Source organism: Rhizobium sp. NFR03, assembly GCF_900111275.1.
GTDB lineage: Bacteria > Pseudomonadota > Alphaproteobacteria > Rhizobiales > Rhizobiaceae > Ferranicluibacter.
The window spans coordinates 449420-908720 of sequence record NZ_FOGR01000002.1; the positions used below are offsets into that span (position 1 = coordinate 449420).

At 62.5% G+C, this 459301-nt stretch carries 416 protein-coding genes, 6 tRNA genes, 3 pseudogenes and 2 riboswitches (2 of these 427 cut by a window edge); of the genes and pseudogenes, 235 read left to right on the top strand and 190 right to left on the bottom strand.

The genetic code is table 11. The features are described from left to right. Both BSG19_RS07415 and BSG19_RS07420 read left to right on the top strand, forming a co-directional pair. Positions 1 to 681, top strand: the 3' portion of a protein-coding gene (locus BSG19_RS07415; RefSeq protein WP_092986380.1) for an orotate phosphoribosyltransferase. 15 nt of this gene lie to the left of the window's left edge; 681 of the gene's 696 nt are visible here — the last part of the coding sequence; its start codon lies off the left edge, out of view; the stop codon is at positions 679 to 681. A 68-nt stretch (positions 682 to 749) separates the two neighbouring features. Then, positions 750 to 1676, top strand: coding sequence for a carbohydrate kinase family protein (locus tag BSG19_RS07420; RefSeq protein WP_092986382.1), 927 nt, complete (start codon positions 750 to 752; stop codon positions 1674 to 1676). A gap of 50 nt (positions 1677 to 1726) precedes the next feature. On the opposite strand, the gene BSG19_RS07425 is transcribed toward BSG19_RS07420, so the two are convergent. The 3 genes from BSG19_RS07425 to BSG19_RS07435 all read right to left on the bottom strand — a co-directional run bounded on the left by BSG19_RS07425 (position 1727) and on the right by BSG19_RS07435 (position 6182). Continuing rightward, positions 1727 to 2437 carry a L,D-transpeptidase gene (locus BSG19_RS07425; RefSeq protein WP_092986384.1) on the bottom strand — a complete coding sequence of 237 codons (711 nt, stop codon included), beginning with the start codon at positions 2435 to 2437 and terminating at the stop codon, positions 1727 to 1729. Between the two features lie 243 nt (positions 2438 to 2680). Then, on the bottom strand, positions 2681 to 4306 hold the full coding sequence (gene pgi, locus BSG19_RS07430) for a glucose-6-phosphate isomerase (RefSeq protein ID WP_092986386.1): 1626 nt from the start codon (positions 4304 to 4306) through the stop codon (positions 2681 to 2683). 175 nt (positions 4307 to 4481) lie between these two features. Further along, positions 4482 to 6182 (bottom strand): long-chain-fatty-acid--CoA ligase, encoded by a 1701-nt coding sequence (locus tag BSG19_RS07435; protein ID WP_092986388.1) that lies wholly within the window; start codon positions 6180 to 6182, stop codon positions 4482 to 4484. Positions 6183 to 6506: 324 nt separating this feature from the next. On the opposite strand from BSG19_RS07435, the gene BSG19_RS07440 reads away from it, so the two are divergent. The 4 genes from BSG19_RS07440 to BSG19_RS07455 all read left to right on the top strand — a co-directional run bounded on the left by BSG19_RS07440 (position 6507) and on the right by BSG19_RS07455 (position 11531). Next, positions 6507 to 7706: an MFS transporter gene (locus BSG19_RS07440; protein WP_092986390.1), complete on the top strand. Its 1200-nt coding sequence runs from the start codon at positions 6507 to 6509 to the stop codon at positions 7704 to 7706. 137 nt (positions 7707 to 7843) lie between these two features. Next, positions 7844 to 9001: an AI-2E family transporter gene (locus tag BSG19_RS07445; RefSeq protein ID WP_092986392.1), complete on the top strand. Its 1158-nt coding sequence runs from the start codon at positions 7844 to 7846 to the stop codon at positions 8999 to 9001. A 91-nt stretch (positions 9002 to 9092) separates the two neighbouring features. Further along, a complete protein-coding gene (locus tag BSG19_RS07450) occupies positions 9093 to 11147 on the top strand; it encodes an NAD(+) synthase (RefSeq protein ID WP_092987296.1) in 2055 nt (684 codons plus the stop codon). A 123-nt stretch (positions 11148 to 11270) separates the two neighbouring features. Then, positions 11271 to 11531: a hypothetical protein gene (locus BSG19_RS07455; RefSeq protein WP_092986394.1), complete on the top strand. Its 261-nt coding sequence runs from the start codon at positions 11271 to 11273 to the stop codon at positions 11529 to 11531. A gap of 15 nt (positions 11532 to 11546) precedes the next feature. On the opposite strand, the gene BSG19_RS07460 is transcribed toward BSG19_RS07455, so the two are convergent. Next, positions 11547 to 12266 (bottom strand): Crp/Fnr family transcriptional regulator, encoded by a 720-nt coding sequence (locus BSG19_RS07460; protein ID WP_092986396.1) that lies wholly within the window; start codon positions 12264 to 12266, stop codon positions 11547 to 11549. Positions 12267 to 12522: 256 nt separating this feature from the next. On the opposite strand from BSG19_RS07460, the gene BSG19_RS07465 reads away from it, so the two are divergent. Further along, positions 12523 to 12759, top strand: a complete 237-nt coding sequence (locus BSG19_RS07465; RefSeq protein WP_092986398.1) for a DUF6894 family protein — start codon at positions 12523 to 12525, stop codon at positions 12757 to 12759. A gap of 259 nt (positions 12760 to 13018) precedes the next feature. After that, positions 13019 to 13423: a host attachment family protein gene (locus tag BSG19_RS07470; RefSeq protein WP_092986400.1), complete on the top strand. Its 405-nt coding sequence runs from the start codon at positions 13019 to 13021 to the stop codon at positions 13421 to 13423. A 169-nt stretch (positions 13424 to 13592) separates the two neighbouring features. Here BSG19_RS07470 and BSG19_RS07475 read toward each other — a convergent pair. Together BSG19_RS07475 and BSG19_RS07480 are read right to left on the bottom strand one after the other, a co-directional pair. Beyond that, a tRNA-Thr gene (locus BSG19_RS07475) sits at positions 13593 to 13668 on the bottom strand. 153 nt (positions 13669 to 13821) lie between these two features. Next, a complete protein-coding gene (locus BSG19_RS07480) occupies positions 13822 to 14781 on the bottom strand; it encodes an NAD(P)H-dependent flavin oxidoreductase (protein ID WP_092986402.1) in 960 nt (319 codons plus the stop codon). Positions 14782 to 15156: 375 nt separating this feature from the next. On the opposite strand from BSG19_RS07480, the gene BSG19_RS07485 reads away from it, so the two are divergent. After that, complete coding sequence (locus tag BSG19_RS07485) at positions 15157 to 16449, top strand: hypothetical protein (RefSeq protein ID WP_092986404.1); 1293 nt, start codon at positions 15157 to 15159, stop codon at positions 16447 to 16449. A gap of 55 nt (positions 16450 to 16504) precedes the next feature. Here the strand turns inward: BSG19_RS07485 and ppk2 are convergent, their stop codons facing one another. Then, on the bottom strand, positions 16505 to 17380 hold the full coding sequence (ppk2, locus tag BSG19_RS07490) for a polyphosphate kinase 2 (protein ID WP_092986406.1): 876 nt from the start codon (positions 17378 to 17380) through the stop codon (positions 16505 to 16507). 249 nt (positions 17381 to 17629) lie between these two features. Here ppk2 and phoR point away from each other — a divergent pair, with 249 nt between their 5' ends. From phoR to phoB, 7 genes are all read left to right on the top strand, one after another. Continuing rightward, on the top strand, positions 17630 to 18868 hold the full coding sequence (gene phoR, locus BSG19_RS07495) for a phosphate regulon sensor histidine kinase PhoR (RefSeq protein ID WP_092986408.1): 1239 nt from the start codon (positions 17630 to 17632) through the stop codon (positions 18866 to 18868). A 195-nt stretch (positions 18869 to 19063) separates the two neighbouring features. Beyond that, positions 19064 to 20098 carry a substrate-binding domain-containing protein gene (locus BSG19_RS07500; RefSeq protein WP_092986410.1) on the top strand — a complete coding sequence of 345 codons (1035 nt, stop codon included), beginning with the start codon at positions 19064 to 19066 and terminating at the stop codon, positions 20096 to 20098. A 140-nt stretch (positions 20099 to 20238) separates the two neighbouring features. Continuing rightward, positions 20239 to 21723, top strand: a complete 1485-nt coding sequence (pstC, locus tag BSG19_RS07505) for a phosphate ABC transporter permease subunit PstC (RefSeq protein ID WP_092986412.1) — start codon at positions 20239 to 20241, stop codon at positions 21721 to 21723. Continuing rightward, positions 21720 to 23042 (top strand): phosphate ABC transporter permease PstA, encoded by a 1323-nt coding sequence (pstA, locus tag BSG19_RS07510; RefSeq protein WP_092986414.1) that lies wholly within the window; start codon positions 21720 to 21722, stop codon positions 23040 to 23042. Before pstC ends, pstA begins: the two co-directional genes overlap by 4 nt. Positions 23043 to 23056: 14 nt before the next feature. Then, positions 23057 to 23872: a phosphate ABC transporter ATP-binding protein PstB gene (gene pstB / locus BSG19_RS07515; RefSeq protein ID WP_062470642.1), complete on the top strand. Its 816-nt coding sequence runs from the start codon at positions 23057 to 23059 to the stop codon at positions 23870 to 23872. A 55-nt stretch (positions 23873 to 23927) separates the two neighbouring features. Continuing rightward, positions 23928 to 24638, top strand: coding sequence for a phosphate signaling complex protein PhoU (gene phoU, locus BSG19_RS07520; protein ID WP_092986416.1), 711 nt, complete (start codon positions 23928 to 23930; stop codon positions 24636 to 24638). 193 nt (positions 24639 to 24831) lie between these two features. After that, positions 24832 to 25515: a phosphate regulon transcriptional regulator PhoB gene (gene phoB / locus BSG19_RS07525; RefSeq protein ID WP_092986418.1), complete on the top strand. Its 684-nt coding sequence runs from the start codon at positions 24832 to 24834 to the stop codon at positions 25513 to 25515. Between the two features lie 280 nt (positions 25516 to 25795). Here the strand turns inward: phoB and BSG19_RS07530 are convergent, their stop codons facing one another. After that, a complete protein-coding gene (locus BSG19_RS07530) occupies positions 25796 to 26368 on the bottom strand; it encodes a GcrA family cell cycle regulator (protein WP_092986420.1) in 573 nt (190 codons plus the stop codon). 438 nt (positions 26369 to 26806) lie between these two features. On the opposite strand from BSG19_RS07530, the gene BSG19_RS07535 reads away from it, so the two are divergent. The 3 genes from BSG19_RS07535 (at position 26807) to BSG19_RS07545 (ending at position 30229) form a co-directional block, all read left to right on the top strand. Continuing rightward, complete coding sequence (locus BSG19_RS07535; RefSeq protein WP_092986422.1) at positions 26807 to 28006, top strand: aspartate aminotransferase family protein; 1200 nt, start codon at positions 26807 to 26809, stop codon at positions 28004 to 28006. Positions 28007 to 28117: 111 nt separating this feature from the next. After that, a complete protein-coding gene (argF, locus tag BSG19_RS07540) occupies positions 28118 to 29035 on the top strand; it encodes an ornithine carbamoyltransferase (protein ID WP_092986424.1) in 918 nt (305 codons plus the stop codon). A 207-nt stretch (positions 29036 to 29242) separates the two neighbouring features. After that, positions 29243 to 30229 carry an Hsp33 family molecular chaperone gene (locus BSG19_RS07545; protein WP_092986426.1) on the top strand — a complete coding sequence of 329 codons (987 nt, stop codon included), beginning with the start codon at positions 29243 to 29245 and terminating at the stop codon, positions 30227 to 30229. A 49-nt stretch (positions 30230 to 30278) separates the two neighbouring features. On the opposite strand, the gene apaG is transcribed toward BSG19_RS07545, so the two are convergent. Next, complete coding sequence (gene apaG / locus BSG19_RS07550; protein WP_092986428.1) at positions 30279 to 30671, bottom strand: Co2+/Mg2+ efflux protein ApaG; 393 nt, start codon at positions 30669 to 30671, stop codon at positions 30279 to 30281. A 155-nt stretch (positions 30672 to 30826) separates the two neighbouring features. Beyond that, positions 30827 to 32020 carry an O-succinylhomoserine sulfhydrylase gene (locus BSG19_RS07555; protein WP_092986430.1) on the bottom strand — a complete coding sequence of 398 codons (1194 nt, stop codon included), beginning with the start codon at positions 32018 to 32020 and terminating at the stop codon, positions 30827 to 30829. Positions 32021 to 32065: 45 nt separating this feature from the next. Next, positions 32066 to 32144: riboswitch (SAM riboswitch) on the bottom strand. A gap of 73 nt (positions 32145 to 32217) precedes the next feature. Here BSG19_RS07555 and BSG19_RS07560 point away from each other — a divergent pair. Together BSG19_RS07560 and BSG19_RS07565 are read left to right on the top strand one after the other, a co-directional pair. Next, on the top strand, positions 32218 to 33312 hold the full coding sequence (locus tag BSG19_RS07560) for a 2'-deoxycytidine 5'-triphosphate deaminase (protein ID WP_092986432.1): 1095 nt from the start codon (positions 32218 to 32220) through the stop codon (positions 33310 to 33312). A gap of 76 nt (positions 33313 to 33388) precedes the next feature. Next, positions 33389 to 33462, top strand: a tRNA-Gly gene (locus BSG19_RS07565). Positions 33463 to 33792: 330 nt separating this feature from the next. Here the strand turns inward: BSG19_RS07565 and BSG19_RS07570 are convergent. Genes BSG19_RS07570 through BSG19_RS07580 form a run of 3 tightly spaced genes read right to left on the bottom strand, consistent with a single transcriptional unit; the run spans position 33793 to position 37837 of the window. Continuing rightward, on the bottom strand, positions 33793 to 35478 hold the full coding sequence (locus tag BSG19_RS07570; protein ID WP_092987297.1) for a glycerol-3-phosphate dehydrogenase/oxidase: 1686 nt from the start codon (positions 35476 to 35478) through the stop codon (positions 33793 to 33795). Between the two features lie 47 nt (positions 35479 to 35525). Next, a complete protein-coding gene (locus BSG19_RS07575) occupies positions 35526 to 36302 on the bottom strand; it encodes a DeoR/GlpR family DNA-binding transcription regulator (RefSeq protein ID WP_092986434.1) in 777 nt (258 codons plus the stop codon). Next, positions 36299 to 37837 carry an FGGY-family carbohydrate kinase gene (locus BSG19_RS07580; RefSeq protein ID WP_092987298.1) on the bottom strand — a complete coding sequence of 513 codons (1539 nt, stop codon included), beginning with the start codon at positions 37835 to 37837 and terminating at the stop codon, positions 36299 to 36301. Before BSG19_RS07580 ends, BSG19_RS07575 begins: the two co-directional genes overlap by 4 nt. Before the next feature lie 267 nt (positions 37838 to 38104). On the opposite strand from BSG19_RS07580, the gene BSG19_RS07585 reads away from it, so the two are divergent. Further along, entirely contained in the window at positions 38105 to 39547 is a 1443-nt protein-coding gene (locus BSG19_RS07585) for a sensor domain-containing diguanylate cyclase (protein ID WP_092986436.1), read from the top strand. Positions 39548 to 39584: 37 nt separating this feature from the next. Here BSG19_RS07585 and BSG19_RS07590 read toward each other — a convergent pair whose 3' ends face one another. Further along, positions 39585 to 41507, bottom strand: coding sequence for a glycosyltransferase family 2 protein (locus BSG19_RS07590; RefSeq protein ID WP_092986438.1), 1923 nt, complete (start codon positions 41505 to 41507; stop codon positions 39585 to 39587). Between the two features lie 114 nt (positions 41508 to 41621). Here BSG19_RS07590 and BSG19_RS07595 point away from each other — a divergent pair, with 114 nt between their 5' ends. After that, positions 41622 to 42440 carry a transporter substrate-binding domain-containing protein gene (locus BSG19_RS07595; protein ID WP_244529133.1) on the top strand — a complete coding sequence of 273 codons (819 nt, stop codon included), beginning with the start codon at positions 41622 to 41624 and terminating at the stop codon, positions 42438 to 42440. Positions 42441 to 42460: 20 nt separating this feature from the next. Here BSG19_RS07595 and BSG19_RS07600 read toward each other — a convergent pair whose 3' ends face one another. The 3 genes from BSG19_RS07600 to BSG19_RS07610 all read right to left on the bottom strand — a co-directional run bounded on the left by BSG19_RS07600 (position 42461) and on the right by BSG19_RS07610 (position 44429). Next, the gene (locus BSG19_RS07600) at positions 42461 to 42871 is read right to left on the bottom strand and encodes a tellurite resistance TerB family protein (RefSeq protein ID WP_092986442.1); all 411 of its coding nucleotides are present in this window, start codon (positions 42869 to 42871) and stop codon (positions 42461 to 42463) included. A 132-nt stretch (positions 42872 to 43003) separates the two neighbouring features. Next, positions 43004 to 43756, bottom strand: a complete 753-nt coding sequence (locus tag BSG19_RS07605) for a hypothetical protein (RefSeq protein WP_092986444.1) — start codon at positions 43754 to 43756, stop codon at positions 43004 to 43006. Positions 43757 to 43769: 13 nt separating this feature from the next. Continuing rightward, on the bottom strand, positions 43770 to 44429 hold the full coding sequence (locus tag BSG19_RS07610; protein ID WP_092986446.1) for a S24 family peptidase: 660 nt from the start codon (positions 44427 to 44429) through the stop codon (positions 43770 to 43772). A gap of 251 nt (positions 44430 to 44680) precedes the next feature. Between BSG19_RS07610 and BSG19_RS07615 the strand changes: the two genes are divergently transcribed. Beyond that, entirely contained in the window at positions 44681 to 45778 is a 1098-nt protein-coding gene (locus BSG19_RS07615) for a calcium:cation antiporter (RefSeq protein WP_244529180.1), read from the top strand. Positions 45779 to 45808: 30 nt separating this feature from the next. Here the strand turns inward: BSG19_RS07615 and mntR are convergent, their stop codons facing one another. Next, positions 45809 to 46276 (bottom strand): manganese-binding transcriptional regulator MntR, encoded by a 468-nt coding sequence (mntR, locus tag BSG19_RS07620; RefSeq protein WP_244529135.1) that lies wholly within the window; start codon positions 46274 to 46276, stop codon positions 45809 to 45811. A 233-nt stretch (positions 46277 to 46509) separates the two neighbouring features. Between mntR and BSG19_RS07625 the strand changes: the two genes are divergently transcribed. The 4 genes from BSG19_RS07625 to BSG19_RS07640 all read left to right on the top strand — a co-directional run bounded on the left by BSG19_RS07625 (position 46510) and on the right by BSG19_RS07640 (position 50797). Then, entirely contained in the window at positions 46510 to 47877 is a 1368-nt protein-coding gene (locus BSG19_RS07625) for an Nramp family divalent metal transporter (RefSeq protein WP_092986450.1), read from the top strand. An 89-nt stretch (positions 47878 to 47966) separates the two neighbouring features. Continuing rightward, the gene (locus tag BSG19_RS07630) at positions 47967 to 48398 is read left to right on the top strand and encodes a DUF4174 domain-containing protein (protein ID WP_170865891.1); all 432 of its coding nucleotides are present in this window, start codon (positions 47967 to 47969) and stop codon (positions 48396 to 48398) included. 127 nt (positions 48399 to 48525) lie between these two features. After that, complete coding sequence (locus BSG19_RS07635) at positions 48526 to 49557, top strand: glycerophosphodiester phosphodiesterase family protein (protein ID WP_092986454.1); 1032 nt, start codon at positions 48526 to 48528, stop codon at positions 49555 to 49557. A gap of 175 nt (positions 49558 to 49732) precedes the next feature. Continuing rightward, a complete protein-coding gene (locus tag BSG19_RS07640) occupies positions 49733 to 50797 on the top strand; it encodes a Tim44 domain-containing protein (RefSeq protein ID WP_092986456.1) in 1065 nt (354 codons plus the stop codon). A gap of 163 nt (positions 50798 to 50960) precedes the next feature. Here the strand turns inward: BSG19_RS07640 and BSG19_RS07645 are convergent, their stop codons facing one another. From BSG19_RS07645 to BSG19_RS07655, 3 genes are all read right to left on the bottom strand, one after another. Beyond that, positions 50961 to 53174 (bottom strand): 3-hydroxyacyl-CoA dehydrogenase NAD-binding domain-containing protein, encoded by a 2214-nt coding sequence (locus BSG19_RS07645; protein ID WP_092986458.1) that lies wholly within the window; start codon positions 53172 to 53174, stop codon positions 50961 to 50963. Between the two features lie 12 nt (positions 53175 to 53186). Further along, positions 53187 to 54395, bottom strand: a complete 1209-nt coding sequence (locus BSG19_RS07650; protein WP_092986460.1) for an acetyl-CoA C-acetyltransferase — start codon at positions 54393 to 54395, stop codon at positions 53187 to 53189. A 74-nt stretch (positions 54396 to 54469) separates the two neighbouring features. Next, positions 54470 to 56266, bottom strand: coding sequence for an acyl-CoA dehydrogenase C-terminal domain-containing protein (locus BSG19_RS07655; RefSeq protein ID WP_092986462.1), 1797 nt, complete (start codon positions 56264 to 56266; stop codon positions 54470 to 54472). Between the two features lie 345 nt (positions 56267 to 56611). On the opposite strand from BSG19_RS07655, the gene BSG19_RS07660 reads away from it, so the two are divergent. From BSG19_RS07660 to BSG19_RS07675, 4 genes are all read left to right on the top strand, one after another. Further along, positions 56612 to 60481, top strand: coding sequence for a peptidoglycan-binding protein (locus BSG19_RS07660; RefSeq protein WP_092987317.1), 3870 nt, complete (start codon positions 56612 to 56614; stop codon positions 60479 to 60481). Between the two features lie 194 nt (positions 60482 to 60675). Next, entirely contained in the window at positions 60676 to 61602 is a 927-nt protein-coding gene (locus BSG19_RS07665; RefSeq protein ID WP_092986464.1) for a sulfite exporter TauE/SafE family protein, read from the top strand. After that, a complete protein-coding gene (locus BSG19_RS07670) occupies positions 61599 to 62402 on the top strand; it encodes a TIGR02186 family protein (RefSeq protein WP_170865910.1) in 804 nt (267 codons plus the stop codon). Before BSG19_RS07665 ends, BSG19_RS07670 begins: the two co-directional genes overlap by 4 nt. Before the next feature lie 142 nt (positions 62403 to 62544). After that, positions 62545 to 62781 carry an Lrp/AsnC ligand binding domain-containing protein gene (locus BSG19_RS07675; protein WP_092931997.1) on the top strand — a complete coding sequence of 79 codons (237 nt, stop codon included), beginning with the start codon at positions 62545 to 62547 and terminating at the stop codon, positions 62779 to 62781. 198 nt (positions 62782 to 62979) lie between these two features. On the opposite strand, the gene pdeM is transcribed toward BSG19_RS07675, so the two are convergent. From pdeM to BSG19_RS07690, 3 genes and pseudogenes are all read right to left on the bottom strand, one after another. Further along, positions 62980 to 63708, bottom strand: coding sequence for a ligase-associated DNA damage response endonuclease PdeM (gene pdeM / locus BSG19_RS07680; protein WP_092986468.1), 729 nt, complete (start codon positions 63706 to 63708; stop codon positions 62980 to 62982). A 95-nt stretch (positions 63709 to 63803) separates the two neighbouring features. Beyond that, positions 63804 to 66332: pseudogene (locus BSG19_RS07685) on the bottom strand (ligase-associated DNA damage response DEXH box helicase); the annotation flags it as partial. Between the two features lie 84 nt (positions 66333 to 66416). Beyond that, positions 66417 to 67055, bottom strand: coding sequence for a YitT family protein (locus BSG19_RS07690; RefSeq protein ID WP_092986472.1), 639 nt, complete (start codon positions 67053 to 67055; stop codon positions 66417 to 66419). 146 nt (positions 67056 to 67201) lie between these two features. Here BSG19_RS07690 and BSG19_RS07695 point away from each other — a divergent pair, with 146 nt between their 5' ends. Together BSG19_RS07695 and BSG19_RS07700 are read left to right on the top strand one after the other, a co-directional pair. After that, positions 67202 to 67429: a hypothetical protein gene (locus BSG19_RS07695; RefSeq protein WP_092986474.1), complete on the top strand. Its 228-nt coding sequence runs from the start codon at positions 67202 to 67204 to the stop codon at positions 67427 to 67429. Continuing rightward, positions 67426 to 67791, top strand: coding sequence for an Rmf/CrpP family protein (locus tag BSG19_RS07700; RefSeq protein ID WP_139274740.1), 366 nt, complete (start codon positions 67426 to 67428; stop codon positions 67789 to 67791). Before BSG19_RS07695 ends, BSG19_RS07700 begins: the two co-directional genes overlap by 4 nt. Positions 67792 to 67812: 21 nt before the next feature. Here the strand turns inward: BSG19_RS07700 and BSG19_RS07705 are convergent, their stop codons facing one another. Next, a complete protein-coding gene (locus BSG19_RS07705) occupies positions 67813 to 68445 on the bottom strand; it encodes a YitT family protein (RefSeq protein WP_092986478.1) in 633 nt (210 codons plus the stop codon). A gap of 194 nt (positions 68446 to 68639) precedes the next feature. Further along, entirely contained in the window at positions 68640 to 69599 is a 960-nt protein-coding gene (locus BSG19_RS07710) for a class I SAM-dependent DNA methyltransferase (protein WP_092986480.1), read from the bottom strand. A 222-nt stretch (positions 69600 to 69821) separates the two neighbouring features. Between BSG19_RS07710 and BSG19_RS07715 the strand changes: the two genes are divergently transcribed. The 3 genes from BSG19_RS07715 to BSG19_RS07725 are packed head-to-tail and all read left to right on the top strand — an operon-like array spanning position 69822 to position 72025. After that, complete coding sequence (locus tag BSG19_RS07715) at positions 69822 to 70088, top strand: DUF6460 domain-containing protein (protein WP_092986482.1); 267 nt, start codon at positions 69822 to 69824, stop codon at positions 70086 to 70088. Between the two features lies 1 nt (position 70089). Continuing rightward, the gene (locus tag BSG19_RS07720) at positions 70090 to 70596 is read left to right on the top strand and encodes a CAP domain-containing protein (protein WP_092986484.1); all 507 of its coding nucleotides are present in this window, start codon (positions 70090 to 70092) and stop codon (positions 70594 to 70596) included. Positions 70597 to 70654: 58 nt separating this feature from the next. Continuing rightward, complete coding sequence (locus BSG19_RS07725) at positions 70655 to 72025, top strand: MATE family efflux transporter (protein ID WP_092987318.1); 1371 nt, start codon at positions 70655 to 70657, stop codon at positions 72023 to 72025. On the opposite strand, the gene BSG19_RS07730 is transcribed toward BSG19_RS07725, so the two are convergent. Both BSG19_RS07730 and BSG19_RS07735 read right to left on the bottom strand, forming a co-directional pair. Continuing rightward, a complete protein-coding gene (locus BSG19_RS07730) occupies positions 72004 to 73089 on the bottom strand; it encodes a quinone-dependent dihydroorotate dehydrogenase (protein WP_092986487.1) in 1086 nt (361 codons plus the stop codon). The genes BSG19_RS07725 and BSG19_RS07730 overlap by 22 nt on opposite strands. Further along, entirely contained in the window at positions 73086 to 73436 is a 351-nt protein-coding gene (locus BSG19_RS07735; protein WP_092986489.1) for a DUF952 domain-containing protein, read from the bottom strand. The genes BSG19_RS07730 and BSG19_RS07735 overlap by 4 nt, the downstream gene beginning before the upstream one ends. Positions 73437 to 73714: 278 nt before the next feature. Between BSG19_RS07735 and BSG19_RS07740 the strand changes: the two genes are divergently transcribed. Both BSG19_RS07740 and BSG19_RS07745 read left to right on the top strand, forming a co-directional pair. After that, positions 73715 to 74182, top strand: a complete 468-nt coding sequence (locus BSG19_RS07740) for a hypothetical protein (RefSeq protein WP_244529136.1) — start codon at positions 73715 to 73717, stop codon at positions 74180 to 74182. 82 nt (positions 74183 to 74264) lie between these two features. Continuing rightward, positions 74265 to 74912, top strand: coding sequence for a response regulator transcription factor (locus tag BSG19_RS07745; protein WP_092986491.1), 648 nt, complete (start codon positions 74265 to 74267; stop codon positions 74910 to 74912). Here BSG19_RS07745 and BSG19_RS07750 read toward each other — a convergent pair whose 3' ends face one another. Then, positions 74913 to 78419, bottom strand: coding sequence for a PAS domain-containing hybrid sensor histidine kinase/response regulator (locus BSG19_RS07750; RefSeq protein ID WP_092986493.1), 3507 nt, complete (start codon positions 78417 to 78419; stop codon positions 74913 to 74915). A gap of 233 nt (positions 78420 to 78652) precedes the next feature. Here BSG19_RS07750 and mscL point away from each other — a divergent pair, with 233 nt between their 5' ends. The 3 genes from mscL to BSG19_RS07765 all read left to right on the top strand — a co-directional run bounded on the left by mscL (position 78653) and on the right by BSG19_RS07765 (position 81290). Then, positions 78653 to 79090, top strand: coding sequence for a large conductance mechanosensitive channel protein MscL (gene mscL / locus BSG19_RS07755; protein ID WP_092986495.1), 438 nt, complete (start codon positions 78653 to 78655; stop codon positions 79088 to 79090). Positions 79091 to 79196: 106 nt separating this feature from the next. Further along, positions 79197 to 80402, top strand: a complete 1206-nt coding sequence (locus BSG19_RS07760; protein ID WP_092986497.1) for a pyridoxal phosphate-dependent aminotransferase — start codon at positions 79197 to 79199, stop codon at positions 80400 to 80402. Between the two features lie 126 nt (positions 80403 to 80528). Next, positions 80529 to 81290 (top strand): glycosyltransferase family protein, encoded by a 762-nt coding sequence (locus tag BSG19_RS07765; protein ID WP_092986499.1) that lies wholly within the window; start codon positions 80529 to 80531, stop codon positions 81288 to 81290. A gap of 13 nt (positions 81291 to 81303) precedes the next feature. Here the strand turns inward: BSG19_RS07765 and BSG19_RS07770 are convergent, their stop codons facing one another. Further along, on the bottom strand, positions 81304 to 81627 hold the full coding sequence (locus BSG19_RS07770) for a chorismate mutase (protein WP_244529137.1): 324 nt from the start codon (positions 81625 to 81627) through the stop codon (positions 81304 to 81306). A 547-nt stretch (positions 81628 to 82174) separates the two neighbouring features. On the opposite strand from BSG19_RS07770, the gene BSG19_RS07775 reads away from it, so the two are divergent. The 6 genes from BSG19_RS07775 to BSG19_RS07800 all read left to right on the top strand — a co-directional run bounded on the left by BSG19_RS07775 (position 82175) and on the right by BSG19_RS07800 (position 88839). Next, on the top strand, positions 82175 to 83113 hold the full coding sequence (locus BSG19_RS07775; protein WP_092986503.1) for a dimethylarginine dimethylaminohydrolase family protein: 939 nt from the start codon (positions 82175 to 82177) through the stop codon (positions 83111 to 83113). Positions 83114 to 83214: 101 nt separating this feature from the next. Further along, positions 83215 to 83679, top strand: coding sequence for a hypothetical protein (locus BSG19_RS07780; RefSeq protein ID WP_092986505.1), 465 nt, complete (start codon positions 83215 to 83217; stop codon positions 83677 to 83679). 91 nt (positions 83680 to 83770) lie between these two features. Continuing rightward, complete coding sequence (secD, locus tag BSG19_RS07785) at positions 83771 to 86305, top strand: protein translocase subunit SecD (protein ID WP_092986507.1); 2535 nt, start codon at positions 83771 to 83773, stop codon at positions 86303 to 86305. A gap of 512 nt (positions 86306 to 86817) precedes the next feature. Next, the gene (locus tag BSG19_RS07790; protein ID WP_092986509.1) at positions 86818 to 87051 is read left to right on the top strand and encodes a hypothetical protein; all 234 of its coding nucleotides are present in this window, start codon (positions 86818 to 86820) and stop codon (positions 87049 to 87051) included. Between the two features lie 160 nt (positions 87052 to 87211). After that, on the top strand, positions 87212 to 87679 hold the full coding sequence (locus tag BSG19_RS07795; protein ID WP_092986511.1) for an RrF2 family transcriptional regulator: 468 nt from the start codon (positions 87212 to 87214) through the stop codon (positions 87677 to 87679). A 134-nt stretch (positions 87680 to 87813) separates the two neighbouring features. After that, positions 87814 to 88839 carry a KpsF/GutQ family sugar-phosphate isomerase gene (locus tag BSG19_RS07800; protein ID WP_092986513.1) on the top strand — a complete coding sequence of 342 codons (1026 nt, stop codon included), beginning with the start codon at positions 87814 to 87816 and terminating at the stop codon, positions 88837 to 88839. Here the strand turns inward: BSG19_RS07800 and BSG19_RS07805 are convergent. The 6 genes from BSG19_RS07805 to BSG19_RS07830 all read right to left on the bottom strand — a co-directional run bounded on the left by BSG19_RS07805 (position 88836) and on the right by BSG19_RS07830 (position 104200). Next, positions 88836 to 90137, bottom strand: coding sequence for a capsule biosynthesis protein (locus BSG19_RS07805; RefSeq protein ID WP_092987320.1), 1302 nt, complete (start codon positions 90135 to 90137; stop codon positions 88836 to 88838). The genes BSG19_RS07800 and BSG19_RS07805 overlap by 4 nt on opposite strands. 12 nt (positions 90138 to 90149) lie before the next feature. Then, positions 90150 to 91694, bottom strand: coding sequence for an LTA synthase family protein (locus tag BSG19_RS07810; protein WP_092987321.1), 1545 nt, complete (start codon positions 91692 to 91694; stop codon positions 90150 to 90152). A gap of 253 nt (positions 91695 to 91947) precedes the next feature. Beyond that, positions 91948 to 92751: an SDR family oxidoreductase gene (locus BSG19_RS07815; protein ID WP_092986515.1), complete on the bottom strand. Its 804-nt coding sequence runs from the start codon at positions 92749 to 92751 to the stop codon at positions 91948 to 91950. 52 nt (positions 92752 to 92803) lie between these two features. Further along, on the bottom strand, positions 92804 to 94216 hold the full coding sequence (locus tag BSG19_RS07820; protein WP_170865892.1) for an aminotransferase class I/II-fold pyridoxal phosphate-dependent enzyme: 1413 nt from the start codon (positions 94214 to 94216) through the stop codon (positions 92804 to 92806). Further along, positions 94213 to 101745, bottom strand: a complete 7533-nt coding sequence (locus BSG19_RS07825) for a type I polyketide synthase (RefSeq protein WP_092986517.1) — start codon at positions 101743 to 101745, stop codon at positions 94213 to 94215. Before BSG19_RS07825 ends, BSG19_RS07820 begins: the two co-directional genes overlap by 4 nt. 553 nt (positions 101746 to 102298) lie before the next feature. Then, entirely contained in the window at positions 102299 to 104200 is a 1902-nt protein-coding gene (locus BSG19_RS07830) for a potassium transporter Kup (RefSeq protein ID WP_092986519.1), read from the bottom strand. A 270-nt stretch (positions 104201 to 104470) separates the two neighbouring features. Here BSG19_RS07830 and BSG19_RS07835 point away from each other — a divergent pair, with 270 nt between their 5' ends. The 9 genes from BSG19_RS07835 to cysG all read left to right on the top strand — a co-directional run bounded on the left by BSG19_RS07835 (position 104471) and on the right by cysG (position 117027). Further along, positions 104471 to 105058 carry an ANTAR domain-containing response regulator gene (locus tag BSG19_RS07835; RefSeq protein WP_092986521.1) on the top strand — a complete coding sequence of 196 codons (588 nt, stop codon included), beginning with the start codon at positions 104471 to 104473 and terminating at the stop codon, positions 105056 to 105058. Positions 105059 to 105101: 43 nt separating this feature from the next. After that, entirely contained in the window at positions 105102 to 106373 is a 1272-nt protein-coding gene (locus BSG19_RS07840) for a CmpA/NrtA family ABC transporter substrate-binding protein (protein ID WP_092986523.1), read from the top strand. 343 nt (positions 106374 to 106716) lie between these two features. Then, a complete protein-coding gene (locus BSG19_RS07845; RefSeq protein ID WP_092986525.1) occupies positions 106717 to 108009 on the top strand; it encodes a CmpA/NrtA family ABC transporter substrate-binding protein in 1293 nt (430 codons plus the stop codon). A 61-nt stretch (positions 108010 to 108070) separates the two neighbouring features. Beyond that, positions 108071 to 108961, top strand: coding sequence for a nitrate ABC transporter permease (gene ntrB, locus BSG19_RS07850; protein ID WP_092986526.1), 891 nt, complete (start codon positions 108071 to 108073; stop codon positions 108959 to 108961). Between the two features lie 14 nt (positions 108962 to 108975). Beyond that, on the top strand, positions 108976 to 109773 hold the full coding sequence (locus BSG19_RS07855) for an ABC transporter ATP-binding protein (protein ID WP_092986528.1): 798 nt from the start codon (positions 108976 to 108978) through the stop codon (positions 109771 to 109773). A gap of 13 nt (positions 109774 to 109786) precedes the next feature. Then, positions 109787 to 112234, top strand: a complete 2448-nt coding sequence (gene nirB, locus BSG19_RS07860; protein ID WP_092986530.1) for a nitrite reductase large subunit NirB — start codon at positions 109787 to 109789, stop codon at positions 112232 to 112234. Positions 112235 to 112239: 5 nt separating this feature from the next. Next, on the top strand, positions 112240 to 112596 hold the full coding sequence (gene nirD, locus BSG19_RS07865) for a nitrite reductase small subunit NirD (RefSeq protein WP_092987339.1): 357 nt from the start codon (positions 112240 to 112242) through the stop codon (positions 112594 to 112596). Positions 112597 to 112805: 209 nt separating this feature from the next. Beyond that, on the top strand, positions 112806 to 115511 hold the full coding sequence (locus BSG19_RS07870) for a nitrate reductase (protein ID WP_092986532.1): 2706 nt from the start codon (positions 112806 to 112808) through the stop codon (positions 115509 to 115511). Continuing rightward, entirely contained in the window at positions 115483 to 117027 is a 1545-nt protein-coding gene (gene cysG / locus BSG19_RS07875; protein ID WP_092986534.1) for a siroheme synthase CysG, read from the top strand. The genes BSG19_RS07870 and cysG overlap by 29 nt, the downstream gene beginning before the upstream one ends. Here the strand turns inward: cysG and BSG19_RS07880 are convergent. Continuing rightward, positions 117020 to 118600, bottom strand: coding sequence for a gamma-glutamyltransferase family protein (locus BSG19_RS07880; protein ID WP_092987341.1), 1581 nt, complete (start codon positions 118598 to 118600; stop codon positions 117020 to 117022). The genes cysG and BSG19_RS07880 overlap by 8 nt on opposite strands. A gap of 181 nt (positions 118601 to 118781) precedes the next feature. On the opposite strand from BSG19_RS07880, the gene BSG19_RS07885 reads away from it, so the two are divergent. Then, the gene (locus BSG19_RS07885; RefSeq protein ID WP_092986536.1) at positions 118782 to 120032 is read left to right on the top strand and encodes an amidohydrolase family protein; all 1251 of its coding nucleotides are present in this window, start codon (positions 118782 to 118784) and stop codon (positions 120030 to 120032) included. A gap of 42 nt (positions 120033 to 120074) precedes the next feature. Further along, on the top strand, positions 120075 to 120578 hold the full coding sequence (locus BSG19_RS07890) for a nucleoside deaminase (protein ID WP_092986538.1): 504 nt from the start codon (positions 120075 to 120077) through the stop codon (positions 120576 to 120578). A gap of 81 nt (positions 120579 to 120659) precedes the next feature. Here the strand turns inward: BSG19_RS07890 and BSG19_RS07895 are convergent. From BSG19_RS07895 to BSG19_RS07940, 10 genes and pseudogenes are all read right to left on the bottom strand, one after another. Further along, positions 120660 to 120735: transfer RNA gene (locus BSG19_RS07895), tRNA-Phe, on the bottom strand. Positions 120736 to 121001: 266 nt separating this feature from the next. Further along, positions 121002 to 121217, bottom strand: a pseudogene (gene yacG, locus BSG19_RS07900) (DNA gyrase inhibitor YacG); the annotation flags it as partial. A 76-nt stretch (positions 121218 to 121293) separates the two neighbouring features. Beyond that, a complete protein-coding gene (locus BSG19_RS07905) occupies positions 121294 to 121914 on the bottom strand; it encodes a Maf-like protein (RefSeq protein ID WP_092986542.1) in 621 nt (206 codons plus the stop codon). Between the two features lie 259 nt (positions 121915 to 122173). Continuing rightward, positions 122174 to 122392 carry a translation initiation factor IF-1 gene (infA, locus tag BSG19_RS07910; protein WP_004435948.1) on the bottom strand — a complete coding sequence of 73 codons (219 nt, stop codon included), beginning with the start codon at positions 122390 to 122392 and terminating at the stop codon, positions 122174 to 122176. A gap of 250 nt (positions 122393 to 122642) precedes the next feature. Further along, positions 122643 to 123059, bottom strand: coding sequence for an arsenate-mycothiol transferase ArsC (locus tag BSG19_RS07915; protein WP_244529138.1), 417 nt, complete (start codon positions 123057 to 123059; stop codon positions 122643 to 122645). 63 nt (positions 123060 to 123122) lie between these two features. Further along, entirely contained in the window at positions 123123 to 123599 is a 477-nt protein-coding gene (locus BSG19_RS07920) for a UPF0262 family protein (protein WP_092986546.1), read from the bottom strand. Further along, the gene (gene hisD / locus BSG19_RS07925; protein ID WP_092986548.1) at positions 123596 to 124900 is read right to left on the bottom strand and encodes a histidinol dehydrogenase; all 1305 of its coding nucleotides are present in this window, start codon (positions 124898 to 124900) and stop codon (positions 123596 to 123598) included. Before hisD ends, BSG19_RS07920 begins: the two co-directional genes overlap by 4 nt. Positions 124901 to 125033: 133 nt before the next feature. Further along, positions 125034 to 125489: a DUF2948 family protein gene (locus tag BSG19_RS07930; protein WP_092986550.1), complete on the bottom strand. Its 456-nt coding sequence runs from the start codon at positions 125487 to 125489 to the stop codon at positions 125034 to 125036. A gap of 132 nt (positions 125490 to 125621) precedes the next feature. Further along, positions 125622 to 126914, bottom strand: a complete 1293-nt coding sequence (gene murA / locus BSG19_RS07935) for a UDP-N-acetylglucosamine 1-carboxyvinyltransferase (protein ID WP_092986552.1) — start codon at positions 126912 to 126914, stop codon at positions 125622 to 125624. A 306-nt stretch (positions 126915 to 127220) separates the two neighbouring features. Further along, positions 127221 to 127421: a hypothetical protein gene (locus BSG19_RS07940; RefSeq protein WP_092986554.1), complete on the bottom strand. Its 201-nt coding sequence runs from the start codon at positions 127419 to 127421 to the stop codon at positions 127221 to 127223. A gap of 198 nt (positions 127422 to 127619) precedes the next feature. Here BSG19_RS07940 and BSG19_RS07945 point away from each other — a divergent pair. Then, positions 127620 to 127694: transfer RNA gene (locus BSG19_RS07945), tRNA-Thr, on the top strand. Positions 127695 to 127884: 190 nt separating this feature from the next. On the opposite strand, the gene BSG19_RS07950 is transcribed toward BSG19_RS07945, so the two are convergent. The 8 genes from BSG19_RS07950 to BSG19_RS07985 all read right to left on the bottom strand — a co-directional run bounded on the left by BSG19_RS07950 (position 127885) and on the right by BSG19_RS07985 (position 132751). Then, complete coding sequence (locus BSG19_RS07950) at positions 127885 to 128511, bottom strand: DUF2076 domain-containing protein (RefSeq protein WP_092986556.1); 627 nt, start codon at positions 128509 to 128511, stop codon at positions 127885 to 127887. A gap of 149 nt (positions 128512 to 128660) precedes the next feature. Next, positions 128661 to 129377 (bottom strand): Bax inhibitor-1/YccA family protein, encoded by a 717-nt coding sequence (locus BSG19_RS07955; protein WP_092932088.1) that lies wholly within the window; start codon positions 129375 to 129377, stop codon positions 128661 to 128663. Positions 129378 to 129458: 81 nt separating this feature from the next. Beyond that, positions 129459 to 130244 (bottom strand): anti-sigma factor family protein, encoded by a 786-nt coding sequence (locus tag BSG19_RS07960; protein ID WP_092986558.1) that lies wholly within the window; start codon positions 130242 to 130244, stop codon positions 129459 to 129461. Beyond that, positions 130231 to 130767, bottom strand: coding sequence for a sigma-70 family RNA polymerase sigma factor (locus tag BSG19_RS07965; protein ID WP_092986559.1), 537 nt, complete (start codon positions 130765 to 130767; stop codon positions 130231 to 130233). The genes BSG19_RS07960 and BSG19_RS07965 overlap by 14 nt, the downstream gene beginning before the upstream one ends. 418 nt (positions 130768 to 131185) lie before the next feature. Continuing rightward, positions 131186 to 131575: a DUF930 domain-containing protein gene (locus tag BSG19_RS07970; RefSeq protein WP_092986561.1), complete on the bottom strand. Its 390-nt coding sequence runs from the start codon at positions 131573 to 131575 to the stop codon at positions 131186 to 131188. A 138-nt stretch (positions 131576 to 131713) separates the two neighbouring features. Beyond that, positions 131714 to 132178, bottom strand: a complete 465-nt coding sequence (locus BSG19_RS07975; RefSeq protein WP_092986563.1) for a YbaK/EbsC family protein — start codon at positions 132176 to 132178, stop codon at positions 131714 to 131716. 117 nt (positions 132179 to 132295) lie between these two features. Further along, positions 132296 to 132484 (bottom strand): hypothetical protein, encoded by a 189-nt coding sequence (locus BSG19_RS07980; RefSeq protein ID WP_092986565.1) that lies wholly within the window; start codon positions 132482 to 132484, stop codon positions 132296 to 132298. Between the two features lie 12 nt (positions 132485 to 132496). Beyond that, the gene (locus tag BSG19_RS07985) at positions 132497 to 132751 is read right to left on the bottom strand and encodes a GlsB/YeaQ/YmgE family stress response membrane protein (protein WP_092932100.1); all 255 of its coding nucleotides are present in this window, start codon (positions 132749 to 132751) and stop codon (positions 132497 to 132499) included. 748 nt (positions 132752 to 133499) lie between these two features. On the opposite strand from BSG19_RS07985, the gene BSG19_RS07990 reads away from it, so the two are divergent. From BSG19_RS07990 to BSG19_RS08050, 13 genes are all read left to right on the top strand, one after another. After that, positions 133500 to 135122: a methyl-accepting chemotaxis protein gene (locus BSG19_RS07990; protein WP_244529139.1), complete on the top strand. Its 1623-nt coding sequence runs from the start codon at positions 133500 to 133502 to the stop codon at positions 135120 to 135122. 127 nt (positions 135123 to 135249) lie between these two features. After that, on the top strand, positions 135250 to 135543 hold the full coding sequence (locus BSG19_RS07995; protein ID WP_092932104.1) for an STAS domain-containing protein: 294 nt from the start codon (positions 135250 to 135252) through the stop codon (positions 135541 to 135543). 2 nt (positions 135544 to 135545) lie between these two features. Beyond that, on the top strand, positions 135546 to 135911 hold the full coding sequence (gene cheY1 / locus BSG19_RS08000; protein WP_062470377.1) for a chemotaxis response regulator CheY1: 366 nt from the start codon (positions 135546 to 135548) through the stop codon (positions 135909 to 135911). A gap of 24 nt (positions 135912 to 135935) precedes the next feature. After that, entirely contained in the window at positions 135936 to 138221 is a 2286-nt protein-coding gene (locus BSG19_RS08005) for a chemotaxis protein CheA (RefSeq protein ID WP_092986569.1), read from the top strand. A gap of 3 nt (positions 138222 to 138224) precedes the next feature. Then, positions 138225 to 138692, top strand: a complete 468-nt coding sequence (locus tag BSG19_RS08010; RefSeq protein WP_092986571.1) for a chemotaxis protein CheW — start codon at positions 138225 to 138227, stop codon at positions 138690 to 138692. Further along, entirely contained in the window at positions 138689 to 139597 is a 909-nt protein-coding gene (gene cheR / locus BSG19_RS08015; RefSeq protein WP_092986573.1) for a protein-glutamate O-methyltransferase CheR, read from the top strand. Before BSG19_RS08010 ends, cheR begins: the two co-directional genes overlap by 4 nt. Beyond that, positions 139594 to 140655 carry a protein-glutamate methylesterase/protein-glutamine glutaminase gene (locus tag BSG19_RS08020; RefSeq protein WP_092986575.1) on the top strand — a complete coding sequence of 354 codons (1062 nt, stop codon included), beginning with the start codon at positions 139594 to 139596 and terminating at the stop codon, positions 140653 to 140655. Before cheR ends, BSG19_RS08020 begins: the two co-directional genes overlap by 4 nt. Then, entirely contained in the window at positions 140656 to 141045 is a 390-nt protein-coding gene (locus BSG19_RS08025; RefSeq protein ID WP_062470356.1) for a response regulator, read from the top strand. Next, positions 141042 to 141596: a chemoreceptor glutamine deamidase CheD gene (cheD, locus tag BSG19_RS08030; protein WP_092986577.1), complete on the top strand. Its 555-nt coding sequence runs from the start codon at positions 141042 to 141044 to the stop codon at positions 141594 to 141596. Before BSG19_RS08025 ends, cheD begins: the two co-directional genes overlap by 4 nt. A gap of 41 nt (positions 141597 to 141637) precedes the next feature. After that, on the top strand, positions 141638 to 142027 hold the full coding sequence (locus BSG19_RS08035) for a chemotaxis protein CheT (RefSeq protein WP_092986579.1): 390 nt from the start codon (positions 141638 to 141640) through the stop codon (positions 142025 to 142027). A gap of 291 nt (positions 142028 to 142318) precedes the next feature. Continuing rightward, positions 142319 to 144001, top strand: coding sequence for a flagellar basal-body MS-ring/collar protein FliF (gene fliF, locus BSG19_RS08040; protein ID WP_092986581.1), 1683 nt, complete (start codon positions 142319 to 142321; stop codon positions 143999 to 144001). A gap of 821 nt (positions 144002 to 144822) precedes the next feature. Next, positions 144823 to 145608: a transcriptional regulator VisN gene (locus tag BSG19_RS08045; protein ID WP_244529140.1), complete on the top strand. Its 786-nt coding sequence runs from the start codon at positions 144823 to 144825 to the stop codon at positions 145606 to 145608. A gap of 8 nt (positions 145609 to 145616) precedes the next feature. Further along, the gene (locus BSG19_RS08050) at positions 145617 to 146360 is read left to right on the top strand and encodes a transcriptional regulator VisR (protein ID WP_092986583.1); all 744 of its coding nucleotides are present in this window, start codon (positions 145617 to 145619) and stop codon (positions 146358 to 146360) included. Between the two features lie 21 nt (positions 146361 to 146381). Here BSG19_RS08050 and BSG19_RS08055 read toward each other — a convergent pair whose 3' ends face one another. From BSG19_RS08055 to motA, 6 genes are all read right to left on the bottom strand, one after another. After that, entirely contained in the window at positions 146382 to 146822 is a 441-nt protein-coding gene (locus BSG19_RS08055; protein ID WP_092986585.1) for a hypothetical protein, read from the bottom strand. Positions 146823 to 146827: 5 nt separating this feature from the next. Then, on the bottom strand, positions 146828 to 147910 hold the full coding sequence (flhB, locus tag BSG19_RS08060; RefSeq protein ID WP_092986587.1) for a flagellar biosynthesis protein FlhB: 1083 nt from the start codon (positions 147908 to 147910) through the stop codon (positions 146828 to 146830). A gap of 235 nt (positions 147911 to 148145) precedes the next feature. Further along, positions 148146 to 149177, bottom strand: coding sequence for a flagellar motor switch protein FliG (gene fliG, locus BSG19_RS08065; protein ID WP_092986589.1), 1032 nt, complete (start codon positions 149175 to 149177; stop codon positions 148146 to 148148). Between the two features lie 158 nt (positions 149178 to 149335). After that, a complete protein-coding gene (fliN, locus tag BSG19_RS08070; protein ID WP_092986591.1) occupies positions 149336 to 149923 on the bottom strand; it encodes a flagellar motor switch protein FliN in 588 nt (195 codons plus the stop codon). 59 nt (positions 149924 to 149982) lie between these two features. Next, the gene (locus BSG19_RS08075; RefSeq protein ID WP_092986593.1) at positions 149983 to 150921 is read right to left on the bottom strand and encodes a FliM/FliN family flagellar motor switch protein; all 939 of its coding nucleotides are present in this window, start codon (positions 150919 to 150921) and stop codon (positions 149983 to 149985) included. A gap of 3 nt (positions 150922 to 150924) precedes the next feature. Next, on the bottom strand, positions 150925 to 151803 hold the full coding sequence (gene motA / locus BSG19_RS08080; RefSeq protein WP_092932128.1) for a flagellar motor stator protein MotA: 879 nt from the start codon (positions 151801 to 151803) through the stop codon (positions 150925 to 150927). 197 nt (positions 151804 to 152000) lie between these two features. Between motA and BSG19_RS08085 the strand changes: the two genes are divergently transcribed. The 38 genes and pseudogenes from BSG19_RS08085 to folD all read left to right on the top strand — a co-directional run bounded on the left by BSG19_RS08085 (position 152001) and on the right by folD (position 185997). Beyond that, on the top strand, positions 152001 to 152780 hold the full coding sequence (locus tag BSG19_RS08085; protein ID WP_092986595.1) for a DUF1217 domain-containing protein: 780 nt from the start codon (positions 152001 to 152003) through the stop codon (positions 152778 to 152780). 2 nt (positions 152781 to 152782) lie between these two features. Further along, complete coding sequence (gene flgF / locus BSG19_RS08090) at positions 152783 to 153508, top strand: flagellar basal-body rod protein FlgF (protein ID WP_092986597.1); 726 nt, start codon at positions 152783 to 152785, stop codon at positions 153506 to 153508. Positions 153509 to 153513: 5 nt separating this feature from the next. Next, positions 153514 to 154896 (top strand): flagellar protein export ATPase FliI, encoded by a 1383-nt coding sequence (fliI, locus tag BSG19_RS08095; protein WP_092987345.1) that lies wholly within the window; start codon positions 153514 to 153516, stop codon positions 154894 to 154896. A 19-nt stretch (positions 154897 to 154915) separates the two neighbouring features. Continuing rightward, positions 154916 to 155467: a flagellar protein gene (locus BSG19_RS08100; RefSeq protein ID WP_092986599.1), complete on the top strand. Its 552-nt coding sequence runs from the start codon at positions 154916 to 154918 to the stop codon at positions 155465 to 155467. Positions 155468 to 155721: 254 nt separating this feature from the next. Next, positions 155722 to 156102, top strand: a complete 381-nt coding sequence (gene flgB, locus BSG19_RS08105; RefSeq protein WP_092987347.1) for a flagellar basal body rod protein FlgB — start codon at positions 155722 to 155724, stop codon at positions 156100 to 156102. A gap of 5 nt (positions 156103 to 156107) precedes the next feature. Continuing rightward, on the top strand, positions 156108 to 156527 hold the full coding sequence (gene flgC, locus BSG19_RS08110; protein WP_092987349.1) for a flagellar basal body rod protein FlgC: 420 nt from the start codon (positions 156108 to 156110) through the stop codon (positions 156525 to 156527). Continuing rightward, positions 156527 to 156865 (top strand): flagellar hook-basal body complex protein FliE, encoded by a 339-nt coding sequence (locus tag BSG19_RS08115; protein ID WP_092986600.1) that lies wholly within the window; start codon positions 156527 to 156529, stop codon positions 156863 to 156865. The genes flgC and BSG19_RS08115 overlap by 1 nt, the downstream gene beginning before the upstream one ends. A 25-nt stretch (positions 156866 to 156890) precedes the next feature. Next, positions 156891 to 157679: a flagellar basal-body rod protein FlgG gene (flgG, locus tag BSG19_RS08120; protein WP_092986602.1), complete on the top strand. Its 789-nt coding sequence runs from the start codon at positions 156891 to 156893 to the stop codon at positions 157677 to 157679. A 29-nt stretch (positions 157680 to 157708) separates the two neighbouring features. Next, the gene (gene flgA / locus BSG19_RS08125; protein WP_244529142.1) at positions 157709 to 158278 is read left to right on the top strand and encodes a flagellar basal body P-ring formation chaperone FlgA; all 570 of its coding nucleotides are present in this window, start codon (positions 157709 to 157711) and stop codon (positions 158276 to 158278) included. Positions 158279 to 158376: 98 nt separating this feature from the next. Continuing rightward, positions 158377 to 159414 (top strand): annotated as a pseudogene (locus tag BSG19_RS08130) (flagellar basal body P-ring protein FlgI); the annotation flags it as partial. Positions 159415 to 159425: 11 nt separating this feature from the next. Beyond that, entirely contained in the window at positions 159426 to 159947 is a 522-nt protein-coding gene (locus BSG19_RS08135) for a MotE family protein (protein WP_244529143.1), read from the top strand. Further along, on the top strand, positions 159944 to 160651 hold the full coding sequence (gene flgH, locus BSG19_RS08140) for a flagellar basal body L-ring protein FlgH (RefSeq protein ID WP_092986606.1): 708 nt from the start codon (positions 159944 to 159946) through the stop codon (positions 160649 to 160651). Before BSG19_RS08135 ends, flgH begins: the two co-directional genes overlap by 4 nt. A gap of 76 nt (positions 160652 to 160727) precedes the next feature. Continuing rightward, positions 160728 to 161303, top strand: a complete 576-nt coding sequence (locus BSG19_RS08145; protein WP_092986608.1) for a flagellar basal body-associated FliL family protein — start codon at positions 160728 to 160730, stop codon at positions 161301 to 161303. Continuing rightward, complete coding sequence (gene fliP, locus BSG19_RS08150) at positions 161300 to 162037, top strand: flagellar type III secretion system pore protein FliP (protein ID WP_092986610.1); 738 nt, start codon at positions 161300 to 161302, stop codon at positions 162035 to 162037. The genes BSG19_RS08145 and fliP overlap by 4 nt, the downstream gene beginning before the upstream one ends. A gap of 311 nt (positions 162038 to 162348) precedes the next feature. Further along, positions 162349 to 163266 carry a flagellin N-terminal helical domain-containing protein gene (locus BSG19_RS08155; protein WP_092986612.1) on the top strand — a complete coding sequence of 306 codons (918 nt, stop codon included), beginning with the start codon at positions 162349 to 162351 and terminating at the stop codon, positions 163264 to 163266. A gap of 266 nt (positions 163267 to 163532) precedes the next feature. Continuing rightward, positions 163533 to 164459, top strand: a complete 927-nt coding sequence (locus BSG19_RS08160) for a flagellin N-terminal helical domain-containing protein (RefSeq protein WP_092986614.1) — start codon at positions 163533 to 163535, stop codon at positions 164457 to 164459. A gap of 298 nt (positions 164460 to 164757) precedes the next feature. Beyond that, complete coding sequence (locus BSG19_RS08165; protein WP_092986616.1) at positions 164758 to 165726, top strand: flagellin N-terminal helical domain-containing protein; 969 nt, start codon at positions 164758 to 164760, stop codon at positions 165724 to 165726. A 449-nt stretch (positions 165727 to 166175) separates the two neighbouring features. Next, on the top strand, positions 166176 to 166829 hold the full coding sequence (locus tag BSG19_RS08170; RefSeq protein WP_092986618.1) for a hypothetical protein: 654 nt from the start codon (positions 166176 to 166178) through the stop codon (positions 166827 to 166829). Next, on the top strand, positions 166826 to 168004 hold the full coding sequence (locus tag BSG19_RS08175; protein WP_092986620.1) for a flagellar motor protein MotB: 1179 nt from the start codon (positions 166826 to 166828) through the stop codon (positions 168002 to 168004). Before BSG19_RS08170 ends, BSG19_RS08175 begins: the two co-directional genes overlap by 4 nt. Before the next feature lie 3 nt (positions 168005 to 168007). After that, positions 168008 to 169333, top strand: a complete 1326-nt coding sequence (gene motC, locus BSG19_RS08180; protein WP_092986622.1) for a chemotaxis protein MotC — start codon at positions 168008 to 168010, stop codon at positions 169331 to 169333. 290 nt (positions 169334 to 169623) lie between these two features. Next, entirely contained in the window at positions 169624 to 171417 is a 1794-nt protein-coding gene (locus tag BSG19_RS08185) for a flagellar hook-length control protein FliK (RefSeq protein ID WP_244529144.1), read from the top strand. Positions 171418 to 171424: 7 nt separating this feature from the next. Next, positions 171425 to 171943, top strand: a complete 519-nt coding sequence (locus BSG19_RS08190; RefSeq protein WP_092986624.1) for a transglycosylase SLT domain-containing protein — start codon at positions 171425 to 171427, stop codon at positions 171941 to 171943. A gap of 293 nt (positions 171944 to 172236) precedes the next feature. After that, a complete protein-coding gene (locus BSG19_RS08195) occupies positions 172237 to 172908 on the top strand; it encodes a transcriptional activator Rem (protein WP_092986626.1) in 672 nt (223 codons plus the stop codon). A 229-nt stretch (positions 172909 to 173137) separates the two neighbouring features. Next, complete coding sequence (locus BSG19_RS08200; RefSeq protein WP_092986628.1) at positions 173138 to 174340, top strand: flagellar hook protein FlgE; 1203 nt, start codon at positions 173138 to 173140, stop codon at positions 174338 to 174340. 23 nt (positions 174341 to 174363) lie between these two features. Next, a complete protein-coding gene (flgK, locus tag BSG19_RS08205) occupies positions 174364 to 175830 on the top strand; it encodes a flagellar hook-associated protein FlgK (protein ID WP_092986630.1) in 1467 nt (488 codons plus the stop codon). Between the two features lies 1 nt (position 175831). Continuing rightward, positions 175832 to 176929, top strand: coding sequence for a flagellar hook-associated family protein (locus BSG19_RS08210; protein ID WP_092986632.1), 1098 nt, complete (start codon positions 175832 to 175834; stop codon positions 176927 to 176929). A gap of 37 nt (positions 176930 to 176966) precedes the next feature. Further along, positions 176967 to 177314 carry a flagellar biosynthesis regulator FlaF gene (gene flaF / locus BSG19_RS08215; protein WP_092986634.1) on the top strand — a complete coding sequence of 116 codons (348 nt, stop codon included), beginning with the start codon at positions 176967 to 176969 and terminating at the stop codon, positions 177312 to 177314. Next, positions 177311 to 177760 (top strand): flagellar biosynthesis repressor FlbT, encoded by a 450-nt coding sequence (flbT, locus tag BSG19_RS08220; RefSeq protein WP_092932171.1) that lies wholly within the window; start codon positions 177311 to 177313, stop codon positions 177758 to 177760. The genes flaF and flbT overlap by 4 nt, the downstream gene beginning before the upstream one ends. Further along, positions 177751 to 178173, top strand: coding sequence for a flagellar hook assembly protein FlgD (gene flgD, locus BSG19_RS08225; RefSeq protein ID WP_092986636.1), 423 nt, complete (start codon positions 177751 to 177753; stop codon positions 178171 to 178173). The genes flbT and flgD overlap by 10 nt, the downstream gene beginning before the upstream one ends. A gap of 51 nt (positions 178174 to 178224) precedes the next feature. Beyond that, on the top strand, positions 178225 to 178491 hold the full coding sequence (gene fliQ / locus BSG19_RS08230; protein ID WP_092986638.1) for a flagellar biosynthesis protein FliQ: 267 nt from the start codon (positions 178225 to 178227) through the stop codon (positions 178489 to 178491). Positions 178492 to 178642: 151 nt separating this feature from the next. After that, positions 178643 to 180730: a flagellar biosynthesis protein FlhA gene (gene flhA, locus BSG19_RS08235; protein WP_092986640.1), complete on the top strand. Its 2088-nt coding sequence runs from the start codon at positions 178643 to 178645 to the stop codon at positions 180728 to 180730. Continuing rightward, entirely contained in the window at positions 180727 to 181479 is a 753-nt protein-coding gene (gene fliR, locus BSG19_RS08240) for a flagellar biosynthetic protein FliR (RefSeq protein ID WP_092986642.1), read from the top strand. The genes flhA and fliR overlap by 4 nt, the downstream gene beginning before the upstream one ends. 2 nt (positions 181480 to 181481) lie before the next feature. Beyond that, the gene (locus BSG19_RS08245) at positions 181482 to 181898 is read left to right on the top strand and encodes a hypothetical protein (RefSeq protein ID WP_092932179.1); all 417 of its coding nucleotides are present in this window, start codon (positions 181482 to 181484) and stop codon (positions 181896 to 181898) included. Between the two features lie 119 nt (positions 181899 to 182017). Beyond that, the gene (locus tag BSG19_RS08250) at positions 182018 to 182593 is read left to right on the top strand and encodes a rod-binding protein (protein ID WP_092986644.1); all 576 of its coding nucleotides are present in this window, start codon (positions 182018 to 182020) and stop codon (positions 182591 to 182593) included. Between the two features lie 205 nt (positions 182594 to 182798). Then, a complete protein-coding gene (locus tag BSG19_RS08255; protein WP_092986646.1) occupies positions 182799 to 183170 on the top strand; it encodes a hypothetical protein in 372 nt (123 codons plus the stop codon). After that, complete coding sequence (locus BSG19_RS08260) at positions 183167 to 183733, top strand: hypothetical protein (protein ID WP_092986648.1); 567 nt, start codon at positions 183167 to 183169, stop codon at positions 183731 to 183733. The genes BSG19_RS08255 and BSG19_RS08260 overlap by 4 nt, the downstream gene beginning before the upstream one ends. A 374-nt stretch (positions 183734 to 184107) precedes the next feature. Further along, on the top strand, positions 184108 to 184920 hold the full coding sequence (locus BSG19_RS08265; protein WP_092986650.1) for a WecB/TagA/CpsF family glycosyltransferase: 813 nt from the start codon (positions 184108 to 184110) through the stop codon (positions 184918 to 184920). A gap of 177 nt (positions 184921 to 185097) precedes the next feature. Continuing rightward, complete coding sequence (gene folD, locus BSG19_RS08270) at positions 185098 to 185997, top strand: bifunctional methylenetetrahydrofolate dehydrogenase/methenyltetrahydrofolate cyclohydrolase FolD (protein ID WP_092987357.1); 900 nt, start codon at positions 185098 to 185100, stop codon at positions 185995 to 185997. Between the two features lie 26 nt (positions 185998 to 186023). On the opposite strand, the gene BSG19_RS08275 is transcribed toward folD, so the two are convergent. Then, positions 186024 to 187070 (bottom strand): LacI family DNA-binding transcriptional regulator, encoded by a 1047-nt coding sequence (locus tag BSG19_RS08275; RefSeq protein ID WP_092986652.1) that lies wholly within the window; start codon positions 187068 to 187070, stop codon positions 186024 to 186026. A 271-nt stretch (positions 187071 to 187341) separates the two neighbouring features. Between BSG19_RS08275 and BSG19_RS08280 the strand changes: the two genes are divergently transcribed. The 6 genes from BSG19_RS08280 (at position 187342) to pyrE (ending at position 194532) form a co-directional block, all read left to right on the top strand. Continuing rightward, the gene (locus BSG19_RS08280; RefSeq protein WP_092986654.1) at positions 187342 to 188700 is read left to right on the top strand and encodes an ABC transporter substrate-binding protein; all 1359 of its coding nucleotides are present in this window, start codon (positions 187342 to 187344) and stop codon (positions 188698 to 188700) included. Positions 188701 to 188901: 201 nt separating this feature from the next. Next, positions 188902 to 189912, top strand: coding sequence for a carbohydrate ABC transporter permease (locus BSG19_RS08285; RefSeq protein ID WP_092986656.1), 1011 nt, complete (start codon positions 188902 to 188904; stop codon positions 189910 to 189912). Between the two features lies 1 nt (position 189913). Beyond that, a complete protein-coding gene (locus tag BSG19_RS08290; RefSeq protein ID WP_092986658.1) occupies positions 189914 to 191059 on the top strand; it encodes a carbohydrate ABC transporter permease in 1146 nt (381 codons plus the stop codon). Between the two features lie 87 nt (positions 191060 to 191146). Further along, positions 191147 to 192799, top strand: a complete 1653-nt coding sequence (locus BSG19_RS08295; RefSeq protein ID WP_170865913.1) for a beta-galactosidase BglA — start codon at positions 191147 to 191149, stop codon at positions 192797 to 192799. 32 nt (positions 192800 to 192831) lie between these two features. Continuing rightward, positions 192832 to 193920, top strand: a complete 1089-nt coding sequence (gene ugpC / locus BSG19_RS08300; protein WP_092986662.1) for an ABC transporter ATP-binding protein — start codon at positions 192832 to 192834, stop codon at positions 193918 to 193920. Positions 193921 to 194010: 90 nt separating this feature from the next. After that, positions 194011 to 194532, top strand: a complete 522-nt coding sequence (gene pyrE, locus BSG19_RS08305; protein ID WP_092986664.1) for an orotate phosphoribosyltransferase — start codon at positions 194011 to 194013, stop codon at positions 194530 to 194532. Between the two features lie 13 nt (positions 194533 to 194545). On the opposite strand, the gene BSG19_RS08310 is transcribed toward pyrE, so the two are convergent. The 7 genes from BSG19_RS08310 to BSG19_RS08340 form a co-directional block, all read right to left on the bottom strand. Continuing rightward, positions 194546 to 194827 (bottom strand): helix-turn-helix domain-containing protein, encoded by a 282-nt coding sequence (locus BSG19_RS08310; protein ID WP_092986666.1) that lies wholly within the window; start codon positions 194825 to 194827, stop codon positions 194546 to 194548. Further along, positions 194824 to 195153, bottom strand: a complete 330-nt coding sequence (locus BSG19_RS08315) for a type II toxin-antitoxin system RelE/ParE family toxin (protein WP_210185383.1) — start codon at positions 195151 to 195153, stop codon at positions 194824 to 194826. Before BSG19_RS08315 ends, BSG19_RS08310 begins: the two co-directional genes overlap by 4 nt. Positions 195154 to 195203: 50 nt before the next feature. Continuing rightward, positions 195204 to 197024 carry a phosphogluconate dehydratase gene (gene edd / locus BSG19_RS08320; protein WP_092986668.1) on the bottom strand — a complete coding sequence of 607 codons (1821 nt, stop codon included), beginning with the start codon at positions 197022 to 197024 and terminating at the stop codon, positions 195204 to 195206. Positions 197025 to 197173: 149 nt separating this feature from the next. Then, on the bottom strand, positions 197174 to 197872 hold the full coding sequence (gene pgl / locus BSG19_RS08325; RefSeq protein WP_092986670.1) for a 6-phosphogluconolactonase: 699 nt from the start codon (positions 197870 to 197872) through the stop codon (positions 197174 to 197176). A gap of 3 nt (positions 197873 to 197875) precedes the next feature. Beyond that, positions 197876 to 199351, bottom strand: a complete 1476-nt coding sequence (gene zwf / locus BSG19_RS08330; protein ID WP_092986672.1) for a glucose-6-phosphate dehydrogenase — start codon at positions 199349 to 199351, stop codon at positions 197876 to 197878. Positions 199352 to 199444: 93 nt separating this feature from the next. Next, positions 199445 to 200743, bottom strand: coding sequence for an NAD(P)/FAD-dependent oxidoreductase (locus tag BSG19_RS08335; protein ID WP_092986674.1), 1299 nt, complete (start codon positions 200741 to 200743; stop codon positions 199445 to 199447). A gap of 8 nt (positions 200744 to 200751) precedes the next feature. Next, positions 200752 to 202188 (bottom strand): glutamine synthetase family protein, encoded by a 1437-nt coding sequence (locus BSG19_RS08340; RefSeq protein ID WP_092986676.1) that lies wholly within the window; start codon positions 202186 to 202188, stop codon positions 200752 to 200754. Positions 202189 to 202325: 137 nt separating this feature from the next. Between BSG19_RS08340 and BSG19_RS08345 the strand changes: the two genes are divergently transcribed. From BSG19_RS08345 to BSG19_RS08355, 3 genes are all read left to right on the top strand, one after another. Beyond that, positions 202326 to 203510 carry a BaiN/RdsA family NAD(P)/FAD-dependent oxidoreductase gene (locus BSG19_RS08345; RefSeq protein ID WP_092986678.1) on the top strand — a complete coding sequence of 395 codons (1185 nt, stop codon included), beginning with the start codon at positions 202326 to 202328 and terminating at the stop codon, positions 203508 to 203510. Between the two features lie 197 nt (positions 203511 to 203707). Continuing rightward, positions 203708 to 203860 (top strand): hypothetical protein, encoded by a 153-nt coding sequence (locus BSG19_RS26000; protein ID WP_170865893.1) that lies wholly within the window; start codon positions 203708 to 203710, stop codon positions 203858 to 203860. Positions 203861 to 204326: 466 nt separating this feature from the next. Further along, positions 204327 to 206852, top strand: coding sequence for a methyl-accepting chemotaxis protein (locus BSG19_RS08355; RefSeq protein ID WP_092986682.1), 2526 nt, complete (start codon positions 204327 to 204329; stop codon positions 206850 to 206852). A 56-nt stretch (positions 206853 to 206908) separates the two neighbouring features. On the opposite strand, the gene BSG19_RS08360 is transcribed toward BSG19_RS08355, so the two are convergent. The 6 genes from BSG19_RS08360 to BSG19_RS08385 form a co-directional block, all read right to left on the bottom strand. Then, positions 206909 to 207532 (bottom strand): LysE family translocator, encoded by a 624-nt coding sequence (locus BSG19_RS08360; RefSeq protein WP_092986684.1) that lies wholly within the window; start codon positions 207530 to 207532, stop codon positions 206909 to 206911. Between the two features lie 104 nt (positions 207533 to 207636). Continuing rightward, the gene (locus tag BSG19_RS08365; protein ID WP_092986686.1) at positions 207637 to 208455 is read right to left on the bottom strand and encodes an ABC transporter permease; all 819 of its coding nucleotides are present in this window, start codon (positions 208453 to 208455) and stop codon (positions 207637 to 207639) included. Positions 208456 to 208457: 2 nt separating this feature from the next. Beyond that, positions 208458 to 209369 (bottom strand): ABC transporter permease subunit, encoded by a 912-nt coding sequence (locus BSG19_RS08370; RefSeq protein ID WP_092986688.1) that lies wholly within the window; start codon positions 209367 to 209369, stop codon positions 208458 to 208460. Between the two features lie 4 nt (positions 209370 to 209373). Then, positions 209374 to 210516 (bottom strand): ABC transporter ATP-binding protein, encoded by a 1143-nt coding sequence (locus tag BSG19_RS08375; protein ID WP_092986690.1) that lies wholly within the window; start codon positions 210514 to 210516, stop codon positions 209374 to 209376. A gap of 103 nt (positions 210517 to 210619) precedes the next feature. Beyond that, positions 210620 to 211726, bottom strand: coding sequence for a polyamine ABC transporter substrate-binding protein (locus tag BSG19_RS08380; protein ID WP_092986691.1), 1107 nt, complete (start codon positions 211724 to 211726; stop codon positions 210620 to 210622). Between the two features lie 146 nt (positions 211727 to 211872). Beyond that, the gene (locus BSG19_RS08385; RefSeq protein ID WP_092986693.1) at positions 211873 to 213282 is read right to left on the bottom strand and encodes a helix-turn-helix domain-containing protein; all 1410 of its coding nucleotides are present in this window, start codon (positions 213280 to 213282) and stop codon (positions 211873 to 211875) included. A gap of 445 nt (positions 213283 to 213727) precedes the next feature. On the opposite strand from BSG19_RS08385, the gene BSG19_RS08390 reads away from it, so the two are divergent. Together BSG19_RS08390 and BSG19_RS08395 are read left to right on the top strand one after the other, a co-directional pair. Beyond that, a complete protein-coding gene (locus BSG19_RS08390; protein ID WP_092986695.1) occupies positions 213728 to 213967 on the top strand; it encodes an SMc00767 family acetate metabolism repressor in 240 nt (79 codons plus the stop codon). Between the two features lie 231 nt (positions 213968 to 214198). Then, the gene (locus BSG19_RS08395; RefSeq protein WP_092986697.1) at positions 214199 to 216151 is read left to right on the top strand and encodes an acetoacetate--CoA ligase; all 1953 of its coding nucleotides are present in this window, start codon (positions 214199 to 214201) and stop codon (positions 216149 to 216151) included. Positions 216152 to 216477: 326 nt separating this feature from the next. Here BSG19_RS08395 and BSG19_RS08400 read toward each other — a convergent pair whose 3' ends face one another. Then, positions 216478 to 220527 (bottom strand): sensor histidine kinase, encoded by a 4050-nt coding sequence (locus tag BSG19_RS08400; protein ID WP_092986699.1) that lies wholly within the window; start codon positions 220525 to 220527, stop codon positions 216478 to 216480. A 257-nt stretch (positions 220528 to 220784) separates the two neighbouring features. Here BSG19_RS08400 and BSG19_RS08405 point away from each other — a divergent pair, with 257 nt between their 5' ends. Both BSG19_RS08405 and BSG19_RS08410 read left to right on the top strand, forming a co-directional pair. Continuing rightward, the gene (locus BSG19_RS08405; RefSeq protein WP_092986701.1) at positions 220785 to 221222 is read left to right on the top strand and encodes a phasin; all 438 of its coding nucleotides are present in this window, start codon (positions 220785 to 220787) and stop codon (positions 221220 to 221222) included. Between the two features lie 136 nt (positions 221223 to 221358). After that, positions 221359 to 221435, top strand: a tRNA-His gene (locus BSG19_RS08410). A 258-nt stretch (positions 221436 to 221693) separates the two neighbouring features. Here the strand turns inward: BSG19_RS08410 and BSG19_RS08420 are convergent. The 4 genes from BSG19_RS08420 to BSG19_RS08435 all read right to left on the bottom strand — a co-directional run bounded on the left by BSG19_RS08420 (position 221694) and on the right by BSG19_RS08435 (position 226650). After that, entirely contained in the window at positions 221694 to 222089 is a 396-nt protein-coding gene (locus BSG19_RS08420; protein ID WP_092986705.1) for an FAD synthase family protein, read from the bottom strand. A gap of 49 nt (positions 222090 to 222138) precedes the next feature. Next, positions 222139 to 223668 carry a CDP-glycerol glycerophosphotransferase family protein gene (locus BSG19_RS08425; RefSeq protein WP_092986707.1) on the bottom strand — a complete coding sequence of 510 codons (1530 nt, stop codon included), beginning with the start codon at positions 223666 to 223668 and terminating at the stop codon, positions 222139 to 222141. Positions 223669 to 223892: 224 nt separating this feature from the next. Beyond that, positions 223893 to 225866: a methyl-accepting chemotaxis protein gene (locus tag BSG19_RS08430; protein WP_244529145.1), complete on the bottom strand. Its 1974-nt coding sequence runs from the start codon at positions 225864 to 225866 to the stop codon at positions 223893 to 223895. Between the two features lie 406 nt (positions 225867 to 226272). Beyond that, the gene (locus tag BSG19_RS08435; RefSeq protein WP_092986709.1) at positions 226273 to 226650 is read right to left on the bottom strand and encodes a hypothetical protein; all 378 of its coding nucleotides are present in this window, start codon (positions 226648 to 226650) and stop codon (positions 226273 to 226275) included. Between the two features lie 456 nt (positions 226651 to 227106). On the opposite strand from BSG19_RS08435, the gene BSG19_RS08440 reads away from it, so the two are divergent. Both BSG19_RS08440 and solA read left to right on the top strand, forming a co-directional pair. Continuing rightward, a complete protein-coding gene (locus BSG19_RS08440) occupies positions 227107 to 228339 on the top strand; it encodes a hypothetical protein (RefSeq protein WP_092986711.1) in 1233 nt (410 codons plus the stop codon). A gap of 99 nt (positions 228340 to 228438) precedes the next feature. Next, entirely contained in the window at positions 228439 to 229623 is a 1185-nt protein-coding gene (gene solA / locus BSG19_RS08445; RefSeq protein ID WP_092986713.1) for an N-methyl-L-tryptophan oxidase, read from the top strand. A gap of 45 nt (positions 229624 to 229668) precedes the next feature. Here the strand turns inward: solA and BSG19_RS08450 are convergent, their stop codons facing one another. The 5 genes from BSG19_RS08450 to hutI form a co-directional block, all read right to left on the bottom strand. Then, positions 229669 to 230223 carry a HutD/Ves family protein gene (locus tag BSG19_RS08450; RefSeq protein ID WP_092986715.1) on the bottom strand — a complete coding sequence of 185 codons (555 nt, stop codon included), beginning with the start codon at positions 230221 to 230223 and terminating at the stop codon, positions 229669 to 229671. 63 nt (positions 230224 to 230286) lie between these two features. Further along, positions 230287 to 231960: a urocanate hydratase gene (gene hutU / locus BSG19_RS08455; RefSeq protein ID WP_092986717.1), complete on the bottom strand. Its 1674-nt coding sequence runs from the start codon at positions 231958 to 231960 to the stop codon at positions 230287 to 230289. A 12-nt stretch (positions 231961 to 231972) separates the two neighbouring features. Continuing rightward, the gene (gene hutG, locus BSG19_RS08460) at positions 231973 to 232776 is read right to left on the bottom strand and encodes an N-formylglutamate deformylase (RefSeq protein WP_092986719.1); all 804 of its coding nucleotides are present in this window, start codon (positions 232774 to 232776) and stop codon (positions 231973 to 231975) included. 1 nt (position 232777) lies between these two features. After that, positions 232778 to 234313: a histidine ammonia-lyase gene (hutH, locus tag BSG19_RS08465; protein WP_092986722.1), complete on the bottom strand. Its 1536-nt coding sequence runs from the start codon at positions 234311 to 234313 to the stop codon at positions 232778 to 232780. 41 nt (positions 234314 to 234354) lie between these two features. Next, positions 234355 to 235596, bottom strand: coding sequence for an imidazolonepropionase (hutI, locus tag BSG19_RS08470; RefSeq protein ID WP_092987363.1), 1242 nt, complete (start codon positions 235594 to 235596; stop codon positions 234355 to 234357). A gap of 132 nt (positions 235597 to 235728) precedes the next feature. Here hutI and BSG19_RS08475 point away from each other — a divergent pair, with 132 nt between their 5' ends. After that, the gene (locus BSG19_RS08475; RefSeq protein WP_092987365.1) at positions 235729 to 237102 is read left to right on the top strand and encodes a formimidoylglutamate deiminase; all 1374 of its coding nucleotides are present in this window, start codon (positions 235729 to 235731) and stop codon (positions 237100 to 237102) included. 291 nt (positions 237103 to 237393) lie between these two features. Here BSG19_RS08475 and BSG19_RS08485 read toward each other — a convergent pair whose 3' ends face one another. Next, the gene (locus BSG19_RS08485) at positions 237394 to 238275 is read right to left on the bottom strand and encodes a LysR family transcriptional regulator (protein WP_092986726.1); all 882 of its coding nucleotides are present in this window, start codon (positions 238273 to 238275) and stop codon (positions 237394 to 237396) included. Between the two features lie 120 nt (positions 238276 to 238395). Here BSG19_RS08485 and BSG19_RS08490 point away from each other — a divergent pair, with 120 nt between their 5' ends. Beyond that, positions 238396 to 239892 carry a CoA-acylating methylmalonate-semialdehyde dehydrogenase gene (locus BSG19_RS08490; protein ID WP_092986728.1) on the top strand — a complete coding sequence of 499 codons (1497 nt, stop codon included), beginning with the start codon at positions 238396 to 238398 and terminating at the stop codon, positions 239890 to 239892. A 176-nt stretch (positions 239893 to 240068) separates the two neighbouring features. Further along, a complete protein-coding gene (gene rirA / locus BSG19_RS08495) occupies positions 240069 to 240548 on the top strand; it encodes an iron-responsive transcriptional regulator RirA (protein WP_092986730.1) in 480 nt (159 codons plus the stop codon). A 56-nt stretch (positions 240549 to 240604) separates the two neighbouring features. Here the strand turns inward: rirA and BSG19_RS08500 are convergent, their stop codons facing one another. Next, the gene (locus BSG19_RS08500; protein ID WP_092986732.1) at positions 240605 to 240994 is read right to left on the bottom strand and encodes a response regulator; all 390 of its coding nucleotides are present in this window, start codon (positions 240992 to 240994) and stop codon (positions 240605 to 240607) included. An 81-nt stretch (positions 240995 to 241075) separates the two neighbouring features. Further along, positions 241076 to 241795: a helix-turn-helix domain-containing protein gene (locus tag BSG19_RS08505; RefSeq protein ID WP_092986734.1), complete on the bottom strand. Its 720-nt coding sequence runs from the start codon at positions 241793 to 241795 to the stop codon at positions 241076 to 241078. Positions 241796 to 242222: 427 nt separating this feature from the next. On the opposite strand from BSG19_RS08505, the gene BSG19_RS08510 reads away from it, so the two are divergent. The 9 genes from BSG19_RS08510 to BSG19_RS08550 all read left to right on the top strand — a co-directional run bounded on the left by BSG19_RS08510 (position 242223) and on the right by BSG19_RS08550 (position 250840). Continuing rightward, positions 242223 to 243818, top strand: a complete 1596-nt coding sequence (locus BSG19_RS08510) for an ABC transporter substrate-binding protein (RefSeq protein WP_092986736.1) — start codon at positions 242223 to 242225, stop codon at positions 243816 to 243818. An 82-nt stretch (positions 243819 to 243900) separates the two neighbouring features. Then, complete coding sequence (locus BSG19_RS08515; RefSeq protein ID WP_092986738.1) at positions 243901 to 244905, top strand: ABC transporter permease subunit; 1005 nt, start codon at positions 243901 to 243903, stop codon at positions 244903 to 244905. A gap of 12 nt (positions 244906 to 244917) precedes the next feature. Further along, positions 244918 to 245844 carry an ABC transporter permease subunit gene (locus BSG19_RS08520; RefSeq protein ID WP_092986740.1) on the top strand — a complete coding sequence of 309 codons (927 nt, stop codon included), beginning with the start codon at positions 244918 to 244920 and terminating at the stop codon, positions 245842 to 245844. Beyond that, complete coding sequence (locus tag BSG19_RS08525; RefSeq protein ID WP_092986742.1) at positions 245844 to 246860, top strand: ABC transporter ATP-binding protein; 1017 nt, start codon at positions 245844 to 245846, stop codon at positions 246858 to 246860. Before BSG19_RS08520 ends, BSG19_RS08525 begins: the two co-directional genes overlap by 1 nt. Beyond that, positions 246857 to 247870, top strand: a complete 1014-nt coding sequence (locus tag BSG19_RS08530) for a peptide ABC transporter ATP-binding protein (RefSeq protein WP_092986744.1) — start codon at positions 246857 to 246859, stop codon at positions 247868 to 247870. Before BSG19_RS08525 ends, BSG19_RS08530 begins: the two co-directional genes overlap by 4 nt. Before the next feature lie 86 nt (positions 247871 to 247956). After that, positions 247957 to 248253, top strand: a complete 297-nt coding sequence (locus BSG19_RS08535) for a PepSY domain-containing protein (protein WP_092986746.1) — start codon at positions 247957 to 247959, stop codon at positions 248251 to 248253. A gap of 86 nt (positions 248254 to 248339) precedes the next feature. Next, on the top strand, positions 248340 to 249014 hold the full coding sequence (locus BSG19_RS08540) for a response regulator transcription factor (RefSeq protein ID WP_092986748.1): 675 nt from the start codon (positions 248340 to 248342) through the stop codon (positions 249012 to 249014). After that, positions 249011 to 250393: a sensor histidine kinase gene (locus BSG19_RS08545; RefSeq protein ID WP_092986750.1), complete on the top strand. Its 1383-nt coding sequence runs from the start codon at positions 249011 to 249013 to the stop codon at positions 250391 to 250393. Before BSG19_RS08540 ends, BSG19_RS08545 begins: the two co-directional genes overlap by 4 nt. Positions 250394 to 250495: 102 nt before the next feature. Next, positions 250496 to 250840 (top strand): RidA family protein, encoded by a 345-nt coding sequence (locus BSG19_RS08550; RefSeq protein ID WP_092932278.1) that lies wholly within the window; start codon positions 250496 to 250498, stop codon positions 250838 to 250840. Positions 250841 to 250912: 72 nt separating this feature from the next. Here BSG19_RS08550 and BSG19_RS08555 read toward each other — a convergent pair whose 3' ends face one another. Beyond that, positions 250913 to 251296: a hypothetical protein gene (locus BSG19_RS08555; protein ID WP_092986752.1), complete on the bottom strand. Its 384-nt coding sequence runs from the start codon at positions 251294 to 251296 to the stop codon at positions 250913 to 250915. Between the two features lie 147 nt (positions 251297 to 251443). Between BSG19_RS08555 and BSG19_RS26005 the strand changes: the two genes are divergently transcribed. Together BSG19_RS26005 and BSG19_RS08565 are read left to right on the top strand one after the other, a co-directional pair. After that, the gene (locus tag BSG19_RS26005) at positions 251444 to 251614 is read left to right on the top strand and encodes a hypothetical protein (protein ID WP_092932282.1); all 171 of its coding nucleotides are present in this window, start codon (positions 251444 to 251446) and stop codon (positions 251612 to 251614) included. 218 nt (positions 251615 to 251832) lie between these two features. Continuing rightward, positions 251833 to 252960, top strand: coding sequence for an AI-2E family transporter (locus tag BSG19_RS08565; protein WP_092986754.1), 1128 nt, complete (start codon positions 251833 to 251835; stop codon positions 252958 to 252960). 22 nt (positions 252961 to 252982) lie between these two features. On the opposite strand, the gene BSG19_RS08570 is transcribed toward BSG19_RS08565, so the two are convergent. Further along, complete coding sequence (locus BSG19_RS08570) at positions 252983 to 253786, bottom strand: response regulator (protein ID WP_092986756.1); 804 nt, start codon at positions 253784 to 253786, stop codon at positions 252983 to 252985. A 213-nt stretch (positions 253787 to 253999) separates the two neighbouring features. On the opposite strand from BSG19_RS08570, the gene BSG19_RS08575 reads away from it, so the two are divergent. Continuing rightward, positions 254000 to 254185, top strand: a complete 186-nt coding sequence (locus BSG19_RS08575; protein ID WP_092986758.1) for a NepR family anti-sigma factor — start codon at positions 254000 to 254002, stop codon at positions 254183 to 254185. Between the two features lie 79 nt (positions 254186 to 254264). Here BSG19_RS08575 and BSG19_RS08580 read toward each other — a convergent pair whose 3' ends face one another. Both BSG19_RS08580 and BSG19_RS08585 read right to left on the bottom strand, forming a co-directional pair. Continuing rightward, entirely contained in the window at positions 254265 to 254513 is a 249-nt protein-coding gene (locus BSG19_RS08580; RefSeq protein ID WP_092986760.1) for a glycine zipper domain-containing protein, read from the bottom strand. A gap of 55 nt (positions 254514 to 254568) precedes the next feature. Continuing rightward, positions 254569 to 254724, bottom strand: a complete 156-nt coding sequence (locus tag BSG19_RS08585; RefSeq protein ID WP_082477169.1) for a DUF3309 family protein — start codon at positions 254722 to 254724, stop codon at positions 254569 to 254571. Between the two features lie 427 nt (positions 254725 to 255151). On the opposite strand from BSG19_RS08585, the gene BSG19_RS08590 reads away from it, so the two are divergent. Then, complete coding sequence (locus BSG19_RS08590; RefSeq protein ID WP_092986762.1) at positions 255152 to 256117, top strand: PRC-barrel domain-containing protein; 966 nt, start codon at positions 255152 to 255154, stop codon at positions 256115 to 256117. A gap of 130 nt (positions 256118 to 256247) precedes the next feature. Here the strand turns inward: BSG19_RS08590 and BSG19_RS25680 are convergent, their stop codons facing one another. After that, on the bottom strand, positions 256248 to 256649 hold the full coding sequence (locus BSG19_RS25680; RefSeq protein WP_139274741.1) for a hypothetical protein: 402 nt from the start codon (positions 256647 to 256649) through the stop codon (positions 256248 to 256250). A gap of 94 nt (positions 256650 to 256743) precedes the next feature. Here BSG19_RS25680 and BSG19_RS08600 point away from each other — a divergent pair, with 94 nt between their 5' ends. The 3 genes from BSG19_RS08600 to BSG19_RS08610 all read left to right on the top strand — a co-directional run bounded on the left by BSG19_RS08600 (position 256744) and on the right by BSG19_RS08610 (position 258723). After that, positions 256744 to 256911, top strand: coding sequence for a DUF1328 domain-containing protein (locus BSG19_RS08600; RefSeq protein ID WP_092986766.1), 168 nt, complete (start codon positions 256744 to 256746; stop codon positions 256909 to 256911). A 179-nt stretch (positions 256912 to 257090) separates the two neighbouring features. Beyond that, entirely contained in the window at positions 257091 to 258347 is a 1257-nt protein-coding gene (locus tag BSG19_RS08605; protein WP_092987367.1) for an NAD(P)/FAD-dependent oxidoreductase, read from the top strand. A 175-nt stretch (positions 258348 to 258522) separates the two neighbouring features. Then, positions 258523 to 258723 carry a hypothetical protein gene (locus BSG19_RS08610; protein ID WP_092986768.1) on the top strand — a complete coding sequence of 67 codons (201 nt, stop codon included), beginning with the start codon at positions 258523 to 258525 and terminating at the stop codon, positions 258721 to 258723. Positions 258724 to 258745: 22 nt separating this feature from the next. Here BSG19_RS08610 and BSG19_RS08615 read toward each other — a convergent pair whose 3' ends face one another. The 6 genes from BSG19_RS08615 to BSG19_RS08640 form a co-directional block, all read right to left on the bottom strand. Continuing rightward, a complete protein-coding gene (locus BSG19_RS08615; RefSeq protein WP_092986770.1) occupies positions 258746 to 259153 on the bottom strand; it encodes a hypothetical protein in 408 nt (135 codons plus the stop codon). 7 nt (positions 259154 to 259160) lie between these two features. Further along, positions 259161 to 260000, bottom strand: a complete 840-nt coding sequence (locus BSG19_RS08620; protein WP_092986772.1) for a TIGR02587 family membrane protein — start codon at positions 259998 to 260000, stop codon at positions 259161 to 259163. Positions 260001 to 260151: 151 nt separating this feature from the next. After that, positions 260152 to 260637, bottom strand: a complete 486-nt coding sequence (locus BSG19_RS08625) for a BON domain-containing protein (protein WP_092986773.1) — start codon at positions 260635 to 260637, stop codon at positions 260152 to 260154. 213 nt (positions 260638 to 260850) lie between these two features. Then, positions 260851 to 261324 carry a hypothetical protein gene (locus BSG19_RS08630; protein WP_139274742.1) on the bottom strand — a complete coding sequence of 158 codons (474 nt, stop codon included), beginning with the start codon at positions 261322 to 261324 and terminating at the stop codon, positions 260851 to 260853. 175 nt (positions 261325 to 261499) lie between these two features. Beyond that, positions 261500 to 261757, bottom strand: coding sequence for a hypothetical protein (locus BSG19_RS08635; protein WP_244529146.1), 258 nt, complete (start codon positions 261755 to 261757; stop codon positions 261500 to 261502). Positions 261758 to 262562: 805 nt separating this feature from the next. Next, a complete protein-coding gene (locus BSG19_RS08640) occupies positions 262563 to 263288 on the bottom strand; it encodes an SDR family oxidoreductase (RefSeq protein ID WP_207903324.1) in 726 nt (241 codons plus the stop codon). A gap of 47 nt (positions 263289 to 263335) precedes the next feature. Between BSG19_RS08640 and BSG19_RS08645 the strand changes: the two genes are divergently transcribed. Beyond that, positions 263336 to 264301: a LysR family transcriptional regulator gene (locus BSG19_RS08645; RefSeq protein WP_343289613.1), complete on the top strand. Its 966-nt coding sequence runs from the start codon at positions 263336 to 263338 to the stop codon at positions 264299 to 264301. A 338-nt stretch (positions 264302 to 264639) separates the two neighbouring features. On the opposite strand, the gene BSG19_RS08650 is transcribed toward BSG19_RS08645, so the two are convergent. Beyond that, positions 264640 to 266022: a YncE family protein gene (locus tag BSG19_RS08650; protein ID WP_092986779.1), complete on the bottom strand. Its 1383-nt coding sequence runs from the start codon at positions 266020 to 266022 to the stop codon at positions 264640 to 264642. Next, positions 266019 to 266423: a DUF305 domain-containing protein gene (locus BSG19_RS08655; RefSeq protein WP_165916872.1), complete on the bottom strand. Its 405-nt coding sequence runs from the start codon at positions 266421 to 266423 to the stop codon at positions 266019 to 266021. The genes BSG19_RS08650 and BSG19_RS08655 overlap by 4 nt, the downstream gene beginning before the upstream one ends. A 197-nt stretch (positions 266424 to 266620) precedes the next feature. On the opposite strand from BSG19_RS08655, the gene BSG19_RS08660 reads away from it, so the two are divergent. Then, entirely contained in the window at positions 266621 to 267772 is a 1152-nt protein-coding gene (locus BSG19_RS08660) for a TDT family transporter (RefSeq protein WP_062595833.1), read from the top strand. Here the strand turns inward: BSG19_RS08660 and BSG19_RS08665 are convergent. The 5 genes from BSG19_RS08665 to BSG19_RS08685 are packed head-to-tail and all read right to left on the bottom strand — an operon-like array spanning position 267759 to position 271091. Continuing rightward, entirely contained in the window at positions 267759 to 268463 is a 705-nt protein-coding gene (locus BSG19_RS08665; protein ID WP_062595834.1) for a uracil-DNA glycosylase family protein, read from the bottom strand. The genes BSG19_RS08660 and BSG19_RS08665 overlap by 14 nt on opposite strands. Then, positions 268460 to 269353: a LysR family transcriptional regulator gene (locus BSG19_RS08670; protein WP_062595835.1), complete on the bottom strand. Its 894-nt coding sequence runs from the start codon at positions 269351 to 269353 to the stop codon at positions 268460 to 268462. The genes BSG19_RS08665 and BSG19_RS08670 overlap by 4 nt, the downstream gene beginning before the upstream one ends. Next, the gene (locus tag BSG19_RS08675) at positions 269350 to 270159 is read right to left on the bottom strand and encodes an anti-sigma factor family protein (protein WP_092986781.1); all 810 of its coding nucleotides are present in this window, start codon (positions 270157 to 270159) and stop codon (positions 269350 to 269352) included. Before BSG19_RS08675 ends, BSG19_RS08670 begins: the two co-directional genes overlap by 4 nt. Further along, entirely contained in the window at positions 270156 to 270671 is a 516-nt protein-coding gene (locus BSG19_RS08680) for a sigma-70 family RNA polymerase sigma factor (RefSeq protein ID WP_062595837.1), read from the bottom strand. Before BSG19_RS08680 ends, BSG19_RS08675 begins: the two co-directional genes overlap by 4 nt. 3 nt (positions 270672 to 270674) lie before the next feature. Next, positions 270675 to 271091 (bottom strand): nuclear transport factor 2 family protein, encoded by a 417-nt coding sequence (locus BSG19_RS08685; RefSeq protein ID WP_062595838.1) that lies wholly within the window; start codon positions 271089 to 271091, stop codon positions 270675 to 270677. A gap of 509 nt (positions 271092 to 271600) precedes the next feature. On the opposite strand from BSG19_RS08685, the gene BSG19_RS08690 reads away from it, so the two are divergent. The 4 genes from BSG19_RS08690 to BSG19_RS08705 all read left to right on the top strand — a co-directional run bounded on the left by BSG19_RS08690 (position 271601) and on the right by BSG19_RS08705 (position 278437). Then, positions 271601 to 274738 (top strand): hypothetical protein, encoded by a 3138-nt coding sequence (locus tag BSG19_RS08690; protein WP_092986783.1) that lies wholly within the window; start codon positions 271601 to 271603, stop codon positions 274736 to 274738. Beyond that, the gene (locus BSG19_RS08695; protein WP_092986785.1) at positions 274738 to 275205 is read left to right on the top strand and encodes a hypothetical protein; all 468 of its coding nucleotides are present in this window, start codon (positions 274738 to 274740) and stop codon (positions 275203 to 275205) included. The genes BSG19_RS08690 and BSG19_RS08695 overlap by 1 nt, the downstream gene beginning before the upstream one ends. After that, positions 275206 to 276510, top strand: a complete 1305-nt coding sequence (locus tag BSG19_RS08700) for a phosphorylase family protein (RefSeq protein WP_092986787.1) — start codon at positions 275206 to 275208, stop codon at positions 276508 to 276510. 460 nt (positions 276511 to 276970) lie between these two features. Next, on the top strand, positions 276971 to 278437 hold the full coding sequence (locus BSG19_RS08705; RefSeq protein ID WP_092986789.1) for a hypothetical protein: 1467 nt from the start codon (positions 276971 to 276973) through the stop codon (positions 278435 to 278437). 256 nt (positions 278438 to 278693) lie between these two features. Here the strand turns inward: BSG19_RS08705 and BSG19_RS08710 are convergent, their stop codons facing one another. Together BSG19_RS08710 and BSG19_RS08715 are read right to left on the bottom strand one after the other, a co-directional pair. Next, positions 278694 to 280979 carry a KAP family P-loop NTPase fold protein gene (locus tag BSG19_RS08710; protein ID WP_092986791.1) on the bottom strand — a complete coding sequence of 762 codons (2286 nt, stop codon included), beginning with the start codon at positions 280977 to 280979 and terminating at the stop codon, positions 278694 to 278696. Between the two features lie 552 nt (positions 280980 to 281531). Continuing rightward, positions 281532 to 282860: a DEAD/DEAH box helicase gene (locus tag BSG19_RS08715; RefSeq protein ID WP_092986793.1), complete on the bottom strand. Its 1329-nt coding sequence runs from the start codon at positions 282858 to 282860 to the stop codon at positions 281532 to 281534. On the opposite strand from BSG19_RS08715, the gene BSG19_RS08720 reads away from it, so the two are divergent. Then, the gene (locus BSG19_RS08720) at positions 282842 to 283801 is read left to right on the top strand and encodes a DUF3387 domain-containing protein (protein WP_244529147.1); all 960 of its coding nucleotides are present in this window, start codon (positions 282842 to 282844) and stop codon (positions 283799 to 283801) included. The genes BSG19_RS08715 and BSG19_RS08720 overlap by 19 nt on opposite strands. 36 nt (positions 283802 to 283837) lie before the next feature. Here the strand turns inward: BSG19_RS08720 and BSG19_RS08725 are convergent, their stop codons facing one another. Then, positions 283838 to 284773, bottom strand: coding sequence for an HNH endonuclease (locus BSG19_RS08725; protein WP_092986795.1), 936 nt, complete (start codon positions 284771 to 284773; stop codon positions 283838 to 283840). Between the two features lie 397 nt (positions 284774 to 285170). Here BSG19_RS08725 and BSG19_RS08730 point away from each other — a divergent pair, with 397 nt between their 5' ends. The 6 genes from BSG19_RS08730 to BSG19_RS08755 all read left to right on the top strand — a co-directional run bounded on the left by BSG19_RS08730 (position 285171) and on the right by BSG19_RS08755 (position 292505). After that, positions 285171 to 286370, top strand: coding sequence for a hypothetical protein (locus BSG19_RS08730; RefSeq protein ID WP_092986797.1), 1200 nt, complete (start codon positions 285171 to 285173; stop codon positions 286368 to 286370). 247 nt (positions 286371 to 286617) lie between these two features. Beyond that, on the top strand, positions 286618 to 287658 hold the full coding sequence (locus BSG19_RS08735) for a hypothetical protein (RefSeq protein WP_244529148.1): 1041 nt from the start codon (positions 286618 to 286620) through the stop codon (positions 287656 to 287658). 467 nt (positions 287659 to 288125) lie between these two features. Then, positions 288126 to 290051 carry an ATP-binding protein gene (locus BSG19_RS08740; protein ID WP_092986799.1) on the top strand — a complete coding sequence of 642 codons (1926 nt, stop codon included), beginning with the start codon at positions 288126 to 288128 and terminating at the stop codon, positions 290049 to 290051. Continuing rightward, a complete protein-coding gene (locus tag BSG19_RS08745; RefSeq protein ID WP_244529150.1) occupies positions 290048 to 290833 on the top strand; it encodes an ATP-dependent metallopeptidase FtsH/Yme1/Tma family protein in 786 nt (261 codons plus the stop codon). Before BSG19_RS08740 ends, BSG19_RS08745 begins: the two co-directional genes overlap by 4 nt. 75 nt (positions 290834 to 290908) lie before the next feature. Beyond that, positions 290909 to 291859, top strand: a complete 951-nt coding sequence (locus BSG19_RS08750; RefSeq protein WP_092986801.1) for a DUF429 domain-containing protein — start codon at positions 290909 to 290911, stop codon at positions 291857 to 291859. A gap of 310 nt (positions 291860 to 292169) precedes the next feature. Next, positions 292170 to 292505 carry a hypothetical protein gene (locus tag BSG19_RS08755; protein ID WP_092986803.1) on the top strand — a complete coding sequence of 112 codons (336 nt, stop codon included), beginning with the start codon at positions 292170 to 292172 and terminating at the stop codon, positions 292503 to 292505. A 336-nt stretch (positions 292506 to 292841) separates the two neighbouring features. Here BSG19_RS08755 and BSG19_RS08760 read toward each other — a convergent pair whose 3' ends face one another. The 3 genes from BSG19_RS08760 to BSG19_RS08770 form a co-directional block, all read right to left on the bottom strand. After that, complete coding sequence (locus BSG19_RS08760; RefSeq protein ID WP_244529152.1) at positions 292842 to 294710, bottom strand: tyrosine-type recombinase/integrase; 1869 nt, start codon at positions 294708 to 294710, stop codon at positions 292842 to 292844. A 356-nt stretch (positions 294711 to 295066) separates the two neighbouring features. Then, positions 295067 to 295140: transfer RNA gene (locus tag BSG19_RS08765), tRNA-Gln, on the bottom strand. Between the two features lie 544 nt (positions 295141 to 295684). Next, positions 295685 to 296077 carry a hypothetical protein gene (locus BSG19_RS08770; RefSeq protein ID WP_139274743.1) on the bottom strand — a complete coding sequence of 131 codons (393 nt, stop codon included), beginning with the start codon at positions 296075 to 296077 and terminating at the stop codon, positions 295685 to 295687. Positions 296078 to 296101: 24 nt separating this feature from the next. Here BSG19_RS08770 and BSG19_RS08775 point away from each other — a divergent pair, with 24 nt between their 5' ends. Genes BSG19_RS08775 through BSG19_RS08785 form a run of 3 tightly spaced genes read left to right on the top strand, consistent with a single transcriptional unit; the run spans position 296102 to position 298870 of the window. After that, complete coding sequence (locus tag BSG19_RS08775; RefSeq protein WP_244529154.1) at positions 296102 to 297703, top strand: Ppx/GppA phosphatase family protein; 1602 nt, start codon at positions 296102 to 296104, stop codon at positions 297701 to 297703. Then, positions 297700 to 298482, top strand: coding sequence for an RlmE family RNA methyltransferase (locus tag BSG19_RS08780; RefSeq protein ID WP_092986811.1), 783 nt, complete (start codon positions 297700 to 297702; stop codon positions 298480 to 298482). Before BSG19_RS08775 ends, BSG19_RS08780 begins: the two co-directional genes overlap by 4 nt. A 4-nt stretch (positions 298483 to 298486) precedes the next feature. Continuing rightward, the gene (locus BSG19_RS08785) at positions 298487 to 298870 is read left to right on the top strand and encodes a VOC family protein (RefSeq protein WP_092986813.1); all 384 of its coding nucleotides are present in this window, start codon (positions 298487 to 298489) and stop codon (positions 298868 to 298870) included. On the opposite strand, the gene BSG19_RS08790 is transcribed toward BSG19_RS08785, so the two are convergent. Next, positions 298871 to 300295, bottom strand: a complete 1425-nt coding sequence (locus tag BSG19_RS08790) for an MFS transporter (RefSeq protein ID WP_092986815.1) — start codon at positions 300293 to 300295, stop codon at positions 298871 to 298873. 345 nt (positions 300296 to 300640) lie between these two features. On the opposite strand from BSG19_RS08790, the gene BSG19_RS08795 reads away from it, so the two are divergent. Next, positions 300641 to 301642, top strand: coding sequence for an MBL fold metallo-hydrolase (locus tag BSG19_RS08795; RefSeq protein ID WP_092986817.1), 1002 nt, complete (start codon positions 300641 to 300643; stop codon positions 301640 to 301642). Positions 301643 to 301678: 36 nt separating this feature from the next. Here the strand turns inward: BSG19_RS08795 and BSG19_RS08800 are convergent, their stop codons facing one another. Next, complete coding sequence (locus tag BSG19_RS08800) at positions 301679 to 301987, bottom strand: ATPase inhibitor subunit zeta (RefSeq protein WP_092986819.1); 309 nt, start codon at positions 301985 to 301987, stop codon at positions 301679 to 301681. 321 nt (positions 301988 to 302308) lie between these two features. On the opposite strand from BSG19_RS08800, the gene guaB reads away from it, so the two are divergent. The 3 genes from guaB to BSG19_RS08815 all read left to right on the top strand — a co-directional run bounded on the left by guaB (position 302309) and on the right by BSG19_RS08815 (position 305379). Continuing rightward, positions 302309 to 303805 (top strand): IMP dehydrogenase, encoded by a 1497-nt coding sequence (gene guaB, locus BSG19_RS08805; protein ID WP_092986821.1) that lies wholly within the window; start codon positions 302309 to 302311, stop codon positions 303803 to 303805. Positions 303806 to 304086: 281 nt separating this feature from the next. Continuing rightward, positions 304087 to 304497, top strand: a complete 411-nt coding sequence (locus BSG19_RS08810) for an MAPEG family protein (protein ID WP_092986823.1) — start codon at positions 304087 to 304089, stop codon at positions 304495 to 304497. A 99-nt stretch (positions 304498 to 304596) separates the two neighbouring features. Next, entirely contained in the window at positions 304597 to 305379 is a 783-nt protein-coding gene (locus BSG19_RS08815) for a 3-hydroxybutyrate dehydrogenase (RefSeq protein WP_092986825.1), read from the top strand. Between the two features lie 13 nt (positions 305380 to 305392). On the opposite strand, the gene BSG19_RS08820 is transcribed toward BSG19_RS08815, so the two are convergent. After that, positions 305393 to 306292 (bottom strand): hydrogen peroxide-inducible genes activator, encoded by a 900-nt coding sequence (locus BSG19_RS08820; RefSeq protein ID WP_092986827.1) that lies wholly within the window; start codon positions 306290 to 306292, stop codon positions 305393 to 305395. 310 nt (positions 306293 to 306602) lie between these two features. Between BSG19_RS08820 and katA the strand changes: the two genes are divergently transcribed. Continuing rightward, a complete protein-coding gene (gene katA, locus BSG19_RS08825) occupies positions 306603 to 308099 on the top strand; it encodes a catalase KatA (RefSeq protein WP_092986829.1) in 1497 nt (498 codons plus the stop codon). An 82-nt stretch (positions 308100 to 308181) separates the two neighbouring features. Here katA and BSG19_RS08830 read toward each other — a convergent pair whose 3' ends face one another. Together BSG19_RS08830 and BSG19_RS08835 are read right to left on the bottom strand one after the other, a co-directional pair. Next, entirely contained in the window at positions 308182 to 309579 is a 1398-nt protein-coding gene (locus BSG19_RS08830) for a nucleobase:cation symporter-2 family protein (protein WP_092986831.1), read from the bottom strand. Between the two features lie 396 nt (positions 309580 to 309975). Next, complete coding sequence (locus BSG19_RS08835; protein WP_092986833.1) at positions 309976 to 310926, bottom strand: LysR substrate-binding domain-containing protein; 951 nt, start codon at positions 310924 to 310926, stop codon at positions 309976 to 309978. Between the two features lie 194 nt (positions 310927 to 311120). Here BSG19_RS08835 and BSG19_RS08840 point away from each other — a divergent pair, with 194 nt between their 5' ends. Next, a complete protein-coding gene (locus BSG19_RS08840; protein WP_092986835.1) occupies positions 311121 to 311411 on the top strand; it encodes a DUF1127 domain-containing protein in 291 nt (96 codons plus the stop codon). A 219-nt stretch (positions 311412 to 311630) separates the two neighbouring features. On the opposite strand, the gene BSG19_RS08845 is transcribed toward BSG19_RS08840, so the two are convergent. The 8 genes from BSG19_RS08845 to BSG19_RS08880 all read right to left on the bottom strand — a co-directional run bounded on the left by BSG19_RS08845 (position 311631) and on the right by BSG19_RS08880 (position 319970). Then, the gene (locus BSG19_RS08845; protein ID WP_092986837.1) at positions 311631 to 312473 is read right to left on the bottom strand and encodes a DUF937 domain-containing protein; all 843 of its coding nucleotides are present in this window, start codon (positions 312471 to 312473) and stop codon (positions 311631 to 311633) included. 97 nt (positions 312474 to 312570) lie between these two features. Then, a complete protein-coding gene (locus BSG19_RS08850; protein WP_092986839.1) occupies positions 312571 to 313944 on the bottom strand; it encodes a glutamate--cysteine ligase in 1374 nt (457 codons plus the stop codon). Positions 313945 to 314088: 144 nt separating this feature from the next. Next, positions 314089 to 314826, bottom strand: coding sequence for a 16S rRNA (uracil(1498)-N(3))-methyltransferase (locus tag BSG19_RS08855; RefSeq protein ID WP_092986841.1), 738 nt, complete (start codon positions 314824 to 314826; stop codon positions 314089 to 314091). 9 nt (positions 314827 to 314835) lie between these two features. Beyond that, complete coding sequence (locus tag BSG19_RS08860) at positions 314836 to 316341, bottom strand: inorganic phosphate transporter (RefSeq protein WP_092986843.1); 1506 nt, start codon at positions 316339 to 316341, stop codon at positions 314836 to 314838. 260 nt (positions 316342 to 316601) lie between these two features. After that, positions 316602 to 317075 carry an NUDIX hydrolase gene (locus tag BSG19_RS08865; RefSeq protein ID WP_092987377.1) on the bottom strand — a complete coding sequence of 158 codons (474 nt, stop codon included), beginning with the start codon at positions 317073 to 317075 and terminating at the stop codon, positions 316602 to 316604. Positions 317076 to 317406: 331 nt separating this feature from the next. Then, entirely contained in the window at positions 317407 to 318192 is a 786-nt protein-coding gene (locus BSG19_RS08870; protein WP_244529156.1) for a FadR/GntR family transcriptional regulator, read from the bottom strand. Between the two features lie 68 nt (positions 318193 to 318260). Continuing rightward, positions 318261 to 318959 (bottom strand): L,D-transpeptidase, encoded by a 699-nt coding sequence (locus BSG19_RS08875; RefSeq protein ID WP_092986845.1) that lies wholly within the window; start codon positions 318957 to 318959, stop codon positions 318261 to 318263. A gap of 204 nt (positions 318960 to 319163) precedes the next feature. Beyond that, complete coding sequence (locus BSG19_RS08880; RefSeq protein ID WP_092986847.1) at positions 319164 to 319970, bottom strand: L,D-transpeptidase; 807 nt, start codon at positions 319968 to 319970, stop codon at positions 319164 to 319166. A gap of 218 nt (positions 319971 to 320188) precedes the next feature. Here BSG19_RS08880 and BSG19_RS08885 point away from each other — a divergent pair, with 218 nt between their 5' ends. Next, entirely contained in the window at positions 320189 to 320830 is a 642-nt protein-coding gene (locus BSG19_RS08885; RefSeq protein ID WP_092986849.1) for a DNA-3-methyladenine glycosylase I, read from the top strand. A gap of 9 nt (positions 320831 to 320839) precedes the next feature. Here the strand turns inward: BSG19_RS08885 and BSG19_RS08890 are convergent, their stop codons facing one another. The 3 genes from BSG19_RS08890 to BSG19_RS08900 form a co-directional block, all read right to left on the bottom strand. Beyond that, positions 320840 to 321028, bottom strand: coding sequence for a hypothetical protein (locus BSG19_RS08890; protein ID WP_092986851.1), 189 nt, complete (start codon positions 321026 to 321028; stop codon positions 320840 to 320842). Between the two features lie 90 nt (positions 321029 to 321118). After that, a complete protein-coding gene (locus tag BSG19_RS08895) occupies positions 321119 to 321544 on the bottom strand; it encodes a CopM family metallochaperone (RefSeq protein ID WP_092986853.1) in 426 nt (141 codons plus the stop codon). A gap of 32 nt (positions 321545 to 321576) precedes the next feature. Beyond that, a complete protein-coding gene (locus BSG19_RS08900; RefSeq protein WP_139274744.1) occupies positions 321577 to 321966 on the bottom strand; it encodes a hypothetical protein in 390 nt (129 codons plus the stop codon). A 125-nt stretch (positions 321967 to 322091) separates the two neighbouring features. Between BSG19_RS08900 and hisS the strand changes: the two genes are divergently transcribed. From hisS to BSG19_RS08925, 5 genes are all read left to right on the top strand, one after another. Continuing rightward, positions 322092 to 323576, top strand: a complete 1485-nt coding sequence (hisS, locus tag BSG19_RS08905) for a histidine--tRNA ligase (protein ID WP_092986857.1) — start codon at positions 322092 to 322094, stop codon at positions 323574 to 323576. A 205-nt stretch (positions 323577 to 323781) separates the two neighbouring features. Then, positions 323782 to 324933, top strand: a complete 1152-nt coding sequence (locus tag BSG19_RS08910; RefSeq protein ID WP_092986859.1) for an ATP phosphoribosyltransferase regulatory subunit — start codon at positions 323782 to 323784, stop codon at positions 324931 to 324933. After that, positions 324930 to 325631, top strand: a complete 702-nt coding sequence (gene hisG / locus BSG19_RS08915) for an ATP phosphoribosyltransferase (RefSeq protein ID WP_092986861.1) — start codon at positions 324930 to 324932, stop codon at positions 325629 to 325631. The genes BSG19_RS08910 and hisG overlap by 4 nt, the downstream gene beginning before the upstream one ends. 94 nt (positions 325632 to 325725) lie before the next feature. After that, positions 325726 to 326433: a glutathione binding-like protein gene (locus BSG19_RS08920; protein ID WP_092986863.1), complete on the top strand. Its 708-nt coding sequence runs from the start codon at positions 325726 to 325728 to the stop codon at positions 326431 to 326433. An 80-nt stretch (positions 326434 to 326513) separates the two neighbouring features. Next, entirely contained in the window at positions 326514 to 327758 is a 1245-nt protein-coding gene (locus BSG19_RS08925) for an NAD(P)/FAD-dependent oxidoreductase (RefSeq protein ID WP_092986865.1), read from the top strand. 4 nt (positions 327759 to 327762) lie between these two features. Here the strand turns inward: BSG19_RS08925 and BSG19_RS08930 are convergent, their stop codons facing one another. The 4 genes from BSG19_RS08930 to groES all read right to left on the bottom strand — a co-directional run bounded on the left by BSG19_RS08930 (position 327763) and on the right by groES (position 330818). Continuing rightward, positions 327763 to 327984: a DUF3072 domain-containing protein gene (locus tag BSG19_RS08930; protein ID WP_092986867.1), complete on the bottom strand. Its 222-nt coding sequence runs from the start codon at positions 327982 to 327984 to the stop codon at positions 327763 to 327765. Between the two features lie 67 nt (positions 327985 to 328051). Further along, positions 328052 to 328636, bottom strand: coding sequence for a P-loop NTPase family protein (locus BSG19_RS08935; protein WP_139274745.1), 585 nt, complete (start codon positions 328634 to 328636; stop codon positions 328052 to 328054). Positions 328637 to 328792: 156 nt separating this feature from the next. Beyond that, positions 328793 to 330430, bottom strand: a complete 1638-nt coding sequence (groL, locus tag BSG19_RS08940; RefSeq protein WP_092986871.1) for a chaperonin GroEL — start codon at positions 330428 to 330430, stop codon at positions 328793 to 328795. 91 nt (positions 330431 to 330521) lie between these two features. Then, entirely contained in the window at positions 330522 to 330818 is a 297-nt protein-coding gene (groES, locus tag BSG19_RS08945) for a co-chaperone GroES (protein ID WP_062469756.1), read from the bottom strand. Between the two features lie 257 nt (positions 330819 to 331075). Between groES and chrA the strand changes: the two genes are divergently transcribed. From chrA to BSG19_RS08960, 3 genes are all read left to right on the top strand, one after another. Next, positions 331076 to 332440: a chromate efflux transporter gene (gene chrA / locus BSG19_RS08950; RefSeq protein WP_092986873.1), complete on the top strand. Its 1365-nt coding sequence runs from the start codon at positions 331076 to 331078 to the stop codon at positions 332438 to 332440. A 125-nt stretch (positions 332441 to 332565) separates the two neighbouring features. Continuing rightward, positions 332566 to 333414 carry a TIGR01459 family HAD-type hydrolase gene (locus BSG19_RS08955; protein WP_092986875.1) on the top strand — a complete coding sequence of 283 codons (849 nt, stop codon included), beginning with the start codon at positions 332566 to 332568 and terminating at the stop codon, positions 333412 to 333414. Between the two features lies 1 nt (position 333415). Next, positions 333416 to 334396 carry a bifunctional riboflavin kinase/FAD synthetase gene (locus BSG19_RS08960; RefSeq protein ID WP_092986877.1) on the top strand — a complete coding sequence of 327 codons (981 nt, stop codon included), beginning with the start codon at positions 333416 to 333418 and terminating at the stop codon, positions 334394 to 334396. Positions 334397 to 334402: 6 nt separating this feature from the next. Here BSG19_RS08960 and BSG19_RS08965 read toward each other — a convergent pair whose 3' ends face one another. Both BSG19_RS08965 and BSG19_RS08970 read right to left on the bottom strand, forming a co-directional pair. After that, entirely contained in the window at positions 334403 to 334861 is a 459-nt protein-coding gene (locus BSG19_RS08965) for a type II toxin-antitoxin system VapC family toxin (protein WP_092986879.1), read from the bottom strand. Continuing rightward, complete coding sequence (locus BSG19_RS08970; RefSeq protein ID WP_092986881.1) at positions 334858 to 335127, bottom strand: type II toxin-antitoxin system Phd/YefM family antitoxin; 270 nt, start codon at positions 335125 to 335127, stop codon at positions 334858 to 334860. Before BSG19_RS08970 ends, BSG19_RS08965 begins: the two co-directional genes overlap by 4 nt. Positions 335128 to 335422: 295 nt before the next feature. Here BSG19_RS08970 and ileS point away from each other — a divergent pair, with 295 nt between their 5' ends. The 3 genes from ileS (at position 335423) to BSG19_RS08985 (ending at position 339773) form a co-directional block, all read left to right on the top strand. Beyond that, entirely contained in the window at positions 335423 to 338407 is a 2985-nt protein-coding gene (ileS, locus tag BSG19_RS08975; protein WP_092987381.1) for an isoleucine--tRNA ligase, read from the top strand. A gap of 261 nt (positions 338408 to 338668) precedes the next feature. Next, positions 338669 to 339286: a hypothetical protein gene (locus BSG19_RS08980; protein ID WP_092986883.1), complete on the top strand. Its 618-nt coding sequence runs from the start codon at positions 338669 to 338671 to the stop codon at positions 339284 to 339286. 7 nt (positions 339287 to 339293) lie between these two features. After that, complete coding sequence (locus BSG19_RS08985) at positions 339294 to 339773, top strand: GNAT family N-acetyltransferase (RefSeq protein ID WP_092986885.1); 480 nt, start codon at positions 339294 to 339296, stop codon at positions 339771 to 339773. A gap of 4 nt (positions 339774 to 339777) precedes the next feature. On the opposite strand, the gene BSG19_RS08990 is transcribed toward BSG19_RS08985, so the two are convergent. Further along, positions 339778 to 340227 carry a nucleoside deaminase gene (locus BSG19_RS08990; protein WP_092987383.1) on the bottom strand — a complete coding sequence of 150 codons (450 nt, stop codon included), beginning with the start codon at positions 340225 to 340227 and terminating at the stop codon, positions 339778 to 339780. Between the two features lie 70 nt (positions 340228 to 340297). On the opposite strand from BSG19_RS08990, the gene BSG19_RS08995 reads away from it, so the two are divergent. The 3 genes from BSG19_RS08995 to BSG19_RS09005 are packed head-to-tail and all read left to right on the top strand — an operon-like array spanning position 340298 to position 343907. Next, entirely contained in the window at positions 340298 to 342463 is a 2166-nt protein-coding gene (locus tag BSG19_RS08995; RefSeq protein WP_244529158.1) for a pseudouridine synthase, read from the top strand. A 6-nt stretch (positions 342464 to 342469) separates the two neighbouring features. Then, complete coding sequence (gene rsmD / locus BSG19_RS09000) at positions 342470 to 343033, top strand: 16S rRNA (guanine(966)-N(2))-methyltransferase RsmD (protein WP_092986887.1); 564 nt, start codon at positions 342470 to 342472, stop codon at positions 343031 to 343033. Positions 343034 to 343040: 7 nt separating this feature from the next. Further along, a complete protein-coding gene (locus BSG19_RS09005) occupies positions 343041 to 343907 on the top strand; it encodes a patatin-like phospholipase family protein (protein ID WP_092986889.1) in 867 nt (288 codons plus the stop codon). Between the two features lie 24 nt (positions 343908 to 343931). Here BSG19_RS09005 and BSG19_RS09010 read toward each other — a convergent pair whose 3' ends face one another. Further along, positions 343932 to 345764 (bottom strand): monovalent cation:proton antiporter-2 (CPA2) family protein, encoded by a 1833-nt coding sequence (locus tag BSG19_RS09010; protein WP_092986891.1) that lies wholly within the window; start codon positions 345762 to 345764, stop codon positions 343932 to 343934. 171 nt (positions 345765 to 345935) lie between these two features. On the opposite strand from BSG19_RS09010, the gene BSG19_RS09015 reads away from it, so the two are divergent. From BSG19_RS09015 to lpxK, 6 genes are all read left to right on the top strand, one after another. After that, entirely contained in the window at positions 345936 to 347282 is a 1347-nt protein-coding gene (locus BSG19_RS09015) for a TldD/PmbA family protein (protein WP_092986893.1), read from the top strand. A gap of 111 nt (positions 347283 to 347393) precedes the next feature. Next, positions 347394 to 348209 carry a 3'(2'),5'-bisphosphate nucleotidase CysQ gene (locus BSG19_RS09020; RefSeq protein WP_092987387.1) on the top strand — a complete coding sequence of 272 codons (816 nt, stop codon included), beginning with the start codon at positions 347394 to 347396 and terminating at the stop codon, positions 348207 to 348209. Positions 348210 to 348285: 76 nt separating this feature from the next. Next, positions 348286 to 348513, top strand: coding sequence for a DUF4170 domain-containing protein (locus BSG19_RS09025; RefSeq protein WP_170865894.1), 228 nt, complete (start codon positions 348286 to 348288; stop codon positions 348511 to 348513). A gap of 124 nt (positions 348514 to 348637) precedes the next feature. Next, entirely contained in the window at positions 348638 to 349951 is a 1314-nt protein-coding gene (gene waaA, locus BSG19_RS09030; RefSeq protein WP_092986897.1) for a lipid IV(A) 3-deoxy-D-manno-octulosonic acid transferase, read from the top strand. A 56-nt stretch (positions 349952 to 350007) separates the two neighbouring features. Continuing rightward, on the top strand, positions 350008 to 350778 hold the full coding sequence (locus BSG19_RS09035) for an HAD family hydrolase (RefSeq protein WP_092986899.1): 771 nt from the start codon (positions 350008 to 350010) through the stop codon (positions 350776 to 350778). After that, positions 350778 to 351833, top strand: a complete 1056-nt coding sequence (gene lpxK, locus BSG19_RS09040; protein ID WP_092986900.1) for a tetraacyldisaccharide 4'-kinase — start codon at positions 350778 to 350780, stop codon at positions 351831 to 351833. The genes BSG19_RS09035 and lpxK overlap by 1 nt, the downstream gene beginning before the upstream one ends. A 151-nt stretch (positions 351834 to 351984) precedes the next feature. Here the strand turns inward: lpxK and BSG19_RS09045 are convergent, their stop codons facing one another. After that, a complete protein-coding gene (locus BSG19_RS09045; protein ID WP_092986902.1) occupies positions 351985 to 352233 on the bottom strand; it encodes a DUF2093 domain-containing protein in 249 nt (82 codons plus the stop codon). A 123-nt stretch (positions 352234 to 352356) separates the two neighbouring features. Continuing rightward, a complete protein-coding gene (gene mutL / locus BSG19_RS09050; protein WP_092986904.1) occupies positions 352357 to 354231 on the bottom strand; it encodes a DNA mismatch repair endonuclease MutL in 1875 nt (624 codons plus the stop codon). A gap of 430 nt (positions 354232 to 354661) precedes the next feature. On the opposite strand from mutL, the gene BSG19_RS09055 reads away from it, so the two are divergent. After that, a complete protein-coding gene (locus BSG19_RS09055; protein ID WP_092986906.1) occupies positions 354662 to 356422 on the top strand; it encodes a response regulator in 1761 nt (586 codons plus the stop codon). Between the two features lie 178 nt (positions 356423 to 356600). Beyond that, positions 356601 to 358082: a putative bifunctional diguanylate cyclase/phosphodiesterase gene (locus BSG19_RS09060; protein WP_170865895.1), complete on the top strand. Its 1482-nt coding sequence runs from the start codon at positions 356601 to 356603 to the stop codon at positions 358080 to 358082. An 87-nt stretch (positions 358083 to 358169) separates the two neighbouring features. On the opposite strand, the gene BSG19_RS09065 is transcribed toward BSG19_RS09060, so the two are convergent. The 6 genes from BSG19_RS09065 to BSG19_RS09090 form a co-directional block, all read right to left on the bottom strand. Beyond that, positions 358170 to 358805, bottom strand: a complete 636-nt coding sequence (locus tag BSG19_RS09065; RefSeq protein WP_092986908.1) for a PRC-barrel domain-containing protein — start codon at positions 358803 to 358805, stop codon at positions 358170 to 358172. A 184-nt stretch (positions 358806 to 358989) separates the two neighbouring features. After that, positions 358990 to 360717, bottom strand: coding sequence for an IlvD/Edd family dehydratase (locus BSG19_RS09070; RefSeq protein WP_092986910.1), 1728 nt, complete (start codon positions 360715 to 360717; stop codon positions 358990 to 358992). Positions 360718 to 360837: 120 nt separating this feature from the next. Further along, positions 360838 to 361710: an SMP-30/gluconolactonase/LRE family protein gene (locus tag BSG19_RS09075; RefSeq protein ID WP_092986912.1), complete on the bottom strand. Its 873-nt coding sequence runs from the start codon at positions 361708 to 361710 to the stop codon at positions 360838 to 360840. After that, a complete protein-coding gene (locus BSG19_RS09080) occupies positions 361707 to 362360 on the bottom strand; it encodes a 2-dehydro-3-deoxy-6-phosphogalactonate aldolase (RefSeq protein WP_092986914.1) in 654 nt (217 codons plus the stop codon). Before BSG19_RS09080 ends, BSG19_RS09075 begins: the two co-directional genes overlap by 4 nt. Positions 362361 to 362420: 60 nt before the next feature. Then, positions 362421 to 363341 (bottom strand): 2-dehydro-3-deoxygalactonokinase, encoded by a 921-nt coding sequence (locus tag BSG19_RS09085; RefSeq protein WP_092986916.1) that lies wholly within the window; start codon positions 363339 to 363341, stop codon positions 362421 to 362423. Continuing rightward, positions 363338 to 364108, bottom strand: coding sequence for an SDR family NAD(P)-dependent oxidoreductase (locus tag BSG19_RS09090; RefSeq protein WP_092986918.1), 771 nt, complete (start codon positions 364106 to 364108; stop codon positions 363338 to 363340). The genes BSG19_RS09085 and BSG19_RS09090 overlap by 4 nt, the downstream gene beginning before the upstream one ends. Before the next feature lie 296 nt (positions 364109 to 364404). Between BSG19_RS09090 and BSG19_RS09095 the strand changes: the two genes are divergently transcribed. From BSG19_RS09095 to BSG19_RS09120, 6 genes are all read left to right on the top strand, one after another. Beyond that, positions 364405 to 365169: an IclR family transcriptional regulator gene (locus BSG19_RS09095; RefSeq protein ID WP_092987391.1), complete on the top strand. Its 765-nt coding sequence runs from the start codon at positions 364405 to 364407 to the stop codon at positions 365167 to 365169. A 201-nt stretch (positions 365170 to 365370) separates the two neighbouring features. Continuing rightward, positions 365371 to 366102, top strand: a complete 732-nt coding sequence (locus BSG19_RS09100; protein ID WP_092986920.1) for a helix-turn-helix transcriptional regulator — start codon at positions 365371 to 365373, stop codon at positions 366100 to 366102. 97 nt (positions 366103 to 366199) lie between these two features. Beyond that, a complete protein-coding gene (locus BSG19_RS09105; RefSeq protein ID WP_092986922.1) occupies positions 366200 to 366973 on the top strand; it encodes a helix-turn-helix transcriptional regulator in 774 nt (257 codons plus the stop codon). A gap of 414 nt (positions 366974 to 367387) precedes the next feature. Continuing rightward, on the top strand, positions 367388 to 368590 hold the full coding sequence (locus BSG19_RS09110; RefSeq protein ID WP_092986924.1) for an Mrp/NBP35 family ATP-binding protein: 1203 nt from the start codon (positions 367388 to 367390) through the stop codon (positions 368588 to 368590). 359 nt (positions 368591 to 368949) lie between these two features. Then, a complete protein-coding gene (locus BSG19_RS09115; protein WP_092986926.1) occupies positions 368950 to 369927 on the top strand; it encodes a magnesium transporter CorA family protein in 978 nt (325 codons plus the stop codon). A gap of 18 nt (positions 369928 to 369945) precedes the next feature. Then, on the top strand, positions 369946 to 371910 hold the full coding sequence (locus BSG19_RS09120; protein WP_092986928.1) for a potassium transporter Kup: 1965 nt from the start codon (positions 369946 to 369948) through the stop codon (positions 371908 to 371910). 64 nt (positions 371911 to 371974) lie between these two features. Here the strand turns inward: BSG19_RS09120 and BSG19_RS09125 are convergent, their stop codons facing one another. After that, positions 371975 to 372895 (bottom strand): SDR family oxidoreductase, encoded by a 921-nt coding sequence (locus BSG19_RS09125; RefSeq protein ID WP_170865896.1) that lies wholly within the window; start codon positions 372893 to 372895, stop codon positions 371975 to 371977. A 527-nt stretch (positions 372896 to 373422) separates the two neighbouring features. Between BSG19_RS09125 and BSG19_RS09130 the strand changes: the two genes are divergently transcribed. The 6 genes from BSG19_RS09130 (at position 373423) to BSG19_RS09155 (ending at position 377771) form a co-directional block, all read left to right on the top strand. Further along, a complete protein-coding gene (locus tag BSG19_RS09130; protein ID WP_092986930.1) occupies positions 373423 to 374616 on the top strand; it encodes a cell wall hydrolase in 1194 nt (397 codons plus the stop codon). A 336-nt stretch (positions 374617 to 374952) separates the two neighbouring features. Next, entirely contained in the window at positions 374953 to 375333 is a 381-nt protein-coding gene (locus tag BSG19_RS09135) for an AtpZ/AtpI family protein (RefSeq protein WP_092986932.1), read from the top strand. Between the two features lie 58 nt (positions 375334 to 375391). Next, a complete protein-coding gene (locus BSG19_RS09140) occupies positions 375392 to 376153 on the top strand; it encodes a F0F1 ATP synthase subunit A (protein ID WP_280142397.1) in 762 nt (253 codons plus the stop codon). Between the two features lie 79 nt (positions 376154 to 376232). Then, positions 376233 to 376460, top strand: a complete 228-nt coding sequence (locus tag BSG19_RS09145) for a F0F1 ATP synthase subunit C (protein WP_056332699.1) — start codon at positions 376233 to 376235, stop codon at positions 376458 to 376460. A gap of 198 nt (positions 376461 to 376658) precedes the next feature. Further along, positions 376659 to 377267, top strand: a complete 609-nt coding sequence (locus tag BSG19_RS09150; RefSeq protein ID WP_092986935.1) for a F0F1 ATP synthase subunit B — start codon at positions 376659 to 376661, stop codon at positions 377265 to 377267. A gap of 18 nt (positions 377268 to 377285) precedes the next feature. Continuing rightward, complete coding sequence (locus BSG19_RS09155; protein WP_170865915.1) at positions 377286 to 377771, top strand: F0F1 ATP synthase subunit B; 486 nt, start codon at positions 377286 to 377288, stop codon at positions 377769 to 377771. A gap of 363 nt (positions 377772 to 378134) precedes the next feature. Here the strand turns inward: BSG19_RS09155 and BSG19_RS09160 are convergent, their stop codons facing one another. The 4 genes from BSG19_RS09160 to BSG19_RS09175 form a co-directional block, all read right to left on the bottom strand. Beyond that, a complete protein-coding gene (locus tag BSG19_RS09160) occupies positions 378135 to 378749 on the bottom strand; it encodes a LysE family translocator (RefSeq protein ID WP_092986939.1) in 615 nt (204 codons plus the stop codon). Between the two features lie 355 nt (positions 378750 to 379104). Next, complete coding sequence (locus tag BSG19_RS09165; RefSeq protein ID WP_139274747.1) at positions 379105 to 379284, bottom strand: hypothetical protein; 180 nt, start codon at positions 379282 to 379284, stop codon at positions 379105 to 379107. Between the two features lie 61 nt (positions 379285 to 379345). Further along, positions 379346 to 380041: a ribonuclease HII gene (locus BSG19_RS09170; RefSeq protein WP_092986943.1), complete on the bottom strand. Its 696-nt coding sequence runs from the start codon at positions 380039 to 380041 to the stop codon at positions 379346 to 379348. Between the two features lie 181 nt (positions 380042 to 380222). Next, positions 380223 to 381380: a PA0069 family radical SAM protein gene (locus BSG19_RS09175; RefSeq protein ID WP_092986945.1), complete on the bottom strand. Its 1158-nt coding sequence runs from the start codon at positions 381378 to 381380 to the stop codon at positions 380223 to 380225. Between the two features lie 232 nt (positions 381381 to 381612). On the opposite strand from BSG19_RS09175, the gene BSG19_RS09180 reads away from it, so the two are divergent. Further along, positions 381613 to 382125, top strand: a complete 513-nt coding sequence (locus BSG19_RS09180) for a glycosyltransferase family protein (protein WP_092987395.1) — start codon at positions 381613 to 381615, stop codon at positions 382123 to 382125. A 29-nt stretch (positions 382126 to 382154) separates the two neighbouring features. Here BSG19_RS09180 and moaB read toward each other — a convergent pair whose 3' ends face one another. The 4 genes from moaB to BSG19_RS09200 form a co-directional block, all read right to left on the bottom strand. After that, positions 382155 to 382691 (bottom strand): molybdenum cofactor biosynthesis protein B, encoded by a 537-nt coding sequence (gene moaB, locus BSG19_RS09185; RefSeq protein WP_092986947.1) that lies wholly within the window; start codon positions 382689 to 382691, stop codon positions 382155 to 382157. Further along, a complete protein-coding gene (locus BSG19_RS09190) occupies positions 382688 to 383641 on the bottom strand; it encodes a 4-(cytidine 5'-diphospho)-2-C-methyl-D-erythritol kinase (protein WP_092987397.1) in 954 nt (317 codons plus the stop codon). Before BSG19_RS09190 ends, moaB begins: the two co-directional genes overlap by 4 nt. A gap of 60 nt (positions 383642 to 383701) precedes the next feature. Then, the gene (locus BSG19_RS09195; RefSeq protein WP_092986949.1) at positions 383702 to 385540 is read right to left on the bottom strand and encodes a tetratricopeptide repeat protein; all 1839 of its coding nucleotides are present in this window, start codon (positions 385538 to 385540) and stop codon (positions 383702 to 383704) included. A gap of 225 nt (positions 385541 to 385765) precedes the next feature. Next, positions 385766 to 386782 (bottom strand): polyprenyl synthetase family protein, encoded by a 1017-nt coding sequence (locus BSG19_RS09200; RefSeq protein ID WP_092986951.1) that lies wholly within the window; start codon positions 386780 to 386782, stop codon positions 385766 to 385768. Between the two features lie 109 nt (positions 386783 to 386891). On the opposite strand from BSG19_RS09200, the gene BSG19_RS09205 reads away from it, so the two are divergent. The 4 genes from BSG19_RS09205 (at position 386892) to BSG19_RS09220 (ending at position 389173) form a co-directional block, all read left to right on the top strand. Continuing rightward, complete coding sequence (locus tag BSG19_RS09205) at positions 386892 to 387116, top strand: putative signal transducing protein (protein ID WP_092932451.1); 225 nt, start codon at positions 386892 to 386894, stop codon at positions 387114 to 387116. Positions 387117 to 387131: 15 nt separating this feature from the next. After that, the gene (locus BSG19_RS09210) at positions 387132 to 387935 is read left to right on the top strand and encodes a tRNA1(Val) (adenine(37)-N6)-methyltransferase (RefSeq protein ID WP_092986953.1); all 804 of its coding nucleotides are present in this window, start codon (positions 387132 to 387134) and stop codon (positions 387933 to 387935) included. An 88-nt stretch (positions 387936 to 388023) separates the two neighbouring features. Continuing rightward, positions 388024 to 388890, top strand: coding sequence for a S49 family peptidase (locus BSG19_RS09215; protein WP_170865897.1), 867 nt, complete (start codon positions 388024 to 388026; stop codon positions 388888 to 388890). A gap of 97 nt (positions 388891 to 388987) precedes the next feature. Further along, on the top strand, positions 388988 to 389173 hold the full coding sequence (locus BSG19_RS09220) for a hypothetical protein (RefSeq protein ID WP_092932453.1): 186 nt from the start codon (positions 388988 to 388990) through the stop codon (positions 389171 to 389173). A gap of 167 nt (positions 389174 to 389340) precedes the next feature. On the opposite strand, the gene BSG19_RS09225 is transcribed toward BSG19_RS09220, so the two are convergent. Both BSG19_RS09225 and BSG19_RS09230 read right to left on the bottom strand, forming a co-directional pair. Further along, complete coding sequence (locus BSG19_RS09225; RefSeq protein WP_092986957.1) at positions 389341 to 389658, bottom strand: type II toxin-antitoxin system RelE/ParE family toxin; 318 nt, start codon at positions 389656 to 389658, stop codon at positions 389341 to 389343. 1 nt (position 389659) lies between these two features. Beyond that, a complete protein-coding gene (locus tag BSG19_RS09230; protein ID WP_092986959.1) occupies positions 389660 to 389938 on the bottom strand; it encodes a ribbon-helix-helix domain-containing protein in 279 nt (92 codons plus the stop codon). Positions 389939 to 390057: 119 nt separating this feature from the next. Here BSG19_RS09230 and BSG19_RS09235 point away from each other — a divergent pair, with 119 nt between their 5' ends. Further along, positions 390058 to 391029, top strand: coding sequence for a glycine--tRNA ligase subunit alpha (locus BSG19_RS09235; RefSeq protein ID WP_092987399.1), 972 nt, complete (start codon positions 390058 to 390060; stop codon positions 391027 to 391029). 4 nt (positions 391030 to 391033) lie between these two features. Here BSG19_RS09235 and BSG19_RS26010 read toward each other — a convergent pair whose 3' ends face one another. Beyond that, positions 391034 to 391189, bottom strand: a complete 156-nt coding sequence (locus BSG19_RS26010) for a hypothetical protein (protein WP_170865898.1) — start codon at positions 391187 to 391189, stop codon at positions 391034 to 391036. Between the two features lie 513 nt (positions 391190 to 391702). On the opposite strand from BSG19_RS26010, the gene BSG19_RS09245 reads away from it, so the two are divergent. The 5 genes from BSG19_RS09245 to BSG19_RS09265 all read left to right on the top strand — a co-directional run bounded on the left by BSG19_RS09245 (position 391703) and on the right by BSG19_RS09265 (position 398462). Next, the gene (locus BSG19_RS09245; RefSeq protein ID WP_092986963.1) at positions 391703 to 392260 is read left to right on the top strand and encodes a LemA family protein; all 558 of its coding nucleotides are present in this window, start codon (positions 391703 to 391705) and stop codon (positions 392258 to 392260) included. A gap of 75 nt (positions 392261 to 392335) precedes the next feature. Further along, on the top strand, positions 392336 to 393640 hold the full coding sequence (gene aroA / locus BSG19_RS09250) for a 3-phosphoshikimate 1-carboxyvinyltransferase (RefSeq protein WP_092986965.1): 1305 nt from the start codon (positions 392336 to 392338) through the stop codon (positions 393638 to 393640). Between the two features lie 76 nt (positions 393641 to 393716). Continuing rightward, positions 393717 to 395666 carry a DUF2207 domain-containing protein gene (locus tag BSG19_RS09255; RefSeq protein ID WP_092987401.1) on the top strand — a complete coding sequence of 650 codons (1950 nt, stop codon included), beginning with the start codon at positions 393717 to 393719 and terminating at the stop codon, positions 395664 to 395666. Between the two features lie 103 nt (positions 395667 to 395769). Continuing rightward, complete coding sequence (gene glyS, locus BSG19_RS09260) at positions 395770 to 397950, top strand: glycine--tRNA ligase subunit beta (RefSeq protein ID WP_092986967.1); 2181 nt, start codon at positions 395770 to 395772, stop codon at positions 397948 to 397950. A gap of 8 nt (positions 397951 to 397958) precedes the next feature. Continuing rightward, positions 397959 to 398462 carry a 2-thiouracil desulfurase family protein gene (locus BSG19_RS09265; RefSeq protein ID WP_092986968.1) on the top strand — a complete coding sequence of 168 codons (504 nt, stop codon included), beginning with the start codon at positions 397959 to 397961 and terminating at the stop codon, positions 398460 to 398462. Positions 398463 to 398586: 124 nt separating this feature from the next. On the opposite strand, the gene BSG19_RS09270 is transcribed toward BSG19_RS09265, so the two are convergent. From BSG19_RS09270 to BSG19_RS09285, 4 genes are all read right to left on the bottom strand, one after another. Continuing rightward, positions 398587 to 399168: a plant virulence effector HPE1-like domain-containing protein gene (locus BSG19_RS09270; protein WP_092986970.1), complete on the bottom strand. Its 582-nt coding sequence runs from the start codon at positions 399166 to 399168 to the stop codon at positions 398587 to 398589. A 150-nt stretch (positions 399169 to 399318) separates the two neighbouring features. Then, positions 399319 to 400587 (bottom strand): phosphoribosylamine--glycine ligase, encoded by a 1269-nt coding sequence (gene purD / locus BSG19_RS09275; protein WP_092986972.1) that lies wholly within the window; start codon positions 400585 to 400587, stop codon positions 399319 to 399321. Between the two features lie 144 nt (positions 400588 to 400731). Then, entirely contained in the window at positions 400732 to 403128 is a 2397-nt protein-coding gene (locus BSG19_RS09280) for a putative bifunctional diguanylate cyclase/phosphodiesterase (protein ID WP_092986974.1), read from the bottom strand. After that, positions 403125 to 404168, bottom strand: a complete 1044-nt coding sequence (locus tag BSG19_RS09285) for a polyamine ABC transporter substrate-binding protein (RefSeq protein ID WP_092986976.1) — start codon at positions 404166 to 404168, stop codon at positions 403125 to 403127. The genes BSG19_RS09280 and BSG19_RS09285 overlap by 4 nt, the downstream gene beginning before the upstream one ends. Positions 404169 to 404434: 266 nt before the next feature. Between BSG19_RS09285 and BSG19_RS09290 the strand changes: the two genes are divergently transcribed. Together BSG19_RS09290 and ubiA are read left to right on the top strand one after the other, a co-directional pair. Then, positions 404435 to 404863, top strand: a complete 429-nt coding sequence (locus BSG19_RS09290; RefSeq protein ID WP_170865899.1) for a CopD family protein — start codon at positions 404435 to 404437, stop codon at positions 404861 to 404863. Positions 404864 to 404949: 86 nt separating this feature from the next. Next, positions 404950 to 405909 carry a 4-hydroxybenzoate octaprenyltransferase gene (ubiA, locus tag BSG19_RS09295; RefSeq protein WP_092986980.1) on the top strand — a complete coding sequence of 320 codons (960 nt, stop codon included), beginning with the start codon at positions 404950 to 404952 and terminating at the stop codon, positions 405907 to 405909. A 27-nt stretch (positions 405910 to 405936) separates the two neighbouring features. Here ubiA and BSG19_RS26015 read toward each other — a convergent pair whose 3' ends face one another. Both BSG19_RS26015 and BSG19_RS09300 read right to left on the bottom strand, forming a co-directional pair. Further along, the gene (locus BSG19_RS26015) at positions 405937 to 406101 is read right to left on the bottom strand and encodes a hypothetical protein (protein WP_170865900.1); all 165 of its coding nucleotides are present in this window, start codon (positions 406099 to 406101) and stop codon (positions 405937 to 405939) included. Between the two features lie 150 nt (positions 406102 to 406251). Next, on the bottom strand, positions 406252 to 406818 hold the full coding sequence (locus BSG19_RS09300) for a DUF6101 family protein (RefSeq protein WP_092986982.1): 567 nt from the start codon (positions 406816 to 406818) through the stop codon (positions 406252 to 406254). Between the two features lie 236 nt (positions 406819 to 407054). Between BSG19_RS09300 and BSG19_RS09305 the strand changes: the two genes are divergently transcribed. Beyond that, positions 407055 to 409610, top strand: coding sequence for a DUF1217 domain-containing protein (locus BSG19_RS09305; protein ID WP_092986984.1), 2556 nt, complete (start codon positions 407055 to 407057; stop codon positions 409608 to 409610). Between the two features lie 19 nt (positions 409611 to 409629). Here the strand turns inward: BSG19_RS09305 and BSG19_RS09310 are convergent, their stop codons facing one another. The 3 genes from BSG19_RS09310 to BSG19_RS09320 all read right to left on the bottom strand — a co-directional run bounded on the left by BSG19_RS09310 (position 409630) and on the right by BSG19_RS09320 (position 412726). Beyond that, on the bottom strand, positions 409630 to 411063 hold the full coding sequence (locus BSG19_RS09310; RefSeq protein ID WP_092986986.1) for an FAD-binding oxidoreductase: 1434 nt from the start codon (positions 411061 to 411063) through the stop codon (positions 409630 to 409632). Positions 411064 to 411093: 30 nt separating this feature from the next. Beyond that, complete coding sequence (locus BSG19_RS09315) at positions 411094 to 412065, bottom strand: L-threonylcarbamoyladenylate synthase (RefSeq protein ID WP_092986988.1); 972 nt, start codon at positions 412063 to 412065, stop codon at positions 411094 to 411096. A 67-nt stretch (positions 412066 to 412132) separates the two neighbouring features. Continuing rightward, entirely contained in the window at positions 412133 to 412726 is a 594-nt protein-coding gene (locus tag BSG19_RS09320; protein ID WP_092987403.1) for a DUF6656 family protein, read from the bottom strand. Between the two features lie 309 nt (positions 412727 to 413035). Further along, positions 413036 to 413212, top strand: a riboswitch (cobalamin riboswitch). Between the two features lie 174 nt (positions 413213 to 413386). Here BSG19_RS09320 and BSG19_RS09325 point away from each other — a divergent pair. After that, a complete protein-coding gene (locus BSG19_RS09325; RefSeq protein ID WP_092986990.1) occupies positions 413387 to 414631 on the top strand; it encodes an aromatic ring-hydroxylating oxygenase subunit alpha in 1245 nt (414 codons plus the stop codon). A 1-nt stretch (position 414632) separates the two neighbouring features. Beyond that, positions 414633 to 415775 (top strand): FAD-binding oxidoreductase, encoded by a 1143-nt coding sequence (locus BSG19_RS09330; RefSeq protein ID WP_244529160.1) that lies wholly within the window; start codon positions 414633 to 414635, stop codon positions 415773 to 415775. A 33-nt stretch (positions 415776 to 415808) separates the two neighbouring features. Here BSG19_RS09330 and BSG19_RS09335 read toward each other — a convergent pair whose 3' ends face one another. Beyond that, entirely contained in the window at positions 415809 to 416786 is a 978-nt protein-coding gene (locus tag BSG19_RS09335; RefSeq protein WP_092987405.1) for a glycoside hydrolase family 25 protein, read from the bottom strand. A 261-nt stretch (positions 416787 to 417047) separates the two neighbouring features. On the opposite strand from BSG19_RS09335, the gene BSG19_RS09340 reads away from it, so the two are divergent. Then, on the top strand, positions 417048 to 417503 hold the full coding sequence (locus BSG19_RS09340; protein WP_092986994.1) for a BA14K family protein: 456 nt from the start codon (positions 417048 to 417050) through the stop codon (positions 417501 to 417503). Positions 417504 to 417579: 76 nt separating this feature from the next. Here BSG19_RS09340 and BSG19_RS09345 read toward each other — a convergent pair whose 3' ends face one another. After that, on the bottom strand, positions 417580 to 418572 hold the full coding sequence (locus BSG19_RS09345) for a transporter (RefSeq protein WP_092986996.1): 993 nt from the start codon (positions 418570 to 418572) through the stop codon (positions 417580 to 417582). Positions 418573 to 418781: 209 nt separating this feature from the next. Here BSG19_RS09345 and BSG19_RS09350 point away from each other — a divergent pair, with 209 nt between their 5' ends. Then, positions 418782 to 420557 (top strand): acyl-CoA dehydrogenase family protein, encoded by a 1776-nt coding sequence (locus BSG19_RS09350; RefSeq protein WP_092986998.1) that lies wholly within the window; start codon positions 418782 to 418784, stop codon positions 420555 to 420557. Between the two features lie 8 nt (positions 420558 to 420565). Beyond that, positions 420566 to 421318, top strand: coding sequence for a crotonase/enoyl-CoA hydratase family protein (locus BSG19_RS09355; protein ID WP_092987000.1), 753 nt, complete (start codon positions 420566 to 420568; stop codon positions 421316 to 421318). A 688-nt stretch (positions 421319 to 422006) separates the two neighbouring features. Here the strand turns inward: BSG19_RS09355 and BSG19_RS09360 are convergent. The 9 genes from BSG19_RS09360 to BSG19_RS09405 all read right to left on the bottom strand — a co-directional run bounded on the left by BSG19_RS09360 (position 422007) and on the right by BSG19_RS09405 (position 431240). Next, the gene (locus BSG19_RS09360; RefSeq protein WP_092987002.1) at positions 422007 to 423257 is read right to left on the bottom strand and encodes a class I SAM-dependent RNA methyltransferase; all 1251 of its coding nucleotides are present in this window, start codon (positions 423255 to 423257) and stop codon (positions 422007 to 422009) included. Next, a complete protein-coding gene (locus BSG19_RS09365; RefSeq protein ID WP_092987004.1) occupies positions 423254 to 424051 on the bottom strand; it encodes a TlyA family RNA methyltransferase in 798 nt (265 codons plus the stop codon). Before BSG19_RS09365 ends, BSG19_RS09360 begins: the two co-directional genes overlap by 4 nt. A gap of 97 nt (positions 424052 to 424148) precedes the next feature. Beyond that, positions 424149 to 426077 carry a 1-deoxy-D-xylulose-5-phosphate synthase gene (dxs, locus tag BSG19_RS09370; protein WP_092987006.1) on the bottom strand — a complete coding sequence of 643 codons (1929 nt, stop codon included), beginning with the start codon at positions 426075 to 426077 and terminating at the stop codon, positions 424149 to 424151. Between the two features lie 263 nt (positions 426078 to 426340). Beyond that, complete coding sequence (locus BSG19_RS09375) at positions 426341 to 427699, bottom strand: APC family permease (RefSeq protein ID WP_244529161.1); 1359 nt, start codon at positions 427697 to 427699, stop codon at positions 426341 to 426343. 351 nt (positions 427700 to 428050) lie between these two features. Further along, a complete protein-coding gene (locus BSG19_RS09385) occupies positions 428051 to 428344 on the bottom strand; it encodes an exodeoxyribonuclease VII small subunit (protein ID WP_170865901.1) in 294 nt (97 codons plus the stop codon). Between the two features lie 5 nt (positions 428345 to 428349). Then, positions 428350 to 429279, bottom strand: a complete 930-nt coding sequence (locus tag BSG19_RS09390) for a histone deacetylase family protein (protein ID WP_092987010.1) — start codon at positions 429277 to 429279, stop codon at positions 428350 to 428352. An 81-nt stretch (positions 429280 to 429360) separates the two neighbouring features. Beyond that, entirely contained in the window at positions 429361 to 429924 is a 564-nt protein-coding gene (locus BSG19_RS09395) for a biotin transporter BioY (protein ID WP_092987012.1), read from the bottom strand. A 36-nt stretch (positions 429925 to 429960) separates the two neighbouring features. Further along, positions 429961 to 430563, bottom strand: coding sequence for an energy-coupling factor transporter transmembrane component T family protein (locus BSG19_RS09400; protein ID WP_170865917.1), 603 nt, complete (start codon positions 430561 to 430563; stop codon positions 429961 to 429963). Then, positions 430560 to 431240 (bottom strand): energy-coupling factor ABC transporter ATP-binding protein, encoded by a 681-nt coding sequence (locus BSG19_RS09405; RefSeq protein ID WP_092987016.1) that lies wholly within the window; start codon positions 431238 to 431240, stop codon positions 430560 to 430562. The genes BSG19_RS09400 and BSG19_RS09405 overlap by 4 nt, the downstream gene beginning before the upstream one ends. A 105-nt stretch (positions 431241 to 431345) precedes the next feature. On the opposite strand from BSG19_RS09405, the gene BSG19_RS09410 reads away from it, so the two are divergent. From BSG19_RS09410 to BSG19_RS09420, 3 genes are all read left to right on the top strand, one after another. Further along, entirely contained in the window at positions 431346 to 432536 is a 1191-nt protein-coding gene (locus BSG19_RS09410) for a winged helix-turn-helix domain-containing protein (protein WP_092987411.1), read from the top strand. 78 nt (positions 432537 to 432614) lie between these two features. Further along, on the top strand, positions 432615 to 432905 hold the full coding sequence (locus tag BSG19_RS09415) for a nucleotidyltransferase family protein (protein ID WP_092987018.1): 291 nt from the start codon (positions 432615 to 432617) through the stop codon (positions 432903 to 432905). After that, entirely contained in the window at positions 432902 to 433273 is a 372-nt protein-coding gene (locus BSG19_RS09420; RefSeq protein WP_092987020.1) for a HepT-like ribonuclease domain-containing protein, read from the top strand. The genes BSG19_RS09415 and BSG19_RS09420 overlap by 4 nt, the downstream gene beginning before the upstream one ends. Positions 433274 to 433290: 17 nt before the next feature. Here the strand turns inward: BSG19_RS09420 and ribB are convergent, their stop codons facing one another. The 3 genes from ribB to BSG19_RS09435 form a co-directional block, all read right to left on the bottom strand. Continuing rightward, the gene (ribB, locus tag BSG19_RS09425; protein ID WP_092987022.1) at positions 433291 to 434391 is read right to left on the bottom strand and encodes a 3,4-dihydroxy-2-butanone-4-phosphate synthase; all 1101 of its coding nucleotides are present in this window, start codon (positions 434389 to 434391) and stop codon (positions 433291 to 433293) included. A 68-nt stretch (positions 434392 to 434459) separates the two neighbouring features. After that, complete coding sequence (gene aroC / locus BSG19_RS09430; RefSeq protein ID WP_092987024.1) at positions 434460 to 435557, bottom strand: chorismate synthase; 1098 nt, start codon at positions 435555 to 435557, stop codon at positions 434460 to 434462. Positions 435558 to 435688: 131 nt separating this feature from the next. Beyond that, a complete protein-coding gene (locus tag BSG19_RS09435) occupies positions 435689 to 438391 on the bottom strand; it encodes a bifunctional diguanylate cyclase/phosphodiesterase (protein WP_170865902.1) in 2703 nt (900 codons plus the stop codon). Positions 438392 to 438658: 267 nt separating this feature from the next. Between BSG19_RS09435 and BSG19_RS09440 the strand changes: the two genes are divergently transcribed. Next, a complete protein-coding gene (locus BSG19_RS09440; protein ID WP_092932530.1) occupies positions 438659 to 438919 on the top strand; it encodes a DUF1344 domain-containing protein in 261 nt (86 codons plus the stop codon). 252 nt (positions 438920 to 439171) lie between these two features. Here the strand turns inward: BSG19_RS09440 and BSG19_RS09445 are convergent, their stop codons facing one another. The 4 genes from BSG19_RS09445 to BSG19_RS09460 form a co-directional block, all read right to left on the bottom strand. Further along, a complete protein-coding gene (locus BSG19_RS09445) occupies positions 439172 to 439756 on the bottom strand; it encodes a histidine phosphatase family protein (protein WP_092987028.1) in 585 nt (194 codons plus the stop codon). Between the two features lie 96 nt (positions 439757 to 439852). Beyond that, positions 439853 to 440671, bottom strand: a complete 819-nt coding sequence (fabI, locus tag BSG19_RS09450) for an enoyl-ACP reductase FabI (protein ID WP_092932534.1) — start codon at positions 440669 to 440671, stop codon at positions 439853 to 439855. A gap of 486 nt (positions 440672 to 441157) precedes the next feature. Continuing rightward, a complete protein-coding gene (locus tag BSG19_RS09455; RefSeq protein ID WP_170865903.1) occupies positions 441158 to 442324 on the bottom strand; it encodes a DnaJ C-terminal domain-containing protein in 1167 nt (388 codons plus the stop codon). Positions 442325 to 442474: 150 nt separating this feature from the next. Continuing rightward, complete coding sequence (locus tag BSG19_RS09460; protein WP_244529163.1) at positions 442475 to 442921, bottom strand: RT0821/Lpp0805 family surface protein; 447 nt, start codon at positions 442919 to 442921, stop codon at positions 442475 to 442477. Between the two features lie 102 nt (positions 442922 to 443023). Here BSG19_RS09460 and pdxH point away from each other — a divergent pair, with 102 nt between their 5' ends. Beyond that, a complete protein-coding gene (pdxH, locus tag BSG19_RS09465; RefSeq protein ID WP_092987032.1) occupies positions 443024 to 443644 on the top strand; it encodes a pyridoxamine 5'-phosphate oxidase in 621 nt (206 codons plus the stop codon). Between the two features lie 4 nt (positions 443645 to 443648). Here pdxH and BSG19_RS09470 read toward each other — a convergent pair whose 3' ends face one another. Next, positions 443649 to 444617, bottom strand: a complete 969-nt coding sequence (locus tag BSG19_RS09470) for a polysaccharide deacetylase family protein (protein ID WP_092987415.1) — start codon at positions 444615 to 444617, stop codon at positions 443649 to 443651. Positions 444618 to 444883: 266 nt separating this feature from the next. Here BSG19_RS09470 and BSG19_RS09475 point away from each other — a divergent pair, with 266 nt between their 5' ends. The 6 genes from BSG19_RS09475 to rnhA all read left to right on the top strand — a co-directional run bounded on the left by BSG19_RS09475 (position 444884) and on the right by rnhA (position 448995). Beyond that, positions 444884 to 445267 carry a DUF983 domain-containing protein gene (locus BSG19_RS09475; RefSeq protein ID WP_092987417.1) on the top strand — a complete coding sequence of 128 codons (384 nt, stop codon included), beginning with the start codon at positions 444884 to 444886 and terminating at the stop codon, positions 445265 to 445267. 19 nt (positions 445268 to 445286) lie between these two features. After that, positions 445287 to 446063 carry an SURF1 family protein gene (locus BSG19_RS09480; protein ID WP_244529184.1) on the top strand — a complete coding sequence of 259 codons (777 nt, stop codon included), beginning with the start codon at positions 445287 to 445289 and terminating at the stop codon, positions 446061 to 446063. Further along, positions 446060 to 446425 (top strand): DUF1304 domain-containing protein, encoded by a 366-nt coding sequence (locus BSG19_RS09485; protein WP_092987036.1) that lies wholly within the window; start codon positions 446060 to 446062, stop codon positions 446423 to 446425. Before BSG19_RS09480 ends, BSG19_RS09485 begins: the two co-directional genes overlap by 4 nt. A gap of 4 nt (positions 446426 to 446429) precedes the next feature. Beyond that, on the top strand, positions 446430 to 447455 hold the full coding sequence (gene ispH, locus BSG19_RS09490; RefSeq protein WP_092987038.1) for a 4-hydroxy-3-methylbut-2-enyl diphosphate reductase: 1026 nt from the start codon (positions 446430 to 446432) through the stop codon (positions 447453 to 447455). Between the two features lie 104 nt (positions 447456 to 447559). Continuing rightward, positions 447560 to 448540 (top strand): homoserine kinase, encoded by a 981-nt coding sequence (locus tag BSG19_RS09495; RefSeq protein ID WP_092987040.1) that lies wholly within the window; start codon positions 447560 to 447562, stop codon positions 448538 to 448540. After that, on the top strand, positions 448537 to 448995 hold the full coding sequence (rnhA, locus tag BSG19_RS09500; RefSeq protein WP_062594637.1) for a ribonuclease HI: 459 nt from the start codon (positions 448537 to 448539) through the stop codon (positions 448993 to 448995). Before BSG19_RS09495 ends, rnhA begins: the two co-directional genes overlap by 4 nt. 231 nt (positions 448996 to 449226) lie before the next feature. On the opposite strand, the gene BSG19_RS09505 is transcribed toward rnhA, so the two are convergent. After that, positions 449227 to 449712, bottom strand: a complete 486-nt coding sequence (locus BSG19_RS09505) for a peroxiredoxin (RefSeq protein WP_092987042.1) — start codon at positions 449710 to 449712, stop codon at positions 449227 to 449229. Positions 449713 to 449832: 120 nt separating this feature from the next. Further along, positions 449833 to 450762: a protein-disulfide reductase DsbD domain-containing protein gene (locus tag BSG19_RS09510; RefSeq protein ID WP_244529165.1), complete on the bottom strand. Its 930-nt coding sequence runs from the start codon at positions 450760 to 450762 to the stop codon at positions 449833 to 449835. Positions 450763 to 450987: 225 nt separating this feature from the next. Here BSG19_RS09510 and BSG19_RS09515 point away from each other — a divergent pair, with 225 nt between their 5' ends. The 3 genes from BSG19_RS09515 (at position 450988) to BSG19_RS09525 (ending at position 453322) form a co-directional block, all read left to right on the top strand. After that, positions 450988 to 451587 (top strand): YqgE/AlgH family protein, encoded by a 600-nt coding sequence (locus BSG19_RS09515; protein WP_092987421.1) that lies wholly within the window; start codon positions 450988 to 450990, stop codon positions 451585 to 451587. Between the two features lie 146 nt (positions 451588 to 451733). Beyond that, positions 451734 to 451925 carry a CsbD family protein gene (locus tag BSG19_RS09520; RefSeq protein ID WP_092932552.1) on the top strand — a complete coding sequence of 64 codons (192 nt, stop codon included), beginning with the start codon at positions 451734 to 451736 and terminating at the stop codon, positions 451923 to 451925. A gap of 281 nt (positions 451926 to 452206) precedes the next feature. Further along, positions 452207 to 453322, top strand: coding sequence for a zinc-binding metallopeptidase family protein (locus tag BSG19_RS09525; RefSeq protein ID WP_092987044.1), 1116 nt, complete (start codon positions 452207 to 452209; stop codon positions 453320 to 453322). Between the two features lie 238 nt (positions 453323 to 453560). Here the strand turns inward: BSG19_RS09525 and BSG19_RS09530 are convergent, their stop codons facing one another. From BSG19_RS09530 to thrC, 4 genes are all read right to left on the bottom strand, one after another. Next, positions 453561 to 456422: an EAL domain-containing protein gene (locus tag BSG19_RS09530; protein ID WP_092987423.1), complete on the bottom strand. Its 2862-nt coding sequence runs from the start codon at positions 456420 to 456422 to the stop codon at positions 453561 to 453563. A gap of 53 nt (positions 456423 to 456475) precedes the next feature. Continuing rightward, positions 456476 to 457087, bottom strand: a complete 612-nt coding sequence (locus BSG19_RS09535; RefSeq protein ID WP_092987046.1) for a GNAT family N-acetyltransferase — start codon at positions 457085 to 457087, stop codon at positions 456476 to 456478. A gap of 78 nt (positions 457088 to 457165) precedes the next feature. Then, entirely contained in the window at positions 457166 to 458467 is a 1302-nt protein-coding gene (locus BSG19_RS09540) for a M16 family metallopeptidase (protein WP_092987048.1), read from the bottom strand. 15 nt (positions 458468 to 458482) lie between these two features. Then, positions 458483 to 459301, bottom strand: partial view of a threonine synthase gene (thrC, locus tag BSG19_RS09545; RefSeq protein ID WP_092987050.1) — the 3' portion only. It continues 588 nt past the right edge of the window; 819 of the gene's 1407 nt are visible here — the last part of the coding sequence; its start codon lies beyond the right edge, outside the window — the gene reads right to left on this strand; the stop codon is at positions 458483 to 458485.

Below are 459301 nucleotides of genomic sequence, written 5' to 3' on the forward strand. Positions count from 1 at the left end.
TTCCCCGATAAAGCCGTCATGGCCGAACTGCTGGCGAAAATGCTGTGGGAGATCAAGGCGGTGCACTTCCGGGCCGACCAGCCCTACAAGCTCGCCTCCGGCATGGCGAGCCCGGTCTACATCGACTGCCGCAAGCTGATTTCCTATCCGCGCATCCGCTCTGCCGTTATGGATTTCGCGGCCGTCACCGTCATGCGCGAGGCGGGCTTTGAAAAATTCGACGTGATCGCCGGCGGCGAGACGGCGGGCATCCCCTTTGCCGCGATGCTGGCCGAGCGCCTGGCGCTGCCGATGATCTACGTGCGCAAGGCGCCGAAGGGGCATGGCCGGACGAACCAGATCGAGGGCCACATGCCGGAAGGCGCTCGCGTCCTCGTCATCGAGGACCTGACGACGGCCGGCGTCTCCATGTTCACCTTCATCGATGCCATCCGGGCTGCCGGCGGGGTCGTCGATCACGGCATGGCTCTGTTCTACTACGATATCTTTCCCGAGGGCCGCGCCAACATGGCCAAGAAGGGCATTACGCTCCATAACATCGCGACATGGCGCAATGTGCTGGCCGTGGCCCGGGAAGACAAGCTTTTCGATGCGGACACGCTGGCAAGCGTCGAGGCCTTCCTCGATGCGCCGCTCGAGTGGTCGGGCCGACACGGTGGTGTCTCCACCCTGGCGGGCTGAGCCTCCCGGGAGGCTGATCCACCGACAGAACTATTTTCGCAACACCTGACGTCCCAAGAGGAAGAAACATGATCATCTGCTGCGGCGAAGCCCTGATCGATATGCTGCCGCGCGAATCCACGCTCGGCGAACCTGCCTTTGCGCCCTATGCAGGCGGTGCGATCTTCAACACGGCGATCGCGCTCGGCCGCCTCGGCATTCCCACCGGCTTCTTCACCGGTCTGTCCAGCGATATGTTCGGCGATATTCTCCGCGACACGCTGAAGAGCAGCAATGTCGATTTCACACCTTCGGCCACATCGGATCTTCACACGACGCTCGCCGTGGTGAAGCTGGTCAACGGTTCGGCAACCTACGCCTTCTTCGATGAGAACAGCGCCGGCCGCATGATCACCGAAGCCGATCTGCCGGCGCTTGGCGATGTCTGTGAAGCGCTCCACTTCGGCGCCATCAGCCTGATCCCCGAACCCTGCGGCTCGACCTACGAGGCGTTGATGACGCGGGAGCACGAAAAGCGCGTGATCTCGTTCGATCCGAACATTCGCCCGGGCTTCATCAAGGATGCGGAAGCCCATAAGGCGCGCATGCTGCGCATGGCCGCCATGTCGGATATCGTGAAGTTTTCCGACGAGGATCTCGACTGGTTCGGTGAGGAGGGGGATCACGAAACGCTTGTCGGGCAGTGGCTTGCCCGCGGCCCGAAGCTTGTCGTCATCACCAAGGGCGCTGATGGTGCCGATGCCTATACGGCACGCGGCAAGGTTTCCGTTCCCGGCGAGAAGGTAACGGTCGTCGATACGGTCGGCGCCGGCGATACGTTCGACGCTGGCATCCTGGCCTCGCTGAAAATGAACAATCTGCTGACGAAGGACGCCGTGGCGAACCTGAGCGATGAGGCCATCCAGGCTGCCTTGGCTCTCGGCGCGAAGGCCGCTTCCGTCACGGTCTCCCGCGCCGGCGCCAATCCGCCCTGGGCCTACGAGATCGGCTTGTAACCGAGATGTTCTGACGGCGCGCCATGTTCGAAGGCGCGCCGACGATGGTCCTACTGATGCACGACGATGCGCGCGTGATACGGCACGCGCGTGTAGAGGTCGATGATGTCCTGATTTATCAGGCGCACGCAGCCGGAGGAGACGGCCTTGCCGATCGAGCGCCATTCCGGGCTGCCGTGCAGCCGGTACAGCGTGTCCTGTCCGTTCTGGAAGATATACAGCGCACGCGCGCCGAGCGGGTTCTTCAGGCCCGGCTCCATGCCGCCGTTCTCGATGGAATAGCGGGCAAGCTCCGGCTGGCGCGCAACCATCTCGTTCGGTGGCTTCCAGCGCGGCCAGTGCTGACGCCAGTGAATGGTACCTTCGCCCTGCCAGGCAAAACCCTCGCGACCGATGCCGACGCCGTAGCGCATGGCCGTGCCGCCGGGCTCGGTGATGTAGAGGAACCGGCCGGGCGTATCCACGACGACGGTGTTTTCCGGCTCGCCCGTCGTGTTGGCCACGCGCTGCCGATAGAAGCGGGGATCGATCTCACGGTAGGGGATGGCGGGGATCAGAATGCCGTCATCTTCCACCGCGCCGTACATGACTGCAAGGTCTTCCTCCGTTGGCGGCAGGATCGGGCGGCTGATGACCGGCGGCACCGGCGGCGTGCGCACGCCGGTCGAGGTCGTACAGCCGGCTATCATAGCGGCAGAGGAAAGTGCGCCGAGCAGGAAGGTGCGGCGCGAAAACGGATCGGCGATGTCGGTCGGTGTCATATGCAGTGCCCCGGTGAGCCCTGATCTCTACCCCCCGGAAGCACAGGCACAAGGTGAGATTCGATCACGTTTCCCGGAAACAAAGGCAAGTCGGCGGAAAGCCGGCCGGTGTCGCCGCGGGGCAACAGTTTTGGATGAGGTCAGGGAGCCTGCAAGAGCTTGCGGACAATGGTGAGTGGAGAGATCTCCTCCCGTGGGGGAAGATCTCTATCGCAGGAGCCGAGTGTCGATGATGACGGTGCGTTACTTCTTGGCTGCGAGCAGCGCCTTTACGAGGCCGACCGTCGAGCTGTCGTGGCCATCGGCACTTTCCTTGCCTTCCACCACAGGCAAGAGGCCCGTCGCCAGTTCCTTGCCGAGCTCCACGCCCCACTGGTCGAAGGAGTTGATGTTGAACAGTGCCCCTTCCACGAAGACCCGGTGTTCGTAGAGCGCGATGAGGCGGCCAAGCGCGAAGGGCGTCAGCTTGTCGTAGACGATGGTCAGCGACGGGCGGTTGCCGGTAAACACGCGATGCGGCGCGATGTGATCGGCCTTGGCATCGTCCATACCCTTGTCTGTCAGCTGCGCCTTCGCCTCTTCCAGCGTCCGACCCTTCATCAGGGCTTCCGACTGGGCAAGGCAATTGGCGATTAGGAGGTCGTGCTGATGGCGCAGCGTCGGCTCATGCGCGTTGGCGGCGATCATGAACTCGGCCGGAATGACCGTCGTACCCTGGTGGATCAGCTGGTAGAACGCATGCTGCCCATTGGTGCCCGGCTCGCCCCAGACCACAGGTCCGGAGTTGCCCTCGACCGGCGTTCCATCCAGCGTCACGCCCTTGCCGTTCGATTCCATATCGAGCTGCTGGAGATAGGCCGGGAAGCGCGACAGGCGCTGGTCGTAGGGAAGAATGGCGCGGGAGGGATAGCCAAGCACGTTGCGATGGTAGTAGCCGATCAGGCCGAGCAGCATCGGCAGGTTCTGACGCAGCGGTGCGGTCTTGAAATGCTCGTCGATCGCATGCGCCCCGGCCAGGAACTCGCCGAATTTTTCCTTGCCGATGGCGATCATCAGCGGCAGGCCGATGGCCGACCAGATGGAGTAGCGTCCGCCGACCCAATCCCAGAAACCGAAGATGCGGTCGCTGGCGATGCCGAAGGCCGCGACCTTGTCGAGCGCCGTGGAGACGGCGCAGAAATGGTGGCCGACGGCCTCTTCGCCGAGCGCCGCGGCAATGAAGGCGCGTGCCGTCTGCGCATTGGTCATCGTTTCGATCGTCGTGAATGTCTTCGACGCGACGATGAACAGGGACGTTTCCGGATCGAGCAGCTTCAGCGTATCGGCAATGTGGGCGCCGTCGATGTTGGAGACGAAATGGGTGCGGGGGCCGTCATGTTCCGGCGCCAGCGCCAGCGTGGCCATGACAGGGCCGAGATCCGATCCGCCGATGCCGATATTGACGATGTCGGTGATCTTCTTGCCCGTTGCACCGGTCAATTCGCCGTTGCGGACCTTGTCGGAAAAGGTACCCATGGCATCCAGCACGGCATTGACGTCCGGCATGACGTCGCGGCCATCGACCATGACCGGCGTGTTCGACCGGTTGCGCAGCGCCGTGTGGAGAACGGCGCGGCCCTCGGTGAAGTTGATCGGCTTGCCGGCAAACATCTCGTCGCGCTTTTCAGCGACGCGGGCCGCCTTGGCGATCGCCTCCAGGCCGTCCAGGACGCGCTCGTTCACGGCGCATTTCGAGTAGTCGAACAGGATGTCGTCGAGTGTCACGGAGAAGCGCTGGAAGCGCTGCGGATCGGCAGCGAAGGCTGCACGAATATCGGTGGCGTCTGTCTCGGTGGCGGTGCTCTTCAGCTCTTCGACCAGCGCTTTCATCATCGGCTCCTTCGGCAGTTCCGGTCAGGGCCTCGGGCCGTTCATCCGGACATGCCTTCAATGGTTCTTATCAGCCGCGATAGCTAGTGCGTTTGGTCACCGCAAATCAAGCCTCGGCGCCCGAATTTCACGGGCGTGCGGATATTCATGGAAGGCATCCGACCGCCCGTACGTCTTATGTGCGCAGTTCCTTGCGGAGAATTTTGCCGACATTGGACTTCGGCAGGTCATCGCGGAATTCGATAATGCGCGGGCGCTTGTAGTTGGTCAGGCCGTCGTTGCAATGCGCCCGGATCTCGGCTTCGGTGACGTCGGGGTCGCGGCGAACGACGAACAGCTTCACGGCTTCCCCGGAATGCGCATCGGGAATGCCGATGGCGGCACATTCCAGAACACCGGGATAGGACATCACCACTTCCTCGATCTCGTTCGGGAAAACGTTGAAGCCCGAGACGAGGATCATGTCCTTCTTGCGGTCCACGATCTTGATCAACCCCTCCGGGCTCATGCGGCCGATATCGCCGGTGCGAAAGAAGCCGTCCTTGGAGATCGCCTGCGCGGTTTCCTCCGGCTTGTTCCAGTAGCCGGGCATGACCTGCGGTCCGCGAATGCAGATCTCGCCGATATCGCCGATCGGCACGTTCTGGTCAGCCTCGTTGCGGATCTCGATTTCGGTCGAGGGGAGGGGCAGACCGATCGTTCCGGTAAAGTCCGGCAGGTCGAGGCGGTTGGCGGTTGCGACCGGCGACGTCTCGGAAAGTCCATAGCCTTCCTTGATCGGGCAGCCCGTTACCTTTTCCCACCGCTCGGCCACCGGCCGCTGCACGGCCATGCCGCCGCCGAAGGTGAGGACGAGCGACGAAAAATCGAGAGCGCGGAACGGACCATTGTTCAGAAGAGCATTGAAAAGCGTATTCAGGCCCGGGAAGATCGTCACCTTGTGACTGCCGAATTCCTTGACCAGCGACGGGATGTCACGCGGGTTTGGAATAAGAATATTGTGGCCACCCAGGACCAGTCCCATCAGCCCGTTCACGGTGAGCGCGAAGATATGATAGAGCGGCAGCGCACAGAGGAAGACGAGCGTGTCGGGCTTCGGTTTGTTGACGAAGGCCGTGTCGATCCAGAGGCTCATCTGCGCCGCATTTGCCAGAAGGTTGGCATGCGTCAGAACGGCGCCCTTGGAAACACCCGTCGTTCCACCGGTATACTGAAGGAACGCGATATCAGCGGCCTTGATGTCGGGTTTGGCAAGCGTCAGGCGTTTGCCTTTGGCGATGGCCGTGTTGAATTTGACATGATTGCGCAGCGTCCAGGCCGGAACCAGCTTTTTCACGCGGCGGACGATGACATTGACAAGAAAGCCCTTGGCACCGAGCAGGTCGCCCATCGATGCGACGACGATGTGCTGGAGCGATGTCTTGGACGCCACCTGTTCGACGGTGTGGGCGAAGTTTTCGAGGACGACGATGGCCTTGGCGCCGCTGTCCTTCAACTGATACTCGAGTTCCCTCGGCGTATAGAGCGGGTTGACGTTGACGACGACGAGGCCTGCCCGCAGGATCGCAAAGATCGTCACCGGATTCTGCAATACGTTCGGCATCATGACGGCCACGCGGTCGCCCTGTTTCAGCCCCGTCGATTGCAGATAGGCGGCGAAGGCATCGACGGTCCGGGCCAGCGCGCCGAAAGTGATCGTCGTGCCCATACAGGTATAGGCCGGACGATCCGCGTATTTCGTGCATGACGTCTCGAACATGTTGCCGAGAGACGTATGGGAGCTGGAAGCGATTTCTGCCGGCATTCCGGCGGGATAGGAGGCAAGCCAAGGCCTGTCAGGCAACATTGATTGTGTCCGGCCGGCCGTATCGGGCATGTTCGTCCTTCCTGCGCCGGCGCTTGTGTTCGCCGGCATCCTCCAAATGCCCACTTCTCCCGAGTGGGCAGGTGTCGAAGTCTATGCTCTTCAGCAGCGTCTTCAAGTGCCCTCAGAATTATATGACCTACACGTAAGCGTCAATAAGTCATGTCGGAGAGGCATGGGTCCTGTTCCGTGAGCGCATGGCTAAACCATCAGGCCTTTGCGACGAAGGTTGATAAGGTTTAGGCCGGTGGTTGACGGCGTGGATCGATAACGTTCCGCGCCGGCTGTCGCGCTCTCCCTGAGACCCCCTGCGGTCTCGCCGCAAGGTCAAACGTCATGTCCGATACCGTGCTTCCCTCTCATTCCGTTGCCCGCTTCGGTGGCGTGTCCATGGCGGAGGTCGCGCTGGCGGTCGGCGGCTTCGGCATCGGTACGGGTGAATTCGCCATTATGGGTCTGCTGCCCCAGGTTGCCGGGGATCTCGGTGTATCCGTTCCCCGGGCTGGCATCGTCATCAGCGCCTATGCGCTCGGCGTCGTCGTCGGGGCTCCGCTCATCGCCGTCATCGCGGCACGATACGCTCGACATACCGTACTCCTGACGCTCATGGCCCTGTTCGCGCTTGGCAATATCGCCAGCGCGCTGGTGCCGTCCTTCGGTCTGCTGGTCACGGCGCGATTCCTGGCCGGCTTGCCGCACGGGGCGTATTTCGGCGTTGCCGCACTCGTGGCCGCCGGCATGGTCGCGCCGCACCAGCGGGGGCGCGCCATCGGTCGCGTCATGATGGGGCTCACCATCGCCACGCTGCTCGGTACCCCGCTTGCGGCGTGGTTCGGACAGGCGCTCGGCTGGCGCTCGGCCTTCGCCATCGTCGGCGGCATCAGCCTGCTGACCATCGTGCTCACCGTCTTCTTCGTGCCGAAGGATCGGGGCAATGCCGCGTCTTCGCCGTTGCGCGAACTCGGTGCGTTGAAGAAGCTTCAGGTCTGGCTGACCCTCGGCATCTGCGCCATCGGCTGTGGCGGAATGTTTGCGACGTTCAGCTACATCACGCCGGCCCTGACGGACGTGGCGGGCCTGTCGCTCTCCAGCGTGCCGCTGATGCTGTCCGTCTTCGGTGCGGGCATGATCCTGGGCAACATTATCGGCGCGAGGCTCGCCGACTGGTCGCTGCTCAAAGCGATCGGCATCGGGCTCGTCTTCAATCTCGCGGCGCTGCTGCTGTTCTACGTCACGATGAATTCGCCTGCGATGGCGATGTTCAACATTCTCTCCATCGGATTTGGCTTCCTGATGGTGCCGGCCATGCAGACCCGCCTGATGGATGTGGCGGGCGATGCACAGACGCTCGCTGCGGCCCTCATGCACTCCGCCTTCAACCTTGCCAACGCGCTCGGTGCCTGGCTCGGCGGCGTGGCCATCGCGGCGGGTTATGGCTGGACCTCCACCGGCCTCGTCGGCGCTGTCATGGCCGTTTTCGGCATCGGGATTTTCGCGGTTTCCGTCTCCGTCGAGCGCACATCCCGCCGCGCCTGATAAAGCTTGCCGGGAGTGCTTTGGGAAGATCGCCATATTTTGGCTCGGTTTATAGAATTGTCATCCCGCCCTTGCCATTCGACTGTTATAGAGAGTGGATGAGGAAATTGCAGGCGGAAGCCTGACGGAGGTACCGGGTGCGCCATCGCGAATTGGAAAACCAGCCTGCAGAGCCGCGGCTATTCGGTCGTCCGGCCTATGATCGCTCGGCCCTGGTTGGCCCCGCATCGGCTGCGCGCTGGCTGCTCGTGTTCATTCTCCTTGCCGGTGCCTATTTCTTTCACGGCTTCCTTGTGCCGGTTCTGGCTGCGGTCGTCATCGGTTTTGCCAGCTGGCCGCTCTACCGTCGCCTTCTGGTGGCCGTGAACGGCAACCGCACGATCGGCGCCACGATCGCCATTATTCTCGTCGTCGCCTTCATCGTGACCCCCGTCACCTTCGCCGCGATCTATGCGGTCGATGAGTTCCGTGGCTGGGTCGGCTGGGCGGTCGAGGCCAATTCCGTCGGAGCGGACGTGCCTGCCTGGGTGCTGCAACTGCCGCTCGGCGGCGCCTGGCTCGGCGTGCAATGGGCAAAATATGTCGGTCACCCCGGTGCGCTCGGCGAACTCGTGCAGCTGGTCAGCGGCTCGAACATCGGCAGCATCTATCGCGGCGCTCTCGTCGTCGGGGCAGGGGCTGCGCGCTCGCTGCTGACGCTGCTCTTCATGCTCATCACGCTGTTCTTCGTTTATCGCGATGGCGAGAAATTCGTGGCGCAACTCGACAAGCTCGGCGAGCGTATTCTCCCCATGCGGTGGGAGCGGGTGTCGCGCATCGTGCCGCTCACCATCTCCTCCACCGTCACCGGCATGGGTCTCATCGCCATCGGCGAGGGCATCGTGCTTGGCGTGGCCTACTGGATCGCCGGCGTGCCGTCACCGGTCACCCTCGGCATCATTACGGGCTTCATGGCGCTCATTCCGGGCGGCGCACCGCTGTGCTTCACGCTCGTTTCCGTCTATCTGCTGGCCAGCGGCGCACCGGTTGCGGGTTTCGCACTCTTTGCCTGGGGCACGATCGAGCTCTTCATCGTCGACAAGACACTTCGCCCGCGCCTTGTCGGCGGCCCCATCAAGCTGCCGTTCCTGCCGACGTTCTTCGGCCTCGTGGGTGGCGTGAAGACGATGGGTTTCCTCGGCCTCTTCGTCGGTCCGGTGCTCATGGCGCTGATCGTCGCCATCTGGCGCGAATGGCTGCACGAGGTGACGACGCCGGCGCCGGAGCAGACCGCCAAGCTGATCAAGCAGGCCTGATAGGCCTGTAAAGCAGAACGCAAAGCCTTTTCCGGAACCTCCGCCTGCCTTAAGTATGGTTGCGACAGCGATCAACACGGGATGCGTGCCGGTGAATTTCTTCTCAGCCTATGATCAGGGTTTTGTTCGCGTTGCAGCCTGCACGCCGCGTTGCGAGGTTGCCGACCCCGCATTCAACGCCGAACAGGTGATCGCGCTGGCGCGTGACGGACATGCCCGTTCCGTCGGTCTGATGGTCTTTCCCGAACTCTGCATTTCCAGCTACACGCTCGATGATCTGCTGGGTCAGGCGGCGCTGCACGAGGCGGTGGACATGGCGCTCGCCCGTGTGGTGGAAGAAAGCCGCGTGCTTTCGCCCGTCCTCCTCGTCGGCGCGCCGATCCCGAAGAACGGCCGCCTCTACAATTGCGCCCTTGCCATCCACCGTGGCCGCATCCTCGGTGTCGTGCCGAAGAGCTATCTGCCGAACTATCGTGAGTTCTACGAGAAACGCTGGTGCGCTGCCGGCCGCGACATTCGTGGCGAGACCATCGCGGTTGCGGGCCAGGTGGTGCCGTTCGGCGTGGACCTGCTGTTCTCCGCAACCGACGTTCGCGGCTTCGTCTTTCATATCGAGATCTGTGAGGATGTCTGGATTGCTGCCTCGCCAAGCGATTTCGGCGCGCTCGCGGGCGCGCTGATCCTCACCAATCTGTCGGCGAGCAACATCACGGTCGGCAAGGCCGAAACGCGCCGGGAGCTCGCCGGCTCCCAGTCCAACCGCTGCTTTGCCGCCTATGTCTATGCAGCGGCCGGTCCCGGGGAATCGACGACCGACCTCGCCTGGGACGGTCACGCCTGCATTTACGAACTCGGCAATTTCCTGGCCGAAACGGAACGCTTTCCAAGCGGCCCCCAGATGTGCGTGGCCGACATCGACGTCGACCGGCTGCTGCTCGAACGCCTGCGCACGGGCACCTTCAACGACGCTGCCAACCACCAGCATCGCGAAGACCGGACCTTCCGCACGGTCGAATTCCTGTTCGAGCCGGATCGAAGCGATATCGGGCTCGAGCGCGGCATCTCGCGCTATCCCTTCGTGCCCGCCGATCCCGCCCGGCTCGATCAGGATTGCTACGAGACCTACAACATTCAGGTTCAGGGGCTGATGAAGCGGCTTCAGGCGACCGGTATCAAGAAAATCTGCATCGGTGTCTCCGGTGGCCTCGACAGCACCCATGCGCTCGTCGTGGCCGCTCGTGCCTTCGACCAGCTGGGCCTGCCGCGCTCCGGCATTCTCGGCTTCACCATGCCGGGCTTTGCCACCGGCGACGTGACCAAGACGAACGCCTGGAAGCTGATGCGGTCGCTCGGCATTACCGCCGACGAGATCGACATAAAACCGCTGGCGGAACAGCTGCTGAAGGACCTGAAGCACCCTTACGCCGAGGGGAAGCCGGTCTACGACATCACATTCGAAAACGTGCAGGCAGGCCTGCGCACGGATTTCCTCTTCCGTGCCGCCAATCGCTATGACGCGCTGGTGCTGGGTACCGGCGACCTTTCCGAAATCGCGCTCGGCTGGTCCACCTATGGCGTCGGCGACCACATGAGCCACTACAACGTCAACGCCTCCGTGCCGAAGACCCTCATCCAGCACCTCATTCGCTGGATCATCGCCAAGGATCTGTTCGATCCCGAGACGAATGCCACGCTCGGCGAGGTTCTCGATACCGTCATCTCGCCGGAACTGGTGCCAGCCGATGAAAGCGGTGCAATCCAGAGCACGGAGGACAAGATCGGCCCCTATGCGCTGCACGATTTCGCTCTCTACTACATCACCCGCTTCGGCTTGAAGCCCTCCAAAGTCGCCTTTCTCGCCTGGCATGCCTGGCATGACGAGAAGGCCGGCGCATGGCCCACGGGCTTCCCGGTGGAAAGCCGTGGCGCCTACGATCTCGCCACGATCCGCAAATGGCTGGAAGCCTTCCTGTTCCGCTTTTTCACGACCAGCCAGTTCAAGCGTTCCGCGTCGCCGAACGGCCCGAAAGTCACGTCCGGCGGCTCGCTCTCGCCGCGCGGCGACTGGCGAGCCCCGTCGGATGGCAACGCGCGCCTCTGGCTGGACGAACTGAGGCGCAACGTTCCAGACACCGAGGAGAGCTGAGAGGCCGCGCGGTTTCCTCTCGGACGCGGCACTGCCATCCAAGGTTTTGCTCCTCATTTCTGCGAATTGAGAAATGCGCCGTTTCCGTCATCATGGTCACGGGTTCATTGTCCGGGGCGCAAAATGGGATTGAGACTGGTCAGCAATCGCGATGCCGAATACGGCAAGGCACCGGTCGGCATCCGCGATGTGGAAGCAGAGGCGCGACGGAGATTGTCGGGGCTCGACTACGAGCACCATCGTACGCGTGCGCTCGCGACCGGCATCGACATGCCGCGCGAGATCCACATCAAGCATCTGCAGATCATGGCGATCGCGCTGGCGCTCTCCCGCCTGGAAAGCATCCCCGAAGACTACTGTTCGGACATCTACTGGCCGATGTGAGGGATCGCTACCCTCTCAACGAGGCTCGACGGTCAGGCTGAGATAGGTCGGATCGAAATCGGCGATCTCACGCAGTTCGTTCCAGTCGAGGATCGTCACCGTATGATTGATCCAGCTGATCAGGCCTTCCTTCCGCAAGTTCTGGATCGTGCGGTTCATGTGAACGAGCGACAATCCGAGCACGTCGGCCATCTCTCCTTGCGACAAAGGGAAGTGGAAGCTCAGATCCTGTGTCAGCCCCATGGCCTGCAGCCGCATGTGCAGTTCGCAGAGCAGATGGGCGAGATGCGCACGTTTCGACCGGCGGCCCATGGCGACGATCCATTCGCGATGAATGGCACCGTCGATAATCGTCTTCAGCCAGAGCAGGCGCGTCAGGTGCGGCGCCTTTTCCGTTACGGTTTCCAGCTCGTCATGGTCGATTTGCATGACACGGCAGGGGGATAGCGCGATAATTCCGTGATCCATCGTTTTCAGAAGGAAGGCATGCAGATCGACAAAGTCGCCGGGAACGTGCAGCGCCGTGATCTGCCGTGTACCATCCGGCGTCAGCTTGTAGCGTGCCGCAAAGCCGTCGGTCAGGAGCGTGCTGTAGGAGGGCCGCGTGTTCTCCGATACGAGATCCTCATCCACCTCGTAGGCGCGCTCGCGTGCGGCAAGAGATCTCAGAAGGCTCCGTTCATCCTCCGACACGATGTCGTGGTTGGCGAGGTTCTGAATGAGAATGTCGATCACAATGGAGGCCTTCAAGAATGAACCCGTACAGACAAGCCGCGCGACCCGGAAAAAGCAACATATGAAACAGGATAAAGTTTCAGACAGGGCGCCGCGCCGCATTCTAAACAGCGGTCCTTGAAATACGGCAAGCGCAAAAAGCAGGCCGGGATCACCCTCTTCATGTTTTACGGCCGCATGCTCGACAGGACCGGAACAAAAGTTTCATCTCCGGCTTAGCGTGACGAACTGCGTGATAAGAACATCGAGACATGTGATGAGCCGCTACTTCTTCGATCTTCACAATGGAGATGGGCCGGTGCTGGACGAAGAGGGCCAGGAGATGGCCTCGCGCGAGTCCGTCGCCATGGAAGTCGCCCGCATCCTCGGCGACATCGCCCGGGATGAAATGCCGGAATCCCGCAACGGCACCATCGCGCTGACCGTGCGCGACGAGACGGGCAGAACGATAACCATCGCACGCCTGACCTTCAGCAACGAGTGGATCGACTGAGAGGGCCGGTTCTACACGAGGGCATCTTGAAGCCTGTGTTTCCTGACGATACGGCAACCTCAGAAACACCAAGACATTTTGACAGTCTTAGCGAATATCCGGATCGTCGTTCGGTGCGACCGCGTGCTGCGCGATCTATTCTATCGTCTCATGCGAAACACCGGCGGCGGAACGAAAAGCCGTTTGGCGTGCTTCTATCGCATATGCGCAAAGAACGGCAAAACCGCCGAGCCGATGCGTCATGCCAACGGAGTAAATTATGGACCTTCCCCAGAATACCGTCGTCGCTGTCGCCGATGGCAAAAAGCTCGCTCTTTTCAGGAACGACGGCCAGGCATCCGATATTCAGCTGAAAGCCTTGCCCGACGCTGAGATCGACGATTCGAAAATCTCCTCGGGAGGCCGCCATTCCAGCAGCTCCGCCAATCCGAGCGATGGTCAGCAGGATGAAGACGGCTTCACCGCGGGCGTGGTGGATCTTCTGAACAAGCGCGTGCTCGACGGGAAAATCAAGAAGCTCGTGATCATCGCGGCGCCACGCACGCTGGGTGAGCTCCGAAAGGGTTATCACAAGGCCCTTTCCGACGTGCTTGTCGGTGAACTGGATAAGGATCTCACAGGTCACTCGATCCAGGATATCGAAAAAGCCATCACCGCGGCCTGACGCTTACACCTCAGCGCTGAAAACGATCTCGAAGGCGGAGCGGCACTCACAGCGGCTCTGCCTTCGACATTTTCGCTCGGTAGATCTCACAACGCGACGAGATGACCATAGAAGCCAGGAGGCGTCTACGGAAATTGCCAAGCTGATCCTGAGAAATAGTGAAGGAAAATGGTGCCGCTTGCAGGACTCGAACCTGCGACCCCATCATTACGAATGATGTGCTCTACCACCTGAGCTAAAGCGGCTCACCGGGCGAACCGGAGGGTTCAGCCTGTGTTGTGAGGGGCTGATACCTGCAAAGTTCGGGGAATTCAAGCGGTCTCTTCGTCTGTCATCCGAAAAACTGATGCGGGCGGTCTTGAGAGATTGGTGCCGCCCGCCTGGTAGGGATAGAGCCGCTACAGCGAGAGCCGGGCACGGGCTGCGTTGTATTCCGTTTCCAGGCGCTCGACGAGCGTAGCAACCGGGGTGACGGCGGTGATGGCGCCGATACCCTGACCGGAGCCCCAGATGTCGCGCCAGGCTTTCGCGCCGGTGCCGACGGCGGCCTCCAGATCCATCGTCGCGGCATCGGCGACGGGCAGGTTGTCGGCGTCCAGACCGGCGGCGGCAATCGAAGGGCGGAGGTAATTGCCGTTGACGCCGGTGAAGTGCGGCGTTTCCACGATGTCTTTCGCCTTGCTGTCGACGATCATCTGCTTGTACCCGTCGCTCGCTCTGGCTTCCTCGGTGGCGATGAAGGCCGACCCGATATAGGCGAGATCCGCACCCATCGCCTGAGCCGCAAGCACTGCGCCGCCATTGGCGATGGCGCCGGACAAGAGGAGCGGGCCGGAGAACCAGCTGCGGATTTCCTGGATGAGCGCAAAGGGTGACAGTGCGCCGGTGTGGCCGCCGGCGCCGGCGGCAACGGCGATCAGTCCGTCCGCGCCCTTGTTGATGGCGGAGCGCGCGTGCCGGTCGTGGATCACATCGTGCAGCACGATTCCGCCGTAGCCATGCACGGCTGCGTTCACCTCCGGCACCGCGCCGAGCGAAGAGATGACGATCGGCACCTTGTACTTCGCACAGAGCATCAAGTCGTGCTCCAGCCGGGTGTTGGAGCGGTGCACGATCTGGTTGACGGCAAAGGGCGCGGAGGGATTATCCGGGTTCGCCTTGTCGTAAGCAGCGAGTTCCTCCGTAATCATCGCCAGCCACTCGTCGAGTTGCGCTTCCGGTCGTGCATTGAGCGCCGGGAAGGAGCCGACGACGCCTGCCTTGCACTGGGCGATCGTCAGCGCCGGGTGCGAGATGATGAACAGAGGCGCAGATACGACGGGAATGCGAAGACGCGAAAGGATCGGCGGCAGGGCCATGGCGGTCTCTCTTGATTGACGTTTGCGTAAACGGAAGATAGCCGCGGGATGATGGGTCTGACAAGAGGGGATCGAGAGATGTAGCTCAGGGCAGCCGTCACGCATGTTGCAGGTGTCCTGCCTCGTACGAAGTCGGCCTTTCCGAAGACTGCACCGACTTATAGATCCGTTGCTTTTCAGCTGCTTGAGCCGGGGATGCCGGTCAAAACCGCGCCGGAAAAGTTGGAAAGATGCTCATACCAGCCTATGTGCGTTCCGCAGACTTGCGTAACGAGACGTCAATCGTTACCGAAAAGTAAACGTGCTTTCCTGTGTTTTGGCGCCCGCATTGTCCGGAGTGACCGAAGCCCAGGCCCAAGGTGGCAAGGGATTACCGTGAGCGGACTGGAAACGGCCATCAAACAGGCGCTGGAGCGCTCCGACCGGGCAAGTGCGGAAACCCGTGCGCGGATCTACCAGTCGGCAAGAAATGCGCTCGAAGCCGGCCTGCGCAAGCAGAACGTTCAGGACGAAGCCGTCGTGTCCCAGCAGCGGCACCGGCTGGAAGTCACCATTCACGCGATCGAACAGCAGGAGCGGGCAGCTCTTCGCGATCTGTCGGTCGTTCATTCGCCCGTCTCTTCATCTCAGAGCTCTCCTCCCCCGGTTTCTCCGCAAGAGCCCGTGTCGGCAGCCGAGCCGAGGGTGGCCGTGACCGACACGCCGCGCGCGGAGCAGCGGGCGGGCGGGCGTAACGGAGAGCGGCAGGAGCCTGGTTTCGCCGAGGTGAAACCCGAGCATCCGTCCTCCCGGAACAACGCTCCCTCGTTCGATGCCCCCGATCTGGATGAACCCCGCGGAGATGCGAGGGAGGAGCATCATGCGCTTCACCCTGATCGCGACGATGCGGCCTTTGCGGGAGCGCCCACGCCGATGGTGGCGCCGGTTCGCGATGCCCAGCGGCCGGGCGCGCAGGCGCGGGATGCCGTCAACGACCTCGGCCTTCCCGGTGCGGAGCCGCTGGTGCCCCGCAGGCGTCGTGGGCGCGGCGGGCGTATCGCGTCCATTCTCATGGTGACGGCCGTGCTTGTCGCGGCCGTCGGCAGCGCGACGTGGTGGGTGATGAGTACGGGGCTCCTGGAGCGCCCGCAGGGGCAGCCGGCGCCGCCGCCTACGGTGGCCGCGGAGGATTTCGATGGCGGGGCGGGCCTGCGAACGCTCGGTGCCCAGGCCGGTTTCACGGCGGATTGGATCGATCTCTATCTGCCGACCGCCACGAGTGGCGTCACGCCGGGTGCACGCGCGCGCACCGAGGTCGTGCGCGACGAAAGTGGCGTGCGCCTGCGCATTGCGTCCGGCGCGGGTGATAACAGCGGAAACGTCGCCATCGATGTGCCGGCGTCCGCATTGCAGCGCATGTCGGGCCAGACCTCGACCATTGCTCTCAGCGTGCAATCGGCAAACGGCAAGCCGACCCAGTTTTCGGTGGAATGCGATTTCGCGTCCCTGGGAGATTGCGGCAGGCATCGGTTCACTGTTAACGACGAGAAGAGCGACATGCTGTTCAAGGTCACGTTCGACCGGACGCTCTCGCCGAACGGCCCCGGCCGTATCCTCGTGAACAGCGACGTCACCGCAAATGGTGGCGGCCTCGATCTCTACGCCATCCGGCTCCTGCCCGGACAGTAACGGGAACGGAGGCACCGGATCCCGGTACCTCCGTTCCGTTCGCCGACTTAAGGCATCAAGACTTCAGAAAGTCATGGCCTGATTTCAGGATTTTGCTGTCGATCTCGCCGATCGCCTTCTCGTCCTTGCCGGTATAATCGAGTCCCGTGAGGATGTGGCGGATCAGGTTGAGCCGGGCGCGACGGCGGTCATTGCCGAGGATCACGGTCCAGGGTGCCTTGCCCTTGTGCGTTTCCTTCAACATCCGGTCGCGCTTCTCGGTATAGTCGTCCCATCGCGACAGGGCCTCGATATCCATCGGCGAGAGCTTCCACACCTTCAGCGGGTCGTGACGGCGCTGATGAAACTGCATCAGCTGCATTTCCTGTCCGATCTCGAGCCAGATCTTGAAGAGCACGATGCCTTCATCGACGATCAGCTTCTCGAAGGGAGGGACTTGCCTGAGAAAATGCTCGTACTCCGCCGGCGTGCAGAAACCCATGACCGGCTCGACGCCGGCACGATTGTACCAGGACCGGTCGAACAGCACGAACTCGCCTTTCGTAGGGAAGTGCGAGATGTAACGCTGGAAGTACCACTGTCCGCTCTCCGTCTCGGTCGGCTTGGTCAGGGCGACGATCCGGGCCGTGCGGGGGTTCATATAGGCGCGTGTTTCGTGAATCGCGCCGCCCTTGCCGGCCGCGTCGCGGCCCTCGAACAGTACGATGACGCGCTTGCCGCTCGCCTGCTGCCAGTTTTGCACCTTCACGAGCTCGATCTGCAGCTTCTCGAGATCGGCTTTGTACGTATCCTTGTTGAGTTTCTTTTCATAGGGATAGCCGCCGGAGGCCATGGCCGGTTTGGTGATCCAGTCCGGCAGGTCCGGCGTGTCGACGTCGAACAGGTGCTTTTTCCCGTTGATGACGATCTCGACCGGCTTGATGTCGTCCATGCTGCTCGTCTCCGTGTGTGACAGATGGGGCGCGCCGGAAGAGCCGGATGCCACCGTGGCTGGGGAGCAGGCCATAACTCCATTGCGATTTCAAGCGCACCGTGAAAATCATGTCATGAAGCCGGGTTACATGCTGGATGTCGCCGCATTGCTTGGCGGGTGTGTCGGAGGGACCTGCCGCGCCCGGCTTGTTCGGGCAGGCAGCGATCGTCGGGAGGACATGTGCAGGAAACGACAATCTGGAGGACAATGGCCACCCGCATCTGGGCGGAAAAGTGGCTGCTCGGCCTCACTTTTGCCGGTTGCGTCGGAATGGTCGCAACCAGCGGTCACGCCGTGCTTGCCGGCGTATTTTGGATCGTTCTTGTTCTGGCGCTTCTGAGGCAGCCGGCGATGCCGACGCCGTCCGTTGCCATCGCCTCGCCACTCTCGACCGGTGAGGCCGAACTGGCGACGCTGGAGGCTGGCTTCGACGCTCTGGACACGCCGGTGCTCGTCATCGCGCCCGATGAACGCGTGCTGTTTCAGAACCAGGCAGCCGAGAAGGCTTTCGGTGTGATTCCGGCCAACTCCGACCTCTCCGGCCGCGTCCGCTCGCCGGGCATTCTCGATATGGTGCGCGAGACCATCGCCACCGGCCGCATCAACCAGATCGAGCATTCCGAGCGCCTGCCATCCGAGGCTGTCTACATCGTCCGCGTCGCGCCGGCTGCGCTGATGGCGGGTGGGCCCAAAGACGTCTCCGCACCGGAAAGCATCGATACCGTCTATGTCGTTTCCTATCGCGATATCTCGCAGGCACGCCGCATCGATCGCATGCGCTCGGATTTCGTTGCCAATGCCAGCCATGAGTTGCGCACTCCGCTTGCCTCGCTCCGCGGCTTCATCGAGACCCTGCAGGGGCCGGCACGCAACGATGTGAAGGCGCACGAGCGGTTCCTCGGCATCATGCTGGAGCAGGCGACGCGGATGAGCCGCCTCGTCGACGATTTGCTGTCGCTCTCCCGCCTCGAGCTCAAGTCCCACATCGCGCCGGAGGAGCAGGTGGCACTGGCGCCCTTGCTCGGCCACGTCTGCGACACGCTTGGCCCGCTTGCCCAGGATCTGGGCGTCACCATCTCGCTCAACCTTCCCTCGTCGCCTGTCCTTGTTCAGGGCGATCGCGACGAGCTGATCGAGGTGTTCGAAAATCTCGTGGAGAACGCCTGCAAATATGGCCAGGAGGGCAAGACCGTCGAGGTGACGCTGTCGGGCGGCAACGGCGATCCGGTCGAGGTTTCGGTGCGCGATCACGGACCGGGCATTCCCGCCGAGCATGTCCCGCGCATTACCGAACGTTTTTACCGGGTGAATGTCGAGGCGAGCCGCTCCAAGAAAGGCACCGGGCTGGGGCTTGCGATCGTCAAGCACATCCTCACCCGGCACCGCGCCCGGCTGATCGTCCGCTCCGTACTGGGCGAGGGAACCGTTTTCACGGTCCGTTTCTAGCGGATTCCGACGGTATTTGACTTACCAAAGAAAACGCGATGAAAATCAAAGGGATGGACTGTCATAAATCTTTCGTCAACTTGACATAAAAGCTTGTGGCATCGGCCGTTAATGAATGACAGCCGATGAGAATAAACGGCGAAAGCGAGCGCTGACACTCTAGCGCACCCACACAAGCCCATCCGGGAGAATTCCATGAACGCCCTGAAACTGACTGCTGCAGCCCTGGTGGCTTCCGTCGCCTTTGCTGGCGCTGCCGCTGCCCGCGACCAGATCCAGATCGCTGGCTCGTCCACCGTTCTTCCCTATGCCAAGATCGTTGCTGAAACCTTCGGCGAGACCTTCCCCGACTTCAAGACGCCAGTTGTCGAATCCGGCGGCACCGGCGCTGGCCTTAAGGAATTCTGCAAGGGCGTCGGCCCTGACACCATCGACATCGCCAATGCCTCGCGCAAGATCAAGGACAGCGAACTGGCGGAATGCAAGTCGGCCGGCGTGACCGAAGTGCAGGAAGTCAAGATCGGCTATGACGGCATCGTCTTCGCCACCGACAGCGGCAATGCCGACCTGAAGCTCGAGCCGAAGGATCTCTACCTCGGCCTCGCAGCCCAGGTCGTTGTTGATGGCAAGCTCGTCGCGAACCCCTACACGAAGTGGTCTGACGTCAACAAGAGCCTGCCGGACGCCGAAATCGCCGCCTATATCCCGGGCGAAAAGCACGGCACGCGCGAAGTCTTCGAAGAGAAGATCCTTCATGCAGGCTGCAAGGCTTCCGGCGCTGAAGAGGTCATCAAGGCTGCCGTTTCCGACGCCAAGGAACAGGCTCGCACCTGCGTTGCCGTTCGCAAGGATGGCAAGGCTGTCGATATCGACGGCGACTACACGGAAACGCTCGCCCGCATCGCTGCCAACAAGAACGGCATCGGCGTCTTCGGTCTGGCTTTCTATGAAAACAACGCCGACAAGCTGAAGGTCGCCACCGTCAACGGCGTTATCCCGACCACGGAAACGATCGCTTCCGGCGAATACCCGGTCTCGCGCCCGCTGTTCTTCTACGTCAAGAAGGCGCATCTCGGCGTTATCCCCGGCCTGAAGGAATTCGTTGAATTCTTCCTCGACGACCAGATGGTCGGCCCGGAAAGCCCGCTGTCGGCCTATGGCCTCGTATCCGCACCGGATGCAGAGCGCGAAGCTGACCGCAAGGCTTTCACCGACGGCACACTGCTGTAATAGGAGCCGATCCGGAGACCCTGTCTCTTGAGGATCAACCCGCACGGCGCCTGCGCGCCGTGCGGGAGCCCGAACGTTCGAATGGCCGGCGTCCGATCTTGCAGTATGCGATGTCGTGAAACGACCGGGGGACCCAGACCATGAGCGCATCTCTCCTCTTTCTTCTCGTCCTGCTCGTTGGCGCATCCGCCTTCGTCATGGGCCGATCGCGAGCCATGGCGACTGCCGGCGGCAAGCTTTCCTCTCTGCATTCCCTTCCCGGGTATCACGGCAGCTACGCCGCCATCTGGGCCCTGCTTCCGTCGCTCCTCGTGCTCGCTGTCTGGCTCGTTGCCGCGCCGCCGATGATCGATCGCAGCGTTCTCTTCCATCTGCCGACCGATGTCCTGAATCAGGGCAGCGCGCCGGCACAGCTCGCGCTTGGCCAGGTCAAGTCGGTCGCGCGGGGTCTCGCCCTTCTCTCCGACGCCGAGCGCAGCGCGCTTGACAGCGGTGCCATCAATCTTCGCGACGCGATGGGCGCCAAGGGCATTCCGCTGGCCGGCGCCGGCGAGCCCTGGATGATCGAGTCCGCCACGACCTTCAACAGAATGACGGCGAACAGTCATCTTGCCATGGCCGGTGTCGTGCTGCTGCTGGCTATCGGCGGAACGCTCCTGGCGCTCCGCGGCATCTCGCAGCGCTTCCGGGCCCGCAACCGGGTCGAGCAGGTCATTCTCGGCGGCTTGATCCTTGCTTCCTCCATCGCCATTCTCACCACCATCGGCATCATCGGCTCCATGCTGTCGGAAGCGCTGCGCTTCTTCGCATCGGTATCGCCGACGGAGTTCTTCTTCGGCACGGTCTGGGATCCGCGCTTCGCCGCAGCCGGTCAAGCAGGTCAGGCTGGCCAGTTCGGCCTCCTGCCGCTCCTTGCCGGCACGCTCTACATCGCCTTCGTTGCCATGCTCTTTGCCGTGCCGGTCGGTCTGTTCGCCGCCATCTACATGGCGGAATATGCCAGCAACACGGTGCGCTCGATCGCCAAACCTCTGCTTGAAATCCTCGCCGGCATCCCGACCATCGTCTACGGCTTCTTCGCCCTCGTCACGGTCGGCCCGTTCCTGCGCGATATCTCGGGCCAGCTGAACGGCCTCGTCACCGGCAACTACGCCAGCTTCATTCAGGCACAGAGCGTTCTCACGGCCGGCATCGTCATGGGCATCATGCTGATCCCCTTCGTGTCCTCCCTGTCGGATGACATCATCACCCAGGTTCCCGGCTCGCTGCGCGACGGCTCGCTCGGTCTCGGTGCCACGCGGTCGGAAACGATCAAGCGCGTCGTCCTGCCCGCCGCTCTTCCCGGCATCGTCGGCGCTCTTCTGCTCACGGCATCCCGTGCCGTCGGCGAGACCATGATCGTGGTGCTCGCGGCCGGTGTCGCCGCCCGCATGCAGATCAATCCCTTCGAGCCGATGACGACCGTCACGGTGAAGATCGTCAACCAGCTGACGGGCGACCTGGAGTTCACCTCTCCGCAGACCCTCGTCGCCTTTGCGCTTGGCATCACGCTCTTCGCCATCACGCTCTGCCTCAACATTTACGCGCTCTACATCGTGCGCAAATACCGGGAACAGTACGAATGACCGACATGACCTCATCGCTCGCCGGTGCGTCGCAGCGTCCCGCATCCACCCGTCGCGATATCGGCATCAAGCGCCGCTACGCCGCAGAGCGCCGCTTCCGGGCCTATGGCATCGGCGCCATCTCCATCGGCATCTTCTTCCTGGGCCTTCTGCTCTGGACCGTGGTTTCCAAGGGCTACACGGCCTTCCTGCAGACCGAGATCGTCCTGCCGATCACGTTCAGCGAACAGGTCATCGATCCGAAGAACGAACGGGCTGATAACCCGGCCAAGCTGATGACCGCGAACTATCCGCTGCTGGTGCGCGATGCGCTGGTTCAGAAGCTCGGTATCGACCCTGCCAACCGAGCGGACGTGAAGCTCGCGACCGACATGGTCTCGGCCAGCGCCCGCACGCAGCTCCGCGACGTCGTCGTCGCCAATCCTGCGATCATCGGGCAGACGGTGACTGTGGCTCTGCTTGCGGAAGGCAACATCGACTCGGCCAACAAGGGCCAGATCGACGTGACGGTCGATGAAGCCAACCGCAAGGTGAAGGACAAGCAGCTCGGCTGGATGCAGACGCTTGCGCAGGACGGCGCGATGACGAAGTCCTTCAATACGGGCCTCTTCACATCGGGTGCATCCTCGCGTCCCGAAGCCGCCGGCATCGGCGTCGCGGCACTCGGCTCGCTCTACATGATGCTGATCGTCCTGGCTCTTGCGCTGCCGATCGGGGTCTCCGCCTCGATCTACCTCGAAGAGTTCGCACCGAAGAACAAGTTGACCGACCTCATCGAGGTGAACATCAACAACCTCGCGGCCGTTCCCTCCATCGTCTACGGTCTGCTCGGCCTGTCGATCTTCATCAACTTTGCCGGCATGCCCCGCTCGGCAGCACTCGTCGGCGGTCTCGTCCTCACGCTGATGACGCTGCCCACGATCATCATCGCCACGCGTGCGGCGCTGAAAGCCGTGCCGCCGTCGATCCGGGCTGCGGCCCTCGGCCTCGGCGCTTCGAAGATGCAGACGATCTTCCACCACGTGCTGCCGCTTGCCATGCCCGGTATCCTCACGGGGACCATTATTGGCCTTGCGCATGCGCTCGGCGAAACCGCGCCATTGCTTCTCATCGGCATGGTGGCCTTCGTGGTCGATTTCCCGGGCTCGCCGCTCGAACCTTCAACGGCACTGCCGGTCCAGATCTACATGTGGGCCAACGAAGCCGAACGTGCATTTGTCGAACGGACCTCCGGCGCGATCATCGTGCTCCTGATCTTCCTGGTGGTCATGAACCTTGGCGCAATCCTGTTGCGGCGCCGCTTTGAACGACGCTGGTAGTGAGGTAGAAAACAATGAACATGATGTCAGAAGCGACTCTCGAAAAGGCGGTCGATCAGAAGATGAATGCTGTCCCTCACAAGATGATCGGCAAGGATGTGTCGGTCTACTACGGCGAAAAGCGTGCGCTGTTCGACGTGAACCTCAACATCCGCGAAAACACGGTCACCGCGCTGATCGGCCCCTCCGGCTGTGGCAAGTCGACCTTCCTGCGGACCCTGAACCGCATGAACGATACGATCGATCACTGCCGGGTCACCGGCAAGATCACGCTCGACGATGGTGATATCTACGATCCCTCGATCGACGTGGTCGAACTGCGGGCCCGCGTCGGCATGGTCTTCCAGAAGCCGAATCCGTTTCCGAAGTCGATCTACGAAAACGTAACCTACGGCCCGAAGATCCATGGCCTCGCCCGCAGCAAGGCCGAACTCGACGCCATCGTCGAGCAGAGCCTGCAGAAGGCCGGCCTCTGGAACGAAGTGAAGGACCGCCTGCACGAGTCCGGCACCGGCCTCTCCGGCGGCCAGCAGCAGCGTCTCTGCATTGCGCGGGCCGTTGCCGTCAGTCCCGAGGTCATCCTCATGGATGAGCCCTGCTCGGCGCTCGACCCGATCGCGACCGCCAAAGTCGAGGAGCTGATCCACGAACTGCGCGCCAATTACACGATCGTCATCGTCACGCACTCCATGCAGCAGGCCGCCCGCGTCTCGCAGCGCACCGCCATGTTCCACCTCGGCAATCTCGTCGAGGAGAACGACACCGACAAGATGTTCACCAATCCGGATGACCAGCGCACCCAGGATTACATCATGGGCCGCTTCGGCTGACCGGTCGCCAGACCGACAGCACTGCGCCCGTGACCGAACTCCAAGGACAGGATCCATGGCAACCCATATCGTATCCGTCTATGACGAAGACCTGAAATATCTGAGCCGCCGTATCTCCGAAATGGGTGGCCTTGCCGAGCAGATGGTGGCCGAATCCGTTCGCGCTCTCGTCAACGCCGATCTGGGCCTTGCCCAGAAGGTCATCTCCGACGACGTCGTGCTCGACGATGCCGAGCGTCAGATCGGCGAGAAAGCGATCGTGACGATCGCCAAGCGCCAGCCGATGGCGGCCGACCTGCGGGAGATCATGGGATCGATCCGCATCGCGGCCGATCTGGAGCGTGTGGGCGATCTCGGCAAGAACACGGCCAAGCGCGTCATCGCCGTCTCCAGCGCCAGCCTGCCGCGGCAGCTGGCTCGCGGCATCGAGCATCTGGCCGAACTGACGCTGATGCAGCTGAAGGAAGTTCTGGATGTCTACGCATCCCGTTCGGCCGAAAAGGCGAAGGCGATCCGCGAGCGCGACGGCGAAATCGACGCGATCTACACGTCGCTGTTCCGCGAGCTCCTGACCTACATGATGGAAGATCCGCGCAACATCACGCCGTGCACGCATCTGCTGTTCTGCGCCAAGAACATCGAGCGCATCGGCGACCACGCGACCAACATCGCCGAGACGATCTACTACATGACGACCGGTGCGCAGCCGCTGGGCGAACGTCCGAAGGACGACTCGTCGAACACCGTCGGCGCACTCGCCACATGAGCGCGTGGCGCGGGAGCACCACGCTTCCGCGCCATTACCTCGGGTCGCAAGACCGCATGAAGGTTCGGCTGAAGGATGTGCAGCCGCAATGGCGGTCTTTCACCGCCACGCATGAAAACTGTCCAAAATGATCGCCGCCTTCGGGATCTGGCGAGAGCCTTGTCGCGTGACGAGGATACTACGGAGTCCAGAAATGCAGCCGAAAATTGCCGTTGTCGAAGATGAAGAAGCGCTGAGCGTCCTCCTGCGTTACAATCTTGAGGCCGAAGGCTTCGATGTCGACACCATCAACCGGGGCGACGAGGCGGAGATGCGGCTGCAAGAGCGGCTCCCCGATCTCCTGATTCTCGACTGGATGCTGCCCGGCGTGTCCGGCATCGAGCTTTGCCGCCGCCTGCGCCAGCGCAGCGAGACGGAGCGCCTTCCGATCATCATGCTGACGGCACGTGGCGAAGAGAGCGAACGGGTTCGCGGCCTTGCCACCGGCGCGGACGATTATGTCGTAAAGCCGTTCTCGACGCCCGAGCTGATCGCACGGGTGAAGGCCATGCTGAGACGCGCGCGTCCCGAAGTCCTGTCCTCGCTTCTGAAATGCGGCGATATCGAACTCGACCGCGAAACACACCGCGTTCACCGCAAGACCCGTGAAGTCCGCCTTGGACCGACGGAGTTCCGTCTCCTCGAATTCTTCATGGCCTCGCCCGGCCGCGTCTTCTCGCGCTCGCAGCTTCTCGACGGCGTCTGGGGTCATGACATCTACGTTGACGAACGCACTGTCGACGTCCATGTCGGGCGCCTCCGCAAGGCCCTCAACTTCTCCAACATGCAGGACGTCATCCGCACGGTGCGTGGCGCGGGCTACTCGCTGGAGAGCTGACAGTCCTCCGCATCGCACCGGAGGCGCGTGGCAGATCTCCCGGCGTCGGGATCGTCTTCCGCATGACATCGTGCCGGAACATTAAAGCCCTACAGCGAACGGGGATGCGCCTCATGATGCACGGTGCCCGTGAGCCTTCGAAGGGTCAGACGGGCAAGTGCAGACGTGGCCTTGCCTCCGAAGCAACGAGCATCATCCATTATCAGCACGAATGCAGAACGCCTTCTTCGCGAGCACGAAGAAGGCGTTTCGTTTGGGTCTGCCAGAGAGCGTCGGGCGCTTAACGCGCGCGGCGGCGCTCGGCCGAGGGCTGGTAAGCCAGCTTGGCGTGGAAAGTGCAGTAGGGCGAGCTATCCGGGGAATCGTTGCCGCAGAAGTGGAACTCGTCCTTCATCGGGTCGCCGATCGGCCATTTGCAGGTGCGGTCGGTGAGCTGGGTCAGAACGAGCTTGCGCGACATCGGTACGACGACGTTGCTGCCCGTTGCGCCGTTCGTGCCGCTGCCGGTTACCGCCAGTGCGGTTTCGGGTGCGAAGGCGCTTTCGGAATCTTCGATGACGTTCATCGTGTTTGCCGGGCGTGCCATCGGGCGCAACGGTGCAGCGCGCGGTACGGCATTGGCTACGACGGCTTCCGGTGCTGCCGGGCGTGCGACGACCACGGGGCGCTTGGGGCGGGTTGCGCTCGGTGCGGCGCCGCCGGCCTTGGCGCGACCGGGAAGCGACAGACGGTGAACCTTGCCGATGACGGCGTTGCGGCTGACGCCACCGAGCTGCGCCGCGATCTGGCTTGCGCTCAAGCCCTCGGCCCAGAGCTTCTTCAGTCTCTCCACCCGCTCGTCAGTCCAGTTCATGGTCGTCTCCGTTCCAGGCCGTTCATAAAGGACGAATCCTTCACCGCGCCCCGGATGGATCCGAAGCTGCAACGCCTTGACTCTTTTGGTGACTAGGTCCGCCGCATGCGTCTAGCAATTATTTGCTAACCTAGAGACGGGGTGACTCCGTGACAAGAGTCCGGTGAATCGACCCGAATCGATTTTTGGGTTTTCCCCAACTTGCTGCCACGGCGTGATATATTTGCAAGGCATTTTCTCCTCGAAGCATCGCATCCGAAAAACGCATAACAAGGCCGTCATTCCGGGACTTTTGTTGACAGCGGCACCTGAAATACCGATAGTGCGCTCGCCGCCGTCAAGGCGGTATTTTTCATTCCGGACCGGCGATACCGGTCTCTGCAAAAAACAGATCGAACCTCCCGCAACCCGCGCGGACAGGACGAGGAGATTGGCACGATGGCCGAGGCTACCCCGCTTTATGAGACCTATATGCGCGCGCCGCTGCGCTTCGAGCGCGGCGAGGGTGTCTGGCTGGTGGCGGAAGATGGATCGCGCTATCTCGATTTCGCAGCCGGTGTCGCAGTGAATTCGCTCGGCCACGCTCATCCGCATCTGGTGGCAGCGCTGAAGGATCAGGCCGACAAGGTCTGGCATCTTTCCAACCTCTACGAGATTCCCGGCCAGGAGAAGCTTGCCAAGCGCCTGACGGATAGCACCTTTGCCGACAAGGTTTTCTTCACCAATTCGGGTGCGGAAGCGCTGGAGTGCGCTATCAAGACGGCGCGCCGCTACCAGTTCGCCAAGGGCCGGACGGAGCGTTTCCATGTCATCACCTTCGAAGGCGCGTTCCACGGGCGCACGCTGGCGACCATCGCAGCCGGCGGACAGGCCAAATATCTCGAAGGCTTCGGCCCCAAGGCGCCCGGCTTCGTGCAGGTCCCCTTCGGCGATCTCGATGCCGTCAAGGATGCGATCACCGAGGAGACGGCTGCGATCCTGATCGAGCCGATCCAGGGCGAGGGCGGCATTCGGCCCGCGCCCAAGGCTTTCCTTCAGGCGCTGCGCGATCTTTGCGACGAGTACGGCCTGATGCTGATCTTCGACGAGGTCCAGTGCGGCGTCGGCCGGACCGGCAAGCTCTTCGCCTATGAGTGGTCCGGCATCGAACCGGATATTCTGGCTGCTGCCAAGGGGATCGGCGGCGGTTTCCCGCTCGGCGCCTGCCTTGCGACGGAGGAGGCTGCATCCGGCATGGTTGCCGGCACGCATGGCTCGACCTACGGCGGCAATCCGCTGGCCATGGCCGTCGGCAATGCCGTGCTCGACGTCGTTCTCGGGGAAGGCTTCCTTGAGCACGTCCGTGACGTCGCGCTCGTCTTCCGCCAGGGCCTGGCGTCGCTTGCCGACCGCTTCCCCGATGTGATCGAGGAGATCCGCGGCGAAGGCCTCATGCTCGGCATCAAGGCAGCTGTTCCCTCCGCCGAGTTGCTGAAGGCGATCCGGGCGGAGAAGATGCTGGCGGTGCCTGCCGGCGAAAACGTCATTCGCCTGCTTCCGCCGCTGATCACCACAGCAGAGGAAGCCCGCGAGGGTCTTGCTCGCATCGAGCGCGCCAGCGAGACGCTGACGGCCGTGAAGCAGCGCGCGACCGCTTAAGGTCGCGCCCCTCACGGCACCAGAATACGGACAACCAGAATTACCGAAACCCCAGGCCCTGACAGGGGGCTGAAAGCCCGTAACGGGACAAGGACAGGACACCGCATTTCCATGGCTGATACCCGGCACTTCCTCGATCTCTCCGCCATGTCGGCAGAGAATCTGCGCTCCATCATCGATGATGCGCGGGTGCGAAAGGCAGCGACCAAGGCCGGAACAGCCGAGAAGCCGCTGGCCGGCAAGATGCTGGCCATGATCTTCGAAAAGCCATCGACCCGGACCCGCGTATCCTTCGATGTCGGCATGCGCCAGCTTGGCGGCGAGACGCTGTTCCTGTCGGGCACGGAAATGCAGCTCGGTCGCGCCGAGACCATCGGCGACACCGCCAAGGTTCTCTCGCGTTATGTCGATGCGATCATGATCCGCACCACGGATCACAGCCGTCTTCTGGAGCTTGCGGAACACGCGACAGTGCCCGTCATCAACGCGCTGACGGATACGACGCATCCTTGCCAGATCATGGCCGACATCATGACCTTCGAGGAGCATAATGGCCCCGTAAAAGGCAAGACCATCGCCTGGACCGGCGACGGCAACAATGTGCTGCATTCCTTCATCGAAGGTTCGGCTCGGTTCGGCTACACGATGAAGATGGCCGTGCCGCTCGGCTCCGAGCCCGACGACAAGATCCTGAACTGGGCGCGCAACAATGGCGGCGATGTCGTCCTGTCGCATGATCCGGAAAAGACGGTCGCCGGCGCCGATTGCGTGGTGACCGACACCTGGGTATCGATGAACCAGGAACATCGCGCCCGCGGCCATAATGTCTTCCAGCCCTATCAGGTCAACGCCGCCCTGATGTCGAAGGCGGACGAGAACGCGCTGTTCATGCACTGCCTGCCGGCGCATCGCGGTGAAGAGGTCACCGACGAGGTGATCGACGGCCGCCAGTCCGTCGTGTTCGATGAAGCGGAAAACCGCCTTCATGCCCAGAAGTCGATCCTTGCCTGGTGCCTTGGCGCTCTCTGAGCGTATCGACGTGACGCAAAGCGCTGAACCTTGAAAACCGGCATCCGGCCACCGATCTAGGTGCAAAGCGGAATGCCACGGTTTTCGCTGGCATTTCTTATGAATCCAATAGAATGGAGTTGCGGCTTTGCGATTCCCGGGCGTGTCCGGGGCGCCGTTATCTGCGTTCGGGCTCGCTGCGGCGGGTCTTGCATCAGGAGTATGGACATGGTGGACAAGGGACCAGATCTCGGCGAATTCGGCTATGCGGGCGACGACCGCGTCGTGCCCTTTCAGGTGGAAGGGCTCGACGTGCGCGGCCGTGCCGTTCAGCTCGGCCCGATGCTCGACGCCATCCTCGAGCGTCACAATTACCCGCTTCCGGTCGCGCGCCTGGTTGCCGAAACGGTGGTGCTCACCGTGCTGCTCGGTACGTCGCTGAAGTTCGACGGGAAGCTGATCATCCAGACGAAGAGCGACGGTCCGGTGGATCTCGTCGTTGCCGATTTCTCGACACCCGACCGCGTGCGGGCCTATGCCCGCTATGACGAGGAGGCGCTGGCCAGCGCCATCGAGAAGGGGGAGACCGATCCGCAGGACCTTCTGGGACAGGGCATTCTCGCTTTCACCATCGATCAGGGCGAGTTTACCCAGCGCTATCAGGGCATCGTGCCGCTCGACGGTGCGTCGCTCGAGGAGATCGCCGGCGTCTACTTCCGCCAGTCTGAGCAGATCCCGACCAAGGTACGCCTTGGCGTGGCCGAGCTTCTGGATCGCGACGAAAACGGCAAGCCGCGTCATCGCTGGCGCGCCGGCGGTATGGTCGCGCAATTCCTGCCGGAAGCGCCCGACCGCATGCGCCAGCCGGACCTGCATGGTGGCGATGGCGACGAGAGCTTCGATGGCAGCGTCGACGATCTTTGGGACGAAGCCCGCGTGATGGTGGAAACGATCGATGCCGACGAGCTGACCGACCCGACGGTCGGTACCGAACGGCTCCTGTTTCGCCTGTTCCATGAGCGCGGTGTGCGGGTCTATCCGCCGCAGGCGGTCTATGACCAGTGCGCCTGCTCGCGAGAGAAGCTGCGCGATGTCCTCGCCAGCTTCAGCCAGGAAGAGATCGAGAGCACGGTCGAAGATGGCGTTATCTCGGTGACCTGCGAGTTCTGCTCGACCACGTACACCTTCGAGGCGACGGAAGTCCGTCCGCAGTAAAGGTGCTCGGTGGCGGCGCGCTGAAAGACCCCCGACTATTGGTCGGGGGTTAGTTCAGCGTGCGGCTGAGGCCCGGTAGATCCAGCGAAAAAGCGGGAATGTCGACCGTGAAGGTTTCCCCCTCCGTCGTCTCCATCGAATAGTGGCCGAACATCACACCGGATGGCGTATCGAGCGGGCAGCCGGAGGAGTATTCGAAGGTGTCGCCGGGGTTCAGTACGGGCTGTTCGCCGATCACGCCGGGGCCATTGACCTCGTCGACCTGCCCGTTCTCATCCGTGATGTGCCAGTAGCGCGTCATCAGCCGCACCGTCTTGACGGAGCGGTTGGAAATCAGGATCCGGTAGCCCCAGACGTAGCGCCCATCCTCGGGATCGGACTGATCCTCCAGATAATAGGGCTCTACGGTGACTTCGATGTCCCGTGTCAGCGCGCGATACATGATGCAAAACCTTTCCAGTCGCTGACCCAGTCTAGCGCCAGATGGTTTCCCGAAGGATAACGCCCGCGGAAAGTGTGTTGCAGCACGGCACAAAGAAAAAATCGCGCCGGTGAGGCGCGATTTTCAGGCGTTCCAGCGATCGCAGAAGAGGTGACTCAGGCCGAAACGGCCTTGAGTGCCCGGGCGAAATCCTCGATCAGGTCCGCGCTGTCCTCGATCCCGGCCGACAGACGCACGGTGCCGTCGGAGATGCCGAGTTCGGCGCGGGCTTCCTCGTTGAGGTTCTTGTGCGTCGTCGTCGCCGGATGCGTGATCAGGCTCTTGCTGTCGCCGAGATTGTTCGAAATCTTGACGATATCGAGCGCGTTCTGCAGCGCGAACGCTGCTTTCTTGCCGCCCTTCATCTCGAAGCAGACCAACGTGGAGCCGCCCTTCATCTGTTTTGCGATGATGTCGGCCTGCGGGTGGTCTGACCTGCCGGGATAGATCACGCGGGCGACCTGACTCTGCTCGGCGAGGAAATCGGCCACCTTCGCCGCGTTCTCGCTCTGCTGGCGCACACGCAACGGCAGGGTCTCAATACCCTTCAGCAATGTCCAGGCGTTGAACGGCGACAGGGCAGGGCCCGTATGGCGGAAGTAGTCGTGCAGATGCTCGTCGATCCAGTCCTTTGACGACAGGATGACGCCACCAAGGCAGCGGCCCTGACCATCGATGTGCTTGGTTGCGGAATAGACGACGACATGTGCGCCAAGTTCGAGCGGCTTTTGCAGGAGGGGCGTTGCAAAGACGTTGTCCACCACCAGCTTGGCGCCGGCTGCATCGGCAAGCTTCGCCACGGCGGCGATATCGACCACCTCCAGCGTCGGGTTGGTCGGGCTTTCCAGAAAGAAGACCTTGGTATTCGGACGGATCGCCTTTTCCCAGTTCTCGATGAAGCGCCCATCGACCAGCGTGCATTCGATGCCGTAGGACGGCGCGAGCGTTTCCACGACCCAGCGGCATGAGCCGAAGAGCGCCCGCGCGGCAACGATATGATCGCCTGCCTTCAGCTGGCAGAGGATAGCCGCTGAGACGGCTGCCATGCCCGAGGCCGTGGCGCGCGCGTCTTCGGCGCCTTCCAGCAGGCACATGCGCCTTTCGAACATGTCGTTGGTCGGGCTGCCGTAGCGGGCATAGATGAAGCCGTCCGTCTCGCCCTTGAAGCGTGCTTCGGCGGCCTCCGACGTTTCGTAGACGAAGCCCTGCGTGAGGAAGATCGCCTCGGATGTCTCGCCGTGATGGGAGCGGGTGGTGCCGCCGTGAACGAGCTGCGTCGCCGGGCGCCAGGTGTTGTTTGCCGTGCTCATCAATTGTCTCCTTCCAGAAACAAAAAAACCGGTCGCGTAAAGCAGACCGGTTCGAGCCCGGTCTTTTTAGCCATTTGTTTAACGTGGCTGCAAGCCGACCGGCCAAATCACCACGGGATAAGTTCCCATACGTCTTCGCCCCGCTTGCGTCAATCGGCCGTTTTTGGTTTTGTCGGCCTCGAAAAAAGGATGATGGCATGGCGCGCGAAACGGGCATTCTGGCGGATAGCGCAATCGCTTCGCTGTTCGAGGACGGCCGCCTTCTGAGCGAAGGTCCGCTGGACGAGGACCAGATCCAGCCGGCGAGCCTCGACCTGCGGCTCGGCGCCCGCGCTTTCCGGGTGCGCGCGAGTTTCATGCCGGGTCCGGGACATCTCGTCGCTGACAAGCTCGACCGCCTGAAACTGCATGTGATCGATCTGAGCGACGGCGCCGTGCTCGAAACGGGCTGCGTCTACATCGTTCCCCTGATGGAAAGTCTCGATTTGCCGGCCGCTATGTCGGCTTCGGCCAACCCCAAAAGTTCGACGGGCCGGCTCGATATCTTCACCCGCGTCATCACCGACCGCGCCCAGGAATTCGACAAGATACCGGCGGGCTATCGCGGTCCCCTCTATCTCGAAATCAGCCCGCGGACCTTTCCCGTCATCGTGCGTCGTGGCTCGCGCCTGTCTCAGATCCGCTTCCGGATCGGCCATGCGCTTCTCACCGAGAGCGAGGTTCTCGACCTGCACCGTACGGACACGCTGGTGGCAAGCGATACGCCCAATGTCTCCGGCGCCGGCATCGCCCTGTCGATCGACCTGAAGGGGACCGGCGTGGACGGGCTCATCGGCTATCGCGGCAAGCACCACACGGCGGTCGTCGATGTGGACCGAAAGGGCGCGCACGGCATCTACGATTTCTGGGAGCCGCTCTACAGTCGCGGCGCTGACGAACTTATCCTCGATCCCGACGAGTTCTACATCCTTGTCTCTCGCGAGGCCGTGCATGTGCCGCCTCTGTTTGCAGCGGAGATGACACCGTTCGATCCGCTGGTCGGCGAATTCCGGGTTCATTATGCAGGCTTCTTCGACCCGGGCTTCGGCCATGCTCAGGCGGGCGGCACCGGCAGCCGCGCCGTTCTCGAAGTTCGCAGCCACGAGGTGCCCTTCATCCTCGAGCATGGCCAGATCGTCGGCCGTCTCGTCTACGAACACATGATGGAGCGCCCCAAAGGGCTCTACGGCCTTGGCGTCGGATCGAATTACCAGGCGCAGGGACTGAAGCTCTCCAAGCATTTTCGGGGCTGATAAGCGCCTTTCGAAGGCGCGTATCCTTGCTTGAGGATTGACACGCGCCCGCATCTGTTGGATGTCTGGCGCATTGGCGGGTGTAGCTCAATGGTAGAGCAGCAGCTTCCCAAGCTGAATACGAGGGTTCGATTCCCTTCACCCGCTCCAGCCATACCAAAGGCTTGATCACGTCGATGTATCGCTCCGGTATCACGGAGCAGACCGCCAAAATCTTGCGCAGCATGTTTTCCGAAGAAATTCTGCGTTTGACTTGAAGCCGTCACATTCGTCTCCTATATCTCTCTCATCGGCAACCGGTCGAGCGTTTCATCAAAGAGATGTTCTCGGGTCCGATACAGCTTTCGTCGACTTGACCACGGATGTACTGGCAAATTGATAAAAGCGAATGAGGAAGGTCGGTGCGGTTTCGCCCCGGCCTTTTTTATTGTCTTCGGTAGCCCGAGATATTGGAGCAGCAGACGCTGCGTGCCCTGACGATTATGCCAGGGTCACGCCGTGCAGCCGAGAAAGCTCGTCGCGCACGCTCTCGATCTCCTGCTCAATCTTCGCTTCATTCCAATCAAGGACCCGCCCTGCGATTTCGGCGATACGGCGCAGGAGATGCAATGTCAGCGTTCCCGTAACGGCGAGCGCCGTGCGCCGAAGCACGATATCGGAAAGCCGTCCCACCTGCTCATGGCGCACGAGGTAATCGATCTCCCCTTCGAAATGGTCCACGGCGTCCGGCAGGGAGACCGCGCTCGACGCCGCGATGTGGAGAGCCACGGCGCGAGCCGTCGTCCCGTAGCGGGCGAAGAGTGCCTCGGCCTGCGCCTGTGAAAGGCCTGATGTCGCAGCGATCTCGGCGACCAGCCTGTGGCGTGCGGCGTCGTCCGTCGGATAGTCCAGCCCGCCGCCGATGGGCATGGCCTCCGTTGTCACCTTGCGCGCTTGGCCGAGACGCTTCAGCACGGTGTCGGCCACCTCTTCCGCATAGCCGCGAAAGGTTGTCCACTTGCCGCCGACCAGCGACAGCACCGGGAACGGGCGGTCTCCCATGGGCTCCAGCACCGGCGTCACATGATCGCGGCTGATCAGACCCGGGTCCTTTGCGTCATTAGCCGGCAAAGGACGGATGCCGCTATAGGTGTAGACGATCTGGCTGCGGTCGAACTGCATCTTCGGTAGCAGCTTGCCAAGGCTGTCCAGCAGATAGTCGATCTCGTCGTCCTCGCACCGAACGCTGTCCGGCTGGTCGGCCTTGATGTCGGTCGAACCGACCATTGCCCGGCCGAGATAGTCGAAGACGAGGCAGATGCGGCCATCGTCGGCCTCGAAATAGATCATTCGGCCAGCGAGTTCCTTCAGCAAAGCATCGTGGCGCAGCAGGATGTGCGAGCCCTTTGTTCCACCGATCATGCGGGAGGTCTCGCCGAGCGTCGCGTTGACGGCGTCGATCCACGGTCCGCCGGCATTGACGACAAGCCGTGGCTTCACGCGCAACGGGGCGCCATTGAGGAGGCTGGAGATGACGAGCGTATCGAAAGCCCGGTTTTCGAGACGCGCATGATTGACGGCCGCGGAGGTGGGGCTTGCCGCAAGGCCGTCGCGAACCAGTTCCGCCACCAGCCGTTCGGGATGCGTCACCGTCGCGTCGTAATAGGTGCCGGTGGCCACGATGCGCGGCGTCAGCGCCGGCAGGCTCCGTAACGACGCGGCCTTGCCGGCCATCGTGTGGCGCGGCATCACCCGCTGTCGCGCACCGTAGGCATCGTACATCGAAAGGCCGGTCTTGATCAGAAGGGCACCGCGGCTGCGTGGCGTTCCCTTGGCGCCAAAGAGCGTGCGAACCGCCGACCAGACGCCTTTCGTCCAGGAGAAAATCGGAATGACCGTCGCGAGCGGCTTGACGTAGTGCGGGGCGTTGCGCAGCAGCAGATTCCGCTCGTAGGTGGATTGCGCCACCAACCGCAGTTCGCCCGTTTCCAGATATTTCAGCCCCCCATGGATCAGCCGCGAGGGTGCGGCACTCGTGCCGGAGCCGTAATCCGACTTGTCGAGGATGAGGCAGGTCAGGCCCTGCGCGCAGAGATCTCGAAACAGACCGGCGCCGTTGACCCCCGCACCGACGATGACGACATCCACGGTGCCTGTCTTTGCAATCGCCGCCATGCGCTCCGCCATGCCGCCCGGCCAGCGCGTCTCCGAGCCCGTCTCACTGACTGTTTCGCTCATGATGTCCTGCCTGTTCTGGTGATGCTGAGGGGAACGCCGCGTGCAAGGAGATCGGCGCGGACAGTGTCCGCCAGCCGGTCCGTCGCGAGCACGACATCGAAAGCCGTGAGTTCGGCAAAGACGTTCAGGGCCACCTTGCCGAATTTCGAGGAGTCGAGCAGCAGGATACGGCGTGAGGCGGCGGCCATCATCGCCTGCTTGACCTTGGTCACCTGCGCATCCTGAATGAACGCGGTGCCGCCTTCCACCGCAGAAGCGGAACAGAAGAACACGTTGGCCCGCAATGCCGCGACAGCGCGCTCGGTCGTCAGGCCGATGAAGGCATTGAACGTGCGGTGATAGGTGCCGCCAAGGCAGAGCACCTCGATCTCGTCGATATCGATGAGCCTGTTGGTGGAGACCAGTCCGTTGGTGATCACCGTCAGGGGCCGCACGCCGGCCAGAAGGTCGGCAAGGGCGGCGCCGGTCGTGCTGTCGTCTAGCATCACAGCCTGTCCCGGCTCTACTTGAGCAAGGGCAGCACGCGCCAGCGCAGCCTTCTCTGCCTTTCCCACGGTTTCGCGGTAGCGGAAGGCGCTCTCGTAAAGGCCCGAAGGCTGGACGGTGACGGTGCCGTGCAGCTTTCGCAGCACGCCCTGATGCGCAAGGCGATCGACATGGCGATGGATCGTCATGCGGGACACGCCGAAATGCGCGACCAGATCCTCGATGCGCGCCTGTCCGGCCTGCATGATATAGTCGGCGATCTCGTCGCGGCGCGCATCTGCCTTCATCTCGCGATCTCTTTCCGCGATCCCTCCGCCAGCCGCTCGATGGCCTGCCAGTGCGGCTGCATCGCTTCCGCGACATCACGATAAAGCGCGTAACGCGCCGCAAGGGCTGTCCGTCGTTCTGGATCCGGCATGTGGCTGCGCAGGGTCGTCGTCGTCTCGCGCGCGCCGGCCTGCGGACTTTCATAAAGGCCGATGGCCGCGCCTGCCGTGAGTGCCGCACCCCAGGCTGCAGCCTCATCCGCCGAGGTCACATGCACAGGCAGATCGAGCGCGTCGGCAAACATCTGCGACAATGCGGGGTTTCGCGCGCCTCCGCCCGAGATCCGCGCCTCCGTGATCGGCATGACGCTGCGCAGGTCGTCCACATGAGCCTTATGGTTGAAGACGATGCCTTCGAGCACGGCCTTCAGCATGTCGCCGCGGTCGTGCCAGCCATGAACGCCGAAAAAGCCGGCGCTTGCCGTGCTGCCATAGGGCGAGCCGAAGAGGTAGGGATGGAAGAGGATATCGGACGGACGGCCGAAGGCGGCATCGAGTTCCGGCTTCAAAAGTTCATGAACACCCGTGCCGCTGCTTGCCGCTTCGCTCTGCTCGGCCCGGCAGAACTGGTCGAGGAACCAGTCGTAATTCGCGGTGGATGCCGGTGACACGGCCATATTGTTCCACTGTCCCGGCTCGATGGCGCTGCGGCAGTGCCAGCGTGGATCGGTTACCGGCCGATCCGTCACCACCTCGTTGATCGAATAGGTGCCCGCGACGATCGACAGCAGACCCGTTTCGTGCCCGCCGATCCCAAGAGCCGAGGCCGTCACGTCGTGCAGCCCTGCGGCGACCGGCGTTCCCTCCAAAAGCCCGGTCAGTGCTGAAGCCGCCGCCGTCACGCCGCCGACGATCGCAGCCGATGGCGCCATGTCGGGAAGCGCACTCCACAGGGTTTCCAAGCCGAAAAGCGACAGCGCCTCCCGGTCAAAAACCTGCGTTGCGACATTCGTAAACGCGATGCTCGCCTCCGTTCGATCCGTGCCGATCGTGCCCGTCAGGCAGAAGCGGAGCCAGTCCTTGCAGGCGAGCACATGGCCGATGCCGGCGAACCGTTCCGGCTGGTTGTCGCGTATCCACGCGAGAATGGCCGATGGTGCGGAGGCATGGGGAGACTGCCCTGTCAGCGCGAGCGCCCGTGCTGCAATCTTGGTCGCGTTCCAGGCATCGGACAGTGCGCCCGCGCGACTGTCGAGCGACAGGATGCCGGGCCCGAGCGGCCGGCTGTCGCGGCCAAGCACATAGACGCCATCGCCATGCGCAGTTGCCGCGACCGCCTTGATATCGGACGGGCGGCAGCCGGCCGTCGTGATCGCTTCGCGGATCGCCTCGGCGGTCGCGGCCCACAGCCCGTCCATATCGCGCTCTACCCAGCGCGGATGCGGAAGGGACTGCGCGACCCGGCGGCGCGCCACCGAAACCGGTGTTCCATCCGGCCGGAAGACCACGGCCTTCGTGACCGTCAGCCCGTTATCGATGCCGAGCAGGCAATCCATCGTATCGTCCTCCATCCCCACGTCCGATAGCTGGCGCTGTCGGTGACAGGTAACATACGGATGTGTGATATTCCCGTCAATTGGCGTGACATCGCCGTGCCTTCGACAGCAATGTCACGCATTCTTCCAACTTAGTGGCGGCGAACAGAAGGTTTTGCGTGCGGTGCAGCATCGGTTGCGTTGCAAGAACGCTATTTCTTGGGTACGAATTTCAAGGTTAGTCGAAGGTAACCGTTTGGTTGAAAAAAGGTCCATGATCTCGTGACGATGGAAGACGATGTAACCCAGACCTTCGAGCTGGCACCGGTTGCCATGTGGATCGAGGATTTCAGCGGCGTTCAGGCCTTGTTCGAGACGTGGCGTGGGCAGGGGGTCGAGAACATCTCCGACTTCCTTGCCGAGGACACTGCGCGTGTTGCTGCCTGCTCCAGTCGCATCAAGGTGCTGAAGGTCAACAAGCGCACACTGGAACTGTTCGAGGCCCGCGATCTCGATCATCTCATCGACAATCTCGGGCTCATCTTCCGAGACGACATGCTGACCAGCCACATCAGCGAACTTTCGCAGCTTTTCGACGGCAAGTCCGCCTTTTTCAGCAATGCCATCAACTACACCCTCAGCGGGCGCAGGCTCGACATTCAGCTGCGAGGCAATGTGCTGCCCGGTCACGAGACAACGCTGGCGCGGGTTCTGCTGACGACCGAAGACGTGACCGAGCGCGAGACGGTGGCTCGCGCCGAGCGGGAGAGCCGTCAGTATGCCGAAGGCATCTTCGAACACTCCCCGGTCTCGCTCTGGGTGGAGGATTTCAGCCGGATCAAGGAGCTGCTGGACGATGTGCGCCGACGCGGCATCCTGGACTTTCGGGTGTTCACCGATGTCCATCCGGAGTTCGTGACGCAGTGCATGAGCGAGATTCGCGTGATCGACGTCAATCAAGCGACGCTCGACCTTTTCGGTGCGCCCGATCGCCGAACGCTGCTTCACCGTATATCCGATATTTTCCGCGGCAACATGCAGCAGCATTTCCGCGAGCAGTTGATAGAGCTGTGGAACGGCAACCTGTTCCACCATCGCGAGGTCGTGAACTATGCGCTCGACGGATCCGAACGGTTTGTGCTGCTTCAGTTTTCCGTGCTGCCAGGCCACGAGGATGACTGGTCTCTGGTCCAGGTCGCGCTGACGGATATCACGGCCCGCAAGAAAGCCGAGGCCTATCTCGAATATCTCGGCAAGCACGACGTTCTGACCAAGCTCCACAACCGTACCTTCTACATGGAGGAGCTCAACCGCATCGAACGGAAGTCGATACGCCCGGTTTCCGTCGTCATTCTCGATCTCAACGGGCTGAAGGAGGCGAACGATCAGCGCGGTCACGATGCCGGCGATGCGCTCTTGCGGCGTCTGGGAGAAGTGTTGAACGAGGCGGTGAGCGGTCCAAACCGGGCCGCCCGCATCGGCGGCGACGAATTTGCCCTGCTGATGCCCGGTGCCGACGAGATAGCGGTAGCCGCGATGATCGAAAGCATCGACGATCTGCTGAAGATCAACAACCAGTTCTATCCCACGGGAACGCTCAGTGTTTCCATGGGCCGCGCGACCAGCCTGCCGGCAGAAAGCATGGAAGCCCTGGTCAAGCGCGCCGACATCGATATGTACAAGCAGAAACAGGCCTATTACAGCCACGTGACGGTCAACCGCAGGCGCTAGCAGGGATCAGAAAAGCGGCGGCTCTGTAGCCCGAGAGTTAAAGCTCCGTCGGCCGGTGTGGTGTCTTGTTCCAGGCGAATGGCTTGCGATAGAGCTCGATGATGGCGGCCCATGCGGCAGCCGAGATCATCAGCCAGTAGGCCGGCACGGCTCGCCATCTTCCGCCGACGGCGCGCCACTCCTCGGGGCTCATAGGCTTTCTTCCGAGCTGGATGACGATCGCGTAGCTCCCGATGATATTGAGGATGTCGAGGATCATCAGGCAGGAGGCGAGGAGCGTGTCTCCGCTCGAAAGATTGCCCGCCATCAGCGTCCAGCCCAGATAGAACAGGAAAGCAAGCGTTAGCGGGTGGCTGAGCGCCGAAAGGATCATGCCGGCAACGAGGATCTGCGAGGTCGCGAACGCTTTCCATCCCATCTGTCGATAGAGAAAACCAGGGTCGCGCATCATCACGAGCCATGTCTGCAGCCAGCCCTTGTACCACCGCGTCCGCTGCGCGAACCAGACGGCGGTCTCGGTCGGTGCGTCTTCGAGCGTCGGGCGCACAAGCATCTGAGATCGGTAGCCGAGGCGAAAGAGCCGCATGCCGAGATCGGCGTCTTCCGTCGTATTGAAAGGATCCCAGCCGCCGACCGCCTTGAGAACATCCACGCGAAAATGGTTCGATGTGCCGCCGAGAGGCAAGGGAAGCCCGGCGGATGACAGGAATGGCAGGAGGCCGCGAAACAAAGCGGCATATTCGAGCGCGAACATCGTGCTGAGCCATCCCGATTTGGCGTTCGTGACGACCAGAGGAGACTGGAGGCATGCGACGCGCGGATCCGCCGCGCGGAAGACGGCATAGGCTTCGCGCAGCTGACCGGGGTCCGGCCGGTCTTCCGCATCGTAGATGGTGAGAAACGTACCGCGCGCGCCGGGAAGGGCATAGCTCAACGCCTTCGGCTTCGTACGTGGTGCGGCCGGGGGAACGCGCACGATGTCGTATTCCGAGGGTAGCGACAGGGCTTCCAGCGCGGCGAGCGTTTCGTCATCGTCTGCCTCGCAGATGAGCTTGATGTCGAGGCGCGAGCGCGGCCAGTCGAGGCGGTCGAGGGCTCCGACCAGTTGCGCCACGACCTCCGTCTCCCGGTAGAGCGCGACGAAGATGGAGTAGACCGGAAGGGGCCCCATCTGTCGGGCGGTCAGCTTCCTGATCGACGGAAGCCGCGTCCTGGCCTTCTTCACATGGAGGAGGGCCCGCGCGCGCAGGAAAAGCTGGCAGAAATAGATGCTGGTAAAGAGAAGGTGGGTCGCGAGCAGCCAGACGAGTGGCGCGAGAAAGGCGGAGAAAACGAAAATTGAAAGTCCGAGCCCGGCATAGAACCCCTGTTTGCCCCAGAAGACGATGCGGGCGCTATGAGACGGCGCGGCATCGAAGAGACGGGTTACCGTGTCACGGACGCGTCGCTCCCGGCCCGCAGTCCAGACCGCCATCCGCACCGCGCGCGGCGTCGAGACGGCCAGGATCCCGGCAAGTGCGGGCCGTCGCTCGAGCGTCAGCGCAATGTCGTGGATCTGGGTGAGCTTCGGCACGATGACCGTGATCGCCGGACGGCTGGAATGGTAGAGACGCAGCATTTCCGGAAAGACGAGCTGCGTGTCGAGCGTTTCGGCATCGTGAACCTGCTCCGCATCGATCTCCGCCATGAATGGAAGCCCCAGCAGATTTGCCAGTGCCTCGAAGTAAAGGGTATCGACGATCTCACCGGACGCCAGAAGCTCTTCCTGGACGGTCGTGCCGTTTTCCTTTGCCAACAGCATCATCCGGGCGATCGTTGGCTTGCCGATGCCGAGTTTCAGGAGAAGGCGTCCTTCGCGCAACAGATCGACCGAAAAGGCGGGCAGGGACGCGTTTTGGGGCTTGGAGCGCGCTCTTCGAGTAGCCATTCCGGGCAGTGACGGATAGTCTAGGACACGCATGAACACCTCGTCGCAGACAGTGTCGGCCCTCTGAAGGCCTGAAGCCGGAATTTGATGAGAATGATACGGAGTTCTTCAATCCAACCGATCATTAGGATAATCTTAATCATCTTTATGCCGGCTTGGATAGGAAATATTGCGGTGCACGCGGCAGAGCCGGTCCGCGAGCTGCCATTGTCCTTCGATGCGCGGGAGCGGATCGCAAAGCCGGATCTCAGCGGCCTTGCACGTTTGCGGTTCCTGACCACCGTCGACTTCCCGCCGTTCAACTTCATCGACCAGTCGCAGAAGCTGTCCGGCTTCCATGTCGATCTTGCTCGTGAAATCTGCCGTGTTCTGGAGATAGAGGCGAAGTGTCAGATCCAGGCCGTCACTTTCGAGGAATTGCAGCCGGCGTTGGAAGAGGGACAGGGCGAGGCGGTGCTTGCGGGCGTTGACGTGACAGACGCGCTTCGGCAGCGTTTCGCCTTCACGCGATCGTTCCTGCGGCTTCCCGCCCGTTTTGCCGCGCGTACGGTGCCGGGCGGCGATGCCGGGATCGACCTGTCCGCAATTCTTGCAAAGCCGGTCGGCGTCGTCGCGGGCACGACGCATGAGGCCATGTTCAAGGCGTTCTTTCCGTCAGCCAGAGCGCAGGCCTTTCCCGACCGTACGGCCATGCTGCAGGCGCTGAAGACGGGCACGGTGGAGGCCGTCTTCTCGGACGGCATGCAGCTGTCCTTCTGGGCAGCGTCCGCGGACGCGGCAGGCTGCTGCTCGCTCGTGGAAGGCGCCTATGTCTCCGAGCATTTTCTCGGCGAAGGCCTGGCGATCATGAATCGGAAGGGCGATCCGGCCCTGACGCAGGCTTTGGACCACGCGCTTCTCGAGCTATCGCGCAACGGCCGCCTGAACGAAATCTACCTGCGCTACTTCCCGACCGGTATGTACTGATCGCGTTCAAGGGCGTTATTTCAATGGCGCATACGGGCCTGCGCACCCCGCTCGATGGCGGCGCAGACGAGCTTGTCGAGGCCCAGACGGTCGCGTAGCAAGGCGAGGAGCCGCAGTTCCTCGCTGCGGACATCGAGATCGACCGCTGCGATATCGACAGCCAGTGCATAGGCTGTCTCGAAAAGACGCGGCGGCAGCGCTTCCCGTACCAGCTCCAGCAGAATATCCAGCCCCTCTGGCGCCGACAGCAACGTTGCGCAACGCTGTGCCACGGGCACGAGGTCTTCCGCATCGAAATTATCGAAGACAGGCAGGATGCGGGAGAGCTTGCCGATCCGCTCCAGCTCCTCGTCGCTCATGGCGCTGTCCACGGCGGACATCATGACCATGACATGGATCAGGGCTTCCTGGTGGGTCAAAGTTCGGGACATGCGATCTCCGGGGTTCATTCGCCCCTCACCTACGGCCGCTGGACCCATCTTGCAAGACATCTGCTGCAACGGCATCTGCGGGATTTGCCAAGTCTTGGAAAACCGATAGCAGACAGCGCCGCGTTCAAGGCATCAAGGTCCAGGATTGGCAGGCGGGGAGGAGGGCTCCGCAGCGGTGCGGTAGAAGCCCTTTGTCGTCATTTTCGCAGATGCGACCGCTGCCGCAAGAGCGGTATCGTTTCCCTCCACCTCCGCCCAGCCGTTGCGGGCAAGCCAGAGGGCCGGATCATCGTCGCCGATCGTACAGCGTGCCGTCACCGTTCCGCTCCATTCGCCCTTCGGTGTCCGGCAGGCAAAGGCCCGGGCACGGATGAAGTTGCGGAAGGCTGTGCGGGCAACCGTGCCGCAGGGCCAATCGCCGGTCGTCGCCCGGCAGATCCTGTCGGCCGACTGAGGCTTGACGCCAGCGATCTGGATCGTCCGTCCTTCAAACTGGACAAGACCTGCCGACAGAGCAACGGGATGCCGGAGAATGGTCTCCTCGAGTGTTGCCGGATCGACCGGCGCCTCATGAGGCGCGGAAAGCGGTGCCGTATCCACGGCCGGCGGCTCGGGAACCGGGACCGGCGTCACGTCCTCCACCGGTTTCTGCGCATCGGGAGGAAACGGCATCGGCTCCATGTCGGGCTCGACCGGAACGGTATCACTGACGGCAGGATCTTCTCCGATCGTCGGCACATCGCCAAGATCAGGCGTCTCCAGCGTCATGTCCGGCACAGCCATGCTTTCCGATCCTGTCAGCGCCGACTTGCCCGCCATCAGCAGGCCGAGGGTCAGAATGACGCAGAGCATAGGGCCGCCGATACGGAGCAGAGAAGATTGCATGAGGAAAACGGTCCTACTGGCTCGCCCAGATGATCCGGGCGATCCACTCCACCTCGGACAGGTCGAAGCTGCGGTTCGGATGTTCGGGGTTGAGGGAGTGCAGATCGATGCTGCGCGCGCTCTGCCGCATCAGTACCTTGGCCATGACCTCGCCCTCGGTGGTCTTGACGACGACGCGGTCTCCGCGACGAACCTGCGCGCCCGGTTCCACGATCAGCACATCGCCATCCCGGTACAGCGGCTGCATGCTGTCACCCTGGATCTCCAGCGCGTAAACGCCCGTCTTCGTGCCGGCCGTGGGAAAATCGACCACATCCCAGCCTTGGCCTGCGGGAAAACCGCCATCGTCGAAAAAGCCGCCAGCGCCTGCCTGGGCAAAGCCCAGAAGCGGGATGGCACTTGACGGAGCCAGCCTCTCCACGGTGTCGGAGCCCTTGGCGCCGTCCGGCCGCAGGAATTCCATGAACTGCCCGATGGTCGAGCCGGTCGCATCGAGAACCTTGGCGATGGATTCGGTGGATGGCCAGCGCTCGCGTCCATCAGCGGACTGGCGCTTGGATTTGTTGAACGACGTCGGATCGAGGCCGGCACGCCGGGCAAGCCCCGACGGCGACATCTGATGCCGCTCCGCCAAGGCGTCTATCGCATGCCAGATACGCTCATGTGACAGCATCGTCCCGATGTCCTGGTAAGTCTGGTGTCCTGTTGACGTGTCCGGCGGACATATCCGGGGAAGCGGAACCTCTCCTCTATCCGGCAGGACACTAGCCAAAAACCGGCATCAAGTAAAGAATGCGAGGAAAATAATCCTCGCTCCATCGCGCCCGGCACGTTTATTGAAATGCGTGTCCTGGCACCTATACTTGCATTTTCCAAACACTTCTGGCCGATCAGGCCGCATTCCTGCATCCAGACGAGCGAGGCATCGTGCTCTCCACCCTCATCCGCTCAGAGCGGCTTATCCTCGTTGCCATTGCTGCCGGCATTGCCGGTTTTTCCGCCGAGCATACGCTGATCGGAATGGGGCAGGCGGCGTCTCTTGCCGGCGCGGTGTTCCTCATCGCCGCCATCATCCTCGCCTCCATGCGGGTGGCGCACCATGCGGAAATTCTCGCAACCAAGGTCGGCGATCCCTATGGTACGATGATCCTCACGCTCTCGGCCGTGCTGGTCGAAGTGGTTATTCTCGCGATCATGATGAGTTCGCCGGAGAGTTCCCCGACGTTGGTGCGCGACACGATCTACTCTGCCGTCATGCTCGATATCAACGGCATCCTCGGCATTGCCGCGCTTCTGGGAGGCCTGAAGCACGGCGAGCAACCCTATAATGACGACTCCAGCCGCACCTATTGCGTCATGATCCTGACGGCCATGAGCATTTCCATGATCGTGCCCGAGTTCATTCCGCAGGCGAAGTGGCACTTCTATTCCGCCTTCACCATCGTCGCCATGATCATGCTCTACGGTCTGTTCCTGCGCATGCAGGTTGGCGCACACAGCTATTTCTTCAGCTACAGCTACCCGAAGACGCGCCGTGAAAGCGCAGGCGGACATATCGAGGAGCCCCAGAGCACGACGCTCTCGATCGGCGTTCTCGTGTTCGGCATCGTCGTCATCGGCATTCTCGCCGAGATCATGTCGACGCTGCTCAATACGGGTCTGGAAGGTACCGGCGCGCCGCCGGTTCTCGCCGCCATTGTCGTCGCCGCTATTTCGGCCGCGCCGGAGATCATGACGGCGATGCGTTCGGCGCTCGCCAATCACATGCAGTCGGTGGTCAACATCGCGCTCGGCGCCTCGCTCTCCACCGTCATCCTCACCGTCCCGGTGATGGAGGCCATTGCGCTTTACACGGGGCAGCCGTTCATCATGGCGATGACCCCGGTACAGACCGTCATGATCACCATCACGCTGATCGTCGCCGCCATCAACCTCAACGACGGCGAGACCAACGCCATCGAGGGGATGACGCATTTCGTGCTGTTCGCGACCTTCATCATGCTCTCCTGCCTCGGCCTTTGATCCGCGACCGGCCTGCGCAAACCACTGGCGTCAGGAGCGATCCGCGATCAGACGTCGGAAGGCGGCGAGTGTTTCGTCGCTGACATGATGCTCGATGCCTTCCGCGTCCACGCGGGCCGTTTCCGGGCTCACGCCGAGGCAGCGCAGGAATTGCTCCACGGTCTGGTGGCGCTCGCGGCTTTCGGCCGCCATCTTCTGCCCCGCCTCTGTCAGGAAGACGCCGCGATAGGGCTTGCGCGACACGAGGCCATCGGCGGCAAGCCGTGCCAGCATCTTGGCAACGGTCGGCTGCGCCACGCCGAGGCGGGCGGCGATATCAACCTGACGCGCCTCGTTACCATCATCGATCAGGTCGGCAATGAGTTCGACATAGTCCTCGACCAGAGCGCCGCGTCGCGCCTCCCGTGTCTGGCGAAAGCCCTCGGAGTGGATGTCGGCGTCCGGAAGGGGATCCGCGCGGGGAATGGTTCGACGCGCCACGTCTTCGTGATCCTTCAAGTTCGCATGCTCCAACGGGCATGTCATCGAGTTTCGCGTGTCTAGCATGCAAGCCGGATCGACGAATAGCTATCTCGGTTCTTCCCCCCTCACAATTCGCCCATTCCCATTCCCATTTCCGGCGCTGCAGTGCGGAAAAAAGCACGATCGATGAAATATAGCATATTGCATAATGTTTGTGCCTGCCCTAGCTTCCGGTCATGAACGCCTGTCCGCATCCGGAGACTGCCCCGATGGCCACCCCCGACATTCTCGTGAACCAGCGCGAATCCCGCTCGAGCTGGCGGTTCAACCATTCTGAAGAGGAGGGGCGCCAGAGCCTTGCCGACGTGCATTCCACCGTCGCGGTGCCCACTGGCGGCACGTGGTTCCGCCGGTTTCTCGCCTTCGTCGGGCCGGGCTACATGGTGTCGGTCGGCTACATGGATCCCGGCAACTGGGCAACGGATATCGCCGGTGGCGCCCAGTTCGGCTACACGCTGCTCACCGTCATTCTGCTCTCCAACCTCATGGCGATCCTGTTGCAGGCGCTCGCCGCGCGGCTTGGCATCGCTACCGGCCGGGATCTCGCGCAGGCCTGTCGCGATGCCTACCCGAAGCCCATCGGCTTCGTTCTCTGGATCGCCTGCGAACTCGCCATCATCGCCTGCGACCTTGCAGAGGTTATCGGCACGGCGATCGCTCTGAAGCTGCTGTTCGGCATTCCCCTGATCGCCGGCGCGCTGATCACCGCGCTCGACGCAATCCTGCTTCTCTATCTGATGCAGAAGGGCTTCCGTTTCCTCGAAGCCTTCGTCATGGCGCTCCTCGGCATCATCGCCCTCTGCTTCATCGTGCAGATTGCGGCAGCGGCCCCGCCGGTTGCCGCGGTGCTTCAGGGCTTTCTGCCCTCGACGGAGGTCGTCACCAACCCGGCCATGCTTTACATCGCCATCGGCATCATCGGCGCGACCGTCATGCCGCACAACCTCTACCTCCACTCGTCCATCGTCCAGACGCGGCAGTTCGAGCGCACCGAGCCGGGCAAGCGCGAGGCCATCAAGTGGGCAACGCTCGACAGCACGATCGCCCTCATGCTGGCGCTGTTTATCAATGCCGCCATTCTCATCGTCGCAGCCTCCGTCTTTCACGCCAATGGCCGCACCGAAGTTGCGGAAATCGAGCAGGCCTACGAGCTGCTGTCACCTCTGCTCGGCCTCGGTATTGCCTCGACGCTCTTTGCCGTGGCGCTTCTTGCGTCCGGCCTCAACTCCACCGTTACCGCGACGCTGGCCGGACAGATCGTCATGGAAGGCTTTCTGCGGCTGACGATTCCCAACTGGGCACGCCGCCTCATCACCCGCGGCATCGCGATCGTGCCCGTCGTCGTCATCACCTACATCTATGGCGAACGCGGCACGGCCGAACTTCTGGTGCTGAGCCAGGTCGTGCTCTCCATGCAGCTGCCCTTCGCCGTCATCCCGCTCGTCAGCTTCGTTACCAACCGGGAAAAGATGGGCACATTCGTCGTCTCGCGCTGGGTCGGCGCGCTGGCCTGGATCGTCGCCACGATCATCGTCGTCCTCAACGTCAAGCTGCTCTACGAAACGTTCATCGCGTGACCGCCGCGGTCTGACGGGGTAGCGGTCTGACGTGGATGTGAAGGAACGCCGTGCCGATGCGCGGCGTTCCTGTGCAAAGGAGATCTCCGATGATCCGCAGTCTCACGTCAGCAGCGCTTGCCGTTCTCGTTGCCAGCGCCGGTTCAGGTGCCCTGGCTGCCGGTTTTGATGCCTTCGGCTGGAAAAATCGCGTGCTGATCGTCTTTGCAAACCCTGGAGACCCGCAGGCCGTCGAGCAGCGACGTGTTCTTGGCGACGAGACGAAGGCCTTTGCAGAACGCGATATGCTGGTGCTGGAGGTTCTCGGCGACACGGTGAAGCCGATCTACGGCAAGACGGATACGCTTACGGCTCGGGAACTCCGCAAGGATGCCGGAGTCGAAGAGGGCGCGCGCTTCACCGCGGTCCTCATCGGCAAGGATGGGGGCATCAAGTTGCGGGCGAACAAGCCTGTGACACCCGACCAGCTTTTCGGCCTGATCGACAGCATGCCGATGCGTGCAAACGAGGCGTCTCGCTAGCCTTTCGTCAGAATGGAGCGGCGTCCACGTCCGTTACACTTCATGCTCCCGTCATCGCAGCATCACGGCACTGTCATGACCGCATTCTATGCCCAGCGGACCTCAAACCGTCCAAAGGGCTTGCACGATGCGCTGGACCGGTCTCCTCATCGCCGCAGTCGCCGGCTGTCTCGCCATCGCTCTCACCTTGCCCGCAATGGCGGTCGACAACACGCGAACCTCTCGCATCCTCGAGCGGTTGAAGAACGCCAATGCGTGGCGCAGCCATATCATGGTCGTTGCGCACAGAACGGGCTGGAAGGAAAACGGCCGCATGATCCGCGCGGAGAACTCGCTCGATGCGATCCGCAACGCCATCGCGCTCGGGGCAGAGATGATCGAACTGGATGTGCGAAAGTCGTCCGACGGCACGCTGATCCTCATGCACGACGATTTTCTCGACCGCACCACGACCTGCCGCGGTGAAACACGCGCGACCTCGCTTGCCACACTCAAGACCTGCCGTCTTGTGGTCGAAGCTGACGGACACGCAACCGATGAGACGGTGCCGACGCTCGAACAAGCTCTACTGGAGACGCGCGGCCGCATTCTCGTCAACATCGACAACAAGTTGACGCCAGACATTCTGCCGGAGGTTGCCACGCTTGCCCGTCGCCTCGGGATGGCGGAGCAGATTCTCGTCAAGGAAAACCTGTGGAATGACAGGCGCATCGCCGATGCCCAAGCGCTGATGGCCGCTATCGGTCCCGACATCACGTTCCTGCCCATCCTGGCGGACGATGCCGTTCACGATCCGGATTTCATGGCGAAGGCGACGTCGAGCTTCCGTGCGCCAGCCGCAGAACTCGTCCACTGGCACGCCGACGATGCACCGCAGACGACCGATGGCGGCGCGCTGTTTTCGGCAAAGGCCCGCGCCGCTGCAATCCAGGGCAACTGGCACCAGTGGGTCAACACCTACACCATCGTCAACCGCGCGCCGGGCATGCAGTCGGGCGGTCGCGGCGACGAGCGCGCCGTGATCGACGGCAAGCCGCTTGAGAGCTGGGGTTTCTGGATCGACCGCGGCGCGACGATCATCCAGACCGACGAGCCCAAAGCCCTGATTGCGTGGCTGGAAAAGAGCGGCTACCGGGTTCCCTACGACCTGACCAACTGAAGACGCTCCGGGAGCGCTCGGCGCGATGCGGAGAGCGAAATGACGCCGCATGTTCCGTCACGGCCGATGCCGTTTTCGTGAACGACGCGCAAAACCCTTTTAACGCACGTCATCCATGCCCATATAGTTTGCACAAGGGTCTAACGATCCGGTTGAACGACAATGGGGACGAGGCATGTCAGGATTGAAGAAATTTGCAGTATTGTCGGCGGTCGCGATGACGCTTGTCATCACGGCGACGGATTTCGCGGAGGCTCGCCGTGCAGGCGGTGGCTTCGGTAGCCGCGGCACGCGCACCTTCTCCGCACCGCCCGTCACGCGTACGGCTCCGAACACGACGGCGCCGATCGATCGCACCATGACACCGCAGTCGACACGTCCGAACGCTGCACAGAACCAGCCGGGTGCTGCCCAGACCGCGCCGGCGCGTCGTCCCGGCGGCTTTTTCGGCGGGTTCGGCGGCTCGTTGCTGGGCGGCCTCGCGCTCGGCGGTCTGCTCGGCATGATGATGGGCAACGGTTTTGGCGGCGCTGCCGGCTTCCTCGGCATGCTGCTTCAACTCGCCTTGATCGCCGGTGCTGCGATGCTGCTGATGCGCTTCCTGCGCAATCGCCAGCAACCCGCGACCGGTCGCGCCGGCGCTGGCGGGGCTACGGCTGGCAACCCGTATAATGGCTACGCCCGCGAGGCGGCAAACGAACCAGCCCGTGGCCCGGCGGGCAATGCGCAGCCGGGAAATGCGCAAGGTTCGCGTGGTCCGGGCTTTACGATCCCGCGCATCGGTGGCGGTGCTGTACAGCAGGCCCAGCCTGTACGCTCGGCAGCCGTTTCCGACGAACTCGGCATCGGTCAGGCCGATCTGGAGCGCTTCGAGACCATGTTGAAGGACGTGCAGACAGCTTATGGTGCCGAAGACTACGGTGCCTTGCGCCGCCTGACGACACCGGAAGCCATGTCCTGGCTCGCAGAAGAGTTGAGCGAGAACGCGACCAAGGGCGTCCGCAACGAAGTCCGCGACGTCAAGCTCCTTCAGGGCGATCTGGCTGAATCCTGGCGCGAGGAAGCCGGCGAATTCGCAACCGTTGCCATGCGCTACGAGAGCATCGACGTGACCCGCGACCGCGACACGGGCAAGGTCGTCGAAGGCGATCCTGATCGTCCGACGGAAACGACCGAAGTCTGGACGTTCTTCCGCCGCCCGAGCACGCAGTGGCAGGTCTCCGCTATCCAGGCAGCCTGATTGCGCTGACGCGGCTGGACTCTTGAAAAAGACGTTGTGAAAGAAAAGGCCGGTGCAATCGCACCGGCCTTTTTCGTGTCGACATCCTCCGGGCTGCGTTCATCACAACAAGCCCGCTGGAGACCACCTGCGTCATTCATGACGCAGGTTTTTTCTCATCATGTCAGGCTGCGGCGGCGACCTTTGCATAGGGGTCGAAGCGGCCGTAGAAGGTTTCGCCCTTGGCAGCCATGTCCTTCAGCAGCGGTGTCGGCGCGAAGTGATCGCCATAGGTCGCGGCCAGCTTCTCGCAGAGCGCGACGAACGCCTTGGCGCCCATGCCGTCGATGTAGGACAGCGTACCCCCGGTATAGGGCGCAAAGCCGAAGCCGAGGATGGAGCCGACATCGGCTTCGCGCGGATCGGTGACGATGCCTTCCTCCACGGTGCGCGCGGCTTCCAGCGCAATGGTGACGAGGAAGCGATCCTTGATCGTCTGGACGTCGAGTTCGTCCGCCGGCTTCTGCGGGTAGAGCTCCTTCAAACCTGCCCAGATGTGCTTCTTCGCCGGCTTTTCCGGATAGTCGTAGAAACCCTTGCCATTCTTCCGTCCGCGCCGGCCAAGATCGTCGACGAGCTTGTTGACGAGCTCTAGATGGGCTGGATCCACGGCCTGCTCGCCGAGATCGGCAACGGTCGCCTTCAGGATCTTCTGCGACAGGTCGATAGCGACCTCGTCGTTGAGCGAGAGGGGACCGACCGGCATGCCGGCCATCTTTGCCACGTTCTCGATCATCACCGCCGGCACGCCTTCGATCAGCATGTCGTAGGCTTCGTGGATGTAGCGGAAGACGCAACGATTGACGTAAAAGCCGCGTGTATCGTTGACGACGATCGGGGTCTTCTTGATCGCCGCGACATAGTCGAGCGCCCGGGCAAGGGCTGCGTCGCCGGTTTCCTTGCCGAGAATAACCTCGGTCAGCATCATCTTCTCGACCGGCGAGAAGAAGTGGACGCCGATGAACTGGGCGGGACGCTTGGAGTTTTCGGCAAGCCCGGTGATCGGCAGCGTCGATGTGTTCGAAGCAAAGATCGCGTCGGCCGACAGCACCGCTTCGACGGCTTCGATCACATCCTTCTTGACCGTGCGGTCCTCGAATACGGCCTCGACCACGAAGTCGGCGGTCTTGAGGTCGGCATAATCGGCAGAGGGGGTGATCAGTGCGAGAAGCTGTTCGCCCTTCTCCTGCGTCATCCGGCCCTTGGCCACGCTGTCCTTCACGAGACCTTCGGAATGCGTCTTGCCCTTGGTGGCCGCCTCGATGTCGCGGTCGATGAGGGTGACGGGAATGCCGGCGGCGGCCGTGACATAGGCGATGGAAGCGCCCATGAAGCCTGCGCCGACGACGCCGACATGTTTGAAGTCCGACTTGGGAACACCCGCCGGGCGGCGTGCGCCCTTGCCGAGTTCCTGCATGGAGACAAACAGCGAGCGGATCATCGAGAAGGCCTCGGTGGTCTGCAGGATCTGCGTGAAATAACGCTGCTCGATCTTCAGCGCCGTGTCGAAAGGAACCTGAAGGCCTTCATAGACGCACTTCACGATGGCCAGCGCGCCGGGATAGTTGCCATAGGTCTCGCGGCGCAGGATGCCGGAGGCAGCAGGCCAGAGCTGGGCACCGGCCGCGCTCCACATGGAGCCGCCGGGCGCTTTGAAGCCCTTTTCGTCCCAAGGCTGAACAGGCTTCAGGCCGTTCCTGATCATGGCCTTGGCGGCGTCGATCAGCGCCTCGGGGGCGGCAAGCTCGTGCACCAGGCCCAGTGCCTTGGCGCGCTGCGGGGTGAGCGTCTGTCCGGTCGTCATCATCTGCAGCGCATCCTGCGCGTTGGTAAGACGCGGTACGCGCTGCGTTCCACCGGCGCCGGGGAAGATCCCGACCTTGACTTCCGGCAGGGCGATCTTGACGGCCTTGGAGTTGGAAGCCACACGGCCGTGGCAGGCGAGCGACAGCTCGAAGGCCCCGCCCATGCAGGTGCCGTTGATGGCGGAAACCCACGGCTTGCCGGAGGTTTCGATCTTGCGGAACAGCCCCGTCATCTCGCCGCAAAGCTCGAACAGCTTCTGCGCCGCTGTCTCGGGGTTCTTCTTTTTCTCTTCCGCCTGGAAGGTGAACATGCCCTTGATCATCGAGAGGTCGGCGCCGCCCGAGAAGGTTGCCTTGCCAGACGTGAAGACGACGCCTTTCACGGCCTCGTCATTGACGACCGCGTCGTTGACCGCGGCGAGTTCCCGCAGCACCTCGGCCGTGAACACGTTCATCGACTTGTCCGGCATGTCCCAGGTGACGAGAGCAATGCCGTCGGCATCCGTTTCGATGGTGAAATGGGTGTAAGTCATGGTTCTCTCCCCTCAGACGCGTTCGATGATCGTAGCGGTGCCCATGCCCGCGCCGATGCAAAGCGTGACGAGGGCGGTGTTGAGGTCGCGGCGCTCCAACTCGTCGAGCACCGTGCCGAGGATCATCGCGCCGGTGGCGCCGAGCGGATGGCCGAGCGCGATGGCGCCGCCATTGACGTTCATAATGTCGTGCGAGATGTCGAAAGCCTGAAGGTAGCGCAAGACCACGGCGGCAAAAGCCTCGTTCAGCTCGAACAGGTCGATATCACCGATCGTCATGCCGGCGCGCTTCAGAAGCTTTTCCGTCACGTCCACAGGACCGGTCAGCATCAGTGCCGGGTCGGAGCCGATGTTCGCGAAGGCCTTGATGCGGGCGCGGGGCTTGGCGCCGAGGCTCTCGCCGCCGGCCTTGGAGCCGAGCAGCACGAGGCCGGCACCATCCACGATGCCGGACGAGTTGCCGGCATGGTGGACGTAGTTGATCTTCTCGATTTCCGGATGCGCCTGGATGCCGACAGCCTCGAAGCCGCCCATTTCGCCCGGCATCTGGAAGGAGGGGTTGAGCCCGGCCAGGTTCTGCATCGTCGTCGTTGGACGCATATGCTCGTCCTTGGCGAGGATGACGATGCCGTTCTGGTCCTTCACTGGAACGACCGACCGGTCGAAATAACCCTTTTCCCAGGAGGTGCCGGCGCGGCGCTGGCTTTCGACGGCATAGCTGTCGACGTCTTCACGCGAGAAGCCATATTTCGTGGCGATCAGATCCGCCGATACGCCCTGCGGCATGAAGTAGCCGGGGAAGCTGACGGAGGGGTCCATGTACCAGGCACCGCCCGACATGCCCATGCCGACGCGCGACATGCTCTCGACGCCGCCGGCGATGACGATGTCGTCGGCGCCCTGCGCGATCTTGCCGGCCGCCAGATTGATGGCATCGAGCCCGGATGCGCAGAAACGGGAGATCTGGATCCCCGGTGCGCGGGTGGAATAGCCCGCTTCGAAAGCCGCGGCCTTCGGGATGACGGCGCCGGCTTCGAACACCGGATCGACGCAACCCATGATGATGTCGTCGACGGTATTTGTGTCGATCCCGTTGCGCTCGCGCAGCGCTTCCAGCATGCGTGCGGCCAGGCGAGGTGTGGGCACCTCATGGAGGGCGCCGTCCTTCTTGCCGCGACCGCGCGGGCTGCGCACATGGTCGTAAATGAATACGTCAGTCATTATCCCGTTCTCCCAATCGGCACAAAGCCGTCTGTCTATCCGTGGAGGCGATCGATTTCAGGGGTGGCCGCGTATCAGAACGCGGCGGCGTCGAGTGCCATCAGCGTATCCGATCCCGCCTCGATGCGCGAGCGGCGCAGGGTCGTCTCAGGCAGGATGCGGTTCATGTAGAAGGTCGCCGTCACCAGCTTGTTCTTCAGGAAGTCTTCGCGGTCGCCAGCGCCCGAGGCGAGCAGCCCCTGTGCGGTCTTGGCCATCTTGGCCCACATGTAGCCCAGCACGACAAGGCCGCTGAGGTGCATGTAATCCGTCGAGCCGGCACCGGCATTGTCGGGCTTCGCCATGGCGTTCGACATGAACCACATGGAGGCCGACTGCAGGTCGTTCAGGCTCTTCTTGAGCGCCTTGGTATAGGCCGTCATCTGCTCGTCGCCACGGTTCTCGTCGCAGAAGTCGCCGATTTCCTTGAACAGAGCCATAACGGCGCGACCACCATTGAGCCCCAGCTTGCGGCCGACGAGGTCGAGCGCCTGAATACCGTTCGCGCCTTCGTAGATCATGGCAATACGCGCATCGCGCACATACTGGCTCATGCCATGCTCCTCGATGTAACCGTGCCCACCGAAGACCTGCTGTGCCATGACGGCATGGTCGAAGCCGCGGTCGGTCAGCACACCCTTGAGGATCGGCGTCACCAGTCCGAGCAGGTCGTCCGCCGTCTGGCGTTCGGCCTCGTCCTGCGAGCGATGTGCGACATCCGACTTCAGCGCTGTCCACAGCGTGAAGGCGCGGCTGGCCTCGTTGAAGGCGCGGATGGTCATCAGCACGCGGCGGATGTCGGGGTGGACGATCAGCGGATCGGCCTTCTTGTCCGGTGCCTTGATGCCTGACAGCGAACGGCCCTGAAGGCGCTCGCGGGCATAGTCGACAGCGTTCTGATAGGCGATTTCCGAGACGGAGAGACCCTGAAGGCCGACGCCGAGACGGGCCTCGTTCATCATGACGAACATTGCGTTCAGGCCGCGATTGGCCGTGCCGATCAGATAGCCCGTCGCGTCGTCATAGTTCATGACGCAGGTCGAGTTGCCATGAATACCCATCTTGTGCTCGATGGCGCCGCAGGTCGCGCCGTTGCGCGTGCCGGGCGTACCGTCTGCTCCCACGATGAACTTCGGAACGATGAAGAGCGAGATGCCCTTCGTCCCCTCCGGCGCGCCTTCGATGCGGGCGAGAACGAGATGGATGATATTGTCGGCCATGTCGTGTTCGCCGGCGGAAATGAAGATCTTCTGCCCGGAGATCTTGTAGCTGCCGTCCGGCTGCGGCACGGCCTTGGAACGCAGAAGCCCGAGATCGGTGCCACAGTGCGGCTCCGTCAGGTTCATCGTTCCCGTCCATTCGCCGGCGATCATCTTCGGCAGGTAGGTCGCGCGCTGCTCGTCCGTGCCATGCTCGATGATGGCGGCGATCGCGCCCTGCGTCAGGCCTGGATACATGGTCAGCGACATATTGGCGGACGACATGTACTCGCCGATCGCCGTATGCAGGGTGTAGGGCAGGCCCTGGCCGCCAAACTCTTCCGGTGCGGCAAGACCGAGCCAGCCGCTCTCGCGGTACAGATCATACGCTTCCTTGAACCCCTTGGGCGTCGTGACCGAGCCGTCCGGGTGGCGCACGCAGCCTTCCTGATCGCCGGAGAGGTTCAGCGGGAAAAGCACTTCTTCGGCAAGCTTCGCGGCTTCCCCGACGATGGCGTCCAGCATGTCGGGTGTGATGTCCGAGAAACCGGGAATATTGTTGTATCGCTCGATGCCGAGCACGTCGTTCAGAATGAAAAGCGTATCCTCGACCGGAGCCTTATAGATGGGCATCGTTTGTCTTCCTCCCTTGGCCTAGCTTCGTAAGGCCGTTCATGAGGGCACTCTATTAAAAACTGACGTGCGCGTAAACGTCAAAAGTCGCGACTGCGGCATTTTGCCTGAACATTCCGACGCAGAAAATACCCCCCGCTGGCGGGACGAGGCGGGCATTTCCGAAGGTGGAATCCAAAATCCTCGAGCAGGTTAACGGCTTGTTTACCACGTTCCGGGAAAGTGGCGCGAGAGGTCAATGCTGCTTGTTCCGTTCCGAGTCGTCCGCAGCCTTGTCCACCGGCACAAGGGGCCTGATCCTTGAGCCGTGTTCGGGGAATGCCAGGCGAAGAGGCGAAAGCAAACATGAACGGATCGCGATCAAATCCTCCCCGGATGGGCATGCCGGCCGACGAGCGTCCTGACGTTCGCCACGGCGAGCGCTCCTCGCTGGAAGCTCTCAACCGTACCATCGAGGGACTGGAGGCCCGTATCGAAGGCCTGATCGCCCCCGCCAAGCGCGAAGCCCGTCCGCCGGAAGCAACCGCTGTACAGCCTCGGGCCGATGCCCGTCCTGTCGCTGCCGAACGTCCCGTTTCCCGTGCCGACGCCATTTCCGAAATCCTGCAGCGCCAGCGCGCGCTGAGCGCCACCCGTCTGGAAAAGGCGACCGAGCGCCATCAGATCCAGACGCGTGCGCCCTCGACGCCAGCAACGGTCCCGGCCCCTGCCAACCGCTCGCCCGAGCGCTACGTCATGCCCGCCTATGACGAGCGCCAGCCGCGGCGCTCTCTGGATTACGACCGTGCTTCACGGGTCGCCGCCGAGCCGGTACGCTCCATTCCGCGTCCCGTTCCGCAGGCAGCACCTGCTGCCATGTCGGATGCAGCTGTCCGCGACATCGCCAATGCGCTGGTCGGCCTCCGCCAAGACCTGAAGCGCGATATCGAGCAGGGCCTCTCCCGCGAAATGTCGTCGCTGCGCAGCGAGATGCATGGTATCGCCGCTGCCGCCACGCAGGGTGATGCGCTTGCGCAGGACATCCGTCAGGACCTGCAACGCCTGTCGCTGTCGCTGGCCGATCTAGGCCGCCAGCCGACGACCTCCGAAAGCGATGCCCTGCGGGCCGATCTCGAAGAGATGCGCGCCATGATCGACGGTCTCGCCCGCGAGGACAGCGTGCGCCGCATCGAGAGCCGCTGGACCGGCGTCGAGGATCGGCTGAACGTGTTCGATGCCGCGCGTGATGACGAGCTCGTTGCGCTGGCCTACCGGCTCGACGAGATCAAGTCGCAGCTCGGCACCATGAACAATGGCCCGGCGCTCTACGCGCTGGAGGACAAGCTCGTGGCCGTCGCCCAGGCCATCGACCTCATCGGTCGGCACATGCAGCCCGACGACCGGCGCTTCCAGGAGCAGTTCGCCGATCTCGACGCGCGTCTGGACGAAATCAGCCGTGCCATCGTCGCGAGCGGGCGCACCGCATCGACCTCCGACAGCCCGGGCGTCACCCGTGTCGAAAGCCGGCTCGTAGACCTCTCGCGCCAGATCGACGATCTCGCCTATCCCGCCGACAATGGCCTTGCTGCCCGTATCGAAGCGCTCTCCGCTCGTGTCGAGGATCTGGTCAATGCGGAAGCGGCTGCCCGCCTCGAAGAGCGGCTGGACCATCTCTCCGCCATGATGGAGCGCGCTGAACGCGCCTCCGCACAGCCGGACCTGAGCGGTCACCTCGCCGAAATTTCCGCCAAGATCGACGCGCTCGATACCGGCGATGTCAGCGATACGCTCGCCCGCCGCTTCGACGATCTCGCCCGTCGCATCGATGGCCTCGATAGCCCGGTACCGATGGTCGACGATCGCTTCCTGCGGCTGGAAGACCAGCTGTCGGGCATCGCCCAGCGTCTCGACGAGACGCATGCCGCTCCCTATGACGATGGCCAGGTGCTGCGCAGCCTGCAGGATCAGATCGCCAATCTTTCCTTTCTCATCAGCGAGCCGCGCGAGGCCGCACCCAGCGTGCCCGCCGACGTGGAGGGCCGTATGAATGCGCTGGAGGATTACCTTGCCTCCAGCGACGAATACATCATCGAGGCTGCCCGTCAGGCTGCCGAAGCCGTGATGGAAGCCTATACGCGCAACGGCATGACGCAGTCGGCATCCCCGGCCGTTGCGGATATCGCCGCCATCTCGGCGCTTGCCGACGATCTGAAGACGCTGGAGGACCTGAGCCGGTCGAGCGACGAGCGAACCGCCCGTACCTTCGAGGCGCTGCACGAGACGCTCGTGCACATTGCCGACAAGCTGGAGCGCATCGAGGAGCGTGCCACCGCGCCCATGCTGCGCGATGAACCGGCTCCCGCCTTCGGACGTCGTGACACGGCGGCACCGATGCCGCGTGCCGAAACGCCCGCCTTTCTGGAGCGTGAAGACGTCGGCAACAGCTATGACGACCTGACGCGCAACATGCGCGCCACCGTCGCGATGCCGGCCGATCTGACGGCCCGTTCGCTCATGGAGCGGGATGAGCGGGTGTCCGAGGATGCCGACCTGGACGCGCACCGTTTCGACGATGCGGACATCCGTGAGCCCGCAGCAGCAGCCCATGTCGATACACCCGCCGCCCGCACCGGCCTTTTCTCCGGCCTCGCCAGCCGCTTTTCGCCAAAGCGCGGCAAGCCGGCGGCTCCCGTCGAGCGCCAGTTCGTCGAGCCGACGCCTTCCATCGATGCGCTCGAAACCATCAATCCCGATGCTGCCAATCAGCTGCTGGAGCCGGGCTCCGGTACGCCGGATGTCAAGAAGATCCTGGAGCGCGTGCGCGCCGGGCAGGCGGCGCGGCCCACTGTTTCCGGAGACGGCGACAAGTCGGATTTCATCGCCGCGGCGCGCCGTGCGGCCCAGCAGGCAGCCCAGGAAGTGGACACCGGCAACCGTTCGGCCTCGCGTCCCGGTGCAGCCCCGGGCGCGCTTGCCCGTCATCGCCGTCCGATCCTCATGGCCGTCGGCGCGGTGCTGCTTGCCATCCTCTCCTATCCGCTCGTCAGCACGCTGATGAAGCACGAGCAGGCAACTGCGCCGGTCACGTCCATCGAGACGCCAGCCACGATGGAAACGGCGCCGGCCGATGTCGCACCGGAAACGTCCTCCGGGTCGGCGCCGACGCTCGCAGCGCCCTCGGGGGAACCTGCGCCGCAGGCGGCGGACGATGGTGTCGCGCCGCTGAGTTCGCTCCAGCCGCAAAGCGACGCAGCCGCCGGCGAAAGCGCTGCGGCATCGCAAGCCGAGACACAGGTGACGACACCGGCCGCCGAAAATGCTCCGGCTGAAGCCCCCGTTGCCCAGGCTTCTGCTCCAGAAGCACCTGCGGCTGCAGCTCCCGTGAACGTGCCCGCCGAAATCGTGCCAGCGGCCCTTGCCGATGCAGCCCGTGCCGGCGATCCCAAGGCCTACTTCGAAATCGGCGCCGTTTACACCGAGGGTCGCGGCGTGAAGGCCGACTTCGCCAAAGCCGCCGAATGGTACCAGCGCGCGGCGGATGCCGGCGTGGTTCCCGCGCAATACCGCCTCGGCAGCCTCTACGAAAAGGGCACCGGCGTTCCCCGTGATCCCGCCAGAGCCCGCGCGCTCTATCAGCAGGCTGCCGAAAGCGGCAATGCCAATGCCATGCACAACCTTGCGGTCATGCTGGCAAGCGGCAACGGCGCCAATCCCGACTTTACGCTCGCCAGCATGTGGTTTGCGAAGGCCGCCGATCTCGGTCTGCGCGACAGCCAGTTCAACCTCGCCATCCTCTATGCCCGCGGCAACGGCGTCGCGAAGGATCTCCTGGAATCCTACAAGTGGTTCTCGGTTGCGGCAGCCGATGGCGATACGGATGCGGCGCAGAAGCGCGATCAGGTCGAAAAGGAACTGTCTGCCGAGCAGCTGACGGCGGCAAAGACCAAGGTTGCCGCCTGGAAGCCGGCGACGCTCGACCCGAAGGGCAACGACACGACCATCCCGGACACCTGGGTCGGCAAGGGCACCAAGACGTCCTCCGTCGATATGAAGAAGGCCGTGCGCAACATCCAGGCCATTCTCAACAATAATGGCTTCGATGCCGGCACGCCGGACGGCGAACTCGGCGCCAAGACGGTGAACGCCATCAAGGCCTTCCAGACCTCGATCGGCCAGGAGCCGAACGGTCGCATCACCGACGCGCTCGTCAAGGAACTGCTGAAGCGCAACGGTTGATGACATCGTGACGCAATCGGACGCGCATGTCGCCGCGTCCGGGACGAGGGTCCAGAAAACCGGATGTCGTTTAGACATTATGCAGCAGCCGGGTGCATACTGAGGCAAAGGGCGCGCTATCCGAAAGGATCACGCTGCCTCATTTCGGCGCGTCCGTCAGGTGCGCTGTTCTGTTCGACGCTTGAGGTCCGGCCGTGACGATCTACCTGCCCATTGCGGAACTGTCGGTGAACGTGCTGATCATCCTCGGCATGGGGGCCGCCGTCGGCTTTCTCTCCGGCATGTTCGGTGTCGGTGGCGGGTTCCTCATCACGCCGCTTCTGATCTTCTACAATATTCCGCCGGTCGTCGCCGTTGCCACCGGCGCAAACCAGGTCGTCGCCTCCTCCATCTCCGGCGCCATCACCCACTTCCGCCGGGGCACCATCGATATCAAGCTCGGCACGGTGCTGCTGCTCGGGGGTCTTGCAGGGGCGACGCTCGGTATCTGGATCTTTGCCGCCCTGCGCCGTATCGGTCAGCTCGATCTGGTGATCTCCCTTGCCTATGTGCTGCTGCTTGGCTCCGTCGGCTCGCTGATGCTGGCCGAGAGCATCAATGCGCTGCGGCGCGCCAAGCGCAACGAGGCCATGCCGCTGCGCCGTCCCGGCCATCACGGCTGGATCCACCGGCTGCCGCTGAAGGTGCGGTTCAAGAAGTCGAAAATCTATCTCAGCGTCATTCCGGTCGCAGGGCTTGGCTTCTGCATCGGCATTCTCACCTCCGTCATGGGGGTCGGCGGCGGGTTCATCATGGTGCCCGCCATGATCTATCTCCTGCGCATCCCGACCAATGTCGTCGTAGGCACGTCGCTGTTCCAGATCATCTTCGTCTCTGCCTACACCGTCATCGTCCAGGCGACGGCCAACTACACGGTCGATATCGTGCTCGCCTTCGTGCTGATGATCGCCGGCGTCATCGGGGCGCAATATGGCGTGCGCGTCGGGCAGAAGCTGCGCGGCGAGCAATTGCGGGCGCTGCTGGCCCTTCTGGTGCTCGCGGTCGGCATCCGGCTTGCAGTCGAACTCGTGCTGCCGCCCGCGGACATTTATTCGGTTATCTCGTCGGGGTCCGGCTTCTGATGCCCCGTCTTGTACCCAGCCTTTTCGCAATCGTCCTCACGGCTCTGGCTCTCTCGTCCCCGGCGATCGCACAGACAGGCAGCGAGGAGTTCACCGAAAAGCTGGATATCGGCATTTCAACCGACGAGATCGCTATCACCTCGGACTTCCGCGGCGCCGACCTCACGATCTTCGGCGCGATCGACGGTTTTGCGCCGGATCTTCTGGCGCAGGGCAAATACAACATCGTGGTCTCGCTGGAAGGCCCGAAGGAAAGTGCGACCGTACGCAAGAAGCGCCGCGTCTTCGGCATCTGGGTCAACACGCAGTCGATGACCTTCGAACTCGTGCCGGAATCCTACTCGCTCTCGAGCACCCGGGACATCGACGACATCGCGCCGCCCAACGAGATGAACAATATGGGCATCGGCGTCGCACATATGACGCTAAGCCCGATCGGCTATATCGGAGACGGCAGCAGCGTCACCGAGTTTCGCAGCGCCTTCCGGCGTCTTCGTGAATCAAGCGGCGTCTATCAGCGCGATCCCGGCGGGGTGCAGTTCATCTCCGCCAGCCTGTTCAAGGCCTCCGTGCGCCTGCCGGCTGATGTGCCCAACGGCGTCCATGTGGTGCGCGCCTACCTCTTCCGCGACGGCGTGTTCGTCGCTGCCAAGGCCTTGCCGCTCCGGGTGATCAAGACGGGCCTCGAAGCCGCCATCACGGAAGCCGCCCACAAGCACCCCTTCTTCTACGGCCTCTTCGCCGTCCTCCTTGCCGTCGTCACCGGCTGGGCCGCCAGCGTCGCCTTCCGACGCGATTAAGAAATAACCGTCGCCTTCCGACGCGATTGAGGAAATAGCCGTCGCGTCCCGACGTGACGCGTCACGACCTTCGGCACGGACCGGTTCCACAGACAGCGATTCTGCCCTATGTCGTCGGGAAACATCTCAAGGACCAACTGTCATGAAGCCGATCTTCGTCCAGCTCCAATGCGCCCCCGGCAAGACCTACGAGGTCGCCGACGCGATCTATCGCAAGGAAATCGTCTCGGAAATGTACTCCACCTCAGGCGATTACGACCTGATCATCAAGGTCTATATCGAAGAAGGCCAGGACATCGGCAAGTTCATCAACGACCACATCGCCACTGTCCCGGGCATCACCCGCTCGCTGACGACGCTGACGTTCAACGCGTTTTAAACAGGACCCGGAGCAGCCCCTCATCTGCCTGCCGGCATCTTCTCCCCGTTTTGACGGGGAGAAGAGACGCGTGGCACCGTTCAATCTGATGTTTGTTGGTGGCGCAAAAGGTGCAACGTGTCCCTTCTCCCCGCACGCGGGGAGAAGGTGGCGGCAGCCGGATGAGGGGCTGCTACACCCGCTGCGCACAAACCCAACTCACCCCCGCAAATTCGCAAACCGTACCGAATAGATCCGGTCCCGGCCGAGCATGTGGGCGGTGAGTCTCGTCTGGTCGAACAGACGGCAGATGTTGGGATGGGCGAGGTCCATGCCGCCGGTGGTGACGCCGAAGGCGGGCATGACGAGGCGGGCGCCGTCGGTCGCAAAGCAGGCGCGACGGACCGATTTTTCGCGGCGACGGACGATGGCGGCGGGGTGAAGATGGCCGGCGATTTCGCCGGGAACGGCTTCGAGGCTCGGTTCATGCCGGAAGATGAGGCCATTCAGCCGCAATTCGTCGAGAGACGTGCCGGGCAGGGTTGCTGCGCCATCCGGGTCGTGATTCCCGTTGATCCAGATCCATTCACGGCCCCGCGCCATATCGACGATCATCTGGCGGAACATCTCGGGCATGAGGGCGGATCCCACGCGATCGTGGAAATTGTCGCCGAGGCTGATGACGGTCTTCGGGTTGTGACGGGCGATGATGGCCTGAAGGATCTTCAGCGTCGACAGCGTGTCGTAGGGCGGCAGCATCATGCCGCGCCGGGCGAAGGCGGAGCCCTTTTCAAGATGCAGGTCGGAGACGACGAGCACGTCGTGGTCCGGCAGATGCAGACCGCCCAGCGGATCGCAGACGGCTGCCACGCCGTTGATCGCGATGCGCTCGGAGAGGGCTGGATAGGCATCGGCCGCGGTGCGGCTGGCATGGTAGAGGCGGTGCATCAGGGCGTCATTCCTGCCGGTCAGTGCACCGGCGTGTCAGTGTCTTCCGAAAGCTCCGGCATGTCAGACCTTTGCGAAAAGCCCGGCACGTCGGCATGTGTCCCCATCGCCTCGAAGATCAGCTCGTCTGCGGCCTCCGCCAGAAGCGCATCCGGTGCCTGACCCGGCACGGATTCCCGACCGATTTCCAGCATGATCGGAACGGCGAGCGGCGAAACCTTCTCGAGCGGCCGGTGAACGATGTGGCTCTTGATTCGCACCAGCATATCGCCAAGCCGCCCGATATCCAAAAGCCCTGTTGCCGCATCGTTGCGGGTCGCCTCCAGCAGGATATGATCCGGCTCGTGGCTGCGCAGCACGTCGTAGATCAGGTCGCTCGACACCGTGACCTGCCGCCCGGTCTTCTCCTTGCCGGGATGGCGCGGCTCGATGAGCCCGGCAATGATGGCGCAATTGCGGAAGGTGCGCTTGAGGAGATAGCTCTCGTCCAGCCACGCTTCGAGGTCGTCGCCCAGCATATCCTCGTCGAAAAGGTCCGCGAGCGACGGATGACCGGCCGCGAAGGCCTGCGTCATATCCTCCATGCCCCAGATCGCCAGCGAATAGTCGGTCGCGACGAAGCCCATCGGGTTCAGTCCGGCCCGGTCGAGCCGGCGGGTCAGCAGCATGCCGAGCGTCTGGTGCGCAAGCCGCCCCTCGAAGGCATAGGCCACCATGAAGTAGCGGTTTCCATAAGGAAACGTCTCGATCAGCAGCTCGTCCTCGCGCGGCAGCATGGACAGGTCGCGCTGGATGGCCAGCCAGTCGCGCACCTGCTCCGGCAGGTCGGCATGGGCCTCGGGATCGGCCAGCATGCGGCGAACCTGTGCCGCGAGGTAGGTCGAGAGCGGAAACTTGCCGCCGGCATAGGAGGGGATCTTCGGGTCGAGCTTGTAGCCCTGCGTCACCAGACATTCGTTCTCGTGGATGCCCTCGAAGCGGATGACCTTGCCGCCGAAGAGAAACGTATCGCCGGGCGACAGCATCTCCAGAAAGAATTCCTCCACCTTGCCGAGTGAAAGGCCGCCGCGCCCCATGCGCGCCTTGCTGGCCATCTTGCCGACGAGCCGCACGTTCAGCGTGGGCGACTCGATGATGGTGCCGATATTCAGCCGATACTGCTGCGCGACCTTGCCGTTCGACACCCGCCACAGCCCGTCCTCCGTCTTGCGGATGCGGGCATAGCGCTCATAGGTGCGCAGCGCGTAGCCGCCGGTGGCGACGAAATCGACGATGCGCTCGAAGGTCTCCCATGTGAGATCGGCATAGGGTGAGGCGCTGGTGATCTCGTCGTAAAGCTGCAGCGGATCGAACGGCGCGGCGCAGGCCATGCCGAGCACGTGCTGGGCAAGCACATCGAGCGCGCCGCGTCCGACCGGCGGCGTGTCCTGCGCGCCCAGATAATTGGCATCGAGCGCCGCCTGGCATTCCATCACCTCGAAGCGGTTCGCCGGCACGAGGATCGCCTGGCTCGGCTCGTCCATGCGGTGATTGGAGCGGCCGATGCGCTGGGCCAGCCGGCTCGCACCTTTCGGCGCGCCGACGTGAATGACCAGATCGACGTCGCCCCAGTCGATGCCGAGATCGAGCGTCGATGTCGCGACGACCGCGCGCAATCGGTTTTCCGACATGGCCGCCTCGACCTTGCGCCGCTGGCCGACATCGAGCGAGCCGTGGTGCAGCGCAATCGGCAGGTTGTCGTCGTTGATAGTCCAGAGCGCCTGGAACAGCCGCTCCGCCTGATTGCGCGTATTGACGAAGAGGAGGGCGGTGCGATGCCGCTTGATCGCCTCGTAGACCTCCGGCATGGCATAGCTTGCCGTATGTCCGGACCAAGGCACGCGCACCTCGCTGGCGAGAATGGAGATGTCGGGCTTCGCTCCGCCGGAAACCGTGATGAGGCCGGCAGCCTCCTCACGGTCCGGCACTTGCGCCACCAGCCAGCGCTGAAGGTCCAACGGGTCGGCCACCGTTGCGGAAAGGCCGATCGTTTTCAGCCCCGGCGCAAGTCGCCTCAGCCGCGCAAGCCCGAGCGCGAGCAGATGGCCGCGTTTGGAGGTGACGAGCGAGTGCAACTCGTCGAAGATCACATATTCCAGGTTCTTGAAGAAGCGCTCCGCCTCGCCATTGGCGATCAGCAGTGCCAGCTGCTCCGGCGTCGTCAGGAGGATATCGGGTGGATCGAGTTTCTGGCGCTGGCGCTTGGATTGCGGCGTATCGCCCGTGCGGTTCTCCACCCGGATCGGCAGTCCCATCTCGCCGACAGGCGTCATCAGGTTGCGCTCGATATCGACCGCGAGCGCCTTCAGCGGCGAGATGTAGAGCGTATGGATGCCGTGAAACCCGCTACCGGGCGGTATGCGTCCGCGTTCGGTGAGCGATACAAGCGAGGGCAGAAAGCCGGCGAGCGTCTTGCCGGCCCCGGTGGGCGCGATCAGCAGCATGCTCTCGCCGCCGCGAATGCGCGCCAGCAGATCGAGCTGATGGGCGCGCGGCTGCCAGCCCTTGCGCGAGAACCAGCGCAGGAACGGTTCGGGCAAGGCGAAGGCCGGCGATGCGGGCTGGGCGGAGGGGATCTGTTTCACGGGTACGAATGTAGAACGCGCACCCCGCTCTTTCCAGACGCCCGCAGGGTTCAAGCCGTGCAAATCGCCAACGGGCTTTCCCGATCAGAAAGCGATGTAGCGATCCTTGCGATGGTTCACCGCTATGGTGAGGTTGAGCACCAGTGCGCCCAGCACCGAGCAAAGAATGATGAAGGGACTTGCGAGAAATACGGCGAAGGCAAGGATGATGGCATCGAAGCCGAGTTGTACGAGGCCCGCCCGGAAGCCGAAGCGATCCTGAATGTAGACCGCGAGAATGCCGATACCCCCGAGGCTGGCCCGGTGCCGGAACAGCGCCAGCATGCCCGCCCCAATCGACAGCCCGCCGAAAAGCCCGCCAACCAGCGGATCGACGCTTGCAAGACCGAGTTGCACCGGCACGACCTCGGAGAGAAGGGCGGTCAGCGCGATGGCTGCGAAGGTCTTGATCGTGAAGGCGACCCCCAGCCGGCGATAGGCGAGATAGGCGAACGGCAGGTTGATGACGAAGAAGCAGGCGCCGAAGGACAGCCCTGTCGCGTAATGCAGGAGAAAGGCTGCGCCCGCCGTTCCGCCTGTGAAGAGACCGGCCCCTTGCAGCAGCGCGACGCCGAGCACGGCCAGCATGCTGCCGGCCATGATGCCCTGCGCGTCCTCCAGCAGCGAATGCCGCTCCGCCTGCGAGTGGATCAGCGCCGTGAATGCTCCCCTGACCGCCGTCATGTCGTGCCTCCTTGCTCGGTAAAAGACAGCCATACGGCTTTGCAGCGGATACGGGAAGGTCCCGAACCGTTCAAGGAACCATCGATTTGGCAACTCGTTTCTTCTCGTTACCAAAAACAATTCTGCAAGACCGAGAGGACGGCACCATGAACACCAAAGACACGGGCCCAATCGACAACAAGATCCTTCAGGAACCCGCCGAAGGCGACCGTGCGACCATCGACCGTGAGCTGGAACGCAAGGATGGCGGCAATGCTGCCCATCATGACGAAAACATGGATGGTGAGTCCGACAAGGATAAGGACGTTCATGAGAAGGTTCGCAAGGCCATGGACGAAGCGGCGCCACAGACCGGCGTCCGACCCGGCCCTTGAAGCGAGCTCCGGGTATTTTATGTAGCGCTGATAGACAAGGTGGACAGAAGGAGGAAAAGCCGATGACGCTCGTTATTCCGGGACAAACAGGAGAGCGTGAAAACAGACGGATCACCGAGGCAACCTCTCCGGTGCTCAACACCTTGCGGAGTATCGAGGCAAGGCTCAAGCGAGACATGACGCCGCCCTTTGGCGATCATGGTGATATCGAGCCGGCGCTGTCGCCCGAAGAGGCGGCTCGCTTGCGATGCGAGGGAAGGAACGCGGCGTTCCAAGGCATGCCGTTGCGGTCTTGTCCCTATGCCACGTCAAGCCGAGAGAAGCGCGACGCCTGGCTCGAAGGCTTCAATACCGTGAAATGATGACGCCCGAACGCGGCGGGTTCAAAGCGCAATATAGCGATCGGACCGATGGTTGATCGTCACGAAGAGGTTGAGCGCTACGGCGCCGAGAACCGAGTAGAAGACGACCGAGGGAAGGGTGACGAAGAAGGCGGCGGTCAGCACGCAGAGATCGATGACGAGTTGCACGAGACCGGCCCGGATACCGAAACGCTCCTGTAGATAGATGCCGAGAATACCGACGCCGCCGAGGCTGGCCCGATGACGGTAGAGCGCCAGCAGCCCGTAGCCCAGCAGCAGCCCGCCTAGCAGCGCAGCCCAGGCCGGATGAATGCTCGAAATCACGAAGAAGCGCGATTGCATGTCGGCAATGACGGATGTCAGGCCGATGGCGATGAAGGTCTTGATGGTAAAGGCCCATCCCAGCCGCTTGAGCGAGAGATAGAAGAACGGCAGGTTGAGCAGGAAGAAGGCGAGGCCGAAATTCACGTCGAGCGCATAATGCAGCAGAAAAGCCACACCGGCCGTGCTGCCGGTGAGGAGCCCGGCACTGGCAAGGATGTAAAGACCGAGCGCCGACACAACACTGCCGGTGAACACGCCCTGCACATCCTCGATCGGCGTATGACGCGCTGCATTGGTGTTCCAGAAGCCGAGGGCCGAAATCAAGGACATGGCATTCGCTCCGAAAAGGCGTTGGGTCGGTATCGACAGGCGTTGTGGCGGAGAGGTTAGAAGACGCACATGAGAACGTCTGCGCGCTGAGCGGCATGTTCTGGAAACACCGATATCATCGGCGTTTTCGAGAGCTTTGCAAGATAAATACGTAAGGAATACTGACCTATTTCAAATTCGCAATAAAGCGTCGCTCAGAGGCTCTTGCGCGAAAGAAACAGGATGCCGGCGACGTCTTGCGCGCCATCTTTGCGAATGGTCGCGCGCGCCACGTCGAGCACCTCGAGCCCTGCCGTCTCGCACAGGCCGCGGACATAGGCTTCGGAATGTGCATAGCGCAGCGATGGACGAAGGAGGAAGCCGTCTGCGGAGCTGTTTACGGGAGCGGCTTCCGCGTCTTCGACGGAAAAGGCAAACAGTCCTCCGGCTTTCAACAGATGCGGCACGATGGCGAAAACCGCAACGAGGTCGCCGAGATACATGAGGACGTCGGCCGCAGCCGCGAGATCCGCCCGACCCTCGGGATAATCGTGTGCAATGAGACCCGACGCTGCAAGAGGCTTTGAAAGATCGGCCTCCCCGAGGTGATCGTAGAGATGCTTTTCGGCCGCCTTGGCCAGCATGTTGGACGAGAGATCATAGCCTTCCAGCATGCCGACATGTGGCCGGATTTCTGCGCCGAAGAGGCCGGTGCCGCAGCCGAGATCGATGGCGCGCTCAAGCGTCGCCCCATTCGTAAAGCTTTCCACCATCTCCGCCAGCCGCCCCGGCACGGTATAGTCCAGGCGCTCCACCAGAGCCGCGTCGAAACGGTCGGCATAATCGTCGAAGAGCCGCGCGACATAGGCGCTGGGCGCTTGTCCCGGAACGTCGTCGGCGCCGAGGACGGCGCGCTTCAGGCGGGCGCCGAAAATATCATCAGGGTTGAGGTCGAGCACACGGGCAAGCGATGCCGCCGCCGCTTCACGCTCTCCGGACTTTTCCTCGTGCTCCGCAAGGCGAAACCAGCCGGCGGCCCAGTCGGGCGCGAGCTCCAGCGCCTGACGCATAAGATCGGCCGCTTCGGCATGATCCCCACTCGCCGCCAGCATCTGGGCATATTCGGCACGCCGGTCGGCGATGAGGTCGCCGGAGGACAGTTGATGCGGATTCATGACGAAGCTCCTGCGCCGGATGCCGGATGGCGAGCGACTGGCGACGACATAGGCTGTCGCCGGGTGCGAGAAAAGGGAATTCGCGAGCGATCGGGTGTGCGCCGCGATTCCGCCCACAATCCTTGCGACAGAGAGCGGCGACCGCTACATGCGGAGAGCCGGGACCTTCGAGGCCGGCACCTGCAAGGGCAGGCGTGACGTAGCGCAAGGAGACGAATAGACATGGCCGATGGTGTGAACAGGTTCCTTGGCGATACGCCCGGCCGGGTGATCGTGAAGCTGCTGGTCCTGTCGCTGATCGTCGGCTTCGTCATGACCGTCTTCGGCTGGACGCCCTATGGCATCTTCCGCAGCATCCGCGATTTCTTCGTCGAGCTCTGGTATACCGGCTTCGATGCGCTGGGCGATGTCGGCGAATATCTGCTGATCGGTGCCGCAGTGGTCATTCCGATCTTCATCGTCCTCAGGCTCCTGAGTTTCCGCCGATAATATGCCCGTTCGTTCCACGCAGAACCGCCGCACCCTCCTGAAGACGGCGGCCCTTGTCACGCTTGCCGGTCTCGCCGGTTGCAGCACGACGTCGGTGCTGGCGCCCCCCGGGGACGGCAGCGACCAGACCGAGGCGACGCTTGGCCTGATCAACGGTCTGCGCAAGGAGCGCGGCCTGAACCCTCTGTCGCGTGACCCCGCCGCGGCCAGCGCCGCTCTTTCCCAAGCCGGCCGCATGGCCAAAGCCGGCAAGATGGCCCACCTGATCGGCATCACCGACAGCTTCGGCGGCCGCATGAGGAGCCAGTCGGTCACCCTTCCGGCGGCCGAGAATATCGCGGTTGGACAGGCCGATGCGCAAAAGGCCTACCTTGCCTGGCTGAACTCGCCGAAACATCTCGAAAACATGCTCGGACCCGGTTATTCAGGACTGGGCGTTGCTGTCATGCGCAACCCTGCCTCCGGCAACCGGCCCTATTGGGCGATGGTACTCTCCTCCGGCACCTGAGGGCACGAGGAACGTAGCTGCGGGGAAACGCAACGGCATGACGTCGGGAGACGACACCATGCAGGCAGGAAGCATCGATCGCGACGCGAGCGGCCTTAACGCGGAAGGTGCGGGCGCCTTTCATGTCACCAATCGGCTCATTCTCTCCATCGCCGTGCCGATGACGCTCGGCTTTCTCACGACACCGCTTCTCGGCCTTGTCGATACCGCCGTGGTCGGGCGGCTTGGGGATGCCACCCTTCTTGCCGGCCTTGCCGTCGGGGCCGTCGTCTTCGACCTCATCTTCGTCACCTTCAACTTCCTGCGTTCGGCAACGACCGGGCTCGTGGCGCAGGCCTATGGTCGCGGCAATCGACGCGAGGAGCAGACGGTGTTCTGGCGGTCGATGATCATCGCGCTGACGGCCGGCGTCGCGACCATTGTTCTGTCGCCGCTCCTCCTCTGGGCAGGACTGATGCTGCTCGATCCCGGCGAGGCGGTGGCCGACGTCACCCGCACCTATTTCCTCTGGCGCATTCTTGCGGCTCCCGCGTCCCTCGCAAACTATGCCATCCTCGGTTACGTGCTCGGGCGCGGGCAGGCGACCCTCGGCCTCCTCCTGCAAACGCTGATCAACGGCGTCAACATCGTTCTGTCGATCACGCTGGGGCTTTACGTCGGCTGGGGCGTGGCGGGCGTCGCCATTGCCACGCTCACCGGCGAGATGGTCGGCGCTATCGTCGGCTTCGCGCTCGTCGTCTCTCGCTTCGACCCGACGGCGCGACCCACATGGCGCGAGATTGCGGAGCGCGCTGGATTGACACGCCTCTTCGCGCTCAACCGCGATATCATGATCCGGTCCTTCGTGCTGCTTGCGGTTTTCCTGGTGATGACACGGGTCGGCACGGCCTTCGGCCCGGTGACGCTCGCGGCGAATGCCGTGCTGATGACCATCTTCCTTGTGGCCGGCTACTACCTCGACGGCCTTGCCAATGCAGCCGAGCAACTGATCGGCCGTGCCATCGGCGCGGCGTATCGCCCGGCCTTCGAGCGCGCGCTGAAGATGACGGCACTCTGGTCTTTCGGGCTCGCCGCGCTGACCACGCTCGGCTTCTTCCTCTTTGGAAATGACCTTGTGGATCTCCTAACCACGGCCCCGGATGTGCGCGCCGTCGCCTATGACTATACGCCCTGGGCGGCGCTGACTGCGATCACGGGGGCGCTGGCTTTCCTCATGGACGGTGTCTTCATCGGCGCGACGTGGTCGCGCGATATGCGCAACATGATGCTGGCGGCCTTCGCGATCTATATCGCGGCGCTCTGTGCCTTCGTGCCGTTCTTCGGCAATCACGGGCTCTGGGCGGCGCTGAACCTGTTCCTGCTCTGCCGGGGCCTCTTGCTGCTATCGCGCGTGCCCCGGCGATCGGCTCAGACCTTTGCGGCCCAGTAATCCGTTCGCGAATCTCGGAGATCTCGGATAGACGCCAGTCCCTCCCGGTCGCAGATGCGCGACAGGCCGCGTACGATGCGGCCGGGCAGGGCGGGCCCTTCGTAGATCATACCGGAATAAAGCTGGATGAGATCGGCGCCCGCGCGGATCTTCTCCGCGGCCGTCTCTGCCGAGTGGATGCCGCCGACGCCGATGATCGGCAGGTTGGGGCCAACGCGCTGGCGCATTTTCGCAAGCACAACGGTCGACGGGTCGAAGAGCGGCTTGCCGGACAGACCACCGGCCTCCGCCGCTTGGGCCGCATCGCTCAGGCCGGTACGCGAGAGCGTCGTGTTGGACACGATCAGCCCGTCGAGCGGATGGGCAAGTGCTTCTGCGGCGATATCGTCCAGACCCTCGTCGCTCAGGTCCGGCGCGATCTTCAGGAACACCGGCAACTTGCGCTTCAGCTTGGCGGCCTCGATATCTCGCGCCTCCAGCACCGCCGTCAGCAAGGCCGAAAGGCTGCCGCGTGCCTGAAGATCGCGCAGGCCGGGCGTGTTGGGAGAGGAGATATTGGCGGTGAAATAGCGGGCGACCGATGCGAAGCAGCGAATGCCGAGCACATAGTCGTTCACCCGGTCGGTACTGTCCTTGTTCGCGCCGATATTGACGCCGATCAGCGGATCGGCCCGGCAGGCCTTCAGGCGCTCCAGCGCTGCGGCATGACCCTCATTGTTGAAGCCCAGCCGGTTGATGACGGCCTCGTCTCGGACAAGCCGGAAGATGCGCGGCCGGTCGTTGCCTGCCTGCGGGCGCGGCGTCACGGTGCCGATCTCGGTAAAACCGAAGCCGAGGCGCAGCAGGGCTTCCGGCACCTCTGCATTCTTGTCGTAGCCGGCGGCCATGCCGACCGGGTTGGGAAAGCTGATGCCGGCTACCGACTGGCGCAGCCGCGGATCGGCCGGTGCCGCATGGGAGGGAACGAGGCCGGACCGCAGAGCCTTGATGGAGAGCCCGTGCGCCGTTTCCGGATCTGCGAGAAATAGCGCGCGTCTCGCCAGCGCGTCCAGATTGATCCTCATGCGGCAAGCTCCGGAAAAACATGCGCCCCATCCGGCGACAGCGGCAGGGGCTGCTCGGAGATTACGGCGGTCAGGGGAAGCGGGCCGTAGAGGTGGGGGAACAGCGCGCCGCCTCGCGAGGTCTCGTAAACGAGCGCCTCACCCAGCGCTTCGCCATCGATCGCGACCAGCAGCAGGTCGTCCTGCCCGGCAAAGTGCCGCCGGGCGGTTTCCTCAACCTGATCCGCCGTGGAGAAGTGAATGAAGCCGTCGGCAAGATCGACCGGCGCGCCGTCGAACGTTCCGGCTGCCTGCGCGTTTCGCCACAGGGACGATGGGACGATTTTGTAGATGATGCCGGACATGATCCTTGCTCCTCGTCGCTCTGATGCGTTTCTGCGCGCGCGGGGTTCGATGGATCCGCCATGCGCGACAGGACGCTTCGGGTCTTGCCCTCTGGCCGTCCTGTTCCTTCATAACGCCGTCAGCGAGACTGCGTGGAGAGGAGCGGGACTGAGCCGGACAAGCCGGATAGGCCTTGATGCCGTGGACTTGCCGCAAAGCGCCGTAAAAGTCCACCACTCGTGTAACATGCGTGTCACATCACGCGCCCGACCAGCAGACCGCCCAAGGGAGACTTGCCGCTATGCCGAACCTTCGCCTCTCGTCGCACATCTCTCTCCTTGCCATCGCCGGGCTACTGGCAGGCGCCGCACCGGCCCTCGCGCAGGAGCCAGCGCCGGGCCGCTACAGTATGCAGAAGACCGATACCGGTATCGCCCGGCTGGATACGCAGACGGGCGAGGTGACGCTCTGCCAGGAAAAGGCCGGCGATCTCGTCTGCCGCATGGCAGCCGACGAACGCACGGCCTATGACCTGGAACTCGATCTTCTCGAAAAGCGGGTGGAAACACTGGAAAAAGCCGTGAGGGACACGCCATCGGGCTTCGCGCCGCGGCTGCCGACGAAGGAAGAGATTGACCAGACCATGGGCATTATGGATAGAATGATGCGCAGCTTCATGGGGATCGCCAGGGATTTCGGGCGCGAGTGGCAGGGGGAGGAGAAAACCCCGCCGACAACGGAGCCTGAGAGCGATCTCCGCAAGACGTGATCCGGACGACGTCCGGTGAAAAGGCATGAAGCCGTTGGCGGGTTGGAGGACCCGTTAGCCGGTCGCTCAAGGAGGGAGCATCATGGCAGTGGGAATGACCATCATCGTTGCAGACGATCATCCGCTGTTTCGCGGGGCGATGCGTCAGGCGCTTGCGGCCATGCCGGGGGCGCCCGATATCGTGGAGGCCGGCGACTTCGGTGCGGCGCGGGAAGCAGCCACGCGTCATCCCGATGCCGATATCCTGATGCTCGACCTGACCATGCCCGGCGTCAGCGGCTTTTCCGGACTGATGATCCTGCGCACAGAGTTTCCCTCGCTGCCGATCCTCATCGTCTCCGCCCATGACGAGCCCGCGACCATCACCCGCGCGATCGATCTCGGCGCCTGCGGCTTCCTGTCGAAGTCGGCCGGTATCGAGGATATCCGTCGCGCGATCGATACGGTCATTGCCGGCAATCTCTATACGCCGGACGGTTTCCGGCGCGGCATGAGCCATGAGCCCGATGTGGCAGACCTCATCCAGCGGCTGAACACGCTGACGCCGCAACAGTCGCGGGTCCTCGCAATGCTGGCGGAAGGACTTCTCAACAAGCAGATCGCCTATGAACTCGGCGTATCCGAGGCGACGATCAAGGCGCATGTCTCGGCTATTCTGTTGAAGCTCAACGTCGACAGCCGGACGCAGGCCGTCATCCAGCTCGGCAAGGTCACCGCCGTCGCCGCGTGATCATTCCGCAGCCGCCTTCGACGTCGTCGCGGAGCGTGTCAGCCAGGCCCGCAGCGCGGCCGGCCGCACCGGCTTGTTCTGAAGCGCGATCCCGTCGCGCTCGGCCGCAGCGCGAACCTCGACCGACCGGTCCGCCGTGATCAGGAGCGCCGGCATTTCGCGGCCGCACGCGGCCCTGATGTCGCGGATCGCGTCGATCCCCGTACCATCGTCGAGGTGATAATCGGCGATGACAGCGTCCGGCATGTCCTGCATATTCTCTGAAAGCCACCCGACGCCCGACGCCGTCGTCATGACGCGGCAGCCCCAGCTTTCCAGAAGGCTGCGCATGCCTTCGAGAATACGTGGCTCGTTGTCGATGCAGAGCACGGCAAGCCCGTTCATGGGCGCAGCATGGCCCGGCTGTGCGATGTCCGTCACCGCCCCCGCCTGCCGCAACGTGCCAGCCTCGATCGGCAGCGTGACCCGAAAACGGGTGCCCTTGCCGGGAACCGACTGCAGATCGACACCGTGATGCAGGACACGCGAGATGCGGTCCACGATCGACAGGCCGAGCCCAAGCCCGGATGCCGTGCGAGCCCCTTCCTCCAGTCGCGCGAACTCCTTGAACACCGTGCGGAATTTGGACGCGGGAATGCCGATGCCGGAATCGATCACCTCGATGATCGCCTCTGCCCCACGCCGCCGCACACCCACGAGCACACGACCGCTCGGCGTGTATTTCACGGCGTTGGATACGAGGTTCTGTACCAGCCGTCGAAGCAGGTTCGGGTCGGTGCGAACGCTGAGCGAGGTCGGCATGACGGTGAGCGTCAGCCCGTTCGCCTTGGCCACGGGCGCAAAATCCGTCTCGATGCGCCGCAGGAAATCGTCGAGCGGCACGGTCTGGAGCCGCGCCTTCATCGCGCCTGTGTCGAGCCGGGAAATATCGAGCACGGCGCCGAGGATCGCCTCGACCGACTCCAGCGACGAGTCGATGTTCTGGACCAGAAGGCGATTTTCGGAGGTGCCGAGGCGCTCTACCAGCGATGAGGAATAAAGCCGGGCGGCATTCAGCGGCTGAAGGATGTCGTGGCCAGCGGCGGCAAAAAAGCGCGTTTTTCCGTTGTTGGCCTCCTCGGCGGCGGCGCGCGCTTCCGCCACCTCGCGGTTCACCCGCGTCAGCTCCGCCGTTCGCTCGGCGACGCGAGCCTCCAGCGTCTCGTTGGCCTGCAACAGCGCCATATCGGCCGCGACCCGCTGGGTGATGTCGGTATAGGTCGTCACCAGCCCCTTGTCCGGCATCGCATTGCTGCGCACCTCGATGATCCGTTCGCCACCCGACAGCACTAGCTGAAACGGCTTGTCGAGTGCCAGGAAGCTCGTCAGCAAAGCGGGCTCGCCGTCACGAACACCGTCGCCACGCTGCGTCAGGATCGTCACAATGTCCGACAGCGGAAACCCGACCTGGCCGGCGGCTTCCGGCAGGTCGAGAAGTTGCCGGAAGCGTCGATTCCAGATGATCAGGTGGCTGGAGCTGTCGAAGACGGCGATGCCCTGGTCCATCTGCGAGAGCGCCGTCTGCAACATATCCTGATTGTATTGCAGCGCCTCGCTGGCCTGATCGAGCAGGATGGCTGTATCCGGGGAGGTATCGTCCAGCCGTTGCAGAACCAAGGACAGCACGAGCCGGGCCGAGGACGAGCCGATGGCGCTGCCGAGGATCTGCTCGGAAAAATGAATGAGCGCCATGTCGGCCGGCTGCCCGTCCTCAAGCCGCCGGCCGCTCTTCTTCGCATAGGTCTCGAACGACCGCTGCATCCGCTCCTCGCCGAGATAGCGCGCGATCGTGCTTTTCAGGTCGAGCACGGTGATCTTGGTCTTGCGTCCGCGGAATGCCCGTTCCGCACGGGAAGCCCGGCTGATGAAAAGCCCGGCCTGCAACCGCTCCAGCGGCTTTGGTGCGCGTGACAGCGAGAAGACGACGTATGCCACGGCGTTGAAGAGAAGGCTGAGAGCCGTCGCGTTGACCAGCGGATCGGCAGTCTCGGCGGTGAAAAGATCGCCGAAGGGAAACAGGAAGCCGAGAATGGTGGCTGCGACCTGCGAATTGTCGGGACCGCCAAGGCTCGGCAGGAAGAGCAGATAGGCCCACACGAAGAAACCGATGGTCATGCCGGCAATGGCGCCGCGCGCATTGGCCTGCCGCCAGACCAGCCCGCCGAACATGGCCGGCGCCATCTGGGCGATGGCCGCAAAGGACAGAAGGCCCAGCGAGGCGAGGCCGGCGGTCATATCGGCTGCGCGGTAATAGCCGTAGCCGAGCAACAGCACCGCGAAGATCGCCATCCGGCGAACGTTGAGAAGCGTGGCACCGACATCTTTCGAGCGCCCGCGCCCGGTCAGGTTGCGCCGCAGAAAGATCGGCATGACGATGTCGTTCGACAGCATGATGGACAGTGCGACGGAGGCGACGATGACCATGGCGGTGGCCGCCGAAAAGCCACCGATAAAGGCGACGAGCGTGAGAGCCGGCAGATCGTGCGACAGCGGCAGCGTCAGCAGATAGAGGTCGGCGACGCCGTTCCCCTGAAATGTCAGAATGCCTGCGATGGCGACCGGCAGCACGAAGAGATTGATGCCGACGAGGTAGAGCGGAAAGAGAATGCCTGCCATTCGCAGCTCGCGCGGCGTCCGGTTCTCCACCACCGTCACATGAAACTGCCGCGGCAGCATGATGATGGCGATGGCCGAGAGAACGGTCAGCACGATCCATCGCGCCATCGGCGTCCGGTAGGTCAGGGCGTCCATGACGGCACTGTTTTCCCGCGCGCGGGCCAGCAGGTCGGCCGGGCCGTCGAACAGGAAAAAGACGACGTAGAGCCCGACGGTGACCAGCGCCACGAGCTTGACGACGGATTCCATGGCGATAGCGAGGATCAGCCCGTCCTGATGCTCCGTCGCATCCGTATGGCGCGTGCCGAAGACGATGGCGAAGCAGGCAAGGAACAGCGTGACGAGCAGCGGCAGATCGATGAAGGCCGTTCCGTTGTCGAGCCCGTAGGGCCGCGTATCGACCAGAACCGCCATCGAGCTCGAAACGGCCTTCAGTTGCAGGGCGATATAGGGGATGGCGCCGACCAGCGAGATAAGCGCGACAATGCCGGCAACCGTCGGGTTCTTGCCGTAACGCGCCGCGATGAAATCAGCGACCGACGTCAGCTTCTGCGACTTGGCCAGCGTGGTGATGCGGCGGATGATGGGCAGCCCTACCGTGAACATCAGGATCGGGCCGATATAGATGCCGGTAAATTCCAGCCCCCGCTCTGCCGCAAGGCCGATACCGCCGAAATAGGTCCAGCTGGTGCAGTAGATCGCCAGACTGAACGCGTAGACGAGGGGGCGCCCATGAGGGGCAAGGCCACCGGACGCCGCCTTGCGCGCCTTCCGGTCTCCATAAGTGGCAACGGCAAAAAGCAGCAGGAGATAGGTGAAAGCGGCCGCGAAGACGACCGTGCCGGATAGCATGGGTTCCTCCCTCCGCTGCGTTCCTCATGGCGAGCATAGGCCAAAGGTGCGCTCAAGAGAATTGCCTTGGCTTTCGTCTTAAGTCGAAGATTCGCGCGGGACGGAAAGGCTTCGAGCTGGATGGAAAGCTGGAGATAAGGAAAGCGTGCCATTGCGGCTTTCCTTTCTCCCGCAAGACGATAGGTTGAACATCGGGGTCCGGTGCATCCGGTGCACGTCAAAGGAGAGTTGGGATGTTGAACGAGTTCAAGCAATTTATCGCCCGCGGCAACGTGATGGATCTGGCCGTCGGTGTCATCATCGGCGCAGCCTTCAGCAAAATCGTCGACAGCGTCGTCAACGACCTCGTGATGCCGATCGTCGGCGCACTGACGGGCGGCGGCTTCGATTTCTCCAACTACTTCCTCGTTCTCAGCGGCAATGTGACGGCGACGACGCTGGCGCAGGCGCGCGAGCAGGGCGCCATCTTCGCCTATGGCAATTTCATCACCGTCTTCATCAATTTCCTCATCCTGGCCTGGATCATCTTCATGATGATCAAGGGCGTGAACAAGCTGCGGGCGTCCGTCGAACGCGACAAGCGCGAGGGCAAGGAAGAACAGGCTCCGCCGCCGGCAGACGTTCAGCTGCTGACGGAAATCCGCGATCTGCTGCGCACACCGCGCGTCTGACGCGAATCATCACGAAAATCGATCGGACGCCAGCGAATATCGCGTGATCGTCCGGTCGAAAGGGTCTAGGACGTCTGGGTCGTCGTCAACCGGACCGCAGCCAGCCATGTCGTCATCTTCGTCCTCGTCGCTTCCCCAGTCTTCCGATCCTGCCGTACCCGGCCTCAGCGCCCGGGCGCTCGCTGCGCCGCAAAGCGGCATCGTGGAGGTCGTGAACTACGCGCGCGGTCGCGAAGGGCTCATTCCGCTCTGGGTGGGCGAAGGCGATCTGCCGACCCCTGACTTCATCTCTCAGGCAGCGCGGGAATCGCTGACGGCGGGGGAGACTTTCTACACCTGGCAACGCGGCATTCCGCAGCTTCGTCAGGCGATCGTGCGCTATTATGACCGGCATTTCAACAAGACGCTCGGCATGGACAATGTCTTCGTCACCGGTTCGGGCATGCAGTCGATCAAGCTTTCGGTCGAGGCCGTGGCATCGCCGGGAGACGAGCTTCTCTATCTCACCCCGGCCTGGCCGAACTTTGCCGCGTCCGCCGAACTGTCGGGGGCCCGCGCCGTCGGCGTGCCGCTGTCGTTTACGGATGGCAAATGGCAGCTGGACCTTGGACGGATCGAGGCGGCTGTCACTCCGCGCACCAAGGCGATCTTCGTCAATACGCCATCGAACCCGACCGGCTGGACGGCGACGCAGTCGGATCTGGTCGCCCTTCTCGATCTGGCCCGACGTCACGGGCTGTGGATCATCGCCGATGAAATCTACGCGCTCTACTTCTACGCCGATGCCCGCTCGCCGTCCTTCCTGGACGTGATGGACGACGAGGACCGGATCATCTTCGTCAATTCCTTCTCCAAGAACTGGTCGATGACCGGCTGGCGGACAGGGTGGATCGTCGCACCGGCAGAGATCGGCCAGGCGCTCGAAAACCTCATCCAGTATTCCACCTCGGGCGTTGCGCCTTTCATACAGGCCGGCGCCTGCGCGGCCCTCGATCACGGCGACGCGTTCGCCCGTCAGAACGTCGTCAAGGCGACGATGTCGCGCGATATTCTTTGCGACGCGCTGATCGCGACGAACCGCGTGGAGACGCTGCGCCCGGATGGCGCCATCTACGCCTTCCTGAAGATCGACGGCATCACCGATGTGCGTGCGGCAGCGCTCGACATCGTCGATCGGACGCTCGTCGGTCTTGCGCCCGGTACGGCCTTCGGTGCCGGCGGTGCGGGCTTTATGCGCGCCTGCTTCCTGCGCGATCCTCTCCACATCCGCACAGCAGCCGACAGGCTCGCGAGCTATATCGCCGCGCTCTGATATTTGACGATAACGCGGCCTGCTCTACCTTCCGACGATCCAAAGGGAAGATCGGGAGGAGTTGCGTTTGACGAGAGATGTCGTACCGCGTCCGGTATCTACCGCTTGTGACGCCGGAGGCCCGCGATGAAGGCGGTGATCCTGGCGGACGGGGCGAACCTTCGCTTTCCCGGTGCCGGGAACACCGGCAGGGCCATGGTGACGATCGGCGGGCGACCGCTGGTCTGGCACATCATGAAGATCTATGCGGCGCACGGCATCAGCGACTTCGTGCTCTGTTGCGGCGCGAATGCGCCTGAAATCAAGGACTTCTTCGCCAATTACGCTCTGCGTATTGCCGATGTCACCTTCGATCTATCGCAGAAGAGCACCGACATCCATGACTCAGATCCGGAGGACTGGCGGGTCACGGTGGTGGATACGAGTGTCGCCGCTTCGGACAATGAAAAACTGAAGCGTCTGGCCGTCCATCTGGAGGGAGAAGACGCTTTCTGCCTTTCCTACGGGGACAGCCTTGCCAGCATCGATATCGGAGCGAGCATCGCGTTCCACCGTTCGCACGGTCAGCCCGCTACGGTCTCCGCCGTCTATCCCCCGGCGCGATACGGTGCGCTGTATCTCGAAGGCGCCGAGGTTACCGGGCTCTCGCACCGCCCGGAAGGAGGGTTCATCAATGGCGGGTTTCTCGTTCTGTCGCCGGAATGTCTGGAGACGTTCTCCGATGCTGGATTCCCCGAGCATGCGCCGGACCTGCAGGCTCTAGCGGAGGCCGGCCACCTCAGAGCCTACCGGCATGAGGGCTTCTGGCAACCGGTCGATACGTTGCAGGATATCGTTCGGCTCGAGCATCTCTGGAAGGACGGCCTGCCGCCCTGGAAGGTCTGGTAACAGAGCGGCCGGGTCAGGCGTTCGACGCACTGTCCTTCGGCGTAAGGATCTCCTCTTCCCGGACGATACTGTGGCGGATCAACTGCGACCAGATCGCATCGTAGAATGCCGGATCGAGGCCGAGATCGGCCGCATGCCGGCGCACATTCGCACGAACTTCATCGACGCGGCTCGGAATATCGGCGGGAAGGCCGGCCTTCGTCTTGATCTCGGCCGCCCTGCCGATATAGCTCCAGCGCTCCGCCAGAAGCCGCATGAGGGCTTCGTCGAGCCGGTCGATCTCCGTCCGGATATCCGCCATCGATTGGCATTCCGCCGCCGTCTTCATCGCTGCCATCCTTCTCGCCATCCGCCGGAACGCCGTCGCGCCGGATGCCGTCGTCTCAATGTGATCCCGAATGCAGTAGCGCATGTCGCCCGGTACTTGAACCGGGGCAAGGAGAAAATGATCCCGCCGCTGACCACGCGTGCGAGCCTTCGAAGATAAGGAGGGTGGGAATGCCGGCGGGCGGATCGGGGATCCGCATGGGTGCGGACATGCTGGATGCCGTATGCCCGCCGGCATGTGTCAAAAGATAAAGCCCCAGTCTTGAGCGAAGCTGCTGCCGGAAAGCGAAAAGTCATGGGTAGAAATGCCATGACCGGTAAAATTGTCCTCAACCGCTTAAGCCGATGCTCACGGGCATCCTCTATGGTCGATCCATCGGCATCGTGCTTGCGGTGTCGTCTGATAGACTGTCCCGATTTTGAGCCGCAGGATCGTCCCGTCCTGCGGCCTTTTTCGTGGGCCTTGCTGCCGTCCATATCCTGCCTATGATGCCCCGGATGTTGCACTCGAATTCGCATGGCGCGCCGTCGGGTGCCTTGTTCGGACTGGAGAAACGATGGCGGAATTCGGCGTTCGGGATATGTCGGCCCCCCTCAGGCGCGTCCTCATGCGGCGCCCGACAAAGAGCCTGATCGACGCCGATGCCGCGACCTGGCACTACGGCGCAGGGTTCAACGCTGAAAATGCCATCCGGCAGTATAATGACTTTGCAGACCTCGTGGAGCAGTCCGGCGCCGAAATCCTCTGGATCGAGGACAAGGGCGATGGTCTCGCGGATGCGATGTTCACGCAGGATCCGTTCTTGATGACGCCGCATGGCGCGGTGCTCTTGCGGCCGGGCAAGACCGAGCGACGCAAGGAGGTTGCTCTGCACGAAGCCGCCTGCAAGAAGGCGAATATTCCGATTCTCGGTCGCATTGACGGTTTCGGCACGGTCGAGGGTGGCGATGTCGTGTGGCTGGACGCGGAAACGCTGCTCATCGGCCGCGGCTTGCGCACGAACGACGAAGGCATTGCCCAACTCGCGACGATCCTCGCCGCGCAAGGTGTCGATGTCCTGAGCTACGACCTGCCGCTCTGGAACGGTGACGATGCCTGTTTCCACCTGTCCTCGATCGTCAGTCCGTTGAGGCGCGATCTGGCGCTCGTCTTTGCGCCGCTTCTGCCCGTGGCGCTCTACCAGATCCTTCAGGAATGGGGCATCAGCCTCATCGAAGCCCCTGCCGATGAATTCCATGCGAGCAATGGAATTAGTCTTCAGGTTCTTGCCCTGAAACCGGGCGAGCTGGTGATGGTATCAGGCTATCCGAAGACGCAGGCCGCGCTGGAGGCGGCGGGCTGCAAGGTTCAGACGTTTGAGGGAAATGCGCTCTGCGTGCCATGCGAAGGCGGCCCGACCGGGCTCGTTTGTTTGTCCTGTCTTTCGCAGTGCCGGCTGAGATCGCTGATGTCGTCCACCGGGCCCTGTGACGCCTATGGACCGAGCGTGATTTGACTTTGCTTGCCGGGAATGGTTGTAAGGCCCGGATCGACGGAGCGCGAGGACGCGACCTTGGCCGAATGGCAGGGACGCGAACCGCAGGGAAGGACAGGCCCGTGAACGACGGGATCGGCAGAACAGGCCGCCGCCAGGAATGGCACCGGGCAGTGTGGGGAGCCTCGACCAGGCTTCTGGCGCTGCTGTGGCTGTTTGCCGCCGTGCTTGCGATGCCGCTTGTCGCATCTGCCCAGATTGTCGCCTCGGGAACAGGTGCCTTTCTCAGGCCCGGCAATGTTTCCGACCGCGAGAACCGGGACGGTCGCGCGGCCGATACCGCCCTTTCCCGTCAGGCCCTGCGTGCGGCACAGCCGGCCGATATCCGCTTTACGGCGGAGCGCGTCGATGCAAAGCCCGTTCCCGGCGGTCCCGACCCGTTCTTCCTGCCGGTCTTGCGCCCGCCGACCTTTCTTCATCCGGTCACGTTTACTGCGGGTTCCGGCCGCAGCCATCGTCTCGATGGCGGCGTAACGGAGGCCGCCGAAGCCCGCGCGCCACCGGCTCGGGCGCTGATCGGCCGCTGACGCGCCGGCGCCTCGCGCGTCACACCCCTTTGCCTTCACGACCCGCCGAACCCATCAGGGGTTCAGGGCGGACGATATTGGAAAACCCTTCATGCGCACATCGAAATGGGCCATTCTGGCCTATGTCGCGATCACCCTCTTCGGGATCATCGCGGCGCTTCCCAACGTTCTCTCGGTGGAAACGCAGCAGCGTTATGCCGCCTACCTCCCGGTCAAGCCGGTAACCCTCGGTCTCGACCTCAAGGGCGGCTCCCACCTCGTGCTCGAAGTCGATGCGGCCGGTCTGCGGCAGGCCCGGCTGAACACGCTTCTCGATGACATTCGCGGCGTGCTTCGCACCGAGCGCGTGCCCGTCTCCTCCGCCCGCATCGCAGGCGACGCCATCGTCGTGACGATTGCGGATGCGGCCGCACGGGAACGCGTGCTGCCGAAAATCAACGCGCTCGCCGCTCCGGCAAGCCCGCTCGGTTTCGGTACGGCGGCATCCGACATCGACATCACCAGCGCAGATGCCGCCATCACGGTTCGCCTGACGCAGGCCGGCCTCGACGAGCGCATGACGGCTGCCGTCGACCAGAGCCTTGAGATCATTCGCCGCCGCGTCGACCAGGTCGGTGTTGCCGAACCTCTTATCCAGCGCGTCGGATCGGACCGCATTCTCGTCCAGCTGCCGGGTCTTCAGGACCCCACGCGCCTGCGCCAGCTTCTCGGCTCCACCGCCCAGATGAGCTTCCACATGGTCGATCAGACGGTCGATCCGAACGGCGTTGCCCCGCGCGGCGTCGATATCCTCGTCGGTGCCAACGACCCGGCGAAATATGCCGTCGAGACCCGCGTCGCCATTTCGGGCGAGCGGTTGGCCGACGCCAAGGCCGGCTTCAACCAGCAGACCAACGAGCCGATCGTCTCCTTTTCCTTCGACGCCCAGGGCGCACGCCAGTTCGCCGAAATCACGCGCGACAATGTCGGCAAGCCCTTCGCTATCGTGCTCGACGGCAAGGTGCTGACGGCACCTGTCATCCGCGAGCCGATCCTCGGCGGTCAGGGCCAGATCTCGGGCAACTTCACCGCACAGGAAGCCACCGTCCTTTCGGCGCTCCTGCGCTCCGGCGCACTTCCCGCTCCGCTCACCATTATCGAGGAACGCTCCGTCGGCCCGAACCTCGGCTCCGATTCCATCCGCATGGGCATCTATACGGGTGTCGCCGGCTTCATCCTCGTCGTTGCGCTGATGGTCGTGCTCTACGGGTCCTGGGGCATGATTGCCAATATCGGCCTGCTGCTGCACACGATCCTCACGATCGGCGTTCTCGGCATGCTCGGCTCCACGCTGACGCTGCCCGGCATTGCCGGTATCATCCTTGGCATCGGCATGGCGGTGGATGCGAACATCCTCATCAACGCCCGTATACGGGAAGAAACTGCAGCCGGTGCTGGCGCCATGAAGGCGCTCGATATCGGTTTCAACAAGGCTTACGCCACCATCATCGACAGCAACGTCACGACGCTCTCGGGCACCGTGCTGCTGTTTGCCTTCGGCTCCGGCCCGGTGCGTGGCTTCGCCGTGACCATGATGCTCGGCATCGTCATCTCCATGTTCACTTCCATCACCGTCGTCCGCCTGATGATGCGGGAAGTGGTGGTGCGCCGGAAGATGAAGAAGCTCGACATTCCGTCATTGTTCGGCAAGGTCCGGCATCTGCCGTCCTTCTCCTTCATGCGCGGCCGCTACATCGCCATCGCGACGTCGGCCTTCCTCTCCATCAGCTCCATCATCCTGTTCTTCACGCCGGGGCTGAATTACGGCATCGATTTCGTCGGCGGCATCCAGGTGGAAACCACGTCGAAGACGACGCTCGATCTGCCGAAGCTGCGTGAAAACCTCGAAGGCCTGAACCTCGGCGAAGTCGCGCTGCAGGAATTCGGGCAGGGCACATCGGTTCTCATCCGTGTCCAGCGTCAGCCGGGCGGCGAACAGGAGCAGACGGTCGCGCTGAACGCCATCAAGGGCGCCGTTGCCAGCACCATCCCGGATGCTTCGTTCGAGCGCACCGAAGTGGTGGGCCCGACGATCAGCGCCGAGCTCGCCCGCTCCGGCTTCCTGGCTGTGTCGCTCGCCATGCTCGCCATCCTGATCTACATCTGGTGGCGGTTCGAATGGCACTTTGCCGTGGGGGCCATTGCGGTTCTGCTGCTCGACATCACCAAGACCATCGGCTTCTTCGCGCTGACGGGCATCGATTTCAACCTCACGGCCATCGCCGCCGTGCTGACGATGATCGGTTACTCCGTCAACGACAAGGTCGTGGTCTACGACCGCATGCGAGAGAACCTGCGCAAGTACAAGTCGATGCCGTTCGCCGAGTTGATCGACATGTCGATCAATCAGGTTCTTGCGCGATGCATCTTCACATCCATGGCAACGGCTTTCTCGCTGGTCCCCATGGCCATCTGGGGTGGCGATGCGGTGAAGAGCTTCGCTTGGCCGATGATCTTCGGCGTCATCGTCGCAACCACGTCCTCGATCTATATCGGCGGCCCGATCCTGCTCTTCCTGAGCCGCTGGTGGAAGGACCGGGAAACGGCCCGCGCGGCCGGCGTCCCGGGAGAGCCGGTCAAGGGCTGAGCACATCGGTTTTCCGGCACGAAGATGTCATGAAAATTTCACGGGGCGGCCCATCGGGCCGCCCTTTTTTCGTGAGAGAAAGATCTTAGATTCGGATCACTTGAAACAGGCAGTGGGCGCTCTTCCGAATCAGCATAAATTTTCGAATAATGTCGAAATATGGAATGGGACTATCGGAAATTGCGCTGATAAGAGTATTTTTGGAATGAGATTGCGTCTCGATAGATTTTGTAATTGACTTCCGATGTAGACTGCACTAGTTTCTGATCATCCGCGATGACCAAGGTCGGCGGACTGTTCCAGAAAGCCCGCATTGTGCGGGTCGAGCCAGAGGAGAAGGCATGTTCGTTATGTACCGTACCGCTTTCATCCGCGGCTCGCGTTCCCTGTGTCGTGAAGCAGTGGGAGACCGGTGGATGTGTTCGCTTTCGCGAATGTGATCCCGGCATAAACCATCAGAACTTGCGAAACTGACAGACACTCCCGCCTTTGGCGCGGAAGGAGCGTTTACTATGGAAAAGAACAGCAACAACGCAAATGCGGCTGCCAACCGGCAGGTTATCGAGATCAACGGCGAAGCCGTCGGCGTGGTCGTTCCCGATGCGGGGACGCTCAAGTTCGTCGCCGTGAAGTACCATGTCTGGGAACTTGATGCGCAGCGCTTCGCAAGCGCGGATGCCGCCCGCCATGCTGTGGTCGCACACCTCGCAGGTGCCAGGGCTCGGCCCGGCCAACTGGCAGCCTGATCGAAGCAGCCTCTGGCAACGGTCATATTGTCCTGCTTTCCCGGTAAAAACCTCGCTATGAGACATGCCGCCTATGTCTGAAATGCGCCAAACGTGATAGTGTGGCGTAGCAGCACGCCTGAATTGTCGGGCGTAGGGCCTCTCAGAACGAGCAAGCGGAATGTTGACGAAAAAGGGTAAGTACGGATTGAAGGCGCTGGTTGATCTGGCGCATCTGGACCCGGGTGAAACAGCGTTCATCACCGAAATCGCGACCCGCAACAACATTCCGAAGAAGTTTCTTGACGCCATCCTTCTTGAGTTGCGCAACGCCGGCTTCCTGAAGTCCAAGAAAGGACCGGGTGGCGGCTACTCGCTCTCGCGCCCCGCTGCCCAGATCCGCATAGGACAGGTGGTTCGCACGCTGGATGGTCCGTTGGCGCCTATTCGCTGTGCCAGCCGCACGGCTTACGAGGTCTGCGACGATTGCAACGATCCCGAAACCTGCGAAGTCCGCCGCTCGATGACCACAGTCCGTGATGCCATGGCTGATATTCTCGACTCGATGACGCTCGAGGATTTCATCGCCAATCCGGAAAAGAACCGTCCCGCATTACCGGATGATGCCGTGGTCAAGCGCGTCAGCTGAGCGCCTTTCGGACGCACACGCATGAGACTGTACCCAAGGTGCAGCGATGCGGCGCATTGGGTACGTTCAGGTTTACGCGTTGATCTTTCCCCGCGCAGGGAGTAACCCGCGTTGAGATTGCCGGGAGAGACACAATGAGCCTTAGATCGATCGATGCCAGCTTGACGAAGGACAGCCTGACCGGAGACAGCGCCATTCTCGACTCCATCGGACGGTCGCTGGCCACCACGGTCGATGGCGTGAACGCGCTGGCCACGAGCTTTGCCAATGATGCCGTCTTCGCGCGCAATCTCGCCGATGCGGTGAAGCTGATTGCCGATCGCAACGGTCGCGTTGTTGTCTCGGGTGTCGGCAAGAGCGGTCATATCGGCCGCAAGATCGCGGCGACCATGGCTTCTACGGGCACATCTGCCTATTTCGTGCATCCAACGGAGGCGAGCCACGGCGATCTCGGCATGATCACCTCCGATGATTTGGTCATCCTGCTTTCCTGGTCGGGGGAAACCGTGGAGCTCGGCAACATGCTGGCCTATGCCCAGCGCTTCAAGGTGCCGGTGATCTCGTTGACGTCGAACCAGGACAGCCTCCTCGCCCGCCATTCCACCGTGCCGATCGTCATTCCCAAGGTCGTCGAGGCCTGCCCGCACGGGCTGGCGCCGACCACCTCCGCCCTGCTGCAACTGGCTGTCGGTGACGCGCTGGCGATCGCGCTTCTCGAACGTCGCGGCTTCTCGCCCGAGGATTTCAAGACCTTCCATCCCGGCGGCAAGCTCGGCGCGCAACTCCTCCTCGTTGGCGAACTCGCCCATCGTGGTGACGCCATGCCTATCCTGCCGCTCGGCGCGCAGATGGGGCAGGCGCTGATCGAGATGTCCTCCAAGGGCTTTGGCGTGGTCGGTGTGGTCGATACGGACGGCAAGCTGGCTGGCGTTATCACCGATGGCGACTTGCGCAGGCATATGTCGGACGGTCTTCTGCAACAGACGGTCGAGGCGATCATGTCGGTCAAGCCGCGTGTGATCTCGCCGCAGCTTCTCGCCAGTGCCGCCATGCAGGTCATGCAGTCGAGCAAGGTGACGGTGCTTTTTCTGGTCGATGAAACCGAAATGCCGGTCGGCATCCTGCACATTCACGATCTGCTGCGCGCTGGCGTCGCTTAAGCCTGAGATCGCGGTCGCTTTACAGGGCGCTTGCGCGGGGGCGGATCGATGAACGCATCGGGTTCGTTGACATCGCGTGCATGAAGACGCGCAGCGATGGCATCGGCGCCGGCGTCCGTCCCCGCTTTGGAGTAGAAGTTTCCCCGAACCTGAATGGCGGCGGCGACGAGCCGAAAGAAGGCCGTGCAGACATCCGCGTCGGGCAGGCGCGGGGCACGCCAAAAGGCGTCGAGCGGCTGTTGATCCGTCAGCCTGTCTATATCGAACATCGCGACACCCAGCACCTTCACCGGCTTGCGCTGTTGAAGGGCATGCAGCCCCACGGTGGAGTTGACGGTGACGATGCCCATGCTGAGGCCGATCAGGGCAGCGAGGTCTCCGCCATCCAGAAAGGAGACGCGTGAACCCAGTTCGAGCGCCGCAGCCTTTCGTTCGACCGTTCCGGCCCAATCGACAAGGCCGTTGTCGAGCGGATGAATCTTTACCACGAGCCGTGCGTCGGGTGTGGCGAAACGCGCAAAGGAGGTCATAACCTCATCGATCGCCTGCTGCTGATCGTGGTAGGGCGAATGCGCCCGAAGCTGGAAATCCGTCTGGAGTTGAAGCGGAAAGATGAACAGAGGGCCATGTCCTCGGGCGAGAGCCGAGATCGTGGCCAGCGCCTCTCGCAGGCGCTTCTTCTCCCGGATGAGCCTCAGGATCCAGCCGCCATACTCTACCAGAGGATGATAGAGCGCGTGGCGGCGATAATGCGGATAGAGAAACCACAGGAAGGCATTGGGCAGATTATAGAGGAGATCGTAGGCCGCCTCTGCCAGAAACGTCTGGGCGTACCGGCGCGTCCAGTCGGGCTCGGGCAGGTCCCGCGCGGCCCGCAGGATATGGTCTGGATCATCCGGGAAATGCGAGTTGGTGGACATGCCATCGCGCTCGAGCGTCAGCCAGTCCGGTCGCAGGTATCCCATCTCTATCACGTAGATATCGATTGATCTTTGCTTCGCTGCCTCCGTGGCAACCCGGTGGTACGGGCGCTCCTCGCCGAGAAGGACGAGATCGGTCACGCGGTGGCGCGTCAGAAAATCGCCGATCCAGCTCGCCCAAGCCTCAGAGTGCCCACGGAAAGAATATCCGCCGTGCCGGCGCCAGAAGATCCGGTCTCCGATATTCAGGTTCACGCGGAGGCACGCATGCCCTTTTGCTTCCAGCCGGTCTGCGATCTTCATGAAAAGGTGTGATGACGGCCCCTCGAGAAACAGAAAGACCCGCTGCACTGTGCCGGAAGCAGACGTGGCGTCCATCGTCATTGCCGCCTAGTCCAGCTCATCCTTGTGAAGGTTCGCATGCTTCAGCATCGCCTTCAGCAGGTTCCAGGGCTCTTCGTTGCGGGGAAATACGGGCCCCTGCTGCAGAGTGCGGGCCGATGCCAGCGGCGTGATGAAGTAGTCGGTGCGCGGGTCCGGAAAGGGATCGGCGAAGGATTTCAAAAGCGGCGCATGGTCGCCGTAGAAGACAAGCCAGACGGGCCGGTCGAGCTTGTTGAGATGATCCACCAGCTGCCCGAGCGCTCTGTCCGACTGCTGCAGGATCTCCAGATAGATGCTGACCGGGTCGCTGTAGCCGGGAACACGCCCAGGCTCCCACGGGCCGTGATTGGCCATGGAGGCGACGAAGATGAAGCTGCCCTTGTCGTCTCTCTGCTTGTCCACCGCCTCGATCACCTTGCGCGTGAGCGCGGCGTCGGAAACATAGGGCCCGTCGCGGGCCGGATCGTGATCGAACGCATCCAGCATCGTCATCTCCTCGAAGCCGAGCAGAGGCATTGCCTTGTGACGCAGAAAGAACGTCCGATCGTAGGGGTGGATGAAGTGCGTCCGCCAACCCGCCTTCTTGAGCTTCGTCGGCCAGACCACATCGGTATAATGCCGCGCCCGGAGATAGGGGTAGCTGGCATCCACGTGGATGTCGTCGGGCTGCAGCCCGCTCAGAACGGCGAATTCGGTGCGGAGCGTATATCCCCCCTCGAACACCGTCGCGATGCGCCCCCATTGGGTGGAAAGCTTCTGCAAACGGTCGATGGTTGGAAGGCGGATGGAGTTGACGCCGTAATGGCGCATGTCGAGGAAGGACTCCGACTGCCAGACGACGACCAGCGGCGCCTTGTTCTCCGCATCATGGCCGATGAGGTCGTTGACGGCGGCGAAGAAGGCGCCGGAGAGCTCGTTGACGATCTTCTCCCGGCGAACGCCGAGCCAGATGATGAAGTGGAACACGACGGAGGAGAACGTGCCGAAACGGACGGTGCTGACCTTGGCATCGGGTTTGCCGACCAGCCGCTGCACGAGATCTGCCGTCGGCGTGTTGACCGGCCCCCAGAACAGCGAGATCCACGGCAGAGCGGCGGCGATGACCATCACCACGACATAGAAGGGCTCGGCGTGGTCGGGGAGCACGTTCGGCTCGAAATACATATAGAGGCCGGACACGCCGAAGACGTAGCCAAAGGCGACGATCCAGAAGACGATATTCAGGGAGTTCGCGTAGAAGATCGACTTGTACTTGAAGACATCCGCGACCAGCGCAATGTCGGAAAACACCAGCGGCTCGCGGATGAACCGGAACTTGGCGCGCGAGATCGCGGTGAAGATGATGAAAAAGCTCATGCAACCGGCGGCACCATAGAGCGGGCGCCAGGAGATGGCGAAGAAGAACGCATAGATGATCCCGACGACGGGCATCCGGGCGATACCGTCGCGCAACGCGTGCCACAAGGTTCTGTTGGGGGGCATGTTGCGGCGGCGTTCGCGCGCGGGCAAAGCGAACCTGTCGGTGAACCATGCCACGAAGAACGAGAGCATGAAGCAGACGACGATCAACGAAACGGGATGGTCGTGAAGCTGGAGCGATGTCGACGGCAAACGAAACCCTTTGATACCGCGGCGTGAGCGCCGTCACGTCGTGATCGAGTTCTACTGCATAATTCCCTGAATCGGAATCGATTTCAGGATCAAACAGTACAGCAGCGAGAAAATGCGACGATGAACCCGGATGCGTTATCTCTAGCGCACCCAGCCTCGCTGTAGAGACAATCGCGCCGGGTGACAAGCATTGTCATCGTCCTGCAACCTTGCGTACGCGGCGAATCCGGCGATCGAAGTGCCAGTCTATGAGCGGACGGACGAGCGGGGCGAACCTGCCGAGCGCCAGGAGCGTCAGCCCGAAATAGACCTCGAAACGTCCTCGGTCGAGGGCCCGTACCATCTGGTTTGCAACACGCTCCGCGCTCCATGGCCTGACCTGACCCATGATGACCTCGGCTTCCGCCGGGCGTGCGGTTCGCTCCCGCTCAAGTTGCGGCGTTTGCGTATCGGGAGGGAAGCAGATGGAGACGGTGACGCCTTTTGGCCGGCCTTCCGAGCGCAATGCCTCGGCGAAGCCGCGCAACGCGAATTTCGATGCGCAGTAGGCGGCGTATCCGGGTATGCCGATCAGCCCCGCGCCGGAAGAGACCAGCATGATGCGTCCCGTTCCCCGCGCCTGCATCTGCGCATAGACGGCGCGGACGGCGTATACGGAGCCGGAGAGGTTCACGGCGATCTGGCGATCGAAATCGGCTTCGTTCTGATCTTCGAAGCGGGAGGGTTCGACGATACCGGCCGAACAGATAAGGATGTCGCATGGCCCGGCCGCAGCCTCGCAAGCCCGGATCGCCTTGCTGACGGCACCCGCATCCGCAACATCCGCCGGGGCGATATGAACGCGTCCGTCGCCCGCGTTGCCGAGTGCGGTCCGCGCAGCTTCAAGCGCTGCCTCGCCACGTGCGATCAACGAAACGGAATAGCCGCGATGGACGTAGATCCGTGCGACGGCGAGGCCGATGCCGCTCGATCCGCCGGTGATGATGACGTGAGTCATGATGCGCCCGGCGTTACGGACGCGTGCGTTACCGAAGGCCGTCGTGCCGGTTTCACCGGGCCGCCAGCAATTTCATCATCTGCTGGATGTCGATGGAGGCCAGCCCGAAATTACGGTCGGTGAGGTCCTTCAGCTTCTCCGCGGTCAGCGCGACCGTCTTGCGGATCTGTGCTTCGGTATGTTCGCTGGTGATGAAGAAGCGCAGGCGTGCCAAGCCCTCGGGCACGGCAGGGTGAATGATCGGCAGCGCGTTGATGCCGGCTGCCAGAAGGTCGTTCGAGAGTTGCACGGCCCGCAGGCTGTCGCCGACGAGAACCGGCACGACGGAGAAGCCGGCGCTCAGTCCCGTGTCGAGGCCGGCCTCCTGCGCGAGCTTCAGGAACAGCGTTCCGTTGCGCCTGAGGGCGGCAGCTCGCTCCGGCTCACTCTCCAGTATGTCGAGGCTGCCGAGGGCGGCAGCTGTCAGCGCAGGCGCGAGGCCGACGCTGTAGACGAACCCTCCGGCGGTTGCCTTCAGTACGGATGCAAGTGCCGCGTTGCCGGCGATGTAGCCGCCGCAGCTCGCCGTCGTCTTCGACAGCGTGCCCATCCAGATATCGACCTCTTTCGAGTCGATTCCATAATGCTCGAACGTGCCGCGACCACGACGGCCGAGGATGCCGAGGGAGTGCGCTTCGTCCACCATCAGCCAGAAGCCGTATTCGGCCTTGAGCTTGATGATGGCCGGCAGATTGGCCACATCGCCATCCATCGAATAGATGCCTTCGACGATCACGAGGATGCGGCGGTAGTCTCCGGAAACCGTTCGCAGGACCGTGTCGAGGTCATGGGCGTCGTTGTGCTTGAACAGTCGGCGCGTGGCGCCGGAGAGCTTTATACCGGCGAGGGCACTGTTATGGATGAACTCGTCATGGACGACGAGATCCTTCGGGCCGAGCAGGCAGCTGATCGCCGCGACATTGGTCAGGTAGCCGCTGACGAAGCATACGGCGGCATCCACGCCGTAGAAACGGGCGATCCGCTCTTCCAGTTCTCCATGGACCGGACGTTCCCCTGCCACGAGGCGGCTGGCCGACGCTGAAATACCGTAGGTTCCGATGGCCTCGTTGGCCTTTTCCAGCACATGGGGGTGCCGGTTGAGACCAAGATAATCATAGGAGGCAAAGTTGATCAGCTCACGACCGTTGATGATGGTGGTCGCGCCTGCCGCCGTTGCATGTGCACGGTAGAAGGGATTGTCGATGCCGAGCTGTGCGCTGGCTGCCTCCTGCGTCTGCACCTGCTTGTACTCCGGCAGGTCCTCGAAACGCATTTGTGTCCGACGCACCGGCGTCGGCGCCTCGCGTTCGGACCGCGCCATCCGGTTGCGCTCGGATGACTGATGCGTGTTGCGCATCCGGTCGAGCAGGTTTTCCCGCAGGCTGCTGTTCATCTTGGATGCAGCAGGTTGCCGATCGTCGCTCATTGGCTTGCAACTTTCTCCGGAGACGTCGCCTTGTGGCGCTGTGTCAGTTCGCTCAGGATCTTGTCTTCCGTCGGCGGCTCTTCCTCGTCGCTCCCCTGATCGCGCTTGCTGACCTTGTCGTACAGCTTGTGCGCAACATCCCCGACAGTCGTGTTGTCGGCGACGCCTGAGAGCGGCATGTCGAAGCCCGTATTTTGCTGGAAGCTGATGCCGAGTTCCACGGCCATCAGGCTGTCCAGGCCGATTTCCTTCAAGACCTTGTTCCGGGAGATCGTATCCTTGGAAACACGCAGAATTGCGGCGATTTCGTTCGCCACAAGCTCATAAAGCAGGTCTTCGCCCTCCTGTGGCGATTTGCCCTCGATCATGGCAACGAGATCCAGCGTGCTGCCGTCGCTGCTACCGGTGTGCTGGTCGGCGGTGCGCATAACGACCTCGAACAGCGGCTGGCGAACGACCGGCAGGTTGCGAGCTGCCGCCCAGTCGAACTCGGCAATCATCCCGGTTGCCGCATTCACCGTTCCCGGGTCGGCAACGATGTAGGCTTCCACTTGATCAAGCGCTGCCTGTGCCTTCAGGGCCGTCTTGCCGATGCGTTTCGACAGAATGTCGTTGACGTCGGTATTCTCAGCCAGATAGCCGGTGTCGGCGATCGCGCCAAAGCCGATGGCAAGACCTTTCAGCCCCGCTGCCCGCCGCGCCCGTGCCAGACCTTCGAGATAACCGTTGGCCGCGACATAATTGCCTTGACCAGGATTGCCGACCAAGGTCGTCGCCGACGAGAACAGCAGGAAGATGTCGAGATCGTCCTTCCGCGTCAGGTTGTCGAGAACGGCGGCACCCTTTGCCTTGGTGTCGATGACGGGACGGTTGCGCGCCCGGTCGAGATTGGAAATCAGCGCATCATCGAGCACCATGGCGGCGTGAATGACGCCCTTCAGCGGTCCATCGCGCCGCAGCGTGGCCAGCATCGCAGCGGTCGCATCGACATCGGTGATATCGCAGGCGTGAACACTGGCAACGACGCCCTTGGTTTCCCAGCGCTGGATGGCGTCCAAGGTGTCGGTATCGGCCACACCGCGACGGGTTGTCAGCGCGATCCTGCGCGCACCTTTTTCCACGAGCCAGTTGGCTGCGGCAAGGCCGAAACCGCCGATACCGCCGACCACGAGATGCACGCCGTCACCCGATACCGTCATCCGCGCGCCGGCCCCGGCCGAAACGGAATCCCGACCTGATACGGGCGGGAGCACAACGATTTTTCCGATATGCCCGGCATTCTGCATCAGGCGGAAAGCATTGCCGATTTCATCATGCGCAAAGGCGCGATACGGCAGCGGTACGAACTTGCCTTCTTCGAACAGCTGTCCGACTTCGGCAAAGATCCGCTTCGTCAGGTCCGGCTGGTTGACGAGCAGCTGGTCGGCGTCGATGCCGAAATAGCTGATGTTCCGACGGAACGGTCGTAGCCCGATCTTGCTGTCGGCAAAATAGTCGCGCTTGCCGAGTTCCAGGAAGCGGCCGAAGGGTTTGACCAGCGACAGGCTCTGCTCCATCGCCTCGGCAAAGAGCGAATTCAGAACGAGATCGACACCTTCGCCATGTGTTACCGCGCGGATGTCCGAGACGAAGGACAGCGAACGCGAATCGAAGACGTGATCCGCACCCAGCATCGTTAGGAAGTGACGTTTCTCCCGAGTGCCCGCGGTGGCAATCACCTTGGCACCGGCATGCTTTGCCACCTGCAGCGCTGCCAGACCGACACCGCCGGCCGCGCCATGGATGAGGATCGTTTCCCCGGCGCGGATGCGGCCAAGTTCGATCATCGCGTAATAGGCCGTCAGGAAGGCGACGGGAACTGTGGCAGCGGCAACCGGGCTGACCGTTTCCGGCAGCCGGGCAATACCCGCGCGCGAGACGACGGCATGCGTCGAGAACGCGGCCGAAGCCATGGCCATGACGGGATCTCCGATCGACAGATCCGTGATCTCGCTGCCGAGCGCGACCACATGGCCGGAAAGCTCCATGCCGATCGTCGCACCGGCAAAACCGTCTTCCAGTGCCTCTTCCGGCAGAAGACCCATAGCCCACATCACGTCGCGGAAGTTGAGGCCGGTGGCGGCGACTTCGACGACGACATCCGTCGGGCCGGGTTTCGGCAGGCTTGTGGCTTCCCAAGCGATACTGCCGACCTGCGAGGCCACCCGCTGGCGGATGGTCGCCGCCTCAAACGACCGGGTCTGGCGGAGGGTGCCTTCCACCGGGCCGGGAACGGCACGAATTTCCTGCGCGCGACCGTCGATGACGGCCCATTCGCGGTTCTCGTGTCGGCTCTCGATCAGTGTAGCGGCGAGGGTAAGCGCCGTTTCGATCTCGGCAAGGTTCGCAGCGGGAGCATCGACCATGTGAAGATCGATCACGTCGTACTCGTTTTGAAGAACGCGGCAGAAGGTCCACACGCCGCTGTTCAGCGCCGATGTCGCAGCGACCGGCGATCCGCCCGGGGCAACCAGTGCCAAGCGGGGGCGCTCTTCGCCTGCAGGTTCGCGATCTGCATGAAACGCGCGCACGGCTTCACCAAATGCACCCAGCGACAGGACGATGGTCTGCAAGTGCTCGGAATCACCGAGCGTATCGGTGGATGGTACAGGCGACAGGTAGACCGCGCGGATGGCGCGCCCCTGAAGACCCTTGAACGCGTCGAGAAGCCGGGCCTTGTCGGCCTCGTTTTCACCCGTGAGCGTCACGGGAACAATTACACAGTCGGAAATGGAAGACGGCAGAGCGGAGACCGCGGGCGCCATCCCGATTGCGAGTATCGGGTGATGCGACATCGCCGCAACGTCCTGCGAGGCTGCGTCGGGTGCCGAACGGCCGGCTCTTGCTTCCAGGGCGATCAGCGCGCCATAGGCACCATCGCGATCATCGACGACGATGTCGGCGAGCCTCAGGTCGGCAAGACATTTCTCCCACTGCAGCGCGGTGGCAAACCGGCCGATCGGGAACTCGGGCGATTGGCTTCGCGCAAACCATCCGTCCGTGAGGCCATAGGCGAAATCGCTGAATACGGTCGGCGCTGTCGTCGCGCCGATGAAGGCGCCGCCCGGGCGCATGGCGTGACCGAGAATGCCGCGAACGGCCGGATCTTCGTCCACCAGAACAAACAGCATGTCGGAGGCGCTGACGACGATATCGACCGTCTTGACGGACGTGAACGCGTCCTTCTTCAGGACGGAGACCCGCGCATCGTCCTCGAACGCGATTTCGAGGTTTCGTTGCGCATTGTCCCGCGGCTCGACCACGGCAAGGCTTGCGCCATGGCGCACGGCAAGAGCCGCAAGGCGCCGCGTAAAGCTGGCAGAGACCGTACCAAGCTCGATGATGCGGAGGCCCGTCTCCATGGATGACAAGGCCCGTTCCAGTGCCGCATAGACCATGTCGGTCCGCTGGCGCGTGGCCAGCGAATGGACGGCCTGATGATCGAGCGTTGCTTCGCTGATGAAGCCGGTCGTCTGGACGACGGCCTCCTCGCCGCTCTGGCCGGACAGTTCCGCAGCATAGAGCGCCGACAAGCGATCGAGCGCTTCCGTATAGGTATCGTTGATCAGCACGGCCTCGACGGCGCGCGCGGCATTTTCGGCGTAGAGTTCCTTCAGGATTTCACTGACCGGAGGCAGCGTGAAATCCGCCGTAATCGTCCAGCGATTGTCCGTGTGTTCGGCAAGACCGGCGTCTTCGAGAACGACGAGGCAGTTGCTGAGGAAGCAGCGGAAACCGACATCGCCGGGCAGAAGCCGCATGTCCACCTGGTTGCCGCCGCGCGCGAGCTTCAACGCGATCTCGTGGCAGGCCCGGTAGATGGCCGCGTTGAACAGAAGCGTCGTGTTGTCGATTCCTTCGCCGCTGTCGGCTGGCAGGAGGACGGCTGGCAGCGGCTTCGACTGCGCTGGCTGCATGGCGGCAAGCGTTTCCGAGGGCACCGCCTCATAATGGTAGGACAGCATGTCCAGCGTCTTGTGCTGGCGCAGATAGGTCCGCCGGAAGCGGCAGTCGTCGAACGCTGCGACGAGAGTGCCGTCTTCACCGTAGAAACGGAACCTGGCCTTGATCGAATTTGCGCTGACGCGCTCCACCTCGGCGATTGCGCGCTTGATCACCTGACCGGAGGCTGCAAGCCGCACCGAGCCGAAGCGAACGGGAATATAGGGTGCGCCGCCAGCTTCGCCGGTAAAGCGGCCAAACAGCGCCACCATGCCGTGAAAGGTCGCATCGACGGAGATCGGGTTGAGGCTGTAGGACACGAAGGGGTGACCCGCTTCGGACGGCGTCTTCAGCTCGACATCAATGAACTTGTCACCGAACGCGACGGCCTTCGACATCAGCTGGAATCTCGGGCCATAGTCCAGACCGAACTGCCGTGCCGTCTCGTAGGCCTTCGCCGCAAGGACGGTCTCGGTCTTTTCCAGACCTTTGAAATCCGGGCGGACATGGTCGTTACGGGCGATCGGCTTGCGGCAGCGGGCGACCGCATGCACCGCCCAATCGTCTTCCGTCAGGCGTTCGCGCGAACGGATCTCGATGTCGCCGGTCTCCGGGGACAGAAGCGTGGAGAGTTCCATGATTCTGTTATCGCCGAGTTCCAGAGGCCGCACGATTTCAAGATTGGTGATCTCGACCTCGCCGGTGCCATAGAACTGCTGCGCCGCGGAGATGGCGATCTCGATGAACCCGCTGCCCGGAAGGATGGCCTTGCCATCGACGACGTGCTCGGCAAGATCCGGAAAGAGATGCCCGTCGATATGGTTCTTCCAGCTGCCGCCGTTGAGATCGGCACGCCAGCCGGCAAGGGTATAGGGCACGCGGGAGCCGCGGCCGAAGAGGTCGGCGCTATCGCTGGTGACGGCCGGGCGAAGTTCGGTCGGTTCGAACGGCAGCAGCGGCAGGCGTACGGACGCATTCCTCTTGCCGAAAAGGCGGGTCGAGTTACCGTCGGCACCGTGCGCCATGGCGCGGGCCATAGCGCGTGAAACCGGATCGATCCCCTTGGCCGCAGCCTCCTTCAGCAAGGTCGGAACGACGATACCCGGCGCGGTCGCCGCCTTGATCGTTTCCTTCACGTAGGACGACAGAATCGGGCGGGGCGAAATTTCGAGGAACAGCGTGCAGCCGAGAGCAATGGCCGCTTCCGTCGCCGCCTGGAAACGAACGGGCTCGCGCACGTTCTTCCACCAATAGTCGACATCCAGCTGGGATCCGTCGAGGCGCTCGCCCGTGACCGTCGAGAGATAGGCGATTTCCGTGGTGCGCGGCGCCAGATCCGGAATATCGCCCATGAAGGCCTTCTTGGCCTGATCGATGATCGGGTGATGGAACGGGTAGTTGATGTCGAGGATCTGGACCGGAATCTTCGCCTTGCGGGCGGCGTCCCGGAACGCGGTCACCTCGGCCACGGGGCCGGAGATGGTGACGGAGTTGCGCGCATTGATCGCAGCGACACAGACGTTGGCGATGCCATGCTTTTCTGCAAATGCCTGCGCGGCTTCGTCGCCGAGCATGACCGCGGCCATGGTGCCCTTGCCGGCCAGCAGATCCTGATGCAGGGAGCGCTTGGCGACGATTGCCACCGCATCCACCAGCGACAGGGCGCCGGCGGCGTAAGCGGCAGCGATTTCACCGACGGAATGACCGAAGACGGCTGTCGGCTTGATTCCCATGGCGACGAGCGAATCGGACAGGGCTGCCTGCACAGCAAAGAGCAGCGGCTGGGCGATCTTGGTGTCTGTCAGCTTCTGGGCGAGATCCGGATCGGTCAGAAGCGTTGCAAGGTCGAGATCCGCGTGGAACTTGAACAATGCGCTGATCGAGGTGAAGCACTGGCGGAAATGCAGGTTCTCACGGAAGGCATCCGCACCCATGCCGGCCCATTGCGAGCCGTTTCCGGAAAACACGAAGGCGACCTTCGCATCGCGCGTGACGGCTTCGCCGGTCTCGCCAAGATCGGAAGCCGGCGCTTCGAGATGGCTCGAAATGGCGCGGATGATGTCTTCGGGGTTCTCGCTGCGGGCTGCGAAGCGATGACGCATGGCCGTGCGGTTTGCGCCGGATGCGGCGATGATGGCGCGGGCTTCCTCGCGGGAGGCCTTTGCGAAGGATGACTTGTAGGCGCGCAGAAGCTCTTCGAGACTGCTCGCCGTGTGGGCGCTCGCCATGAACATATGGCCGGCAGCCGCGTTCCGCTGGCGGTCTTCGGATACGGGCTCGGGATCGGAAATCACGACATGCGCATTGGCGCCGCCGAAGCCGAAGGAATTGATGCCGGCTAGACGCGCGCGCTTGCCGCGCAGAAGCTCGATCGGGTTGGCCGTGACGCGCACGTTCAATCCGTCGAAATCGATGTTCTCGTTTGGCGTATCGAAATGCAGCGATGCCGGGAGATAGTTGTTCTCCAGCGCCATGACCGCCTTCAGCATGCCGAAGAGGCCGGATGCAGGTTCGGTGTGCCCGATATTCGACTTGATCGAGCCGATCGGCACCGGTGCGCGCCGGTTCGTGCCGATGACCGTGCCGATCGACCAGACTTCCGCGGGGTCGCCGACCTTCGTGCCGGTGCCATGGCCCTCGACGAAGGCGACCTGATTGGCATCGATATTGTTGCCTTCGTAGATCGACCGCAGCAGGGCTGCCTGGGATTCGCGCGACGGCAGCGAAATGCCGTTCGTGCGGCCGGCCGAGTTGGTGCCGGTCGCGACGATGCGTGCGTAACTGCGGTCCTTTTCCTGCCGGGCCCGGTCCGACCGGCGCAGGACGAACACGACGCCGCCTTCGGCACGCACATAGCCGGCGCCATCATTGTCATAGGCGCGGCAAAGGCCTTCGGGAGACAGCATGCGTGCCTGCGCAAAGCCGACGAAGGGCAGGGGATGGGCGAGAATGTTGATGCCGCCGACGATGGCGGTATCGATCTCTCCGGCGTTCAAGGCCCGCATCGCCTGATCGAGCGCGACGATGGAGGACGAACAGGCCGTATCGATCGTCATCGACGGGCCGCTGAGTCCGAAGATGTGGGAGATACGGTTGGAAATGACGGACAGCGTATTGCCGGTCATGAAGTAGGGGCCGGCGGCAGCCGGGTCCTCGACCGTCAGGTTGGCATGGTCGAGGCTCGACGCGCCGACATAGACACCGACATTCTCGCCCTGAAGCGATGTCAGCGAGATGTTGGCATCCTCGATCGCCCGCCATGCCAACTGCAGGAGAACGCGCTGCTGCGGATCCATGTACATGGCTTCGCGCTGCGACATGCCGAACGCGGCGGGGTCGAAACCGTAGATATCGTCGATCACGCCGGCGGCAAACGAATAGGTCTTGCCGGGGTTGCCCATTTCGGGATGCCAGAAGCGGGCAAGGTCCCACCGGTCCGATGGAATCCGCGTTACCGCACATTTGCCTTGCCGCAGAAGCCGGAAAAGCGCTTGAGGCGAATCAGCTCCCGGAGCGACGCAGGCGCGCCCTATGATTTCTGCTGTCATCTTTTATCGAACGCTCTGAACTGTCTGCAGTGTGACTTGCTGATTGCACTTGGGTCCCGAAAAATCAATCAGAACTTCTCCTGGATGGCGGCCCCTACCTAGGAACCTGGATCACTTGGTTCGCTGTACGTTATATATAACTAAATAACAAATCTTCGATATATTGGTTGTGCCTTCAACTTTATGGCGTAATGGCGCCTGCGGAGATGAGTACAGCAACAAGCTAGCCCGTTTGTCGATAGACTCATTTCATTTTCTCCCGGCCACAGAAGAACAACGCCCTCCTTTGCATGAATGGAGGCTGAATGTTCTTAATATCGGCGCTGGATGACCCGAAAATGTGCAGGTTTTGAGGCCTGCTGGATGACGGCGACCCGTAAGGGGGCGGTGCCTGTCGCCTCTTCATTCTTACCGATACCGAGGCGCGTCGGTGCGCTGGTTAGCAGAAGATGGGTCCAAATGCCATAGGAGTAAGGGCTTCGTACGGTGTCTGCCGCAACGCATGATGCGAGATCGATCGTGGAGATCAGCAAAATACGCGTCTCCCTTGCAATCAGATCGTCACCTGTTCGCCCAGTTCCACAACCCGGTTTGCCGGCAGCCGGAAGTAGTCGGAAGGATCGATGCCGATGCCCGCGAGCGCGATGTAGAGGCGATCCTGCCACTTGGGCAGACCCGAGTTCGGGTCGCTGATCAGGTTGCGTCTTCCGACATAAAACGACGTCTGCATGATCTCGAACTTGAAACCCGCTTTCTTGCACAGGCCCAGCGCCTTGGACACATTCTGGTCGTCCATGAATCCGAATGTGATCTGGATTCGAAGAAAGCGCTCGGAAATCCGGATGAGTTCGATGCGCGATGCAGGCGGCACATAGGGCGTATCCGCGGTGCGAACGGTCAGGATGACGTTCTGCTCGTGCAGGACGTGGTTGTGCTTGATATTGTGCAGCAGCACGGCCGGCGTCTTGTCGGGCACGCTGGTCAGAAACACGGCCGTGCCGGGAACGGCGACGGGGGCGTGATCGGACTTCTTCTCGATGGACCGGATGAAGGTTTCAAGCGGGATGTCGTTGCGCGCAGTCTTCTCGCGCAAAATCATCGAGCCCTTTCGCCATGTCCACATGATGACCATGATGGTGGCCGCCAGCAGCACGGGCACCCAGCCGCCGTCATGGATCTTCAGAAGGTTTGCGGCGAGGAACACGGTTTCCAGAAGCAGCAACGGCAGGAGGATCGCACCAGCAGCAACGGCGCTCCATTTCCAGACAGAACGCAGAAACTGGAATGCCATGAGGGTGGTAACCACCATGGCGCCGGTGACAGAGATGCCATAGGCGGTCGCCAGCGACTCCGAGTCCCCGAAGGTGAAGATGAGCACGAGAACGCCGACGAAGAGCAGGGTGTTCACGGCGGGAACGTAGATCTGCCCCGTATTCGTCTCCGAGGTGAAGGTGATCTGCAGGCGTGGGAGGAACCCGAGATGGACCGCCTGCCGCGCCAGCGAAAAGGCGCCGGTGATAACGGCCTGGCTGGCGATGATCGTGGCGGCCGTTGCCAGAAGCACGACCGGCAACAGCGCCCAGTCCGGATACATCAGGTAGAACGGGTTTTCCGCCGCCTCCGGATGCGCCAGGACGAAGGCGCCCTGGCCGAGATAGTTGAGCGCCAGCGACGGGAAGACCAGGATGAACCACGCTACCTGGATCGGCTTGCGGCCGAAATGACCGAGATCGGCGTAGAGCGCTTCGGCCCCGGTGACGGTCAGGAAAACGGCGCCGAGCACGATCAGGCCGACGAAGCCCGCATGCGTGATGAACCACACGGCGTTGACGGGATTGAGAGCTTCGAGGATCGTATAGTCGTCACCGATATGCAGGATGCCCCCCCAGGCCATGGCAAGAAACCAGAGAATGGTGATCGGTCCAAAGAAATTGGAGACGGCGGCGGTACCGCGAGACTGGACAGCGAAAAGGCCCACCATCATGGCAGCCGAAATCGGCAGCACGTAGTCACCGAGCGCGGGCGTCACGAGCTTCAGCCCTTCGACGGCGGACATGACCGACAGCGCCGGCGTGATCATGGCATCCCCGATGAACAGGGCGGCACCGATAATGCCCGCAAAGAACAGAACCGGCATGTAGCGCCCTGTCTTCTTCATCAGCAAAGCGAGAAGCGACAGCGTGCCGCCTTCGCCGTCATTGTCGGCACGGAGAAGAAAGAGGACGTATTTGAAGGTGACGATGATCGTCAGCGTCCAGACCATCAGCGAGATGAGGCCGATGACCTCGTTATGGCTGATGCCGTCATGCGAAAAGGGGCGAAGCGCTTCGCGAAAGGCGTAGAGCGGGCTGGTCCCGATGTCGCCGTAGACGACGCCGATGGATCCCATGAGCAGGACGAGGAACTTCTTCGTGCCTGCGGTGTCCTGCTGGGCAGGGCCGGCGGATGCGGTCATGGAATGTCAGACTTTCCTTCACGTCTCGCACCGGGCAAGACACGTTGCGTGCGCAAACGGCTCGATCGAGATGCTTCGTCCGAGACGCGAAACGCCGTCGGTCACGGCGCCTGCGAGCCCAGACGGACATTGTATCCCGGCCGTTTCGAACACACCGTTACAATTATTGTCCGGTCGCGAGCAAGCACGAAGACGCATCGCTGTCCTGCGCGCCCAAATGTTGCAGCGGGACCGCTTGCGCATTCTGTTGCGCTGCACAAGAATAGGCGCATGCGCCACGCCGATCTCACGATCCTCGTTATCGATGAAAATGCCATCCGCTCTTCGATCATCGAGGAGGGCCTGCGCGAGGCCGGGCATCTGAAGGTGACGGTCATCCACGAGGTCAATGGCGTTGCCCGGATCATCGAGACACTGAAGCCGGACGTCATCATCATCGACCTCGAGAACCCGAACCGGGACATGATGGAGCATCTCTTCCAACTGACCCGAACTGTCAGTCGCCCGATCGCCATGTTCGTCGATCGCTCGGATACGGCTTCGATCGAGGCCGCCGTCGATGCCGGGGTTTCCGCCTATATCGTCGATGGCCTGCGCAAGGAGCGGGTGAAGCCGATCCTCGACATGGCCGTCAGCCGGTTCAATGCCTTTTCGAGGCTGCAGCGTGAACTGGCGGAAGCGAAATCCGCTCTCGAGGAGCGCAAGGTGGTGGAACGTGCCAAGGGCATCATGATGAAGATGCGCGGGCTCTCGGAGGAAGAAGCGTTCACCCTGTTGCGGCAGACCGCCATGAACGAGAAGAAGAAGATCGCCGATATCGCCCAAAGTGTCGTGACGGCGGCGGGTCTGCTGACATGACCGCTGCGTTCTGCCGCTACCCAAACGATCGGAGGATATGCCCATGACGACCACTCTCGTGGCGCCCGGCGCTGCCCTCGCGACACCGGCAAGGGGCACGAAGAGCGAGGGCTCCCGCGTCCTCAGGGCCGGCTTCATTCCTCTTGTCGATGCCTCGGTTCTGATTGCGGCGGCGGAGTTCGGTTTTGCGGCCCGCGAGGGGCTGGCGCTCGATCTCGTGCGCGACGTGTCCTGGGCCAATGTGCGGGATCGCCTGGCATTCCGTCAGTTCGATATCGCCCATATGCTCTCGCCAATGCCCGTCGCCTCCATGTTGGGGCTCGGCTCGAACCCGTCACCGACGATCACACCGTTTTCGCTCGGGCGCGGCGGCAATGCCATCACGCTGTCGACGCGGCTCTTTGCCCGCATGCGCGATGCCGGCGCGCCTGATGGAGCCGATGCGCTTGCGCAGGCCCGCGTGCTTCGCCGCGTTCTCGACGGAATGCGCGATGCCGGCGAGGTCCCGCCGACCTTCGGCATGACCTATCCGTTCTCGTCTCACAATTACGAGTTCCGCTATTGGCTCGCCGCTGGTGGCATCGATCCCGACCGGGACGTGAAGCTGGTCGTCGTTCCCCCTCCGCTGACGTCCGATGCGCTGGCCGCAGGCGCTATCGATGGTTTCTGCGTCGGCGCGCCGTGGAACATGGTGGCGTCGGAACGTGGCGTCGGCCGTATCGTCGCGGCCAAGCAGGACATCTGGCCGTCCGCGCCCGAGAAGGTCATCGGCATGCGTCCGGACTGGGCGGAGAGCCACCCGGAAACCGTCTCTCGCCTGCTGACCGCGCTGGATGCGGCCGCCCGGTGGTGCGATCAGGGTGAAAATCACGACGAACTGGCAGCGCTTCTCGCGCAGCCGAACTACATCGCGGCGCCGGTGGATATCATCCGTCGGGTGCTGGCTGGCGAGTTCAGCCTCGACAGCAGCGGCGAGCGGCGGGTTATCCCGGATTACTTCACCTTTCATGGCGGCTTTGCGAACTATCCCAGGCCGGGTCATGCGCTCTGGACCTACAGTCAGATGCTCCGCTGGGGACAGGCCGAGTGGTCGCCGGCGCTGGCGGAAAAAGCCGTGTCAGCCTATCGCCCCGATCTCTATCGTGCCGCTCTGGGCACGGGGCCTGACGACGCTGATTTCCGGGCGGAAGGCACGTCCTATGGTGATCGTTTCATGGATGGTTTTACCTTCGATCCCGAACGCATCCCGGATTACGTCGCCGCCTTTCCCGTGCGTTACGAGCAGGCTTTGAGCCCGGTCGGCGAGGAAACCTAATAGTCGCTGCCGTTTTGCGATGCACGATTTTCGCTGGATTGCGCGCAGTTGGCTAGAAGATAAGCAAGAAGAATATTGGTTATCTTTCATGCACTATAGAAATTACGGTTTATATTCATACAGTTAATTGATTTAAAGGCATCTGGCACGCCGCTTGCTTGTTAGAAACTGCTCAGTCAACGGCGATTGAAGCGAAAGAGCGCAAGATGCGCTCACCCAATGACACCGACGTCGCAAGGTTTTTGCTCCGGAGCTTCAGGCTCCTTGGGATGCATTTTCCGAGCGGCGTTTTTTTGTGCCGAATTTCAAAGCTTCCGCCCGTTTCACCAGAGGATATCCTTCGATGACCCGTATTCTGACCCAGTCCCTGAGCCGCCGCTCGATCCTCAAGACCGGTGCCACCGCAGCACTCCTCACGGCTGCGAAGGCCGCTTTCCCCGGTGGCGCCTTTGCGCAAGGGGCAGGGCCGGAGACCACCAAGGCAACGCTCGGCTTCATCGCGTTGACGGACAGCTCGCCGCTGATCATCGCCAAGGAGAAGGGCTTCTTCGACAAGCATGGCATGACGGATGTGAATGTCGTCAAGCAGGCATCCTGGGGCACGACGCGCGACAATCTGGTGCTCGGCTCCGCCGGCAACGGCATCGACGGTGCGCATATCCTCACCCCGATGCCCTACCTCATCTCCGCCGGCAAGGTGACCCAGAACAACCAGCCGCTGCCCATGTCGATCCTCGCCCGGCTCAATCTCGATGCCCAGGCGATCTCGGTCGGCTCGGCCTATGCGGACCTGAAGGTCGGCATCGACTCCGGCGTTCTAAAGGAGGTCTTCGCGAAGAAGAAAGCCGAAGGCACGGCGGCCAAGGTCGCCATGACCTTCCCCGGCGGCACGCACGATCTCTGGATCCGCTACTGGCTCGCGGCCGGCGGGATCGATCCGGATACGGATGTCGAAACCATCGTCGTTCCCCCGCCGCAGATGGTCGCCAACATGAAGGTCGGCACCATGGACTGTTTCTGCGTCGGCGAACCCTGGAATGCGCAGCTGGTCAATCAGGGCATCGGCTATACCGCGGCAAATACCGCCGAGATCTGGAACAAGCATCCCGAAAAGTCCTTCGCAATGCGCAGCGACTGGGTCGAAGCCAACCCGAATGCCGCCAAGGCGCTGACCATGGCCATCATGGAAGCCCAGCAATGGTGCGACGACATGGCCAACAAGGAAGAACTGGCCGCCATCATCGGCAAGCGCGCCTGGTTCAACGTGCCGGCCAAGGACATCGTCGGCCGCCTGAAGGGCGAATATGACTACGGCAACGGCAAGGTGGTCGACCAGAGCCCGCATCTGATGAAGTTCTGGGCCGACCATGCCTCCTACCCCTACCAGAGCCATGATGCATGGTTCCTGACCGAGGACATGCGCTGGGGCAAATATGCTGCGGACACCGACATCAAGGCGCTGATCTCCAAGGTCAATCGCGAGGACATCTGGCGCGCCGCCGCCAAGGATCTCGGCATCACGGACGTGCCCGCCTCCACGTCGCGCGGCGTCGAGACCTTCTTCGACGGCAAGACCTTCGATCCGGCCAACCCGGAAGCCTACCTGCAGAGCCTCTCGATCAAGCGCTTCGCCTGACCGGACCCGATCGGCCGGCGCCTGGCGCGTCGGCCGCAACCCTCATTCCCAGGAGACCGGCATGTCCGTCACCAATCTCAACACGGCCCCGGCCAAGACGAAGCCTAGCGCTCAGGTTGTCACCTTCACCGCTCCGGTCAATCGTCCGGCCCCCACGCCCTTCATGCGTCGCCTGTCGGCTATCTCGAGTGATCTCGTACCGCCGCTCGTGACGCTGCTCGTGCTGCTCGCGGCCTGGGAGCTCATCTGTTCCTCCCCGACATCGAGCCTGCCGTCCCCGACGCGGGTGATGGCCGAGAGCTGGGATCTGATCGTCCATCCCTTCTACATCGGTCAGGGCACCGATCAGGGCATGGCCTGGCACATCATGGCCAGCCTCCAGCGCGTGGCCGTGGGATATGCCATCGCCGCCGTCGTCGGTATCGCCATGGGCGTTCTCGTCGGGCAGAGCCAGTGGGCCATGAAGGGTCTCGATCCGATCTTCCAGATCCTGCGCACCGTGCCGCCGCTCGCCTGGCTGCCGCTGTCGCTCGCCGCCTTCCGTGACGGCAATCCCTCGGCGATCTTCGTCATCTTCATCACCGCGGTCTGGCCGATCATCATCAACACCGCCGTCGGCATCCGCAACATCCCGCAGGATTATCAGAACGTCGCCAAGGTGCTGCGTCTCAACCAGCTCGAATATTTTTCCAAGATCATGCTGCCGGCCGCCGCTCCTTACATCTTCACCGGCTTGCGCATCGGCATCGGCCTTTCCTGGCTCGCCATCGTCGCGGCCGAAATGCTCATCGGCGGCGTCGGTATCGGCTTCTTCATCTGGGACGCTTGGAATTCCTCGCTGATCAGCGACATCATCGTCGCCCTCATCTACGTCGGCGTCGTCGGCTTCTTCCTTGATCGCTTCATCGCATTCATCGGCCGCGCGGTCACCCGCGGCACTGCAACGGCCTGAAGGAGGACGTTCCCATGGCAAAAAGCTATCTCTCCATCGAACTGGTCGACAAGTCGTTCGAGCGCAACGGTCAGGTTTCCGAAGTGCTCAAGCAGGTCTCGCTGGGCGTCGAAAAGGGCGAGTTCATCTCGATCATCGGCCATTCCGGCTGCGGCAAGTCCACGCTGCTCAACCTTGTCGCCGGCCTGACGAAGGTCACCAGCGGAGCTGTGCTTCTCGAGGACAAGGAAGTCTCCGAGCCCGGCCCGGAGCGCGCGGTGGTTTTCCAGAACCACTCGCTCCTTCCCTGGCTCTCCGTCTACGAAAACGTGTCGCTTGCCGTCGACAAGGTCTTTTCCCGCAAGAAGTCGAAGGCGGAACGCCATGACTGGGTCATGCGCAATCTCGATCTCGTGCAGATGACGCACGCCAAGGACAAGAAGCCCTCCGAGGTATCCGGCGGCATGAAGCAACGTGTCGGCATCGCCCGCGCGCTCGCCATGGAGCCGAAGGTGCTGTTGCTCGACGAGCCTTTCGGCGCGCTCGATGCGCTCACCCGCGCCCACCTGCAGGATCAGGTGATGCAGATCCATGCAAAGCTCGGCAACACCGTGCTGATGATCACCCACGATGTGGATGAGGCGGTGCTGCTGTCCGACCGTATCGTCATGATGACCAACGGCCCGGCGGCCCGCATCGGCGAGATCCTCGACGTGCCGATCGCCCGTCCGCGCAACCGCATCGAGCTGGCCACAGACCGCACTTACCTCAAATGTCGGGAAGCCGTCCTGAAGTTCCTCTACGAGCGTCACCGCCTCGTTGAAGCCGCTTGAAGGAGAGGATGACATGAAACAGAAACTGGTCATCATCGGCAACGGCATGGCGCCCGGCCGCATGCTGGAAGAACTTTTCGAGCAGGCTCCCGGCCTCTACGACGTCGTGATCTTCAACGCCGAGCCGCGCGTCAACTACGACCGCATCATGCTGTCGCCGGTTCTCTCCGGCGAGAAGCTCTACGAGGATATCGTCATCCATGGCGACGACTGGTACGCCCGCAACGGCGTGACCTTGCACAAGGGTGCGAAGGTCACAGGCATCGACCGCGTCGCAAAGACCGTGACATCTGCGGCCGGCATATCGGCGGCTTACGACAAGCTGGTCATCGCCACGGGCTCGCTGCCCTTTATCATCCCGGTTCCCGGCCACGATCTGCCGGGCGTTCTTGCCTACCGCGATCTCGACGATGTGGAGAAGATGCTCGACGCCACGAAGCGCGGCGGCCGTGCCATCGTCATCGGCGCCGGCCTGCTCGGACTGGAGGCCGCCTATGGCCTCAAGCGCCAGGGCATGGACGTCACCGTGATTCACATCAACCCGACGATCATGGACCGCCAGCTCGATCCGCCGGCGGCCTATCTGCTCGAAAAGGCGCTGACCGACCGCGGCATCGAGATCATCACCAAGGCCAATACCAAATGCGTGCTCGGCACCGAAAAGGTGGAAGGCATCGAACTGGACGACGGGCGCATTATCGAAGGCACGACCGTCATCATGGCGGTCGGCATCCGTCCGGCAGCGCAGATCGCGAAGGATGCCGGCATTGCCGTCAATCGCGGCATCGTGGTGGACGACGGCATGATGACGTCGGATGCATCCATCTTCGCGCTCGGCGAATGCGCCGAACATCGCGGCATCTGCTACGGCCTCGTCGCGCCGCTCTATGAAAGCGCAAAGACGCTCGCCGACCGCCTGATCGGCGGCGCCTCGGAGTACAAGGGCTCGGTCGTCAATACGAAGCTCAAGGTGACCGGCATCAACCTGTTCTCGGCCGGTGATTTCGCCGAAGGCGAGGACCGCGAGGAGATCGTGCTGCGGGACGCGACAGCCGGCGTCTACAAGCGCCTCGTGCTGAAGGACAATCGCATCGTCGGCGCCGTGCTCTACGGCGAGACGGCGGACGGGGCCTGGTTCTTCGACATGATCAAGCGGGGAACCGACATCTCCGAGATGCGCGATACCCTCATTTTCGGCCAGGCCTATCAGGGGGGCAGCCCGCTGGACCCTACGGCGGCCGTTGCAGCCTTGCCGGATGATGCGGAAATCTGCGGCTGCAACGGCGTGTGCAAGAGCAAGATCGTCGGCACGATCAACGCCAAGGGTCTGACCTCGCTCGACGACGTGCGCGCCCACACCAAGGCATCCGCATCCTGCGGTTCCTGCACCGGCCTCGTCGAGCAACTGATGGTGCTGACGCTCGGCGACAGCTACAACCCGGCGGCCGTCCAGCCGATGTGCAAATGCACCGAGCTCGGCCATGACGACGTGCGTCGCCTGATCGTTGCCAAGGGGCTGAAGACCATTCCGGCGGTCATGCAGGAGCTGGAGTGGAAGACCTCCTGCGGCTGCGCCAAGTGTCGCCCGGCGCTCAACTATTACCTCGTCTGCGACTGGCCGGACGAATATGCCGACGACTACCAGTCACGCTTCATCAACGAGCGCGTCCATGCCAACATCCAGAAGGACGGCACCTATTCCGTCGTTCCCAGAATGTGGGGCGGCGTGACCAATGCAGGCGAACTCCGCGCGATCGCCGACGTGGTGGACAAGTTCGAGATCCCCATGGTCAAGGTCACCGGCGGGCAGCGCATCGACCTTCTCGGCATCCACAAGGAAGACCTGCCTGCCGTCTGGGCAGATCTCGGCAAGGCCGGCTTCGTCTCGGGCCAAGCCTATGCCAAGGGCTTGCGAACCGTGAAGACCTGCGTCGGCACGGACTGGTGCCGCTTCGGCACGCAGGATTCGACCGGGTTCGGAATCCGGCTTGAGAAGTTCATGTGGGGCTCGTGGACGCCGGCCAAGCTGAAGCTCGCCGTCTCCGGATGTCCGCGCAACTGCGCGGAAGCGACCTGCAAGGACATCGGCGTCATCTGCGTCGATAGCGGCTACGAGATCCATTTCGCAGGCGCTGCCGGCCTCGACATCAAGGGCACGGAAGTGCTCGGCCTCGTGGCGACCGAAGACGAAGCCCTCGAACACATTGTCGCGCTGGCGCAGATGTACCGTGAGCAGGGCCGTTATCTCGAGCGCATCTACAAATGGGCAAAGCGGGTCGGGCTCGACGAAATCCGCCGCCAGATCATGGGCGATGCGGAAAAGCGCAAGGGCTACTTCGACCGCTTCGTCTTCTCCCAAAAATTCGCACAGGTCGATCCCTGGTCGGAGCGCGTCTCCGGCAAGGACAAGCACGAGTTCAAGCCCATGGCCGTTGTCGGCATGGCGGAAGCGGCGGAGTGATGGCGATGGAAACAAACTGGCCGGACGAAAACTGGGTCGAGATCGGCGATATCCACGATATCCCGGTGCGCGGCGCGCGTTGCGTCAAGACCCCTCAAGGCCGCATCGCCGTGTTCCGCACGGCGGAGGATCACGTCTACGCCATGGAAGATCGCTGCCCACACAAAGGCGGCCCGCTCTCTCAAGGCATTGTTCATGGCACCTCGGTCACCTGTCCACTGCACAACATGGTCATCTCGCTGGAAACGGGCAGGGCGCTCGGTGCCGACGAGGGCGAGGTCCGCACGGTGGCCGTCCGCAACCGCGACGGCATGCTGTCGATCGCGCTGGACAGTCTGATGCTGATGGTTGCGGCGGAGTAGGGGCGGTGCTCGCATCAGCCCCTCATCCCCCTGCCGGGCTCTTCTCCCCGCGCGCGGGGAGAAGGGACATGTGGCAAGCGCTCGCCTCTATGTCGAAGGCTCATGACCGAGCCTGAGCCCGTGCCACAATGTCTTCTCCCCGCAGGCGGGGAGAAGGTGACGGCAGCCGGATGAGGGGCTCCCCCTCACGTCAACCTTGGGAAATGTCGATGCCCGTTGAGACCAAGACCACCTGTCCCTATTGCGGTGTCGGCTGCGGCGTGATCGCTCGCGTCGAGGAGACCGGCACGGTCTCGGTGCGCGGCGATCCGGATCATCCGGCGAATTTCGGCAGGCTTTGTTCCAAGGGCTCGGCGCTTGCCGAAACCATCGATCTCGACGGCCGCCTGCTCGTGCCACAGATCGCCGGGGCACCTGCGTCGTGGGATGCGGCGCTCGATCTGGTCGCCACGACCTTTGCCGAGACGATCCGCGAGCACGGGCCGGATTCCGTCGCCTTCTATGTCTCGGGCCAGCTCCTCACCGAGGATTACTACGTCGCCAACAAGCTGATGAAAGGGTTCATCGGCTCGGCGAATATCGACACCAATTCGCGTCTCTGCATGTCCTCGTCGGTTGCCGGCCACCGCCGCGCCTTCGGCTCGGATACGGTGCCGGGCACCTATGCCGATATCGAGCTTGCCGATCTCGTGGTGCTCACCGGCTCCAATCTCGCCTGGTGCCACCCGGTCATCTACCAGCGTCTTGCCACTGCCAAGGCTGCGCGGCCGCAGATGAAGGTCGTCGTCATCGATCCACGCCGCACGGCGACAAGCGACATCGCCGATCTGCATCTGTCGATCCTGCCGGATGGCGATACGGCGCTGTTCGGCGGCCTGCTCGCCGATCTCGCGTCCAATGGTCGGCTCGACCGGACATTCATCGACGACCACACGCAAGGCTTCGAGGCGGCGCTGTCCCGCGTTGCGCATCTCGGCATCGCCGACGTGGCCGAGGCCACCGGTCTTGACGCCGCCGACATCGCTGAATTCTACGCGCTGTTTGCCGCCAGCGACCGCGTGGTCACCTGCTACAGCCAGGGGGTCAACCAGTCTTCGTCCGGCAGCGACAAAGTCAATGCCATCATCAACTGCCACCTCGCCACCGGCCGCATCGGACGGCCCGGCATGGGGCCGTTCTCGTTGACCGGCCAACCCAATGCCATGGGCGGACGCGAGGTCGGCGGGCTCGCCAATATGCTCGCCGCTCACATGGCGATCGAAAGCAGCGATGACCGCGACACGGTCCAGCGCTTCTGGCAGTCGCCGGCCATAGCGGACAAACCGGGGCTCAAGGCCGTCGATCTGTTCCGGGCGGTCGCGGACGGGCGGGTGAAGGCGATCTGGATCATGGCGACCAACCCGGTCGTCTCGATGCCGGAAGCCGATCTCGTGCGGGCAGCGCTCGCCGCCTGTCCCTTCGTCGTCGTCTCCGATGTCATGGCAGAGACCGACACGACGGCGCACGCGCACGTCCTGCTGCCGTCGCTCGGCTGGGGCGAGAAGCAGGGAACGGTGACCAATTCCGAGCGCCGTATCTCGCGCCAGCGCGCGTTTCTCGCCGCCCCCGGCGAGGCCAAAGCCGACTGGTGGCAGATGGCGCAGGTCGCCAGGCGCATGGGCTTTTCCGCCGCGTTCGATTTCGCCCATCCGGCGGCTGTCTTTGCGGAACATGCCGCACTTTCCACATTCGAGAATGAAGGAAGCCGGGATTTCGACATCGGCGCCCATGCCGATATCACGGCGGATGCCTACGACATGCTGGCGCCCTTCCAGTGGCCGCATCCGGCCGGCACGGGGGCAAGCGTTGCGGACAGCCGCTTCTTCGCAGACGGCCGCTTCTACCATCCGGACGGCCGGGCGCGCTTCGTGCCCGTCGTCCCTGCTCGGGATCGTCGCACGACCGCGGCGCATCCTTTCGCGCTGAATACCGGCCGCATCCGCGACCAGTGGCATACGATGACGCGCACGGGAAAGACGGCGCGGCTGACCGCCCATTTCGCAGAACCCTTCGTGGAGATTCATCCTGACGATGCGGAGGCACTTGATCTGATGCCGGCGGACCTCGTGGTGCTGGAAAGCCCGCAGGGAAGGGCGGTTCTGCGCGCTCTCGTAACCCCGCGCCAGAAGCCAGGTCATCTCTTTGCGCCCATGCACTGGAACGACCAGTTCGCCTCCGCCGCCCGTATCGGTGCGCTGGTGCCGGGGCTGGTTGACCCTGTGTCAGGCCAGCCCGCCTCCAAGCATCTGGCCGTCGCCGCTGCCAAGCTCGATGTCGGGCTCTATGGTTTTGCAATATCGGTCGAGAAGCCCGAAATATCCAAATCTCACACTCATCCGCTCGCCTATCACGCGCTCGCCCGGGCGGTCGGTGGCTGGCGGATGGAGTTTGCGGCTGCGCCCTTAACCCTCGGGGAGGAGGGCGGGGTGCAGGATCGCGACTGGACCGGGTGGAGTGTCGAAACGCTCGGCATTCCCCCCGGACTTGAACCCCTAGGCTACCGCGACGCCGTCACCGGCCATATCCGATTGGCCTTCTTCGACGGCGAGCGGCTGCTCGGCGCCGTTTTTCTCAGCCCACGGCCTGTGGCCGTCGCCAGAAACTGGGCGATCGCCCAGCTTGGCGCCGTCCATTCCGATCTGCGGCACCGCTTCGCGGTCGTCGCAGGCCGGCCGGGTGCGGAAGCGATCGATCCCGGTGCAACGGTCTGTTCCTGCTTCAATGTGGGCATCAACCAGATCGTCGCCGCGGCGACCGGTGGATGCTGCACGGTCGAGGCCATCGGCAAGGCCCTCAACGCAGGCACCAATTGCGGCTCCTGCCGCGCAGAGATCAGGGAGATCCTCAATGGAACGCGTATCGCTGCTGCGGAGTGACGCAACCTTTCCCCGCGAAGGTGCGACAGCGAGGTCTGGTGCCCGCGTCGAGGCGTTGGCGAAACTCCCCGTCTTCTGGGGTCTGGAAGGCAAGCGGGTCATCCTCGCCGGAGGCACGGAGGGCGCATGCTGGAAGGCGGAACTTCTCGCTGCTTGTGGCGCCGAGGTCCACGTCTACGCCCCCGAGGACGCGCTCTGTGACGCCTTTGCCGATATGCTCCTGCGTCACGCGGAAGACCATGCGCGTGGTGCATTCGTCCATCACCCACAGGCGTGGACGGCAGGCATCATGTCCGGGGCGGCCCTCGCCATCGCCGATTGTGAGGAAGAAGACGAGGCGCGCGCCTTTTACGATGCCGCGATTGCTGCCGGCGTGCCGGTCAATGTCATCGATAAGCCGGCTTTCTGCCAGTTCCAGTTCGGCTCCATCGTCAATCGCTCGCCGGTCGTCGTTGCGATCTCCACGGATGGTGCCGCGCCCATCCTGGCGCAGGCGATCCGCCGTCGCATCGAAACGCTGCTGCCGCAGAGCATCAAGGGCTGGTCGATGCTGGCTCAGTCGCTGCGTGATGCTGTCAGTGCGCGTCTGCACCCGGGACAGGAGCGGCGCGCCTTCTGGGAGCGCTTTGTCGATCGGGCGTTCACCACCGTTCCCACAGCGCAGAGTGCTGCGGATCTCGTCGCAGAGGCCGACCGGCTGACTGCCGGGCGTAAAGACGCGCAGGGTGGGCAGGCTATTGGCAAGGTCACGCTGGTCGGTGCTGGCCCCGGGGATGCGGAGCTGCTGACCTTAAAAGCCGTTCGCGCATTACAGGCCGCCGACGTCATCCTGTTCGACGATCTCGTTTCCGGCGATGTTCTGGAACTGGCCCGTCGCGAGGCCAAGCGCATGCTGGTGGGAAAACGCGGCGGCCGCACCAGTTGCAAGCAGGAGGACATCAACGCGATGATGGTCACCTTTGCCAGGGCCGGCAAGACCGTGGTGCGCCTGAAGAGCGGTGATCCCATGGTGTTCGGCCGGGCAGGGGAAGAGATCGCCTGTCTGGAGGCACATGGCATTCCGGTGGATGTCGTGCCTGGTATCACCGCCGCCAGCGCGCTCGCCTCCCGCCTCGGCGTCTCCCTGACCCACCGCGATCACACACACGCCGTCCGCTTTATCACCGGTCATTCGCGAAAGGGATGCCTGCCGATTGATGTCGACTGGCGTGCCTGCGCCGACCCGCGCACGACGACAGTCTTCTACATGGGAGGACGCACGGCCTCCGCCATCGCCGAGCGGCTGATGGCCGAGGGGATGGCAGGCGACATGCCTGTTGTCATCGCCTCCAACATCAGCCGCGCAGAGGAGCGACGCTGGCACGGCACCGTATCGACCATGCACATCGGCATCGCCGAGATCGGCTACGACAATCCCGTCCTGATCGGTGTCGGCAGGGTCTTTCCCAAGGCTTCCATCGAAAGCCATGCTCTCCCGGAAGAAACGGAATTTTCGATACAGCGGATCGCTATTTAGCCGGCGACATATCTTCGTTGACAGCGATGGCGATGCCGTCACCGCGCGGATCATGCGCGCCGTCCAGTATACCGTCTTCCTTTATGCGAATGATGCCCGCCTGGCCCGCGATCGGGCTCCGAGCGGGCAGGGGCGATAGCAGATGGCCGCGCTCGGTGAGCGTCTCGAAAACGGCTTCTCCTGCGTCCGCTTCGAGCTTCAGGCTGTCGCGGCTGTCGGAAAAGGTCTTGCCGAGCAGGAAGCGGGGGCCGGCAAGCACCTGTGCCGGGTCCTCGGCGAAATCGATCAGCCGGGTGAGAAGCATGGCCAGCGTCTGCGGTTGCCCGTCGGCGCCTTGCGTGCCGTAGATCAGTTCCGGGCGCCCGTTGCGCAGGCCCATGCCGGGATTGAGCGTGTAGAAGGGCCGTTTGCCCGGCGCGAGCACATTCGGGTGACCGGGGTCGAGCGAGAATGCGGCACCCCGGTTTTGCCAGAGAATGCCGGTGTCGCCGACGACCACGCCGCTTCCCCAGTCGAAATAGGTGCTCTGGAGCACGCTGACGCTGCGCCCCTCGGCGTCCGTGGCACCGAAGAACACGGTGTCGCCGTTACGAAACACATGCGGCCAGTCCTTCGCCCGGGCGATATCGATGGCCTGTGCCCGTCCGGCGAGACGGCGGGGATCAAGAATCTCGTCGATCTGCTGCTCGCTCGCATCGGGATCGGCAAGTCCATGCCGGTCGAGAAAAGCCTGCTTAACCGCCTCGACGCAGAGATGCAGATGATCGGCACTCCCGGCCTCAAGCGCGCCAAGGTCGAAATGCGAGAGAATGCCCATGATGGCAAGCGTCGTGACCCCTTGCGTCGGCGGCGGCGGCGCCAGAAGTTCGACCCCGCGGTAGACGAGGCTTGCCGGTGCCTCCTCCCGCGTTCGCGTTGCCGCGAGATCCGCCGCCGTCAGCGGAGACCCGGCCGCACGCAATCCGTCAGCAATCGCCTGCGCCAGTGCCCCCTCGTAGAAGGCGCGCGGTCCGTCCGCCGCCAGCCGTTCGAGCGTGCGCGCGAGCTGCGGCTGGCGAAAGATCGCGCCGACCTCCGGGGCAGCGCCGCCTGGCATGAACACGTTGGCAAAACCCGGCCAGCCCGCTGCCTCCGCCTTGCGGAAGTCGAGCCAGAAGGCCTGCGACGCCGTTACCGGAAATCCCTCCCGTGCAAAGCCGATAGCGTCGTTCAGCAAGCTGGCGAAGGGCTGCCTTCCAGCCCAATGCTGCGCCGAATAGGCATGCGCATGCCCCCAGCTATCCACCACGCAGGCGCTGGTCAGGGCCGAGCCCGGACCGCGAAGCGGGATCCCGTCTTCGTCTCCGCTGCGCGCGGGCAATTGCCGCGCCGCCTGTCCGATGCCGAGAAAGCATGTCCGCCGCCCATCGGGATCGGCAACAATCCAGACGGCATCGCCGCCGAGACCGCAGAAATGCGGGTAAAGCACGGCAATGGCAGCACCGGTTGCGATGCAGGCTTCCAGCGCATTGCCACCGTCGCGCAGGACGCGTGCACCCGCCTCGCTCGCCAGTGCATGAGGACTGGTGACCATCCCGCCGCGCTCCCGCGCGAAACCCTTGGCTGCGTCTCCCTTGGCTGCATAATGCGGGGCTGATGCGCCGGACGTTTCCGTGGATTGCTGACTGCTCATCGGTTCATTGCCATCTTCGGCCTTGCGTTCCCGCGAAAACCCGTTTCAACTTCGCCAACCCCTTGGCGATCGCGAGGCAACAATGACCATCGATTTCGTGATCCGCAATGCTCGCCTGCAGGCGAGAGACGGTATCACCGATATCGCCTTCGAAAACGGCGTGATCGCCGGCATCGCCGATAGCGCGGCAAGATCCTTCGTCTGCGATGCGCCTGGGCGTGATGCCAAGGGCAATTTCCTCTGCCGCGGGCTCGTCGAAACCCACCTGCATCTCGATAAGGCCGGCATCATCGGCCGATGCACACTTTGCACCGGCACGCTGGCGGAGGCTGTCGCGGAGACTTCCCGCGCCAAGGCTGCCTTTACTCAGGCTGATGTATACGCCCGGGCCGCTGCCGTCGTGGAGCAGGCCATCGTCAATGGAACGAACCGCATCCGCACCTTTGTGGAGATCGATGGACGCGCCGGCTTCCGCTCCTTCGAGGCGATCAAGCAGGTTCGCATCGACTATCGCGCGCTCATCGACATCGAAATCTGCGCCTTCGCGCAGGAAGGCCTGACCAACGATCCCGGCACGCTGGGGATGCTCGACGAGGCTCTGCGGTCCGGTGCCGATCTTGTTGGCGGCTGTCCCTATACCGATCCTGATCCGCAAACGCATATCGCCGCCATCTTCGATCTTGCCGAACGCCACGGCGTGCCCGTCGATTTTCATCTGGATTTCGATCTGGACACCGAAGGGTCCAATTTACCCAAGGTTATCGCGGAGACGCTCGGGCGCGGCTATCAAGGCAGGGTCTCCATCGGTCATGTCACCAAGCTTTCCGCCATGCCACCGGAGGCATTTTCAAAGGTCGCCCTTAAGATTGCGGAAGCCGGCATTGCCGTCACGGTCCTGCCCGCCACCGATCTTTTCCTCACCGGCCGCGCCGCGACCCATCTCGTTCCGCGCGGGGTGACGCCGGCCCACCGTCTCGCAAGCTTCGGCGTGCTCACGACCATTTCCACCAACAATGTGATGAATCCTTTCACACCCTTTGGCGACCTGTCGCTCCTGCGCATGGCCAATCTTTACGCGAATGTCGCACAACTCGGTACCGAGCAGGCTCTCGCAGGCGTATTCGATATGATCACGGTCAATGCGGAACGCCTGCTCGGCCTCGATGCCCTGCCGCCGGCCATCGGCGATCCCGCCACGCTTGTCCTCCTGTCAGTGCCGTCAGCTGCACAGGCCATAGCTGGCCCCGCGACGGCCACTGCCGCCTGGAAGAACGGCCGCCAGACGTTCGAGCGCCCGACACCCCAGCTTTTCCGCCTTGTCCCGACAGCGTAGACGTCCGGGAGAAGCACGTCACCGGAGATCAAGGAGACCACCATGAGCGACCAGCCACCGGCGAGCCAGCCTTTGACAGAAGCAGAGGCCCGCCTGCTGCGACAAACTTTCGACATCGCACGCCGTGCGCAAACCCATGGCAACATGCCCTTCGGCGCTCTTCTGACAGGCCCGAATGGGGACATACTAATGGAGATGGAGAACGGCTACTTCCCGGATCTCGACGCGACCGGCCATGCCGAACGCCTTCTCGCGACCGAAGCCTCAAAGCGCTACCGCGAACCCTTCCTCGCCGAGTGCACTCTCTATTCCTCGGCGGAACCCTGCGCCATGTGCGCCGGCGGCATCTACTGGACAGGGATCGGCCGTGTCGTCTACGGCCTCTCCGAACACGCTCTGAAGACCCTCACCGGCGACCACCCCGACAACCCCACCATGAACCTCCCCTGCCGGACCGTCTTTGCCGCGGGACAGAAAGAGATTGCGGTTCTAGGCCCGTGTCTAGAGGACGAGGCCAGCGACGTGCACAAAGGAGCTTGGGGCTGAGGAGCCGCACGGTCTCGGCAGCCGAATGAACGAAATCGATGACCCGCCAGAACGCGATACTCATGTCTAACTTGGAGAAAATGGTGCCCGGAGGCGGATTTGAACCACCGACACGCGGATTTTCAATCCGCTGCTCTACCAACTGAGCTATCCGGGCATACCGGCTTCGAAGGTCCTTGAAGACCGTGGGGCTTTGGTTTTCCCCGGGAAGCGAGCGGGGTTATAACATCTTGTTCGGAGGTGTCCAGCGTCAGATGGCGTTTTTCTGACAGAAAATGCGTTTCTGGATCAAGGTCTTGATAGAATTCAGCTTCTTCGGCCGTTTCATGGTGGGGAAGAGGCGCCAGCAGGCGCGTGATATCGGCGCGAGGGTCTTGTGGGCGGATCAATCGCGTTGGAATGTCGAGCGACAGGCATCACGACTTATTCGTCGTCGCGCGTGCCGCTCTGGAGCGTGTCGTCGGGATTGTCCTCGTCCTGCGAGACGGGGATGGCGTAGGCGCCGGTCAGCCAGCGGCTGAGGTCCAGGTCGCGGCAGCGGTTGGAGCAGAAGGGGTAGTGCTCACGGTGCGACGGGCGGCCGCATTCGGGGCAGGGCACGGTCTTGCGCAGCGGGGCGACGTTGGACGCGGGCTTGTCCGGTGAAGCTCCGGTATCGTTTGCGGGCTTGGAGCTTCTCGGTGTCTTCGGGGTGTCGTTGTCGTTGCTCATGGTGTCATCCTTCGAGCCAGGCGTCATGCACGTTGAAGCCCTCGCCGGAGAGGAGGGCAACGGTTTCGGTCAGGGGGAGGCCGACGACATTGGTATAGGAGCCGACGAGTTTTACGACGAAGCTGCCCGCGATGCCCTGAATGGCATAGCCGCCTGCCTTGCCGCGCCACTGGCCCGAGGCGAGGTAGCTCTCGATGTCGTGCGAGGTGAGGCGGCGAAAACGGACCTTCGTGTCCACGACCTTCTGCCGCACAGAGCCATCCGGGGTGATGAGGCAGATGCCGGTATAGACGCGGTGGCTGCGGCCGGAGAGAAGCGTCAATGCCGCCGTGGCCTCGCTGACACTCTCGGGTTTCTGCAGGATACGCCGGCCGACGCTGACGACGGTATCGGCCGCGAGCAGATAAGCGCCGCGTGCCTCGTCCATACCCTTGAGCACGGCTGCGGCGGCTCGCGCCTTCTCGACGGAAAGCCTCCAGGCAAGCGAACGCGGATGCTCGGTGCGCCGCGGGGACTCGTCGAGATCCATCGGCATCAATCGTTTGGGTTCGATACCGACCTGAGCGAGAAGTTCGACCCGGCGCGGCGAGCCGGATGCCAGAATAAGCGTCTGATCGTTTGCCATCGTCTGTCGTTTCCCGGATCTCTCCGCAAGGATCTCGACCGGAACCGGTTTCCAGGAACGAACCCTGCGGCATGTTTCGTTGCGGAGCAGCGTGGAGGAAGCCCACATAGCTTCAAAACAGTCAGTGCAAGGAAACAGCGCGTCTTCGAGGCCTCACTTCGCCGGAAGCATGGAAGGCGGGGCGAAAGCACGGTCGTCATCGAACGCCCGCCGATGGCAGCCGTTCCACCGCGATCGGTGCAAGCCGCTGCCGCCCGACTTACTTAAAGCGGTAGGTGATGCGGCCCTTTGTCAGGTCGTAGGGGGTCATTTCCACGAGCACCTTGTCACCAGCGAGAACGCGAATACGGTTCTTGCGCATGCGGCCGGCCGTGTGAGCGATGATTTCGTGTTCGTTCTCCAGCTTGACGCGGAACGTCGCATTGGGGAGCAGTTCGGTTACGACGCCCGGGAATTCGAGGACTTCTTCTTTCGCCATTGACGATTTGTCTTTCCGAGTTTCATGAAGGCACCAGGCCTCTTTAAAAAATTTGCCGGAAACTACACAATCACCGTCCGTTTGTGAACAGCGGCGTTCCGGTTTTCGATCTTTCCGTCAGCAACCGGGGTTCGGCAACGGCAAAACGGCGTCTTTCGACGCTGCAGGCCGGGCACGATGGCTTCGACGAGGGTCCGTGCGGCCGCCGGAGAACGCTTGTCCTCGCATGCGCGGCTGCGCGTGACCCGCTCTATGGCATCTTGCGCGGCGATTGTCCAAGCAAACGATGCCGGATGAGACTTTCCAGATGGTCGCGGACATCCCGATAGGCCGCGACGATCTGATCGCGCGTGCCGCGGGTGGCGGTCGGGTCCGCGGTCGGCCAGTATTCCACATCCACCGCCATGGAGCGCGTCAGCTCCAGCGCCGTGTGGTGCGCTTCCGGGGCAAGGGTGACGATCATGTCGAAATAATCGTCTTCGAGCTGATCCAGCGTATGCGGCTCATGGCGGCCGGCGGTCAGGCCCAGCTCGTCCAGCACGACATCGACGAAGGGATCCCGCTCTCCGGTCTTCACGCCGGCCGACGCGATATACGTGCCGGGCGGCAGTAGCGCCTTCGCCAGCACCTCGGCCATGGGCGAGCGGATGGCATTCATGCCACACATGAACAGCACCGACCGGGGTGGACTGGCGCCGTCGTCTCGCGGTTCAAGCCCCGGCGCCATCGTCTATCCCCGCCAGTAGAGCACGCAGACGAGGGTGAAGAGCCGGCGCGCCGTATCGAAGTCGAGCTTGATCTTGCCCGAAAGACGATCCATCAGCGTTTGCGAGCCTTCGTTGTGAATGCCACGCCGCCCCATGTCGATCGCTTCGATCTGGCTCGGCGTCGAGCTGCGGATCGCCTCGTAATAGCTTTCGCAGATCATGAAGTAATCGCGCACGATCCGGCGGAACGGGGTGAGTGACAGAATATGCGTGATGACGTCGCCGCCAGCCTCCGTCGTCACCACGAGCACGAGCTTGCTGTCCATCAGCGACAGTTTCAGCCGATAGGGCCCGCCATCGTGACCGAGCGGCTCGAAACTGTTCTCCTCGATCAGGTCGAAGATTGCGACCGCTCGCTCATGCTCCACATCGGGCGTGGAACGGCCGATCGTCTCGTCCAGCACCACGTCGCACAGCCGATAGGCGGGCACCTGGCTCATCCCGCCTCTCCGAGATTGAGCCGGATCGCGACGGAGCGCGCATGCGCTTCCAGTCCTTCCGCACGGGCAAGCGCGATGGCCGCAGGGCCAAGATCGCGCAGTTCGTCCGCGCCAAGCCGCAGGATCGAGGTGCGCTTCATGTAGTCGAGCACGCCGAGGCCGGAGGAGAAGCGCGCAGAGCGTGCGGTGGGCAGGACGTGATTGGATCCGCCGACATAATCCCCGATGACCTCTGGCGTATAACGCCCGACGAAGATCGCCCCGGCATTGCGGATCTGCGGGATCATTGCATCCGCATCGGCCAAAGCCAGCTCCAGGTGTTCGGCCGCAATCCGGTTGGCGAGTTCCGGCGCGGCGGCGAGATCCTCGACGAGGATGATGGCGCCGAAGTCGCGCCAGCTGCTGCGGGCGGTTTCGGCCCGGGGAAGGGTGGTGAGCTGGCGCTCCACGGCGCGCTCCACGGCATCGGCGAAGTCCACGTCATCGGTGATGAGGATCGACTGGGCGCCGGGATCGTGCTCGGCCTGCGCCAGAAGATCGGCGGCAATCCAGTCCGGGTCGTTATCCTTGTCCGCGATCACGAGCACTTCAGAAGGACCCGCGATCATGTCGATGCCGACGGTGCCGAACACCTGCCGCTTGGCGGCCGCGACATAGGCGTTGCCCGGGCCCATGATCTTGGCGACCGGCGCGATGGTGTCCGTGCCGTAGGCGAGGGCGGCGATGGCCTGCGCACCGCCGATCCGGTAGATCTCCGAGACGCCGGCCATGCGGGCCGCAGCCAGCACGGCGGGGTTGATGTTGCCCGCGAGCGCCGGCACCACCATGACCACGCGCGGCACGCCCGCGACCTTGGCCGGCAGTGCATTCATCAGCACGGAGCTCGGATAGCTCGCGGTTCCCCCGGGAACGTAGAGGCCGACGGCATCGATGGGCGTCCAGCGCGAACCGAGGCCGACGCCCATGGCATCGGTATAGATGTCGTCCTTCGGCAGCTGGCGGGCATGATGTGCTTCGATGCGCACGGCTGCGACCTTCAGCGCTCCGAGCACCTCTGAGGGCACGGCCTCGATGGCGGCATCCACCTCTTCGGCACGCACGGTCATGGCCGTCGTGGAGAGGTCGAGCTTGTCCCAGTTCAGCGTATATTCGGCCAGAGCCACATCGCCCCGCTCTCGAACGTCGGCGATGATCCGGCGCACGGCGAGATCGACATCTTCGGAGACCTCCCGCTTGGTGGTGAGAAAAGCCGCAAAAGCGGCCTCGAAATCGGAAGCGCGATGATCGAGGCGAATGGCCACTGGGTCTGGATCCTTCGTGTCGGCGGACGTCGTATGAGATGCGGGCCTATCAAGCGAACTGCGCCCTTCGGCTGGCAGCCGGATCTGGCCGCTCCCCGTCGGGCGAGGGCCCGCACCGTCTCAGCTCTCGGTGTCAGCTTTCCGGATGATAGGGCCTGAAAGCGGTTTCCCACGCCCCGCCCGTATCCGCAAGCTGTACCTCGATACATTCCACATTCAGTGCGATCGTCGCATCGCCGGCCAGCACCAGTTCCAGCACACCATCCGGACCTTCGCCGGTGGGCTCGAACCGCAAGGCGAGCAGCGACAGGACGGTATCCGTATCCGTTCGCGAGAAGCCGATGGAGCGCACGGATGTGACCCGGTGAAAACCAATGACGGCGCGACGGCGCTCGTTGGTCTTCTTCGCGCCTGCGCCCGTTTTCCCGCCAACCGTCTTTTCCCAGACGAACCGGTTTACGACGAGAGCAAAGCTGCCGGTTCGGGACGCATAGGAGATGCCCTCGACCTTGAAGACCGCATCCTGCACATGGGCGGAGATAATCTCGAGGTCCTGCGCGTCGAGCGCCATGAGCTTCAATGTGTCCATGCGATCCTGCCTGTGATCCAGCCTGCGGTCCTGCCTGTCAGGCCGTCGGGTTCCGTGGTCTGCAGCAGAGATAGGTCGCGGCCCGCTCTTGCGCAACGTGTCATCGCGCAACGGGCCACGACCCGGACGACATCAGTCGGTGACGCGCTCGACGATGGCGCCGCAGCGGGTCAGTTTCTCTTCGAGGCGCTCGAAACCGCGATCCAGGTGGTAGACGCGCGACACCATCGTATCGCCTTCGGCCACAAGGCCTGCAATGACGAGCGACACGGAGGCGCGAAGGTCGGTGGCCATGACCGGCGCACCCTTGAGGCGCGGTACGCCTTCGATCTTCGCCGTCTGACCCGACAGGGTGATGCGCGCGCCGAGGCGGGCGAGTTCCTGCACATGCATGAAGCGGTTCTCGAAGATCGTCTCGGTGATGTGCGACACCCCGCTGGAGCGGGTCATCAGGCCCATGAACTGCGCCTGCAGGTCCGTCGGGAAGCCGGGGAAGGGGTCTGTGACCACATCAACAGGCTTGATGCCGCCGCCGTTGCGATAGACCCTGATCCCGGTTTCCGTTGGTGTGATCTCCGCGCCCGCGCGGCGGATGGCTTCCAGCGCCGTATCGAGCAGGCTCGCATCGGTCCCTTCGAGAATGACGTCACCGCCGGTCATGGCCACGGCCATTGCGTAGGTTCCGGTTTCGATACGGTCGGGAAGGACCCGGTGGCGCGCGCCCGAAAGGGACGTGACGCCTTCGATGGTGATGGTCGAGGTGCCGGCGCCCGTAATCTTTGCGCCCATGGCGTTGAGGCAATTCGCCAGATCGACCACTTCCGGCTCGCGCGCGGCATTGCCGATCGTCGTCGTGCCGTTGGCGAGCGTTGCCGCCATCATCATGACATGCGTCGCGCCGACGGAGACTTTCGGGAAAACGTAGCGCGCGCCGATGAGCCCGCCCGTGGGCGCCGTCGCATTGATGTAGCCGCTGTCGATCTCGATGTTTGCGCCAAGCGCTGCGAGGCCTTCGATGAACAGGTCGACCGGCCGCGTACCGATGGCGCAGCCGCCCGGCAGCGACACACGGGCCTTGCCTTCGCGCGCCAGAAGCGGGCCGATGACCCAGAAGCTCGCCCGCATCTTGGAGACGAGCTCATAAGGCGCCGTGGTGTCGACGATGTTGCGGCAGGTGAAGTGGATCGTGCGGGCATAGCTTTCGCCCTGCCGCTCGCGTCGGCCGTTAACGGAGATATCGGCGCCGTGATTGCCCAGAATGCGGATCAGTTGCTCGACATCGGCCAGATGCGGCACGTTCTCCAGCGTCAGCGTATCGTCCGTGAGGAGCGATGCGATCATCAGCGGCAAGGCGGCATTCTTGGCGCCGGAAATCGGGATGATCCCGTGAAGCTCGTTGCCACCGGTAATTCTGATGCGATCCATGATCGGTCCTCGTCAGGGCGATAAAGCCCCTGAATGATAGATGTGCCGTTCGTCGGCAGGAAAGACGGCTTCCATAAAGCAAGCCAAGACAAATGAGAAGCGACCCGCAGGCACGGGGGCGCAAGCGGGTGTATGGGCGATGCTGCAGCCTGGGAAAGGATGCAGAACGTCTTTAAATGAAGGATTCGTCCGGATTTACGGCAGGATGCCGGTCTTCTCGACAATCGCAATGGCTTCGCCGGGGTTCTGACGCTCGATCTTCGCTCTTGGCGTGATTCGGCATCCCGGGCGCATTGCCGTTCGCGTCTATTCCTCCGCCTTGGCATCTCCCGGGCCGGTGAGTTCGTCGACGGGAACATCGCTCCCGACCGCCGGCAACCCGACGGCCTCATCCGCATCGCCTGCGCGCCGCGCGCGTCCCTGCTGTTTGCGACGCTGAAGGTTTTCCCGCAACGTCCGCGCCGCCCGTTCCCGTCGCGCCTGCGCCTGCCGCTCCGCCTCGCTCATCCCGTCGCTCCCGTACTCATCGCATTGCCGCCTTCCTACAAAATCGCGATGCTGCGCGAAAGCCGCTCAAAGCCTCGTCGTCACGCAAATCCAGCCAAACACAAGAAAACCGCCCCACCTGCCTTGCGCTCCCCGAAAACCTATGGCAATAGGCCCTCGCTCCGACACGGTCGCCAACACGCCGCCGCTGTCTTCAGTGCTGCTATAGCTCAGGGGTAGAGCACTCCCTTGGTAAGGGAGAGGCCGAGAGTTCAAATCTCTCTAGCAGCACCATTCTTCCCGTCGAATAAATCAAAGAGCCGTGCAAGCACACCTTAGCCATATGCGGCGCAGGATGATGCCGTTATCAGGTGTCGAGATGGCGTCCGTGCATGCCTGAGCGGTGATATGCAGCCGTGATCTCGCAAAAAGAGCCGGCTTTTGACCGGCTCTTTCTCATGCGCACACATATCGATCCCGGCGATCAGAAGTCCATATCGCCCATGTCGTCGCCCATGTCAGCTCCGACATCTTCTGCCGGTGCTTCCGCTTCGGCGGGCGTTTCCGCTGCGTTCGCTTCGCCGCCGGAGAACATGCTGCCGATGGCGCTGCCGATGAGCATGCCGCCGGCGACGCCCATGGCAGTCTGCGCGGCGCCCTGGAGGAAACCGCCGCCGCTGCGCTGGCCCTGCTGGGCGGCACCCTGGTTGCCCCACGGGCTATTTGGCTGGCCTGGCTGGTGCTGGCCCATGGCCGTGCCGGTTTGGCCATAGCCGGCTTGCTGCGGCGCCTGCTGTGCATAGGCGGTGGCGGGTGCCGCGCGGCGGGCAGGGGTGGCTTGGCTTCCGCCGCCGAACAGGCTGGAGAACAGCCCGCCGGAAGACCGGCTCGAGGACTGGCGTTCCAGTTCCTGGATGCGGCTCTCGGCTGCGGCAAGGGCCTGGTCCTGTACCACGATGGTCTGCGCCATCAGGTAGGGGGCCGTCGGCTGGGCCGCGATCTTCTGGCCGATGAAGGCATTGGCCTCCTGATCGAGCGGGCCGGATTGGCGCTCGACCTCGGCAATGCGGGAGAAAAGCCCGTCGATCGCCTGGCGGTCATTGCTGTCCATGGTGATGTGTCTCCGTGATATCATTGGCAACAAGGATGTTGCTGATCATGCGCAACGAAATTGTTGCAGGGGTCTGGTCGGATGGACACCCCTCCGGCCATCGGGGCCGGAAGGGAAGGTGCAGATGTCCCGGACGGGACGGTCGTTGACTATTCGCGCTCGCCGGTGAAGTTCAGCAGGAGCTGGAAGATGTTGACGAAGTTCAGGTACAGCGACAGGGCGCCGAAGACGGCGAGCTTCTGCTGCGATTCCTGGTCCATGTTCTCGGCGAACTGTTCCTTGATGTTCTGCGTGTCGTAGGCGGTGAGGCCGACGAAGACGACGATGCCGATGACCGAGATGGCGAACTGCAGGGCGGACGAGCCAAGGAAGATGTTGACGACCGAAGCGATGACGACGCCGATCAGGCCCATCATCAGGAACGAGCCCATCTTCGACAGGTCGGCCTTCGTCACATAGCCGTAAAGGCTCGTCGCGCCGAACATGGTCGCGGCGATGAAGAAGGTGCGCGCGATGCTCGTCCCCGTGAACACGAGGAACACGGAAGCCAGCGACAGGCCCATGACGGCGCAGAATGCCCAGAACATGGCCTGTGCGGCGCCGGCCGACATGGTCTGCAGGCGGAACGACAGGAACAGCACGAAGCCGAGCGGTGCCAGCATGACGACCCACTTCAGCGGCGTCTGGAAGATCGGCACGTAGAGCGCCGGCGTCGTGCCGACGATGAAGGCGACAAGGCCGGTGACCACGAGGCCGAGGCCCATATAGTTGTACACCCGCAGCATATGCTGGCGCAGTGCCTGATCGAGAAAGGCGCCGCTCTGCGCTGTTGCGCCATAGCGGGGGCCGGGATTGCTGAAGCTCATCGAGGTTCTCCTTGATAGATGAGAAAGAGAGATGGGATAGATAAGAAAGAGGAAATGGCTCTGGCGCCGGAGAGCCAGAGGTCAGTAAAGGGTCTTGGACAGGCGCTCTGCCGTCTGTGCCAGTCTGGCATCGCCGGTCGTACGATCTGCCGCCGAAACCAGTGCATAGGCCACGTCGCCGATCTGCCAGTCCGCCGCCTCGACACCGTCGATGGCGTAGGTCTTGACCGGCCGCACTGAGAATGCCCCGGGACGCACGGCAAAGAGCGACATCTGCTCCTTGTCCGGCGTGCGGATCGCAAGCTCGACGCTCGGGCCGAAGCGGGAGGGAAACACCTGCACGTCCACCACCGTCCAGCTTTCGGGCAGGGCCGGCATGACGATCGCGGTCGCTGCGCGAATGTCCTCGCGATCGTAGGTATGCACCTCCGGCTGTGACGACATGGACTCGCGGATCTCAGCCGTGCGGTGGGCGCGCACAGCCTCTTCCACATGCGCCGGCGCCGGCTCGGATGCCACGACTTCGGTCACCTGAAACGGGCCGAAACTCGTGCTCGCGACCCAGCCGGCACCAACGAGCAGACCGACGGCTGCCACCTTCTGCAACTGCTGGCCGATACGCGGAAACCGCAGGCCGCTTTCCAGCCGGCGCGCCGCATCACGGGTCTGCCGCGTGCCGCCAGGATCGACGGTCGCCTGTAGCGACAGACGCAGCTCGCCACGCAGGTGCAGATCGCCCATCACGCGGGCGGCGGCTTCCGGGTTCTGCGCCAGATGCGCCTCCACCTGAAGTCGCCGCTGCGGCGTCAGCTGGTTGTCCACATAAGCGTCGAGGTCGTTGTCGAGGATCGGGTCAGCCATGGTCATTGTCGGTGCCTCCAACGATCTTGAGGTGGGTCGGCGTGCGGTCTTCCTCGAAAGCGCGCAGGCGGGCCCGCGCGCGGGAAAGACGCGACATCAGCGTCCCCACGGGAATATCGAGAACGCGCGCGGCGTCCTGGTAGGACATCTCATCGATGGCGACGAGATGAAGTGCTGCGCGCTGCTCTTCGGGAAGGCTGAAGAACGCTTCGCGCAGCTGCCCGAGACGAACGACATCTTCCGCGCCGCCATGATGCAGGCCTTGCGAAAGAAGTGCCGCTTCCTCCACGCGCCGCGTCTGCGAGCGCTTGCGGCGCAGGCTGTCGATATGCGTGTTGTGGAGGACGGACATCAGCCATGTCCGCAGGTTCGCACCCTGTCGAAAGGTCGGCCGGCGTTCATAGGCGCGCATCAGAGCGTCCTGCACGAGATCCTCGGCGTCGTCGGGATTGCGCACGAGCGAACGGGCATAGCGCCGCAGAGCGCCAAGCTGGCCGATGACATCGAAGGGGCTTTTCCTGTCGTCCATGTGAGATATACGCATGGCGAAGGCACTCTATTCCATGCCTCTCGAATTATTTTTCGCAAGCGCGAGATAAGGCCGATGAAGGAGCCTCATAGCCTATGGACGGCGGTTCAGGCTGCTGTCATGAGGTTTATTAACGAGTTGATGATATGCTCATCAAATCATGGGGCCTTGAGCACCTGATAATGGACAGGCCTTGGAGGAGGTCGGTCCGTTAACGCGATACGTCGATCGGGAGAGATGGCGCGGGTATGCAGAGGCATCGACCGCGCTGGGGAGGAGTTGAACATGGCCACACATATGATGCGCACGCTGTTGAACACCATGGCGTTCCTTGCCGTCCTGACGGTTCTCGGTCTCTGGGCCGTCCTGTAAAGCGGAGCTCTACGGCGGTCCCGGAAACAAGCGTTATCGAAAGATCTCAGGGATAGAGATAGTGCCTCTCCCAGGCATCATGCGGGATCTGGCTGCCGATCTCGTATTTGAACGATCGCACGTCGATGTGATCCGGACCTGTGATGCAGCGAAACTTCAGCCGATACCATTCGCCCTGACTGCGAAAGACGGCGCCGGGCGCGGTTATCGTGTTGGTCCCGGTCACGGGATCGCCGAATGCATACGCGATGACCTTGTCGGGTCTATACTGCGTCTTGTCCTTGTTGATGCGCTCCATCGCTTCCGTATCGCAGCGCTGCTCCAGCCGTGTGGCGGGATCGAGTTTCTGGAACTGGCGAACGAGCGTCTGATCCATGGCGGCAGCCGAGGTGGCGGTGCATGCCGCCAGCAGAGCCGACAAGGCAATCCTGTTCATGCGTTGATTCTCTCACTATCGGTCGGAAACGCCTCTTCAAGGCAATTTTCTTGGCCATTCGATGGCTGAAAAAAGGCAAGAGCGCTGACCGTCGCGATTGCGCGTCTCGGAGGATGCTGGTGGATCCGCCTTATCCGTTCATGCCGAGGCCGTAACGTCGACCCACTCCGCTCCCGTGACAACGGCCATGCGCTCGGGCGAAATCCGCACGGCGGCATTGGTCGCACCTGCCGCCGGCACCACGATGTCGAAGGCGCGCAGCGAGATATCGCAATAGACCGAAAGCGGCCTGGGAAGGCCGAATGGGCAGACGCCGCCCACCGGATGGCTCGTCTCGGCTTCCACGTCGGCGAGATCGAGCATCCGCGCCTTGGTACCGAACCGTGCCTTGAATTTCTTATTGTCGATGCGCGCTTCACCGCCGGTGACGATCAGGATCACGTCGTCTTCGACCCTAAGCGCCAGCGTCTTGGCAATCTGCGCTGGCGCCACGCGATGTGCCGCCGCCGCCATGGCGACGGTCGCCGTGCTCTCGTCAAGGACGATGACCTCGAGGTCGGGAGCCTTCTCGGCGAGGAAAGCGGTTACGGAGGAAAGACTCATGAGGCTGTCCATTTTCTGAAAGGTTCGCCGTCGCCAGCCGCGTCGCCCTCACGCGACGCGCCGACACGAAAAGGCGGGCCGTTCAGCCCGCCTCCTGCATTGCCGTCATCGATTTTTTCAGTCGTCATTGCTCGCGTCAAGGTCTTCCGGGCGCGTGCCTTCCTGACCGTGCGGCAGGTAGCCGTGGCTCGTGAACCAGTTCTCGAGAATGGCGGCGATAGCGGCGTCACGGCTGTCGATTTCCGGGTGGTCGGAAATGAACGACGCGAGAGCCGCTTCGATCTTGGGGTCTGTCGTGCTGGACATGATGCCTCCGGCTCAGGCTCGTTTGATCACGCGGATGAGAACGAGCAGGATGATCGCGCCGAGCGTCGCGTGAATGATGGCAGCAAGAATGCCGCCGCCGATAACGAAGCCGAGACGCGGAAACAGCCAGCCTGCGATGAAGGCGCCGATGATGCCGACGATGATGTTGCCGAACAGGCCGAAGCCGAAGCCGGATACGATGAGGCCGGCAAGCCAGCCGGCCACGGCGCCGATCAGGAGGAAGATAAGGATGCTTTCGATACCCATGGATGGTTCCTTTCCGAATGGATGAACCATGAGATAGGGCAGCGCGCGCGCCGGGTTAGATCTTCAGCAACATGAAATGTGAAGAAGGTGATCGGCTCGGAAACGGCTCAGAGCACGCGCGAGGGCAGGGCCACACGGCCGTCATCGATGTTGAGAAGAACGGAAATGGCAACGAGCGTCAGGCATGCGATGAGGGTGGCGCTCAGTCCGAGAACAATCATTGCCCGTTTCCTTTTCGCGTCATCATCATGATGTCCGCTGGATCCTTTCCGGAAGACGCGCACCATGCCAGGACGACCTCATCGCGTCGTGCATGACGCGGTCGTCCGGGAGCTGAATGTCGCGCCGGAAGTGTGCTCTTTCTATGCGCGCGGAACCACCGCCACAATTGCGAGGAATGGGGGATGAAAACCTGTGCTGACAGGGCGTTGCGGCCTTTCTGCCACGTTCTTTCAGCGTTCTGTGGATTAAGGGGGCGGCGTTAACTTTCAAGCAAGGAATTAACCATAAACATGGTCCCTACACGTCGAAGCGGGGACCCCTTGTTCCCTCCCGGGCATGATGCCGATCCGACGAGCCGGTCCCAACCCGGTATGTGACGTTAACGGGCGCATGTTCCGTTTTCGAACAAGCAGGCATCATCTGGCGCCATCGGGCGCGCAATCTCATATCATTCGGCAGGCGGTGATGGTCACCGGTCCTGACGGGAGACATACCGGGACCGGGGACAATCGTGGGACAGGAAGCTGTGGCAGACCAGAATCGGAGGGCGCAGGCGGGAAGCCTGGTCGAGCGCCTGCGGTTTGCCGGGCTGGATTCCAGCGAAACCGACATCCTGCGCCGTCACCGCCAGGCTCTCCAGCCACAGGTCGATCTCGCTCTGCGTGATCTCTTCCAGCGCCTGCAGACATTCCCCGAAGCGTCTCGCCATTTCTCCAGCGACCGCCAGATCGACCGCCTGCACGACCTCCATGCCTCGCATTGGGGCGTGTTGACGGATGCGCGGTTCGACAGCCTCTATGCCGAGCGCGTCAAGGTGCTGGCCGATGCGGAAAGCCGCATGGGTCTCGATCCCCGCTGGCAGATCGCGGGCCACGGCGTCATTCTCGAGCGGCTGATCGTCTCCGCCATCGACGCGTTCTGGCCGAAATCCATGCTGTCGACCGGAAAAGGCAAGCAGCAGGAGCTGACGGATCTGGTCTCAGCCCTGATCCGCACCGTCTTTGTCGATACGGAAATCAGCGTCACCCTCCGCTTCAACGAGCAGCGCCAGACCCACCAGCGTCAGCTGGCGGAAACACGCGCATCCTCCGAAGCCGAGTTGCTGGCAGCTTTCACAGGCATCGCCGAGGCCCTGGCGGCGGGCGACGTCTCCGCCCGCACGCCGGCCGACGTGCCGGAGGCAGCCGTGCCGCTGGCCCGTTCGCTCGATGCAGCGCTCGACACGATCGAAGAGAACCTTCGTAATCTCGATGCCGGTATCTCCTCGTCTGCTGCCGCAAGCGACACGCTGACCGAGGGGACCGACCGCATGGGATCGGCCGCGCAGTCCGAAGCAGCGGCGCTGGATTCGGTCGCCGAACGGTTGGAAGCCCTGGTGGCACGGGTTCGCGAAAGCGCACGGGAAAGCTCCGCGGCCGAGAAGGCCGTTGCGGCGACGGGCCATTCCGTCGAGCGCAGTGGCGAAATCGCCGGCCTTGCGATTGCCGCCATGGCCGACATCGAATCCTCTGCCGAAAAGATCGGCCAGATCATCGGCGTGATCGACGAGATCGCCTTCCAGACCAATCTTCTCGCGCTGAACGCCGGTATCGAGGCCGCACGCGCGGGCGAAAGCGGTCGTGGCTTCGCGGTCGTCGCACAGGAAGTCCGGGCGCTGGCCCAGCGTTCCGGCGATGCGGCACGCGAGATCAAGCAGCTCGTCACCGGTACGAAGGCTCAGGTCGATGCCGGCGTCGAACGGGTAGGCCGAACACAGGCCGCTATCGGCGACATCGTCGAACAGGTCCACGGCATCCAGTCCGCCATCACCGGCATAGCCCGGCAGTCGGGCGAGGATCTGTCGAGCCTTGAAGACCTTCGCACCGAGATCGGCCGCTCCGGCCGCGCGCTTACAGGCCTGACCAGCGATGCCGAGCGGACGGCGGCTGCCGGCCAGACGGCCCGACTGGTCACGATCGAGCTCGGTAAAACCATTCGCCGCTTTACGCTGCGCTCGCCGAGCGCGGGCCCACGCGCGGCAGACAAGACGATGGCCGCCGCCACGCCGCCGCGACAGGCTCTGCCTGCGCAAGCGGCGAAAGCGGAGGCTTTTCTCGATGAAGAGGACGACATGGCTTTCGGGCGCGTGTCGGCATGGGGGCGATCATGACGATGCTCCCGGCTCTGCGTCCATGCCCGTTCCGCCTGCGTGACACCGGCCTTGCCGGTCACCGCAACGCGGACGGTTTCGTTCGACAGGTCAATCTCCTCCAGGTGACACAAGGAAAGGCGCCGTGATGGCCCCAAAGAAAGCCGCATCGAAGACGCTCAATCTCGCACCGGTCCTCGACCTGAACGAGGCCAGCGTCCTTCATCGCAAGCTGACAGAGATGCGTGGCAGCAACATCGTCATCGATGCCTCGGCCGTCGAGCGGGTCGGAGCGCTCTGCGTCCAGGTCCTGATGGCCGGCGCGAAAAGCTGGGAAGAGGACAAACACGCCTTCACCCTTTCCAAGGTGTCGGACGCTTTCACCAAAACGACGCAGCTCATCGGGGTCAATGTCGACCACCTGATGGCTAAGGAGATCTGAAAATGAAAAAGAAGGTTCTCACAGTGGACGATAGCCGGACCATCCGGAATATGCTCCTCGTGACGCTCAACAATGCCGGTTTCGAAACCATCCAGGCCGAAGACGGCATCGAAGGTCTCGAGGTCCTCGAAGACTGTAACCCCGACGTCATCGTCACGGACATCAACATGCCCCGCCTCGACGGCTTCGGCTTCATCGAAGGCGTGCGCCGCAACGAGAAGTACCGCGCCATCCCGATTCTGGTCCTGACCACGGAAAGCGACGCGGAAAAGAAGAACCGCGCTCGGCAGGCCGGAGCGACAGGCTGGATCGTCAAGCCCTTCGATCCGACCAAGCTGATCGACGCCATCGAGCGCGTAACCGCTTAAAACACCCTCGCCAGGATTCCAGCTATGGATATGAATGAAATCAAAGAGATCTTCTTCCAGGAATGTGAAGAACAGCTCGCAGAACTGGAATCCGGTCTCCTTCGTTTGAATGACGGGGATCGCGATCCGGAAACGGTCAATGCGGTCTTCCGGGCCGTTCACTCCATCAAGGGTGGCGCAGGCGCCTTCGGGCTGGACGATCTGGTCTCGTTCGCTCACGTGTTCGAAACCACGCTGGATTGCGTTCGCTCCAACAAGCTGGAACCCACCCAGGACGTTCTGAAAGTGATGCTCAAGTCGGCCGACGTTCTGGCCGACCTGACCAACTGCGCCCGCGACGGCGGCAGCGTCGATGAAGCGCGCTCCAAGCAGCTGATCCGTGAACTCGAAGCACTGGCGCACGGCACGCCACTCCCGGGAGCCGCAGAGGCTCCCGCGAAGACTGTGGCCAAGCCCGCAGCTGCCAAGCCCGCAACGGCAGCTCCGGCTCCGGTCGCCCCCAATGACGAAGGCTTCATGCCTGTCGCTTTCTCGTTCGATGACTTCGATCCTGACGCCGTGCCGGTCGAGGTGCCGACCTTCGAAATTTCCTTCAAGCCGAATGCGGATCTCTATCGCAAGGGCAACGAGGCTACGCTGCTTCTGCGCGACCTCTCGCGCCTTGGCGAGATGAGCATCCATTGCGACATGGACAGCCTGCCGTCTCTCGATGGGCTTAACCCGGAAGACGCCTATTTCTCCTGGAAGATTTCGCTCCGCACCGACAAGGGCGAAGATGCCATCCGCGGCGTGTTCGAATTCGCCGAATGGGACTGCGAACTCGCGATCGCCGAGCTTGCCGAAGGCGAACAGCCGGAAGCGGTCGAAGGCGAAGCCCCGATGCAGGCCGTTCCCTTCGATCTGTCGATCCTCGATGAGGAGCCCGAACATCCCCTCGGCGTTGTCGAGGAAGAAGAGCAGATCGCAGCCGGCGAACGTGAGGCCGCTGTCACGGCGCTCGAAACGGCCAGCAACGTCCTCAACCTTGCCAGCGCCGCCGCCAAGGCAGCGGACGCGAAACAGGCGCCGGCCAATGCCGCCAGCGCCCAGCAGGCTGCGGCCGCAGGCCAGACGATCCGCGTCGATCTCGACCGTGTCGATCGCCTGATCAACCTCGTCGGCGAGCTTGTCATCAACCAGGCGATGCTCTCGCAGAGCGTCATCGAGAACGATGCCAACGGAACATCGTCGATCAACATGGGCCTCGAGGAGCTGCAGCAGCTCACCCGCGAGATCCAGGACTCGGTCATGGCCATCCGTGCCCAGCCGGTGAAGCCCGTCTTCCAGCGCATGGCCCGTACCGTGCGCGAAATCGCCGATATCACCGGCAAGTCGGTTCGCCTCATCACCGAGGGCGAGAACACCGAAGTCGACAAGACCGTCATCGACAAGCTGGCCGAACCGCTGACGCACATGATCCGCAACGCGGTCGATCACGGCCTGGAAATGCCGGAGAAGCGCATCGCGCTCGGCAAGAACCCGGAAGGCACCGTCCGCCTGACCGCCAAGCATCGTTCTGGCCGCATCATCATCGAGCTTGCCGACGACGGCGCCGGCATCAACCGTGAACGCGTCCGCCAAAAGGCGATCGACAACGATCTGATCGCGGCCGATGCCAACCTGTCGGACGAGGAAATCGACAACCTGATTTTCCACGCCGGCTTCTCGACAGCCGAGAAGGTCTCCGACCTTTCCGGACGTGGCGTCGGCATGGACGTGGTCAAGCGCTCCATCCAGGCGCTCGGCGGACGCATCAACATCTCCTCGAAGCCCGGTCAGGGCTCCGTCTTCACCATGAGCCTGCCGCTGACGCTCGCCGTGCTCGATGGCATGGTGGTCACGGTCGCCAGCCAGACGCTGGTGGTGCCCCTGACGGCCATCGTCGAAACATTGCAGCCGGATGCCGCCTCGATCCATTCCTTCGGTGCGACGCAGCGCCTGATCTCGATCCGCAACTCCTTCTGCCCGCTGGTCGATGTCGGCCGGATCCTCAACTTCCGCGCCACTCAGGCCAATCCGGTCGAAGGTGTGGCACTGCTGGTGGAATCGGAAGGCGGCGGACAGCGCGCGCTGATGGTGGATGCGATCCAGGGCCAGCGTCAGGTCGTCATCAAGAGCCTTGAGGCGAATTACACCCATGTGCCCGGCATTGCCGCGGCGACCATTCTCGGAGACGGCCGTGTGGCGCTGATCCTGGACGTGGACGCCGTCGTCGCCGCCTCCCGCGGCCAGCCTCTCAGGCTGGAATCAGCCCTGTCCGCTGTGGGATAAGCCATGACGACGCTCGCAAACACCATGACCAGCGGTGCCCGCGAACTGATCGCCTTCAGAATCGGCGACCAGGAGTTCTGCGTCGATATCATGTCCGTGCGCGAGATCCGCGGCTGGACGCCTGCGACGCCGATGCCACATACGCCGGGCTACATGCTCGGCGTCATCAACCTGCGGGGTGCGGTCCTGCCGATCATCGATCTGGCAGCGCGCCTCGGAATGAACCCGGCCGAACCGACCGTTCGGCATGTCATCATCGTCGCTCAGTCCGGACAGAAAATCGTCGGACTGCTGGTCGAGGCGGTGTCCGACATACTGAGCGTGACGAACGACATCATACAGCCGACGCCCGATGTCAGTTCCGACTTCGAGCGAACCTTTGCCCGCGGCGTTCTGGCCATCGATAAGCGCATGATCTGCCTGATCGAACTGGACGCCGTATTCCCTCACCAAGAAAGCGAAGCCGCATGAGCAGAATGGCCGCCTTCGACACGAAAGCGTCGCCCGACGAGTGCCTGGCCAGCGGCGAATACCCGCTGACTCGCCGCGATCTTTCCGAGATCGCAGCGATGATCTATGCGGATGCCGGCATCTATCTGAACGAGACCAAGGCCTCGCTCGTCTATTCGCGTCTGTCGAAACATATTCGCAATCTTGGGCTCAGCGGGTTCCGCGAGTACTGCAATCTCGTGTCGTCTCCGGCGGGTTCCGCCGAGCGCCGGGACATGCTTTCGCACCTGACCACCAATTTCACGCGGTTCTTCCGCGAGAACCACCATTTCGAGCATCTGCGCGACACGGTCCTGCCCGGGCTGATCGCGCGTGCCAAGGCTGGCGGCCGCGTGCGCATCTGGTCGGCGGCCTGTTCCGACGGGCAGGAGCCTTATTCGATTGCCTTGACGATCCTGTCGATCCTCCCCAATGCGGCGGAATACGACATCCGCGTTCTGGCGACCGATATCGACCCGAAGATCCTCGCGATCGCCCGGGCCGGCGCCTACGACGTCAATGCGCTGGAAACAGTCACGCCGCAGATGCGCAAGCAGTTCTTTTCGCAGACCTCGGTCAACGGCCGCGAGAAGTGGCAGATCGACGACAAGGTCAAGCGGCTCATCACGTTCAACGAACTGAACCTCATGGCGCAGTGGCCATTCAAGGGTCCGTTCGATGTGATCTTCTGCCGCAACGTCGTCATCTATTTCGACGAGCCGACCCAGATGAAGATCTGGTCGCGGTTCTCGACCATGCTCGACGGGGGAGGGCACCTCTATATCGGTCACTCCGAGCGCGTCTCCGGCGATGCCAAGGCCGTGTTCGACAATATCGGCATCACCGCCTACCGCTACACCGGCAAGCATGCGGGGGGCCGCTCATGACCGCGCCCGCCCGTGTCCTCGTCGTCGATGACAGCGCCACCATGCGCGGTCTGATCACGGCCATCCTGAATGCCGATCCCGCCGTCAGCGTCGTCGGTCAGGCAGCCGATGCCATTCAGGCGCGTCAGGCCATCAAGGATCTCGATCCCGACGTGGTCACGCTCGACATCGAGATGCCCAACATGAACGGTCTCGAATTCCTCGAGAAGATCATGCGGCTGCGCCCGATGCCCGTCATCATGGTCTCGACGCTGACGCACAAGGGCGCGGAAGCCTCGGTCGCAGCGCTTGAGATCGGCGCCTTCGACTGCGTCGGAAAGCCGTTGCCGGGCGATCCGCATCCTTTCAGCGACCTTGCCGAAAAGGTAAAGGCCGCGGCGCGCTCGCAGCGCAAGTTCATCATATCCGGCAACAAGGTCGCGGCGCCGAGTGCCGCGAACACCAATGCGACGGCGGTCGACTACCGCGCCGCCCGCCGGATCATCGCCATCGGGTCCTCCACCGGGGGGGTGGAGGCCCTGATCAACGTCTTGCAGAAGTTTCCGAAAAACTGCCCGCCGACGGTGATCACGCAGCATATGCCGGTCACCTTCACGAAGAGCTTTTCGGAACGTCTCAACCGGCTTTGTGCCCCGACGGTCGAAGAGGCCTTCGACGGTGCACGGCTTGAGATCGGCAAGATCTACCTCGCCCCAGGGGGCGATCGTCACCTCCAGGTGGTCAATCCGTCGGCACCGACCTGCCGGCTGGTCGACCGGGAGCCTGTCAACGGACATCGCCCGTCCGTCGACGTTCTGTTCGATTCCGTGGCGGATCTCGCCGGACGCAACGGCATTGGTGTCATCCTGACGGGCATGGGGCGCGATGGCGCCTCGGGCCTTCTCCGGATGCGCCAGGCCGGTGCCCGGACGTTCGGCCAAAATGAAAAGACCTGTGTGGTCTATGGAATGCCGAGGGTGGCCTACGAGATAGGTGCCGTCGAAATGCAACTGCCCCTCAACTCCATCGGGGAGGAAGTTCTAAAATGCGCCGCGACCCGAAGGGAAGGAACTGAATAAATGTCTATCGCCGAAAAAATCAAAGTGCTGATCGTTGACGATCAGGTCACCAGCCGGCTCTTGCTGGGCGAAGCTCTGCAACAGCTGGGCTTCAAGCAGATCACCGTTGCCGCCGATGGCGAGCAGGGGGCCAAGATCATGGCGCAGCAGCCGCATCATCTTGTGATCTCGGATTTCAACATGCCGAAGATGGATGGTCTTGGCCTGCTTCAGGCAGTTCGCACCAATCCTGCGACCAAGAAAGCCGCCTTCATCATGCTGACGGCTCAGGGTGACCGTGCCCTCGTCACCAAGGCAGCGGCGCTGGGCGCCAACAACGTGCTGGCGAAACCCTTCACCATCGAAAAGATGCGGGCGGCGATCGAAGCCGTGTTCGGAGCACTCAAATGACCCTAGACGCTGCGGTTAAGCGCGTGCATGTCATCCAGGGCGAGTACAAGGTCGTCACGGACCCGGACGTGGTTCTTTCGACAATTCTCGGATCCTGCGTGGCAGCCTGCATGCGTGATCCCGTGGCAGGCGTGGGCGGCATCAATCATTTCCTGCTGCCCGGTTCCGCCGAAGCAATGTCATCGGGAGGAGACGCCACGCGATATGGCGTCCATCTCATGGAATTGCTGATCAACGGACTCCTCAAGAAAGGCGCGCGGCGCGACCGTCTTGAGGCCAAGATCTTCGGCGGCGCCAAAACCATTGCACGCTTTTCAAACGTCGGTGAGCAGAATGCCCTGTTCGCCCGCCGCTTTCTGCAGGACGAAGGGATCCCCATCGTCGGCGAAAGCACGGGTGGCGAGCACGGCCGCAAGCTCGAGTACTGGCCGGTCAGCGGTCGGGCACGTCAATACGCCCTGACCGGCGTGGAGACCCAGAAGACTGTGGCTCAGGAACAGCGCCCGGTACAGGCTCCCAAACCCGCAGACAATTCGATCGAATTCTTTTAATCAGCAACCGCGTCGCCCGTCGCGCGGTCAGGGGACATCATATGCAGAGCGAGCGAAGAGAGCACCCCGGCAACATGGACGAGGCCCTGCCGGACGTGATGATGCGTGTCGTCTCGGAACTGCACGACGTCGCCTATCTCATCGAGCGGATCGAACCGATGCTCGGCGAGATCGCCGGCGATCCGCAAGTCAATGCGCCCCATCGCATCCAGGTGCTTCAGGGTATCGACCTTGCCGTCCAGAAGACGCGCGGGCTGGCCGAGTTCATCGACACCATCACTGCGGCGCTGCCGGAATCCTGGCTCGTCGATATCTCCACGGCGCTGAACCTCGTGAAGCTGGCGGATATGCAGAAGTCGCTCGCAAACGGCTTGCGCCACGGGCACTCGCAGCCGCTGACGGAAGCCGCCGGCGATTTCGAGGCGTTCTAGCGGAGCTGACTTTTCCGAGCCTGAAACAGCGTGAAAACGCACCTTCGGTTTCAGCCGAAGGGGCGTTTTCGCGTTTTAGACTCTTCCGAAATAGCAGGCCGCCTGGCGGAGAACGACAAGTTCGCGCAAGCTTCGCATCCTATTCTCCAAACGGGTCAGATGGATCTATGCCTGCATTTGCGAGCGTTTTCGCCAGATGCGGCCGGATCGGACCTTAATGTTGGGACTGCGCAATGAAGCTTCGTCCGTGCAATAGCGCGCGGTGAAGTGCGCTAGTGGGTGCGAAACAGAATGAATCTGTCAGAACAACTTTCGTCGGTCACGAAAAATCTGAAGAGCCTGGGGCAGGGCAAGCTGATCGCTTTGGCGGCAGCCGCTCTCGTAACGGTCGGTCTCGTTCTGGCAGCCGGGCTCTACGTCAACAAGCCGGCCTACGAAACGCTTTACGTCAACCTGGAATCAGGGGACCTGAACCAGGTCAGCATGGCGCTGGCCGAGGGCGGCATCGCCTTCGAGGTCGGCGCCGATGGCAAGAGCGTTCAGGTTCCTGTCGGCACCACCGGCAAGGCACGCCTGTTTCTCGCCGAGCGCGGCCTCCCCAACAGCGCCAATGCCGGTTACGAACTGTTCGACAATGTCGGCTCGCTCGGCCTGACGTCCTTCATGCAGGAAGTCACCCGGGTCCGCGCACTGGAAGGCGAAATCGCCCGTACCATCCAGCAGATCTCCGGCATCGCTTCCGCCCGCGTTCATATCGTGATGGCCGACCGCGGCAGCTTCCGCAAGACCGAGCAGAAGCCGACCGCCTCCGTCATGATCCGCGCCAGCTCGACCATCGGTCGCAATGCCGCAGCCTCCATTCGCCACCTTGTCGGTTCGTCCGTTCCCGGCCTTTCCATCGACGACGTGACCATTCTCGACAGCGCCGGTCAGCTGCTCGCCTCCGGCGACGATCCGCAGAATGGTGCGATGAGCCAGTCGCTCTCCATCGTCCAGTCTGTCCAGGGTGAAATCGAGAAGAACATCGACAAGGCTCTCTCGCCCTTCCTCGGCGTCGACAACTTCCGCTCCAGCGTTACAGCACAGCTGAACACCGACACGCAGCAGGTTCAGGAAACCACCTTCGATCCGGAATCGCGTGTCGAACGTTCGACGCGGGTCACGAAGGAAGAGCAGAAGTCGAGCCAGCAGCAGGCGGACAATGCCACGACCGTTCAGCAGAACGTGCCGCAGGCAGCCCCCAAGAGCGGCGGTTCCGGCCCGCAGTCGAACGACCAGGCCGAGAAGAAGGAAGAGCAGACCAACTACGAGATCAACTCGAAGACGATCGCCACCACCAAGAACAGCTACAAGGTCGAAAAGCTCTCCGTCGCCGTCGTCGTCAATCGCGGCCGTGTCGCTGCCATGGTTGGCGAGGGCGCTGACCAGGCGAAGATCGACACCTATCTCGCAGACATGCAGAAGATCGTGGCGTCAGCGGTCGGCATCGATGCTGCACGGGGCGACGTGGTGACGCTGACCGCCATGGACTTCGTCAATAACCAGCTGCTCGACGCGCCGGTCGAAGGTCCTGGCGTCATGGAAACGCTGACGCGCAACCTCGGTGGCATCATCAACGCGCTCGCCTTCATCACGGTCGCCGTCCTTGTGGTCTGGATGGGACTGCGTCCTCTGGCCCGCTCCATGGGCTTCGGCGGCCCGGGAACTCTCACCGAAACGGAGGCCGTCGGCCTGGAACTGCCCGACTTCTCGCCGGCCCCCGGGGGTGCTGCAGGTGGTGCGCTTATGGAAGGTTTCGGATCGGATTTCGGCTTCGACAGCACGGACGACCTGCTCAACCTTGGCGAAGACAGGGGCGACTTCAACCGCCGCGTCAAGGAAGGCCCGGAGCGGCGGCTGGCGCGCATGGTGGAGATCAACGAGGAACGCGCCGCCAAGATCCTGCGCAAATGGGTCGCAGAAAAAGCCGCCTGAGATCAAAAAACAAATCAAACGAAAAAATCCGCCCTTCCGGCGGATTTTTTTCGTTCAAGCCTGACAGTGACATGACAAAGAAACGGCGGAGGCTCACGCGCCCGTCGACCCGACTGGAAAGGTCATGGCTGACGCCGGCCGGAGTCTTCATGTCATTTGGCATAGTCCTGTCGGGATCCACAGAGTCGCAGGAGCGACGCGGAGATTCCTCTATTTAACCATTTGGTTATTTTTTTATGTGGAAAGGCTGCTTTGCTTGCTTGCGCGGGCTGCTCGACTCCGGGTGCGTAAAAATTGATTGTGTCATCATAAGAAAATTTCTCATTAAAACTGGTATATTTGCCAGCGTTGCTAGGCGTGTGCTTTAGCATGCGGCCTATTGTGCTCGAAATCGTTTTGGTGCAATTGCGCAACATGGCCTCCTCAAATAGAAAGCCGATTCGGCGCATGATTCAATGGCGGCGCATTTTCAGCATGCTGCCAGCCTGAAAAAAGATGATTTATCCCGGATTCACGCTTCGACGGTTCATGGCCCAAAGTAGAAAACACAGTAATAACAATGCGGTGCAAATCGTGTTCTCGTTTGTTCACGTTGGTTGGCGCATTTGCGACGCGCCATTCGCGAATCACTTCAGGTTATTAACAAAAAGTAAATCCCGATAAGCGGGCAGTAGTTTTTTGAGTTTGGGCCTGTATAGTTTTAACAGTGATTCGCATGATGATGTGTGCTCGCCGGGGAATGCGGATCCCCGGCCGCGTGGCTGCCTTTGGCAGCGCGCGTGCGCAGATCGCATGCCCGGATCCGTCACGGGGAAAATGTCATGGAAGCTCTTCATACGGAGATTGCGGGTCGACCTGTACCGGTCGCCTCGATGCGAACAACGGTGGGCGGGTTGAGCGCGGGCCAGTCGGCACCGATAAGCCCTGCCGGCCATCCCGCTGCAAAGCGGCAGCTTCTGGAGAAGCTCGGAGACTACGCGGCGCGTGGCCAGCTCAACAAGGCGCTTGCCGCCCTGACGGACTATGTCGGCGCCAGCCACTATCTTCTCGCGCGCTACGACCTGTCGCAGGACAGCGGCCTCGACTTCGTCATGGTCTCGGACTGGCCCTTCGATGTGGTCAAGCGGCTGGGGCAGGTGATGCAGGGTCTGCACGCCAAGACCAACGAGCAGGAAAAGTGCCTGTCGCTGCTGCACCCGGTCTTCATGCGCCTTCCCGAAGAGGCTGTTCTTGGCCGCGGCATCAGCCGTGAATATTGCGCCATTACCTTTTCCATCGGCCGGCTGCGGCTGTCGCTGATGCTGCTTTTCCCGCAGGATCTGATCCTGTCGCGGGAGGGCCTGCGCGATGTCGGTCTCCTCACCGGCTACTTCGCCAGCCTTGCGCGCGAAACGTCGCTGCGCTCCGAACGCGATTTCGATCTGACGGAACGCGAACTCGAATGCCTCTCGTGGATCGCGGAAGGCAAGACCAGCGAAGAGATCGCCCTCATTCTCGGCATCTCGCGCAACACCATCAACAACTACATTACCAGTGTCATGCGTAAGACGGCGACCAAGACGCGCTCGGAAGCGATTGCCTGCGCGGTTCGAAACAACCTGGTATAGGAACGTCCATGGTCATCTATATTCCAGGGGGTCGAAGCGGCGATGATAGCCGCAACGGCCGCCAGACCCGGGCCTCGCGCACAGCCACTCTGATCGCCCGGCTTCAGCTGATGCAGAAAGATATCGAAGCTCGCAACTTCGCCGTTTTCCGAATGAACGGAAACGGCCTGCCGGCATCACGCAAGCTGACCTGCGTTCTGGACAACTGGGGAACCGCGGCGGAAGAAATGACGCACGACGTCGTCTCGACCTATGGCGACGAGATGAAACAGCATCTCGACATCTCGCTTCTGCCCCTCCTGTGGAACGGTGCAGACAATCGTCAGACGGCGGAGACGATCGATTTCGATCGCTTCGTGCTTCGCTTGAAGCTGCGCACGCTTCCCTATGCCGGCATCGCATTTCCGGTGCGCCTCGGAGCTCAGGGCAATGGCTATGTCGCCTTCATGGCGCCATCGCTCGATCTGACCAGCGAGGTTATTCTCGACCTCCACGGCCGCAGCTGCCATGTGATGACGGATCTGTTTGCGGCCGACGAGCGCCGCCTGCAACCGGCCGAGGCTCTGAGCGAACGCGAGATCGGCTGCCTGCAAATGGCCGGGGACGGTTACATCAGTGAAGAGATTGCGGAAAAGATGGGCCTCTCGGTGCACACCGTGAATGCCTATCTGGGCGCTGCCACCGCCAAGCTCGATTCCGTCAACCGAATCCAGGCGATCGCCAAGGCGATCCGCCTTGGCTACATCAGCTGAACCAGACATTCTGGCTCGCTTTCAGCAGGCCATCGCAGTGGGATAGGATTTGATGAACTTGGCCGCATCCAGGCTGCGGGCGAGGAACGCCGTGTTCTCTTCCGGATCGACGGACGGCTTCTTGAAGGCAATATGATTGATCTCGATCGCGGCCGAGTCGTCGCGCAACGCGAGTTGCGCATAGACGGTCACGCCATCCGGCTTCAGTTCGAGATCGAGCACGATTTCCGGATTGCGATTCCAGTCCAGCATGTAATTGCCGCCAATGCCGAAATTGACCGTACCTGGGACGAAATAGAGTTCGGCCGCCGACGACACCAGGTCGGCAAGGCTACCGTGCGACTCGTAGCGCAGAAGCGCAATGAAGTCGGCTGCATCGATGAGACGAAGTTCGGTCGCGACCGGACGGATAGCATCCGCAACGATCTTTTCGCGCTGTTCGGAATATTCGCATTTTTTCATCGCAATCAGTTCATCCGTGTCGGGTTCGATTTCGTTGCGTAGACCCGGTGGATGAGTTCGGCGACCGCCTTGTAAAACACCGGTGGAATAACACTATCCACCGAGACTTGCGCAAACATTGAGCGTGCGAGAGGCGGATCCTCGAAGACGGGGATGTTGTTCTCCTCCGCAAGAGCGCGAATGCGCAGCGCCACTAGGTCCTGCCCCTTGGCGACCACGACCGGGGCATCCCCTTCTTCCCGGACATAGCGCAGCGCCACGGCAAAGTGGGTAGGGTTCGCAATCACCAGAGTTGCGCGCGGAACGGAGGAAATCATCCGGCGCCGTGCACGGTCGCGTGCGATCGAACGTAAGCGTGCCTTTACGATTGGATCGCCCTGCGTCTGCTTCATTTCCTCCTTCACCTCCTGCTTCGTCATGCGCAGCTCGTCGTACCAGTGATGCCGTGTCCAGAAAAAATCGGCGATGGCGATGGCGGCCGTGGAGAAGAGCACGACGTTCATGATCTTGTTGAAGTCGCGGCCCATGATCTCGAAGATCGTGATCGGATCGGAAAACATCGCGTCGAGCGTCGCGTAGAAATCGTCCCACAGCGTCAGTGCGACGATGCCGGAGATGACGGCGATCTTGACGAAGGATTTCGCGAACTCCACGAGCCCGGGCACACTGTAGATCCTCCCCACCCCCGCGATCGGCGAGATCCGGTTCATCTTCGGGGCGATCCGGTCGAAGACGGGGCTCGGCAGGTTCTGAAGGATCGAAGACCCCACACCGAAGGCGATCATCAGCGCGAAGACAGGCACGACCAGCGCGCCCGAGGCCCAGAGGAGCTTCGATATCAGGGCCGTCGCGTCGTTCGATGTGGTGATTCGCCAGGCATCCGGCTGCTCGAAGATATCCTTCAGGGCTTCTGCCATGCTGCGGAACCCGTCGGGCAGGAAGAAAACCACGTAGATGTAGATGGCGAGCGTCGAGGCGAACATCGTGACCTCGCGGGAAAACGGGACGTTCCCCTTCTCGAGGGCATCGCTGACCTTTTTCTCGGACGGCGATTCGGTTTTGCTGTCTTTATCCTGATCGTCCGACATGAAAACGGCCCTTCACGATATCGCACTTGTTACCTCGGCCGACCATCTCGTGGCGACCGGCGTCGTTGGCGATGTTGTGGGCTGACGGGGCCGGTCTGGCAAGAGCCTCGTTTCCCCACGGTCTTGCAGAGGTCGTTCCAGACTGCACGTCCGGCGGTACCCGCGTCCGAAATGCAGAAACCCGCCGCAACGCATGTTGCCGGCGGGCTCTCGATATTTCAGGGGAGTGGTCGCGTCAGGCTGCGACAGCTTCCTTCGGCTTGAGTTCGATCTGCCCGCTGGCGGCGAGGCGGATGGCTTCCTGCGTCACGGAGCGGCGGGCAACGGCGATGTCGCGCGGATTGATACCGGCGTCGCCGGAGCTCAGATCCGACTCGATCATGCGGCGCTGGCGAGCACCGATCGAGGCGAGGACGCTTTCGCGCATCTCCATGCTCGATCCGCGAAGCGCCATGGTGATGATGTCGCCGGCGATGTCGTTGAACAGAGCGACGCGGCTCTTCTGCGGCATGAGAAGGATATCGTCGAACAGGAAGATCTTGGGGCGCACCTTCTTGACCGAGTCCGTGCTGATCGATTCGAGCGAGGCAAGCAGCGTGTCGACGTCGCTCTTGTCCATCTCGTTCATGACTTCGGCAATCTTGACCGAGCCGACCGAGTTGCGCTCGGCATCCATTTCACGCAGCAGTTCGACAACGCGCGTCTCGATGATGGCGGCCGCCTTCGGCGACACGTTCTTCATGTTGACGGTTCGGTTGATGATGTCGGCACGTCCGGCTTCCGGCAGCTGCAGCAGCACCTTGGCGCCAAAGGTCGATGGCATCATCGAGAGGATGTAGGCGGTGGTCTGGGGATGTTCCTTGGATAGATTCTGAGAGACGAAGACCGGATCCGCATCCTGCAGGCGGTCCCAGATGTTGGTCTCGTAGGACTGGAACGCCGTGCGGCGACCGAGCAGGCCATCGACCTCGTCGGGTGTCAGACCCTCTTCGAGAATGGCCTCGATCGCCTTGGCATTGTCCATAAGGCCCGCACCTTCGGTGAACAGGTCTTCGAATTCATTGACGAGGATTTCGAGCTCGTGCGGCTCGATGGATCGCAGCGTCTGCGCGGAGGCGATGATGCCCTGCAACTCGCTCTGCGTGAAGAACTTCAACAGCTTCCCGGCGATCGGCTTGCCCATGCTCAACAGCACGGCCGCAGCCTTGTCCATCTGGCTCAGGGGGCGCGTCAGCGCCGATGCTTCGAAATCGTCGTAATCCATCATGGATCCTTCCTGGACGGCATCGCTGTCTGTCACGACGCCGAAACGGTCTTCATCTGCTGCGGTTGTCTCCAGGCCCTGAAGGCCCGGAAGGAATGCAGTGCCCTTGCGGGATGTGGAAGCCGGCCATCATGCCCGCCTTCCACCAGTCTCGTCGGCCTTCAGGCCTTCTTTCCGCTGTTGACCTCGATCAGCTTGACGCCGAACCGGGTGTCGTCTTCCTCGAGAACCGTGATCTCGCCGCGGCCGATGACCCGGCCGTTGACCATGATCTCGACCGGTTCGCCGATCCTGCGGTCGAGCGCGATCGTCGCGCCTTCCGTCAGACCCATCAGTCCGGAGACCTGCATGCGGCTGGATCCGAGCACGATCTGCACATCGATCGGGATGTCCATGATCAGATCGAGATTGCCATGCATGGTCGCGCCCGCCGTCGGTGAAGGCGTTGCAAAGCTGTCTTCGAATGCGCTGTCGCCAAAGGCTGTCGCGGCACCTGATGCAGGCTCCGCAAAGCTGCCGGCAAAGGGGTTGTCGTCGTCGGTCGCGCCGAAATCGCTCATGAAGTCGGGAGCGGCCGCCGGCGCTGCGCCGAAGTCCATGCCGAAGCCCGTGTCCAGGCCTGTGTCTGGAATGCCGCCTTCGGCATCCGTCTTCAGAACGCCGCGAAGGTCGTCGATCGCCTGATCCAGCTCTAAATCGCCGGTTACCGCGCTCTGGTCTTCTGTCAGTGGTGCTGTCTTGGGTGCCATGTCGAGAGTATTCCAGTTGAAACTTGCCCCAAGCCTGTCATGGCTCGGCGGTCCGTGAATTAGCGCGTGAGATGCTGAAGAAGTTCGTCTTCGGTGCCAAACGTGTCCTTGACGCGCACGGTATAGCGCGCGCCCGAGCGTCCGAACTCGCAGACGTAGAGGTCGCGTCCGTTCGCCTTCACATCGACCCGTACGTCCTTCGGATCGTGGAAAGGAATGACGTCGCCCGGCTTGAGCTGGGTGATCGCGGCAAGCGTCAGCTCTTCCAGCTTGATGTGCGCCTGCAGCTCGACCATGGAACGGCGAACCTGTTGCTCGACCTGTTCGGCCCAGGCGGTCTTCTGGCGCCGTGCTTGCCCGATACCCTTGGGAAACACGATCGTGGTCTTCAGCAGCGTCTGCTGCGGAACGAGGATCGAGAATGTGGAGAGAACGGGGCCGACGCCGAGGGTGATGTTCACGCAGGCCGTGTAGACGTCCTCGACATCCTTGTCGTCCGCCGACCGGTTTTCGGCGTTATAGCACTTGCCGACGAACGGCTCGAAGCCACCGGGCGCATTCACTGCGGACTTGAGAACGCCGGCGACCTTTTCGAAGACGATGGCCGCAACGTCGAGTTCGATGACGGACAGGTTGCGCGGCTTCGGTTCCTCGATGGATTCGGCTGGCGAACCCAGCAGCATTTCCATCATGGTGATGATCGCAGGGCTATCGCAGCTGATGGTGAAGTCGCTGCACCAGTTGCGCAACAGGCAATCCGAAAGCGCGACCCCGTCTCCAAGCTTGCGGATCAGCTCGCTCTTCAGTCCCGTGTCAAACCCGGCATAGCCGATGGTCAGGTCCAGCCCCGTTTCGCTCTGCAGCAGGTCGGGCAGGAACTCGCCGAAGACCTGGCCGAGATCGGCGCAGATCTTGCCGATGGTCTTGTCGTCGCCGAGCGCGCCAGTCATGCGCGCCAGCAGTTTCCGGTCGAAGGAATAGATGTTCTCGCTGGTCATGGATCAGGCCGCCTTGCTTTCGCCGCCGCCGCCGGGGTTCATCATTTCCTGCTCCACGGCATCGATCGACGGACGCTCGTAGGAGGAGATCGTCTTGCGCCCGTATTCGAGAGCGACCTGCGGCACGGAGCCGTTCATGTAGGCAAGCAGCGTCTGCTTCACGATGATGTAGAGGCGGTTCTGTTTTTCGCGCACATGCTTCACGTTGGCGATCAGCGGGCTGACGATGCAGTAGGACAGGAAGATGCCAAGCATGGTGCCGACGAGGGCGGCCGCGATCTTGCCGCCGAGAACCTCCGGGCTCTCGGTGATGGCGCCCATGGCCTTGATGACGCCGAGAACGGCCGCGACGATCCCGATGGCGGGGAACGCATCGCCCATCGTCGCCAGCGAGTTGTACGAATGCATCTTGTCGTGGGTGATGGTGTTGATTTCCTCGTCCATCAGCGCCTCGATCTCATGGCTGCGGGCATTGCCGATGATGATGAGGCGGACGTAGTCGCAGATGAAGGCCGTGAGGTCCTTGTTCTTCAGAACGGTCGGTGCCGACTGGAAGATCGCGGATTCGTCCGGGTTGTCGATGTGGCTTTCGATCTCGTTGCGCGACTTGGTGCGCAGGTCGCGCATCAGGCTGTAAAGCACGCCGAGCGTGTCGAGATATTCGCGCTGCTTGGGCACCTTGTGCTTGAAGGCCTCCACGAGCGCCTTGCCGGCGTCCTTCACCGTCTTCATGGAGTTGCCCATGATGAAGCCGCCGATGCCGGCGCCGCCGATGATGACGAGCTCGAACGGCTGGTTGAGAACGGCCATGTGCCCGCCCATCGCAATAAAGCCGCCGAGAATACAGCCCATTGTCATGACGAGTCCGATGATGATGTTCATGTCTCTACCTGCCGCAGTGGTGGATTGTGGGGTCCATCCCTAGGGTCCGATGCTTGCGTGAAGCTGGTTGCAAGCCGGATAAAAGGCCCGGCAAGTTTGGCGAAAAGCGCCGACAGGTTCGCGCAAGGAGCAGCGTTCAGCTTGGTCGCGAACAGGAGCCGGGCCCAAGCCGTGTGCTTCGCCTTCGGGGATATGCCTTGACCACCACCTTCACCAGCTACAGGCAGATAACGGCCGACCTCACGACGTCGCTGAAGCGCGTGACGGAGAAGCCCGACGTGGCGCGGGAAACCGAGTATTATCTCGCCCATATCGGCAATGTGAAGTCGATCGACGACCTCTTCGCCGACACCCGCCTGTACGACTATGCCATGAAGGCCCACGGCCTCGAAGACATGGGCTACGCCAAGGCCTTCATGCGCAAGGTGCTGACCGAAGGCGTCGCCAGCGACGATGCCTTTGCCAACAAGCTCTCCGACAGCCGCTACACAGATCTCGTCAAGTCGCTGAACTTCGCCGCGGACGGCGCTGCCGCCACCGCTTCCGAGAAGGCCCTCAAGGGCGTGACGGAAAAATACGTCCGCCAGACGCTGGAGCAGGACGCAGGCGAAGACAATGCTGGCGTTCGCCTGGCACTTTATTTCGAGCGCATGGCGCCCGGTGTCACCAATTCCTACGGCCTTCTGGCCGACGAGGCACTGGCGCAGGTCGTGCGCACGATCATGCAGGTCCCGGACGCCTTCGCGGCAGCCGATATCGACAAGCAGGCCGATGCCGTTTCCAAGGCGATCGACCTCAAGGATCTGCAGGATCCGCAGAAGATGTCGAAGCTGATGGAACGCTTCACCGCGCTCTGGGAACTCGACCACGCCACGAACAACTACGATCCCCTGGCGGTCTTCGGCACGCAGAGCGGTTTCGGCATTTCATCCGATCTTCTCCTGTCCATAAACACTTTGAAGCTCGGAGGTCGATGAGCATGCAAACCGGTCTGTACGTCGGCGTTTCCTCGCAAATCGCGCTTGAAAAGCGCATGAATACCCTGGCTGACAATGTCGCCAATGCCACCACTGTCGGCTTTCGCGCCACGGAGGTGAAGTTCAATACCGTGCTCGGCGATACCCGGCCGACCAAGGTCGCCTTCGTCGGCGAGGGCGCGGAGTTTCTCAACACCTCGTCGGGTGGTCTGTCCCATACCGGCAACACGCTCGACGTCGCCATCAAGGGCGATGCCTGGCTTTCCATCGAAACACCCGCTGGCGTTGCGTTGACACGCGACGGACGTTTCTCCCTGACGGAAACCGGCGATCTCGTCACCATGCGGGGTTATCCGGTTCTCGATGCGGGTGGTGCTCCCATCCAGCTGAACGCCAATGCTGGCGAGGTCGTCATCGGCAATGATGGCGTCATTCGCCAGAACGGCACCCAGGTGGCGGCCCTCGGTCTCTCGGAGGCCAACTTCGCCAACGGCTTTTCGCGTTACGACAATTCCGCCGTGATCCCGACGACGGCCCCCGAGCCGGTCGTGGATCGCATGGATGTCGGTGTGATGCAGGGTTACGTCGAGGAATCCAACGTCAACCCCGTCCAGGAGATGTCGCAGCTGATCACCGTCTCGCGCGCCTTCGAGAGCATCGCCTCGCTCCTGCGGGACAGCGAGACGTCGCTGGATGAGGCGATCAAGACGCTCGGTGGCAGCAAGTGACCGTCATCAACGATCAACCGCTCGACGTCCGTCAGGCATCGACAGCCTTGTCGGCGCTTGCCGGTCTCGTCGATCGGTATTCCAAGGCCGAGCATGCCGTTGCGCCGGGTGGTCATGTCCAGACCATCTCGCCCGGCCACTACACCGTCAGTGGCCTGTCCCGCCATGTTCGCCTCGGCGAGTTCGTCGCCCACAAGAGCGCGACCGGCATCCATCTCGGCGAAGTCGTCAAGGTCGAGCCGGAAACCGTCGTCGTCTGCCCGATCGAGCCGGGCGAGCCGATCGGCATACACGATACGGTCATCCGCAAGGGCGCCTTCCGCGTTGCTCCCACGGCCAGCTGGTGCGGCCGCACCATCAATTCGCTCGGCGAGCCGATCGACGGTCGCGGGCCGATGATGCAGGGCGACGTCCGTCGCGCCATTTCCACCTCCGCGCCGCCGTCCATGACGCGCCAGCGCGTCGAGCACTGTTTCCGCACGGGCGTTCGCGCCGTCGATATCTTCTCGCCGCTCTGCCTCGGCCAGCGTCTCGGCGTTTTCGCCGGCTCCGGCGTCGGCAAGTCGACGCTTCTCTCCATGCTTGCCCGTGCCGATGCCTTCGACCGCGTCGTTATCGCGCTGGTCGGCGAACGTGGCCGCGAAGTCCGCGAATTCATCGAGGACACGCTCGGCGACAACCTGAAGAAGTCGGTCGCCGTGGTCGCCACCAGCGACGAGAGCCCCATGCTGCGCAAGATGGCGCCGCTGACCGCCATTACCATCGCGGAGCATTTCCGCGACCAGGGCGACAACGTCCTTCTCATCATCGACAGCGTGACCCGCTTCGCCCACGCCATCCGCGAAGTCGCGACGGCGTCCGGCGAGCCGCCGATCGCGCGTGGCTATCCTGCCTCGGTCTTCACCGAACTCCCCCGCCTTCTGGAACGCGCAGGTCCGGGCCCGGAAGGCACGGGCACCATCACGGCGATCATCTCGATCCTCGTTGACGGCGACAATCACAACGACCCCATCGCCGACTCCACGCGCGGCATTCTCGACGGTCACATCGTCATGGACCGCAGCCTTGCCGAAGAGGGTCGCTATCCCCCGATCAATCCGCTGTCTTCCGTCTCGCGTCTGGCACGCAAGGCCTGGACGCCGGATCAGGAGATGCTGGTCTCGCGGCTGAAGTCGCTCATCCATCGCTTCGAGGAAACCCGCGACCTTCGCCTCATCGGCGGTTATCGCGCGGGCTCGGATCCCGATCTCGACATGGCCATCAAGCAGGTGCCTGTCATCTACGACATCCTGAAGCAGACACCGGGCGAACGCCCTGCCTTCGACGCATTTACGGACCTCGCCAATGCGCTGAAGGCCGGAGCAGGCGGGCAGCAGGCGCGGCGCTGACGAGAGGAAGGAGACAGGCATGAACGACATGGATGCAGACGAAATCGTCAGGCAGCGCAAGAAGAGCGATCGCATGCCCATCTTCGACAAGGCGCTTGTCGGCACGGGCATCGCCCTTGCGGGCCTCGCCATGTTCTTTCCGTGGTACGCTTTTCTGAACCAGGAAAAGTTCGCGCTTCCCGCTCTCTGGAACGGCGCGACTCAGGATCTTCCCGAAAAGATCGGCACGCCGGGCATGGTGGCCGCTCCTCAGGCGTCTCCGTCCGACGCGGCGCAGACACTGGCTGCGGAAACGCAGGCGGCTGTCGATCAGCTCGTCACGGCAACGGTGCCGGCGCCGAAACCGGGGGAGCCGGCCGAGCCGATGCTCGACCAGCCCTTGCCGGGATCCATCACCTTCAAGCTCGTTCACGTCGCCGGCGGTCGCGCCCTGATCGAGGATGTCAGCGGCATGTACATTGTCCGGGTAGGCTCTCCCCTGCCGGACAACAGCCGGCTTGCCACGCTCGAGGAGCGCGATGGCAGCTGGGTGATGATCACGTCGCGAGGAGACGTCTTCAAGGCGGAATGACACGTTCGGCCTTTCCTCACGTTCCGCTTGCATGATGCTCGCTCAGGCTCCGCCATCTCGAACGATGGCCGCAGGCGTCCTTCGCGTTCCCGAAACGCCTGGCACGCGCCTGGAGCCCCGCCATGACGGCCTTTTCACAGTTTGGTCGAAGGTCGTTTTCGTGCGCTCCTATGCGCCGGAAGCCTGCAAATCCGCGCCAGTCCCACGCAAGTTTACAAGCATAATGTCTCCAGCAACAAGCATGGAGTCGCATGATGCAACCTATTCAGCTGTTCGAACTGGCATCGAGGCAAGCTCAGTGGCTCGCCGTCCGCCAGAATGTCGTCGCAGGAAATATCGCCAACGCCAATACGCCGCATTACGCATCGAAGGATATCAAGCCGTTCGATAGCGTCATGAAGGAAACCGGCTTTCAGCTGGCCTCCACCAATCCCGCGCATTTTACCAGCGGTCCCCTGAGCAACCAGATTACCGAGACCTCATTGATCGACGATGGCGAAGTCCAGCAGTCGGGCAACAGCGTCGAGATCGAGAAAGAGCTCATGAAATCCGGCGAAGTAAAGCGGGATTATGAACTCAACACCGGTCTCGTGAAGTCCTTTCATCGCATGATGCTGATGGTTGTCAGGAAGTAATGGCCATGGATCCTCTCGTCTCCGCTCTCAAAGTCGCAGCCTCCGGTCTCGAGGCCGAGTCCACCCGTCTGCGCATCGTGTCCGAGAATATCGCCAACGCACGCTCGACCGGCGACACCGCCGGTGCCGATCCCTATCGTCGCAAGACGATCAGCTTTGCCGCCGAAGTGGATCGCGTCAGCGGGGCGTCAAGCGTCGAGGTCCAGAAGCTCGGTGTCGACCAGTCCGACTTCAGCATCGAATTCGATCCGGGTAACCCGGCCGCCGACGACAAGGGCATGGTCAAGCTGCCCAACGTCAACGTGCTGATCGAAATGGCCGACATGCGCGAAGCCAATCGTTCCTACGAGGCCAACCTGCAGACAACGAAGCAGGCCCGCGACCTCATTTCCCAAACAATCGACCTCCTGAGGGCTTCGCAATAATGATCGACGCAATCAAGACCATCGGTGCGGCATTCTCTTCCGCCACCGAAAGCACCACGAACGCAACGAGCTCCGCAGCCTCCATGGCCTCCCAGGCGCTCGGCAGCGCCGCGCCGGCAGGTCAAAGCTTCTCGGAGGTCTTCAGCGGCATGGCATCGGAGATGACCAATTCGCTGCGCTCCGCCGAGACCTCGTCCATCGCGGGGATCAGCGGCAAGGCCAACACCCGCGAAGTCATCGATGCCGTCATGAGCGCCGAGCAGTCGCTCCAGACCGCCATCGCCATCCGCGACAAGATCGTCACCGCCTATCTCGAAATCGCCCGTACACCGATCTGAGGCGCGGATCTAAAGGAATAGCATCATGAAGGCTCTCTCCATTGCCGCCACCGGCATGAATGCCCAGCAGCTCAACCTCGAAGTGATCGCGAACAACATCGCGAACATCAACACGACGGGCTATAAGCGGGCGCGCGCCGAGTTCTCCGATCTTCTCTACCAGACCGAGCGTGCAGCCGGCGTGCCCAATCGGGCAAACCAGGCGGTCGTTCCGGAAGGCGCCAATGTCGGTCTCGGCGTCCAGACCTCGGCCGTGCGCAACCTGCACATCCAGGGTCCCCTCGTTCAGACAGGAAACGATCTCGACCTGGCGCTCGTCGGCCGCGGCTGGTTTCAGGTGGAAACGCCCGACGGCGAGACAGCTTATACGCGCGCTGGTGCCTTCAACACCAATGACACCGGCCAGCTCGTCACCATCGACGGCTACACGGTCGTCCCTGGCATCACCATTCCGCAAGGCGCCGCAGAGGTCACCGTCAGCACGTCCGGCCAGGTCATGGCGCGCATCGACGGCAGCAACATCCCGCAGGCAGTCGGGCAGCTGACGATCGCCAACTTCATCAACGAGGCCGGTCTCGCGCCGCAGGGCGACAACCTCTTCAAGGAAACGCCGGCATCGGGTGCGGCCGTCGTCGGTTCGCCGGCCGATCCGGGCTACGCCCAGATCAAGCAGAAGTATCTCGAAGGTTCGAACGTCGATCCGGTCAAGGAAATCACGGACCTCATCTCCGCGCAGCGCGCCTATGAGATGAACTCGAAGATCATCCAGGCCGCCGACGAGATGGCCTCCACGGTCAGCAAGAACCTGAGATAAGCGGCAAGAACGCGGAAGGAGCGGCAGACATGATGTTTCGCCCGATGAACAGGCTGAGGAAAGAAGGGTTGGCGGCGCGCTTCGTGCAGTCCGCTACCCGGCGCCTGCTTGCCACGATGCTGTGTGCCGCCGCCTTTTCAACGATGACGATCACCGGCGCGAGCGGTCAGGCCGGAAGCCAGAGCAGCATCCAGAACGGCGCTCGGACCGCATCCAAGACCGCCGTCATTCCGACGGAAACCATCTATCCCGGCCAGACCATCGAAGAGACGCACCTGCAGGTGGTCGCCGTCACCAATCCGGATCTGTCGGGCGACTATGCGTCCGGGCTCGATCAGGTCGTTGGCAAGGTGACCAACCGCACGCTTCTCGCCGGGCGCGTCATCTTCGTCGCCGGGCTTCGCGAGCCCTATGCCGTGGAACGCGGCAAGGCCGTGCGCATCGTCTATTCGAACGGCTCGCTGACCATCACGGCCGGCGGCTCGCCGCTCGACAACGCCGCGGTCGGCGACCTCATTCGTATCCGCAACACCGATTCCGGCATGATCGTCTCGGGCACCGTCATGGCAGACGGCACAGTACACGTGGTGGCAAAATGATCGTTTCCATGGCACGGCGCCTCATCGCGGCGGTTGCGGCGCTGGCTATCAGCCTGCCGCTTAACCTGACGATCGGTGTCGATACCGCATCCGCCGCCGCGCGCATCAAGGACGTGGCCTCGCTGCAGTCGGGCCGCGACAACCAGCTGATCGGCTACGGCCTCGTTGTCGGCCTTCAGGGCACGGGCGACAGCCTGCGTTCCTCACCCTTCACCGAGCAGTCATTGCGCGCCATGCTGCAGAACCTCGGCATCTCCACGCAGGGCGGCGAGTCGCGGTCGAAGAACATTGCAGCCGTGCTCGTCACCGCCAACCTTCCACCCTTCGCCAGCCCCGGCAGCCGTATCGATGTGACGGTCGGGTCGCTCGGCGACAGCACCTCGCTGCGCGGCGGCACCCTCGTCATGACATCTCTCTCGGGTGCCGACGGGCAGATCTACGCCGTGGCGCAAGGGTCCATCGTCGTCACCGGCTTCAGCGCCGAAGGCGATGCCGCGACATTGCAGCAAGGCATTACCACGGCCGGACGCGTGCCGAACGGCGCGATTATCGAGCGCGAGCTGCCAGCTAAGTTCAAGGACGCGGTCAACCTCGTCCTCCAGCTGCGCAACCCCGACTTCTCCACCGCCGTCGGCATGGCCGCCGCCATCAACCGCTATGGACGCGAACAGTTCGGCGGGCAGATCGCCGAAGCCCGCGATAGTCAGACCGTTGTGATCGACAAGCCCAAGATGGCCGACCTCGCACGTCTGATGGCGGATGTTGAAAATCTCGTCATCGAGACGGACGTGCCCGCCCGGGTGGTCGTCAACGAGCGGACAGGCACGATCGTCATCGGGCAGGACGTGCAGATCTCTCCAGTGGCCGTGAGCTTCGGCACGCTGACGGTGCAGGTTACCGAGACGCCGACGGTCGTTCAGCCCGAGCCCTTCTCGCGCGGCGAGACCGCCGTGGAGCCGAACACGCGGATCGACGCGACAGAGGCCGGCGGAAAGGTCGCCATCCTCAACGGCTCCAATCTGCGCACGCTGGTGTCCGGACTCAATTCGATCGGCGTGAAGCCGGACGGCATCATTTCCATTCTCCAGGGCATCAAATCGGCCGGTGCCCTCCAGGCGGAGCTCGTTCTGCAATGATCGCGATACACATGCTTTCCCCACGCCTTCGCCAGCTGCTCGTCGGTGCCGCAGCCGTGCTCGTCCTGACGATCCCGGGCGCATTCGCCCAGGAGGTCGCAGCACCGGCCGGCACGGGCGCGCCGCAGGGCGGTGAAATCCAGCAATTCTGCACCAATATTGCAGATGCCGCCCGCGACCAGCGCTACCTCTTGCAGAAGCAGCAGATCGAGCAGTTGCAGGCCGGCGTCGATGAGCGCATCGCGCTTCTGGAAAAGAAGCGTGCGGAGTACGAGGACTGGCGCAAGCGTCGCGACGAGTTCCTGAAGCAGGCGGAACTCAACCTCGTCGATATCTACAAAACCATGAAGCCGGACGCTGCGGCCAGCAAGCTGACCCTGGTCCGCTCTGAAATCGCCGCCGCCGTCATCATGAAGCTGCCGCCTCGCCAGTCGAGCCTCATCCTCAGCGAGATGAGCGACGAAAAGGCAGCCATCCTGACCAACATCATCTCCAGTGCCGCCGATCCGAACACATCGAAGGAACCGTCATGAACATTCGCCTTTCGGCCGCTTTGGCCGCAAGCCTTCTGACCGGTTGCCAGTCGTCGTTGCAGGACGTCGGCCGCGCCCCCGCCATGAGCCCGATCGGCAGCGGCCTGCAATATACGCAGACGCCCCAGCTGGCGATGTATCCCAAGGAGCCGCATCAGGTGGCAAGCGGCTACTCGCTGTGGAGCGACCAGCAATCGGCGCTCTTCAAGGACGCCCGCGCCATGAAGATCGGCGATATCATCACCGTCGATATCCGCATTGACGACAAGGCGAGCTTCGACAACAAGACCGACCGCAAGCGCACCAACGACAGCGGCTACAATGTCGGCGCCTCCGGCAACTCGCAGACAAGCGATTTCGCCTGGAAGGGTAATCTCGACTACGGTTCCAACACCTCGACGAAGGGGGAGGGGACCACGGAGCGATCCGAAAAGCTCGTCCTTCTTGTTGCTGCCGTGGTCACGGGGGTTCTCGAGAACGGCAACCTGCTGATCAGCGGTTCGCAGGAGGTTCGCGTCAACCATGAGCTCCGCATCCTCAATGTCGCCGGTATCGTGCGGCCGCAGGATGTCGATGCGAAAAACATGATTTCCTACGACAAGATCGCCGAGGCCCGCATCTCCTATGGCGGCCGTGGCCGCCTGACGGAAGTGCAGCAGCCGCCCTGGGGGCAGCAGGTCATGGATATCATATCGCCGCTCTGATCGCCGCTGCAAAAACCCGCAAGGGTGTGCAGAAAGCGGATCGGACGGACATCTGGAAGGTATAAGCGAGGCTCTGATGGACGAGATCGAAGGCGGCGCACCGTCGAAAAAGAAAAGCGGCATGGTCATGACCATCGCGGCGATCGCCATCGTCTCGGTGCTCGGCGCCGGCGGTGGCTGGTTCCTCGGCGGCATGTTGGCGCCCGAGCCCCTGAGTTCGGACGAGGCGAGGGTGCTGGAGGAGGCGAAGGCCACCATCAAGGCCCGGGAAGCCGCCGAGGCTGCCAACCAGCCAGACCCGGCCGGCGGCGAGCATGGAGAGTCCAAGAAGGAGGACGAGGAAGGTCTGCCGAAGGCGTCCACGGAAGCCAACGGCGTTCTCCAGCTCGACCCGATCACCACCAACCTGTCCTACCCCACGGAAAACTGGATCCGGCTGGAACTGGCGCTCCTCTTCAAGGGCGCGCCCGACGTCGCCATGGCGCAGCAGATCCACGATGATGTCTCAGCCTACCTGCGCACCGTCTCCCTGCAACAGATCGAAGGCCCTCGCGGCTTCCAGTATCTGAAGGACGATATTCAGGAACGGGTTGACCTTCGCTCCGAAGGGCGCGTAACCAACGTGATCTTCAGAACATTCGTGGTCCAATGATTCGTCTGGTCGCATTCATAGCCGCCATGGTTGCCATGACGGGGATCGCAGGGGCCCAAGGGTTCCCCTCACAGATCTTCAACCAGCCGATCGATGGCTCCGCGGCCTCGTGGATCATCCGCACGTTCGGGCTGCTGACGATCCTGTCGGTCGCGCCCGGCATCCTCATCATGGTCACGAGCTTTCCGCGCTTCGTCATCGCCTTTGCGATCCTGCGCACCGGCATGGGCCTTGCGACCACCCCGTCGAACATGATCATGGTTAGCCTCGCGCTGTTCATGACCTTCTACGTCATGGCGCCCACCTTCGACCGCGCATGGCGCGAGGGCGTCGATCCGCTGATCCAGAACCAGATCACCGAGACGGAAGCGCTCACCCGCATCAGCGAGCCCTTCCGCGAGTTCATGCTGGCCAATACCCGCGACAAGGACCTTCAGCTCTTCGTCGACATTGCTCAGGAGAAGAACCAGACCGTGGTCGTGGACGGCCGCGTGGATCTGCGTGCCGTCATCCCCGCCTTCATGATCTCCGAGATCCGGCGCGGCTTCGAGATCGGCTTTCTGATCATGCTGCCCTTTCTCGTCATCGACCTGATCGTGGCGACCATCACGATGGCGATGGGCATGATGATGCTCCCGCCGACCTCCATTTCCTTGCCCTTCAAGATTCTCTTCTTCGTCCTGATCGACGGCTGGAACCTGCTTGTGGGCAGTTTGGTGCGGTCGTTTAACTGACCTTTGCGGCGTGGTTAACCAAGTATTGCGCGGCTCGGTATATTTAGTCTTAATATATTTTTCAAATACCTGTTTTCATTGGTTAAATTTCTGAGGCTGCGTCATTTTGCGGCCCGTCGAGCCCGCGTCCCAAAAAGGTGGATTTAAGCAAATCGCAAGCTTTGACTGCGATATTCACCCTACATGACGGGTTTGGTTCTCCTGAGGAATAACAGGTACCGAGTGGCATGATGCCGAACCGTTATCACCGGTAAGTTAGTCCGGTATGTCCCTAAGTTTTTTGTTTTTTGTACCTTAGAGGGACAGTCTAAATGGCAAGCATCAACACCAACGTTTCTGCAATGGCAGCACTCTCCACGCTGCGCACGATCAACAACGACATGGAGACGACGCAGTCGCGCATCTCCTCCGGCCTCAAGGTCGGCTCGGCTTCCGACAACGCCGCTTACTGGTCGATCTCCACGACCATGAAGTCGGACAACAAGGCGCTCGCAACGGTTCAGGACGCCCTCGGCCTCGGCGCTGCAAAGACCGACGTCGCCTACACGGCCATGGATGCGTCCATCAAGGTTGTCGATGAAATCAAGGCCAAGCTGGTCGCTGCCAGCGAGCCGGGCGTCGACAAGGCCAAGGTTCAGAAGGACATCGACGAACTCCAGAACCAGCTGGTATCGATCTCCAAGTCCGCAGCCTTCTCCGGCGAAAACTGGGTTCAGGGTTCCGCAGCTGCAACGAAGAGTGTTGTCGGTGGCTTCAACCGTGACTCGAACAACGCCGTCAGCCTGACGACGCTGGACTTCGACACGACAAACAGCATTCTGATCCAGACGGACGCAAGCGGCGCTCCTGTCGCGTCAGGTGCTCTCGGAAAGCTGACGAAGGACCTTACCGGAGGACTGACGACAGCCGCGAGTGTTTTGTCACTCGATATTACGGGCCTCGATACGGTAGAGCTTGGAAAGGCTATTTCCGGTGTTGACGCGGTTCTCCAGGAAATGACAGATGCCGGTGCCGACCTCGGTGCTCTCAACAAGCGTATCACCTTGCAGACGGATTTCGTCAGCGACCTGACGGCATCGTTCACCAAGGGCATCGGTCGTCTGGTCGATGCCGACATGAACGAGGAATCGACCCGCCTGAAGGCGCTGCAGACGCAGCAGCAGCTCGGTATCCAGGCGCTGTCGATCGCCAACTCCGACTCGCAGAACATCCTGTCGCTCTTCCGTTAATCGGAACGGCGGGCCTATAAAGGCCTGGACAAAACACAAAGTCGAAAAGGCCGCGCCTCGCAAGAGGCGCGGCCTTTTCTTTTGCCTGATTCGAATTGTCTGTCCGCCTTAGCGGTTCTTTAACCCTGATGGTGTTTTCTATGGTTATCGAAACAGCGGGTTAACCAAGAGATTTAACACGTTAGCAAGCATGACGCTGGCCGCTGTTTCCCGGTAAGAGCCGGAATGTCCCTTCCCATTTACCTGTTCAAAAGGGGCAGTAGACAATGACGAGCATTCTGACAAATTCTTCCGCAATGGCGGCACTCTCCACTCTGCGCCAGATCGGCGCGGATATGGAAACGACGCAGGGTCGCGTCTCCTCCGGCCTCAAGGTCGGCGCTGCAGAGGACAACGCCGCCTACTGGTCGATCGCAACGACAATGAAGTCGGACAACAAGGCACTCGCAACGGTTCAGGACGCCCTCGGCCTCGGTGCTGCAAAGACCGACGTTGCCTACACGGCGATGGATTCTTCCATCAAGGTCGTCGATGAAATCAAGGCCAAGCTGGTTGCTGCCAGTGAGCCGGGCGTCGACAAGGCTAAGGTCCAGAAGGAAATCACCGAGCTTCAGAACCAGCTCAAGTCGATCGCGAAGTCGGCCGCTTTCTCCGGCGAAAACTGGGTTCAGGGCACCGCAGGCATGTCGACGAAGAGCATTGTCGGCGGCTTCAACCGTGACAGCTCCAACAACGTCAGCCTGACGACGCTGGACTACGATACGTCGAAGAGCCTCCTGGTCGAAGTTGAAGCGAACGGGGATCTTTCTACAGCTGGTACTATCGGGAAACTGACGACCAACTTCGCAGGCGCGATGAGCACACCGGCCAGTGTCCTGACACTGGATATCACGGTCGCGGGTTTCCTTCCTGCCGACCTGACCGCAGCCATTTCCGGCGTCGATGCAGTTCTTCAGTCGATGACGGATGCCGGCGCCGACCTTGGCGCTCTCAACAAGCGCATCACCTTGCAGACGGATTTCGTCAACGATCTCAGCTCGTCCTTCGAAAAGGGTATCGGCCGACTGGTCGACGCCGACATGAACGAGGAATCGACGCGCCTGAAGGCTCTGCAGACGCAGCAGCAGCTTGGCGTCCAGTCTCTCTCGATCGCCAACTCCAACTCGGAAAACATCCTGTCGCTCTTCCGTTAAGAGCAGAAGGATCAAAGCGGCGGCAACGCCGCTCCGACACCCCAGGGCCGCCTCCACAAGAGGCGGCCTTTTTTATCGTCTTTTCATAAAGTTAGTAATTTCGTCATCTTCATTTACAAATCTTCATAAAGATTTACACCGTCGAGCCGGATTTAAAACTTTGTTAACCATAACGCGATTAAATCATCGTTAAGACGACGAGCTGCCGATCGGGTAAATTGGGCAGGTGCATGACGCTCCTTCGTCGCCGCTGGCCACTGGCCGCATGCTTCCGACGTTTCTTAAAGGGCGAACCCCAATGACCAGTATCATGACCAATGCCGCCGCAATGGCAGCGCTGCAGACACTCCGCACGATCAACACGTCCATGGAAGAGACGCAGGCGCGCGTTTCCTCCGGCTATCGTGTTGAAACGGCTGCCGACAACGCTGCCTACTGGTCGATTGCGACCACGATGCGCTCCGACAACATGGCTCTCTCCACCGTTCAGGACGCACTTGGCCTCGGCGCAGCCAAGGTCGATACATCCTACTCCGCCATGAGCTCCTCGATCGACGTCATCAGCGAGATCCAGTCGAAGCTCGTTGCTGCCAGCGAACCGGGCGTCGACAAGTCCAAGATCAACAAGGAACTGACCGAGCTGAAGAACCAGCTTGCAGCCGCCGCACAGTCCGCCTCCTTCTCGGGTGAAAACTGGCTCTACAATGCGAACGTCGATGCCGTGGGTACGAAGTCCATCGTCGGTTCGTTCAACCGCTCGTCCGATGGCTCCGTTTCCGTCACCACGCTCGACTACGATACGGCGACATCGATCATGATCGACCTCAAGGATCCGGCGCGTGGACAGCTGACCAAAGGTATCGACGTCTCCCAGCCGGACGGCGCGGGCGCAACGGTGGCCGCGACGTACCATCTGATCGAAGCACAAGGTGGTGTCGTGGGGCCTGGCGAGATCATCGCGCTGGATAAGGATACGACACCCCAGGAAATCGCAGGCATGCTGTCGGCCGTCAATTCGATCCTGTCCAACCTGACGGATGCAGCCTCGACGCTCGGTGCCATCACCAAGCGCATCGACCTGCAGGAGGGCTTCGTCGCCAACCTGATCGACGTGATCGACAAGGGCGTCGGCCGTCTGGTGGATGCCGACATGAACGAGGAATCGACCCGCCTGAAAGCTCTGCAGACGCAGCAGCAGCTTGGCGTCCAGTCTCTCTCGATCGCCAACACCAATTCCGAAAATATCCTGCGCCTCTTCCAGCAGTAAGCCGAGACAAGGCCTCCCTTCGGGGGAAGCTGTCATTCGCCGGAGCCGCGGTCATCGGCTTCGGTGGATCGGTTGGACCGCGCTATTGCCCGAGCGCGGTCCAACACCCTTCAACCCTCGCACAAGTTTGACCCGCTACTCTCCTCTCGCAGCCCCGTCTCTGGCGCGTGCCCTTTTCCAAGGAGCGCGGTCGAGGCCGAAGATTCCGCTTGTCGCGGGAAGGGGCCGCCGGTGCATCCTGTCCTTGCACTGTCGCTTGCAGCCTTCCGGATTCCGTTCCGCCTGTCTGCTCAACGAGATGTCCGGGCTCCGCTGACAAGGCACGGGCCCAGAAGGAGACGGTCGGACGTGCCCATGACCCGTTGTTTCGGCCCCGAAAGCCTGTTGTTCCCCACCCGCACCGCCCCCATGCGCGCCTTTGCGCAGCGAGGGACGTCGGAGATGCAACAATGACGGCGCCGCTTTCCCGGTATCTCAAGGATTTCAGCGCGCCGAAAGTGGACCTGACGCGCGTGCCCAAGAACTATTTTCACGAAATCGAAGAGCCCGTTTCCCGCGATACCCGCCCGGTCGCGAAGCTGCCGCCGGAGCCTGTCATCGACATCGAGGCTGAACGCCAGAGTGCCTATGGCCGTGGCCGCGAGCATGCCGAGATGGAGATGCGCGCCCGCCATAAGGCGGAAATCGCCGCCTTGCGTGCTGAGCACGAAGCCGAGTGCGAAACGATCCGGGAAAATCTGGAAAACCAGGCGGCTGCCATCATCCACCAGCGCTTCAGCGAGATCGGCTCGCTGCTTGCGGACATGATCTCCGAGCAGACGGCCCAGGTTCTCGCGCCCATCCTGCAGGAATCATTGACCGAGAAGGCCATCGAGGCGCTCGCCGTTGCAATCCGGCATTCCGTCGATGGCGACGCGGTAAAGATCACCGTGCGCGGCCCGGCCCGGATGTTTCAGACACTCGAGGCACGTCTTTCAGACACGGAGGTGAGCTTCCGACACGTCGAGACAGACGACATCGACCTCTCCGCCGAATTCGGCGATTCCATTCTGATGACCCGGCTATCGGCCTGGGCTGATACCGTGCGGAAAGTGATAGCATGAGCGAGAGCAACAGCCATCACGGCAAAAACGAGATCATCATCATCAAGCGGCATGCGCCCGCCCATGGCGGTAGCCATGGCGGTGCATGGAAAATCGCCTATGCCGACTTCATGACCGCCATGATGGCCTTCTTCCTGGTGATGTGGCTGATCAACGCGTCCAACCCCAAGACCAAGGCGGCCATCGCATCCTACTTTAACCCGGTCCAGCTGACACAGCAGGAACCGGCGGAGAAGGGCGTCAAGGCGCCGGCGAAAGACGCAAAGGGTGAGGAAACACAGTCGCGGTCCAAGGTCGATGGCGACCAGCCGAAGAGCGGCGGATCTGCCAAGAGCGGCGAGGATGAAACTGCGACGTCTGGCGAGGAAACCAAATATTCCGACGCCGATTTCTTCGAGAATCCCTATTCTGTCCTGTCCGAGATCGCCAACGATGTCGGTCGCGAGGCCAATATCAGCTCGAAAGGGGACGGTGGTGTCTCGACGTCAGGTCCGGCGACGGGCGCAGATGGCGGTGAAGCCTATCGCGATCCTTTCGATCCGGATTTCTGGACGAAGCAGGTCGAGCTGAAGAAGATAGCCGACGCCGGATCGAGTGCCGCCGACAAGGCGGGTAATGGCGCGGCGGAAAATATCGGCAACGGCAAAAGCGATGCCATGGCAGCTGCGAACGATCCGGCAACACCCAAAGCTGCGCCGTCACCAGCGGAGAGCAAGGCTGCGACGGAACTGAAGCAGGCGATCGAGAAGGAAATCGGCGGCGCTGCCGGCAAGCTCGCCGAAGGCCTCATCGTGACGCCGACAGAAGGCGGGCTTTTGGTGTCGATCAGCGAGCAGAGCGATACGCCGATGTTCGGCCTCGGCTCCGCCGTCCCGGAGCGCGCCACGGTCCTCGCCATGGAAAAGATCGGCAAGCTGCTGTCGACCCGCACCGGTGCGATCGCCATCCGAGGCCATACAGATGGCCGGCCCTTCAAGGCGGGTGGCTACGACAACTGGCGCCTGTCGGCAGATCGTGCCCAGAGCGCCTATTACATGCTTGTCCATGGCGGTCTCGCCGAGAGCCGCGTGAGCCAGATCAGCGGCTTTGCCGACCGGCGCCTGCAGGTTCCCACGGACCCGAACGCGGCCGCAAACCGGCGCATCGAAATCCTCGTGCAAACGAACCAGGGCTAAACCATGATGAAAGCCCTCCGCACTGTTCTTCTTGGGGCCGGCACATCACTTGCCTGGCTCGCCTCGCTGTCGGCCGTTCACGCCGCAGCGGAGAAGGACGAAAACCTGCCGCCTTACAAGCTGATCCGCTCGTTGCAGCATGTGCAGGACAGCGTGGTGCATGGCGATCTCTCCTCCGCCGATATGCAGCAATTCATGCTCGGCGCCATCGAAAAGCGCCTGATGACCGCCGACCGAGACGTCTTTGCCGATCCGCGCAATGTGGACGCGGCGCTGATCTACGCGATGAGCGGCGGCAACCCGAAGACGCTCGCCTATCTTGTCAGCCGCGACATCGACGGCAATTTCGACAATCGCATCACCGATGCCCTCGGCCATTATCTCAACGGCAAAGGTGGTCTGATCGTGGAGACGATGTCGAAAACGATCGACGAGTACAAGAATGCGCCGGTCGGTCCTTATCTCTACCTCGTCTATGGCAATGCGGTCGCCCAGCAGGATCCCGGCAAGGCCGTCAAGGCCTATGACTGGGCAAGACTTGTCGCGCCGGGTACCAACATCGAAGAAGCGGCGCTGCGCCGTTCTCTCTTGCTCACCACCCGTGCCGGCAATGTCGATCAGGCATTGCGCTATTCGCTCGCCTATACCCGTCGCTTCATGACGTCGCCTTATGCCGGGCAGTTCGCGGATATTTTCGTGGAGCTTGCGGTTGCCAATTATGGCGATGCCAAGCGTCAGAAGATCGAGGAGATCCTGTCCTTCATGGACAAGCCGCGCCAGCGGGAGATCTTCCTGCGGATTGCGCGGAATGCCGCCATTGCGGGATTGAAACCCTTGACGAAGCTCGCCTCCGAGCGCGCGGCATCGCTGTCTGCTGCGGCGGACAGGGAGCCGAACGCTCTCGCTACATTCTATTCCGGTCTCGTGGATGTGCCTTCGACCGGCATTCTCGAAGCCGTCAAGGATATCGAAGCCATTCCCGATGCCGAACTCTCTCCGCGTGATCGCAGTCTGAGGGAAGCAGCCCAGGCCGTCGCACGGGAGGTGCTGCGTGCCCCGGTTCCGGAGGTTCAGGCCAGTGCCAACAGTTCAGCACAAGCCAACGCTGACATTCTGGCGTCTCAAGCGCCGTCTCCCGAAGCTCTATCGGGGTCCGGCAGCAGCGACAGCCCCTTTGCAGCCCCGGCGACGCCGTCGGCGCCGGAGGCTGCCACCATCGAGCCCGCAAAACCAGCCTCGACGGATCTCGATCCGGCGCTGGCGACGTTTCTAACGAGCGGGAAGAGTAAGCTGGGCGAGATCGACGCCCTGCTGCGGGAGGATATGTAGACATGAGATCCCTTGATGACGCGCTACCGGCAGCAAAAGCTGGCCACGCGACTGTTTCTGCCGTCAGGAGCCGCCAAAGCGAGGCGGAAGGCGGCGCAGCTTTTCGCAAAACGTTCGCCGATCTCGGCCCCGCACGGGACACGGGCGCAAAGTCGCACATTTCGGTCGCCCAGGCCAAGCCTCGCCCGGACGAGCCGGCAAATGTAACGCCATCCGATCCATCTGTACCGGCCGCGCAAGCCGGCACGTCGGATGCCGCGCAACCGCGCGCGTCAGGAATCCCTGGTTTGATGCCCTCGGAAGCAGAGGGCAAATCGGAACAGGCGCCACATGCGGCGGTCGCCCGTGGCACACCGGCGGCCACGGCTGAGACGTCCGGCGAGCCCTCCACGGCTCCTACAGTGAGGACTGACGCGCTTGCTCTATTGTCCATCGTGACGGCGGAGCAGCTGCGGGACGCAGACGGAGAAACGGTCGATCTTCCCCCGACTTCGGCCGATGAACCCATCGAGAACCGTCCGGTGCCGCCCACGAAGATGCAGGCGACGGCTGTCGGCGAGCACATCGAAGGCCAGTCTAAGCCTGCCGGCAACCCGGAGAAGGCGTCAGCGGCCACCCCATCCACAACGGCTGACACCAGACCATCTGCTGCCGCAACGCTTTCCGCCACCCTCGCTCTGAAAGCCATCAAGGCCGATCCCGAGGCCGCTCGTGCCGAAAACGTAGCGGCTTCCGCGACAGCGCCTGCAGACGAAGAGAAGAAGGTTGCAGCCGGCAAGAGCCTTGACACCCAGACGCCAGCGGCGCGGCTTCGCGTCGTAATGCCGGAACGGACTGCAGAGGCTTCTACAGTCTCGTCCGGAGTTCCCCAGAAGTCGGCTTCGGCGGCTATCCTCACGAATGCCAGTAAATGGGTAACCGCAGCGGATGAGTCCGTAGCTGGCTCAGAACCGGCAATGCAAGCGCTCGCTTCTGAAAAAGCACGTGTGACGCAGCCATCGGATGCTGTCGAGGATGTCGCTGAAAAGGTATCTGCGCAGGACGCAGAGTCGCCTCTTCAACGCCCGACACGGCAGGCGACCACCGAGATGCCGCCTGAACCTGCGGAGGAGCCCGCGGAAGCCCCCGCGCCTGTCGAAGAGGTGGATATCCGCAGCCTCATGGCAATTCTTGGTCCGGTCGTGGCTCAGCCGGTGGTGGGTGCATCCGCCAAGACTGAGAATGTCAAGGCTAAGCTCGATGCGGAGGCTGGGATGCCCGGCCTGAAGCTGGGGGGCGACAGGATCAACATGCCCATCGCCATGGCAGCGGCCGATACATCGCCGTTGCCGGCATCGACGGATGGTGCGGACCAGGTCTTCCGCTTCGCGCGGGCGGATGGCAAGTCGAGCCCGATCTCGCTGCGAGCGGATGCCGACCGACCCACTTCCAAATCATCGAACGATCAGGCGAATACCAAGGCCGAGACCGTTACGGTGCTGGATGCCAGGCGCTATCTCGGCATCGCACCGACGCTCGGCAACCAGCTGCCGATGACGGCCAACGCACAGGCCGTTGCGGCCGCGATCACGGGTAACGGCGATCCGACGCAAGCCCTTCAAACGAGTACGGGCATTGCGGGGCCGCATGGCGCTACCGGCAAGGTGGTCAATACGCTCAAGATCCAGATGCATCCGATCGACCTCGGTCTCGTCACGGCCACGCTGCGCTTGCGCGACGACGAGTTGCAGATCGATCTTCGTGTCCAGACAGGGGATGCCTACCGGCAGCTTACCAACGACCAGGATGGCATGATCAAGGCGCTTCGCGCCCAGGGCTTCCAGGTCGATCAGGTCAATATCATCTTTACGCCGCAGGACAGCGCGGCCGGTAACGATAACTCCGGGATGCCGCAGGGCAACCAGCAGCAGCCGTCGCAGAACGGACGGGATAGCCAGGGCGGCCTTGCAGCCGGCAATGGCGGAGAAGGTCGTAATGGCGGTGCAGGACAGCGGAATGCAGATGACGGGCGGACCAGACAAGACACGCTTCGTGAAACGCCTGCGGCTCCTCAGCCTGGCCTTTCTGACGAGCTCTATCTCTAGTGCTCCCATGGTCGCACAGGCCACATCCGGCTCGGATGCCGGCCTGTGTGAAAGCCAAATCGTCGCTGCGGCCGCCAAATACGGTATTCCCGAAGGGATCCTCTACTCGGTCGGGCTGACGGAAACGGGACGCAAGGGCTCGTTGCAGCCCTATGCCATGAACATCGATGGCAAGGCCGTGTTCGCATCGAGCGCTCAGGAGGTGCTGCTAAGGTTCGAAGAGGCACGGGCAGCAGGTGCAAAGCTTATCGACCTCGGATGCATGCAGATCAATTATCGCTTTCACGGAGAGAATTTTTCTTCGCCGCAAGCGATGCTCGATCCCCGCGCAAACGTCGAATACGCTGCCCGCTTCCTGGCAAATCTCCATGCCCGTCACGAGACATGGACCATGGCGGTCGCGCGATATCACGCCGGACCGAACAACGATCCCGCTCAGAAGCAATATGTCTGCCGCGTGATCGCAAATCTGGTAGCGACCGGTTACGGAAAGTGGACGCCGAACGCTGCGTCCTTCTGTCGGTAACCCCTCGTTAATAACAACCTATGCGATTTCAAATCGATGATTTCTTGCAATGCACACGTTTGTCTTTCGCCTTGGAAATAAGGCGCGTGCTATGCCCATCATTAACACGCGTTAACCTTTCCACAGAATTAATAGTTGGTGTCTCGAAATGAACCACTATATCTTGATCAAATCGGCGCGGAGGCCCTGAGCTAGTACCATTTCTACCCACCAAAAGCCTCTAATTGTGACAAGGCGCCATGATTCGTACCAATGACGTATTGGAAAACACCATACTGATTCGGAGCGGACGAATGATCGTAGTGGTTGATGAACGTGAACTTGTAAAAGATGGCTACACCTCTCTCTTCGGAAGAGAAGGCGTACCCTCCACCGGGTTTGATCCCAAGGAATTCGGCGACTGGGTTGCCACCGCCGCAGACAGCGATATCGACGCTGTCGAAGCGTTCCTGATCGGTCAGGGCGAACGGGCCATGACCCTTCCCCGCGCTATTCGCGATCGTTCCACGGCCCCGGTCATCGCCATCAGCGACACGCCGTCCCTCGAAGCCACGCTCGCCTTCTTCGACTGCGGAGTCGATGACGTCGTGCGCAAGCCGGTTCATCCCCGCGAGATCCTGGCCCGTGCAGCTGCCATTCGCCGCCGCCTGAAGTCCCTCTCGAACTACACCGATATCGGTGCGATCCGCGTCTTCTCTGACGGCCGCGATCCCGAGATCGAAGGCGATACCTTCGCGCTGCCGCGCCGCGAGCGCCGCATCCTGGAATATCTGGTCGCCAACCGCGGCCGTCGCGTTTCCAAGTCGCAGATCTTCAACGCGATCTACGGCATCTTCGACGAAGACGTCGAAGAGAACGTCGTGGAGAGCCACATCAGCAAGCTGCGCAAGAAGCTGCGCAAGAAGCTGGGCTTCGACCCGATCGATAGCAAGCGCTTCCTGGGCTACTGCATCGACTGGAGCTGAGGCTCTATCTTCTGCCCCGGTTTCTGTGGGAGCCATGGGGTCTTTCGAAAGCGAACGACGAGGGTTCGCAATCGAGAGGCGCCATGGCTCTTTCTCGTTTTAGCATGCTGATTTTCTTACGGAAATCGTACTCGATGTTTTGCTTTCGATGCTGCGGCAGGCAGCCTGAACAGGTTCACGCAAGGCTTGCTTCCTAGTGTCGCCAAGACGAACGAAACGAGGATTGGACATGAGTCTCTTTGGAATGATGCAGACCGGCGGTTCCGGCATGAACGCCCAGGCCAACCGCCTTAGCACCGTCGCGGAGAACATCGCGAATGCCAGCACCACTGGCTACAAGCGCTCATCGACGGAATTTTCCTCCTTGATCCTGCCATCCACGGGCGGAAGCTACAATTCCGGTGGCGTCGAGACGAAGGTTCGCCGCAGCATCGAGAACGAAGGCGCCACGGTCACGACGACCTCCGGTTCCGATTTGCGGATCAACGGCGAGGGCTTCTTCGTCGTATCGGACGCAACGGGCAACCCCTTCATGACGCGCGCCGGTGCCTTTACCAAAAACGAAGCCGGCAACCTGATCAATTCAGGTGGCTACGCGCTTCAGGGCTATGCCTATGTCAACGGCCAGGCGCCGACGGCCATCGCCAACAGCTTCGATGGTCTGACCAACATCAATCTGTCGTCCGGCGGCCTGACGGCAACAGGAACGACGGTTGCGGCCTTCGGTGCAAATCTGGACTCGCGGACGCCGGATAATGATCCTGCATCCACGACCTCGATGAGCGTCTACGATACGCAGGGCAATGCGCGTATCCTCGATATTTCCTATACGAAGACGGGAACCAACGCCTGGAGCGTCGCCGTGACAGATCGCGCCACCGGTGACGCGCTCGCTAACACCACGATGACTTTCGGAGAAGACGGCAGCCTGACGACCTCTCCCGTTACGCTTACTACGGCCGAGAAGACGTATGCGGGCGCGACGCTCAAAGAGATCACGATCGATCTGTCCAAGACGACCCAGCTAGGTAAAGTCTTCACTCCTGAACCTGGCGAGAAGGATGGAAACGCGCCGAGCCCGGTGGCCGGCTTCGAGATCGACAAGGAAGGTATCGTTTACGTCCGATACGAAAACAACGATCTGGATCCTCGTTATCGGCTGGCCCTTGCAACGGTCCAGAGCGTGAACAATCTCGAGCCGCAGACCGGCAACGTCTACCTGGCGGGTGCCTCATCCGGCGAGGTTTCCGTTGGTTACGCAGGTACCGGCAAGTTCGGGGGCGTCCAGGACAACGCTCTCGAAGGGTCCAACGTCGATATTGCCAACGAACTCACAGCGATGATCGAATCCCAACGCAGTTACACGGCAAATTCCAAGGTCTTCCAGACAGGCGCCGACCTTCTGGACGTGCTTGTCAACCTCAAGCGCTGATATAGAAAAGGACGGGCTCCGTCATGTCTCTCGCTTCTGCCATTACCACGGCTCAGACGATCTTCAGCAATACCGGCAAGCAGACGGCCGTCGTATCGCAGAACATCGCGAATGTCGGCAACGCCGACTACTCGCGTCGTCTCGCCATGATGGGCGTAGACACCGACGGACAGCCCTTTCTCAAATTGCAGCGCGCCCAGAACGACGCGCTGTTCAAACAGACGATTTCGAGCATCTCGGACAATGCCGGGCAGTCGAGACTGCTGTTCGGTCTTCAGCAGATCCAGTCGGCTTTTGGCGGTGCGGATTATCCGACGGCGCCATTGACCTACATGACGTCGTTCCGCGACAGCCTCCAGACGTTCAGTCAGTCGTCGGGCGGGATCACGGAGGCGAGATCCGCCATTGCGGGAGCGCGTGACGTTGCAAATGCCTTGAACGCCGCCTCCACTGTCCTCGATCAGGTCAAGGCGACGACGGACAAGGAGATCGGCGAGCAGGTCGGTCAGCTCAACGAATATCTCGCGGAATTCGAGAAGGTGAACAATACCGTCGTTGGAATGCTGGCCAATGGCAAGGATGCGAGCGATGCGCTCGACAAGCGGGACTCGCTCCTGAAGTCGATAGCCGGCATCGTTGGTATCTCGACGACTATGCGTCAGAGCATGGATACCGTCATCTATACGAGCGATGGCAGCGTGCTCTTCGAAACATCGGCGCGCAAGGTCGAACTGGCCGGCAAGGATGGCTCTTCATCCCCGCCGTTTCATGTCGAGATCGACAATGAAGAGCTGAAGCCCGGTACCGGCGGCAATACCTCGTCGCAGGGAACGCTTGCAGCTCTCTTCCAGCTTCGTGACGATATCGCACCCGTGATGCAGACGCAGCTGGACGAGATCGCCCGCGGTCTCATCGTCGCCTTCCGCGAGACGGACCAGACGCTTCCCGAGGAAAACCGGGAACCGGGATTGCCGGGTCTGTTCATCGATTCGATGAACCCGGACATGCCGGCGTCGGGCACGATATCCGCCGGTCTTGCCGGGCGCATCAAGGTCAACGCGTTGATCGATGCCAATCCCATGTTGCTGCGGGACGGCGGCTTCAACAACACGAACGGCTCGACGAACTATACTTACAATACGTCCAATCTCGCAGGCTTCAACAACCGCCTCAACGATCTCTACGACCAGATGGGCGCAGTGCAGGCGTTCGACGCCAACGCGGATATCGGCGAAACCGGTACCGTCATGAGCTACGCCTCGAATTCGATCGGCTGGATCGAGCAGCTGCGCAAGGCGGCGACATCTGCCGATGAGACCAAGGGCGCTATGCTGGCCCAGATGCAGCAGACGCTGAGCAACGAAACCGGCGTCAGTCTCGATGAGGAATTGTCGCTGATGCTCGATCTCGAGCAGTCCTACAAGGCGTCGGCAAAGCTGATGACCACGGTGGACGAAATGCTCAAATCCCTGCTGGACATGGTGAGATAAAATGAAGACGTCATTCATTTCCAACCTGGCGGTTCAGAACGCCATGCGGCTCAGCGTCCAGCGCGGGCAGACGGAAGTCGTCAAGCTCCAGCAGGAGGCGACGACGGGCGTTCATGCCGATCCGGGTGCCTCTCTCGGTTCCGGCGCGTCGCGACTGGTCAGCCTCAAGGACGAGCTGGGACGTCTGAGCAATATCAAGGACACGAACGCCCTCGTCACGCAGCGTCTCTCGACCTCGCAGCTTGCCATCGAATCGATGCGCAAGTCCGGCGAGGAAATGAACACGACGCTGGTAGGGAGCATGGGCGTCGACGACGCCTCGCGGCTGGCCAACACGAAGACGGCGATCACCTCGACGTTCAATGCGTTTTTCGTTGCCGCAAACTCGCAGTCCAACGGTGAATATCTTCTGTCCGGCCTGAATTCCGACGCCAGGCCTCTCACGCCCTACGCCGAGAACACGGCCGCCAAGCAAACCTTTGCCGATGCGTTCGCGAGTTTCAGGCAGGAGAACAACAGCAATCCTGCCAATGCCCCTATCTCGACATACAGGGACCTCTCTGCAACGCAGATGAAGGACTTCATCGATCGCAAGATCGTGCCCCTCTATGTCGGCGACACGAGCGCCGGTGAAAACGCCATTCCCGATCAGTGGATGACGGACTGGTCGCAGGCGTCGGACAAGAACATCCAGAGCCGCATTTCCGGATCCGAGATCGTTTCCACGACGACGAACGCCAACGAGGCGGGCGTCCGCAAAATGGTCCTGGCTTCCGTGATCGCCACCGAACTGCTGGCCGAGGATCTTTCCAGCCAGGCGCGTCTGGTCGTCAGCGAGACGGCCCAGAACTACACCCAGCAGGCGATATCCGGCTTGATCAGCATGGGAAGCGATCTCGGCACGTCCGAGGGGCGCGTCGGCAAGGCCAATACGTTGCTGGACTCCCAGACGAAGTTGCTCACCACCCATGTCAGCGATCTCGAAGGTGTCGATCCCTATGAGGCGACCACGCGAATGAAGGCGCTGATGACGCAGATCGAAACGTCCTACACGCTCACGTCGCGGATGCAGCAGCTGAGCTTGATCAATTTCCTCTGATGCGTAGAGGCCTTAGACAAACATGAGGGATGTCTGAATGTATCAGTTTTCGTATGCCGAGATCATGGAAGACGGCGTTGCCGACTCCAAGGATCGTGAACGGCAGGTCCTCGACCGTTCGATAGCGCTTCTTGCATCTGCCAGCCAGCAGAAGGGGTACTCCCGCGAGGCGATCGAAGCGGTGTATTACACACGGCGCCTCTGGATTCGTTTCATCGAGGATCTGCGCGCGCCGGACAATCAGCTGAACGAAGAGCTGCGTGCCAATCTTATCTCCATCGCCATCTGGATTCTGAGCGAAACCGAGAAGATCCGCAAACGCGAATCCTCGAACTTCCAGGGCATCATCGACATCACAACCATCATCAGGGATGGACTGAAATGAAAAGCACACTGCGCATCTCGCTGAAGTCGGGCGAACGTATTTTTGTGAATGGCGCCGTTCTGCGGGTCGATCGCAAGGTGGCGGTCGAGTTCCTGAACGATGTCACCTTCCTGCTCGAAAACCACGTCCTCCAGCCGGAGGATGCGACCACCCCGTTGCGTCAGCTCTATTTCATCGCCCAGATGATCCTGATCAATCCGGAAGGTGCCGAGCAGTCGACCATCATGTTCCGCAAGTCGATCGTCATGCTTCTGAACTGCTTCAAGAATGACGAGATCCTCTCCGAACTGAAGCGCGTCGACGGTCTCGTCATGCAGGGCCGCGCCTTCGACGCCCTGAAGGCGATCCGTGGTCTCTACCCGATCGAAGACAAGATCCTCAACGCTCAGGAAATGGCGCCGGCCATGATCGAACACATCCGCAAGGAGATTGCACCATGGCGGTAGCCGGTCCTGTCGGCGCTACGGCGCCCACCACCACGACGACGAACAGCACAGCCAAGGATGCGGCGACCGCGTCCACCAAGGCCAACCTCAACTATGACAGCTTCCTCAAGCTGCTCGTCGCCCAGATGAAAAATCAGGATCCGACGCAGCCGATGGACTCGACCCAGCAGATCGCCCAGCTCGCGACCTTCTCTCAGGTCGAGCAGACCATCCAGACGAACACCAATCTGGAAAGCCTGTTGCAGCGCACCTCGCTCTCGGAAGCCAACGCCGTCATCGGCAAGACAGTGACGAGCGCGGACGGCAAGACGACTGGTGTGGTGAAAGAGGTCACGCTATACTCCGACGGAATCGTTGCGCTTCTGGAAAACGGCACCAAGCTTCCCATCGGTCCTGGGGTTTCGGTTAAGTAGCGGTCTCGGTCAGGGAACTGGTCCGATCCTCCGTGGTGAAGTGATACTGCAATGAATGAGGCCGACGCTCTCGATATGGTACAGACGGCAATGTGGACGGTGGTCGTGGCATCCGGCCCGCCCGTTCTCGCCGCCATGGTCGTCGGCCTCGTCGTCGCCCTGATCCAGGCGCTGACGCAGGTTCAGGAAATGACGCTGACCTTCGTTCCGAAGATCCTTGCGGTTCTCGTAACCGTCGCCATCGCCGCGCCTTTCATCGGCTCGCAGGTCTCGATCTTCACCGACATCGTCTTCTCTCGCATCCAGACCGGCTTCTGATCCCTCCGGAGGACCATGCAAGGCCCACGCCCGGCGCCTGCCGTCCTGGCTCGCCTGCCATCCCCGCGCAAGCTTGGACGCCTAGAACTGTCGGCATATGGGGCGACAGGTATGAATGTCGCCCGCCTCTCATGACGAGACGGACATTCCGATGGCACAACCTCCTGCAATAGTCATTCCCAAGATCGCGCCGAACGGGCGCGATGTCGGCTTCGCGCTCGGCATCGTCGCGATCCTGTCGATCCTCTTTCTGCCGATCCCGCCGTTCCTGATCGATATGGGGCTGGCCTTCTCCATCGCCTTCTCCATTCTTATCCTGATGGTATCGCTCTGGATCCAGCGGCCGCTCGATTTCTCGTCCTTCCCGGTCATCCTGCTGATTTCGACCATGATCCGCCTCGCGCTGAACATCGCGACCACGCGCGTCATTCTCTCGCACGGACACCAGGGGCACGACGCCGCCGGCAGTGTCATCGCGGGCTTTGCCAGCCTGGTCATGTCCGGCGACTTCGTGATCGGTCTGATCGTCTTCCTCATCCTGATCACGGTGAACTTCATCGTCATCACCAAGGGTGCCACGCGTATCGCGGAAGTCGGCGCCCGCTTCACCCTCGATGCCATTCCCGGCAAGCAGATGTCGATCGACGCCGACCTTTCGGCGGGCCTGATCAACGAGAAGGAAGCGCAGCACCGCCGGCGCGAACTGGAGGAGGAAAGCTCCTTCTTCGGCTCCATGGACGGTGCCTCGAAGTTCGTGCGCGGCGATGCGGTCGCGGGTCTTCTCATCACCGGCATCAACGTGTTCGGCGGCATCATCATCGGCTATTTCCGCCACGGCATGTCCATCGGCGAAGCAGCGGACGTGTTCGTCAAGCTTTCGGTCGGTGACGGTCTGGTTTCGCAGATCCCGGCCCTGATCGTCTCGCTCGCGGCCGGCCTTCTCGTGTCGCGCGGCGGCACCTCGGGTTCTACCGACCAGGCGGTCGTCGGCCAGCTCAGCAACTATCCCCGCGCGCTGATGGTGGCGGCCAGTCTGCTGGCCATGCTGTCCATTATCCCGGGTCTGCCCTTCATTCCCTTTGCCACGCTCGGCATCGGCATGGCCGCCATGGCCTACGTCATCCCGCGCCGTGCGGCGGCCGCAAGCCAGCTGAAGCGCGAGCAGGATTTGCAGACGGCGGCCCAGGTCAAGGATTCCGAGAAGGACAGCGTCAAGTCCGTCCTCAAGACCGCGGAAATCGAGCTGCTGCTCGGCAAGCAGGTCTCGACGCGACTGCTCGGCGCCCATCAGGAACTCGCCTTCCGCGTCGGCAAGATGCGCCGCAAGTTCGCCAGCCAGTACGGGCTCATCGTTCCCGAGATCAAGGTCTCCGACGACATCGCCGTGCCGGACAAGGCCTATCACATCCGCGTCCACGGCACGACGATCGCATCGAACACGGTGCGTGTCGGCGAAGTCATCGTCGTCACCGGCGGTGGCCGGCGCCCGACGGTTCCCGGCGACGATATCCGCGAGCCCGCCTTCGGCATGCCCGCGGTCTCGATCCTCGAAACCTTCACCGAAGACCTCAAGCGCGAGGGCTTCCACCCGATCGACAACGTTTCCGTCGTGCTCACGCATCTGTCGGAAGTCATCCGCAACAACCTGCCGCAGCTGCTGTCCTACAAGGACGTCAAGATCCTCATCGAGCGTCTCGACCCGGAATACCGCAAGCTCGCAGACGAAATCTGCACCTCGCACATGTCCTATTCGGGTCTGCAGGCCGTGCTGAAGCTGCTCCTTGCCGAGCGCGTCTCCATCCGCAACCTGCACCTGATCCTCGAAGCCGTCGCCGAACTCGCCCCGCACGTTCGCAAGACCGAGCACATCGTCGAGCACGTTCGGGTCCGCATGTCGCAGCAGCTGTGCGGTGACCTCTCCGACAATGGAACGCTGCGCGTGCTGCGGCTTGGCAACAAGTGGGACATGGTTTTCCACCAGGCGCTCAAGCGGGATGCCAAGGGCGATATCGTCGAGTTCGACATCGATCCGCGTCACCTCGAAGAGTTCAGCGAGGAGGCGACCCGCGTGATCCGCGAGCATCTGGATCGCGGCATGCCGTTCGTGCTGGTATCTTCGCCCGAATCCCGCTCTTATGTGCGCATGATTATCGAACGCCTGTTTGCCACATTGCCGGTCCTCAGCCATGTCGAGCTCGCAAAGGGCATCGAGATCAAGATCATCGGCTCCATTTCATGATAACAGACCCGGAAGGCACTGTGCTGGCGCTGTTTGCGGCGTTCTGCCGTATCGGCGCCTGCATCATGGTCATGCCGGGTTTCTCGTCGGCGCGTGTCTCGGTCCAGATCCGCCTTTTCGCGGCGGTCGCGATATCCATGGCGATCCTGCCGCTGATGTGGAACGATATCTACCCGCAGATCTCGGGCAAAGGTCACACCTATATCTACATCATCACGACCGAGATCGTCATCGGCAGCGTGATCGGCCTCATCGCCCGCTTCTACGCGCTGGGCCTTCAATTCGTCGGCACGGTGCTGACCATGATGATCGGCTTTACCGCGCCGCCGGCCAGCGACGTGCTCGAAGATTCCTCGGAAAACCAGGTAACGAACATGATCTCCTTTGCGGGGCTCATGGTGCTCTTCATGCTCGATTTCCATCATGTGATCTTCGAGTCGATTTTCGACAGCTACAGGGCCATGCCGCTTGGCGTCGGGTTCGATCCGCAAGGCATCCTGATCACGATGACCAATGCGCTGGAAATGACCTTCATGATCATGCTGCGCCTGTCGAGCCCGTTCATCATCTACGGCCTGCTCTTCAACGTCGCGCTCGGCATGGTCAACAAGCTGGCGCCGCAGATGCCGCTCTACTTCATCTCCGCACCCTATCTCATCATGGGCGGGTTGTTCCTTCTCTATCTGGGCATCGCCGCCATGCTGCGGCTTTTCGCCGATGGCTTCGCCGTCGTCATGCAGGGGATATAGACATGGCCGGAAACCGCTCCGACAAGCTGAAGCGCCTCGTCGCCGTCCAGCGCCATCTCGAACAGATGGCGGAAAACGAGCTTTCCGAAACCGCCCGCCAGCGCCGCGAGCTTGCCACCACGATCGACGTCGTGGCGGATGCCATGGGCTCGGCCAAGCCCCTCCATGCCATGTTCTCCGGCCACTACGCATCTCAGCTCGGCCGTCTCGCGCAGAAGGACCAGATGCTCGAAGGCATTCAGCAGGTGCACGAGGCGCGCGTGCTCAAGGAGCGGGCAAAGGGCGACCGGCTGGCCGAGCATATGAAGGATGCCCGCGCGCTCGAGGAGCGGGCGGAAGCGGACGATGCCATCTACGATCTCATCGACCAGCACGTCATGCATGGCGCGCCAGCTTCCGGTAAGCTTGACCACTCATAGTGGCCCCGGTCGGCAGGATGCGACGTCTTCGTTTCGTCCGGCCAAATATCTGATTTTCATCACGGAATGCATCCGCTCTTCAGCGGGCTGCAAGCTGTATGGCGAAGGAAAGCAACCGGATGGCCATTTCCCCTCCGACCGATCTGGTGATGGATGTCCTGCGCGCGGCCGATCCGACGCAGGTCAAGGAAGCCCAGGCGCGTCTGCAGTCCAACCGGGCAGCCTTCCGCGCTTCGAGCCTTGCAGAGACCGGCAACGGCTTTGCCAACACAGTCGCGATCCTCGACCAGAGCCGGAGCGGCTCCGGTCTCGGAAATATCGACAATCGCGCCGAGCCGAAAAAAGTGCCGGAAACCTATCGCAAGTTCGAGGCCATGGTGCTCCAGAACTTCGTGAAGTCGATGATGCCAAGCAATAGCGAGGACGTCTACGGCAAGGGCACCGCCGGTGACATCTGGAAGAGCATGATGGCCGAGCAGATCGGTAACGTCATGGCCAAGGGCGACGGCGTCGGCATAGCCGCAAGCATGGTGGCTGACGGTGCCGGCGGCACGAGCATGACCAACCGCGTCAGCGCGCAGCTCGATGGCAATAGCAGCAACATGGCCCAGAGCATGGTGCAGGAATATCAGCGCAAGGCGCTGGACGGCGTCCTGGCGAGCGACGCTCTGTCCTCGACAGGCAGTACGGAATAAAAAGACGACTGGCCCGAAAGGGCCGGCGTCGCGACGCGAACGGGCGGCCGCCATCTTTCGATGCCCGGCTGCCGGGAGAGTTTCATGTTTCGCAGGTGGCGTCATTGGGCTGGCCCGATGGCGATACGCGCGGAAAATCAGGAATGCAGGCGCAGGGTGAGCGGCGAAATCCACCCGGGCGCATTGTCAAGACGGGAGACGTTCTATGGAAATTCAGGCTTCGGGCGATGTGCGGGTCCGCAACATTCTGGGTCGGCTCGAGATGATCCTCGACAATGAGAACGCCCGCATCGGCGTCGATCCCAGCTTCGATCTCAAGGCGTCCAACCTGCGCAAGAGCCGGTGCCTTTATGAGCTGACCATGCTCAACCGCAAGCAGACGCCGACCGACATATCCCCGTCCTACCTGTCGCAGGCCAAGCATATCCGCAACAAGCTGGCGACCAATTCCGAGAAGGTCGAAGCCCATCTGGAGGCTTGCCGCTCGGTGGTCGAGCTGTTGAAGACCGTGGCGCAGGATGCCGATGCCGATGGCATCTATTCCGAAGAACAATACCGTTACGGCGCGATGTCATGATCAAGCTTCTTCTCACCGGCGTCTGGGTCGCAGGTATCACGCTCGGATCGGTCTATGTCTCGATGCGTCACGCCTCCGCACCGGTGGAATCCAGTGAGGAGCAGGCTCGGCTCGCCGTGCAGGAATACGTTCCCGGCGAGCTGATCACGGTTCCCGTGCTCCGCGATGGCGGCGTGCAGGGATATTTCCTGACGAAGCTCTCTTTCGCCGTGGACAAGACGAAGGTGAAGACGCTGCCGGTTCCTTTGAAGGAGACCGTCACCAACGCGCTGTTCGACATCCTCGTCGGCAAGCAGCTGATCAATGTCGAGGACAGCAAGTCCTTCGATCTCGCCAATTTCAAGTCTGTCGTGAAGGCGGGCCTGAACGAGGAGATGAAGGATGAGGTGATCTTCGAGGTGCTGGTCGAGCAGCTGGAATATCTTTCCAAGGCCGATGTCGCGCGCGTTGCCAATCGCGAGACCCGCAAGCAGCCGCAGCCCGTCGCGATCGTCGACCGCAACGGCAACACCGCACACGACGTCATACCCGGTGCGGCCGAAAAGGCAGCTGCCGGCCATTGAGCCGGTGGAGGTGAGTCTCCCTCCCGTCACCGGCCTGTATCGCCTTGAAACGATCGCATGGCCATCGCCGAGGGGGAAATATCGTTTCCCCGGTTGTTATCCTTGCTCTTGCTCGCCTTTTCGCGGGATCGTCGTAAACGGATCCTGAATTCCGGAAAAGGCTTTTGATTGAATGGTTTAAACGCGATTTCAGACCGCTTTGCTAATGTGCCGTCAATTGATCCGAGGATCGTGACCGCACAGGCATCCGGGACCATCCGTCTCGTCACGGCCCGCTCCGTTTCCGCTTGACCGCGGCGACGGGCGAGAGCCGCGACAAGCGAATGAGGAGGATGCTCTTACGGCGCGATGCTTCTTGATGGAGGATTGCCCGCATGAAATATTTTCCGCCCGTCTCGATCCAGCCGTCCCACCGCGATATTCTGGACCTCGCGGTCTGTGATTTCGACTGGGAGGAAGCCTTTACTTTCGTGGACGAGGTTGCCTCCTTGCCAATCGGGCAGACGATCATTTCCTTCCTGAATGCCAACAACGCCAACTACATGATGCACGACCCGGACTATCGAGCGATTCTGGAGCGGCATGTCGTGCTGCCGGATGGCCATGGCGTCGATATTGCCTCCAAGATCTTCCATGGGAAGCCGTTTCCTGCCAACCTGAACGGCACCGATTTCGTGCCCGCGATGCTGACCTATATGCGCACGCCTCGCCGCGTCGCCATGGTGGGCGCTCGCCCTGATGTTCTGCAGCGGGCGGCCGAGAATTTTTCCAAGCACACGCCCTGGCACACATTCATCCCGGTATCGGACGGCTACTTCGATCTGTCGGACTCCGACGCCGTCATGGCGAAGGTCCGCAAGGCGAGACCCGACATCCTGTTGATCGCCATGGGCACGCCGCGTCAGGAAAAGTGGATCGATCGCCATGTCGGTCCGGGACATGCCCGGCTTGTGCTCGGAGTGGGCGCGCTGTTCGATTTCATCGCTGGCGAAGTGCCGCGTGCGCCCGAATCCATCCGTCGCATGCGCCTGGAATGGCTCTACCGCATGACCATCGAGCCGCATCGCCTGTGGAAGCGCTACGTCATCGGCATCCCGGTCTTCCTGCGTTTCGTGCTCTGGCGCAAGCTGATCGGACCGCGGACGACACGCACCCAGCCGGCCCAGCGCAGGATCACGTCGCAGTAAAGATCCGCCACGACGTTCCACCGTGAGCGAAAACGGTGCACCGGAGAGCGATCTTCCGGTGCAGGCGCATGTCGGCCTTGAAATCCTCGCGAAGAACAGCTTAGGACGCATTGAGGCGACCTGCCGGCGTTCGCGCCCTATATGTCCCTCTGCACGAACCACATCCGCGAGGGCCTGATGAGCACCGTTATCGATGGAAAGACTGTAGCCGCCTCCGTTCTCGACCGCGTCAAGACGGCGGCTCGCTCGCTGGAGGACAGTCACCGCGTCAAGACCGGGCTTGCGGTCGTCATTGTCGGTAATGATCCGGCCAGCCACACCTATGTCTCCTCGAAAAGCCGGATGGCCAAGGAGTGCGGCTTCGTTTCCGTGCAACATACGCTACCGGAAGAAACCACCCAGGAAGATCTCGCCGCCATCGTGGATCGGCTCAATGCCGATCCCGCGATTCACGGAATTCTCGTGCAACTGCCGTTGCCGCCGCATTTCGATGCCGATACGATCATTCAGTCGATCCGACCGGAAAAGGATGTGGACGGACTGAACGTCGTCAATGCCGGCAAGCTCGCGACCGGCGATCTCGAGGGGGGCCTCGTCTCCTGCACGCCAGCCGGCGCGATGGTCTTTGTTCGCCAGACACACGGCGCCGATCTTTCGGGCCTGAATGCCGTCGTCATCGGACGCTCCAACCTGTTCGGCAAGCCGATGGCCGCCTTGTTGCTCGCTGCCAATGCGACCGTGACGGTTGCACATTCGCGCACACGGGACCTGGCCGGCGTCTGCCGCAATGCGGATATTCTCGTGGCCGCGGTCGGCCGGCCGGAAATGGTCAAGGCGGATTGGGTGAAACCCGGCGCCACCGTCATCGATGTCGGCATCAACCGCATTGCTGCGCCCGAGCGCGGGGAGGGGAAGACCCGCCTCGTCGGCGACGTCGCCTTTGACGAATGCAGCCAGGTCGCTGCCACCATCACGCCGGTTCCCGGCGGCGTCGGGCCGATGACCATCGCCATGCTGATGGCCAATACGGTCATCGCGGCCCACCGCGCCGCCGGCGCGAACGTGCCGAGCTTCTAAGCTTCCACGGACCGCGTCTGCGGCCGTCAGCCGTGAGAGTGACAGTTCCGCGGTGCCGGCTTGGTCGAGTCCCGGATGATCAGCTCGGCCTTCCACACCTCGTGTTCCAGAGCGTCTTCCGGGTTCAGCACACGAGTGATCAGTCGTTCGGCAACCCGGGCACCCGCAGCGCGAAGCGACGACTGTGTCGTCGTCAGCGGCACGTTGAAATGCTCCGGCTTCAACAGCGGCAGCACGTCGTCATGCGCAATCAGGGAAACGTCGTCTCCGACCCTCAGACCGGCACGCGAGAGAGCTCTGACGACGCCGACCGCCATGACCGTACTGGAACAGAGAATGGCGGACGGCGGCCGGGCATCGGCGAGGAAGGCCGTGGTTGCCCGAAAGCCGTGTTCGTCGGTCATGAAATTATGGGCAATCAGAACGTCCTGCGTCTCCAGCCCGGCATCCTGCAGGGCTGCCAGCATGCCCGCCTTGCGGCGCATGGCGAACGTCAGATGCTCCTGTCCGTTGATGAGCGCGATGCGTCGATGCCCGAGCGAGATCAGCAACGTCGTCGCCTCGTAGAAGGCGCCCTCGTTGTCGATGTCGAGGAAGGGGTAGTCCTCGCCCTGGCCGATCGCCCGGCCGTGCACAAGGTACGGGATCGGCAAGGAGCGCAGCATCTCGATTCGCGGATCGTCGCGACGCACGGAGGCGATGAACAGGGCGTCGACATTGCCGCTGGCCGCCAGCCGCCGAAAGGTCGTTTCTTCCTCTTCCGGCGCGCTGGGATTGATGACGAAGTGAAAGTCGTGGCGGACGGCGGCTTCCCCGAGACCTGTCAGAAAGGCGCTGAAATGCACGTCCGCATCGATATCGGGAGCAACGGTCATCACGAGGCCGATCGAGGCGGCGCGCCCGGTCGCCAACCTTTGCGCGACGCGGTTCGGCCGATAGCCTGTATCATGCACGGCCTGAAGCACACGCTCGCGCGTTTCCGCATTCACCTCCGGATAGCCGTTCAGCGCCCGGCTGACCGTCGTCTGCGACAGGCCAAGCATCTCGGCCAGCTGTCTAAGATTGACGACCATCTCCAACCCCCGCCAAAGCGCTTCGATATCCTGCTCAAAGCGGTATGATCGGTCATTATCACCGAAGCTTCGACTGCGCAAAACCGTTTATATCTTCTTGCGCTGCGAAACGTTGCTGCATTGCAAATTAACGACTTACGATGGACGAAGCCGTGAAACCTCTTGACTTGCCGCCTCTACCAATGATTTCTTACGCTTCTCAAAGCGCTTTGAGAGAGAATGTCGATTGAACATGCGTATCGAGGTGCAGCGGTTTTTCGGGAGGAAACACGTGAAGACCAAATTGATTCTGGGCGCAGCTGCGCTTGCTCTTTTCGCAGGAACTGCTTCGGCTGCGGAGTTGAAGTTCAAGCCCGGCGAAGACGCCAAGTTCAACTGGAAGAGCTATGAGGACTTCAAGTCCGGGCATGACCTCAAGGGTCAATCACTGACCATCTTCGGTCCGTGGCGTGGCGAAGACCAGGTTTTGTTCGAAGCGGTGCTCGATTACTTCCGTGACGTCACCGGTGCCGACGTAAAATATTCATCGTCTGAGAATTACGAGCAGCAGATCGTTATCGACACGCAGGCGGGTTCGCCGCCGGATGTCGCGATCCTGCCCCAGCCGGGTCTCATCGCCGATCTCGCCTCGAAGGGCTATCTGACGCCTCTCAGCGAGGGTACGGACAAGTGGCTCCTCGACAATTACGCCGCCGGCCAGTCCTGGGTCGATCTGTCGACCTATGCCGGCAAAGACGGCCAGAAAGCGCTTTACGCGTTTCCCTACAAGATCGACGTCAAGTCGCTCGTCTGGTACGTGCCCGAAAACTTCGAGGATGCGGGCTATGAAGTGCCCAAGACCATGGAAGAGCTGAAAGCCCTGACCGACAAGATCGTGGCCGATGGCGGCACGCCCTGGTGCATCGGTCTCGGTTCGGGCGGCGCGACCGGCTGGCCGGCGACCGACTGGGTCGAGGACATGATGCTGCGCACGCAGCCGGCCGACACCTACGACAAATGGGTCTCGAACGCTATTCCGTTCAATGATCCCGCCGTCGTCGGCGCGATCGACGAGTTCGGTTTCTTTGCCAAGAACCCCAAATATGTCGATGGCGGCACGCAGGCGGTCTCGTCCACCGACTTCCGCGACAGCCCCAAGGGCCTCTTCGCGTCTCCACCGAAGTGCTACCTGCACCATCAGGCGTCCTTCATTCCGTCCTTCTTCCCGGAAGGCACAAAGGTCGGTGAAGATGCGGACTTCTTCTACATGCCGCCCTATGCCAGCAAGCCGGATCTCGGCAACCCGGTTCTCGGTGCCGGCACGCTCGCCATGATCACCAAGGACACGCCGGCTTCGCGCGCCTTTCTCGACTTTCTGAAGACGCCGATCGCGCATGAGGTCTGGATGGCCCAGTCGAGCTTCCTGACGCCCTACAAGGGTGTCAATCTCGATACCTACGCCAACGCGCCGATGAAGAAGCAGGGTGATATTCTCCTCAATGCGACCACGTTCCGCTTCGACGGCTCGGACCTGATGCCTGGCAAGATCGGCGCCGGCGCCTTCTGGACCGCCATGATCGACTATGTCGGCGGCAAGCCGGCAGCCGATGTGGCGACCGACATCCAGAAGTCCTGGGACAGCATCAAGTAACGATCGCTTCGCAACGTAGCGCCACCTGTCATCATGTCAGGTGGCGCTCGGTGATCGAAGATCGTGACAATGGCCGGCCGCGCCGCGGCTCCTGCATCTTCCGGAAGTGTCAATCGCTCCTCGGAATGATGCAGCAGGTATAAAGCGTTACAGCGAATGGACGTGCGCACTGATGACGCGTCGCGCTGTAAAGGGGGGAACATGCAGCAATTGTTGATGGCTGTGATAACGATGGTGGCCGGCGTCCTCGCCTGCGCCGCCTACTTCTACGGAACGAACCTGATCCTCGATCTGATTTTTCCGTCGAAGGGTCGATCCGGCGCCAAGGCATCGCGCAACCTGCGCATCAGCAACGCCATCCGCCCCTGGCTCTTCCTGTTTCCCGCGCTTTTCGCCATGACGATCTACCTGATCTATCCGGTCTTCGAATCCGTCTGGCTCTCGTTCCACGATCGCACGGGGCAGACCTTCGTCGGCGGCGCCAATTATGTCTGGATGTTCAACGACGGCGAGTTCCGCCAGTCGATCTTCAATAATTTTCTCTGGTTGCTGGTCGTCCCGGCGCTCGCCACCTTCTTCGGCCTGATCATCGCGGCCCTGACCGACCGTATCTGGTGGGGCAACATCGCCAAGACGCTGATCTTCATGCCTATGGCCATCTCCTTCGTCGGCGCATCCGTCATCTGGAAATTCATCTACGACTACCGCGCGGCCGGCACCGAGCAGATCGGTCTGCTGAACGCCGTCGTCACCGCTTTCGGCTTCGAACCGCAGGCGTGGATGACCATCCCGCTCTGGAACAACTTCTTTCTGATGGCGATCCTCGTCTGGATCCAGACCGGTTTTGCCATGGTCATTTTGTCGGCAGCGCTGCGCGGCATCCCGGAGGAAACGGTCGAAGCGGCGGTGATCGACGGGGCCAACGGCTTCCAGATCTTCTTCAAGATCATGATCCCGCAGATCTGGGGAACCATTGCCGTGGTGTGGACGACCATCACCATCCTCGTGCTCAAGGTCTTCGACATCGTGCTCGCGATGACCAACGGGCAGTGGCAGACACAGGTTCTGGCCAATCTCATGTTCGACTGGATGTTCCGGGGTGGCGGCGATTTCGGCCGCGGCGCGGCGATCGCCGTCGTCATCATGCTTCTCGTCGTGCCCATCATGGTCTGGAACATCCGCAATGCTGCCAAAGAGATGAAGGGACACTGAGATGATCGCATCGAAACGCTCCTCGCTCGTTCTCTTCGTCCATCTCTCCGTGCTTCTGCTGGTCATCCTCTGGACGATCCCGACGGCAGGCCTCCTCATCTCGTCTCTGCGCGACAAGGACCAGCTGGCCGTGTCAGGCTGGTGGACGGCGCTGTCCACCTCCAGTCAGAACCTGACCGTGCGGGCACCAGGGCCGGAAGCGCAGCAGCAGCGGGACGGCAAGTTCGTCATTTCAGGCAATGTGCTCGACAATCCCGGCGCCAAGGTTTCCGCATTCGGCTTTCGCACGCAGGAGCCGGCAGCCTTCGAACCTGGCCAGACCGCGACGCTCAGCGATGGCGAGCGGTTGACCGTTCAGGAGGACGGAGCGTTCGAGATCGTTTCCGACGTCGCCATGGAGGGTTCGCGCGGCCAGCGTATCTTCGTTCAGGCGGCCGTACCCTCGCGCTTCACCTTCGACAATTACCGGGAGGTCCTGAACGCGGAAGGCATTGGCGCGTCGTTCATCAACTCGCTGACGGTCGCCATCCCCTCCACGATCATCCCCATCCTCGTTGCGGCGTTTGCAGCCTATGCACTCGCCTGGATGCCGTTTCCCGGCCGCACCATCCTCATCGCCGTCGTCGTCGGCCTGCTGGTCGTGCCGTTGCAGATGTCGCTGATCCCGCTGCTCAAGCTCTACAACGGTGTCGGCGCCTTTCTCGGCCTGCCGGCCAAAACCTATGTCGGGATCTGGCTCGCGCATATGGGCTTCGGCCTGCCGCTCGCCATCTATCTGCTGCGCAACTACATGGCGGGCCTGCCGCGCGAGATCATGGAGTCCGCCCGCGTCGATGGGGCGAGCGACTTCGACATCTTCGTGAAGATCATCCTGCCGCTGTCGTTTCCCGCGCTGGCCTCCTTTGCCATCTTTCAGTTCCTGTGGACGTGGAACGACCTGCTCATCGCCATGGTCTTCCTGGGCACCGGCAATAACGAACTGGTGCTGACCGGTCGCCTCGTCAATCTGCTGGGTTCGCGCGGCGGAAACTGGGAAATCCTGACGGCATCGGCCTTCATCACCATCATCATTCCGCTGATCGTCTTCTTCAGCCTCCAGCGCTACCTCGTGCGCGGCCTGCTGGCGGGATCGGTCAAGGGCGGCTGATAACCGACAAGACGACCTGAACCCATCGTCTCCCGAACCCCGTCCAAGGACCCATCCATTCCCATGAGCCTGTCCCCTCTCCAGAGCATGAACGAACAGACCTCTGCCCTGCTGTCTACCGACCGCGACTGGTGGCGAGGCGCCGTGATCTATCAGATCTATCCGCGCTCCTATCAGGACAGCAACGATGACGGCATCGGTGATCTCAAGGGGATTGCGCGCCGGCTGCCCTATATCGCCTCGCTGAATGTCGATGCCATCTGGATCTCACCCTTCTTCACGTCGCCGATGAAGGATTTTGGCTACGACGTCTCGAACTACAATGGTGTCGATCCGATCTTCGGCCTGCTGTCCGACTTCGACGATCTGATCGCTGAAGCGCATCGTCTGGGAATCCGGGTCATGATCGACCTCGTGCTCTCTCACACGTCGGACCAGCACCCGTGGTTCGCCGAAAGCCGCTCCAGCCGCTTCAATCCCAAGGCGGACTGGTACGTCTGGTCGGACTCCAAGCCGGACGGCACGCCGCCCAACAACTGGATGTCGATTTTCGGCGGGTCTGCATGGCAGTGGGACCCGACGCGCCTGCAATATTACATGCACAACTTCCTGACCTCGCAGCCCGACCTCAACCTGCACAATACCGAGGTTCAGGATGCGCTGATATCGGTCGAGCGGTTCTGGCTGGAGCGCGGCGTCGATGGCTTCCGGCTCGACACGATCAACTTCTACTTCCATGATGTGGAGCTGCGCGACAACCCGGCGCTGGCACCCGAGCGCCGCAATGCCAACACGGCACCGGCTGTGAATCCCTATAACTATCAGGAACATATCTACGACAAGAACCGCCCGGAAAACATCGCCTTCCTCCAGCGCTTCCGCGCTGTCATGGACGAGTATCCCGCCATTGCCGCAGTCGGCGAGGTGGGCGACAGCCAGATAGGTCTCGAAATCGCCGGCCAGTACACATCCGGCGGCGACAAGATGCACATGTGCTACGCCTTCGAATTTCTTGCCCCGGACCCGCTGACGCCGGCCCGCGTCGCGGAGGTCCAGCACGCCTTCGAGCGTGCCGCACCGGAGGGCTGGGCCTGCTGGGCGTTCTCCAACCACGATGTCGTGCGCCATGTCTCCCGCTGGGGGCAAGGCGTTGCGGATCACGACGCGCATGCGAAATTCCTCGCCAGCATGCTGATGTCGCTGCGCGGTTCCGTCTGCATCTATCAGGGCGAGGAACTGGCGCTGACCGAGGCCGACCTTGCCTTCGAGGATCTGCAGGACCCCTACGGCATCCAGTTCTGGCCCGACTTCAAGGGACGCGACGGCTGCCGCACGCCGATGGTCTGGGATGCCGATGCGTCCAACGGCGGGTTTGGCGATGGTCGCCCCTGGCTGCCGGTCCCGCCCGAGCATCTGACGCGTGCCGTTTCGGTGCAGGAGCAGGACATGCGCTCCGTCCTCCACCACTACCGCCGCTTTCTCGCCTTCCGCCGTCAGCACAAGGCGTTGGCCAAGGGCGAGTTCGCATTCAAGCCGTATGCGGCGCCGATCCTTGGCTTCGAACGGACCCATGGAAACGAGACGCTCATCTGCCTCTTCAACATGAGCGGAGAGACGGTTTCGGTCGAACGGCCAGCCGAGCGGCTTGAGGTTTTGACCGGCCATGGCTTTGCCTCGGAACTTGGCGACAACAGCATTACATTGCCCGCCTGGAGCGGTTTTTTCGCGCGGATCGTCTGACGATCAAGATGGAAGTGAACAGGGAGGGACACATGTCCGGACTGGAACTACGCAAGATCCGCAAATCCTATGGCGCCGTGGATGTCATCCACGGCATCGATCTCACGATCGAGAAGGGGGAGTTCATCGTCTTCGTCGGCCCGTCCGGCTGCGGAAAATCGACGCTGCTGCGCATGATCGCCGGGCTCGAGGAGATCACCGGCGGTGAGATGTTCATCGAGGGCGAGAAGGTCAACGATACCCCGCCATCCAAGCGCGGCATCGCCATGGTGTTCCAGTCCTATGCGCTCTACCCGCACATGACGGTCTACGACAACATGGCCTTCGGCATGCGCATCGCCAAGGAAAGCAAGGAGGAGATCGACCGGCGCGTCCGTGCCGCTGCCGACATCCTGCAACTCACGCAATATCTGGACCGTTTGCCGAAGGCGCTCTCCGGCGGTCAGCGCCAGCGCGTCGCCATCGGTCGCGCCATCTGCCGTGATCCCAAAGTCTTCCTGTTCGACGAGCCCCTGTCGAACCTCGATGCGGCGCTGCGTGTCGCTACCCGCATCGAGATCGCCCGTCTGAATGAGCAGATGGCCGATACGACCATGATCTACGTCACCCACGATCAGGTAGAGGCGATGACGCTCGCGGACCGCATCGTCGTGCTTTCCGGCGGCCATATCGAGCAGGTCGGCCCGCCGCTCGAACTCTACGAGCGTCCCGCCAACCTCTTCGTCGCCCGGTTCATCGGCTCGCCCGCCATGAACATCATACCCGCCCGGATCGTCGCAACTGGCGCCCAGACGACGGTTGAACTCGTTGGCGGCAAGCGCGATATCCTCGATATACCCACGCCCGAAACTGAGAGCGGCCGGCAGGCCAGCTTCGGCGTCCGCCCGGAAGATCTCCAGATCACCACCGGCGACAGCTTCCTGTTCGAGGGTACCGTCTCCATCGTCGAGGCGCTCGGCGAAGTCACCCTCCTCTACATCGAAGGCCTCGTACCCGACGAACCCATCATCGCCAAACTCTCAGGCATCCAGCCCTTCAAGCGGGGAGAACGGGTGCGGTTCACGGCGGAACGGGCAAAGCTGCATCTGTTCGACGGGGAGGGGAAGACGTATCGGCGGTGACATGGCAGAGAGACGATCGTTCAATTCCATGAGGGATTGCTGATGAAGTGGTTGTCGCCTATTGGTGGGTGACCGTGAAGGAGAGCCCGGATGACCGTAGAACTCGCAAGGCAAATAAGCTCCGTTGCAGCACTCGATGGTGTCTTTCACCTTCGGTCCGGTCAGGTTTCGAACCGCTACTTCGACAAGTATCGCTTTGAAGGAAACCCCGGACTGCTCAAGGCCTTGGCCAAAGCCATGTCAAATCTGTTGCCGTCCGATACGGACATCATCGCCGGACTGGAGCTTGGCGGCATCCCGCTGGTTACCGCTCTCTCGCTGGAGACAGGCTTACCCGCAGCGTTTATCCGTAAAACTGCGAAGACCTACGGAACATGTCGCGCAATCGAGGGGCAGGACGTTTCCGGCAAGCGCATCACGTTCATAGAAGATGTCATCACCACGGGTGGAGCCGTCGCGGATGCATATCGCCTGGCAAGGGAGCAGAACGCGACGGTTAGCGCCGTAGTGTGCGCCATTTGGCGTGGAGAGGGTAATCCTTCTATTGCAGGCCTCCCCGATCTGCCTGTTTTTCCGGTTTTCACCCGGGCAGATCTTGAACAGACGGTCTGAGGCCAAGCCGCTGTTAAGCCGCATCCCGAACGAGAACATCGACGTGCAGCCCTACTCTTACAAGCAGGGTCACCAGAACGTCGATCGAAAACAACGAGATTTTCCCTCGCATAAGATCCGAAACACACTGTTGGGTCACTGACAGCCGGTCTGCGGCTTCGACCGTCGTCCAGCCCTCTGCGCGGATATGATGCTCAAGTGCCGCCATTAGTTTCGATCGAAGCTTCAGGTTCTCGGCTTCAGCGGGGTTATCCTCTATCGCATCCCAGACATTTGCAAATGTTTCATTCATCATGGATCAAGTTCCCTGACCAGATCGCGATAGCGTTGCGTCGCCGTGCCCAAGTCCGTCTTGCCTGTCTTTTGTGTCTTCTTCTGGAAACAATGTAGCACGTAAACAGCATCCGCAAACCGGGCGACATAGATCACACGGAAAGCGCCGGATTCATCTCTTATTCTGATTTCCTGGACACCCTTGCCGATGGACGGCATGGGCTTCCAGTCAGAGGGCGGATGTGCGTTCTGCACTTTCTCAAGTTGATAGCCGGCCTCACGCCTGACCGTATCGGGAAAGGCCCGCAGATCTCGGAGACTGTTACCGCAAAACGTGAGAACCTTCATTTCTAAAATATACAACGCCCGGATATTTTAGAAAGTTGGATCAGAGAGACTCAATGAAAAAACACGCTCGCCCCGTGTTCCGCAGCACCCGTCATCGCCCGAAATGGTGCGAACAACTCCCGGCCCATGCCGAATTCATTGCCGTCCAGATCCGCTTCGGCCGGTGCTCGCGCGGCGAGTTCGGTGTCTGACACCAGCACGTTGATCTCACCGGTCGTGGCGTCGAGGCGGATGATGTCGCCTTCGCGGATCTTGGAGATCGGGCCGCCGTCTTTCGCTTCAGGCGTCATGTGGATGGCGGACGGGACCTTGCCGGAAGCGCCGGACATGCGGCCGTCGGTGATGAGGGCGACCATCTGGCCGCGGTCCTGAAGGATGCCGAGCACGGTCGTCAGTTTGTGGAGTTCGGGCATACCGTTGGCCTTGGGGCCCTGGAAGCGCACCACGGCGACGAAATTGCCCTCGAGCTTACCCTCCTTGAAGGCGTCGTTGAGGCTCGCCTGATCGTGAAAGATCTTTGCCGGCGCTTCGATGATGTGGCGTTCCGGCTTGACGGCGGAAATCTTGATGACGGCCTTGCCGAGGTTGCCGGTGAGCATCTTGAGCCCACCCGTTGCTTGAAAAGGCTTGTCGATGGTGGCGAGCACCTTCGGGTCGTGACTGACATCCGGCGCGCGCTCGCGGGCAACTGTGCCGTTCTCACCGAGCTTCACGTCGATCGCATAGGCCTGAAGCCCATGGCCGAAGACGGTACGGACGTCCTCGTGGATCATGCCGGTCTTGAGAAGCTGGCCAATGAGGTAGCCGATGCCGCCGGCGGCGTGAAAATGGTTCACATCGGCCAATCCGTTCGGATAGACGCGGGCAAGCAGCGGAATGATGTCCGAAAGCTCGGAAATATCCTGCCACGTCAGCATGATGCCGGCTGCGCGTGCCATGGCGACGAGGTGCATGGTGTGGTTGGTCGAGCCGCCCGTCGCATGCAGGCCGATGACGCCATTGACGATCGAGCGCTCGTCGATCATCTCGCCGGCCGGCGTGAATTCATTGCCGAGCGCGGTGATGGCGAGCGCCCGTTTGGTGGCCTCGCGCGTCAGCGCGTCACGCAGAGGCGTGCCGGGATTGATGAAGGAAGCGCCGGGCATGTGAAAGCCCATGATCTCCATCACCATCTGGTTGGAATTCGCCGTGCCGTAGAAGGTGCAGGTGCCCGGCCCGTGGTAGGACTTGGATTCCGCATCGAGCAATTCGTCGCGGCCGATCTTGCCTTCGGCGTAGAGCTGGCGCACGCGGGCCTTTTCGTCGTTCGGCAGACCTGTCGTCATGGGGCCTGCCGGAATGAAGACGGCGGGCAGATGGCCGAAGGTCATGGCGGCGATCATCAGGCCGGGCACGATCTTGTCGCAGACGCCGAGATAGACGGTGCTGTCGAACATGTTGTGCGAGAGCCCGATGCCGGCCGCCATGGCAATGAGGTCGCGAGAGAACAGCGACAGCTCCATGCCCGGCTGACCCTGCGTCACGCCATCGCACATGGCGGGCACGCCGCCGGCCACCTGCGCGATGCCGCCCGCTTCCGCCGCGGCCTGCCGGATCATCGCCGGATAGGTCTCGAACGGCTGATGCGCCGACAGCATGTCGTTATAGGAGGTGATGATCCCGAGATTGGGCACGGTGTCTCCCGACAGCGCGACCTTCTCGGAGGGGGAACAGACAGCAAAGCCGTGCGCGAGATTACCGCAGCCGAGCACGGAGCGATGAACGCCCTTGGCGGCCGCATTGCGCACCCGATGCAGGTACAGTTCCCGCGATGGCTTGGAGCGCTCGACGATACGGGCGGTGATGGCTGCGATGCGGGGATCGACGGTCATGGCCTATCCTTCCGGGGCCCCTCGGGCCCCTGTCTCAGATGTGGATCATCGGTATCGGCGCGAACGCGCCGGTTATTTCATGTCTGCGCGACAGACCGGTGACCGGGACGTCGCCTTTCAGGGCGGCAGCCTCCGTTACTGCGCCCGTTTTACGGAGCCCAGTAGATCGCGACCGGTGAGGCGGCGCGCCGCAGGATGGCGCGGATCGGCATATCCGTTTCCGGGCCATCGCTCTGCGCCGTCTCCAGCACCGTCTTCTTGGCGTCGCTCTCGATATGCAGCACCAGAAGCCGCGCATCCTGCAGGCTTGTAAATGTGTATGTCAGCCGTGGCTCGCCGGCCCCATCCGCCTGCATCGTCATCACGCCGCGGGGGGTCTGCGGGTCCAGCGCCTCGGCAAGGCGCGATCCACCGGGAAAGAACGAGGCCGTATGCCCGTCGCCGCCCATGCCCAGCACCACCACGTCGAAGGGACGGCCGATCCTGGCCGTCTGCTTGGTCGCTGTCGCCGCTGCCTCCTCGGCCGTGGCCGTGGGGTAGTAGAGCGGCTCGAAGGCGGCGGCCGAAGCTGCGCCCGTCAGAAGATTGTCGCGCACCAGCTTCTCGTTGGAACGATCGCTGTCCGGCGCGACGAACCGCTCGTCCACCAGCGTCACGGTCACCTTGCTCCAGTCGAGCGAAGCATTCGAGAGCGCCTTGAAAAATGCCTTCGGCGTCGAACCGCCGGACACCGCAATCGAGGCCGCGCCGTTTTCGGAAATACCGGCCGAAAGGGTATCGGCGACAGTCTTTGCCAGGTTTTCGGCAAGAGCTGCCGACGTCTCGAACGTGTTGAGCGTGGATGTCATGGCTCAGACCACTTCGTGCCATGTCCGGCCATCACGCTCGATCAGCGCGATCGCCTGGCTCGGGCCCCATGTTCCGGCAGTGTAGGACTGCGGCTTCTGGCCGACTTCGTCCCAGGCCTTCAGGATCGGATCGACCCAGCGCCATGCGGCTTCGACCTCGTCACGGCGCATGAACAGCGTCTGGTTGTTGCGGATCACGTCGAGCAGCAGCCGCTCATAGGCGTCGGCGCTGCGGGCGTTGAAGGACTCGGCAAAGGTCATGTCCAGCGAGACATTGCGCAGGCGCATGCCGCCCGGGCCCGGATCCTTGATCATCAGCGATTGCTTCACGCCTTCGTCCGGTTGCAGGCGGATGATCAGCTGATTGGCTTCCACGCGGCCGGCGGCATCGTCGAAGATCGAATGCGGGATCGGCTTGAAGGAAATGACGATTTCCGACATGCGGGTCGCCATGCGCTTTCCCGTGCGGATGTAGAACGGAACGCCGGCCCAGCGCCAGTTGTTGATCTCGGCCTTGATGCCGACGAAGGTCTCGGTGTTGGACACGCCGCCTTCGAGTTCCTCAAGGTAACCCTTCACCGGACCGCCGGCGGAGGCGCCGGCCTTGTACTGGCCGCGCACGGTCATCTTCTCGACATTGGCCGAGGTGATCGGTTTCAACGCACGCAGAACCTTCAGCTTTTCGTCACGGACGGCCTCCGCATTCATGGAGGGGGGAACTTCCATGGCGACGAGGCAGAGCAGCTGAAGAATGTGGTTCTGCACCATGTCGCGCAACGCGCCGGCCGTGTCGTAGTAGCCGGCGCGGCTTTCCAGCCCGACGGCTTCTGCCACCGTGATCTGGATGTGGTCGATATAGGACGAATTCCAGAGTGGCTCGTACAGCGTGTTCGCAAACCGCAGCGCCATCAGGTTCTGTACGGTTTCCTTGCCGAGGTAATGATCGATACGGAAGATCTGCTCTTCCTTGAAGACCTTGCCGATCGTGTCGTTCAGCTCCAGCGCGGAAGCGAGATCGCGGCCGATCGGCTTTTCCACCACGATGCGGGTGGTCTTGGTGATGAGCTTGTGGTCACGGATCTTCTCGGAAATGGCACCGAAGATGCCGGGCGCGACGGCGAGGTAGAAGGCGCGCACACGATCCTTTGCCTCGTCCAGCAGCGACTTCAGCTTGTCCCAGCCCTGATCGCTCTTGGCATCGACGGAGATGTAGAAAAGCCGGTCCGTGAATGTCTTGACCTGCGCCTCGTCAAATTCGCCCGCCTTCAGGTGCTCCTTCAGCGCGGCGCGGCCGAACTGCCGATACTCCTCATGCGTCATTGCGGTACGCGATGCGCCGATGATGCGTGTCGGGTCTGTGAGCTGGCCATCGAGCTGGCGGTGGTAGAGGGCAGGAAGGAGCTTCCGCTCGGCAAGATCGCCGGTGCCGCCAAAGACGACATAGTCAAAAGGTTCGACGGGAATGATCTGGCTGCTCATGTGATATCGATCTCTCTCAGGTCGGGGCGTTTTATAATCTAATCGATTTAAAGGCGCTAGTGCTGCGTTGCAAAAAATGCGCCGGGGGGAGGGTCAGAGCTTGTCGCGCAGAGCATACCAAGTGAGCGCTAGGAACAAAAGCGGCGATCGGAAACGGCGTCCGCCGGGAAAGGCGGGAATGCGCAGTTCCTTTAAAAGGTCGAGATCCGAGCCTCTTCCCAGCACGAGATCGGCATAGAGCTTCCCGCAATGGTTTGACAGCATGACACCATGACCGGAGAATCCACCAATTGTGGTGACGCCGGGCATGACCTCGCGAACGAAGGGCTGGCGCGGCATGGTAATGCCGACGGAGCCGCCCCAGGCATGAGTCATCTCGACCTCGGCAAGGTCCGGATAGATCTCGGCGATCTGCCGGCGGATATGGATCGATATGTCGCGCGGATTGTCGGCCGTATAGGCCTCGCGGCCGCCGAACAGGAGACGACCGTCGCGGGACCGGCGGAAGTAGCGCACCACGAATCGGCTGTCGGCAACGGACTCGCCGCCCGGCAGAACAGGCGACGCGTCATCCAGCGGCGCGGTCGCACCGATGAACGAGCGGATCGGCATGACATGCGAGGCCGTCACGGGCTCCAGGGTTCCGATATGTGCGTTGCAGGCGATGAGGGCACGGTCTGCGCGAAGGGTGCCGCGCGGGGTCTCCACAAGCACCTTGCCCTCGGATAGCCGGATGTCCGTGGCATTGGTGTTCTCGAACAGCTGCGCGCCTGCGGCCTGCGCGGCGCGGGCGAGCCCGACCAGCAGCTTCATCGGCTGGATATGGCCGGTGCCGGTGTCGCGGATACCGAGAACGTAACGCTGCGATCCCACGCGTTTCGCCGTTTCCGCCGCGTCCATCATCTGCAGGTGCGGATAGCCGTAATCGCGGGCCATGCTGTCGATATAGGCGCGATAATCTTTTTCGTGCGATGCCTTGTGCGTTACCGAAAGGTGGCCCGGCCGGTACTCCATGTCGATGTCATGGCGCGCGGCAAAGTCGAGAAGGCCTCGCTTTGCATCTTCCGCCATGTCGAAGAGCACTTTTGCTCGTTCCCGGCCATATTGTTTCTCAAGCTCGTCCACTTCGGCACGCTGCCCGGTCCCAAATTGACCGCCGTTGCGACCGGAGGCGCCGTCGCCGAAGCGGCAGGCATCGATGAGCACGACCCGCACCCCGCCGGCGGCGAGATTGTAGGCCGCTTGAAGGCCGGTGAAGCCGCCGCCGATGACGGCGACATCGGCCGTCATGTCGCCGTCGAGCGTCGGGTACACAGGCCGCTCGGCGATGGCATCCTCGTACCACGAGATGCCGGGCGAGATCGGGCTCTGCCACTGTGCCTCGGAGGTCATCGCGCGGCTCACACGTTGAGAAGCAGATATTCCCGCTCCCACGGGCTGATCACCTGCATGAACGTCTCGAACTCGCCCCGCTTCACGCCGGCATAGATGGCGATGAACTCGGCCGAGAACACATCGTGGAAGGCGGGTTCCGCTTCGAGCGCCGCAACCGCCTCGAGAAGACCGCGCGGCAACTCTATCGCCTTGGTGTTGACGGTATCGTCGGCCGGTGCCGTCGGTTCCAGCGCCTGCGTCAGACCGAGATAGCCGCAACCGAGGGAGGCTGCGAGCGCGAGATAGGGGTTGGCGTCCGAACTGGGCAGGCGGTTTTCCACGCGCCGCGCGGCGGGTTCGGAATCCGGCACACGAAACGCGGTCGTCCGATTATCGTAGCCCCAGGCATTGTTGACCGGTGCCGACATGTCCGGCGTCAGCCGGCGATAGGAGTTCACGTAGGGCGCCATCATCGACAACGCCTTGGGGATATAGGTCTGCATGCCCCCGATGAAGTGGAAGAACTCCTTGGAGGGCGTGCCGTCAGCGTTGGAAAACAGGTTGCGGCCGGTATTCACCTCCACGATCGACTGATGGATGTGCATGGCCGAGCCCGCCTGGCTCTGCATCGGCTTTGCCATGAAGGTCGCGTAGATCCCATGCTTCAGCGCAGCTTCGCGAATCGTCCGCTTGAACAGGAATACCTGGTCTGCCAGCTCGATCGGGTCGCCATGCCGCAGGTTGATCTCGAGCTGTGCCGGCCCCTCTTCGTGGATCAGCGTGTCGATCTCCAGACCCTGCTTTTCCGAGAAGTGGTAGATGTCGTCGATCAGTTCGTCGAACTCGTTGACGCCCGCGATCGAGTAGGCCTGTCCGCCCTGGATCGACCGGCCGGAGCGTCCCTTCGGCGGATGCAGCGGATAGTCCGGATCGTCGTTCTTGGCCACGAGATAGAACTCGATTTCCGGCGCGACGACCGGCTTCCAGCCCTTCAGGCGATAGAGTTCCAGCACGTGCTTCAGCACGTTGCGCGGCGTGTAGGGCACGTTCTCACCCTTGGAGCCGGCGATATCGCAGATCACCTGCGCTGTGGGGTCGGTCTCCCAGGGAACGATGGAGAGCGTGGAGAGATCCGGCACGAGCTTGATGTCGCTGTCGCGGCTGTCATAGCGGAAGTCGCCCGTTTCCTCCGGGTACTCGCCCGAAATCGTGTGCCGGTAGATAGCGGAGGGCAGGGCGAGAGAGGTGTTGGAGGTGAACTTGGAGGAGGGCATCATCTTGCCGCGGGGAACGCCGGCAATATCGGGGGTGATGCACTCCACGTCCTCGATGCCGCGAACCTTCAGCCAGTCTGCGGCTTCCTTCCAGGTCTTTACGCCGCGTGGCGCCTGAAGCGCGGACGGGATCTTGTTGCTTTTGCCAGATTTCGTCGTCGTGTTGGCAATGGTTTTCTTCGCAGGCATAAATCACCGGGGTTCCTTCGGATATTGCTTATCATAGACGGTGTTTGACGATTGGCCAGCTTGCAGAGCGCGAAAATGCTGGAGATTGAATGCCGTTGACGTTATCGCGGCATCTCTGATCGAAAAGGAGACGCGACGTGGCAAAGAGCTTCGACGTTGTGATCATCGGCGCGGGCGCGGCGGGAATGATGTGCGCGGCGGAGGCCGGGCGCCGGGGCCGCAGCGTGCTTGTGCTCGATCACGCCAAAGCGCCGGGCGAAAAGATCCGCATCTCCGGCGGTGGCCGCTGCAACTTCACCAACCTCCATACGGCACCTGCCAACTTCCTCTCGCAGAACCCGCATTTCTGCAAGTCGGCGCTTGCCCGCTACACGCCGCGCGATTTCGTCGCGCTCGTCGAGCGTCACGGCATCGCCTGGCACGAAAAGACGCTGGGGCAACTGTTCTGCGACGACACCGCCCGCGACATCGTCCGCATGCTGATGGAGGAGATGAAGGCTGCCTGTGTCGTGCTTCGGCTTGGAGCCGAGATTGGCAGCGTGGACGCCTCCGCCACCGGCTTTCGCGTTGCGCTTGCCGACGAGACCATCGAAGCGCGTGCGCTGGTGATCGCGACCGGCGGCAAGTCGATCCCGAAGATGGGCGCGACCGGCTTTGCCTATCGCATTGCCGAGCAGTTCGGCCTGCCTCTGGTCGAAACGCGCCCGGGCCTCGTGCCGCTGACGTTAGCCGATGCAACGAAAGAAAGCCTGGGCGCGCTTGCAGGTCTCGCCGTCGATGTCCGCGCCGCCTGCGGCAAGACGACATTCGATGAGGCCATGCTCTTCACCCATCGGGGCCTGAGCGGGCCGGCGATCCTGCAGATTTCCTCCTATTGGCGCGAGGGCGAGGACATTCGGGTAGCCTTTGAGCCGCGCACCGATCTGGGCTCCCTGATGAAGGCGGCGCGCCGCACGCAGGGGCGGCAGGCTGTTCAAACCGTTCTTGGCGAACACCTGCCCAAGCGCCTTGCCCAGCATCTGGCCACCGAAGCAGCTCTGCTCGACCGCCCGCTGGCCGACCTTTCAGACAAATCGATCGACGCGCTGGTGGCGCTCGTGTCCGGCTGGTCGCTGAAACCGGCGGGATCGGAAGGCTATCGCACGGCGGAAGTGACGCTGGGCGGCGTGGATACCCGTCATCTCGACTCGCGAACCATGATGGCAAAAACCGTTCCCGGCCTCTTTTTCATCGGCGAATGTGTCGATGTCACCGGCTGGCTCGGCGGCTATAATTTTCAGTGGGCCTGGGCCTCGGGTTTTTCCTGCGGCCAAGCCGTTTGATCTGCAGCATTTCCCGAATGCCGAAAGCGTGAAGGCGCTTCAGCCCTTGTTAACGAAACTGTCCGACCCTACGTGACGAATGGGAACGGATTGTCCCGCAGCGATACGGTTCTCGCATTTTTAACGAGTGCGACAGAAAGTGGCTGGTGGATCGTCTCAACCGGGTCTATTCTCTTCGGACGGAAGGACATGATATCATGAACCAGCATAGCCGACGCAATGCCCGTGCCATCGCCATCGCAAAGGCCGATGACAGCCGTACACAAAGAATTCTCGCGCTGACCTATACGGCCGCCGCTGTCTTGACGGCCGCTGCCATCATTGGTCTCTCGACCCTGGGTTCGTTCTAGTCGGTCGAAGACCGGCGAACGTCCTTCCGGCTGCAATGAGCGTGGCAGCACGCTGTCTTGTGCGAGTGATCGCGTATTTCGATCGCTTTCCGCCTTTTGCGGCTTGACCACCGGCCATCTGCGAATGTCCAAGACATACGGCCCTCCGGGGCCATTTCTTTTGAGGTCGTAGAAATGCTGTGGCAGTCCGTGTGCCATGGTGTTTTGCCATGCCGACATGGCAGGTGCGTGACAATGAGTTGCGCTGCTTACATGAAATTAACGCATCTCGTTCAAGCTGCGCCCATTGAGGAGCAGGCTTGGACGACACGCCCTGAGGGCGGCGGCGTCTTGCAATGATTGCGAAGCGGCTGGCGGCATCCCCGCATTCTATCAGACCATGATGACGGCCTGACATGAAGCGCACCAAAGAAGCCGATGACGGCTTGCAGGAGGCGGATGCAGGCCTGCAAGCCAGGACGCGCCCATGTTCATCGACAAGATCCTTGCCCGCTTCAAGATTCAGACGAAAGTCCTCTTCTTCATCCTCCCCTTCGTCGTCAGTATCTGCGCCGTGGGTCTGACAGGGCTCTATGCGTCCGGCTTGCTGCAGGGGCGCATGGAAATTTCCAATAGCGTGCTTCAGTCGCTGTCCGGCTTTCGCGATGTCTATGCCGGCATGAATGCGTTTCTGACCGATGCGAGCGAACAGACGCGGGACGACGTCGTTCTCAAGATCACCAGCCAGGAGGCCGTGCTCAACGCGACGCGCGCCCAGATGGAAAACAGCGAAGGTGCCAGCCAGCTCGACAGCGCCATCGCCGGCACAGCGAAGATCCGCGAGCGCGTCGGCGAGCTCTGGAAGCTGCATGAGGCCGAGGTCGCGCTGCGCACCTCCATCACCAAGAGCATCCGTCTTCTCCTCTCCACGCAAGGCAAGCTCATCGAGGAGGCGACCTCCGTCGAACAGCGCGTCCGCGACGACGAGACCAAGGCAAAATCCCTCCTGCGCGAGGCCGAGCGTTTGACCGCCTCCAGTGATATCCTCACGGGCCTCACCTCCGATTTCGCCCGAGCACCGACGCCCGAAGCCAAGATCAAGGTGGCGCGCGATGGTCAGGCTGCACTCGATCAGGTCCTCACCCAGATCGGCATGGCGCTTCCGGCCAACCAGAAGGCCGTGGCCGATACCTTCAAGGCCACCATCGGCGAGATCCAGACGCTCGCCAACAATGGCGACCTGAGCGACGAGAACGCGAAGGCGATCGGGCGGCTGGTCGCGCGCTTCCGTCAGGCAAGCATCCAGTTCCAGACGGCCGCGACCGCAACGATGCGCAATGCGACGGCGACCTTTGGCAAGCTCGATGCGCCTCTGATCAAAGCCAACAAGATCCTCGAAAATGCGCGTGCCATCGTGAGCGCCGTTTCCGGTATCCGCCTTGCCGCCAGCAGCTTCCTTGAAACCTCGCAGCAGACCGATCAGGCGCGCCTCACCCGCGAGGTCAATGTCCTCAATCAGGAGGTTCTCAACATCGCGTATACGGCACCGGATATGCCCTTCTTTGCGGGTCTTGCGGCGACCGTGCAGCCCGTGGCCGGCAAGATCAAGGCGGACAGCATGTCCCTGATCGGCGTCAGCGCCCTGCGGCATAAGGAGTTCGCCGACGCGGCAGCCGATATCGACCAGATCTGGCAGCAGCTCGTCGGCTTTGCCGAAGAACAGAAGACCAATGCGGCCATCGAACGCGAGAAGGCCAATCAGGTCTCTGTGTTTGCGACGGCCGGTGGGGTGGTCATCGCGCTTCTCGCCGGCATCGCGCTGGTGCTGACGCTCAAGGGTCCGATCGGCCAGATCACCGCCGCGATGCGACGGCTGGCCGAAGGCGCGCTCGACACGCGCATCGATGGTGACGCCCGCCAGGACGAGATCGGCGACATGGCCCGGGCTCTCGGCGTTTTCAAGGAGAACGCCCTGTCGAAGGTGCGCATCGAGGCGGAAAGCGAGGAGCAGCGGCTGCAGGCCGATGCCGAGCGCAGCCGCAACGACGCCGAAAAGCGATCGATGGACAGCCAGATCGATTTCGCGGTGAGCCAGCTTGCCGCCGGCCTTGGCCGCCTTGCGCAGGGAGACCTGTCACAACAGATCGAGACGCCGTTCAACGGTCGCCTCGAACAGCTTCGCGTCGACTTCAACGGTTCGCTTGTCCGCTTGCAGGATACGCTTCTGCAAATCCGTAACAATGCAGTCCTGATCCAGCGCAGCGGCAACGACATGCACGCTTCGGCTGACAGCCTGTCGCGTCGCACCGAAGCGCAGGCCGCTTCTCTGGAGGAAACCGCCGCCGCCGTCGATCAGATCACGGTGACGGTTCGCTCCTCCGCCGAGCGCGCTCACGAAGCCAACGTCGCCGTATCGCACACCAAGAAGAGCGCCGACAGCTCGGGCGTCGTCGTCACCAATGCCATCTCGGCCATGAGCCGCATCGAGGATGCCTCGCGCCAGATCGAGCAGATCATCGAGGTCATCGATGAAATCGCCTTCCAGACCAATTTGCTCGCGCTCAATGCCGGCATCGAAGCGGCGCGGGCGGGGGAGGCGGGCAAGGGCTTTGCCGTCGTTGCGCAGGAAGTGCGTGAACTCGCCCAGCGCTCGGCCGGTGCCGCTCGCGAGATCAAGGGCCTGATCAACAAATCCACGCTTGAGGTGACCGCAGGTTCGCAGGCGGTCAAGGAAACCGGCGCCGTGCTCGCCTCCATCAGCCAGCAGATCGTCACCGTCAGCCAGCATGTCGACATGATCGCCACCGCCAGCCGCGATCAGGCCTCAGCCCTCCACGAGGTCAACGGCTCCGTCAACCAGATGGACCAGATGACCCAGCAGAACGCCACCATGGTCGAGGAAGCCACGACAGCCAGCCGAAACCTCGCCGAGCAGGCGGACACCCTGATGCAACTGGTCGAACAGTTCCGACTGGAGTCTGCGACCGGCCACCGCATGGGGAGGGCGGCCTGAGGCATGCCTATGCGATGGAACGCGCATAGGGCATTTCCGGTTTGGCGGGACACGCGCTATGGCCGCGACAACAGCAGACGAATGCCTGCCGCGCCGAAGGCAAGCGCAAGGGCACCTTCGACCCACCGCCTGCAACGCAGATAGGCACGTCCCATCATGCCGGTCGAGAAGACGAGCGCATAGCCCAGGAATACCACGAGGCCGAGGACGGCGCATCCTGCGAGGATCGCCACCAGCGTCGTGGAGGATGCGTCAGGCCCGAGACCCAGCGTCATGATCGCGATCCATCCGAGGATGGCTTTTGGATTGGTCAGGTGAAGCAGCAGACCGCGGCGATACAGGTCTATGGGTTTTGCGTCATCAATCGTTCCGGCACTCCGTGAATGCACCGCAAGGGCCGATCGGCCTGCCTTCACAGCAAGGAAAAGCAGGTAAAGACCACCCGCGATCTTGAGGACGAAAATGGCGCCGGCAAAGGTCGTCAGGACGGTGGAAATGCCCGTGGCGGCCAGCACGGCCCAGAACAGACTGCCGGTCATGATGCCCAGCGCCAGAAAGACGGCAGGGGCTCGTCCCTGCTGCATGGCAACGCCCATGATGGCCATGTTGCTTGGGCCGGGGCTGGCGGCGGCGAGCAGATAGGCGACATAGACGAGACCCAGATGATGAAGCTGCACCATGTTCACGGGAGGTTTCCTTCAAGGTCTCTCACCGAATGACTGGGAGAGCCGATTTCGCAGACGATCGAGAGAGGTTCTCGTTTAGCAGTTTCACGCCCGCGAACTTACCCCACAGCAAACGCCGCCCGCTCATCCCGTTCCCGCTGGATCTGCTGGCGGCGGGAGACAATGGAGGCGATGAGGACGCCGGTGGCGACGATGCCGATGAGGATGGTGCAGGCGGCGTTGATCTCGGGCGTCACGCCGAGGCGCACCTGGCTGTAGATCTTCATCGGCAGGGTGGTCGCGCCGGGGCCGGAGGTGAAGCTGGAGATCACGAGATCGTCGAGCGACAGGGTGAAGGCAAGAACCCAACCGGAGAAGACGGCGGGTGCGATGACCGGCAGCGTCACCTGAAAGAACGTCGCGGTGGGCGTTGCGCCGAGGTCGAGAGCTGCTTCCTCGATCGACCGGTCGAAGCTTGCCAGCCGCGACTGGATGACGACGGCGACGAAGCACATGGTGAAGGTGATGTGCGCGATCGTCAGCGTCCAGAAGCCGCGATCAAAGCCAATCGCGACGAACAGCAGCAGCATCGACAGGCCCGTGATCACCTCGGGCATGACGAGCGGTGCATAGATCATGCCTGAGAACAGCACCCGTCCGTGAAAGCGCTGGTAGCGCGTCATGGCGAGAGCCGCGAGCGTGCCGAGCACGGTTGCGACCGTGGCCGAGAGGAGGCCGACGCGCACCGTGACCCAGGCGGCATCCATCAGCGCCTGATTGCGGAAAAGCTGCCCGTACCACTGCGTGGAAAATCCGGCCCAGACGGTAACGAGCTTCGAGGCATTGAACGAGAAGATCACCAGAAGCACGATTGGCAGATAGAGGAAGGCGAAGCCGATGACGATGGAGGCGATGTTGAAGCGGGACCAGCGGTTCATGGCTATCGGCCCTCGCGATCGAGGCGCGACTGCGCATTCTGGAAGAACATGATCGGCACCACGAGGATCATCAGCAGAATGGCGGCGACGGCCGAGGAGACGGGCCAGTCCCGGTTGGCGTTGAACTCGTTCCAGAGCGTCTTGCCGATCATCAGCGTCTCCGAGCCACCGAGCAGATCGGGAATGACGAACTCGCCGACGGCGGGAATGAAGACCAGCAGGCAGCCGGCGACAACGCCCGGAAGCGACAGCGGGAACGTGATGCGCCAGAAAGCCGATATCGGCGTGCAACCGAGATCCTGTGCCGCTTCCGTCAGGCTGTGGTCCATCTTTTCCAGCGCCGAATAGAGCGGCAGCACCATGAAGGGCAGGTAGGAATAGACGATGCCGATATAGATCGCTGTGTTGGTGTTGAGAATGATCAGGGGCTGGCTGATGATCCCGGTCGACAGAAGAAGCTGGTTGAGCAGACCTTCCGGCTTGAGGATAGCGATCCAGGCATAGACGCGGATGAGGAAGCTTGTCCAGAACGGCAGGATGACCAGCATCAGCAGCGTCGGGCGCAGGGTCGCAGGCGCTCTCGCCATGCCATAGGCGATGGGATAGGCGATGAGCAATGTCAGTGCTGTCGAGATCAGGGCGATGGTCAGGCTGGAGATGTAGGCGTTCGTATAGAGCGCATCCTCCGTCAGCCAGACATAGTTGTCGAAAGAAAATTGCCTGACATTGTCGATGAAGCCGGAAAGACCGTCCGCCCAGGCGAAGACGGGGAGGTACGGAGGCATGGCGACAGCGGCTTCCGAAAGCGAGATCCGCAGCACGATGACGAACGGAATGAGGAAGAAGACCAGTAGCCATGCATAGGGGATGATGATCACGAGACGATTGACGATGGCGGGGAGCAGCCTGTTCATTGGCTCAATCCTTCAGCACGACGCCGGCATCCCGGTCGAACGAGATCCAGACTTTCTGGTCGTAGCCGAGCGGATCCTCGACCGCGCGTACCGCATTCAGCGATGATGCCTTGACGACTTTGCCGCTGTTCAGCTTGACGTGGTAGACGGTCATATCGCCGAGATAGGCGATATCCCAAAGCTCGCCCTCGGCCGCGTTCACGGCGTTTCCGGTCGGCATCTGGCGACCAACACGGATCTTTTCAGGACGAATGGCGAAGCCTGCCTTGGCGCCTTCGCCCGGATGCGCGCTGCTGGCGGCCTCGATGGCAAAGCCCGCATCTGCCTCGATGCGGATTTCGGAGGCCTGCGCCCGCGAAACCGTGCCGTCGAAAATGTTCACGTCGCCGATGAAGTCGGCCACGAAGCGCGAGTTTGGCGCCTCGTAGATTTCGGCGGGCGTTGCCACCTGAACGACCTTGCCATGCGCCATGACGGCGATGCGGTCGGCCATGGTCATCGCCTCTTCCTGGTCGTGCGTCACGACGACGAAGGTGAGGCCGAGATCCTGCTGCAGGTCCATCAACTCGAACTGGGTTTCCTCGCGCAGCTTCTTGTCGAGCGCGCCGAGCGGTTCGTCGAGCAGCAATACCTTCGGCTGCTTGGCGAGCGACCGGGCGAGTGCCACGCGCTGGCGCTGCCCGCCGGAGAGCTGGTGCGGCTTGCGCTTGGCGAACTGCTCCATCTTCACGAGCTTCAGCATCTGCGTCACGCGTTCGGCGATGGCCGGCTTCGGCATGCCATCCTGCTTCAGCCCGAAGGCGATGTTGGCCTCCACCGTCATATGCGGAAACAGGGCATAGGACTGGAACATCATGTTGACGGGACGGCGGTAGGGCGGAATGCCCGCAAGGTTCTGCCCGTCGAGAATGATCTCGCCCGAGGTCGGCTGTTCGAAACCGGCAAGCATGCGCAGCAGCGTCGATTTTCCGCAGCCGGACGCGCCGAGGAGTGCATGGAATTCGCGCGTGTAGATATCGAGCGAGAGATCGTCGACCGCGACGAAATCGCCGAAGCGCTTTGTGACGTTACGAAAGGAGATGAAGGGTTTGGACGAGGGGTCTGTCCAGGGAGAAAAGGAGCGGCGAATGCTGCCAAGAGACTTCATGAAAGGGTTCCCGATAGGCCGCAGGGCCGGATGAGATGAAGAGAGGACGCCGCAGGATGGAAAATGCCCGGAACTGACGAGAACCGGGCATTGAGGTCGGGACTTACTGGCCGGTCAGGACCCGAGTCCAGAGGCGTGTCGCCACGCGTTGCGTTTTCGGGTCCCATGGGGAGATGGTGTAGAGCTTGGCCATCGTCGCCTCGTCCGGGTAGACGGCGGGATCTTCGAGCACCTCCTTGGACACGAACTGCTGCGATGCCTTGTTGCCGTTGGCGTAGAAGACGTAATCGGACGCCTTCGCGATGACCTCCGGCTTCATCATGTAGTTGATGAAGGCATGGGCTTCTTCCACATGCGGCGCATCGGCCGGGATTGCCATCATGTCGAACCACATCTGCGCGCCTTGCGACGGGATGGAGTAGTTCACCTCCACGCCGGCCTTGGCTTCCTCTGCGCGCGAGCGCGCTTGCAGCAGGTCGCCGGAATAGCCGAAGGCAACGCAGATGTCGCCATTGGCCAGCGCATTGATATATTCGGACGAATGGAACTTGCGGATGAACGGGCGCGCCTTCAGCATCAGCTCGCCAGCCTTTTCGAGATCCGCCGGGTCGTGGCTGTCGGGGTTGAGCCCGAGATAGGTAAGGGCTGCCGGGAGCACGTCCTTCGGCGCGTCGAGCACGTAGATGCCGCAATCCTTGAACTTCGCGGCGATCGCCGGGTCGAACAGGACCTCAAGGCCGGGACGGGCGTCGGAGCCGAGGATTTCCTTGGCCTTGGCGACGTTGTAGCCGATGCCGTTGGTGCCCCACATGTAATCGACGGCATATTCGTTGCCGGGGTCGTAACGGGCGGTGCGCTGCATCACCATATCCCACATATTGGCGATGTTCGGCAGCTTCGACTTGTCGAGCTTCTGGAAAACGCCAGCCTTGATCTGGCGCTGGAGGAAGTCTGCCGTGGGCACCACGACGTCATAGCCGGTGCCTCCCGCCAGAAGCTTCGTCTCCACGATTTCGTTGGAATCGAAGACGTCGTAGACGACCTTGATGCCGGTTTCCTTCGTAAAGTCTTCAAGGATGCTGGCATCGATATAGTCGGACCAGTTGTAGACATTGACGACGCGCTCCTGCGCGCTCGCAAACCCTGCCGATCCGGTCAGGGCAAGGCCAGTGATCAGGCCAGTGACGAGGCGGACGATCTTCAACGACATGCTATTCCCCTTTATTGTTCGCAACCGTGATTGCGTAAAGAAAGGTTAAGCAGCTTTCCCACGAAGCTCAAGGGCTTTCGCACCTGCAAACAACGCTCTTGAAAGACATCCACGGGCGTCGTTCGCGGATGCCGCCGGCGTTGCATTCACTGGAAGTCGAAGACGCTCAGCCCTGTCACCATCTCATCGAGTCCGAGGGGACGTGTCACGGGCGGTTCGGCCCGCGCAAGACAGCCCTGACGCTCGCAGAGGCGACAGGCGGTGCCTGCGGCAAGCGGTGGTGCAGGCACGGCGGCATAGGCCGTCTCCCCGGCTTGCGCCGCCTCGCAGCCGAGAAGAAGCGCGGTGCGCCGGACACGTTCGTTGAAACCCGAGCGCGGCCCGTCCGTCGTGCGGGCGACGAGCAGAAAGCTGGCGCCGGCCGGCATGTCGGCGCGCTCCACGAGGATCTGCCCCGGTTGGGCAAAGGTCGCATGCACGTTCAGCTTGACGCATCCGCCGCCGAAGGCCCGATGCGGAAAGCCGGTGGCGCCACGCGCGCGCAGCCGGTTGCCGGCATGGTCGATCTCCATGAGGAAGAAGGGAGGCCCGAGCGCGCCGACCCGCTGCAACGTCACCATGCGGCTCGCTGCCTGCTCGAAGCTCACCCGCATGCGCACACGCACGAGGTCGATATCGAACTGCACGCGCCGACAGATGTCGATGAAGGTGCCGTAAGGCATCATCAGCGCCAGCGCCGCATAACGGGCAAGCTCGAAGCGGGCGATGCGCCGCGCCTCGCCGGAGGTGAGCGGCAAAGCCGCCAGCTCTTCGGCGAGCGCATCCGGCATCGCGAAATGCGCGGCCTCCATGGCGATCTCGCAGAGCTGGTCTTCGGACGAGAGACGTTCGGACAGGAACAGCCGCAGCGAATGGCGATCGAACCGTCGCCGAAGATCCGGCATGACGTGGATCGGCAGCGTGCGCACGACCAGTCCATGGTCGCGTCGCAGCCAGTCTTTCAGCGCCGCCTGCAGGTCTTCCCCGGGCGCAAGCCGCTGATGGAACGCCTCGGCCGCCGCATCGAGCCGCGCGAAATGATAGGGCCGGTTCTCGAAGATCTCGCGCACTTCATCCATCGGCAGGCGGGCGCCGCTGAGGGCTGCGGCCTGATCCTGACCAGACAGAAGGCTGGTCAGGTCCTTCAACCGGGAGCCCTGCTCCTGATAGGCCCGGTAGAGCTTGATCAGCCCCATGGCCGCATTCGGCGCCGCTTCCGCGATTTCGATCAACTCCTGATCGCCCGGCAGCTCTCTGGACAGAAGCGGATCGGCAAACACGGCGCGCAACTCACCCAGGCTGTCGGATGCGTGCCCGCGCAGCTCGGCCAGGTCTATCTGGTAGACCGAGGCTAGCTTCAGGAGCAGCTGCACCGTCAGCGGGCGCTGATTGCGCTCGATCAGGTTGAGATAGGATGGCGAGATCCCGAGCGCCTCCGCCATTGCCGTCTGCGTCAGCGACAGCCCGTTGCGGATACGGCGGACACGCGGTCCTGCAAAGATCTTGTTCTCGCTCATGACAAAATTTACACCGCGCCGGAAGGTTCGCTGTTTGACAGTCTTTACAATATTACAGACCCATGATGTAAAAGACAAGACAGCATAACCTCTTTCGCCGTCGCAATGCTCTGAAAGAATTGGAAAAAATTTGATGGTTCTGTAAATCTCTCTGCATGGATCACGCTGGACAAAGGCACTGTTCCCCAAGTGATCGATACGAGAGGAGGATCTCATGACGAAATTTGACACGACGATGCTTTCCGCCATGGCCGGCGGCTTCGACAGGATCGTGCGGACCATTCGGGTGGAGGGTGTGGCGCGCCCTTGAGGCTCTGTCGCCCTTCGCTCGGCACGGGTGCCGAACGGCGCGAGCCGCCTCCGCATGGGCGGCTAGATCCCGGCAATCTCATGCCTTCGAAAACACAACTTCAGAACGACCATTCTCAAAGAGAGGACGACGACAATGACGATCCAGACCCGCGTCAAGGAACGCGCAGACGAACAGGCATCCAGCATGACGACCGACCAGCAGGCCGCGATCCGCATGGTCGCCAACGATCTGCACCGCCTGAACCACACCATCATGAAGGCCGTCGAGGCAGGCGTTTCGGTCGAGCTCGTCCGCTCGGCCCGCCATCACGCGGGTGAAGGCAACTGGGGTGACCTGATGATCCCTGTTATCGTTACCCAGGGCCATGGCTGAGACCGCCACCGGCTGTGATCGAAGGCCCGGCAAGACCTCTGCCGGGCCTTCGTCATGCCAAGGCAGTCCTTAACCGCAGCAGTCTCAAGTGGCAGAGCTGTTGTTTCCCACGTGGGCGCAATTTTGGCGCTATTTCCGGCTGCGGAGCGAAAACAAGAAACGGGGTCCAAGGTCCGTTTACGCTGCGCAATGACGTGTTATAGATCGAGTGCCGCGTATAAGGGGAACGTCATGCAATCCGACCAGCCGCTCTGGACACCGTCGCAAGCCTCTATCGAAGCACAGCCGCTGACCGCCTTTATGACCCAGTGCAGCCAGCGGCATCGGGTGCATTTTGCCGATGTCGATGCGTTTCAGGCATGGTCGGTTGCCGACCGCGGCAGTTTCTGGAGCGAGTTCTGGGATTTTTGCGGCATCGTGGGCGATAAGGGCGCTCGCACGCTTGTCGATGACGGTCATATGACGCAAGCCCGCTTTTTTCCCGATGCCAGCCTGAACTTCGCCGAAAACCTTCTGCGGAAAACCGGTAGCGAAGATGCCATCGTGTTTCGCGGTGAGGACAAGGTGGAGTCTCGCCTCTCCTGGGATGCGCTGTCCGTGCTCGTTTCCCGCCTTCAGCAGGCGCTGGTCAGCCTCGGGATCGGTGAGGGCGACCGGGTTGCCGCTATGATGCCAAACCTGCCGGAGACCGTCGCGCTCATGCTGGCGACAGCGTCGCTCGGCGGTATCTGGTCGTCCTGCTCTCCCGATTTCGGCGAGCAGGGCGTGCTCGACCGGTTCGGGCAGATTTCACCCAAGCTTTTCATCGCCTGCGACGGCTACTGGTACAATGGCAAGCGGCAGGATGTGGCGGTTAAGGTAAAGGCCGTCTCCGACCGCCTCGGCGTTCCCGTGCTAGCCATTCCCTACGCGGGAGAGGCCGATGCACTCGTTGCCACGCTTGCCGACGGCCGCACGCTTCCGGATTTCATCGCGCCATTCCGGGGGCAGGCGCTGTCGTTTCGCCGGCTACCGTTTTCCCATCCGCTCTACATCCTCTTTTCCTCCGGCACCACGGGCGTGCCGAAATGCATCGTGCATTCGGCCGGCGGCACGCTGATCCAGCATCTGAAGGAACATGTTCTGCATTGCGGCCTGAGGGACGGCGACCGCCTGTTCTATTTTACCACCTGCGGCTGGATGATGTGGAACTGGCTCGCCACAGGTCTTGCCGCAGGCGTCACCCTTTGCCTCTACGATGGATCGCCATTCTATCCCGATGGCTCTGTTCTTTTCGATTTTGCTGAGGCCGAGCGTTTCGCCGTCTTCGGAACGTCGGCCAAGTATATCGATGCCGTCAGAAAGTCCGGACTGATCCCGAAGGAGACCCACAATCTCTCGGCGCTGCGCGTCATGACGTCGACCGGGTCGCCTCTGTCACCGGAAGGTTTCGGTTTCGTCTATGAGGGCATCAAGTCCGACATCCAGCTCGCCTCCATCTCCGGGGGCACCGATATCGTCTCCTGCTTCGTGCTGGGCAATCCGCTGAAGCCCGTCTGGCGGGGCGAGATTCAGGGCCCCGGACTGGCGCTTGCGATAGATGTCTGGGACGACGAGGGGCGGCCGGTCAAGGGCGAGAAGGGCGAACTGGTTTGTACCAAGGCGTTTCCCAGCATGCCGATCATGTTCTGGAATGACCCGGACGGCGCAAGATATCACGCCGCTTACTTCGATCGCTTCGAGAATATCTGGTGCCACGGCGATTTTGCGGAATGGACCGCGCATGACGGCGTCATCATCCACGGTCGCTCGGATGCCACATTGAATCCCGGTGGCGTCCGCATCGGCACGGCGGAGATCTATAATCAGGTCGAGCAGATGGAGGAGGTCGCTGAAGCGCTGTGCATCGGGCAGGATTGGGACGACGATGTGCGCGTCGTGCTGTTCGTGCGCCTCGCCCGCGGCGTCTCGCTCGATGACGATCTGGTCAAGGCGATCCGGTCCCGCATTCGCGCCGGCGCCTCGCCCCGCCACGTGCCTGCCAAGATCGTCGCCGTCGAGGATATCCCGCGAACCAAATCCGGCAAGATCGTCGAACTTGCCGTCCGGGACGTGGTGCATGGACGGCCGGTGAAGAACAAGGAAGCGCTGGCCAATCCGGAAGCACTGGATCTCTATGCCGATCTTGAGGAGCTCAAGACCTGATACGGGTAGGGTGCTTCAGGGCGACCGGGATTCTCTGATGACGTCAGTCAAGGGGTCTTTAACGCCGGTCGCAAAGGTGCGTTTTCTGCCTGAAAGCCTCTCATAGAGGCCGCACCGTGTGTTTCAACCACGAGATTGCTGGGAGCAGGTGTTAAGTCTTCCTTATCGTCCGCACGGTCATTGTATAATTCTCGCAGGTCCATGAGAGACCTTGCGCCGGCAAAGCCGGACCTCCGACATGATGTCGAATGTACGTGTTCGAAAGCATTCAACTCGAGGCAGCCGAATGGCTGCCTCCTTTTCGAGCTCTTGTTTCCGCGCTGAACTCAGTTGGCCAGAACCCGTTGCGACGGGAAGGTGATTTCTACAAGCGTGCCCTCGTTCGGCGCCGAGTTGATGGCGAAGAGCGCGCGGTTGGCTTCTGCCATCGCCTTCGTCAGCGGCAATCCCAGCCCGGTACCCTCGCCACGCATGCGCGTGCCGGTCGTCACCTGCCGGAAAGGCTTCATGGCCTGCTCAAGCTCGGTTCGGGTCATGCCGATGCCGGTGTCGCGGATGCGCAGCATCACGCTGCCATTGGCTTCGTAAGCCGTCGATACGACGATCTGCCCGCCAGCCGGGGTGAAGCGTATGGCGTTGGCCAGAATGTTCAGCGCGATCTGCTTGATCGAGCGGTTATCGGCAACGACGTTGGGAACCGAGGTGGACAGCGACGTGCGGATGATAACGCGTTGCGCATTCGCCTGCGGCTGCACCAGCGAGACGGCTTCCGAAACCGCCTCGTTGATCTCGACGGCGGCGAATTCCAGCTCCATTTCGCCAGCCTCGATCTTCGATATGTCGAGGAGATCGTTGACGATATCAAGCACATGGCGACCGGACCGGCCGATGTCGCTCGCATATTCGATGTAGCGCGCACTGCCGATAGGGCCGAAGTGCTCGCTCGCCATCATGTCGGAAAAGCCGATAATGGCGTTGAGCGGCGTGCGGATCTCATGGCTGACGCGTGCGAGAAAATCCGTCTTGTGCGCATTCGCGGTTTCCGCAGCGCGCTTGGCGCTGCGCAATTCTTCTTCCGTGCGCTTCCACTGCGTGATGTCGCGAATGACGGCGCAGTACCCGCTGGAGGAGGACAGGCGGCCCATGGTCATGAACAGCGGAATGAAGCCGCCGGAAGCCTCCCGGCCGATAACCTCGCGGCCGTCGTTGAGCACGCTGGCAACGCCATGGCCGGCAAGCCCCGCGAGATAATCCATGACGGCGCGCTGGCTCTCATGCGCAAACAAGGTCGCAAAAGGCTTACCGATAACGTCGGCATCATTGTAATTGAACAGCGCATTGGCGGAGCGGTTCAGCGACCGGATATCTCCGTCGGAACCCATCACCACCACGCCATCCGTCGCCGTTTCCAGGATCGAGCGGAGTTCCTCGGTCTCGATCCGAAGGGCTTCCACCCGTGCCTCAGCCTCGGCAATGGCAGCCTGATCCGCAATCGACGACCAACCTCTGTCCGCCGCCTCGGATGCTTCCGCGTGGCTTGCGGCCGCATCCGCTGCGATCCCGCCTTCAGGCGGCAGGTCGTCTGCGCCCTCGCCGAGTGAGACGTCGCCCGGCGGTATCTCCACCAGAGCCAGCGACATCATCAGCGCAACGCCCTTTTCCTCGAACCGCATCGCCTGCAGCCGCGCTGTCACCGGCACCAGACGTCCGTCATTGCGGATCATCATCATCGCACCGGGGGGCACGTCGAGAATGCCTTCGTCTTCACCGACGAACAGAGCATCGATGCCGCCTTCCACGCGCAGATCCTGCAGCGTCTGATAGCCGGTCAGCTCCAGGAAGGCTGCGTTCGCATGATAGAGTTCGTCGCCGCTGTGGATCAGCACAGCGCCCTCGAGACGATCGATCATTGCCGGGCTCAGCACGACATCCTTGTCGCCGGCCCCATCGTCGCTCTCGAACATTTCGTTCTCGGCAGCTTCGCTATCCTGCGTCTTTTCGTCCAGCCTGATCTCACTGACGGAAGCCGTCTCAGCCTCTGCCGCCGGCACGTCATCCACGGGCAGGTCTTCAGGCTCCGCGACGGCCTCCTCATCGTCGGCGTCTTCGTCGTGCTCGGCAGCGTCAGCGGGCGTATCCTCGTCTGCAAGCCCCCCGGCGAGGGGCGAGACAGGATCAGCGCTCGTTGCCTCGGGCTCTTCTGCGTCCGCGGCGGTGTCCTGCGACGCCTCGTCAGAGGTCTCGCCGACCGTTACCTCCGCGACCGGTTCTTCAGGCTGCACATCGTACTCTGCGGCCGTCGCCGGATCGGCTGCTGCCTGTTCGCCAGCCTCCGCCTCGCCTTCGGCCGCTGAGTCCGGTGGCTCTGCGCGCTTGCCGAAGGTGGTCGTCAGCTGACGCGCAATCTCGCGGAAAGCCGCCTGCTCGCTGCGCGTCAGCGTTTCGGTGCTTGCCGGGCGGGCGTCGTCTATCTGAACGACCTTGTCGGAATGCTGCCGTGACGGTGTTTCCACCAGCTTCAGCGCCGGACGCTCGCCCATGAAGGGGTCGCGGGGAAGGCCGTCTTCGGAAGGATGGTCCAGGTCGTCGGTAACCGTCTCGTTTGCTGGGATTTCGTCCGCCACGGACACGTCATCATCCGTCGCAACGAAGAACACGCCGTCATCCTCCAGCGTCTCCCGCCTGGTATCGCCGACAATATCTTCCTCCGGCAGGGCAGGGGTTTCCTCCGGAAGCTCGATGAAGGCATGCTCATCCTGTTCCCCATCGTCCGCAACGTCTGGCAGAGCAGCAAGATTGAGCCCGCGTGCGGATGGGTCGGCAACGGCATCGGACACCCGAACGATGCCGAAGCCGCGGAAACCGTCGAATTCCCGGTTGCGAGAGTAGGTCGGCAAGGCCGCGAGATCGACGGGAACGCTGAGCGCCTCGCCTTCGACAGGCCATAGCACTGTTTTGCCCGACCATGTGTCGCGCCGGTTCAGAAGTTCCACGATGGTTCCATCGGGGTCGAGCGCAAACTGTACGGCAAGATCGGCAAAGCTCCGGCCCAGCACATCGGCGGCCTGCGGGCCAACCGCCAGCGCGAATTCACGCGAAATCTCGCTGAAACGACCGTCTGCCCCGATCTTCCAGACGAACCGGATAGACCGCATCGCGGGATCGAAAGCAAAAGCTGCGGGCTCGACAGGAGCGATGTCACCGCTGTCGATGGCATCCACCTCAGGGCGCGGCTCCACAGGCAGGCCATCCGTTACGACGACCTCCTCGCTCACCGCATCAACAACCTCCGAAAAAGCTTGCTCCTCATCCGCTCCGGACGGCTCAGGCTCGTCAACACCATCATGCACGTCCGCATCCGGGACATCGGCCTCATCTACGGTCAGCGCAGCCTCTTCCGGTCCAGTGTGCTCTTCGCCCACATCCGGTGTCTCGTCCAGCGGCGCCTCGTCCTCCGTTGCCGCCGCAAGGTTCTCCTCAGCGTCGCTCTCGATGTCGTTCAGCGAAGCATTGGACGCCGCATCCACGTCGTCGCTCGTCTGGAAAGCGGGCTCGTCAATCTCAGCGCTGGCGTCGTCCATTTCGACGTGGGCGGCTTCAGTGGGCGCCAGAGTCTCCACGGCAACGACGGATGCCGCCGTTTCCACTGGCACGCTGAATTCGCTCGTCGCATCCATATGCCCGAGTATCGTCTCTACCGCGAAAAGCAGATGCAGCGCGGGATCGGCCGAGACCTTGCCGATGGCTGCTGGCAGCGTCCCCTTGCCCGTCGGCACCGGGCGCTTCAGCAGCCAGTCGCTATCGCGGTCGACGGCTTCGACAAGCGACAGCAGCGTTTGCTGTGTCATTCCAAGCGCTGGAAATTGCGGCGACGACGCCAGCACCGCTCCCGCGCCATCGAGAACCGCCATATGCGTATCGGGATCGTCAAAACCGGAAATCATCCGCGCCGCCGTCTCCGCCAACGGCACGGCACGGCCTGTGCGGGAGGACGCAAGGCGCGGCGCGGTAAAGAGGATTGCCCGTTCGCCGGCGCGCACGTCGATCAGTGCCAGTTCGGCATTCACCGTCACGCTCTGGAACCCGGCCGATATCCGCATCAGAAAGCGGCGCGTTTCACCCGGCTCGCGCAGCTGGCGCGCGGTCGACTGCAGCTGGCGAAAGGCGACGCTCGCAGCGCTTGAGCCTCCCGTCAAACCGCCGTCGAGGAAGTCATAGATCGAGGCCAGCCCGAAGAGAGCCGCGCCCTCGCCATTCGACCACAGCACCCGCGACAGATCCGGGGCAAAGAGGATGGCGGCATCGCCGCGCGCAAAATGGTCCCGCACACGTTCATGAACGGCGATGTCGATGAAAGGGTAGGATTTCACGGGCATGACTGTATCCGGCTCTGGCGGAGGTCTCGGGTCTCCGGATGCGTTAATAGACTATTAATATCCGGGACCCCCGAAAGGGTCCAGCTTGACCGGCGTTTTCACAGGGAAAAGCGCCCTCTTTCCTAATGCAAGGTTAATGTAACAGAACGGCACATGGTGCACCGCAACATAATGTTGCATTGCAACATCAATTGTTCTATAGGGTGGTGAGACACACTCTTCCGCGGCTCCCGGCCGAAGCTAAACAGGATATTCCGATGAATCAGGACGTCTTCTCCATCTCGAACTTCGACCCGAGCAAGGTCACCGAAACCTTCCGCGACTTCGCGGAAAAGGGTGCAACGCAGTCGCGCGAAGCTTATGCGAAGATGAAGACCGCCGCCGAAGAGGCTGGCAAGACCATCGAAGCCACCGTCGAGAGCGCGCAGTCCGGGACTGTAGAGTTGAGCCTGAAAGCGATCGACGCGCTGCGGACCAATGCGGAAACGTCGCTGTCCCACATGGAAGCGCTGATCGCCTGCAAGTCCCTGTCGGAAGTCTTCGAACTTCAGACGGCCTTCATCCGCAAGCAGGCCGAGCTTGCCATGGAGCAGGCCCGCGGCATGCAGGAAACCACCCGCAAGGTCGCCGAAAACATGGTCAAGCCGACCAAGGACGCTGCCGAAAAAGCCATGTCGAGCATTCCCCGCGCCTGATCCTGCCGCCTGACACGGTCTGCAAATCCGGAACCGGACGGGAAACCGCCCGGTTTTTTGGCCAAAAATCGAAGTTCGGACTTGCCAAACCGAACCCATGGCCGTAATGACGCGACCAAGCGACATGCTTGTTCGTGCGGTTGTAGCTCAGTTGGTTAGAGCGCAGGTTTGTGGCACCTGAGGTCGGAGGTTCGAGACCCCCCAACCGTACCATTTTTCCCACAAGGTCTAGCTGATCGTCAGCTCCCCGGATCATCCGTGCGGCGTGGGCTCGTTCTGTTTGTCGATCGCTGCATCGTCAAAGATACGCAGGCAACGCTCGTCCGCCCCGATCGTCTCGTTGCGCGACGTATCGTTTTTGCACCGGCAATTCTCTGGCGGAGGTGGCAGCGGATGCCCAAGATCTCTTTCCCGCTGTCGGTTAAGATCGCCCGTTTCTGGTTGTTTGCGTCCGTATAAAGCGTGGCGCACCTATGCCAGTCGCTTGATGCCCTCAAGGGTGGACGTCGTGGAAATACCGTCTGTCCTCGACAGATACACGACCTTGCAGAGCGCATTGAAGTGGTCGAATTTTCCGGCCCAGTCATCTCCCATGACGAGAATGTCGGCTTTGTACTGGCGAATATAGTCCGCCTTGAGTTCGAGCGAATGCTCCAGGAAAACGTCATCGACGCCGATGATGGCTTTGATGATCTCCAGACGCTCCATTTCGCTGTAGATGGCGTTCTTCTGCTTCTTGGACCGGTTCAGCGCGTCCGTTGAAATACCGACCGTCAGATGGTCCCCCAGCGCGCGTGCGCGCTGCAGAATGCGGATGTGACCGACATGGAGCATATCGAAGGTGCCGAATGTTATGACTCTCTTCATGCGATCCCTTTTGCTCTTTTTTCTTTCGTTCGTCCGTGAAGGGGAGACATCACGGCTGTACGAACGTGGCTTGTTCTGCCTGGATTCCTGACGCGATGGCGTCGAGAATGCTGCTTGCAGCCTTGCCCTGGTTGGGCAGGAGCGTTTCGAGCAGGGCCTCGCGCTGTTGTTCGAACGCCCACGCTTTGCCGTTCTTGTATTCAAGCGTCGCCTTTTTCATTTCCTCGAATGTTCGCACGCGTCGCGTTGCGGCCTCTGCCATTTTGCCGAGGGCGTTGAACGGCACATGCTTGCCGGAATCGAAGAAAATAATGGGCTTCTTGAAAAGCTGATACTCGGCGAGGAACGAGAGCCCGTCCGAAATCATGAGGTCGGACTCGGCGAAGAGTTCACCGTATTGCTGCATCTCGATCGTGCAATTGGGGAGCGCGTTCCATGTTGTCTTGAACATGTCGAGGCCTTCTCCTTGCAGCACCTGGCCGAAAAGAGCCGGGTGTGGCTTCAAGACGATATCGATGTCCTGCTGTTCTCGCGCCCACTTGATCATGCTCTCCCAGATCTGGTCGAAGACGCCGAAGCCAATTCCGCCCTTGCCAATCGAATAGTGCGGCGCCCAGATGACCCGGAACGCTTTCTTGCCCCTTGAGGCAATCGGCCACGAGCCAGTGCTTCCAGCTTTCATAAGCCGGTCGAACTTCGGATATCCGCTCAGAATGAATTTTTCAGGATCGGAATGGTTGAACGATCGGAAATAAGACTGGGTGATCTTTGTTTCGCAGAAGACGCGCCATGCGAGCTGATGATAGGCCTGGTCGAAGCCGAAGGCGGACACTTCCGTCGTGACCGGGTCTCCGAGCGAGCTGGCCAGATTGAGGGCATAGGGAACAAGGCACAGCCGCGCGAATGTAAGTTCGGGTGTGCGGAAGGCCGGTGGCAGGCAGGAGTCCCACTGTTGCTGGCGAAAGATGACGGCAGGAGCGAGTGCCTTGAGAATGTCGAGTCCCTCATAGGAATCTTCCATGTCGAACCGAAGATGTTTGACGCCGAGACCCGTAAGTTCTTCGCTGACGATATCTTCACCCTTGAACGGCCCGTATCCCAGAGCTGTAGACCTCACGGAAATGACGATCGGATCGAAACGCGGGTCCTCCAGCATCGCAGCATGCACGTCGCCCAGAGCGTCCCACATGGGAATGGAGTGGACAAGGAACACACAGCGGATCGGAAAATGTGCATGGCGTGCATTGCGCAGAGCCAGATTGGTGCTTTGCTTGATGCTGTTGAGATCGACGCTGCGTTGAGGAATGTCTTTCGAGATCAGGGAACTCAGCGCGGCGAGATCTGCACGGCTTGGTCCTTCTTCCCTGTTTGCAAGAGATCCCACCAGCTCGAACAATCCGTCGAGCGCGGACTTGCTCTGCATCTGCATGTTTTGCAGCACCTTCGCCGTCTCGACATAGATCTCGCCATGCATGTTCTGGATCTGGTCAAACGCCGCGAATTTACCGTCGATCTCGTCGATCCTGGCGGAGAGTGCCTCCAGTTTTTCGATGATGATCGATGCGACGTGGTTATCCATGAAGAGCGTCCTATCAGCGTCTACAGACGCCCTGCATTCCGTGCGGAATCAGCGACGTGTATCGATACGTCTTTATCGATAGCGCCGAACGCTTTAGTGAGGCTTGCGCTCGTGCAACATCGAGACGGGTCTTCTGGAGGACGTGAGGACCATTAACGGAAAACGCCACCCACGACCTCTCGCGGATGGCGTTTCCGTTCACATCTGACGGTCGTTCTGACGGATTAGAAATCTTCCCAGGTCTGCTGTTTTACCGCAGCGTTGCCGGCGAAGGAGCGAGCGATCTGGCCGGTCATCTTGCGGGCAGGGGAGGCTGCCGGCCGGTGGCTTGCATTGGCTGCGGCAATCTGTGTCGAGGCCCGGGCGGGCGAACGGTTGCTGTCGCCGAACTGGAAGCGGGCGATCAGGTCACGCAGGCGTTCCGCTTCGCCTGCAAGTGTCGCGCTGGCGGCGTTGCTTTCTTCCACCATGGCCGCGTTCTGCTGCGTCACCTGATCCATCTGGTTGACGGCGGTATTGACCTCCGACAGGCCGACCGACTGTTCGCGCGCCGATGTCGCGATCGCATCCATATGCTGGTTGATGGTGACTATATAGGTCTCGATGGTCTTGAGGGCTTCACCCGTCTCACTGACAAGCTTCACGCCGCTCTGCACCTCGACCGAGGAGTTGCGGATCAGGTCCTTGATCTCCTTGGCGGCCTTTGCCGAGCGCTGTGCCAGTTCGCGCACTTCCTGGGCGACGACGGCAAACCCCTTGCCGGCCTCACCGGCGCGGGCGGCTTCCACACCGGCGTTCAGCGCGAGAAGGTTGGTCTGGAAGGCGATCTCGTCGATCACGCCGATGATGTTGGCAACCTGATCGGAAGACTGTTCGATCTTCTGCATGGCATCGACCGCGTTGGCGACGACCTTGCCGGACTGGCCCGCGCTGGCATTGGCCTGCACGGCGATCGACCGGGCTTCTTCTGCGCGCTTGGAGGAGTTGGTGACATTGGCGGTGATTTCATCGAGGGCCGCAGCGGTTTCCTCGAGCGAAGCTGCCTGCTGTTCCGTCCGACGCGAAAGGTCGTCGGCGCTCCGGCTGATTTCGCGGGTTCCGGTATCGATCTGCGTGGTTGCCTGGGCCACCGAGAGAAGCGTGGCGGACAGCTGGGCGATGGCATCGTTCAGATCGTGACGAAGCGCCTCGAAGTCGGGTGCGAATGCCTGGTCGAGCTGGAAGCCGAGGTCGCCGGATGCAAGACGGCGCAGGCCCGTGGCCAGGCCGGATGTCGCCTGCTGCATGCGCTCGCGGGCGGAGGCTTCGGCTTCGGCGGTCAGGCGTTCGCGCTCCGCTTCCGCCTGGGCGCGGGCGGCTTCCGCCTCCTGCTCGAGCCGCTTGTTGCTGATGGCGGACTGGCGGAACACCTCGACCGCGCCGGCCATGTCGCCGATTTCGTCTTTCCGATCTGTGTTGCCGGGATTGATGTCAGTCTGCCCGGCGGCCAGCTGGCGCATGGCCTGCGTCATCAAGCGGATCGGACGGCCGACGCTGCGCACGAGAACGATAGCGGAGCCGATCAGGATCAGAATGATGGCAGCATGGATGGCGAGGGAAACCGTGCGGGCCTCAGCGATCATGTCCGCCAAAGACGTCTGGGCATCCGCAGTGATCGCGCGGGCGCTTTTTACCGCATCGTCGATCAGCTGGCTTGTCGTTTCGGCGACCTTCGTATTGTCGGTGGCTGTCGTTGCGACGGCGGCCAGCATCTCCTCAGGCGTCAGCTTCCGGCCGCCGGCCTTCTGGAAGGCTGCCAGAATATCGTCTGCGCGTTTTGCGGAGATCTTTTCGTAGTCACCTAACCGGGCGGCGGTCTGCCGCAGCGTATCCCGCTCCGGTGCGACGAGGATGGGCCGCTGCAGGCCTGCTATGCCCCTTTCGTAATAGGTATCAACGTCCGACATCGCCTTGCGGGTCTCTGCCTCGCTCGTGACGAGGCGGAGCCCCCGCGAAGCAAACCGCATATCGCTCAAGGCGGCCTTGGCACCGACGACGCCATCGAGAACGATCTGCTCACGCTCAAGAATAGCATTGGCCTCGGCGGTCTTTGCATCGCTAATCGTCTGGTTGGCGAGCATGCCGATGACAAGCAGGATGCCGATCCCGGACGTGATCATCAGTTTTGTGCCGACCTTGGCATTCTGGAAAATGGACATGGGCTCTCTCAACGTTTGTTGGGGGGCAAATCTGGAAATGTGGGATGCGACCGTAATGTCGCGCGAAAGCGCCCAGCCGACCTGGGGCCGGCGGCACAACCGATACGTTATGTCGGGGATAGGATCGTACGGGCATCATGCCTGTGATCGATCAGCGTCATTTTAGAGACGTAATCTGAAGAAAGTTTGAATTTTAAACAACTAATATATGGGGTGCGCAACGCATTGGCATTGGAGTGCAGCAATGGACTGAAGGGCGCTTGGCGTGCAGCAAGCCCCGCAGCAACGCGCTATCGCAACGGCCCTGACAGCACGGTGATCGCGGGCGCGTGCAGATGCAGGCGCCCGCAGAGCAAGGGTAAGCGGAGCGGGCGTACCCGCCTGCGCTGTTCCGATACGGTGGATATCAGCGAATGCAGGGATATTCGCAAACATAATCAGGGCGTCGGGGGCTACGACCGTCGTCATCGCGATCGCGACGATATCCATTGTCGCCGGCATCCCGGTCGGCCTGTTCGCGGCGCACGCGGCGGTCGTCGCTGTCGCGGTCGCGCCCTTCATCCTGCGTGCGGTCGGACCGATCATAACGGTTGTCGCGATCGTAGCGGGAGCGGCGGTCGCGCTCGGAGTATACGGGCACGCGGTAGGTGTCGGATCGCGATTCCCGGATATAGACGCCGCCTGTCGAATAGCGGGGCCCGCTATCGTAGCGCGCACCATCATCGACGCAACCGGCGAGGAGGGCGGTGGAGGAGAGAAGAAGAACCGACAGGACGGTACGCATGGGATCAACCTTTCAAGGTGGCAATCTGCAAGACGACAAGCGCCACAACCAACGATACACGTCGCCGCCCGGTGCGCCAGAGACGCGGCAGAGAGACAACGTCATACTCTCTGCGCTCTCGAACATGAACGGCAGCCGAACATCGCCCTCGCTGGACGCGGCAGGATTGCCAAACCCTCCGGGCTGAGGCATGGAGCGTTTGAACGTTGATATGCATCAACCCTTGTAAAGAACAAGTCTCGCAATCGGGGATGCGAATGTCGGGACTTCGGTTTCGGCGGGATGCACCGCTTTTCCCCCGCAAAGCGGCGGCTCGGGCATATGCATCGGCTGGGCGATCATGCCGTGCACCGGAACGATGAAGGTGGTCGCATCCGGCATCCGTAAAGCCGAGGTCCGGTAAAGCGCGCCCTGAGCACGCCCAGAGAAGCACGCAAGGAACAGGAAAATACGCCCATGACAGATGGCGACGCATCGATCGTCCGCAAGCGGATCGTCCTGCACTTTCCGGGCTTCGAGCCGCTGGATGCCCACGCGCACCGCGCGCGATTTGCGCGAACCGCCGTGCAGAGCACGAAGGTCTGGGGCCTGTACTTCCATGTCGGTCCGCTCGGGGATACCGCAGGCGCTCCCAGCTTCGATGTCACTGCCACGGGGCATGGCCATCAAACGGAAAGCCGCGTCCATATCTTCGACCATCATCGACTGGTCGCGCTGCTTACGGACAAGCCGCTCCACCGCCGTCTCATGGACGGATATGCGAGTGCCGGACGGGTGGTGCAAAACGGCGGACTTGTCGGCTATTTCCGTCATGCATGGCGCTTCGGCCTCTTCTTCGTCTTTCCGTTCCTGCTGGTCGCTCTGGCGTTTCTCGCCGCCCTCGGTGCGGCGCTCGCGCCTGTCCTTCTTGGGCTGCCGGCGTGGAACCTCGTCTGGAGCGCGCCGGCCGCCATCGCGCTCTTCCGGTTCGTGCTGATACCGCGGGCCGAGCGCTTTCACACCCTGCACCTCTTCGCCGACTGGGAACTCGCCGTTGCCATGGCGGCGCTCGATCGGCCTGAGGTCAATCTCTGGCTGGAGAGGACAATCGAGGCCGCGCGCGAGGTTCTCGTCGCGGCCGTCGACACAGGCTGCGACGAGGTGCTGGTGACCTCCCACAGCATGGGCTCCACCATCGCGGCCCATGTCGTCGGCGCTCTTCTGGAGCGGGAGCCGGAACTGATGCAGGGCCGCCGGATCGTGTTCGTCACGCTGGGCGGTGCCATTCTGCAATGCGCACTGCTTCGCCCCGCCAGGCGACTGCGTGAGCGAGTCGGGCTTCTGGCGCGCGCGCCGGGAATCGACTGGCTGGACGTGCAGTGCCTGACGGACTCGATCCACTTCTACAAGGCGCCCGTGGTGGCGCTTTGCGGCCATCCGCACGCACCACAAGCCCGCATCGCGACGATCCGGCTGAAGCACATTCTTTCCGCAGAGCGCTACAAGCGCATCAAGCTCGATTTCCTGCGCGTCCACCGGCAATATGTGCTGGGTCCGGACCGGAAATCCTCGTTCGATTTCACCCTCATGACCGCGGGTCCTCTGCCGGCTTTCGACTTCGCCTCCTTCTCGCAAGCCTCGATGCCGGAGATCCCTGTTATCGATCGCACCGGTTCTGAAGGCCCGGCGGTTCGCGGGCAGGCCGGGTAGAGGCCGGACATTTCTCTCTCGCGCAGTGCGGCGCGATATGGTTTATCCCTTGTCTGCCGAGTGCCGTAGAGACGGCTCCGACCACCAGAAGGATGCCACATGACCGCCCGCTTCGATGTCGCCATTATCGGTCTCGGTGCCATGGGCAGCGCGGTGGCAGCGCATCTTGCGGCCCGTGGCGTGTCGGTCATCGGGTTCGATGCCCATTTTCCCGCTCATGGCCTTGGCTCCTCTCATGGCGACAGCCGTCTCATTCGCCTCGGTTACTTCGAGGACCCATCCTATGTGCCGCTGCTGCAGCGCGCTTATGCCAACTGGCGGGCGATGGAGAGCCGGCTGCGCGAGGATATCCTGACCATCACCGGCGTTCTGCAGATCGGCCTGCCGGACAGCAAGATCGTCAGCGGCACCCGGAAGAGCAGCGAGATGCACGGGCTTGCTTCGGAGATAATCGACGCCAAGGCCCTGCGCTTGCGCCATCCCGCGTTCGCGATCGATGACGACGAGATCGCCGTGCTTGATCCGCAGGGCGGATATCTCCGCCCCGAAGCCGCCGTCATGGGCTATGTGAAGCTCGCCGCGACGGATGGCGCTGTCCTGCATTTCGGAGAAAAGGTCACCGCTATTCGCCCTGAGGCGGGTGGCATTACGATCGAAACCGCCACCGGCCGCACGAGCGCTGGGAAGGTGATCGTCGCCACCGGATCCTGGATCGCCGACCTCGTGCCGGAGCTTGCCGGCAAGGCCATGCCGATCAAGCAGGTGGTCGCGTGGTATCAGCCGACGGACGGCTTCATCGCCACACCGCAGCGCATGCCGGCCTTCATCCGCGATGAGGGCGATGAGGGTTCGTATTTCGGCTTTCCGGCCATCGGGGTCGATGGCATCAAGGTCGGTCGTCACGCGCACTTCATGGAACCGATCGACCCGCATGCACCCAATCCGCCGGTCAATGCGCGCGATACGGATCTGCTCGACGCCTTCGTCCGCCACCGCCTGCCGACGGCGGCCGGCATGCGGGTGCGCGCGACGACCTGCCGCTACACCATGTTGCCGAGCGAGGATTTCCTGATCGACCTCCTGCCGTCCGACCCGCGCATCGTCGTTGCATCGCCCTGTTCCGGCCATGGCTTCAAGTTCACGAGCGTCGTCGGGGAAATTCTTGCCGATCTTGCCCTCGACGGCGGCACCCGCCTGCCGATCGACGCGTTTTCGTTTGCCGCCATGGAGCGCTTCATCGCGGCGAAGGGCCGAGGCGTGGATCTCGAAAATCCGATTCTGTAAGCTTGGCGCCGAAAACCTGAAGATTGCTAAGGTCGCCGCCGCTGCTCAAGCCGGATCCATCCGGATCAGATAGACGGTCACGGCCTCGTCCGCTTCCAGCGTCACATCGCCATCCAGCAGCATCGCGTCGAGCCGCCCGAGCCGCATCGAGCCCGCTTTGATATTGCCGAGGGCGAGCAGCATCAGCGTCCCGCCGTGCTTCTTTACCGCCGTCACACCATCGATCACCCGGCGCTCGACGGCATGGAGGAAAACCCCGCGCCGCGTCATCACGTTGAGATCGGTGATCGCGCCATCGACAAGCCGGGCATCCGTCGCGGCATCGGCAGGAAACGCATAAGGCGCGTCCTGCGCCGTCAGCGTCACCGGCGCCCGATCTGATATTTCCAGTGTCATCCCATGACCTTCAAGGATCGACAGCGTCCGGTCTACGCCGGAAAAGACCGAGAACGGCCCATCTGTCGCAACCGAAGCCATGCTGATCCGCCAGCCGAAATTCTCCATGGAAGCGTTTGGTGGAAAGACCGCAATCTCCACCGTCTCGCCGCCGCCATTCTTCCACGGCATGCGGCGGTGGTCGCTGTTGCGAAAGACCGTCATGAGGTGTCTCCGGAGACCGAGCCTAGAACAGCGGCAGGCGCGGGCGCCTGCCGCTCGTTGATATCAGTTGTCGAGAATGCCCGGCAGGCGCAGGCCCTTGTCGCGGGCGCAATCGAGCGCGATGTCGTAGCCAGCATCCGCATGGCGCATGACGCCGGTGGCCGGGTCGTTCCAGAGCACCCGTTCGATGCGACGGTCGGCGTCTTCCGAACCATCGCAGCAGATGACAACGCCCGAATGCTGCGAGAAGCCCATGCCGACGCCGCCGCCATGGTGCAGCGAGACCCAGGTGGCGCCCGAAGCGGTGTTGAGCAGAGCGTTCAGGAGCGGCCAGTCCGAGACGGCATCGGAGCCGTCCTTCATGGCTTCGGTCTCGCGGTTTGGCGAGGCGACCGAGCCGCTGTCGAGATGGTCGCGGCCAATCACGATCGGTGCCGACAGCTCGCCTGTGCGCACCATCTCGTTGAAGGCGAGGCCGAGCCGGTGGCGGTCGCCCAGGCCCACCCAGCAGATGCGCGCCGGCAGGCCCTGAAAGGCAATGCGCTCGCCGGCCATATCCAGCCAGTTGTGCAGGTGCTTGTTGTCGGGCAGCAGTTCCTTTACCTTCGCATCCGTCTTGCGGATATCCTCCGGATCGCCGGAAAGGGCAGCCCAGCGGAACGGGCCGATGCCGCGGCAGAACAGCGGACGGATATAGGCCGGCACGAAGCCCGGGAAGTCGAAGGCGTTTTCGAGACCTTCGTCCTTGGCGACCTGGCGGATATTGTTGCCATAGTCGAAGGTGGGGATGCCAGCCTGCTGGAAGGCGAGCATGGCTTCCACATGGTCGCGCATCGAGGCGCGCGCGGCCTTTTCCACGGCTTTCGGATCGCTCTCGCGCTTCTGGCGCCACTCCGCCATCGTCCAGCCTTTCGGCAGGTAGCCATTGATGGGGTCGTGAGCGGAGGTCTGATCGGTGACCATGTCGGGCCGGATGCCGCGACGGACCATTTCGGGGAAGATGTCGGCCGCGTTGCCGAGCAGGCCGACGGACTTTGCCTCACCGGCGGCCGTCCAGCGTTCGATCATCTCCATGGCCTCGTCCAGCGTTTCCGCACGCGCATCGACATAGCGGGTGCGGATGCGGAAATCGATGCTGTCGGGGTTGCACTCGACCGCGAGGCAGCAGGCACCGGCCATGACGGCGGCCAGCGGCTGCGCGCCGCCCATGCCGCCGAGACCGCCGGTCAGCACCCAACGTCCGGTCAGGTTGCCGTCGTAGTGCTGGCGACCGGCTTCCACGAAGGTCTCGTAGGTGCCCTGTACGATGCCCTGGCTGCCGATATAGATCCACGAGCCCGCGGTCATCTGGCCGTACATGGCCAGCCCCTTTTTATCGAGCTCGTTGAAGTGATCCCACGTCGCCCAATGCGGAACGAGGTTGGAGTTGGCGATCAGAACACGCGGCGCATCCTTGTGCGTGCGGAAGATGCCGACCGGCTTGCCGGACTGCACCATCAGCGTCTCGTCCTCCTCCAGATCGCGCAGCGATGCGACGATCTTGTCGAAATCCGCCCAGGTGCGGGCGGCACGGCCGATGCCGCCATAGACCACCAGCTCGTGGGGATTCTCGGCGACCTCGGGGTCGAGATTGTTCATCAGCATGCGCAGCGGCGCTTCGGTCATCCAGGATTTCGCGGTCAGCTCGGTGCCTCGAGCGGCCCTGACGTCGCGGATATTGTGGCGCGGATTGGTCATCGGTTTCCCCTTTTATGAGTGTGCGAGCGTAGGCGCGATCTTTGCGATGCGCTCCAGTATGTCCTTGAGGTGGCGGCGAAGCCTGTCGGCCTTTTCAGGATCATAGGCAAAAGGCGGCGCTTCGGTCGCCAGATGGGTGGATTGCGCCAGTTCCATCTGAATGGCGTGCACGCCCTCATCCGGCCGGCCATAATGCCGTGTGGTCCAGCCGCCCTTGAAGCGGCCGTTGAGCACGCTGTCATAGCCGGCGGCAGCGGCGGAGACGGTCACGGCCGCCGCTTCGATCTCGGGCGCGCATGTCCGGCCATTGTCCGTGCCGATGTTGAAGTCCGGCAGCTTGCCTTGGAAAAGGAAGGGAATGTGCGAGCGGATCGAATGGCAATCGTAAAGGATGGCCACGCCATGCAGCGCCTTTACCCGTGCGATTTCGGCTGCAAGCGCCGCGTGATAAGGCTCGTGAAAGGCTTGCAGACGCGCAGCGATGTCCTCGGTCGTCGGCGCGGCACCTTGCCTCCAGATGGGAAGGCCATCGAAATCGGTCTCCGGCACCAGCCCCGTCGTGTTCTGCCCGGGATAGAGGCTTCCGCCTTCCGGGTCACGATTGGCGTCGATCACGTATCGGTGGAATGTGGCGCGAACGGTGGTCACATCGGCAAGCAGCCCGTCATAGAGCGTATGGATATGCCAGTCGGTGTCCGCGAGAACGCGGCCATTGTCGTTCAGCCGGGCGGCGATGTCGGCTGGGACGTCCGTTCCCGTGTGCGGGAAGGCGAGGATAACAGGGGACGTGCCCTGTGTGATCTCGAAAACAGGCATATCAGACCTCCAGAACCGGCAGGATGCCGTGGGAAACTGCGGCGTTCAACCGGCCGTCGGCGACGATATCGCGCGCGGCCTTGAGGTCGGTCGCCATGTAGCGGTCGGTTTCCAGCGTGGGCACGACGCTGCGGATGGTGGCGATGACATTCGACAGTTCCGGGCTGGAGACCAGCGGTGCACGGAAATCGATGCCCTGCGCCGCCGTCAGCGCTTCGATGCCGATGATGGAGAAGAGATTGTCCGTCATCTGTAAGAGCCGCCGTGCGCCATGGCAGGCCATGGACACATGGTCCTCCTGATTGGCGGAGGTCGGCGTCGAATCGACGGAGGCCGGGTGCGACATCTGCTTGTTCTCGCTCATCAATGCGGCCGATGTCACCTCGGCGATCATGAGGCCGGAGTTCAGCCCCGGCGTCTTTGCGAGGAAGGCGGGCAGGCCGTAGGAGAGGGCGGGATCGACCAGAAGCGCGATGCGCCGCTGGGCGATCGCCCCGATCTCGCAGACCGCCAGCGCGATCTGGTCGGCCGCGAACGCCACCGGCTCGGCATGGAAGTTGCCGCCCGACACGACGGAATTGTCGGAAAGCACCAGCGGATTGTCGGTGACGGCGTTGGCCTCGATTTCCAGCGTGCGCGCGACGGAACGCAACAGGTCGAGGCAGGCGCCGTCCACCTGCGGCTGGCAGCGGATGCAATAGGGGTCCTGCACCCGCTCGTCGCCTTCGATATGGCTTTCGCGGATCACCGAGCCGGCAAGCAGACCCCGAAGTGCCGCTGCCGCATCGATCTGGCCCCGATGGCCGCGCAGCGTGTGAATATCGGGGTGGAACGGTGCCGACGAGCCCATGGCCGCATCGGTGGAAAGCGCGCCGGTGATCAACGCGGATTGCGCCGCGCGATGTGCCCGGAAAAGCCCTGCCAGGGCCAGCGCTGTCGAAACCTGCGTGCCGTTGATCAGCGCCAGCCCTTCCTTGGCCGCGAGAACCACGGGGGCAAGACCGGCCCGCTCGAGTGCCACGCGCCCGTCGAGCCGTTCGCCTTTGAAGAAGGCCTCACCTTCGCCCATCATCACAGCGGCCATATGGGCAAGCGGCGCGAGATCGCCGGATGCGCCGACAGAGCCCTTTTCCGGAATGACGGGAATGACGCCCGTCTCCAGCATGGCTTCGATCAGTCGCACAAGCTCCAGCCGCACGCCGGACGCACCGCGGCCGAGCGAGACGAGCTTCAGCGCCATGATCAGTCGCACGATATGATCGGCGAGCGGCTCGCCGACGCCGCAGCAATGCGACAGGATGAGATTGCGCTGAAGCGTCGCAACGTCGGCAGAGTCGATGCGGATGCTTGCCAGTTTTCCGAAGCCGGTATTGATGCCGTAGACCGGCGCATTGCCACCGGCGATCTCGGCGATGCGCGCCGCGGCCTTTTCGATGCCGGCATCGAAGGACGGATCCAGCCGTGCGGGCTCGCCGGTCCAGTAAAGCGCTTCAAGCGTCGAAAGGGGCACGGAGCCCGGCTGCAGAACAAGCGTCATGGCGAAGTCCTAAAAAGTCCGGCGGGGCAGAGCCCGCGCCATCAGTGTCCGTTGCGAATGCGAGCGTGGAGCGGGTTGAACCCCATGCGGTAGACAAGTTCGGCGGGGCGGGTGACCGACCAGATGGCGAGATCGGCCCGCTTGCCAACCTCCAGCGTTCCCACCTCGTCGACGAGCCCCAGCGCCCGTGCCGCCTCCCGCGTCACGCCGGCAATGCACTCCGTCACCGTCATGCCGAACAGCGTCGCGGCCATGTTCATGGTGAGAAGCAAGGATGTCAGCGGCGATGTGCCGGGATTGTTGTCGGTCGCGATGGCCATCGCGACGCCGGCCTCACGGAAGAGATCGATCGGCGGCTTCTTCGTCTCGCGGATGAAGTAGAAGGCGCCGGGGAGGATGACGGCGACGGTGCCGCTCGCCGCCATCGCCTGCGCGCCCTCTGCATCGGTATACTCCAGATGATCGGCCGACAGCGCGCCATACTCGGCAGCAAGCGCTGCGCCGTGCAGGTTGGAGAGTTGATCGGCATGCAGTTTGACGGGCAGGCCATGGGCTTTTGCAACATCGAACACGCGCCGCATCTCGTCCGGTGAAAAGGCGATACCCTCGCAAAATCCGTCGACAGCATCGGCAAGGCGCTCAGCCGCAAGAGCCGGCAGCATCTCGTCGGCCACCTTGGCGATATAGCCTGCGTTGTCGCCCTTGAACTCCGGCGGCAGGGCGTGTGCTCCCAGAAACGTCGTGCGCACGGTCACGTCGCGAAGCTCGGAGAGGCGGCGCGCCGCGCGCAACGTCTTGCGCTCGTTGTCGAGGTCCAGCCCATAGCCCGACTTGATCTCGACGGTCGTCACGCCCTCTGCCATCAGCGCATCGAGGCGGGGCAGGGATTGCGCGACGAGATCGTCTTCGCTTGCAGCTCGAAGTGACCGCACGGAGGAAACGATGCCGCCGCCGGCCCGTGCGACCTCTTCGTAGGTGGCGCCAGCCAGCCGCATTTCGAACTCGTTCGCGCGGTCGCCGGCATGGACGAGGTGCGTATGGCAATCGATCAGTCCCGGCGTGATCAGCCGTCCGTCGCAGTCCACCACATGGCCGCAAGCCTCGCGCGGAAAGGGAAGGTCCGCTTCCGGCCCGGCAAAGACGATGCGTCCGTCCGAAACGGCGATGGCGCCCTGTTCGATGAGGCCGAGGCCCGGCAAGGAAGGGTCGAGCGTGGCAAGCTCGGCGTTGTGCCAGAGCGTGTCGCAGGCCGGTGCGCCCGACGCTGCCGATGGGGACTTCATGGAAGACATTGCTTTTCCCGCCTTTCCTTCGCTCGCTAATATGTATATACAAATGATAACGGAGCGCAAGCCTCATTCTGAAGCTGCAGCGCGGCCGAAATCGGGAGCAGGACGATGGAAAGCCAGGCGATGATGGAGCAGGGGACAGGAAAGACGGACACGATCTTTGCGGCGTCGGCGCTTTTGCCGGACGGCTGGCATGACGATGTGCGGATTTCCCTCGCCAACGGGCGCATCGCGTCCGTCGAGGTCCATGCAGAGCCGAAAGCCGGTGAGGAGCACCATGCGATCCTCGTTCCCGGCATGCCCAATCTCCATAGCCATGCCTTCCAGCGCGGCATGGCGGGGCTGGCCGAAGTGCGTGGCCCCGGCGCCGACAGCTTCTGGAGCTGGCGCACCGTCATGTACCGCTTCGCCCTGACGATGACGCCCGAGCAGGTCGAGGCCGTCGCGGCTCAGCTCTATATGGAAATGCTCGAACAGGGCTTTTCCCGCGTCGGCGAGTTTCATTATCTTCACCACGCGATCGATGGCAGCCCTTATGCCGATATTGCGGAAATGGCCGTTCGCATCGCGGCTGCCGCATCCGAAACCGGCATAGGTCTGACGCTCCTGCCGGTGTTCTACGCGCACTCGACCTTCGGCGGTGCCGCGCCAAGCGACGGCCAGCGGCGCTTCATCAATACGCTCGACAGCTTCGCCCGCCTGCTGGAGGGGTGCCGAACGGCCGTGGCCGACCTTCCGTCGTCGCGCGTCGGCGTCGCCCCGCACAGTCTGCGCGCGGCAACGCCGGAGGAGATCGCAGCGGTGGCGGACATGGGCGGGAAAGGGCCGATCCATATCCATGTCGCCGAGCAGGTGAAGGAGGTCGAGGACTGCCGAGCCTGGTCCGGCGCCCGTCCCGTCGAATGGCTCCTTGATCATGTCGGGCTCGATCCGCGCTGGTGCCTCATCCATGCGACGCACATGACGGAGGACGAGACGGTGCGCATGGCGGGAAGTGGCGCCATTGCCGGCCTCTGCCCGATCACCGAAGCCAATCTCGGCGACGGTACGTTCAATGCCACCGTCTTCGGTGCGGCCGGCGGGCGTTTCGGTATCGGCTCGGACAGCAACATCCTGATAGGCCTGCCCGACGAGTTGCGTCAACTCGAATATTCCCAGCGTCTTCTGCACCGATCGCGCAACGTCATGGCCGCTGCCGGACAATCGACGGGACGGGCCCTGTTCGATGCGGCAGCTGCCGGCGGAGCCGTTGCCCTTGGCGCCGATGCGGCATCGCCTCTTGGCCTGGCGGCGGGTGCTCCGGCCGATATCGTTGCTCTATCCATGCCCGATAGCGGCGCGCGCAACGATGCGGTTCTCGATGCCTGGCTGTTTGCGAACGGCACGAGGCCGGACAGCGTCTGGGTCGCCGGCAGGCGGCAGGTGACGTCTGGGCGGCACCATTCGCGCGACCGCATTTCGGCTCGCTTCCGGCAGGTGATGAGAGAACTCTCGGCGTAGAACGCGGATGAAGATAGTATGCGCTCTCCCTAGAGATTCCATGAGCGCATTAAGCGGGTATTAACCTTTAACGCTGCTCCCCGTGCCGGACAGGGCCATTGTTAAGGTCCCGTTCACGTTTTCGCTCCTAAAGTTGTTATGTTCGATGGAGAACCGAGGCGCATGACGCGCAGCTCGAAAACAATGGTGGATGAAGTGCATGACGTGCGCAGGTGATCTGGCAATTCCGGCCGGCAAGGTCGGAATTGCCATGATCCAACCGATCATCCGCATCAACGGATCTCCTCATTTTCAGACGAAGATTGCGTGTTCCGCGGTGACAAGTTCCTGCAGGAAATCGACGACGGTGCGCACGCGCAGCAGGTCCCGCGCACTCTCGTGATAAGTCGTCCAGTAGGCCCGCCGGATCGTCGCATCGGGCAGGATGCGGCATAATTCCTGATGCTGGCGAGCGATGTAGTTGTGCAGGATGCCGATGCCGGCGCCCGATCGCACGGCCTCCGTCTGCCCTGTCGCGCTCGAAATCTCAAAGCCCGCATCCCAGTTGCGCATGACTTCGCCGGTGAAATCGAGCGAGGCGGTCCACAGAAGATCCTCGACATAGCCGATCCGCCGATGCCGTTTCAGCGCCTCGATGCTGCCGGGCGTGCCGTTCTCGCGCAAATAGACGTCCGACGCATAGATGCCGAGCGTGTAGTCCGTGAGTTTGGACGAGACGAGCCGACCCTGTTCCGGTCGTTCAAGGGTAATGGCAATGTCTGCTTCCCGTTGTGACAGCGAGAATGAGCGCGGCACCGGCACAAGCTGAATGCGCAGGGCAGGGAAACGGGCCGTCAGCCGCCCGAGTCGCGGCGCCAGAAACGATACGCCGAAACCGTCCGGCGCCCCGATGCGCACGGTGCCGGCAACCGCCGTATCGACGCGGCCGACATGCGCCTGCGCCGCCAGCATCTCCGTCTCCATTCTTTCCGCCGCGTGAAAGAAGACTTCCCCCTCTGCCGTGAGTTCGCAGCCATTGGTTCGCCGCACCAGAAGCCGCGTCTTCAAGGCCTCCTCAAGCGCCGTCACCCGCCGCGAGAGCGTGGCGTGGTTGACGCCAACCCGCTTGGACGCCGACAGGATCTGCCCGGTGCGAGCGACCGCGAGAAACATCCGTACATCGTCCCAGTTCACGACCTCTGATCTCCTTATGTCGATTTTTGCACAACAGTTCCTGAATATCGCACGTTGATTTGTGCAGACTGTAGTGCGATCCTCTCGGCAACAGCAACGATAATCTGGAGGAAACAGCCCATGTACGAGATCGGTCATTTCATCGGCGGCAAGAAGGTCGCCGGTACGAGCGGACGCACAAGCAACATTTTCAACCCGGCAACGGGCGAAGTGCAGGGCACGGTGGCGCTTGCCAGCGACGCCGAACTGTCGTCAGCGGTCGAGAATGCCAAGGCGGCCCAGCCGAAGTGGGCTGCCACCAATCCCCAGCGCCGCGCCCGCGTCTTCATGAAATTCGTCCAGCTTCTGAACGACAACATGAGCGAGCTTGCTGAAATTCTCTCGCGCGAGCATGGCAAGACCATCGACGATGCCAAGGGCGACATCGTTCGCGGCCTCGAAGTCTGCGAATTCGTCATCGGCATTCCGCATCTGTCGAAGAGCGAGTTCACCGAAGGCGCCGGCCCCAATATCGATATGTATTCGATCCGCCAGCCCGTCGGCATCGGCGCAGGCATCACGCCGTTCAACTTCCCCGGCATGATCCCCATGTGGATGTTCGCGCCGGCCATCGCCTGCGGCAACGCCTTCATCCTGAAGCCCTCCGAGCGCGATCCCTCCGTGCCGATCCGCCTTGCCGAACTCATGATCGAGGCAGGCCTGCCCGCCGGCATTCTCAACGTCGTCAATGGCGACAAGGGTGCGGTTGATGCGATCCTGACGCATCCCGACATTTCCGCGGTCTCCTTCGTCGGTTCCACGCCGATTGCCCGCTACGTCTATGGCACGGCCGCCATGAACGGTAAGCGCGCCCAGTGCTTCGGCGGCGCCAAGAACCACATGATCATCATGCCGGATGCCGATCTCGACCAGGCTGCGAACGCGCTGATGGGTGCCGGCTACGGCTCGGCCGGCGAGCGCTGCATGGCGATCTCCGTTGCCGTCCCGGTCGGCGAGGAAACGGCGAACCGGCTGATCGAGAAGCTGACGCCCATGGTCGAATCCTTGCGCATCGGCCCCTATACGGATGAGAAAGCCGACCTCGGCCCCGTCGTGACCAAGGAAGCGCGCGACCGCATTCTCGGTCTGATCGACAAGGGCGTTGAAGCCGGCGCCGATCTCGTGGTCGATGGCCGGGGCTTCAAGCTTCAGGGCTATGAAGACGGTTACTTCGTCGGTGGCTGCCTGTTCGACAACGTCACGCCGGACATGGACATCTACAAGACCGAGATCTTCGGCCCCGTCCTCTCCGTCGTGCGCGCCAAGACCTATGAGGAGGCGCTCGACCTGCCGATGAAGCACGAATACGGGAACGGCGTCGCGATCTATACCCGTGACGGCGATGCGGCGCGCGATTTCGCCTCGCGCATCAACATCGGCATGGTCGGCGTCAACGTTCCGATCCCCGTTCCGCTCGCCTACCACTCCTTCGGCGGCTGGAAGTCCTCGTCCTTCGGCGATCTCAATCAGCACGGCACGGACTCGATCAGATTCTGGACGCGCACCAAGACGATCACCAGCCGCTGGCCATCCGGCATCAAGGACGGTGCGGAATTCGTCATGCCGACGATGAAATAGGGCGCAGCCTTTTTGGCGTCATCAAGAGGGTCCCGCAAGGGGCCCTTTTTTCATGAGCATCTTTCTCGACATTTCGTCTTTTTGGAATTGTTCCAAACTGGCAGGCGTTCTATATGTAGCAACGACAGGGAAGTGGCGATCTGGGATTCGCCTGCGTCCGAGCATCGGAGTGAAGAATGCGCCTGACCAAGCAGACCAATTATGCCGTTCGCATGCTGATGTATTGTGCCGCAAACGATGGCCATCTGAGCCGCATCCCGGAAATCGCCAAGGCCTATGGCGTGTCCGAACTGTTTCTCTTCAAAATTCTCCAGCCGCTGAACAAGGCCGGCCTCGTGGAAACGGTTCGCGGCCGCAATGGCGGCGTGCGCCTGCCCAAGCCCGCTTCGCAGATCACGCTGTTCGACATCGTCAAGGTGACGGAAGACAGCTTCTCGATGGCCGAATGTTTCGATGCCGGCGAAGTGGATTGCCCGCTGGTCGACAGCTGCGGTCTGAACACGGCTCTGCGCAAGGCGCTGAACGCCTTCTTCGACGTGCTCTCCCAGTATACGATCGACGATCTGGTCAAGTCGCGCCCGCAGATCAACTTTCTGCTCGGCCTCGACCCGCTTCCCTATGTCGCTCCCGCGGCCCAGCCCCAAACGGCTGCCTGAACATCGACATTCATGAAAAGAGCACGCGTCTGCTTTCAGGCGCGTGCTTTTTCGTTTCAGGACTTTACGAGATATTCCTGGAGCAGAAATTCGATGGCGGTCGGGTCGAGTTCCGCCTTGTCGAGTCGAAAATCGACGCCGTATTCCTGGAACGACTGGAAATATGCGGCGTCCAGCGAGCCGGAAATCACGCCGACAGGACCGATAAAGCCCTTCTGCCGGATCTGCGGCACCGTCTCACGGAAATCGCCATGCGGCGGAAGCCGGTTATCGACCAGCACCATGGATAACGGAGTGCCGAGCTCGATCAGGTTCAGGGCAGACTCGATCGTCTCGCAATAATGCAGCTGGATCGCGAAAGCCTGAACCTTGCTCATCAATCGCCTGAGGATGACATGCTCGGCTGGTTCATCGTCGATGAGAAGAATATGGACAGGTATGGGCATCGGCAAGAATGTTCCGTTATCTCTAAATATCTAAAATAATTATGGTTTTATGTCTTTTGGGTTATCGGAGGCCTAATACGATCATTGTATGATTTGTTCCCTGATGGCCTTGGCAACCATTTGCGTCCGATTGACGACATCGAGCTTTTTCAGGATCGTCGCCGTGTGCGAGTTGATCGTGTGTTCGGAAACCGAAACAATCAGGGCGATTTCACTCGCCGTCTTTCCATGTGAAATCCATCGGAGAATTTCCGTCTCCCGCGCTGTCAGCCCCATTCCTGCCCGCGTCGCCAGCACGAACCGGTAGAAATAGTCGAACGTCGTCGTTGAGTTGTAACAGAGCTCGACATGACAGGTACGGTCGATATCTTCGTTATCCCCGAAATACAGAACGACATAACGCGTTCCCACAATGCTGTGGACAGGAACGCAGGCCACGAGGTCGAAGCCGATCTGCGCCAGAAAGTCCGTTCCGGCATTCAAGGCCGCCGCCTCGTCCATGGATGCCGACCATACGGAAGGCACGGTGGACGCATGCAGGCTCTTGAAAAGCAGGCTGTCGGAAAGCTTGTGGCGCCGGTCATATTCCTCGGTCAGCCCGGATGGCAGATCGTGCAGCACCAGCCGCGTGGTCAGAAGAGCAGGTTCAACCTCCTGGCCAAGCTGCAACACGCCGAAGTGATCGAACCCGGCACCCAGCGCCAGCATGTGGAAAATCCGGAAGAAATCGACGCGGTTCAACGCTTTTTCGAGATCCTTCTGGAAATCGTAGCGTCTGCAACTGTTCAGCAACGCGCCCACGTCGACGGTGTCCCCCTGGCTCCTTGAATACTAGCTTAGCGGGCATTTTCCGCTTGGCAACTCCCCTAAAAAAGGTAAGTCCCGCGCGATATTTGCAACGAGCTGGCGTCACGGACGTGAAAGACCGGAGTGTGTCTCGCTTGAGGGGCTCGCAGACCTTCGTCATGATCGACGTGACGACCGCTCGTGTCTCGTCGTTTACGAAGGCTCCGCCAATAACGCACCGATCCGGAAAATGCGGAATGACATAGCGTAGATGCGTTATATCTTGGATAAATTTTCCAACTGGACAAAAGAATAGAGCTGGTTATTGCATTGCCGCGGCAAATGTCGTTCCCTTTCGATCTGACCGGTTGCGGCTGCGATCCGGATCATTTGCAAAAAAAGAATGCTTCAAGAGAACACAAGAAAACTGGGAAAAACGGTGATGAAAAAGCTCTCTACTCTTCTCGCGGCGACGGCTGTCGTTACGCTGATGGCCGGCAGCGCCTGGTCGAAGACACTGGTTTACTGCTCCGAGGGCTCGCCCGAAGGTTTCGACTCCGCGCTCTACACGGCCGGCACCACGTTCGATGCCTCCTCACGCACGGTCTACAACCGCCTCGTCGAGTTCAAGAAAGGCAGCACCGAAATTGAACCGGGCCTGGCCGAGAGCTGGGAAATGTCGGCTGACGGCACTGAATATACGTTCAAGCTGCGCCCTGGCGTCAAGTTCCAGACCACAGACTTCTTCACCCCGACGCGCGAACTGAATGCCGATGACGTCATCTTCTCGTTCGAGCGCCAGTACAAGGCCGATAATCCGTGGAACAAGTATGTCGCCGGCGCGACCTACGAATACTTCAGCGGCATGGGCTTTCCCGAACTGATCAAGTCCATCGAGAAGGTCGATGACCTCACCGTCAAGTTCGTTCTCAACAAGTCCGAAGCGCCGTTCCTCGCCAACCTTGGCATGGACTTCGCCTCCATCTATTCCAAGGAATATGCCGACAAGCTGCAGGCCGACGGCAAGATGGAGATGATGAACCAGCAGCCGCTCGGCACCGGTCCCTACACCTTCGTCGCCTATCAGGCCGACGCTGCCATCCGCTACAAGGCCAATCCTGACTACTGGAACGGCAAGCAGAAGATCGACGACCTCGTCTTCGCCATCACGACGGATGCCGCCGTGCGTGCGCAGAAGCTGAAGGCCGGCGAATGCCACATCATGCCGTATCCGAACGCTGCCGACGTCGCCGAGTTGCAGAAGGACGAGAACCTCACCGTCCTCAAGGAAGAAGGCCTTAACGTCTCCTACCTCGCCTACAACACGCTGGTTGCCCCGTTCGACAAGCCGGAAGTGCGCAAGGCGCTCAACATGGCCGTCAACAAGCAGGCCATCGTCGATGCCGTCTTCCAGGGTGCCGCAACGGTCGCCAAGAACCCGATCCCGCCGACGATGTGGTCCTATAACGACGCCGTAGAGGACGACAAGTACGATCCCGAAGCCGCCAAGAAGATGCTGGAAGACGCTGGCGTCTCCAACCTCAAGATGAAGATCTGGGCGATGCCCGTGTCGCGTCCCTACATGCTGAACGCCCGCCGCGCGGCCGAACTCATGCAGGCCGACCTTGCCAAGATCGGCGTCGAGGTCGAAATCGTCTCCTATGAGTGGGCCGAATACCTGAAGCTCTCCTCCGACAAGGCCCGCGACGGTGCGGTCATTCTCGGCTGGACGGGCGACAATGGCGATCCGGACAACTTCCTCGACACGCTGCTCGGCTGCACCGCGGTCGGCGGTAACAACCGTGCACAGTGGTGCAACAAGGAGTTCGACGATCTCGTCAAGAAGGCCAAGCTGACGCCGGACCAGGCAGAGCGCACCAAGCTCTACCAGCAGGCCCAGCTCGTCTTCAAGAAAGAAGCTCCCTGGAACACGATCGACCATTCCCTCGTCTTCATGCCGATGAGCAAGAAGGTTTCGGGCTACGTTCAGGATCCGCTCGGCATCCACCGCTTCGACGGCGTTGATATCGCCGAGTAAATCGCCACTTCCGCCGCTTCCGCGGTGTCTCCGGCGGTCCGATTCAATCGGGCCGCCGGTTTTTCAATCTTACGGAACGCTCATGCTGCGCTTCATTTTCGGGCGGCTCGCCGTCCTCATCCCGACCTTCGTCGGGGTCTCCATCATCGCCTTCTCCTTCATTCGCCTTCTTCCGGGCGATCCCGTCATGCTGCTCTCCGGCGAGCGCGTGATGGCACCGGAACGGCATGCGCAGATCATGGCCGAACTCGGCCTCGACCGACCGCTGTACGTCCAGTATTTCGATTATCTGGTCGGCCTGCTGCAGGGGGATTTCGGACGCTCCATCATTTCCAAGCGCCCTGTTATCGATGACTTCATGACGCTGTTCCCGGCGACCATGGAGCTTGCGATCTGCGCCATCATCCTCGCGGTCTGTCTCGGGATCCCGGCAGGCGTGGTGGCGGCGGTCAAGCGCGGCACCTGGCTCGACCAGACCATCATGGGCACGGCCCTTGTCGGTTATTCCATGCCGATCTTCTGGTGGGGCCTGCTGCTCATCATCTTCTTCTCGGGAACGCTCGGCTGGACGCCTGTCTCCGGCCGCATCTCGTTCCTCTATTTCTTCCCGCCCGTCACCGGCTTCATGCTGATCGACAGCCTGCTCTCCGGCCAGAAAGGTGCGTTCGCCTCGGCCGTCAGCCACATGATCCTGCCGACGATCGTCCTTGCCACCATTCCGCTCGCCGTCATCGCGCGCCAGACGCGCTCCGCCATGCTCGAAGTGCTCTCCGAGGATTACGTGCGCACGGCCCGCTCCAAGGGCATGTCGCCCTTCCGCATCATCGGTGTCCACGCGCTGCGCAACGCCATGATCCCCGTCATCACCACCATCGGCCTTCAGATCGGCGTGCTGCTCGGCGGCGCGATCCTGACCGAGAGCATCTTCTCCTGGCCGGGTATCGGCAAGTGGATGGTCGATAGCGTGTTCAAACGCGACTATGCCGTCGTGCAAGGCGGCCTCATGATGATCACGCTCGTGATCATGTTCGTCAATCTGATCGTCGACCTGCTCTACGGTTGGGCGAACCCCCGAATCCGGCGATAGGAGACGAGACATATGTCATCTGTCGAAACAAAGTCCGTATCCCCCGCAGCGGCCGCCGCTGCCACGCCGTCGGCGCCGCCATCCGGTTTTGCCGAGTTCTGGTTCTACTTTTCCAGCAATCGCGGCGCCGTGCTCGGCCTCGGCATCTTCGTCGTCATTCTCTTGATGGCGATCTTCGCGCCGCTGCTCACCTCGCACGACCCGATCATCCAGAACCGCGATGTGCTCCTGCTGCCGCCGGTCTTTGCCGAAGGCGGACGGGCAGAATATCTCCTCGGCACCGATCCGGTCGGCCGCGATATCCTGACACGCCTGATGTACGGCGCGCGCTTCTCGCTGTTCGTCGGCCTCATCGTCGTCACCCTGTCGGTGGTTGCGGGCGTGCTGATCGGTCTTCTCGCCGGCTTCTTCCGGGGCAAGGTCGATACCATCATCATGCGGTTGATGGACATCATTCTCGCCTTTCCGTCGCTGCTGCTCGCGCTCGTGCTCGTCGCCGTGCTCGGCCCGGGCCTCGTCAACGCCATGATCGCCATCGCGCTCGTCAACCTGCCGCATTTCGTGCGCCTGACGCGCGCCTCGGTCATGACCGAGCGCAACAAGGACTACGTCATCGGCAGTCAGGTCGCGGGCGCCGGTACGCTGCGCATCATGTTCGTGACTATTTTGCCGAACTGTCTGGCGCCGTTGATCGTTCAGGCGACGCTGGCCTTTTCCGCGGCCATCCTCGATGCCGCTGCCCTCGGCTTCCTCGGCATGGGCGCCCAGCCGCCGACGCCGGAATGGGGCACGATGCTTGCCGAAGCGCGCGAATTCATCCAGCGCGCCTGGTGGGTCGTCACTTTCCCCGGCCTTGCCATTCTCATCACCGTGCTTGCCATCAACCTGATGGGCGACGGCCTGCGCGATGCGCTCGATCCCAAACTGAAGAGGTCCTGATGCCGCTTCTCGATATCCAGAACCTCACCGTCGAGTTTCAGACCTCCACCGGCACCTTCCGCGCCGTGGACGGCGTCTCGCTCACCTGCGATACCGGCGAAATCCTGTCGATCGTCGGCGAGAGCGGTTCCGGCAAGTCCGTTTCCATGCTCGCCGTCATGGGCCTTCTGCCCTGGACCGCGAAGATCACCGCCGACCGCATGGCGTTCAACGGGCAGGACCTCCTGAAGCTGTCGCCCCGAAACCGGCGCAAGATCATCGGCAAGGACATGGCCATGATCTTCCAGGAGCCGATGTCGAGCCTCAACCCGTGCTTCACGGTCGGCTTCCAGCTCGGCGAGAGCCTGCGCATCCACATGGGACTTGACCGCGCCGCGCGTCGCGCCCGCTCCATCGAACTCCTGAAACTCGTCGGCATTCCCTCGCCGGAAGAGCGCCTGTCAAACTTCCCGCACCAGATGTCGGGGGGCATGAGCCAGCGCGTCATGATCGCCATGGCGCTCTCGTGCAATCCGAAACTGCTGATCGCCGACGAGCCGACGACGGCGCTCGATGTCACCATCCAGGCCCAGATTCTCGAACTGCTCGTTCGCTTGCAGAAGGAGAACGGCATGGCGCTCGTGCTGATCACCCACGATATGGGTGTCGTGGCCGAAACGGCGGAGCGCGTGCAGGTGCAGTATGCGGGCCAGAAGGTCGAGGAGCAGCCGGTCAAGGCACTGTTCCGCGATCCGCATCATCCCTATACGGCAGCGCTTCTCGCCTCCCTGCCGGAACGCGCCCGGATCGGCGAGCGCCTGCCGTCCATTCTCGGCGTCGTCCCGGGTCAGCATGATCGCCCGCAGGGCTGTCTCTTCTCGCCGCGTTGCGCCTTCGCCACGGATCTCTGTTCGCGCTCGGTCGTGCGGCAGGGGCCGGAACTCGGCCGCGCGCTGTGCAATTACCCTTTGATCGATGGCATTCCCCAGAACCATCCGACGATGACCGTCGAGCTTGCAGGAGAGGGCACGCGATGAGCGAGACCAACCTCAGCGAAACCGCGATCGCATCCAGGCCTGTCCTCGAAGGCCACGATCTCCAGCGCTTCTATTCCGTCTCCCGCGGCATGTTCAAGCCGGCTGCCACCGTGCGTGCGCTCAACGGCGTGTCCTTCTCGCTCCACTCCGGCCGCACGCTGGCGGTCGTCGGGGAAAGCGGCTGCGGCAAGTCGACGCTCGCCCGCCTCGTCACCATGATCGAGGATCCGAGCGGCGGCGAGCTGCTGATCGACGGCAAGCCGGCCCGTGTCGGCGACGCCTCGCTGCGCAGCCTCGTGCAGATCGTGTTCCAGAACCCCTATGGCTCGCTCAATCCGCGCCAGAAGGTCGGCTCCCTGCTGGAGGAGCCGCTGAAGATCAACACCACCGACGACGCCGCCACGCGGCGCGCCAAGGTGGAGGAGATGATGCGCAAGGTGGGCCTGCGGCCCGAGCATTATGATCGCTACCCGCATATGTTCTCCGGCGGCCAGCGCCAGCGCATCGCCATTGCGCGCGCGCTCATGCTGCGGCCCAAGGTGCTGGTGCTCGACGAGCCGGTATCCGCGCTCGACCTGTCGATCCAGGCGCAGGTGCTGAACCTCCTGATGGATCTGCAGAAGGAGATGGGACTTGCCTATCTCTTTATCTCGCACGGCCTGTCCGTCGTGCGACATATCGCAGACGACATCATGGTCATGTATCTCGGCCGGCCGGTGGAAACGGGCACGGCGGAAAGCGTGTTTACAAACCCGCAGCACCCCTACACGGCCGCTCTCCTGTCGGCGACCCCCGTCGCCAATCCGGAGGGACAGCGGCAGCGCATCCAGTTGCAGGGCGAACTGCCGTCACCGCTGAAGCCGCCGAGCGGCTGTCCGTTCAATCCGCGTTGCTGGCGCGCAACCGATGTCTGCCGGGAGAAGATGCCGGCGCTCGATGGCCCGCTGGATCATCGCTTCGCCTGCTACCATCCCCTCGATGACGCTCCCCCCTCGGCCCCGGCCGACTAAAACACGCGCATTTCGATCGACGGCTGACAGCCGGATGACGGCAAGATATCGGCATATCTCCAGTGTTCCGGCTCTGGAGATTGCTGATGCGCCGCCTGCTCCGTCTCGTTCTTCCCTTCGTGCACCTCGTGCTGCCGGGCGGCACAGTGCTGGCCGGCGAGCACGATGCGGAGTGTACGCGAGAGCCGCAGGCGCACTGGATGAGCCGGGAGGCGATTTCCCGCAAGGCGATAGCCGCCGGCTACCCCGATATCCGGCATATCGACATTATCGGCTCCTGCTACGAGATCGACGCCCTGACGGCGCGCCGCCTGCAGGCCGATGTCACCATGGATCCGATGACCGGCGACGTCGTTGCGGCTTCCATGGGAAAGAGCCAGTAATGGTGGACAGCCGCTGTCGCCGCGTTCGAAAGCTGATACGCTCCGCATGCTTTCAGATCCGCTTTCCCAAACTGTGAGACAGATGCATGCGGTTGTTGCTGGTTGAAGACAGTCCCCGGCTCGCCGAGCTTCTGGGCGAAACCGTTCGCGAGGCCGGCTGGCGGCTCGATACCGTGACGACGATCGCCGATGCCACGGTGACGCTGACGCTGCGCGAGCATGACCTCATTCTGCTCGATCTCGGTTTGCCGGATGGAAACGGGATCGAGCTGCTGCGCCAGATCCGCAAGACCTACAAAGACCTGCCGGTGCTCGTCATCACGGCGCGCGGCTCGATCGAGGAGCGGATCGAGGGTCTGGATGCGGGGGCGGACGATTATCTGGTCAAGCCGTTCCACCACCGCGAGTTTCTTGCGCGTTGCCGGGCCATGCTGCGGCGCAGCCCGACATCGCTTCAGCCGGTGCTCGAATGCGGCCATCTGCGCTATGATCCCGCCATGGCGGAGCTGTCCTGCGGCGGCACCATCGTCGCGCTGCCGCCGCGCGAGCGGGCGCTGGCGGAATTGCTGATGCGCGATGCTGGCCGGGTGGTGCAGAAGCGCAAGCTGGAACTGGCGCTGTCGGAATTCGGCGAGGAAATGACCGCGAATGCGCTGGAGCTTGCCGTTTCGCGCCTGCGCAAGAAACTGCTTCCGGTCGATACCGGCGCCGATCTCGTCACGGTGCGCGGCGTCGGCTACATGCTGCAGGCCGCGCCATGAGTGCCGTTCGGGATCGCTCCCTGATCGGCATCGTCTCGCTGCGCATCGTCACCTTCACGGTGCTCGCCATGATGCTCGAGTTCGGCATCGTGCTGGCGGAATACTGGTCGAACGACGCGGATCTCGGCGGGTTCCTGATCGGTCAGGAGGCGGAGACGCTGGCAGAGGGCATCGTCGTCGGTAAGGACCGCATCTCCTTCCAGATGCCGGCAGCGCTCGCCGAACGCTATACGATGCGCGAGGACGAGACCGACGGCGATATCTTCGTCCGGGTCCGCACCTCCACGGGCGAAGTTCTGTTCTCCAACTGCGAGGCGCTCTGTCAGCGCCATTTCCTGCCGATCGAGATCAATCCGCCGACCTTCTGGCAGCGCGAGATCGCGCCCGGCAAGCCGCTCAGCGTGGCGGGCGGCCGCTCCTTCCGGTTCGGCACACAGGAAGTATTCGTCGAGCTTGCCGTCCTGCGCGATCCGCACGGCTTCGTAACCAGCGTGCTGCTGCACGAGCTGCGCGACCACCTGATCATCCCCATGCCGCTGATGTTCGGCCTCGTCGCCGGCGCGACCATCCTCTCGGTCCGGCGCGCGCTCAAACCGGTGGTCGAAGCCGGCAAGGCGGCGGACGCCATCGATCCGCGTGCCGCCTTCCGACCGCTGTCGACGGAGGGCATGCCGCGTGAAATCGCCAACTTCGCCAATGCGGTCAATCGCTTGCTGGTCCGGGTGGCGGACCTCATTCAGGCGCAGAAAATCTTCTCCACCTCCATCGCCCATGAGATCCGCACGCCCGTCGCCGTCGTCCGCATGGAGCTGGAGCGGATCGACGATCCCCGTGCGCGTAAGGCCGAAAAGGATCTGGAGGCGCTGACCCACATGCTGGAGCAGCTGACCTCGCTTGCCAAACTCGACGTGGTGGATGCCGCCTCATTCAAGCCGGTCTCTTTGCCGGGCCTCGCAAGCGATGTGGTTGCACAGCTCGCCCCCTTCGTCTTCAACAGTGGCCGGACACTCGAATTCGTAGAGGAGGGCGGCGGCGAGATCCGGGCGGTACCGGCGCTGATCGAGAATACGATCAGCAATCTCGTTGAGAACGCCGTCAAGCACACGCCGAAGGGCACGCATATCTCGGTGCGAACGGCGGATCTGGGCGTGCTCGACGTCGCCGATGACGGCCCCGGCTTCGGCCGGTCGCCCAGCCACATCCTCGAAGGCGGGCGGATCAAGAGTTCGGATGCGCTCGGCGTCGGCCTGAAGATCGTGGAGCGCATCGCCGAACTGCACGATGCAGCATTGACCGTGGAATCCGGGGACGGGGAGGGAACGCGTGTGCGGCTCGCATTTCCGGTACCGCAGCCGGCGCTTCGTGAAAGTCTGACCTAAACCGAAGTTTTCCTCCGGAGGTTTTCCTGAAGCCCGTTCTCCTGTAAGCCCCGAGGCGTCTGCGCTTCGGCGTCAACGCATTCGAGCAAGAGGAATTTCACGATGGATATCACACGCTTCGAGACCGGCCCGCGCATGAGCCAGGCCGTCGTTCATAACGGCACCGTCTATCTCGCAGGTCAGGTCGGCAATGCGGGCGACGACGTCGCGACCCAGACGAGCCAGGCGCTTGCGTCCGTCGATCGCCTGCTGGAACAGGCCGGCACCGACAAGACCCGCATTCTCAACGCCACGATCTGGCTCGCCGACATGGCCGACTTCCCCAAGATGAACGCCGTCTGGGACAAGTGGGCACCGCAGGGCAACACACCGGCCCGCGCCACGGGCGAAGCCAAGCTTGCGACCCCGGAATATCTGGTCGAAGTCATCGTCATCGCCGCCCTCTGAGGGCTGGCACCGGGCGGCGCCTTCGTCGCCCGGTTACGCCTGTCGCCGCTGGCAGCCGATCAAGGCGCAATGTCAGTTGCCGATGCGCGCCAAGCCGCTTTCGCCGTTGTCGCGCACCCACTTCACCTTGTCCGCCCCGGTCACGGTCAGGTCGAAGCACATCTTCGCGCCCTTGTACCAGGTGTTGAACTGCTGGCAGAGCTTGTCGTCGGCGATCCACCATTTGCCCGTATCGCTCGGCTGAATCAGCTTGCCGATGCCCAGCGCCTTGCCATCCCCGTCCACCACACCCGACGTCCGGTAGTTCAGCGGAAACTCGCCGCCCATCGGGGCCTCGAGATAGATCGTCCGCCCGATGATCTTCTCGCGGATGTCGGCCTCCGTCATGCCGGCCGCACGTGTCGCCGTGCTGCTGCAGATCAGCAGAAGGGAAATGGAGAGAAGGAGTCGGTACATGGCGCATGGCTCTCGGTTACGTCCTCAAAGAGGTACGGCGCCTGAAAACGACCGGATCACAAGCTTCACGAAAGCCTGGGAACAATTCCGCGAATCCCGCCGTTGTTAGGCCAGAATTAACATTTCCGGACATCGAAGGACGCTCCCATGCTTTACTGGCTGCCCAGGCTCGGCCTGATCCTGCTCGTCTGCGCCGCACTTGCCGTTGGCGTTGTCTCCGCAACATCCGACGACGTTGCCAACACGCTTCTCGTCGTTCTCCTCGGTCTCGGACTGTTCTCGCTGACGCTGCGCATTTTTCCTCCGGAAAAATACTGAACCGGTCAAGCGGAGACGGGTTTGCCGGGAAACACCATTTTTGGTGGAAAATTATAAGGCCCGGTAGAGTTACGGGAACTTTCCTCCTGTCTTTGGATTGACTGGCGTCCGGTCTATGAGGTCATGCTCGTCACACGTTGCAAGACCGTAGATGTCGGGCGCCATGCAGGATATCGCGGCAGCTTTTGGCCCGCGCTCATTGCGAGTGGAGGTCCATTATGAACGCTGCCATACCGGAGCGAGCCTTGTTCAAGGCGAGAAAGAAAGCGCAGATCGACAACCCGCCGCCTTCCGAGGCGACGGCATTGGCCGATCCGAAAACCGGACTGGATCTGGTGGTTGCCTGGAGCATCGTCGGGACCTTCGTCATCCTGATGTCCGGCGTTATCTATGCGCTCGAATCCATCCTGATGCCTGTCACGCTTGCGATTGTCGTCGGCATGGTGCTGGGCGTTGCAGCCGACAGGTTGTCGCGCTTCGGCCTTCCCCCCATGCTCGGCGGCCTTTTCTTCGGCGTCGTCTTTGTCGTTCTGGTGTTCTTCCTCGTCAACGCGCTGATCGAGCCGATCTCTATGCTGACGGCAAAGGCGCCGGCTTTGATAGAGGGTGCCATACAGCGGTTCCTTCCCTTCTTCGAGCGTTTCGAATGGGTCAGACGGGCCATCAATGGCGCGAACGAAAAGGCCATTTCCGACATGGTCATGGCGAATGCCGGTTCGATGCTCGGGCTGGTCGCCACGGGCCTGACGCCGGCCTTTGTCCAGACGCTGATTTTCCTCGCAGCCCTCGGCCTTTTTCTCATCGGACGCGCGCATTTGCGCAAGACCATCATCCTCGCCTTCGCCACGCATGAACGCCGCCTGACCGCGATCCGCGTCATGAATGCGACGGAGAATGCTGTCGGCTTCTATTTCTCCACCGCCAGCCTGATCTACATCTCGCTCGGAACGATTACAGCGGTGATCGCTTTTGCAGGAGGCCTCTCCGGCGCCGTCCTCTGGGGTCTGTTCGCCTTTGTTTCGAGCTTTATCCCCTATCTCGGCGTGACCGCCATGACCATCGCGTTGACCTGCGCCGGCCTGATGACGCATGACAGCATGATCATGGCGCTGCTGCCGGCAGCCTGTTTCTTCCTCTTGCATCTGGTCATGGAAAATCTGGTGACCCCTGCGATCCTCGGCCATCGCCTTGAGATCAACCCGTTCCTGATCTTCATCGCCATCATCTTCTGGACGTGGATGTGGGGTGCCGTCGGCGCAATGCTGGCCATGCCGCTCGCGCTGATCGGCCTCACCATCTTCAACGAGGTCCGCACCCGGCCGCCGGAACGCCAGCTGCCGGGTTAGACCGAGCTGTTGTCGACGGGGGTTACGCCTCTCCGGCGTGAGTGTTTTCGTTGAAGAACAGTGCCTGGCTGATCAGCGCCTTCACCATGTCAGGGTTGAACGGCTTTGTGACGAGGAATGCCGGTTCCGGCTTTTCCCCTGTCAGCAGGCGCTCTGGAAACGCAGTGATGAAAATGACGGGCACGGTCGCTGTCGAGAGAATCTCGTTCACGGCATCGATGCCCGAACTGCCATCCGCAAGCTGAATATCGGCCAGCACCATCTTCGGCGACGTCCGCTTGAACAGGTCGACCGCCTCACTATGCGTGCGGGCAATCCCCGCCACACCATGTCCGAGGCTGCGCACCATGTCCTCGATGTCCATGGCGATCAGCGGCTCATCCTCGATGATCAGAATATCGGTCACGACCTGACGAGCGATATCGGCCGAGGCCTGCTGGATCAGTCCGGCCACGGCATCCGCTGTCACGCCGAGAATTTCGGCCGTCTCGTCCTGGGTAAAGCCCTCGACGGACACCAGCAGAAAGGCCTTGCGCGCATCCGGCGAGATCCGGGCAAGATTGGCTGCAGCCTTCTTTTCCCACGCATAAGGCGAGTTTACCACGTCTTCGTCGATCTTGATGGTGATCGTATCGAACAGCGAGCAATAGAGCTTGAAGACGCTGACCCGGTCGCTGGAGGCTTTGGGGAACAGGTCGATATTGGCGATCAGCGCTTCCAGAACGGCCGCGACATACGCATCGCCCGATGTCTGCGAACCCGTGATGGCGCGGGAGAAGCGGCGGACATAGGGAAGGTGAGCGGCAATCCGCATGGAAAGTGACATGAAAGACGTCCTTCGATATATTGGCGCCGAGACCGGACAGAGTTTGATCGTTCGACGAGTCGAAACAGGGACGTTTGACCATGTTTCCCGTCGTGTGGAAAGTTTGATCGGTAAGAATTACCAAGCATGAGGTCGACGTGATCAATTTGAGGATGCTGACGGAATGCGCCGGAACGGGCGCGACAGGATTTTGGACGGAACGGACCTGAGACCATGGCGGATACGACAGACCCGAAACCCCGCCCGGTCCTGCAGCGTGCGGAAACCATGGACCCGAACAGCCAGATCGTTTCGAAGCTGAGAGCCTTCTACAGCGCCGTCGAGCAGGAGCCTCTTCCCGATACGTTCCTGGATTTGCTTCAGCAGCTCGACACCGTCGAGAAAGCCCGCAAGGGCTGACGTCGAGACCTTCGTTCTCTGGCACAAAAAAACGGGCCGAGGCCCGTTTTTCCATTTCACCGATAGCGGACCTAGGCGATCAGCAGGATGCCGTGTAGCGGCGGCCGTTACGGTCGCGGTAGATGCAGCGGCCTGGCTCGTTTGCCTGACCGATCAGAGCGCCAGCGAGACCGCCCACGCCTGCGCCGATGGCTGCGCCACGGACATTGCCTGTCGCAACGCCGCCGATGATGGCGCCCGATGCGGCACCGATGCCGGCTCCGCGTTCCGTCTGAGTGCAGGCTGCGAGCGGCATGATGAGAGCAACGGCGAGAAGAGCTTTTTTCATGGTGATATCCTCCGGTTCAACGTGATGTGGATGGCCCTCTGGGAAAGCCTAGGTTTTATATGCGCCCCATTAGGACCAACACAAGAAGGATAACGACCACCAGGCCCAAACCACCGGAAGGTCCGTAACCCCAGCTGCGGCTGTGGCCCCACGTCGGCAGAGCGCCGATGAGCAAGAGTACGAGGACGATCACGAGAATGGTGCCGAGCATTGGCGGTTCCTCTTTGGGTTCATATCGGAATGCGGAGCCTAAACGCGCACTTGGCCGCTTTGTTCCGAATGTCGCTCCGGTCTGCTGGTTGGCGAGCCTGTTCTCCGGCCAAATCGTCTCGGAACGGGGATGGGAACAAATCCTGTTCGAACGGCGTTTTCGATGCTGTGTGGATAAGAGGATAGTGTGGTGTGGTGGCTGACCGGCGCGAAACCAGCGGCGTATCCAGCGTCACCGAAGGGCTGAAAGCTCAACGACACGAAGTCGGCCATGACGGCCGCCGGCACGCGCCTGAAGCTGCGGTCCGCCTCACACATGTTCCTTCTGCTCCACAAGGCATGCCGGGAAAGCTCAGGGCGACATCGCCGGGCTATCCTTGATTGTCATTGCGCTTACCGTTTCATCTTCACTCCCAAGGAGCACTCCGATGCTGAAAACCCTTCTGGCAAGCACAATTCTCGCTGCCACACTCGCCGGCACTGCAATGGCACAGCAGACACCGGCAGCACCTGCCGCAGCGCCAGCAGCCTCTGCTCCTGCAGCGGCCGCAAGCGACGACATGCTCGCGTCCAACGTCATCGGCAAGACGGTCTATACCGGCGTCGACGAAGAGGGCGAGGCGATCGGGGAGGTGAAGGACGTCGTGATCAACGCGGCCGGCGCAACGGAAGCGCTCGTCGTTGGCGTCGGCGGCTTTCTCGGTATCGGAGAGAAGGATGTGGCCGTGAACTTCGATCGTGCCTCCTGGTCGGAGCGCGACGGGTCGAAGATCCTCGTGGTTTCCATGACGAAGCAGGATCTGGAAGCCGCGCCTGCATTCCAGCGCAAGGCGGTCATGGATGGTGCGGTAACCAAGGATAGTGCGGCGACCACGCCCGCAGCGCCCGCAGATACCGCTGCCAAGCCGCTTGCAACGCCGGAAAATACGGAAGTGCCGCTGGAGGCCGCGGGTGCCGATCCGTCCGTTCCGCAGACGGGCACCACGCCTCAGATGACCGATCCGGATCTGGCGCCGGATGCCGCAACCACGGCGACAGCCGAGCCCACGGACGAACTGAAGCCCGTCGACGCCGCCATGCTTTCGGCTGACAAGCTCATCGGGACGCCGGTCAAGGTGGCCGACGATACGAAGATTGGCGAAGTCGGAGATGTTATCCTGGCGAAGGATGGCAAGCTTGAAGCCTACATCATCGATGTCGGCGGCTTCCTCGGCATCGCGCAGAAGCCCGTCGCCATGAGCGCGGCAAACATTCAGGTAATGGCAGATGCGAAGGGCGCCATGACGATCTACTCGCCTTACACCAAGGAACAGCTGGAAACCCAGCCTGCCTACGATGCTGCCGCTTACAAGGCGGACCCGGGAAGCATCGTTCTTGCCAATCCCAAGCCGTGATCAACGATCTAAAGGGCGGTCGACTGTTCGGCCGCCCTTTGATCTGGCGCTGCTTGGTTATAGCGTTCGTATCCAGCCAACAAAAAAGGCGGCCTGCCGGGCCGCCCACCAAGACTCTCTTCAGTTTCGGTTAGTGGCGCTCGCGGCTGTTTTCCGACGAATCCAGTTGCTCCAGCAGTTGCTCGAAGCGTCCATCCGTCGCCGGCATGTTGCCGTTGAAGTATAGATCCTTCAACGTCTGGCCGATGTGCAGGTTCTTTTCGTTCGAGCGCGATGCAGGCCGCGCCGAGGCCGCAACGGACTTCCAGATATGTGCGTTCGATACGGTCATTTGGTGTCTCGCCTCAATGAATCGTGAACTCAACGCCTCTTGCACCGTGAAGTTCCGCATTTCCTGTGGCGACGGCGTGTCAAAATGAACCAGCGCTCCGATTATGGTAAATAAATACTTAAGATCTGCCGTTGGCGCGGGTGCTGCCAGCGCTTGTCTTTCCTTAAAGAGCGGGAGCAAAGGATCGTTGGAGTGCCGCATAGCAGTCGGTCCGCGACCCATTGGCGGCGCCGGTAGCGGGAACAAACGACATTGTGATGCGTTAATCGGCATGTGTTAATCGGAGGAGGAAGCCATGCTTTACTACGCACTTGTTTTTCTCGTTGTTGCTATCATTGCAGGTGTTCTTGGTTTTGGCGGTATTGCCGGTGCGTCGGCAGGTATTGCTCATATCCTGTTCTTCCTGTTTCTCGCGTTTCTGGTCATTTCGCTCGTCGCGAGCCTGATGCGTCGCCGCACCTGAACAATGACCGGAATGGATGACGGCTAAGTCGAAAAGGGAGTGGTTCGCCGCTCCCTTTTTCGTTGTGCGGAGACGGCCATGGACCGTGAATTTGCGCTTCGACCTGTTGCGGAACGTCCGGAAAATGCTGACATAGGCAAAAGACGCCGACGCGCGCGGGGAACATGGAGTTTGGCATGATGAAGACGGATGTGGCGGTTCTGGGTGCGGGGATTGTCGGCCTTTCCACGGCGATCCATCTTGCCCGGCGTGGAAAGTCGGTTCTGCTGGTCGATCGTCGCGGGGCGGGGGAGGAGACCTCCTTCGGCAATGCCGGCCTCATCCAGCGCGAAGGCGTTGTGCCCTATGGCTTCCCGCATGATTTCGGCGCCCTTTTTCGTTACGCCCTGAACAACACGATCGACGCCCATTACCACCTGAAGGCGCTACCGGGTCTTGTGCCGTTTCTCTTACGCTACTGGTGGAATTCCGGCTTTACCCAGCACCAGCATATTGCGAGGCTTTATGCGCCGCTGATCGAGAATTCGATCACCGAGCATGCCGACCTTATCAAGGCATCCGGCGCTGATAACCTAATCCAGCGGGATGGCTGGATGAAGGTTTTTCGTACCGATGCGGCCCGCGATGCGGCCTACAAGGAGGCCGAGCGCCTGTCGGCCGGCTTCGGCGTCAATCATCAGAAGCTGTCACCCGGTGACGTCAAGGCGCTGGAGCCCTCGATCCGCATCGACCTTGCCGGTGGCCTTCGCTGGACGGACCCTTGGTCGATCCGCGACCCGCACAGCCTGAACAAGGCCTATCTCGCCTACTTCCAGTCTCTTGGGGGGCGGCTGGTGGCAGGTGACGCGGCAACGCTCGAGCATGTCCTGGAAGGCCCCGGCTGGCGCATTGCATCGCCGGACGGGCCGATCGAAGCGGCGGAGGTCGTCGTTGCCCTCGGTCCCTGGGCCGATACGGTCACCCGCAAGCTTGGCTATCGCTTTCCGCTCGCGGTCAAGCGCGGCTATCATATGCACTACGGTACGCAGGAGGGCGAACGGCTCAACAACTGGGTACTCGATGCCGAGAAGGGATATTTCCTTGCGCCCATGCTGCGTGGAATCCGGCTTACGACCGGCGCTGAGTTCGCGACCCGCGACGCGCCGAAGACGCCGGTGCAACTGGCCCGCGCCGAGCGGGTGGCGCGCGAGTTCTTCCCGCTTGCCGAGCGCCGTGACGAGGAGCCGTGGATGGGCGCGCGGCCCTGCACGCCGGACATGATGCCCATCATCGGCAAGGCGCCGCGGCACGAGGGCCTGTGGTTCGCCTTCGGTCACGCTCATCACGGCATGACGCTGGGTCCGGTCACCGGCCGCGCTCTCGCCGAAAAGATGACCGGCGAGCGCACGACGATCGTCGATCTCGGTCCCTACCGTCCGGAGCGCTTCGTCGCCTGAGCCCGCGCCGTCGTCGTCCAATGTTTCATCAAACAGACCTCGCGATACGGACAAGTTTGTTTGATTTCGGACACGGAACGATAGACCTCTCCTGCCGTTTCTCCGTCGCTGCACACGACAGACCGTCGTGGCTGCGACGAGATTGGCTGCCGGGGCACGGCGGCGGGAGATATGCATGCAAAAACAGATCGTTGAGATTGCCGGCGAAGCCGTCGGCGCCCTGATGCCGCACGCGCGCGGCTTACGCTTCGTCGCCGTCAAGTTTCATGTCTGGCCGCTCGATGGCGAAGTCTATGCTGATCCCGCCACAGCAAGACAGGCCGTCACGGATCATATCGCCGCAACGCGCGCGTCGATGGCGGATCAGATACATTGATGTCGAAGATGCAGCAGGATCCTCAGGGGTCGCTATAGCCGGAGGCGTTGATATCGAGCCGATAGGCACCGGGATCTTCGGAAAACCGCAGGGCACCTTCTACCTGAGACTGCGCGGGCACATAGTCGATCGTCACCTCCCGCCTCTCCACCTCTCGCCGGTCACCATCTAGCAATCGCCCCGTCACAGGCACCCCGGCTGCGGTCTTCTTGCCGGAGTTGGCCACGATGAACGACATCTCGAAGCCCTGCGCGGTCGGCCGTTGGGCCGTGACGGTAACGCTGAGTTCAGGTGATGCATCTCTGGCGGTCAGGCCGTGATAGAGGATCATGCCGGTCATGGTAGCGACAAGCGCGGTGGAAAGAAGACCTGTGGTCCACTCGATCCAGTGCGGATGCCGGCGAACGATCTTGCCGCGGGAACGCGTCATCAGAGCCTCACAGGATCAGCCGTGCGGCGGCAGCGCCGATCGCACCGGGGAAGCCGAGCACGATGGTGGACATCAGGGCCGGCATGGAACCCGACCCGTCCAGTCTGCCGAAACTCCAGAGGCAATAGAGGCTCACCAGCAACGCGATCACATAGCCCGGCAGGGTAAAACGGATCAGCGCATGCCAGCCCGGCGTGTCTTTCAGCTCGTGTCCGCCCTTGAACGAGACGGCATAGACGAAGGCATGCATGACAATGATCGACAGGGCGATGGTCGCAAGCGCATGCCACGGCGTCATCTTGTAGGAAATCAGGATCATTTCCTCCGTCGGCGCCATGTTGAGGCTGAGAAAAAGCGCGCCCACGGCCATCATGAAAAGCTCGGCGCCATAGCCGCTATCCGGCTCATCTTCCGCATCGTCAGGGTCCGCGCCGAGCTGGCTCCGGCCGAGGAGGGCGCCGATGGCGGCCGGAACCGCTTGCAGCGCGATTTTGCCGAGGAAATCCTGCTCCGCCGTTTCCGGCGTCAATAGCTTGAACAACTTCAGGATCATCGCGCTCGCAATGATGCCGATGGCATAGGCGATCATGGCATCGCGTATGTCTTCACGCCACGAAAAGGTCTTCTCGAAGCCGATGCGATGGGCAATGCCCACGAGCAGCGGCAAGGTTATAACGAGAAGCAGAGCAAGCCGGAAACGGTCCATGGCAAAGCCAAGATCCCACATTTCCATCGTCATCTGCATGGGAAGCGCAAACAGCAGGGCACCTGCGATGCCACGCCCGAGCCCTGTGACAAACTCCGTCGTCTGAAACGGCACCGCTTGCGCATTGTGCTCATCCCCCATGCTCGCTCCCTTTACCTCACACTTGTTCAACAAAAAACTGCGCGGCCCGAGGGCCGCGCAGACATCGTACTCAAATGCCGTCATATTGGAAACCTGAGCGTGACCTTATGCAAGATAAGACACGGCAGTCCCCGCGCATCCTCGAAAGCGCTCAGTCGTTCAGGCCGCTCGGCAATGCCGCATCGACTGCAAGCGTCGTCAGTGCGTTACGCACCTTTGAAATGCCGGGTATGCGATAGGCCAGCTCCTCGATCGCTCGGCGATCTTCCGCCGTCTCGACTTCGCCGGAAAGTTCGGCAACACCGCGCATGACCTTGATCTCCACAGCGGACGTGTCGATATCGTGCTCTTCCAGCGCATTGGAAAGCGCTTCTTCCATCCCGTCATCGTCCGTATCGGCTTCCGGATCATCCCGCAGAATATCCGGTCCGCCATGGCCGATCCGAACTGTCTCATCCGACGTCTCGAAGCCGGGATTGCCGGACTCGTCAAAACTCTCCGTCGTCTCGCCATAGGACCTATTGGCGACATCGGTCGGCGAACCGGAAACGTCATCCGCGTAAGGCCAGCCTTCTTTCAGGTCGCGATCCTCATAATCACGATAGTCTTCTTCGCGGCGTGTTGTCTTCTCGATCATCGTGCGATCCTCGTCTTGTGGTTCATGCAGGTAAACCGCCGAGCAGCTCTTTGGTTCGATCGGCCGGGATATTAAGTCTGGCGAAAGATCGCTCCCACTCGAGTCGGCCGCCTATGGAGGTGTATCTCTCATGTGCCTGGCCTCTCTGACGCCTAAAACAAAAAAGCGAGACCCTGCGGCCCCGCTTCTCTTCGCTTTGAACAGGCCCAGCCGTTACGGAGACGTACCCGTTGCGGGAGCGGTACCCGTGGCAGCAGGCGGCGTTGCCGGAGCCGTTTCAGCCGGAGCTGTCGCTGCCGGCGGAGTGGCCGTTGCAGGAGCCTGCGTGCCGCTTGCAGCGGGAGCTTCAGCAGCTGGCGGTGTTGCCGTCTGGCTGGCAGGAGCCGGCTGTGTCGCGGTATCGGATGCATCATTCGACATTTCTGCCGGCAGCCACACCAGAAGCGCGAGCACGAGGCCAGCCAGAAGAATGATCAAAACCGGCCAGTTGCTGCGCCGCGCGCGGGCGGTCGGATTAGCCGGATCCAGCGGACGCTGGGCCAGCGGATCGCCAAGAGGCGCCGCCGTCACAGGATCGATCCCTGCCGTCGAGCGGGTTGTTGCCTCATCCATGCGGGCCGTATTGTCGGCTGGCCAGGATGTGGGATTTGCAGGGCGCTTTTCGTTCGGATCAAAACGCTGGTTCATGGTGGCTTCCTCCTTTTGTTTCGCCGAATATCGGCACATGAGGAGAAAACGCATCGTCAACGCTTAAGTTCCTGACAGGGGTGTCAATGTAACTGAAGTATGACGCATACGACGAACTAGCGGCGGACCTTCGCCCTGCCGCTCGTTCTACCCATTATCGTGTCATTGAATAATGTCAGTCCTGCTCACGCATCCCAGGCGTCGCCTCCCGCTGGTCGGCATCTTCGAGATCCGAGCGAACCATGAAAACATCTCCGTTCAAACGGACGGCCTCCCGACGTGCGGCAGCCGACATCACATCGTCACCCTCCACATCATCACCATCCTTACCCTTCAGATCCGCCTCACTCTCGATCGGCGTCACATCTTCATTGTGAATGTCGAGGTGACGGTCCGTATGGGCCTTGTCCGCAGCCATGTCTTTATCGGCCATGTCGTTTCTCCTTGCTATCAGGTGGCAAAACGCTGCCCGCAAGCCAATGTTCCGGGAGAGGAGAGCACGCTGCCATCGGATATTCAGCAATATGGCGGGGTGGGTTACTCGTGAGAGAGGGTATCATCGACAGTCATCTCGACGTCGGTCTACGATGTTCAGCTGGATCGTGAGGAAACACGCGGATATCGCTGGGCCGAGGAAATCCTGTCCCAGTTGCAGGAGCAATATCCAGCACGACTATGAAAAGCGATGTCCGAGGATTGGTCAGATTTGGCTGGGGAACCTGGATTCTCACTGACTTCTTAAGGGCTTAGCTGAGACCCTGACTTCGCTGTGTTTCTCCGGCCGCAAACGACCTTGGATGCCGCCTTTGTGCCCTGGCTTTGGACCTCAGTCAAGCGGAAGGGCCCGCGGCAATAATTTCCGCTATTCGATTTCTAACTAGCAACCTGTCGGACATGGCTCGAATGGCTAAATTGCACCCAATTGTCGATGAGCAGAACAGCGCAGCGGCCACTCGCATTCAGTGTCCCCGTCGGTTCGAGCTTCACGCCCGCGCGCAACGGTGAGTCATCACCGCGGCTCAACCGAACGACGGATCAGGGGCCGGCGGCGGGTTGTCCGCACTCGGTGACATAAATGAACATTGAGTAGCAATCGCCGGACACGGAAACATTTTCCGCTTCGCGCCTGCATGTCGGACATTGAGGCCTAGCCCCGAAGGTACTCGAAAGCGGACATGCCCCTATGATAGTGTCATGCACCTGCGCGCCGAAGCGGTGTTTTGACACTCTGTGGAAGCTTACCAGGGCACCACCGCCCCGTCGAAGTAGAAGCCGCCTGTCGGTCCTTTCCCATCCAGCGTCGCAAGCCACGCGATGCCGCTTGCAGCCTGTTCCACCGTCCTGTAGCCGGAATGACCGTTGAAGTCCGTTGCTGTGTAGCCGGGATCGGCCGCGTTCACCTTGATGCCGGAGTCCGCAAGTTCCTTGGCAAAAGCCACCGTTATGGCGTTGAGAGCCGTTTTGGAGCTGTTGTAGCCGAGGATGTTGACGCCGTAGAACTGATTGTCCGGGTCCGAGAGCCAGCCAAGGGACCCGAGGCCGCTGCTGACCATGACGATGGTTGCATTCCCCGCCTTCTTGAGAAGGGGGAGAAAAGCCTGGGTCACCAGAACAGGTGCGAAGACGTTGGTCTCGTAAATGTGGCGGATGTCATTGATGGACTGCTGAGAGGGTGGGACCATCTGGCCGGGAATGCCAGCATTGTTGATGAGCACATCCAGCTTGCCATCTTCTGTCAGCACGCGATCAGCCGCCTGCCTCACCGATGCCTCGTCAGTCACGTCAATGACAATAGGCCTTGCCTCAACGCCTTGGGCAGACAGCAAGCGTAAAGCCTCTTCGCCGCGTGCGGCATCCCGGCTTCCAAGCCATACGCTGTAACCCTTGTGTCCAAGCTGGCGCGCGGTTTCAAACCCGATGCTTTTGTTCGCACCTGTGATCAACACTGTTTTCTTGTACATCATATTTTCCTTTTTGATCGGCAAAGGCTGCCCGATCGACTGAGAGATAGATGCTGGAATGGCTTTCGATAACCACCCGATCCGTGCATATACTGATCGCTATGGCGAACAATGAAGACATTTCCGGCTTTGACGACCTGGCAGTGTTTCTCGACATCTGCGACACTGGCGGCTTCCGGAAGACCGCGCAGCGGCTTGGGCTGTCGCCGTCTTCGGTCAGCGAACGCGTGAAGCGCCTGGAGCGGCAGGTTGGCGTCCCGTTGCTGACAAGGACTACGCGGAGCGTTTCACCAACGGATGCAGGCCGCTCGCTGGCGGAACGTCTTTTGCCGCTTTATTATGAAGCTCGTGCTGCCCTGAAAGATGCTGCAAGTTCTCAGCGCGAGGTGCGCGGCCTGCTGAAGCTCAACGTGACTGGAGCAGTCATGGTAGACATCCTGCCGCCGCTGGTTGGCCGCTTCCTTGAAATGCATCCTGGCGTGCGCATGGAGTTCGTGGTCGAGGATAGACTTGTGGACGCCGTCGCCGCCGGATGTGATGCAGGCATCCGCTATGGCGAACATCTCGCTCAAGACATGATCGCCGTACCGTTGGGCCCGCGCAGACAGCGGTGCGCACTCGCCGCAAGTCCATCGTACCTTGCGGGTCGAAGAAGGCTTCTGCATCCAAAGGATGTGCTTGATCACGAGTGCATCCGACTTAGATTCTCCAGCGGGGCTTACGTGCTCTGGGAGTTCGAAAGGGAGGGCGAAGCGCTCACGGTCGATCCACAGGGACGGCTGGTCGTAGGGGTGGATGCCGCCGCCGCCGCAATTGATTTCGCCCGATCCAGCCGTGGCCTGATCTACACGTTCGAAAACTGGTTGCAGCCACACTTCGCTTCTGGCGACCTCGAACCAGTTCTGCCGGAATGGTGGACGACCTTCGACGGTCCCAGCCTGTATTTCTCCCGCAGGTTCATGCCCGCGCCGCTGAGGGCATTTATAGATTTTGTTGGCTCAGAAAGGAGAGATTAAGTCCAACGGAGATCCGCAGTCTGCGTTGGTCCGACAAGCGACTGCCGCTTTGCGCCCTCATTTCAGCCATCCACCGGGCCTCGGCCGAATACCGAAAGCAGATCTTCTTTTTTGGTCGGTACTACTGCCGAAATGGGGTGGTTTTCCGCCTGTCCGCTTACTGCTGCTACTCGTAGATAGCTGACATTCAGTTGCTCCCGACGGGTTCGGCGACACCCAAATTTGAGTCCAATCGATCGGCCCCAAAGACAGCGCCACAAGCAGCGAACATGCCACCAAGCCAATTCGGCGCGGACTGTTGCTCGCGCCGAAAATGGCGATTTTGGACCCAGCCGTCTCTAGCGGCTGGCGAGGACCGGGCTGGCCGTGCCCTTCAGACCCTCGACCACAACCAGCCGCGGCTCCTTGCCCGCCGTCGGCTCCCTGGGGGCGCCGATCGTGCGCACCGGACCGATGCTGGAGGCCATGCCGGCGCCCTTGTCGTTGGTCTTCAACACCACGACGGGCTCGTCCTGTCCTTCGAAGAATACGCCGTACTCCGTCATCGGCTTCAGTTTGGCGATGCTGACGTCGATCGTATCGACGAGCCCGAGATTGCGCGAGACGACCATGCCGGAGCCGGTGGCGCCCTCGGGTGCCTTCAGCGAGAGCGTCAGGTTCTCCGGACCCGTTTTCAGCGGCATGAGGTTCTGGGTTCCCGCACCGTCGGGCACCGCGCCCGGCACGAAGACGAGGGCCTGCGGGGCCTGACCGATCGGGATCTCGGCCACGACCTTCTGCTTGGCCGTGTCGATCACGTCGACCTTGTCGCCGTTCTCCAGCCCGACGAAGATGCGGCTGCCGTCTTCCGATCCCCAGATGCCGTGCGGCAGGGCGCCGACTGGGATAGTCGCGACGAGCTGCGTTGTCTCGCCGGGCCTATAGACCTTCACGACGTTCTCGCCGCCGATCGTCACGTAAACCAGCGTCTCGCCGTCCACCGTTCCGAAGCCGAGATGGTTGGAGACCGGCCCGCTGTCGATCACCTCCTTCACCTCGAGCGTCCTGGCATCGACGCGTGTGACCTTACCGACGTCCTTGTGCGTCAGCCAAACGCTGCTGCCGTCCGGGCTCACCTGCACGAAGGGCACGAAGGGCGAGACGACGGGGATCCGCTTCACCAATTTATGGCTCGCGACGTCGAAGACCTCGAGCACCGGGTTGAACGAGTTGGCGACGAAGGCGAGCTTGCCGTCTCGCGAGAACTTGGTCATGCCGGGGCCGCTTGTCGTCGGGATGCGGCCCGTCTCCTTGAAGGTCGTGGCATCGATCACCGAGAGGTAGTCCTCGCCGCGCACCGTCGCCCAGACTTCCCTCCCGTCCGGCGTGAAGAAGGCCTCGTGCGGGTTGCGCCCGACATAGGTCGTGCCCTTCACGGCATTGGTCGCCGTGTCGATGAAGGTGACGGAGTTCGTCACCGTCGAGACGACGACGAGCGTCTTGTGGTCCGGCGAAAATCCTAGGCCGTGGACGTTGACCTCGCCCTTGTAGAGGGGGCTCAGAACGTCCGGCCGCGGATTGCCGAGCCGGATCTGGCCCAGAAGCTTGTTTGAGACGGGGTCGATGACCGAGACCGTGTTGGAGTTCTGGTCGGCGGTGTAGACGCGGTCTGAGGCGGCGGGCAGCGCGAAGGCCGATGTCGAGACGAGGAGCGCGGCGGCGAGAATGGCGATGCGGGTCATGGGGTTGTCTCCGGAACGGGCTTTGGTTTGTCGGCAGATGCGGCGAGCATCGAGCGCATCAGCGTAATCTCGTAGGTCTGTTCGGTGATGATGGACTGCGCGAGGTTGCGGATCGCTGGGTCCCGGGTCGAGCCGAGGACGGCCTTGGCCATGTCGATCGCGCCCTGGTGATGCGGGATCATCTGGGACAGGAAGTCGTGCTCGGGATCCCCGGTCACCGGAGCCGACATCATGCCGGCGTGCATCCTCTCCATCGCCTCCGCGGTCGCTTCGGCATAGTGTGGACCGTCGGGCGTGGCCGGCACCATCGGCGAGTGCTGATGGGCGTGCGCGTCCTGCGCCTCTGCCGAGGAGAGTGACACCCCGGCGAAGGCCAGGGTCAGGAAAAGCGTCTTCAGCATGGAATCACAAGGTCCTCGAAGTACGGGTTCGACAAAAAGACGCTTGCGGAAGCCTTTTATTCCCGTGGCGGCAAAATTTATTCGGGGCGAAGCGCCTGAAGGATTAATCGCCTCCATCGATCGAAATGACCAAAACAACGCGTTGGATCGAACGATTCCCGTTGTGTATGGTCCCCAGCAGGATAAGGACCCCGCCAATGACCTTCGAACAGATGCGTGCCGTCACCCTCGGCCTCCAACCGCTGTCGCGCCTCGACAGCCCGCGCGAGGTCGTGCGCCAGTTCACCCCGAACTGGTTCGCCGCCACGATGGGCACCGGGATCCTGGCAATCGCGCTCTCGCAGTTCCAGGCAGACATGCCGATGCTGCATCCGGTGGCCGAGGGCCTCTGGATGTTCAACATCGCGTTGTTCACACTCTTCGCCGGCCTCTACGCCGCCCGCTGGATCTTCTTCTTCGACGGGGCCAAGCGCATCTTTGGCCATTCCGTCGTGTCGATGTTCTTCGGCTGCATCCCGATGGGCCTCGCCACCATCGTCAACGGCTTCCTGATCTTCGGCCTGCCGCGCTATGGTGAGGTCGCAGTCAGGATCGCAGGGACGCTCTGGTGGATCGACATTGCGATGGCAGCAGCCTGCGGGGTTGCCATCCCCTTCATGATGTTCACCCGGCAGAGCCACTCGATCGACCAGATGACGGCGGTCTGGCTCCTGCCGGTGGTCGCGGCCGAAGTCGCCGCCGTCTCCGGCGGCTTGCTCGCGCCGCATCTCGTCGACCCGCATTCACAGCTCGTGGTGTTGACGCTCTGCTATGCGCTCTGGGCGCTGTCGGTGCCGATCGCGCTCAGCATCCTTGTCGTGCTCCTCCTGCGCATGGCCATCCACAAGCTGCCGCACGCCAACATGGCGGCGTCGAGCTGGCTGGCGCTCGGACCGATCGGCACTGGCGCGCTCGGGCTGATGACGCTGGGCGGCGCGGCACCCGCGATCCTTTCCGCCAACGGGCTGGAGCGTTTCGGCGCGTTTGCGGAAGGGCTCGGCTTCTTCGGCGGTCTGCTCCTTTGGGGTTACGGGCTTTGGTGGCTGGCGATGGCTGTGCTCGTGACGCTGCGCTACCTGCGCGATGGCCTTCCCTTCAACATCGGCTGGTGGGGCTACACGTTCCCGCTTGGTGTCTATGCCGTGACTACGCTGAAGCTCGGCACCCTTTTGCCGATCGCTGCCATCCACGTCTTCGGCACGTTGCTCGTCGCGGTGCTGGCGCTGCTTTGGCTGATCGTCGGCACGAGGACGGTGCGCGGCGCCTGGAGGGGAGATCTCTTTGTCTCGCCCTGCCTCAAGGCCGACTGAGAGAAGGAGGGGCATCCGCCGGCGGTCGGTCGTTGAGGAACGCGGCGACGCCAGCACGGAACCGGACGGCGCCGCCCTGGGCGGGGTGGCGCACGTAGGTGGCGGGGATACCGAGCCCGTCCGCCGCACGCTGCGCCACCCGGCCGATGCAGAGGATTCGGCGCGGCGCGAAGATCGCGACGATTATCTCCAGCACCTTCCGATGTTCGGCGATCTCGGTCCAGGTGGGCGTCCGGTTGCGCAAGGGCAGAACGCCGCGATGGGGATGGAAGAGCACCGCGTTCCAGAACAGCGGCAGCGGGTCGGGTATCGCGTTCCAGATCTCCAGGGAGGTTCCAGACTCCGGTGTCGGCAGGGTCTCGCGGGTCGCCCGCGCCAGCGGCGGATCGAGGCCGAGCCGCTCCGACAGGTCGGCGAGCCGCCGGTCACCGGTGAACGGCACGCCCGTCCGACGCGCTCCGAAGCGCGAGGGCGCTTCGCCGAGCCAAAGGTCACGGACGCCGCGATCCGCCAACGCGGCGAGATAGCGTTGAAGATTGCGACGGCGAGTCACCGGCGCGTCAGCGTCCTCAATCTCCGCGTCGAACCCGGCATAGGGGTTGAACAGGTTGGCCTTGCCGGGCAGCGCCGCGAGACGCTCGACGATCGCGTCGACTGAATGTCGTCCGGACGTGGTCGATCCATCGATCACGCCGGCGGCACCTTGATCGTCGGCAGCTCGGCGAGAAAGGCGGCGACGGCGCGGCTCGAGTGACGGTCCCTCGCCAACACCGAATAGAACCCGCGCGACGGCAGGTCGAAGGGTAGCGCCACCAGTGTCCCCGTGCGAAGGGCGGCATCCGCGACCACGGCGGGGAGGATCCCGACGCCGGCGCCCGCCTCGATCGCCGCGCGCACGGCCTCGTTCGAGGGCAGTTCGAGTTCGACCGACAGCGCGGTGAGATCGACACCGAAGGCTTCGAGCGCACCTTCGAGGATCGCGCGGGTGCCCGAGCCTCGTTCGCGAAGCACCCAGCGCGCCGATGCAAGATCCCCGGCCGCGACGGGAGACCCAGAGCCTCTGTGCCCTGATGCCGCGACCAGCATCAGCCGATCATCGGCGACGCGTTGCGTGCCGAGCCGGACATCGCCGAGCTCGTCCTCCACGAAGCCGAGATCGGCCGTGCCATCCAGCACCGCCTCGGCCGTGCGCGCCGTGTTGGCGATGCTCAGCCGAAGTTCGATGCCGGGATGGCGGGCCTTGAAGCCCGCGAGCACCGGCGGCAACCAGTGGTTCGCCACCGTCTGGCTGGCGACGATGCAGAGACGACCCCGCTTCAGTCCGGCAAGTTCGGAAAGCATGAGGCCGGCATCCTCGGCCCGCGCAAGCACCGCGCGGGCCTCGGGCAAGAACAGGCGCCCCGCTTCGGTCAGTTCGATCCGTCGTCCGACGCGGTCGAACAGCCGGACATCGTGGCGCTCCTCCAGCGCAGCGATAGCGGCGCTCGTCGCCGACTGCGTGAGGTTCAGCGCCTTCGCCGCCTCCGTTACATGCTCGCGCTCGGCCACGGCGACGAATACGCGAAGCTGGTCGAGCGTCACAGCGTATCGCCGGAAAGGCTCGGCGCCGAGCGGTTCAGGCTGTCGTAGACGGCGGTCGCCACCTGCATCAGCCGCTCGCGCGGTGCCTCGGCCGAGACAACGTAGCCAAGGCCGGCGTCGCGCCAGAAGAAGGCGGAGATGCCGTCCTCCTCGACGAACTGGAACGACGTCTCGGCCTTCTCGTCGGTCTTCACGAAGAGCGTCAGACGCGTGCCCTGGTCGTCATCGTACATCAGCATCGCGGCAGGACCTGCGCCCGCAGGCAGCAGGCGCCCACCCATCAGCCGATATCCGAGCCCTGTCAGGTCCGGAGCCGACAGCCGCGTTCCAAGCCGCTTCGACAGCCATTGCAGGAGATGCGCCTCCTCGTTCGCGCGCACTTCGACGGGATGGACCACCTCGACCACGAAGGTGCGATGCGCCGCGATTGCCTCGTCGGCCATGACCGCCACGCGAGGCATCTGCGGCGGCACGCGCAGGACGTCGTTCGCCAGCCACCCGCCGGAGCTGCCGAGGATCAGCCAGCCCATGACAGCCGCGAGGCGCAGACGCGTGACAGCAAACCGACCGCGCCGGGCCTCGCGGATGTTGGCGATTCGTAACCGCGCCGGGATCGGCTCCCCGGCCTTGAAGGCAAGGCGTTCGCGCAGTGTCCGGGCGATCTCGCGGTCGCGATCGAGGGCCGCGGCGATCTCCGGTCGCTCCGTGAGATAGGCCTCGACTGCGGACAGCCGCTCGGCCTCGAGCCGTCCGTCCACATAGGCTTGCAGGTCGTCCTCGCCGACGGGCGTGTCCCTGCGGCTCATTTGACTCTCCTCAAGGGCGCGCGGATCCCGGTCTCCAGGATGGCGCGCAGCTTCTCACGCGCCCGCGACAGGCGCGACATGACCGTGCCGACCGGAAGCCCGATCACCCGTGCCGCCTCGTCGTAGCTCATGTCTTCGACGCTGACGAGAAGGAGGACGGTGCGGTGCTCTTCGCTGAGCGCATCGAGCCCAGCCAGGACGTCGCGGAGCCCGGCGCGACCGTCCTGGTCGCCGTCCACCGCCGGCGGCGAGGCCATCTCGTCGAGCGCCACGTGGGGCCCACGCCGCTTGTGCTGGCGCAGGCCTGAGATGTGGAGGTTGCGCAGGATGGCGAATAGCCAGGCGCGCAGGTCGCCGTCGGGCCGGCGCAGGTGCCAGCGCCCGACGGCGCGCTCCAGGCAGTCCTGGACGAGATCGTCGGCGGCGTCGCTGTCGCGCACCAGCGCATAGGCATAGCGCCTCAGGCCCGGAATGAGCGGTTCGATCCGCGCCGCGATCTCGTCGGTGGACATGCCTTACTTCTCCAGCGCGGGGTCGATCTGCCAGATCTCATCGGTGAGCGTGCCGTCCCGGAACATCATGACGTAGCGCACCGGGATCTTGTTGTCGTTGGCGAAGACGACATCGGCGACGACGGTGGCGCCCTTCGAGTTCACGCTCTCGCGCATCTCGACGATGGTGGCCTTGAGGCCCGTCTGCGCCTTGGCGAACTTTGCCCAGGTCGCGGCGATCTCGGGGCCCGTGTAGGTGCCATCGAGCGGCCCCCCGACCCAGTGAAGCGTTGCGGACGGGGCATAGGCGGCGGTGACCGCGGCGCTATCGCCCTTGGCGATCGCTTCGATATGCGCCTTCGCCATGTCGCCGGCGGGACCCGCAAGCGCGGTCGAAGCCGCGGCGGAAAGAATGGTGATGGCTGCGAAAAGGGTCTTCATGGCTCGGTGTCCTTCGGTTCGGCCGCGATTGGCCAACGGAAGACGTTCTGCAACGGCGCTTATTCCCAAAGGACTAAAAATTAGAGACGAGCAGGTTCAGTTCGGCGTTCAGACGCAACGTCCGCTAACGGCGGCAAGCTGAAAGGGCGTCAAACGACTCCGAGGCGTCGGAATCGGTCATGAAGGTCTCTCACGCTCTATGGCAGCTAATTCTTCCTTGAGCTCCAGAACCAGTCGGTCTGCTCACGGCCCCGAGGCGGAAATAATTTCCGCTTTGCGCCCTCATTCCGGTCGCCCAGTGAGTAGAAACTCTCCCTGAAAGCGGACATACACCTCTTTCGAAGAAGCTATAGCGTAAGAAGGCAAAACGGTTGAACTGCCATGCTTGGGAGCAAACAAAGACAGTGCTGCCTTACGTCTTCCATTCTACAACGGAAACATGCAGGGTGTCGTCTGTAATGCCGGATGCCCTATTGCACGCACCGCGCGAATCTGTATAGCCGAGAGTGATGGAACGTAGAATCCGTAAGTCGATCGGTTTGGACCTCAAAAACATTGCCCGCGGGGACCGGGGTTACAGGCCGTTTCGATGGAAGATTTCCCAATTGCTTTCCGATACCTCGGCCATCTCAAACTTGAATTCGTTCCTGCGAAAGAAGCTCCTTTTTCTTAAACCGGACGAGGCATTCACGGCGTTAGAACTCTCAAAGAAAGACTTCTTGTTTCTTTGCCAGCTCAACAAAACCGATCGCAGTGCTGTGAGTTACCTCGATCTGTTATGCGATTATGTCGAATACAACATCGACATGTATCGAGATATCGATGAGTTCGACAAACTCCTTTCGACCGCGGTCCTGTCAGGAGGTCTTGATACAGATATCGCCTCGGAATTTTCTGGTGAGTCGCGCGGAAGGTCCCAATGTGTTTTCGTCATGAAGGCTTACTGCGCACTTTTCGGTAGCAATAACGAAGATATCTCGCAGTATTTCGGCGCCGGGATGTATGCTGACTGGCTTCGCCAGCGTCTCCTCTATCCGTTGAGCTACTACTTCACCGCGGAGCCGGACTCCGACCATTTCGACTTCTTCCTGAAGCAGCTTTTTGCCGACACCGATATACTGAACGCGGAGAGAGAGGTCATCCAGACCTTGATCGACGACAATCACGTGATCAGCGCCTCAGCATCGCACACATTCTATCTCGCTCTACTTGTTCACCCGTACGACGCCGTCATATTGGTCGCCAGATTCTACGAAGCTGTCCTGGCCAGTTGTGCAGCCCCTTCGCCGGAAGAGGTGCGTTTGCTCAGCAAACTCGCTGGAACCACTCGAAACTCCCGCTTGAACGCCATAGTCGACCACGTATCAGGCGCTTCGATCGCTACGGAGATAGACGGAACATCCGCAGTCTTCTCGACGCTTGGGCTGACCTCGGAAACGGCGGAATTCTATCGTGCCGTGTTCTCGCTGGAGGCCGGGTCGGGACCGCAGATCAGCAGGCCGCTTCTCGAGACGCTCTATCGCCTTCGTTTCGAGAAGTATCCAGACATAGCGGATTTCCACGAGCTGTCTTCCTGGACCACGAGATATAGTTTCTCTACCGCCGGGAGAGTTCTACGGGTCTTCATGACTTCGCTCTACATGTGGCCCCGTCAAAATCTCGTGACCGAGTTCTTCGACCTGTTCACACAGATCGCGCTTTTCGGGGCACTGACGTCCTGGACCGCGACCTCGCCCCGCGGATACGCATTCCTTCGACACACCCACGCGTGCGGACGCCTCGTCAACAGTGTTCAGGAGATCGACGGTCTGATTGAAAAGCAGGTCGCTGTCATTGCCGCCACCGGAAGGCGATGGATCAAGGTTTTCCATTGGGGACAGCGTCGGAACGAGGCCGAATTCCGTTTCAATGAATGGTTTGAAGCGATCCGCGTGAATATCCCGCTTTTCGGTACGCAGCGGTACCTTTCGGGCATCGACTGGACCACATTAGATACGATCATCGACACTTACCGGATCAAGCCGTTCCTCAAGAACCGCGATGCCATTTTCGTGCTAATGCTCCGCCAGAGTGAGGAGCGTCGGCATGACTCAGCCATCCTGCGCTTCGCGATGCGGCCCTGGGCAGAACAATTCCCTCGCGTCGATGTGTTCGCTGACGCACTAGCGGTAGAGTACGGGGCTGCGTCGATCGTATTCCTACGGCGCTTTTTGACCGCCGATGAAATACTGCATCTGAATCTGGAGAACAATTTCACTGCTGCGATAAGCGAACGGATGAACGCCTTAGAAGCTCTAGTTAAAAAATTCAAGTTTTCGGAAGATACGATCACTGGGCAGGAACTCGAGAAAGAACAGAAGGCGGTGATCAGCGTCCTGTCCTTGATGAGCGTCAACGCGAACCAGTTTGAGATCAATTGGGACACGATCAAGAACGAGGCGCTCTCCGCGACGGCGGACATCTACAAAGCCTACATTCCTCTCTCGAAAAAATACAACTCCCTAGATATTATATCGCAGGCGCAAACCAAGTTTTCACATTATTTTTCGAACAAGCAAAGCGCCAGCTATCTGGCGCGGAACAACGAAACCTACATTGCGCAGATGGCATTCCAGGCCATCGAAGTCTTTTTTTCCAACCCGGCGCATGGGATCGAGTCGGTACTTGCGATACGAATTCGACACGACAACATCCGCCGCGAATTTGATCGGTCGCTTGAGGCGGCAAGGCTGGCATTTAACCTCCGTCTTCCGGTGAAGAACGCGATGTTCGCGATGTATAGAGAGGTCGTGTCCCTGACGGTCCGCGACTGGGTCCGGAGATATATGCACACGGGTCGCAATTCACCCGAGACGGCGCTCTTTAACTTCGTGCCCAGCCAGGCCGACCTCGACGCCTTCATCAAGGGGTTCGCGCAGACGAACTCGCAGGAAGACCTGATAGACGCGGTCATCGAGTGGATCCGATCGCGACTGGACGTGTTCCTTGGAGAGGCCCAAGAGTTGCTCTCAGGCGAGCTCGTGCACAACCTCAAAAGTGTGATCGAGGCGGCTTCCGCCGATGCGCGCTCGACGCGTTCGCCGTCGGATGTCCTAGCTGCAGAACGGGTCGCGCTTCAGGCCATCAACAAGACCGCGGTGGAACTTCGGGAATGGTTCAAGTCCCCAGCGCACGCGCGTGACAAGTCAATTAGTTTCGCGGAACTGCTGCTGGCGGTGGAAGGTCGGTTTGAACAAGAGGTTCAGAACGATGAAATTGCTTTCCCGCGTCTTTCGCAACAGTTTCAGGGTGTTGAGGTCTTGCCTCAGAATATCCGCAATCTCTTTGTCGCCATGTCGGAGTTGACGCTGAACGCAGTCAAGTACGGATCTGGGAACAAAACCCGTTTGCGGATCAAACCCATTAAATCCAGTGGAAAGATGCTGGTACTCTTCTCGTCGCCGAGACGGGGTGACGATGACGCGGAGTGGACCATTGAAGGCAGGCCTTCGGGTAGTTACACCGAAGGCATATTCAACAGCGGAAACACGGGACTTGAAAAAGTTGCCTTCCTCGCTGCCTCCGTTATCGGGGAACCGTCTCTGATCAAGATCTACAAGCGCCGCAAGGCTTTCCACATCCTGCTTCCCGTAGGCACCTGCGCGTGATGAAGATTTTGATCGTAGAAGACCGTGACGACAAGTTTGAAGATATTGCGCTGGTAGCGCGGCCTTCGTGCCCGCAAGGTTCGTCCTTTCACCGGTCGACCACTTCTGTTTCGGCGATCGACGAACTCGGCCGTTGCCCCTGGTCTCTTCTGCTTCTGGACATGTCGATCGACATCCGATCGGGCAAAGTGAATGTCGCTAGAGGGGGCCATGCTAATTTAGGTGGTCTCGACATCATCGAATACCTCTACCTCTTCGAGGTGAGTCTTCCGACTATAATCATCACGGGTTTCGACTACTTCGAAGCAGCGCGCTCCGAAGAGCGGATGACGGAACTTGTGGGGTTGGACAAGATCGCAGCGACCGCTGCCGCCAAGATTGGCAAGAATTTCCTTGGCGTGGTCCGCTATCAAGACACCGGATGGAGAGACGATCTCCAGAGCCTGATTATGAACTGGAGAGCTTGAATGAGGGCCTTGGTCGTCCATGACCGCGAGGAAATCGCGTCGAAGATTAGCGCGCTGCTGGTTGAATGCGGCTGCGAAGAAGGTGACGTCGCAGTGGCGGACGACGTTCGGTCGGCCACGGAGAAACTCCGCAACGACATGTTTGACATCGCGATCCTGGACCTCACGCTTCAGTACAAAAAAGGCCGAGGCATTCCGAGCTACGAAGTTGTTGAGAACCTACTTGTCGAAATCTTTCAGACGGAAACGCTCCATATCCCGGCAGACATCATTGGGATCACCAAGGAACCAAGCGCCGTATCGGCCGTGTCGAAGACGATCGGCTCCCACGTCCTCGCGGTGATCGAAGAGGATGATGGAGGGACGTGGAAAGAAGACCTTCGCGACAAGCTCTCCTACGCTAAACGCGTTTCGAAGGCGCGCCAGCTAAGCCGCAACAGTCGGTATGATGTCGATCTCTGCATTATCACGGCTCTGGACAGCGAGATGGCTGCGTACAATCAACGGCTGACCCTCGTAGATTGCGAAGAGATGCAAGGCGTGAAGCGTTTCGCCTTCACTTCCTCTGACGGCAGGAATCGAAGAGGCGTAGCGTTCGCGATTGGGAGGGCAGGCCAGTCCTCCGTCGCATCCGCGACGCAGGTGCTCCTTTTGCAATACAGGCCCAAACTTATAGTGATGTCCGGGATATGCGGCGGCATGCCAGAAAAGGTCAAACTGGGCGATATCGTTCTTTTCCAGCAGGTCTTTGACTGGGATTACGGAAAATGGGCCATCGAGAAATTTCCCGAAGCCATGGCCGGGGTGACCGACGTGGAAATCGTGAACGAAGACAGCTCGATCACCCATGGCCGGAGAACTTTTTATGCCCGTCCCACGCCGCTTGCGGTGGAGCACCCATCGGTCACTTCCGCATGCCGCGCCATGCGGACCTCCGGATACAAGTTCTCCCACGAGGAAATTACAACCATCAAGGGTCTAGCGCCCAACTACGACCTGACCTCTCCGCAAGTCCGATACGGACCGGTGGCATCGGGCGGAGCGGTAATAGCGGACGAGTACATGATACCGAGGATAAAGAGCCTCAACGAGGATATCCTGGCGGCTGATATGGAGGCTTACGGCCTCTATTACGCGGCGAAGAACACCAACGTCGTCAAACCCATGTTCATATGCGTAAAGTCCGTCTCGGACTACTGCGATAGTAAGAAAAACGACGGTGTCCACGAGGCCTGCAATTTCATCTCAGCAAAGGTCGCCCTTGAACTGAGCGACCAAATCCTGACGGCCAGTCAGGCTCCATGACGTAATTGTCTTTCGACTACCGAGTTGTATGTAAATCGGCAACGGAAGCGCGGGGCTGAACTTGACCCCGAGTAACAAATAGCACGCTGATATCAGGTACTCGAGGTGGTTTTCTGGCAACGGACCGTCGGCTGTCGGCCCCCTTGCGGAAATGATTTCCGCTATGCGCCTTCATTCTCGCCGTTCTGACCTGATTCTTCATTGCCCAAGAGCTGACATTTTATAGCGCGCAGCAGTGTCAAGTCACGCGACCTAGAACCTGAGTTCTGCTAGACGGTCTGTGATCAGTGACGGGTGGAAATGCAATGACAACAACAGCACGTTCGCAGCGCTATGCTCGCGAGTTAGTTCCAGCACTAAGGCGCAGTAGAGCGGTGAGGACATGCGCCGGCGTCCACTTCTTGTCGAAATCAACCGACCCTTTGGCCATCCTCGATAGTGTTGGCGATCTGCGGTGTCCATGACGATGACTGTCGCCGAGTATCTTGCTGCCACTGAAGTGGTGTTCTGCCTCGACACCAACATCCTGATCGAATTCCGCTCACTGGCCGAGCTGCCTTGGAAAGAGCTTGCGCCAAACGCGACCTCGATCCGTCTTATCGTGCCAACCAAGGTCGGCACCGAGATGGATCAGCACAAGTTCAGCAGCGGCCGCTTGCGCAAGCGCGCCGCCGATTTCGCCGAACTGGCGCGCCGCATCGAGGATAGTGGAGACCGTCCGGTACGACTGTCGACGCCTGACGCCAATATTGCGGTGACGATCGAGTTCGGGCCGCTCTACCGCACCAAGGACCTTGATGGAGAGCGATTCGATCTTGACGATCCCGACAACCGTGTTGTCGCCGAAGCGACCGTAATCGCCCGAGACATTCCCGACCTGATCCTGCTTGCGGACGATAGTCTCCCTATTCGCCTGGCACGTCATGTCGGATTGCTTCATGTCAGGCCGCCCCGCACTTGGCGCCGGCCGGCAGACGGAGACGAGCGGGACGAGACCATCGCCGATCTACGGCGGCAGCTTGGTCCGCAACCGAACCTGGTCCTCAACTTCCCCGCCACAGCCGACCATAACCGCCGACATGACCTCGTGTCGCCGCCAGATGGCATCTGCGAGGACTGCGTCGACCGCATCTACCGCACGTCGCTGGCACTTGATCCGGAAGTGCCCCGATCAACCCTTGAGGCGAGATATCCCAGTGCGCGTCCCATGAGTTTGGGGGCCTACCAGATACCGAGCATTACGCCGGTCGGGGCTGTGTCTAGCGGCATGCTGGATCGCTACGAACAGGAATTCGACAGCTACCGGCGCCACCTCCATATCTGGGCGAGCGGCCTGCCCAAGATCTTAAGCAAGCCAGGCGTGATACGCCCCATCGATATCGAAATCAGTAACGAGGGAGATCGCGCGGCCGACAAGGTGCATCTTGAAGCAACATTATCCGGCCCGTTTCATTTCCTGGCCATCGACCATTTCGACGTAGCGCTCGAAGATCTGCTGGAGGTACCCCACGTGCCCAAGCCGTATCTGACACCCTATTTCGGCGACGGCCCCGGCCTCGGCACGCCGCGTGTTGATGCGTTTTACCCCCTTGATGAACCCGACGACGATGACGCCGACCCGAGTCGGAGGATATCCTGGCGCTGCGAAGAATTGCGCCAGGGCGTGCGGTTTACTTTGCCCTGCATCGTCGTTGCCGAGAAAGCTGAGGCCCAGGGCGCGCTTGTGGTCACTGCCCGTGGGGCCTTCCAGGCCAAGGCGGTTACCTTGACCGCACCTCTCAAGGTATCCGCGCTGCCGCACCCTGGGCCCTTTGCGAACTATCTCCTCGACCACCTGGCTTTGGTGCCGTTGCACTACCGTCGGGCACTGGCCGCAGAACTTTCGGTAACTGGCCGGCCCTGTACTTGCGCTGGCACTCAGGCTTGAACCCGAAGAATGGTCTGGAACGAACCGTCCGACCGCCTCGATCTGGTTTCGTCAAGGATTGCGGCAGACATGCCGCTTGCCAGTTGGCGCCCAGATAGAATAGCCCGTGGCCGGGCTTCGATTAAGCTACCCGTCGATCGGTTGAGCCTTTGAATGGCGGGTAGGCGCGCCCCTATTAGACGATCGACCTGCCTGTTGGGCATCCAGAAAGCCGCCGCTATTGGCAGCAAGTGATCTTGAAGCAAAGCAGAACTTTTCAATGCTCTGCTTTGCCGGACAAAGCCTTTGCGAGCGCGTCGACAGCTCGCCTCCCGAGCTCATCGGCAGGTCGTTTCAACATAGCGAGCCGTCTTTGTGCGGTGCCTATGCCTAAGAAATCCTCGATTGTGTTAAGCCGGATGGAATCCACGCTTCGTGAAACGAAGTCGCCCATCGTGTGACTGGTTCCCGTGGTCATTAGCCGTTTCAATAAAGTAACAAAGACCTCATCCGTTTTGACGGTGGCCTTAACCCAGTTTCGCGGTTCGTCCAAACTTTCGGTGTAGTCTCTCCAGCGGTAGAGCAATGAGCCGAGGTCGGAATCTTCGAGGAGCTTGTCCGGTGTCGTTGCGCGCTCTCGTATTTGCCGAACCCATTCAGCTTTCATCTCCTCAACTGTCTCCCTCTCAAGCTTAGGTTCGATACGCGAACCTTCCTCTTGCGACTCCGGGTCATTGAGGTGGATGATCGTAGCGGCGACGGACAATGCTTTGGTCGATCGGAACGCCGCGAGTGTAAGCGCTCCTCGCTCCTCCTTGGAGAGCCGATCAATGTACCAGCTTATCGCTCGCCAAGCGGAGGTCCACGGCGACCCAAATGGCGTCGCACTATGGTCGACAAGCTTCTGAGCGATTTCAAACATTGCTGGTAAGAGTACAGACGCCGTTGCAGTCGGAAGTGTTTCGACGGAATCATCAAGCCTCGATGCAAGAGAGCCTAGCAGCTCTCGACTTTCGACACTTTTGATTGCCTCGCTCAGCAGTTTTCCGTCTCCTGATATCTCAAGAAGGTCCGAAAACTCGTTCTCCGACATTTCACCTTGCGGGGTTTGCAGTTCAAAGTAGCGGGGAAAATATCTGGCCGTGCAGACGCGCTTGGCCGAGTTCCAGGAACTTAGCCAATCATTCCCATAGTGCGACCCACCAAAGGCCCATTCGGTTTTCGGAAATAGCTGCTTTATCGCCGCTTCGGCGAACGGTTGTCGTTGCGGATCAAGCGATGCAATCTGTTCTTTGATTCTGCTACGGTTGTCATCATCGGCGCGATCATCGCGGAAGCGTCCGTTTTGGAGAAACAAATCCCGGTCTCGGAAAATGGCAGAGTGTAGATCAGGTTCGAAGACCCTTAACGCTTCAAGGACAAGGAAGTCGACAACATTGACTTCCATCACCTGTCGACCCGTATGAAGCGGAAGGTGAATGGCAACGGACGAGACGTACCGTCGCGCATCGCGTAGGTTTTCTACATAGGGTTGGATGGCGCCAACCAACGCGTTCCCCCACCTGACGACTTCAAAGCCGTTTTCGGCGACTGCATAGGTGCCCATCAGTTGGTCTAGGTCTTTTGTCATTATGGAATGGACCATCGGCTTTGAAACAGCCGGCAAGTCGAAATTGGCCTGAACGATCTTTTTGAGAAACTCGCGGCCTTGCCCATTTGCGATAGGATCGAGCGCACGTTCAACGATGCTTGGTTGGAATAGCAGCACGAACACAATGTTCGGAAGATTTGCGTTGACCTTGATTTGGCGTATGAGCGATCGGATTTGCTCCGGTTCCAGCCTATCGATGTCATCAACGAAGATCACGAGCGGCTTTTCCAAACCCCGCAAACTGGATTCAAGGTCAGCGCGGATCTTGTCGACTGGCTCGGCCCATCGATCTTTTCCAAAGTAAAGCAGCAACCATCCGACGACCGGAAGCACAATACTTGCACCGGTTAGCCATCTAGCGAGCGTCGCTGCCTCGGGCAATGACCATCCAATAGACGTCGCCAGCGCCACTACCGATGCATTCGCCAGGACGAGAGTGATGAGAGGCGCGTTCGCGCCGAGCTTCTTTACTGAGCCGGCGCTCCCAGTGAGCGTTGAGCCATAACGTCGGAACATCGCGGCGCGCTTTCCCGCATTCGAGGACAGTGCTCCACCAATTTTGTCCGCGATTTGCTGAAACAGAGCCTTGGCAATAGCCTCACCGTCACCCCACTGCCATGGATTGAAGTCCATCCAGTCAGCCGAGCCTTCGCGGCTGCCGAGTTGCTCTATGACGAGGTTCTTGAGTGACGTTTTCCCGGCGCCCCATTGACCTCGAACCGCGAAAACGCGGCCTTCCTCCAAACTCAGTTCAGACAGAATAGTCGCGATGCGTTCCGCGAAACTTACACGGCGAAGTAAGTCTTGACCTGACGCTTTGATTGGTACATCAGCTCCGATTTCAGTGGGACCGATGTCTTTCGGCACTTCCCTTTCCCCCGTCAGAAAGCGAAAGAAGGCAGAGAAGACCATTCGATGTCATCCATTCTTGATCGGGTGATTTAACGTCTTTTCTACTGGTTTCGGTAGCAGATAACCAGGGACCTCGGAAAGTTGATGTCGGCTTATCGCCGAACAAATTCACAAGCTGCCTGACAGAATACGGCCCCATTGCAGTCATTGCCTGCGGGCCCCAAGCTACCCTCTCCGTCGTCCTTTAAATGTGGCCAGTTGGCCCGCATATTGTCAAAGACGCAGCCTAAGTTCCTTGGAAAACGCCACTCTTTGGTCAGGGAGAAAGTCTCTGATTTGAAGCGCAAACTGGTCTAAAATAGTTCGCCCAGGTGGCCGAGATTCACACACGATTTTAGGGTGTTAACGGAAAGGCCTTGAAAATTCATCTATCTTCCCATCGCGAGCGACCTTTAGATGTCATCTTGTGCCCTGGCTTTGGGCATCAGTCGACAGCATGGGCACGCGGCAATAATTTCCGCTTCCCGCCTCAGTTGCGGTGCCGCAACGGCCAGTTTTTCGATCTGCAGGATAAGTTTTGGCCCGGACACAGTGATCTTCGAAAATCGGATACTATGCAATTTCGTATCCGCCATCCTTTGAGAGTTCCGGGAGAGCGGCCCCCTCTCGATTGAACATCGCGGCCATTGCATTCTGCACCGGATTGATGGTTGAGCGGCGACTATCGTTTTTCAGCATGGCCTGTAGTTGATCGGCGTCATCGTCCGTGTCGCCCATGGGCCATAGAACACTTTTCGCCAGATTCCGCTTTTTCGTCATCAAGCTGTTCAAAAGGCAATCGAAGGAATGCTCCTGGAAGGCCGGGTGAATGGCCATCGGCATATGCACTGTCACAGGTTTCGTTTGGCCGATCCGATGCACACGATCGTTGCACTGTTCCTCAACGGCAGGGTTCCACCAGCGCGATAGATGAATGACATGAGTCGCGGCGGTCAAAGTCAGGCCGGTTCCCGCTGCTTTCGGCCCGAGGACGAGGAGATCAAACCCTCGATCATTGGCAAGGTGTCGCTGAAAGCGGTTGACGATTTCCTGACGCCGGTGGATCGGAGTGGAGCCGTTAATCAGATCGACCCGCTCCAGTCCGAAGACATGTTTCACCAGGCTGATGAAGCGGTGCTGCATCTGAACGTGTTCGATAAAGACAAGCGCACGCTCACCTCTCCCCCGGATCGTTTCCAGCACGGAGAAGCAGGAAGAAAGGCGGGCAGACATCTCAATGAAGGCTTGGGCCTCCTCAGAGGCCGTAATAGCGGGATGGACCGAAACCGTACGAATGTGGTGTAGCATCTTTAGGGCGCCGCCTCGGCTGCTTGTCGCGAGTTTCAAGCGGGCATCTTCGTAAGTCCGCGAGTGATGTTCGGGCATAAGCCGCGGCCGCAGAACTCTCCGCTTAATCGGCAGATCACGAGCGACGTTTTCCTTAAGACGGCGCCGCGCCATGGGTGGATGACCGTCCTTTCCACTGAACACGAGGTTGCTCAGTTCGCTCATGTTTCCTTCGTCAGGGCTTTTGAATCGCGCCCGGAAATCGCGAAGTGTACCAAGTGGTCCTGGAAACAGTTGCTCGAAGATGGCCCAGAGGTCGATAGTCGTATTTTCGATCGGGGTGCCGGTCAGGCCGATGTGGAAATCCGCGTTCACGGCGACACCGGCTTTCGCGCGCAGGCTGACTGGGTTCTTCAAGGCCTGAATTTCGTCGAACACGGCCACGCTGAAGGGGATGGCGCCCAGTGAGTGCTGATAATTCGTGAGCGTCGTGTAGGTCGTCAGCACCCAAAAGTCATGTCCGCGGCCTTGGCGGATCGCATCTTCCAGAAATCCGAGTTCGAGAAGTGAATCGCCGAACTCTGTATCCATTCCCCGTGCACCAATCTTCTTCATTGCGCCCGTCGCACTGCCATAAGCCCTTCGAGCGGCTCAGAGCACTTGCAGACGGCATCGACTGGATCCTGAGGTGGCAGCAGGCGGAGGCCGCGAAGGTCGACAGTCAGGAGGCCAAGAAACAGGCCCACCGGCGATATCAGGATGCCGTTTTGGAACTCAGCAAGGCATATGCACTTGCCTCTGCGAGTGATGATGCCGCCGAGATCAGGGATGAAGTGGGCTTCTTCCAGGCTGTTAGAGCCGCGCTCGTCAAGACCACGGCCACCGGCAAGATCTCCGATAGGGCAAAGTCATTGGCTGTCGAGCAGCTTCTCAATCAGGCTGTGGCCAATGCCGAGATTGTCGACATCCTCAAAGCTGCGGGCCTCGACAGTCCCGATATTTCCGTTCTTTCCGACCAATTCCTCGCCGACATCCAGAAGATGGAGAAAAAGAACCTTGCCCTGGAGGCGCTGAAAAAGCTGCTGAACGGCGAAATCAAGAGCCGCTCGAAATCCAACGTGGTTGAGGCCAAAACCTTCTCTCGTCGGCTAGAGGAGGCCGTAGCGCGTTACCATGCCAACGCCATTTCCACCGTCGAGATGATCCAAGAACTCATCGCCTTGGCAAAGGAGATGCAGGCTGCCTCCGCCCGTGGCGAAGAGATGGGGCTAACTCCAGAAGAAATTGCCTTCTACGATGCCTTGGCGGGCAATGACAATGCCGTTGAGGCAATGGGCAGCGAGCAACTTCGTGTCATTGCCCACGAACTCGTCGAGCAGATGCGCGGCTCGGTCACCGTCGACTGGCAGCACAAGGCAAGTGCGCGAGCGAAAATGCGGATTCTGGTGAAGCGCATTCTAAAACGGTTCGGCTATCCGCCGGACTTGGAGCAGGAGGCTGTCCAGACGGTACTGGCTCAGGCGGAACTGCTGCTGCAAGAAATCGCTGTTAAGTAGATTATTGATCGTACTCGCCGGAAATAATTTCCGCTATCATCCCTTGAAGACCGTGTTCCGATGATGCCTCAGAAACTGGGAATGCGGCCGGTCTTCAAACCGATCTGGCAAAATCAAGCGGAGATCAGAATTGATCAACCTTCGCGCCGTATCCGGAACAGATCCCTCGGCAATGAGAATGCTGTAGTCGTCGTCGACAGAAATCAGCCCTCTATCGAACATCCAATGCACTGTTCCGGACAAAGCGATGCCGTTGCGAACACTATCGGGGCCGTTGTCGGCAACGGGACGGATGTGCGCAGCCTCGACTTCGGAGCGTCCGCCGCCGTTGATGAGTTTGAGGCCGGTGACGGCGCATGTATCGCGGTACGCAGTCTTGATCGCGGCGGAGAATGCACGGTCCCTGAACGGCCTCTGCACGACTTGGGATATGAGCCGGCGCTCCACGAATTCAGGCTCATAGGCAACCTGGTTCTGCTCGCGAAACCCGTCATTCGCCTGTTCGGCAGGGTCAGGAACCGGCCGAGTCCGGTCTTTGACGCCGAGGACATGGGCGAAGCCCGCAGCTAGGATCAGGTCGTATTCGGTCTCGGGCATGGTCCGCACCGCGCGACCAAAAGCACCTTTGTTCGTCGAACCATCGGCCTTTTGGAGCCCGCTTTCATAGTAGTGGCTGCCGTCCTTGAATGGCACGTCATGATCGAACGGAAGAAAATCCTCGATGAGCGCGTAAAAGTGGTCCGGTTTGGACGGATCTGAGATGATGGAAGCTATGCGTGCCGTCGCGAAGTAAGCCTGCTTGCCTCCTGTACGCATCAGGTCGCCGCTCGGACGCCGTGGTTCGTAATAGACAATCCAGTCCGATAGAGCGGCCTCGACCTGACGCAGATACGTCCTTGGAAAATGATAGCGCTGCTCAGGCAGGTCGTCATAGGTCGGATCGATTTTCGTCGTCAGTACCGCTTTCGTCATCGCGCCGTCTCCTGCCCTGAAGCGGTCTACCAGGCGCGTAGATGTGGCGAAATAGCAATCCTCAGCATCGCAGTGGCGGTAACACCTGTTACGCCTGAGCCTCACTCTTTTGGACGGCATGGCCCCCGGCACTCTCCAAACCACCTTCATCAACGTCTCACCAGGACAAAAGGCGGCCTTAGATACTTGAAGTATCTCTCACAGCAAAATAATTTTTTTCAGTTATTAATACGGTTAATTTTGGCAAGAACGAAGGTTAGTTATAAGTATATGCAGGCGCTTTTCTTTGGCGTGCAGACTGATGAAATTTGACAAGCGTATGATTTAGAACGACAATAAGTGAATTCACAGTGCGAAAGCGTTGTGGTGATCTGAAACGCGTTTGAAGGATAATCATATGAACGCCACCATCACGACTACCAAGTTCGACTACGATGCATACGATATCATTGAGGATGATAAAAGGAGACTTGAAGATAGCGCATCCCATATCTACCAGCTCGGTCGGAAATCGACAGAGCAGGCCTTTCAACTTGGCGAGCATCTTGAGCATGCCAGTGAGCTTCTTCCAGAAGGTTCATTCGGAAAGTGGGTTGGGAAGCGATGCGGGATGACAGAGCGTCACGCGCGAAATTTCCGCGCAATTCATCGTGTCCTCGCGCCATACCGGCCTCGACTGGTCGATCTTGGCGTCAACTCCACGGTGCTCGTTCGACTGACGGCGGCAACGGATGATCAGATCGAGGCTGCCATCGATCTGTGCAGAGCGAACGGGTCGATCAAGGTCAAGGACGTGCAGGCGATCCTGGCTATGGAAACCGACGACAAGCCGACGCCGACAATCGACCCTGCGGATGTCGGCGGTGTAGATGGCCTCAAAGCATTGATTGTCGCGAAAGTGCGGGAAGGGCTTCGGCTGTTCCTCATGCACGTTGCAGAGATTCAAGCCAAGATCACCGCAGCGCTTTCTGGCAAACGCGTGGTCAAGTCAAAGCTTGCCGACGAGGTTGTGGTCGTTACCCGTCTTGCGAAGGCGGAACTCAAGAGTTTGGCGTTGTTCGTACAGCCGGGTGGGTTCGATCCGAGCGTCGTGTGGGACACCACCTTTGCAAATGGAAGTCACTGGGCTCGAGTATTCAGTGTTCTCCAAGACTTGGGCGGCATCGATAGCTGGCCAGAAGCGACAAAGGTTCGTTCTTGGCTAGAGGTGGACGTTCTTCCGGCTCTCGACTGGGCAACCGCGAAAACCAAGATGCCGGTCTGGCTGGATTCAGCCGCCATCACTCCGTCCGACGTCAGCGGCGTCACTGTGGTGCCTGAAGATGGCAAGATCGCTACCCAGGCCCCAGAATCCAAGCACCGGCAGACGGAGCTCGCGCTGAACAGTGCGTTCAATTCCGGACACCGGGCGGTTGCTCGCAGTCCCGCTGTAGCCGATGTTAAGACTAAGGCTTGGCCGTCGCTCGTATCGGCTCACGCTGACGACGACGAGACTTTGGGAGCCTTCTTCTCAAAGGAGGATCTTGGGTCGGATATCGAGACGCGCGATTTCCCCCAACTGACGGCCTCAGACATCTTGCCGGCCCATTCGCTTTGAAGCGAGTATCGGGAGCTGACATCGTTAGCTCCCGGAAACACTTACCCGTAAGCACCTATCAACCTCGTGAGCCCGAAATTAACCGTGTTCGGGCTCTGTTCTCATCGAGCTCACCGAGGTCCTTGAGATCCAGGTATGGTCCTGTCATCTCTAAACGCGTTCCAGACGGGAACATGAACGGCCCGAGCCGGTGCGCCAACACCGACAAGGGCCTGACCCTCCGCCTTCTTAGAAAAGGAATCGGGCTATGAGTACCCATACTGCCTCTGTCTCTACCGGGGAAGCTCCCCAAACCCTTCGCCGTTTCGGCATCCGTGCATCCGTTACGGCCGTCGAGCCGCCAGCGCTTCGGCGCTTCCCGCACAGCGTCCGCTTCGCAGAGGTCGAGGCCGACCTCGAGCTTCTGCTCGACAAGGCGATTGCCGCGATTGCCGATGGCGAGCCTGCTGATGACGAGATCCTCGGTCACTACGTCCATGTCGCCTCTCTGGTCCGCGCCATCAGCTTCCGGGAAGGCAAGCTCCTGGAACAGGCAGTCGAGCGCCTATCGAAAGCGAACCCGGATCTCATCGTGCTGACGCAGTCGATCAAGCTTCCACTCGTGAAGACGGCGATTGAGGCGATTGCCGGAAACGCCTGGCATGATCTCGATGGCATTAAGCTCGACTGCGAGGCCCCGGCTAAGGGATCCTACACCCCGGACTTGATCATCGTGAACCGCGCCCGGCACTCGGCTTCTATCTTGGATGTCAAGCGTTCGCTCGCGTCCTACGGCGACACGAGCCGGCTGGAGGAGTTGAAGGCAAAAATGATGGCGGCTGCGATGATCCTGCCGGACTGGCTGTACAAGACCCAAAAGCGGACCATGGTCGATACGGTTGGTGTTGCCATTGTCGATGGCGCAAGCCGTCCGAGCAGTCATGAGACCGGCATCTGGGCCTTGTCGGAGATCGACGACCTGCTGGAGATCGATGGTGCGGCAGCCTGCATGGCCGAGCTTCGCCGTCGCTTCGGCATCCGGGTGCAGCAGCTTCTCGAAGCGGAGGCCCGCAAGGCGCTGGGTCTGGCCGGGGTGGCACCGGCCGCCATCACGGGCGTTCCACCAGCCGGGATCCGTCGGGCGATGATCAACCTCAACGCTCTTGGGTCTAACAGCGACGATGGCGATGAGGATGTCATCCTCCCCTTCGAGGCTGACGAGCAGGATGAGCCCGCGGAGGATCTGCCGCCGATCCGCCAGCCACAGCGCATCCGCGTCGGCTTTGCCCGTCGGCTGCTCGATAGCTGACCGACCGCTGACTGTGCTGCGGCGTGAGGACATGTCCTGTCGCGCCTCCAGCCTTTCATCTCGCATCATCCCCCTTCTATTGCCGCCGTCCCTATAGGACGCTGCGTGCGGAGCTTTGTCCCCATGTCATCCTCAGACACATCCCTGCCTTCATCCCGACGGTCCACAATCCGCTGCGATGCCGCCGAGGCGGAAACACAGACTTCATCCGTCTGTGAGCGCCATCTTGATCCTGCCGTGCTGATCGGCCTGTCTCTTGCCTATGCCCGGCGACGAGCAGCGGTGCCTGCAGCAATCGCCTTGCCGTTGACGGAGCTTGCAGCCAAGGGTGATGCCACCTGCCGCCTTGTCTCCGACTGGCTTGCGACGCGCTCGAACTCCGCGTCTCGACCCTCTTATAGCCGCGGCCGCGCGCGCTCGCGGTTTCCCAAAACGGCAATTATTGCCGCGACCGGGGAGGGTACCCGATGAACAGATTGTCCCGTTTGTTTGTCCGTCGCCTGCGTCATCTTGCAGCCCGCGATACCCGCCGTCATGCCTCGGCGAATGGCTTGATCGCCGTGTCGAGCATCGACGTGCAAGGCCATCTCGTGCGGCGCTACACCCCGGCCTTTAACACCGGCTCGCTGACATTCAACCGGTCCGCGGATCTTGCCTGGCTGACCCGGACCTTCGGCTCGCTGTTACTGGACGCTGTCAAGCCGGAGGCCGATGGAGCGGCCGCCGTTGTCGCGCAGTCGACCACCAAACTGTCCGGCACGCCTTCCAGGGCGGTCAGCCTGCGAGCAGACACAGCCCTCGATCTCCCAGAACCCATTCCCGACCGGCGTGCGTACGCCACGACGCTGGTCGGCTTGGCAGCGCCTCCCGTTCATGTCGCACATCTTGCTACCGCCTTGCTCATCGCCCGCGCCATCACCTCATTCCGCATGACGCTGCGACGCGTGGTCGAGATCATCCGGCGACCGGCCCCAATCATCGTCCTGCGATCACAGGTGGAGGGGACACAGGACGCGTTCTTGCGGCTGATCGAGATGACTGGTCTTGTCCCGTCAGGTCCCTATGCAGGTCTGTCCGGCGACAGTTTCTATGAGCGCGACGTCGGTGGCTTTACGGACATGGCCCTTCGACGCCGCTTCGTGTTCTTCCAGGGAAAAGAAACTGGCCGCGAAAGCCGGGCCATGAAGCGCGGGCTGGCGGCTGTGCTTGGCAAAGAGGATCCGATCCTTGCCATCGCGCACCACGTCACCGACATCCCAGACCAGATCTCGGCGGCAGCCGACTTGCATCTCGATGCCGGCGCGGTCGATCGGGCGTTCGTGGTCGATCTCTTCGAAGCGGTCTATGGCGATGTCGACGGTATGGTCTTAGATAACCCCCATCTCAGGGCGTTCGATGCGAGTGTGTTGACGCTTGACGATCTCGCCCTTGCGCTGCGACCCGGCCGACCGCGGGATGAGGCTCTGGTTGCCCTCCGCCAGCTTGCTGCGTGCAAGGTTCAGGGCGAACGCGGTGAGGATACCAGGGACAATCGAGATAGGTTCCCAACTGAGCCCGCGACAGGGCAGGGGACAGCGAGGGAAGGGAAGAAGGCTTCGGCGGCTCCCTCGTCCAGGAAAGGCAAACCGTCAGGCGCTGAGGTTATTCACCCGCAACCTACTCCCGGCGACCGTGCAGAGGGCGGCAAGCCACCGGTGACCGTCGAGACCCTGTCGGGCTATGGCGCAGCGCGAACCTGGGCGCTCGATCTCGGACGCGATCTTGGTGACTACCGAACCGGCGACCTCGGCTGGGACGAGATGAGCACCAAGCTGTTGCTGTCTGGCCCGCCAGGAACCGGCAAGACCAGCTTCGCACGGGCTCTGTGCAACACCTTGCAGGTCCCGCTAGTGGTGACATCGGTCTCGACCTGGCTGCAGGGCGGCCATCTCAACGATGTCATCGACCGGATGTCGCGAACCTTCGCCGAAGCGCGCGATCACGCACCATGCATTCTGTTCATCGACGAGATCGACGGGATCGGGAAACGGGTCGATCCCAACCGCGAGTACAGCGAATACTGGAACGCTATCGTCAACAAAATGCTCGAGCTGCTCGATGGCGCAGTCAGATGCGAGGGTGTCGTTGTGGTCGGTGCGACGAACAGGCCCGAGCAGATCGACAAGGCAATCAAGCGTTCCGGCCGGCTGGAGACGCATATCGAAATCCCCAAACCCGACATTCCGGCACTGGCCGGGATCATCGCCCATCATCTCGGCAAGGACGTCGATGTGGTGCTGCAGACTGCCGAGCTATCGAAGCGGCAATGGATCGATACGGCGGTCGGAAATGCCCTTGAGGAAGAGACGTTCGGTGCGCCCGTTGATACCGATCAGGAGGGAGCCCGAGCATGACACCCATCTCCTCGATCATGACGACAACGTCGAACGCTTCCGGCCTTCAACCGACGGATGCCTTGGCCCCGGAGACCGCGCCGCTGTTACGGCAGCTTGCAACCCGCGCGATGGGCATGACCGGTGCGGATATCGAGCGGATCGTCCGGCAAGCCCGGTTGACGGCACGCCGCGAGAAGCGGCCGTTGCGCTATGATGATATCGAAGCCGGCCTTCGCAATCACCGACCGACCCTGCCCTACGATGTCAGATGGCGCTACGCGATCCATGAGGCGGGCCATGCCGTGGTGCATCACGCGCTCGGTCTTGGCGATGTCACCGGACTGACGATCGACGCCAACGACGGCGGTTACAACATCCTGAACTTCAGCGGCGGCAGCGCGGGCACGCTTGCTTGGCATGAAAACATGATGGCTATGCTGATGGCTGGTCGGGCGGCCGAGTTGCTTTTGCTGACGTCAGCTTCCACGGGATCGGCAGGTGCTGACCACTCCGATCTCGCCAAGGCGACCGACCTTGGACTGGCGATGGAGACAAAGCTTGGCTTTGGCGGCGTTCGGCCGCTGCTGTATTTATCGCATCCCGTTCCGGAACAGGCACTGACCTCTGATCGGAATCTGGCGAACCGCGTCCACGTCCGCATCGAGACAGGGCTGGAGCTGGCAATGGAGGTGATCAAGCTCAATCGGCCGCCAATGGACGCCCTGGTGAGAGCCCTGTTCGGTGCCCAGGCACTGGACGGTCCGGCAGTCATGGCGATCCTGCGGAGGTCCTATGACTAGCGGTGCATCAGGATAACAGCCTCAAAAGCTCATTGTTCTGATACAGATGTCTCGGAGCAATGGGGGCGCAGAGGTATGACCATTTCGGTGATCGCGCACTGTGACTGGAGCATCGACATGTCCAAACGTTGGATGGCGGTCGCGGTCGCGGCGCCGCAGAGCGGCTGGGTCATCGGCGTGCCTGAGCCTGTCGGCGACACTGCGTCACTGATTGATCGCCTGCAACGTCGTGCTGTCATCGGAGGCTCAGTGTTGGTTGGCTTCGACTTTCCAATCGGCTTGCCGCGATCCTACGGGCAGAAAACCGAATTCAAGTCCTTCCGGGATGCGTTGGCAGGGTTCGGCAAGGGAGCTTGGTCTGATTGGTACAAGGTCGCAGAACACCGCGACCAGATCTCGGTCCATCGTCCTTTCTATCCGATGGGTCCGGGCGGAACGAAACGCGCGCATTTGCTGGAGGGACTTGGGGTCAACGAGACCGCGGATCTGTTGCGGCGATGCGAGCGTTCGACGGCTGATCGCCAGGCGGCGTGTTCACTGTTCTGGACACTCGGCGGCAATCAGGTCGGCAAGGCAGCTCTGGCCGGCTGGCGCGAAGTCATCCTGCCGCGCCTAGACAACGTTGGCCTCTGGCCGTTCGATGGCAGCTTGCTGGAATTGACCGCCGTGCATCCCGTAGTCCTAGCTGAGACCTACCCAGGCGATGTCTACGCCCAGCTCGGCATTCCGCGCCGACCGGTGTGGAGCAAGCGGCAGCAGTTCGGCCGTCGCGCTGTCGGCAACCACCTCCAACGCTGGATCACGCGGCGAGCGCATGTGGATGCCTCAGCCATTCTCGAACTCATCGAAGATGGATTCGGTTCGGATAAGACCGGCGAAGACAGATTCGACGCGACAGTCGGACTCTTGGGCATGATCGATGTCGTCACTGAAGCAAGGCCAGAAGGCGCCCCGACCGACGATGCCGTGAAAACATGGGAAGGCTGGATTTTGGGGCAGGCCAGCTCTCGCGGCGACCTGACTTGAAGCGAGTCGACTTTTGGCAAACTCAGGCTGATGTGCCTGCAACTTGAAACACATTGCGATCATTCGATTCTAAACTGCGGATTTCTGATTCAAGCTTTTGCGCAAGCGATTCCGCAAACGCCGTTTGCAGCCGCTCGGAGCCGTGTAACTCTCCATGACGTGCAGGCACGTTGACTCAAATTGCGTTTGTTCGATTCAAAACTCGGCTGAACCGATTCCAAGTTCCGGAATTCCGATTCACGCGGAAACGCCTTGCGCCGGTGGGGCGGTCCTCTGACCATTGGTAGGAGCCAACAACGCAGGAGGACATATGACCCGGAAATCTGAAGCGGTGCGGAACCGTGAGCAGAAGGAGCGACAGCGCACACTGAGGGCGAAGCAGAAAGCAGAGAAGCGACCGGGCCGTGATGATGTGGCGCGCGTTCTTCTGCATTGGTTCATCCGCGGTGCAACGGTGAAAGGTCGCGAGCATGAACTCGACCGCACCGGAGAGATCATCGTCAAGAGACTGGTCGAACAGGGGTTCGACGAGGCCGCGTCCTACGCCGTCTTCGATGCCCTCGTCGATAAGTACGGAGGCAATGCCTGGGGCTTTCGAAGGAAACCGCATCTTCTCTATCCGCCAGAGGTCAATCAGGATGAGTGATTGCCAGGCCGCTTCAGCTTGCCTGTTTCTCCCGTAAGTCGCCCCGACTGGTGCAAACGGCGTTCAAGTGACACGACTGTCTTCCCCCCATTACTTCTTAAAACGCCGTTTGATTCTGAATCGTTTTTTTCAAGAGATAGCTGACTGGCTCGGCGACACGCTACGTACGACCGGGATTGTCCAGTCTGTAGCGCAACCCGCCGAAAGCTTCCTCGGACGGAGCAGAGGTATGAGACGTCAACGGTCTTGAGCAGCTATGGGACGGGCTGCGGCGCACGATGTACGCATAGGCACAGTGAGCACTGCCGAGGAAATGATTTCCGGCCGGCTTGCTGGTTATTTACGACCCGGTCGTGCCCACGGCGGCGGTTGTTTCTTTCTAACCCACGGCAGTAGATTGATGTCTCGAGGCTGGATATCGTCCGTAATGATCGGAAACTTTGCTAGGGCATCGCGCATCAAGGAAATACCGGCAACATCGGTATATCGATTGTTGGTTTCACCGTCGCTCAGTCGTCCGGAAAGGTCATCGATGATCGCCGGAGGAACGCCCCTCTGTTTCAGACTGTTGGAAAGGCCGTGCCGAAGTGCGTGAAGCGAGCGCTGCCAAAGAGCCTCACCGAGCGACTGCTGCATCACCGGTATGAATTGATCGTAAAAGCGATCGCCTGGATCATTCTCCGTCAAATGTGAGAATAGATCTGGGAAGAGCGCGTCGTATCCAAGCTTTTTGATCTCGGTCCTGTATTGGAGGAAATTCAATCGGATGAGTTCATCCGGCAGCGGGAGCAGCCTGTGTGATTGGATGGTCTTGATACGACGAAGCTCATTAGCCCGGACATCGACAACCCAGCCGTTTTCTGTCTCATACACATCATTCACCCCCAGGCCGGCGAGCTCCTTACGGCGCGCACCGAGGTAAACGAAAAGCAGCGGCATATAGAAAAGGCTGTCGTGATACACGACGTCGCCAGATTTTTCCCGCTCCTCCCAGCCAGCGCATCCTGTGAATATAGGGGCAGAGAAAATCGGTTTGATATCCGCGGGTGTAGGCTTGTACTGTTGGGTTCTGATTGAACCGGGCTTTGGCTTCTTTGGTCGAACGCCTTCGAACGTCCAGTCGAGAATATTGAACCCGTTACCGCGAAGATGCTGGAGGAATGTCTGAAGATTGGCAAAGTGCTTTCGGATGGTCTGGGCACTCAATCCCACCGGGGATTTTGCTCCCGATGCTTCAGCGTCCGCTCTCATCTGCAGACCTTGCTTGCGCAGGTCGGCAGTTGACAGAGCTCGGAGCTGCGAGCTTTGCCCCCATCGTGTCGGTATGTCGTTGAAGTGCTGCCGCAAACGGCCGATGTGATATTGCGTGATCTGTCCAGAATGCGCGACGTCGTGTTCCTGAAGGACGCCGGTGAATATGCGCACAAGAGCGCGCGCGTCATTTGCTGTCGCCGCCTCCCACTCGTCCTTCTTGTTCTTGACCAGGTTCTCGCACTCTTGGGTGAAAGCTGAGATGGGCAGGTCGACAAGCGTAGAACGCGCAACCTCTCCGAAATCTACGTTCCTGAGCTCCTCCTCAGGTGGCGTAGAGAGAAGTGTGAGATCGGGTGCAGTATGAGTAAGCCGAAAAGGCACTGCCTCTGAGTCTGCAGACGACGCCGAGGCTTTCGTTTGATGGGGTTGGTCCGATGACTGGTCTGCAGTTTCTCGAGGCGGTGATCCGCCCGTAAGTTCACTGAGGTTTTTGTCGGCTAACGGGTAGCGCTCGTCCGTCGCCATCAATGCATCTGCTCGACCACGGAAAATATTCATAGCTGTCCGCTCTTGGTTGAGCGCGCTGTCCGGGATCTCGAACTCCTTCATGATGGCACGAAGGCGATTCTCGTGTCCCTTATGAAGAAATTGAGATCTGGCCGAAGCGTAGTCTGCTTTGATGTTGGCGATATGTGCGTCAGGTATCCCGTTCCTGTCCAGCAGGGCGCGCCCTGGGCATCCATCGTCCAGAGTAAGCAGGGTATGGGGCCCGAAGTTCTCAAGCAGCCGGTACGCCCAACCGTTCTCCAGGTCCATCTCCACGTCTGTGATGTCATGGGGTCTTCCGCGACGACGGGCCGCAAAGGCGATGCCCTCGAGATGATCCATCATCTGGTCTCGTTCGGCCGCACACAATCTTGCCAACTGATCCTTCGTCGTCGTTCCTGCCATCGATCCTACCTTCAAGTCCGCTAGAAGGGTGTTGAGGCGCCTCGCCATCATATGTGCCTTTCTATGATCGGAGGCCTGAAGAGAGAGTGAAAGCCGGCTGCCTGCTGGGCAGAGGAGGAAACTGCGCGGAATCCGCGGCCGCCAATAAAAGATATTTCCCCGACGGATGAGGTTCTCGACGTGGTGACGAACCGTCATGAGGCTCTAGCCCTTTGAACGACCCTCAGTGTTGCCCTCGCGCGAAGCGATGGACACCACCTTTGGGCATCAGTTCTGGGCATCAGGTCGCAGTTAATGCCCAGAACGGGATCCAAAAAGGCCGAAAAAACAAGAAATTCAGGGAAAAATGAGAAAGCTGGCTGGGGAACCTGGATTCGAACCAGGACTAACGGAGTCAGAGTCCGTGGGTCTACCGTTAACCTATTCCCCAACGCGCGGGCTGTGCCCGTCGGTGTGCCGGGCTTATAGACAAAACGGGGCGGGATGCAAAGGGGGTATTTGAAAAACTTTGCGGGTTGTTCGGTTGGGCCTATTTCCGGTTCGGGAAACGGGGTGATCGTGGAGGAAGCGTGCGTCTCCGGCGGCGGAATTGTCTTTGGGGAAAAAGCAGTTGGCGAATGGCGGGCACGCTGGTAGAGTTGGGACAACGAAAATCGAGAGAGCGTCTTGAGCGACCGATTAAGGCTTCGCGCGACGCGGTGGTAAGATCAGTGAAAGACCCCGAGCACGGCGAAACGCCGTATGATAGCGGGGCGTCGGCAGCGGCCGGAAACCAGGGGGCATCCATCCCCGGGTCCGGCAAAGCCAAGCGCAGGCGTCGTAAGGCGTCGCGCAGCAGCTCCACGCATGCCAGCTCCCCAGATGCCAATCCCCAAGGCCCCTCCGTCTCTGGAGCAGGCCAGTCCGGGCATCCCGTCCTGGACGGTGAACCGGTGCGCAAGCGCAAGCGGCGGCGCAGGACGAAGTCTGCCTCGTCAGGTTCTGCACAGGGGCAGGCGCCTCTGCGTGGCGATGGAGTGGCTCACGGCCACGGCAGCAGGGCGTCTGGCGCTGATGCCCATGATCGCGGTGCCGAAACCCCTTCTGCCCACACCCATGCTGCGCAGGCGCGCGATCCGCGTGAGGGCAATTCTCATCGCGGGAGCGCCGCCGAAGGTTCGCGCCACACGCCCGCTCGCCGATCGAGCGAACGGGGAGAAGAGGCGGGCGGCCCCCGTTCGACAGGGCACAGCACAGGTGTTGCGGGACGGGATGCCGATGGCGGAACTGCGACGCAGGCCGCGTCCGACGGCAATGGTTCGAAGCCCTCGCAGGGACGCGGGCCGGAACCAGCCGGCAAGGGGCGCCGCAATCATAAGCATCGTCATCGCGGCAGCGCCCAGGCGCGCCCGTTGCAGGGAACGGATGTCGTGCGGTCCGCGCGCAATCGCGTCGGCGCGACCGGCACGGATGGTCGTGCGCCCGCTGGACAACAGAGACAGGGCCGCGGTCCGGGTGCCCAGGGCGGTGCCGGGGCGGCGGTTCATCCGGATGCGCAGGGCGTTGGCTCCCAGGCCGGTGCGGCAGGTCGTCCAGCGACGCAGCAAAGCGGCCATTCCGGACATCAGCGCTTCGAGCAGGGCAGCAATCCCGGCGGGGCTCGCGGTGGGCCGCATATGGGAGGCCCGAGCAACAAGACATCAGGACATGCTGGTCACGGACGCAGTGCAAATGGCGCGGGACAGGGTCCGCATCCGGGCCACGATGGCGTTCGCCGCGGGAGCGGGACACCGGGTCGGCACGACCCGAATGGCGCGGGTGGCGACGGATATTCCGATCGCTCGTCGCAAAACCGCCAAAACGGTGGAGAGGGTGGGTACGCCGCACGCACCGGTTCCAGCGTCAATGCCGGACATCATGCAGCAGGCGGCAGCCGCCACGCGGATATGTTCGAGAGCGACGAGTTCGGCCCGCCGCCATTATATGCGGCGCTCGATCTCGGCACCAACAATTGCCGTCTTCTGATCGCGCAGCCGACGCGGCCGGGACAGTTCCGGGTCGTGGATGGCTTCTCCCGCATCGTGCGGCTCGGCGAGGGCCTTGCGGCCAGCGGACGTTTGTCCGAGGACGCGATGAACCGTTCGGTTGAGGCGCTGAAGATCTGCGCGGCGAAGCTCGGGCACCGCAACATCCGGCGCAGCCGGCTGATCGCGACCGAAGCAGCGCGCGCGGCGGAAAACGGCGTTATCTTCATGGATCGCGTGTCTGCTGAAACCGGGCTCGAGCTTGAGATCATCGACCGGGAAACCGAGGCGCGGCTCGCCGTGTCCGGTTGCGCGTCGCTGGTGGGGCGTGAGGCGCGCTCCGTGGTGCTCTTCGATATCGGCGGCGGCTCGTCGGAAATCGCGGTGCTGCACATCGGCGACAACAGGTCGAGCCGGCTTGCCAATCACATCACCCACTGGACCTCGCTGCCGGTCGGCGTGGTCACGCTGTCGGAGCGCCATGGCGGGCGCGATGTCACGCCGGAAAGCTTCGAGGGCATGATCCGCGAGGTCTCCTGCATGCTGGACCGTTTCGACTGCCCTGACATCGAGGCCGTCCGTGCGGCGGACGATTTCCACCTCATCGGCACGTCCGGCACGGTGACGACGCTGGCCGGCGTGCATCTCGATCTGCCTCGCTACGATCGCCGTCGGGTGGACGGGCTCTGGCTGTCGGATGACGAGGTCTCGGCGATGCAGGCGCGCCTGCTGTCCTGGGATTTTGCGGCGCGCGCCGCCAATCCCTGCATCGGGCCGGATCGGGCGGATCTCGTTCTCGCCGGCTGCGCCATTCTGGAGGCCATTCGCCGCCGCTGGCCGTCGACCCGCATGCGGGTTGCCGATCGTGGGCTGCGTGAAGGCCTTTTGACGGATATGATGGCCGATGACGGCGTCTGGCGCCGCGGCCGTGGCCGCCGCCTGTCGCGTCCCGGCCCGCAAACTGGCTCCGAGGAGGGCCGAAGCTCATGACAAAGCCCCCCATCGGCGGCAATCGCACCGGGCGTAAACTCGGGCAGAAGGTAAAAAAGGGCAAGCTGAAGGCGTCGTCGCGGCGCTGGATCGAGCGCCATATCAACGACCCCTATGTGCAGCGCGCCCAGCTGGAAGGCTATCGCGCCCGCGCGGCCTTCAAGCTGCTGGAGATCGACGAGAAGCACAAGATTCTCACCGGCGCCAAGCGCATCATCGATCTGGGGGCCGCGCCCGGCAGCTGGTCGCAGATCGCCGCCAAGGTTACGAGCTCCACGGACACCGACCCGCGCGTGGTGGCGATCGATTTTCTCGATGTCGATCCGTTGCCCGGCGTCGTCATCCTGAAGCTCGATTTCCTCGATCCCTCCGCGCCCGACGCCCTGATGGATGCGCTGGGCGGCACGCCCGATCTCGTTCTCTCCGATATGGCGGCGCCCACAACCGGTCACAGGCAGACGGACCATATTCGCACCATGCACCTTTGCGAGGTTGCCGCGCACTTCGCCATCGACGTGCTCGGCCCCGGCGGGCATTTTCTGGCCAAGACCTTCCAGGGCGGCACGGAGCGCGAGCTTCTCAACCTTCTGAAGCAGAATTTCCGCCAGGTGCTGCACATCAAGCCCGCCTCGTCCCGCGCCGAATCGGTCGAGATGTTTCTTTTGGCAAAGGACTTCAAGGGCCGGCGCGAGGGCATCTCCGATCACGACGATCTCCGGGCGGAAGGTCAGACCTTTCGGGACGAGCGCGAGGATGTGACGGAGCACGAAGAGGACTGAGCGGATGTTGCTCTACGTCACCGTCGGTACGAACGATCCTGCTAGCGCAGGTCTGTTCTACGATGCCGCGCTGGCGCCTCTCGGTTTGGTTCGAAGGCAGCAAAGCGGCTCCGATATCGGCTACGCGCACCCGGATGACAGCCGCTGCCGGTTGTGGGTTGTCGCGCCCTACGACGGGCATCCGGCGAGCTTCGGCAATGGCGTGACCATCGCATTGGAGGCCGCCAGTCGCACGGCGGTGGATGCGTTTCACGCGGCGGGTCTGCGGATGGGCGGGACGTGCGAGGGTGAGCCTGGGCTCCGGCCGTTCCATCCCACATTTTACGCTGCATTTCTGCGCGATCTCGATGGCAACAAGATCGCAGCCGTTTGCGAACGCGTAGAATAGCTACTTCCCCGCCAGCGACTCCAGTTGCGCCTCACCCTTCTCCCGCGCTGCGGCGCCGTGGCCGGACACTTCGGCGCCTGCTGTCTTCGCCATGCCGATGAAGGGGATGATGGAGGTGAGGGTGATGGCGGAGATGAGCATGAAGGCGAGCTGGAAATCGCCAAGTTCCAGCTGTGTGCCGGTCCAGCGGTTTTCCACTTCCAGAATGGCGCCGGCCACGGCGACGCCCAGCGCCAGGCTCATCTGTTGCAGCACGGCGCTCATCGCGGTCGCCTTGCTGGCCATGGCGTCGGGAATGTCGGCGAAGGACAGTGCGTTGATGCTGGTGAAGAAGAACGAGCGGGCAAAGCCTGCCGCAAGCAGCACGAGGCACATGACGAGATAGGGTGTGGCGGGTGTGAAGAGCCCGTTGACGAAGGTCAGGACGGTGCCGATCAGCGCCGCGATGATCAGCGTTGTGCGGAAGCCGGCGAGAACCAGGACCCGCTTGGCGAAGAACTTCGTGGTCAGCGCGCCGATGGCACCGACGAAGGTGATCATGCCCGACTGGAAAGGCGAGAGGCCGAAGCCAACCTGCAGCATCAGCGGCATGAGAAACGGAATGGCCCCGATGGAGATGCGGAAAAGCGTGCCGCCGACGGCTGCGGCACGGAATGCGCTGTCCTTGAAAAGATTGAGGTCGAGCAGCGGCGCCGGGTGGTGACGGGCGTGGCGCACATAGAGGATGCCGCAGAGAATGCCGATGCCGGCTGCGATCACGCCGACGCTCGGCGGCAGGGCCGGCAGGCTCATGACGGAGAGGCCGAACATGGTGCCGGAGGCGGCGATGGCGCTGAGGAAGAAGCCGGTGACGTCGATCGGCGGCGGTCGGTCGCTGATCACCTCGGGCAGATAGATGCCGGAGAGGATATAGCCGAGAATGCCCACGGGAACATTGATGATAAAGATCCAGTGCCAGGAAAAATACGTGGTGATGAAGCCGCCGAGCGGCGGACCGGCCAGCGGCCCCGTCAGCGCGGGAATGCTCAAGAGCGCCATCGCGCTCACCAGTTCGCTGCGCTGCGTGCTGCGCACCAGCACCAGCCGCGCGACCGGGGTCATCATCGCGCCGCCCATGCCCTGCAGGAAGCGTGCACCGACGAAGGAGATGAGGTCGCCGGAAACGGCGCAGAGTATGGAGCCGACGATGAACACGAGGATTGCGGAGCGGAAGATGCGCTTGGCGCCGAACCTGTCGGCCATCCATCCGCTCAAGGGAATGAAGATGGCGAGCGACACCATATAGGAGGTCAGCGCCAGCTTGAGCGTGATCGGACCGACGCCGAGGTCGCGGGCGATGGCGGGCAGGGAGGTCGCGATGACGGTGGAGTCCATCTGCTCCATGAAGAGAGCGACGGCGAGGATCAGCGGAACGATGCGGTTCATGCGCAGGCAAGCCTTTTCGACGACCTTTCGGGCACCCGGCTGACGATGCCGGGGATGGCCGCCATGGTGGGAAGCAGATGCCGTTGCGCAGGCGCATTCGGTCTTGCTGGGTTGTATGGCGAGGAAGATAGAAACAGAAAGACGAAAGTCCCGCCTCCTGTCTCACGCAACAGTCAATTTCCTGTGAAGGCCTGCGTCGCGTTCTGTCAAGACCAGCATATTGCGCTACCTTGCGCGCTGCCGTCATTCTTATCGTCCGGATGGGCCCTGTCTCGTCATAAGGCAGGAGACGCACGACCAACGCGCCGGACCCGATCTCGGGTTCGCAGACAAAGGATACGATCGATGCACGGATTCTCCCTCGGCCGACGCGCCCTCTTTGCTGCAACGGCCATCGGCGCGCTGGCCACGCCGATGATCATGAAGCGCGCCGCTTTTGCGCAAGGTGCTGCTGGCCCCGGTACGAAGGAAACACCCAAAGCCACGCCGGGTGGCAAGAGTTCGAGTTTCAAGCTCGGCGATTTCACCGTCACCGCCATCAGCGATGGCTTGCGTATCGCCGACAAGCCGAACGAAACCTTCGGCATCGACCAGTCGCCGGAGGCCGTCGCGGCCCTGCTGGACAAGAATTTCCTGCCGACGGATCGCTTCGCCAATGGTTTCTCACCGGTGGTCGTGGATACCGGATCGGAGGTCGTGCTGTTCGACACCGGCAATGGCGAGGCGGGGCGCGCGGCAGGCACCGGCATGCTGCTCGAAGGCCTGCGGGCGGCGGGCTATCCACCGGAAAGCTTCACGCTCGTGGTTCTCACCCACATGCATGGCGATCATATCAATGGCCTCATGGAAGGCGGCAAGCCTGCCTTCCCGAATGCGCGCTATGTCATGGGCGAGACGGAACTGGCCTTCTGGAAGGATCCCGCCCGCGTAGGGTCGCCCGCCGAAGGCGGGCATAAAGCTGTGCTCAAGAACGTGGTGCCGCTTGTGGAGAAGGCGACGCTCATCGGTGACGCTGCCGACGTCGCATCCGGCATTTCGGCCATCGCGGCTTTCGGCCACTCTCCCGGCCACATGGTTTTCCGTGTCTCTTCGCAGGGCAAGGATCTCATGCTGACGGCCGATACGGCGAACCACTATGTCCTCTCGCTTCAGCAGCCGGACTGGCAGGTGAGGTTCGATATGGACAAGGAGAAGGCCGCAGCATCGCGCCGCAAGGTGTTCGACATGGTGGCCTCCGAACGGCTTCCCTTCATCGGCTACCACATGCCATTCCCGGCCGTCGGCTATGTGGAGAAGCTGGACGCCGGCTACCGCTTCGTGCCGGCGTCGTATCAGCTCTATCTCTGACGATGTGCTGCCTGCGTCCTGTGACGTGGGCAGCCGTCAACCTGCGTACATCTCGTCGCGCACGGCAAGGAGCATGCTGGTCATGCGGTCGCGAATATCGTCTTCCAGAAAGATGACGCCGGCAGCTTCGAAGTCGGCGTGCAGCTGGTCGATGACGCCGTTCGGGCTCTCCACGCCGGCGTTCACGATGCCACTGGCATAGGCTTCGGCATCCGGCCGGTTGATCACGGCTGCGGCCCACAGGCCGATCAGCGCATTGCGGCGCGCTTCCGCGCGGAAGCCGAGTTCTTCGTCGCGGATAAAACGTGTTTCCTGAGCGTGGGCTCGCTTGCGCAGTGCGGTCATGTTGTCGGTCCCTGTTTTTCTCTGTTTCGCCGGCAGCCCTTCTTCCGAGGCGCCGTGAAAAGAGGTCTACAGGACGCAGCTTAATTCCGTTCCAAAAGGCACGGCTAATGAAAACTGAAAATGCTTCTCCACCGGTCATCCGTTGCAGCGCCGATGTCGTCGGGCTTTTTCTGTTTCCATCCCGTCACATCCGTGTTACGTGCCCTCGCCAACTTCCATGAAACACTTGCCGCCATTCCCCTCCCAGGATGCCCGGCAGGCGACGCTCCCGCCGGAACCCCGTCCGTCGGGCGCCTTGCACATTTTTAAAGGAATTGGCCCATGGCGCGCATCATCGAAACGGCTACCGGTCTGGAGGCTCTGACCTTCGACGACGTCCTCCTGCAGCCCGGTCACTCCGAGGTCATGCCGGGCCAGACGAATATTGCCACCCGCATCGCCCAGGATATCGAGCTCAACCTGCCGATCCTTTCCTCCGCCATGGATACGGTAACGGAAGGTCGCCTTGCCATCGCGATGGCGCAGGCCGGCGGCATCGGCGTCATCCACCGCAATCTCTCGCCGGTCGAGCAGGCCGAGCAGGTGCGCCAGGTCAAGAAGTTCGAAAGCGGCATGGTGGTCAACCCCGTGACGATCGGCCCGGAGGCAACGCTTGCCGATGCGCTCGGCCTCATGAAGACCTATGGCATTTCCGGCATCCCGGTTGTCGAGAATGCCGGCAACGGCAAGAAGCCCGGCCGCCTCGTCGGCATCGTCACCAACCGCGACGTCCGCTTCGCCTCCGATCCCGGCCAGCGCATCTATGAGCTGATGACGCGAGAAAATCTCATCACGGTGAAGGAAAATGTCGATCAGCAGGAGGCCAAGCGCCTGCTGCACACCCACCGCATCGAGAAGCTGCTTGTGGTGGACGGCGACGGTCGCTGCGTCGGCCTGATCACGGTCAAGGATATCGAGAAGTCGCAGCTGAACCCCAATGCCTCCAAGGATGCGCAGGGCCGCCTGCGGGCCGCAGCCGCCATCTCTGTCGGCGATGACGGTGTCGAGCGCGCCGAGCGCCTGATCGACGCTGGCATCGACCTCATCGTCATCGATACGGCCCACGGCCACTCCCAGCGCGTTCTGGACGCCGTCACGCGCGTCAAGACCATGTCGAACTCGGTTCGCATCATGGCCGGCAATGTGGCGACCGCCGATGGCACCAAGGCGCTGATCGACGCTGGCGCCGATGCCGTCAAGGTCGGCATCGGTCCGGGCTCCATCTGCACCACGCGCATCGTCGCCGGCGTCGGCGTGCCGCAGCTGGCCGCGATCATGTCGGCTGTCGAAGCCGCGCGCGCAGCCGATATCCCCGTCATCGCCGATGGAGGCATCAAGTTCTCGGGCGACCTTGCCAAGGCCATCGCCGCCGGTGCCTCCGCCGTCATGATCGGCTCGCTGCTGGCCGGCACGGATGAAAGCCCGGGCGAAGTCTTCCTTCACCAGGGCCGCTCCTTCAAGGCCTATCGCGGCATGGGGTCGGTCGGCGCCATGGCGCGCGGTTCCGCGGATCGTTACTTCCAGGCGGAAGTGCGCGACACGCTGAAGCTCGTGCCGGAAGGCATCGAGGGCCAGGTGCCGTACAAGGGTCCCGTGTCCGGCGTCCTCCACCAGCTGGCCGGCGGCCTCAAGGCCTCGATGGGTTATGTCGGCGGCAAGACGCTGAAGGACTTCCAGGAGCGCGCCACCTTCGTTCGCATCTCCGGTGCTGGCCTTCGCGAGAGCCATGCTCATGACGTGACGATCACGCGCGAGAGCCCCAACTATCCCGGTGCATGAGCGCTAGAGCATTTCCAGCCGAAGCGAGACGCTTCGGCGTCGGACAATGCGGAGAAAACAAGAGGCTAGGACATTTCCGGTGAACCCGTGTTCACCGGAAATGTCCTAGACTGGCCCGAGCTGAGCCGGCACAAGCTGAAATAAATGGAAATCCAGAGGGAGCCGCACGCAAGGCGCGCGGCTCCCTTCACTTTAGGAGGGTCTCACCTACCTCTTCCGAACGCATCGACTGACCTTCTGCCGAAGGTCGAGCCGATCATCACGCGAGGGGAACACGCCGCATGATACATACTGCCATGATCTGGCCCGTGATCGCCCAGGTCCTGCTCGTCTACATCGTCTATGGCGTGATGGGAAAACGTCGCTTTGGCGCCGTGCGGCAGGGAACGGCCCGTGCCCGCGACTTTCTCGTGCCCTCCATCGAGCCGGAAACAAGCGCGACCGTCGCTCGCAATCTCACCAACCAGTTCGAGCTGCCTGTCCTTTTCTATCTCGTCTGCACCCTTCTGATCGTCACGAACGGCGTGTCGATCCTGACGGTATCTGCGGCATGGCTGTTCGTCCTCTCCCGCTACGGCCATGCCTTCGTGCATATGACCTCCAATCGGCTGATGCTGCGTCACCGCCTGTTCGTCGTCGGCTTGTTCACGAATGCGCTTCTCTGGTTGCTTCTCGCCGTTCATATCCTCTGATCGTTCCGCGATATTTCCCGGCGCTCCGGCTTTACGCCGTTCGTGAAGCCGCTATCGTCCGGGCAAGGCCAACAAGACCTGATTTCGAGGGAGAGCATCATGAAACTGAAGGATAAGGTCTGCATCGTCACCGGCTCCGCCAGCGGTATCGGCCGGGCCATTGCTGCGCGCTATGTTGCCGAGGGCGCTCGGGTCGCCATTGCCGACCTCAAACTGGAGGCGTCGGTTGCCGCAGCCGGGGAACTCACGGCTTCCGGGCCCGGCGAGGCCATCGGCCTTGCAATGGATGTCACATCCGAGGACGCCGTCAATGCGGGTGTTGCCGCTGTCGTGGACACATGGGGCCGGGTCGATGTTCTCGTTTCCAATGCCGGCGTGCAGATCGTTCACAGGATCGAGGATTTCCCCTTCGAGGACTGGAAGAAGATGCTCTCCATCCACCTCGACGGCGCGTTCCTCACCACCAAGGCCTGCATGCCGCACATGAAGCGGCAGGGCGGCGGCGCGCTGATCTACATGGGCTCCGTTCACTCCCATGAGGCGTCACCCCTCAAATCCGCCTATGTCACCGCCAAGCACGGTCTGCTCGGCCTTGCACGCGTGGCTGCAAAGGAGGGCGGCCCACACGGCGTTCGCTCCAACGTCATCTGCCCCGGCTTCGTCAAGACACCGCTGGTGGAGAAGCAGATCCCGGAGCAGGCAAAGGCGCTCGGCATCTCGGAGGAAGATGTCGTCAAGCGCGTCATGCTGGGCGGCACTGTGGATACCGAGTTCACGACCATCGAGGACGTGGCGGATGTGGCCGTGTTCTTCGCGGGTTTCGAGACAAATGCCCTAACCGGCCAGTCGTTGATGGTCAGCCATGGCTGGGCCATGCGATAACAGCGGTCCCAGGCTATCCGAGCAGCTCGGCCGAGGCGTCGATGACGACCTCGGCGAGCGCCCGGTGATCCGCCGTCCGGCGTGACCGTCCGCGCCAGATGAGCCCGATCTGCCGCGATGGCTGCGGTTCGGCGAAGGGTACGATGCGCATGCGGCTGCGGCCGCGCTCTTCCTTCACCGCGATCTCCGGAATGAGCGTGATACCCATGCCGTGGCTCACCATCTGCAGCAGCGTCGCCATGGATGTCGCGCCGTAATTCGCCACCCGCCGCCCGGCCGAAGCCCCACACACGGAGAGCGCCTGATCGCGCAGGCAGTGCCCTTCTTCCAGCAGCAGCAGCCGGTCGATATCCACCTGCGCCTCCGTCATCGGCGACATCAGCACGGTGCGCTCGTCATCCGCCGTGGCGATCAGAAACCGGTCCCGGAACAGCAGGAGCGTATCCAGCGTCTCCTCGCTCTGCGGCAGTGCCACGATAGCGCAGTCGAGCCGCCCGGCCTTCACATCATCGACGCAGCCGGACGTCAGCAGTTCACGCAGCTCGATGTCGAGTTTCGGAAACCGCGCCCGCAGCATGGGAATGAGCACCGGCACGAGATAGGGCGCGACTGTGGGAATAATGCCGAGCCGCAGCCGACCTTCGAGAATGCCCGTGACCTGCCGCGCCCGGTCATAGAGCGCATCGACCGATTGCAGGATGGCCTGCACCTCCGGCAATAGCGCTTCGCCCTGCCGCGTCAAAAGCGCGCCGGCACGGTTGCGCTCGAAGAGGGCGACGCCGAGGTCCTTTTCCAACTCCGCAATCTGCGCCGAAAGGGCAGGCTGGCTGACATTGACCATCTCTGCGGCACGGCCGAAGTGGCGCGTGGTCGCGAGGGCATCGAAATAACGCATCTGTCGAACAGTGAGCATGATCGGATTTTCCTATCGAATTTCACAAGAAATACAATTGGAGATTATCGATCGCAGGTGCGAGAAGAAGATCCGGCTCGGTATCTGACGCACGTCGCATTTTCGGCATGTTGAAAGGACAAAACGAGCCTCCGGCCTGAACAGGATGTCCCGGATGGGATGTGCCGAAATGCCGAGCAAGCGAAATTGGGTGAGTAGCGTCTCGATGGGAGACCTGCACGCCGATCGTGCCGGAGCGCATCAGCGCCCCGGCGATGAACGAGCGGGACCGGCACGGCCGGACCCCGACAAGTCCAGACAGGAGGACGAAATGACTGATCGCCCGACAATGACGACGACCGCCGGCGCACCCGTGCCGGACAACCAGAATTCGCTGACGGCTGGCCCCAAGGGCGGCATCATGCTCCAGGACTACCAGCTGATCGAAAAGCTGGCCCACCAGAACCGCGAGCGCATTCCGGAACGCGCCGTGCACGCCAAGGGCTGGGGTGCCTATGGCACGCTGAAGATCACCGGCGACATTTCCAGGTACACCAAGGCTGCCGTGCTTCAGCCGGGTGCGGAAACCCCCATGCTCGCCCGCTTCTCCACCGTTGCCGGTGAGCAGGGTGCAGCGGACGCCGAACGCGACGTGCGCGGCTTCGCGCTGAAGTTCTACACCTCGGAAGGCAACTGGGACCTCGTCGGCAACAACACGCCCGTGTTCTTCGTCCGCGACCCCTACAAGTTCCCCGACTTCATCCACACCCAGAAGCGCCATCCGAAGACGAACCTGCGCTCGGCAACCGCCATGTGGGACTTCTGGTCGCTTTCGCCGGAGAGCCTGCACCAGGTCACCATCCTCATGTCCGACCGCGGCTGTCCGACCTCGCCGTTGCACATGAACGGCTACGGCTCGCACACCTTCTCGTTCTGGAACGATGCCGGCGAACGCTACTGGGTGAAGTTCCACTTCAAGACCCAGCACGGCCACAAGTTCTACACGAACGAGGAGTCCGAGCAGGTCATCGGCAAGACGCGCGAGTCCTATCAGGAAGCGCTGTTCGGCTCGATCGAGGAAGGCAACTATCCGCGCTGGACCGTTCAGGTTCAGATCATGCCGGAAATGGATGCCGAGAAGACCTCATATAACCCGTTCGACCTGACCAAGGTCTGGCCGCACAGCGAATATCCGCCGATCGAAATCGGCACGATGGAGCTGAACCGGAATCCGGAAAACTATTTTGCCGAAGTCGAGAACGCCGCGTTCTCGCCGTCGAACATCGTGCCCGGCATTGCGTTCTCGCCGGACAAGATGTTGCAGGCCCGCGTGTTCTCCTATGCCGACGCACACCGTCATCGCCTCGGCACGCATTACGAGCACATCCCGGTCAACCAGCCGAAGAACCCGGTCCATCACTACCACCGCGATGGCCAGATGAACACGTTCGGCGGCATTCGCACCGGTAACCCGGATGCCTATTACGAGCCCAACTCGTTCAACGGCCCGGTCGAGCAGCCGGCGGCTGTCGAGCCGCCGCTGCGGATCGACGGCGACATGGCCCGCTTCAACCACCGCGACGGCAACAATGACTACGTTCAGGTGACGGCGCTGTTCAACCTGTTCGACGCCGACCAGAAGGCTCGCCTCTACTCCAACATCGCAGCCGCGATGGGCGGCGTCCCCGGCTATATCGTCGAGCGCCAGCTCGGCCACTTCAAGCTGGTTCATCCCGATTACGAAGCCGGCGTTCGCGCCGCACTCAACAAGGCGCATGGCTACAAGGCCGACACCATCAGCGCCGACCAGCCGGCTGCCGCCGAATAATCGGCGTCAAGCGTTTGGTATCGAGGAACCGGGGGCGGAAATGCTCCCGGTTTTTTTATTCTCATCCCGCGGCGTCAACGCCTCAGGCATGCTCCACCGCCGCCGCCGCGACAGCCGCTTCCGCGCTGGCCTCCGCCTCGCTCTTCACGCCATTGAAGAACGCATTAAGAGTGACCGAAACGATCGCCGCCAGCAGGATGCCGGACTCCAGAAGCGGGTGCAGGTCGTGCGGCAGGGCCTTGAAGAAGGTGGGCGCGACAATCGGGATCATGCCGAAACCGACGGAAATCGCGACGACGAAAAGGTTGTTGGCATTGGTGCGGAAATCCACCGTTGCGAGGATACGCGCGCCCGTGGCGGCGACCATGCCGAACATGACGAGCCCAGCGCCCCCCAGCACCACCTGCGGCACGGCTTCCACCAGCGCCGCCATCTTCGGCAGGAGGCCGAGCACGATGAGGATGCCGCCGCCGGCCACGGTGACCCAGCGGCTGCGCACCCCGGTCACGCCGACGAGACCCACGTTCTGCGAGAATGACGTGTAGGGGAAGGTATTGAAAATCCCTCCGATCAGCGTCCCCAGGCCATCGGCGCGCAGGCCGCGCGTCAGAGCTTCACGGTCGATCTTCCGCCCGGTGATGTCGCCGAGCGCCAGGAACATGCCGAGCGATTCGATCATCACCACGATCATGACGATGCACATGGTGATCGACGGGATAAGATGGAACTGCGGCATTCCGAAATGGAACGGCAGGATGATGCCGACCCAGGCGGCCTGTCCGACCTTGTCGAAATGCATCATGCCGAGCGCGCCCGCCAGCACACAGCCGGCGACGATGCCGAGGAGAACCGCGATGTTGCGGGCAAAGCCGGATGCAAAGCGCAGCAAAGCGAGGATGACGAGGAGCACGAAGAAGGCGACGCCGAGCCCCGGCAGCTGCGCATAGTTCGGGTTCGCAAAGGTGCCGGGCACGCCATCGACCATCTTCATCATCGTCGGCTGGCCGCCACCGGCCCAGTTGATGCCGACGCGCATCAGGGAAAGCCCGATGACGAGAATGATGGTGCCGGTCACGACGGGCGGAAACAGCGGCAGCAGGCGCGAGATGAACGGCGCGACGAGAATGCCGAAGAGGCCCGCGACGATGACCGAGCCGAAGATGCCGAGCAGACCCACATCCGGCGCGTTCGCCATCGAGAGCATCGGCCCGAGCGAGGCGAAGGTCACGCCCATCATCACCGGCAGACGAATGCCGATGCCGGGAAAGCCGAAGCACTGGATGAGCGTGGCGATGCCGCAGGCAAAGAGATCCGCACTGATGAGGAAGGCGACCTCCTCCGGCGAAAGATTGAGCGCGCGGCCGACGATCAGCGGCACCGCGACGGCGCCCGCATACATGACAAGCACATGTTGCAGCGCCAGCGGCGCGAGAAGGGTGGGAGCAAGCTTCTGGTCGACGGGATGGATTGAGGCGCTCAATGGATCGCTCCGCTACGGCATGGCCAGTCCGCAAGCGCCGATACGCCTGCGGGAAGCCATGCACCGGTTTCAAGATCCGCAGCACGGATGCCCTGAAGGGCAACGCCATGCTTCGGACAGGCTCGAATGTGCGATCAGGGTTCGACTGTCCGGCCTATCAGAGCCCGCATCGCCCTTTGGCCGCGCGGTTCCCATACCCTCAAGGCTCATCCGCCCTGTGGCCGATGCATCCTGAAGATGCCGTTACTCCCGTCTTCCCGATTCCATGTCTGCTGAAAGCGTGGTGTCGGAAACCGCTGGCGGCTCCGATGACGGGCAGTATGGCGCACCCTCGGGAGTGCGTCCAGCGGTTGATTGAAGAGGTGTAAATATCTTTGCGAGAGAGGCTTCGAGCGCCTACCAGCCGGACAGCAGCTGTCCCTGCCGCGCGCGGGGGAGGCGCGAGAGACCTTTGAGATCGCCGTCCAGATCGTCGCCCACCACCTGCGGTGTGATATTGTCGAGGCAGGCGGTGATGTGGTTGCTGATGGCGGTCGACAGGGACGGGGAGAGACCCGGCCGTTTCATGATGCCGATCTGCACCGGGGCGAGTGCGGGAAAACCATCCGCCTGCGTCAGCACTTTCATGCCGCTGCGCAGCGCCGATTCCGGCAGCACGGAAACAGCCATGCCGGCAAGGACGGCGGCCGCAACGACGGTGGACGACCAGCTGGTGAACAGGATGTTGTATTCCTTGCCGGTCGCGTCCAGCGCCGAGCACGCGGCCTGCCGCCAGTGGCAGTCGCGCTTGCCGACGGCCAGCGGCACCGAGGCGTTTTCGGGCAACGGGTGGTTCGCCGAACTGACCCAGCAGAGCGGCTCCGTGCGCACGACATCGGACGCGCGGGTGCGGGGATTGTGGGTCACGAGCGCGATATCGAGTTCGCCGCGCGCCATCTTCTCGGCCAGATCCACCGAGGGCTCGCAGACGATGAACAGTTCGACATTCGGATGCGTCTTGGCAAAGCGGACGATGATCTCCGGCATGTAGCGGTCGGCGTAATCGTCCGGCGTGCCGATGCGCAGCGTTCCCTCAAGCCGGTTGTCGTCGAAGGCTGCGATGGCCTCGTTGTTGAGGCGGATCATGCGGCGAGCGTAGTTCAGCAGCTTTTCGCCCTCAGTGGTCAGCCGGTTGCCGCGCCCGTCTTTTGCGAAGAGGGCTTTGCCGATCTTCTCCTCCAATCGCCGCATCTGCATCGACACCGCCGATTGCGTCTTGAAGACCCGCTCAGCCGCTCGGGTAAAGCTTCCCGTGTCGGCAATGGCGACGAATGTCTGGAGCTGGTCGAGGTCGAGAGGAGCGGCCATGGGAGTGCCTATAAGTTTGTTTGATCAATACCATTAGAAACATTCGTTGGACTGATCAATATCGATTTGCGAATGTCGGGCTGCAAAGAGCATCCCACAACACCCGCTGCGCCAATGCTTCGGTCAACCCCCACCCAGCCTGCATCCCTCGGGGATGCGGACGTCCTACCCGTGCCTTTTCAGGAGCTAAGCCCATGCGCACGCCAGATACCGCCCTTGATTTTACCCTTGCCGGCAAGCCGGCTGTGCTGCGCCTGTCTGCGCTGACGCAGGGTCTCGTGACGGTCTGGCGCCTCCTCAAGAACCGCCGCGCCGCAGGCCATCTGCATGATCTCGACGACCGGCAGCTCGCCGATATCGGCCTTAGCCGGCATGATGTGCGGGACGCGACCATGTCGGCCTTCTTCGAGGATCCGAGCCGGCATTTGACAAAGGCCGCGCGTGAGCGCGCCAACAGCTATTACCGGGATGTCCGCACCCGCTGACACCTGACGCCACCGCCTGAACCGCTGCCCCGAATACGGGCCGGAAAGACGGGGCAAGCCTCTTTGGTGCTGCGTGCTCTCCCCGGGCATACGGCGCCCGGATGATGCGGCCGCTCGCATCATTCGCGTTCCCCGCAGGGTCATAGCCAACAACCCTGCCGCTTGCCCGGCGCTCCGACCTGTTCGGCGCCGGGCTTTTTTATGTTTGCAAACTGTCCGTCAGCCCTTGGGCTGGAATGGCCTGAAAAGACCGTCGATCGCCTTCTGATATTCCTTCTGCGCCTCGATGCCGCTGTCGAACATGGTGTTGAACATATCGACGACAGGAGCCTTTGGCGCCTCGGCCGGTTTCGCTGGGCCCTGACTCTGGCCCTGACTCTGACCTTGGGACGATGCCATGCTCATCATGTCCTGAAAGGCCTTCATGAAAGGATTGCCGGCAAACATATCCGGTGCGGCCTGTGGCTTTTCCGGGGTCTTCGCAGGCGTGAAGAAGGCCTGCATCGTTTGGGTGAACGGATTGTCGAAGGGGTTGGGCATCGCCGGCGGCTCCTTCTTGCGCGCAAGGCCGATCGCCTCCAGCCAGGTCTGCATCGCCGGGCCGAAGGGGTTGTCTCCGAAGGAGGTCGGCGCGCTCATCTGTCCGGTCGCCTGCTTGAACAGCCCGCCCATGATGGCGCTCGCCACCACCGGCAGCATCTGACGGTAGATGTCCTGCCCGATGCCGGTCAGCTGCGCGGCTTGCGCCGCCACGGCGCCGGACATGTCCGTCGAACCGAAGATCTGCCCCAGCGCCGCCTGTCCGTCGGCCAGCCCCTGCGGCGTGAAGGCCTTGGTCATGTCCTCGAAATACTTGGCATAGCCGCCGCTGCTCATGGACGCGAGAAACGTGCCGAAATCGTAGGGATTGGCGGCATTGGTCTTCAGTCCGGCGGAAAAGGCGGGCATCAGGGCTGCCGTCGCCTTGGCCATCTGCTCCTGCGCCAGCCCGAACTGCTGCGCCATGACATCCATGGCACGCCCGTTCTGCGCCTGCATCATCATGTCGAATAGGGGGATCATCGTCTCATCCTTGTTGCAGGCAGCGCTTCGGGCTGCACTATAACGCGAAAAAGACGTTAGGAAATTGCTTTCTGCGGAGCGCTGCGGGCGCCTTCGCTCAGTAAGCGTAATCCTTGAACACCGGCTCGACCGAGCCATTCCAGCGGCCGCTGTAAAGGGACAGCATTTCCTGCGCGAGCGTGGTGCCACGGGCGACCACCTCATCGAGCGGCGCGAGAAAATGCGTCTCATCAACGCCTTCGCCGTTCAGCCGGTTGCGCGCCTTGAGCCCCGCGCGGGATACCGAGAGCACGTCGCGGGCGATCTCGCCGAGCTTGCGGCCTCGCACCGTGGCATCCAGCCCCTGTGCCGGAACCGCATCGCGCAGCGCGATGACGTCCTCGTAGGTCCAGTCCTTCACCAGTTCCGCGGCACTCGCAAGAGCGGCATCGTCATAAAGCAGGCCGACCCAGAAGGCCGGCAAGGCACAGATGCGCCGCCAGGGCCCGCCATCCGCGCCGCGCATTTCCAGGAACCGCTTCAGGCGTACGTCGGGAAACAGGGTCGAGAGATGGTTGGTCCAGTCGCCCATATTGGGCTCCCAGTCGGCAAGCTCACCCTTCAGCGCGCCGCCCATGAACTGGCGGAACGTTACGTGCGTGCAGTCATGGTAGCGGCCGTCGCGCACGACGAAATACATCGGGGCATCCAGCGCCCACTCGACATATTGCTCGAAGCGGAAGTTGCCGGTCAGCGCTTGCGGCAGCACGCCGGCGCGCTGGTTATCGGTGTCCCGCCAGATCTCGCCGCGCCACGATTGCAGCCCGTTCGGCCTGCCCTCGGTAAAGGGCGAGCTGGCAAACAGCGCGGTCGCCAGCGGCTGCAGCTTCAGCGACACCTGCATCTTGGCGGCCATGTCGGCTTCGGAGGAGAAATCGAGGTTCACCTGGATCGTGCAGGTCCGGTACATCATGTCGAGGCCCTGGCTCCCGACCTTCGGCATGTAGCGCGTCATGATGTCGTAGCGCGACTTCGGCATGCGCGGCGTTTCCGCCAGCGTCCACTTCGGGCTGCCGCCGATGCCGAGAAAACGGATGCCGAGCGGCTCGGCGATGTCGCGCAGCACCGCCAGATGGGTGTTGGATTCCTTGCAGGTCTCGTGCAGCGTCTCCACCGGCGCACCGGACAATTCGAACTGTCCGCCCGGCTCCAGCGAGATCGCGCCGCGGCCGGTGGGTTCCACGAGGCCGATGAGGTGCCCGGCATCGATGATCGGCTCCCAGCCGGTCTTCTCCTGCATGCCTTCCAGAAGCGTCAGGATCCCGGCATCGCCGGCATAGGGTACGGGGCTATTGTCGGCGGTGTAGAACACGAACTTCTCGTGCTCGGTGCCGATGCGGAAGGCCTCTTTCGGCTTGTTGCCGCCCGCCAGATATTCGGTCAACTCGGAAACGGAGGTCACCGGGGTCTGGTCGGTGGTATCGCGGGCCATGGGCATCGTCTCGGTAACGGAGAAACCCGGCCGGATAGCAGGGTATGAGAGCAGCTATGATGGGCTGATTGAACCGCTTTCAGATGCGGTGCAAGCAAAAATATTTCAACCTTGCTTTCAAAATTAAGCGGGGCCTGTGCTGTTTCAGCGCCAGTCGCCGAGCGTGGCCTGGATGATCGCCATGGCGGCGACGGCCGCCGTGTCCGCTCTCAGGATGCGCGGCCCGAGGGGGATTGCGGTCACGAAGTCGAGCCCGCGCAAAAGGCCTCGTTCGACTTCCGAAAACCCGCCTTCCGGGCCGACCAGCAGCGCAAACCGGTCGTCCGTCAGACCGCGCAACACCGGCAGCGGATTGTCACCGGCATCGCCCTCGTCGCAGAAGAGGATGCGGCGGTCGCCAGGCCACGTCTCCAGCAGCGTTTCAAGCCGCATCGGCTCGCGCACATCGGGCACCGCCAGCACACCGCATTGCTCGGCGGCCTCGATGACGTTGGCCTGCAAGCGCTCCAGGCTGGTAATGCGCCCCTGCACATGCTGCGTCATCACCGGCTGCAAGAGACCCGCACCCATCTCCACTGCCTTCTGCACGAGATAGTCGAGCCGTCCCACCTTCAGCGGCGCGAAAAGATAGTGAAGATCGGGCAGGGGAGACTGCGGCCGCGTCTGCTCCTTCGGCATCAGCGTCATGCGCTTTCGCGTGGGCAGGCAAATCTCCGCCCGCCACTCGCCGTCGCGTCCGTTGAACAGCAGCAGGTCGCGGCCTTCCTCCATGCGCAGCACGTTGGCAAGATAATTGAACTGATCCTTCGTGGCTTCCACCGCGACATCGGGTGCAAGATCCGACTCGACGAACAGGCGCTGCATGCGAAAATTGGCTCTCATGACGCGGTTCTACAGAAAAATCGCGGAGAAGAGAATGTAGAGGAGCGCCGAAAGCAGGGCGGAGGCCGGTACGGTGATGACCCAGGCACCGACGATGGTCATGAAATGCGAGCGCCGCACCAGTTGCCGCCGGCGCATCTCGTCCACGCCATGCTCGGCGCGAAGCAGAAAGTCGGATTGTCCGGTCTTGCGGCGGACATACTCCAGCCGCAGCCTGGAATTGCGCGTGTACCATTCGCGGAAGAAGCCGATGCCGAACACCGCGCCGACGGCGATATGCGTCGTGCTGACCGGCAGGCCGAAGGTCGAGGCGAGGATAACCGTGATGGCGGTGGCGAGCGCGACGCAGAAGGCGCGGACGGGATTGAGTTTGGTGATCTCCTCGCCGACCACGCGGATAAGCTTCGGCCCGTAAAGCAGGAGTCCGGCCGAGATACCGAGCGCGCCGATGAGAAGAACCCAGAACGCGACATTGACGGTCGTCGCCGGCACCAGCGTATCGACATTGGCGACAATGGCCGACAGCGGCCCGACCGCGTTCGAGACGTCGTTGGAACCGTGAGCGAAAGACAGGAGGGCGGCCGAAAGGACGAGCGGCAGATGAAACAGCGGTCTTAGCGACTGGTTGCGGTTTTCGAGCCCCACCGCGCGGCGCGCGACCGTGCGACGCGACACGAGATAGACGGTCACGCCGGTAACGATACCTGCACCGAAACCGGCGGCCGGAGAAACATAGAAGACGCGATCAAGGCCGATCAGCGCAAAATAGGTGGTGAAGACGCCGCCCATGACGGCAAGCAGGATCGGGACCCAGAATACCGCTCCGGCGATCTTGTCTTCCCGGTAGATGATGAACGTCTTGATGAAGAACAGCAGGCCTGCCGCGACCCCGCCGCCGATGAACGGAGACAGCATCCAGCTGAGCGTGATGCCGCCGAGCGACAGCCATTGCACGGACGAGAACCCGACGGCCGCAATACCCGCGCCCAGAATGCTGCCGACAATGGCATGCGTGGTAGAGATCGGCGCGCTGCACCATGTGGCGATGTTGATCCAGACGGCGGCCGAGATCAGCGCGGACATCATGACCCAGACCAGCGTCGCGCTGTCGGTGAAGGCGGCGGCGTCGATCAGCCCGCCCTCGATGGTCGAGACCACGCGTCCGCCGGCAAAGAGCGCCCCTGCGATCTCGAAGATCGCGGCGATCACCAGCGCGCCGGTCATCGTCATCGCCCGTGCGCCGACGGCCGCGCCCACATTGTTGGTCACATCGTTAGCGCCGATGTTCATGGCCATGTAGCCGGCGATGGCAGCGGCCGCGACGACGATGATCGCGCCGGGCGCTTCGGAGACCGCACTGGCGGCGATGATCATGACAAAGACGAGAAAGATGAAGCCGAGACCGAGGCCGACGGAGCTTTTCAGGACGAAATGCGACGCTTCCTCGTTCAGCGTCAGCTTGTCGAGGTCCTTGTCGAGTGTCGATTTCTCCAGAGCGGGTGTCGTCTTCCCCATGGTCATTCCTCGTCACGCCCGCACGCTGCCATACAGGCCTTGCGCGACGGTCAGGTCGCACGGCAGGTCAGGCGCCGTCAGTTTTGTGTAGAACAGATATAGGGGAAGTCTCGCACGACGCCTGCCAGCAGCGCAAATATCGCGACGTTCCCGCTGGCGCGCTTTTGTCAGGTTCCGGTTACGCCGTAAACATGACCGCTCCGTGATCGATCTGCATGCTGACAGAAAGCGGGCCGAATGACGTCCGCGAAACGGAGGCGCTATTGCGCGGCGCTGCGTGGCGCCTCGGGCTGCTGCATGGTTGAGAGCAGCTGCGTCTGGAAGTCGAGGATGAGCTTGCGCAGGCCCGGTTCCGCAACGCGGCCGGCAGCCTCCGTGAAGGTTACCCATTCCAGCGTCCGCGAACCCTTTTCGGGAAAGCGCTTTGCCATGTCGAACACCACCACGGGATAGACGTGAACCCGGCACGTAATCTTCAGGCCTTTGCTCATGCCTTTTTCGTAGATGAAGCTGCCGATGGAATCGGAGGAAGGCTCGCCCTTCACGCCGGCTTCTTCCCATGCTTCGCGGGCAGCGACCTCGTGCGAGGCCTTGCCTTCCATGGGCCAGCCCTTGGGAATGACCCAGCGTCCCGTGTCGCGGCTCGTGATCAGCAGCATTTCCGGCACCGCATTCTTCTTCCGGAACCGGTAGCACAGGGCAGCAAATTGCACGCGCTCGGGACGGCGGAACATCAAGCGGACTTCGGAAACGATGCTATCGAGAATGGTCAATGACGTCAGGTCCTTTCGCCGGAAGCAATATCCGGGAGACGATCGAGTTTGCCGTGAACGGCTTTCGGGAAAATGCCTGATCAAACGCCGGATACGGCAGATTGATCCATGGCTCTGTAAAAAAGACACGACTCGCATCGTATCGAAAATTCGAACGATCCAAATGAACGCAGACGCTGTCACAGTCCATGAAAAAATTCGGGTAGTGATTCCTTACTATGCCCGCAATCTTGCGTAGACGTGGTCGCGCACCGCCATTGCCTGTCGTGGATGCGACGCCGAATGACGCAATTCAATCCTGATGCCGTTCCTGCAGGCGCAGACGCGCAACACGGGCGCGATCCTCGGCCAGATGCGCATTGAGACTTGCGCCGATCACGAAATCGATATGGCTTTCGGCAGCCCGGCGCGCCGCATGAGCGTCGCCGGCGAGGATGGCCGCATGGATGGCCTCGTGCTGCTCCAGCAGCCGGTCGGCTGCTCCCGGGGCCGAGAACACGGTGGTGCGGCTGAAGAAGATGTCCTGCTCCAGCAGCCGGTAGCAGGACCGCAGCGTATGCAGCAGAATGATGTTGTGGGCGCTCTCCCCCACGGCCATGTGGAAATCGATATCGGCCCTGAGGCCGCTGTCGCGATCGTCCGCGTCCCGTGCGGTTCGCATCCGCGCAACGATCCGTGTCAGGCTCTCCCTGTCGGCCTCCGTCGCATGGCGCGCGGCGCGTTCGGCCGTCAGCCCCTCGATCTCGCGGCGATAGTCCAGATAGTCCCGCGCTGCCTTTTCGTGGCGCACGATCAGGGCGCGCATGGGTTCGGAAAAGATCTCGCCGATGATATCCGCGACGAAGGTGCCGCCACCATGCCGGCTGACGAGCAGGCGGCGACCCTCCAGCTCCTTCAGTGCCTCCCGCAGGATCGGCCGCGAGACGTCGAAACGGGCGGCAAGGTCGCGCTCTCCCGGCAGCCGGTCGCCGTCGCGCAGCACGCCATCGAGGATCAGCGTCTCGATCCGCTGCACGATCTCGTCGGCCGCTCGGCTCTGATGGATGGCGGAGAACATTTCGACAGGCTCGTCGACCACACGCGTCTCCTCATAAAAGGACCGCCCGGCATGATGCCGGCCGGTCCTGATGTTCGACCTCGTGACGATCAGCCGCCGAAGATGGTGCGCAGCAGATCGATGCCGCGATCGTCGTAGGAGACTTCGCCCTGCTTGTTGCCGGGGCCGACCACGATCACCTTGGCGCCGATCGAGGCGCGGTCATAGAGGTGCTCGACGTCCTGGTTCATCATGCGGATGCAGCCCGAAGACATGTTCTGCCCGATGGTCCAGGGCTGGTTGGTGCCGTGAATGCGGAAGCCGCTGTCGTTGCGGCCCTTGTAGAGATAGAGAGCGCGCGCGCCGAGCGGATTGTTGACGCCGCCTTCCATGTAGGCCGGCAGGATATGGCCGTTCTTGCGCTCGCGGACGATCATTTCGGCGGGCGGCGTCCAGCCGGGCCATTCGGCCTTGCGCTGAACCTTCACCACGCCCGACCAGCCGAAGCCTTCGCGGCCGACGCCGATGCCGTAGCGCGTCGCCTTGTTGTTGCCTTCGACGTAGTAGAGATATTTGTGGTTGGTATCGACGATGATGGTGCCTGGCGCCTCGTCGGTGCGCAGCCGCACCTTGGTGCGCCAGAATTCACGCGCCGGCTTGCGCTGCGAGGCGGCGATGGTGGTTACATCGCTCTGCCCGATGGTCGCGGCTGGTCGTTCCATCATCGTTGCCGATGCGACGCCGGCCGTGCTCGTCAAAAGCACCACCGACAGTGCGGCACCAGCCCATCGTCCGATTTTCGTCGTCATTCCCGTTCTCTCCCTCTCAAGCCCGCAGGTCGCGCCATCGACCGTTTGCAGGGGCTCCGCCAGCGTACCGTGTCCGGCGAACGCTATTCGATCGCGCGAATCCCGCAAGATCATCGGTTGCAACGGCGGTCGAATGTCGCCGTCCCCGATGTCACCAAGGAGACGGCTGTTGCCGAAAAAGCACGATACTGCGTCGAAACCCGCTTACATCACGATGACGCGCGTCCCCACCTTCACCCGCTCGTAGAGGTCGGTGACGTCCTCGTTGCGCATGCGGATGCAGCCGGAGGAGACGGCATAGCCGATCGTCCAGGGCGCATTGGTGCCGTGGATGCGGTAAAGCGTGGAGCCAAGATACATGGCGCGAGCGCCGAGCGGGTTGGCGGGGCCGCCCTCCATGCTGGCGGGGAGGTAGTGCCCCTTGGCGGCTTCGCGGGCGATCATTTCGGACGGCGGGCGCCAGGTCGGCCATTCCGCCTTGCGTGTGACCTTGTGTTCCCCCGCCCACTCAAAGCCCGGCTTGCCGACGCCCACGCCGTAGCGGCGGGCCTCGCCATTGCCGGTAACGAGATAGAGGAAGCGGCTGTTGGTATCGATGACGATCGTGCCGGGTCGTTCGCGGGTGTCATAGGCGACCATCTGCGGCAGGAATTGCGGATCGATCGACCGCACGGGCCGCTGCGGCGCCACCATGCCGGCGGAGCGAACGAGCGGCGCCGCACGTTGCAGAGCCGGCCGCTGGTAGATGACCTGCTGGCGCGGCGCGAATGCTGCCGGGCGCTCGCGGTAGACGATGCGCGGCTGGTCGCCGGCGGCCGCCTGACGCCGTCTGCCTCTCTGGTCGACGCGCTCGCTGCCCGCACCGAGCTGCATCAGCCACGGCGCCGTCAGATCCGGGCTGACGATGACCGGCGGGCGGTTTCCGTAGCGCTCTGCGGCCTGCGCAAGGCCTGACCCGAGATCGGTCAGGCTGACGGACAGGAGGGTGGTGAGGATCAACAATGTCTTCATGACGGGCTCGTTCTCGATCTGGCGGTCGGCGGAAGCTCAGCCGGTCATCCGGCGTGTGGCGGAAGCCTGACACCGCAGCGGAATAGGAAGCGTAAACGAGCGTCGCGGAACGGGTGGACGAACCGTGAAAGTCTTCGGTAGGGTTATTGCGTGCTTTAGAGAAATGGTTGACGAAGCATGAAGCGTTGAAGCGTGCCGGTTCATGAGGGGCGAATGCAATGAGCGAGACAGAAGCACCCAAGGGCCTGATCACCGGTGCGGACGGCCTGACACGTTGCTTCTGGCCGGGCCAGCTGCTGGATTATCTGCGCTACCACGACGAGGAATGGGGCCGCCCCGTGACCGACGACATCAGGCTGTTTGAAAAGATCTGCCTGGAGGGCTTTCAGTCGGGCCTTTCCTGGCTGACGATCCTACGGAAGCGCGAGGCCTTCCGCGCAGCCTTCGCCGGCTTCGACATCGATGCCGTTGCCGCGTTCGGCGAGGACGACATCGCGCGCTGCGTCGCGGATGCCGGCATCGTGCGGCATCGCGGCAAGATCGTCTCGACCATCAACAACGCACGGCGCGCACAGGAGCTTCGCGCCGAATTCGGTACGCTCGCCCGCTATTTCTGGAGCCACGAGCCGGCCCTTCACGAGCGGCCCGCCACCGTCACCTTCGCGGCCATCGCCGCCAATCCGACGACGCCGGTCTCGGTGCGGATCTCCAAGGACCTGAAGAAGCGCGGCTGGACCTTCGTCGGACCGACGACGGTCTATGCCTTCATGCAGGCCATGGGCCTCGTCAACGACCATATCGAAGGCTGCATCTGCCGTCAGCCGATCGAGGCGCTTCGCGCAGCCTTCGTGCGGCCGTAGCCGTTACCTCTAAAGCCTGCGGCCCCGCCGTCCGCTGGCCAGAAGCGCAATGCCGATGACCGCGACGATGAGGCCGATGACCAGCCATTGCGTCTGCCCGGTCATGAAGCTCCCGCCCATCAGATTGGCCCCCTGCAGGGTCCAGATCAACCCCACCAGCAGACAGAGCACACCCGCAATCGTCTTGAAACGCTTCATTCCGTTTTCCTCCCCGGTTCTCTTGCACGCCGTTTCGTCGGGCTGCGTGGGGCAGGGATGGCCCGCGCCCACGCCTCTATGACTTAAGTCCTAGCCACCGTTTTTGGCCAGCCAGTCCTTCATCCGGGCAATCTCGGTTTCCTGCGCCTTGATCACCTCCTGCGCCAGCGCGCGCAGGTTGGGGTCCGTGCCGAACTCCAGCTCCACCTTCGCCATGTCGATCGCGCCCTGATGATGGGCGATCATGCCCTTGGCGAAGTCCACGTCGGCCTTGCCGGTATAGGTGATGGCCATGCCCCCGTGCATCCGGGCATTGGCCTTCGTAAAGGCCTGGCTCGATGGGCCCTGGTCGCCCTTCGGATTTGTCATGCCACCCGACTTGGCGTCATGGTTCATGGCGTCATGGTTCATGGTGCTGTGATCGGCAGGCTTCGCCGCGTCCTGCGCCACGGCGAACGTGGTCGAGAGGGAGAGGAGGGCGATCGTGGCGGCACATACGGCCTGTTGTCTGAACATGGTCTGTCCTTTCGAAATGATGATGAACGCTATCAGGTCGAAAGATCCGTCTTGGGCGGTGGCGCTGCGGGTTGCGGGGTGGACGCAATCAACGGCAGCTCCGCCGTCGGCCGCAGGCGCTGCACAGGGCCCGAGAGCCTGCCGAGATCGACAGGCTCGACCTCCAGCGCAAAACAGGCCGAGCAGAGCATCGGGTGCGAACTCTTGACCGGATGATGGCAGGCGCTCGCGCAATCCTGTGATCCCACGACATCGCCGCCATGTGCGGCATGCGAGACGACGATCGCGTTCCCGTGCGCAAGGTCTTGCGCCTGCGCCACGGCGGAGGTCCATCCCGAAAGGATGCCGCAGAGCATGGCGAGGGCGAGAATGAAGGCGCGCATCCTCTCAACATAAGCAGGAACCGGGCGAAAGGAACCCACCCGCTCCACCTTTCGCGCGATCCGCGACCCGCACCCAGCCTTGCCGCTCTGCCTATGATCGGATAGGGAAGGCGCCACACCATTCAACGAGCCCTTCCAGCCGCAAACGAGACGGTCGAGACGCCATGAACGACAAGAAGAAGAAGCCTCAGAAGCTCAAGGCCCGCCTGCCGCGCGGCTTCGTCGATCGCTCCGCCGCCGATATCCGTGCCGTGGATGGCATGGTGGCGAAAATCCGCGAGGTCTACGAGCGCTACGGCTTCGATCCCGTGGAAACGCCGCTGTTCGAATATACCGACGCGCTCGGCAAGTTCCTGCCCGACAGCGACCGTCCGAACGAGGGCGTCTTTTCGCTGAAGGACGACGACGATCAGTGGATGTCGCTGCGCTATGACCTGACCGCGCCGCTCGCCCGCCATGTCGCGGAGAATTTCAACGACATCCAGCTGCCCTACCGCACCTTCCGCGCCGGCTGGGTCTTCCGCAACGAAAAGCCCGGCCCGGGCCGCTTCCGGCAGTTCATGCAGTTCGATGCCGACACCGTGGGCGCTGCCGGCGTTCAGGCGGACGCCGAGATGTGCATGATGATGGCGGATACGATGGAGGCGCTGGGCCTTGCCGGGCAGTTCGTCGTGCGCGTCAACAACCGCAAGGTCTTCGACGGCGTCCTCGACGGCATCGGCCTTGCCGGCGACGACAATGCCGGCCGCCGTCTGACGGTGCTCCGCGCTATCGACAAGCTCGACAAGTTCGGCCTCGACGGCGTGAAGCTTCTGCTCGGGGAGGGCCGCAAGGACGAGAGCGGCGATTTCACGAAGGGCGCCGGCCTCGGTCCCGACCAGATCGCCAGCGTGCTCGCCTATCTCGCGCAGGACGGCTACCAGCCGACGAGCGACCTCTACACGCAGGGTATGAGCGAACTCGACCAGATCGAGGCGCTGGTGCGTGCCGGCGGCTACGCCGAAGATCGTATCAAGATCGACCCGTCCGTCATTCGTGGCCTCGAATACTACACCGGTCCCGTCTTCGAAGCCGAACTGACCTTCCCCGTCACCAACGAAAAGGGCGAAAGCGTCGTCTTTGGCTCGGTCGGCGGCGGCGGTCGTTACGATGGGCTCGTCTCCCGCTTCATGGGCCAGCCCGTGCCCGCCACCGGCTTCTCCATCGGCGTCTCCCGCCTCATGACGGCGCTGAAGAACCTCGGCAAGCTGGGTGAGGACGAGGTTCTCGCCCCTGTCGTCGTCTGCGTCATGGACCGCGATATCGAGAGCCTCGGCCGCTACCAGCGCTTCACCCAGACGCTGCGCCACGCCGGCATCCGCGCCGAAATGTATCAGGGCAACAAAAAGAACTTTGGCGACCAGCTGAAATACGCCGACCGCCGCGGCGCGCCACTTGCCATCATCCAGGGCGGCGACGAGCGCGCCGAGGGTCTCGTGCAGATCAAGGACCTGATCGAGGGCAAGCGCCTCTCCGGCGAGATCGAGGACAACGCCACCTGGCGCGAAGCCCGCGTCGCGCAGGTATCGGTGCCGGAGTCCGAACTGGTGGAAAAGGTTCGCGAGATGCTGGATGCCCAGAGGCAGGACCGCGACCGGGCAGCAGGCTGACCGGCGTGCCATCGACATCGCAGCCCTTCACCCCAACCCTCTCCCCACATGCGGGGAGAGGGGACGTGCCACACGGTAACTCCGAGCTCCCTTCTCCCCGCTTGCGGGGAGAAGCTGCCGGCAGGCGGATGAGGGGCAGCATCCCCGCGACGGTATCGGTTCTTCTCATCACCCCCGCACGCACGCCCTTGGGAACAGCACACCCATGACCCGCTACGACCTCCCCGATTTTGCCCCGGACCTCCTCGCGGCCTTTGCCGCGCGCTGCGCCGAGCGGGTGCATACGCCGGTCATCCAGCCGGCCGATCCCTTTCTGGACATGGCGGGCGAAGACCTGCGCCGACGCATCTTCCTCACCGCGAGCGAGACCGGGACGAGCCTCTGCCTGCGCCCGGAATTCACCATTCCCGTCTGCCTGCGCCATATCGAGACCGCGACCGGCACGCCGAAGCGCTATGCCTATCTCGGCGAGGTCTTCCGCCAGCGGCGCGGCGGCGCGGAGGAATTTTATCAGGCCGGCATCGAGGATCTGGGAGAGCGGGACGTGGCGAGCGCCGATGCGCGCGCCATTGTCGATGCGATGGACCTGCTGCGCGTCGTGCTGCCCGGCCAGGCCCAGACTCTCTCTTTGACGCTCGGCGATCAGGCCGTGTTCGAAGCCGTGGTTGCAGCCCTCGGCCTCCCCGTCGGCTGGCAGAAGCGGCTGATCCACGCCTTCGGCGATCCGTCCCACCTCGAAGCGCTGCTCGACCGGCTCGCCCGCCCGCAGCCCGTGACGGGTCTTGACCCCGAGATCGAGGCCCTGCTGTCGGAAGACAGGCAGGATGAGCTGATCGCTCGTCTCGAACGCCGCATGGAAGAGACCGGCTACTCCACCAATGCCAGCCGCTCACCAACCGAAATCGCCCGGCGCCTCCGGGAAAAGCGGGCGCTTGCCCAAACCCGTCTCGATGGCTCGGCTCTCCTTCTCCTGCGCGAATTTCTGACGCTGCGCCTTCCGCTGGCCGATGCCTCCGCCGCGCTGGCGGGCTTTGCCGACGCCGCCGACCTGAAACTCGGTCCGGCCATCGCAGCCTTCGATGCCCGGCTTGCAGCACTCGCCAATGCGGGCGCCGATCTCTCCGCCATGACCTACCGCGCCGCCTTCGGCCGCCCGCTCGACTATTACACCGGCATGGTCTTCGAAATCGTGGCAGCTAACGGAGCCGACGTGCTTGCCGGTGGCGGACGGTTCGACCGGCTGATGACATTGCTGGGTGCGCAAACCCATATCCCGGCCGTCGGTTTCTCGCTGTGGCTCGACCGCATCGAGGCGCTGCGCGAGGCCGCACAGGGGAAAACGGGAGAGCCCGCATGACCATCACCATCGCGCTTCCCTCCAAGGGCCGCATGAAGGACGAGGCTTCGGCCATCTTCGAGCGCGCCGGCCTGAAAATATCGACCGTCGGCAACGACCGCTCCTATCGCGGCCGCGTCGAGGGCATCGACGATGTCGAGATCGCCTTCCTGTCCGCGTCCGAAATCTCCCGCGAGATCGGCGCCGGCACCGTCGATTTCGGCGTCACCGGAGAAGACCTCGTGCGTGAAGGCTTGAGCGACGCCGACGAGCGCGTCGAGTTCTGCGCCCGCCTGGGCTTCGGCCATGCGGATGTCGTCGTTGCCGTGCCCGATATCTGGCTCGATGTGGATACCATGGCCGACCTTGGAGATGTCGCGGCCGATTTCCGCAGCCGCCACGGCCGCCGCCTTGCCATCGCCACCAAATACTGGCGCCTGACCCAGCAGCACTTTTCCGGCAGCCACGGTATCCAGCTCTACCGGATCGTCGAGAGCCTCGGCGCCACCGAAGGCGCACCCGCCTCGGGCTCCGCCGACATCATCGTGGACATCACGTCCACCGGCTCGACACTGAATGCCAACCACCTGAAAATCCTCTCCGACGGCGTGATCTTGCGGTCACAGGCCTGCCTCGTGCGCGCCCGCAAGCCGGAGCACGAGGGCGACGTCAGGGTGGGGGAGATTGTGGAGCGCGTGCAGGCGGCATTGGCGGTCTAGCGCTGCGTTCGCGAAAATCACAGCGGCGCCCACTGACATCGCACATCATCGTCCCTATGTGAAACAGCACCCCATTCCAAGGAACCCGTCCCATATGGCCGATCTCTCTTCCTTCCCGATCACCACCCGCTGGCCCGCCACCCGGCCGGATGCCATCCAGCTCTATTCTTTGCCAACGCCCAACGGCGTGAAGATTTCGATCGCCCTCGAGGAGCTCGGCCTCGACTACGAGCCGCACCTCATCTCCTTTGGCACCAACGACCAGAAATCGCCAGAGTTCGTGTCGCTGAACCCGAACGGCCGCATTCCCGCGATCATCGATCCGAACGGGCCGGATGGAAAGCCGATCGGCCTCTTCGAGTCCGGTGCCATTCTCGTGTACCTCGCCGAAAAAACCGGCAAGCTGCTGCCGGCATCGGCTGCGGGACGATACGAGACGCTCGCCTGGGTGATGTTCCAGATGGGCGGCGTCGGGCCGATGTTCGGCCAGTTCGGGCACTTCTTCAAGTTCGCCGCCGACAAGGTCGCCAACAATGCCTACCCGATGGAGCGCTACCGCGACGAATCCAAGCGCCTGCTCTCGGTGCTCGAAGCGCGCCTGGAAGGTCGTCAGTGGCTGATGGGCGACGATTATACCATCGCCGATATCGCTACGTTCCCCTGGATCGAAGGCGCGCGCAAGTTCTACGGTGGCGATCAGGTGCTCGACTATGCGAGCTTCCCGAACGTCATGGCATGGGTCGCCCGTGCGCTGGAGCGCCCAGCCGTGAAGACGGGCATGGAGATCCCCAAGCGGGATTGATCCGGCACGTCTCTCCCGCATTGACGCTTCCGCCCGTTGCGGGATAGGTCTCGGGCGGAAACGTGCGAGGGGAAGACGGCATGGCGGAAGCGCAGGGCGATGGGCAGGAGAACCGGCTGATCGTGGTCGGCGGAGGGCAGGCGGCGTTCGCACTGATCGCAAAGCTTCGCGCGCTGAAGGACCTGCGCCCGATCACGCTGATCTCGGCCGAGCAGAGCCTGCCATACCAGCGTCCGCCTTTGTCGAAGAAATATCTCCTGAAAGAGATGACGCTCGATCGGCTGCTCTACCGGCCGGAAAGCTGGTACGCCGAGCATGCCATCGACGTGCGCCTCGGCTGCCGCGTAACCGCGATCGATCGCGTGGCAAAGTCCGTGACGCTGGATCACGGCGGCACGCTCGGCTACGACACGCTGGCACTTGCGACCGGCGCAACGCCGCGACGCCTTCCAGACAGCATCGGCGGAGCGCTGGATGGCGTCTTCACCCTGCGCGATTATCAGGATGCGGACCGCCTTGCCGAAGAGATGCGTCCCGGTCGCCACGCCCTCATTATCGGCGGCGGCTATATCGGGCTCGAAGCCGCAGCCGTTGCCCGGACGCTCGGGCTGGAGGTCACCCTGATAGAGATGGCAGACCGCATCGTTCAGCGCGTGGCCGCATCGGCAACCTCTGACATTCTGCGCGCTTTGCACATCTCCCGGGGCGTGGACCTGCGGGAAGGCACCGGCCTGACACATCTTCTAGAGCGCGATGGCCGCGTGACCGGAGCGAAATTGTCGGACGGAGCGGCGATATCGGCGGATCTCGTCATCGTGGGCATCGGCGTTTCCGCCAACGACCGCATTGCCCACGATGCCGGCATCGAGACCGCGAACGGCATCATCGTGGATATCAACGGCCGCTCCAGCGACCCATCCGTCTTCGCGATAGGCGATTGCGCGGTGCTACCCTTCGCCGACATGCTCATTCGCCTGGAATCCGTGCAGAACGCCGTCGATCAGGCTGAGGCCGTGGCAGCCAATATCGCGGGAAATTCGGTGCCTTACCATCCGAAGCCATGGTTCTGGTCCGATCAGTACGACGTCAAGCTTCAGATCGCCGGCTTCGGGCTTGGACACGACGAGACGGTGACCCGCGCCGGGCAGAGGGAAGGCAGCGCCTCCGTCTGGTATTACCGCCAGGGCACGTTGATCGCAGTGGATGCGATCAACGACGCCAAGGCTTATGTTGTCGGGAAAAAGCTGATCGAAACGGGGATGACACCGGACAAAGCCGCCATCGAAAACCCCGCTACCGACCTCAAGGCGCTTCTCGCGTCCTGATCCTCTATTCCCCGAGATCGAGCTTGCTGCGCAACGCATCGATCCGCTTGGACGCTTCCGCCTTGGTAATATCCTCGGCAAACTGATCCGGCTGATGCGCCTGTTCCGACAGCGTCTGAAGATAGGATCGCTGCGCGCCGGTCATCGGCTCATCCCCGCTGACCCAATCGTCGGGGTTCTTCTCGGTGTTGGAAGACGTATCGTTGGCGACGGCTTTGTCGGACATGAACTGCTCCTCGGCTGGTTATGTTCGCTAAACGTTCACGCGGGGATGAGGTTCCGGTGGTCTGCATCTATTCATGAACAAGCGCGGCAATTTCCAGTGCCAAGGTATCAACGGTCGCTGCGTCCTCCGTGTTCGTAGACGTCAGGCCAAGCGCAGTGAATCCGGCTTCCAGATTCTGATTGTCGAGAATTGATCGTTCAATAAAGCGATCGACGATCTTTTGTTGTTGGGTCGTTGCATTTCGACGATCGGACGCGTCTTCCACTCTCCTGCGCAAAACAGCATCCGGCGCATAGAGAAAAACGGTTCTGTAACGAGCGGTGTCGAGTGTTGAAAGATATTCCGGCCGAAGCGCTGTACCTTCCATGATGAACGGTTCTTCCACTGTCTCCTGCCATTCAATGATCTGAAGAAGACGCGGCCACATGTTCTCGTGATGAACCTTCAGGAACCAGTGGAGGGTCTCGACTGACAGACTGGTGTAGAATTCGGCGACCTGAGGCTTCACATCCGGCCAGGGTCGTCCGGGGTGGCGTCCGAGATCATCGGTCGAGATGACCCGCCAGCCCGTGTTTTTCCCCAGCCGCTTGGCAAGTGATGACTTTCCCATATGAGAGCTGCCCGCAATGAATATTCCACGTGGCATCGCCATCATTGCCTCCCGATTCAGCAGCCGCTCGCTTCAGTCCATGGATTGCCAAGTGCCGACGAACGATTCCTATTCTTGAGCAGAATACGATGAACGCCACCACGAAAAAGGGCGGCCCTTTCGGACCGCCCCCCATTCCGTCAATCCTGTTCGGATTGATTACATCATGCCGCCCATGCCTCCCATGTCGGGCATACCGCCGCCCTGCTGCGAGTCCTTCTTGGGGAGCTCGGCGATCATGGCTTCGGTGGTGATCAGGAGCGAGGCGACCGAGGCTGCGTTCTGCAGAGCGGTGCGCACGACCTTGACCGGGTCGACGATGCCCATGGCGATCATGTCGCCATATTCGGACGTCTGGGCGTTGTAGCCGTAGTTGTCGTCGTCCTTGTCGAGGATCTTGCCGACCACGATCGAGGCTTCGTCACCGGCATTGTCGGCGATCTGGCGAACGAGCGACTGGAGAGCCTTGCGAACGATGGCGACGCCGGCTTCCTGGTCGGGGTTTTCACCCTTGACGTTGAGAACGGCCGAGCAACGCAGCAGGGCGACGCCGCCGCCGGGGACGATGCCTTCCTGAACGGCTGCACGCGTTGCGTTCAGCGCGTCGTCGATGCGGTCCTTGCGTTCCTTGACTTCGATTTCCGTCGAGCCGCCGACGCGGATGACGGCAACGCCACCAGCGAGCTTGGCCAGACGTTCCTGCAGCTTTTCGCGGTCGTAGTCCGAAGATGTTTCTTCGATCTGCGCCTTGATCTGGGCTACGCGGCCTTCGATCTCGTTCTTGGCGCCGGCGCCGTCAACGATGGTCGTGTTTTCCTTGGAGATCGAGATCTTCTTGGAACGGCCGAGCATTTCGAGCGTGACGTTTTCGAGCTTGATGCCGAGGTCTTCGGAGATGACAGTGCCGCCCGTCAGGATGGCGATGTCTTCCAGCATGGCCTTGCGGCGGTCGCCGAAGCCTGGAGCCTTGACGGCAGCGATCTTGAGGCCGCCACGCAGCTTGTTGACGACGAGCGTTGCAAGAGCTTCGCCTTCGACGTCTTCAGCGATGATGAGGAGCGGCTTGCCCGTCTGTACGACGGCTTCCAGAACCGGAAGCATCGCCTGCAGGTTCGACAGCTTCTTCTCGTGAAGGAGAATGTAAGCGTCGTCGAGGTCTGCGACCATCTTTTCCGGGTTGGTCACGAAGTAGGGCGAGAGGTAGCCGCGGTCGAACTGCATGCCTTCGACGACTTCGAGTTCGGTTTCGGCCGTCTTGGCTTCTTCGACGGTGATGACACCTTCGTTTCCGACCTTCTGCATGGCTTCAGCGATATCGGCGCCGACCTGCTTGTCGCCGTTTGCCGAGATCGTGCCGACCTGAGCGACTTCTTCCGACGTGGAGATCGGCTTTGCCTTGGCCTGCAGGTCCTTGACGACGGCCGTGACGGCGAGGTCGATACCGCGCTTCAGGTCCATCGGGTTCATGCCGGCTGCAACGGCCTTGTTGCCTTCGCGAACGATGGCCTGGGCAAGAACGGTTGCGGTCGTGGTGCCGTCGCCGGCGATGTCGTTGGTCTTGGAAGCAACTTCCCGGACCATCTGTGCGCCCATGTTCTCGAACTTGTCTTCGAGTTCGATTTCCTTGGCGACGGAAACGCCGTCCTTGGTGATGCGCGGTGCGCCGAAGGACTTGTCGATGACGACGTTGCGGCCCTTGGGGCCCAGCGTGACCTTGACGGCATCAGCGAGGACATCGACGCCGCGCAGCATCTTTTCGCGCGCGGTGCGGCCGAATTTTACTTCTTTAGCTGCCATTTTGAAAACTCCCGGGCATAAGCCCAAATTTTAAGTGTCGTCGGATTGTGAGAAGGAACTGCCAGAGGCTGAGCCAGCGGCAGAGCCGATATCAGGCGATAACGCCCATGATGTCGGATTCCTTCATGATCAACAGGTCTTCGCCGTTGAGCTTGACTTCGGTGCCCGACCACTTGCCGAACAGGATGCGGTCGCCAGCCTTGACGTCCAAAGGAACGACCTTGCCGGAATCGTCACGCGCGCCGGAACCGACGGCGACGATTTCGCCTTCCTGCGGCTTTTCCTTGGCGGTGTCGGGAATGATGATGCCGCCCTTGGTCTTGGCTTCGGACTCGACGCGACGTACGACGACGCGGTCGTGCAGGGGGCGGAAGGTAGTGCTTGTCATTGTCTTTTCCCTCGATCAAATGACGCTGGGATCTCGGAGGATCCATCGGTCTGTTAGCACTCCGGTAGGTCGAGTGCTAGCAAGGCTGAGATAAGGATGGTTCGTGCCGGAGTCAAGATTGGCGGCCATCATTTCTGTCCGCCACCTGTCACATGACCATCGTAAGGACGGTCTGCGACAGGGATAAGAAGAGCGTCGCAGGGAAGCCGATCCTCTTGTGCATGAGAGATTCGGCCGGGGAGGGCACGGGAGACAGCATGAACGATCAACACGGCACGAATGAGACAGCTGCCTTTTTAGGAAAAGCGACCGATCTTTCCGCCGGGAGCGACGGGTGCCTGAAACCGTCTTTCTCGGAGGCTGCCCGCGTCTGGGCACGCATCGGCTGTCTTGGCTTCGGCGGGCCTGCGGGCCAGATCGCGCTGATGCATCGCGAGGTGGTGGAAACGCGGCGCTGGGTGCCGGAGGACCGCTTTCTGCACGCTCTGAACTACTGCATGCTGCTGCCGGGTCCGGAAGCGCAGCAGCTCGCCATCTATATCGGCTGGTTGCTGCACGGCACGCGCGGCGGGCTTGTCGCCGGCATTTTCTTCGTGCTGCCCGGTCTCTGTATTCTCCTGGGCCTGTCCACGCTCTACGCGCTCTACCATCAGACGGGCATGCTCTCGGCAGTCTTCTTCGGCCTGAAGGCTGCGGTTCTGGCAATCGTGGTCGAAGCGCTGCTGCGCCTCGCGCGGCGCGCGCTGAAGACGGTCTCGTCACGGATCATCGCTGCCCTGGCCTTTGCCGCCCTGTTCTTCTTTTCCGTTCCGTTCCCCCTGGTCATCCTCGTCGCCGGCCTGTTCGGCCTCCTCGCGGCCGGACGGTCAGCAGACGCCGGGTTGATGCCAGAGACGACAAGGTCGCGAACCTGGCCGCAGACGCTGGCGCTCATCGGCCTCTGGTCGTGCCTCTGGATCGCGCCGCTCGGTCTCGTCGTCGTCCTCTGGGGAACGCAGAGCGTCTTCTTCGCTCTCCACGTCTTCTTTTCCAAGATGGCGGTGGTCACTTTCGGCGGGGCCTATGCCGTGCTGGCCTATGTCGCCCAGCAGGCCGTGGAAACCCATCACTGGCTGCGGCCGGGCGAGATGCTGGACGGGCTGGCGCTGGCGGAAACCACGCCGGGGCCGCTGGTTCTGGTGCTGACCTTCGTCGCCTTCATGGCGGCGTTCCGTGTGCCGCCGCCGGGGCTCGATCCCGTGGTGGCGGGCCTCGTCGGCGGTCTCGTCGCCACCTGGGTCACCTTCGTGCCCTGCTTCGCTCTCATCTTTCTCGGTGCGCCCTCCGTCGAGCGGCTGCGGGGAAACCGGATGGCGGTTGCGGCCATGAACGCGATTTCGGCCGCGGTGGTCGGGGTCATCCTCAACCTTGCCGTCTGGTTCGCCCTGCACGTGCTGTTTGCCAGCGTCCAGCAGAGCCGGCTCGGGCCGCTGGTCGTCTGCTATCCCGAACTGGCGAGTTTCGATGTTTCGGCGGCCCTTCTTGCGCTGCTGGCAGGCAGCCTGCTCTTCGTCGCGCGGCTCGGCGTGGTCGGCACGCTCGCCGTCTGCGCGGCTGGCGGGCTCGTTCTCTCGATGCTGTGAGGTGGCCGGGCGCCCCGTTTTAGAGAGGAATGCGGCGGATAAGCGAGACGTTTGCCGCGTTTAGGCTTGTCTTTTGGTGACGTCCTTGCGATGTCAGCCGAGAGAAGTCTCAACGGGAAGCCTGCATGGCCGTTCGCATCAACAGCTTTCGCGACATCGCAAGCCGCTATGACGTGGTGCTGTGCGACGTCTGGGGCGTGCTTCACAACGGCGTGGCAGCCTTCCGCTCGGCCTGCGAAGCGCTGACGGAAGCGCGCAACCGCGGCCTCACCGTCGTTCTCGTCACCAATTCTCCCCGACCGCATCCCGGTGTCATCGTCCAGATTCGTGGCCTCGGCGTGCCCGATACCGCTTACGACCGCATCGTCACCTCGGGCGACGTCACCCGTGCTCTGATCGCCGCCGGCCCCAAGAAGATCTACTTCATCGGCTCGGAACGCGATTTTCCGCTTCTGGCCGGCCTCGGGGTCGATATCGTATCTTCGGAAGATGCCGAGATCGTCGTCTGCGCCGGGTTCTTCGATGATGAGACCGAGACGCCGGACGATTATCGCGCCACGCTCTCGGCCCTTGCCAAGCGCAATCTGCCCTTCATCTGCGCCAATCCCGACCTCGTGGTCGAACGTGGCGAACGGTTGATCCCCTGTGCCGGCGCCATTGCCAAGCTCTATGAGGAACTGGGCGGCGAGGCCCGCATCGCCGGCAAGCCGCACAAGCCGATCTACCGCGCAGCGCTTGGCGAAGCGAAGGGCGTCCGGGGCGCTCTGGAAGGCGCGCGCATCATCGCCATCGGCGACGGTATGCCGACCGACGTTCGCGGCGCGCAGGACAGCGGCATCGATGTCCTCTATATCAGCGCGGGCATTCATGGAGCCGAGTACATGACCGGCGAAAAGACCGATGAGGCGAAACTCGCCGCTTTCCTGAAAAAGGAGGGCGCGACGCCGAAATGGTGGATGCCCCGGCTCGCCTGAGATGACAGTCTTTCACCGCAACGAAACGAAAAATCCTTTGCCGGCCGCCCTTCACGGTGGCGTCATCGCCATCGGCAATTTCGATGGCGTGCATCGCGGGCACCAGTCCGTGCTCGATCGGGCGCTGGTCGAGGCTCGCGCGCTTGGCGTGCCCGCGCTTGTGCTGACCTTCGAGCCACACCCCCGCGCCGTCTTCCGGCCCGACGAGCCCGTCTTTCGCCTGACGCCCGCACCGCTGAAGGCCCGTATCCTCGAAGGCATGGGGTTTGCCGCCGTCATCGAATATCCGTTCGATCGCAGCTTCTCTCAGATGTCGGCGCATGATTTCATCCGCGACGTGCTGATGGACTGGCTGAAGGCCGGCCATGTCGTCACCGGCTTCGACTTCCATTTCGGCAAGGGCCGGGAAGGGGGCCCAGCCTTCCTGATGAAGGCCGGCGCCGACAACGGTTTCGGCGTGACGCTGGTCGATGCCTTTCGCGACGAGAATGCCGACGTCATCTCGTCCAGCCGCGTCCGCGGCCTTCTCGTCGAAGGCGACGTGGCGCGGGCGGCGGGCCTGCTCGGCTATCGATACACCGTCGAGGCCGAGGTCATCGGTGGCAAGCGGCTCGGCCGCACGCTCGGCTATCCCACCGCCAACATGCGTCTCGACCCCGGCGTCTGCTTGAGAAACGGCATCTACGCCGTCCGCTTCCGTCGCGCCGATGGTTCTCTGCACGATGCCGTCGCCAGCTTCGGCCGCCGCCCGACCGTGACCAGCGACGGCGAGGCCCTGCTCGAAACCTTCCTGTTCGACTTTTCAGGCGACCTCTACGGCGAAATCGCCTCCGTCTCCTTCTTCGGCCACCTGCGCGACGAACTGAAGTTCGATGGCCTCGACCCGCTGATCGTTCAGATGAAGCAGGACGATGCGGAGGCGCGTGCGCTCCTTACCGGCGTGACCCCGCTCAGCGGGATCGATATGGGGCTGTGTTTTTGATCGCGACTAGCGGCTGCGGAGAGGAAATTGCGCCACGTTATCGTGCCAGGGATCGAAGATGACGGCTCCGCATTCCCTGACATCTCTGACGTTTCGTGTGACCAGGTAGAGATTGTGTTCGATGGCGGTTGCCGCGAGCATACTGTCGATAACAGCCGGAGGATGACCTGTAACGCGTTTCACGCGCCCCGATATACTGCCCCATCGTCGCACAACGTCATTATCGACCGACAGTATACGTCCTGAAAAGCGCTCCTCTACCCCATCGCGCATGCCGATAATACGATACCGGTTCTCATCATGCTCCGGCAGGTGTTCAACACCTTTATCCAATTCGGCAAGTGCCAGAATGCTAATGAAGAACCTGTCCTCGCGCTGGGTAGCAGACCAGGATTTTACGGAAGGCGCGCCGTTCGGATTGACCAGAGCGGAAATGACATTGATGTCGAGCAACCAGCCGATCAAAGCTCGATGTCCCTCTCGCCAGTGTCGTCGCGATCCAGTTCCAATGGGTAGAACGGGAGGCTTTCCATGAACTCCACGAAGCTTTGCCGTGGTTGAGATCCCGTCAGCCGCTCGTGCTCCTCGACGCTGATGACGACGACACTGTCGCGTCCCCGCACAGTCACCCGCTGCGGACCTTCGCTTCGCGCGAGGCGCACGACTTCGCTGAAGCGTGCTTTTGCATCCTCAAGTTTCCATGTCTGGTGTTTTGCTAGATTCTTGGCCATGGAATAGCTCCCAGCTAGTCAGATGGTCAGTATATCGAAGCGGACCCTTCAAGTCCATTCGGCGCATGCGCGCGACCCCTTCCATTCCGCCGCAAAAACCCTTAGACACCGGCTATCATGACACATATGCGGCCTGCATCTTCCCTGCGAATTATCGGCCCGGCCTTCCGCGCGCGCTAAGCGGCCGGAAGGTCCGGGTTCCAGCACTTGCGCCGCCGCAGGGCTTTGCACGCCCTGCGCGTCTGTTTCCTGCCCCGACATCGCGCTTCCCAAGCGCCAGAGAATGATGGCCGACATGACCGAGACCACCCAGACATTCGATTACTCCAAGACGCTCTATCTCCCCGAAACCGAGTTCCCCATGCGCGCCGGTCTGCCGCAGAAGGAGCCGGAGATGGTGGCCCGCTGGCAGCAGATGGACCTCTATAAAAAGCTGCGCGCCTCCGCCGCCGGCCGGACAAAATTCGTGCTGCATGACGGCCCGCCCTATGCCAACGGCAACATCCATATCGGCCACGCGCTGAACAAGATCCTGAAGGACGTCATCACCCGCTCGTTCCAGATGCGCGGCTACGACAGCAATTACGTGCCCGGCTGGGATTGCCACGGCCTGCCGATCGAGTGGAAGATCGAGGAGGAGAACTACCGCGCCAAGGGCAAGGGCAAGCCGGATCTCCGCGAACCCGCCGCCATGATCGAGTTCCGCCGCGAATGCCGCGCCTATGCCGAAAAGTGGATCAAGGTGCAGGCCGACGAGTTCAAGCGCCTCGGCATCACCGGCGATTTCGACAATCCCTACCTCACGATGAATTTTCACGCCGAAGCCCGTATCGCCGGGGAGTTGCTGAAGATCGCCAAGAGCGGCCAGCTCTATCGCGGCTCGAAGCCGATCATGTGGTCGGTGGTGGAGCGCACGGCGCTCGCCGAGGCGGAGGTCGAGTATCATGACGTCGAGAGTGATACGATCTGGGTGAAGTTTCCGATTCCGCGTTCGAACTATATGCCGCCTTTTGTTTCGGGAGACCATCCTGGTGTGCCGATTCCTGAATGGTCACTAACGCAGAACCGCTATGCAGGCACCTCGATTGTTATCTGGACGACGACACCTTGGACAATTCCCGGTAATCGAGCCATCGCGTTTTCCAATCGTGTTGCCTATGGACTATATGAGGTAACAGAAGCAACGAACGAGTTCGGACCTCAACCTGGTGAGACGTTCATTTTGGCCGATAACCTTGCATCGGAGTCGTTTGCAAAGGCCAAGCTTCAGTTCCAGCGTCTGCAAGATGTTACCGCAGCAGAACTCGCTGCCATCACTTGCACCCATCCGCTGGCCGAACTCGGCTACGACTTCCCAGTCCCCCTCATCGCAGGTGACCACGTCACCGACGATGCAGGCACAGGCTTCGTTCACACCGCACCTAGCCACGGTCGCGAAGACTTCGACGTCTGGATGGACAACGCCCGCGACCTTCAGGCTCGCGGCATCGATACCGCCATTCCCTTCCCGGTTGACGACGCCGGCTACTACACCAAGGACGCGCCCGGCTTCGGCCCGGATGCCGAGGGTGGCCCCGCGCGCGTCATGGACGACAACGGCAAGAAGGGCGATGCGAACGAGCGGGTCATCAAGGCGCTGATCGCGACGAACACGCTCTTTGCCCGCGGCCGGCTGAAGCATTCCTATCCGCATTCCTGGCGCTCCAAGAAGCCGGTCATCTTCCGCAATACGCCGCAATGGTTCGTCTACATGGACAAGGACCTTGCCGACGGCACGACGCTGCGCACTCGCGCCCTGTCTGCCATCGATGACACGCGCTTCGTGCCGGCCGCCGGCCAGAACCGCCTGCGCGCCATGATCGAGGGCCGCCCGGACTGGGTGCTGTCCCGCCAGCGCGCCTGGGGCGTTCCCATCTGCGTCTTCGCCCGTGAGGACGGCACGGTGCTGAACGACGAGGCGGTCAATGCGCGCATCCTCGAAGCCTTCGAGGCGGAAGGCGCGGACGCATGGTTTGCGGCGGGCGCCAAGGAGCGTTTCCTCGGCAACGACCACGATCCGGCCGAATGGCACCAAGTGATGGACATCCTCGATGTCTGGTTCGACAGCGGCTCCACCCACGTCTTCACGCTGGAAGACCGGCCGGATCTGAAATGGCCAGCCGATGTCTATCTGGAAGGCTCCGACCAGCATCGCGGCTGGTTCCACTCGTCCCTGCTCGAAAGCGCGGCGACGCGCGGCCGCGCGCCTTACGACACCGTCGTCACCCACGGCTTCATCATGGATGAGAAGGGGGAGAAGATGTCGAAGTCGAAGGGCAACGTCACCGCTCCTCAGGAGGTCATGAAGGATGCCGGCGCCGATATCCTGCGTCTCTGGGTCATGACGTCGGACTATGCCGACGACCTGCGCGTCGGCAAGGCGATCATCCAGACGAATATCGATGCCTATCGCAAGCTGCGCAATACCATCCGCTGGATGCTCGGCACGCTGGCGCACGACACTGGCGACGACGTCGCGCTGGCCGACATGCCTTCGCTCGAGCAGCTGATGCTGCACCGGCTGGCCGAACTCGACGAGGTCGTGCGCAGCGGCTACGACGCGTTCGACTTCAAGAAGGTCACGCGCGCGCTCATCGATTTCTCCAATGTCGAGCTGTCGGCCTTCTACTTCGATATCCGCAAGGACGCACTCTATTGCGACGCGCCGTCGAGCCTGCGCCGTCGCGCCAGCCTCTGCGTCATCCGCCGCATCTTCGAGTGCCTCGTCACCTGGCTTGCGCCCATGCTGCCCTTCACCACCGAAGAAGCCTGGCTGTCGCTGAAGCCCGATGCCGTCTCGATCCATCTGGAGCAGTTCCCGGAACTGCCGGCAGACTGGCGCAACGAGGCGGTTGCCGAGAAGTGGCGCGTGATCCGCGATATCCGCCGCGTCGTCACCGGCGCGCTGGAGATCGAGCGCCGAGACAAGCGCATCGGGTCTTCGCTGGAGGCGGCGCCCGTCGTCTACATCGCCGATGCCACGACGGCGGAAGCGCTCGATGGCGAGGACCTCGCCGAAATCTGCATCACCTCGGCCATCGAGGTCGTGGTCGGCAAGGGGCCGGAAAACGCGTTCCGTCTGGAAGGCGAGGGAAAGATCTCTGTCGAGCCGCGTCTGGCCGAAGGCCGCAAATGCGCCCGCTCGTGGAAGGTCACAACGGATGTGGGGTCCGACCCTGCCTATCCCGACGTCACCGCCCGCGATGCGGCAGCCCTGCGGGAGCTTGGCATTTCGCTCTGAGACGCCTTCTTCGCTGGAAGTGCTCTTCCTGGCTCGAATGGGCAGGGGGGCTCGAATGGGCAGGGGGCTCGAATGGGTAGGGGGATGTCGACCGGGTGAATTGCGCTTGCGCCGTTCATCCGGTAGAACCCTGCCTGAAAATGGGCGGATTTATCCGTCATGGGGCAGGAATTGGCGGGCAGATCGGCCCACGCGCATCCCGGGGGGTCCGGGAGCGTCTGGAGGCTGGCGGGGCAGGCCGCACGCGCTGGAAGGGTTTGAATGACAATGACGCGACAGTATGGTGCGGGCGCCGGCGTGCTCTCGATCCTGGCCGCAAGCCTCGTGCTGACCGGTTGCATCGGCGGGCCGACCTACGGGACGGACAAGACCGCGGGCGAGCACCTGATGGACGACCTTGGCAGCACGGTCAGCCTGGGCGATGAAAAGTCCGCCAATGTGAAGTACCAGCCGCGCCCGGGTCTCGTTCTGCCGCCCTCCGGCGAACGCACGGCCCTCGTTCAGCCACAGGCCTCGCTGGCCAACAAGGATAATCCGGCCTGGGTCGAATCGCCCGAGGAAACGCGGCAGCGCCTGCGCGAGGAAGCCGACGAGAATGCGGACCGCCCGGGCTATGTCTCGCCGCTCGCCAAGGCGTCTGCCAACGGCCGCACGCTGACCGCCAAGGAACAGCAGGAAGCCTATCGCGAAGCCCGCAAGCTTCAGATGGGCGCCTATTCCGACAAGCGTCGCACGCTCAGCGATCCGCCGCTCGAATACCGCAAGGCGCCCGAGGAGGCTCTGACCGATCTCGGCGAAGACGAAACCATCAAGGAACGTCGTCGCAAGAAGGAAGCGCAGGTTCAGGGCAGCGGCAAGAAGTGGTGGCAGGTTTTCTGATCCGGTCATGAGCGTCACGATCCGCAAGGCAAATATCAACGATGCGGCTGTCATCCTGCGCTTCGTGCGCGAACTGGCGGCTTATGAGAAGCTGGAGCATGAAGTGGAAGCGACGGTGGAAACCACCGCGCATGCCCTTTTCGGCCCGGACAGCGTCTCGCAGGCCGTGATCTGCGAGCGCGATGGCGCGCCGATCGGCTTTGCCGTCTGGTTTCTGATCTACTCCACATGGCAGGCCCGCAACGGGCTCTACCTCGAAGATCTCTACGTGACCCCGGAAGCGCGGGGCACGGGCGCCGGGCGCAGCCTGTTGCGGCATCTGGCCCGGATCGCCGTCGAGAAGAATTGCGGCCGCTTCGAGTGGAGCGTGCTCGACTGGAACGAACCTGCCATCCGCGCCTATCGCGCCATCGGCGCCGAACCTATGGATGGCTGGACCCGCTACCGCCTGACGGGTCAGGCCTTGCAGGACTTCGCAGCGGGCTGAGGCTCTACCGGCGCACCTCGAAGAAGGCGCGCAGCAACCCCGCCGCTTCCGTTTCTCCGAGCCCGGAATACACATCCGGCGCGTGATGACAGGTCGGCTGCGCATAGAAGCGCCCGCCATGATCCACCCCGCCGCCTTTCGGATCTCCCGCGCCGTAATACAGGCGGCGAATGCGGGCAAACGAGATGGCGGCGGCGCACATGGCGCAGGGTTCCAGCGTGACGTAGAGGTCGGCGCCGGTCAGCCGTTCCGCATTGAGCCGCCGTGCAGCATCGCGGATCGCCTCGATCTCGGCATGGGCCGTCACATCGCGTCGCTCGCGCGTCCGGTTGCCGCCAGCGCCGATGACGGTGCCGTCGAGCACGACGATAGCGCCGATCGGCACCTCGCCGCGCGCCTGCGCCGCCCGTGCTTCCGCCAGCGCCAGATCCATGAACCCCGGTGATGCGGCCATTCGCGTCATTATTTCTCTTAACCCATCGGCTCCGACCTGATAGGAGAGCCTGAAAAGGCAGGCAACACAAATGACATCCAATGACAAGCCCCAGCGGCCGCGCGGCAAGCCCGCAAGCGGCGGCAAGACGACAGACCGCGCGCCGCGCGCAGCGGCAGCCGACGGCAAGGCCAAATTCGGCAAGCCCGCATTCGGTAAAAACGCAGGCGAAAAGAAGCCCTTTGAAAAGAGGGATGGCGGAAAGCCCGCGTTCGGCAAGCCTGCCTTCGGGAAAACCAGCGGTCCTCCGCGGGGCAAGCCCGCCTTTGCAAAGCGCGATGACGGAGCGCCGAATGAAACCCGCGCAACGGAGCGCCCGGCGTCCGACAGGCCGCGCTTCGAACAGGTCCGCTCAGACAAGCCTTGGGGCGAACAGCCCCGTTTCGACAAGCCTCGCTCAGAGAAGCCCCGTTCCGACAAGCCGCGTTTCGAGAAGGCCGGTTCCGAAACGGACCGTTCCGCGAAGCCGAAATTCGACAAACCAAAGTTCGAAAAACCCAGGTTCGACAGACAGGCTGGCGAACGCTCTGCCGATCGTGGTGGCGACGAGCGTCCTGCCCGCGCACGCGCCGCGACGGCAACGGCTGTTTCCGATGAGGCGCCGCAGCGCATCTCCAAGATCCTCGCCCGTGCCGGCGTCGCCTCGCGTCGCGATATCGAGCGGATGATCATGGAAGGCCGCGTCAGCGTCAACGGCACCAAGCTGGAAACGCCGGTCGTCAACGTCACGCTGTCCGACAAGATCGAGGTGGATGGCCAGCCGATCCGCGGCATCGAGCGCACGCGCCTCTGGCTCTACCACAAGCCGACCGGTCTCGTGACCACCAACAACGATCCGGAAGGCCGTCCGACGGTGTTCGACCGTCTGCCGGAAGACCTGCCGCGCGTGCTGTCCATCGGCCGTCTCGACATCAACACCGAGGGCCTGCTGCTCCTGACAAACGACGGCGGTCTCGCCCGGGTGCTGGAATTGCCGGCCACCGGCTGGCTGCGTCGCTACCGCGTTCGCGCGCATGGCAAGATCGAACAGGCTGACCTCGATAAGCTCAAGGACGGCATCGCCGTCGATGGCGTGCTCTACGGCGCGATCGATGCGACGCTCGACAAGGTCCAGGGTGCCAACGTCTGGATCACCATGGGCCTGCGCGAAGGCAAGAACCGCGAGATCAAGAACGTGCTCGGCGCGCTCGGCCTCGACGTGAACCGCCTGATCCGCATTTCCTACGGACCGTTCCAGCTCGGCGAATTGCCGGAGGGTGCTGCTCAGGAAATCCGCGGACGCACGCTGCGCGACCAGCTGGGTCCGCGCCTGATCGAGGACGCCAAGGCGAACTTCGATGCGCCGCTCTTCAACAATCCGGATGCCGACGATGAGGGGCCGCTGGTCTCGACGGAGCGCAGTGCGGAGCGTGGAAGCGACCGTTCGGGCGATCGCGGGCAGGGCGCTTACGAGAAGCCGGCCTTCCGCGAGAAGGCCGCCGATCGCAATGAGCGTCTGCGCGGCCGCCTCGATACGCGACCTGCGGACAACAAGCGTGGCGGCGCGAAACAAGGTGGGTGGGACAGCGCACCGGCAGCGCGTGGCGACGGGCCAAAGCGCGAGCAGGCCGGCCGTCCGCGCAAGGCCAATGTCTGGATGGCGCCTGGCGCCCGTCCCGTGGCCGAAAAGAAGACCGGCCCCGAGGCCGCCGCCGCCGAGAAGCCGGTTCGCCGCGAACGTCCCGAAGGCGCGCCCAAAGTGAAGCGCTACGGCCGCACGAAGGATGGTCAGGCGATTGCCGGAAAGCAGCGCTTCGACCCGGACCGCAAGAGCGCCGCAAGCTTTGCCCGTCCCGATACCGGCCCGCGCGTCATCGTCGAGCGTGACAAGGACGACCGAGACTGGATCAAGGCCAGCGAGCCTCCGGTCCGCGAGGAACGCGGTGGCTTCAAGTCCCGCGACGGCGGCGACCGTGGCGATCGCGCACCGCGTGGCGATGGTGATCGTTCGTTCGGTGCCAAGAAGAGCTTTGGCGAGAAGAAGAGTTTCGGCGGCGATCGCCCGGATGCCAAGCCTTTTGGCAAGTCCTTCGCCAAGCCCGGAGCCAAAGCCGGCGGCAAGCCCTCCTTCGGCGGCAAGCCTTCGGGTGGTCGCCCCAGCGGTGGTCGGCCAAGTGGCGGCAAGCCGGGCGGCGCCAAGCCGCGCGGCGGGAAGTAACGCCCGGTGCGCATCGTCGGTGGAGAATTTCGCGGCCGGGCTCTTGCGAGCCCGGCGACGTCAGACATACGGCCGACATCCGACAGAACGCGCGAGAGCCTGTTCAACATCCTCAGCCATGCCTATCCGGAACGGCTGGAGGATACCCGTATCCTCGACCTCTTCGCAGGAACCGGCGCCGTCGGGCTCGAAGCCCTGTCACGCGGTTGCCGACAAGCGTTGTTCGTTGAAAACAGCGCCGAGGGCAGGGGCCTTCTGCGCACCAATATCGAGACGCTGGGTCTCACGGGCCGCGCCAGGATCTACCGGCGCGATGCGACGGATCTCGGCACTGTCGGCACGGTGGAGCCCTTCCACCTCGTCTTTGCCGATCCGCCTTATGGCAAGGGGCTTGGCGAGCGGGCGCTGGTGGCGGCATCGGCCGGCGGCTGGATCGTGCCCGATGCGCTCGTCATTCTAGAAGAGCGCGCCGATGTGACGCCGATGGCCGGTCCCGATTTCGAGACGCTCGACATCCGGCAGTTCGGCGACACCCGTATGCATTTTTATCGCTACCGCAAGCGCGGCTGACCCGTCGATGTCGGAGACGCCGTCCGCAGGCACCGGTTCGAGCGGCCCCACCGTGACCCCGTCTGTGGCTCTGGCGCTGGGTGGCGGGGGCGCCCGGGGGCTTGCCCATATTCATGTCATCGAAGCGCTCGACGAACTTGGGATTCGCCCGCGCGTCATCGCCGGCACATCCATCGGCGCCATCATGGGTGCCGGCATGGCGGCCGGCATGCGGGGCAGCGATATCCGCGACTTCGCGCTCTCGACGGTCGGCCGGCGGAAGGAGATCGCCAACCGCCTCTGGCGGCTGCGTCCCTCGACCTTGCAGGCCATCGGCGGCAGCCTGCGCTTCGGTCCGTTCAATCTGGAGCGTGTGCTCTCCGCCTTCCTGCCCGAGGCTATTCCGCAGACGTTCGGCGCGCTCTCCATTCCTCTGAAAGTCATCGCCACCGACTATTACGCGCAAAGCGAGGCGGTGCTGGAGACGGGCGATCTGCGCGCGGCCATCGCCGCCTCCGCCGCCATTCCCGGCATGTTCCAGCCGGTGCGGCTCGGCGCGCGCGTCATGATAGATGGCGGCTTCGTCAATCCCGTCCCCTTCGATCATCTTGAGGGCCTTGCCGATATCGTCCTCGCCGTCGATGTCGTCGGCGGGCCGGAGGGGGACGGATCGGCGCTGCCAACGCGGATGGATGCCATGTTCGGTGCGAGCCAGCTGATGATGCAGACGATCATCGCCATGAAGATGAAGGCGCATGCGCCCGATCTTCTGGTGCGCCCGGATGTCGGCCGCTTCCGCGTCATGGATTTCATGCGCGCGCAGGAGGTGCTGACCTTGAGCGCCGGCGTGAAGGACGAGGTGAAGGCTGCGCTCGACAAGCTTCTCTCGCGGTAAGATCACCTTGAAAGAACGCGGCCGCTACTTCACCACCTGCGTGCGCTCGGCCTTGGCGATTTCCTCGTCCGGCCCCAGCGGTGCTGCCGGCTCCCGCTTCGGCTTCATCAGCGGCTCCGGCTTTACGGGCCGGAAATGCAGCATGTCGCGGCCGGCCGCAAGCCCGTCCACGGCCTGCACCTCCAGCCGAGCTTCGTCGCGACGCCGGATATCGGTGGTGATCGCGATGGCCTGCGCGTCGGTGACGCCGAGTTCTTCGAGCGTGCGCTGACCGAATAGCAGGCCGGATTCCAGCGTCTCCCGCAGTTCGTAATCCACGCCCCGCGCCCGCAATTGCAGTGTATGCTGACGGTCGTAGGAGCGCGCGAAGATACGGGCATTGGGAAACTCCGACTGGACGAGATCGACGATCCGGTCGGTGGTCTCCTTCCGATGCGTGCAGATCGCCACGATTTTCGCCCGCTCGATGCCGGCGGCGCGCAGCACGTCGAGCCGCGTTCCGTCCCCGAAATAGATGCGGAAGCCGAAGGTTGCCGCCTGTTCCACGCGCGCGGCAGAGTGGTCGATGATGGTCACGTCGCGCCCGCCGGCCAGCAGGATCTGCGCGGCGATCTGCCCGAAACGCGAGAAGCCGATCATCAGGACATCGGCGCCCGCCCCCTCGAAATCCTCCTCCAGGTCGTCCTCGGCCTCTTCCTCCTCGTCCCGTGTGAGAAAGCGCGACAGGGCGGAGGCGGGAGGCGTCAGCGCCATGGAAAGCGTCACGATGACGACGAGCAGCGAGCCTGTCGCAGCTGAAAAGACCCCGGCGGCAGCCGCCGCGCTGAAGAGAACGAAGCCGAACTCGCCGCCCTGCGGGAGCAGAAGCGCGATGCGCACCGCCTCGTTATGCGCCGAGCCGAACAGCCGGCAGACGGTATAAAGCGTCACGGCCTTGATGACGACCAGCATGGGAACCGCGATCAGAACCACGAGCCAGTTGGAAAAGATCACGTCGATCTGCAGCGACAGCCCGACCGCCATGAAGAACAGCGCCAGCAGAAGGCCGCGAAACGGCTCGATGTCGGCTTCCAGTTCATGGCGGTAGGTCGATTCCGCCAGAAGCACGCCGGCGAGAAACGCACCCATGGCCATGGACAGTTGCGCCATCTGCATCAGCGTTGCAGCGCCCAGCACGATCAGCAGCGCGGCGGCGATCATGATCTCGCGCGCGCCGGTGCGGGCAAGGATGCTGAAGAGCGGATTGATCAGATACCGGCCGGCGAGCACCATGACCAGGATCGCGCCGACGGCGACTGAGAAATCCTCGATCGGCGGCGTCGTATCCTCCGGCGCCTGCAGCGCCAGCAGCGGGATCAGCGCCAGCAGCGGCACGATGGCGAGATCCTGCAGCAGCAGGATCGAGAAAGCGCGCTGGCCGTAGCGCGTGTTCGTATCGCCCTTCTCGTCGAGGATTTGCAGCGCGAAGGCGGTGGAAGACAGAGCAAGGCCGAAGCCCGTGATGAGACTCCCGGACACGTCGAGCAGTCCGAATTCGTAGATGATCAGGCAGAGCAGCCCGCCGGTCACGAGAACCTGCGCGGAGCCGAGCCCGAAGATATCCCGCCGCATGGCCCAGAGCCGCGACATCTTCAGCTCCAGCCCGATCACGAACAGCAGGAAGACGACGCCGAGCTCGGCAAAACCGAGGATCGCCTCCCCATCGGTGATCTGGTGGAAGACAGGGCCGATGACGACGCCGGCAGCGAGATAGCCGAGCACGGTTCCGAGACCCAGCTTCTTGAAAATGGGCGCCGCGACGACGGCGCCGCCGAGCAGCAGAAGCGCCTGGGAGGTCATGACGGGCGTTGTCGACATCGTGACGTTTTTTCCCTTGGTCTTTGCCGTTTATGCCGGGCGCATCGCGCCCTTCCGACTTCTTACCGGGCTGGGAGACGGAAATAAGGCGCGCTTCCGGTGAGAATCGCACCGCGCCCTTGATGCCCGGGCCAGTGCACAATAAATGGGACGGGAATGAAAGGCCAATCCATGTCCCAGACGATTGATTCCGCCGCACTCGAAACGCGGGCCGCAGAGCTCGTGGACCTTGCGAGAAAGGCGGGAGCCGATCAGGCCGACGCCGTCGTGCTTCGAGGCCGTTCACGCTCCGTCTCCGTGCGCCTCGGCAAGGTGGAGGCGACCGACAGTTCAGAGAGCGACGATTTCTCGCTCCGCGTCTTCGTCGGCCGCCGCGTCGCCAGCGTCTCCGCCAATCCGGGCTTCGACCTGAAGGTGCTGGCCGAGCGCGCCGTCGCCATGGCCAAGGCCTCCCCGGAAGATCCCTATGCGACGCTGGCGGACGAAGCCCGCATCGCCCGCGATTTTCCCGATCTCGACCTCTTCGATCCGAGCGAAATCTCCACCGAAGAGCTGACCGAACGTGCGCTGGAGGCGGAGGCAGCCGCGCTGGCCGTGCCCGGTGTCACCAAGACCAGCGGGGCCGGCGGCTCCACCGGCATGGGTGGCCTCGTGCTCGTCACGTCCAACGGCTTCTCCGGCGCCTATATGGGCACCCGCTTCAGCCTCTCCGTCAGCGCCATCGCCGGCGAAGGCACGAAGATGGAGCGCGATTACGACTTCGACAGCGCACTCTTTCTGGCCGACCTGCGCGGTGCCGCCGATATCGGACGCCACGCCGGCGAGCGTGCCGCCGCCCGCGTCAATCCGCGCCAGGTCGATACGCAGAAGAACGTGACCGTCGTATTCGACCCGCGTGTCTCCCGGGGCTTTGCCGGCCACATCGCTGGCGCCATCAATGGTGCCTCCGTCGCCCGCAAGACAACGTTCCTCAGGGATAAAATGGGCGAGCGTATTCTGAAGCCCGGCATCAACCTGACGGACGATCCGCTGATCGTGCGCGGCTCCGGCTCACGGCCCTTCGATGGCGAGGGCGTGACCGGGCAGAAGATGACGATGATCGAGGACGGGATCCTGCGGAACTGGTTCCTCTCTACGGCGACGGCGCGGGAACTCGGCCTTGAAACCAACGGTCGCGGGGCGCGCAGCGGCACGGCGGTCAATCCGTCCTCCACCAATTTCGCGCTCGAGCCGGGCGATATCTCGCGCGAGGACCTGATCCGTAGCGTGGGTACCGGCTTCTATGTGACCGAACTCATCGGCCACGGCGTCAACATGCTGACGGGCGAATACTCGCGTGGCGCATCCGGCTACTGGATCGAGAACGGCGAGATCGCCTATCCCGTTTCCGAGGTCACGATCGCCTCGAACCTGAAGCAGATGTTCATGGCCGTAACGCTCGCCAACGATATCGATCGCAGCTATTCGGTCGCCGCGCCGACGATCGCGATCGAAGGCATGACGCTGGCCGGTAAGTAAGGTTGTATTTACGATAAGGCCACCTTGTTTTGGCCGCACTTCGCCTGTCTGACGCAGATGTCGTCTCCGTCGCGGCATCGCGTGCAGCACGACTATTCGGAAAGGAAGACCATGAGCGCCGACCATCACCCGCCGGATCAGTGGACCAGGGATCTGGACCTGATCACCACGGCAGCGATGGCCGCCGGCGAGAAGGCTCTGACCTATTTTCGCAAGAACCCGGATTTCCGCTACAAGAACGAGGACCGCTCACCGGTCAGCGAGGCGGATTACGCCGCAAACGACATCCTGAAAGAGCGCCTGCTGTCGGCCCGCCCCAATTATGGCTGGCTGTCGGAGGAAACGGATGACGACGAGGCGCGGCTCGGTTGCGAAACGGTCTTCGTGGTCGATCCGATCGATGGCACGCGTGGCTTCATTGCCGGCAAAGACGTCTGGTGCGTCAGCGTCGCCGTCGTCCACAAGGGTCGCCCGGTCGCAGGCGTGCTGTATGCGCCGGCCCTGATCGAACTCTATCAGGCGAAAGATGGCGCGGATGCCCGGCGCAACGGCGTCGTCATTCATGTAGCCAGGCCGGTGGCGGGCCAGCCGCTGCGGTTTGCCATCGCCGAGGATCTGCTGCCGAAGCTGAAGGCGGGGTACGGCGCGGAGGTCGCGCGCGTGTCTCACGTTCCCTCGCTGGCCTACCGCATCGCAATGATCGCCGATGGCCGCATCGACGGGGCGGTGGTGAAGAAGAACGCGCATGACTGGGATCTTGCCGCCGCAGACCTGATCCTCCAGCAGGCAGGCGGCGTGCTCGCCGGGCTGGATGGCAGGCCCCTGACATACAACCGCCCGAGTGTGCGGCACGACCTCTTATGCGCCGCAGCGTTGCCGGCTCTGCCGGCGCTTCTGGAGGCCTCGGCCGGTCTGCACGGGCATTGACCTTTCCCGCTGGATGCCGCACATCACCCGTCGAAACAGCGCGATAAGACGACGAAAATTGAAGAAAGAGGCAAAAATGACGGAAAAGAAACAGCTGCTGCACATGGTCTTCGGGGGCGAACTGAAGACGCTCAAGGACATCGAGTTCCGCGATCTCGACAAGCTGGATGTGGTTGGCATCTTTCCCGACTACGAGAGCGCGCTGCACGCGTGGCGCGGCAAGGCACAGGCAACGGTCGATAACGCCCATATGCGTTACTTTATCGTCCACATGCATCGCCTGCTCGATCCGGGCCAGCTCTGATGAATCTGGGCGGACGCGGCATGTGCGTCTCCGGGCCGTCGCGTCCCGCCCGCATCGTCATGCCCGGCAGAGGGCGTGATGCGCTCTGCACGGCTCGCACAACCCTTGGTGTGGAGAGCGCCAGATGACGCGCCTCTTCGCGCGCGCGGCTCTTTCCGGCTATCGCTGGGCGGGAACCGCCGTTTACCCGCTCGTCTGGTCCTACCTTGCCATGCGCGCCGCGCGCGGCAAGGAAGACCGGGCACGCAGGCAGGAGCGCTATGGTTTTCCGAGCGCCGCCCGCCCTCAAGGGCCACTGGTCTGGTTTCATGCGGCCAGCGTCGGCGAGACCATCTCGGTCGTCCCGCTGATCAAGGAAATCCACCGCCGGGGCATCTCCGTCGTGCTCACCAGCGGCACCACAACCTCGGCGCGGGTCGTGTCCGAGCGGTTGGGCGATATCGTCATCCATCAGTATGTGCCGCTGGACTTCAAACCGTCCGTCGCCCGCTTCCTCGACTATTGGGAGCCGGACCTTGCCATCATCGCCGAAAGCGAGATTTGGCCGATGACCATCATGGAACTCGGCAAGCGGCATATCCCGCAGATCCTCGTCAACGGACGCCTGTCCGACCGCAGCTTTGCGCGCTGGAAAAAGCGCCCGAACCTCGCCGACGCCATCTTCGAGAACCTCGCGCTCGTGATCGCGCAGTCGGAAGCCGATGCCGAGCGGTTCAGTGCGCTCGGCGCGCTGCCGGTTATGGTGTCGGGCAATCTCAAGGTCGATACGGATGCACCGCCGGTCGATGGCGCCGTGCTGCGCCAGTATCGCCAGCAGATCGAGACCCGAAAGACCTGGGCGGCAATCTCCACCTTCGAAGGGGAGGAGGCTGCGGCCGGCGCCGTGCATCTCGCCCTCAAGGAACGCAACGCGCTGCTGACCATCATCGTGCCCCGGCATCCCGAGCGATGTGATGCGATCGAGACCATGCTGATTGCCAAGGGGCTGACAGTCGCGCGCCGCACCCGAAACGATCCCGTCACATCGGAAACCGATATCCTGCTCGGCGATACCGTCGGTGAGATGGGGCTTTATCTCCGCCTGACGGATGTCGCCTTCGTCGGCCGGTCGCTGTTCGGGGACGGCGGGCAGAACCCGATCGAGCCGGCGATGCTCGGCTGCGCCATCCTGTCGGGAGGCAACGTCCAGAATTTCCGCGAGACCTACCAGACGCTCGCCAAGAACGGCAGCGCCAAGATCGTGCGCGACACGGAAATGCTGGCCAAGGGCGTGCACTACCTGCTGACCAATGATGATGTGCGAAGCAAGATGATCGAGGCAGGCCAGGAGGCGGTGCACGAGATGCGCGGCGCCTTGTCCGCGACGATCCGGGGGCTTGAGCCCTATATCAACCCGCTGACGGTAAAGGCCCGCCTGTTGCCGCGCGAGGACGTCTAGCGCATGCTGGCAACAGGCATGATCGAACGCCCCGAGAGACCGAAGAGACCTTCGAGATGAGCAAGGCACCGCTTCCGATACCGATCGCCGGCATTCTCTTCGACAAGGATGGGACGCTGCTCGACTATGCCAAGAGTTGGGTGCCCGTGAATTACGAAGTCGCCCGCATTGCCTCCCGGGACGATGCAGGCCTAGGCGCCACGCTGCTGCGCGCGGGCGGGATGGATCCGAAGACCGGTTTCGTCATCCCCGACAGCCTGCTTGCGGCGGGAAATACAGTGGAGATCTCAGAGGGCATGATACAGGCCGGCGCGCCCTGGACCCTCGAGGCGCTTACCGAATCTCTGGACGACCTGTTCTCCCGCTCCGCCGCCTATGCCGTGCCGGTCACCGATCTCTCCGCCTTGTTTTCGACCTTGCGGGCGCGCGGCTACAAGCTTGGCGTTGCCTCCAGCGACAACGAGGCGTCCATTCGCAGCACGGCCGAACGTTTCGGCTTTGCCGAATGCCTCGATTACGTTGCAGGCTACGACAGCGGCTATGGCGTCAAGCCGGAGCCCGGCATGGTCTACGGCTTTTGTGCTGCGACCGGCCTCATCCCGGATCAGGTCGTGGTGGTCGGCGACAACAATCACGATATGCACATGGGACGAAATGCCGGGGCGGGCCTGACCGTCGCTGTTCTCACCGGCACGGGCTCCCGCCAGTCGCTCGCCGCCGCCAGCGATCACTGCCTCGCCGATATCACGGAGCTTCTGGCTCTTCTCGATGATCGTCTGCCGACAGAGACCACGGCGGACCTCCAGATGAACGACGCGGCGTCCTGATGGTATCGGAAGCGCCACCCTTCTGGTGGGAAAAGGCTGGCTGGGCCGCCCGCGCCCTCAGCCCCGTCGCCTGGGTCTACGGGCGTATCGCCGGACGCCGCATGGACCGCGCCCGACGCTGGGCTGCACCCGTTCCGGTGATCTGCGTCGGCAACTTTACCGTCGGGGGCGCCGGCAAGACGCCGACCTCGATCGCGATCGCAAAGGCCGCGAGCGCCCGCGGCCTGAAGCCCGGCTTTCTCAGCCGCGGCTATGGCGGGTCACTGGATGTGACCACTCTGGTCGATCCCGGTCATCACCGGGCGCTGGAGGTCGGCGACGAGCCGCTGCTTCTTGCCCGCGCCGCACCGACCGTCATCTCCAGAAAGCGCGTCGAGGGCGCGCAGCGGCTGGTGGCAGAAGGTGTCGATCTCATCATCATGGATGACGGGTTCCAGAGCGCGCGGCTCGTGTTCGATTATGCGCTGCTCGTCATCGACAGCCGGCGCGGTATCGGCAATGGCCGCCTCGTACCGGCTGGGCCGGTGCGTGCGCCGCTCGGCCACCAGCTGCGGCATGCCTCCGCCATTCTGAAGATTGGGCGCGAGACAGCGGCTGATCCCGTCATCCGCACCGCCGCGCGGGCTGGACGGCCGGTTTTCGTGGCCGATATCGTGCATCGTGATGACGGTTCGCTGAAGGGCCAGCGCGTGCTTGCCTTTGCCGGCATCGCCGATCCGGAGAAGTTCTACCGGACGGTGCGCGAAACCGGAGCGGAGATCGTCACGACGCGCAATTTCCCGGATCATCATCATCTGGAGGCCGACGAGATTGCAGCTCTGCTCGACGATGCCGACGCATCCGGCCTTCTTCTGCTGACGACGGCCAAGGACCGGGTTCGTCTCGATGGCGGCCACGGCTCTGCTCAGCATGGCGGCCGCATGGGTGAACTGGCGCGCGAGGTCCGCGTCATCGATGTCGAGATCGTCTTCGACGATCCCGCAGCCCCCGACAAGATGATCGATGCCGCGCTGTCATCCGCGCGCCATCGCCTGCTACGCCGAAGCGGATCGTAAGGAGCGGCTTGCGTCAGCCCCTCATCCGGCTGCCGCCACCTTCTCCCCGCAGGCGGGGCGAAGGGACTTGGAGCTAGCGTAGGGCACGTCCCCTCTCCCCGCGAGCGGGGAGAGGGTTAGGGTGAGGGGCCATCGCAACGTCAAGGCAACGCTACGGCGTAACGGACCCACCATCCGTCTGCCCCGGCAAAATTCCCGCCCGCTTGTCCGCGTCGAAAGCGGCCTGTGCATCGATGTAGGGCTCCTGCCGCGCAACGCTCCAGTAGCGCAACTCCTCGACCGGGATCTCGCGTCCGGTAACGGCGCAGATGACGAAGGTTCCGGGCAGGATGACGTTGAAATCGCCGTCGAGATACCGGATTTTCGCAATCCTGTTGCCGCTACCTTCAAACCGGTTCATCGTCTCTCATCCCTTGCCCGTCATCGCGCCCCTGAGCGGCCGAATTCTGTCCTGCCGCTGTAAACCTTCGTCACCTGTTTTGCCAGCCGTCTCGCAAGCCCGTTCTGCCGATCGATTTTGCCGTCAACTGCGGCCGAACAGGCGTTCGATATCGGCAAGCTTGATTTCGATATAGGTCGGCCGCCCGTGATTGCACTGGCCTGAGCCGGGGGTCGCTTCCATCTGGCGGAGCAGGGCATTCATCTCTTCCGGCCGCAGCCGGCGACCGGAGCGCACCGAACCGTGGCAGGCCATGGTTGCCGCCAGCGCTTCCAGCCGGCCGGCAAGGCCGTTGGCCGTATCCCATTCCGCCAGTTCGTCGGCCAGCTGCCGGATGAGCCCCGCCGCGTCGATCTCGCCCAGCATGGCTGGCGTCTCGCGCACCGCGACCGCCCCCGGGCCGAAACGTTCGATGGTGAGGCCGAGCCGCGACAACTCCTCGGCATGCAGCATGAGCCTGTCGCAATCATCCTCCGCGAGATCCACGATATCGGGGATCAGCAGCGCCTGTGCCGGCAGGGCCTTTGTCGAGAGGCCCTTGCGGAGGTTCTCGTAGACGAGGCGTTCATGCGCGGCATGTTGATCGACGATCACAAGCCCGTCACCCGTCTGCGCGACAATGTAATTCTCGTGCAGCTGTGCCCGTGCCGCGCCCAGCGGATGCTCGGGCGCTACCACCTCGGGCGCCATAGGCTCCGAGCTGAGCGGCTCCGGGGTCATCCGCGCGGAGGGTGCGAACGATCCGAATGCCGCCTGTGCTGCTTCGGCAAAACCGCGACCGGCCATTTCCAGTGGCCTGTAGGGCGAGCGTTCCGCTGCCCAGGGGGCTGAGGGCGGCTCTCCATACCCTGTCTGTCCGCCATAGGCGCCAGTTGAAGGGCGGGCGCCGGCAGCAAAGCCGGAACCGGCACCGCCCGCACCTTCTGGTCGGAAGGCATTCATCAGGCCGCGTGCGCCAAGCGTCGATGACCTGTCGCCCTCTGCCGCCAGCGCCTGGCGGATGGCACCGACGATGAGCCCACGCACCAGCCCGGGGTCGCGAAAGCGCACGTCCGACTTTGCCGGATGCACGTTCACATCAACCAGCGCCGGATCGATCGTGATCGACAGGACGGCGACGGGATAGCGCCCCTGCGGAATGGTTTCGGCATAGGCGCCGCGGAGCGCGGAGAAGATCAGCTTGTCCTGCACCGGGCGACCGTTGACGAAGACATATTGCTGCAGCGAGTTGCCCCTGTTGAAGGTGGGCACGCCGGCAAAGCCGGTCAGCCGCACCTCGTCACGCTCCGCATCGATCTCGATGGCATTGTCGCGGAAGTCCCGGCCGAGCACCTGCGCGATGCGCGCCAGACGGTCGTCGCCCGTCGCTGGAAATTCGAGCGTGGTGCGGTCGGGCCCCGAGAGCAGGAAGCGCACGCCCGGAAACGCGATCGCCATGCGCCGCACCACTTCCGAGATCGCCGACGCTTCCGCCCGCTCCGTTTTCATGAATTTCAACCGGGCAGGGGTCGCGAAGAAGAGGTCGCGCACCTCGACCACCGTGCCGTGATTTGCAGGTGTCGGCCGCACGCCCTGCACCACGCCGCCATGCACCGCGATTTCAGCGCCGTGATCGCTGTCGGCCGGCCGGCTCGCGATCGTCAGCCGCGCGACCGACCCGATCGATGGCAGCGCTTCGCCACGGAAGCCGAGCGTGCGGATATCGAACAGGCCTCCGCCAAGCTTCGACGTGCAGTGCCGCCGAACGGCCAGCGCCAGATCGTCGGGTCCCATGCCGCAGCCATTGTCGACCACGCGCAGCAGCGTCTTCCCACCGCCGGCGGTCGCGATCTCGATGCGTGTCGCGCCGGCATCGAGCGCATTCTCGATCAGCTCCTTGGCGGCGCTCGCCGGCCGCTCGATGACTTCGCCGGCAGCAATCTGGTTGATGAGCGTTTCGGAAAGAAGGGTAATGGCCATGCCGCATTCTCCGTCATTCCACGCTTTCAGCCAAGGACCGATCGCGCCTTGCTCGGGATATCCCCTGCGGGATCCGGGGACGGATGCAGAAGGGCTTCGACAGCGCGGTTTGGGCGGGCGTGGATGCGGTGTGCTTAAGGGTGCATTAAGCCTGCTGTGTCATGGTCGATCCTTGGCAAGGGCTACCGGAACCATCGACCGAATACCGGATGCCCCCGCCACTGGGACATGCCGCGCCTGCGTTGCTGCCAAAGGCGACCCCGACGCGACGGACGAAAGATGTCGCAGCCATACCCTTTGCCGGGTACCGGCTGCGCCGGAGCGATCGCGATGCTGACCGCGCGCTTCCGGAAAGAAAACGCCATGCCCGGTAAAGGGTCGTGACGTCGGCATGTTCCCCGTAATGCTCGCCAAGACTGTGAGGCCGTGAATGAATGATGTCGCGTCATCTGGCGCAGCTGTCCAGCTTACGCTGCTGGAAGCGGTCTCGGATGCGCTGGGCCTGGCCATCTTCGTGTGCGACCGCAACGACGAACTGATCTTTGCCAGCAAGCCGATCCAGCAGTTCTATCCCGTCGAGGATCGCCTCCTCGCACGCGGCACGCGGCTGCGCGACTTTCTGGGGGCTGTTTTCGATCTCGGCGTGCGTTCGGGAACGGTAACGGAACACAGCCGTCGGCGCGTGAATCGCGACGAGTGGATTTCCGAACGCGTTTCCCTCCACTGGCGTGAACGCTATGAGGTGGTCGAGCGCATCGCCCGCCAGCGCTGGATCAATGTGCGCAAGCGCCGGCTTGCAAACGGCCTCTGCGTCGTCTCCCTCACGGACGTTTCCGAGCAGAAAAAAAAGGAAGAGCGGATCCAGCTCGATCTCGAGCGCATGGAGATGACGGAAGGTATCCTCGATGGCCTGCCCAACCCCGTCTGCGTGAAGGATCGGAGCCTCCATTACATCGGCGTCAACAAGGCCTTTTGCGACCTGCACGGAATGACGGCCGACCAGATTCTCGGCCGCTCCGTCTGGGATCTCATCGAGCCGGACCTTGCCGAGAAATTCGAAAAATCCGACCGCATGGTGCTGGAAACCGGGCGCGAGTATAGCCTGCCGGAGCAGGTCGTGCGGGCAAACGGGGATGACTGCTGGCTCGTGACCCACAAATTTCGCGTCGGCGATGCCCAGCGCGGCCTTCTGGTGACCTGCATGAACGACGTGACCGATGTCGTCGTGGGCTACGATGAGGGCGCGATCCCGGCGGAGATGGCGCAGGGCCTTGCTGTCAGGAACTTCGCCGCTTTCGAGCCGGCGCAGAACTGCCATGATCCCTACCGGGCGCTGGACCTGCATTTCCTCGCACAGACCGCTCAGGAGCCGGTCACGGAAGCAGCCGCGACTGCGCTTGCCGGCCGTATTCTGGTCATGACGCCGGATGCCCTCGTTGAAGTGCATCTGCTCTCGGTCCTGTCGAGGCTTGGCCACGACGCCTGCGCCCTGCGTTCCGGTCTGGAGATGACGGCGTTCCTCGACGCGATCCGAGAGGCGAACCTCTCCCTCGACCTCGTTCTCCTCCATCCCGCCCTTGGTGATCTCAAGGCGACACTGGAGAAGGCCGACGGTCCGCCGGCCCTTACCGTCGATCCGTCCTGGGCGGAGGAGACGCTGGCGACGAAGGTTCAGGCGTTGCTCTCTGCACGAGAGGCTGCAGCAGGCCCCCACATGGCCGGCGAACCCGCGGGCATCCTGCAATCTCCCGCCGACTGGGATATCGTCCTGCCCGAAACCGAGCGTCCGACGTCCGATATCGACGTCCTCGTTGCCGAAGACAACGAGATCAACCAGTTCGTCTTCTCCCAGATCCTCGAAGGCCTCGGCCTTTCCTACCGTATTGCCGCCAATGGTGAGGAAGCCGTGCGCCTTTGGCAGCAGCTCCATCCGCAGCTGGTTTTCATGGACGTCTCCATGCCGGTCATGAACGGCTTCGATGCGACACGGGCCATCCGCGCCGCCGAATCCGGTATGCCGTTTCGCACGCCCATCGTCGCAGTGACGACGCAGGCTCTCGATATTGATCTGGAGCACGCGAAAGCGGCAGGCATGGATGATCACATCGTCAAGCCGATCAGCCCCGATATGATCGAGCGTGTGCGCAATCGTTACCTCCCCGAAAGTGCCGATCACTGCCAGCATCGCTGATGCGCTTTTCGCGACAGTTGATAAAATACTACATCCTAGAGTAATTTAGCTTTCCTTTTATTCTATTTCTTGCACTTGATGCGAGAATTAGGGATATAGTTCCTTGTGATTTCTTAATGCTGTAGTCCCATGGTCCCAGCAGTCAGCGTGCCGACCAAACATATGCAGGACCTCCGCAATGGATCAGGACGAAACGGTTTCGCACCAGAAGGGACGGTCACGCTTTACAGATGTGAGCCAGCCGGCGCGGCAGGCTGCGGCATCTCAGCGCCGTCACGATGGTCCGTCGGAATCCCGTGTGCATGACCTCGGCAGCTCAGAGCGTGACAGGCAGCCCCGGGATCTCCACGCGCTGGCCTTCTTCGATCCCCTCACGGGCCTCGGCAATGCGAACCGGCTGCGGGAGAAGGTACGCGAAATCGCGCTGGAGCGCGCCGCGGATCCGGCACCGTTCACGATCGGTCTCGCCAATCTCGACGGCTTCAAGCCGCTCAACGATCTCTTCGGACACGATGCCGGCAACGAGATCCTCAGCCAGGTCGCGCGCAGGCTTGAAGCTTGCATGCCCGATGGCTCGACCGTCATCCGCATGGGAAACGACGAGTTCGCCTTGGTGCTGCCGCTCGTCTTCGAGCGCAAAGGCGCGGAGAAGATCGGCCATATGCTGAAAGAGGTGCTGCAGGCTCCGTTCGACCTGGCCGAGCGCACGGTGCGTCTTTCCGCGTCTTTCGGCTTTGCCGTCTATCCTTTTGCCGGAGAGGCCTATGACGATCTTATGAAGAGCGCGGATACCGCGCTCTATCGTTCCAAGCGTCGCGGCCGCGGGCAGATCACGGTTTACTCGCGGGAGATCGCGCAGGAAATGCGGCGTGCGACGCTCCTGGAGCAGGCTCTACGCAACGCGATTATCGCCGACGAGATCGACGTGCATTTCCAGCCGATCGTCAGTCTGGAGACCGACATGGTGGTCGGGTTCGAGGCGCTGGCGCGCTGGTGCGACAGCGATCTCGGCTATGTCTCGCCGGCCGACTTCGTGCCGCTTGCCGAAGAACGAGGCTTCATCGATGCCCTGTCGGAAACGCTTTTGCGAAAGGCAGCCGAGGCGGCGCTTCTGTGGCCGAAGGAACTTTTCCTCTCGTTCAACCTCTCCTCCGCCCAGTTGATGGACCTTGCGACGAGCAGCACGGTCCTCGCCATCATCCGTCGTGTCGGCCTCGATCCGCGCCGCCTGGAGCTTGAGATCACCGAGACGGCGATGATGCGCGACGCCGACATGGCGCAGAAGATCGTCAAGGAACTGCGCGATGCCGGTATACGTATCTCGCTCGATGATTTCGGCACCGGCCAGTCCAGTCTCGGCCGGTTGCGCGACTTCACCTTTGACAAGGTGAAGATCGACCGTTCCTTTGTCTGCCGCATCGTCAACGATCGCGCCTCCGAGCACATCGTCAAGGCGATCGTGACCATGTGCGACGGTCTGGGGCTTGAGGTCGTGGCTGAAGGCATCGAGGATTTCGCCGAAGCGCTGATGCTCAAGGGCCTCGGCTGCGGCATGGGGCAGGGGTATTTCTATGGAAAGCCCGCCGATGCCACGGCAACACTGAGGTATCTCCGGGATCGCTACCGGGACATGGAAACGAAACGTCCCGTCGCGATCTGATCACGCGCACTAATAACGCGCACATGCGCGCACAAACGAAAACGGCGGTGCTTTCGCACCGCCGTTCTGTAAACCGCGTGGAGCAGATTACGGGTTCGTCGTCGCCGGCTGGCCGGCAGGCGCTGCACCACCGGCAGGCGCCATGGTGTTGTTGCCGGCGGGTGCCATGCTGTTGTTGGCAGGCGTCGTCGATGAGGTCGTCGAGCCATCGACCGGCGTTGCCGAATTCTGTTCGGCGACCTGTGCGGCCTTCGTCTTGAACTCCGGTGCGGACTTGAGCGTGTCGGCCGTTTCGGTGGTCGTCAGCTTCAGATCGTCGGAGTTCGGGACTTCGGCAACGGTAACCTTGTCGAGCGGTACGGCGACGTTCTTTTCGCCGATGCCCAGGAAACCACCGACGCCGATCACGGCTGCTTCGACGGAGCCATCCTTGGAGAAGATCACATCGTTGATTTCACCGATGCTTTCATCCGAAGAATTGTAGACCGACTGGCCTAGATAGGTGCTGGCCGCGATCTGGTCGGGACCCTGCTCGGTGATGTAGCCACCTGCTGCTGCCTGATCGCCAGACGGGGCAGTCGTTGCTGCGGGCGCCTGGTCGGTTGCCATGGGCGCGGCCGGTGCCGGCTTGGCGGCGTCCTGTGCGGAAGCAAAGGGTGCGAAAGCGGCGATGCCTGCAAAGAGGGCGCCGGCAGCGACGGAAGTAACGAGCTTGTTGGTCATGATGTAACCTTCCTTTTCAGTTTCTTCTCGGATCGTGGCGCGGGGTTCAAACACGCCGCACCGGTGATGCTGAGAGAACGGCCTGTCCCGGAAAGTGGTTCCGAAAAAAAACGGCCTGCGGAAAGCGGAACTTTCTGCAGGCCACGCGGTAAGTACGGACGGACCAAATAATTCGGGCGCTCGGTCAGTGGCTCTCGCGAAAAACCTCGCTGCCGCTTCCGCCGACCAGAAAATCGAGATCCGCGCCCTTGTCGGCCTGCAGAACCGTGTCCTGGTAAAGCTTGTAGTAGCCACGCGTCCACTTCGGCTCCGGCGGCACCCAGGCGGCCATGCGCGACGCGAATTCGGCCTCCGATATCATCAGGTTCAGTTCGCCCTTCAGCGTGTCGAGCCGTATCCGGTCCCCCGTCTTGACGATGGCGAGCGGCCCGCCGGCATTGGCCTCGGGGCTCACATGCAGCACCACGGTGCCAAAGGCGGTGCCGGACATGCGGGCATCCGAGATGCGCACCATGTCGCGCACACCCTTTTCCACCAGCCGCCTCGGGATCGGCATGTTGCCGACCTCCGCCATGCCGGGATAACCCTTGGGACCACAGCCCTTCAGCACGAGGATCGTGTCCTCGGTCACATCGAGGTCTGGATCGTCGATCTGCGCCTTCATGTCCTCGATCGTCTCGAACACGTGCGCCGGCCCCTCGTGCACCAGCAAGTGCTCGCTGGCGGCCGAAGGCTTGATCACGGCGCCGTTGGGCGAGAGGTTGCCGCGCAGGATGCGGATGCCGCCGGCCTTGCGGAGCGGGTTGTCGAGCGGCCGGATGACGTCGTCGTTGAAGACTTCGGCATCCTTGTAATAGTCCGAGATGGGACAGCCGTAGACGGTGGGCGCGTCGGCATGCAGCATGTCCTGAATGCGGTTCATCACGGCCGGCAGGCCGCCTGCATAGGCAAGATCCTCGATGAGGTACTGGCCGGAGGGCATGCAGTTGACGATGCAGGGAACCTGCGCGCCGACACGGTCGAAGTCGTCGAGCGTCAGATCGACGCCGGCGCGTCCGGCAATGGCGAGCAGGTGCACGACGGCATTGGTCGATCCGCCGACGGCGGCATTGGCGACGATGCCGTTCTCGAAGTTCTTCTTCGTGAGGATCTTCGACAGCCGCAGATCCTCATGCACCATATCGACGATCCGCTTGCCGGTCATATGACTGAGCGCCATGCGACGCGCATCGACAGCGGGGAGCGCCGCGTTTAGCGGCAGCGACAGGCCCATGGCCTCCACCACGGATGCCATGGTCGTCGCCGTGCCCATGGTCATGCAGACGCCGGGCGAGCGCGACATGCCGCTTTCCGCCGCCATGAACTCTGCCAGGCTCATCTTGCCGGCGCGCACATCCTCGGAAAACTTCCAGACGTCGGTACCGGAGCCGATGTCCTTACCGCGCCACTTGCCGTTCAGCATCGGTCCGGAGGAGACGACGATGGTCGGCAGATCGACCGATGCCGCGCCCATCAGCTGGCCCGGCGTGGTCTTGTCGCAGCCGCCGAGCAGCACGACGCCGTCGATGCCATAGGCGCGGATGGCCTCCTCGACGTCCATGGCGAGCAGGTTGCGAAACAGCATCGCCGTCGGGCGCATCTGGGTTTCGCCGAGCGAGGAGACCGGAAACTCGACCGGGAAGCCGCCGGCCTCCCAGACGCCGCGCTTCACGCCTTCGGCGAGAATGCGCAGATGGCTGTTGCAGGGCGTCAGTTCCGACCAGGTGTTGCAGATGCCGATGATCGGCCGGCCGTCAAAGGCATGGTCCGGAAAGCCCTGATTCTTCATCCACGAGCGGTGAATGAAACCGTCCTTGTCGGTGCCGCCGTACCAGTGGCGGCTTCTCAGTTCCCGTTTCTTTTCGTCGCTCATGGTGCCCTCCCTTTGGCGCGGCACCTCCGCCGCACTCCAATTGTCATACTTTTTGTTGTCTCGACTGTAAATCTCCGATGACGCTTTCCAGTGGTCCCCGCACGCGCAGGGGCGTCGCTGTCAAAGCACGTAGACGGGCTCGAAACGGCCTTTGACGTCGATGTCGAGCAGGAAGGTCTTGCCGGCATCCGGGTCCTTGGAGCGCCCTGCTTCGTCCAGTCCCTGCCATGCGGATGTAAAGAGCAGCCGGTCGGCGCTGCGTCCAACGAAGGCGGGGCAGCTTGGCTGCGCCACCGGTACGGTGTGCCGTGCAAGGCGCTTGCCTTCGGGCGAGTAGACGTCGATGGCGGAGGCGCCCCAGCGGGCGACCCAGATCAGCCCCTCGGCATCGCATACCGCGCCGTCGAACCCGCCTTCGCTTTCCGGTTCCTCCACCATCAGCACAGGCTCGCCTGTCGGCAGGCCCGTTGCAGGATCGAGCGCCACCCGCATGAAACGGTTGACGCCCGTGTCGGAGAAATAGCCGGTGCTGCCGTCCGGCGAGAAGCAGATGCCGTTCGGGATCGTGATGTCACCGGCAATGCGTGTCACCTTGCCCTTGGCCACATGGTAGATCGCGCCGGCGTTCTTCTCCGCGCTCCGGCCCATCGTGCTGATCCAGAGGGCGCCCGAGGCGTGCACACGCCCGTCATTCGTGCGGTTGCCCGGCTTGTCCACGATGTCTGCATATGTCTCGAACGCGCCTGTCTCGGCATCGCGCAGGAAAAGGCCCTGATCGCTCGCGATCAGCTGGCGCTCACCGTCCACCAGCGCCATGACGCTGGCGAGGAAGTTCAGCGGCTGAACGCTCTTGGCCTGGCTGTCGAGATGCAGCCCGTGCAGTTCGCGCCCGACGATGTTGAACCACCAGACGGTGCCGGTGGAGGGATCGTAGACCGGGCCTTCGCCGAGTTCCGACGGGTTGTCGCTGACGATCTTTGCAGACGCGCTCATGCGGACGCTCCAGAACCCGATGTTCCATAAACGGCGTCATAGGCCTTGGTCGTGATGCGCGCCCGCGCACCGATCTCGCTCGCGCTCATACCGACCTTGTAGATGCTGGATCCGAGACCGAAGCTCCTGATGCCGATCTTGGCATATTCCTCGAAATTGGCCTCGGACACCCCGCCGACGGCCGCAATCTCCAGATCGGTCGGCAGAACGGCGCGGATGGCCGAGATGCCGGAGGCGCCGAGCACGCTGGCTGGAAAGAACTTGAGCCCCGTGGCGCCGGCGGCAGCCGCTGCCAGCGCTTCGGTCGGCGTGAAGACGCCGGGCATGGTCACCATTCCCTTCGACGCGGCATGCGCGATGACGTCCACATCGACATTCGGGCTGACGAACAGCCGGCCGCCTGTCTGCTCCAGCCGCTCGACCTGGTCCTTGGTCAGAACGGTGCCAGCGCCGATCAGGCAGTTTTCCGGGGCCGTCTTCACGGCGATCTCGATGGAGCGGAACGGATCCGGCGAGTTCAGCGGAATTTCGATGGCCGTGAATTCGGCCTCGACCAGTGCCGTGATCGCGGCTTCCGTCTCCTCGGGCTTCAACCCGCGCAGAATGGCGATCAGCGGATACTTCATCTTCGGAAAGGGAACGCGTGTCATGATTTCGTCTTTCTGGAAAACGGGAAAATTGGGCTTGAAAGAAGCAATGATGCAGGGGACTCAGGCTGGCCAGAGCGCTCTGGCCGCAGCCGCCAGTCCATCGCGAACGGCTTTGTCGGCATCGACAAGCTCGCTGCCAAGCCCGGCGGCCGTGAGTGCATGGGTGTACAGCCCGGCAAGGGGTCCGGACGCGACAAGGCTGACCGGAGCATGACGGTCGGAGGTCATGGTCGCAGCACCCGCGATCTCCAGACCGATCATCAGTCCGGATAGCCGTGCCTTTGCGTCCGTCGAGCCATGCCCGTGCAGCAACTGTCCGGAGCGAACGGTGAACAGGAGGTTGGTCGCCATGGCAGGATTTTCCATGGCCTCGGCCACGGCAGCCACGAAGGCGGGATGCGCGCCGTCGAAGGGTTCGGCATCCGCCACCGCATGGCTGAGAATCGACTGCCGCGACACGACGTCGAACAATTCGCCGCTCATGAAGGTCGAGAACCGCTCCACCTTGCCGTCCGCCACCCGCACCCATTTGCTGTGCGTACCGGGCATGCAGACCAGCCGCGTGCCGGCGAGCGCACCAACGCTGCCAAGCAGTTGCGTTTCCTCGCCGCGCATCACGTCGGGCGCGGCCGCATCGCGCTGGGCGAGGCCCGGAAGAATGCGGATATCGCGTTTCTCGCCGGGAACGACGACGGCGTGCCGGACGATCTCGGAGAGGGCTGCCGGCGTATCGAGGTAGCCTGCTTCCACCCAGCCCTGCCGCGCGCCGGCCATCCCGCAGATGACGACCGGCAGCGTGGCGCTGGCGCCCATGGCCTCCAGATGCGTTTCCAGAACGGCCGAGAACCCGGTCTTTGCCGCCGTCGTCATGCCTTCGGCGCTGCGGCGCTCCGCAAGGGCGTTACCCGTTTCGCCGATGAGCCAGATCCGGAAACTCGACGTTCCCCAGTCTGCTGCCGCATAGCTGGCCGTTTTCGTCACAAGACACCTCCGTCGATGATCATCGTCTGCGCCGTCATCCGCGCCGAACAGTCGGAGGCGAGGAAGAGGCAGGGGCCGACAAGATCGTCGGCATAAAGCGTTTCGGGAATGCATTGCCGCCGGCGCATCGCTTCGATGCTTTTGTCCGTTAGCCACAATGCCTTTTGCCGCTCGGTCACCACCATCCCCGGCAAAAGCGCGTTGACCCGCACGCCAGAGGGCCCGAGCGCGCCGGCGAGCGACTTCGTCAAGCCGACGATCCCCGCCTTGGCGGTCGCGTAGGCCGGGACGTCGCCCATGTTCAGGAGATAGGCGATCGAGGAGAAGTTGACGATTGCGCCGCCAGCGCCGGCGGCGAGATAAGGCGCTGCCGCCTGGCTCATGAAGAAGACGGGCTTCAGGTTGATGCCGAGGTTTTCATCCCAGTCGGCTTCGGTGATCGCGCCGAAAACCTGCCTGTCGTCGCGGGCCGCATTGTTGACGAGCACCTTCAGGCCGCCCAGCGCGGCCGCCGCGTGATCGACAAGCGCTGGAATGCCGGCGACGTCGCGCAGGTCAGCCTCGATGAAGAGCGGAGCATGTGGCCCAATGTATTTTAGACGATGCGAAACTTCTTTGGCGGTATCTGCGTTAATGTCGATATACGCAACCCGCGCTCCCTGGCGTACGAAACCTTCGACCAGGGCCGCACCGATGCCAGAGGCTCCGCCAGTGATAAGAACGCCACGATCTGCGAGATCCGGAAACGTTGCAGAAGGGCCGGGCATGCTGTCGACGCCCTCCCTGAGGCAGAGACTTCACATTTATGTTCCAATATTTGGAACGGTCGTTTAGTATGTGGAATATCGGCCACATCCCGGTCGGGTGTCAAGGCGGAAAGCTGCGTAGCACAAGGCCGTCATCTTCATGGCAGGGGTGCGATGCGAGATATCAGACCGCCGGCAGGTCGGCGGTGAAAGACGGCAGAGTGGCGACATCGACCAGAAACGGCAATACGGCAGACCATTCGGGCGATCGCGTGGCGCAGTCGGCCGCTTCGGACACGGGAACGCTGGGAAAGGCGATGGCCGTCCTCGAACTTGTCGTCAAGGCCGACATCCCGTTGCGATTTACCGATATTCACGCGCTCTCTGGCCAGCCACGCGGAACGCTCCATCGGCATCTTTCGCATCTGGTCGATGAGGGCCTGCTCTTCCAGCGTGCGGACCTCGCCTACGAGCCTGGTCTTCGCCTCCTGTCGTTTGCGCACCGGGCATGGTCGCGCAACGACCTGCGACGCATCGCCCGGCCGCATCTGGACCGTCTTCATGCGGAAACCGGCGAGACCGTTCATCTGGGCGTCCTCCGCAATACCGAGATCGTCTATCTCGACAAGGTGGAAAGCCGCCAGACGGTCAGGATGGAGAGCCAGATCGGCCGGGTTTCGCCGGCCTATTGTACGGGATTGGGTAAGGCTGCCTTGTCCGTTCTGCCGCCTGCGCGACTGGAGGCCAGCCTTGCGCGCATTTCCTATCATCCCTTCACGGCCAATACGCACCGCTCGCAAACAGCTTTGGTCGCCGACCTCGACCGCATCCGGCAACGGGGCTATGCGATCGATGCGGAGGAGCACGAGGCGGAAATCCGTTGCGTCGCCGCGCCGGTCGCCACAGGCGACACGGTGTCCGAGAGCCGTGGGATCGTCGGCGGCATCTCCGTCACAGGACCGGCTTATCGTGTGACGCTCTGCCAGCTGGAGGCTTGGTCGGAACGCGTCAGAGATGCCGCGAATGCCATTTCACGCGATGCGGCTGTCGGTCTCTGTCCCGTCTCTACGCCCGATGCGTAAGGCGAATATCCGAACATCGACGTTGTGTATGTATCAGACCAATTGCTAAGTGGCGCTGGACGTCGTGCAGACTTTATTTATAGTGAAGCGGTAGCGGATCTGGCAAAAAAGCCCACCGGAATCGTTTCAGGTGGTGGAACTCGGTGCATACAACAATGTTGGAGTGCACTGTCAGAATCATAATCATTCAGAGGAATATTCATGGGTCCGAGGAGGGTCTCGCCCGAAATCGTCGTTTCCGGCAATAGCTGGACGATCGGCGAGCTGGAGGGGGAAAGCGATGTCCGCAACATATTCGAGAGCATCTGCGAGCATTATGCTTTTCAGGGCTTCGCTGTCCTGTCTCTGCCATCCCGATCTGTCTCGTCGCTTTTCAAGCTTGTGAAGATGACGAGTTGGCCGATGGATATCGTCAAGCAGTATGACGCGTTCGGCTTGTTGAAGGCAAGTCCGGTTTTCGAGCAGCTGCGCAACAGCACCGTGCCATTTACGATCGACAACACGTCGCCACTGGCTTTTTCCAGTTCGGTCAACATCGCCAAAGGCCTGTTCGCCCGTGCGGGCTTCGGGCGGATGGTCTTCGTTCCGGTTCACGATGCCGATGGGCGCCGGAGCGCCGTCGCATTTGGAGGCGACCGATCCGAACTCAGCCGCGAGGAATTGAACGTGGTGACCTTTGTGGCCGGGCATGCCTTCAATCGACTGAGCGAGATCTGGTCGGCATCGCGGCGTGCGCCAGGCTCCTTGTCTCGTCGCGAAATCGAATGCCTGCGTCTGGCCGCGGCTGGCAAGACGACCGTCGAAATGGCGCGCCTGTTGAGCCTGTCCGAATATACCGTCAATCACTACCTCAACCGTGCAACGCGCAAGCTGGACTCGGTCAATCGCGTCCAGACGATCGCCAAGGCCCTGCGGGCTGGATTGATCGCGTGAACCAAACGCCGTTGCAGGCCGCGGGGACGATGCGCGCGACGGAGCCGGTAGCGGCGTACGCGAGCGACATCCGGCGGCAGGCGGATGGAGATGATCCATGCCGGACGTGAGGCTCAAGACCCTGACTATGAACATGCCAGACGCCGGCCGCGCGGGCGATGCGGCCGAAAACGAGATCGCCGAGATTGCGCGGCTGAACAGTTGCGACGACGTCATCGCGCACATGACTCGCATCACGTCTGCTCGCGGCTTTCCCTTTTTCCTCCTCTGTACGCTGCCGACAGTCGATCAGACGAAATATTCGGAGATTTTGATCCTCTCGAACGTGCCCGATAGTATCGTGCAGCGGTATGACGACAGCGGCTCGGTCCGCGAAAACAAGGCCTTTGCCACCTTGCGCACGACGACGACCCCGTTTCGGATGACCGTGGACGACTGTCGTAAGGGTGCGGGCGGGGCATTTGCGCCCGAGCGCGAGACGCTCATGGAAGAGATGGATTTTTACGAGGCCATTTTTTTCCCCGTCCATGATGCCGCCGGCGGCCGGGCCGTGTTCATCTTCCTCAGCCGCAATGTCGATCTGGCCATCGATGTCATGACCGATCTGCACATGGTCTGTCTGCGCGTCTACAATCGTCTTGTCAGCATTGGCGGCATGGGCGGGGAGCAGGCAAAGGTCGATCTGTCCGATCGCGAGATCCAGTGCCTGAACTGGACCGCCGCCGGCAAGACAAGTTCGGAAATCGCCGATATTCTTGGTCTCTCCGAACATACGGTCAATCACTACCTCAATCATGTGGCCAAGAAGCTCGATGCCGTGAACCGCGTTCAGGCTGTCGTCAAAGCGATGCGGCTCGGCCTGATCAGCTGATCTTGCGTTTGCCAGCGTCTGAATAAGATGCAGATCATGAAAGTTTGCTCGCGAAATGAGCAGTCGCTCTCGATCATCGGATAGACAGCCCTGAAAATGCAGGTTTGTCGAACTGGCACGCTTCCTGCATCTCTACAGGCAAGGTCCAGAGGGGACCACTCTATAAGAACTGCGCCCCAGAAGGTCGCGAACAAGGCCGTCTTCTGCTGACGTGATCCCGGATGAACGGACACGGACGCAGAAGGCGGCCTTTGTTATTTTCAGCATCGTGGCAATCATCGTGGTCCAGCAGCACCGTGCCGCATGCCTTTGCCTGTCTTTTCCCGCGGCCCTCCATTGGCGAAGCGACCCGGCTCGATTATCTAACCCCAAGGAGATGCGCTGCTTGCGCGTCGTCGCGTAGGGAAAACGAGCATGGCCGCTGATCACGTCGAGGTAAGCAAGGATAAGGTGCTCGATGCCTTGAGAGCCGTGCGCGGCCCTGAGCTGGAAGGCAACATCGTCGATCTCGGCCTGGTCTCCGACGTGTTCATCTCGGACGCCAAAGTCTATTTCTCGATCACCGTGCCGGCCGAACGCGCCCGCGAACTCGATCCCTTGCGCGCTGCTGCCGAGCGCGTGGTCAAGGATATCCCCGGCGTGAAGGGCGCGATGGTCGCGCTGACCGCCGACCGCAAGGCCGGCGCGCCAGCGCCGCGTGCCCCCGCACAACCAGCCCCCGCAAAACCAGCCCAAGCGTCGGCCGGCTCCGGACGCACAGCCGGCCCGGCGCCACATGCCCACCCCGCGCCGCGCGGCCCTGTCAAAGCCGGCATTCCCGGTGTCGGCGCCATCATCGCGGTTGCCTCGGGCAAGGGCGGCGTCGGCAAGTCCACGACGTCCGCGAACCTCGCCCTCGCACTCCATGCGAACGGTCTCCGCGTCGGTATCCTCGACGCCGATATCTATGGCCCGTCCATGCCGCGACTCCTGAAGATCTCCGGCCGTCCCGAGCAGATCGGCGGCAAGATGATCAGGCCGATGGAAAATTACGGCCTCAAGGTCATGTCGATGGGCTTTCTGGTGGACGAGGAGGTCGCGATGATCTGGCGCGGTCCGATGATCCAGTCGGCGCTGCTGCAGATGCTGCGCGAGGTCGCCTGGGGCGAACTCGACGTTCTCGTGGTCGACATGCCGCCCGGCACGGGTGACGCGCAGCTGACGATGGCGCAGCAGGTGCCGCTTGCCGGCGCCGTCATCGTCTCGACGCCGCAGGACCTCGCGCTGATCGACGCCCGCAAGGGGCTGGCCATGTTCCGCAAGGTCGAGGTGCCCGTGCTCGGCATCGTCGAGAACATGAGCTACTTCATCGCGCCCGACACCGGCGCGCGCTACGACATCTTCGGCCATGGCGGCGCGCGCAACGAGGCGGAGCGCATCGGCGTGCCGTTCCTCGGCGAGGTGCCGCTGACCATTGCCATCCGAGAAACGTCCGATGCGGGAACGCCGCTGGTTGCCCTGGAGCCGGACGGCCCGGTCGCCGCCGTTTACCGTGAGATCGCCACCAAAGTCTGGGAGCAGGTGTCGGCAGCCAAGGCGGATACCTCGCGCGAGATGCCGTCGATCGTCTTCGAGTAGAGCAGCGCTCCAGCAGCGTCCGAGCATGGGCCGCGCACCGATGCCGATTGACATTCGCGCCGCCGCGGCTGTTAAGTCCTGTGGCTGAAGGATGGCGCGGGGACCGGATGACGGTTGATTTTGTAAGAGCCTTGCGTCATATGCCTGTCCGCACGCCGGTCGGTCGCGACCCCGTTGCGGATGGTCCGTCTCCGAGACGAAAGGTCCAGCCGCGGTTCCGGGGTCTAGTGTCCGCTCATCGCATGTCCGCTCGTCAGGGTTTAAAGTTCAGCCGTTCCTTCCGCCGTTCACTCCCAGGGATATATCCGCGAAACCACTGTGACCTTGCGTCACCACGGCCGCGGAACGAGGTTCACACCATGATCACTGTCTATGACGCCCGGGGCGAGGCGATGGTCATCGATGCCGCCTCTCCGGCAGCCGCCATGCCCGAGGATATCGTCTGGATCGACATGCTGCGTCCGGATCGCGCCGAGGATCACCTGATCGAGCGCTTTCTCCAGATCGAGATTCCCACCCGCGACGACCTCAAGGATATCGAGCCGTCGAGCCGCATGTATACGACGCCGGACGCCGTGTTCATGACCGCCTCGCTCGTCTGCCGCGCCGATAGCGGCCATCCCGATATTACCGATGTCGCCTTCGTGCTCGCGCGCGACAAGCTGATCACCGTGCGCTACGACGAACCCAAGGCCTTCGACCTCTTCCGCGCCGGCCTGCCGCGCATCGTCGGCGGCTGCTCCAACGGCGCGATGATGCTTGCCCGCCTGTTCGAGACCATCTCCGACCGCACGGCGGAGATTCTGGAGCACGCCGTCGCCAGCCTCGACAATCTTTCCCAGCAGGTCTTCGGCGATCGCACCCAGAACAAGCGCCGTCCGCCGCATTATCTGGAAGCACGGCTTCTCGATGTCGCCTCGCATCACCGGCTGGTGGCCAAGACCCGCGACAGTCTGGCCTCGCTTTCCCGCGTGCTGACGTTCCTCTACACCGTGCCCGCTTTGCAAGAGACGCGCGAAGCCAGGGAGCTTTGCCGCACCGTTACCCGAGATGTGCAGTCGCTGTCGGAACACGCCTCCTTCATCTTCGGCAACATCACCTTCCTGCTTGATGCCTCGCTCGGCCTGATCAGCGTCGAGCAGAACGCGATCATCAAGATCTTCTCCATTGCGTCCGTGGTTTTCCTGCCGCCGACGCTGGTCGCCTCGCTCTACGGCATGAACTTCGAGATCATGCCGGAGCTTCACTGGACCTATGGCTATCCGATGGCGCTTATTGCCATGGTGGTCTCGGCCATCGTCCCGTTCTATATCTTCCGCTGGAAAGGCTGGCTCTGACGAGCCGGATCATCTCTCATGGCGCACAATGATATCAAGGCTCCCGAGAGTCCGGAAACGGCGGGTGGCGGGCAGGCTCAGGAGCATGGCCACGACCACGCCGACAGCCATGGCCATGGCGGCAAAAAGGGCTATCTCGGCCTCGCCATCGGCTCGATCGGCGTCGTCTATGGCGATATCGGCACGAGCCCGCTCTATGCCTTCCGCGAGGCGCTGCGCCCGGTGGCCGTGGATGGCGTGACGCGTGGGGAAATCATCGGTCTGGTATCGCTGATGATCTGGACGCTGACGATCATCGTCACGCTGAAATACGTCATCTTCCTGCTGCGCGCCGACAATAACGGGGAGGGCGGCACCTTGTCGCTGCTGGCGCTCCTCATGAAGTTCACGCGCGGGCACTCCACCTATCTCTTCTTCATGGGCATTGCCGGAGCCGCCCTGTTCATGGGCGATGCGATCATCGCGCCGGCGCTTTCCGTCCTCTCGGCCGTCGAGGGCCTGAAGCTCGTCGCGCCGTCCTTCAGCGATTATGTCGTGCCGATCTCCGTGGTCATCCTGCTCGCGCTCTTCGCGGTCCAGTCGCGCGGCACGGAGGCCGTGTCGAAATTCTTCGGGCCGATCATGCTTGTCTGGTTCGTCGTGCTCGCCGTCATCGGCTTCAGCCATATCCACGACGATTACGGCATCCTCGCCGCGTTCAATCCCTACCACGCGGTGCGTTTTCTCATCCATGCAGGCTTCGTCGGCATCGTCGTTCTCGGCGCTGTGTTTCTGACCGTTACAGGCGCCGAGGCCCTCTATGCCGATCTCGGCCATTTCGGCCGCCGACCGATACAGGGCGCGTGGATGTGCCTCGTCTTCCCGTCGCTGGCGCTGAATTATCTGGGCCAGGGCGCGATGGTGCTGAAGCACCCGGAAGCCATGTCCGATCCCTTCTACCTGATGTTCCCGGAATGGGCGCTGCTGCCGATCGTCATCCTTGCGACGGCCGCCACCATCATCGCGGCTCAGGCCGTCATCACCGGCGCCTTCTCGCTGACCCGGCAGGCCATCAACCTTGGCTTCCTGCCGCGCATGGCGATCCTCCACACCTCGGAAACAAATACCGGGCAGATCTACGTGCCGAACGTCAACATCATCCTGATGTTCGGCGTCATGGCGCTGGTCTTCATCTTCGGCTCGTCGGAATCGCTCGCCACCGCCTATGGCATTTCGGTCACGGGCGCGATGGTGGTGGATACGCTGCTCGCCTTCCAGTTCGTCCGCATGCGCTGGCGTTGGCCTCTGGCGCTCGCCATCGGCCTGCTGACGCCCCTGCTGGCGCTGGAATCGGTCTTCCTCGGCGCGAACCTTCTGAAGATCCACGATGGAGGTTACGTCCCGGTCATGATCGCCGCCAGCTTCGTGCTGGTCATGTGGACATGGCGGCGCGGCACCAGGATCCTGCAGGACAAGACGCACCACACCAACATTCCGCTCGCCGCCTTCATCAAATCCATCGAGCGCAAGAGCGAGCATGCGCCCGTGGAGGTGCCCGGTACCGCGATCTTCCTCACGAGCGATCCGGAATCCGCACCCGCCGCCCTTCTGCACAACATCAAGCACAACCACGTCCTGCACGCGCAGAACTTCATCCTGACCATCCGCACGACGAACACGCCTGTTGTCTCCAAGGAGCACCGCGTCAGCGCGACGAAGTTGTCCGATCGCTTCAGCCTGCTCGAAATGCGCTTCGGCTTCATGGAAACCCAGAACGTCTCCCAGACGCTCGGTCTTTTCCGCAAGAGCGGCCTGAAGTTCGACATCATGTCGACCTCCTTCTATCTCGGACGCCGCAAGCTGGTGCCGGACGCCCAATCCGGCATGCCCGAATGGCAGGATCGCCTTTTCATCGCCATGGCCAACGCCGCCATCGACCCCTCCGACTACTTCCGCCTGCCCACGAATCGCGTGGTGGAGCTGGGTTCGCATGTGATCATCTGAGGGTTTCGGGGAGAGCGAAGAAAGCTCTTCTCTGCCTTCCTTCTCTCCTTCCCCGATCAAACCTTCACGACCACCCGTCGTGAAATTCTGCCTGGCGGGTCCGGACCCAGCTTTCGACATCGGTCGGCCGGAATGTTTCCAGACCCGGCTCGGGCGTGAAAGGCCGCGCGAGAATGGTGTCCGCTTCGTCGGGATGTGCAGCGAAATAGCGGAACTTCGAGGCGATGCGCCGCCCGGTTCCTGCTCCCATCGCCGCATCGATCTCGCGCTCGAACGCGTCCAGCGGCTGGCCGCGATACCGGATCGCGCGTCCGAGCCCGGCGCTGATGCGGGCTGCGAGTTCATCTCCCGTCAGGCTTTCCCGTCCGGCGATGCGGTGATCGCCGCCCATCTCGTCCTGTTCGAGAAGCGTCAGCGCGGCCTCCGCGCAGTCCTCGGCGGAGGTCCAGGCGATGCGCTGCGATGCCGGAATCGGCGGTGCGAACACGCTATCCACCATCATCTCCCTGCGTGCCGATGGCTTCAGGAGGTTGTCGAGATACAGGGTTGGACGCAGAACCGTGAAAGGCAGGCCGGATCTGTAAGCCGCATCCTCGATCATCTGGTTGGCCACGAAACTCGGTTCCTCGCAAGCGAGGGGCCGGCTGGCGCTGGCCAGCTTGAGGATGAAGGATTTGACGCCTGCCGCCCTGAATGCGGAGAGCGCATTCTGCGCCTGCGCCGTCATGGCTTCCGCAGGCCCGCTCGGCACCTGAAGCACGGCATGGTCGATGCCGCTGCTTGCATCGGCAAGAGAGGCGGCATCGTCAAGATCACCTTCCGCCAAGGCGATGCCGGGTAGGTCGAGCGCCGCCGCGCGCGTTCGGTCGCGCACCGGGGCTCGGACCCTGAGCCCGCGCGCCAGCGCGGCCCGCACCACGGCGCCGCCCTGCACGCCGCCGGCGAGAAAGACGAGGATGGGTTTCGATCTGTCGATCCGTGTCATGGAATTGCTCCTTCAGAACGGCCTGTCGGAGCGGCGTCGTCCACGGCACCGAACAGACCCAAAAGCACGACGCGCGTGCGGGACTGTCGGGGATCGCATCGGCACGATGCGAAGAGAGCTTTCCCGAGATCGGAAAAGGGCTTGGGCCTACCCAGACCAAGCCTGCCGTTTTGACGGGCTCAGTAGAGCCCAGGGGCTGAGCCGGGTCAAGCGGGCGGCGGACGATTTGCGCCTGACGGCGAGCCGGACGGCGGCGTTGCGGTGGCGGGCGATGATCCGGGTTTTGAGGGGCTGCGAAAGAAGGCTTGCCTCCACCACCACCCGCATCCGTCCCCCGGCATTTACCCCGCATTAAGGTTAATGCTTCATTGTCATCCATAGAGCAGGCGCCTGGCACCGCTTCGGATGGATCGCGCCGGACCTGCATTTTCGTTGGATGTTCGCGGAGAAACGCGTTCCGGCCGATCCTCTCGGCCGGGCAAGCGATCTTGCGCGTGTGCGTCACCTGGGTGTGCGTGGAGTTGCCTGTGCGTCAGAAAGTTCGTTCGAAAGGCCGTTCTCCGGCATCCGCCTCGCCAAGCCCTTCACGGCGCTGGTCCACACCGCTTCTCCTCGCCCTCGGCCTCTTCGTCGGTTTTCCCAGCGTTTCGGCGCATGCCGACCTCGCGACATTCATCTCCGGCATCAACCGGGGTGGCGAGCGGTGGCGGATGCACATGACCGCATCGCCGGCCGGCTCCCTGCACGAAGCGGAAATGGTTTTCAACGATCCGATCACCACCGCGGCGCTTGGCGACGGCGCGGGCATGACGCTGCCGGATGGCGGCATGGTCTCGCTCGCGGCCGCCGACAAGCAGTCCGATCCGCGCACCGATGAGGAACGCGTCAACCGCAAGGACAAGAAGGGCCGAATCGTCACGGTCGTTCCTGTCACACCGCCGAAGGATTTCTCCGCCGGCTCGATCCTGCAGCGCACCAGCGCGCTGACGGTTCCCGTCTTCGACACGCAGGAGCGCATGGTCTTCGCCCGTCCGAAGATCCGCGGCCAGGAAATCGTGATTGCCACCGCGTTCTACAAGAAAACACCGCCGAAGCGTGACGAAACGATGTCGCCAATGATTGCGAGCCTCGTCACCAACAACCGCGCCGATATTCTCGCGACCGCCTATGCGCCGGCCGAACCCGATTATGCCCGCGAGTCGCCCTTCGATTCGATCCTGAAGGACGATGCGGGCAACGGGCGCTTCATCCCCGATATCTCGCCCGAAGACCACGCCTGGGCCGCAAATCCGCTGCCGGCAGATGCCTTTAGCGAAGCCGAGCAAAAATGCCTGACGTCCGGGATCTATTTCGAATCACGTGGAGAATCGGTGAAGGGCCAGGCCGCCGTCGCACAGGTCATCCTCAACCGCGTGCGAAATCCGACCTATCCCGGCTCCATCTGCGGCGTCGTCTACCAGAACAAGAACCTCTACAATCGCTGCCAGTTCTCGTTTGCCTGCGACCGCATTCCGGACATCGTCTGGTCGCCGGCGCACTGGCAGATCGCCAAGGAAATCGCGCTGGCGGTCACTGCCGGAAAGATCTGGCTGCCGGAAGTGGGCTCCGCTACGCACTACCACGCGACCTATGTCCGCCCCGACTGGGGCCCGACGATGAAGCGGCTGACCCAGATTGGCAAGCACATCTTCTACCGCACCTATGGCGGCGGCTGGAGCTGACTGCGCATAGGGAGAATCGCCCGCCGCGCCACAGCGCCCGGAGCGGCGTCCGGGCAAGCTGCGCTCGTCCGCGCGTTCCCCGTATTGCCCGTGCCGGATGCCAATACCGGCAACAGCTGGGGACAGATTCCGCCGGACGGGAATATTTCGATCACAACTCGTTGATTTGTCAGCCGAATATTGTCGCTCGCCAGGGCATGTCTTCGCCTTGACTATGCGCGACGCCAAAACTATGGTGCGGCCGACTTCAAACGGGCCAGAGTGGCTTCAAATCGGGCCTTTGTGTGGCCGTCCCCATGGTTTATGACGGGGGTCGGAGACGCGAGGGGAGGGGCCATGACGGACGACCGGAACGAAGGTCTGGAGGAGCGGCGCAAACGCCTCGATGCTCAACTGTCGGAACGGCGCGGCAATGAAAGTCGCGACGCGGCGGACGAGGCGAGGGCTGCCGGAAACCGCAAGGGCTATCAAGTCGCGATCAAGCTTTCGAGCGAATTCGTGGCGGCCGTCATTGTCGGGGCGCTTCTGGGCTATCTTCTGGATACTTTTGCGGGTACAGCGCCCTGGGGGATGATCGTGCTTCTCCTCCTCGGTTTCTGCGCCGGCGTGCTGAACGTCATGCGATCTGCGGGCATGGTGGCTTCGCCCCATCCGGCCGATCGTGTCGGCGAGAGACAGGGCGATGTCGGCGACGACAACAAGGGTGGCGGCGCCTGACAAGGTGCGGCAACGGGAAACAACCGCTTCAAGCGGCTGAGAGTGAGAGAGAACGACAGTGGCAGGCGATAAGGTAGATCCGACCCACCAGTTTATGATCAACGAGATCGTCCCGATCCATATCGGCGGCCTGAATCTCTCCTTCACCAACGCATCCCTGTTCATGGTCGCGACGCTGGTCGTTGCCATCGGCTTCCTCTACTTCACCACCACGCCGCGCTCGGTCGTTCCCGGCCGTATGCAGTCGGTGTCGGAGCTGTCCTACGAATTCATCGCCTCCATGCTGCGCGAAGGCGCCGGCAGCCACGGCATGCACTTCTTCCCGATGGTCTTCTCGCTGTTCATGTTCATCCTGACGGCGAACCTCCTCGGCATGGTGCCTTACTTCTTCACCATCACCAGTCAGATCATCGTGACCTTCGCGCTCGCGCTCTTCGTCATCGGCACGGTCCTGGTCTATGGCTTCTACAAGCATGGCTTCGGCTTCCTGAAGGTGTTCGTCCCCTCGGGCGTTCCCGGCATCCTGCTGCCGCTGGTCGTCGCCATCGAAATCATCTCGTTCCTGTCGCGCCCCATCAGCCTCTCGGTCCGTCTCTTCGCCAACATGCTGGCGGGTCACATCACGCTGAAGGTTTTTGCAGGTTTCGTCGCATCGCTCGGCACCATGGGTGCGCTCGGCATCGGCGGCGCCATCCTGCCTCTCATCATGACCGTGGCGCTCACGGGTCTCGAATTCCTCGTCGCCTTCCTTCAGGCCTACGTCTTCGCGGTACTGACCTGCATGTACCTGAACGACGCGGTCCATCCGGGCGGTCACTGAGGAATAAGTCACGCAGGCCGGCAATCGATCGTCGCGCCTGCCAAGAAAAGCCGCAACAACCCTTCTCAAGGAGATCAACATGGAAGCGGAAGCAGCAAAGTACATCGGCGCGGGTCTGGCATGCCTCGGCATGGCCGGCACGGCTCTCGGCCTCGGCAACATCTTCGGCAGCTACCTCTCGGGCGCGCTTCGCAACCCGTCGGCAGCCGACAGCCAGTTCGGCCGCCTCGTATTCGGCTTCGCCGTTACGGAAGCTCTGGGCATCTTCTCGCTGCTCGTAGCTCTGCTCCTCCTGTTCGCCGTCTAAGACGGTCGAGCTCGCCGGGCCGCGACGACGTCGTGGCCCGTTATGCTCTGAACAGTGCCGCGACGACGTCGTGGCCCGTTATGCTTTGACAGTGCCGCGATCCGTCGCGGCCCGTCATCCTTTTACAGTGCCGCCATTCTCCTTCGCGTATAGAAGGGGACATCAGCTTGGCCTTTTGAGTTGCCCCTGGAGATGAGCATGTTCGTGACCGCGGCCTATGCCCAGTCAACCACACCTCCCGAGGGCGAGACACCCCATGCCGCGCCTGGCGACGTGCACACCGAGACCGGTGTCGCATCGGAAGGCGCCCACGGCTCCGGCGTGTTTCCGCCTTTCGACCAATCGACATTCGCATCGCAGCTCGTGTGGCTGGCGATCACGTTCGGCCTGTTCTATCTGCTGATGCAGAAGGTGATCATGCCGCGGATCGCTGCTATCCTTGGCGAGCGTCATGATGCCATCGCCCGCGATCTCGACGCGGCATCGCGCTCCAAAGCCGATGCCGACGCCGCTATCGCGTCCTACGAGCAGGAACTGGCTGCCGCCCGCGCCAAGGGTAACGCCATCGCCGCCAGCGCCCGCGAAGCGGCCAAGGTGAAGGCTGCTGCCGACCGCGCCGCCATCGAAGCTGCTCTCAACGACAAGATCGTCGCTGCCGAAAGCCGCATAGCGGACATCAAGGCCAGCGCGCTTGCCGATGTCGGCGCTATCGCCGAGGAAACCGCGTCCACCGTCGTCGAGCAGCTGCTTGGCCGCGACGTGCCACGCACCGAAATCGCATCCGCCGTCAAGGCTGCGGCAGAGTAAGGGAGAAGACAGATGGATTTGACCTCTCTGGCAACATTCTGGGCGACCGTCGGCCTCGTCCTTTTCCTCGCTCTCATCGTGTACCTCAAGGTACCCGGCATGATGGGCAAGCAGCTTGACGAGCGTGCGGCGCGCATTCGCAACGAGCTCGCTGAAGCCAAGCGTCTTCGGGAAGAAGCACAGGCCCTGCTGGTGGAATACCAGAAGAAGCGCAAGGAAGCCGAAGCGGAAGCCGCCAATATTGTGGCTGCCGCCGAGCGTGAAGCCGAAGCGCTGACGGCCGATGCCAAGCTGAAGACGGAAGAATTCGTCGCCCGCCGCACCACGCTGTCGGAGCAGAAGATCCGCCAGGCCGAAACCGACGCCATCAACGCAGTCCGCGCCACGGCGGTCGATATCGCGATTGCCGCTGCAGAACACGTCATCGAAGCCAAGGCCGACGCGCCGACCCAGCAGGCCCTCTTCGCCAGCTCCGTCAGCGAGGTCAAGACGCGGCTGAACTAAGCGCAATCTGCACCGGATGCCTTGTGCTTTGGCATCGGGAGGCCTCGGTGCCCGAATGTCGGACACGCCGCAAAGACGAGCGGACAGGGACGGCAAGGAAACGATCGAAAGGCTGGCCCATGGTGCCGGCCTTTTTCGTTTGCCAGACCAGCAAGACTTCGAGGCTATCCCTCACCCTGAGCTTCTCCTCCGCTTGCGGAACGAGGGGACGTGCCCTGCATGGCGTTTTGATTTTGATGTGTGGCGGAAGCAGTGCCTAAGGGTCCCTTCTCCCCGTGCGCAGGGAGAGGTGGCAGTCGCCGGAGGAGGGGTTGCTGCCCACGTTGACGCCTTCCTCGTACCCCGTTCCACAATCCACAACCGTCACCGCGTCGCGACGATCCCCACGGCAGCGCCGATCATCAACCCGCCTGCTGCCCGGTTGACACGACGGATGACCTTGGTGGTTCGCAGCAGTCGGCGTGCTCGAATGGCGAGAAGAACATGGCCACCGATCACCACGGCCTCGACGGCAAGAATGATCGCTGCGAGTTCGAGAAGTGTCGTTGTCGTGAATGTCGTGCCGACGACATTCGGCAGAAGCGCGATGTAGAAGAGCGGCATTTTCGGATTGCCAAGGTTCAGCGCAATGCCCGTGCAGAAGACGCCGAGGAGGCTGCCCCGGTCGGAGAGCGCCTGCATTTCGGGAAGGACAGGCACCGCTGTCCAAAGGCGTATTCCCATCCAGACGAGATAGGCAGCGCCCGCGAAACGAAGGGCGGTCATCAGTGTGCCCATCTCCGAGGCAAGCACCGAGAGGCCGAAGGCGGCCAGCGACAGGAAAACGAGAATACCGAAGACGGTGCCGGCGCCATAGGCAAGACCGGAGGCGGGGCCATGGGAGATCGTGCGCAGCACGATCGTCATATTGTCCGGCCCGGGACTTGCGGCGAAGACGAAGAAGGTCAGGGCGAAGGCAAGAAGCGTCACAGCATCCATGTGGTTCTCCTGCGGCGCGGGGAGCCGATGAGATCCAGCCTACAATGTCTTTCCGAGCGGTTCCAGCAGAAGATGAGGCGTCGCTCATGGACTCCTGCGAACGTCGCTCTCTCGGCACGCTCGCATGGTTTGTCCGGTTGAACGGCGGCACGGTCTGTCGCGCGGTCGACACAGGCTGTTGTGCACCACAGCAACGGAGGAAATATGAGGTCCTGTTGCAGGATGTCTTGAACCGGGTTCACCCAAAATCTTGCTTGGTGCTCCGGGTGTTGGAGGCTGCGTCGGGCACCAATCATAACGTGCCGCTTCAAGCCGAGCCTCAGGCAGCATGGAGCCGCTGATGTTGCAGGTGATGCTAGTAATTGGGCGGTCTGCCGAGATCGGAAGCCCCGAGGCGGGGTCCTGCGGTCACGGCGCCCGAGTCTTCGATCATGTCGGCGCTCTGCCGCACGACCATGTCCATCTGCCCGGCGGCGGACGTGACCTCGGCAAGCGCCGCCGACTGCCTGCCGGAGACAGCCACGAGGTCCGGCACCGGCGCGGATCGGGCTGGGGATCTGCCCGGATGCATCGGAGGAGACTGGGCAAAGGCTGCTTCAGCGTATCACAGAGATCTCGGCCGAAGCGATGTCCGTCTCGGCTTCATCGCTCCGCAACGGGCGAAACGTCATACGGTGAAGCCGGCAGGGGCCGTGAAGGATGATGGCGCTGCGGTGATGCGCGGTGGCGTAGCCGGCATGCATGGCAAAGCCGTAGCCGGGAAAGACGCCGTCCGCCCGTGTCATCATCCTGTCGCGGGCGACCTTGGCGACGATGGAGGCTGCGGCGATGGACAGGGAGCGGGCGTCGCCCTTGATGACGGCGCGGCCTTCGCAGGCGAGCCCGGGCGGCACGTCCCGGCCGTCCGCAAGAACGAGGGCCGGCCGCCGGTTAAGGCCGCAGACCGCGCGCCGCATCGCGTCCAGGCTTGCCTTGCGAATATCCGTGCCGTCGATGCGGCCCGCGCCCGACGATGCGATGGAGACAGTCGCGGTCGCAAGGATTTCGGCAAACAGCACTTCGCGTCGCTGCGCCGTCAGCTGCTTGCTGTCGTTCAAACCCTCAGGGATGCGCTTCGGGTCGAGAATGACGGCGGCTGCGACCACAGGACCGGCAAGCGGGCCTCGTCCGGCCTCGTCCGTGCCGGCAACAGGCCAAAGGCCTTCCCGCCGTGCCGCGTCTTCCAGACTGAAATCAGGTGTCAGACGGATATCGAAGAGAAGCGGGGAATCGGTCGTGATGCGGCGTGCCATGGTGGGAAACTCGCACGAGAGACCGATTCCCCGCAAGACCCCCAGGCGGATGCGGCGGCGCCAGGGGGCATAGGGCAGGTGGCTTTGCGGAAACCGCCTGCCTCGAGTGACCGCATGTTACGAGGGACATGCGGCCCCATTCATCATCCGGCATCAAGCCGGAGGGAAAGATCGGTTAGGCTCAGAGCAGGGAAAGCTGGACGCCTGTCCCGAGCGGGGGAACGAAGATGTCGCAGTTCAACGCCCGCCGGTTGGTGTTCAGCTCAAGACGCTTGGCGGCAAGCTCGAAGCGGCGGCCGATCTGCCAGGCATAGGGACCGGCGCCCTTCATCCGCTTGGTGAAGTCGGCATCGTAGTCCTTGCCGTCGCGCATCGAGCGCACGAGCGACATGACGTGCCGGTAGCGGTCGGGATAATGTTGCAGCAGCCAGTCGCGGAAGAGGGGGCTCACCTCCAGCGGCAGGCGCAGGATGACATAGCTCGCCTCCGTCGCGCCGGCCGCCTTGGCTGAATCCAGCACGCGCTCGATCTCGTGGTCGTTCAGCGCCGGGATGACGGGCGCCATCAGCACGCTGGTGGGAATACCGGCCTCCGACAGCTTGCGGATCGCGTCCAGCCGCTTTTCCGGCGTCGAGGCACGAGGCTCCATCAGTCGCGCCAGCTTGCGGTCGAGCGTCGTGACCGACAGGCCGACGCGCGCCAGGCCTTTCTCTGCCATGGGGGCGAGAATGTCGATGTCACGGATGACCATCGCCGATTTGGTGACGATCATGACCGGGTGATCCGCCGCCTTCAGCACCTCGAGAATCTGGCGCATGATCCGCCACTCCTTCTCGATTGGCTGATAGGGATCCGTATTCGTCCCGATGGCGATCGGCTTCACCTTGTAGCCGGGCTTGGCCAGTTCGCGCTCCAGCAGCTTGGCCGCATCGGGCTTGGCAAACAGCCGCGCCTCGAAATCCAGTCCTGCGGACAGGCCCATGTAGGCATGCGTCGGTCGCGCGAAACAGTAGATGCAGCCATGCTCGCAGCCACGGTAGGGATTGACCGAACGGTCGAAGGGAATGTCGGGCGAATCGTTGCGCGCGATGATCGTGCGCGGCTTTTCCACCTGCACCTCCGTCTTGAACGGCGGCAGGTCTTCCAGAGAATTCCAGCCATCATCCTCGGTGCTGCGCGTCACAGGCTCGAACCTTCCCGAGGTATTGATCCCGGCGCCGCGCCCGCGACGGCGATCCACCTCGATGCGAAGGCCGCTCTCGACCATCAGCGCGTCGGCAACATCGGCCCGATTGCCGGGCGCGAATGCGCCCTGCCTTACATGGGACAGATCGTTCATGGGACACTCCGGGGAACATGGACGATCTGGCTTTACCCAATCGTCATGTCGTCTCTCTTCCGTTAGTGCTAACCATAAAATGAGAACAATGCAAGAACAAATACACTGTCGACCGCATCGGGATCCTTTCGGCTGGGTCGGGTAGCGCGCGGATTCATCATGAATGACAGGATACTTGCCTGATCTTGGCAGGATTTATGGCATTCCGATGTGCAATGCGGTAGGACCGGCCATGCTCACGATCCTGATGGAAACCCGCGATAGCGAGACGAGGCTGGCACAATCGCTGGCCGCGCTGGTGGCCGGCGCCGTGGAGGGGCTTGTCAGCGACGTGATCATCCTCGATCACGGCTCGCAGGATGCCTCCGGCCGCGTTGCCGACGCGGCAGGTGCGCGGTTCCTCACAAGCTGGGATATGGCGGATGTCATCGGGTCGGCGCGGGGCGAGTGGCTCCTGTTGATCGAGCCGGGCGCCCGGCCGCTCGGGCGCTGGGTGGATGAGATCGCCGAGCACATGGCCATCGGCGGCGGTCCTGCCTGCTTCTCCGCCTCCCGCCGGCACCGAAGGCCGCTTCTGGCACGTCTCGCATCGCGCCGCCCGCCGCTTGAGCTGGGCTTCCTGATCAAGCGCGCTCAGGTCACCGGTATGACGAGACCGGGCATGACGCTCGCCGATTTCGTGTCCCGCCGCGGCGTGCACCGCCTGTCTAGCGAGCTTATGCCCGCCTGGGCTTCAGGTCGTTAAGGGTTTCAAGAAAGGCCCTCACCACGCTCTCAGCGCTTCAGGTGTTCGTCCAGCCGTGGCATGATCTCCACGAAATTGCAGGGGCGGTGGCGCAGGTCGAGTTGCTGGCTGAGGATTCCGTCCCATGCATCGCGGCAGGCTCCGGGCGAGCCCGGCAGGACGAAAACGAAGGTTGCGTTCAACACGCCGCCGGTGGCACGCGACTGGATGGTCGAGGTGCCGATCTTCTCATAGGAAAGACGATGGAAGATGGCGGAGAAGCCGTCCATCTTCTTTTCGAACAGCGGCTCCAGCGCCTCCGGCGTTACGTCCCGCCCGGTAAAGCCCGTGCCGCCGGTGGTGATGATAACGTCGATGTCGGGGTCGAGGCTCCAGGCCGTGACCTGCCCGGCAATGGCGGCACGGTCGTCGGCCACGATGCCGCGCGCCGCCAGCACATGGCCGGCCTGCGTCAGTCGCGCCACCAGCGTGTCGCCGGATGTGTCCGTCTCCGGCGTGCGGGTGTCGGAAACGGTGAGCACCGCGATGGAAACGGGCACGAAGCTGCGTGTCGTGTCGATCGTCATAGGGTCTTCGTCCTCTCGGTGTCGGGAACCCCGCAATGGCTCCCCAATGTATTGCAAGGCAGAAGATACCAGTCGGGATGGGAAGCACGGATGTCCGCGGCCGCCCGGTCGCGCGCCTCGACGTCGCAGAAGAGCCCGAAGCAGGTTGCACCGGAGCCGGACATGCGGCTGAGAGCCGCGCCGGCCTCCGAAAGGGCTGCCCGTGCCAGTCCGATAACCGGCGCAAGCGAGAGCGCCGGCGGTTCCAGATCGTTGCGTGCCGCGGCGATGGCCGCGATCCAGTCTTCCGGGGAAGCCAGCCGTTCGGGAAGCATCAATGGCGGGTTGGTCTTGTCGCTGAGCGCGCGAAACACGGCGGGCGTGGAGACCGCAGCACCGGGATTGACCAGCAAGGCCGGAAAGGCGGGAAGGCCGACGACAGGCGTGATCGCCTCGCCGATACCGCGCGCAACCAGCGGCCGGCCGGTCAGGCACATCGGCAAATCCGCCCCGAGCGAAAGGCCGAGTGCGGCCAGATCGAGATCCGCAGGGGCATCCGGCGCCAGGCTCCAGAGGCGCAAAAGCCCGGTAAGGGCCGCGGCAGCATCCGCCGATCCGCCGCCGATGCCGGAGGCGACGGGCAGGTTCTTCGTCAGATGCAGGGCGACCGGTCCGCACGGCAGGCCGAGCATGGTCAGGCGCGTGCGCAGCAGGTCTCGCGCTTTGAGGACCAGATTGGCGTCTCTGCCATCCGCATCGACAGGCACATCGCCAGCAAACGGCCCGGAGACGGAAAAGCCGTCGGCCTCCGCCGGGGTCACCGACAGCAGATCTCCGGCATCCGCAAACGTCACGAGGCTTTCCAGCAGGTGGTGGCCGTCGGCACGCTGGCCGACGACATGCAGTGCAAGATTGATCTTCGCCGGCGCGGTGAGCACCAGTGGGACGGCAGCGCCCGCCGCCGCCGGCAGACGGGCGGAAGCCGAACTTGCGACGGCCGGCAGGACGAGAGCGTCAGGCACGGGCCGGCGTCAGGACTTCTTGCCGGGCACAGCCACTTCCGGCGGCTTCGGCTTGCCCTCGGCTTCGGCGGCGGCAGGAACCTTCGTTTCCACCGGCGGCAGGCCGTTTTCGATCTTCGCCTTGATCTTCGGGATCTCTTCTTCCTCGGGCTTCAGCTCCAGCGTCTGGTTCCACTGGAACACCGCCTCCAGCTTGCGGCCGACGCGCCAGTAGGCGTCGCCCAGATGGTCGTTGATCGTGGGATCGCCGGCCATCAGTTCGGCGGCGCGTTCGAGTTCGGCCACGGCCTCGTCGAACTGCCCCAGGCGGAAATAGGCCCAGCCGAGCGAATCGACGATGTAGCCGTCGTCCGGCTTCAGATCGACGGCGCGGCGGATCATGTTCAGCCCCTCGTCGAGGTTCATGTTCTTGTCCACCCAGGAATAGCCGAGATAGTTCAGCACCTGCGGCTGATCCGGGTTCAGCTCCAGAGCCTTCTTGAAGCTCGGCTCGGCCTTCTCCCATTCCTTCAGGCGCTCATAGGCGATGCCGCGCTGAAAGTAGATCGACCAGTCGCTGCGCTTGGGCATCGGTCCCAGGATCTCGATGGCCTTGTCGTAGGTTACGGCCATCTCCTTGTAATCCTTGGCGTCCGAAAGCACGCTGCCATAGGCGACATAGCTGCGGATGTCCTTGGGATCGAGGTCGATCAGTTCGCGCAGGTGTTTCTTCGCCTCATCCACCTTGCCCACTTCGGCAAGCGCCAGTCCCAGCTGCATTTCCGACAGGCGGCGCATCGGCGAGCCCTGCGGCACCTGTTGGTAAAGCGCGATGGCGCGTTCCGGCTTCTTCAGCGTCTCGGCAATGCCACCGAGCATGACGAGAATGTCGGCGCTATCGGGATCGAGTGCGCGAGCCGTCTGCAGATAGAGCGAGACGATATCTTCAGCACCCTCGCGGTTGAGCGCGGCACCGACCGAGAACAGCACGGCGGCCGCACCCTGGCTGGCGTTGCGAACCTGCTGCTCCTGCGGCTTGCCATCCTCGATGCTCTTGCGAAGGGCGTCGAGCGGCGCATAGTTGTTGACGAAGCTCTGCCCGAGCGAAATCGTGTCCAGCGCCTTCTGCTTGTTGCCATCGGTTGCTTCCAGCCGCGCGAGCGCGATCACCGAGCGGATGAAGGTGTCGGGCGCCGCGCCGCCGCCGTTACGATCCGTCACCGCCTCGTTGAATTTGGTGCGGGCCGTCTGCTTGTCGCCGGCAGCAAGCGCGATGGCGCCCTGCTGGTAGTTCTTGAAGATGGCGAACCAGTCGGGTCCCTTCATCTCCTGAATCATGGCGATGGCATCCTTGGGCTTGCCCTGACCGGCTTTCGCCCAGGCCAGCAGCAGGCCGTTCATCATCCGGTCCAGATCGTTCGGCCCGGTATATTTCAGGATCTTTTCCGCGTTGCGGAATTCCTTTTTACGGATGGCATCGATGCCGCGCACGACCGTGGTGATCCGCTCGACCGACGCATCGTCTTTCAATTGCGTCGCGATCTTCACGCCCTCGGCGAAGTCGCCGTTCATCAGCGAGGTGATCATCAGCCGCTGCTTGACGTCGATATTGTCGGGCTCGAACTCCAGCGCCGTGCGGTAAAGCTTGGTCGCGGTCTCCAGATCGTGATCCACGTCGGCGGTGCGGGCCGCGAGGAAAGAGCCGGAAAAGCTATTCACGGAGTTCACGTCGAACGGCTTGGCGGTTTCGGCTTCTGCCTTTGCCGCCGGGGCCGTGGTTTCCTGTGCGAAAGCCGGGCCGGAAACGATGCCCGCAAGCGTCAGAAACGCCACGCTGGTGAGCATCCGAAGAATATGTTTTTGCCGCATGACAAGCCTTTCGTTTCGGATGCGCCGCGCAAGCGCCTAACCGGAATCAGTTCTGTATTGATAACGCATACCGCGCAGAACCGGAATTGCGTCCAGCTGACTTCACCTTTCGCCGAAAGGATCACCCATGGTTGAGGCAGGCTTGGCAAGACAGAATGGCTTTTTTGGCGCAAGCCGCCACAAAACTTGGGTGCTCTGTCGTGATCCGGCAATCCTGCGCCAGCGTCAGTTCACCCGGTCGATGCAGAAGTCGATAACCTCCAGCAGCGCGTCCTTCCACGGCGAAGCAGGCAGGGGCGCCAGCGCATCGCGCGCGATCATGCCGTAGTGCTTGGCGCGGGCGATCGTGTCGGTCAGCCCGCCATAGCGCGTGATGAGCCCCATGGCGTGTTCCAGATTCTCGTCTGTGGCATTGCCGCCCTCGATCGCGTCCTTCCAGAAGCTGCGCTCCTCCGCCGTTCCGCGGCGGTAGGACAGGATGACCGGCAGGGTGATCTTGCCCTCGCGGAAATCGTCACCGACATTCTTCCCAAGATCGACCGACTTGCCGCCATAATCCAGAACGTCGTCCACCAGCTGGAAGGCGAGGCCGAGATTCATACCGTAGGATTTCAGCGCGTTGCGGGCGGAGCGATCCGTCTTTGCGACGATAGGTCCGACTTCGGCCGCCGCCGCAAAGAGCGCGGCCGTTTTCGCGCGGATGACGGAGAGATAGTCGTCCTCCGTCGTTTCCATGTTCTTGGCGACCGAAAGCTGCAGCACCTCGCCCTCGGCGATGACGGAGGCGGCGGTCGAGAGAACGTCGAGCGCATCGAGCGAGCCGACCTCGACCATCATCCGGAAGGCCTGGCCGAGCAGGAAGTCGCCGACGAGCACGCTCGCCTGATTGCCCCAGATCATCCGCGCCGTGGACTTGCCGCGCCTGAGGTCGCTCTCGTCCACCACGTCGTCGTGGAGCAGCGTCGCCGTGTGCATGAACTCGACGCTGGTCGCCAGCTTCACATGCGCATCGCCCTTGAAGTCGAACATGGCGGCGGATGCGAGCGTCAGCATGGGCCGAAGCCGCTTGCCGCCCGAGGAGATCAGATGGTTGGCAACCTCGGGAATCATTTCCACATCCGACCCGGCCTTTGCCAGGATCAGCTGGTTCACCCGCTCCATGTCGGCTTTGGTCAGATCGACCAGCGGCTGCACCGAGGCCTGTTTGTTCTTGCCGTCTTCCAGCGGTATCACGACGCCCAAGGCGAAGCACTCCTGTTCAAGCTACTCCTCTGAGAATAGAAAGGGGTGGCTTTCGCGGCAAGTGGCGATTTGTCCCAAGCCACTGACGAATGGGGAAAAAGCGAGACAGATGAAAGAATTGATCCGTACCAACGATGCCGTCGTGCTCTCTTTCGCCGAAAGTCTGATGCGCGACGCCGGCATCATCTGCTTTATTGCCGATCAGGGCATGAGCATTCTCGATGGTTCGCTCGGCCTTCTGCCGCGCCGCCTGATGGTGCAGGGCGAGCGTGCCGACGAGGCCCGTCGCATCCTGTCGGATGCCGGCCTCGCGGCGGAACTGCGCGACCAGTGACGGGCAGACGCGGACATGACGCCTGAGAAGACCATGGACCTCGATTCAGCCGGCGAGACCATCGACAGCTTCCATCGCGGGCGCTTCCACCTCGTCCAGCCGCTCGGTCGCGGCCATCGCGCCGGTATGGATGCCATGCTGCTGGCCGCGCTGGTCCCGGACACGGACCGAGCGGTGGTGAGCGTTGCCGATCTCGGCGCCGGCGCCGGCGCGGCCGGCATGGCGGTGGCGGCCCGCGTGCCCTCCGCACAGGTCCTGCTGGTGGAGCGCGCGCCGGAAATGGCGACGTTCGCCCGCCGTAGCATCGCTCTTGCCCAGAACGCCGCATTTGCGGATCGCCTCGATGTGCTGGAGGCAGATGTCGCGCTGACCGGCCGCGCCCGGATCGCCGCCGGCCTGCCGAGCGACGTCTTCGATCATGTCGTCATGAACCCGCCCTTCAACAACGGCGCCGACCGAAAGACGCCAGACCCCCTGAAGGCTGAGGCGCATGCCATGAACGACGGGCTTTTCGAGGCGTGGATCCGCACTGCCGGCGCGATCCTGCGTCCCGGAGGCCAAATGTCCCTCATCGCGCGTCCGGAATCGATCGGCGAGATCGTGGCCGCCTGCGGTCGCCGTTTCGGAGGGCTGGAAATCACGCCGGTTTTGCCCAGAGCCGGCGAAAACGCGGTTCGCATTCTCGTGACCGGCATCAAGCAGTCCCGCGCGCGCCTTGCGCTCCGCGCGCCGCTGATCATGCACGGGGAGGGTGCCCACGCCTTTCTGCCCGCAGTCGACGACCTCAACAATGGCCGCGCCTTCTACGCCCGCCGCTGAATTTCCCGTGATGCAACGGTCATGCCATTGCGTCGGCAGGGGCAATTCCTACATGCGGCAGAGATATTTCGAGGAAAAGGAGACGGACTTGGCCGGTTTCATGAAGAGGTTGCTGCCGAAGCGCTTTCGCAAGCAGGGCGTGACGATCCCCGTCGTCCGGCTGCATGGCGCCATCATGGCAGGCGGCAGCGCGTTCCGGCCGATGCTGAATATTGCAGCTGTCGCCCCCCTTCTCGAACGCGCCTTCGCCGACAAGGAGGCCCCGGCCATCGCCATCGCCATCAACTCGCCGGGCGGCTCGCCCGTCCAGTCGCGGCTGATCTATCAGCGCATCCGTGACCTCGCCGTGGAAAAAAACAAGCGCGTCCTCGTCTTCGTGGAAGATGTCGCGGCGTCCGGCGGCTACATGATCGCTCTCGCCGGCGATGAAATCATCGCCGATCCCACCTCGATCGTCGGCTCCATCGGCGTCGTCTCCGGCGGCTTCGGCTTTACCGAACTGCTGGAAAAGGTCGGCATCGAACGCCGTATCTACACAGCCGGCGAAAACAAGGTGATGCTCGATCCGTTCCAGCCCGAGAAGGAAAAGGACGTCACCTATCTGAAAAGCCTCCAGCAGGAAATCCACGGCGTCTTCACCGGCATGGTGAAGGCTCGCCGCGGGCATCTGCTGACCGATGACGCCGAGATCTTCTCCGGCCTGTTCTGGACCGGAGAACGCGCCCGCGCCCTTGGCCTCGTCGATGGTCTTGGCGACATGCGCGGCGAACTCAAGCGACGTTACGGCGAGAAGACGGAACTGCGTCTCGTCAGCGCGTCGCGCGGCCTGCTCGGACGCCGACAGCCGGGTGTGGGTCTTGCGACGGGGATCGGAAGCGGTCTCGCTCTTTCTGCCGTCGCCGGTCTTGCCGAAGCGGCAGAGGAAAAGGCATTATGGGGCCGGTTCGGCCTGTAAGAGGGGCCGTATCCCCGCGTCGCCCCGATCGGCCGAAGCGGGGTCCCGGTTTCTTCCTCTTCTCACGTTCGGACCTCGTCTCCCTCTGGAACCCAAGATGCCGCAACTCATCCTCCTCCTGATCGTCGCCGCCATCGCCTGGTTCGGCTACCGCAAGTTCGTGCTCGACGCCGAACGCCTCGCCCGCCAGCGCGAACGCGTCCGTAAGCAGCAGGAGACAGGGTCGCAAGGCACGCTGGTGAAGGACCCGGCCACCGGGGAATACCGGCTCAAGCAGGATTGATGCAATCAAGCCTGATGGTGTTGTGAAGGCTGTCCGCAGGCATGTAGCCTTCGCTCACCCGCTACAGAGCATTTCCAGCCGGAGCGGCTCGCTTCGGCATCGGACAATGAGGTAAAACAGGAATCTATATCGCCGTGCATCATATATGACGCAGCTCGTATGAAGCCCTACAGCGCACGGCGCTGTATGCGCGCCTGCCAATCGGAGCCAGCGTAGCCGACGGCAAGAATGAGGATATCCATCGCATCATCATCCACAACGAAGCAGACGGTTGCCTTGTCGGTTGCAGGGATTGCGCGAAGGCCTCTCATGACGTCGTTGCGAACGCTGCCGATCTTCGGAAAGTCGCAAAGCTGTTCGATGAAACGCACAATCTCGATGATCTTGCGGTTGGCGACGTCAGGGCCCGCATAGTCTTGGATGAGGCGATGGATTTCTCGAAGATCCGCCTCGAACGCCGGATGGCGCGTGATTTTGTACCGCATTCTAGCGTCCGCGGTCTTCGGCGCTCTTTCTCGTTATTCGTTCGATCATGGCGTCACCATCCCAGGCAACCCACTGGTCCCGCGGCAGCGCCATCCGCCGGCGCAGTTCGTCGGCCATTCCGGTCAGCGGGTCGTCCGTTTTGCTCTCGTGGTTGCGCATCATGTCCTCGATGCCTGCTGCCACCACGCTGTCGAGCGAGGTGTAACGGCCTTCCTCCACCAGCCGCTCGGCATAGTGCAGAACATGGTCCGGCAGGCTGATGGTCGTCTTCACATTCATCGGTGTCTCCATCGCAAATCCCGCGGCCATGATAGCTTAAAGATTGACCCCTGTCGCCGCCCGTGGCACTCGTCCGGTCTCCATAATACGTCACCGGTGATTGAACTGCGATGTCTGCCATGACCGATTTGCCTGACCTGCCCGACCACATGAACCCGAAGCGCTCGTTCCAGGCTCTGATCCTGACCTTGCACGCCTACTGGGCCGACAAGGGGTGCGCCGTGCTGCAACCCTACGACATGGAAGTGGGAGCAGGCACGTTCCATCCGGCGACCACGCTGCGGGCGCTGGGGCCGAAGCCCTGGCGGGCTGCCTATGTGCAGCCCTCGCGCCGCCCGACGGACGGCCGTTATGGCGAAAACCCGAACCGGTTGCAGCATTACTACCAGTATCAGGTCATCCTGAAGCCGAACCCGTCGAACCTGCAGGAGCTCTATCTCGGCTCGCTCGCCGCCATCGGTCTCGATCCGCTGCTGCATGACATCCGCTTTGTCGAGGACGACTGGGAAAGCCCGACCCTTGGCGCTTGGGGCCTCGGCTGGGAGTGCTGGTGCGACGGCATGGAGGTCTCGCAGTTCACGTACTTCCAGCAGGTCTGCGGCATCGAATGTTCGCCCGTGTCCGGCGAGCTCACCTACGGCCTTGAGCGGCTGGCCATGTATGTTCAGGGCGTGGACAATGTCTACGATCTCAACTTCAACGGTCGCGAAGGTGTTGAAAAGATCAGCTATGGCGATGTCTTCCTGCAAGCCGAACAGGAATATTCACGGCACAATTTCGAATATGCCAACACCACGATGCTGCACCAGCATTTCATCGATGCGGAAGCCGAATGCCAGGCTCTGCTGAAGGCCGGTGCGCCGGGTGATGGCGCCAACGTCGCGCTGCACAAATGCGTTTTTCCGGCCTACGACCAGTGCATCAAGGCGAGCCACGTCTTCAATCTGCTCGACGCCCGCGGCGTCATCTCGGTAACGGAGCGGCAGAGCTATATCCTGCGGGTGCGTACGCTGGCCAAGGCCTGCGGCGAAGCCTTCCTGATGACGGATGCCGGCGGCGTCAACCTCGTGGCTGCGTCAGCCGCTGCCTGAACGTTCAGTCCTGCCAGGAACGGATGGGGCGGTGGATGTTGAGCGGCGCGCTGTCGAGCATGCGCGGCGTGAAGCGATTGCGTTCGCCGCGCAGTGCGATGAGATGGCTGATGCCGGTGAGCATCACGGCGGACAGGGCGATGATAGCGAGAAGCGTCATAATCACGGTCTCCTTGTCTTGAGGAAGCATTCGCTTCCGAATGAGGTTTGTCACGCCGTCATTGCCGACAGGACAGTGCCGATGCATCGCAACCGCGCCGCATCCATGACACCCGGCAGCGCAAGCACGCTGCAACGTCGGTCTTTTGCCGGATGAGCGGCTCCCTCGATCAGGGTGTTCCGCATCGTCCATGGAATGGAAGGTGACGTCCGCCGCCGATGTGCAGGCGCGTCGTCATCGTGAAATCCACTATGGCAGGTTAAGCCGGATCGAGGCTGACGCCAATCCCGACAAATCATGAGTCATTTCCGGTGAAAGGACCCGTCAAGAGCCTCGTCCGGGCCTGCAAGGCAGTGGGCAGCGGGGTAAAAGCGCGCTATGGAGATGCGGGCAGCTCGCGGGGCTGGCGACGGCTGACGGGGCATATGTCCCGTTCGGCCTGTCTGTCGGGCATGGGCCGGCATGTTCTGTGTATTTCGTCGCGTGCATTCGATGCGCGGCATCTGGGGAGAGATGAAAATGATTGCAGGTCTCGTCATTCTGGCCGTCGTCGCCGGCTATCTCGTCCTGGTCTATAACGGGCTGGTCAAGGCGCGGAACGTGAAGGAAGAGGCCTGGTCGGGTATCGACGTGCAGCTGAAGCGCCGCGCCGACCTGATCCCCAACCTGTTGGAAACCGTCAAGGGCTATGCGGCGCACGAGCGCGGCACGCTGGAGGAGATCGTCAACCTGCGCAACCGCGCGCAAGCCGTGCCGGCTGGCGATGTTGCCGGGCGCGCGCAGGCGGAAGGCATGCTCGGTCAGGCGCTTGGCAAGCTGTTCGCACTGGCGGAAGCCTATCCCGACCTCAAGGCCAACCAGAATTTCTCCGAGTTGCAGGCCTCGATAGAGGGCACGGAAGACGAAATCCAGATGTCGCGCCGCTACTATAACGGCGCAGCACGCGACCTGAACGTGAAGGTCGAGAGTTTTCCGTCAAACCTCGTCGCCGGTCCGCTCGGTTTTTCCAAGGCGCCGTATTTCGAGATCACCAGCGAGGCCGACCGCGCGGTCCCGACGATCAAGTTCTGAGCCTGCGCACCGGAGGCGTCGCCCCGGGACCGTCCCCATCAGGCACGGCGCGCAAAGATCACAAGAGACATTCGCATGAGCAATGCCCATAAAAGCCCGATCCAAAAATCCGTGACGATCACGCCGCCGGCGCATCCGCTCAGCGGTGCCGTCAGCCCGCCCGGCTCGAAATCGATCACCAACCGGGCCCTGCTTCTCGCGGGTCTTGCCCGGGGCACCAGCCGGTTGACCGGCGCGCTGCGCAGCGACGATACGCGCTACATGGCCGAAGCGCTCCGCGCGATGGGCGTCGAGGTGCGCGAACCCGATCCGACCACCTTCGTCGTCACCGGCACGGGCCGTCTGCTGGCGCCGTCAGCACCGCTCTTCCTCGGCAATGCCGGCACCGCCACCCGCTTCCTCACGGCCGCCGCGGCGCTGGTCGATGGCACCGTGGTCGTCGATGGCGACCAGCACATGCGCAAGCGGCCCATCGCGCCTCTGGTCGAGGCGCTGCGCGCGCTCGGCGTCGAACTGTCTGCCGATACCGGCTGCCCGCCCGTCACCGTCACCGGTACGGGCCGCATTCCGGGACGCCGCGTCGAGATCGATGCCGGCCTCTCCAGCCAATATGTGTCGGCACTGCTGATGGCCGCTGCCGGTGCCGTGCCGGGCGACATCGAAAGCAGCGAGCCGCTCGAAATCGCGCTGGCCGGCGACGAGATCGGCGCGCGCGGCTATATCGACCTGACGCTCTCGGCCATGCGCGCCTTCGGGGCGCGCGTCGAGCAGGTCTCGTCCTCCGTCTGGCACGTCTGGCCAACGGGCTACACCGCAGCCGACGTCCGCATCGAGCCCGACGCCTCTGCCGCCACCTATCTCTGGGCGATGGAAAAGCTGACGGGCGGCCGCATCGATCTCGGCGTCCCCACGGCGGAATTCTCGCAGCCGGATGCCCGCGCCCACGACGTCATCGCGCAGTTTCCGCATCTCCCCGCCGTCATCGACGGGTCGCAGATGCAGGACGCGGTGCCGACGCTCGCCGTGCTCGCCGCCTTCAACGAAACGCCCGTGCGCTTCACCGGCATCGCCAACCTGCGCGTCAAGGAATGCGACCGTGTTCGCGCGCTCTCGCTCGGCCTGACGAACATCCGCGCCGGGCTTGCCGCCGAGGAGGGCGACGATCTGCTGGTTGCATCGGATCCCGGACTTGCCGGGCAGACCCTGCCGGCCGAGATCGACACCTTCGCCGATCACCGGATCGCCATGAGCTTCGCGCTTGCCGGCCTGAAGATCGGGGGCATCGCCATTCTCGATCCCGATTGCGTCGGCAAGACCTATCCGGATTACTGGGACGCGCTCGCCTCGCTCGGCGTCGATATGACCGTGCGGTCGGCTTGATCCGATGAAGCGCTCGGGGATCACGAACTGGCAGGGCTCGCTGGCAAGAACGGCGCAGATGGAAGGAGCATCGCGCATGTCGCGGCTGATCGCGGTTCTCATGACCCTCTTTCTCCTGGCGGGCCTGACCGCCGGTCTCGCGAAAGCCGAAGAGCGCATTCTCTCCTACGATTCTCAGATCGAGGTTGCCGAGGACGGCACGCTGACCGTGACCGAGACGATCCGCGCGGTGGCCGAGGGCGACCTGATCAAGCGCGGCATCTATCGTGATTTTCCGCTGACCTTCACCGATAATGACGGACGGACGCACCGTGTCGGCTTCAATCTGGTCTCCGTCGAGCGCGATGGCGAACCGGAGCCGTCGCGCACCGAAAACATTGATGGCGGCATTCGCATCTATACCGGTGACAAGGATGTGTTTCTGTCGGAAGGCGTCCACACTTTCGCGTTCACCTACACGACCGATCGCCAGATCCGCTTCTTCGAGGATCATGACGAGCTGTACTGGGGCGTCACGGGAACCGGCTGGGCCTTCCCCATCGACGTGGCGAGCGCAACCGTGCTCCTGCCGGGCGGCGCGCGGCCGCAGGCGCTGAATGTCTTCACCGGCGCCTATGGCTCCGAGGAGAAGTTTGCGCGCGGCTCTCCCGCCGGCAACGGCGCGACGTTCCGCACAACGCGACCGCTCGGGCCCCAGGAAGGTCTGACCATCGTCATGAGCCTGAAGAAAGGCGTGATCGCGCCGCCGAGCGAGGCGCAGATGCGGGCGGTCTGGTGGCAGGAGAACATGGCCGCCATCCTCGCCGGCGTCGGGCTCCTCGTCGTCGCGGTCTATTACGGCTGGATCTGGCGGCGCGCCGGGCGCGATCCGGATGGCGGCGTCGTCGTGCCGCGATGGGACCCGCCGGAAAACGCCTCGCCCGCGCTCGTCAACTATATCGACAATCGCGGCTTTGCCGATGGCGGATGGACCGCGATATCGGCCGCAGCGCTGAACCTCGCCGTCACCGGCCGCGTCGTGCTGGAAGACCTGCAAAACGCGCTCGTCATCGCCGCCACCGGCAAGAAGCCCAAAACCGACAAGCTGGCCACGGGCAAGCTGCCCATCGGCGAAGCCGCGCTGATGCGCGCTGTCGAGGATGCCGATGGCCGGCTGGTCATCGACCGCGACAACGGCCCCGCCGTCCAGAAGGCGGGCGAAGCCTTTCGCAAGGCGATGGAAAGCGAGCACCGCGGTAAATACTACAAGGCCAATATCGGCTCCATCATCGCCGGCATAGCGCTGTCCATCGCCTTCATCCTGGCGATCCTCGTGCTGGGAACGCTCGATGAAGCCGGTGCGGCCATCGTCATCGTGCCCGTCGTCATCGCCGTGTTCGTCGCCATCTTCATCGCCGTCTTCGGCCGGTCCATTCGCCGCAGATCAGGCCTTGCAGGCCGCATAGCGGGTATCGTCGCTCTGGCCGTCTTCGGTTTCGTCGGGGTCACCGTCTTCGGCGGCCTCATCGCCTCCATCGCTTTCGAGGCCGTGGAAACGCATCAGCTGCCGCTGCTCGCCGGCATTGGCGGCATCGTGCTCGTCAACCTCGTTTTCCTCTTTCTCATGGGCGCGCCCACCCCCGTCGGCGCGAAGATGTCGGCGCATATCGCAGGCCTGCGGCAGTATCTGACGCTCGCCGAGCAGGAGCGGATGAACATGGCGGGTGCTCCCACCATGTCACCGAAGCATTATGAAACACTGCTGCCTTACGCCGTGGCGCTGGGTGTGGAAAAGCCCTGGTCGAAGACCTTCGACACATGGCTCGCCACAGCCGCAGCGGGAGCTGCCGCCTACACCCCCGCATGGTATTCCGGTACCGGCGGATATGGCGGGTTCGGCGACCGCATGGGTGGCTTTGCCGGCTCCATGGCCGGCGCCATGCAGTCGTCCCTCCCGCCACCGCCCAAGAGTTCCAGTTCGGGCTTTTCCTCCGGCGGCGGCTTTTCGGGCGGCGGCGGCGGCGGGGGCGGCGGCGGTGGCTGGTAGCTGCTAAACAAGGCTGTCAAAGCGCGCCAGCCATGGTGACTTTTCCGGCCGGGATTGCTAAGGCGACGGGCATCCGTTCGCTTTACCGAAAAGTCTGAGTGCCATGCCCGATCTTCTGCTTGAACTCCGCTCCGAGGAAATCCCTGCCGGCATGCAGCGCAAGGCTGCCGGCGACCTCAAGAAGCTGTTGACGGACGCGATGGTCGAGGCGGGCCTGACCTATGAGGGCGCCCGCGAATACTGGACGCCGCGCCGCCTTACGCTCGACATTCGCGGCGTCACCGCCCGCTCCGCCGATGTGCGCGAGGAAAAAAAGGGCCCGCGCACCGACGCGAACGAAAAGGCCATCGAAGGCTTTCTGCGCGCGGCGGGCCTTGCCTCCATCAGCGACGCGCATGTCCATTCCGATCCGAAGAAGGGCGATTTCTACGTCGCACATCTGGTAAAGCCCGGCCGCGCCGCCGAGGAGATCGTCGCCGATGTGATGCCCGGTATCATCCGCAATTTCCCATGGCCGCGCTCCATGCGCTCGGGCGTCGCCTCCACCCGTCCCGGCGCGTTGCGCTGGGTGCGGCCGCTGCAATCCATCGTCTGCACCTTCGGCCCTGAAAACGAGGAAACACAGGTCATCGCCTTCGAGGTGGATGGTCTGGTCGCCGGCAACGTCACCTATGGCCATCGCTTCCACGCACCGGACCCGATCACGGTCCGCCGCTTTGCCGACTATATCGAGAAGCTCGAAAAGGCGAAGGTCGTGCTGGACGCCGAACGGCGCAAGGAGATCATCGCCGCCGATGCCGGCAATCTCGCCTTTGCCAGCGGACTGGAGCTGGTCGAGGACGCGGCCCTGCTCGAGGAGGTCGCAGGCCTTGTCGAATGGCCGGTCGTTCTCATGGGCACCTTCGACGAGGGCGACCTCTCGATTCCCTCCGAAATCATTCGCCTCACCATCAAGACCAACCAGAAGTGCTTCGTCACCCGCCGCCCGGGGGAGGAGACCCTTTCCAACCACTTCATCCTCGTCTCCAACATCGAGGCAAAGGATGGCGGCAAGGAGATCGTGCACGGCAACGGCAAAGTCGTCCGCGCCCGTCTGTCCGACGCCCGCCATTTCTGGACCCGCGACCAGAGCGACCTGCCGGATCTCGAAACATTGCGCGCATCGGCCGAAAAATTCGACCTCGCTCTCGCAAAGCCGCTCGACCAGCGGATGGCGAAGCTCGATGCGCTGAACGTCACGTTCCACGCCAAGCTCGGCACCGAGGGCGAGCGCGTGCAGCGTATCCGCGCACTCGCTGCCGATCTCTGCGCCGTTACCGGCGCCGACCTCCAGCTGGTGGATCGCGCCGTCGTGCTCTCCAAAGCCGACCTGCGCACCGAAGCCGTCGGCGAGTTCCCCGAGCTTCAGGGCATCATGGGCCGCAAATACGCGCTGTTGCAGGGCGAGCCGGAGGCCGTGGCGACCGCCATTGCCGAGCATCGCAAGCCGCAAGGCCCGACCGATGTCGTGCCGACCGACCCTGTTTCGCTGACCGTGGCGCTCGCCGACAAGCTGGATACGCTTATCGGCTTCTGGGCCATCGATGAGAAGCCGACGGGTTCGAAGGATCCGTTTGCGCTGCGTCGCGCGGCTCTGGGTGTCAACCGGATGCTTCTTGAACGGAAGATCCGTACAGCGCTGATCTCGGTCTTCACGACGCACGGCCCGCGTGTCGTCGCAGATATCAAGTCGGGTGAATCCCGCACCTTTCGTGAAGAGCAGGCATCCGATCTCCTCTCCTTCTTCCACGACCGCCTGAAGGTCTATCTGCGCGATCTCGGCGCGCGCCATGACCTGATTGAAGCTGTTCTGACACCCGATGCCGACGACCTCCTGATGGTCGCCCGGCGTGTCGAGGCGCTGACCGCGTTCATTACGTCGGAGGAGGGGCTGAATCTGCTCGCCGGCACCAAGCGCGCGACGCAGCTTCTGGCGGCGGAAGAGAAGAAGGGTGCCGTCATCACCGATATGGTGGACCCTGCTCTGTTTGCCCTGCCGGCGGAAGGCGAGCTTTACGCCGCTGTCAGCACCGCGACGTCGGAAGCGGCGGAAGCCGTGGCGCGCGAGGACTTCCGGTCCGCGATGGAAGCGCTCTCGACGCTCCGCGCCCCCATCGACCACTTCTTCGCCGATGTCCTCGTCAATGACGAAAACCCGGCGATCCGGGCAAATCGTCTTGCGCTGCTCGGCCGCATCCGCGCCGCCACCGGCACGGTCGCCGACTTCTCGCGCATCGCCGGATGAGCGCAGACATGGGCGCTGCGGGCAAAATTCTCGTCAGCGCCTGCCTCATGGGCCATGCCGTCCGCTATGACGGCAAAGCGAAGCCCTTGCACCATGCCTGCCTCGATCGCTGGCAGGCGGAGGGACGGCTCGTGACGATCTGTCCGGAAATGTCCGCCGGGATGCCTGTGCCGCGTCCGCCCGCCGAGATCGCCGAAGGGCGCAGCGGCGCCGACGTGCTGTCGGGCAGGGCCCGCGTCATCGAGGCGACGGGCGGCGATGTGACGGATGGTTTCCGGCAGGCAGCGGAAAATGCGCTGAGGCTCGCGCTGGAAACCGGCTGCACGCATGCGCTGCTGATCGATGGCAGTCCATCCTGCGGCTCCCGCAGGATTTATGATGGGGGCTTTTCCGGACGCAAGCAGGACGGTGAGGGCGTTGCGGCAGCCATTCTCCGCCGCCACGGCATTCGCGTCTTCGCCGATCATGAGATCGAGGCGCTGGCTGCGGAGATCGACGGGCGCCCGATATAACGCGCATGACCCGCACAAAAAAATTGCGCCCCTGCTTCTCTCAGGGACGCAATTTTCCGCCTTTAGGTAAGGCACTTGCCCGTCAGGCCTGGAGGCCGGAGAGGGCAGGGACTGGAAGTCGCGATCAGTTTAGCCGAAGCTGAAGGGTTTGCCCATCAAAATCGTGTGAAGGCGATTCGTTCGCGACGGGAGCCGGATCGGCGACCGGTGAAGAGGTCACCGAAGCCGATGCAATGGAGACGGCTGTTGCCGCGCTGAGGGCGGCTGTCGTCATCGCCGCATCCACCGCCACGTTCATGCTGGTTTCCGCCGAGGCACCACCCCCGGCTTCACCGTCCGCCGTCGCCTGCAGGACGAGGGGAGGCGTTGCCGGCTGACCGAGTGCGATCCGGATGTCCTCGTCGGACGCCTTGCTGATGAACGTCACCGGGGAGCCACCGAGCCAGGCTTCCGCCCGTACGAGCTTCATTTCACCATGGATGTCCCTGACCTCGATCCGGTCCGTGCCGGGCGCGATATCGGGCACGACATAGGTCACTGCGCGCACATCCGGCTTGAGTGCCGGGCAAGCCGCGCACGTCAGCATCGTCACGCTTGGCGTCGCGGCCGGCGGCGTGCGGACATATTCCAGCGAGGCGGCAGAGGCTGGAAGAGGGATCAGGGCCGGGATGGCCAAGGCGATGCCGGCCAGCAGGAATCCGCGCATAGTAGTCTCCCTTGACGTTTGGGGGCACACTATCCCGCCACCGTTACGGTCCCGTCAGGAGAACTGGTAAAGTTTGAATGAACCGCATGAAAAGTGCGTTCGGGGTTACGCCAAAAGAGCCATCGCCGGTCAGCAACGGCACGCCCTCGATCAGGCGTTACGGCCGATCGCACGCCATCCGATGTCGCGCCGGCAGAAGCCGTTCTCCCAGGAAACCTTATCGACGGCGGCATAGGCGGCATCGCGGGCGGCTTCCACCGTTTCACCGATGGCGGTGACGTTCAGAACGCGCCCGCCGGTTGCCACCAACGCGCCGTTCTTCAGCGCGGTGCCGGCATGAAACACCTTCATCGTGGCATCTTCCGGCGGAAGCGCGGCGATCGGCGTGCTCTTGTCATAGGCGGCGGGATAGCCCTTGGAGGCCATCACCACGCTCAGCGCCGTCTCGTCGCGCCATTCGGCCTCAAGGCCGGCCAGCTCGCCGGTCGCGGATGCCAGGAGCAGCGGAAGCAGGTCGCTCTTCAGCCGCATCATCAGCACCTGGCACTCGGGATCGCCGAAGCGCACATTGTATTCGATCAGTTCCGGTCCCTTTTCGGTGATCATCAGGCCGGCAAAGAGCACGCCTTCGAAGGGGTGCCCGCTCTCGGCCATGCCGGCGAGCGTCGGCTCGATGATCTCGCGCATCGTGCGCTCCACCATCTCGGCGCTCATCACGGGGGCGGGGGAGTAGGCGCCCATGCCGCCGGTGTTCGGGCCGGTATCGCCTTCGCCGACACGCTTGTGATCCTGCGCGGAGCCGAGCGGCAGCGCTGTTTTGCCGTCGCAGAGGCAGAAGAAGCTCGCTTCCTCGCCATCGAGAAAGGCCTCGACCACGACTTCGGCACCCGCTGCACCGAAGGCGCCGGAGAAGCAGTCCTGCACGGCAGCCACGGCTTCCTCGACCGTCATGGCCACCGTCACGCCCTTGCCGGCCGCAAGCCCGTCCGCCTTGATGACGATCGGTGCGCCCTGTTCGTGGATATAGGCCATGGCAGGGCCGGCTTCGGTGAAGCGGCGATAGGCGCCGGTCGGAATGTCGTAGCGGGCGCAGATATCCTTGGTGAAACCCTTGGAGCCCTCGAGCTGAGCTGCCGCCTGCGAAGGGCCGAAAACGAGGATGTTTTCCGCGCGCAGCATATCGGCAAGACCCGCGACCAGCGGCGCCTCGGGGCCGACGACCACGAATTCGATGCCGGCGCTGAGGCAGAAGGACAGCACGGCCTCATGGTTCTCGACGTCGATCTCGATCAGCGTGGCGACATCCGCAATGCCGGGATTCCCGGGTGCGGCGAAAAGCTGGGTGAGGCGCGGCGACTGGGCAAGCTTCCAAGCCAGGGCATGTTCACGCCCGCCTGAACCGATCAGCAATACCTTCATCGTGTCTCGTCCTTGAAGCAACTAGGGAAGCAACCGTTCTGTTGCGGTTAAGGCTGCACTCCTTCCGGGTCAAGGAAAAACGCCTGTTATACCGTGCCGGTTCGGCTTGTCGGCAGGGAATGTACGGCAGGAATGCTGCCGCCTTTACAACAGCCGTCGCGTTCCCCGCTTGCGCGGGCCGATCATCGCGGAATGTTCTTCCTGCGGGGCCGCTGCCGTCTCACCCAGCCGGTGCAGCGCCCAGATGCCGAGTTCGTCGAGCGCCAGCGGCCTGGAGATGAGGTAGCCCTGAAAGAAGTCGCAGCCGGCGCGGGTGAGGAATTCAACCTTCCGGTCGCTGTCGATGCCCTCGCCGATGACCACCATGCCGCGCGCATGGCAGAGCGCGATCAGCGCTGTCAGGGCGGGCGAGAGATCCGGCGTCGCCATGGTTTCCACGATGGCCCGGTCGAGCTTGATCGTGTCGGCGGTATATTCGATGATCTGCTGCACGGAGGTATAGCCCGCGCCGAAGTCGTCGATGGAGATGCGGAAACCACGGCTGCGCAGCGCCTCGATATTGCGATGCAGCTGGTCGCCGAGTTTCACGGCATAGGTCTCGGTCAGCTCGATCTCGATCCGGCCCGGCGCGATGCCGTGGCGGGCGGCTTCCCGCGTGAAATGATCGCCGATGCTGCGGGAATGCAGCTCGGCGGAGGAGATGTTGATGGCCAGCACCGCCTGCGACCCGAACATGTCGCGGATCTTGCCGTAGTCGCCCATGGCACGCGAAACGACCCACCAGTCGATCTTGGTGAACTGGCCGGAGCTTTCCGCGATCGGCACGAACTCGTCCGGCGTCACCCGGCCGAGCGTCGGCGATGTCCAGCGCAGAAGCGCTTCGCAGCCGGTGACGCTGCCGGCCTGATCGACGATCGGCATGTAGACGAGGTGGAACTGCTCGTCGGGATCGAGCACGCGCAGCTCTTCCTGGATCTGGCGAACCCGGTCTCGCTTGTCCTGCAGCTCGCGCGAGAAACGGGATGACCGGTTCTTGCCGCTGGTTTTGGCCTGATACATTGCCGCGTCGGCATTGGAAATCAGCGCTGCAACGCTTTCCGCGTCTTGTGGGCAGATCGCGACACCGATGCTGGCCGTCACGGGATAGATCTTCCCCTGAACCTCGAACCCTTGCGTAAACAATGCGAGGATGGCGTCGCAGGCCTCCCGGATCGCGCCGGTGCCCGGCTCCGCCTGGACGAGCACGGCGAACTCGTCGCCCGACAGGCGTGCAAGGATGGGCTTCGGCAATGCGCGCTGCTGCATGATGGGCGCCACGGCATCACGAACCCGCGTGGCGAAAACGCGCAGCAGTTCGTCGCCGACCTCGTGCCCATGCTTGTCGTTCACGAACTTGAAGTGGTCGATATCGATGAAGAGAAGAGCGGCGCTGCCGCGCCCGGCGACGGCATCCTGCACGATCCGCCCGGCCAGCACGTTGAACCGGCTCCGGTTGAGCATGCCCGTCAGCGCGTCGGTCCACGACGCTTCCTGCACACGGCGGAGCGCGCTCGACGACTGGTCGTGCAACTTCTTGATATTCCCCGTCAACCGCCCGATTTCGCCGTCGCCGCCAGCCTCGACGATATGCTCGGTCCGCTCGTCCATGACGGCGGTCACCTGCTGGTCGAGGGCGGCGATGGGATCGGTGATGAAACGGCGGATGAGCGTGATCATGAGGCCGATGGAAACGACGCTCATGCCCACCGTGCCCGCGCCCAGCACCAGTGTCAGCTGCCACATGGCGTCCGACGCATAGGCCTCGGGAACGCGCAGCGTCAGGTGCAGTTTCGGAATGAGCGGGACGGAGGCCGACAGTTCGCCCGGCAACGCCATGGCCGGCGCTTCGGCTGTAAAAACGGGTTCCGTGCCATATTCGGTTTCCAGCGACTGAAGCATCGCCAGAAATTGATTGGGCTCGATAGCCACTTGAACCAGCAGCGCCCGGTTCTTGTTGCTCGGCAGCGCCCGGCTGAAGGTCGTGGGGTCTATGAATTCGGAATAGACGATGAGAGGCCTGCTCGTGCCCTCATGCAGGTACGTCCAGTTTCGCAGGATTTCGCCTTCGAAGAGCGCTTGCGCCAGCTTCATCTGCGCCGGACTGGCTTCGGCGAAGGGGTCGCTGCTGTTCTCGAAATAATAGCCGAGCGAGAGGTCCGGCTGGAGAATCGAGACCGAGATATAGGCCCGCATGTCGTCCGACTGCGAGCGAATGGACTCCTGAATGCGCAGTGACAGCGCATTGTTGCGGTAGCTGGCATCCGGCTCGGATATAAAGAGCCGGACCGCGTTACCCTCCAGCAGGGAGTAAAGGAAGCTGCGGCTCTGGTTGGCGTCTGCGCGGAACAGCGCCTCGGCATGGTCGAGCTGCTGGAAGATTCGCGCCCGTTCGAGCGACAGCAGTGCCCTGCTTTCCACAAGGTACACGAGGCTCGCCGCCAGGAGATATCCGGCAAGCACGATGGGAAAGATCAGGAAGACCGCGCGCTTGCCGAGGGTCACTGGAAGTTCGCCATCGCGCTGATGATCCGTCGTCGGGTCTGGATCGAGGAAACCGAAAGCTCCATCTGGTACTGGCTCCTGTTCAGGATGTCTTCCGGCGTATAGATGGCGGGGTCGTTTTTCATTGCCTCGGGAATGAGTGCGAGGGCTGCCGTGCTGGCGGTGGGCATGCCGAGCGTCTGCGCGTTCCTGGCGGCGCTTTTGGCCGAAAGGATATGGTCGAGCAGCTTCATCGCCTGCGCCTTGCGCGGGGAGGCCGATGTCACCGCAAGGCAATCGAGCCAGGAGAGCGTGCCTTCCTGCGGCACGGCATAACGCCAGACGCCCGGCGTGCCCGCCTTCTCGTTCAGAACCTTCTGATCGCCGCTATAGGCCAGCGCCATGTGGATGTCGCGCCCGTAGTCCGGATTGTCGATGGAGGTGATGACGTAGGTATAGGTCAGCACGGACGGCGCTTGCGCCTTCATCAGCTCGAAGGCCTGCTTCAGTGTCTCGCTGTCATTGGCATTGACCGATTTTCCGAGCAGAACCAGCGGCGCGATAAAGGCCTCGTTGTGATCGTCATACATCGCGATGTGCTTTTTCAGCGCAGGTGCCGGTTGCATGAGATCCTTCCATGAGGTCGGTGTGGTTGTCACCTTGTCGGAACGATAAACGATGCCCATGGTTCCCCAGAGGTATGGCGCGCCATATCCGCCGCAACGCGATGTCCAATGGGCTGCGTAATCCTTCAGCGACGGCACGCTGTCTACGCCCAGCGGCGCGAGAATGCCGCGCTTTCCGAAGAGGGCGCTGCCGTTCTCGCCAACAACGGTCAGGTCGATATTGCTGTCGGGATCGGCGAGGATCTCATCGCGGGCATCGCCGCTGTCGAAATAGATCTGTCGCACCTCGACGCCGGTCGAGGCCGTCCAGTCGTCCAGAATCGCCTGGTCGATATAGGCTTCCCAGATCAGCAGGTTCAGTGTTTCCGCCCGCGCCAGCGTCGTGCAGCTGAAAAGTCCCAGCAACAGTGCCGTCGCTGCAAGTCCCTGTTGCATCCGACTTCCCTTCCATCGTCGCGAGACAGAATAAACCGTAAAACTTGCGGAATCTTTACGGCGTTATACCGGTAAACCTGAGGGCGTCGAGAAACGAAGAGGAGTGCCGCGGTCCTTACGAAAAGACCTTGCGAAAGCGGTCCATCCCAAGGCACGGTGTTTCCGATATCCGATGTTGGCGGCAACGGCCAATGCACGATATCGACACATCGCACAGTGCCGGCCCACCGATTCGCTGGGAAGGTGGCGCCATAGGAGACATCGTCGTGAATTACCTTCTGATCAAATCCCTCCACGTCGCCACCATGGTCGCCTGGATGGGCGGCATGGTTCTCCTGTCGGCGATCCATCTCTGGCTGGCGCGGACGCAGTGTCCGCGCACCGACCGCGAGACCGCGGTCATCGCCGCCGTCAAGCGCTGGGACGGTAGCGTGACCTCGCCTGCCATGGGCCTGACCTGGCTGTTCGGCATCGTCGCGGCGTGGCAGGGCGCATGGTTCAGCGCACCGTGGCTGCATGCAAAGCTGCTTCTGGTCATCCTTCTCTCGGCGCTCCACGGCATGCTTTCGGGCGCGCTACGCCGCGCCGCCGCCGATCCTGATCGCCTACCGCCTGCCTTTGCCCGCCACGCAGGTGCCATCGTGCTCGTGACCATGCTGGTCATCGTGCTGCTGGTCATCGTCAAGCCGTTTTGAACGCTTCGTTCAAGCCGGCTTGATTGTCCCGTCCGGCCCATCAAGCCGGCTTGACCGGGTAGGAACGAGACGGCAAACAGGATGGCATGAACACACTGCCTTCCGATAGCGGGCGCGTCTTCGATGCGCCTTCGACCAACTGGGTCTACCGCATCCTGCCGCGGCCGCTCTGGCCTTATGCGCAGCTTGCCCGTTGGGACCGGCCGATCGGCTGGCAGCTGCTGATGTGGCCCTGCTTCTGGTCAGCAGCGCTGGCGTCCAATGCGGCGGCCCTGGAGGGCGCGGCTTCGGTCAGCCGCCTCGTTCTGCATCTGGCGCTGTTTCTCATCGGGTCGATTGCGATGCGTGGCGCCGGCTGCACCTATAATGATATTGTCGACGAGAAGATCGACATGGCCGTGGCCCGCACGCGCTCGCGACCCCTGCCGTCCGGCCGGGTCTCGCGCCGCAATGCGAAGCTCTTCATGGGTTTGCAGGCTTTGGTCGGCCTCGTGGTGCTGCTGCAGTTCAATCTCTTCTCGATCGTGCTGGGCATCCTGTCGCTCGGCTTCGTCGCCATCTATCCCTTCGCCAAACGTTTTACCGACTGGCCGCAGTTCTTCCTCGGCATGGCCTTCTCATGGGGTGCGGTCATGGGGTGGGCGGCGGAGTTCGGCAGCCTCTCGGCCGCGCCGGTCGTGCTCTACCTCGCCGCCATCGCATGGACGGTCGGCTACGACACCATCTATGCCTATCAGGACCGGGAAGACGACGAGCTCGTCGGCGTCCGCTCGACCGCGCGCCGCTTCGGAGAGCGCCCCAGGCCCTGGCTGGTCGCGCTCTACGGCCTTGCCGTGTTCCTGCTGGTTCTGTCTTTCGCGCTCGCGGGCGCGGGTGCGCTCGCCTATGTCGCGCTTGGCGCTGCCGCCGTCATGCTCTTCTACCAGATCCTCGTCCTCGACATTCACGATGCGGGACAATGCCTGACCCTTTTCCGCTTCAACGGCATGGTCGGCCTCATCGTGTTTGCAGGACTGGCGGCGGCCTTTCTCGTGCGACTGATGTAGCGATCTCGTTCGCCGGGAGACCCCCGTTCAGGCGGCTGGCCAGTCGTTTGCAGGGTCCGGCACGACCTCGTCCTCGCCATCGTCGCTATCCACCCGGTTCTGGTCCGCGTCCTTCAGCAATTTTTCGCGCTCGGCATCGGTCTTCGGCGCCGTGGAGGCATCGTCTGTCGTGGTCACTTTGTCGGGCGTCATGGCATCGTCCTTGTTGTCTCTGCAAACAGGCAACAGGAACGGCGGCTTGATTGTTCCTTTTTCACGCCTCGCGAAACGAGATGTCTCGACAAACAAAAAGCCGGCCGCAGGGACGGCCGACTTTCTGCACTGGAGGAGGGGCGGGAGAGATCAGCGGCGCGCGATGATCTCGGATCCGTCGATCTTCATCATCACGCCGAGGCTGCCGGTTGTCCGGCGCATCAGGAAGCGCGGGCGGCGCTTGGCGTGAAGCGAATGGCGGCGGCGTGGCACGATGGCATGGGTCTTCACGTCGCCGATATGGTTGTCGAGCGGCCGGGCGACCCCGTCGGCTTCCACCATCAGCATGGGAATGCGGTAGGCTTCCGACCAGGCGCGCCAGTCTGCGGCGATGTCCGACAGATCATGTGCGACGAGCAGGGGAACGCACAGGTCCGGATCGTCGTGATGCAGTTCCAGCGTCACCGTAACCTCGCCGTCGCCATGATCGATAGCGCGGGCGGCAACGCCCTTGAAGGCCCGTGCCGGCAGCGCGATGGAGAGCGGCAGGCCGCTCGACGGCAAAACCTTACGCATCACTGCGCCGCGCTCGTCGAGGCTGATCGTCACATTGCTCCGCGAGCCCGGCAGTGCGTAGCTGGCATGTTGCGGGAAACGCTTCGGATCGAGCCGGAGTGCGGTATCGACCCATGCAGGTTGAGAAACGGTTTTCAGCATGTCATTTCGCCCTTGTTTTACCTTTGAGAGCCGGTTTCCGGTCTTTTCTCATCGAGACGTTTTCGTCTTCTATGGAGGTCAACATAGGCGGCGGCTGTTTGAGACCGCTTAAAATTCGCGGTTAAAAAACTTTGCATTCCCCGATGGTTAGCAAAAGCCGACGCATTACGGTTTAGAACACGTCAACGCCCGCTCTCGCATTTTTCACAAAAAGCCTCGCGCAAGCAGCAACGGTCATGGTGAAGCGACATGGCCGCAGCTTGCCGGCGCGTGCCCTTCGGCGCGCCCCCAAGCCTGCGGCAGCGGCAGACGTCAAGGCAACGGGGCGGCAAATGGCATCGACCTATCTCGATTATAATCTCGTCGTTCGGGACATGAAGGAGAGCATCAACCGCGTCTCCCAGCAGAAGGTCGTTGAGCGCGATACCGAGTATTACAAGGAGAATATCGGCAAGGTCACGACCGTCGATGCCTTCCTGGATGACTACCGGCTCTATTCCTATGCCATGAAGGCGCACGGCCTGGAGGACATGACCTACGCCAAGGCGTTCATGCGCAAGGTGCTGGAAAGCGACCTCAACGACGATAACAGTTATGCCAACAAGCTGAGCGACGACCGCTATCGCAATTTCGCGATGGCCTTCAGCTTCGACAAGTCGACCACGGCGGCCCAGACCGGTGCACAGGAAGATGCGCTGATCGGTCTCTACAACGCGAATATCGCCAATGCCGATAGCGTGATGAACACCGAGGTGAACTATTTCAACGCAATGACGGCCGGCGGCAATATCGCGACCGTCGATGAGTTCCTTCAGAACGATCGCTTGCGCGAGTATGCCTTCCCGCTTTTCGGGCTTCAGCCCGACAATTTCGACTTCACACAGGTGCGCCAGGCCCTGACGAGCGACATCAGCGACCCCTCAAGCTACGTCAACACGCTGCAGCAGACCTCCGGCGATGCGCTTTCCGGACGTGGCGCGGAGATCGAGGCGGAGATCGCCAAGTATAACGAGCGTACCAAAGCCTCTCGAGAGATCGCGTCGCTGACGAACAGTCTGTTCCAGCCCGGCGCCGATCAGGCCGCGATCCAGGCGAAGGTCGCCGAGCAGGAGGCGATCTACAACGCGCTCGATGCGCAGCTTCTGCCGTTCGCCCAGACGACTGCCAAGGTTTCCGCCTTGAACTCGGAATTGTCGCAGCTGGAATATGCGGGATCGGTCGCGACCAATCTGAAGGCGATGGCGACGGCGTTTAAATTCAATGCCGACGGAACGGCGCCGGCCTCGACGCCGCTTATCAGCGACGCCGACAAGGCGTCGATGCGCGAGCTTTACTTCGCCTCCGCACCGCGCCTTACGGGCACCGGCGCGTTGATCAACAAGGATTACTTCGAGGCGCACGTCAACAATTTCACGAATGCGACGGACCTTCTTGCCGACAGCCGCATGCGCTCCTTCATCATCACGGCCTATGGCATTCCGCGAGCAACGGGAACCAGCGTCCTGAAGGCCATCATCACCAGCGACCTTAACGATCCCGCGAGCTATGCCAACACGACCGGCGGGGAGAACAACAAGGCATACAAGGCTCTGGCCGCCGGCTTCAATTTCCAACCGGACGGAACGCTGGCTGACGGTGACGTGCCCCAGACGGCGGCCCAGAGAAATGAAGCCTCTTCGAACTATATGAACCGCTACAATGACGCGGCGGATGCGGCGGACGAGTCCCTGATCTCTGCTTACAAGGCGCTGATCGGTAAGGTCGATACCATCGACAAGCTCCTCGCCGATTCCAGGGGCTTGCAGGTTGTGCTGTCAGCCTTCGGTCTTGAGAACGAAGGCAAGTCTGCGCGCGAGTTGCGCATGATCATGACGAGCGACGTGAACGACCCGAAGAGCTACGTGAACACGCTGAAGGACGACCGCTACGTCCAACTGACCAACGCCTTCAACTTCAAGGCCGACGGCAAGATCGGCGCGCCGAAGCTTGCGCAGTCGCAGTCCGAAATCCTGCAGATCTCCAAGGCTTATGTGCTCGCCAAGAGCCAGTTCGGCACCGAGAAGGACAAGACCGACGCGACGGAGGAAGCCAAATATTACGCAGCGGAGATGGAGAAGATCGCGACCCTCGACGATCTCCTGAAAAATACGCGAATGACCGACTTCATTCTGGTCGCGACCGGCATCGATCCGAAGACGGTGCCGAAGGATGAGCTGAAGAAGGTGTTCACGTCGGACCTTTCCGATCCCGAGAGCTTCATCAACACGCAGGCCGATACCCGCTACCGCGAACTCGTTGCGTCCTTCAACTTCGATGCGACCGGCAAGACGGTTCGTCCGCAGGAAAACCAGATCCAGACCCGCCGCGGTCTTCTGGAAACGCAGGACCTCTACTACAACCAGACGCTGGAAGAGCAGACGGGCGAGGACAATGCGGGCGTCCGCCTCGCGCTCTACTTTCGCCGCATGGCATCCGGTATCGGCTCCGTCTACGACATTCTCGCCGACAACGCGCTGATGCAGGTGGTGCGAACGGCCTTCAGCATCCCGGAGGAAATGAGCAGCGCCGACGTCGATGTGCAGGCGGAATACATCAAGCGCGTTCTTGAAATTCAGGATCTGCACGATCCGGAAAAGCTGGAAAAGCTGATGAAGCGATTTACCGCGCTCTACGACGTGGAGAACAACACGGACACGTCGCCGGCCCTGGCGATCTTCAACGCTTCGGCTGGAAGCAGCGGCATCAGCAGCGAATCGCTGCTCGCGATCTCGCAATTGCGCATGGGCGGCTGAGAGGGGCCAGACATGAACGTCAAGGCCTGATCTGCAGCACCTTGTCCGGGTTCATGATGCCGGCCGGGTCGAAGGCGTGCTTGATCCGCTGCATCAGGTCGATCTCGATGCCATGGCGCACCTCCGCCAGTTCGTCCCGCTTCAGCTGTCCGATGCCATGCTCGGCGGAGATGGAGCCTCCATGGGCAAGCACGATGCCGTGCACGATCGCGTTCATCTCCCGCCAGCGTTCCAGAAAGGCCTGTTTGTCCGCGCCCACGGGCTGGGAAATGTTGTAGTGGATGTTGCCGTCGCCCATATGGCCGAAGGAGCAGATCCGCGCGCCGGGGATCGCCGCTATCACGGCTGAATCGGCCTCTGCCATGAAGGCGGGAATGCTCGCGATCGGCACCGACACGTCATGCTTGATCGAACCGCCCTCCGGCCGCTGCGCCAGCGACAGGCTCTCGCGCATGTGCCAGAGCGCCTTTCGCTGCGCCTCGCTCGAAGCGACGATCGCATCGTCCACCAGCCCGTTTTCCAGTGCACCGGACAGCAGCGCCTCCATCGTGCGCTGCGCGCTTTCGGCGCTGTCGGAGCTGGAAATGTCGATCAGCACGTACCAGGGATGAACCGTCGCCATCGGGTCCGTGACGCCGGGAATGTTGCGGACCGAGAAATCGATGCCGATGCGCGGCATCAGTTCGAAGCCGGTCAATGTCTGCCCGCAGAGCGTGGATGCCCGCGTAAACAGCGCCAGAGCATCCTCGACCGTGCGAAGGCCTGCAAGCGCCACCTCGTGGCCAAGCGGCTTGGGAAACAGCCGCAGCACGGCGCCGGTGATGACGCCGAGCGTTCCCTCCGCTCCAATGAAGAGGTCGCGCAGATCGTAGCCTGTATTGTCCTTCTTCAGGCGGCGCAGCCCGTCCCAGATCTCGCCGGTCGGCAGCACCGCTTCGAGGCCGAGGCACAGCTGGCGCATGTTGCCATAGGCGAGCACTGCGGTTCCCCCCGCATTCGTCGAGAGATTGCCGCCGATCCGGCAGGAACCCTCCGAGCCGAGCGACAGCGGAAACAGCCGGTCCACCCGGTCGGCCGCCATCTGGATATCGGCGAGAATGCAACCGGCATCCGCCACGATGACATTGCCCACGGGATCGACGTCGCGGATGCGGTTCATCCGCTCGAGCGACAGGAGAATGTCGGCAGCACCGGTGCGCGGGATCTGCCCGGCCACATGGCCGGTATTGCCCGCCTGCGGCACGATCGCGACGCCGGTTTCGCTGGCAAGCTTCAGGATCGCCGAGATTTCCGCCACGCTGCCGGGCTTCAGCACCGCCGGCGTCGTGCCGCGATAGAGCCCGCGCGTTTCCACGAGATAGCGATCCTCGACGGCAGCCCCGACCTCCGCATGCCCGCCGACGAGATCGACGAAACGCTGGACAAGATCGGGTGAGGGGACGGTATTCGTCATGTCGGGCACTTTCGAAAGGGGTGTGTCATCTCAGCGGGGGGCCGCAGCGCGCTCCAGCCGGTCGCGAATGGCCTCGCCGAGGCCTTGGCTTGGAATGGCGGAAAAGGCGATCGTCCGGGCGCCCGTAGCGTCCGCCTGCTTCATATAGGAAAAGAGGTGCGCTGCTGCTTCCCGAAGATTGCCGGACGGGCTGAGATCGAGCACGATCAGCGCGTTCTCCTCGCCCGCAAGGGGCACGCCGCCAAAGCGGATCAGGGCTTCGCCCGGCCGAACATCGCTTGCATCCAGCCGGACAGTGGCACCGGGCGCGTAGTGCGAGGCGAGCATGCCGGGCGCCTCCAAAGTGGCACCGGCTGAATCCTGCCGCAAAAGCCGCTGACCGGCGACGGCCTCGATGTCGGCCGCTTCCAGTCCGCCCGGACGCAGCAGGCGTAACCGGCCGTTCTCCACCTTCACGATGGTCGATTCCAGCCCGATGCCCGCCGGTCCCGCGTCGAGAATGAGATCGATGGCGGAGCCGAGATCATCCGCCACATGCGCCGCCGTCGTCGGGCTGATGCGCCCCGAGGTGTTGGCGCTGGGCGCTGCCAGCGGCTTGCCATAGGCGGCGATGACCTCGCGCGCGAAGCCGGCCGGCATCCGCAGGCCGAGCGTGTCGAGCCCGGCCGTGGCCAGCGCATGCACGTCGCCGCCGGGCGCACGCGTCACAACAAGCGTCAGCGGCCCCGGCCAGAAAGCCTCCGCCAGACGGCGCGATACCGGATCGAGCAGGCCGTGGCGCGCAGCCATCTCCATATCGGACACATGTGAAATGAGCGGATTGAAGCGTGGCCGGCCCTTGACCTCATAGATCGAGGCGATGGCATCGGCGCGCGTCGCATCGGCCGCGAGCCCGTAGACCGTTTCCGTCGGCAGCGCGATGGGCCGCCCTCGGCCCAGCACGTCCACCGCACGCTCCAGTGCGCGCACCCGGTCAAGGGTCGTGTCGATGATCTCTGCCATGCCGTCTCGCGCTTCCGTCCGATGAGGTGGACGTCTTAGACCAAAACGGGAGTGGCTGCAAAACGTCTCAGAGCGCGCGGATGATCGTTCGCAGCGCGTCGTTGCGGGCGCCCAGCATCAGCACGTTCTTCAGGGCCGTCTTCGGGTCCTGCGTGCGGAACAGGAGCCCGCCGTCGCGAATGGTCCGGTTGATCACGAGCTTGCCCCGCTCGCGGTCGAAGTCCATCGCGACGGCGAAGTACATGCGCGAATATCCGCGGCGAACATCATCGAAGAAATGTTCGTCCTTGCCGATCTCGCAGAAGAAGTTGGCCATGTAGAACGACCAGCGGACATCGTCGTAATCCGCGAATTTGGTGCGCGCCGCCGTCACATGACAGTAGCCGAGATGCGGGCTGTCATCGAGCGTGCGGTGGAAGATCATCCTGGGAAAGCGGATCGACGCGTGAAAGCCGTTGATGCGGTCGTAGGCGAGCGTGCCTGCGGCCTCCAGCTTGCGGCCCGTCCGGTCTGCCACTTCCTTGTGCGTCAGGTAGCGCCGCGCGGCACGCGCCTCGGACGACGAACGGTTGATCCGGCCGGTGCGGAGGTAGTCCGTGTACACGCCCCCGCGTGGTTCCTTGGGAGCCTTGGCATCATCGAAGTAGCGCAGGTTGGCCATGGTCTGGTCCAGCATGGATGATCTTCCTTTTCATCGGGTTTACGGGCCCGCCATGGCGCGAGGCTTGCGTCATGGAGGCATTCGCGAGGCCTTTGGACCACGGACAAGCAGCCTGCGATGTCGCAAACGGGCAGCCGCTTGCGTTGCGGCAGTCTGACCGGAAAATCGACATCTGCTGAAAATTCACGCATCCTCTTGTTTATCTTGACGGATCAGTACGCGCGCCGTCAAAAATACCCCGCCGGCATGCGTGTCGTCTTTCTCAAATCGCGTGTCGCTTCTTGGCCTCTGAAATCGGCCGACGCGGCGTTAGATAGAGAGGCTCAAGGCGCCGGTTTCAAAGGGATCCGGACAAATTGGGAAGCCGGTCGAAACCCGGCGCTGCGCCCGCAACGGTGGTGGAGCATGAAGCCGGCGGATCCTTGTCACGGATCGGCATGGCCCAGCCCCTGAGCCCGGACACCTGTCTTGGCGATAATGTGACGGACTTTGATGTGAATGTCTTGGTGCGGCGGGTTGCCGGGTGTGAGCGAAATGCCGTCCCCGGCCATACCAGCCCTGTAGATGCCCCCTTGCGGGGTTTCGGGATGGCGACCTCTTGAAGGGGTCCGTGGTATATGCGACCTCTTGGCGAGGTCCGTGGGATAAAGGAACGGGAACATGGATTTTCGCAGCGAAGTGCTCCGCACGCTCCGGAACCGGCGCGAGACCCACAGCCTCGAGCAGGCATTCTACACGGATCCCGATCTCTACAAGCTCGACCTGGAGGAGATCTGGTACAAGGACTGGCTGTTCATCGGCCATGACTGCGAGATCCCGAAGGCCGGCAACTATTTCACCGTTCAGATCGGCGATTATCCCGTTGTCGTCACCCGTGATCGTCAGGGCGCGATCCATGCCCTTCACAATGCCTGCCGCCACCGCGGCTCGCGCGTCTGCACCCAGGCCAAGGGGGCGTCCGCCAAGCTCGTCTGTCCCTATCACCAGTGGACCTATGAACTCGACGGCAAGCTGATGTTCGCCCGTCAGATGGGCGAGGACTTCGACAAGTCCGCCCACGGGCTGAAGCCCGTCGCCTGCCAGACCATTGCCGGCTACATCTTCATCAGCCTGGCGGCCGAACCGCTGGACTTTGCGCCCGTGCGCGACATGGTCACCTCCTACCTCGCGCCGCACAATCTCAAGGACACGAAGGTCGCTTTCGAAAGCACCATCGTGGAGAAGGGCAACTGGAAGCTCGTCTGGGAAAACAACCGCGAGTGCTACCACTGCGCCAGCAACCACCCGGAGCTTTGCCGCACCTATCCCGAGGCACCGTCTGCCACGGGCGTGCAGGGCGCGAAGGACGATCCGGTCATCTCCGAGCACTGGAGCCGCTGCGAAGCCTCAGGTCTGCCGAGCGAATTCCGCATCGATCCGACGGGCCAGTTCCGCGTCGCGCGCATGCCGCTCATTCAGGATGCCGAGAGCTACACCATGTCGGGCGCCCGCGCCGTCAAGCGCCGCCTGTCGGACGCTGTGCCCCAGAGCCATATCGGTACGCTGCTGATGTTCCATTACCCCAGCACCTGGAACCATGTGCTTGCCGACCACGCCATCACCTTCCGCGTGCTGCCGCTCGGCCCCGAGCTGACGCAGGTCACAACCAAGTGGCTGGTCCACAAGGATGCGGTCGAGGGGGTCGATTACAACCTCGAGGAACTGACGCATGTCTGGACCGAGACCAACGATCAGGACCGCCAGATCGTCGAGGAAAACGCCTTCGGCATCCGCTCGCCGGTCTATGAGCCCGGTCCTTATTCGCCCGAGCACGAAGGCGGCGTCATGCAGTTCGTCGAGTGGTACACGAATTTCATGCAGGACCGCCTGACGGGCGTCCACGCGCCGCTCGTGCGCGTGGCTTGAGATGAGCGACGGCATGGTTCAGGAAACGGCTATCATATCGCCGTTCCGTCACTTCGACGAACTCCAGCCCTGGAACGATCGTCAGCATCTCCTCGAATGCATCGCGGCGACGGTCGAGGCGCCGGATGTCATGACGTTCGTGTTCAAGTCGGATCGCGACGGCTGGTTCCGCTACCTGCCGGGCCAGTTCGTCACGCTCGAAATACCGGTGACGGCCGACGATCCGGTCATGCGGACCTATACGCTATCGTCAACACCTTCGCGCCCGTTCTCCATCGCCGTCACCGTCAAGGCGCAGGCGACCTCGATCGGTACCCGCTGGATGTTCGAGAACCTGCGGCCGGGCATGACGCTGAAGGCGTTCGGTCCGCTCGGTGACTTCTCCTTCGTGCGCTATCCCGGCGAGAAGTACCTGTTCGTCTCGGCGGGTTCCGGCATCACGCCGATGATGTCGATGACGCGCTGGTTTTCCGATTGCGCGCCGCAGACCGATGTCGCCTTCGTCTCCTGCGCCCGCCGTCCGGACGATCTGCTCTTCCGGGCGGAGCTGGAGATGCTTGGCGCCGGCATGCCCAACCTGTCGCTCGGCTTCGTCGTTGAGGGTCACGAACCCCGCCATGGCTGGCACGGCCTGCGCGGTCGCATCGACGCTGCGAAGGTGGCGCTGCTGACGCCCGATTTCATGAGCCGGACGGTGTTCTGCTGCGGCCCGGAGCCCTTCATGCGCGGCGTGCGTGAGATGTTGCAGGCATCCGGCTTCGACATGGCGCGCTACCACGAGGAAAGCTTCCAGCCCGCCGCGGCGCCGAATGTCGATGAGCTCGCCGTTCGCGCCGGTGCTGGCGATGCTGCCGGCGATGCCGATACCGATCAGCCGATCGTCGCGCCCACCGTCACCTTCACCATGGCCGGAAAGGAAGCGAAATGCGTTCCCGGCCAGACCGTGCTCCAGACCGCCCGCGCCGCCGGCGTGCGCATCGGCGCGGCCTGCGAAGGCGGCCTCTGCGGCACCTGCCGTGTCATGAAGATCTCGGGCGAGGTCGAAATGAACCACAATGGCGGCATCCTCGACGAGGAAGTCGAGGAAGGCTACATCCTCGCCTGCTGCTCGCGTCCGTTGACGGATGTGCAGATCGAGGCCTGAGCGACGGGGCTGCCGGCTTCCCGGCGGCCGTTCTCACCGTGATGCGATCCGCGCCCCGCGCACGGCAATCGAGGATGTCGTCATGCTATCCACGCCACGCGGGGCCTGCGTGCCGATGCAGATCGGGCGTGAGCCGCTCGACGCCACGAGCGTGATGATGGGCGGTCCGAGCGTGGGCGCAGCGGGAGCGGGCTCCGGCGGCAGGGGCTTTTCCGGCAGCAGTTCGCCTTTCGCCCATTCCACCTTCAGTTTCGCAGCGTTTATCGGCGCCACGTTGACGTCGATGTCGGGCAGGGTTCCGCCGACCCGGTAGGGACAGCGCCGCTTGTTGCAGTTGGCGCCCGACGAAAATTGCCAGAGCGCATAGGTATCCCAGTTGCCCATGGGAAAGACGTTGCGGATGCCGGGCTTGTAGCGGGCATACCAGAGCGGCAGGCGGGAGAGGGTCGGATAGAGCCTGCGATTGTCGGCGATATGCCGTGCCGTGGAGTGATTGGTGTAGAGCATCGGATAGCGGCCCGTCCGCGTCTTGATATGCTGCGCGAAGATTTCGCCATCTTCCAGCGACATGAAGTTTTGGGGATCGATGCCCTCGATGTCGAGCACCATCAGCTCGTCGGCGGCAGGTTCGGCATAGTCGAGGAAGTGGTTGGCCTGCTCGATGGGGTTGCCCGGCCGCGCGAGGTGATAGGCGCCCCACAGCAGCCCGCTCGCCCGCGCCACCATACGCCGGGTCTGGTACAGCTCGCGGCTGACCGCATATTTCCGCCACATCGTCTTGCAGTGGGCGAACGTATCGCCCTTGTGGTCACCCGTGCAGGAAAAGCTTTCCGGCAGCCCGTCCGAGGCCTTCGAGACGAAGCCTGCAATCCGCTTGTCCTTGAGCATGTCCTGCCAGTCGACGATATTCAGTTCATAGGCATCGATGACCAGCGCCGGCTCCGGCGTTTTCCACGGCTCCAGATCGATGGCAAGGACCGGCTGCGGCGAGAACGCGGCACCAAGCGCCATCAGGATACCCAACGCCGCGGCCGTGCACCGCCCGGAAGGGGAATGCCCGAAACGGAAGTCGGTGAACGTGCCGGCAATGGTTGTGGCGATGTTTCGCATGCGCATGATGCTGCGCTCACATGGTTAACGCGGCGTTAATTTTCTCGGTCCGCGTTGCCCGTCGTCCGCAGCCGCGGGAACCAATACGCCTGCCGCCCGTTTTCCGACCAGCGGATACCGTGCCCCTCGCGGTCGTTCGATAAAAATTCCACGGAGGAAACAATGGGTCTCTTCAACGCCAAGCTCCTTTCGGCCGCCGGCCTTTCCGCAGCGCTCTTCGTGACGTCGTTCGTGCCCGTACAGGCCATGGTGCCGATCCCGGTTCAGAAGCCGGTGCAGATCGCCAATGCCGCGGAGCCCGTACAGTATCGCAACCGCGACCGGGACGACTGGCGCCGTCGCGGTATGCACCGCCGGGGTGACGCCTACTATTACAACGGCCATCGCGGATACCGTGAACGCCGCCGCGGCTACCGCGAACACAATGGCGTCTGGTTCCCGCTCGCAGCCTTCGCGACCGGCGCCATCATCGGCGGAGCCATCAACAACGACCGCCCGGTACGCGTCGGCGGCAGCCATGTGGCCTGGTGCCAGAACCGTTACCGCTCGTATCGCGCCTATGACAACACGTACCAGCCCAACAACGGCCCGCGCCGTCAGTGCAATTCGCCGTATTGATCGATTGAGTTTGCCAGTGTGAATGAGGAAAAGGCACCGCTCATACGGTGCCTTTTCTGCGTTGGGATGTCTCCGGTTAGAGTATCCCGATCCGTTTCAGGATCGTCCAGGCGAAGGCCATGGACATCACGATGAAGACGCCGGCGATGAGCGTGCCGTGAACGCCGCCGGCAAGCGGCAGGTCGCTCGTGTTCATGCCGAAGAAGCCGGTGACGAGGGTTGGTGGCAGCAGGAAGGCAGTCATCAGCGAGAGGATATAAAGGTGGCGGTTGGTCTCCGAGGAGAGCTTGCTGTCAATCTCCTCGTGTAGAAGTCGCGCCCGTTCCTGCAGCGCGAAGACGTCGCGATCGACTGTCTCCAGCCTGTCGGTCAGGCGTTCGGCGACGTCGATGAAGCCTGCGGGCACCTCGTCTTCGTCCGACGCGGCGGCGCGCCTGAGAAGAGCCAGCAGTGTTCGCAGATGCCGGTGCAGCCGGACGGCGGTGCGGCGCAACGGCGCCAGCCTCGGCTGGTCGTTGTGTCCAGCCTCACCATAAACCTCGTCCTCGATGACGTTCAGTTCTTCCGTCAGCTCCAGCACGAGGCCGATCAGGGTCCGCTGGAATTCGATGACCATCATTTCGAACAGGTCGATCGGCCGAAGGCAACGCGGGTTCTTCTCGATCGCCGCCTTCACCCGGTCGATGCTGCGCAGCGGATGCAGCCGCGTCGTCACGATGACCTTGTCCGTCACCGCGAAATGCAGCCAGCCGATGGTCTTCGTCATCTGGTCGAAGGTGCGCTCGAAATCGACCAGCGTGCCGTGAACCATGGCCTCGTCGGTGGTGATGGCAGCCTGGGTATCGTGGCTCGACAGGGTAGCCAGCGCGTCCGGCGGCAGATCGCAGATCTTCTGGATCAAGGCAGGCGTGCGCGCGTCGCTCAGCGCCAGATGGAGCCAGAGCCAGCCATCGCCTTCCGTCAGTGTCTCCAGCGGGGCATCCGCGGAAATGCGCTCGCCACGGCCCTGTCCCGGACGGAAGCGATAGGCCCAGACAAGACCGGGAATTTCAGGAGAAACAAGATTCATATGAGAATTTCCGGTCGTCGGGATCGAGCTGTATCGACCTTCTATGACAGTTTCGTTGCAAGGCAAAACGAAGCCTTGCAGCCCGCCTCGCCGGAAACAGAACGTCGCGACCAAACATGCATCTTCGGTTGACGTTTACGTAAAAATCAATAACTTGGCCGGCGGCGCAGGAGAAGACGGGTGGGCGCCGGCAAAGGCAGGAGAACCTTATGTACACATCGCCTGTGGACGACATTCTGTTCACGCTGAAGCATATCGCTGGTCTCGAAGGCGACGCGTCTGTCGATGCGGATATTGTGGAGGCTGTGATCTGGGAGGCAGGCCGCTTCTGCGACGCGACGATCGCCCCGGCAGCCGCGCGCGGCGACAGGGAAGGCTCCAAGCTCGCCAATGGCGAGGTCCGTTCGCCATCCGGCTGGGCCGAAATCTACCGCTCCTGGGCCGCTGCCGGCTGGAATGGCCTCGCCGCACCGGTGGGTGCGGGCGGGCAGGGCCTGCCGCATCGCCTGCAGATCGCCGCCATGGAAATCTGGAACGGCGGCTCGATGGCCTTCGCTCTGGCGCCGATGCTGACCGCCGGTGCCGCCGAGGCGCTTGCCGCACACGGTTCCGATGCCCTGAAGGCCCGCTTCCTGCCGAAGATGGTCTCCGGTGAGTGGACCGGCACCATGAACCTGACGGAACCCCATGCCGGCTCGGATCTGGGAACGCTGCGCACGCGCGCGGAGCGTCGCGACGACGGCACCTACCGCATCTTCGGCCAGAAGATCTACATTACCTGGGGCGAACACGACTTCACCGACAATATCGTCCACCTCGTTCTCGCCCGCCTTGCAGACGCACCGGAGGGTACGCGTGGTATCTCGCTCTTCCTAGTGCCGAAGTTCATCGTCAATGAAGACGGGACGCTGGGTGCCCGCAACGATCTCTTCTGTCACTCGATCGAGGAAAAGCTGGGCATCCACGCCTCGCCCACCTGCACCATGATTTATGGCGATGGCCGCTTCGGCGAGGAGCCGGGCGCCGTCGGCTACCTTATTGGCGAGGAGAATCGCGGTCTCGCCTGCATGTTCACCATGATGAACAATGCCCGTCTTGCAGTCGGCGCGCAGGGTGTCGCCATGGCGGAAGCCGCCACGCAAGGCGCGCTGGCCTATGCGCGGGAGCGTCGTCAGGGCAAGGCCCCCGGTGCGAATCCGGGAGCTGCCACAGCCAGCCCGATCATCGATCACCCGGATATCGCCCGCACGCTGCTGACCATGAAGGCGCTCACCCAAGGGTCCCGCGCCATTACCTATCTCTGCGCGGAGGCGGTCGATCGCGCCCACGAGGCCGAGGGCGACGCAAAGCGCCACTGGCAGGATCGTGCGGCGCTGCTCACCCCCATCGCCAAATCCTTCCCGACCGATGTCGGCGTCGAGGTCGCCTCGCTTGGTATTCAGGTCCATGGCGGCATGGGCTTCGTGGAGGAAACGGGTGCGGCCCGACTGCTGCGGGATGCACGCATCGCGCCGATCTATGAAGGCACGAACGGCATTCAGGCCATCGACCTTGTCACACGCAAGTTGCCACTCGGTAACGGTGCCCATGTCCGCGGACTGATCGATGAGCTCTCGGCCATCGCGACGGCCGTTCCCGCAGGCGAAGGAGACAAGGCCGCATGGGGCGGGACCGCCGCGCGTCTGGACAAGGCAATTGGCGCTTTGATCACCGCCACCGAATGGCTCCAGTCGGAACTTTCGGGCGGACGCCTGACGACGGCCCTTGCCGGCGCTACCGCTTATCAGCGCCTCTTCGGTCTGGTCCTCTCCGGCGTTCTTCTGGCTAAGGGTGCGGGCGTATCGGTAGACGACGGCCGTCAGGCGCAACGCATCGCGCTTGCCCGTTTCTTCGCCGAAAACCTGCTCGGAGAAACGGCCTCGCTTGCCGACGCCATCCTCCATGGCGCCGACAGCCTTGAGGCTGCGCGCATCGCGCTGAATTGAGGCCTGATATGACCAACGAGACGATCCTCATCGAAAAGCCGGATGCCGCCATTCGCGTCATTCGGCTGAACCGCCCGGAAAAGAAGAACGCCATCACCCGCGCCATGTATGTTGCGATGACGGCGGCTCTCGCAGAGGCCGAGGCGGACGACGACATCAGGGTGATCGTCTTTCTCGGCACGCCGGGCTGCTTTTCCGCGGGCAACGATATGGCGGACTTCGCCCAGATGGCGATGAGCGAAACACTGGGGACGGAAGTCCTCGGTTTCCTCCACGCGCTCGCGACCGCCTCCAAGCCGCTGGTCTCCGGCGTCGATGGTCTGGCGATCGGCATCGGCACGACGCTCAATCTGCATTGCGATCTCACCGTCATCTCCACCCGCACGCAGCTGCGGACCCCGTTCGTGGATCTGGCTCTTGTGCCCGAAGCTGCCTCCAGCCTTATCGTCCCCCGCATCATCGGCCACCAGCGCGCTTTCGCACTCCTCGCGGCCGGTCTGCCGATCACGGCCGAAGACGCTGTCGCTGCCGGCCTCGTCTGGAAAGCGGTCGCACCCGAGGTGCTGGAGGAGGAAACGCTCGCCGCCGCCGCCATGCTTGCCGCCAAGCCGCCCCAGGCGCTGCGTATCGCCCGGCAGCTCCTGCGCGGCGACACCGGCGAGATCCTCGCACGAATTGACATCGAAGCGGAGCATTTCACCGCCCGCCTGAAAAGCGCAGAAGCCCAGGCCGCCTTCATGGCCTTCCTTTCCAAGCGCTGAGTGGCGTCCGGTCCAGCAGTGTCTTGCAGTGGAGACCGCCTGGATGTATATTAGCGGAGTGGCAGCCGAAGCGGTAACTCCGGCTGCCGTTTCGCTTAGACGAGGAATGTTACCCGCACGTGGACATGCCAGCCCGTGCGGGTTTTCCTTATCTCAAGCGTGATGCTCACGGGTAGATACCCCATTCGCTTCACTCCTGTTCGACAGCAAAGCCTATGCCGAGGTCGGGGAGGCTTATCGTCCCCGACTCGCTGGCTGGCGCAGCGCTTTCTGCTTCAGCTGCGAACGGGCAAAGCGTAGCAGAACCAAATTCATTATATAAGAAATGGCTTTTATATTGCCGGAGCGCTCAACGACATGGTTCGGCGTGTCTTGCACCCGACACACAACGCTGTATATTAGCGGAGTGGCAGCCGAAGCGGTAACTCCGGCTGCCGTTTCGCTTAGATGAAGAAATGAACCCGCACGCGCATTCGCCAGCCCGTGCGGGTTTTTCTTATCTCAAGCGTGATGCTTACGGGTAGATGCCCCATTTGCCTCACTCCTGTTCGACAGCAAAGCCTATGCCGAGGTCGGGGAGGCTTATCGTCCCCGACGCGCTGGCTGGCGCAGCGCTTTCTGCTTCAGCTGCGAACGGGCAAAGCGTAGCATGGACGTGTCCGGAATATTAGGAAAATACGATGGAACATCACCGCGTCAGCGTGGCCACGGCTTCCACGTGGGACGACCAGAGAAACTGATCGACGGGGGTGACCTTCGTTACGCGGTAACCACCCTCGATAAGGATCGAGAGATCGCGTGCGAGGGTCTGCGGGTTGCACGATACCGCGACCACGGCCTTCACCGTCGAGCGCGCCAGCTCCCGACACTGGGCCTCGGCGCCGGCACGCGGCGGATCGAAGACGACGGCGTCGAAGACCTTGAGTTCGGACGTCATCATCGGCCTGCGGAAGAGATCGCGCTTTTCGATGGTGACGGGCTTTAGCCCCTGCGTGTTGCGAGCGGCGAAATCGAGCGCTTTCAGCGCCTTGTCCTCGCTTTCCACAGCATGCACGCGGCCCTTGCGGGCCATGCGCAGAGCGAAGGTGCCTGTGCCCGCGAAAAGATCGGCGACCCGCTTGGCCTTGCCGAGATGCGCCATGACCAGTTCCGCCATTGCAGCTTCCGCGACAGCACTCGCCTGCGCAAAGCCGCCGGGGGGCGGCGAGACAGCGATGCCGTCAAAGGTGATGCGGGGCTTCAGCGGCTCGACGATCGTCTCCCCGTTGACGGCGAGGCGCGCAATGCCGCGCAGCTTCAGCACGACTTCGATCGCCTGCTGCCGATGACGGTCCGACAGAGACTTGATGCCATCGACGGCCAGATCGAGCCCGGCCTCCGTCTCCAGAACGGTGATGCGAAACGGCTCGGCACTGGCGGCAAGGGCCGCCGCGACGACGCGGATCGCCGCGAGCCGCGACACGATGCCGGGGCTCGCGATGGGACATTCCGTTATGGAAACGATGTGGTGGCTTTCCGCCTGGTTGTACCCGAGCAACAGCTCCTTCTCGGTGCGTCGTGCGGTGAAAACCGTGCGCCGCCGCTCGCCGGGGCTCGCGATGACGAGGGGCGCCACCTCCGTCGCGATTCCGCGGGACCGCAGGGCGTCGATCACGATCTGTCGCTTGAATGCATGGTAGAGATCATCGCCGGCATGTTGCAGCGTGCAGCCGCCGCATGTGCCGTTCTCGCCTTCCGGGCCGAAATGGCGACAGGCCGGCGCGACACGGTCGGGTGAGGGCTCCAGCAGAGACATAACGGTGCCCTGCTGCTTGTTGACGGCCATCGTCACGCGTTCGCCGGGAAGCGTGAAAGGCACGAAGACGGGCCCGTTATCGGAGGTCACGATGCCGTCACCCTGGAGGCCGAGGCGTTCGATCGTAGCGGTTTCCGCGCTCATGTCGCGTCCTCGCCGAGATCGGCATCGTCGTCGTCATCCAGAGGCTTGCGGCCCGCAAGCAGAAACTCCTCGTTGCCGTCGCCGCCTGCAATGGGTGAGGGGATGAGGCCGAGGCTTTCCCAGCCCATGTCCTCCACGAGCCAGCGCTCGAGCTCCGCCGCCACCTCGGGTGCGGTCGAGGGATCCTTGAGAAGCCCCGCCTTGCTGACGAAATCGCGTCCGGCCTCGAACTGCGGCTTCACGAGGAGAATGCAGATCGCGCCGGGCACGGCGAGATCGAGCGCCGGTGGCAGAGCGAGCTTCAGCGAGATGAAGGACACGTCGGAGACGACCATGCCGATCTCCCGGTCCTCAAGATGTTCTTCATCGAGCACGCGCGCGTTTAGTCCCTCTATATTGGTGACGCGCGGGTCGGCTTCGAGGCGAGGGTGGAACTGCCCGTGCCCGACATCGACGGAGATGACATGGGCGGCGCCCGCATGCAGCAGCACTTCGGTGAAGCCGCCGGTGGAGGCGCCGATATCGAGGCAATCGAGTCCGTCCGGCGAAAGCCCGAAATGGTCGAGGCCGGCTTTCAGCTTCAGCGCGGCGCGCGAGACATAGGCCTGCACCGGATCGTCGATCTCGATCGTCACGTCCTCTGGAAAGGTGGAGCTCGGCTTGGTGACGACGCGGCCGTTGACCCGCACGGTTCCGCGCTGCACGGCATCGCGCGCGCGGGACCGGCTGGCGACGAGCCCGAGGTTGAGAACGAGCTGGTCGAGGCGGACGGTGGTTTTCGGTTCGTTTGACATGGCGCATGTCATGGCGTGTCAGGGCCCGGCTGACAAGCCTTTTGCGTCATGTCGAACGGATCTCGGCGTCATGACGCGCGTTTGCGAGGCGCTGATGTCAGCCTGCGGCGTCGCGGCCGACGCGCTTCTGCCCGAGAGCCCGGAAGACGGTGGAGACGATGCCGGCGCGGTCGAGGCCCGCCTGCGCATACATGGCTTCCTGCTTGCTCTGTTCCATCCAGATGTCCGGCAGCACCATCGGGCGCACCTTCAGCCCCGAATCCATCAGGCCTTCCAGCGCAAGGAATTGCAGCACGTGGCTGCCAAAGCCCCCGACGGAGCCTTCCTCGATGGTGATCAGCACCTCGTGCTCACGGGCAAGACGGCGGATGAGGTCGTGATCGAGCGGCTTTGCAAAGCGCGCATCGGCAACCGTCGTGGAAAGCCCCGAAGCATCGAGGTCTTCAGCCGCCAGCAGACAATCCGCAAGCCGCGTGCCGAAGGAGAGCAGGGCGACCTTCGTGCCTTCCTTGACGATGCGGCCCCGGCCGATCTGGAGGATCTCGCCACGGACCGGCATGTCGATGCCGACACCTTCGCCACGCGGGTAGCGGAAGGAAATCGGACCTTCGTCATAGGCCGCGGCCGTGCGCACCATGTGCTTCAACTCGGCCTCGTCGGCGGCCGCCATCACCACGAAGCCGGGCAGGGCGGCGAGGTAGGTCGTATCGAACGAGCCTGCATGCGTCGGACCATCCGCACCGACGAAACCGGCGCGGTCGATCGGGAAACGGACGGGCAGACCCTGGATCGCGACGTCATGGACGACCTGATCATAGCCGCGCTGGAGGAAGGTGGAATAAAGCGCCGCGAAGGGTTTCAGCCCCTCCGTCGCCAATCCGGCCGCAAAGGTCACCGCATGCTGCTCGGCAATGCCGACGTCGAAAATACGGGACGGATGCGCCAGCGCGAACTTGTCGAGCCCGGTGCCGGACGGCATGGCGGCGGTTACCGCCACGATGCGCTCGTCCTCGTTTGCTTCCTGTACCAGCGTCTCGGCGAAGACGGCGGTATAGGACGGCGCATTCGGCTTCGCCTTGGCCTGCGCGCCTGTGATGACGTCGAACGTGTTGACGCCGTGATACTTGTCGGCAGCGGCCTCGGCCGGAGCGTAGCCCTTGCCCTTCTGAGTCACGACGTGAATGAGCACCGGCCCGTGCGCATTGTCGCGCACATTGCGCAGCACCGGCAGCAGATGCTCGAAGGAATGCCCGTCGATGGGACCGATATGGTAGAAACCCATCTCCTCGAACAGCGTGCCGCCGGTGACGTAGCCGCGCGCATGCTCCACCGCGCGCGTAATGGCGCGGTCGACAGACTTGCCGAGATAAGCCGTCAGCTTCTTGCCAAGTTCGCGGAAGCCCATATAGGTCCGCCCGGAGGCAAGCCGCGCCAGATAGGCGCTCATGGCGCCGGTCGGCGGCGCGATGGACATGTCGTTGTCGTTGAGGATCACGATCAGCCGGGCATCGAGCGCGCCGGCATTGTTCAGGGCCTCGTAGGCCATGCCCGCCGACATTGCTCCGTCGCCGATGACGGAGATGACATTGCGCTTGACGCCCTGCAACTCGGACGCGACAGCCATGCCGAGGCCGGCCGAAATCGACGTGGAGGAATGCGCGGCACCGAAGGGGTCGTATTCGCTCTCCGCCCGACGCGTGAAGCCGGACAGTCCGTTTTCCTGACGCAGCGTGCGGATGCGGTCGCGGCGGCCGGTCAGGATCTTGTGGGGATAGCACTGATGGCCGACGTCGAAGATCAGACGGTCGTGCGGCGTGTCGAACACCTTGTGGATGGCGATGGTGAGCTCGACGACGCCGAGCCCCGCGCCAAGGTGGCCGCCTGTGCGCGACACGGCGTCGATCATTTCGGCGCGCAATTCGCCGGCAAGCTGCGGCAGGTCCTTGTCGTCGATCGCTTTGAGATCCCGCGGCAGGTTGACCTTGTCCAGAAGCGGTGTCGACGGCGGGGAGTTCGGTTGGGTCACGCTGTCCTCATACCCGCGGTCGTTGCTAGGCCGCGATAGAAATCATTCGCAAAATGGCGTCTTAATCGCAATTCGCCGGAATTGCAAAAGCCCGTTGCCGCAACATCTCATGATGGTGCATCGTCCGAAAGAGGCCATGCGGCGGTTCATCCCGTCACGGAGATCCGCTCCCGAATCTGCGTCAAGGGGCGCCGGTCAGGATACCGGAACCCCCGTCTCGATCCTACAACAAAGTTCCGGCCTTAAAGTTCGTTGCCCATGCCTTACGCACGCGCGACACGTGTGCGGCGCATCAGGGTGACGGTGGCAAGCCAGAGCACGACGCCGATGGCAAGAAGCACGCCGGCGATGAGATACTGGACGGGCTCGCGGCCGGTCCAGGGGCCGGCAAGGAAGGTGCATGTCAGCGCCCCTAGCACCGGGAAGACGGTCGGGATGCGAAAATGCTTGTGCTCCACCGTGTCCTTGCGCAGCACCAGCACCGCGATGTTGACGATGGCGAAGACGCAGAGCAGCAGCAGCGCCGTCGTGCCGCCGAGTTCAGGAACGCCGCCTGCAAAGATCAGCAGGCCGACGGCCAGCAGCGTGGTGAAACCGATGGCGATGTAGGGCGTCTGGCGCCCGTGATGCACGCGGCCGAGAATGGCGGGAATGACATCCTCTCGCGCCATGCCGTAGAGCAGACGGCTCGCCATCATCATGTTGATCAGCGCGGAGTTGGCGACGGCCAGCATGGTGATGACGCCGAAGATACTGATGGGGAAACCGGGCGCGCCTGCCTGCACGACCTTCAGGAGCGGAGTTTCGCCTTCGCTCAGTTCGCCGGCCGGCACGAGCGTGATCGCGGCGATGGAGACGAGCACGTAGATCACTCCGGTGATGAGCAGGCCGGTCAGGAGGACCTTCGGAAAGATCCGGCTCGGGTCCTTGCACTCCTCGGCCATGTTGACCGAATCCTCGAAGCCCACCATGGCGAAGAAGGCAAGCGTGGTGGCCGCGATGACCGACCAGAACACGCCGCTGTCACCGGCCGGCGTAAACGTCGTGACGCGCGACACGTCGCCCTGGCCGTGAAAGATCGCCCAGAAGCCGATACCGATGATGATGAGAAGGCCCGTCAGCTCGATCATGGTCAGGCCGACATTGAGCTTCACGCTCTCCCCGACGCCGCGAAAGTTGATGGCGGCAACGAGCGCAAGAAACAGGACCGCGATCAGCACCACCATGGCATTGCCGACGTCGAGCCCGAGCGCTGCCGTGAAATTGGCAGAGAATGCCCGCGCCGCCGTGGAGGCCGAGGTGATGCCCGACGACATGACCGCGAAGGCGACGATGAAGGTCAGGAAATGCACGCCGAATGCCTTGTGCGTATAAAGTGCCGCGCCGGCCGCCTTCGGATATTTCGTGACGAGTTCGAGGTAGCTGAAGGCGGTCAGCAGCGCGACCGCGAAGGCGATGAGGAAGGGAAGCCAGACGATGCCGCCGACCTTCGCCGCAACCTGTCCCGTCAGCGCATAGATGCCGGTGCCGAGGATGTCGCCGATGATGAAAAGCAGCAGGAGACCCGGCCCCATCACGCGCTTCAGTTCAGCTTGGCTCCCGCTCTTCTCCTGCATCGTCATGGCAACGCCCCTTCTCCCGTGGATCTTCTTCCGATGGACATAGCTCTGGGGATGTCGAAGGAAAGATGCATCCGGCGTGGACGAAGGAGATTCTGGTTCGTCCCTGGGTTGCGCGATGACCGGGAATTCGCCGATCGATTCACTGCGACGCAGATCTGGAAGCCGTACCTTCCGAATGCGGAATGGGTCACTGTTTCCGGCAATCGCCTCAGCATGATCGTCGCGCGCAACGCCCGCAAGTTTGCAACCCCGCTCGACCAGCATCTGCGGCCAGCACCGGCATCGATGCCGGAGGTGTTGCAAGGATCGTCGCCGGATGGGCCCTCGGACTCGGAAAGCGTCGCGGCCTGATCAGCTGCCGTCGAGCGGCTCGACGCCCTGCGGCTTGCCCGCGCGGTCGAGACGGATCTTCTCGATGCGGTTTTCCGCCGCGTTCAGCAAGGCCTCGCAATGTTTCTTCAGCGCTTCGCCCCGTTCGTAGAATTCGATCGACCGGTCTAGCGCGACGTCGCCGCGCTCCAGCGCCGAAACGATCGACTCCAGTTCCTCCACCGCGCGCTCGAACGACAGAGAAGCCACATCAGCAGGGGCTGCCGGGTTGGCCGGGCCACCGGCGGGTGGTTGGGTGCGTGTCTCGTTTGCCATTGCGGTCATCCCCTCATCAGGCGCTGGATATGCAGGCCCGCCGATTCGGCAAGCCCCACGAGGTCATAGCCGCCTTCGAGCAGGCTGACGATCCGGTTGCCGGCATGCTTTCCCGCAACGTCCAGCAACCGGCCGGTCGCCCAGTCGAAATCATCGCCGACAAGGTTGATCTGCGCCAGCGGATCGCGATGATGGGCATCGAAGCCTGCGGAGATGATGATGAGGTCCGGCTGGAACCGCTCGAGGGCCGGCAGAACACGCGACTTGAACGCCTCGCGAAAATGCTCGCTGCCGGTATCGGGAGAGAGCGGCGCATTGACGATCGTGTTGTGGATGCCGGTCTCGTCCTTCGCTCCCGTGCCGGGATAAAGCGGCATCTGGTGCGTCGAGCAGAAGAGAACGGAAGCGTCGTCGTAGAAGATATCCTGCGTGCCGTTGCCGTGGTGCACATCCCAGTCCACGATCGCCACACGCTCGGCGCCGTGGACGCGCTGGGCATGGCGCGCGGCGATGGCGGCATTGTTGAAAAAGCAGAAGCCCATGGCCTTCGTCTTCTCGGCATGGTGTCCGGGCGGACGGGAGGCCACGAAGACATTGTCGGCTTTGCCGGCAAAAACCGCATCCACCGCCGCCACCGCGCCGCCGATGCCGGTCAGCGCCGCTTGCAGGCTGGCGGGGCTTGCATGCGTATCCGCCTCGAAACTGTTGATGCCCTCTTCGGGGATCACCGACATCACGGCGCGCAGGTGCTCTTCAGGGTGGGCGAGCAGCACCAGATCCTCGTTGCCCTGCGGCGCCTGAACGCGAACGAGATCGGAAAACCGCTCGTGCTCCAGCGCCAGATTGAGCGCCCGCAGCCGGTCCGGCCGCTCGGGGTGGCCCTCCGGCACCTGATGCTCGAGGAAGATGGGGTTTTCGTAGAGGATGGTTGTCATGCAAGGCAAGCTAGAGCGGCAAGAGGGCAGGGTCCAGCGCTCCGCCGGCTTTTCCCCCGCCCGTTATCGATCCAGTCCGACTCAGGTCCGCTGCGGCAGCAGGGGATAGCCCACGAGCACGGCACGCGCCGCAAGCGACGCGATACCGGCCTTGATCAGGTCGCCCGGAAGGAAAGCGGCGTTTGCCGAGAGGGCAGTCACGAAGCCCATGCCCGTGTTGATGGCAAGCCAGATCGTGCCCAGAAGGTAGACGACGCCGATGCCGCCAATGATCGAGGCGAGGAAGAAACCGGCGATCTGCCGGGCGCCGCTCTGGGATTCGCGCACGATCCGCTCGGCGACGAGGCCGGTGGCGAAGGTGCCCAGGACCCAGCCGGCGATGTAACCGGCCGTCGGTCCGGCCAGGACGGCGAGACCGCCGCGGCCGCCCGACAGGACCGGCAGGCCGACGGCCACCATGAGGATGAGGAGGAGATAGGCGAGCGCGCCACGCTTGGCACCGATGATGCAGCCGGCCAGCATGACGCCCATGGACTGCGCGGTCATCGGCACCGGCACGAAGGCGAGCGTGATCGGCGGGATGACGCCGAGGACGATGATGATGGCGGTAAACAAAGCGGTGAGAACCAGGTCGCGAGTCGACATTCGCCTCTCCTTTCACGAGTTGCTGATAGAGCCCGATTAGTGACGTCGCAGCCCGCGTGCGTCAATGGCCATGGCAATCATGTCGGCATCTTTCAGCGTGAGGATGATGAGCGGCGCGAGCATCTTGAGGGCGCGCACGGGCAGCCCCCGCGCCGCATGCGCTTCCCGCAGGCTTTCGTAGCGCGTCGATATTTCCGGTACGAAGCGCAGCACAAGCCCCAGTGCCAGCCCGATATCCGCGGCATTCACAAGCCCGAGCCGCTCGAACGGCATCATGAGCCGGGTGATCTCCTCCATGAAATCGCCGACCTCCGTCGTGGCCGTGATAGTGGCGGCAAGAAGGATGAGCGTGGCGAACCGGAGGAAGACGACAAGCCCGTGAACCGGCGTCTCGAAGAAGGCTGTCGCACCCGCCACAACGGCGATGGAGACGAGCGGCCAGGCAAGGCGCGACACGGCTTCGGAAAACGACACGCCCACCGTGGCGAAAAGAAGCGCCGAGAGCACCATCGCTCCGCCGAGAACGAGCGGATCGTCTGTCAGGAAAAGCGCGAGGCTGGCGATGAACAGCCCCGCAAGCTTCATGCGCACCGATAGCCTGTGGAGCGGCGTCGCGCCCTCGACATGCAGGCTCTTCAGCACAGCGCCACCGCCTCGTAGGTTCTTATGACATCCCCCGGCGCGCCATCGGCGATCAGGCGCCCTTCGTGAAACAGGAGCACGCGCTCGAAGCTCTCGATCAACGAAAGGTCATGGCTGACGACGATGGCCGCCTCGTCAAGGCCCGCCAGCGTGTCGATCACCCGCTTCCGGTTCTTGAGGTCCAGCTGGTTGGTCGGCTCGTCGAGAATGAGGATGCCGGGCTCGGTCACGAGCACGCTCGCCATGGCAACCAGCTGCGTCTCGCCACCGGACAGCGCATGCACCCGCCGCCGGGCCAGATGATCGATACCGAAGCGCATGAGAATGGCCTCGACGCGCGCGGCAACCTCCGCTTTGTCAACGCCGCGGCTCTTCAGGCCGAGCGCGATATCGTCGGCGACGATCGGCAGGATCAGCTGGTTCTGCGGGTTCTGGAAGATGAAGCCGACGGTGCCGAGCACCGCCGGGCCGTCCGCCACCGTGTCCAGCCCGTTCACCGTCACGCGGCCCCCGCTCGGCTTGACAAGGCCGTTGATGCATCGCGCAAAGGTGGTCTTGCCCGAGCCGTTCAGCCCGATGACGCCGATCCGCCGCTCGGTCAGATCGAGGTCGAGTGGATGAAGTGCGACGGTTTCGCCATAACGGACGCTGCAATCGGCAAAGCGGATCTCCAATCCCGTCTCCTTGGATGTATCGGCTGATCGTCGGGTCATAGGCGAAGACAGGGGAAAGGCAAAGCGGGAGTTGATTCTTCTCCAGAACAAAGCATGATCAAAAACATGACGATTCTCGTATCCAACCGCGATGCCCGCCGCATCTTCCTCAACGTCCAGGGGCTGGCCTCGTCGCCCAACCGGGCGCTGACGAAGGCCGGTCTGCTCGATCTCATCACGAAGATCGGCTTTGTGCAGGTGGACAGCATCTCCACGGTGGAGCGTGCCCACCACATGATCCTCCACGCCCGCAACCAGACCTACCGGCGGGAGCATCTGACAGCGCTTCTGGAAAAGGACGGCGCGCTGTTCGAACACTGGACGCACGACGCCTCGATCATCCCCAGCGCCTTCTTCGTCTACTGGAAGCATCGCTTCGCCCGCGAAAGCGAGACGCTTGTGGAGCGCTGGCGCAAATGGCGGGAGGCCGGGTTCGAGGATGTGTTCGACGAGACGCTGAAGCAGATCACCGAGACCGGCCGCGTGCTGGCACGCGATTTCAAGTACGAGGACCGCACCTCCGGCGGCTGGTGGAACTGGCATCCCTCCAAGACCGCGCTCGAATATCTCTGGCGCACCGGCAAGCTCGCCATCGCCGGCCGCGACAGCTTTCAGAAGATCTATGATCTCACCGAGCGCGTCATCCCCGAGCCGTATCGCACGGAGGAGGTGAGCCGGGAGGCCTTCATTGACTGGTGCTGCCGCGCCGCGCTGGACCGCCTGGGCTTTGCCACCCACGGCGAACTCGCCGCCTTTTTCGCGCTGATCTCCCCGGAGGACGCACGCCAGTGGGTGCTGTCCCATGCGGACGAGTTACGGTCGGTCGTGATCGAGCCCGCCGACGGCAGCCGGCCGCGCGCCGCCCACGCGCTCGCCGGCTTCCCCGAAACGCTTGGCGAACTGGAGGAACCGCCGGCACGCCTGCGCGTCCTCAGCCCGTTCGATCCGCTCCTGCGGGATCGCGCCCGCACCGAACGCCTGTTCGGCTTCAATTATCGCATCGAGATCTTCGTGCCCGAGCCGAAGCGCCAATATGGCTACTACGTCTTCCCGCTTCTGGAAGGCGACCGCCTCATCGGCCGCATCGACATGAAGGCCCATCGCAAGGCGGGCGTGCTGGAGGTCAAGCGCCTCTGGTGGGAAGAAGGCATTCGGACATCGTCGGGCCGGGATGCACGCCTCGAAGCCGAACTCGTCCGCATCGCCCGCTTTGCCGGTGTCGAGCAGGTGGTGTGGCTGGAGGGCGCGCGGGGGTAGAGAGGCGTTTTATTTCAGCCGTGCCTGTTGTACGATGCGCAGGCGCACGTATGATGGGGTCCAAGCTAAGGATCGAAGATGAAGCCGTCCGCCGCCGTTGAGCAACACCGCGAAGCCATTCACGCACTCGTGCGCCGTTTTCGGCTGTCAAACCCTCGACTTGTCGGCGCTGCCGCCGGACAGGCGGACTTCGAAAGCGATGAAATCGAGTTTCTGGTCGATGATCGTCCGGGCACGACGCTTCTGGATCTTGGCGGGCTTCAGATCGAGCTTGAGGATCTTTTTGGCGTGGAAGTGCATGTGCTGACGCCGGGAGGACTGCCGGAAAAGCAGCGCGCAAAGGTTCTGAACGAAGCTCTACCTGTATGAAGGTTGCAAGTCTGGTTGAGCATCTCCTGCTAATGCAGGAAATGGCTCACGACGCCGAGGAGTTTTGTGAAAGTCTCGATTGCGCACAATTTCTGGCGGACAGGAAAACACAGCAGGCCTGCATTCTCAATCTGCTTATCATGGGAGAGTGTTCGTCCAGGATACTGAAAGAACAGCCCGCCTTCGCCGACTTTTCCCCTTATATTCCCCATCGCAACATGAAGGGAATGAGAAACCATATCGCGCATGGTTTCTCCACATTGAATCTTGAGACGATCTGGGCAACGCTCGATCAGTTTCTACCGAATGTGATCGCAGTGCTCCCCGCAGCGATCGAGGCAGCTGTCAGATACGAAAACGATCTCTGAAGCTGTCCCTGTATGGACTACAAAATCACCGTCTCCGAAATCTCGATCCCGAACCCTTCCAGCCCGACATAATGACGCTCGCGCGTGGAGAGGAGCTTGATCGAGGAGATGCCGAGGTCTTTCAGGATCTGGGCGCCGAGGCCGATTTCGAGCCATTCGCTGTCGCGGGCCTGGGCTTCGCTGTGGCCTTCGCGGTCCTGCATGGCCTTGCGCGCCGTCTGCGAGGCGCCAACGCCGACAGAGCCTTCTCTGAGATAGACGACGACGCCGCGGCCGTAGTCGGAGATGCGCTGAAGGATGCGATCGAGCTGGTTGTCCTTGCCGAAGACGTCGGCGCCGACGTTTTCCAGATGCAGCCGCACGGGGATATCGACGCCATCGCGGATATCGCCGAAGACGACGGCGAGGTGCTGCATCGGGTCCCAGGGCAGCGAGAAGGCGTGACCCTTGGCCATGCCGAACGGCGTCTCGATGTCGAAAACATCGCCACGGTCGATCAGCGTCTCCTTGCGCTGGCGATAGGCGATGAGGTCGGCAACGGAGAGCTGCTTGAGGCCGTGCGCTTGCGCAAAGGCCGCGACTTCGGGACCGCGCATGACCGTGCCGTTGTCGTTGACGAGTTCGGAAATCACGCCGATCAGGGGCAGGCTGGCGAGCTTGCAGAGATCGACGGCTGCTTCCGTATGGCCGGAGCGCATGAGCACGCCCCCTTCGCGTGATACCAGGGGGAAGATATGGCCCGGCCGGACGAAATCCGCAGCCCCGGCATTGGGATTGGCGAGGTTACGAACGGTCAGCGTCCGGTCGTCGGCCGAGATGCCGGTCGTCGTGCCATGCTTGAAATCGACGCTGACGGTGAAGGCCGTGGTGTGGGCGCTGTCATTGTCGGCCACCATGGCGTTGAGGTTCAACCGTTTGGCCTCTTCCTTGGGCATCGGCGCGCACACGATGCCGGAGGTGTGGCGCACGATGAAGGCCATCTTCTCCGCCGTGCAGTGAACGGCGGCGACGATCAGGTCGCCCTCGTTCTCGCGGCCGTCATCATCGGTGACGACGACGATTTCGCCGGCCTCGAAGGCCCGGATGGCATCGACGACGCGCTTCTGGTCGAAGGACATGGATGGGATCCTCTCGTTTCGCAAGGCCGCTCGGGCCGCATGGTCTTGTCGGCCGGTCGGCCCTTTTATCAATCGAGGCGGCCCGTCTGGCCACGGTCGCGCAGGTAGTGGTCGGCGATCGCGCAGGCGACCATGGCCTCGCCGATCGGCACGGCGCGGATTCCGACGCAGGGGTCATGGCGGCCCTTGGTGCGGACATCCACCTCCTGACCGTCGGCGTCGATGGAGCGGCGCTCGGTCAGGATGGACGAGGTCGGCTTGATCGCGAAACGGGCGACGACGGGCTGCCCGGTCGCTATGCCGCCGAGAATGCCGCCGGCGTTATTGGAAAGGAACACAGGCTTGCCATCGGGGCCGATCCGCATTTCGTCAGCATTTTCCTCGCCGGTGATTCCGGCAGCCTCGAAACCATTGCCGATCTCCACGCCCTTGACCGCATTGATCGACATCAGGTTCGAGGCGATGTCCTGGTCGAGCTTGGCATAGATCGGCGCGCCAATGCCGGCCGGCACGCCTTCCGCCACCACTTCGATGATGGCGCCGACCGACGAGCCTGCCTTGCGAATGCCGTCGAGATACGCTTCCCATACGGGAACGATGGCCGGGTCCGGTGCGAAGAACGGATTGTTGCCGACCTCCGACCAGTCCCAGTTCGCCCGGTCGATTCTGTGCTGGCCGATCTGCACGAGTGCCGCGCGCACGGTCAGGCCCGGCACCACGCGCCGCGCCAGTCCGCCGGCCGCCACTCTCGCTGCCGTCTCGCGGGCAGAAGAACGCCCGCCGCCGCGATAGTCGCGAATGCCGTATTTCAGGTCGTAGGTGAAGTCGGCATGGCCCGGCCGGTAGCGCCGGGCGATCTCGCCGTAATCCTTGGAGCGCTGGTCGGTGTTCTCGATCAGCATGGAGATGGGGGTGCCCGTCGTGATCAGCGTCTCGCCGTCCGCATCCGGCATCACCCCGGAGAGCACCCGCACCAGATCGTCCTCGCGCCGCTGGGTGACGAAGCGCGACTGGCCGGGCTTGCGCTTGTCCATCCACGCCTGAAGCTCGGTCAAGGTGAAGCGAATGCCGGGAGGGCAGCCATCCACGACGCAACCGAGCGCCGTGCCGTGGCTTTCGCCCCATGTGGTGACACGGAAAAGATGACCGAACGTATTATGCGACATGCTGCGGCAACCATTGTCTGCTGCGGGCGGCCCCGACTGGCGGCACCCGTTCTCTGGCCGACACTCTTACTGCATAAGTTGCGCTGCGGAAACGCTTTAAGCAGAAAAACAAGGGCGCCGCTACCTTCGGTTCATGAGGCGAGTTGCCATTTCCCCGCCGCGAGATCCGCAAGCCCGTCGGCTGGCAGCGGCCTGGAGAAGGCGTAGCCCTGCAGGATGTCGCAGCCAAGGACGGCGAGCATTTCGGCATGCTCCAGCGTCTCCACGCCTTCCGCCACGGTCCCGATGCCCAGCGACCGGCCGATCTCGATGATCGCGCGCACCAGCGCCTGCTCGCGCGGGGCATGGGGGATGGGGGAGACCAGTTGCCGGTCGATCTTCAGCCGCTTCGGCTTGATTTTCAACAGGCTGACGATCGAGGTGTGGCCGGTTCCGAAATCGTCCAGTTCGATATCGATACCGAGCGCGACGATGCCGGCGATGTTGGCGGTGATGATCTCGTCGTCACCATCGAGGAAAATCGCTTCCACGAGTTCGAAACAAAGCTGCCCCGGCGCGAAGGCGAGGCCTGCGAGCGAGGCGAGCAGCGTCTCGTCCCGCAGCCGCCGTGCCGAAACGTTGACGGAGACGCGCGGGATGCGGATGCCGGCGGCTGTCCAGTGCATCAGGTCGATCAGCGCCCGCTCCATGACGATCTGGTCGAGCGCGGCCACGACATTCAGGTCCTCGGCGATCGACAGGAACCTGTCCGGCGTCAGCACGCCGTCACGCGGATGGTTCCAGCGGATCAGCGCCTCGACCCCGCAAAGCTGCAGCGTTTCCGCATCGAATTGCGGCTGATACCAGGCCGTGAATTCGCCGCGCTCGATGCCTTCGAGGATTTCGTCGGCAATGCGCTTGCTGTTGACGATCTCCGACTGGAGGGCCTCGCTGAAGAATTCGTACCGGTTGCGGCCCCTCTCCTTGGCACGGTAGAGCGCGATATCGGCATTGACCATAAGCCGCCCGAGATCGGCGTCCGTACTGCTACCGACGGCAATTCCGACACTGACGCCGAAGCGACAGGAGAAGCCTTCGTGGTCGACGGGCTGGCGCATCCGGGCGATGATCCGGTCGGAGAGCGCTTCGAGCTGCCCTGCAACCGGGTTCGGCACGAGAACGACGAACTCGTCTCCGCCGATCCGCGCGACCAGATCGTCGGCGCCGGCTTCCGTTTTGAGAACCCGCGAGGCATGGACCAGCATGGCATCGCCTGCGGCATGGCCGAGCGTATCGTTGATCTGCTTGAAGCGGTCGAGGTCGAGATGCAGCAGTGCCACATCGGTGGCGCGCCCGGGTTCCCGGTCGAGAAGAGCGGCGAGAGCGGCATCGAGCATGCGCCGGTTGCCGAGCCCGGTCAGGGGGTCGTGAAGCGCATTGTGCTCGATCCGGTCCTTGGCGGCCGCAAGCTCCGCCGTCTGCGCCTCGGCAAGCGCCTTGGCCTCCATCATCGCGTTCGTCAGGCGCACGTCCTCGGTAATGTCCCAGCTGAGGCCGGTCACTGTCTTGCGGTGGTCGAGCCCCATATTGACCGAGCCGATGTGGCGGATATGGCGCGTGCCCGTGGGCAGCACCACGCGGTAGTCCGTCTGGTACGGCTCGAGAAACATCACCGTATTGTTCAGCACTTCTTCCGCGTGCGGCAGGTCGTCGGGATGGATGTTCGTCTTCCAGGCCATCTGTCCCGGTGCGCCACTGCGCGGCGCAAGACCGTGAAGGCTGTACATCCGGTCGTCCCAGGTGCGCAGCCTTGTCTCGAGGTCGATCTCCCACACACCGAAACTGGAGCATTCGAGCGCCAGATTGAGCCGCCGCGACATGGCCAGGAATTCCCGGTTACGGCGGTCGAGCGCGCTGATGGCGCGTCGGCGCTCCCCCATCAGCCCGAATGTCAGGACAATCGGCACGATCACGATCATGGCGCAGGCCATGATCGTCCACGCGATTTCCTGCTGGTTGCCGGGCGGCTGGTCGAAGCCGCCGAGGGGCGCGCCCGCAAGCTGCCATGTGCCTCCCGGCAGTGATACCTCCTGCAGCACGGCGTCGGCATGAAACGTCGAATTCTTGCCGAAGAAGGCATCGCCGATCTCGGCGCGATTGGAAACGTCGCGAATGCTGAGCGTGATCGTCGTGTTTCTGCCGGTGGCCACCGCGCCGCCTCCGGTCTTGGCCATGAGGTCCGCGCCGAGATAAACGGCGCTTTCATCGATCACGGCTTCGACGAAACCCCAGAGAACAGGCTGGCCGTGTGGGCTGGAGAAAACGGGGAGGTAGACGTCGAAACCGGTGGAGCCGTCGGGAAGCACCAGCAAACTGCCGATGGCCGCGTTCCCATGGGCCTGCGCCCGCTGTAGTGCGGTGCGTTGGGAATAGAACCTGTCGAGCCGCGTGCCCGCCATCCGGGCATGCTCCATGGATGGCATGACCCGGGAAATAACACCGCCGGGCGCAAGGCTGATGCGGCGGATGCCGGGATTGCGCTCCATGATCTTTGTGGCGAGTGCGGCGAAGTGGGCCGGCGGAATGTCGCCGTCGAGCGCGATATCGTTCGCCAGCCCTGCAAGAGCGATCGTGTTCCGGTCGATGTTCGCCTGGATCTGTGCCTCGACGAGGCGCAGCGTGCTCTGGACGTCGCTTCTCAGGGATGCCTGGAAATTCGCACTGTTCTGCGTCTGGTAGACATGCCCGGCTGCCAGAAGGATCAGCGTGGCCACGAGGGACGGGATGAGGGACGAGCGGGTGAAGCGCACCAAGATCGACGCCCTGGCACGAACAGCGTCCCCGATTCCCGCCATGTGACCCCATTCCCTCTGCGCTTGCCCAACATGTGAACTCGCCCGAAGGTAGTGACCGAAGATTAAGATCGTCTTATTTTCGAGGCATGCGACCGGTTGCAGAGGACGGCGCGTCGTCAATCCTCTGTTAACCATGTTTGCGCGAACCCGGTTCGCCGTCACATGCTCATCGGATTGTCACAAGGTTGGTGAATTTTTGCCACAATCGGCGCCCAAAAACTGCATCATATTCGAACAGTGAATCAAACAGCCAAGAGGGAGACACAGATGCGTTTCGTCGTTGCGACATTGATGGCGACCGCCAGTTTCTTCTCGCCTCTCGCGGCTTTTGCCGATAGCGCCGATATCGAAGCGACGATCACGGGCATCGACACCGACAGGCTCAGCCTCTCGCTGGATGACGGAAAGAGCTATCAGGCACCCGAGGAATTCAATTTTGAAGGCCTGAAGGCCGGCGTCAAGGTCGTCGTGTTCTACACGGAAGTGGACGGCAAGCGCGTCATCAACGATCTCGAAGTCGTTCAGTAAGGCATTTTCCGCTTCATTCCTCCCGTCATGCTCGGGCTTGTCCCGAGCATCCGCCGCGCTGCCCGCGATCCAGAGGATCATAGACCTTGCGGCATTTGCGGGGACGACATCAGATGCTCGGGACAGGCCCGAGCATGACGAAGGTGGTGGCGAACGGTTACCCAAAATCCATGCCGGGCATTGATTGACCATAAACCCTATGGACACGCGCCCGGTTTGCCGGCCACCGTTCTGCCCACGGAGATAACCGTTTCAGACCCAGCCGACCGTGCCGTTCTCGATCTTCAGAATCCGGTCCTGCGGAATGGCCCCCATCGAGGCCTCCTCGGGGGCCATGGCGCCGAGCAGCTTGAAGACGCTGCGAATGACACCGCCATGGCTGACGCAGACGGTGGGAACCGTGACGTCCTTCATCCACGACGCGATGCGCCATGAGAGGATCTCGTAGCTTTCCGCGTCGTCGCCGGGGGGTATGAAGTCCCACTTGGAGGCTTCCCGCTCGGCGACCCGCTCCGGGACGCTCGCCTCCAGCTCTTCCAGCGTGAAGCCCTCCCAGTCGCCGAAGGAAACCTCCTTCAGCCGGTCGTCTGTCCGATAAGCAGTGGCGTCCAGCCCCATCGCGCCGCGCAAAAGCTCCATGGTCTCGCGCGTCCGTCCGAGCGGGCTTGCCACGTAATCGAACGAGGTGGCTTGCGTGCCGAGAATCTGCGCCAGCGCCCGGCCATTGCCGCGCGCCTGATCGCGACCCGTGTCGTTCAGCGGAATGTCCTTCTGGCCCTGCATGCGAATTTCCGCATTCCAGTCGGTCTGGCCGTGGCGGATCATGTAGATCAACATGGGAAATGCCTTCTGCGGGGGAGGGCGCGATGCGCACCCCCGGCCAAGCCGGATCGAACCGGCTCCGTGGCAATGCGCGATCGATAAGAGGGGAGGTCAGTCCTTGACGACGGCAATATCCGGCGCATCGACGGCCTTCATGCCGACGACATGGTAACCGCTGTCGGCATGGTGCACTTCACCGGTGACCGAGCGCGACAGGTCCGACAGCATATACAGGCCGACATCGCCGACCTCGTCGATCGTCACGGTGCGGCGCAGCGGCGCGTTATACTCGTTCCACTTCAGGATGTAGCGGAAGTCGCCGATGCCGGAGGCTGCCAGCGTCTTGATCGGGCCGGCGGAGATCGCGTTGACGCGGATGTTCTTCGGGCCGAGATCGACCGCGAGATACTTTACGCTGGCTTCCAGCGCGGCCTTGGCGACGCCCATGACGTTGTAGTTCGGCATGACCTTTTCGGCGCCGTAATAGGTCATGGTCAGCAGCGAGCCGCCGTCCGTCATCAGCTTTTCCGCGCGGCGCGCGACCGAGGTGAAGGAGTAGACCGAGATCTGCATGGTCTTGGCGAAGTTGTCGGGCGAGGTGTCGACATAGCGGCCGGTCAGTTCGTCCTTGTCGGAAAAGCCGATGGCGTGGACGACGAAGTCGATCTTGCCCCAGGTCTTCTCGATATGGTCGAAAACGGCGTCGATGCTGGCCTCGTCGGACACGTCGCAATGGCCGGCGAGAATGCCGCCGAGTTCGGCCGCCAGCGGCTCCACGCGCTTCTTCAGGGCGTCGCCCTGGTAGGTGAAGGCGATTTCGGCACCCTGCGCATGGATCGCCTTGGCAATGCCCCAGGCGATCGACCTGTTATTGGCGACGCCCATGATCACGCCGCGCTTTCCACTCATCAAACCGGATGTTTGCGCCATCGTGTCTGCCCCTGAATGCCTCTGGATCGGACCGGCCAGGCGCCAGCCGAAATCATGCTTGAAAAAGATACTGCCCCGATCGCTGCCGCACCCGCGCGTCTGCGAGGGGCGATCCGGTTCGCGAGGCCTCGCTATGGCATAGGCTTACAAGGCGTTCAAGCTTGGGGAGGATCAGGAACTGTTAGGACCGGTAACAAACGGTCAGTGTCCACTGTGAATGTCGCATCTTCGTCATGAACGGGGGTGATTTTCACACGCACAGTGCGTGAAGGGCGACGGGAAGGTGGCTTCTTCGTCCGCCCTCTCCTCCGTCATGCTCGGGCTTTTCCCGAGCATCTGCTGTCGTCCCCGCAAATGTCGCAACGTCCATGGTCCTCCCGATCGCGGGCAGCGCGGCGGATGCTCGGCACAAGGCCGGGCATGACGACAGAGGTGGCGTCGCTCGACGTCGGAAGAATGCCATCAGAAGCATCGAACAAAACCGTATCAGAGCACCAGCCCGTCGCGCTGGCTGCGCATGAGGTCCATCAGTTTCTGGTCGGGACGCTCGCCAAGTGTCAGGCTGAGCTCGACGATCAGCGCGCCACGCCCGCCTTCGGCCGTCATCAGGCCCTGCTCGGGGATGCGCAGCGGCCTGTCCGGGCCAGACCATTTGGGAATGACGAGCGGTGCGTGCCCCGTGACGGTCGCAACCATCGTGGTGCAGCCGAGCACGGCATCGTGCAGCGATAGCGACAGGGTGGTGCGCAGGTCCGTTCCATCGACGCGAAACCGCTCATGTCGCGCGACGCGGATGCTGACGAGCGCATCGCCGCGCGCAGTACCCTGCCGGTAGCCCTGTTCGCGCAGGCGAATGAGGCTCCCGTCGGTCGTGCCGGCCGGCAGCGCCACTTTCAGCACCTGCCCGTCGGGCAGCGTCGCGGTCACGCGTCGGCGCTTGAACAGGTCCTCGACGGTCGCGACGGCCTCGCAGACGAGATCCGGCACGCGTTCGGCAGCCGGTTTTTCCCCCGGCCTTTCCCCCGTTCTTTCCCCCGTTCTTTCCATGACCTTTTCAGACGTCCTGTCCGCAGCCTTTTCTCCCGTCACCGGCAATATCCGGCGGAACAGGCTGGACACGATCTCGGCGGCCGGGGCGGCTGCACGGGCAAGGATGCTCGGGCCGGTGGACGCGCCGGCTGACGCAGCCTCGGCGGCATTTTCGGGCGGTGCCTCGTCCGCGACCTTCACGTCCGCCGGGGCGTCGTTCTTCGACGCGGGTGCCGGGCGTGGTGCGGGCCTCGATGCTGCGGCCTTCGCCGCCTCCGGCTTGCCATTGTCCGTGCCGAAGATACGCGAAACCGCCTCTTCCGCCGTCTCCGGACCGACAGCCTGTTCGGGCGCCGAGGGGTTTGCGCGCCGCTTCATTTCTTCCATGCGGCGCAGGTCCGCATTGCGGCGGGCCTGATCGTAGCGGTTGCGCATCTGCGGGTCCTTGAGGACCTCGTAGGCGCGGCCGGCCTCGGCAAAGCGCGCCGTCGCGTTCGGATCTTCACGGTTCTGGTCGGGATGCACGGCCTTGGCCATGGCGCGCCATGCGGCCTTGATCTCGTCGGGGCCGGCATTGCGGCGCACGCCGAGGACGGCATAGGGGTCTTGCATCGACATCTTCATGGTTCATCCTCGTCCAGCGACGGCTCGCGCGCTGTTACCGGCGGGAATGATGAAAAGAAGGGCGTTAAGGACAGGTTTATCGAAGCGGAAACACGGGCAGCACCCGGGCGCATAAGTGCGCAGAGGGTTAAGATTGCGTTTGCGGGCGTATCAACTGCGCGGGGCAAAGCTGGTCAGCGTCCAGTCGCCATCGCCCGTCCGGCAGGTGTTGCCGTCGAACTTGGCGATACCCTGATAGGAGTGCCGCGTCGTCGTGAAGCGGCGGCACACCATCCCGCCGACGGTCTGCTCCTGAATGCTGGAGATGACGCCGGCGCTGCCGGATTGCGCATTGGCCCAGGGGATGGGGTTGCCGGCGACCTCGCGCACATTAGCGGTGGAAACGGCTGTCTGCACGGCGGCCGCGTCGATCATAGCCGGACTGGGCGGCGCGGGTATGGAGCCGGTGCGAACGTTATCGACGCCGGCTGCGTCGCCAAGGCCGATCCCGTTGCCCATGCAGCCCGAAAGCCCGGCAATGCAAAGCCCGAGCGTCATCGCTCCTGCAAGACGCGAGAAGAGCTTGGTGTCGCAGGCGCGTTTTGCTATGTCTTTCACGGTCACCCTGTCGGACTTGAAATGGCTACGGTGTCGCTCGAAACGGCATGTCCGCGGCCTACATGTGAGGTCGGCATCGGCAGCCTGCATTGGAAACGGAATATGACGGAAATCCGGTTAACAACTGGTGACTTCACCGAGGAAAACGAACCATTTACGCTGTTCGGCACCTGGCTGAAGGAGGCGCAGGAAACCGAGATCAACGACCCGAACGCCGTCGCGCTCGCCACCGTCGATCCGGACGGACTGCCCAATGTCCGCATGGTGCTGCTGAAGGACTTCGACGCCGACGGTTTCGTGTTCTACACCAACTTCGAAAGCCAGAAGGGCCGCGAGATTCTGGCGACCCGCAAGGCGGCCATGTGCTTCCACTGGAAGAGCCTGCGCCGGCAGGTGCGCCTGCGCGGCACGGTCGAGATCGTCAGCGACGCGGAGGCCGACGCCTATTACCAGTCGCGCGCGCGCGGCAGCCGCATCGGCGCCTGGGCCTCCAAGCAGTCGCGCCCGCTCGAAAGCCGCTTCGCGCTCGAAAAGGCTGTCGCCGAGTTCACCGCCCGCCACCCGATCGGCGAGATCAAGCGCCCGCCTTACTGGTCCGGCTTCCGCATCCGCCCGGTGTCGATCGAGTTCTGGAAGGATGGCGCCTTCCGCCTGCACGACCGCATCGAGTTCCGCCGTCCCGAGACCGCTGGCGACTGGTCCAAGGTGCGCATGTATCCTTGAGCCACTAACGGCCCTTCATCAGGCGGAAGGGAATGCCGGAGGCCAGAGCCGAGACATGGCCCGGCCTCTGGAAATGCCCGTTGAGCGAGATCCGGGGCAGGGCGGTCGGATCGGCATCGCCTGCAAGCGTGCCCGGCCGCGTCGTTACCGCGACGAGGCCATGGCTGCCGGCAAGCGCCATGTCGCGGGATGATACAGCCCGCGCATCGCCATAGGGATAGGCGAACGTCGTCGGCCGAACGCCGGTAACCGCGGCGACCGCCTCGACGGAACGCAGGATCTCGTCTTCCGCCTCATTGTCGGATAGCCGCGCCAATGCGCGGTGACTGACGGTATGCGCTCCGATCGCGGCTCCAGGCAGGCGGGAGAGCACGACAAGCCCCGCCGCGTCCAGCGTCAGCCGGTCGGTGAGCGACAGCGGATCGAGACCCTCGGCACGGGCCAGCCGGTCGATGTCGGCGACAGCGGTCGCCTCGTCCACGGAATGGACGAAATCCGCAAAGCGCGTGAACGCGGCCTGCATCTGCTGCGGTGTCTGGAGGTGCAGGCGCTCCGGCCCGGCGCCGAAGTCGAAGGTCAGCCGGGGTTTTGCCTGCAGCAGCTCCGCCAGCGTCTCCCACCAGAGGCTCCGCGTTCGCGTCACGAAACCTTCCGTCGCAAACACGGTGAACGGCACCCCGTGATGGGCAAAGACCGGAGCGGCATGGTCGAGATTGTCGCGATAGGCATCGTCGAGCGTGAAGACGGCAACGGGTTTTACGTCGTCGCCGGCAAGATGCGCCGGAAGATCGGCAAGCGGGACGAATCCGTAGCCATCGCGTTTCAGCCGGACGATGGCCGCATCGAGAGCCTGCGGCGTGATCTCCAGATGCGCATTCGGCGAAAACATGGCGGCCACGAACGGTCGCACGTGATGCAGCGTAAAGATCGCCCCGCGCCCGCGTGCCCCCCGCATCAGTCCCGCCGCCGACATTCCGCGCGCAAACGCCAGCCCGCCGGCAATGACGCGCCTCTTGATCAATGGATTCACGACCTGCCGACACTCCTCTTGGATGGGTGAGGCAACTGTAGGGCGCAGGAGGTAAAGGCTCCCTGAACGATCGAGACGAGAAGGTCGGCGAACGCGTCGCCTTTGTCGCAGACGTTGGATTGGACGAGGCCTCGCATTGCCGGTACAACGGGAAAGCGGACGAGATGACGATGCTCGTGCCGCCGGACATCCGGAATCGAGGGACAATCATGACCGAAGACAGCGCGCATTATCCGCCGGTCGATCCGATCAAGGCGGGCCTGCGCGGTCGCTGCCCGCGCTGCGGGGAGGGCAAGCTGTTTCAGGGCTATCTCGCTCTGCGCCCCCGCTGCGCCGCCTGCGGGCTCGATTACGATTTCGCGGATGCGGGCGATGGCCCCGTGGTCTTCGTCATCCTCATCATCGGCTTCATCACGGTCGGCGCAGCACTCTGGGCGGAGGTGAATTACAGCCCGCCGCTGTGGCTGCATTTCCTGCTCTGGATTCCGCTCGCCATCGTCCTGTCGCTCGCGCTGACGCGCATGCTGAAAGGCGTGCTGATCGACCTGCAATATCGCAACAATGCCAGGCCCGGCGAAATCGACCGTGGCTGAGCCTGTCGCACCTGCCGGCATGACGCCGCGCCGGGTCGGACCCGTTGCGCGCCTCCTTTCGGTCGTCCTCCTGCTCGCGCTTTTCGCGGCCCTCCTGTCGCTCGGCACATGGCAGATGCAGCGGCTGCACTGGAAGGAGGGCCTGCTCACGGCCATCGCCGAGCGCCGCAATGCTCCGCCCGTGGATGTCGACGCCATCGCCGCGATGGTGGCAGCCGGCGAGGATATCGAGTACCGCACCGTCAGCGTCTCCGGCGTCTTCCAGAACGCGGGCGAGCGACATTTCTTCGCGACCTATAACGGCCAGACAGGCTTTTACGTCTATACCCCGCTGACACTGACGGACGGCCGCGCTGTCCTCGTCAATCGCGGATTCGTGCCCTATGAGCGCAAGGACCCCGCCACCCGACCGGAGAGCCAGCGCGAAGGCCCCGTTACCCTGTCGGGCCTTGCCCGCGCCCGGCTCGATTCCAAACCCTCCTGGGTGGTGCCGGAGAACGACATTGCCAAGAACATCTTCTACTGGAAGGACTGGACCGCGATGACCGCGGCCTCCGGTCTGTCGGCAGAGCGCACGCTGCCCTTCTTCATCGATGCCGATGCGACACCCGATCCGGGTGTTCTGCCCATCGGCGGCGTCACCCAGTTCGATCTGCCGAACAACCATCTCCAATATGCGCTCACCTGGTACGGCCTTGCCGCCGCGCTCGTTGCCGTCAGCGGCCTGTTCGTCTTCCGCAGACGAGCCGAGGCGCGTGCCGGGCAGGACGCACCTCAGCACAGGACGCCGGAATGACGCTGCTCGCCCAGATCTTCACGGGCCTCACGGCTCTCCTGCATGTCGGTTTTCTCGTGCTGGAAATGTTCCTCTGGACGAAGCCTGCGGGTCGCCGCATCTTCCGCATGACGGCGCCGCAGGCCGAGGCGACACGCGTGCTTGCCGCCAATCAGGGCCTTTACAACGGCTTTCTCGCCGCCGGTCTCGGCTGGTCGCTTCTGGCCTCTCCGCCGGTCTTTGCCGGTCAGTTGCAGCTGTTCTTTCTTGTGTGCGTTGTCATCGCCGCTATATATGGCGCGTGGTCGGTCAGTGCGCGCATCCTTCTGGTGCAGGGCGCCCCGGCGATGCTCGCACTCCTGTTCACAGTCCTGGCGCCCTGATCTCATGGAATTTCGTCCCGCTGAAAAGCCCGTTTCGCAGAAATCGGCACTTACGATCCGCCTCTGCGGCCCGCGTGGTTTCTGCGCCGGGGTGGACCGCGCGATCCAGATCGTGGTGCTTGCGCTGAAGGAGTTCGGCGCTCCGGTCTATGTCCGCCACGAAATCGTGCACAATCGCTACGTCGTGGAAGGGCTCGAGGCCAAGGGCGCGATCTTTGTCGAGGAACTCGACGAAATTCCCCCGGAGCACCGCAAGCAGCCGGTCGTCTTCTCCGCCCATGGCGTGCCGAAATCCGTGCCTGCGGACGCCGACCAGCGCAATCTCTTCTATCTCGATGCGACCTGCCCGCTGGTGTCCAAGGTTCACAAGCAGGCCATGCGCCACAACCGCATGGGCCGTCACGTCGTGCTCATCGGCCATGCCGGCCACCCCGAGGTCATCGGCACCATGGGCCAGCTGCCGGAGGGCAGCGTTTCGCTGGTCGAGACCATTGCCGACGTCGATATCTACACGCCGCCCGACCCCGATAATCTCGGCTTCGTCACCCAGACGACGCTGTCGGTGGACGATACCGCCGGCGTCATCAAGCGCCTGCACGAGCGCTTCCCCAATCTCACGGCGCCTGCCGCCGACAGCATCTGCTATGCCACCACCAACCGGCAGGAGGCCGTGAAGCAGGCCGCTCCCGGCTGCGATCTGTTCCTCATCGTCGGCGCGCCCAATTCGTCCAACTCCAAACGTCTGGTCGAAGTCGCGTTACGCTCCGGCGCGCGCCAGTCGGTCCTCGTCCAGCGCGCGGCCGAAATCGAATGGGATACGCTTGGCGACATCAGGACCGTCGGCCTGTCGGCCGGTGCCTCGGCGCCGGAGGTGATCGTCAACGAGATCATCGAGGCCTTCCGCGAGCGCTATGATGCCGTGGTCGAGCTGGCCGATACGGTGGAGGAAACGGAAAACTTCCTTGTCAACCGCGAACTGCGCCACGTGCCGCTGACCCAGGCCGACATGGCGTTCGTCAACGGCGACTGACGGCCAGCCGGCAGAACTCCACGTCCTCTTCCCCTTTTGGGGGAGATGCCCGGCAGGGCAAAGAGGGCCTTCCTTCATACGTCCACCCCGCAAGGCTCACAGACATGGCCGTCTATACCGATATCTCCGAGGACGACCTCAGGCAGTTCCTGGAACCTTACGAGGTCGGCGAACTCACGTCCTACAAAGGCATCGCCGAAGGCGTGGAGAACAGCAATTTTCTGCTTCACACCACAACGGGCGCCTTTATCCTCACGCTCTACGAAAAGCGCGTCGATCCCGGCGACCTCCCGTTCTTTCTCGGCCTGATGCAGCATCTGGCCGATCGCGGTCTGAATTGCCCGCTGCCGCTCGCCCGCAAGGATGGCGCGCTGCTCGGCACGCTGTCCGGTCGCCCCGCCGCGATGATCACCTTTCTTGAAGGCATGTGGCTACGCAAGCCGGAAGCCGCACATTGCCGTGAGGTCGGCCGGGCGCTGGCCGAAATGCATGTCGCGGGCGAGGGGTTTGCTCTGTCGCGGGAAAACGCCCTGTCCGTCTCCGGCTGGCGTCCCCTGTGGGAAAAGGCGAAGGACCGCGCCGACGAGGTGCAGCCGGGGCTCGGCGAGGAGATCGCCGCCGAACTCGACCACCTCGAAGCCGAATGGCCGGTCGATCTCCCCTCCGGCGTCATCCATGCGGATCTCTTCCCCGATAACGTCTTCTTTCTCGGCGAGAACCTTTCGGGCCTGATCGATTTCTACTTCGCCTGCAACGATCTGCTCGCCTATGACGTCTCGATCTGCCTCAACGCCTGGTGCTTCGAGAAGGACGGCGCCTTCAATATGACGAAGGGCATGGCGCTGCTGTCCGGCTACCAGTCGGTGCGGCCGCTGACAGCGGGCGAAATCGCCGCTTTGCCGCTTCTCGCCCGTGGCTCGGCGCTGCGCTTCTTCCTCACGAGGCTCTACGACTGGCTGACGACGCCGGCAGGCGCGCTGGTGGTGAAGAAGGACCCGCTCGAATATCTCCGCAAGCTGCAGTTCCACCGCTCGGTGAACACGGCGCTCGAATATGGCCTGACGATTTCGGAACCTGACGCATGAAACACATCGACATCTTCACCGACGGCGCCTGCTCGGGAAATCCGGGCCCCGGCGGCTGGGGCGCGGTGCTGCGCTATGGCGAAACCGAGAAGGACCTCTGCGGCGGCGAGGCCGAAACCACCAACAACCGCATGGAACTGCTCGCCGCCATCACCGCGCTCACCTCGCTGAAGGAGCCCTGCGAGGTCGATCTGCACACCGACAGCAAATACGTCATGGACGGGATCATGAAATGGATCCACGGCTGGAAGAAGAACGGCTGGAAGACGGCCGACCGCAAGCCGGTGAAGAACGGCGAACTCTGGCAGGCGCTCGACGCCGCCAACCGCACCCACAAGGTCACCTGGCACTGGGTCAAGGGCCACGCCGGTCATCCGGAGAATGAGCGCGCGGATGAACTGGCGCGCAAGGGGATGGAGCCGTTCAAGACGAAGCGGGCGGTGAAGCTGGGGTAAGGTGACGTGTCACCGTCTCATGCGGCCTGCCCCTCATCCGCCTGCCGGCACCTTCTCCCCGTTATGACGGGGCGAAGGGACCTGGAGCGCCGCTTGGAACCCACCTCTACCCTTCGTGACCGTCCAGCCTTTGAGGCAAGGGCGAGCGCTTGCCGCACGTTCCTTCGCCCCGCATGCGGGGAGAAGGTGGCGGCAGCCGGATGAGGGGCTGCCGCAGCGTCTGACGCACCCTCAGATCTGCTCGAGCATCGTCGCGGCCGACGACACCGTGGCCTGTCCCGGGCTTTCCTCGATATTCAGCGTCTTCACCACGCCATCGTCCACCAGCATCGAGTAGCGCTTGGAGCGCACGCCGAGCGTACCGGCCGAGAGGTCGATGTCGAGACCCAGAGCCTTGGTGAAAGCGGCGTCCCAGTCTGACAGGAAATGGATCTTGTCCATGCCGCCCGATGCCGTGGCCCAGGCGCCCATGACGTGGATATCGTTGACGGCGACGACGGCGATGTCGTCGATCCCGCGAGCGAGGATGGCGTCGCGGTTTTCAAGATAGCCGGGCAGATGGTTGAGCGAGCAGGTGGGCGTGAAAGCGCCGGGGACGCCGAAGATCACGACGCGCTTGCCGGAGAACAGCGCGTCGGTGGTCACTTCCACAGGGCCGTCCACGGTCTTTTCCTTGAAGGTCGCGGATGGAATCTTGTCGCCGATCGAAATGGTCAAAGGGAAGGTCCTTCTAGGAATGGGTCTTCTGAAATGGGGCTCTGATGACGGCGCGGAACACCAGCGGCGCTCCGTGGAAAATCCGCGCGCCGGACAGGCGCAGAGCAAGGATATAGATTTTCAGGGCTTGAAGACAAGCGGCGTTTCCATGGCACGGGCCGCCGTTCCGATCCTGACCCCGATCGTTGCGCGGATCGCGCCGTCGGCGGGCATGCCGACAGCTTTCGGCGGCAGTTTCGTAGCGATGCGCACGTGTGTCAGGCCATCCGCCGCGATCCGGCTGCCTGAGGGATGAAAGACATAGCCGTTCGGTGCCGCGAGGAAGACATCCGCCAGGGTCGCATCGGCCGGTAATGTCAGCGCGAGCGTGATGTCATGCGTTTCCGCATCGAAGGTGGCCTTCGTCACGTTGAAATCCGCTGTGGGAGCGGCGGGCAAAGCTGCAAAGGCGCCCCGCACGCGCGCGGTATCCAGCGCATTGTCCGGCGCGCCGCCCGGAAGCTCGAGGTCGAGTTCTGCCTGCACGGGTATGCAGATGCTCTTGCAGATGCCGAGGAACACGGAGGCTTCCAGCGTCAGATCCTTGCCGGCATCGCCCTTCAGAAGCAGCGGAAAGGAGACCGGCCGATCGTAGCCGGTATATTCGAGATCGCCCTCCGCAAACCTCTCAGGTGCCGGCAGCCGCAGTCCGGAATAGACGAGGCTGGGAGCGCCCGGTCCCTTCGCCGTGACCGTCACCTCCGGCGGAATGCCGCTTGAGCCGGGGTCCGTCCAGTAGGTCCGCCAGCCCGGCTCCAGCCGGATTTCCAGCATGGCGGGCAACGTACCATCTGCCTGCGGCGCGCCGGTCACCAGCCGGATCCCGCCGCCAACGGTTTCCACCCAGGCGCTGCGTGCGGCAAATGCGGTGTTGCCCGCGGCTGCACACGCGAAAAAAAACACGGTGACGAGGGTTGCCACCCGTGCCGAATACGTCAAACTCTGCGGTGTGAAGCGTTCGATCATGGGCAGAGCCATAGCGGTTTTGGCAGGGTCGGAGAAGATCGGCATGATGAAGCGGCCCGGAATGTCGTGCAATTTTTGTTGAATGCGCGCCGGGCCTGCACCGTTTTTCCCCGGCTCGATGGAACGATCATCGGGAAATCGGCTTCGATAGTCGCGAGGGCTGAACGGTCTCTCGACCGGCATCCGCGGCGCCGACATCGAGAACATCAGTAAACGGCAGCATCGAGAAAGCGGGACAGACCTCAACCGGTACAAGGGCAAGGCACCATGATGGCGACATTCCAGAAGAATCGTGAACGGGGTATGTTGGACGGGCAGTTCCTGATTGCTATGCCCGGCATGGTCGATAGCAATTTTGCCCGCACGGTCATTTTCGTCTGCGCGCATTCCGACGACGGCGCGATGGGCTTCATTCTGAATCGCCCCCAGCAGCTCACCTTCCCGGATGTGCTTCTGCACCTTGAGATCGTCGATCGCCTTCAGGCGATCCGGCTGCCGGAGCGGACGCGGGCGTTTCAGATCCAGACCGGCGGTCCGGTCGAGACGGGCCGTGGTTTCGTGCTGCACTCCGACGATTACCTGAGCGAATCGAGCATCCCCGTCAGCGACGATATCTGCCTGACTGCCACGCTCGACATCGTGCGTGCCATCTCCCGCGGCACCGGGCCATCCCGCGCGATGATGATGCTCGGCTATGCGGGCTGGGGGGCAGGGCAGCTGGAGGCGGAAATCGCCAACAATGGCTGGCTGACCTGTGCGGCCAACGAGGACCTGATCTTCGATCGCGACCTCGGAGACAAGTATGACCGGACCCTGGCCGCGATGGGCGTTGCCCCTGCCATGCTCTCGATGACCGCCGGGCACGCGTAAGAGAGCACGGCTCGCACCTTGAGGAAGGCGCTGCGTTTTCTCATTTCCTTATGAAACAAATCGCGGAACATTTTGTCTGACACCCCGTTTTCAAGGCAAGCGGCACAGCAATAAAGCAGCCGCCTCAGTGACAGGGAGTTACGCACATGGGTAGCATTTCCGACAAGGTTTCCGGTCTCGCCAACGAAGCAGCAGGCAATGTCAAGCAGGGCGTCGGCAAGATGACCGATAACGAGCGTCTGCAGGCCGAAGGCAAGGCACAGGAAGTCAAGGGCGAAGTCCAGCAGGCATCCGGCAAGGCCAAGGACACCGTCAAGGGCGCCGTAGATCGCCTGTAACAAAGTTTTGCTACGGCTTTGCCCGTAGCGACGAGGTGCGCAACCGTTGCTGTCCTGACGGGTTCAACTGGATAGCGACGTGCGCCGAATGCCCGCTGTGCCTGGTGCCGGCGGGCATTTCCTCGTTTGGCAGTCAGGTTCAGGCGACCGGGCGGAATGCGGGTCGCTTTCGGCGACATAATATATAGGGCAGCGAAAACAGAGTGACCTAAAGAACGCCACAGCTGTCGGGCCACAACAAACAGATGCCATCCATGGGGACGGCCAGGGACGAAACGATCATGAAGCTCTTTACGTGCAGCAATTGCGGAAATTCCGTACACTTCGACAATCGCACCTGCGTGAATTGCGGATCGCGTCTCGGTTTCGAAACGGAGTCCCTGAGCATGAAGGCATTGGCTCCGGCCGGCGGCGATCAGTGGACCGTCATCGGCAAGACCGACACGTCCGTGCGCTTCTGCGCCAATGCGATGAACGATATCTGCAACTGGCTCGTCCCCGCCGGTAGCCAGAACACCTATTGCATCGCCTGCAGCTACAACCACATCGTCCCGGTCACGGATAATGCGGAAGGCGTTCAACGCTGGCAGAAGATCAGCCAGGCACAGCGCCACCTGTTCTACTCGATCCTGCGCTGGAACCTCCCGCGCCCGGGTCGCGACGTCGATCCGCAGGGCGGCCTTGTGTTCGATTTCCTTGCCGACGAGGTCGATGCGAACGGAAACGTCATTCAGGCCGCGATGACGGGCCATGAGGATGGTCTGATCAGCCTGCGCGCCGCAGAGGCCGACGATGCCACGCGGGAAAGCATCCGCGTCTCCATGGGCGAGCCCTACCGCACGCTGCTCGGCCATTTCCGCCACGAGATCGGCCACTTCTACTTCGCCCAGCTCTGCCGCGACGAGGAAACGCTTGCCGAAGCCCGCGCTTTGTTCGGCGACGAGCGCGAGGACTATGCCGCAGCCTTGCAGCGCAATTACGAGCAGGGCCCGCCAGCCGATTGGCAGAACCGCTTCATCTCGACCTATGCCAGCTGCCATCCCTCGGAAGACTTCGCCGAGTGCTGGGCGCATTTCTTCCATATCGTCGATACGCTCGAAACCGCCCGCGCCTTTGGCCTCTCGACCGACCCGCGCCGTCACGAGGAAATGGCAGCCGAAGTCGATTTCGACCCCTACAATGTCCGCGACGCGCAGACATTGGTCGATGCCTGGGTTCCCCTCAGCGTGGCGCTGAACAGCATCCAGCGCTCGATGGGCCAGACCGACAGCTACCCCTTCGTGCTCTCGATCCCCGTGGTCCAGAAGCTCGAATTCCTCAACCGGCTGATCCACAAGGCCGGGCAGGGGAACGTCAATATGGCGGCCCAGCCCGTACAGACGCCCGCTGCGGCCTGAGGTTTTCAGGTCCGGAATGTGAAGCGCCCTTCCCTGGAAAAGGAGGGGCGTTTTTCGTTTCGGGGTGATCGTGCAGCGTTGTGGTAGGGCAGCCCCTCACCCTAACCCTCTCCCCGCCTGCCGGGGAGAGGGGACTCCGCTGCGATCATGTGGCAGGGGCAGGGGATTGCCTGTGGCCCCTTCTCCCCGCCCGCGGGGAGAAGGTCGCGGCAGCGGGATGAGGGGCTTTCCGCCCGCCTCAAGCCCGCTTCATCAACGGAAACCGCTCCTTCAGCAGCCGCTGAATCAGATCCGAGGAAATCGGCGGGCCGAAGAGGAAGCTCTGGCCGTAATGGCAGCCCATCTGTCCGAGCTGGATCGCGTCTTCCTCGGACTCGATGCCTTCGGCCACGACCTGCATCTCGAGTTCCCGCGCCATGCCGATGACGGAGCGGAGCAGGATGGTGCGTTTGTCGCTCTCGTCCTTCACCAGCGCCTTGTCCATCTTGATGGTGTCGAACGGGAAGCGCGTGAGATAGGCGAGCGAGGAGTGACCGGTGCCGAAGTCGTCCAGCGCCAGCTTCAGCCCGCTGTCGCGCAGCTTCTGGAGCACGAGCCGCGCCTGTTCCGGGTTCTCCATCATCAGCGACTCGGTCAGCTCCACCATGACCTGCGACGGGTTGCAGCGGTTCTTGTGGAGGATGGCGCGAATATCGTCGTGGAGATCGTTGTTGAGCAGCTGGCCGCTCGACAGGTTGACCGAGACGAAGATCGGCAGCTGACCGGTCTGGATCTGCCATTCGCCGAGATCGCTCGTCGCACGCTCGAAGGCGAAGAGGCCGAGCTGGTTGATGACCTCCGAACTCTCCGCGATCGGAATGAACTCGGATGGCGGAATGCTGCCGCGTTTCGGATGGTCCCAGCGCATCAGCGCCTCGAAACCGGCGATTTCCGCATCGTTCAGCCGCACGATTGGCTGGTAGACGAGGCTGAGTTCGTTGCGCTCGATGGCGCGGCGCAGGTCTGTTTCAAGTTGCAGCCGGTCGGTGCCGGACGTGCGGAAGGCAGGGCGGTAGGGCTCGACGCGGTTGCCGCCCGCCTTCTTGGCGCGGAACATGGCAAGCTCGGCATCGTCCAGCAGCCCGGCGGCGCTCTGGCTCTGGTCCACCCAGGAAACCAGGCCGACGGACGCGGTGAGGCTGATCTCGCGGTTGCCGAAGGTGATCGGCACCATGATCGCCCGGCTGACGGCCTCGGCGAAATCCGCCACCTTGGCGGGATCGCGCTCGGAGGTCAGAATCAGGCCGAACTGGTCGCCGCCAAGCCGAGCCAGCGTATCCTGCGGCTTCAACAGCCGCCGAAGCCGCCGTGTCAGGGCGATCAGAATGTTGTCGCCGGCCGCGATGCCCAGCACGTCGTTGACGTTCTGCTTGTAGCGGTCGATGTCTATGGCGATGACCGTCGGGCGCACGCCGTTCGCACCCGGCGCGAGCGCCAGGATCGATTGCAGCCGGTCGAGGAAGATCTGGCGGTTGGGCAGCCCGGTCAGATTGTCGTGCAGGGCGTCGTGCAGCAGCCGGTCGAGCGAATTGCGCTGCTCCGTTATATCGACCAGCGTGCCGACGCAGCGGATGATCTCGCCGTTGGCTCCGAGAACCGGCCGGGCGCGGATCGACAGCCAGTGATAATGTCCGTCCTCGGCGCGAATGCGGAAATCATGGTTGAGCCGGCCGCGGCGATGTTCGAGCAGAATGTCGAGCGTGGCGCGGAAGCGGTCGCGGTCGTCGGGGTGAAGGCGCGGCAGCCAGTTGCGCGCAGGCCCGTGCATCGCGCCGGGCGTCAGGCCCAGCTGCTGCGATACGTCGGGAATGGTCACCACCCGGTCGCGCGCCACGTCCCAGTCCCAGACGGTATCGCCCGAGCCGGTCAGCGCCAGCGACTGGCGTTCGAGGTCGGAGAACAGCCCCTGGCTGTAGGCGCCGCCGGCAAAGGCGTGCTGCATGACCGTGAAGCCGATCAGCAGCACGATCAGCACGAGCCCGCCGCCCAGCGCCGGCTGAACGATGTCGTTGGAAAGCCGCCCCGTCACCGTCAGCCAGGCGCCGAACAGCCAGACAAGCGTCAGCAGCCAGGCGGGAACGAGCAGGATGGCGCGGTCGTAGCGGTTGAGCCCGAGATAGGCGATGAGGATGATGCCGGCCGTGCCCGTCAGCGCAAACGAGATGCGCGCAATGCCGGCCGCGATGGCCGGATCGTAGATCGCCACGCCGAAGAGCAGGCCGAGGCCGAGAATCCAGGCGAGCGTCGCATAGGACAGGTGCTGGTGCCAGCGATTGAGGTTGAGATAGGTGAAGAGGAAGATGACGAGGCCGGCGGCGAGGAACACCTCCGTTCCCGCCCGCCATATTCGCTCGTCTCCCGCCGTGATCGCGATCAGCTTCGACAGGAAACCGAAATCGACGCAGATATAGGCCAGCACCGCCCAGGCGAGCGCGGCCGTGGCCGGCAGCATGGAGGTGCCCTTGACGACGAAAAGGATGGTCAGGAACACCGCCAGCAGGCCGGCAATGCCGAGCACGATGCCGCGATAGAGCGTGAAGGCGTTGACCGTGTCCTTGTAGGCGTCCGGCTCCCAGAGGTACATCTGTGGCAGGTCCGGCGTTGCAAGCTCGGCGACGAAGGTGATGACGGAGCCGGGGTTCAGCGTGATGCGGAACACGTCCGCCTCCTCGCTCGGCTGCCGGTCGAGCGCGAAGCCTTCCGACGGCGTGATGGACAGGATGCGCTGCGAGCCGAGGTCGGGCCAGAAGATCTTGGAATTCACCAGCCGGAAATGCGGCGCGACGATCACGCGCTCCAGCTGTTCTTCCGACACGTTGGCGAGCGCGAAGACGGCCCAGTCTCCCTGGTGATTGTCCGCGCTGGAGCGAACCTCGATGCGCCGCACGATGCCGTCGGTGCCGGGCGCGGTGGAGACCTGAAAGGCCTCGCCTCGTCCGGTATAGATCTCCGTCGTCGCGGTCAGGTCGAGCGCGGTGTCCTCGCGCGAGATCTTCACGGGCTCGATGGCATGGGCCTGGCTCCCGCCGAGCCACATCATCGCAAGCACCAGAGCCAGCATCAGCCCGGGCAGCCTGCGGATCGACGGCAAAAGCGTCGTACGGAAGGGGTGGGTCACTCGCTAGCAGTCCTGTTGGGCGCGATATCACGCGAAAGAAGGGAGAAGATCAGGTGGTCGCGCCACTGCCCATTGATCTTGAGGTATTCTCGCAGATAGCCTTCACGATGAAAGCCGGCCTTTTCAAGGAGCCTGATGCTCCTCTCGTTTTCCGGAATACAGGCTGCCTCGATACGGTGCAACTGAAGGGTCGAAAAGATGTAGGGGATGGAGAGCCTGACGGCCGCCGACATGTGCCCCTGACCGGCAAAACGCTCGCCCATCCAGTAGCCGATCATGCAGCATTGCGCCGCCCCGCGCCTGATGTAGCCGATGGTGAGGCCGCCCAGCAGCGTGTCCGTTTCGCGTGCAAAGACGAAGAGGGGGAGCGCCTGGCCCGAGTGGAATTCCTGCTCGCTGCGGATAGCGCGCGCCCGAAAGGCGCTTTCCGTCATCTCCTCCGCCCGCCAGGTCGGTTCCCACGGCTCGAGGAAGGGCCGGCTCTCCCGGCGCAGGGCGAACCATTGGCGATAGTCGGAGCCGCGCGGCAGACGCAGAAGATGCGTGTCGCTCTCGATCCTGACCGGGTCCGGCTGCCGTGACAGAAACCGAAACACCGATCGTGTCATGAAAGCCTCCGCCGGGGTCGTGAATAGGGCCGGGATCGCGAATAGGTTACGGTGCCGGCGCCAGGCCGCACCGGGGGTTCAGCCGTTTGCCGCCCGCGGCAGGGACGTCGCACGGGTGAGCCCGCCCAGAATATCCGCCATGGGTGCCAGCTTGTCGACGGGGCCGATGGCCGACAGCGTCGGCACGGTTTCGAAGAACAGGCGTCCGGCAAGATCTGTCAGCCGCTCAACGGTAATGCCCGACAGCCGGTCCATCAGCTCCTCGTTGGGAATAGGACGGCCATAGAGCATCATCTGCCGGGCGATCTGGCCGGCGCGTGCGGCGGGGCTTTCCTGCCCCATCAGCAGCTGCGCGCGAATCTGAGCGCGGGCGCGGTCGATTTCCTGTTGGTCGATATGATCCGCCGCCTTGCGCAGCTCCTCGATGATGACCGGCATCAGTTCGGTCAGGTTCTCGCCACCGGTCGCGGCGTGGACGCCGAAGATGCCGGTATCGGAAAAGCCCCAATGGAACGCGTAGACCGAATAGCAGAGGCCACGATGCTCGCGCACTTCCTGAAAGAGCCGCGAGGACATGCCGCCGCCGAGAATATTGGCGAGGATCTGCGAGCAGTAGAAGTCGCGGGCGTGATACGCCTTGCCCTCGAAACCAAGCAGGACCTGCGCATCCATCAGGTCGCGGTCCTCGCGTGTGTCGCCGCCGGTATAGCGGGCCTTTTCGAGCAGCGGCGCTTCCGCCGGCTGCTGCGGCAGGCTGGCGAAGCGTTCCTGCACCTGCGTCACGAAAGCATCGTGATCGACAGCGCCGGCGCCCACGACGAACATGCGGTCGGTGGTGTAGTTGCGGCCGAGATAGGTGCGGATCTGGTCGGCCGAGAACGACATGACCGTTTCCGGCGTGCCGAGGATCGGCCGGCCGACGATCTGGTCGGCAAAGGCGGTTTCGGCGAAACGGTCGAAAACCACATCGTCGGGCATGTCGTTCGCCGCACCGATTTCCTGCAGAATGACGTTCTTCTCGCGCTCCAGCTCTTCCTCGTCGAAGGAGGACTCTGTCAGGATGTCGGCGAGGATGTCGATAGCAAGCGCCGTGTCGTCCTTCAGTACGCGGGCATAATAGGAAGTGGTCTCGGTGGATGTCGCGGCGTTCACCTCGCCGCCGACATTCTCGATCTGTTCGGCAATGTCACGGGCCGACCGCGAGGCCGTGCCCTTGAAGGCCATGTGCTCGAGCAGATGGGCGATGCCATGCTCTTGCGTGGTCTCGTCGCGGGAGCCGGACTTGATCCACGTGCCAAGCGCGACACTTTCCAGATGCGGCATGGTTTCGGTAACGACCGTCAGCCCGGAGGCGAGCCGGGTGCACTCAACTTTCATCATCGGTCTTTCTGCGCACTAGTTCCGGATACGGGCGTGCTCGCCGATATAGGCCTCGACGGCTTTCAGCTCGGGATCCAGAATGTCGAAGCGCTCCTCCCTGTCCATCAGGTCAGCAAGCCACGTCGGAAGCGCCGGGTCAATACCGCTCGCCGATTTTACTGCGGCGGGAAATTTTGCGGGATGCGCGGTGGCCAGCGTCACCATAGGTGCGTTGGGTTTCATATGCTTGGCGGCGACGAAGGCGCCGATGGCGCTGTGCGGATCGAGGAGGTACCCCGTCTCATTGAGCGTCGTGCGGATGGTTTCCGCCACTTGTTTTTCAGTGGCGCGTCCGGCGCGGAACAGGCCGCGGATCATTTTCAGCGCCTTTTCCTCGATCTCGAAAGCGCCCGACTGCTTCAGCCCGCCCATGGCGGCGCGGACCTTGGCCGGGTCCCTGTCAAAGGCTTCGAACAGCAGGCGTTCGAAGTTGGAGGAGATCTGGATGTCCATCGACGGCGAGGTCGTGGCCCGCACGTCGCGCATCTCGTAGCGACCCGTCTTCAACGTACGGGCGAGGATGTCGTTTTCGTTGGTGGCGACCACGAGGCGGGCGATCGGCAGCCCCATCTTTATGGCGACATATCCTGCAAAGATGTCGCCGAAATTGCCGGTGGGCACCGTGAAGGCCACCTTCCGGTCCGGTCCGCCGAGCGCAACCGCCGTCGTGAAATAATAGACGATCTGGGACATGATGCGCGCCCAGTTGATCGAATTGACGCCCGAAAGATGCACGCGGTCGCGAAAAGCCACGTCGTTGAACATGTCTTTGACCAGCGTCTGGCAATCGTCGAA

Bases quoted from the DNA above. Each gene is read 5' to 3' on its own strand.
- flgC (WP_092987349.1), top strand. From the start codon at position 156,108: ATGGATCCTCTCGTCTCCGCTCTCAAAGTCGCAGCCTCCGGTCTCGAG.
- BSG19_RS07770 (WP_244529137.1), bottom strand. From the start codon at position 81,627: ATGGCAGCGATGAAGACGGCGGCGGAATGCCAATCGATGGCGGATATC.
- BSG19_RS08570 (WP_092986756.1), bottom strand. From the start codon at position 253,786: ATGTCACTTTCCATGCGGATTGCCGCTCACCTTCCCTATGTCCGCCGC.
- BSG19_RS08285 (WP_092986656.1), top strand. From the start codon at position 188,902: ATGCAGCAATTGTTGATGGCTGTGATAACGATGGTGGCCGGCGTCCTC.
- BSG19_RS26000 (WP_170865893.1), top strand. From the start codon at position 203,708: ATGAACCAGCATAGCCGACGCAATGCCCGTGCCATCGCCATCGCAAAG.
- BSG19_RS07830 (WP_092986519.1), bottom strand. From the start codon at position 104,200: ATGACCGCATCCGCCGGCCCTGCCCAGCAGGACACCGCAGGCACGAAG.
- BSG19_RS07655 (WP_092986462.1), bottom strand. From the start codon at position 56,266: ATGCCCATCTATAAGGCTCCGGTCGAGGATACGCTTTTCATTCTGAAC.
- pgi (WP_092986386.1), bottom strand. From the start codon at position 4,306: ATGAAAGCGCTGGTCGAAGAGCTGAAGAGCACCGCCACCGAGACAGAC.
- BSG19_RS08525 (WP_092986742.1), top strand. From the start codon at position 245,844: ATGCCGCTTCTCGATATCCAGAACCTCACCGTCGAGTTTCAGACCTCC.
- BSG19_RS09315 (WP_092986988.1), bottom strand. From the start codon at position 412,065: ATGGCAGAGATCATCGACACGACCCTTGACCGGGTGCGCGCACTGGAG.
- BSG19_RS08850 (WP_092986839.1), bottom strand. From the start codon at position 313,944: ATGGCCCGCGATACCACCGACCAGACCCCGGTGACCTCCGTTTCCGAG.
- BSG19_RS07995 (WP_092932104.1), top strand. From the start codon at position 135,250: ATGGCCCCAAAGAAAGCCGCATCGAAGACGCTCAATCTCGCACCGGTC.
- BSG19_RS08010 (WP_092986571.1), top strand. From the start codon at position 138,225: ATGACGACGCTCGCAAACACCATGACCAGCGGTGCCCGCGAACTGATC.
- phoB (WP_092986418.1), top strand. From the start codon at position 24,832: ATGCAGCCGAAAATTGCCGTTGTCGAAGATGAAGAAGCGCTGAGCGTC.
- BSG19_RS07600 (WP_092986442.1), bottom strand. From the start codon at position 42,871: ATGTCCCGAACTTTGACCCACCAGGAAGCCCTGATCCATGTCATGGTC.
- BSG19_RS07880 (WP_092987341.1), bottom strand. From the start codon at position 118,600: ATGGTCACCAGTCCTCATGCACTGGCGAGCGAGGCGGGTGCACGCGTC.
- BSG19_RS08635 (WP_244529146.1), bottom strand. From the start codon at position 261,757: ATGGCCGATAAAGACATGGCTGCGGACAAGGCCCATACGGACCGTCAC.
- BSG19_RS07465 (WP_092986398.1), top strand. From the start codon at position 12,523: ATGAGCCGCTACTTCTTCGATCTTCACAATGGAGATGGGCCGGTGCTG.
- BSG19_RS08165 (WP_092986616.1), top strand. From the start codon at position 164,758: ATGACCAGTATCATGACCAATGCCGCCGCAATGGCAGCGCTGCAGACA.
- BSG19_RS08420 (WP_092986705.1), bottom strand. From the start codon at position 222,089: ATGAAGAGAGTCATAACATTCGGCACCTTCGATATGCTCCATGTCGGT.
- BSG19_RS09170 (WP_092986943.1), bottom strand. From the start codon at position 380,041: ATGGCACGCCGCATCACGACCGATTCCCCGCTTCTCTTCGATATCCGT.
- edd (WP_092986668.1), bottom strand. From the start codon at position 197,024: ATGACCGTCGATCCCCGCATCGCAGCCATCACCGCCCGTATCGTCGAG.
- rnhA (WP_062594637.1), top strand. From the start codon at position 448,537: ATGAAACACATCGACATCTTCACCGACGGCGCCTGCTCGGGAAATCCG.
- BSG19_RS08680 (WP_062595837.1), bottom strand. From the start codon at position 270,671: ATGTCCACCGACGAGATCGCGGCGCGGATCGAACCGCTCATTCCGGGC.
- hutG (WP_092986719.1), bottom strand. From the start codon at position 232,776: ATGCCTGTTTTCGAGATCACACAGGGCACGTCCCCTGTTATCCTCGCC.
- BSG19_RS08990 (WP_092987383.1), bottom strand. From the start codon at position 340,227: ATGGCCGCATCACCGGGGTTCATGGATCTGGCGCTGGCGGAAGCACGG.
- BSG19_RS08050 (WP_092986583.1), top strand. From the start codon at position 145,617: ATGGTCATCTATATTCCAGGGGGTCGAAGCGGCGATGATAGCCGCAAC.
- BSG19_RS08290 (WP_092986658.1), top strand. From the start codon at position 189,914: ATGATCGCATCGAAACGCTCCTCGCTCGTTCTCTTCGTCCATCTCTCC.
- BSG19_RS09310 (WP_092986986.1), bottom strand. From the start codon at position 411,063: ATGACGAATACCGTCCCCTCACCCGATCTTGTCCAGCGTTTCGTCGAT.
- flgK (WP_092986630.1), top strand. From the start codon at position 174,364: ATGTCTCTCGCTTCTGCCATTACCACGGCTCAGACGATCTTCAGCAAT.
- BSG19_RS08910 (WP_092986859.1), top strand. From the start codon at position 323,782: ATGACCCGCTACGACCTCCCCGATTTTGCCCCGGACCTCCTCGCGGCC.
- BSG19_RS08025 (WP_062470356.1), top strand. From the start codon at position 140,656: ATGTCTATCGCCGAAAAAATCAAAGTGCTGATCGTTGACGATCAGGTC.
- BSG19_RS07660 (WP_092987317.1), top strand. From the start codon at position 56,612: ATGAACGGATCGCGATCAAATCCTCCCCGGATGGGCATGCCGGCCGAC.
- chrA (WP_092986873.1), top strand. From the start codon at position 331,076: ATGAACGATCAACACGGCACGAATGAGACAGCTGCCTTTTTAGGAAAA.
- BSG19_RS07530 (WP_092986420.1), bottom strand. From the start codon at position 26,368: ATGAACTGGACTGACGAGCGGGTGGAGAGACTGAAGAAGCTCTGGGCC.
- BSG19_RS09525 (WP_092987044.1), top strand. From the start codon at position 452,207: ATGAAGCTCTTTACGTGCAGCAATTGCGGAAATTCCGTACACTTCGAC.
- BSG19_RS09035 (WP_092986899.1), top strand. From the start codon at position 350,008: ATGAGCAAGGCACCGCTTCCGATACCGATCGCCGGCATTCTCTTCGAC.
- BSG19_RS07695 (WP_092986474.1), top strand. From the start codon at position 67,202: ATGAACACCAAAGACACGGGCCCAATCGACAACAAGATCCTTCAGGAA.
- motC (WP_092986622.1), top strand. From the start codon at position 168,008: ATGATGAAAGCCCTCCGCACTGTTCTTCTTGGGGCCGGCACATCACTT.
- BSG19_RS08500 (WP_092986732.1), bottom strand. From the start codon at position 240,994: ATGCCCATACCTGTCCATATTCTTCTCATCGACGATGAACCAGCCGAG.
- BSG19_RS07640 (WP_092986456.1), top strand. From the start codon at position 49,733: ATGTCAGGATTGAAGAAATTTGCAGTATTGTCGGCGGTCGCGATGACG.
- BSG19_RS08430 (WP_244529145.1), bottom strand. From the start codon at position 225,866: ATGTCCATTTTCCAGAATGCCAAGGTCGGCACAAAACTGATGATCACG.
- BSG19_RS08660 (WP_062595833.1), top strand. From the start codon at position 266,621: ATGACCTTCGAACAGATGCGTGCCGTCACCCTCGGCCTCCAACCGCTG.
- BSG19_RS07710 (WP_092986480.1), bottom strand. From the start codon at position 69,599: ATGAATCCGCATCAACTGTCCTCCGGCGACCTCATCGCCGACCGGCGT.
- BSG19_RS09535 (WP_092987046.1), bottom strand. From the start codon at position 457,087: ATGACACGATCGGTGTTTCGGTTTCTGTCACGGCAGCCGGACCCGGTC.
- BSG19_RS09325 (WP_092986990.1), top strand. From the start codon at position 413,387: ATGGATTTTCGCAGCGAAGTGCTCCGCACGCTCCGGAACCGGCGCGAG.
- BSG19_RS07690 (WP_092986472.1), bottom strand. From the start codon at position 67,055: ATGACGGCGGTCAGGGGAGCATTCACGGCGCTGATCCACTCGCAGGCG.
- BSG19_RS08730 (WP_092986797.1), top strand. From the start codon at position 285,171: ATGAACGCCACCATCACGACTACCAAGTTCGACTACGATGCATACGAT.
- BSG19_RS08310 (WP_092986666.1), bottom strand. From the start codon at position 194,827: ATGATGAATGAAACATTTGCAAATGTCTGGGATGCGATAGAGGATAAC.
- aroA (WP_092986965.1), top strand. From the start codon at position 392,336: ATGAGCAATGCCCATAAAAGCCCGATCCAAAAATCCGTGACGATCACG.
- BSG19_RS07985 (WP_092932100.1), bottom strand. From the start codon at position 132,751: ATGGGTATCGAAAGCATCCTTATCTTCCTCCTGATCGGCGCCGTGGCC.
- BSG19_RS07435 (WP_092986388.1), bottom strand. From the start codon at position 6,182: ATGCCCGATACGGCCGGCCGGACACAATCAATGTTGCCTGACAGGCCT.
- BSG19_RS07855 (WP_092986528.1), top strand. From the start codon at position 108,976: ATGGCAAAAAGCTATCTCTCCATCGAACTGGTCGACAAGTCGTTCGAG.
- purD (WP_092986972.1), bottom strand. From the start codon at position 400,587: ATGAAGGTATTGCTGATCGGTTCAGGCGGGCGTGAACATGCCCTGGCT.
- BSG19_RS08055 (WP_092986585.1), bottom strand. From the start codon at position 146,822: ATGAAAAAATGCGAATATTCCGAACAGCGCGAAAAGATCGTTGCGGAT.
- fliQ (WP_092986638.1), top strand. From the start codon at position 178,225: ATGAATGAGGCCGACGCTCTCGATATGGTACAGACGGCAATGTGGACG.
- BSG19_RS09150 (WP_092986935.1), top strand. From the start codon at position 376,659: ATGTTCGTGACCGCGGCCTATGCCCAGTCAACCACACCTCCCGAGGGC.
- BSG19_RS08590 (WP_092986762.1), top strand. From the start codon at position 255,152: ATGCTGAAAACCCTTCTGGCAAGCACAATTCTCGCTGCCACACTCGCC.
- BSG19_RS07745 (WP_092986491.1), top strand. From the start codon at position 74,265: ATGGCAGTGGGAATGACCATCATCGTTGCAGACGATCATCCGCTGTTT.
- BSG19_RS09100 (WP_092986920.1), top strand. From the start codon at position 365,371: ATGGGTCCGAGGAGGGTCTCGCCCGAAATCGTCGTTTCCGGCAATAGC.
- BSG19_RS08795 (WP_092986817.1), top strand. From the start codon at position 300,641: ATGCACGGATTCTCCCTCGGCCGACGCGCCCTCTTTGCTGCAACGGCC.
- BSG19_RS08005 (WP_092986569.1), top strand. From the start codon at position 135,936: ATGGATATGAATGAAATCAAAGAGATCTTCTTCCAGGAATGTGAAGAA.
- BSG19_RS07610 (WP_092986446.1), bottom strand. From the start codon at position 44,429: ATGCTGTCACATGAGCGTATCTGGCATGCGATAGACGCCTTGGCGGAG.
- BSG19_RS08390 (WP_092986695.1), top strand. From the start codon at position 213,728: ATGACGATCCAGACCCGCGTCAAGGAACGCGCAGACGAACAGGCATCC.
- BSG19_RS09020 (WP_092987387.1), top strand. From the start codon at position 347,394: ATGAGCGCCGACCATCACCCGCCGGATCAGTGGACCAGGGATCTGGAC.
- BSG19_RS08170 (WP_092986618.1), top strand. From the start codon at position 166,176: ATGACGGCGCCGCTTTCCCGGTATCTCAAGGATTTCAGCGCGCCGAAA.
- BSG19_RS07645 (WP_092986458.1), bottom strand. From the start codon at position 53,174: ATGACTTACACCCATTTCACCATCGAAACGGATGCCGACGGCATTGCT.
- solA (WP_092986713.1), top strand. From the start codon at position 228,439: ATGACCGCCCGCTTCGATGTCGCCATTATCGGTCTCGGTGCCATGGGC.
- groES (WP_062469756.1), bottom strand. From the start codon at position 330,818: ATGACAAGCACTACCTTCCGCCCCCTGCACGACCGCGTCGTCGTACGT.
- BSG19_RS26005 (WP_092932282.1), top strand. From the start codon at position 251,444: ATGCTTTACTGGCTGCCCAGGCTCGGCCTGATCCTGCTCGTCTGCGCC.
- cheR (WP_092986573.1), top strand. From the start codon at position 138,689: ATGAGCAGAATGGCCGCCTTCGACACGAAAGCGTCGCCCGACGAGTGC.
- BSG19_RS07905 (WP_092986542.1), bottom strand. From the start codon at position 121,914: ATGGCAAACGATCAGACGCTTATTCTGGCATCCGGCTCGCCGCGCCGG.
- BSG19_RS07940 (WP_092986554.1), bottom strand. From the start codon at position 127,421: ATGAGCGAGGCGGAGCGGCAGGCGCAGGCGCGACGGGAACGGGCGGCG.
- BSG19_RS08855 (WP_092986841.1), bottom strand. From the start codon at position 314,826: ATGAGAGCCAATTTTCGCATGCAGCGCCTGTTCGTCGAGTCGGATCTT.
- BSG19_RS09180 (WP_092987395.1), top strand. From the start codon at position 381,613: ATGCTCACGATCCTGATGGAAACCCGCGATAGCGAGACGAGGCTGGCA.
- BSG19_RS08750 (WP_092986801.1), top strand. From the start codon at position 290,909: ATGACCATTTCGGTGATCGCGCACTGTGACTGGAGCATCGACATGTCC.
- BSG19_RS07845 (WP_092986525.1), top strand. From the start codon at position 106,717: ATGACCCGTATTCTGACCCAGTCCCTGAGCCGCCGCTCGATCCTCAAG.
- BSG19_RS08895 (WP_092986853.1), bottom strand. From the start codon at position 321,544: ATGTTCAGACAACAGGCCGTATGTGCCGCCACGATCGCCCTCCTCTCC.
- flgD (WP_092986636.1), top strand. From the start codon at position 177,751: ATGGCGGTAGCCGGTCCTGTCGGCGCTACGGCGCCCACCACCACGACG.
- cysG (WP_092986534.1), top strand. From the start codon at position 115,483: ATGGAACGCGTATCGCTGCTGCGGAGTGACGCAACCTTTCCCCGCGAA.
- ugpC (WP_092986662.1), top strand. From the start codon at position 192,832: ATGTCCGGACTGGAACTACGCAAGATCCGCAAATCCTATGGCGCCGTG.
- BSG19_RS07870 (WP_092986532.1), top strand. From the start codon at position 112,806: ATGCCCGTTGAGACCAAGACCACCTGTCCCTATTGCGGTGTCGGCTGC.
- BSG19_RS08675 (WP_092986781.1), bottom strand. From the start codon at position 270,159: ATGAGCCGCAGGGACACGCCCGTCGGCGAGGACGACCTGCAAGCCTAT.
- nirB (WP_092986530.1), top strand. From the start codon at position 109,787: ATGAAACAGAAACTGGTCATCATCGGCAACGGCATGGCGCCCGGCCGC.
- flhB (WP_092986587.1), bottom strand. From the start codon at position 147,910: ATGTCGGACGATCAGGATAAAGACAGCAAAACCGAATCGCCGTCCGAG.
- BSG19_RS07455 (WP_092986394.1), top strand. From the start codon at position 11,271: ATGGGATTGAGACTGGTCAGCAATCGCGATGCCGAATACGGCAAGGCA.
- BSG19_RS09420 (WP_092987020.1), top strand. From the start codon at position 432,902: ATGAAGGTTGCAAGTCTGGTTGAGCATCTCCTGCTAATGCAGGAAATG.
- flaF (WP_092986634.1), top strand. From the start codon at position 176,967: ATGTATCAGTTTTCGTATGCCGAGATCATGGAAGACGGCGTTGCCGAC.
- BSG19_RS07420 (WP_092986382.1), top strand. From the start codon at position 750: ATGATCATCTGCTGCGGCGAAGCCCTGATCGATATGCTGCCGCGCGAA.
- BSG19_RS08195 (WP_092986626.1), top strand. From the start codon at position 172,237: ATGATCGTAGTGGTTGATGAACGTGAACTTGTAAAAGATGGCTACACC.
- fliP (WP_092986610.1), top strand. From the start codon at position 161,300: ATGATTCGTCTGGTCGCATTCATAGCCGCCATGGTTGCCATGACGGGG.
- BSG19_RS08260 (WP_092986648.1), top strand. From the start codon at position 183,167: ATGATCAAGCTTCTTCTCACCGGCGTCTGGGTCGCAGGTATCACGCTC.
- fliN (WP_092986591.1), bottom strand. From the start codon at position 149,923: ATGGCACCCAAGACAGCACCACTGACAGAAGACCAGAGCGCGGTAACC.
- flgB (WP_092987347.1), top strand. From the start codon at position 155,722: ATGCAACCTATTCAGCTGTTCGAACTGGCATCGAGGCAAGCTCAGTGG.
- hisG (WP_092986861.1), top strand. From the start codon at position 324,930: ATGACCATCACCATCGCGCTTCCCTCCAAGGGCCGCATGAAGGACGAG.
- flgF (WP_092986597.1), top strand. From the start codon at position 152,783: ATGCAAACCGGTCTGTACGTCGGCGTTTCCTCGCAAATCGCGCTTGAA.
- BSG19_RS08755 (WP_092986803.1), top strand. From the start codon at position 292,170: ATGACCCGGAAATCTGAAGCGGTGCGGAACCGTGAGCAGAAGGAGCGA.
- BSG19_RS08785 (WP_092986813.1), top strand. From the start codon at position 298,487: ATGTTGCTCTACGTCACCGTCGGTACGAACGATCCTGCTAGCGCAGGT.
- BSG19_RS08605 (WP_092987367.1), top strand. From the start codon at position 257,091: ATGAAGACGGATGTGGCGGTTCTGGGTGCGGGGATTGTCGGCCTTTCC.
- mutL (WP_092986904.1), bottom strand. From the start codon at position 354,231: ATGGCCATTACCCTTCTTTCCGAAACGCTCATCAACCAGATTGCTGCC.
- zwf (WP_092986672.1), bottom strand. From the start codon at position 199,351: ATGAGCAGCCAGATCATTCCCGTCGAACCTTTTGACTATGTCGTCTTT.
- BSG19_RS07810 (WP_092987321.1), bottom strand. From the start codon at position 91,694: ATGCTCTCGTTCTTCGTGGCATGGTTCACCGACAGGTTCGCTTTGCCC.
- BSG19_RS08705 (WP_092986789.1), top strand. From the start codon at position 276,971: ATGACGATGACTGTCGCCGAGTATCTTGCTGCCACTGAAGTGGTGTTC.
- BSG19_RS09305 (WP_092986984.1), top strand. From the start codon at position 407,055: ATGGTGAAGCGACATGGCCGCAGCTTGCCGGCGCGTGCCCTTCGGCGC.
- BSG19_RS08450 (WP_092986715.1), bottom strand. From the start codon at position 230,223: ATGACGGTCTTTCGCAACAGCGACCACCGCCGCATGCCGTGGAAGAAT.
- BSG19_RS07920 (WP_092986546.1), bottom strand. From the start codon at position 123,599: ATGAGCCAGGTGCCCGCCTATCGGCTGTGCGACGTGGTGCTGGACGAG.
- BSG19_RS08575 (WP_092986758.1), top strand. From the start codon at position 254,000: ATGGCGGATACGACAGACCCGAAACCCCGCCCGGTCCTGCAGCGTGCG.
- BSG19_RS07480 (WP_092986402.1), bottom strand. From the start codon at position 14,781: ATGGCCCTGCCGCCGATCCTTTCGCGTCTTCGCATTCCCGTCGTATCT.
- BSG19_RS08530 (WP_092986744.1), top strand. From the start codon at position 246,857: ATGAGCGAGACCAACCTCAGCGAAACCGCGATCGCATCCAGGCCTGTC.
- hutI (WP_092987363.1), bottom strand. From the start codon at position 235,596: ATGAAGTCCCCATCGGCAGCGTCGGGCGCACCGGCCTGCGACACGCTC.
- BSG19_RS08845 (WP_092986837.1), bottom strand. From the start codon at position 312,473: ATGATCCCCCTATTCGACATGATGATGCAGGCGCAGAACGGGCGTGCC.
- BSG19_RS07580 (WP_092987298.1), bottom strand. From the start codon at position 37,837: ATGGATTGCCTGCTCGGCATCGATAACGGGCTGACGGTCACGAAGGCC.
- folD (WP_092987357.1), top strand. From the start codon at position 185,098: ATGAGCACCGTTATCGATGGAAAGACTGTAGCCGCCTCCGTTCTCGAC.
- BSG19_RS09220 (WP_092932453.1), top strand. From the start codon at position 388,988: ATGCCGCAACTCATCCTCCTCCTGATCGTCGCCGCCATCGCCTGGTTC.
- hutU (WP_092986717.1), bottom strand. From the start codon at position 231,960: ATGACCAATCCGCGCCACAATATCCGCGACGTCAGGGCCGCTCGAGGC.
- BSG19_RS07805 (WP_092987320.1), bottom strand. From the start codon at position 90,137: ATGGACGCCACGTCTGCTTCCGGCACAGTGCAGCGGGTCTTTCTGTTT.
- BSG19_RS09110 (WP_092986924.1), top strand. From the start codon at position 367,388: ATGGCCGCTGATCACGTCGAGGTAAGCAAGGATAAGGTGCTCGATGCC.
- BSG19_RS08555 (WP_092986752.1), bottom strand. From the start codon at position 251,296: ATGTACCGACTCCTTCTCTCCATTTCCCTTCTGCTGATCTGCAGCAGC.
- BSG19_RS08920 (WP_092986863.1), top strand. From the start codon at position 325,726: ATGGCCGATCTCTCTTCCTTCCCGATCACCACCCGCTGGCCCGCCACC.
- BSG19_RS07560 (WP_092986432.1), top strand. From the start codon at position 32,218: ATGGCGCGCGAAACGGGCATTCTGGCGGATAGCGCAATCGCTTCGCTG.
- BSG19_RS08440 (WP_092986711.1), top strand. From the start codon at position 227,107: ATGACAGATGGCGACGCATCGATCGTCCGCAAGCGGATCGTCCTGCAC.
- BSG19_RS08745 (WP_244529150.1), top strand. From the start codon at position 290,048: ATGACACCCATCTCCTCGATCATGACGACAACGTCGAACGCTTCCGGC.
- BSG19_RS09440 (WP_092932530.1), top strand. From the start codon at position 438,659: ATGCGTTTCGTCGTTGCGACATTGATGGCGACCGCCAGTTTCTTCTCG.
- BSG19_RS07705 (WP_092986478.1), bottom strand. From the start codon at position 68,445: ATGTCCTTGATTTCGGCCCTCGGCTTCTGGAACACCAATGCAGCGCGT.
- fliR (WP_092986642.1), top strand. From the start codon at position 180,727: ATGATAACAGACCCGGAAGGCACTGTGCTGGCGCTGTTTGCGGCGTTC.
- BSG19_RS08435 (WP_092986709.1), bottom strand. From the start codon at position 226,650: ATGCGTACCGTCCTGTCGGTTCTTCTTCTCTCCTCCACCGCCCTCCTC.
- BSG19_RS08385 (WP_092986693.1), bottom strand. From the start codon at position 213,282: ATGAGCGAGAACAAGATCTTTGCAGGACCGCGTGTCCGCCGTATCCGC.
- BSG19_RS08725 (WP_092986795.1), bottom strand. From the start codon at position 284,773: ATGACGAAAGCGGTACTGACGACGAAAATCGATCCGACCTATGACGAC.
- BSG19_RS08630 (WP_139274742.1), bottom strand. From the start codon at position 261,324: ATGAACCAGCGTTTTGATCCGAACGAAAAGCGCCCTGCAAATCCCACA.
- BSG19_RS09470 (WP_092987415.1), bottom strand. From the start codon at position 444,617: ATGTCGGCGGCGGGACTGATGCGGGGGGCACGCGGGCGCGGGGCGATC.
- BSG19_RS09205 (WP_092932451.1), top strand. From the start codon at position 386,892: ATGAAAGAATTGATCCGTACCAACGATGCCGTCGTGCTCTCTTTCGCC.
- BSG19_RS08175 (WP_092986620.1), top strand. From the start codon at position 166,826: ATGAGCGAGAGCAACAGCCATCACGGCAAAAACGAGATCATCATCATC.
- BSG19_RS08135 (WP_244529143.1), top strand. From the start codon at position 159,426: ATGCTTTCCCCACGCCTTCGCCAGCTGCTCGTCGGTGCCGCAGCCGTG.
- BSG19_RS07425 (WP_092986384.1), bottom strand. From the start codon at position 2,437: ATGACACCGACCGACATCGCCGATCCGTTTTCGCGCCGCACCTTCCTG.
- BSG19_RS08865 (WP_092987377.1), bottom strand. From the start codon at position 317,075: ATGTTCCGCCGTCCCGAGCGCGTGCAATTTGCTGCCCTGTGCTACCGG.
- BSG19_RS09270 (WP_092986970.1), bottom strand. From the start codon at position 399,168: ATGCGCGGATTCCTGCTGGCCGGCATCGCCTTGGCCATCCCGGCCCTG.
- BSG19_RS08695 (WP_092986785.1), top strand. From the start codon at position 274,738: ATGAAGATTTTGATCGTAGAAGACCGTGACGACAAGTTTGAAGATATT.
- BSG19_RS08955 (WP_092986875.1), top strand. From the start codon at position 332,566: ATGGCCGTTCGCATCAACAGCTTTCGCGACATCGCAAGCCGCTATGAC.
- BSG19_RS09045 (WP_092986902.1), bottom strand. From the start codon at position 352,233: ATGAACCGGTTTGAAGGTAGCGGCAACAGGATTGCGAAAATCCGGTAT.
- moaB (WP_092986947.1), bottom strand. From the start codon at position 382,691: ATGACGATCGACACGACACGCAGCTTCGTGCCCGTTTCCATCGCGGTG.
- BSG19_RS09355 (WP_092987000.1), top strand. From the start codon at position 420,566: ATGACCAACGAGACGATCCTCATCGAAAAGCCGGATGCCGCCATTCGC.
- BSG19_RS08970 (WP_092986881.1), bottom strand. From the start codon at position 335,127: ATGGCCAAGAATCTAGCAAAACACCAGACATGGAAACTTGAGGATGCA.
- BSG19_RS07440 (WP_092986390.1), top strand. From the start codon at position 6,507: ATGTCCGATACCGTGCTTCCCTCTCATTCCGTTGCCCGCTTCGGTGGC.
- BSG19_RS08800 (WP_092986819.1), bottom strand. From the start codon at position 301,987: ATGACCGCACTGCGCAAGCGAGCCCACGCTCAGGAAACACGTTTTATC.
- BSG19_RS08475 (WP_092987365.1), top strand. From the start codon at position 235,729: ATGGAGCAGGGGACAGGAAAGACGGACACGATCTTTGCGGCGTCGGCG.
- BSG19_RS08405 (WP_092986701.1), top strand. From the start codon at position 220,785: ATGAATCAGGACGTCTTCTCCATCTCGAACTTCGACCCGAGCAAGGTC.
- BSG19_RS07980 (WP_092986565.1), bottom strand. From the start codon at position 132,484: ATGTCCAGCACGACAGACCCCAAGATCGAAGCGGCTCTCGCGTCGTTC.
- BSG19_RS08790 (WP_092986815.1), bottom strand. From the start codon at position 300,295: ATGAACCGCATCGTTCCGCTGATCCTCGCCGTCGCTCTCTTCATGGAG.
- BSG19_RS09515 (WP_092987421.1), top strand. From the start codon at position 450,988: ATGGCGACATTCCAGAAGAATCGTGAACGGGGTATGTTGGACGGGCAG.
- BSG19_RS09145 (WP_056332699.1), top strand. From the start codon at position 376,233: ATGGAAGCGGAAGCAGCAAAGTACATCGGCGCGGGTCTGGCATGCCTC.
- BSG19_RS07965 (WP_092986559.1), bottom strand. From the start codon at position 130,767: ATGGACGACAGGAAAAGCCCCTTCGATGTCATCGGCCAGCTTGGCGCT.
- BSG19_RS09530 (WP_092987423.1), bottom strand. From the start codon at position 456,422: ATGCTGGCTCTGGTGCTTGCGATGATGTGGCTCGGCGGGAGCCAGGCC.
- BSG19_RS07765 (WP_092986499.1), top strand. From the start codon at position 80,529: ATGAAGGCGGTGATCCTGGCGGACGGGGCGAACCTTCGCTTTCCCGGT.
- BSG19_RS09195 (WP_092986949.1), bottom strand. From the start codon at position 385,540: ATGCGGCAAAAACATATTCTTCGGATGCTCACCAGCGTGGCGTTTCTG.
- BSG19_RS08275 (WP_092986652.1), bottom strand. From the start codon at position 187,070: ATGGTCGTCAATCTTAGACAGCTGGCCGAGATGCTTGGCCTGTCGCAG.
- BSG19_RS09080 (WP_092986914.1), bottom strand. From the start codon at position 362,360: ATGACACGCGTTCCCTTTCCGAAGATGAAGTATCCGCTGATCGCCATT.
- BSG19_RS08335 (WP_092986674.1), bottom strand. From the start codon at position 200,743: ATGACCTCCGAGGCACAGTGGCAGAGCCCGATCTCGCCCGGCATCTCG.
- pgl (WP_092986670.1), bottom strand. From the start codon at position 197,872: ATGACATCCACGCTCAACACGTTCGAGACGTCGGCAGCTCTTGCCGAA.
- BSG19_RS08650 (WP_092986779.1), bottom strand. From the start codon at position 266,022: ATGACCCGCATCGCCATTCTCGCCGCCGCGCTCCTCGTCTCGACATCG.
- katA (WP_092986829.1), top strand. From the start codon at position 306,603: ATGACTGATCGCCCGACAATGACGACGACCGCCGGCGCACCCGTGCCG.
- BSG19_RS08700 (WP_092986787.1), top strand. From the start codon at position 275,206: ATGAGGGCCTTGGTCGTCCATGACCGCGAGGAAATCGCGTCGAAGATT.
- BSG19_RS09105 (WP_092986922.1), top strand. From the start codon at position 366,200: ATGCCGGACGTGAGGCTCAAGACCCTGACTATGAACATGCCAGACGCC.
- BSG19_RS09375 (WP_244529161.1), bottom strand. From the start codon at position 427,699: ATGACGATGCAGGAGAAGAGCGGGAGCCAAGCTGAACTGAAGCGCGTG.
- BSG19_RS09435 (WP_170865902.1), bottom strand. From the start codon at position 438,391: ATGGCGGGAATCGGGGACGCTGTTCGTGCCAGGGCGTCGATCTTGGTG.
- BSG19_RS09055 (WP_092986906.1), top strand. From the start codon at position 354,662: ATGAATGATGTCGCGTCATCTGGCGCAGCTGTCCAGCTTACGCTGCTG.
- pstC (WP_092986412.1), top strand. From the start codon at position 20,239: ATGAGCGCATCTCTCCTCTTTCTTCTCGTCCTGCTCGTTGGCGCATCC.
- ppk2 (WP_092986406.1), bottom strand. From the start codon at position 17,380: ATGGACGACATCAAGCCGGTCGAGATCGTCATCAACGGGAAAAAGCAC.
- pstA (WP_092986414.1), top strand. From the start codon at position 21,720: ATGACCGACATGACCTCATCGCTCGCCGGTGCGTCGCAGCGTCCCGCA.
- flgH (WP_092986606.1), top strand. From the start codon at position 159,944: ATGAACATTCGCCTTTCGGCCGCTTTGGCCGCAAGCCTTCTGACCGGT.
- BSG19_RS08860 (WP_092986843.1), bottom strand. From the start codon at position 316,341: ATGGGGAAGACGACACCCGCTCTGGAGAAATCGACACTCGACAAGGAC.
- BSG19_RS07635 (WP_092986454.1), top strand. From the start codon at position 48,526: ATGCGCTGGACCGGTCTCCTCATCGCCGCAGTCGCCGGCTGTCTCGCC.
- secD (WP_092986507.1), top strand. From the start codon at position 83,771: ATGCGCACATCGAAATGGGCCATTCTGGCCTATGTCGCGATCACCCTC.
- BSG19_RS07535 (WP_092986422.1), top strand. From the start codon at position 26,807: ATGGCCGAGGCTACCCCGCTTTATGAGACCTATATGCGCGCGCCGCTG.
- BSG19_RS07590 (WP_092986438.1), bottom strand. From the start codon at position 41,507: ATGCGTGTCCTAGACTATCCGTCACTGCCCGGAATGGCTACTCGAAGA.
- BSG19_RS07790 (WP_092986509.1), top strand. From the start codon at position 86,818: ATGGAAAAGAACAGCAACAACGCAAATGCGGCTGCCAACCGGCAGGTT.
- waaA (WP_092986897.1), top strand. From the start codon at position 348,638: ATGACGCGCCTCTTCGCGCGCGCGGCTCTTTCCGGCTATCGCTGGGCG.
- BSG19_RS08375 (WP_092986690.1), bottom strand. From the start codon at position 210,516: ATGAAGTCTCTTGGCAGCATTCGCCGCTCCTTTTCTCCCTGGACAGAC.
- BSG19_RS09125 (WP_170865896.1), bottom strand. From the start codon at position 372,895: ATGACACGGATCGACAGATCGAAACCCATCCTCGTCTTTCTCGCCGGC.
- BSG19_RS08735 (WP_244529148.1), top strand. From the start codon at position 286,618: ATGAGTACCCATACTGCCTCTGTCTCTACCGGGGAAGCTCCCCAAACC.
- BSG19_RS08425 (WP_092986707.1), bottom strand. From the start codon at position 223,668: ATGGATAACCACGTCGCATCGATCATCATCGAAAAACTGGAGGCACTC.
- BSG19_RS08380 (WP_092986691.1), bottom strand. From the start codon at position 211,726: ATGTCGTTGAAGATCGTCCGCCTCGTCACTGGCCTGATCACTGGCCTT.
- glyS (WP_092986967.1), top strand. From the start codon at position 395,770: ATGCCCGATCTTCTGCTTGAACTCCGCTCCGAGGAAATCCCTGCCGGC.
- BSG19_RS08490 (WP_092986728.1), top strand. From the start codon at position 238,396: ATGTACGAGATCGGTCATTTCATCGGCGGCAAGAAGGTCGCCGGTACG.
- BSG19_RS08395 (WP_092986697.1), top strand. From the start codon at position 214,199: ATGCAATCCGACCAGCCGCTCTGGACACCGTCGCAAGCCTCTATCGAA.
- BSG19_RS08020 (WP_092986575.1), top strand. From the start codon at position 139,594: ATGACCGCGCCCGCCCGTGTCCTCGTCGTCGATGACAGCGCCACCATG.
- BSG19_RS09090 (WP_092986918.1), bottom strand. From the start codon at position 364,108: ATGCCCGGCCCTTCTGCAACGTTTCCGGATCTCGCAGATCGTGGCGTT.
- BSG19_RS08145 (WP_092986608.1), top strand. From the start codon at position 160,728: ATGGACGAGATCGAAGGCGGCGCACCGTCGAAAAAGAAAAGCGGCATG.
- BSG19_RS09075 (WP_092986912.1), bottom strand. From the start codon at position 361,710: ATGAGCGCGTCTGCAAAGATCGTCAGCGACAACCCGTCGGAACTCGGC.
- flhA (WP_092986640.1), top strand. From the start codon at position 178,643: ATGGCACAACCTCCTGCAATAGTCATTCCCAAGATCGCGCCGAACGGG.
- BSG19_RS08780 (WP_092986811.1), top strand. From the start codon at position 297,700: ATGACAAAGCCCCCCATCGGCGGCAATCGCACCGGGCGTAAACTCGGG.
- BSG19_RS08640 (WP_207903324.1), bottom strand. From the start codon at position 263,288: ATGATGTACAAGAAAACAGTGTTGATCACAGGTGCGAACAAAAGCATC.
- BSG19_RS25680 (WP_139274741.1), bottom strand. From the start codon at position 256,649: ATGCGGCACTCCAACGATCCTTTGCTCCCGCTCTTTAAGGAAAGACAA.
- BSG19_RS08400 (WP_092986699.1), bottom strand. From the start codon at position 220,527: ATGCCCGTGAAATCCTACCCTTTCATCGACATCGCCGTTCATGAACGT.
- BSG19_RS07650 (WP_092986460.1), bottom strand. From the start codon at position 54,395: ATGACTGACGTATTCATTTACGACCATGTGCGCAGCCCGCGCGGTCGC.
- BSG19_RS08980 (WP_092986883.1), top strand. From the start codon at position 338,669: ATGACAATGACGCGACAGTATGGTGCGGGCGCCGGCGTGCTCTCGATC.
- BSG19_RS09235 (WP_092987399.1), top strand. From the start codon at position 390,058: ATGACCGATTTGCCTGACCTGCCCGACCACATGAACCCGAAGCGCTCG.
- BSG19_RS08620 (WP_092986772.1), bottom strand. From the start codon at position 260,000: ATGGGGGATGAGCACAATGCGCAAGCGGTGCCGTTTCAGACGACGGAG.
- BSG19_RS08935 (WP_139274745.1), bottom strand. From the start codon at position 328,636: ATGGCGATGCCACGTGGAATATTCATTGCGGGCAGCTCTCATATGGGA.
- BSG19_RS09285 (WP_092986976.1), bottom strand. From the start codon at position 404,168: ATGCAACAGGGACTTGCAGCGACGGCACTGTTGCTGGGACTTTTCAGC.
- BSG19_RS08710 (WP_092986791.1), bottom strand. From the start codon at position 280,979: ATGGTCTTCTCTGCCTTCTTTCGCTTTCTGACGGGGGAAAGGGAAGTG.
- BSG19_RS07795 (WP_092986511.1), top strand. From the start codon at position 87,212: ATGTTGACGAAAAAGGGTAAGTACGGATTGAAGGCGCTGGTTGATCTG.
- BSG19_RS07840 (WP_092986523.1), top strand. From the start codon at position 105,102: ATGACGACCACTCTCGTGGCGCCCGGCGCTGCCCTCGCGACACCGGCA.
- lpxK (WP_092986900.1), top strand. From the start codon at position 350,778: ATGGTATCGGAAGCGCCACCCTTCTGGTGGGAAAAGGCTGGCTGGGCC.
- BSG19_RS07630 (WP_170865891.1), top strand. From the start codon at position 47,967: ATGATCCGCAGTCTCACGTCAGCAGCGCTTGCCGTTCTCGTTGCCAGC.
- fabI (WP_092932534.1), bottom strand. From the start codon at position 440,671: ATGGCGCAAACATCCGGTTTGATGAGTGGAAAGCGCGGCGTGATCATG.
- BSG19_RS08645 (WP_343289613.1), top strand. From the start codon at position 263,336: ATGCTGGAATGGCTTTCGATAACCACCCGATCCGTGCATATACTGATC.
- BSG19_RS08370 (WP_092986688.1), bottom strand. From the start codon at position 209,369: ATGAACAGGCTGCTCCCCGCCATCGTCAATCGTCTCGTGATCATCATC.
- BSG19_RS09210 (WP_092986953.1), top strand. From the start codon at position 387,132: ATGACGCCTGAGAAGACCATGGACCTCGATTCAGCCGGCGAGACCATC.
- pdeM (WP_092986468.1), bottom strand. From the start codon at position 63,708: ATGCACCGCCTCTACCATGCCAGCCGCACCGCGGCCGATGCCTATCCA.
- BSG19_RS26015 (WP_170865900.1), bottom strand. From the start codon at position 406,101: ATGACGCCCGACAAAGTGACCACGACAGACGATGCCTCCACGGCGCCG.
- BSG19_RS07800 (WP_092986513.1), top strand. From the start codon at position 87,814: ATGAGCCTTAGATCGATCGATGCCAGCTTGACGAAGGACAGCCTGACC.
- BSG19_RS07470 (WP_092986400.1), top strand. From the start codon at position 13,019: ATGGACCTTCCCCAGAATACCGTCGTCGCTGTCGCCGATGGCAAAAAG.
- BSG19_RS09175 (WP_092986945.1), bottom strand. From the start codon at position 381,380: ATGAACGATCTGTCCCATGTAAGGCAGGGCGCATTCGCGCCCGGCAAT.
- BSG19_RS07740 (WP_244529136.1), top strand. From the start codon at position 73,715: ATGCCGAACCTTCGCCTCTCGTCGCACATCTCTCTCCTTGCCATCGCC.
- BSG19_RS26010 (WP_170865898.1), bottom strand. From the start codon at position 391,189: ATGACGCTTCTCGCTATCATCGCCCTGTCCGCCGTGATGCTCACCGGC.
- BSG19_RS08655 (WP_165916872.1), bottom strand. From the start codon at position 266,423: ATGCTGAAGACGCTTTTCCTGACCCTGGCCTTCGCCGGGGTGTCACTC.
- BSG19_RS08045 (WP_244529140.1), top strand. From the start codon at position 144,823: ATGGAAGCTCTTCATACGGAGATTGCGGGTCGACCTGTACCGGTCGCC.
- ribB (WP_092987022.1), bottom strand. From the start codon at position 434,391: ATGTCCTTCGACCAGAAGCGCGTCGTCGATGCCATCCGGGCCTTCGAG.
- BSG19_RS09495 (WP_092987040.1), top strand. From the start codon at position 447,560: ATGGCCGTCTATACCGATATCTCCGAGGACGACCTCAGGCAGTTCCTG.
- BSG19_RS08075 (WP_092986593.1), bottom strand. From the start codon at position 150,921: ATGACCAGCGAGAACATCTATTCCTTCGACCGGAAACTGCTGGCGCGC.
- BSG19_RS08255 (WP_092986646.1), top strand. From the start codon at position 182,799: ATGGAAATTCAGGCTTCGGGCGATGTGCGGGTCCGCAACATTCTGGGT.
- BSG19_RS07975 (WP_092986563.1), bottom strand. From the start codon at position 132,178: ATGAGTCTTTCCTCCGTAACCGCTTTCCTCGCCGAGAAGGCTCCCGAC.
- BSG19_RS08550 (WP_092932278.1), top strand. From the start codon at position 250,496: ATGGATATCACACGCTTCGAGACCGGCCCGCGCATGAGCCAGGCCGTC.
- BSG19_RS07585 (WP_092986436.1), top strand. From the start codon at position 38,105: ATGGAAGACGATGTAACCCAGACCTTCGAGCTGGCACCGGTTGCCATG.
- BSG19_RS09360 (WP_092987002.1), bottom strand. From the start codon at position 423,257: ATGAGCGCGGAAACCGCTACGATCGAACGCCTCGGCCTCCAGGGTGAC.
- BSG19_RS07575 (WP_092986434.1), bottom strand. From the start codon at position 36,302: ATGAAGGCAGATGCGCGCCGCGACGAGATCGCCGACTATATCATGCAG.
- BSG19_RS09320 (WP_092987403.1), bottom strand. From the start codon at position 412,726: ATGGCCAACCTGCGCTACTTCGATGATGCCAAGGCTCCCAAGGAACCA.
- BSG19_RS09245 (WP_092986963.1), top strand. From the start codon at position 391,703: ATGAAAATGATTGCAGGTCTCGTCATTCTGGCCGTCGTCGCCGGCTAT.
- BSG19_RS08315 (WP_210185383.1), bottom strand. From the start codon at position 195,153: ATGAAGGTTCTCACGTTTTGCGGTAACAGTCTCCGAGATCTGCGGGCC.
- BSG19_RS07775 (WP_092986503.1), top strand. From the start codon at position 82,175: ATGGCGGAATTCGGCGTTCGGGATATGTCGGCCCCCCTCAGGCGCGTC.
- BSG19_RS07605 (WP_092986444.1), bottom strand. From the start codon at position 43,756: ATGCAATCTTCTCTGCTCCGTATCGGCGGCCCTATGCTCTGCGTCATT.
- BSG19_RS09160 (WP_092986939.1), bottom strand. From the start codon at position 378,749: ATGGATGCTGTGACGCTTCTTGCCTTCGCCCTGACCTTCTTCGTCTTC.
- BSG19_RS07950 (WP_092986556.1), bottom strand. From the start codon at position 128,511: ATGGACAGCAATGACCGCCAGGCGATCGACGGGCTTTTCTCCCGCATT.
- BSG19_RS08265 (WP_092986650.1), top strand. From the start codon at position 184,108: ATGAAATATTTTCCGCCCGTCTCGATCCAGCCGTCCCACCGCGATATT.
- BSG19_RS07820 (WP_170865892.1), bottom strand. From the start codon at position 94,216: ATGAGCGACGATCGGCAACCTGCTGCATCCAAGATGAACAGCAGCCTG.
- BSG19_RS08155 (WP_092986612.1), top strand. From the start codon at position 162,349: ATGGCAAGCATCAACACCAACGTTTCTGCAATGGCAGCACTCTCCACG.
- BSG19_RS08815 (WP_092986825.1), top strand. From the start codon at position 304,597: ATGAAACTGAAGGATAAGGTCTGCATCGTCACCGGCTCCGCCAGCGGT.
- BSG19_RS08880 (WP_092986847.1), bottom strand. From the start codon at position 319,970: ATGAAGACATTGTTGATCCTCACCACCCTCCTGTCCGTCAGCCTGACC.
- mscL (WP_092986495.1), top strand. From the start codon at position 78,653: ATGTTGAACGAGTTCAAGCAATTTATCGCCCGCGGCAACGTGATGGAT.
- aroC (WP_092987024.1), bottom strand. From the start codon at position 435,557: ATGTCGCATAATACGTTCGGTCATCTTTTCCGTGTCACCACATGGGGC.
- BSG19_RS08245 (WP_092932179.1), top strand. From the start codon at position 181,482: ATGGCCGGAAACCGCTCCGACAAGCTGAAGCGCCTCGTCGCCGTCCAG.
- BSG19_RS08715 (WP_092986793.1), bottom strand. From the start codon at position 282,860: ATGAAGAAGATTGGTGCACGGGGAATGGATACAGAGTTCGGCGATTCA.
- BSG19_RS08565 (WP_092986754.1), top strand. From the start codon at position 251,833: ATGAACGCTGCCATACCGGAGCGAGCCTTGTTCAAGGCGAGAAAGAAA.
- BSG19_RS07930 (WP_092986550.1), bottom strand. From the start codon at position 125,489: ATGGACACATTGAAGCTCATGGCGCTCGACGCGCAGGACCTCGAGATT.
- BSG19_RS09410 (WP_092987411.1), top strand. From the start codon at position 431,346: ATGACGATTCTCGTATCCAACCGCGATGCCCGCCGCATCTTCCTCAAC.
- murA (WP_092986552.1), bottom strand. From the start codon at position 126,914: ATGGATCGCATCAGAATTACCGGTGGCAACGAGCTTCACGGGATCATC.
- BSG19_RS09455 (WP_170865903.1), bottom strand. From the start codon at position 442,324: ATGAAGATGTCGATGCAAGACCCCTATGCCGTCCTCGGCGTGCGCCGC.
- BSG19_RS07500 (WP_092986410.1), top strand. From the start codon at position 19,064: ATGAACGCCCTGAAACTGACTGCTGCAGCCCTGGTGGCTTCCGTCGCC.
- BSG19_RS08835 (WP_092986833.1), bottom strand. From the start codon at position 310,926: ATGGCCGCTCCTCTCGACCTCGACCAGCTCCAGACATTCGTCGCCATT.
- ubiA (WP_092986980.1), top strand. From the start codon at position 404,950: ATGAACACACTGCCTTCCGATAGCGGGCGCGTCTTCGATGCGCCTTCG.
- hutH (WP_092986722.1), bottom strand. From the start codon at position 234,313: ATGACGCTTGTTCTGCAGCCGGGCTCCGTGCCCCTTTCGACGCTTGAA.
- BSG19_RS08810 (WP_092986823.1), top strand. From the start codon at position 304,087: ATGATACATACTGCCATGATCTGGCCCGTGATCGCCCAGGTCCTGCTC.
- BSG19_RS07960 (WP_092986558.1), bottom strand. From the start codon at position 130,244: ATGACCATGGCTGACCCGATCCTCGACAACGACCTCGACGCTTATGTG.
- BSG19_RS07720 (WP_092986484.1), top strand. From the start codon at position 70,090: ATGCCCGTTCGTTCCACGCAGAACCGCCGCACCCTCCTGAAGACGGCG.
- BSG19_RS08100 (WP_092986599.1), top strand. From the start codon at position 154,916: ATGAACGACATGGATGCAGACGAAATCGTCAGGCAGCGCAAGAAGAGC.
- BSG19_RS09230 (WP_092986959.1), bottom strand. From the start codon at position 389,938: ATGAATGTGAAGACGACCATCAGCCTGCCGGACCATGTTCTGCACTAT.
- BSG19_RS07970 (WP_092986561.1), bottom strand. From the start codon at position 131,575: ATGAACAGGATTGCCTTGTCGGCTCTGCTGGCGGCATGCACCGCCACC.
- BSG19_RS07715 (WP_092986482.1), top strand. From the start codon at position 69,822: ATGGCCGATGGTGTGAACAGGTTCCTTGGCGATACGCCCGGCCGGGTG.
- ileS (WP_092987381.1), top strand. From the start codon at position 335,423: ATGACCGAGACCACCCAGACATTCGATTACTCCAAGACGCTCTATCTC.
- BSG19_RS09300 (WP_092986982.1), bottom strand. From the start codon at position 406,818: ATGCTGAAAACCGTTTCTCAACCTGCATGGGTCGATACCGCACTCCGG.
- BSG19_RS09340 (WP_092986994.1), top strand. From the start codon at position 417,048: ATGGGTCTCTTCAACGCCAAGCTCCTTTCGGCCGCCGGCCTTTCCGCA.
- phoR (WP_092986408.1), top strand. From the start codon at position 17,630: ATGGCCACCCGCATCTGGGCGGAAAAGTGGCTGCTCGGCCTCACTTTT.
- infA (WP_004435948.1), bottom strand. From the start codon at position 122,392: ATGGCGAAAGAAGAAGTCCTCGAATTCCCGGGCGTCGTAACCGAACTG.
- BSG19_RS09395 (WP_092987012.1), bottom strand. From the start codon at position 429,924: ATGTCGACTCGCGACCTGGTTCTCACCGCTTTGTTTACCGCCATCATC.
- BSG19_RS08520 (WP_092986740.1), top strand. From the start codon at position 244,918: ATGTCATCTGTCGAAACAAAGTCCGTATCCCCCGCAGCGGCCGCCGCT.
- BSG19_RS08890 (WP_092986851.1), bottom strand. From the start codon at position 321,028: ATGAAGCGTTTCAAGACGATTGCGGGTGTGCTCTGTCTGCTGGTGGGG.
- BSG19_RS09225 (WP_092986957.1), bottom strand. From the start codon at position 389,658: ATGCGGTACAAAATCACGCGCCATCCGGCGTTCGAGGCGGATCTTCGA.
- BSG19_RS09475 (WP_092987417.1), top strand. From the start codon at position 444,884: ATGACCGAAGACAGCGCGCATTATCCGCCGGTCGATCCGATCAAGGCG.
- BSG19_RS08035 (WP_092986579.1), top strand. From the start codon at position 141,638: ATGCAGAGCGAGCGAAGAGAGCACCCCGGCAACATGGACGAGGCCCTG.
- BSG19_RS08685 (WP_062595838.1), bottom strand. From the start codon at position 271,091: ATGAAGACCCTTTTCGCAGCCATCACCATTCTTTCCGCCGCGGCTTCG.
- BSG19_RS08510 (WP_092986736.1), top strand. From the start codon at position 242,223: ATGAAAAAGCTCTCTACTCTTCTCGCGGCGACGGCTGTCGTTACGCTG.
- BSG19_RS07890 (WP_092986538.1), top strand. From the start codon at position 120,075: ATGAGCGACCAGCCACCGGCGAGCCAGCCTTTGACAGAAGCAGAGGCC.
- BSG19_RS09335 (WP_092987405.1), bottom strand. From the start codon at position 416,786: ATGGCGCTTGGTGCCGCGTTCTCGCCGCAGCCGGTCCTTGCCATCGAT.
- BSG19_RS07730 (WP_092986487.1), bottom strand. From the start codon at position 73,089: ATGAGGATCAATCTGGACGCGCTGGCGAGACGCGCGCTATTTCTCGCA.
- cheY1 (WP_062470377.1), top strand. From the start codon at position 135,546: ATGAAAAAGAAGGTTCTCACAGTGGACGATAGCCGGACCATCCGGAAT.
- groL (WP_092986871.1), bottom strand. From the start codon at position 330,430: ATGGCAGCTAAAGAAGTAAAATTCGGCCGCACCGCGCGCGAAAAGATG.
- BSG19_RS07885 (WP_092986536.1), top strand. From the start codon at position 118,782: ATGACCATCGATTTCGTGATCCGCAATGCTCGCCTGCAGGCGAGAGAC.
- BSG19_RS07595 (WP_244529133.1), top strand. From the start codon at position 41,622: ATGCCGGCTTGGATAGGAAATATTGCGGTGCACGCGGCAGAGCCGGTC.
- fliF (WP_092986581.1), top strand. From the start codon at position 142,319: ATGAATCTGTCAGAACAACTTTCGTCGGTCACGAAAAATCTGAAGAGC.
- BSG19_RS08820 (WP_092986827.1), bottom strand. From the start codon at position 306,292: ATGCTCACTGTTCGACAGATGCGTTATTTCGATGCCCTCGCGACCACG.
- BSG19_RS08690 (WP_092986783.1), top strand. From the start codon at position 271,601: ATGGAACGTAGAATCCGTAAGTCGATCGGTTTGGACCTCAAAAACATT.
- pstB (WP_062470642.1), top strand. From the start codon at position 23,057: ATGAACATGATGTCAGAAGCGACTCTCGAAAAGGCGGTCGATCAGAAG.
- motA (WP_092932128.1), bottom strand. From the start codon at position 151,803: ATGAACATCATCATCGGACTCGTCATGACAATGGGCTGTATTCTCGGC.
- cheD (WP_092986577.1), top strand. From the start codon at position 141,042: ATGACCCTAGACGCTGCGGTTAAGCGCGTGCATGTCATCCAGGGCGAG.
- BSG19_RS08740 (WP_092986799.1), top strand. From the start codon at position 288,126: ATGAACAGATTGTCCCGTTTGTTTGTCCGTCGCCTGCGTCATCTTGCA.
- BSG19_RS09350 (WP_092986998.1), top strand. From the start codon at position 418,782: ATGTACACATCGCCTGTGGACGACATTCTGTTCACGCTGAAGCATATC.
- BSG19_RS08615 (WP_092986770.1), bottom strand. From the start codon at position 259,153: ATGACGCGTTCCCGCGGCAAGATCGTTCGCCGGCATCCGCACTGGATC.
- BSG19_RS07725 (WP_092987318.1), top strand. From the start codon at position 70,655: ATGCAGGCAGGAAGCATCGATCGCGACGCGAGCGGCCTTAACGCGGAA.
- BSG19_RS08885 (WP_092986849.1), top strand. From the start codon at position 320,189: ATGAGCGAGACAGAAGCACCCAAGGGCCTGATCACCGGTGCGGACGGC.
- BSG19_RS08760 (WP_244529152.1), bottom strand. From the start codon at position 294,710: ATGGCAGGAACGACGACGAAGGATCAGTTGGCAAGATTGTGTGCGGCC.
- fliG (WP_092986589.1), bottom strand. From the start codon at position 149,177: ATGATGGATTACGACGATTTCGAAGCATCGGCGCTGACGCGCCCCCTG.
- BSG19_RS07675 (WP_092931997.1), top strand. From the start codon at position 62,545: ATGAAGCCGATCTTCGTCCAGCTCCAATGCGCCCCCGGCAAGACCTAC.
- BSG19_RS09390 (WP_092987010.1), bottom strand. From the start codon at position 429,279: ATGACAACCATCCTCTACGAAAACCCCATCTTCCTCGAGCATCAGGTG.
- BSG19_RS09540 (WP_092987048.1), bottom strand. From the start codon at position 458,467: ATGATGAAAGTTGAGTGCACCCGGCTCGCCTCCGGGCTGACGGTCGTT.
- BSG19_RS08580 (WP_092986760.1), bottom strand. From the start codon at position 254,513: ATGAAAAAAGCTCTTCTCGCCGTTGCTCTCATCATGCCGCTCGCAGCC.
- BSG19_RS08340 (WP_092986676.1), bottom strand. From the start codon at position 202,188: ATGCCTGCGAAGAAAACCATTGCCAACACGACGACGAAATCTGGCAAA.
- BSG19_RS07815 (WP_092986515.1), bottom strand. From the start codon at position 92,751: ATGACTCACGTCATCATCACCGGCGGATCGAGCGGCATCGGCCTCGCC.
- apaG (WP_092986428.1), bottom strand. From the start codon at position 30,671: ATGTATCGCGCGCTGACACGGGACATCGAAGTCACCGTAGAGCCCTAT.
- BSG19_RS09065 (WP_092986908.1), bottom strand. From the start codon at position 358,805: ATGACCAACAAGCTCGTTACTTCCGTCGCTGCCGGCGCCCTCTTTGCA.
- BSG19_RS07760 (WP_092986497.1), top strand. From the start codon at position 79,197: ATGTCGTCATCTTCGTCCTCGTCGCTTCCCCAGTCTTCCGATCCTGCC.
- BSG19_RS07555 (WP_092986430.1), bottom strand. From the start codon at position 32,020: ATGAGCACGGCAAACAACACCTGGCGCCCGGCGACGCAGCTCGTTCAC.
- BSG19_RS08190 (WP_092986624.1), top strand. From the start codon at position 171,425: ATGGTCGCACAGGCCACATCCGGCTCGGATGCCGGCCTGTGTGAAAGC.
- BSG19_RS08840 (WP_092986835.1), top strand. From the start codon at position 311,121: ATGCGCACGCCAGATACCGCCCTTGATTTTACCCTTGCCGGCAAGCCG.
- ntrB (WP_092986526.1), top strand. From the start codon at position 108,071: ATGTCCGTCACCAATCTCAACACGGCCCCGGCCAAGACGAAGCCTAGC.
- BSG19_RS09010 (WP_092986891.1), bottom strand. From the start codon at position 345,764: ATGTCGACAACGCCCGTCATGACCTCCCAGGCGCTTCTGCTGCTCGGC.
- BSG19_RS07625 (WP_092986450.1), top strand. From the start codon at position 46,510: ATGGCCACCCCCGACATTCTCGTGAACCAGCGCGAATCCCGCTCGAGC.
- ispH (WP_092987038.1), top strand. From the start codon at position 446,430: ATGGAATTTCGTCCCGCTGAAAAGCCCGTTTCGCAGAAATCGGCACTT.
- BSG19_RS09265 (WP_092986968.1), top strand. From the start codon at position 397,959: ATGGGCGCTGCGGGCAAAATTCTCGTCAGCGCCTGCCTCATGGGCCAT.
- BSG19_RS09510 (WP_244529165.1), bottom strand. From the start codon at position 450,762: ATGCCGATCTTCTCCGACCCTGCCAAAACCGCTATGGCTCTGCCCATG.
- BSG19_RS09135 (WP_092986932.1), top strand. From the start codon at position 374,953: ATGACGGACGACCGGAACGAAGGTCTGGAGGAGCGGCGCAAACGCCTC.
- BSG19_RS08610 (WP_092986768.1), top strand. From the start codon at position 258,523: ATGCAAAAACAGATCGTTGAGATTGCCGGCGAAGCCGTCGGCGCCCTG.
- BSG19_RS08250 (WP_092986644.1), top strand. From the start codon at position 182,018: ATGGCCATTTCCCCTCCGACCGATCTGGTGATGGATGTCCTGCGCGCG.
- BSG19_RS08365 (WP_092986686.1), bottom strand. From the start codon at position 208,455: ATGAACCGCTGGTCCCGCTTCAACATCGCCTCCATCGTCATCGGCTTC.
- nirD (WP_092987339.1), top strand. From the start codon at position 112,240: ATGGAAACAAACTGGCCGGACGAAAACTGGGTCGAGATCGGCGATATC.
- BSG19_RS09025 (WP_170865894.1), top strand. From the start codon at position 348,286: ATGACGGAAAAGAAACAGCTGCTGCACATGGTCTTCGGGGGCGAACTG.
- BSG19_RS07570 (WP_092987297.1), bottom strand. From the start codon at position 35,478: ATGGCGGAGCGCATGGCGGCGATTGCAAAGACAGGCACCGTGGATGTC.
- BSG19_RS07545 (WP_092986426.1), top strand. From the start codon at position 29,243: ATGGTGGACAAGGGACCAGATCTCGGCGAATTCGGCTATGCGGGCGAC.
- BSG19_RS09415 (WP_092987018.1), top strand. From the start codon at position 432,615: ATGAAGCCGTCCGCCGCCGTTGAGCAACACCGCGAAGCCATTCACGCA.
- guaB (WP_092986821.1), top strand. From the start codon at position 302,309: ATGGCGCGCATCATCGAAACGGCTACCGGTCTGGAGGCTCTGACCTTC.
- BSG19_RS09015 (WP_092986893.1), top strand. From the start codon at position 345,936: ATGTCCCAGACGATTGATTCCGCCGCACTCGAAACGCGGGCCGCAGAG.
- BSG19_RS08295 (WP_170865913.1), top strand. From the start codon at position 191,147: ATGAACGAACAGACCTCTGCCCTGCTGTCTACCGACCGCGACTGGTGG.
- BSG19_RS07955 (WP_092932088.1), bottom strand. From the start codon at position 129,377: ATGAGCTTCAGCAATCCCGGCCCCCGCTATGGCGCAACAGCGCAGAGC.
- BSG19_RS08540 (WP_092986748.1), top strand. From the start codon at position 248,340: ATGCGGTTGTTGCTGGTTGAAGACAGTCCCCGGCTCGCCGAGCTTCTG.
- BSG19_RS09255 (WP_092987401.1), top strand. From the start codon at position 393,717: ATGTCGCGGCTGATCGCGGTTCTCATGACCCTCTTTCTCCTGGCGGGC.
- hisS (WP_092986857.1), top strand. From the start codon at position 322,092: ATGAACGACAAGAAGAAGAAGCCTCAGAAGCTCAAGGCCCGCCTGCCG.
- BSG19_RS09070 (WP_092986910.1), bottom strand. From the start codon at position 360,717: ATGAGCGACGAAAAGAAACGGGAACTGAGAAGCCGCCACTGGTACGGC.
- BSG19_RS09485 (WP_092987036.1), top strand. From the start codon at position 446,060: ATGACGCTGCTCGCCCAGATCTTCACGGGCCTCACGGCTCTCCTGCAT.
- BSG19_RS08115 (WP_092986600.1), top strand. From the start codon at position 156,527: ATGATCGACGCAATCAAGACCATCGGTGCGGCATTCTCTTCCGCCACC.
- BSG19_RS07750 (WP_092986493.1), bottom strand. From the start codon at position 78,419: ATGCTATCCGGCACGGTCGTCTTCGCGGCCGCTTTCACCTATCTCCTG.
- BSG19_RS09385 (WP_170865901.1), bottom strand. From the start codon at position 428,344: ATGGCAAACGAGACACGCACCCAACCACCCGCCGGTGGCCCGGCCAAC.
- rirA (WP_092986730.1), top strand. From the start codon at position 240,069: ATGCGCCTGACCAAGCAGACCAATTATGCCGTTCGCATGCTGATGTAT.
- BSG19_RS08930 (WP_092986867.1), bottom strand. From the start codon at position 327,984: ATGTCCGACAAAGCCGTCGCCAACGATACGTCTTCCAACACCGAGAAG.
- BSG19_RS08355 (WP_092986682.1), top strand. From the start codon at position 204,327: ATGTTCATCGACAAGATCCTTGCCCGCTTCAAGATTCAGACGAAAGTC.
- BSG19_RS08585 (WP_082477169.1), bottom strand. From the start codon at position 254,724: ATGCTCGGCACCATTCTCGTGATCGTCCTCGTACTCTTGCTCATCGGC.
- BSG19_RS08160 (WP_092986614.1), top strand. From the start codon at position 163,533: ATGACGAGCATTCTGACAAATTCTTCCGCAATGGCGGCACTCTCCACT.
- pyrE (WP_092986664.1), top strand. From the start codon at position 194,011: ATGACCGTAGAACTCGCAAGGCAAATAAGCTCCGTTGCAGCACTCGAT.
- BSG19_RS09115 (WP_092986926.1), top strand. From the start codon at position 368,950: ATGATCACTGTCTATGACGCCCGGGGCGAGGCGATGGTCATCGATGCC.
- BSG19_RS08200 (WP_092986628.1), top strand. From the start codon at position 173,138: ATGAGTCTCTTTGGAATGATGCAGACCGGCGGTTCCGGCATGAACGCC.
- BSG19_RS08515 (WP_092986738.1), top strand. From the start codon at position 243,901: ATGCTGCGCTTCATTTTCGGGCGGCTCGCCGTCCTCATCCCGACCTTC.
- BSG19_RS08960 (WP_092986877.1), top strand. From the start codon at position 333,416: ATGACAGTCTTTCACCGCAACGAAACGAAAAATCCTTTGCCGGCCGCC.
- BSG19_RS08925 (WP_092986865.1), top strand. From the start codon at position 326,514: ATGGCGGAAGCGCAGGGCGATGGGCAGGAGAACCGGCTGATCGTGGTC.
- BSG19_RS08770 (WP_139274743.1), bottom strand. From the start codon at position 296,077: ATGACGATGCTTATGATTGCGGCGCCCCTTGCCGGCTGGTTCCGGCCC.
- flgG (WP_092986602.1), top strand. From the start codon at position 156,891: ATGAAGGCTCTCTCCATTGCCGCCACCGGCATGAATGCCCAGCAGCTC.
- BSG19_RS08875 (WP_092986845.1), bottom strand. From the start codon at position 318,959: ATGACGACGAAAATCGGACGATGGGCTGGTGCCGCACTGTCGGTGGTG.
- BSG19_RS07825 (WP_092986517.1), bottom strand. From the start codon at position 101,745: ATGACAGCAGAAATCATAGGGCGCGCCTGCGTCGCTCCGGGAGCTGAT.
- BSG19_RS08535 (WP_092986746.1), top strand. From the start codon at position 247,957: ATGCGCCGCCTGCTCCGTCTCGTTCTTCCCTTCGTGCACCTCGTGCTG.
- phoU (WP_092986416.1), top strand. From the start codon at position 23,928: ATGGCAACCCATATCGTATCCGTCTATGACGAAGACCTGAAATATCTG.
- BSG19_RS07915 (WP_244529138.1), bottom strand. From the start codon at position 123,059: ATGTGTGGCATGAATGCCATCCGCTCGCCCATGGCCGAGGTGCTGGCG.
- BSG19_RS07835 (WP_092986521.1), top strand. From the start codon at position 104,471: ATGCGCCACGCCGATCTCACGATCCTCGTTATCGATGAAAATGCCATC.
- argF (WP_092986424.1), top strand. From the start codon at position 28,118: ATGGCTGATACCCGGCACTTCCTCGATCTCTCCGCCATGTCGGCAGAG.
- BSG19_RS09060 (WP_170865895.1), top strand. From the start codon at position 356,601: ATGGATCAGGACGAAACGGTTTCGCACCAGAAGGGACGGTCACGCTTT.
- BSG19_RS08185 (WP_244529144.1), top strand. From the start codon at position 169,624: ATGCCCTCGGAAGCAGAGGGCAAATCGGAACAGGCGCCACATGCGGCG.
- BSG19_RS09520 (WP_092932552.1), top strand. From the start codon at position 451,734: ATGGGTAGCATTTCCGACAAGGTTTCCGGTCTCGCCAACGAAGCAGCA.
- BSG19_RS09330 (WP_244529160.1), top strand. From the start codon at position 414,633: ATGAGCGACGGCATGGTTCAGGAAACGGCTATCATATCGCCGTTCCGT.
- BSG19_RS09365 (WP_092987004.1), bottom strand. From the start codon at position 424,051: ATGTCAAACGAACCGAAAACCACCGTCCGCCTCGACCAGCTCGTTCTC.
- BSG19_RS09005 (WP_092986889.1), top strand. From the start codon at position 343,041: ATGTCGGAGACGCCGTCCGCAGGCACCGGTTCGAGCGGCCCCACCGTG.
- pdxH (WP_092987032.1), top strand. From the start codon at position 443,024: ATGACGGAAATCCGGTTAACAACTGGTGACTTCACCGAGGAAAACGAA.
- BSG19_RS08995 (WP_244529158.1), top strand. From the start codon at position 340,298: ATGACATCCAATGACAAGCCCCAGCGGCCGCGCGGCAAGCCCGCAAGC.
- BSG19_RS09095 (WP_092987391.1), top strand. From the start codon at position 364,405: ATGGCCGTCCTCGAACTTGTCGTCAAGGCCGACATCCCGTTGCGATTT.
- BSG19_RS09120 (WP_092986928.1), top strand. From the start codon at position 369,946: ATGGCGCACAATGATATCAAGGCTCCCGAGAGTCCGGAAACGGCGGGT.
- flgA (WP_244529142.1), top strand. From the start codon at position 157,709: ATGATGTTTCGCCCGATGAACAGGCTGAGGAAAGAAGGGTTGGCGGCG.
- BSG19_RS08545 (WP_092986750.1), top strand. From the start codon at position 249,011: ATGAGTGCCGTTCGGGATCGCTCCCTGATCGGCATCGTCTCGCTGCGC.
- BSG19_RS08985 (WP_092986885.1), top strand. From the start codon at position 339,294: ATGAGCGTCACGATCCGCAAGGCAAATATCAACGATGCGGCTGTCATC.
- flbT (WP_092932171.1), top strand. From the start codon at position 177,311: ATGAAAAGCACACTGCGCATCTCGCTGAAGTCGGGCGAACGTATTTTT.
- BSG19_RS09445 (WP_092987028.1), bottom strand. From the start codon at position 439,756: ATGTTGATCTACATGATCCGCCACGGCCAGACCGACTGGAATGCGGAA.
- BSG19_RS08360 (WP_092986684.1), bottom strand. From the start codon at position 207,532: ATGGTGCAGCTTCATCATCTGGGTCTCGTCTATGTCGCCTATCTGCTC.
- BSG19_RS08625 (WP_092986773.1), bottom strand. From the start codon at position 260,637: ATGATCGAGAAGACAACACGCCGCGAAGAAGACTATCGTGATTATGAG.
- BSG19_RS09480 (WP_244529184.1), top strand. From the start codon at position 445,287: ATGACGCCGCGCCGGGTCGGACCCGTTGCGCGCCTCCTTTCGGTCGTC.
- BSG19_RS08600 (WP_092986766.1), top strand. From the start codon at position 256,744: ATGCTTTACTACGCACTTGTTTTTCTCGTTGTTGCTATCATTGCAGGT.
- BSG19_RS09345 (WP_092986996.1), bottom strand. From the start codon at position 418,572: ATGAATCTTGTTTCTCCTGAAATTCCCGGTCTTGTCTGGGCCTATCGC.
- BSG19_RS08210 (WP_092986632.1), top strand. From the start codon at position 175,832: ATGAAGACGTCATTCATTTCCAACCTGGCGGTTCAGAACGCCATGCGG.